The following is a 339372-nucleotide window of genomic DNA, read 5'->3' as shown; positions in this document are numbered from 1 at the left end:
CTTTCCTCCGGGCGCTTCCCTTCGTTCTTGCGTTTCCGACTCTATCAGATCTTTTCTCGACCCGATTTCCTCGGTGCTTTCCAGGTTCCCGCTTCCGCGTTTCCCTTTCCGGCGGTTCCGACTTTATCAGAAGTTTTCGGCCGGTCTGACCGGCGCTCATTTCTGAGTAATTCGGATGGGTGCTTCACTCGATCGCGTCCGCGACTCGTTGGAAGCAAGTTAGATTCTAACGATCCGCCCTGAGCTTGTCCAGCTCTGGGCAACTGTTTGAATCTACCTCCCCACGCCCGCCGTGTCAACGGCTCTTGCGGGGTGATGGAGAGACTAGCAGCTCACAGGCCGTGGATGCACATCAGGCGGCCGTGGGCACGGTGGAGCTGCGTTCGGCCGCCTCGATGTCACCCGTCTGGCCGGCCCGTACCGCGCGGCGGCCGAGGACGAAGACGTACGCGAGGAAGGCCAGCTCAGCCGCGATCCCGATGCCGATCCGCGCCCAGGTGGGCAGGCCGGACGAGGTGACGAAGCCTTCGATGGCTCCGGAGACGAAGAGGACCAGTGCCAGGCCGATGGCCATGCCGATCGCGGCCCTGCCCTCCTCGGCGAGTGCGGCCCGGCGACTGCGCGGCCCCGGGTCGACGAGGGTCCAGCCCAGGCGCAGACCGGTGCCGGCGGCCACGAAGACCGCGGTCAGTTCGAGCAGACCGTGCGGAAGGACCAGACCGAGGAACGTGTCGAGGCGGCCGGCGGACGACATCAGACCGATGCCGACGCCCAGGTTGAGCATGTTCTCGAAGAGGATGAAGAGCACCGGCAGCCCGAGGAAGACGCCCAGGACCAGGCACATCGCGGCCGCCTGGGCGTTGTTCGTCCACACCTGGGCGGCGAAGGACGCCGCGGGGTGGCTCGAGTAGTAGGTCTCGTACTCGCCGCCGGGCCGGGTCAGCTCGCGCAGGTGGCTGGGGGCGGCGATGGCCGACTGCACCTCGGGGTGGGCGCCTATCCACCAGCCCAGAAGGATCGCGACGGCGGTGGAGACGAGCGCGGTGGGCACCCACCAGTGGCGCGCGCGGTAGACCGCGGCGGGGAAGCCCTGGCCCAGGAACCTCGTGACGTCCCGCCATGACGCGCGGCGGGCGCCGGTCACGGCGCTGCGCGCGCGTGCCACCAGCTGGCTGAGCCGGCCCGTCAGCTGGGGGTCGGGTGCGCTGGACTGGATGAGGGAGAGGTGGGTGGCGGTGCGCTGGTACAGGGCGACGAGCTCGTCCGCCTCGGCCCCGTTGAGCCGGCGGCCGCGGCGGAGCAGGGCGTCGAGGCGGTCCCATTCTGCTCGGTGTGCGGAGACGAAGACGTCCAGGTCCATGGGGTCCGCCTGCTCCTCGGCTGGTCGTCCACTGCTCGTCGTGGATGCTCCTGATGCCGTCAGCTTGTCGTACTGCGGCGCGATGCGCCCTCAGCTTGGCAGACTTGCGGTTCACGGGGCAGGCCAGGGGAAGGACGACGGGCGTGAGTGAGTTGGTGACCGGCGAGGCGGTGGCGCTCGAACTGCGGCCCGCGAAGCTGCCGAGCAGGGCGCTCGCGGTGCTGCTCGACCTGGTCGTGGCCGTGGTCGTGTACATCGGCGCGTCGCTGGCGCTGGTGGCGGCGACGTCGTCTCTGGACGAGGCCGCTCAGGTCGCGCTGTCGATCGCCACCTTCCTGCTGGTACTGGTCGGTGGGCCGATCGCGGTGGAGACGCTCAGTCATGGCCGTTCGCTGGGGAAGCTCGCGTTCGGGCTGCGTGTGGTGCGGGACGACGGTGGCCCCGTCCGGTTCCGGCACGCTCTTGTCCGCGGCGCCATCGGCGTAGTCGAGATCCTGATGACGTTCGGGGTGGTGGCCTGCATCGCCTCGCTGGTGTCGGCGCGGGGGCGGCGGCTCGGCGACGTGTTCGCGGGCACCCTCGTCGTACGCGAGCGGATCCCCGCCGGGCGTACCGGTCAGGTGCCGCCCCCGCCGCCCTGGCTCGCGGGGCGGTTCGCCGAGCTAGATCTGTCGGCCGTGCCGGACGGACTGTGGCTCGCGGTCCGGCAGTACCTGACGCGGATGCAGCAGCTCGACCCCCAGGTGTCCTGGGAGATGGCTCAGCGGCTCGGGGCCGACGTCGCGGCTCGCACGGGGGCCTCCGTGCCGCACGGCGAGCACCCTGCGGCTTTTCTGGCCGCCGTGGTCCAGGAACGGCAGTCTCGCGAGGCCAGGCGGGCCTTCGGCGGGGCCGGGTCCGTCGCGCCGGCGGGCTCGCCCGCACCCTTCGTCTCCGGGGACCCCGCCGAGGGCGCGGGTCCCTCGGCGGTCGGCGGTGGTGTGCCCGGTGGTTACCCTCCGCCCTGGCCCCGGCCGTCCGCGCCGGACACGCGTCAGGCTCCAGCCGACCGGCCGGCCACCGGATTCGCGCCGCCCGCCTGAGCGGCCGTCGGCGGACCGGCGGGCCGGCGGCTCAGTCGAACGCCGACGGCGGTGACTGAAGGTCCTCCAGCTCGATCCCGGGCGCGGACAGGACCACGTCCCCGGCGATGTGCACGGTGTGCCGTTCGCCCGTGTCCAGGGCTGTGACCTGGTACTCGTCCACGGTCAGGGGGCCGTTGTCAGTGGCGTGTGCTTCGCTGTCCAGCAAGGTCCAGGACTGGTCCAGGGTGCGGGGGGCGAGGACCGGGTCGGTGAAGGCGACCAGGCGCACGCGGGTTTCCGCGGAGGAGGGGGTGAGGCGCAGGAGACGGGCGGTGGCGACGAGGAACGCGGGGGACGTGCCGGTGAAGGCGTGGGCGCGCACATTGCCTTCGGTGGCATGGGTTCCGGTGGCGTCGGTGCGGACCCAGGTGACGCCGTCGAGGGCGGCGCCTCGCACCTGCCAGCCTCCCGCGTGCATCTCGAGGCGGATGGGGCGGCCGAGGTCGTCCAGAGCGAGGTCGACCGAACCCCGGTGATCGCCGGTGGGGGTGGTCAGCTGGGAGACGTAGCGCCAGCCCGAGGGGCCGGGCGCGCACTGGAAGTGCTCTTCGGCGAGGGGGGTGTGATCGTGCGGATCGTGGAGCGAATATCGGCCGCGGGGCATGGGGGTCCTGGATCTTGACGGGCCGGCGGTCCGGCTACGGCTGCTGGTCCGGCCCGAGGCCAAAGGGGCAGGCCCCCGGCACGGGGGTGCGGGGGCCTGCCTCTGCGGTTCTTCGGACCTGCCGCCGGAGAGCGGGGCGGTGCACCGGTGTGCTCCCCGGCGTGCGGGACCGTGGACTCAGTAGCGGTAGTGGTCCGACTTGTACGGGCCGTCGACCTCCACACCGATGTAGGAGGCCTGCTCGGGGCGCAGCTTGGTGAGCTTCACGCCGAGCGCGTCCAGGTGGAGGCGGGCGACCTTCTCGTCGAGGTGCTTGGGCAGCACGTAGACGCCGGTCGGGTACTCGTCGGGCTTGGTGAACAGCTCGATCTGGGCCAGGGTCTGGTCCGCGAAGGAGTTGGACATCACGAACGACGGGTGACCGGTGGCGTTGCCCAGGTTCAGCAGGCGGCCCTCGGACAGCACGATGATGACCTTGCCGTCGGGGAACTTCCAGGTGTGGACCTGCGGCTTGACCTCGTCCTTGACGATGCCCGGGATCTGGGCGAGGCCGGCCATGTCGATCTCGTTGTCGAAGTGGCCGATATTGCCGACGATGGCCTGGTGCTTCATCTTCGCCATGTCCGACGCGAGGATGATGTCCTTGTTGCCAGTGGTGGTGACGAAGATGTCGGCGGTCTCGACGACCTCGTCCAGGGTGGTGACCTGGTAGCCGTCCATCGCGGCCTGCAGGGCGCAGATCGGGTCGATCTCGGTGATGATCACTCGGGCGCCCTGGCCGCGCAGGGACTCCGCGCAGCCCTTGCCCACGTCGCCGTAGCCGCAGACGACGGCGGTCTTGCCGCCGATGAGGACGTCGGTGGCGCGGTTGATGCCGTCGACCAGGGAGTGGCGGCAGCCGTACTTGTTGTCGAACTTCGACTTGGTGACGGCGTCGTTGACGTTGATCGCCGGGAAGAGGAGGACGCCGTCGCGCTGCATCTCGTACAGGCGGTGGACGCCGGTGGTGGTCTCCTCGGTCACGCCGCGGATCTCCGAGGCGAGCTGGGTCCACTTCTGGGGGTTCTCACCCAGGGTGCGGTGCAGCAGCTGGAGGATGACGCGGTGCTCGTCGGACTCGGCGGTCTCCAGGCCGGGGACCTTGCCGTCCTTCTCGTACTCGACGCCCTTGTGGACGAGGAGGGTGGCGTCGCCGCCGTCGTCCAGGATCATGTTGGGGCCGCCGGTGGCGCTGTCCGGCCAGGTCAGCGCCTGCTCGGTGCACCACCAGTACTCCTCCAGGGTCTCGCCCTTCCAGGCGAAGACCGGGACGCCCTGCGGGGCGTCGGGGGTGCCGTCGGGGCCCACCGCGATGGCGGCGGCCGCGTGGTCCTGGGTGGAGAAGATGTTGCAGGAGGCCCAGCGGACCCGGGCGCCGAGGGCGACCAGGGTCTCGATGAGGACGGCGGTCTGCACGGTCATGTGCAGCGAGCCGGTGATGCGGGCGCCGGCGAGGGGCTGGGCCTCGGCGTACTCCTTGCGGAGCGCCATCAGGCCCGGCATCTCGTGCTCGGCGAGGGTGATCTCCTTGCGGCCGAACTCGGCCAGGGAGAGGTCGGCGACCTTGAAGTCCTGTCGGCTGTCGACAGTCGTCATTGCGAGCTGCTCCTCGGGGTTGGGTCGAGGTGGGTACGGCTGGTCTGCGCGGCGGCGGACACAGGGGTGCCCGAGAAGAGGACACAGGCATGCCCACGTGCGCGCAGCGCAGTCCGTCGGAGGCCCTCTCTCCCTCGGCCGGTCCGCCTGGGGACCGCCCGACCGCCATCAGCAGCGACGTCTGGCTCCGTCCCAAGCTACACCGGGAAGCGCGGCGACCCCCAGTCCGCCTTGGAAGAGTTCACGTCATCCGGGGGTGGGCGGGGCCTTCCTCGGTGAGGGCGGCCCCGGTCGCCGGGGCGGGAGTCAGTGGCCTGCGGCGTGCGGGTTGGGGCCGCCCGGGGTCGCCTCCGGGTCCGGGCCCTTGGCTGCCTCGGCCTCGCTGTAGATGTCGGGTTCCAGGTAGATCACGCGGGCGATGGGGACGGCGGCGCGGATGCGGGCCTCGGCCGCGTCGATGGCGTTGGCGACCTCGGTGGCCGTGTCGTCGTGCTGGACGGCGATCTTGGCGGCGACCAGCAGCTCCTCGGGGCCGAGGTGGAGCGTGCGCATGTGGATGACGCCGGTGACGGTGTCGCCGTCGACCATCGCGGCCTCGATCTTCTTGACCTCCTCGATGCCCGCGGCCTCGCCGAGCAGCAGCGACTTGGTCTCGGCGGCGAGCACCAGGGCGATGCAGACCAGCAGGACACCGATGCAGACGGTGCCGATGCCGTCCCAGACGCCGTCGCCGGTGAGCAGGGCGAGGCCGACGCCGCCGAGGGCGAGGACCAGGCCGATGAGCGCGCCGAAGTCCTCCAGCAGGACGACGGGCAGCTCGGGCGCCTTGGCGCGGCGGATGAACTGCGACCAGGACAGCTTGCCGCGCAGTTCGTTGGACTCCTTCATGGCCGTGCGGAAGGAGAAGCCCTCGGCGATGATCGCGAAGACCAGCACGCCCACCGGCCAGTACCAGTGCTCGACCGCGTGGGGGTGGGTGATCTTCTCGTAGCCCTCGTAGATGGCGAACATGCCGCCGAGGGAGAACAGGACGATCGAGACGAGGAACGCGTAGATGTAGCGCTCGCGGCCGTAGCCGAAGGGGTGCTGGGGGGTCGCCTCGCGCTGTGCCTTCTTGCCGCCGATCAGCAGCAGGAACTGGTTGCCCGAGTCGGCGACCGAGTGGACGCCTTCGGCGAGCATCGACGACGAGCCGCTGAACGCGAAGGCCACGAACTTCGATGCCGCGATCGCGAGGTTGGCGCCGAGTGCCGCCACGATCGCCTTGTTACCGCCTGACGCGCTCATGTGTCCGCGATGTCCCTTCGCCCTCGTCCGTCTACGCCGTCCAGGCGTGTGCCCGTTTTTGCCCGTGCTTTGCCGGTGGGCCATTGTTGCAGCCCGCCCGGGCGGCGCCGCGTCAGGTATCCACAGTCCCGGTCATACGATCACAGTGGCGCGGAAGACGGTGCCCGCACCGGAGACTTCGGCCTTCTCCCCGGCCGGGACGAAGACCGACTGACCGGGGGCCAGCTCGTGCTCACCGGCCCGGACGGACCCGGCCGTGCAGAGCAGGATCTGCGGGGTGTCGAGGGTGAGGTCGCGGGCGGTGCCGCCCTCGGACAGGACGTACCGGGAGAGCCGGAACTCGTCGATCGGGGTGTCGTAGACCTCCTCGCCGTCCGGGGCGGCCTCGGGGCGCAGCACGCCGGGGTCGCCCGCCTCGAAGCGGACGACGCGCAGCAGTTCGGGGACGTCGACGTGCTTCGGGGTGAGACCGCAGCGCAGCACGTTGTCGGAGTTGGCCATGATCTCGACGCCGAGGCCGTCGAGGTAGGCGTGCGGGATGCCGGCCCCGAGGAACAGCGCCTCGCCGGGCTTCAGGCGGACGTGGTTGAGGAGCATGGCCGCTATGACGCCGGGGTCGCCCGGGTAGTGGCGGGCGATGCCGGCGTAGGGGGCGTAGTCGCCGCCGAGGCGGGTGCAGGCGGCGGTGGCCTCGGCGACCGTGTGCGCCATCTCGTCCGGGTCGGCGCTGAGGACGGCGGTGAGGACCTCCCGCAGGGCCGTTTCCTCGGGGTGCGCGCGCAGCAGGCCGGCGTACGGCTTCAGGGAGTCGACGCCGAGCCCTTCGAGCAGGCCGGCCGCCTCGGCCGGGGCGCGGAAGCCGCACAGCCCGTCGAACTCGGTGAGCGCGCAGATCAGTTCGGGCTTGTGGTTGGCGTCCTTGTAGTTGCGGTGCGGGGCGTCGACGGGCACGCCGCGCCGCTCCTCGTCGGCGTAGCCCTCCCGGGCCTGCTCCAGGTCGGGGTGCACCTGGAGGGAGAGGGGCGCGCCCGCGGCGAGGATCTTGAGCAGGAACGGCAGCCGGGGGCCGAACCTCGCGACCGCCGCGGGGCCCAGTTCGCGCTCCGGATCCGCGTCGATCACCTCGACGAGCGTCCCGCGCGCGGTGCGCGAGGGAGCGCCCGGGTGGGCGCCCATCCACATCTCCGCCTGTGGTTCGCCGCTCGGTTCGACGCCGAGGAGGTGCGGGATGGCGGTGGTGGAACCCCAGGCGTAGGGGCGGACGGTGTTGTCGAGGCGGTCCATGTGGTTTCTCTGTCTCCGTACGTACGCTGCCCGGCGCCGGCGCCGGGGGGTGTGCCGGTTCCCGACCGGTGTGCCGGTGGCGGGCGCGGGCCGGCCGGTCCGGGCGGACCCGGGGCCGGCGCCCTGAGCAAGGTCAGGCCCTGGAAGCGAGCGCCAGGTAAACGGCGGCGAAATCCGTGACGGCGATCAGTTCCGCGAGGGTCTCCAGTTCGTCGCCCTCCTCCGGTTCGAGCTCGCTGATCGGCGTGTCGTGGCTGAGTGCGAGGTCACGGGCGGCGGGGGCGGCGGTCAGGCCGCCGATCGGACGGTCCCGGAGCAGCACCACGCGCGCGTGCATCGCGGGCGGCTCCTCCACGCGGTCGCGGAAGAAGTCGTCCGGGTCGGCGCTGGCGGCGAGCGGGCCGGCCAGCAGGGCGCTGTGCGCGGCGAGCGCCTCGGGGAGTTCGGCCACGAGGGCGGGGCGGCCGGCGAGTTCGGCGAGGGCGGCTGCGAAGCGGCGGCCGGCGGGTCCGGTCCCGGGGCCCTCCGTCCACACCACGGGGAGCGCGTCGGCGAGTTCGGCGGCGAGGGTCTTGGCCGGGTTGCTGTAGGCCGCGATGGCCGGGCCGCAGCGCTCGGCGATGTGGTCCAGGCGGTCGGCGACCTTCTCCAGGTGGTCCGGCGCCGCGCTGAGCAGGCCGATGCGGTCCAGCAGCGCCAGCAGCGGGGTGAACAGGGCCCAGAAGACGCCCGGGGAGGACGCGGCGAGGGGTTCTTCCTGGTCGTAGGGCGCCGTCGCCATCGGCACGAACATCCCGTGCGCGGCGGCGATCGCCTCGGCGAGCGGGGTGTCGGCCGGGGCGACGGCGACGACCGAGCAGCCTCGCCGGTAGGCCTGCTCGGCGAGCAGGGAGAGGCTGGGCTCGCTGCCGTCCGGGGTGGCGATGAGCAGCAGGTCGACGGAGCCGACCCAGCCCGGGATCTCCCAGCGCAGGGCGCCGGCGGCGGGGGCGACGCCGGTGGGGGCCAGCCTGATGACGGGGCTGCCGGGGCCCGCCAGGGTGCCGAGCAGGTCGGCGGTGTGGGTGGCGGCGGCGCCGGGGCCCGCGATCAGCACGGCGCGGGGGCGGCCGTCGGGCTCGAGACCGGCCACGCCGGCCTCGGCGGCGTGCCGGACGGCGGTGCGGACGCGGGCACCGGCCTCGGCCGCGCCGCGCAGCAGGCCGCGGCGGTCGGCGTCGGCGAGGCCCTCCGGGCTGTCGAGCAGCGATTCGTCGAGCATGGGCGGCAGCCTCCGGTCGCCGGGATCCTGTGCGGGGGTTCGAACGCGGGGGTGGGCGCCTCGCCGTGGCGCGGCGGTGGCTCGGTTACTCGGGGCGGCGGGCCTCGTCGACGAGCAGGACCGGGATGCCGTCGCGGACCGGGTATGCCAGGCCGCAGTCCTGCCCGGTGCAGATCAGCTCGGTGTCCTGCTCCTTGAGGGGGGCGTGACAGGCGGGGCAGGCGAGGATCTCCAGGAGGCCGGCTTCGAGCGGCATGAGGGTGTCCCTTCGGGGCGGATGTTCTGTTGCCGATGTGCTGGTCAGCGTACCGCTGGTGGCGGGGGCGGGGCGGGCCCGCGGGGGCGGCCGGGGCCCGCCGCGCCCGCTGCGGCCGTCCGCCCGGGCCGGGCGGCCGGCTCAGGCCCTGATGATCGCGAGGGCCTCGTCGCGGATCCTGGTCATCGTCGCCTCGTCCTTCGCCTCCGCGTTCAGGCGCAGCAGCGGCTCCGTGTTGGACGGGCGGACGTTGAACCACCAGTCGGCGGCGGAGACCGTGAGGCCGTCGAGGTCGTCGAGGGTGACGTCCGGGCGGCCCGCGTAGGCGGCGCGGATCGCGGCGAGGCGGGCGGCCTGGTCCGCGACGGTGGAGTTGATCTCGCCGGAGCCCGCGTAGCGGTCGTACTGGGCGGTCAGGGCGGAGAGGGGGCCTTCCTGGCCGCCGAGGGCCGCGAGGACGTGGAGGGCGGCCAGCATGCCCGTGTCGGCGTTCCAGAAGTCCTTGAAGTAGTAGTGGGCGGAGTGCTCGCCGCCGAAGATCGCGCCGGAGCGGGCCATCTCGGCCTTGATGAAGGAGTGCCCGACACGGGTGCGGACCGGGGTGCCGCCGTTCTCCCGCACCACCTCCGGGACGGTGCGGGAGGTGATCAGGTTGTGGATGACGGTGCCCCGGCCGCCGGAGCGGGACAGCTCGCGCGCCGCGACCAGCGCGGTGATCGCGGACGGGGAGACGGGGTCGCCGTTCTCGTCCACGACGAAGCAGCGGTCGGCGTCGCCGTCGAAGGCGATGCCGAGGTCCGCGCCCTCCGCCGGGACCCGCTTCTGCAGGTCCACGATGTTGGCCGGGTCGAGGGGGTTGGCCTCGTGGTTCGGGAAGGTGCCGTCCAGTTCGAAGTACATCGGGACGAGGGTCAGGGGCAGGCCGGCGAAGACCGTGGGGACGGTGTGGCCGCCCATGCCGTTGCCCGCGTCGACGACGACCTTCAGGGGCCGGACGGCGGTCAGGTCGACGAGGGAGCGGAGGTGGGCCGCGTAGTCCTGCAGCGTCTCGCGCGTGGTGAGGGTTCCCGGCTCGGCGGCCGGTCGCGGGGCGCCCGACTCCAGCCACCGCTCGACGAGTTCGCGGATCTGCGCCAGGCCCGTGTCCTGGCCGACCGGGGCGGCGCCGGCGCGGCACATCTTGATGCCGTTGTACCGCGCGGGGTTGTGGGAGGCGGTGAACATCGCGCCCGGGAGGTTCAGCGCGCCGGAGGCGTAGTAGAGCTGGTCCGTCGAGCACAGACCGATCTCGGTGACGTCCACCCCGCGGTCGGCCGCCCCGCGCGCGAAGGCGCGGGAGAGGCCGGGGGACGAGGGGCGCATGTCGTGGCCGACGACGACGGCCGTCGCGTCCGTCACCTCGGCGAAGGCGGCGCCGAAGAGGGCGGCCAGTGGCTCGTCCCACTGGTCCGGGACCACTCCGCGTACGTCGTACGCCTTCACGATCTGCGACAGATCAGCAGTCACGGCCAACCCTCCTGAAGTCCTATGGGTGCCCACAAACTACCCGTCGCTGGTGAGAGGCAGGTGTGCGGACACCCGGCGGGCGGGCAAGTGGCCGACGGGCGGCGAGTGGTGGCCGTGGGTCGCCCCGGTGGGTGCGGGATCGGTTCTCCGCCGGATGCGGAGTCAGTTGTCCGGCGAGCGCAGGATGCGCAGGTGCCCGCGGCGGGCCACTTCCATCGGGTCCGGGGTGCGGGCTCCGCCGCCCGCCTCGGCCGCCCGCTGCTGGGGGCGGGCCGCCTCGCGCACGGCGTTGGCAAGCGCTTCCAGGTCGTCTCCGCTGGGCCGCGCGGGAGCGGAGCCGTCGAGGAGGCGGACGACCTCCCAGCCACGGGGCGCGGTGAGGCGCTCGGAGTGCTCGGCGCACAGGTCGTAGCAGTGGGGTTCGGCGTAGGTGGCGAGCGGGCCGAGGACCGCGGTCGAGTCGGCGTAGACGTACGTCAGCGTCGCGACGGCGGGTCGGCCGCAGGCGGTGCGCGAACAGCGACGTACAGGGCTCACGCTGATGGACGGTACCGCACTCTTGAGCGGGCCGCGACGACTCTGCTCCAGGTCACGCCACCGTGTCGTACTTTGAGACGCCACGCGGGCCTCCTCGAACAGGCCTTGCTGACCTGCGCGTACGGGGTCGGGCGGAGTTCGGGGCGGGGAACGTTCCGGTCATGAGTCGGCACAAACACCGTCAATTGCCTTGAGTTCACCGGTCTCGGAGAGTTACGGAAACGAGCCAGACCTTGGCCGGAATGGTCAACCTGTGTCACGTCCGGTGACATGTGCTCGTCCTGCCGCGGGACGGGGGACGCCGGTGGCCGGTTGCCGCGTGGGGCCGGGCGGGTGGAGCGTGCGGGGACTAGGCTTCTGCGGTGATGGACAACCGTGTACCGCCCCGTGCCACCGGCCCCGGGCCCCGTCGCCGTGATCGTCACGGGCGGGGCATGCGAGGGCCGATCGCGCCGCCTCAGGTGCCGCTGGCGGCCAGCCGCGCCGAGGTGTTCGCGGACCTGGTGCAGGACTCCGTTGAGCGTCTCGAGCGGCGGTGGCCGCAACTGGCCGACATGGACTTCATGGTGCTCGAGGTGCCCCGGCTGGAGGGGCGCGGCACGGACGTGTGGAGCGACGAGGCCGTTCCGCTCGGCGGGGTCGTTCCCGCGCGGGACGGACGGCGGGCCCGGGTCGTGGTGTACCGGCGGCCGGTGGAGATCCGGACCAAGGGGCGGGACGAGCGGGCCGCGTTGGTGCACGAGGTCGTGGTGGAGCAGGTGGCGGAGTTGCTGGGGCTGACGCCCGAGACGGTCGATCCCCGGTACGGCGAGGACTGAGCCGGGCTGCCTGCCGCGGGCCTGCCCTGTGGGCGCCCGGGTCCACGCCGGCGCCCGTGCCCGGCGCTGCGGCGGCCCGGTGCGCGCGTCGGGCCGCCGCAGCCGGGCCGGGGTCACTTCTGGAGCAGGGACAGGTCCTCGGTCGTCCGGGGCACTGAGACCAGGCCCCGGTCGGTGGGGAGGGTCTGGATGGTGAAGGCGGGGACGCCGGCCGCCGTGGAGGTGAGGGTGCGGGAGGCGTAGAGGGGGCCTCCGGAGACGGGTTCCACGGTCAGGGCGTAGGTGCCCTTCAGACCGGACGGCGTGAGGGCCGGGACGTCCAGCGTGGTGCCGGACTTGACGGTGTAGGTCTTCGTGACCGGGGCGCCGCCCTCGCTGCCCGCCGAGGCCGTGACCCTGACCGTGCTGGTCGCCGTGGGGGCCGTCAGGGAGAGGGTCGAGGTCTTGCCGCGGTTGTCCGCCGAGGTCGCCCGCTTGCCGACGGGGGCCGTGGCGGGGATGAAGGCCGTCTCCTGCTTGGCTCCCTTGCCCCGGACCACCCGCAGCGCCGCCACCACCGGCACGGACTGGTCGGTGGGCGTGAGCACCAGGGAGCCCGCCTCGCCGCGGGTGACGTCGCCGAGGTCGGCCGCGGTCGTCATGCCGGCCTTGACGTGCAACGTCTCGTTGCCCGCCGGGGTGATCAGACCGTCGGGCGAGGCCAGCCGGATCTTGAGGTCCGCGTCGGCGTCGCCGGGAGTGAAGGCGATCAGGCGGACGTCGGTGGCGTCCTTCGGGATGCCGGGCAGCACCAGGCCGGCGGACGGGTCGTCGGCGGCGGCCAGCCAGTCGCCGCCCACCTTGTCGTCCAGGGCCTGCACCGCCGCGCCGACCCGGCCGCTGCGCACGCTGACGTGGACGGTGAGGTCCGTCTGCCGTTCGTCGGTGAGCGTGGACAGCAGGATCGGCTCGCTCCCGTGCGGGGGGATCGTGAAGCCGTCCGGCACCGAGGACTTGATCGCGCCGTCCTTGCCGTACAGCTCGATGTCGACGACGGCGGCGGAGTCCTCGGGGTTGGTCAGGTGCACGTAGTCGGTGCGGTCGGCGGCCGTGCTGGCGCCCGGGAACCAGAACTCGGTGTCGGGGGCGGTGCAGTTGACGCCCTGCAGTCCCCGGCCCGTGCCCGCGACCACCTCGGTGGTCTCCTGCACGGTCCAGCCGGGGGCGTACTTGCCGTCGGCGGTGCCGACCTGTGCGGGAGTGTCGGCGCCGGAGGTGTCGCCGGTGGCCGGGGTGCCGGGGCTCTTCGGGGTGAGGACGGGTGCGGCGGGCTTCTTCCCGGCGCCCTTCTTGGACCCGCTCGTGCCGTCCGCCGACTGCTCGGTGGCCGCCTGGAGTTGGGCCTTGCCGCCGCTCGCCGTGCCCTTGGTGACGGGCGTGAACGACGTGTACGAGGTGTCGGCGATGTCGGAGGAGCTCGGCGCCGGGCACAGCAGGCTGGTCCGCTCCACGGGCAGCTCGGCGGCCGCCGTGGCCGGGTCCGCGCCGGGGGCGGCCGGTGTGTCGAGCGCGGCGAAGGCGGTGACGGCGGCCAGCGCGGTCGTGCAGGCGATCAGGGACAGGGTGGTGCGGTTCACTGCTGGCTCCCGTCGGGGCGCTCGCTGCCGGTGCCGTACTGCTGCTGGGCCGGGTCGTAACCGTGCTGGTACGCCTGCTCGTCGTACGCCTGCTGCTCGGGCGTGCCGCCGTAGGCGTAGGGGTCGTACTGGCCGTTCTGGTAGGGGTCGGGCTGGTACGCCTGCTGGTCGTAGCCCTCGCCCTGGTACTGGCCGGCGCCGTGGTACTGGCCGGTGCCGTAACCGGCGTACTCGCCGCCCGCGTAGTCCCAGTCGCCGTACGCCGGCTGCTGGGGGACGGCGGCCGCCGGGGTCTCCTCGGGAACGGCCGCGGGGGCCTCCTGCGGAGCGGGCGGCACGCTGTCGGGGCCGGGCTGCTCCGGGACGGCCGCCTCCTCGGCCTGGGCGCGCAGCCGGCGGGCACGGCGGCCCTCGCCGGAGGCGTCCTGGGCGGGCAGCGGCTGCTCCTCGGGCAGGTCGTCGTCGATGTCGCGGCGGCGGCCGGGCAGGGCGAGGACGACCAGGACGAGGGCGAGCGCGCCCTGGACCCACAGCCAGGCGGTGTGGGTGACCGGGTCGTCGTGCACGACGTCCAGCCGACCGCCGTCGGCCGGCAGCCGGAAGCCCTGCGCCCAGCCGTCGACCGTGGTGCGGGTGAGCGGCCTGCCGTCCAGGGTGGCCGTCCAGCCGTCGGAGACGGCGTCGGCCAGGCGCAGGACGCGGCCGCGGGATCCTGCCGGGATGGTGGTGTGGATCTCCACCGGTCCGGCGGCGACGGACTGGGCGGTGCCGGTGCCGCCCGCGGGCACGATGGTGGCGCGGGAGACCTGCCGGCCGACGCGCCACAGGGCGCTGCCGTCCTGCTGGCTGAGCCGGCTGAGCCCGGGGGTGGCGTCGAGGACGCGGGTGATCTCGCGGGGTGCGCCCTTGTGGACGAGGACGTACCGCACGGCGAAGCCGCCGAGCTGGCCCGCCTGGTCGGCGCCGGAGCCCGCCACCAGGTTGGCGACGACCTTGTCGAGCCTGGCGTTCTCCCCGTCGGTGGCGGCGAGTTCGGCGTCTCCCATGCGGGCGCCGGAGCCGCGGACCAGGCTGTAGCGCACGTGTGCGGTGGATTCGCTGTCCAGGACCAGGGTGCGGGCCTGGTCGCGGGTGGCGGCGTCCTCGGCGACGAACGCGGGAACCTGCACCGGGTCGCGGCGCTCCAGCGGGCCGTCGGCGCCGCCGATCATCCAGCCGGCGGCGACGAGCAGCGGGCCCGCGGCGGAGGCGAAGGCGATCAGGGCGGCGACGGGCTGGCGCCAGCCGAAGCTCTGCTCAGCCACGCGCGCGCGTGCCCCGTCGGCGCCCAGGGCCGCGGCGGCCAGCAGGGCGATGCCGTAGACGAGGGTGGCCGGGCCGGCCCAGGCGGAGCGGTTGGACAGGACGGCGAAGACCAGGCCGACCAGGGCGGCGGCCCAGGCGGTCCGGATGCCCAACTGGCGCTCGGAGCGCAGCAGCGCGGCCAGGGCGGCCAGGACGATGCCGATGAGCATCAGGCCGTCGACGGTGCCGGGACCGCCGGGACCGGCGCCGAGCAGGTCGAGCGCGGAGGCGCTGGAGCCGCCGTACTCCAGGCCCGCCTCGGTGAAGAAGCCGGTCGGGAGCAGGGTCAGCGACCAGGGGGCGAGGACCAGCAGCGGGGTGCCGAGCTGGGCCAGGAAGCGCAGGAGGTGGGCGACGAGGTCGCCGCGGCGCAGGACCAGCACGCCGATGCCGAGGATCAGCGCGATGGGCCAGACGATCGGGGTGAACGCGGTGGTGACGGTCAGCAGCAGCGCGTACGCCCAGGTGGCGCGCCAGCTTCCGCGCGCGCCGGAGGCGTGGGTGAGACCGCTCGCGGCGATGCCCGCGCGCGCGATGAGCGGCAGCAGCACGGCGAGGACGGCGGTGCCGATGCGGCCGCCGGCCAGCGCGCCGGTGGCGGCGGGCAGGAAGGCGTAGGCGATCGCGGCCCAGGCGCGCAGCAGGCGGGAGGTGACGAGGGGCCGGGAGGCGAAGTAGGCGGTGAGGCCGGCCAGGGGGACCGAGCAGACCAGCAGCACGGTGACGGCGAGCCCGGTGGAGCCGAACAGGATCGAGGCGAGCGTCGCGACGATGGCGAGGTAGGGCGGTGCGGCGGCGGTGCCGCCGGCGCCCACCGGGTGCCAGGCGTCCAGGTAGCGGGACCAGAGGTCGCCGGCGCTCGCCGGGGCGGGCAGCAGGGCGCCGCCCGCGAGGGCGCCGCCGCCGAGCAGGGCGCGGCAGGCGACGAGGGAGACCAGGAGCAGCCCCAGGAAGAGGACCGGGCCCGGCTTGCGGGCGATCCGCTTCAGCCGGGCGAACTGCTCGATCTCCAGGAAGTCGGCGTCGTCGCCGCCGGGCCCGGACTCCACGGCGCCGCCGTGCCGGCCGGCGGAGGAGGTGTCGGTGTCGGAGCCGTTGGAGAAGTTGCCCGCGATCTGCTCCACGGTGGCGCGGATGGTCGCGCCCGGGGGCGGGAAGAGCCGGCGCAGCTCCGTCCTGTCGATCTGGGAGGGGCCGCGGCGGCGCCGTCCGGCGAGGATCCGCTCGGGCCGCAGCAGGGTGCCCAGCAGACCGCGGATCTCGTCGACGGCCTGCCCGGGGACCTTGCCCACGAGGTAGGCGACGGTCCGAAGGAGGGTGCCGAGGACGAGCCGCAGCAGCACCCAGGGCAGCGCGGCCGTGCGGACGTTGACGAGCAGGGTGTAGATGGCGCCGGCCTTGTCGACCTTGTGCGGGGAGGCGGCGGTGCGGCCCACGCAGTCGACGGTGCGGCGCTCGCGGGAGGCCGCCTCGGCGTGCCGTACGACCGCCTCGGGGGCGACGAGGACCCGGTGGCCGGCCGCGTGCGCCCGCCAGCACAGGTCGACGTCGTCGCGCATCAGGGGCAGCCGGCGGTCGAATCCGCCGAGCTGCTCGAAGACGTCGCGGCGCACCAGCATGCCGGCGGTGGACACGGACAGTACGGTGCGGACGTGGTCGTGCTGGCCCTGGTCCTGTTCCCGGCGGTCGAGACCCGTCCAGCGGCGGCCGGAGTTGGCGATGGAGACGCCGACCTCCAGCAGTTGCCTGCGGTCGTACCAGCCGCGCAGCTTGGGTCCGACGATCGCCACGTCTTCGCGGCCGAGTTCGAGTTCGTTGTCGACGACCCTGAGCAGCTGGGCGAGGGCGTCGGGTTCGGGGGCGCAGTCGTCGTGCAGCAGCCAGAGCCACTGGATGGGTTCGCCGTGGGGCAGTTCGGGCAGGTCGTAGGCGTCGTCGCGCCACGAGCGCGTGACCGGGTCCCAGCCGCTGGGGCGCCTGAGGTACGGCAGTTCGTCCGGGGTGAGGAGGGGGGCGACGCGGGTCGCCTCCTCCACCGCCTGTCCGAAGCCGGTGCGGCGGGCCAGGTGCAGCACGCGGTCGTCACCGAGGGCCTCGGCGACCAGCCGGGCGGAGTCGTCCGCGCTGCCGGTGTCGGCCGCCACCGCGTTCTGGACGGGGCGTTCCTGGCCGAGCAGCCCGGCCAGCGCGTCGGGCAGCCAGCGGGCGCCGTCGTGGGAGACGAGGACCGCGGTCACCACATGACGCGGGAACTCAGGGTGGGCAGCCGGGTCTTGAGCTGCTGTTTGGCTGTGCACGGACATCGAGGTACGGGCCCCGGTTCGATGGACTGCGGTGGACGCCTGTGCCCCGAGGGGACAGCGGTGCGTCTCGGACGAGCGACCACACTATCGGCTGACCATGACGACGGCCCGCCGCCTGTGGACAACCCACGGGCGACGGGCCGTTCGTGACATCCGCGGGGCCGCGGTCCGGCCGCTCGGCGGTGCGGTGACCGGAGGGTGGCCGGCCGCCGGTCAGACGGCGGCCTTCTTCAGCCGGCGGCGCTCACGCTCGGACAGACCGCCCCAGATGCCGAAGCGCTCGTCGTTGGCGAGGGCGTACTCGAGGCATTCGGAGCGCACCTCGCAGGCGAGGCAGACCTTCTTCGCCTCTCTCGTCGAGCCGCCCTTCTCCGGGAAGAAGGACTCGGGGTCGGTCTGGGCGCACAGTGCGCGCTCCTGCCAGCCGAGTTCCTCGTCCGCGTCGTCGACCAGCAGTTGCTGCACCAGCTCGGTCATGTGCGCCCCTCGTCTGTCTTCACGTCTCCCCGTGCGTAGCCGCTACCGATTTCGGCTGAACGACACGAGTGAAATTACAAGTGTGCTGCTCCGGGCGAGTCAAGCCGAGATCTGCTATTGAGCCCGTTATTCACTCTGCGGAACCAAGGCCATGCGGAAAGTGTTCAAATCGGCATAAACCCTGACACGCAGAACGAGGGCCAGAGGGGCGGCGAACCCGCACAGGCCTCTGTACGAAGAAGGACGCCCCCGCGTTCGATCTCGTTCCGGCGAGGCTCGAGCGCTCGGTTGTGCGCCATGTGTCCCGGGATCCGGGTGAACAAACCTTTCACCTGACAGATGAACCGGATGAGGTGAACCATGTCGCACTTTCCGGGCGTCGAGTTGACAGCCCGAGTGTGAACCGGTGTCCTATTGGGCATGCTCGCGAACTTGGCACCCGCATCGACCCGCACCGCCGGGTCCCTCGGTGCCGCACGCGCGCGCTGTAGCTGTTGTTGCTGTCCCAGCTGTTGAGCCCATCGCGCTCCGGCTGCTCCCGAGCCCATCCCGGCCCGGCCGCGTTCCCCTGTCCCTGAACTCCACCCGGGACATCTCTCCTCGCCCGTGACCCGGGCGGACGCAGAGCGACACCCAGCCCCCACTCCCGCCGAGGAACCCCCTCACGCTATGAACAGCGACAACGACCTCCAGATCGCCGGCGACATCCTCGAAGTCCCGCACCTGCTCCAGCCGCCGCGCGAGCACCCCGCCACCGTCGCCGAGTTCGTGGGCCTCGCCCGCGCCATCGCCGCCGACCGCGCCCAGTGGGCGCACCTCGTCCGCTACGACGCCACCACCCGCTGGTACCACCGGCTGCGCACCGGCCCCGGCTACGAGGTGTGGCTGCTTTCCTGGGTGCCCGGCCAGGGCAGCGGGACGCACGGCCACGGCCGCTCCTCCGGTGTCCTCACCGTCCTCGAGGGGACGCTGACCGAGCGCACGGAGCGGGGCACGCGCGCGCTGGCGGCCGGCGCCCAGCGGGTGTTCGCGCCGGGTTACGCGCACGAGGTGCTGAACGACGCCCTGGAGCCGGCGGTGAGCCTGCACGTGTACTACCCGGGCCTGACCGAGATGCCGATGCACTCCTCGCCGCACTGCGAGGCCCGGACCGAGCCGCGTCCGGTGACTGCCTGACACGATGTCGCACCCGCCTGCGAGACTTGGGCCATGCGCATTGTGGTTCTGGCAGGCGGCATCGGTGGTGCCCGGTTCCTGCGCGGTCTGAAGCGGGCCGTGCCGGACGCGGACGTCACGGTGATCGGCAACACCGGCGACGACATCCACCTCTTCGGGCTGAAGGTCTGCCCGGACCTCGACACGGTGATGTACACGCTGGGCGGCGGCATCAACGAGGAGCAGGGCTGGGGGCGGACGGACGAGACCTTCCACCTCAAGGAGGAGCTGGCGGCCTACGGGGTCGGCCCGGAGTGGTTCGGGCTCGGCGACCGTGACTTCGCCACGCACATAGTGCGGACGCAGATGCTGGGCGCGGGCTATCCGCTGAGCGCGGTCACCGAGGCGCTCTGCGACCGCTGGAAGCCCGGGGTACGGCTGATCCCGATGACCGACGACCGCGTGGAGACCCATGTGGCCGCGGTGGTCGACGGCGAACGCAAGGCGATCCACTTCCAGGAGTACTGGGTGCGGCTGCGCGCCTCGGTCACGGCCGAGGCGGTCGTGCCGGTCGGCGCCGAGCAGGCCAAGCCGGCGCCGGGCGTGCTGGAGGCCATCGCCGAGGCGGACGTCATCCTCTTCCCGCCGTCCAACCCGGTGGTGTCCATCGGCACCATCCTGGCCGTGCCGGGCATCCGGGAGGCGATCGCGGAGGCCGGCGTGCCCGTGGTCGGCCTGTCCCCCATCGTCGGGGACGCGCCGGTGCGCGGCATGGCCGACAAGGTGCTCGCCGCGGTCGGCGTTGAGTCCACGGCCGCCGCGGTCGCCGAGCACTACGGCTCGGGGCTGCTGGACGGCTGGCTCGTCGACACGGTCGACGCGGGCGTGGTCGGACGCGTGGAGGCGGACGGGATCCGCTGCCGGGCCGTGCCGCTGATGATGACCGACGTCGACGCGGCCGCGCAGATGGCGCGCGAGGCGCTGGCGCTGGCCGAGGAGGTGCGGGGAGCGTGAGCGGTGAGCGCCCGGAGTACCGGGTCTGGGCCCCGTCCGGGATCGGCGAGGTGCAGCCCGGTGACGACCTCGCCAAGCTGATCGCCGCCGCCGAGCCCGGACTCGCCGACGGCGACGTGCTGCTGGTCACGTCCAAGATCGTGTCCAAGGCGGAGGGCCGCGTCGTCCGGGCGGACGACCGCGAGTCCGCGATCGACGCGGAGACCGTGCGGGTGGTGGCCCGGCGCGGCGCCCTGCGCATCGTCGAGAACCGGCAGGGCCTGGTGATGGCCGCCGCCGGGGTCGACGCCTCCAACACCCCTTCGGGCACCGTGCTGCTGCTCCCCGAGGACCCGGACGCGTCCGCGCGCGCGATCCGCGACGGGCTGCGCGACGCGCTCGGCGTGCGGGTCGGCGTCGTCGTCACCGACACCTTCGGCCGGCCCTGGCGCGCGGGCCTCACGGACGTCGCCATCGGCGCCGCCGGGGTGCGCGTCCTGGACGACCTGCGCGGGGGCGCCGACGCGCACGGCAACCCGCTGAGCGCCACCGTCGTCGCCACCGCCGACGAACTGGCCGCGGCGGGCGACCTGGTCAAGGGCAAGGCCGCCGGACTCCCGGTCGCCGTGGTGCGCGGGCTGCCACACGTGGTGGACGGCGCGGACGGCGAGGGAGCGCGGGCGTTGGTGCGTACCGCGCGGGACGACATGTTCCGGCTCGGCACGTCCGAGGCGGTGCGGGAGGCCGTGACCCGGCGCCGTACCGTGCGGGCCTTCACCGACGAGCCCGTGGACCCCGGCTCGGTCCGGCGCGCGGTGGCCGCGGCGGTCACCGCGCCCGCACCCCACCACACCACGCCCTGGCGGTTCGTGCTGCTGGAGTCCGCGGCGTCGCGGACGCGGTTGCTCGACGCGATGCGGGACGCCTGGATCGCCGATCTGCGCCGCGACGGCAAGAGCGAGGAGTCCATCGCCAAGCGGGTCCGGCGCGGGGACGTGCTCCGCAACGCCCCGTACCTGGTCGTGCCCTGCCTCGTCATGGACGGGTCGCACACCTACGGGGACGCCCGGCGGGACGGCGCCGAGCGGGAGATGTTCGTCGTCGCGACGGGCGCGGGCGTGCAGAACCTCCTGGTCGCGCTGGCCGGGGAGCGGCTGGGCTCGGCCTGGGTCTCGTCGACGATGTTCTGCCGGGACGTGGTGCGCGAGGTGCTCGAGCTGCCGGCGGACTGGGACCCCATGGGCGCGGTGGCGGTGGGCCATCCGGCCGAGGAGCCGAAGGCGCGGCCGGAGCGGGACGCGGGGGCGTTCATCGAGGTGCGGTGAGTTCCGTGGGCGGAGTGGCGCCCGGCGCCCCGGGTGACCGCCTAGTCTCGTAGGACACCCCCGGCATCCGAGGAACCCACCAGTGGCAGGACGATTCGCTCCGCGTCCCACGCGTACGACCGTGCGCGGCGGGCACGCCGGTGTGCCCGCCGGCGCCGCCGGGATACCCCGGCAGGCCACGGGGCCCGCACCCGCGCGCGTGCGGCGCTGGGTCCCGGAGGGGCCGCTCGATCTCGGGCTGGTGCTGGGTCCGCTGCGGCGCGGGCCCGGCGACCCGACGTTCCGGACCACACCGGACGGGTCCGTGTGGCGGGCCGCCCGGACACCGGCCGGCCCGGGCACACTGCGGGTGCGCGCGTACGGCGGTGAGGTGCTCGGCGAGGCGTGGGGGCCCGGTGCGCAGTGGCTGCTGGAGCGCCTGCCCCGGCTGCTGGGCGCCGACGACGACCCGGACGCGTTCGTGCCCCGGCACCGGGTGGTGGCGCTGGCACGGCACCGGCGGCCGGGGCTGCGGCTGACGCGGACCGGGCTGGTGCTCGAGTCGCTGATTCCGTCGGTGCTGGAGCAGAAGGTCACCACCGACGAGGCGTACCGGGCGTGGCGGTTGCTGGTGCGGAGGTTCGGGGAGCCGGCGCCCGGGCCCGCGGGAGTGTCCGAGCGACCGATGTGGGTGATGCCCGCGGCGCGGACGTGGGCGCTGATTCCCTCCTGGGAGTGGCACCGGGCCGGCGTCGACGACAAGCGGGCCTCGACGATCCTGCGCGCCGTGCGGGTCGCCGCGCGGCTCGAGCAGGCGGTGGGGATGCCGGCGGCCGAGGCGCGGGCGCGGCTGGAGGTCGTGCCGGGGATCGGGCCGTGGACGTCGGCGGAGGTGGTGCAGCGCAGTCACGGGGCGGCGGATGCGGTGACCGTCGGGGATCTGCATCTGCCGGGGATCGTGGGGTGGGCGCTGGCCCGGAACCGGGACGCCGATGACGCGGAGATGCTGCGGTTGCTGGAGCCGTATGCGGGGCAGCGGCATCGGGCGGCGCGGTTGATTCTGCTGAGTGGGCAGGTGCCGGGGCGGCGGGCGCCGAAGATGCCTCGGGTGGATATCGGGTTGCTGTAGGGCTTTGCTGGGGTGGGCTGGGCTTGGCTGGGCCGGACTGGCTCGCCGGCTGGCCGGCTGAGTGGGCCGGCTGGGGCTGGCGCTCTTCGGCAGGTGCTCGGCCTCTTTGCTGGACTTGGGGGCGTTTCGCTGGCCCGCGCTCGCGGGGTGCCGCTGCGCCCACCCGTGCCGCCCCTAGCGGCACGCATGCCCGCAGCTACGCGGGCCACGGTGCCCATAGCTGCGCGCGCCCCCGTGCCCGTGGCTGGCCGCACCCCGGTCTCTGCCGTCACGCGAGCCCGGTGCCCGTAGCTGCGCGCGCCCCGGCGCCCGTGGCTGGCCGCGCCCCCGTGTCTGCCGTCAGGCAAGCCCGGTCCCCGTAGCCGCGCGCGCCCCGGCGCCCGCCGCGGGCCGGGGCCGGGGGCGGGGCGGGGCGGGGCGGGGTGGGGTGGGGTGGGGTGGGGTGGGGTGGGGTGGGGTGGGAGGTGTCTACTGGTCGGAGGAGAAGCGGAGGGCGGCTGGGGGGATGTGGGCGTCGCACCAGACGCGGACGCCCTCGCGGAGTTCGTTGTCGGGGCCGACCACCGCGCCGTCGCCGACGACCGTGCCGGTGAGGACGGAGCGTTCGCCGATCCGGGCGCGGCTGCCGATGAGGGAGTCGGTGATGACGGCGCCGGGCTCGATGACCGCGCCGGGCAGGATCGTCGAGCCGGAGACCCGGGCGCCGTCCGCGACGAACGCGCCCTCGCCGACCACCGTGCCGCCGGTGAGCTTCGCGTCCGGGGCGACGACGGCCGTGGGCAGGACCAGCCGGTCCCCGCAGCGGCCGGGGACGGCCGGGGACGGGGCGCGGCCGAGCACCAGGTCCGCGGAGCCGCGCACGAAGGCCGCGGGGGTGCCGAGGTCGAGCCAGTACGTCGAGTCCACCATGCCCTGCAGATGGGCCCCGGCGGACAGCAGGTCCGGGAAGGTCTCGCGCTCGACGGAGACCGGCCGGCCCGCCGGGATGGTGTCGATCACGGAGCGGCGGAAGACGTACGCCCCCGCGTTGATCTGGTCGGTGACGATCTCCTCCGGCGTCTGCGGCTTCTCCAGGAAGGCGAGCACGCGGCCGGTCTCGTCGGTCGGGACCAGGCCGTAGGCGCGCGGGTCCGTCACCTTCGTCAGGTGCAGGGACACGTCCGCGCCGGTCGACTCGTGGGTGTCCACCAGGGCCCGGATGTCCAGGCCGGTCAGGATGTCGCCGTTGAAGATCAGGACCGGGTCGTCGGGCCCGGAGCGCAGGCGTGAGGCCACGTTGCGGATGGCGCCGCCCGTGCCGAGGGGCTCCTCCTCGGTGACGTACTCGATGTGCAGGCCCAGCGCGGCGCCGTCGCCGAAGTAGGGCTCGAAGACCTCGGCGAGGTAGCTCGTGGCGAGGACGATGTGCTCCACGCCCGCCGCCCTGGCTCTCGCGAGCTGGTGGGTGAGGAACGGCACTCCGGCCGCCGGGACCATGGGCTTGGGCGTGTGCACCGTGAGCGGACGCAGCCGCGTGCCTTTGCCGCCGACCAGGAGGATCGCTTCTGTCACCTGTCGTCTCTGCTTCCTGCCGGGACCGGCCGAACGTGTCGTTTCGGCCGGTCAGTGTATGCAGGCCGGCAGGTGACGGCTTCCACGGCCGCGCGGTGGGAGGCGGGATCGGGGCCCGGATTCCCCCGCCCGCGTGACCCTCCCGGCGACGGTGAACGCAGCCTGTGGCCTCAGCGGCCCTGGTACTTCGCCGCGCTGGAACGGGCCGAACCGAGCTTGGCGTACAGCCGCTTGCCCGGGCAGTCGGTGGCGAATCCGTCCCTGTGTCCGGAGATCACGTTCAGCCGGACGCTCTTCCCCTTCGGGTAGAGGTTGCCGCCACCCGATGTCAGATACGTCTTGCCGCGTGGATTGACACCGTAGAGGCCGAGTTTCCAGGCGGTGAGCTTGGCGACGGCCTTCACCGCGGCGCTGGACGGCTTGCGGGAGCTGTAGCTGCCGATGACGGCGACGCCCATGCTGTTGCTGTTGAACCCGAGGGTGTGGGCGCCGAGGACGGCCTTGGTCACGCCGCCGGCCCGGCCCTCGTAGATGGTCCCGCACTTGTCGACGAGGAAGTTGTAGCCGATGTCCCGCCAGCCCATGCTCTTGACGTGGTAGCGGTAGACGCCGCGGATCACGGACGGCGCCTGGGCGCAGGAATAGCCGTTGCCCGTGGACGTGTGGTGCACGAAGGCGGCCTTGATCTTCTTGGTGTAGACGAACCCGCGTGCGCGCAGGGACTCGTCCGCGCCCCAGCCCCGGCGCGTCACGATGCCCGGGCGTGGCCCGATGTAGGGCTTGGCCCGGGGCGCGCCGTCGTCGGCGGGGTCCAGGTCGCCGTCGGCCCGCAGGCGGTCCAGTTCCCGTTCGGTGTCGCGCCGGTTCAGCGCCGGGAGGGTGCGGGGGGCGTCCGCCTGCGGTCCCTGCGTTCCCGTCCCGCCGCCGGGGTCGACGAGTTCCAGGCGCAGACCGGACGGCAGGGACGAGCGCGGGTCGCCGCCCCGGCCGCGGCCGGCGGCCGCCCGGTCCGGCACGGAGTCGGCGCGCACCCGTACGTCCACGCCTTTCGAGTCCCCCACCCACAGCGGCGCGGTGGCCCCGCGCACCCGGCCGGAGGCGCGTTCGGCGGAGGCCGGGTCGGCGCCGTGGTCCTCGTTGTGCGTCTCGACGTCCTGCCAGCCGGACCACTTGCCGGACGCGGCCGACCGGGTGCGCACCTGCACCGTGCCGCGCAGCGCGGCGTCCGGGTCGTCCCAGATCACGCCGACGAGCGAGAAGTGCCGTACGTCCGCGCGGTACAGGCCCTGCGCGGGGGTGGTTCCGGGGGTGCGCTCCTGGTCGAGCGGCGCCAGGGGCAGTGACTGGGTGCTGCCCGGGACCGCGGCCCCGGCCGGCCCGACCGCCGCGGCGGGCCGCTCCGCGCGCGGGGCGGCGGCCGCGGTCGGGGCCGCCGGGAGGACGAGGACGGCCGCGCAGGTGACGCCGATCGAGGTGGCGCCTGCCGGGGAGCTGAGGAATCCACGCATGCCCTTGATCCTGAACACGCTCAGCACGGCCCGCCATCGGGGAACTGGGGGTTCCGCCGCGGCCGTTGCGCCGAACCGGTGGCCTCGGCGCTCGGTGCGCGGGGCCGCCCCGGCGTAGTCTTGCGCGGGTGAACGCCACCGATCGCACCCCTGCCGACCTGCTGCGTTCCGCGCTCGCCGCGGACGCCGGACGCCCCCTGGTGACCTTCTACGACGACGCCACGGGCGAGCGCGTGGAACTGTCCGTGGCCACCTTCGCCAATTGGGTGGCCAAGACCGCGAACCTGCTGCAGGGCGACCTGGCCGCCGGCCCCGGCGACCGGGTCGCGCTGCTGCTGCCCGCCCACTGGCAGACGGCGGTGTGGCTGGTCGCCTGCTCGTCGGTGGGAGCGGTCGCCGACATGGCGGGCGACCCGGCCGCCGCCGACGTCGTGGTGAGCGGGCCCGACACCCTGGAGGCGGCGCGGGCCTGCCGCGGCGAGCGGGTCGCGCTGGCGCTGCGGCCGCTCGGCGGGCGGTTCCCGCAGCCGCCGGAGGGTTTCGTCGACTACGCCGTGGAGGCGCCGAGCCAGGGTGACCGGTTCGCGCCGTTCGCCCCCGTGGACCCCGAGGAGCCCGCGCTGATCGTCGCCGGGGCGGAGTACAGCGGGGCCGAGGTGGTCGAGCGGGCGCTGTCCGAGGCGCCGTCGCTGGACCTCACGGGGCCCGGGTCACGGCTGCTGTCGGGGCTGTCGTACGACACGTGGGACGGGCTCAGCGCGGGGCTCTACGCGCCGCTGGCGGTCGGCGGGTCCGTGGTGCTGTGCCGTCACCTGGACCGGCTGGACGGGGAAGGCTTGGCCAAGCGGATCGAGAGCGAACGGGTGACCGCCTCCCGTCACTGAGCCGGCCGGACACCGGCACCGCGCACCGCCACCGAGCCGAGCGCGCACCGGCACCGCGCCCGGTCGCCGAACCGGCCGGACACCGGCACCGCACCCGGTCGCCGAACCAGCCGGACACCGGCACCGCACCCACCGGCCTCCGCGTCCGCGGAGGCCGTGCGGCCGTCACCCGAACGGAGCAGCAAAGGGCGGCTGCCCCGCCCGCTCCCCGCCATCGTCGTAGGAGCAGCACGTGACGCTCGTACGCCATCGGAGGGGTGTGACCGGACGTGCCCGACAGCGCAGGCAAGCCCCTCGGCCCGGGTCTCGGGTGCTCGGCTGGCGGGGAGGGACTGGCGCGGCGGCGCCGGCGGCGCTGGGTGCGGGGCGCGGCGCTCGGGGCGGCCGTGTTCCTGATGGCCTCGGCGGGGATCGGCTGGGTTGTCTACGCCAGGCTCAACGGCAACATCACCGCCGACGAGGCGGCCGCCGCCGAACTCGCCCGCTACGAGCGGGAACGGCCCACCGCGCTGGTGCGGGGCGCGCAGAACATCCTGCTGATCGGCTCCGACACCCGGGCCGGGCAGGGCAACCAGCAGTACGGGCGGGACGTGAGCGGCGAGCGGTCCGACACCACGATCCTGCTGCACCTGGCCGCCGACCGGCGCAGCGCCACCGCCGTCTCGCTGCCGCGGGACCTGATGGTGGACATCCCCGGCTGCCGCAGGGCGGACGGCAGCCGCAGCGAGCCGGTGTTCGCGATCTTCAACCGGGCTTTCGAGGTGGGCGGTTCGGCCTGCACCATCCGCACCGTCGAGAAGCTGACGGACATTCGCGTCGACCATCACATGGTGGTCGACTTCAGCGGGTTCAAGGAGATGGTGGACGCCGTCGACGGGGTACGGGTGTGCCTGCGGCAGCCCATCGACGACAAGGCCGCCAGGCTCAGGCTGCCGGCCGGGAAGGTGACGCTGGACGGGGAGCAGGCGCTCGGCTTCGTACGGGCCCGCGAGTCGCTCGGCAACGGCAGCGACACCGACCGCATCGACCGGCAGCAGCAGTTCCTCGGCGCGCTCGTGAACAAGGTGCAGAGCGACGACGTGCTGCTGAACCCGGTGAAGCTCTACCCGCTGCTGGACGCGGCGACCTCCTCGCTCACCACCGATCCCGCACTGGCGAGCCTGCGCGGCCTGTACCAGTTGGTGCGTGGACTGCGCGACATCCGGACGGAAGACGTCCAGTTCCTGACGGTGCCGCGGAAGTCGTACGTCTACGACGTCAACCGCGACCAACTGGTGGAGCCCGAGGCCGAGAAGCTGTTCGCGCGGCTGCGGGCGGACCAGCCGGTGGCGGTGACGGCCGGTACGGGGCAGGTTTCCGGCGGCAGCGGGCAAGAAACCGGTAAGAACGGCCCCTCGCCCACCCCGACCTTCCGCGGGAACACCGCCGACGAGCACACCTGCGAGTAGGGCGCACGGCCGGGCCGACAAACTTTTGTTCTGAAATATGAGCGGGATTGCCCGGTTGTAGGAACGTGGAATTTGTCACCGTCGTCGCTCGACGCTGAACTGGGCGGATAGTGTGAGCGATCCGGTGCACCAGGCCGCGAGGTCAGTCCTGGGGTCGTGCACTGTTTCACCGAGACCCGAGCGCCTTCGAGGGGAAAGGCGCCGCGTGGCCCCGACGGAGGATTCGGACAACCGTGGACGCGCAAGGCCGTGGGCGGGCGGACAACATCGACCCCGCAGACCAGTGGGTGCTCAATCCGGACACCGGCGAATACGAATTGCGACTGGGCCCTTCCGCTCCGCAGTCGGCGGTCCCCGGTCCCCGCAGACCGGGTCCCCGGAACTCCGGCGGAAGGGGACGGGGCCGGGACGACTCGGCGGCGGGCGGGACGCGCGAGATGCGCCAGGCGCGCGGCGCGGACGTACCGGCTCCGCGCCGGCGCCGTGCCGCCGAACCGGAGCCGGAGCCGCCGCAGGGGCGGCGCAACCGCCGGCCGGTGAAGAAGAAGTCGAGGGCGAAGAAGGTGCTGGCCTGGACCGCGGGCGGTACGGCGTTCGTGCTCGTAGCCGTCGGCACGGCCGGCTACCTGTACCTCAAGCACCTCGAGGGCAACGTCACCACGACGGACACCAGTGCGGCCAAGGACGGCTTCAGCAAGGACGACGCCTTCAACATCCTGATCATCGGCACCGACAAGCGGACCGGCAAGGGCAACGAGGGCTACGGCGACAAGGGCAGCGTCGGCCACGCGGACACCAACATCCTGCTGCACGTCGCCAAGGACCGGACGAACGCCACCGCGCTGAGCATCCCGCGCGACCTGATCGTGGACGTCCCGGACTGCGAGACCAACGAGCCCGACGGCAGCAAGAAGGTCATCGCCGGCACCAGCGACGTCCGGTTCAACACCAGCCTGGGCCAGGACGGCCGGGACCCGGGCTGCACCATGAACACGGTGAAGGCGGTCACCGGGATCACGCCGGACCACTTCATGATGGTCGACTTCAACGCGGTGAAGACGCTGACGACGGCGGTCGGCGGTGTCGACGTGTGCCTCAAGCACGCCGTGAAGGACGCGGACTCGCACCTCGACCTGCCCGCCGGCCCCTCGAAGGTCGAGGGCGAGCAGGCCCTCGCGTTCGTCCGCACCCGGCACAGCTGGGGCAACCAGGGCGACCTGGACCGCATCAAGGTGCAGCAGCAGTTCATGGCCTCGCTGATGCGCAAGATGTCCTCCAGCGACACGCTCACCAGTCCGACCAAGCTGGTGAAGCTCGCGGAGGCCGCCACCAAGGCGCTCACCGTGGACCAGGGCATCGGCTCGGTGAGCACGCTCAAGGACGTGGCACTGGAGCTGAAGAAGGTGCCGCCGAAGAACATCTCGTTCATGACGGTGCCCGTGGTCGACAACCCGGCGGACGGTGTCGTGCACAAGACGGTGATCGTCAACGAGAACAAGGCGCCCGCGGTCTTCGACGCCATCAACAACGACGTCTCCTTCACCGCCGTGAAGAAGAAGGAGAAGGCGGCCAAGGCGGCGGCCAAGGACAAGGCGGCCGCCCGGCTGAAGGGCGAGAAGTCCGACCCCTCCGAGGTGCGGGTGCGGATCCTCAACGGCGGCGCCACGCAGGGCAGCGCCCAGGCCGAGCTCAACTGGCTGCAGAACAACGCGGGCGTGCTCAAGTCGGAGAACGGGGGCAACGCTCCCGCCCAGCTGAGCAGGACCACGCTGGAGTACGCGCCCGACCAGGCGGCGCAGGCACGCCGGCTGGCCGCCGTCATGGGCCTGTCCGGCTCGGCCCTGAAGCCGGGCAAGAGCGTGACCAACGCGCAGGGGCTGCCCGCGATGACGCTGACCCTGGGCAAGGACTTCAAGGGCGCCGGTGTGTCGCTGACCGCTCCGACGAAGGCGCCCGAGGTGGAAGGGCAGCACACGGCGGACAAGGTGGAGTGCGCTTCGTAGTCCGGGCGGTCCGCGTTTCGAGCGGTTCACGGCCGAGCGCCGTTCAGAGGTAACCCAACGGGCCCGTCGTGCGTCTAACCCGACGCGGGACGGGCCCGTTGCATGGCGCAGGTGGGGGTGGCAGGGAGTTGGCGCAAAGCGGTGTGCGGGGTGAGCCGCCCGCGGTCGAGGACACGATGTCACTCGCACCGCGGACGGCGGGCGCCCCGGAGGGGCCCGGACGGCACGGTGGCGGACGTCGCGGCGGCGGCCCGGGGAGGGACCGGCGGCCCCGCCGACGGCGCGTGCTGCGCTGGTCGGCGATCGTGCTGTCCGTGGTGATACTCGGCACCGGGGGCGCCGGCTATCTCTACTACGAGCATCTGAACGGAAACATTCAGAAGGGCCGGCGCAGCGGCGCCGACGACTCCAAGGCGCAGCGGACCCGCCCGAACGCGGCCGGCCAGACCCCGCTGAACATCCTGCTGATCGGCTCCGACAGCCGGAACTCCGACGAGAACGTCAAGCTAGGCGGCAGCAAGGACAACCGGGGCAACCCGCCGCTCGGCGACGTGCAGATGCTCATCCACCTCTCCGCGGACCGCAAGAGCGCCGCGATGGTGAGCATCCCCCGCGACACCCGCGTCGACATCCCCAAGTGCGAGGACCCGAAGACCGGCAGGACGTACCCGGCGACCAACGGCATCATCAACACCTCGCTGGCCCGGGGCGGCGCCGGCTGCACGCTGGCCACCTGGGAGAACCTCACCGGGGTCTACATCGACCACTGGATGACGATCGACTTCGCGGGCGTGGTGCGGATGGCGGACGCCATCGGCGGTGTCGAGGTCTGCGTGAACCAGAACGTCTGGGACCGTCCGACGCCCGATCAGCCCGGCGGCTCGGGGCTGAAGATGAAGGCCGGCCGGAAGAAGATCAAGGGCGTGCAGGCCCTGCAGTGGCTGCGCACCCGGCACGCCTGGGGCAGCGACCTGATGCGGGCCCGCGCCCAGCACATGTACCTGAACTCGATGCTCCGGACGCTGAAGCAGCAGAACATCTTCACCGACACCGGCCGGCTGACGGACCTGGCCGAGGCGGCCACCAAGTCGCTGACCGTGTCGGAGGAGATCGGCACCGTCAAGAAGCTCTACGACCTCGGCATGGAGCTGAAGTCGGTGCCGACCGACCGCATCACGTCGGTGACGATGCCCAACGTCCAGGACCCGGAGAACGGGGAGCACGTGGTGCCGGAGAAGGGCGGCGCCGACAAGGTGTGGCGGATGCTCCGCGAGGACGTGCCCTTCGACAAGAACGGCAAGAGCGACGAGAAGGACAAGAGCGGCAAGAAGTCGGACGCGGCGAAGAAGGGCGGGGCCGAGCCGGCCAGGGATCCCTCGACGGAACCGTCGCGGCTCGGGGTACTGGTGCAGAACGCCACCCGGTCCTCGGCCGAGCCCGCGGTGCAGGGCCGGGCGCGCGCGGTCGCCCAGGTCCTCGTGCGGCACGGGTACGGCATGGCGGACACCGACACCTCGGCGCCGGTCTCGGCGGACGAGACGGTCGTGCGCTACCCGAGTGCCGAACTGGAGGGCGACGCGCAGGCGGTGGCCGAGGCGCTGGGCATCCCGGCGAGCCAGGTGAAGCGGTCGACCGACGTGTCCGGGGTCACCGTCGTGGTGGGCGCGGACTGGCGCACGGGCGCCGCCTACCCGAAGAAGTCGGCCCCCGAGGCCGGTGACCTGCCGAGCAACTCCGACGCCATCAACGGCTCGGACACCTCCAAGTGCATGGACGTGTACAAGCCCTACCAGTGGTAGCGCGGCTGACGACGGAACACGAAGAGGCCCCGCATGCTCACATGCGGGGCCTCTTCGTGTTCCGTCGTCAGCGGGGTTCCAGCACCGCCGGGCGCCGCGAGGCGATGACCCGCTTCGCCAGCGACCTGGGGCTGGTCAGGAAGCCCCAGCCCCACGACATGTGCATGGTCGTCAGGGCCACCGGGATCCGCAGCCGGGCCTTGAGGGGCAGTCCCCTGCCCGCCGGGACCGAGCCGGCGAGTATCGCCGCCAGGTAGCCGCCGGGTATCACCAGGCCCCACGGGGTCAGCGCGACGCCCACCACGAGGCCCGCGGCGATCGCGCACACCGCCGTGGGCGGGGCGAGGTAGCGCAGGTTGATGGAGCCCTCGTGGTACCGGGCCACGACGTGGCGCCAGCGGCCGTAGTCCTTGTACTGCTTGGCGAGCGCCCTCACGCTGGGCCGCGGCCGGTACGACACCCTCAGCTCCGGCGAGAACCAGATCAGGCCGCCCGCCTCGCGGATGCGGAAGTTCAGCTCCCAGTCCTGGGCGCGGATGAACTCCTCGTTGTAGCCGCCCTGCTGCTCCAGGGCCTCGCGGCGGAACACCCCGAGGTAGACCGTCTCGGCGGGGCCCGCCTGGCCGCCGGTGTGGAAGGCCGCGTTGCCGACGCCGATCTTCGAGGTCATCGCGGCGGCGACCGCGTGCTCCCAGTCGTTCTCGCCCTCGGCGTGCATGACACCGCCGACGTTCTGCGCGCCGGTCTCCTCCAGGAGGCGGACGGCGGTGGCGATGTAGTTCGGCGAGAGCATGCCGTGGCCGTCGACGCGGACCACGATCGGATGCCGGGAGGCCTTGATCGCCGCGTTCAGCGCGGCGGGGGTGCGGCCGGTCGGGTTCGGGACGGTGTGCACGCGGGGATGTTCCGCGACCAGCTCGGCGGCGATCTCGTCCGTGCGGTCCGTGGACGGACCGAGGGCGATCACGACCTCCAGCTCGCCGGCGTACTCCTGCGCGAGGATCGCTTGGACGGCCCCGCGCAGATGCCGCTCCTCGTTGAGGACGGGCATGATCACAGACACGGCGGGGTGCCGCACGTCGGGCTTGGTGTTCATAGGGGGCTCACGTTACCGCGAACGGGGGACACCGGTGCGCGCCGCGGGGGCCGATCGGCGGGCTGAGGATCGTATCGGCCTACCGTGCTCACGGATCCCACGTACGGCCGTCGTCCGGAGGTTCCCTTTGCCCAGCCCGCCACGGTCCCCCTCCCCCGCCGCCAAGGGCGTGGGAGAAACCTCAAGGCCGCAACGCCGGCCGCAGCCGTCCCCCCGCGTGCCCCGGCCGCCAGGGCCGGGCCGGCCTGTCCGGCGGACGGTGCGGCCCAGGCGGCCGCGCTGGGCGATGCGCGCGGTGACCACGCTGTCCGTGGTCGTCCTCGCCTCGGCCGGGATCGGCCACGCGGTCGTCACCAGCCTGGACGCCGGCATCACCCGGGTCGACGCCTTCAAGGACATGAAGAACCGGCCCCAGGCGGGGCACGGGATGAACGTCCTGCTGGTCGGCACCGACGGCCGCGACAAGATCAGCGAGCGGGAGCGGCGGGCCTACCACCTAGGCGGCCAGCCCTGCCACTGCACCGACACCATGATGATCGTCCACATCTCGGGGGACCGGGAGCGGGCGAGCGTGGTGAGCCTGCCCCGCGACTCCTACGCCGAGGTGCCCGCGCACACCGACCCGGCCACCGGCCGGCGGCACGCCGCGCATCCCGCTCGGCTGAACGCCGCCTACGCCGAGGGCGGCCCGCGGCTGACCATCAGCACGGTGGAGAACATGACCCACGTGAAGATCGACCACTATCTGGAGGTCGACTTCACCAGCTTCATGCGGACCGTCGACGTGCTCGGCGGCGTCCGGGTCTGCACGGCCACACCGCTGAAGGACTCGTACACCGGGCTCGACCTCGCGTCCGGCGCCCACACCCTGATGGGCGGGCAGGCGCTGCAGTACGTGCGCGCCCGGCACGTCGACGGGGCGAGCGACCTGGGCCGGATGAAGCGGCAGCAGCAGTTCCTGGCCGCGCTGATCGACCGGGCCACCTCCTCCGGGGTGCTGCTGAACCCCATGCGGTTCCGGGACGTGACCCGCGCGGTGCTCGGCTCGGTGCGCGCGGACGTGGGCTTCGGCACCGACGAACTGCTCGACCTCGGCCGGGCGATGCGGAACTTCTCCCCCTCCTCGTCCGAGTTCACCACCGTGCCCATCAACCAGATGAACTACCAGGTCAAGGGGCTCGGCTCGACCCTTAAGTGGGACGAGGCGGCGTCCGGCCGGCTCTTCGCCGCGCTGCGCGACGACAAGCCGCTCAGCGTGGAACGGCGGCGGCCCGCCCCGGGACCGGTCCCCGTGGAGGTTGACCCGCGGCAGATCCGGGTCCAGGTGGAGAACGGCACCCGCACGGAAGGGGTCGCCAAGCGGCTCGACGCGGCGCTCGGCACGGCCGGCTTCGCCGCCACCCACCGGCCGGTCACCGCCGCCGCCCACGACGTCTCGCGCACGGTGATCTCCTACGACCCCCGCTGGGACCGCTCGGCGCGCTCCCTGGCCGCCGCCCTGCCCGGCAGCGAGCTGCGCGCGGTGCGCGGCCAGGGACCGCTGATGAAGGTGACCACCGGCGCCGACTTCCTGGACGCCCGCAAGGTGCGCGCGGTGCGGGCCGAGAACCCCGCCCGGCCGGAGCACAGCGTGGTCCGCGGCAACGAGGTGGTGTGCTCGCGGGGCGCCTGACCGGCGGATCGGGATCGGCGTACGGCCGGCCGGCGCGGGGTGCGCGCCGGCCAGCCGGTACTGAGGGCGCGGGGGCCGGGCTGGTGCCGACGGCGCGGGGGCCGGCCGGCGCCTGGTCCGCCGCGCGGGTGCCGGGTCCGCCGCGCCGGTGCCGGGTCCGCCGCGCCGGTGCGGCCGGGTCAGTCCTCGAAGCCCTCCGCCGCCCGCCTCTCGCGCAGCTCGCGGATGGCGCGGCGCCGGGCCAGGCGGTGGGTGCGCCGGATCTGCGCCTCCTGGTTGCGGCGGCGGTCGCGTTCGGTCTCCGGACACACCTGCGGCACCCGGCGCGGCTTGCCGTCGGCGTCCACGGCCGCGAAGACCAGGTAGGCCGAGCCGACCTGGGTCGCCGGGGCGGACTCGTTCCAGCGCTCGGCGAGCACCCGCACGCCGATCTCCATCGAGGTCCGGCCGGTCCAGTTCACCTGGGCCTTCACATGCACCAGATCACCCACGCGCACCGGCTCCAGGAACACCATCTCGTCCATGGACGCGGTGACGGCGGGGCCGCCGGAGTGCCGGCCGGCCACCGCGCCCGCGGCGTCGTCGACCAGTTTCATGATCACCCCGCCGTGCACCGTCCCCAGCAGGTTGGTGTCGTTGTGGGTCATGATGTGGCTGAGCGTGGTGCGGGAAGCGGATGTGGGCTTGCCCGGGATGTCCGGATCCGCGTCCGGGGCCTGATCTGTCATGACCCCTACCTTATGACGAAGCGACATTCACGGAATTTGTGTCAGCTTCGCAACAGCGCCGACCTTATTTTCCGACAGCCCTTGTAAGAGGCACGCCGTCGGCCTGCACACTGGGGCGCATGAATGACTGGCCCCAGGGATGGTCCGACGACAACCGCGGCCCGCGCTACGGACGCGGCAGCGGTGGCGTGCAGCCGGAAGGCGCCCGCGTGATGCGTCAGGTGCAGCGCGGCCCGGCGGTACCGCCCGGCCGGCGTTCGTACGGCACGCCCGGCTCGTCGGCGCCGCCCCACGGCGCCGGGGTCCCGCAGCAGCCGTCGTACGTCGACGGCCAGGGATACGACGACTACGACAGCGGCTACAACACCGGCCAGGTCTACGGCGGAGGCGGCCCGGGCGGCCCCGACGAGCCCTACGGCAGAGGCCCGCGACCCGCCCCGAACTGGCGGCGGCGGATCAAGCTGACGGCCCTGACGCTCGTCACCGTGCTCATCGTCACCTCCGTGGCCACCTACTTCTGGGCCGACTCCAAGCTGAACCGGGACGTCGACCTCTCCAAGGTCATCGACCGTCCCGAGACCGGCGAGGGCACCAACTACCTCATCGTCGGCTCGGACAGCCGCAAGGGCATGACGGCCGAGGACAAGAAGAAGCTCCACACCGGCTCCGCCCAGGGGCAGCGCACCGACTCGATGATGATCCTGCACGTCGGCAGCAACGGCGACACCCTCGTCTCGCTGCCGCGCGACTCCGACGTGGCGATCCCCTCGTACAAGGGGTCGGCGTCCGGCAAGGTCTACCCGAACCAGGGACGCCGCACGAAGCTGAACGCGGCCTACGCCGAGGACGGGCCGACCCTGCTGGTCCGCACCGTCGAGTACAACACCGGCCTGCACATAGACCACTACGTGGAGATCGGCTTCGGCGGCTTCGCGAAGATCGTCGACGCGGTCGGCGGTGTGGAGATGACCCTCGACCAGGGCTTCAAGGACAAGTGGTCCGGCGCCGACTTCAAGGCCGGCAAGCAGACCCTCAACGGCGAGCAGGCCCTGGCCTTCGTCCGCACCCGGCACGCGTTCGCGGCGAGCGACCTGCAGCGCACCAAGAACCAGCAGAAGTTCCTGGCCGCGCTGGCCCACCAGGTCGCCACCCCGTCGACGGTCCTCAACCCGTTCAAGTTCTACCCGACCATGGGCGCCGGCCTGGACTCCCTTACCGTCGACAAGGACATGAGCCTGTGGGACCTGGCGTCGATGTTCTGGGCGATGAAGGGCGTCAGCAGCGGTGACGGCAAGTCCATGAACATGCCGATCTCCGGGTCCACCGGCGGCAACCTGGTCTGGGACAAGGCGAAGGTGAAGACCCTCGTGGACGAGCTGAAGAACGACCAGACGGTGACCGTCTCCGGCAACTAGGGCCTGTCCGACAAGCCCTGGGCGGTCCCGGAGGCCAGCAGCGCGACGTGGGGAAGGGCGAGCAGCCCTTCCCCGTCGTCGTACCGGGCGCACAGCCGCTCGTACTCCCGCCGGATGCGGCCGGTGGTCTCCGCGTCCTGCGCGGTCACCACCAGGCCGACGGTCGCGACCCCGCCCGCCGCGCCGCCCCACCACTCCTCGGCGCCCGCCCGGTGGTCCCACTCCAGCTCCCGTGCCGCGGCGCCGCCGAAGCCGGCCTCCGCGAGCAGCGCGGCAAGCCCCTCGGGGGTCCGTTGGAAGTCCTCGTCCGGGGCGAGGCGGGGCAGGTAGGAAGGGAGCACCGCGCCGCCCGCCGCGCACGCGGCGCCGAGCAGGTCCTGGCCGCCGCCGCGCCGGGCGCCCCACAGGGTCACCGCGATCCGCCCGCCCGGCCGCAGCACCCGCCGCAGCTCGGCGAGCGCGGCGCGCGGACGCCCCACGTGGTTGAGCACGAAGTTGCCGACCACCGCGTCGAACCCGGCGTCCGGGAAGGGCAGTTCCGGCAGCACCGCCACCTCGGCGGCCACTCCCCGCCGGCGTGCCTCGGCGGCCATCCCGGCATCGGCGTCCACGGCCCGCACCAGCGCGCCCCGTTCCCCCGCCGCCAGCGCGGCCGTGCCGGTCCCGGTGCCGACGTCCAGCACCCGGGCCCCCGCGCCGACGCCGGCGGCGTCCAGCAGGGCGGGCACGGTGTACGCGCACAGCCGCCCGAAGCTCCTGGCGTACGCCTCGGTCCGCCCGGCCCACATGGTCCGCTCGGCGGCGTCGAAGGCCGCCGTCGCATCCGTCGTCATGCGCCCAGCCTGCCGTACGGAGGATCAAGGGCACCGCGGGGGTGCCCTTGATCACACGCGGGGGCTCCGGGTCACATCCGGGCGCCCGCCATCGTGCGGCACATCTCCGCGCAGCGGCGACACGCCTCGGCGCAGCGCATGAGCTGCTCGTCGTCGGGCATGGACATACACGCCTCGGCGCACATGTCGCAGGCCTTGGCGCACATGGCGCACATCTCCTGCGCCATGGGCGAGCGGCGCATCATCATGTCGGAGCACATGCGGGTCATCTCGGAGCAGTCCATGAGCGCGCGCATGATCTGCATCTGAGGCTGGCCGCCCATGTGCATGCAGGAGCTCATGGCCTCCTCGCACATGGTGTGCGCCGTCATGCAGGCCTCGACGCAGTCCTGCATCTGCTTGCTCATCGGGGTCATCGTTCCGGACTCGGCCATGGCTGCTCCTCCTGGGGAAGGATTGGGACCCGGGTCGGGCCCCGTGTGCTTCCGTCCTACGCCGTCCCACCCCCGCCCGCATGTGACCGACCGGTCGTAAGGCGCCCCGGAACAGCCGGAAGGCGCCCCGCGGGGCGCCTTCCGGTGAGCCTCGATCCGTGTCCGGCTACGGCAGGTTGCGCGCCATGACGATGCGCTGGACCTGGTTGGTGCCTTCGTATATCTGAGTGATCTTCGCGTCGCGCATCATGCGCTCCACCGGGTAGTCCCGGGTGTAGCCGTAGCCGCCGAGGAGCTGGACGGCGTCGGTGGTGACCTCCATCGCCGTGTCGGAGGCGAAGCACTTGGCGGCGGCGCCGAGGTAGGTGAGGTCGGCGTCGCCGCGCTCGGAGGCCGCGGCGGCCTGGTAGGTGAGGGCGCGGGCCGCCGAGATCTTCATGGACATGTCGGCGAGCATGAACTGGACGCCCTGGAAGTCGGCGATCGGCTTGCCGAACTGCTTGCGCTCCTGGACGTAGCCCTTGGCGTAGTCGAGGGCGCCCTGGGCGACACCGAGCGCCTGGGCGGCGATGGTGATGCGGGTGTGGTCCAGGGTCTTCATGGCGGTGGCGAAGCCGGTGCCCTCCTCGCCGATCATGCGGTCGGCGGGGATGCGGACGTTGTCGAAGTAGACCTCGCGGGTCGGGGAGCCCTTGATGCCGAGCTTCTTCTCCGGGGCGCCGAAGGAGACGCCCTCGTCCGACTTCTCCACGACGAACGCCGAGATGCCCTTGGAGCGCTTGGCCGGGTCGGTGACCGCCATCACCGTGTAGTACTCGGAGACGCCCGCGTTGGTGATCCAGCGCTTCACGCCGTTGAGGATCCAGTGGTCGCCGTCACGGACGGCCTTGGTCTTCATGCCGGCCGCGTCCGAGCCCGCGTCCGGCTCCGAGAGGCAGTACGAGAACATCGCGTCGCCCTTGGCGAGCGGCGTCAGGTACTTCTTCTTCAGCTCCTCGCCGCCGGAGAGGATCACCGGCAGGGAGCCCAGCTTGTTCACGGCGGGGATCAGGGAGGAGGAGACGCAGGCGCGGGCCACTTCCTCGATCACGATGACCGTGGCGAGCGCGTCGGCGCCGGCGCCGCCGTACTGCTCGGGCACGTGCACGGCGGCCAGGTCGTTCGCGACCAGCGCGTCCAGGGCCTCCTGGGGGAAGCGCGCCTCCTCGTCGACCGCCGCGGCGAACGGCGCGATCTTCGCCTCGACCAGCGAACGGACGACGTCCCGGAGCATGTCGTGCTCCTCGGACGGGCGGTACAGGTCGAAGTCAGCCGTTCCGGCCACGGTCTCTCACGCTCCAAAGACGCAGTGATACTGACGCTAATTACCGTTAAGTAACTCAAATTTTAGTAGGCCACCCGGACGCCGCCTACGTGAGCTTGGCGACAGCGGGGAAATTGCCCGGTGGGCGGCCCGACTATGCTCAGGCACCGCATGACCGAGTCCCCGAGCTGGAGCGCACCCATGAGCCTGAAGATCACCGTGATCGGCACCGGCTACCTCGGCGCCACGCACGCCGCGGCCATGGCCGAGCTGGGCTTCGAGGTGCTGGGGCTGGACGTCGTGCCCGAGAAGATCGCCATGCTGGAGCGCGGCGAGACCCCCATGTACGAGCCGGGGCTCGAGGAGCTGCTGCGCAGGCACGTGGCGGGTTTCGAGGGCTCCTCGCAGCGGCTGCGGTTCACCACCGACTGGGCCGAGGTGGCCGAGTTCGGCGACGTGCACTTCGTCTGCGTGAACACCCCGCAGCGGCACGGGGAGTACGCGGCGGACATGTCGTACGTCGACGCGGCCGTCGCCTCGCTCGCCCCGCACCTGCGCGGTCCGGCGCTGGTGGTCGGCAAGTCGACCGTGCCGGTGGGCTCCGCCGACCGGCTGGCCCGCTACCTCGCCGAGCACGCGCCGGCCGGCGCGGACGCGGAGCTGGCCTGGAACCCGGAGTTCCTGCGTGAGGGCTTCGCGGTCGAGGACACGCTGCACCCGGACCGGATCGTGGTCGGGGTGCGCAGCGAGCGGGCGGAGAAGCTGCTGCGCGAGGTGTACGCGACGCCGGTCGGCGAGGGCACCCCGTTCGTGGTGACGGACTTCCCGACGGCCGAGCTGGTGAAGACGGCGGCGAACTCGTTCCTCGCGACGAAGATCTCCTTCATCAACGCGATGGCCGAGGTCTGCGAGGCGGGCGGCGGTGACGTGGCGAAGCTGGCGGAGGCCATCGGGTACGACGACCGGATCGGGCGGAAGTTCCTGCGCGCGGGGATCGGGTTCGGCGGCGGCTGTCTGCCGAAGGACATCCGGGCGTTCATGGCGCGGGCCGGCGAGCTCGGCGCGGACCAGGCGCTCACCTTCCTGCGGGAGATCGACTCCATCAACATGCGCCGGCGCGGCCAGATGGTGGAGATGGCCCGCGAGGCGCTCGGTGGCGGCTCGTTCCTGGGCAAGCGGGTCGCGGTGCTGGGCGCCGCCTTCAAGCCCGACTCGGACGACGTGCGCGACTCGCCGGCGCTGAACGTGGCCGGGCAGATCCATCTGCAGGGCGGTCAGGTGACGGTGTACGACCCCAAGGGCATGGTGAACGCCCGCAAGGTCTTCCCGACGCTGGGTTACGCCGACTCCGCCCTGGACGCGGTCCGGGGGGCCGACGTGGTGCTGCACCTGACGGAGTGGCGGGAGTTCCGCGAGCTGGACCCGGCGGCGCTCGGCGAGGCGGCGGCGGCCCGGCTGATCCTGGACGGCCGCAACGCGCTCGACCCGGAGCTGTGGCGGCGGGCCGGGTGGACGTACCGGGCGATGGGACGCCCGACCGCGTAGCGCGCGCCCGGAGTACTCCACGAAGAGGACGCCGGTTCGGCCGAGGCTCAGTCGGCCGAACCGGCGTCCTTGCGCATTCTGCCCCACAGGGGGCCTACGTCGCCGCCGAACGTCCTGTGGTGTCCGGCTCCTTCGCCCGGTAGCGGCGCATCTTGGCGCGCGCTCCGCAGACCTGCATGGAGCACCAGCGGCCGCGGCCGGCGGGGCTGCGGTCGTAGTACGCCCAGTGGCAGGTCTCGGCGGCGCAGGCCTTCAGGCGGGTCCAGGTGCCCGCGGTCAGGGCGCCGGCGACGGCCGCGGCGACCCGGGAGAGCAGCGGGCCGGTGTCGGCGGGGGCGAGGGCCGCCGAGCCGTCGGCGGGGTCGACGGTGACGAACAGGGGCGCGTGGGCCAGCAGTTCGCCGAGCGGGGTGACCTCGCGGTGCGGCGGGTGGCCGGCGTGGGCGAGCAGGGTGGCCCGCAGCGACTCGCGCAGGACGAGGGCGCCGGGCAGGTCGTCCTCGGTGAGCCCGAAGCGCTCCCGGCCTTCGGCCGTGTCGAGCGTGTCCCGGCCGCTGCCGAGGTCCACCGTGTTCACCAGGGACTCGATCAGCGCCAGCCCCTCCGGGGCGGGTGATCGCTCGCTCATGTCCGCCACTCACCTCCGCAATCCGGTTGCGACGTTACCCGCCATGCGGGAGCATGCGGTAACCGTTACCGGATGACCGGCTTCAACGGTAACTCGGACGCTCTAGGAGGAAGTCATGGCTCTCGCCAAGCTGGGTGTGGTCGTCCTGGACTGCCCCGACCCACAGGCGCTCGCCGGTTTCTACGCCGAGGTGCTCGGCGGCAGCGTCGAGGGAGAAGGGGAGTGGGTGGACCTGAAGGCGCCGGACGGGCAGGCGCTCGCCTTCCAGCGGGCCCCCGGCCACGTGCCGCCGAGCTGGCCGGCGGCCGACGCCTCGCAGCAGTTCCACCTGGACCTGGTGGTGGAGGACCTGGACGAGGCCGAGAAGGGGGTGCTGGCGCTTGGCGCGAAGCCGCTGGCCGCGGAGCCCGGCGGCACCTTCCGGGTTTACGCCGACCCGGCCGGGCACCCGTTCTGCCTCTGTGCCTGCTGACATCCCGGGAGGACCCATGGCCGTGGCCCGTCTGCGCAGCGTCGTGCTCGACTGCCCCGACCCGCACGCGCTCGCCGCGTTCTACGCGGCGGTCGCGGGCGGCACGCCGGAGGCCGAGGACGACCACTGGGTCGTCCTGCGGGTGCCGGACGGGCCGCGGCTGTCCTTCCAGCGCGCCGAGGGGTTCACCCCGCCCCAGTGGCCGCGCGCCGACCGGGACTCGCAGCAGTTCCACCTGGACTTCGACGCGGGAGCGACCTGGGCGGAGGTCGACGCCGCCCACGAGAAGGTGCTCGCGCTGGGGGCCCGGCCGCTGGACGTGGAGGACCGGGAGAAGAAGGACTTCGCGGTGTACGCCGATCCGGCCGGGCATCCCTTCTGCCTGTGCCGGATCGAAGGGCCCTGACAGGGGCTCGGACGAGGCCGGCGGACCGCGGCTGAGGGAAGGCTCCGGCCGTCCACGGCACGGCCCGCCGGCGTGCCGGTCGGGCGGACCGGGCGGGCGGACCGGGCGGGCGGACGAGCCGGAGGCGGGCGGGACGCCGCGAAGGGTCCCGCCCGCGTCCGGGCGTCAGGCCGCGGGGCCGTCCAGCGACTCGATCGTGGCGTTGGACGCGGCGCGGGTGGCCCGCAGGCCGCGGGCGACGTCCTCCGCGGCGCCCAGCACCCGTACCGCGTTCTGCCAGGTCAGCTTGGCCAGGTCGGTGCGGGACCAGCCGCGGTCGAGCAGCTCGGCGAGCAGGTTCGGGTAGCCGGAGACGTCCTCCAGGCCGTCCGGGGTGAACGCCGTGCCGTCGTAGTCGCCGCCGATGCCGAGGTGGTCGATGCCCGCGACCTCGCGCATGTGGTCGAGGTGGTCGGCGACCGTGGACACCGTGGCGACCGGGCGCGGGTTGCTCTCCTCGAAGGCGCGGTGCACCTTCATCGCCTCGGCGGTGGTGTCGAGGTGGTGGAAGCCGTGGGCGCGCAGGTTCGCGTCGGCCGCCACCGTCCAGTCGACCGCCGCCTGGAGCACGAACTTCGGCACGAACGTCACCATCGCCATGCCGCCGTTGGCGGGCAGCCGCTCCAGGACGTCGTCCGGGATGTTGCGCGGGTGGTCGCAGACGGCCCGGGAGGAGGAGTGCGAGAAGATCACCGGCGCGGTGGTGGTGTCCAGCGCGTCGCGCATGGTCGTCGCCGCCACGTGGGAGAGGTCGACGAGCATGCCGAGCCGGTTCATCTCGCGCACGACCTCGCGGCCGAAGGCCGACAGGCCGCCGACGTTCGGCTCGTCGGTCGCGGAGTCCGCCCAGTCGTTGTTGTCGTTGTGCGTGAGCGTCATGTAGCGCACGCCCAGCTCGTACAGGCCGCGCAGGGTGCCGAGCGAGTTGGCGATGGAGTGGCCGCCCTCGGCGCCCATCAGGGAGGCGATCCGGCCGTCCCGCCGCGCCGCCTCCATGTCCGCGGCGGTCAGCGCGGGGGCCAGATCGGCCGGGTAGCGCTCGATCAGCCGCCGTACGCAGTCGATCTGCTCCAGGGTCGCGGGTACCGCGCCGGGCCGATCCGAGGGCACGTAGACCGACCAGTACTGGGCGCCGACCCCGCCCGCGCGCAGCCGGCGGAGGTCGGTGTGCAGGTGCGCGTCCTGCGCCTCGGCGATGTCACGGGCGTCGAGGTCGTAGCGGACCTGCTCGCGCAGGGCCCAGGGCAGGTCGTTGTGGCCGTCGACGACCGGGAACTCGCGGAGCAGTTCGCGGGCCTCGTCCAGGGAGGGCATGGGCGTCACTTCCCGAAGCCGAAGCCGCTGCCCGCGCCCTCGACCTTGGTCCGCAGCCGCTTGCCCTTCTCGGTGGCCTGGTCGTTGAGGTCCTGCTGGAAGTCACGCATCCTCTGCAGCAGCTCCTCGTCGTGCGCGGCGAGCATGCGGGCCGCGAGCAGCCCGGCGTTGCGGGCACCGGCGACGGAGACGGTGGCGACCGGGACACCGGCCGGCATCTGCACGATCGACAGCAGGGAGTCCATGCCGTCGAGGTACTTCAGCGGGACCGGGACGCCGATGACCGGCAGCGGGGTGACGGAGGCGAGCATGCCGGGGAGGTGCGCGGCACCGCCGGCGCCGGCGATGATCGCCTTCAGGCCGCGCTCGGCGGCCTGCTCGCCGTACGTGATCATCTCGCGGGGCATGCGGTGCGCGGACACGACGTCGACCTCGTAGGCGATCTCGAACTCGTCCAGCGCCTTGGCGGCTGCCTCCATGACGGGCCAGTCGGAGTCCGACCCCATGACGATGCCAACAACAGGGCTCATTCGGTAATGGTGCCTCTCAGGTAGCCGGCAGCGTGACGGGCGCGCTCCAGCACGTCGTCCAGGTCGTCGCCGTAGGTGTTGACGTGTCCGACCTTGCGGCCCGGCTTCACGTCCTTGCCGTACATGTGGATCTTGAGCTTGGGGTCGCGGGCCATGCAGTGCAAGTACGCGGAGTACATATCCGGGTAGTCGCCGCCCAGGACGTTGACCATGACGGTCCACGGGGCGCGCGGGCGCGGGTCGCCGAGCGGGAGGTCGAGGACGGCCCGGACGTGGTTGGCGAACTGGGAGGTGACCGCGCCGTCCTGGGTCCAGTGGCCGGAGTTGTGCGGGCGCATCGCCAGTTCGTTGACGAGGATGCGGCCGTCGCGGGTCTGGAACAGCTCCACGGCGAGGTGGCCGACGACGCCGAGTTCCTTGGCGATGGTCAGGGCCATCTCCTCGGCGCGCAGCGCCAGGTCCTCGTCGAGGTCGGGGGCGGGCGCGATGACGGTGTCGCAGACGCCGTTGACCTGCTGCGACTCGACCACCGGGTAGGCGACGGCCTGGCCGTGCGGGGAGCGCACGACGTTGGCGGCGAGCTCGCGGACGTAGTCGACCTTCTCCTCGGCGAGGACGGGCACGCCCGCCCGGAACGGGTCGGCGGCCTCCTCGACGGAGTCGACGACCCACACGCCCTTGCCGTCGTAGCCGCCGCGGACGGTCTTCAGGACGACGGGGAAGCCGTCACCCGCCTCGCCGTCGGCGAGGCCTTCCCGTGCGAAGGCGGCCACGTCCTGCGGATCGCTCACGATCCGGTGCCGCGGGCACGGGATGCCGATCGAGTCGAGCCTCGCCCGCATCACGCCCTTGTCCTGGGCGTGCACGAGCGCGTCGGGCCCCGGGCGCACGGGGATGCCGTCCGCCTCCAGGGCCCGGAGATGCTCGGTGGGTACATGTTCGTGATCGAAAGTGATCACATCGCACCCGCGCGCGAACTCACGCAGCGTGTCGAGGTCGCGATAGTCGCCGACGACGACATCGTTCACGACCTGCGCCGCGGAATCCTGAGGGGTGTCACTGAGGAGCTTGAACCTGATGCCCAACGGGATGCCGGCTTCGTGCGTCATACGCGCGAGCTGCCCCCCGCCGACCATGCCGACTACCGGGAACGTCACCCCCCTAGCGTATCGGCCACGCCGACCCGCCCGGATTACCGGCCTCGCACCCCGTCTTACCCTGGACTTTCCCGCCTCTTTCCGACCCGTTCTCAAGCTGTGGCCTCGTCCGCAGGCGCCGGGGGTTCCGCCTGGATAGCATGGCTGGGTTGACGAAGCCTACGGACGGGAGCTGCACAGCCATGGAACATCGTTCCTCGGGGCTGCAACGGCTCGTACGCGAGATGGCCAAGTTCGGCGCCGTGGGCGGCGCCGGCGTCCTCGTCAATCTGGGTGTGTTCAACCTGGTCCGGCACGTCTCCGACCTGCCGGTGGTGCGCGCCAGCATCATCGCGACCGTCGTCGCGATCGCCTTCAACTACGTCGGCTTCCGCTACTGGACGTACCGGGACCGCGACAAGGGCGGCCGCACCCGTGAGCTCACGCTCTTCCTGCTGTTCAGCGCGATCGGCCTGGTGATCGAGAACGGCGTGCTCTACCTGGCGACCTACGGCTTCGGCTGGGACAGCCCGCTGCAGAGCAACGTCTTCAAGTTCGTCGGCATCGGCGTCGCCACCCTGTTCCGCTTCTGGTCGTACCGCAGCTGGGTGTTCCGCGCCATGCCCGCCCGGGAGGCGGTGGCGGCGGAGTCGATCGTGGCCCGGCAGTCGCGGCAGTCGAGGAAGCCCGCGTCCAAGCCCCGGCAGCGCGTTCCGTAGCGAGGCCCCTGGGCCTGGCTGACAATCAGGCCCTAGCGGACCGTGGGACGGCTGTCGTCCGGTTTGCGGGCCGGTGGCGTGCGGGACAGGAACAGGCCGAACACCGGCGGCTGGGTCTGGAGCAGCTCCAGGCGGCCCCCGTCGGCCTCCGCGAGGTCGCGGGCCACGGCCAGCCCGATGCCCGTGGAGTTGCGCCCGCTGATGGCGCGCTCGAAGATCCGCGCGCCGAGGTCGGCCGGGACGCCGGGGCCCTCGTCGGTGACCTCCACGACCGCCTGGTTGCCGGTGACCCGGGTGCGCAGGGCGACGGTCCCGCCGCCGTGCATCAGGGAGTTCTCGATCAGCGCCGCCAGCACCTGCGCGACCGCGCCCGGGGTGCCGACGGCGTGCAGGTGCCGCTTGCCGGAGGCGACGACGGCCCGGCCGGCGCTGCGGTAGGCGGGCCGCCACTCGGCGAGCTGCTGCTGGATGACCTCGTCGAGGTCGAAGGAGACGGCGGAGCCGGTGCGCGGGTCGCGCGCGTTGGTCAGCAGCCGCTCCACGACGTCCGTGAGCCGCTCGACCTGGGTCAGCGCGATCGTCGCCTCGTCCTTCACCGTGTCCGGGTCGTCGGTGAGGGTGATCTCCTCCAGCCGCATGGACAGCGCGGTCAGCGGTGTGCGGAGCTGGTGGGAGGCGTCGGCGGCCAGGCGCCGCTCGGCGGTCAGCATGCGGCCGATCCGCTCGGCGGAGGAGTCCAGCACGTCGGCGACCCGGTCCAGCTCGGGGACGCCGTACCGCTTGTGCCGGGGGCGCGGGTCGCCGGAGCCGAGGCGTTCGGCGGTCTCGGCGAGGTCGGTCAGCGGGGAGGCGAGGCGGTTGGCCTGGCGGACGGCGAGCAGCACCGCGGCGACCACCGCGAGCAGCGCGACCAGGCCGATGATCAGCAGGGTGCGGCCGACCTCGCGGGTGACCGCGGAGCGCGGCTCCTGCACGGTGACCGTCTCGCCCTCCTCGCCCTTCTGCGTGGCGTGGATGACGTCGCCCTCGGGCCGGCTGCCGATCTCGATCGGCGTCCGGCCGGGGACGCTGATGACCGCGTACTGGTCCTTGCTGACCGGGTTGCGCAGGACCTCGGAGTTGACGTTCTCCTCCGCGAGGATGCGGCTGTCCACGATGCTCGCCAGCCGCACCGCCTCGGACTCGACCCGCTCCTGGGCGCTGCTGGTGATGGTCCGCGTCTCCACGATCACCAGGGAGACCCCGAAGACGGCGATGACCACGAGGACGACGGCGAGGGTGGACTGGATGAGGCGTCGGCGCATGTCCCTGTTACCTGAAGCGGTGCCGGGCCCCCGGTGCGGGGCTCAGCTCTTCTCGAAGCGGAAGCCGACCCCGCGCACGGTGGCGATGTAGCGGGGGTTCGCCGCGTCGTCGCCGAGCTTCTTGCGCAGCCAGGAGATGTGCATGTCGAGGGTCTTGGTCGAGGACCACCAGGTGGTGTCCCAGACCTCGCGCATCAACTGGTCCCGGGTGACCACGCGTCCGGCGTCCCGCACCAGCACCCGCAGCAGGTCGAACTCCTTGGCGGTGAGCTGGAGTTCCTCCTCGCCCATCCAGGCCCGGTGCGACTCGACGTCGATGCGCACCCCGTGCGTGGCCGGCGGCTGCTGGGGCTCGGCGGCGCCGCGCCGCAGCAGGGCCCGGACACGGGCGAGCAGTTCGGCGAGCCGGAAGGGCTTGGTGACGTAGTCGTCGGCGCCCGCGTCCAGGCCGACGACGGTGTCCACCTCGTCGGCGCGCGCGGTCAGGATGAGGATCGGCACGGACTGCCCGTCCGCGCGGAGCCGGCGGGCGACCTCCAGGCCGTCCATGCCGGGCAGGCCCAGGTCCAGCACGACCAGATCGACACCGCCCTGGATTCCGGCGTCGAGCGCGGTGGGGCCGTCCTCGCGCACCTCGACCTCGTAGCCTTCCCGGCGCAGTGCGCGGGCCAGCGGCTCCGAGATGGACGCGTCGTCCTCGGCGAGCAGTACACGGGTCATGAGGTGATGGTAGACCGCCCGCGCTCGGTGCCGGGGTGTGATCGCTTCCCGGGATTCTTACCTTGGCGGCCCAGTGGTACGAACCATTGCCTGATGGATGGGATCGTAGAGGAGACCTTCGAAACAGGTCCCGCGGTTCCCCCGAAACCTGTGATCCGCGTCTCAAGTCCTTCCATATCAGGCAGTGTCCTGACGTACAGTGACGTGAACGCCTGTAGCACACCGGGGACCTTTGGCGGGCAACTGTCGCTGAAGGTCTCTTTTGTGTGCGGGCTGACGAAGATCAGCCCTGAAAGGAATGACCTCTGGCCGGGCTCCGCGCGCAGTGACGCGCACGGGGCGTGGATCCCGGTGGTCGCCGTCCGCCGCTCCGTGATCCGGGGCGGACTCCCCCTGGGCGTGGGGGTGGACGACCGACCCTGCCGGTGCCGGCTACCCCCCACCGGGCGCGCAACGCTCCAGCGCGCGTCCCGACCAGCAAGGAACGACCATGGCGTCCAGCCTGACGAAGGACTCGGTCCGCCCGGGCACCCCCGGGTCCGAGAAGACCTTCTTCGGCCACCCCCGCGGACTGGCCACTCTCTTCATGACCGAGATGTGGGAGCGCTTCTCCTACTACGGCATGAAGGCCCTGCTCACCGTCTACCTGCTCTCCGGCGGTCCCGATGCCGGCAAGGGCAGCATGGGCGGCGGCCTGGCCATGGACGTGGCCACCACCACGGTGATCGTGTCCGTCTACTCGGCGATGGTGTACCTGCTCGCCATGCCCGGCGGCTGGCTCGGCGACCGCGTCTGGGGCCCGCGCAAGACGGTGGCGATCGCCGCCGTGACGATCATGTCCGGTCACATCGTGCTGGCGCTGCCCGGCGGCCAGGCTCCGTTCTTCGCCGGTCTTGCGCTGGTCGCGGCCGGTTCGGGTCTGCTGAAGGCCAACATCTCCACGATGGTGGGCCACCTGTACAAGGGTCCGGACGACCCGCGCCGTGACGGTGGCTTCACGATCTTCTACATGGGCATCAACGCGGGCGCCTTCTTCGCCCCGCTGGCCATCGGCACCGTCGGCCAGGAGGTCAACTGGCACCTCGGCTTCGGCATGGCCGCGGTCGGCATGGCGATCGGTCTGGCCTCGTTCCTGCTCGGCACCCGCCACCTGAACCCGCAGAGCAACGTCGTCCCGAAGCCGCTGAGCACCGAGGAGCGGACCTCCTGGCTGCGCAAGGGCCTCACCTGGCTGATCATCGCGGCCGTGTTCTACGGCGTCGTGGGCGTCACCGGCCACTTCACCCTGAACTGGGCGATGATCCCGCTGACCGTCATCGGTCTGATCATCCCGGCCGGTGTGCTGATGCGCATCAAGCGGGACAAGGAGCTGTCGTCCACCGAGCAGTCGAAGATGACCGGCTACATCTGGTTCTTCGTCGCGGCCGCCGTGTTCTGGATGATCTACGACCAGGGCGCGTCCACGGTGCAGGCGTTCGGTGAGGGCAAGGCCTCCGGCTCGCTGCTCGGCTTCGACTTCCCGTCCTCCTGGTACCAGTCGCTGAACCCGCTGTTCATCATGGCGCTGGCCCCGGTCTTCGCCTGGGTCTGGATGTGGCTGAACCGCCAGGGCAGGGAGCCCAGCACCATCGTGAAGTTCTCGATGGGCCTGGTCCTGGTCGGCGTGTCGTTCTTCTTCTTCCTGATCCCGCTGGGCCTGGCCGCCAACGGGACCGCGGTCAGCCCGATGTGGCTGGTCGGCATCTACTTCATCCAGACCGTCGGCGAGCTGTGCCTGTCGCCGGTGGGCCTGTCGGTGACGACGAAGATGGCCCCGGCCAAGTACGCCAGCCAGATGATGGGCGTGTGGTTCCTCGCGGTCACCGCGGGCGACTCCATCACCAGCCTGCTGTCCAACCCGGCCATCGCCGGGGTCGACCTCGGCGGCACGGGCGCGGTCTTCGGGGAGGCGCTCCTCGCGGCGCTCGCCGGGTTCGCGGTGTGGATGTACCGCCGGAAGGTCAAGTCGCTGATGGGCGACGTGCGCTGACGCACCCCCACGCGCAGGGCGGAGGGCCGCCGCACATCCTGTGCGGCGGCCCTCCGTCGTCTTCCCGGTCCCTGGGCCGGCGGGCGGGGACTTCGTCCCGACCGACCAGGAGCGGGCGGGCAGGCGACGTCCGGCTGGGGCGGCGGGGCGCGGGTGCGTGAGCGAGTGGGTTCAGCCGGGCGGACGGTGCGCTCGGCCCCTTGCCGGGGCAGGCGCAACCGGCGGCCGTGTCAGCGGGGGCGGCGGGTCTGCGGACGCGGAGTGGGGGGCCGGGCGGGTGCCGTCCGGCGGGAGTCACGCGGCCTAAGGGTGCGTCGGCGCTTTGGAGGCACGGAGAGCCGGTGTGCTCGGTGGGCTGGTGCGCTCGGCGGGAGTCGTGCGGCCGGGGGATGCGTCGGCGCGGTGCGGCGAGGGCAGTCCACGCGGCTGGGTCGGTCCGTACGGCGAGCGGAGGCGCTCAGCCATCTGGTCCTGCGCGGCAAGCGGGCGGGCTCTGCCAGGCGGGCGGCGCGGTGAGCGGGCTCGGCCAGGCGCGGTGAGCGGGGCGGTTTGGCCCGGCACGGCGAGCGGGCCGGGTCGGCCGGGTGTGGTGCGGGTGGGCCGGTGGGGCTTTCAGGGGCGGGCCGGTGTGCTCTGCCGGGGGCGCGCCGGTGCGGGGGCCGGCGCGCTCGGGCGGGTGGCTCGGGCCCGGCGGGTCACGCCGGGGCGCCCAGTTCCGCCCACACGGTCTTGCCGTCGCGGCCGGGGACGCGCTGGACGCCCCAGTCCAGGCACAGCCGCTGCACGATGAACATGCCGTGGCCGCCTGGGCGGCCGGCGCGGTGCGGGGTGCGCGGGGCCGGCTGGCCGGTGCCCCGGTCGGAGACCTCCAGCCGGATCACCTTGTTGTCGCAGGACAGGAGCAGCTCGTCCGGGCCCTCGGCGTGCAGACAGGCGTTGGTGACCAGCTCGGACACCACGAGCAGCACGTCCTCGGCGGCAGCCCGCTGATCGGCGCCGGCCGCGGGCAGCCAGCCCCACGCGTACAGCGCCTGGCGGGTGAAGTCACGGGCGAGCGGGACGACACCGCTCTCGCCGTCCAGGCGCAGCGTGCGTACCTGCCGCCCCCGCCCCGGAGGAGCGCCCTCGGACGGCACGGACGGCGCGGCTGCCCCCGCGGACGCGCCCGGCTCCGGCGCACCCCCTTCGGACGCCCCGGAAGCGCCGCTGGGCTCCGGGCCGCGGTCGCCCGGCGAGTAAGGCCGGGTGGTGCTCATCAGCGCTTCACCTCACCGATCCACCAGTTCACAGTTCAACATTCCGGCACCGGACGGTGCCGGGCGGTCCGTACACAAGTCCGCCCACGACTCCTCCGTCGTCCGCCGTTCGCACGTACGTCGCACCCAGGCCGTCCATCGGTTCCCTGACGGTCCGGAGTGCTCGCGGTCGACGGCTTCAGGATGACTCCTGCCCGACGGATCCGGCGGAACACCCCCTGTTTGGACATGACCGGTGCCCAGTACAGGCATCGGCCGTCCAGGAGCGGCGCGCGCACCGGCTCAGTCGGATTCGCCGGCCAGTGCGGCCTCTACGGAGTCGTGGACGGTGAAGACCGCCTCCGCCCCGGTGATCTCGAAGACGCGGGCCACCACCGGCAGCATCCCCGCCAGGTGGACCCCGCCTCCGGCGGCCTCCGCCTTCAGTCGCGCCCCGAGCAGGACGTTCAGTCCCGTGGAGTCGCAGAACTCAAGCCGTGAGCAATCCACGACCAGCCGTGAGAACCCCTTGTCGAGGAGATCGTCGAGCGGCTCGCGCAGAAGATCGGCGGTGTGGTGGTCCAGTTCACCCGCAGGTGTCACTACGGCGCTGGGACCTTCTTCCCGCACCTCCACCAGAAGCCGGCCCGACTGTGCGCTGCCGACCGTCCCGTGGTCCATGCCGTCTCTCTCCCGAGGTCGTGGCTGCTGATGCCCTCGAACATTACGCCTTTCAATCGCACTCCGACACCCGAACAACCTCCCACAATCGGACATATCGCCACAGAACGCACTTGCGACGTCCTCTGTCGAGCGGGTAGGGCTAGTAAGGACACACAGCCCTACAGCCGGCTTCGGAGGCGCCGCACACCGCAGTGCACCCTTTTTGGCTTCGGCAGCCATATGCCGAGAACGATGGAGGACACCCATGTCACCCCGGCTCGACGAGTCGCATACCCCGATCGCGACGTCGACACCCCCACCGGAACTGGATCATCCCATCAATCCCCTCGAGGCACTCGAGGGACTCCCGGAGATCCCGCCCTTCGACGAGGTGGGCGCGGTGGACGCCCGGGCGCTGTCCCGGACGCTCTTCGAGCGCCTCGAGTCGCTCGAGGAGGGGACGTCCGACCACGCCTACGTACGCAACACGCTCGTCGAGCTGAACCTCGCGCTGGTCAAGTTCGCCGCCTCCCGCTTCCGCTCCCGCAGCGAGCCGATGGAGGACATCATCCAGGTCGGCACCATCGGCCTGATCAAGGCGATCGACCGCTTCGAGCTCTCACGCGGTGTGGAGTTCCCCACTTTCGCGATGCCGACCATCATCGGCGAGATCAAGCGCTTCTTCCGTGACACCTCGTGGTCCGTGCGCGTGCCGCGCCGGCTCCAGGAACTGCGGCTGGACCTGGCCAAGGCCGGGGACGAACTGGCCCAGAAGCTGGACCGCGCCCCGACGGTGGCGGAACTCGCCGAGCGGCTCGGCATCTCCAACGAGGAGGTCGTCGAGGGCATGGCCGCCTCCAACGCCTACACCGCCTCCTCGCTGGACGCCCAGCCCGAGGAGGACGACTCCGAGGGCGCGCTCGCGGACCGCATCGGCTACGAGGACCACGGGATCGAGGGCATCGAGTACGTCGAGTCGCTGAAGCCGCTGATCGCCGAACTCCCCTCCCGGGACCGGAAGATCCTCTCCCTGCGCTTCGTCGCGGGCATGACCCAGTCGGAGATCGGCGAGGAACTCGGCATCTCCCAGATGCACGTCTCCCGGCTGCTGTCGCGGACGCTGGTGCGGCTGCGCAAGGGGCTGACCGTCGAGGAGTGATCCTTATGGCGCCGCGTGCCAGGCGGCCCGGCCACAGGCGCCGGGCCGCTTCGCCGTTTTTGGGGACAGATCACCCCGAGTGGCGAGTACCCGGCGTCCCAGCCCTCACTCGCGCCGGTGTCATGCGCGCACACCGGCGCCCTGCGCGAACCGTTATCGGGGTTACCCGGGGAAACGTCTTTCCCGGACCGCGCCGCTCCACCACCATGAGCCCCCAAACCGACCGGTAGGCCGGAGAGTTCGGGGGAACGGAGGGGCGCGATGGCTCAGGACGGCGACGCGGCCGAGGCGGACACAGGACTCGCCGACGCGCCGGACGCACGGCTGACGGCGCTGCTGCGCGCCCCCTCCCCGACGGCCTACCCGGCGCTTCAGGAGCTGCGCCGCCGGCACCACCCGGCGGTCCTCGCCTACGCCCGGCTGTGCACCGCGAGCGAGTCCGCGGCCCGCAGGCTGGCCGCGGAGACCCTGACCGCCGCGGCCCGCGAGACGGCCCGCGGCCGGGAGCCGAGCGTGCCCCTGCGCCACCAGCTCCTGCTGCTCACCGCCCGGCTGGCGGCCTCCTGGGCGGCCGACGAACGCTCCGCGGGCGTCGACACGGGCCTGCTGCTGGTGCTGAACACGAGCGGTGCGCCGGACGGCCCCACACCACCGCTCCTCCCGGCGTTCCAGACGCTCCCGTCCCGCGCCCAGGGCCTGATCTGGTACGGCGTGCTGGATGTCGGGCCCGTCGAGCGCACCGCCGCCTACCTCGGCCTCAGCCGCGTCGATGTGCACCACGACACCCCGCAGGCCGTGCAGACACTGGCCCAGGCCCTCCTGCGGCACCGTCTGGCCGGTTCCGACGACCCGCGCTGCGCCGACTTCCGCCGGCTGATCGAGGAGGCTGTACGGCCCGGCACGCCCCGTCGCAGCGCCGACCTGGACGCCCACCGGGCACGCTGCCCGCACTGCTCGGCCGCCGTCGAGGAGCTGGCCGCGCTGCGCGACGCCCCGCGGCAGACCCTGGCGGAGGGCCTGCTCCCCTGGCACGGGACCTCGTACCTGCGCGCCTCCGGTCCGGCTCCGGCCCCCGCTCCCGGCCCGCGTGCCGCCGCCCGGACCCGGCCGCCCGGCCGCCACTACCTGCTGGCGTCCACGGCCCTGGGCGTGGCCCTGGCCCCGCTGCTGGTCTTCCTGCTCACGCCGTCCGGGTCCGCCGACCGGGAGGCGGCCGCGGCGACACCCGCTCCCCCGCCGGTGACGGTGACGGCCACGGTCTCGCTGTCCCCGCCGCCCGCCCCGACGCCCTCCCGCACCGCCGGGTCGCCGTCACCGTCACCGTCGAGGACTTCGCACCGCCCCGCCACCTCCGCGCCGCCCGGCCGCCGCACCCCCTCACCGTCCCCGCCGCCCGCGCCGCCGGGCAGCGCCCTCGCACAGGTGGTGAACCTGGCCACGGGCCGCTGCCTGGACATCCGGGACGGCGAGCTGTGGAAGGGCAACGACGTCGTCATGGCGCCCTGCGACTCCTCCGCCACCCAGCGCTGGCGGGTCGACGCCGGTCCGGGCGTCCTGCGGTCGGCCGCCGACTCCGGCTTCTGCCTGGACAGCCGCGGCTCGACCGACCGGGGCGTGGGCATCTGGGAGTGCGACTCGGTCTACGGCCGCAACGGCCGCAACCTCCGCTTCGCCGTCGACCCCGACGGCACGATCCGCCCGGCGATCGACACCGGGACGGCGGTGACACCGGACGACGGCGACGGGGTCGGACTGGCGCCGCTGGGCGGAGGACCGGCACAACGGTGGCGGGCCGGGTCAGCCTGACCGTCCGGACAGACGCCCGGGCCGTCTGGCCGCCCACACCGGTCTGACCCTCCTCGCGGGCGTCCGGAACCGTCTGACCGTCTTCGCGGACGTCCGGGCCGCCTGACCACCCACGCGGACGTCCGGGCCCGTCCGGCCGTCCGCGCGGCCGCCCGAGTCGCCTGACCGCCAGCGCAGGCGTCCGGTTCAGATCTCGCGTACGCCGCGCCGCCAGACGCCGGCGACCAGCGGCACGCCCGGCCGGTAGGCCAGGTGCACGTGGCTCGGGGCGTCGAGCAGCAGCAGGTCGGCGCGGGCGCCCGGGGTGAGACGGCCGATGTCCGTGCGGCGCAGGGCCGCCGCGCCGCCGGCCGTGGCCGACCAGACCGCCTCGTCCGGGGTCATGCCCATGTCCCGCACCGCGAGCGCGACGCAGAAGGGGACCGAGGAGGTGAACGACGAACCCGGGTTGCAGTCGGTCGACAGGGCCACGGTGACGCCCGCGTCCAGCAGCCGGCGTGCGTCGGGCCACTCGGCGCGGGTGGAGAACTCGGCGCCGGGCAGCAGGGTGGCGACCGTGTCGCTGTGGGCGAGGGCGTCGACGTCCGCGTCGGTGAGGTGGGTGCAGTGGTCGGCGCTGGCCGCGTCCAGCTCGACGGCGAGCTGGACGCCGGGGCCGTAGGAGAGCTGGTTGGCGTGGATCCGGGGGTGCAGCCCCCTGGCCCGGCCGGCGGTGAGGATCGCGCGGGCCTGGTCGCCGTCGAAGGCGCCCTTCTCGCAGAAGACGTCGATCCAGCGGGCGTGCGGGGCGCAGGCGTCCAGCATCTCGCCGGTGACCAGGGCGACGTAGGCCGCCGGGTCGTCGGCGTGCTCGGGGGCGACGATGTGGGCGCCGAGGAACGTCACCTCGTCGGTGTGCCGGGCCGCGACGCGCAGGGCCCGGGCCTCGTCCTCGACGGTGAGGCCGTAGCCCGACTTCGTCTCGAAGGTGGTGGTGCCCTGACGGAGGGCCTCCGCCAGGTAGCGGGTGAGGTTGGCCTCCAGCTCCGCGTCGGTGGCGGCACGGGTGGCCGCGACCGTGGTGCGGATGCCGCCCGCGGTGTAGGAGCGGCCGGACATCCGGGCGTTGAACTCCTGCGTGCGGTCACCGGCGAAGACCAGGTGGGAGTGGGAGTCCACGAAGCCCGGCAGCACCGCCCGGCCGCCCGCGTCGACCCGGTTGTCAGTGGCGGGTGCTTTCCTGGATTCACCGGTCCACGCGACGCGGTCGCCGTCGATGACGACGGCCGCGTCCTGGATCAGACCGAGGGGGGATCCGTCACCGGAGGAGGGGTCGTTGGTGACCAGCGTGGCGATGTTGGTGATGACGGTGCTGCTGCTCATGGTGTCCTCGTGGGTGGCCGGTCGGGGGTCGGCGGGCTTCTTCCGCGCGGGCCTCAGCCGCGCAGGGCTTCGATCGCGTCCGCGAGCGCTGACGGCACGTCGGGGACGAGGGCATGCGTCCCGTCCCGTACGACGTGACGGCCGCCCACGATCGTGTGCCGCACGTCCGCCGCGGTCGCCGCGAATACGGCCGTCTCGGCGCCCAGCCGGGGTACCGGTCCGGCCGTCCTGACCGAGTCGAGGGCGATCGTCGTCAGGTCGGCGAGCGCGCCTGTCTCGATGGCGCCGGCGTCCTGCCAGCCGAGGGCCGCGTGGCCGTCGGCGGTGGCGGCCCGCAGCAGTGCCGCGGCCGTCCAGTGGCCCCGGGTGCGGGTGCGCAGCCGCTCGTTCAGCTCCATCGCGCGCGCCTCTTCGAACAGGTCGATGACGGCGTGGCTGTCGGAGCCGAGGGAGAGCGGGGAGCCCGCCCGCTGCAGGGCGACGGCCGGACCGATGCCGTCCGCCAGGTCGCGCTCGGTGGTGGGGCACATGCAGGTGCCGGTGCGCGAGCCGCCGAGCAGCGCGATGTCCTCGTCGGTGAGGTGGGTGTTGTGCACACCGGTGGTGCGCGGCCCGAGCACGCCGTGGTCGGCGAGCAGCCGGGTCGGGGTGCAGCCGTGCGCGGCCAGGCAGGCGTCGTTCTCGGCGGTCTGCTCCGACAGGTGCACGTGCAGCGGGGCCCGCCGCTCCTCCGCCCAGCGCGCCACGGTCGCCAACTGGTCCGCGGGCACGGCCCGTACGGAGTGGATCGCCGCTCCGATCCGCGCGTGATCCCGTTCCTTGAGAACTGAACAGCGTTCGGCCCAGGCCTCCGCGCCGCCGTCGGAGAAGCGCCGCTGGTGGGTGTTGAGCGGCTCGCCGCTGTGCTTGTCGCGGATGGCGGAGGAGAAGTACGCGGTGTCCAGGAGGGTGATGCGGATCCCGGCCTCGGCGGCGGCCGCGATCAGCGCCTCGCCCATGGCGTTGGGCTCGCCGTAGGGGGTGCCGCCGGGGGCGTGGTGCACGTAGTGGAACTCGCCGACGCAGGTGATGCCGGCCAGCGCCATCTCTGCGTACACGGCGCGGGCGAGGGCGTGGTAGGTCTCCGGCGTCAGCCGGTCGGCGACGGAGTACATCACCTCGCGCCAGGTCCAGAAGGTGCCGCTGCCGACCTGGACCGTGCCGCGCAGCGCCCGGTGGAAGGCGTGCGAGTGGGCGTTCGCCAGACCCGGGAGGGTCAGGCCGCGCAGCACCTCGGCGCCGGGCGGCGGGGTCGCCGCGCCGGTGCGGACGGCGGTGATCCGGCCGTCCGCGGCCGTCACGGCCACGCCGGGCTCGACATGGGTGCCGAGCCAGGCGTGCTCCAGCCAGTAGGTCGTGTCGGTCACGTGCGGGCCAGCCCTTCCAGTACGTCGGCGAGCGCGCGCACCCCGGCGAGGCAGTCGTCCTCGGCCGCGGACTCGGCCGGGGAGTGCGAGACGCCGGTGGGGTTGCGCACGAACAGCATGGCGGTCGGGATGCGCCCGGACAGGATTCCGGCGTCGTGTCCGGCGCCGGTACCCAGGACGGGCACTTCGAGGCCGGTGTCCTTCCCCAAGATGCGGCCGAGTTCGTCGCGTAGCGCGTGGTCGAACTCGACCACCGGGGTGAAGGACTCCCGGACGACGTCCAGGTCGATGCCGTGGGCGTCGGCGTACTCGCGCGCCGCCTTCTCGACGCCGCCGACGACCGTGTCCAGGGTCGCCTGGTCGGCGGCGCGGGAGTCGAGCCAGCCGCGCACCAGGGAGGGGATGGCGTTGACGCCGTTCGGCTCGACGGAGATCTTGCCGAAGGTGGCGACGGCGCCGGCGAGTTCGGCCTCGCGGCGGGCGGCGAGCACCGTCTCGGCGTACGTCAGCATCGGGTCGCGCCGGTCGGCCAGGCGGGTGGTGCCGGCGTGGTTGGCCTCGCCGCGGAAGTCGAAGCGCCAGCGGCCGTGCGGCCAGATGGCGCTGGCGATGCCGACCGGGTCGCCGGACAGGTCCAGCGCGCGGCCCTGTTCGACGTGCAGTTCGACGAAGGCGCCGATCCTGGCCAGCCGTTCCGGGTCGGCCCCGATGGCCTCGGGGTCGTGGCCGGCGGCCTCCATGGCCCGGGGAAGGGTGACGCCGTCAGCGTCGGTGAGGCGGTGGGCCTGCTCGACGGTGAGCTGTCCGGCGGTGAGCCGGGAGCCGACACAGGCGAGCCCGAACCGGGCGCCCTCCTCGTCACCGAAGTTGACGACGGCCAGGGGCCTGGTGAACCGCGAGCCCCTGGCGCGCAGTTCGTCGAGGGCCGCGAAGGAGGACACGACGCCGAGGGGGCCGTCGAAGGCGCCCCCGTCCGGCACCGAGTCCAGGTGCGATCCGGTGACCACGGCGTCCCCGGCGGCCGGGTCGCCCAGCCAGGCCCACTGGTTGCCGTTGCGGTCCACCTCGTACGCCAGCCCGCGCGTCTCGGCCTGCTCGCGGAACCAGGCCCGGCACTCGCCGTCGGCCCCGGTCCAGGCGTACCGCCGGTACCCGCCGGAGCCGGGGTGCCGCCCGATGGGCAGCAGCTCGCGCCACATCTCCTCGAAGGAGCTGCCGCCCACAGGCCGCGGGCGGTCGTCCCGCGGGACGGACCGGTCGGCCGCGGCCGCGCCCGGCGGCGGGACCTCGGCTCGCGCCGGGGCGTCGCCACCGCCTGCTCGCGGACTCACGCCTCGTCACCCTCACGCATGGGCACCCGGACTCCCCGCTCGTCCGCCACGGACTCCGCGATGTCGTAGCCGGCGTCGACGTGCCGGATGACACCCATGCCGGGGTCGTTGGTGAGCACCCGCCGGATCTTCTCCCCGCCCAGCTTCGTGCCGTCGGCCACCGTCACCTGGCCGGCGTGGATGGAGCGCCCCATGCCCACGCCGCCGCCGTGGTGGATGGACACCCAGGAGGCGCCGGAGGCCACGTTGACCATGGCGTTCAGCAGCGGCCAGTCGGCGATCGCGTCGGAGCCGTCGAGCATGGCCTCGGTCTCGCGGTACGGGGAGGCGACGGAGCCGCAGTCGAGGTGGTCGCGGCCGATGGCCAGCGGGGCGGCCAGCTCGCCGGAGGCCACCATGTCGTTGAAGCGCTCGCCGGCCTTGTCGCGCTCGCCGTAGCCCAGCCAGCAGATGCGCGCGGGCAGGCCCTGGAAGTGGACGCGCTCGCCGGCCAGCTTGATCCAGCGGGCCAGGGACTCGTTCTCCGGGAAGAGGTCGAGGATCGCCTTGTCGGTCTTGGCGATGTCGGCCGGGTCGCCGGACAGCGCCGCCCAGCGGAACGGTCCCTTGCCCTCGCAGAACAGGGGCCGGATGTAGGCGGGGACGAAGCCGGGGAAGGCGAACGCGCGGTCGTACCCGGCGAGCTGTGCCTCACCGCGGATGGAGTTGCCGTAGTCGAAGACCTCGGCGCCGGCGTCCATGAAGCCGACCATGGCCTCCACGTGCTTCGCCATGGACTCGCGCGCCCGGGTGGTGAAGCCGGCCGGGTCCTTCGCGGCGGCGTCGGCCATGTCCTCGAAGGCCACCCCGACGGGCAGGTACGCCAGCGGGTCGTGGGCGGAGGTCTGGTCGGTGACGATGTCGATCGGGGCGTTCATCGCCAGCAGCTGCGGGACCAGTTCGGCCGCGTTGCCGAGGACGCCGATGGACAGCGGCCGGCGGGCGTCGCGGGCCTCGGTGGCGAGCCGCAGCGCGTGGTCGAGGGAGTCGGCCCTGACGTCCAGGTACCGGTGCTCGATGCGGCGCTCGATGGCGCGCGGGTCGCAGTCGACGCAGATGGCGACGCCGTCGTTCATGGTCACGGCGAGGGGCTGGGCGCCGCCCATGCCGCCGAGGCCGGCGGTGAGGGTGATGGTCCCGGCGAGGGTGCCGCCGAACTTCTTCGCGGCGACGGCGGCGAAGGTCTCGTAGGTGCCCTGGAGGATGCCCTGGGTGCCGATGTAGATCCAGGAGCCGGCGGTCATCTGCCCGTACATGGTCAGGCCGAGGGCCTCCAGCCGGCGGAACTCCTCCCAGTTGGCCCAGTCGCCGACGAGGTTGGAGCTGGCGATGAGGACGCGCGGGGCCCACTCGTGGGTCTGCATCACGCCGACCGGGCGGCCGGACTGGACCAGCATGGTCTCGTCCTGCTTGAGCGTGCGCAGCGTGCGGACCATGGCGTCGAAGGAGCGCCAGTCGCGGGCGGCCTTGCCGGTGCCGCCGTAGACGACGAGCTTGTCGGGATGCTCGGCCACCTCGGGGTCGAGGTTGTTCTGCAGCATCCGCAGGGCGGCTTCCTGCTGCCATCCAAGGGCGCTCAGTTCCGTGCCGCGCGGTGCTCGTACGGGGCGGGGTCCCGACATCGTCTGCCTCCTCCTGTTACTACCTCTATTCACATCCTGGCTTCCTGAATAGAACTAGTCAACACCTCCCCGCCCGCACACCCGCGCCACCTGGATGTTTGGCTGGAAGCACACGAAGGCCGACAGGAGGGGAGAGGTCGTGGACCACGACACCGACGTTGAGGCCCGGGAGCGGGCGGCCCGGCGCGACGAGGCGGTACGCGGCGCGGTGGAGCAGGGGCTGCTGGGGCCGGACGCGGCCGTGGTGGGACTGCTGGACGTCACCGGCATCCGGGAGTCGGCGGGCGCGCTGCGCGCGGCGTTCGACGCGGTCGTGGCGCCGGGCACGCCGGTGCTGCACGCCTTCGCGGTGAAGGCGAGCCCGCTGGTGCCGGTGCTGCGGCTGCTGCACGAGGAGGGCATCGGCGCCGAGGTGGCGAGCCCGGGCGAGCTGGCGCTGGTGCGGGCGGCGGGACTGCCGCCGGAGAACACGGTGCTCGACTCCCCCGCCAAGACGCCGGCCGAGCTGCGCGAGGCGCTGGCGCTGGGCGTCGCCGTCAACGCGGACAACCCGCAGGAGCTGGACCGGCTGGACGCGCTGGTCGCGTCGGCGGCCACCCGGTCGCCGCTCGGCATCCGGGTCAACCCGCAGATCGGCGGCGGCACCATCGGGGCCACCTCGACCGCGACCGAGACCTCGAAGTTCGGGGTGGCGCTGCGCGACGAGGGGGCCCGCGAGTGGGTCGTCCAGGCCTACGCGGACCGGCCGTGGCTGACCCGGCTGCACGCGCACACCGGCTCCCAGGGCATCCCGCTGGCGCTGCTGGCGCGGGGCGTGGCGGAGACGTACGCGCTGGCGGAGGAGATCAACGCGCGGATCGGGCGGCGGCAGATCGACACGCTCGACATCGGCGGCGGCCTGCCGGTCAACTTCGAGTCGGAGGCGACCGCGCCGACGTACGCCCAGTACGCGCGCACGCTGAAGGCGGAGGTACCGGGGCTGTTCGACGGACGGTACGGGCTGGTGACCGAGTTCGGCCGGTCGCTGCTGGCCAAGCACGGCACGGTGGTGGCGCGGGTGGAGTACGCCAAGAGCTCCGGCGGGCGGCGGATCGCGGTGACGCACGCGGGTGTGCAGGTGGCCACGCGGACGGTGTACGCGCCGGGGGCCTGGCCGCTGCGGATCGCCGCGTACGACGCCAAGGGCCGCCCGAAGCCGGGCCCGGAGGTGACGCAGGACGTGGCGGGCCCGGCCTGCTTCTCGGGCGACCTGCTCGCCGAGGGACGCTCCATGCCCCCGCTGGAGCAGGGCGACTACGCGGCGGCCCTGGACACGGGCGCGTACTACTTCGCGCACCACTATGCCTACAACTCCCTGACCAGGCCCGGGGTCTACGGCTTCGCGCCGGACGCCGCCGGGGGCGTCGCCTTCGCGACCGTGCGGGAGCCGCAGACGGTGGCGGAGGTGGTGGCCGAGTCCGGAGGGGCGCACGCGTCCGCACTCACCACCCTGGGCGCGCCCGGGAGCCGTTGACACGCCCCCGGGTCCGCTCGAACAAATGGATCAACTGGCGTGAGAAAGACGTCAGTTGACCCACCCTAGTACGCCGGAAGCACGTTCCAACGGAAAATGCCAAAGCCGTCACCCCCGACACACACGTTGCGTAGTGTCGCTGTCACTCAACCGGAGTACAGGCGGGGAGGGGAACCGGCGTGCCCGGAATCGACGAGTGCCTACTGGATGCGATGCGGCTGCCCGGCGCCCGGGGAGCCGCACTGGTGGACTGGACGAGCGGACTGGCCCTGGGATCCGTCGGGGAAGCCCCCGGCGGTGACCACGAGACCACCGCGGCCGAGGCAGCGGAACTGGCCAGGCTGGCCGCCGAGCACGGCGCCTTCACGGCCGGGGGCGCCGAGGACGGACGCCCGCCCGTCGAGGACGTGATCATCAGCAACCGCGACAGCTACCACCTGCTGAGGTTCGTGGTCACGTCCTTCGACAGCAGCGTCTTCCTGCACCTGTGGCTGGGCCGCGCGGAGGGCAACCTCGCCCTCGCCCGCATCCGGCTGGGCGAGATGGCCGACCGGCTGGTGCTGGGATGACCATGGTCGGCACACCTCCGCCGCTGCCGGTGCGGGACAGGCCGGCCGCGGCCGACCGGACCGCGGGCGCCCTGTCCCCGATGCTCCGGCGGCTCGCCGAGGAGCAGGCCACCGGCGTACTCGTCCGCGAACACGGCACCCTGTACCTCGCCCGGGGCCGCGTCGTGCACGCCGAGAGTCCCCTCGCGCCCGGCCTCGGGGTGCTGCTCACCGCCCACGGCACCCTCGCGGCGGCCGCCTGGCAGCGGGCGGCCGAGCGGGCCGGCGGCACGGCGGACGCCGCCCGGCTGCTGCTCGACGCCGGGGTGCTGCCCGCGGGCGCGCTGGAGCTGTGCCACCTGGACGCGCTGTACGACGCGGGGTACTTCGCCCTGACCCCGAGCAGCACCCCCGGCCGCTTCCGGTACGACGTCACCCCCCGCGTAGGCCCGCTGCCCTCGGTCCCGGTCGTCGCCCTCGAGCGCGAGACGCTGCGCCGCCGGCTGCTGCTGCACCGGCTGTGGCCGGACCCGGCGGCCGACAGCGCCCCGCTGATCCGCGCCGATCCCGCCTCGGGAGCGCAGGTCACCTCGCGCCGACGGGCCGTCCTCGACCGGGTGGACGGTGTCCGCACCGCCCTGGAGATCGCCCGCGATCTGGGCAGACAGGCGTTCCACACGCTGGTGGACGTGCGCCGGCTCGCGGCGGCCGGACTCGTCCGGGCGGCGCCCGGGGCACGCGGCCTGCCGCCGGTCCCGCCGATCCCGCCGGCCCCTGCGGCTCCCCCGCTCACGGTCACCGACCCCGACATCGCGCTGCTGAAGAGGCTCAGGGATGCGCTGGAGGCGCTTTGAACGGCACCACCCCGCCGCCGAGAGGAGAGAGCTGATGGTGCCCGAACAGGACCTGGAGAGCGTGCTGGACGAGCTGCGCCGGCTGCGCACCCGCGTCCCGCAGCTCACCGGCGCCCTCGCGGCCGGCGTCGACGGACTCGTCGTCGCCCACGACACACCCGGCGTCGACCCTGAGGGCCTCGCGGCGCTCACCGCGGCCTCGCTCGGCGTGGCCGTACGGGTCGCCGACGCCACCGGCAACGGCGGCTTCCGCGAGCTGCTGGTGCGCGGCGAGCACGGCTACGTCGCCACTTACGCGGCCGGCCGCACCGCCGTGCTGACCCTGCTCACCCGGGACCGGGTCAACGTCGGCCGGCTCCACCTGGAGGGCCGCCGGTCCGGCGCCCGCATCGGGGAGCTGCTCGACGCCGCCGAGGCCGCCGCCCGGGCCGCTGCGCCCGCCGCACGGCCCGCCCGAACCGCACCCGCACGTACGCGCACCGTGCGCGCGCCGCGCCCCACGGCCACCGAAGCGCGCACCGCAACCGACAACTGAGAGGACCACCATGGCCAACACCGAGACCGCCCTGAAAGAGGCCCTGACCTCCATCGAGGGCGCCACCGGCGTCGCGCTCGTCGACTACACCAGCGGCATGGCGCTGGGCACGATGGGCGGCAGCAAGACCTTCGACCTCAACGTGGCCGCGGCGGGCAACACGGACGTGATCCGCGCCAAGATGCGCACGATGGAGATGCTGGGCCTCAAGGCCGAGATCGACGACATCCTGATCACGCTGACGGACCAGTACCACCTGATCCGCCTGCTCAAGGGACGCGGCGGGAACGGCCTGTTCCTCTACCTCGTCCTGGAGCAGAACCGGGCCAACCTGGCGATGGCCCGGCACCAGCTCAAGCGGATCGAGGAAGAGCTGGAGGTCTAGCCCCCCGGGTCCGCACGAGGTCAGACCAGTGCCGCGGTGCGGCGGCGGGACCCGCCCGGGGTCGCGTCGCCTGCCGCGACGCCCGTGGCACGCAGGCCCTTGACGGCCCTGCCCGCCGGACCGCCGCCGCGCCGGTCGAGCCAGTCGACCCGCACCCACAGCAGCATCTGCCCGGCCCGCTCCCGGCGCCCCAGCCAGGCGGCCTTCAGCCTGAGCCCGGTGCCGGCCCCGGCCAGCAGCATGCCCCCGGCCGCGGGCAGCACGAACGAACCGCCGAGCGCCACGGCGAACGCCAGCAGCAGCCACCACCGGTGCCCCCGGCGCCAGTTGCGCACGGTCACCGCCCGGTCCTGCAGCACGTCGTACTTGCCCGCCCTGGCGGCCCCGCGGGCCAGCGTGGTGTACCGCTTGCGGCGCACCAGTGCCATCACGGCCAGGGCGACCAGGAACAGCGCGGCTCCCGCCGACACCCCGATCCGGCGCCCGGTCAGCCCGGGCGGCAGTACTCCGACACCGGCGGCCGCCACTCCGGCCCACCACAGGGGCGCGGCCCCCGCTCGTACGACGACGGCCACCCTGGCCAGTCCCTGTCCTCCGCGCGCCACGTCAGCCTCCCGTGTCACGTCCGCGTGTTCACCCAGTCCCTGGGTCCGGGCACGACGCTAACGGCGGAACGTGAGACGAGTCTGAGAAGGCGTCGGGTCACTCCACGAACAGCCCGCGCGCGGCGGCGTTCGCGTCGAACTGCTCCAACCGGGCCTGGGCGTCCGGCAGATCGTCGCACAGCGCCTCCAGCAGCACCCGTCCGAGCAGCATCGGCGCGCACGCGGTGTCGAAGGCGAGCCCGGTGCCGACCGCGGCGGGCAGCAGCAGGTCGGAGTGGCGGGCGACGGGCGCGAAGGCGGAGTCGGCGACCGTGACGACGGTCAGCCCCGCCTCCCTGGCGTAGGCGAGGGTGTCGACCACCTCGCGCGGGTGCCGGGGCAGCGCGAAGCACAGCAGGGCCGTGGCGCCGGCGCGGACGGCCGCGTCGATGCGGTCCTGGATCATCGTCCCGCCCTCGTCGAGCAGCCGGACGTCCGGGTGCACCTTGGCGGCGAAGTACGCGAAGCCGTACGCCTGCGAGGCGGCGGCGCGCAGTCCGAGCACCGGCAGCGGGCGCGAGGCGGCGAGGATCCGGCCGGCCTTCCGCACCGGCCGGGGGTCGGCGAGCAGCTCCGCGAGGTGCCTGAGGTTCTCGATCTCGGCCTCGACGGCCTGCTGGTACTCGTTGTACGGGCCCGGCCCGGCGGCGGCCTGCTCGGCGGGCACGACCTCGCGCAGGTGCCTGCGCAGCGCCGGGTAGCCGTCGAAGCCGAGGGCGACCGCGAACCGGGTCACCGAGGGCTGGCTGACCCCGGCCAGCTCGGCCAGCTCCACGCTGGACAGGAAGGGGACGTCGGCGGCCCGCCGCACCATGCTGTGCGCGATGCGGCGCTGGGTCGGCGTGAGCCGGTGCCCCTCGAAGAGCGCCTGCAGACGGGTCGCCGGAGTGTCCGTCGCGCCCGTGCTCCGGTCGACGCTCATGATGTGCTCCCCCTCCGCGTGCGGACTCTCGGATTATTCAGTCATCCAGAACTCTGCATGAGCCTATACAGCCGGGACAAGGCCCGTCCCGCGATCCGGCGGGCCCGGTCTTCCGGCGGGCCAGGGTTTCCGGCGAGCGGCTCGCCCCGTTCTCCCGAGATGCGAAAGAGGGGGGTTTCCCCCAGTGCGCCGGGCCCCCGCGCTCCCTACCGTGAAGCGCATGAGCGCACTGGACTCGCGGGACACCGACCTCAAGAAGGACCTGGACGCCACCGTACGGGCGCGCGGGGAGCTGGGCGAGGAGTACGACTCCGCGCTCGTGGACTCCTTCCTGGAGAGGGTCGAGCAGCGGATCGACGACACGGTGGAGCGCAGGGTGCGGCGGCACCTGGCCGAGCAGCGGATGGCCGACGCGCGCGGCACCAGGCGGCCCAGGTCGGCCGGGTCGTGGGTGGACCGCTTCGGCCTCGCCGTCCTGTCGCTGGTGCTGGCCGTCCCGCTCTCCGCCATCTCCGGCGCCCTCGCCGGGATGACCGGGATCGTGGCGACCTGGCTCGGCATCGTAGGTGTGAACGCGGCCCAGGCGGTGCGGCTCAACCCCGAGCTGATGACCGGCCGGCGCGATGCCCGGCGGTCCGCCGGGGAGGACTGAGGCGCCGGGGCGTGCGGCCCCGGGAAGAGTTGTGCGCGGGGACCGCCGCACCCCCGTTGCCGGGGGGCGGGACGACGGCGGTCCCCGCGCAGGGACGCGGGCCGGGTCAGGACCGGGCTTGCGCGTCCTGGGCGTCCATGGAAAGTCCGGGAGCCGCTCCGGAGGTCCTTGGCGCCGCACGGCGCCGGCCCGGGCGGGGAGCCGCTCCCGCCGTGGCCGACACCTCTAATGTGCCGGACCTGTGTTAAGCGGGTGCTGCGCGCACGTGACACGCTCGTACCAGTTGCGGAACGGCCAGGCCCGCCCAGGTCACCGCCGGTTCGCCGGCGTCACCGGCGGTTCACCCGGGGTACGGCTACTTGTTGCCGCCCTTGGCCAGGAAGGCCAGCAGGTCCTGGCGGCTGACCACTCCGGTCGGCTTGCCCTCGACCAGGACGATCGCGGCGTCCGCGGAGCCCAGCACCGACATCAGGTCGCCGACCGGCTCACCGGAGCCCACCTGGGGCAGCGGGGCGCTCATGTGCTTCTCCAGCGGGTCCTCCAGCGAGGCCCGCTTGGAGAACAGGGCGTCCAGCAGCTCGCGCTCCACCACCGAGCCGACGACCTCGGCGGCCATCACGTCCGGGTGGCCGGCGCCCGGCTTGACGACCGGCATCTGCGACACGCCGTACTCGCGCAGCACCTCGATGGCCTGGCCCACGGTCTCCTCGGGGTGCATGTGCACCAGGGACGGGATGGTGCCGGCCACCTTGTCCTGCAGGACGTCGGCGACGCGGGCGCTGGGGCCCTCGTCCTCGAGGAAGCCGTAGTCGGCCATCCACTCGTCGTTGAAGATCTTGGAGAGGTAACCGCGGCCGCTGTCCGGCAGCAGCACCACCACGACGTCGTCCGGGCCGAGCCGCTCGGCGACCTTCAGCGCGGCCACGACGGCCATGCCGCAGGAGCCGCCCACCAGCAGGCCCTCCTCCTTGGCCAGCCGGCGGGTCATCTGGAAGGCGTCCTTGTCGGAGACGGCCACGATCTCGTCCGCCACGGTGCGGTCGTAGGCGGTCGGCCAGAAGTCCTCGCCGACGCCCTCGATCAGGTACGGCCGCCCGGAACCGCCGGAGTACACCGAGCCCTCGGGGTCGGCGCCGATGACCTTGACCTTCCCCTGGCTGGCCTCCTTCAGGTAGTTGCCGGTGCCGGAGATGGTGCCGCCGGTGCCGACGCCCGCCACGAAGTGGGTGAGCTTCCCCTCGGTCTGCTCCCACAGCTCGGGGCCGGTCGAGTGATAGTGCGAGAGCGGGTTGTTGGGGTTGGAGTACTGGTCGGGCTTCCAGGCGCCCGGGGTCTCGCGGACGAGGCGGTCGGAGACGTTGTAGTACGAGTCCGGGTGCTCGGGGTCCACGGCGGTCGGGCAGACCACGACCTCGGCGCCGTAGGCGCGCAGCACGTTGATCTTGTCGGTCGAGACCTTGTCAGGGCAGACGAAGATGCACTTGTAGCCCTTCTGCTGGGCCACGATGGCCAGGCCCACGCCGGTGTTGCCGCTGGTCGGCTCGACGATCGTGCCGCCCGGCTTGAGCTCCCCGCTCTGCTCGGCGGCCTCGATCATGCGCAGGGCGATGCGGTCCTTCACGGAACCGCCCGGGTTGAAGTACTCCACCTTGGCCAGGACGGTCGCCTGGATGCCCTTGGTCACGTTGTTGAGCCGCACCAGCGGGGTGTCGCCGACGAGGCTGATCATCGAGTCGTGGAATCGCACCGTTGTCTCCGGTTGCTTGCAAAAAACATTGGTCGTAGTGGTTCCGCCAGCCTACGGCCCCGGAGTGAGGTGGGACGGGCGTTCACTCCCCGTTGAGATTGGCACACGGGCCGTACGGGGCAAGGAGTGGGTGTACGGCTACGAGGAGGTGGCGGCGACGCATGACGAGCATGTCGAGGGCGAGAGTGGCCCGGCGCATCGCGGCCGGAGCGGCGTACGGCGGCGGCGGGGTGGGGCTCGTCGGGGCGGCGGCCGTCGGCCTGCTGCTGGCGGAGGTGCGGCTGGCCCGGCGCCACGTGGGCAACGGAAGCGTGGGCCGGGTGCCGGTGGCCGACGGGGTGTACGGGCACGCGTACGACGTCCCCGGCGAACCGCCGCTGCGGCTGGCCCTGCTCGGCGACTCGACGGCCGCGGGGCAGGGTGTGCACCGGGCGGGTCAGACGCCGGGGGCGCTGCTGGCCTCGGGTCTGGCCGCGGTGGCGGAGCGGCCGGTGGAACTGCGCAACGTGGCACTGCCGGGCGCCCAGTCGAACGACCTGGACCGGCAGGTGGCGCTGGTCCTGTCGGCCGCTGATCCGGTCCCGGACGTGTGCGTGATCATGATCGGCGCCAACGACGTGACCCACCGGATGCCGCCGACGCGTTCGGTGCGGCATCTGTCGGCGGCGGTGCGGCGGCTGCGCACGGCCGGCGCGGAGGTGGTCGTCGGCACGTGCCCGGACCTCGGCACCATCGAGCCGGTGCAGCAGCCGCTGCGCTGGCTGGCCCGCCGGGCCTCGCGGCAGCTCGCGGCGGCGCAGACGATCGGGGCGGTGGAGCAGGGCGGGCGGACGGTGTCGCTGGGCGATCTGCTGGGCCCGGAGTTCGAGGCGAATCCCCGGGAGCTGTTCGGCCCCGACAACTACCACCCCTCGGCGGAGGGCTACGCGACCGCGGCGATGGCGGTCCTGCCCACGGTCTGCGCGGCGCTCGGCCTGTGGCCGGCCGACGAGGAACGGCCGGACGCGTCCCGGCGCGAGGGCTTCCTGCCGGTGGCCCGGGCGGCCGCGGAGGCCGCCTCGGAGGCGGGCACCGAGGTCACGGCGGCCATGCCCACGGGCCCCCGCGGCCCCTGGGCCCTGCTCAAGCGCCGCCGCCGGCGCCGCGTGAGCGAGGCGGAACCGGCCCGCCCCTCGGTATGAACACCCGAGGCGACCGCAGGCCGGACCGGGTGCACGGGTGGGTGCGGGCCCGGGGGGCCGGGGGCAGCGTCCCCGCCGCCACCCCCACCCGCCCGCCACGCCCCGCCGAACCGCCGGCGGCCCAAGCAAGCGCTTAGTAAATTGCGGTCAGTGTCACACCGCGACACCGGTGACCTGAACCATACGGCCGGGTAACTTCCCAACCGGCCCTGCCCAAACTCCGTCCTCTGGAGCCGTGATGCCCGAAGCCGTGATCGTCTCGACCGCCCGCTCCCCCATCGGCCGCGCCTTCAAGGGCTCCCTGAAGGACCTGCGCCCCGACGACCTGACCGCCACGATCATCCAGGCGGCGCTGGCCAAGGTCCCCGAGCTGGACCCGCGGGACATCGACGACCTGATGCTCGGCTGCGGTCTGCCGGGCGGCGAGCAGGGCAACAACCTCGGCCGCATCGTGGCCGTGCAGATGGGCATGGACCACCTGCCCGGCTGCACGATCACCCGCTACTGCTCCTCCTCGCTGCAGACCAGCCGCATGGCGCTGCACGCCATCAAGGCGGGCGAGGGCGACGTCTTCATCTCGGCCGGCGTCGAGATGGTCTCCCGCTTCACCAAGGGCAACTCCGACAGCCTCCCGGACACGCACAACCCGTTCTTCGCCGAGGCCGAGGCCCGTACCGCCACCGTGGCCGCGCAGGAGGGCACCACCTGGCACGACCCGCGTAAGGACGGCCTGGTCCCGGACGCCTACATCGCGATGGGCCAGACCGCGGAGAACCTCGCCCGCTGGAAGGGCGTGACCCGCCAGGACATGGACGAGTTCGGCGTCCGATCGCAGAACCTGGCCGAAGAGGCCATCAAGAACGGCTTCTGGGAGCGCGAGATCACCCCGGTGACCCTGCCGGACGGCACGGTCGTCGCCAAGGACGACGGCCCGCGAGCCGGCGTCACCCTGGAGGGCGTGCAGGGCCTGAAGCCGGTGTTCCGCCCGGACGGGCTCGTCACCGCCGGCAACTGCTGCCCGCTCAACGACGGCGCCGCCGCCGTCGTGATCATGTCCGACACCAAGGCGCGCGAGCTCGGCCTCACCCCGCTCGCCCGCATCGTCTCCACCGGCGTCTCCGGCCTCTCCCCGGAGATCATGGGCCTCGGCCCGGTCGAGGCGTCCCAGCAGGCCCTGCGCCGGGCCGGGCTGACCATCGACGACATCGACCTCGTCGAGATCAACGAGGCGTTCGCCGCCCAGGTCATCCCCTCCTACCGCGACCTCGGCATCCCGCTGGAGAAGCTGAACGTCAACGGCGGCGCCATCGCCGTCGGGCACCCCTTCGGCATGACCGGCGCGCGCATCACCGGCACGCTGATCAACTCGCTCCAGTTCCACGACAAGCAGTTCGGCCTGGAGACGATGTGCGTCGGCGGCGGCCAGGGCATGGCCATGGTCATCGAGCGCCTGAGCTGACGCACCCTCGGTAGCGGGCACGGCACCCTGCGTCGGACGGTGGCCCGGAACCCGGGAAAACCCCGGGTTCCGGGCCGTTTTGTGATCCAATCTCCCTCAGGATGTGACCTATGTCCCTCGTGGGGGTGTCCATGCAGGTCAGCGCCGTGAGTCGGGAAACGACGCCCGCAAAGTCCTGTCCGTTTCGTGACGTTACGCACTGACAGCTGGTTAGTCCGCCCTTCAAGCTGCTGTAGGAAGTCGGGGGTCGACTTTGAACCTGGGAGTACGTCAGTGAGCGCCATGCCGATCGCCCTGCTGCTCACCACGGCCGCCACGGGCGCCGTGGGCGTCGCCGTTCTGCGGACCGTTCTCAAGCTGCGCCGTCAGCTCACCGAGTTGCAGGCACAGCTCGCCGAGAACCAGGCCGCCGGGCGGGGCGCGCCGCTGCCCGCCGCCCGCGCCTCCGCCGGCGCGGACGAGATACGCGCGGCCGTGGCCGAGGCGCTGGCCGAGGAGCGGGAGCGGGAACTGGCCGAGGCCCGCGCGTTCTGGGCCGCGCAGGAGGCCCGGGACGCCTCCGACGCGCCGTCCTTGCTCAACTTCGCCGAGAACGACCTGTTCCTGCCGCGGCAGGCCGACTTCGCGGGCCTGGACTCGCTGGAGCCGGTCGCCGAGCCGGCCACGGAGACCGAGGAGTTCTCCGGGGGCGCCCCCGCCGGGGGCGAGTCCCCCGAGCTGGCCGCCGCCCGCCGCCGGCACCCCTCGCACCCGGACTTCGTGCCGGTGCAGTCGCCGGTGGTGAACGACCACGAGCGCACCGTGACCGCCCTGGAGCAGCTGGCCGCCGACCAGGTCGAGCTGTCCGACGTCCGGCCCGGACCGCTGGGCACCCTGGACGTCTACGTCTTCGCCGACGGCACCACCCTGTGCATGACGCCGGGTCACCGGGAGACGGCGGAGCGGCTGGCCGCGGCCGTGCGGGAGGGCGAGACGCCCTACCTGCTGGGCGGCTCGGGCGTCTCCGGCGCCTACACGCTGACGTTCGCGTGCGGCGACGACATGGTCTACATCCTGGCGGACCGGGTCATCGCGTCCCTGTGAGCGCCGGCGGAAGCCGGGGCGGTGCTCAGACGCCCGCCCGCTTCCGCGCCTGCTCCACCAGCCCGACCGCCTCGCCGACCTCGTCGTCGGTGCGCAGCACCAGCGCCAAGTCGTGCGCCGCGACCAGGATCTGGTCGGCCGCGGCGAACATCCCCGCGTCCGGCATCCGCCGGGGTTCAGCGGCCGGATCCTCCACGCGCTGCGCCCACTGGGCCAACTCGTTGGCCAGGGCCAGCGCCTCCGCCGCGGCCCCCCGCTGCAGCCGGCTCTGCGGGGCGGCCCGCAGACGGTCGGCGAAGTGATCCACTGCTCGGGTCAAGGGCGTCGTATCAACCACGGGCTGAGCGTAACGCGCCGCACTGTTGCCAATACGCGAACGCTCAGGCACGGTGACGTGAAGGACCGGCTTACATCCCCTTTGCGTCCGGAGGCGCCGATGTCCCAACTCTTCTCCGAGGAGACCCACCGCAACCTGCTCGCCCGCATTCCGCACTGCACCGGTCGTGAAGTCTCCGACTGGCTGCGCACCGTCGAAGAAGGCCCCGCCCTGTTCCGCTTCGAGGAGAAGGTCAGCTGGCTCCGGCACGAGTACGACCTCGCGTACGGCCACGCCAAGGCGATCGTTCACGAGTACGACCTGAGGAGGGCCGCGCGCAAGCTGCTGTAGCGGCGCGCCGCCCGGACACGGCAAAGGGCCCCTGCCATCCGTCTTCACCGGATGCGGGGCCCTTTCCCATGACGTCACGCGAACCGCGGCCCGGTCACGGGCCCGTGGCGCTAGTCGTTGCTGCTGAAGATCGCCACCAGCCGCAGCATCTCCACGTAGATCCACACCAGGGTGAGGGTCAGGCCGAACGCGGCGAGCCAGGACTCGCTGCGCGGGGCGCCGTAGGCGATGCCGTCCTCGATCTGCTTGAAGTCCAGGGTGAGGAAGAAGGCGCCGAGCACGATGGCGATGATGCCGACGATCGCGCCGAGCGGGCCGAAGCTGCGCAGGCCGCCGTCTTCGGCGACACCGAACGCGACCAGCAGCAGGTTGACCGCCATCACCACGATGAAGGCCATGGCGATGGCCATGCCGATGCGCGCGTAGCGGGCCGTCACACGGATCCAGCCCGCCTTGTAGACGAGCAGGGTGGCCGCCGAGACGGCCATCGTGCCGAGCACCGCCTGGAAGGGCGCCCCGCTCCAGCGGCTGTTGTACATCTCGCTGATGACGCCCAGGAAGACGCCCTCGAAGGCGGCGTAACCCAGGATCAGCGCGGGCGACGGCGTGCGCTTGAAGCTCTGCACCAGCGCCAGGACCATCGCGACGATCGCGGCGCCGAAGGCCAGGCCGTAGCTGGTCGTGGAGACCGGCAGCAGGATCCAGGCGAGGGCGGCGCCGACGGCGACCGTGCCGAGCGTGATGGCCGAGCGCGTGACGACGTCGTCCATCGTCATCCGGCCGGTGGCGGCCGGGGCCTGCGGCGGGGCTCCCTGCTGGAGGTCCTGCTGGGCGTACGGGTTCTGCGCGTACGGGTTGCCCTGTGCGTACCCGGCCTGCGCTGCGGTGTTGAAGCCGGCGTAGCCGTTGTCGCGGCTGAACCCCCGTCGCGAGAAGACCGGGTTGCTGCTCCTCATTTCACTCCTCCATGGCCACCGTGCGCGGCCTTGGCTCAAGAGTAATGGATTGGCAAAAGAACGTCCGTACTACTTGAGGGGGATCTTTCCCCCGCGGTGTTGCCCAACACGCCACGCGAACCACTGATTCCCCCCGTGGAACCGCTCACTCCAGCGGGAAGCCGGTGTAGGCCTCGGCCAGATCGGTCTCGGCCGCGCGCGAGGAGGCGACGCGTTCCAGCCGGGCCAGCTGCAGCCGGGCGTCGAAGGCGGTCGCGTCGGGGGCGCTGTGCAGCATGGTCGTCATGTCGTAGGAGAACCGCTCGGCCTGCCACACCCGGCGCAGGCAGGTGGCGGAGTAGGCGTCGAGAAGTTCCGGCGACCCGCTGCGCCGTTCGTGGACGAGCGCGCGGGCGAGGGTCACGACGTCGCCGACGGCGAGGTTCAGACCCTTGGCGCCGGTCGGCGGCACGATGTGGGCGGCATCGCCGGCGAGGAGGAGCCGGCCGTGGCGCATCGGCTCGTGCACGAAGGACCGCATGGGGGTGACCGACTTCTGGGTGATCGGACCGCGTTCCAGCTTCCAGCCGTCGCCGGTCTCCAGGCGCCGGTCCAGTTCGGCCCAGATCTCCTCGTCGCTCCACCGGTCGGCCTCGGTGTCGGCGGGCACCTGGAGGTAGAGGCGGGAGACGGAGGGCGAGCGCATGGACAGCAGGGCGAAGCCGCGGTCGTGCCGGGCGTAGACGAGTTCGTCGTGCGAGGGCGCGACGTCGGCGAGGATGCCGAGCCAGGCATAGGGGTAGGCCCGCTCGAACACCCGGGAGACGCCGGCCGGGAAGGCGTTGCGGGCCACGCCCCAGAAGCCGTCGCACCCGACGACCCAGTCGCACTCCAGGACGTCCTCGCGCCCCTGGTGCCGGAACGGCACCCGGGGCCGGTCGCCCTCCGCGCCCTCGACGGCCAGCGCCTCCGCCTCGAACAGCAGCGGGCCCCCTTCGGCCAGCTGGAGGGCGATGAGGTCCTTGCAGACCTCCGTCTGGGCGTAGACCGTCACGGCACGCCCGCCGGTGAGACCGGGGAAGTCGACGCGGTGGCGGCGCCGGCCGAAGCGCAGTTCGATCCCGTCGTGCCGCAGCCCCTCGCGGTCCATCCGCTCACCGGCGCCGGCCTCGCGCAGCACGTCCACGGTGCCCTGCTCCAGGATCCCGGCCCGCTGCCGCTGCTCGACGTAGGCGCGGTCGCGGCTCTCCAGGACGACCGAGTCGATGCCGGCGCGGTGCAGCAGCCGCGCCAGAAGCAGTCCGGCCGGGCCGGCTCCGATGATCCCGACGGTGGTGCGCATCGGTCGCTCCCTTGTCTCTGCCCCACTGGCGTTCGCGTGGTGAAGTTTCTTTCACTTTCTTGCGAGGAGTCTCCGGCCGCACGCGTGCCGCTGTCAACGGTCACACGGGAGAACGCACGGGAAAGGGAGGAGCGGGCCGAAACTGAGGGGGATTGGTGCCCGGAGCCGGACTTGAACCGGCACGCCCGCGAAGGGGCAGCGAGGTTTAAGCTCGCCGTGTCTGCATTCCACCATCCGGGCAGGCCATGGGCACCGCTACGAGGGCTCCGAGCCTATCGGGGTGCGCCCCTCGGTCGGACGGGGCGGGGACCCGATGTTGTCTTATTTTATTGATGTCTGAGGGTGCATCAGCCCACGGAACTCGCCATCCGCACTTGCCACCAGCGTGACGGCGCGTGGGTACGCACGCACGCGGAATGACGGAATTTCACCTGCCGAACGAGGGCGCCCGTCCTGTTCCGGCCGCCCCGCGTGTCAGGGCCGCCCGTCCTCCCCAGGTATGACACAAGCCCGCTCCGTCCGACCGCAGTCGCCCCCGGGAACCGGAACAGCGGCTGACTCCAGGCGCGCCGGCGGCCGGGACGATGGACCGAGTCCCCGCATTCGATCGTCGTCCCGACAGGAGCACCCTCCCTTGACCACCACACCCACCGCCGGCCGGACCACGGCCGTGGCAGCACGCGCCACCGAGCTGTCGAAGATCTACGGGCAGGGCGAGACCCGGGTGGTCGCCCTCGACCGGGTCTCGGTCGACTTCCGGGAGGCGGAGTTCACCGCGATCATGGGGCCGTCCGGTTCCGGCAAGTCCACGCTGATGCACTGCGTGGCGGGCCTGGACACCTTCTCCTCGGGATCGGTGCGGATCGGCGAGACCGAGCTCGGCTCCCTGAAGGACAAGCAGCTCACCAAGCTCCGCCGGGACAAGATCGGCTTCATCTTCCAGGCCTTCAACCTGCTCCCGACGCTGACCGCGCTGGAGAACATCACCCTTCCGATGGACATCGCCGGCCGGAAGGCCGACCGGGCCTGGCTCGACCGGGTCATCCAGATGGTCGGGCTCTCCGAGCGGCTCGGACACCGGCCCTCGCAGCTCTCCGGCGGCCAGCAGCAGCGCGTGGCGGTCGCCCGTGCGCTCGCTTCCAAGCCGGAGATCATCTTCGGTGACGAGCCGACCGGCAACCTGGACTCCCGCTCCGGCGCCGAGGTGCTGGGCTTCCTGCGCAACTCCGTGCGCGAACTGGGCCAGACGGTGGTCATGGTGACCCACGACCCGGTGGCGGCGGCGTACGCGGACCGCGTGGTCTTCCTCGCCGACGGCCGCATCGTAGACGAGATCCACGGCCCGACCGCCGGTTCCGTCCTCGACCTCATGCGCGGTCTTCCCGGTGGGAACGAGCGGGAGGCCGGCCTCGGCGCGAAGGGCAGTGCCGGCTGATGTTCCGCACCGCCCTGCGCAACGTATCCGCGCACAAGGCCCGGCTCCTGATGACCGTGCTCGCCGTCATGCTCGGCGTGGCCTTCGTCTCCGGGACCCTCGTCTTCACCAACACGGTCTCCGACGCCTTCCAGAAGAGCTCCGCCAAGGGGTTCGACCAGGTCGACGTCGCCGTACGGCCCAAGTACCAGGACTCCAAGGGCGACCAGGTCGGCAGGACGCCCGAGCTGACCCGGGCGCTGCTCGACCGGGCCGCCGCGACGCCCGGCGCCGCCTCCGCCACCGGGGTCGTCACCGGCTTCACCGCGATCGCCGGCAAGGACGGCAAGCTTCTCGGCGACGGCTGGCAGTCCGCGGGCGGCAACTACTGGGGCGCGAAGGACGCCCGCTATCCGCTGGTCGGCGGACACGCGCCGCGCGGCCGCGGCGAGGTGCTGATCGACGCCAGGACAGCCGAACGGGCCGGCTTCAAGGTCGGCGACACCGTCCGCCTCTCGGTGGACGGCCCGGTTCTCACCCCGCGCGTCAGCGGCATCTTCAGCACCGACGACGGCAACGTGGCCGCCGGCGGCAGCCTCGCCCTGTTCGACACGCCCACCGCGCAGGCCCTGTTCGGCAAGAAGGGCACGTACGACGAGATCGACGTGAAGGCGGCGGCCGGAACCAGCCAGAGCGCGCTCAAGGCGGCGCTGGACAAGGCGCTGCCCTCCCGCCTGGTGGAGACCACCACCGGGGAGCGGCTCGCCGAGGACCAGGCGGAGGCGATCTCCGCGTCGATGAGCAGCATGAAGCAGAGCCTGCTGGTGTTCGCCGGCATCGCCCTGTTCGTCGGCACGTTCATCATCGCCAACACCTTCACCATGCTGGTCGCCCAGCGGACCAGGGAACTGGCCCTGCTGCGGGCGGTCGGCGCCTCCCGCCGTCAGGTAACCCGCTCGGTGCTGATCGAGGCGCTGGTCGTCGGCACGGTCGCCGGGGTGACCGGTCTGGCCGCCGGTGTCGGCATCGGCGCGGGCCTGCGGTCGCTGCTCGGCTCCTTCGGCGCGAGCGTGCCCGACGGGCCCCTGGTGATCAGCCCGGGCACCGTGCTGGCCGCCCTCGCCGTCGGCATCGTCGTCACCGTGCTGGCCGCCTGGCTGCCCGGCCGGCGCGCCGCGAAGATCCCGCCGGTCGCGGCGATGAGCAGCGTGCACGCCAAGGCGACCACCAGGTCGCTGGTGCTGCGCAACACGCTCGGCGCGCTGTTCTCGGCGGCCGGCGTCGCGGTGGTCCTCGCGGCCACCACGATGGACGCCGACTCCGCCCAGGGCCCGATGGGGCTCGGCGCCGTCCTGCTCATCATCGGCGTGTTCATCCTGACCCCGCTGCTGTCCCGCCCGCTGATCGCGGCCGTCGCCCCGGTGCTGCGCCTGTTCGGCGTCTCGGGCAAGCTGGCCCGCCAGAACTCGGTGCGCAACCCGCGCCGTACGGCGGCCACGGCGTCCGCGCTGATGATCGGACTGACCCTGATCACCGGTATGACGGTGATGGCGGGCAGCCTGCAGACGTCGATCGACCGGATGGCCGGCTCGGCGATCCGCGCGGACTACGTCGTGTCGATGGCCGGCCGAGGACCGCTCTCCCCCGACGTGGCGCGCAGGCTCGCCGGCGCCGACGGCGTCACCGCCAGCAGCCCGCTGCGCAACGGCGCCTCCCGGATCGGCGGCGAGACGGAGTACCTGACCGGCGTCGACGGCGCGGCGATCGGCAGGCTGACGGACCTGAAGGTGGACGACGGTTCCTTCACCGTGGGCGGCTCGCGGATCGTCGTGGACAAGGACCGGGCCGCTGAGCACGGCTGGCGGGTCGGCTCCCGGCTCACCGCGCACTTCGAGGACGGCGCGGCGCGCGGTCTGACGGTCGCCGGGATCTACGAGGGCAACGACATGTTCAACGGGATCATGCTCGACAACAAGGTCCTCACCCCGCATCTGGCCGACCCCGCCGACATGCGGGTGATGGTGAAGACCGAGGGCGGCGCGTCCGACGGGACGAAGAACCGGCTGGAGAAGGCCCTCGGCTCCAACCCGGCGATCCTGGTCCAGGACAAGAAGGACATCTCCAACGACATCGCGAAGACGTTCACGCTGATACTGAACATGGTCTACGGCCTGCTCGGCATGGCGGTGATCGTCGCGGTGCTGGGCGTCATCAACACCCTGGCCATGTCGGTCTTCGAGCGCTCCCAGGAGATCGGCATGCTGCGCGCCATCGGCCTGGACCGCAGGTCGGTCAAGCGGATGGTGCGTCTGGAGTCGCTGGTGATCTCCCTGTTCGGCGGGGTGCTCGGCATCGGTCTCGGCGTGTTCTTCGGCTGGGCGGCCGGCGAGCTGCTGGGCACGAAGATGCCGACGTACGAACTGGTCCTGCCCTGGGGCCGGATGGCGCTCTTCCTGCTGCTGGCCGGGGTGGTCGGTGTGCTGGCCGCCCTGTGGCCGGCCCGGCGCGCGGCCCGGCTGAACATGCTGGCGGCGATCAAGGCCGAGTAGCCGCGGGCACGGCAGGGGCCCCGTTCCGTGTGACCGGAACGGGGCCCCTCGTCGTGTCCCGCCGTGTCAGGTGTTCCAGGTGCGGGTGCGCAGCGGCAGCCCGGAGTCGCCCGAGTCGGGGGTGCGGACGGCCAGGACCTGGTTGACGCCGATGCGGTTGCGTTCGAAGGCGAGCGCGGAGGCGGCCATGTAGAGCCGCCACACGCGGGCCCGGCCCGGGCTGGTGAGCCGGACCGCGCGGCCCCAGCCGGCCTCCAGCCGCTCCACCCACTGGCGCAGGGTGCGCGCGTAGTGCTCGCGGATCGACTCCACGTCCCGGACCTCGAATCCGGCCCGCTCCAGCTGGGTGACGGTGGTGCCGATCGGGGCGAGTTCGCCGTCGGGGAAGACGTAGGCGTCGATGAAGCCGTCGACCTCGTAGGTGGATTCGTCGCGCTGCGGGCGGCGGGCGATCTGGTGGTTGAGCAGCCGCCCGCCGGGCTTCAGCAGGCCGTACAGGACGCTCGCGTACTCCAGGTAGCGCTCGGCGCCGACGTGTTCGGCCATCCCGATGGAGGAGATGGCGTCGAAGGGGCCGTCCTTGACGTCCCGGTAGTCCTGGACCCGGATCTCCACGCGGTCGGTCAGCCCCTCGTCCGCGACGCGTTTGCGGGCGTACGCGGCCTGCTCCTGGGAGAGGGTGACGCCGACCACCCGCGCTCCGTGCTCGCGGGCCGCGTGGATGGCCATGGAGCCCCAGCCGCAGCCGACGTCCAGCAGCCGCTGCCCCTCCGTCAGGCCGAGCTTGGCGCTGACGAGTTCGAGCTTGTCGCGCTGGGCGGACTCCAGGGTGCCGCCGTCCTGCCAGTAGGCGCACGAGTAGACCATCGACGGACCGAGGACGAGCTCGTAGAAGTCGTTGCCCACGTCGTAGTGGTGGCTGATGGCCCGCCGGTCGCTGTGCCGCGTGTGCAGATGCCGGCGTCTGCGGACCTCTTCCCGGGGCGGGGCGGGCGGGATCGGCGGCCCGGCGAGTTTCAGCAGTTCGCGCCCGGCGGCCCGCACCTCCCGGTCGCGCAGCGCCTCGACGAGGCTCCGGCCGTCCTCCCCGTTCTCCCACACCGGGCCCGCCATGACCTCGAGAACGGCGTAAAGGTCGCCCTCGACGTCCAGGTCCCCGGCGACCCAGGCCCGGGCCAGCCCCAGTTCGCCGGGCTTGAAGAGCAGCCGGCGCAGGGCCCGGCGGTTGCGGACGACGAGGGCCGGGGCGTCCGGCGGACCGGACTGCGAACCGTCCCAGGCGCGGATCCGCAACGGTAGCGGCGATCCCAGCAACTGCTCGGCGAGACTCCTCAGCCGCGACGCGGCGTCGGCCATGGCGCACACCTCCAAGACGACGATCCCGGATGTCCGATACCACGTAAACACCGGGAAGCCTCCGGCGCAGTCCCGCAAAGGAGTTACAGGAGGGCAAACTCCCCCTCGACCGGCCGCCCGGAAACGCCGAGAGACCTCCCGCACCACGGATGGCGGGAGGTCTCTGGGGTGGTTCCGTCAGCGGCCCGGCGGCCGGTGGTGGAGCCGGTGGGTCAGGAGGCCTTGGCCTTCTCGCCGGTCTTGCTCGCGGCGACCGGGGCCGGCTTGGCGGCCTCGTAGAACTCCTCGCGCGGGTTCTCCATGGCGCCGAGGGAGACGACCTCGCGCTTGAGGAACATGCCGAGGGTCCAGTCGGCGAACACGCGGATCTTGCGGTTCCAGGTCGGCATGGCCATGCCGTGGTAGCCGCGGTGCATGTACCAGGCGAGGCGGCCCTTGAGCTTGATCTTCATCTTGCCCATGACGATCATCGCCACGCCCTTGTGCAGGCCGAGACCGGCCACCGCACCCTTGTTGGCGTGCTCGTACTCCTTCTGCGGGAAGCCCCGCATGCCGGAGATCACGTTGTCGCCGAGGGCGCGGGCCTGGCGCAGCGCGTGCTGGGCGTTCGGCGGGCACCAGGCGTTCTCGTTGCCGGCCTTGCGGCCGACGAGGTCCGGGACCTGGGCGTTGTCGCCGGCGGCCCAGATGTAGTCGGTGCCCTTGACCTGGAGGGTCGGCTCGCAGTCGACGTGACCGCGCGGGCCGAGGGGCAGGCCGAAGCGGGACAGGGCCGGGTTCGGCTTGACGCCGGCGGTCCAGACGATCGTGTTGGAGTCGACCTCGAGTCCGTTCTTCAGCACGACGTGGCCGTCTACGCAGGAGTCCATGGAGGTGGAGAGGTAGATCTCCACACCGCGGCTCTCCAGGTGCTCCTTGCCGTACTGGCCGAGCTTGGGGCCGACCTCGGGGAGGATCTTGTCGGCGGCGTCGACGAGGACGAACCGCATGTCCTCGCGGGAGACGTTCTTGTAGTACTTGGCCGCGTCCCGGGCCATGTCCTCGACCTCGCCGATGGTCTCCGCACCCGCGAAGCCGCCGCCGATGAAGACGAAGGTGAGCGCCTTGCGGCGGATCTCCTCGTCGGTCGTGGAGTCGGCCTTGTCGAGCTGCTCCAGGACGTGGTTGCGCAGGCCGATGGACTCCTCGATGCCCTTCATGCCGATGCCCTGCTCGGCGAGGCCGGGGATCGGGAAGGTGCGGGAGACCGCGCCCATCGCGATGACCAGGTAGTCGAAGGGCAGCTCGTACGCCTCGCCCACGAGGGGGGCGATCGTGGCGACCTTGCGGTCCTGGTCGATGGTGGTGACCCGGCCGGTGAGGACCTCCGCCTTCGGCAGCACGCGTCGCAGCGGGACGACGACGTGCCGAGGGGAGATGCTGCCGGCGGCGGCTTCGGGGAGGAAGGGCTGGTAGGTCATGTACGACCGGGGGTCGACGACCGTGACGGTCGCCTCGCCGTAGCGCATCTTCTTGAGGATGCGCCGAGCTGCGTACAGGCCTACGTACCCACCGCCTACTACGAGGATCCTGGGACGCTCCGTGGTGCTCATGGCATCGAGTATCCACCCGCCTCAGGGGGGTTGCTCGTGCGCCCCTTCACAAGCTCTGACACACCCTGTGCTAAACTCCGCGACCCGCGTGACGCAGTTCATGTCGCGAGAGTGGAACCGCTGGGCGGTCTGACCCGTTGTCAAGGCCGCGTGAGCTGCCTCTCTGTCGATTCAGGGCGTCCGCGAGGGGCCGGAAACACCCCTGGAACACCTCGCCCGGGCCTCTCGTGCGCCCGCCACCTGAACATGTTCAAACGGGAGATCACCCCCCGGAAGGGCCAACCGGCCCTGTTTCCCGGCCGTACGGGACGGAATCTCTTGTGAAGAACTTCACGAACTTTGCCGACAGGATGTCACCGGAGAAGCCGAACGGCTCGCTCACACGTTATCCGAGCTGCTCAACAGAGGCTACTCGCCAGTAGCAAAGAGCGGGAAGAGTCCCTGGAAGGGGGCCGGAACGAGGACGCCGGCGGCACGGGGCCGCCGGCGTCCGCTCGCGCACCGCCCCGGGCTACGACGCCGGGGTCCCGGCCACGCTGAAGGCGATTCCGTCGAGGATGTCGTGCTCGCTGACGACGACCTCCTCGGCCCCGGTCCGCTCCATGATCGCGAGCAGGACGAGGGCGCCGGCGCCGATCACGTCGACCCGTCCCGGGTGCATGGCCGGGATCGCCGCGCGCTCGGCGTGCGTGGAGTGCAGCAGCGCGTGCGTGATCTCGCGGACGCGCTCGCGGGTGACGCGGGAGTGGTGGATGCGCTCGGAGTCGTACTCGGGCAGCTCCTGGGCGATCGCCGACACCGTGGTGACCGAGCCGGCGAGGCCGACCAGGGTGCGCGCCTCGCGCAGCGGGACCGTCCGCTCGGCGAGGTCGAGGGCGGCCTCGATGTCCGCCCGCATGGCGGCGATCTGCTCCTCGGTGGGCGGATCGGTGACCTCGCCCCCGTGCACCAGGTGCCGTTCGGTCATCCGCACGCAGCCGATGTCCACCGACCGCGCGGCCCGCACGTGGTCGTCGCCGACGACGAACTCGGTGGAGCCGCCGCCGATGTCCACCACGAGGCGGGGGCGGGGCAGGTCGTCGCGGCCCTTCAGCTCGCTGGTCGCGCCGGTGAAGGAGAACTCGGCCTCCTGGTCGCCGGTGATGACCTCGGGCTCGACGCCGAGGATGTCGACCACGCCGCGGACGAACTCGTCCCGGTTCTCGGCGTCGCGGGAGGCGGAGGTGGCCACGAAGCGGATGCGCTCCGCGCCGTGCTCCTTGATGACCGAGGCGTACTCGCGGCAGGCGGCGAAGGTCCGCTCCAGCGCCTCGGGGGCGAGCCGGCCGGTGCGGTCGACACCCTGGCCGAGCCGCACGATCGTCATCCGCCGGTCCAGCTCGACGAGTTCGCCGGTCGCCGGATCGGCGTCGGCGACCAGCAGGCGGATGGAGTTCGTGCCGCAGTCGACGGCGGCCACGCGCGTCACTTGTCGTCCTCCCCGGCCGGCTCGCACGGTGTCACGCACGGTCCCTTGCTCCACCACTCGGGGAGCATCGCGATCGCCTCGTCGCCGAGCGGGTTCACGCCCGGTCCGGCGGCCAGCGAGTGGGCCACCAGCACGTGCAGGCACTTCACCCGGTCCGGCATGCCGCCGGCGCTCGGGAAGCCCGCCAGCACCTCGATCTCGTCCCGGCGCCGGATGTAGTCCTCGTGGGCGGCCCGGTAGGCGGCGGCCAGCTCCGGGTCGGCCGCCAGCCGCTCGGTCATCTCCTTCATGACGCCGTTGGCCTCCAGCGTGCCGATCGCGGAGTTGGCGCGCGGGCACGTGAGGTAGTACGTCGTCGGGAAGGGCGTGCCGTCGGGCAGCCGGGGCGCCGTCTCCACGACGTCCGGCTGGCCGCAGGGGCAGCGGTGCGCGATGGCCCGCAGACCGCGCGGCGGACGGCCCAGCTGCTGCTTGAAGGCCGCTACGTCCGCGTCGGTGGGCTCGGAGCGCGGAGTGGGCGGCGGAGGCGTTTCCATGACTGCTTTCAGAGTGGCTTTCTGTCGGTGGCCGGCCCGCGGGCCGGTTGTTGGTGGCGGCCGGTGGCCGGCCGGGGAGTACGGGTCACCGGCCGGCGGCGTCGGCCTTGTCGACCCCGTCCCAGACGTTGGCGTACCAGGGCCGGCGGGCGGCCCTGAGGTCGGCGCGGGACTGCTTGGCCGCGCCCGGGTCGACGACGACGTAGCCGGTCTCCCCGGGCATCACGTAGTGCAGCCGGTGCCGGATCTGCTGCTCGGCGTAGGCGTCGTCCTGCCAGCGCGCCTTGAGGTCACGCAGCTGTTCGACGCGCTGCCTGGCCTGTTCCCGCTCCCGCTGGAGGTCGGTGATCTCGGCGCGCTGGGAGACGTACTGCCGCATCGGGTAGGCGAGGGCGACGATCATCGAGCACAGCACCAGTGCCAGCAGGGCCGCGCGGCCGGTGAGCCGGGAGCGGCGGGCCTGCCGTTTGGTCTGGGAGCGGTAGACCCTGGCCGCGGTCTGCTCGCCGAGCGCGCGCAGCCTGGTCGCGGTGGAGAAACGGTCCCGGTCCTTGACGGCCATCTGGCTCTCCGCCTCCCCTTCCACGTGCGTACGTCCCCGCACACGGTACGGGACCGGGTACGGGGACGTACGTACGACTGGCTGACAACCCGGCCGTCCGGTTCGGATCGGCCCGGCGGGGATCAGCCCTTGGAGACCTCGGTGTGACCGCGGAAGCGCGGGAACGCGCTGCGGCCGGCGTACACCGCCGCGTCGTCCAGGATCTCCTCGATGCGCAGGAGCTGGTTGTACTTGGCGACGCGCTCGGAGCGGGCCGGGGCGCCGGTCTTGATCTGGCCGCAGTTGGTGGCGACGGCCAGGTCGGCGATGGTGACGTCCTCGGTCTCGCCGGAGCGGTGGGACATCATGCACTTGAAGCCGCTGCGCTGGGCCAGCTCGACGGCGTCCAGGGTCTCGGTCAGCGAGCCGATCTGGTTCACCTTGACCAGCAGGGCGTTGGCGGCGCCCTCGTCGATGCCGCGGGCGAGGCGCTCGGGGTTGGTGACGAACAGGTCGTCGCCGACGAGCTGGACCTTGTCGCCGAGCTTGTCGGTGATGACCTTCCAGCCGGCCCAGTCGTCCTCGAACAGCGGGTCCTCGATGGAGACGAGCGGATAGGCCGCGACGAGCTCCTCGTAGTACTCCGTCATCTCGGCGGCGGAGCGGTCCTTGCCCTCGAAGAGGTACTTGCCGTCCTTGTAGAACTCGGAGGCGGCGACGTCGAGCGCGAGGGCGATCTGCTCGCCGGGCGCGTAGCCGGCCTCCTTGATCGCCTCGAGGATGAGGTCGAGGGCCTCGCGGTTGGAGCCGAGGTTCGGGGCGAAGCCGCCCTCGTCGCCGAGGCCGGTGGACAGGCCCTTGCTCTTCAGGACCTTCTTCAGGGTGTGGTAGACCTCGGTGCCCCAGCGCAGGGCCTCGGAGAAGGACTCCGCGCCGATCGGGGCGATCATGAACTCCTGGATGTCCACGTTGGAGTCGGCGTGCGAGCCGCCGTTCAGGATGTTCATCATCGGCACCGGCAGCAGGTGCGCGTTCGGGCCGCCCAGGTAGCGGAACAGCGGCAGGTCGCTGGCCTCGGAGGCGGCGTGCGCGACGGCGAGGGAGACGCCGAGGATGGCGTTGGCGCCGAGCGAGCCCTTGTTGTCGGTGGCGTCCAGGTCGAACATGGCCTGGTCGATCAGGCGCTGCTCGGTGGCGTCGTAGCCGACCAGCTCCGGGCCGATCTGCTCGATGACGGCGAGGACGGCCTTCTCGACGCCCTTGCCCTGGTAGCGGTTGGGGTCGCCGTCACGGAGCTCGATGGCCTCGAAGGCACCGGTGGAGGCACCGGACGGAACGGCGGCACGACCCGTGCTGCCGTCGTCGAGGCCGACCTCGACCTCGACCGTGGGGTTGCCTCGGGAGTCCAGGATTTCCCGGGCTACGACGACGTCGATGGACGGCACGAGCATCTCCTTCTTGGATGTGACGCTGGAAGTGCGGGGCGGGCTGCCTCACGGCTGCGCCTTGCGACTAGAGCCTAACCGTCCAAGGGGCGTCGGCCACCGACCGACCGTCCCGTGGACAGGGAGACGGTACCCATTGTTCCTGCCCGGAACAAAGGGGTCCGGGCGGGGTACCGCGAACACGCCAGGCGGGAGCGGGGACGAAAACAGCCCCGCCCCGGTGCGTACGGGGGAGAACGCACCGGGGCGGGGAGCCCGTGGGGGACGGGGGGAACGGCCCTCACGAGGCGTTCGGCTTGGGGGACGGCCTTTGTGAGGGCACTGCGGTTCCGTCAGGGGCCAGGTGTCACTTCAGGTGGAGCTGCTGGCCCGGGTAGATGAGGTCGGCGTCGTCGACGATGTCCTTGTTCAGGTCGAAGAGCTTCTGCCAGCCGCCCTGCACGTGGTGCTTGTCCGCGATGGTGCCGAGGGTGTCGCCCTTGACCACCTTGTACTCGCCGTCGCCCTTCTTGACCTTCTTGCCGGTCGGGGTGGTGACGGTCTTCTTGGCGCTCGCGGCCGGCCGCTCGCTGGAGCGGGAGGCGGCCTGCTGGTCGGTGGAGCGGCTGGCGGTGCTGCCCGAGGAGGCGCCCTGCGAGGAGCCGCTCTGCGTCGAGCCGCTCTGCGAGGAGCCGCTCGGGGCGGAGCCGTTGTAGGGGGTGCCCGAGAGGCCCTTGCCGCACACCGGCCAGGCGCCCTTGCCCTGGGAGGCGAGGACCTTCTCGGCGACGGCTATCTGCTGGCCCTTGCTCGCCTGGTTGGCCTGCGCGGCGTACTGCGTGCCGCCGTAGGCGGCCCAGGTGGACGCGGAGAACTGCAGACCGCCGTAGTAGCCGTTGCCGGTGTTGATGGACCAGTTGCCACCGGACTCGCACTGGGCGACCGCGTCCCACTCGGAGGTGGTGGCGGCGGAGGCGTTGCCGGCCGCCATCAGCGGGGCGGCGACGGCGGCGCCGGTGACACCGGCGAGCGCGATGGCACGGGTGGCCTTGGACGGACGACGGTGCTTGCCCTTGCTGGAGAACAGCATGGATGGATCCCCTCACCGACGCCTGCGAGGTGAGCTGTCGGGTTCGGGCCGGTTGAGTTGCCCGGCCGCGCACCCGCTCTCGCGGGCCGCGGCTCCACCCCTAGCCGGTTCCGGCGCTGACGCCCGTTCCGGCACTTACCTTGGGTCCCCCGCTCCTGCCTACGGCGCTTGCGCGACGACTGTTCCCGGGCGGCCGCTGGCAGGATTCGGCGTTGCGACAGCCGGGGCTCGTGGTGACGAGCGGTCACGACCGTAGACACGTGATCGACGGAATTTCAAAGACGATCAGGGCTTCTGAGACTCATCCCACACTTTCACCGAATCGGACATCGGCGATCAATCCGGGCGTCAACTACCCCTGCTTTTCACCCGTTTCGTCACTGACTACCAGGGTCTGACCGGCGGCGATGTGGTTCGGGTCGCCGCCGACCGCCTTCTCGTTCAGGGTGTACAGACGGTGCCATCCGCCGTCCACGTCAAGGGAGTCGGCGATGGAGGCGAGGGTGTCGCCCTGGCGGACCGTGTAGGTGTCCGCGCCACGGGAAGCGTGCTTGCCCGACGAGGCGACCTCCTGACCGTTTGTCACACTTTCGTCCGCACTGCCGCCGCGGTGACGTCCGCCACTGCCGAGCGCCCCGGTGTCGACGAGACTCCAAGAACCGCCCGTCTGCAACGAATTGTCCGACTCCTCCTCGACGGGGTCGGTGGTCGCAGACCCACTCCCCTGCGACTCCTCGGCGCGCGGCGAGGTGGATTCGCCGGACTTCGGGGTTTTCGCACCCTTGTCCTGCTTCTTGGCGCCGGTGTGCTTGCCCGCGTCCGAGGACGTCTTGCCGGCCGCGTCCGAGGAGGGGTCGGACGAGGGGGTGCCGGACGAGGAGGAGTCCGGCAGACCGGACGATCCGGGGTCATCGGCGGAGCCGGACGGGTCCGTGGAGCCGGACGCGTCACCCGAGTCGGTCTTGCCCGTGCCGGACTTCCCGGAGCCTCCGACGCCCGTGTCGACGTCCAGGGACCCGGAGTCGGAGGTCAGGCCGGAGAGCAGGGCGCAGGTGGCCCAGGGCGTGGTGCCCTTGTCGGCGAGGATCTTCTCGGCGACGGCGATCTGCTGCGAGCGGCTGGCCAGGTCGGCGGTGGCGGCGAACTTGGTGCCGCCGTAGGCGGCCCAGTCCTCCTGGGATATCTGCAGCCCGCCGTAGTAGCCGTTGGCGGTGTCGGCGCTCCAGGAGCCGCCGCTCTCGCACTCGGCCACCTTGTCCCAGGTGGTGCCGTCGGCCGCGTTGGCGCTCGCGGCGCCGAGGAGCGGGATGGCGATGGCTGAGCCGGTCACGCCGGCCGCGACGAGAAGAGCCGGAGCCTGACGGGGGCGACGGTGACGACCGTTCCCGGAGAGCATGCGGAAGCCTTTCGTGCGACAGCGGGACCGGCGCGGCGCGTGGTGCTCGGGCCGCGCTGATGGGTGAACGTATAGGCACACGATCACTTGTCACAAGTTCATGCCGCGCAGATCACGTGAACATCACAGAGCTGAACGCCCGTCATGTTGACGGTCGCACGGCCTTTTCCGTGGCCGGGGTGAACTCCACGGGCAGGGTGCGCAGCCCGCGCATGATGAGTCCGCCGCGCCAGCGCAGATCGGCGGGATCGGCCGCGAGCCGCAGGTCGGGCAGACGGGTGAGCAGCGTGGCGAGCGCGGTCCGGCCCTCCAGGCGGGCGAGCGGGGCGCCCAGGCAGTAGTGGATGCCGTGGCCGTAGCCGAGGTGCTGGTTGTCCCCGCGGGCGAGGTCGAGGACGTCCGGGTCGGCGAACCGCTCCGGGTCCCGGTCGGCGGCGGCCAGGACGACGAGCACCGGGTCGCCGGCCGCGATGTCCTGCCCGCCGAGGGTGAGCGGCCGGGTGGCGAACCGCCACGTGGCCAGCTCGACCGGGCCGTCGTAGCGCAGCAGTTCCTCGACGCCGGTCTCCAGCAGGCCCTGTTCGCCGCGGGCCAGGGAGTCCTGCAGCCGCCGGCGCTGCCCGGGGTGGGTGAGCAGGGCGTAGGTGCCGTTGCCGATGAGGTTGACAGTCGTCTCGAAGCCGGCGAACAGAAGGATGAAGGCCATCGCGGCGGCCTCGTTCTCGGTGAGGTGCTCACCGTGGTCGGAGGCGCGGATCAGGCCGGAGATCAGATCCTCCCCCGGGGCGGGCTCGGCCGGCAGCGCCGCACGCTTGCGGTGGATCAGCTCGGCGAGGTAGCCGCGCATCTTCTTCACCGACCGGGCGACCCCGCCGCGCGGCCCTCCCCCGTGCCTGATCATCATGCCGGCCCAGTCGCGGAAGTCGTCCTGGTCCTCGCGCGGAACGCCGAGCAGGTCGCAGATGGCGTAGATGGGCAGCGGGAAGGCGAACTCGTGGATGAGGTCGGCGGAACCCGTCCTGGCGAACCGGTCGATCAGGTCGTCGGTCAGCTCCTGCACGCGCGGCGCGAACTCGGCCACCCTGCGGGGCGTGAACGCCTTGCTGACCAGCCTGCGCAGCCGGGTGTGGTCCGGCGGGTCGATGTTCAGCAGGTGCGTCATCAGGTCGGCCTTGCGCTCGCCCGGGATACCGGTCTTGCCCTTGGCGTGCTCGGGCTCGTCGTGGTGCGCGGGGTTCTTGCTCAGCCGCTGGTCGGCGAGGGCCTGCCGGGCGTCGGCGTACCGGGTGACCAGCCAGGCCTCGACCCCGCTGGGCAGCCGCGTCCGGCGCACGGGCTCGTGCTCGCGCAGCCAGGCGTAGGCGGGGTAGGGATCGGCGGCGAACTCCCAGGTGAACAGTTCCGGGGCGGCGCTGGGCAGGTGGGGCCGGTCGGGCTGGTGGGTCACTCCCCGACGGTACCGGTCGCGGACGGCGGCACCGCCCCGGCCACCGCCCGCGCCCCGCGCCCCGCGCCCCGCGCCCGCCGGCACCCTTGCTCAACCACGGTTTCGCACACGCCCCCTGGCCGCACGCGCGCGGGAGGGAGAGGGGCGCCGCGTCCCCGGCGCCGGGCGGTCCGCGGCGGGGGTCAGCTCTCGGCGGCCCGTATCGCGTCCCGGTACACCCGTGCCGCCGCCCGCAGTGCCGCCTCCGGGTCCACGCCGTCCGCCTCCGCCCGGACGGCCAGGGCCAGCAGCTCGTAGCCGATGCCCTCGCCCTCGGGCAGGAGCACCTCCAGGCCCGCCGTGCGGGTGCGGGAGGCGAGCTTGGCGGCGAGGGCGAGGCCGGGCTGGCCGAGGGGGACGCCCTCGGTGACCGAGGTGCGCCGCTTCTCCTCGGCCTTGGTGCGCAGCCAGTGCTCCTTGACGTCCTCCGGGGTCTCGGCCGTCTCGTCGCCGAAGACGTGCGGGTGGCGGTGGATCAGCTTGGCGACGATGCCGCCGGCCACGTCGTCGACGGAGAACGGCGCCTCGGGGTCCTCCTCGGCGATGCGGGAGTGGAAGACGACCTGGAGCAGGACGTCGCCCAGTTCCTCGCGGAGCTCCTCGCGGTCACCGGCCTCGATCGCCTCGACCAGCTCGTACGCCTCCTCGATGCCGTACTTCGCCAGGCCCAGGTGGGTCTGCCGGGACGACCAGGGGCACTCCAGGCGGATGCGGTCCATGACCTGGACGAGGTCGAGGAGGCGCGCGCCGGGCAGGTCGTAGGAGGCGGGCAGCAGCTCCAGCTCGGGCATCCGGAACCGGCCGGAACCGGCGAGGCGGGCGAGGCCGTCGGTGAGGGCGGGCTCCCCCTCGCCGGTGGCCACGACCACCACCGTCCGCCCGCCCGCGCAGGCGTCGACCAGCTCCTGCGCGGTGGGGGACGCCTGCGCCACGGTTATCCCGGCCTCCCGCAGATACGGAAGCTGCGGATGGGCGCCGTCCGCGCACAGCACGGCGTCGGCGGCGCGCAGCGCCTGCCAGGCGGGCCAGGACAGCAGGCCGGGCGCGACACGGTGGCTGGTGGTGAGCAGGACGATGCGGCCGGGGGCGGCTTCGGGGCTGGTTGTGTTCACGATCCGAACGTAACCCACGGGCGGGAACGGCGGGATCGGTTGTCCACAGGGCGGGGGCGGCGTGTGATCGTATGACCGACCAGCGCCCGCCGACCCGCTGTGCGAAGACCCGCCGGCCTGCTGCCCGCTGCCGTACCGTTCCGCCGGCCCGCTAGGCCTGCTGCCCCGACCCGGTCGTCGTGACCTCCCGCACCCAGGGCGTCTTGGCGTCCACCCGGGTGCTCTTGCGCACGTCCCAGGAGCCGTAGCGCGGGTTGAGGTCGACGTGCAGCTCCTGCGAGGCCTTGGACAGGGCCTTCCAGAAGGCGGGCTGGGTGGTGTCGGTGCCGAGCTTCGCGGCGAGCTTCTGCGCCTCCAGCTGCAGCCGGAGGTTGTCGTCCAGGCGGCCGGGCGCGATGCCGTACTTCTGCAGCCAGGCGGTCTCCAGGCCCTTGGCCCCGCCGGCCTGCTGCTCCAGGCCGGCCCGCATCCGGGAGACCTCCTTGCGGGTGACCGCGATCCCCTCGTCCTGAGCGGCACGGTGCAGCACCCGGTCCAGGACCATGTTGTGCAGGGTGTCCCGGGTGAGGCTGCCGGTGGAGGCGAGGACCTGCTGGTACTGGGTCTCGTCCTGCACCGCGGCCCGCTGCGCCCGGCGTACCTCGCCGACCCGGCCCTCGAGCTGGGCCACGGTGATCCGCTGCCCGCCGACGACCGCGGCGGCGCCCGGGTGCGCCTCGCTTCCGCAGGCGGTCAGGACGGGTGCCGCGGCGGCGATCGCGGCGGAGAGGAGGAGCGCGGTGCGACGACGGCGGTGCAAGGAGACCTCCCAGGGAGTTTGTGCGGCGGTGCACAAAGTCTTGCGGTGATCGATGTTAGGCAGTGGGCAGCCTGTGGCCAACCCATTCGACCAACGATTCGCAGCCGCTTCGGGCACCGCCGCGCCGCCCCGGACCGGGGTGCGGGTCAGCCGGTGATGGCCACCGGCGCGTCCCAGGCGTCACGGTCGACGGTGAGCGTGACGCCGCCGTGCGACTCCTTGCTGTTGACCATGTACTGGTGGGCGCGGCTGTGGCCGGTGAACTGGGTGGCGCCCCAGGGCCAGTCCGAGGTCGTAGTGTTCTTCTTGTCCCACAGCGCGTACCAGAGGTTGCCCGGCAGGTCGGTCTTGTCGCTCGCGGTGGCGACGGCCTTGGCGCTGGAGCTGGTGAAGCCGTAGTAGCCGGCGCGGTACGTCTTGACGCGCAGCTCCTTGTCGAAGGCGCGGACGTAGGTGAGCACGGCGTCGTTGCACGACTTGTTCGTGACGTCGTACGGCTCCATGTCCAGGTAGATCGCGCTGCCGGGCTTCATGCCGAGCGCGGCGGCCTTGGCCACGGCGTCCTTGGCGTCACTGGTGCCGAGGGACGCGGCGGTGGACGCGGTGAGCTTCTCCGGGTTGGAGCCGGTCTGGCACGGCGGCTGGGCGCCGACGTAGATCGGTATGAGCTTCCAGCCGAGGCCGCTGACGTACGTCACCCAGGACGAGGTCAGGTTGGGCTGGGCGCAGCCGCGGTTCTTGCCGCCCACGTAGACGGCCGCCGCGCCGTAGAAACCGGTGTGCCAGGCCTTCATCGTCGCCTTGGAGGGCGCGGTGCAGGTGTCGAAGGCGCGGCCGGTGAACGTCTTCTGCGCGGGCCAGGAGGTGGCGGCCATCGAGGTCTGCGCGGCGATGCCGGCGCCCGCGACGACGGCGGCGCCCGCCACGCCCCACGTGATGTACCTGCGCCTCTTCGACTGCCGGTGGCCGGCCATGGAACCCCACCCCTGCTCAAAAGTGCGTGGCAAAAACGAACGGCAACCTACCTGGTGCCGGTCCTGCGTTCGGGAAACATGATCCCTTGTAGCGCACAAGAATCCCTCAGGCGACGGCAAAGACTAGCCGCGCACCTGTCCCAGCCACTGCAGGGTCCGGCGGATCTCCGCGGCCAGCGGGTCGCCGGGGCCGCGGAAGCGCTCGACGTCCATCAGCAGCCGCGCCAGCGTGTCGTGGGCGGCCGGGCGGTCGCCGAGGGCGAGCAGCAGGTGGCCGATGCGGCGGCGCACGTCGTGGGCGAGCTGGGGGTCGCCGGACACGTACTGGTTCTCGTAGTACGGCAGCAGCGCGCGGTACTCGGCGAGCGCCGCCGCCGGTTCGCCGAGCTGCTCCAGGCACTGGGCCGCCTCGTAGCGGAAGCGCAGCGACTGCGGGTCGGCCTGGCCGGCCTCGGCGGCGCGTTCGTCGGCGAGGCGGCGCAGTTCGGGCAGCGCGCGCCGGTACTGGCCGTCGTCCAGGAGGGTGGCCGCGTACTGCTTGCGCAGGGTGCGCACCACCGGGGAGCGCTCGCCGTGCTGTTCGGCAGCGGCTGGCAGGATCGCGCCGAGTATGTCCACGGCCTGGGTGATGCGGCCCTCCCCGAGCAGGCGCTTGACCTCGTCGACGGCCGCGGCGACGTCGGGCTTCCCGGCCACCGCGGGCGCGGGCGCGACGGGGGCGGGCCGCGGCGCGGGCGTGCGGGCGCGGTCCGGCCAGGGGGCGTGCGGGCGCAGGAAGGGACGCGTCGGGTCCAGCGGCGCCCCGGTGGGCATGCCGCGCGCGGGCAGCAGCAGCGACAGGTGCTCGTAGACCTCCTGCGCGGAGTCCGGCCGGTGCTGCGGGTCCTTCGCCAGCAGGCGCAGCACGAGCGACTCCAGCGCCTCGGGGACCTCGGGGCGGATGCGGCGCACCGGCACCGGCGGCTCGTACAGGTGCCGGTGCAGCACGCCGAGCGCGGTGGAGCCGGCGAACGGCACGTCTCCGCTGAGCAGTTCGTGCATCAGCACGCCGAGCGCGTACAGGTCGGTGTACGGGCCGACCGCGCCGCCCATGGCCTGCTCGGGCGCCATGTAGGCGGGCGAGCCGATCGGGGAGCCGGTGTGGGTGAGGCGGGTGGTGTCGGTGTCCATGACGGAGGCCACGCCGAGGTCGAGGACGGTGACCGTGCCGTCCTGCTTCACCATGACGTTGCGCGGTTTCAGGTCCCGGTGCACGATCGGCACGGCGTGCACCGCGCTCAGCACGGCGCACAGCTGCGCGGCCACCGCCACCGCCCACTGCCACGGGTACGGGTCGTGTTCGGCGAGGTGGTCGGAGAGGTCGGCGCCGTCGACGTACTGCATGACGAGGAACAGCTCCTCGCCCTCGCTGCCCGCGTCGTGGACCGTGACCAGGCCGGGGTGGTCGACCTGCGCGGTCACCCGGCACTCGCGCACGAAGCGGCGGCGCAGTTCGTCGGCCTCCTGCCCGGCGACCTTGTCGGGGCGCAGCAGCTTCACCGCCACCCGCCGGTCCAGCCGCCGGTCGTACGCCGTCCACACCTGGCCCATGCCGCCCTGGCCGATGAGCGTGGACAGTTCGTAGCGTCCGGCGACGACACGTCCCGCCGCCACGCTCACCGTCCGCCCTCGTGGCCGTCCTGCTTGCGCAGGTAGTCGCTCAGCTCGTCCAGTTCGGCACGCACCTGGTCGATGCGGGCGGGCGCCGGGCGCTGCGGCGGCGAGGCGACCGGCGGGTGCTGCGGCACGGGCGTGTGGTGCGGCACGGGCGGCGCGGGCACGGGGGTCTGCGGCACGGTCGTCGCGTGGAAGGGCGACACCGGCCCCGGGTATCCGTAGCCGGACGCCGTTGCGCCCCCGTACGTCTGGCGCAGCCGCTGGTAGTGGCGGATCTCCGCGACCAGGTAGTACACGGTGATGACCACCAGGCCGCCGAGCAGCAGCGTCATGCCCACGTAGCCGCCGGGGGTGTGGACCTCGTCGCCGGGCTCGCTGCCCACCAGGACGACGGCGAGGATGTCGGCCGCCAGCCCGGCCACGAACAGGCCCCAGTCCAGGGACCTGCGCGTGACGGCGGCCAGCCGCAGCAGCATCGCCCAGGCCAGGAAGCCGGCGCTGAGGACACCGAACGCCACCAGCAGCACCCGCACGAGGACCAGCCACGCGTTGTGCGGCGGCTGCTTCACCGGCTGTGCGTAGCCGTGGCCTTGCATGGCTGCTCCTGATGCCTGAAATGGGCGTGCCTGTCCGCCCGGTGTGCTCCGCCGGGCTGACACCACTCGTGCGATGGTCACTTCGAGCATATGGCCAGGCACGGACAAGCGGTCCGGGTTGTACCGAACCGTTGTCCGGCCACACCGTCAATCCGGCGCGACGGTGCCGTCCGTGAGCCCGTCGTACATCCCGCGCACCAGCTGCTCCCCGAGCCGGCTCGCGTGCCGCACGGCCCGCTCGAACTCGTCGAGGGCGCGGAACCGCTCGCCGTAGCGCCGCTGTTCGCCGAACGGGAGCCGGGGAAGCTGCAGGCGGCGCACGTCCAGTCGGGTGGCCGTGGAGGCGTAGCTGCTGGCCTGGCGGTGGTTGGCAGTGCCACGCAGGAAGCCGGCGAGGAACCACGGGTCGAGCGCCGCCGGATCGGGCCGCAGCAGCACCAGGTTGCGGCCCAGCGCGGCGCCCCGCGTCGCCTCGTCGATCACCCGGGCCACCGAGCCGCCGCCGAGCACCGGCACGACGACGTCGCCCGGTTCCGTCAGCACGGCTTCCTCGTCGCTCTCCGGCAGCGTTCCGGAGGGCGCCGTTCCGGCGAGCACGTCGTGGTCGGTGAGGACGGGCACGCGCGCGCGGCCGCCGGTCCCGCCGGTGCGCAGCACCAGCGTGCCTCCGCGCGCGAGTTCGCCGACGGTGGTGAGCGGCCAGCGCGCCGGCGGCGCCGGGTCGACCGGGGGCGGGGTGAGGTCGGCGGTCAGCCGCAGGGTCTCGCCGAGGCGCTCGCGCACCGCCGTGAGCTGCTCGGCGCCGTCGGCGGCCGCCGCGGGCGGCAGATGGCGGGCGGGGGCCAGGTCCACGTCGTCGTCGAGGAGTTCGATGACCGGCACGGACCGGGCGAGCCCCGGCCGCTCCGCCAGCCGCCCGGCGCGTTCGAATGCGTGCCAGGCGTCGAGCACGGCCTCCCGCACCGCCTGCCAGTCCGGGCCGCCGCGCGCCCCGCCGGCGAACCGCCCGGTGTCGGCGAGCAGCACCTCGGGCGCGGCGGGCGTCCGGTCGGGCCTGCGCAGCACCCACACGTGCAGCGGAATGTTGTACGGCGGCGCCGCCCCGACCGGCAGCGCGACGACGGCGCGCAGCGCGCCCCGGCGCAGCAGGTCGGCGCGGATCCGGCGCCCGGAGCGCCGGGAGGCGGCGGCCGGGGGCATGAGCAGCACGGCGGTGCCGCCGTCGGCCAGCCGGGCCAGCGCGTGCTGCACCCAGGCCAGCTCGGACTCGGTGCGCGCCGGGAAGCCGTACTCCCAGCGGGCGTCGTAGGCGAGTTCGTCGTGGCCCCAGTTGCGCTCGTTGAACGGCGGGTGGCACAGCACGGCGTCGGCGCGCAGCTCGGGGTGGGCGTCGGCGCGCAGGGTGTCGCCGGCGGCGGCGTGCACGGTGGCGCGGGACCGCAGCCTCAGGCGCAGCGCGGTGAGGGCGGCGAGGCCGGGGGCGCCGTCCTGGGCGTACAGCTCCTGGCCGGCGCGGTCGCCCGCGGCGCACAGCAGGGCGCCGGTGCCGCAGGCCGGATCGAGGACGGTGCGGGCGGGGCCGGCGAGGTCGGCCATCAGCCGGGCCAGTCCGGCCGGGGTGAGCGTGTACTGGCGCGGGTTGGCGTCCAGGTGCCGGCCCAGCAGGAACTCGAAGGTCTGCCGCGTGCCCGTCCCGGCGGCCAGTTCGGCGGCACCGCGAAGGAAGGGGGCGGACGGCAGGAGCTGCGGGCCGGTCGGGGTGCGCAGCGCGGGGGTGTGGGCTGGGATGTCGGGAGTGTGGGCGGAGGGCGCACTGTGAGCGGGGCCGCCGGTGTTCACGGGGTCGCCGGTGTTCACGGGAAGCGGTGTGTTCACACCCAGCACCCGCTCCAGCGCGCCCGGCAGCATCGCGGCCAGCCGCTCGTCGGAACCGGCGCTCACGTCCAGCCAGGCGGTGGGCCTCTCGTGGATGAGCAGCAGCACGCAGCCCGCGTGCACCAGCGCGGTGACCGGCCCCTCGGGGTGCCCGGCGAGCTGCTGCCAGACGCGTTCGCGCAGCGGGACCTCGGCGAGCTTGCCCTGCTCGCGCAGCCAGGCCTCCACCTCGGCGAGCGCGAAGGACGGGCTGGTCTCGGTGCCGCCGACCGGTTTGGGGAAGTCGGCGTGGCGGCGGCGCCAGTTGCTGACGGCGGCGCGGCCCACTCCGGCGAGCCGCGCGATACCGGCGGCGGTCACCTCTGTCGCGTTGTCCTGCACCGGCCCCGCTCCCCTCGTTCCGTTGTGCGCCGAGCATACCGACGTACACGGGGCGACCGCATTCACGGACGTGTATCACTCTCCATCTGTGAACCGTGTTGACTCGGTTCACAGGCTCTGGTCTTATTGACCCAGCGAACGAGCGGCCAGCCGGAGGGGGCGGTCGCCGTACCGGGGAGGGGTTCCGCCATGGGCATGAAGGGCAAGATCGCGCTGGGCGCGGTCGTAGGGGTCGCCGTCATCGCCGCCGTGTCCGCCAACGCCGACGACAGCAAGAACGGCGGTTCCGGCAGCGGCAAGGACGCCTCGGCGTCCACCGCGCACCGGCCCGGCGCCGAGCGGGACTCGGGCGCCGGTAAGGACTCCGGCGGCAAGGCCGGTGCGAAGAGGAAGGCCGCCTTCGAGGGCGACGGCGAGTTCCGGGTCGGCTCCGACATCAAACCCGGCACCTACCGCACGACCGGCAACACCGACGGCACGTGCTACTGGGAGCGGGCCAAGGACGCCTCGGGCGAGATGGACTCCATCCTGGCCAACGACAACGTCTCGGGCACGAGTTACGTCACCGTCAAGGCCGGCGACAAGCTGTTCAAGTCGAACGGCTGCGCCGACTGGGAGGCCGTCGCCGGGAAGGCGAAGGGCTCGCCCGCCTCCTCCATGGACGGCGACGGCGGCATGTTCAAGGTCGGCGCCGACATCGCGCCCGGCACCTACCGGTCGGCCGGCAACAGCGACGGCTCCTGCTACTGGGAGCGCGCCAAGGACGCCGAGCACGGGCTCGACTCGATCATCGCCAACAACAACGTGAAGGGCACGGCCGTCGTCACCATCGCCGCCGGCGACGCCTATTTCAAGACCACCGGCTGCGGGAACTGGAAGAAGACGGCCTGACCGTCCCGTTCACCGCCGCCGCCGCACAGGGCCGGGACCGGGACGTGGACCGGCACCGGCCCGCACCACCGGGCGCGCCGTCGCTGCACCGCACCGTCGCCTCACCGCGCCGGTGCCACGCCGGCGCACCGCATCACGCACGCACCACATCACGCAAGCACCGCATCACGCACGCACCACACGCGCTCCGTGCCACTCGTCACCACCACCCGCTCCACTCCACTTCTCCCAGCAAGGAACTGTCATGCGCCGAACCGCACTTGCCGCCATCTGCCTCATCACCGCGGCCACCGCGGGAATCACCGGCTGTCTGCCGGGGCAGGACAAGGCGGACAGCAAGCCGAAGGGGCCGTTCGCCGGGCTGAGCGGCGGCCAGATCGCCGACCGCGCCCTGAAGGCGACCACCGGGGCCGCGTCGCTGCGGATGAAGGGCGAGGTCGCCGACGACGAGAGCAAGGGCACGATCGGGCTCGACATGGCCCTGGACAAGAAGGGCGAGTGCGCCGGGACGATGAGCATGGGCGGCCAGGGCAAGGCCGACCTGATCAAGACCGGCAGCACCGTCTACATGAAGTACGACGAGGCGTTCCTGCGCGCCCAGAGCGAGGGCGAGTCCAAGGCCGACACGGACGCGGCGGTGAACATGCTGGCCGGGAAGTGGACCAAGATGGCGGTGAAGGGGCAGGACGCCAAGGACATCGCCGGCTTCTGCGACCTGAACTCCGTGCTGGCGGGCGCGGGTGACGTCAGCTCGGACGCCACCCGCGGCGGGACCACCACCGTCGACGGCACCCCGGCGATCGTGCTGCACGAGAAGGACGGCAAGGACCGCTACACGCTCTACGTGGCGACCGAGGGCAAGCCGTACCTGCTGCGGGTCGACAGCGCGCCCGGCGCCAAGGAGCCGGTGCGCCTGTCCTTCGGCGACTACGACAAGCCGGTGCCGGCCCGCAAGCCCGCCGGGAAGATCATCGACCTGGACGCCCTGGGCGGCTGAGTCCGGGCCGGGCCCGGCGCCGGGTCACAGCGGGTGCCGCATCCAGACGTTGGGCTCGACGTAGACGGCGTAGCCGTGCTCCGGTTCGCAGTGGACCGGGACCAGCGCGCCGGGCACCTCCACGTCCCCCCGGGTGTCGAAGGGCAGTCCGGTCCAGCGGCGCCACTCCTCCAGGGAGGCGCCGACGGTCATGGAGGCCGTGGCGACGCGGTCCACGGCGGCGCCGGCGCGTGCGTGCACGCGCAGCCACGGGTCCTCCGGCAGGCCGTCCGGGCGGACCCGGTGGGCGTACTCGGCGATCGGCGTGCGCGGTTCGCGGTGCTTGGCGCTGGGCCGCACCGGAGCGACGACCTCGCGGAAGCCCCGGGCGCGGGCGTTGTCCCGCATCGCCGAGAGCATGACGGCGGACAGACCGTGGCCCTGGGCGTGCGGGGCGACGACGACGGAGATCGCGCCGACCGTGTCGGGGCGGGTGCCGCGGCGCAGGTCGGCGAAGGCCCACAGCAGGAGCTGGTCCCAGCCCCGGGCGGGCAGGGTCCCGCGGCCCTCGGCGTCGAGGCGGAAGGGGACGCTGTAGGCGTGGGCGACGACCTCGCCGCGCGCGTCCTGGGCGAACAGCGCGTACTCGGGCAGCTCGGTGGGGATGCGGCCGTAGTGGGCGTTGCCCACGGGGTCGTTGGTCACGAACTCGGGCCAGGTGTCGGCCATCGCGAGCACCGCCGCGAGCCGGTCGGGCCGCTCGGCGAGGCTGGTCACCTTCACGTCCATGCCGGTCACCGTAGGCGGTGCGGACCGCCCCGGGGAACCGGTTTTGCCGCTCAGCGGGCCTTGAAGCGCTCCGGGGCGTTCGTGGGGTTGCCGCCCGTGGGGAGCTTCTGGTCGGGGCAGGTGGCGAGCACCTTCTTCATCGCGCTCTTCTCTGCGGCGGTGACCCACAGGCCGTACTTCTTCTTCACCGCCACCTGGGCGGCGACGTACGTGCAGCGGTAGCCCTTGTCGGGCGGCAGCCAGGTGGCCGTGTCGCCGTCGCCCTTGCCGCGGTTGGTGCTCGCGTCGACCGCGAGGAGGTTGAGGGGGTCGTTGGCGAGGGCTATGCGCTTGCCGGGCTCCCAGTACTTGGCGCCCTTCTGCCAGGCGTCCGAGAGGGCGACGAGGTGGTCGATGTCGACCTGGCTGCGGCCGCGCTGGTAGGTGATGTCCTTGCCCGAGTAGGGGTCGGGCGCCAGCAGCCCGTAGGAGACCTTGCAGTCGCCGTCGGTGAACCGCACCTTCTCCAGGTCGCGCTTGAGGATGTCGTCGCGCGTGTCGCAGGAGTTGGAGTCGGTGTCGGCCCAGGCGGAGCCGAACCGCTCACGGGAGTAGCCGGTCTTGGGGGCGCGGCCCTTGACAGTCAGCGAGTCCGCGGCGGCCAGGGCCGCTCCCCCGCGCCCCTTCTCCTGCGGCCCGGAGGCCCCGCCGATCTCGTCGCTCTTGCAGCCGGCCACGGAGACCGCCACGACGACCGCCGCGGCGATGGCCGCCCCGCCCCTCAGACGCGTCACGGTGCGTCCCCCTTGCTCGCCCTGTCCGCCCTGATCTGCGGGCGGATCGTGTCCGCGTCCACCGTAACGGGCGTTCGGCGCAGAGCAGATGGGACCCAAAGGGGCGCGACCGCCGTAATAGGGACTATGTTCGCGCGATTCGGCGAGACGTCACCGGCCGCCGTCCACGAGCCCGGCCCCAACGGGAGACCGGTCGCGGGGCAGGAGACCGCCCGCGGGACGGGAGACCGGCCGCGGGACGGGAGACCGGCCGCGGGACGAAAGACCGGCCCCGGAACGGGAGACCGGCCGCGGGACGAAAGACCGGCCCCGGAACGGGAGACCCGCCGCAGGGCGGGAGACCGGCCGCGGGACAGGAGCCCCGCCCCGGAGCGAGAGACCCGCCGCAGGACAGGAGCCCGGCCGCGAGGCGGGAGGCCGACCGCTCACCGCCCCGCGGCCGCGCGGCTACGACCCCAGGACCGAGGCCAGGAACTCGCCGACCCAGCCCAGCAGTTCGCGGCCGACGAGCGGCTTGCCGCCGACCTTCGCGGTCTTCGGGCGGGGCACCAGGACCTGGTGGGCGGCCGGCTTGATGACCGTGCCCGGGTACAGCCGCTTCAGCCGCAGCTCCTGCGACTCGCGCAGCTCGACCGGCGCGAAGCGGATGTTGTTGCCCTGCAGCACGATCTCGCCGACGCCGCACGCCCGCGCGAGCATCCGCAGCCCGGCCACCAGCAGCAGGTTCTCCACCGGCTCGGGCAGCTTGCCGTAGCGGTCGGTGAGTTCCTCGCGGACCGCCTTGACGTCCTCCTCCGAGTTGGCGGAGGCGATGGCGCGGTACGCCTGCAGGCGAAGCCGCTCGCCGGGGGCGTAGTCGTGCGGGACGTGCGCGTCGACCGGCAGCTCGATCTTGACCTCGAGCGGCGGCTCCTCCTCGATCTCGCCGGTCTCCAGCTGCCGCCGGTAGTCGGCGACGGCCTCGCCGACCATGCGCACGTACAGGTCGAAGCCGACGCCCGCGATGTGCCCGGACTGCTCGCCGCCGAGCAGGTTTCCGGCGCCGCGGATCTCCAGGTCCTTCATGGCGACGTACATGCCCGCGCCCATCTCGGTGTGCTGGGCGATGGTGGCGAGACGCTCGTGCGCGGTCTCCGTCAGCGGCTTCTCCGGCGGGTACAGGAAGTAGGCGTAGCCCCGCTCCCGGCCCCGGCCGACGCGGCCGCGGAGCTGGTGGAGCTGGGACAGGCCGAAGTTGTCGCCGCGCTCCACGATGAGGGTGTTGGCGTTGGAGATGTCGATGCCGGACTCGACGATGGTGGTCGAGACCAGCACGTCGAACTTCTTCTCCCAGAAGTCGACGACGACCTGCTCCAGCGCGGACTCCGACATCTGGCCGTGAGCCGTGGCGATCCGCGCCTCGGGGACGATCTCGCGCAGGCGCGCCGCCGCCCGGTCGATCGACTCGACCCGGTTGTGGATGTAGAAGACCTGGCCCTCGCGCAGCAGTTCACGGCGGACGGCGGCGCCGATCTGCTTCTCCTCGTACGGTCCGACGAAGGTGAGGACGGGGTGCCGCTCCTCGGGCGGGGTGGTGATGGTGGACATCTCCCGGATGCCGGTGACCGCCATCTCCAGGGTGCGCGGGATCGGGGTGGCCGACATGGTCAGGACGTCGACGTTGGCGCGGAGCTTCTTGAGCTGCTCCTTGTGCTCGACGCCGAAGCGCTGCTCCTCGTCGACGATGACCAGTCCGAGGTCCTTGAACTTGGTCTCGGAGGAGAACAGGCGGTGGGTGCCGATGACGACGTCCACCGAACCCTCCTTCAGCCCCTCCAGCACGGCCTTGGCCTCGGTGTCGGTCTGGAAGCGGGAGAGGGCCTTCACGCTCACCGGGAACTGCGCGTACCGCTCGGAGAAGGTGCCGAAGTGCTGCTGCACCAGCAGGGTGGTGGGCACCAGCACGGCGACCTGCTTGCCGTCCTGCACGGCCTTGAAGGCGGCGCGCACCGCGATCTCGGTCTTGCCGTAGCCGACGTCGCCGCAGATCAGGCGGTCCATGGGGATGGACTTCTCCATGTCCTCCTTGACCTCGGCGATGGTGGTGAGCTGGTCGGGGGTCTCGGCGTAGGGGAAGGCGTCCTCCAGTTCGCGCTGCCAGGGCGAGTCGGCGCCGAAGGCGTGGCCGGGGGCGGCCATGCGGGCGCTGTAGAGCCTGATCAGGTCGGCGGCGATCTCCTTGACGGCCTTCTTCGCGCGCGCCTTGGTCTTCGTCCAGTCGGCGCCGCCGAGGCGGTGCAGGGTGGGCGCCTCGCCGCCGACGTACTTGGTGATCTGCTCCAGCTGGTCGGTGGGGATGTAGAGGCGGTCGCCCGGCTGGCCGCGCTTGGCGGGGGCGTACTCCACGACCAGGTACTCGCGGGTGGCGCCCTGCACGGTGCGCTGCACCATCTCGATGTAGCGGCCGACGCCGTGCTGCTCGTGGACGATGTAGTCGCCCGGCTCCAGGGTGAGCGGGTCGATGGTCTTGCGGCGGCGGGCCGGCATCCGGGCGCCGTCGCGGCCGGCGGCCTTCTGGCCGGTGAGGTCGGTCTCGGTGAGGACGGCCAGCTTCAGCGCCGGGTCGACGAAGCCGTAGTCGATGCAGCCGCAGGCGACGTGCACCACGGAGGGGCTCAGCTCGCCGAGGTCGACGTCCAGGCGGGCGGCGATGCCCTCGCCGCCGAGCACCTCGACGGTGCGGGCGGCCGGGCCGTGGCCCTCGGTGACGAAGACGGTGCGCCAGCCGTCGGCGAGCCAGCCCTTGGTGTCGGCGAGGGCCCGGGCGGTGTCGCCGCGGTAGGTCTCGGTGGCGTGCATGCCGAGCTTGAGGGTGTCCGCGTCGCCGGCCGTGTCGGCGGCGGAGGCGAGCGTCTCGTCGGCCGCGAACGGCGACACCGACCACCACATCATGTCCAGCTCGCGCGCGCGTTCCCGGACGTCGGCGATGGACCGCAGGGAGGCCGCGCCGACGTCGATGGGCGCCTGTCCGCCGCCCGCCGTGGCGGCCCAGGATGCCTGCAGGAACTCCTGGGAGGTGGCCACGAGGTCGGCGGCGCGGGTGCGGACCCGCTCCGGGTCGCAGACGACGGCCATGGCGCCGCCGGGGAGCACGTCGAGCAGCAGCTCCATGTCGTCGACCAGGACGGGGGCGAGGGACTCCATGCCCTCGACCGCGATGCCCTCGGCGATCTTGTTCAGCAGTTCGCCCAGTTCCGGGTGCTCCTCGGCGAGCGCACGCGCGCGCGTGCGGACGTCCTCGGTGAGCAGCAGCTCACGGCAGGGCGGGGCCCACAGACCGTGCTCGGCGACCTCCAGGGAGCGCTGGTCGGCGACCTTGAAGTAGCGGATCTCCTCGACGTCGTCGCCCCAGAACTCGACGCGCAGCGGGTGTTCCTCGGTGGGCGGGAAGACGTCCAGGATGCCGCCGCGCACGGCGAACTCGCCGCGCTTCTCCACCAGTTCGACGCGTGCGTAGGCGGCGGCCGCGAGGGCTTCGACGACCTCGTTCAGGTCGGCGTTCCGGCCGGTTCTCAGGGCCACCGGCTCCAGGTCGCCGAGGCCCTTGACCTGCGGCTGGAGCACGGAGCGCACGGGGGCGACGACGACGGAGACGGGGCCGGTCTCGGGGTCGTCGGCGCTGGGGTGGGCGAGGCGGCGCAGCACGGCGAGGCGGCGGCCGACGGTGTCGCTGCGCGGGCTGAGGCGCTCGTGGGGCAGCGTCTCCCAGGAGGGGTAGTCCACCACCGTCTGCGGGGGCAGCAGGGTGCGCAGGGCGGCGGCCAGGTCCTCGGCCTCCCGTCCGGTGGCGGTGACCGCCAGCACCGGCCGGCCGGTCTCGCGGGCCAGGGCGGCGACCGCGAAGGGGCGGGCCGCGGGGGGACCGACCAGGTCGACGTGCATGCGGTTGCCGTCCGCCGCCGCCTCGATCGCTTCGGCGAGGGCGGGGTCCTTGACTACGGCGTCGAGCAGACCGTGCAGGCTCATGGAGAGGCTTTCCGTCCGGGTATGGGCAACGCGAATGACCCGACACGCGGGGCGGGCCGGGGGTTCCCAGGGTACGTCGCCCGCGTCCTCGTCACCCGGCGGAGTGAACACGCCGGCCCGGTCCGGGGACGCGGCGCGGCAGGACGGCGCCCGGCGCCGAGAAGTCCCCCGTGACTTCTCGGCGCCGGGCTCCCCCGTGCCCCGTCTCCCCCGTCCGGGGCGGCTACTCGGTCGCGATCGCGTTCAGGACGTTCATCCGGCCCGCCCGGAACGCCGGGATCAGGGCGGCGAACAGGCCCACGAAGGCCGAGGCGACGAAGACCGTGACGATGGTCGGCCAGGGGATCTCCAGGACCTTCAGGCCCTCCAGGGCCAGCAGCTTCTGCGCGGTCGCGCCCCAGCCCATGCCCAGGCCGAGGCCGAGCAGGGCGCCGAAGACCGCGATCACCACGGACTCCAGGCGGATCATGCGGCGCAGCTGCCGGCGGGAGAGCCCGATGGCCCGCATCAGGCCGATCTCCCGGGTCCGCTCGACCACCGACAGGGCCAGGGTGTTCACCACACCGAGGACGGCGACGATGATCGCGAGCGCCAGCAGGCCGTAGATCATGTTGAGGAGCTGGCCGATCTGGTCCTTCAGCGCCTGCTTGTAGTCGGTCTGGTCGCGCACGGTGTACTGCGGGTACTCGTGCAGGGCCGAACGGAGCGCCTTGTAGGCGGCGTCCTGCCGGCCGTCCTCGGCGCTGGCGAAGACGAGCTGGTCCAGCGGCATCCGGTCGGCCGGCACGTACTTGGCGAGCGTGGCGACGGAGGTGTACTTGGCGCCCTGGTCGATCACGTCGTCGCTGCTGGTGATGGCGCGGACCGTCAGGCGGGCGGCGGAGCCGTCCTTGAAGGCGACCTTGATCTTCGAGCCGACGTGGATGCCGTGCGCCTTGGCGAACTTCTCGTGCACCGACATCGAGTCGGGCAGGTAGGCGTCCTTGAGGTCACCGGCGACGGTCTCCTTGCGCAGGTCCGTCGCGTAGGTCGGGTCGGCCGCGGTGATGTCGGTGTCCTTGAGCGTCTTGCCGTCGGGGGTGGTGAAGTCGGCCAGGGTCGGCCGGTACTCGGTGACCCGCGCCAGGCCCGGCGTCGACTTGATGGCCCGCACGGCCTGCGGGACGACGGGGGTCCCGTTGTCGTTCTGGATGATGAAGTCGGTGCCGACGGTCTTGTCGAGCTGGTCGGTGGCGGAGGCCACCATGGAGGAGCCGACCACCGACAGGCAGGCCACCAGGGCCAGGCCGATCATCAGCGCGGCGCCGGTGGCGCCGGTGCGGCGCGGGTTGCGCAGCGCGTTGCGCTCGGCCATCCGGCCGACCGGGCCGAAGATCCGCAGCAGGACCGCGCCGAGGACCCGGATCAGGCCGCCGGCCAGCAGCGGGCCGATGACGACGAAGCCGATCAGGGTGAGCACCACGCCGAGGCCGAGCCAGCCGGAGCCGCTCTTGGCCTTGTCGGCGCCGGCGGCCGCGTAGAGGCTGGCGGCGCCGGCGCCGGTCAGGACCAGGCCGATGACGGCGCGTACGATCCCGGCCCTGGCGTCGGCCGGAGCGCCCACGTCGCGCAGCGCGGCCATCGGGGAGACCTTGCCGGCCCGCCGGGCGGGCAGGTAGGCGGACAGGACGGTGACGACGACACCGAGCAGCAGGCCGAGGGCAGGGGTGGTCCAGGCGACGGTCAGGTCGTCGGTGGACAGGTGCATGCCGATCTGGCCCATCAGCTTCATCAGGCCGACCGCGATGCCGACGCCCGCGCCGACACCGAGCACGGACCCGAGCACGCCGAGCAGCAGCGCCTCGACGAGCACCGACCGGTTGACCTGGCCGCGCGAGGAGCCGATGGCGCGCATCAGGCCGATCTCGCGGGTGCGCTGGGCGACCAGCATGGAGAAGGTGTTGATGATCAGGAAGATGCCGACGAGGAAGGCGATCCCGGCGAAGCCGAGCATCGCGTACTTCATGACGTTCAGGAAGCTCTGGACGCTCTTCTGGTTGGCGTCGGCGACCTCCTTGGCGGTCTGCACCTTGTAGCCCCGGCCGAGCGCGGCGGTGACGTCGCGCTTGAGCTGCGCGTCGCTGACTCCCTTGGCCGCGGTGACGTTGACGTTGGTGTAGACGCCGGTCCGGCCGATCAGGGTCTGCTGGGCGGTCTTCGTGTCCAGGTAGAAGATGGCCGCGCCGGGGTTGGTGACGGTGAAGGCGGCGATGCCGGACACGCGCGCGTGGTGCGTGCCGACGGCGGTGATGACGCCGATCTCGTCGCCGAGGGCGAGGTGGTGCTTGTCGGCGGTGTCCGCGTCGACCATGACCTGGCCCGGGCCCTTGGGCGCCGCACCGGAGGTGATCTTCATGGTGCGGGCGTCGTTGCCGTTCCAGCTGCCGACGATGGTCGGGGCGCCGCTGGACGGGGAGAGCTTGTCCAGGCCGCGGTCGACGACGGTGACCGAGGTGGAGAAGACCGTCCCCTCGGCCTCGGCGACGCCCTTGGCGCCGCGCACCTCGTCGACCACGGAGGCGGGCATGACCGGCGGCTTGCCGGTGCGGGAGGTCGTCTCGCCGGTGTCGGAGGAGCCCTTGGCGCTGACCTGGACGTCCGAGGAGGTGGTCTGGAACAGCTTGTCGAAGGTGGTGTTCATCGTGTCGGTGAACACCAGCGTCCCGCAGACGAAGGCCACCGACAGCAGCACCGCGATCGCGGACAGCGCCATCCGGCCCTTGTGGGCGACGAAATTGCGCATCGAGGTCTTCAGCACGGTCATGACGTGCGCCCCCGGGCGTCGAAGTCCTTCATGCGGTCCAGGACCTGCTCGGCGGTCGGCTGGCGCATCTCGTCGACGATCCGGCCGTCGGCGAGGTAGAGCACGCGGTCGGCGTAGGAGGCGGCGACGGGGTCGTGGGTGACCATCACGATGGTCTGCCCGAGTTCGGTCACCGAGCGGCGCAGGAAGCCCAGCACCTCGGCGCCGGCGCGCGAGTCGAGGTTTCCGGTCGGCTCGTCGCCGAAGATGATCTCCGGCCGGGCGGCGAGCGCGCGGGCCACGGCGACGCGCTGCTGCTGGCCGCCGGAGAGCTGGGTGGGCCGGTGCTTGAGCCGGCCGGCCAGCCCGACGGTCTCCACCACCCGGTCCAGCCACGCCCGGTCGGGCTTGCGGCCGGCGATGTCCATGGGCAGCGTGATGTTCTCCAGCGCGTTCAGCGTCGGCAGGAGGTTGAACGCCTGGAAGATGAACCCGATGCGGTCCCGGCGCAGCTTGGTGAGCTTCTTGTCCTTCAGGCCGGTGATCTCGGTGTCGTCCAGGTGGATCTGACCGCTCGTCACCGTGTCGAGACCGGCGAGGCAGTGCATCAGGGTGGACTTGCCGGACCCGGAGGGGCCCATGATCGCGGTGAACTCGCCGCGGGCGATGTCCACGTCGACGTGGTCAAGGGCGACGACGCGGGTCTCCCCGGACCCGTACGCCTTGACGACCTGCCGGGCCCGCGCGGCAACGGCCGTAGGCCCTCCAGTGCTCCCGTGCCTGGGAATGGTCACAGCCGATGTCACGGTATGTCTCCTATTTCGGTTGACAGGTCGATGGGTGCGCCCCGTTGTTCCGGTGCGCCGCTTCCGGGTACGCCGTTGAGTCTGGCGTGCGGCACACGTGCCGCGCGCTGGTGCGAAGCCCCCTGTTGTACGGGGGTAAACCCCACCCCCGTCGGTTCGGTCAGCCGCCCCCCGGCGGCGTAAAGCCAGGTTAAGGACAGGGCGGGTCCCTCCTCGTCCTCCGGGGGGACGAACCCGACCCGGCCCGGAGTACGGAGATACCCCTAGGGGTCGTCCACCGCCGGGTGGAGTCCTTCTCGGGGTCCCTCCACCCTCCGGCCCGGCAAGGCTCCACCCTCCCGTGGCGTCAGGATCAAGTCACGGGCCGGCGAGGCGGTTCCACGCCCGCCGGGCACGGGTCGCGGCGCCGCGAACGCGCCGGCCGGCGGGGGTGACGGCACGGGCGGGACACGGTTCGGCGCGGTAAGCGCATACCGACCGGCCAGTTTGACGAAAAGCCCACGCGCCGCCGAACCCGCGAGTAACGTGCGTGACTCCGCTGACCCACCCCCCTACCTCCCTGCGGTCCGCCGCCACGGACCCGAGCCACGCAAGGAGCCCCGGGATGTCCTACGACCCGCCGCACCCCCCGCCCTACCCCTGGCAGCCGGCGCCCCCCGAGCCGGTACGTCCGCACCGCACCCCGCCCCGCGCACCCCTCGGCCACCACAGCGACCTGGGCGTGCTGCGCGGCGCCTACCGCTGGCAGCGGCGCACCGCCACCCTCACCGCGCTCGGCTACTTCACACTGTTCCTGGTGCTGTCCGCGTACGCCCCGCACGTCATGACGCGGGACCTCGCCGACGGCATCCCGGCCGGCCTGCTGCTCGCCCTGCTCCAACTCCCGGTCACCTGGCTGGCGATCGCCCTGTACGAGTACACCGCCCGCCGCCATGTCGACCCGCTCGCCGACCGCATCCGCAAGGAGGCCGAACTGGACGCGCGGCGGGGAGCGCTGCGGTGACCGCCCACGCCCTCCCGCCGGCCGTCTCCGGCTTCACCGGCTCCGCCCAGGCCATGTCGCTGGTCGCCTTCTCCGCCGTGGCCACCATCACCCTGCTGCTGTGCGTGATGACCGGCCCGGACCGCGACGACCTCGACGAGTTCTACACCGGCTACGGCACCCTGTCCCCGCTGCGCAACGGCCTGGCCATCGCCGGGGACTACATCTCCGCGGCCACCGTCCTCGGCACCGGCGGAGTGATCGCCCTGTGCGGCTACGACGGGGTCGTACTCGCCCTCAGCACCGCCCTGTCACTGCTGCTGCTGATGTTCCTGCTGGCCGAACCGCTGCGCAACGCGGGCCGGTTCACCATGGGCGACGCGCTGGCCCGCCGGATGCCGGGCCGGGCCGTGCGGATCACGGCCTGCGCCGTGACGATCGCCTCGCTGCTGCCGCTGATGCTGGTGCAGCTCGCCGGCACCGGACAGCTCATGGCGTTCATCCTGGGCTTCACCAACGAGTCCCTGAAGACCGGCTGCGTCGTGGGCCTCGGTACGCTGATGATCGCCTACGCGGCCATCGGCGGCATGAAGGGCACCGCGCTCATCCAGATCCTGAAGATCGTGATGCTCGTCGGCTCCGGCGCCGTCGTCGCCCTGCTGATCCTGCACCGCTTCGACTGGGACCCCGGCGCCCTGTTCCAGGCGGCGGCGCGGCAGAGCGGCGCGGGACCGGCCTTCCTGCACTCCGGGCTGCAGTTCGCCGGGCACCCCGGCGCCCGCCTCGACATGATCACCTCGGAGCTGACCATCGTCCTCGGCGGCGCCTGCCTGCCCCACGTCACCATGCGCATGTACACCGCCTCCAGCGCCCGCCAGGTGCGCCGCTCGTTGTCCTGGGCGGTGTCGCTGGTGGCGCTGTTCGTCCTGGTCATCACGGTGGTCGGAGTCGGCGCCACCGCCCTGGTCGGCGGACCGGCGATCGCGGCGGCCGACAAGCAGGGCAACACCGCCTACCTGCTGGGCTCACGGGCCGCGTTCGGCGCGGACGTCTCCACGGCGGAGAGCTTCCTGTTCACCCTGGTCACCACGGCCCTCTTCCTGACCCTGCTCGCCTCGGTCGCCGGGATGATCCTCGCCTGCGCCAACTCCCTCGCCCACGACGTGTTCGCCGCCCGGGCGCGGGAGATGCCGGCCCGCCGGGAGATGGCCCTGGCCCGCTTCTCCGCGCTCGCCGTCGGAGCGCCCACGATCCTGCTGGCCACCCTGGTGCAGCACCACAGCCTGCAGCCGCTGGTGACGCTCTCCTTCTGCCTGGGCGCCTCCGCCCTCGCGCCCGCGCTCGTCTACGGCCTCTTCTGGCGCCGCTACACCCGCGCCGGGCTGCTGGCCACCCTGCTCGGCGGCTCGCTGACGGTGCTGCTGCTCATGCCGGGCACCAACCTCGTCTCCGGCTCCCCCGTCTCGGCCTTCCCCGACGCCGACTTCAACTGGTTCCCGTTCACCACGACCGGCATCGTCTCCATCCCGGCCGGCTTCTTCTTCGGCTGGCTGGGCACGGTCGTCTCCGGCCGCCGCAAGGCGGAGGAACAGCGGCGCCAGTACGAGGCGGTGGAGGGCTGGATCCTGGCGGGCGCGGTCCGCAGGGGCGGCTGAGCCGGCCCGGCGCGGCGCCCCCGCCACCGCGTCAGGGGGTGTCCTCCGGCTCCAGCAGCCCCGGACCGGACGGCACCCCCTGCTCCAGTTCCACCCGGCCCGTCAGAACGAGGATGCTGTTGCGCACGGAGTCCATCTGCGTCTGGACCTCGTCCCACATCTCGCTGTGCTCGCGCAGCACCCGCTCCGTCTCCTGGGCGATGCGCTTCTCCTGGGTGTGCGCCTCGTCCACGATCTCGACGGCCCGCACCCGCGCCCGCTCCTCGCAGCGCCGCGCGGCCTCCCCGGCCTCCACGAGCGCCCGCTCCGCCTCCGCGACCCGGGCCTGCGCGCCCGCGATCCGCTCCGCCTCGCGGGCCTCCGCCGCGGCCAGCCGCTCGGCCAGCTCGCGCTCCACCGCGGCCAGCCGCTCCGCCTGCTCCCCGGCCTGCGAGGCGGACAGCCCCTCGATGCGCCCGCGCACCTCGCGCAGCGCGGCGAGCGCCTCCGCGCGCCGTTCCTTCACCCCGCGCCGCGCGCCGATCCGCAGCTCGTCGGCCGCCGCCCGCGCGGCGAGGACGATCCGGCGGGCGTGCTCCACGGCCTCCGCACGCGACGCGTCCGCCGCCTCCCGCGCCGCCTGGTGCACGTCCCGGGCGTACGCTTCGGCCTCGGCGATCTCCTCCTGCGCCGCCCGCCGCGCCCCCTCGCGCAGTTCGGCCGCCTCCTCCAGCGCGAGCCGGTACAGGTACGCCGCCCGCTCCCCGAGCGACTCGTACGTCTGCGGCACCAGCTCCGCGACCGCCTCGCGCAGCCGCGCCGCCTCCGCCTCCATGTCCTTGGCGAGCACGGTCAGCCGCGCGGCGCGCTCCCAGGCGGCGTCCCGGTCCAGCGACAGCGCCTCCAGATACGCGTCGACCTGGTCGGGGCGGTAACCGCGCCCCCGGACGGTCTCGAGGCCGTACGGCGTCGTCGATGCGCTGCTCACCCTGGGAGCCCCTCTCCGCCGGACATACACGACATAATGATTTCGCGCATATCCTGCTAGACCGGACGTAAGTATGCATAAACCGACACTCCGCAGACACGTCACGGCCGAGATCGCACGCGCCGCCGCGCGCGAGAAGACTCATGCCCCCCACGCGTGCGCGTGGAGGGCATGAGGGAAGCGGGACTCAGCGGGCCCGGACTACAGCAGCCCGTCCCACATCTGCTCCAGCAGCACCGACCACCAGCTCTCCGGCGAACCCAGCGCCGCCGGGTCCAGAGCGGCCAGCTGCGCCTGGAAGTCCACCGTCCAGCGGCCCGCCTGCTCCTGGTTCAGCCCGTGCCGAAGCCGCCACATCCGGCCCAGCAGCGCCAGGCACCGCGCGAACTCCGGCAGCCCGGTGTTCACGAACTGCGGCGGCACCGGCGCACCGCCCGGCCCGGCCTCCACCGGAACGGCCACGATGTTCGCCGTCCCGTACTGCACACAGAGCGCCTTGCCGAAGTCGGTGCCCATCACCAGGTACGAGCCCGCGTCCGCCGCCGGCTGCACCCCGCGCTCCGCCGCCAGCTCCGCCAGCGTCGGCACCGGACGGCCCGGCTGGGCCTGCGCCCAGAAGAACGGACCCAGATCCACCGGCAGCCCGGCCACCACCAGCGTGTGCGCCACGATCGGCGGCACGCCCTGCCGCGACACCGCCTGCTGCTCGAACCGGAACACCCCCGGCCCGAACACCGCCGCCAGCTCCTGCGCGATCCCCTCCGGCGGGATCGGCGGCGCCGGCTGCACCGGCGGCAGCGGCGCCCGCACCGGCGCCGGACGCGCCGGACCGTCGGCGACCTGGTGCAGCTCGCCCTGGTGCGCCAGCAACTGGTGCATGCCCTGCTGCCGGCTCGCGTGGTCCGTGCCGTACGGCGCGATGCTCGTGATCCTCGCCTGCGGCCACTGCTCCCGGATCATCCGCGCGCAGTACGCCCCCGGCAGCTCGCACGACTCCAGCTCCGTGTGCAGCTCCAGCACCTGGTCCGGCGGCACGTTCATCGCCCGCAGCTCGTGGAAGATCTGCCACTCCGGGTGCGGCGTGCCCGGCGCCGAACGCCGGATCAGCTGCTGCTCCGAACCGTCCTGCGCCCGGTAGCGCAGCACCGCCTGGTACCCCGGACCCACCGTCGGCATCCCCTGCTGCGGATAGCCGTACGCGGCAGGCCGACCCGGCATCGGACCACCGGGCGGGGGCGGCATCGGACCACCGGGCGGGGGCGGCATCGGACCGCCGGGCGGGGGCGGGGGCGGCATCGCGCCCGGCGGCATCGGCTGCGGCGCACCGGGCGCACCCGGGACGCCCGGCGGCATGCCGGGCGGACCGGCCGCCGGCGGCGGAGGCGGCGGAGGCGCTCCCGGACCGCCCACGGGCGGCGCCGCAAGCACGGTCTCCGCATGGTGCACCGCACCGCGCCCACCACCGGGAGCCCCTGGGGCACCCGGGGCGGCGGGCGCGCCGGGGACACCCGGGGTGCCCGGAGGCTGGGGAGCGCCGGGGGGCGGGGGCACCTGCATGCCGGGGGTCGCCAGCACCGTGGCCGCGTGCGGGGCGTCACCGGGCGGCGTACCCCCGGCGGCACCCGGCGCACCGGGCGGCTGGGGAGCGCCGGGGGCGGCGCCGGGGCCCTCAGGACCGAGCGCCGAGACGAGCTGGGTCGGCACGTACCCGCCGGCGGGCGCACCCGGAGCACCCGGAGCACCGGGCGGCACAGGCGTGCTCCCCGGCCGCGCGCCCGGCGTACCCGGAGCGCCCGGCGGCGGAGGCGGCGCGCCCAGTCCGGCACTCGGCTTGCGCGGCGGCGGCGCGGCCTTGCTCGTCGCCGCGTCCGCGATGTCCCCCGCGTTCGGCGCGAGCGGCCGCGGCGCGTCCGGCGCCGGCGGACGGCCGTACGGAGGCGGAGCCGGAGTGCCGCCCGCGGGCGGCGGGGGCGGGGTGCCGCCCGGCCCTGCCGCGGGCGGGGGTGGCGTACCCGGTGCCGCCGGCGCCTGCGGAGGGCCGTACGGCGGCCCGCCGTGCGGCGCGGGCGCGGCGCCCGCACCGGCGGCCGGCGCACCGGGGGCGCCGGGCGCGCTGCCCGGCGCATCCGGCGGAACGTTCCCCGCGCCCCGCTGCTCCTGGGCGCCCAGCGCCGGCCCGACCGCCGTGGGCGGAAGCTGACTGCCCCCCGACATCAACGCCGTCTTGGCGTCCGCCGCGACCGCAGGCGGCCGCGCATCGTCAACGCCCGGCCCGCTCAGCGGCGGCGCGAACACGGTCGCCGGCAACGGCACCGAACGATCCTCACCGGCATCCGCGTTGGTGTCCGTACCCGCCCACGGCGTGGCCCCTGCGGGCGCTTCCGGCGCGACGGGCCCACCCGCGGGCCCACCCGGCACCCCCGCACCCGGCGTGGCACCGGACCCCGGAGCCGGCCACGCGGCACCGCTCCCCGCGCCACCCGCCACATCGGCGCCGGCCGCACCGGCCGGCGCCCCGGGAACCGCGTCCGACGGCTGCGCCGCGGACGGCACCCCCGCCTGCGTCCGCGCGAGCGCCCCGCCGGCCGCAGCCGGACCGGCGGCGCCGGCACCCGAATCCGCGGCGACGGCTCCGGCACCGGACGACTCCCCCGACCGGCGATCCGGAATGCCCAGCTTGTCCGCCGCCTCCTGCAACCACTCAGGCGGACTCAGCAAGAACGACGTCTGGTTCAGATCCACCCGGGCCGCGACAGGCGCCGGCGCCGCGTCCCGCACCTCGTCGACCCGCCCGTACTCCTCCTCGTACCGGCGGATCACCTCACCCACCGGCAACGCGGGCCACAACGTCGCCTCACCGCTGTCCCGCGCGATGACCAGACGCTGCCCGCCCGCGTCCGAACGCGGCCCCTCCGCCCGGTCCTCGCCCCACACCACGAAGCCCAGCTCGAACTCCCGCACCCGCACCTCGCGATGCTGGTACGCGGGAACGTCACCGTTGATCCACTCCTCGGCGCGCTCCTGCGCCTGCGCAAAGGTCACCATCGCTCGCAGCTCACTCCCCCACCGGCACGGAAGACACCGGAACGGCACGCGCGAAACCGCCGTCCACCATCAGACTCGCCACCGTCTCCAACTCCGGCGGATCGCCCGCCAGCCGCGACAGGAACACGTCGAAGTCGTCCCCGCACGGCAGCAGCAACCGCTCCACCCGCTCCGCGGGCGACCACGACGGGTCCACGTCCCGCGCGTCGTCGTACGCGCAGAACCACACCGAACCGGCTCGCTCCCCGCGCACCTTCACCGCGAGCAGACCGCCCTGCACGAAACCGACGCCCAGATAGTCCTTCGTCAGGTGGTCGCGCAGACACTTGTTGACGTACACCAGGTCGTTGACCGCGGCCTCGTCCCGCACCGTGAAGAACGGCTGGTCCAGCAGCAGCCCCAACTCCGCGTCCAGCGCCGCGCCCACCGGCGCACAGCCGCCCGCGGCCTTCAGGAACGAGCGGTACGCGCCCGGAAGGCGGTACCCCAGGTCCTCCTCGACGCCCTGCACCTGCGACTCCGTCACCGCCACACCCGACTTCGGCAGCCCGAAGTGCGCCGGACGCGTCTCCTGCAACGGCCGCGTACCGCGCTTGCCGTGGTCCACCCGGGTGGTCGCCACCCCGCCGTGATGCCGCAGCAGCGCCTTCACCTCGACCGGCACCAGCTCAAGCCGCCGCGAACCCACCACGTGATGCCACGTCCAGCCGTGCGGCGTCGCCACGTCCGGCACCGTGTCCCACAACTCGTGCCCCGTCGCCGCCAGCGCCGCGTTCGCCGACACGTAGTCCGTCAGCCGCAGCTCGTCGACCCCGAAACCCTCCGGCGGCTCGGCGATCTCCGCCGCCGCGCGCGCGTACGCGGAGAAATCCGGGTAACCATGCTCATCGACCCGTACCCCTCTCGGGTGACGCGCCGCCCGAACCGGATCCGGGAAGTGCACGACCTGCCCGGCATAAGCCGCGTTCGGCGGCGCGGCCTGCCCGAGCCGACCTGTCGTCATGGCGGTTGCCCCCTGCGGCGTTCTCTCTGGCCTGAACGGCGGTGTCGATCGCGGATGCCGACAGCCTAAGCGGTACGCGCACACCGGTCACCGGCCCGCCGCCCCACCCCGCCACATCCCGGCCCCGCTTGCGTGACCGGCCGTCACCCCATCGTGACGACACCACTCGACCAGGGCGTGTCGCGCCGCCCCAGCTTCCGCAGCAGCCACGGCATTTGGCACTCTGTGTCCTTCGGGGGCACTCCCGGGGAGGGAAAACGCACATGAACGCGATGCAGACCGGAGGTACCGACGTGCGCGCCGGCGACCCCCGCATCGGCTGGAGCGGCACCCACCAGGCCCCCGTCCCCACTCTGCGGCACCGCCGCGACGGCATCCTGCCCACCATCGCCGCCGCCCTCTCCGTCCGCGGCACCACCCTCACCGGCACCCCCGCCCGCGGCGACCAGCCCCCCATCCTGCACCCCCTCGTGCAGGACTTCCTCGACACCCTCACCAGCGCCCAGCGCGACCGCTTCACCGGCCGCTGCGCCGAGACCATCCTCATCTCACGGCACATCACCGCCGCCGACGCCGCCCGCAGCAAACGCGCCGCCCGCAAGCCCATGACCAACGGCGAAGCCCGCAAGGCCCTCAAACAGGCCAAGCTCACCACCCGCCGTATACGCGAGGACGGCGACCCCCTCCACGGCAGCTTCGCCGCCCCCTGCCGCGCCTGCACCGCCCTGAGCGCCCACTTCGGCGTCCGCGTCGTCGACCCCACCGTCGACGACTGAGCCCTGGCACCCCCGCACGACGACAACTCCGAGAACAACCCGCACCACCCGCACAGCACGCACGACGATCGAAGGGCAGATGCACCCCGACCGCACCTCCTCCCCCAGTCTCGGCTCCGCTCGACCGGGGGGACCCCCGTCCCGCTTCCCCGTACCCGTCGACGCCGCCCTGCGCGCCGCCGGCTGGCAGCCCGGACGCTGGGACATAAAGCAGGCGGAGTACTGGGCCGACACCCTGCGCGAGCACAGCTCACCCGCCGGACACCAGCACACCGTCTTCCCCGCGGCCGTGGAAGCCTGGGCCGAATTCGGCGGACTGCGCATCGCCCCCACCGGCCCCGGCCGCCAGGTCGCCCCGGCCACCGTGCACCTCGACCCGCTGCACGGCCTCCACCTCGCCCGTACCCTCGGCGACCTCGGCCGCGCCCTCGGCACCGAGGTCAGCCCCCTCGGCGAGGAGACCGGCACCGCCGCCGTCCTCGCCATCGACACCGAAGGCCGCGTCTACGCCCTCGACCACGCCGGCGACTGGTACCTCGGACCCGACATCGACCACGCCCTGTCGACCCTCGTCACCGGCGCCGAACCGGCCCGCCTCACCACGGCCTGACCCGCACACACCCCGGCCTCCGTACGCCCGCCCCCGCCACGGACCCGCCACCGCCCCGCCGCGGGCACGCCTCAGACCGCCGGGATCACCGCCGACACCCGGAAACCCCCCACGTCCGTCGGCCCCGACACGAACACACCGCCCAGCGCCAGCACCCGCTCCCGCATCCCCACCAGACCGTTGCCCCCCGACGGCAACCCGGCCGCCGACGCGGAACCCGGCTCCGGCGGCGGCCCGTTCTCCACCTGCATCGCGATCTCCCCGCCCCGATGCGCGAGCCGCACATACGTCTTCGCACCCGCCGCGTGCTTGTGCACGTTCGTCAGCGCCTCCTGCACCACCCGGTACGCCGTCTGCTCCACCTCCGCCGCATACGAGCGCACCTCCCCCTCCACCGACAGATCGACCACCATCCCCGCGGCCGCCGACTGCCCCACCAGTTCCTCGAGCTCCTCAAGACACGGCCCCTCCTCCTCGGCCGCCCCCGAAGCCGCCCGCGCCGCGGCCAGCCCCACCGCCGCCAACGGCACCGCCGCGGCCCGCCGCCCGGCGCTCTCCCCGGCCCGCAGCACCCCGAGCATCTCCCGCAGCTCCGTCAGCGCCTGCCGCCCCATGTCCCCCACCAGCGCCGCGTTCTTCACCGCCTTCTCCGGATCCTTGCGCGCCACCGCCTGCAACGCCGCCGCGTGCACCACCATCAGACTCACCCGGTGCGCGACCACGTCGTGCATCTCCCGGGCGATCCGCGTCCGCTCCTCGTTGCGCGCCCACTCGGCCCGCTCCTCCGCCCGCTCCGCGAGCAACTGCAGCTCCCGCTCCAGCGAGTCCGCCCGCTCCCGCAGGCTCTCCATCAACCGGCGCCGCGCACCTACATACAGACCCAGCAGCAACGGCGGAGCCGTGAGACCCAGCGACGTCGTGATCGAGGCGAACGGCACGAACCAGTCGCCCAGGGTCAGATCGCCCCGCGCCATGTCCTGCCGCACCCGCACGAACGTCACGATCATCGTGCCCACCAGCGACATCCCCGCCAGCGCCACGATGATCCGCCGCGGCAGCTCGCACGCCGCCAGCGTGTACAGCCCGACGATGCCCATCAGGAAGCCCATCTGGGCCGGCGTGATCGCGATCGCGACCAGCACGACGGCGATCGGCCACTTCCGGCGCACCAGCAGCACCGAGCCGGCGAGCACCCCGAACACGACGCCCACCGACACCGGGACACCCGCGTCCCGGGCGAAGGGGATCCCCTCCGCGCCGCACTCCACGGCCGACACCAGCGCGAGACTCCCGTCGAGCACCGCACTGCGCCACCTGGCCCACCACCATGGGCCGGTCAGGGCCCTGGCGTGCTCTTCCCCCGTCGTGGTCATGCCCCCAGCCTACGGGCGGCGGCCGCGCCATTTCCGGTGACTTTCGCCTACCTCCACACACCACACTCCGTAATCGAATGACACCGGAACCCACCGGAATCCCTCGAACAGCTGAACCCCGCCCGTTCGACTCCGGAGCCGATCATTCCGCCCGGACGGTATGCGTATGACACATTCACCGGGCAAGAGCACCGGGTACGACGACTTCGAAACATTGCGGAAGCGAGCGGTCGCACTGCGCCGGGAGGACGTCGCCTTCGTCCCATGAAAACGCCGATGTGCCGGGCGCCGAACAGTACTGGGCCGCCCTTGTCGGCGCCGGCCGGTCCTCCTTCGACAAGACGACCATCAAGAAGCACAACCCGAAGACCGTCCGCAAGGACGTGGGCGAGGACTGCAGGGGCTGTCTTGTGATCAATGTTCTGCAGGGGGCGGAGCTGTACCGTCGCATCGACGGCTGGTGGTACGGCATAGTAGGGGCTGCCACCGCTACCGATCACCAAAATCGGACATAGCGGTAATCCCGGGTCGTCTAAGGGCAAGACGTCAGATTTTGGTTCTGATCATGGGGGTTCGAGTCCTCCCCCGGGAGCAGATGCACAGTTCGGGTCCTGACCGGTGACAGTACCGTCAGGGCCCGCACTCATATCCGCCACAACGCGCCCCGGTATCCTGCGGCTGTCACCCCCACCCATCCAGAGCCGAAGGGCAACCCCGTGAGCGCCATTCGCCCGGCAGCCGTCGTAGTTCTCGCAGCGGGTGAGGGCACCCGTATGAAGTCGGCCACACCGAAGGTCCTGCATCAGATCTGCGGCCGTTCCCTGGTGGGCCATGTGCTGGCCGCCGCCCGTGAGTTGGACCCGGCGAACCTGGTCGTCGTCGTGGGGCACGCCCGTGAGCAGGTCACCGCGCACCTGGCCGAGGTCGACCCCGGCGTCCGCACGGCCGTGCAGGAGCAGCAGAACGGCACCGGGCACGCGGTGCGGATGGGGCTGGAGGAGCTGGGCGGGCCGGTCGACGGGACCGTGGTCGTGGTGTGCGGGGACACTCCGCTGCTGACCACGGACACGCTGCGGCGGCTCGCGGAGACGCACGCCGCGGACGGCAACGCCGTGACGGTCCTCACCGCGGAGGTCCCGGACGCGACCGGTTACGGCCGGATCGTGCGCGACGAGGCGTCGGGCGCGGTGACGGCGATCGTGGAGCACAAGGACGCGTCGCCGGCCCAGCGGTCGATCCGTGAGATCAACAGCGGGGTGTTCGCGTTCGACGGCCGGCTGCTGGCGGACGCGCTGAAGAAGGTGCGCACGAACAACAGCCAGGGCGAGGAGTACCTGACGGACGTGCTCGGGATCCTGCGTGAGGCGGGGCACCGGGTCGGCGCGTCGGTCGCCGGTGACCACCGGGAGATCGCGGGGATCAACAACCGGGTGCAGCTCGCGGAGGCGCGTCGCATCCTGAACGACCGTCTGCTGACGCGGGCGATGCTGGACGGTGTGACGGTCGTGGATCCGGCGTCGACGTGGGTGGACGTGACGGTGACGTTCGAGCGGGACTCGGTGGTGCATCCGAACACGCTGCTGTCGGGCACGACGCTGATCGGCGAGGGCGCCGAGGTGGGTCCGAACAGCCGGCTGAACGACACCCGGGTGGGTGCCGGGGCGCGGGTGGACAACACGGTGTCGGACGGTGCGCGGATCGGCGCGGGCGCGTCGGTGGGTCCGTACGCGTATCTGCGGCCCGGTACGCGTCTGGGCGCGAAGGCCAAGATCGGCACGTACGTGGAGACGAAGAACGCGTCGATCGGTGAGGGGACGAAGGTTCCGCATCTGTCGTACGTGGGTGACGCGACGATCGGTGACTTCTCGAACATCGGTGCGGCGAGCGTGTTCGTGAACTACGACGGTCAGAGCAAGCACCACACGACCGTCGGGTCGCACTGCAAGACGGGGTCGGACAACATGTTTGTGGCTCCTGTCACGGTCGGGGACGGTGCCTACACCGCCGCCGGGTCCGTGATCACGAAGGATGTGCCGCCCGGTTCGCTGGCCGTGGCCCGTGGTCAGCAGCGGAATATCGAGGGTTGGGTGGCTCGTAAGCGTCCGGGGAGCGCGGCCGCGAAGGCGGCCGAGGCGGCGTCCCGGCAGGGCCGTGACGAGGACTGACGGGAAACGGGCGCCTCGAACACGGCGTACCGTGATAAGTGGACAACCGCACCCCTACCAGCTGATTCGGCCTCTCGCGCCCAGCCGAGTGGCGGCTTGAGCAGCCGGCTGGCTTTTAGAGACCTCTGAGGAGACTGTGCTGTGACCGGGATCAAGACGACCGGCGAGAAGAAGATGATGTTCTTCTCCGGCCGCGCCCACCCCGAGCTTGCCGAGGAGGTCGCCCAGCAGCTGGGTGTCGGGGTTGTCCCGACGAAGGCCTTCGACTTCGCCAACGGCGAGATCTATGTGCGTTACCAGGAGTCGGCGCGTGGTGCCGACTGCTTCCTGATCCAGAGCCACACGGCGCCGATCAACAAGTGGATCATGGAGCAGTTGATCATGATCGACGCGCTGAAGCGCGCGTCGGCCCGGTCCATCACGGTGATCGTGCCGTTCTACGGTTACGCGCGGCAGGACAAGAAGCACCGGGGCCGTGAACCGATCTCGGCGCGTCTGATCGCGGATCTGATGAAGACCGCGGGTGCGGACCGGATCCTGACCGTGGATCTGCACACGGACCAGATCCAGGGCTTCTTCGACGGTCCGGTGGACCACCTGTTCGCACTGCCGCTGCTGGCGGACTACGTGGGCGGCAAGGTGGACCGGGACAAGCTGACCGTGGTGTCGCCGGACGCGGGCCGGGTGCGGGTGGCGGACCGGTGGTGCGACCGGCTGGGCGCGCCGCTGGCGATCGTGCACAAGCGGCGGGACAAGGACGTGGCGAACCAGGTCACGGTGCACGAGGTCGTCGGTGATGTGAAGGGCCGTATCTGCGTCCTGGTGGACGACATGATCGACACCGGTGGCACGATCTGCGCGGCGGCGGACGCGCTGTTCGCGCACGGTGCGGAGGACGTCATCGTGACGGCGACGCACGGTGTGCTGTCGGGTCCGGCGGCGGACCGGCTGAAGAACTCGCGGGTGAGCGAGTTCGTGTTCACGAACACGCTGCCGACGCCGGGTGAGCTGGCCGGCGACCTGGACAAGATCAAGGTGCTGTCGATCGCTCCGACGATCGCGAGTGCGGTGCGTGAGGTGTTCGAGGACGGGTCGGTGACCAGCCTCTTCGACGAGCAGTGAGGTTTCCGCAGCCCGCCGCGGCGGGCTAGCTGAAGATCGTTTTGGGTGCGGCCTCCCCTGCCGAGTAGACTGCTGCAGTTGCTCGGCGAGGGAGGCCGTTTCCCGTTTGTTGACGGGGTACGGCTGTCCGTTATCGACGCGCTCTTCGTAGCAGGCCGTTCGTGGCCGGGTGACCACGTCCGTCTCTGTTTTCCGAGGAGTGATCAACATGTCCGAGGTGAAGCTCACCGCCGCGACGCGCAGCGAGTTCGGCAAGGGGGCCGCCCGTCGTATCCGTCGTGACAACAAGGTTCCGGCTGTCCTGTACGGCCACGGTTCCGAGCCGCTGCACCTGACCCTGCCGGGCCACGAGCTGCTGCTGGCGCTGCGTACGCCGAACGTCCTGATCTCGCTGGACATCGACGGCAAGTCCAACGAGCTGGCGATCCCGAAGTCCGTGCAGCGCGACCCGATCAAGGGCTTCCTGGAGCACGTCGACCTGCTGCTGGTCAAGCGCGGCGAGAAGGTCACGGTCGAGATCCCGGTGCAGACCGAGGGCGAGCTCGCCCCGGGCGGCAACCTGCTCGAGCACGTGCTGAACGCGCTGCCGGTCGAGGCCGAGGCCACGCACATCCCCGAGGCCGTCACCGTCTCCGTCGAGGGCCTGGAGGCCGGCGCCTCCATCCACGCCAAGGACATCGCCCTGCCGTCCGGCGTGACCCTGGCCGTCGAGGAGGACGCGGTCGTCCTGCAGGTCCTGGCCGCGCAGGCCGAGGAGGCCGCGGAGGGCGAGGAGACCGAGGGCGCCGAAGAGGTCGCCGAGGCCTGATCCTCGTAGTCGTCGTTTCGTCAGCCGCTGTTCCCCGTGGGGGACGGCGGCTGGCGCGTATCAAGGAGACATGGACGTGAGCACTCCCGCAGGTGCCCCCTGGCTGATCGTGGGGCTCGGTAATCCCGGGCCGGAGTACGCCATGAACCGGCACAACGTCGGTTTCATGGTGGTGGACCTGCTCGCCGGGCGGATCGGGGGGAAGTTCAAGCGGGCGGGCAAGGCGCAGGCGCAGGTGCTGGAGGGGCGGATCGGTCCGGTGGGGCCGGCGAACCGCCGGGTGATCCTGGCGAAGCCGATGTCGTACATGAACCTGTCGGGCGGTCCGGTGAACGCGCTGCGGGACTTCTACAAGGTGCCGGCGGCGAACGTCGTGGCGGTCCACGACGAGCTGGACATCGACTACGGGGTGCTGCGGCTGAAGCTGGGCGGCGGGGACAACGGGCACAACGGCCTGAAGTCGATGACGAAGGCGATGGGCGCGGACTACCACCGGGTGCGGTTCGGGATCGGCCGGCCGCCGGGGCGGATGCAGGTGGCGGATTTCGTGCTGAAGGACTTCTCGTCTTCGGAGCGCAAGGAGCTGGACTACTTCGTGGACCGGGCGGCGGATTCGGTGGAGTGTCTGGTGACGGAGGGTCTTGAGCGGGCGCAGAGCGCGTACAACTCCTGACTTGTCCGGTCTTGGCTCGCGCGCGAGTTGACCGGGAGTATGGGTATGGCCAATGATCCCGGCCATGCCTGCCTCAGCCACCACTGCCCGCCAGGCCTCCGTGACCGCGCTGCGGTTCGGGCGGGTCGCGACGACGGGTGCCGTCGCCGCGCTGATCCTGTTCGCCGGGGTGTGGGGTTCCTGGGGGACCGCGCAGCACGTGATGCTGACCAAGGGGCGCGAGCGGGGCACGATGCGGGTGGCGGACTGCGCGGGGGGCGTGTGCACCGGTCCGTTCACTCCGGTTCCGGCGGGTGCCGGAGCGCGTGCGCGCGTGGAGATCGAGCGGACTGTCGCGGTGCGCACGGGGCGGACGTACGACGTGGTGGTGAAGCCGGGGTCGGCCGAGGTGGTGCGGTCGGGTGCGGCGGGTGTGCTGTACGCGTGGGTGCCGTTCGGCGGGGCACTGCTGCTGGCGTCGGTGGTGGTGGCGGGCGGTATGCGGCTGACGCGGGCCGCGTGGATGCTGGCGGGGGCCGGGGCGGCGCTGCTGACGGCGGCGTTCGTGGCGCTGTGACGGGATCGGTCCGTTCTTCACACAGGTGGGGACCCTGTGTGTTGTCCGTTCGTGATTGACCGGGTGCCGGGCCGGGCCGGAAGCTGAACCGCCCCCTCCACGTCTTCCTGTTCCTGTCGCGTAGATGGACTGCCCCATGCCCACCCTCACTCGCGTCGGCGTACTGACCGCCGTCGCCTCGGCGGCGCTGTTCGCCGTCCCCGCCGCCGCTCACGCCACCGCTCCCGGCGACAACGGCACCGTCAAGATCCACGATGCCCGGACCGGCGAGGAGCTGCGCCGCAACGAGCCCCACGTGTGCACGTTCTACCTGGACGCCTTCGGCTTCGACGGCGTGCAGCGCGTCGACTGGCACATCGAGGCCTGGGCGCCGACGGCGTCCGTGAAGGGCGGGACGGTGAAGTCCGGTGCGCTCACGCTGGACGCCGGCGGTCACGGCCGTACGGAGGACCTGTCGCTGCCCGACGGTCACTACAAGCTGTTCTGGAACTTCGAGGGCGAGAAGGGCGCGGCCAAGCACAAGGTGTTCTGGACGGACTGCGCCGGCTCCGAGGGGGGCGCGGGCGCGCCGTCCGGTTCGGTGTCGCCGTCCGCTTCGGCGCCGGGCTCCTCGTCCGCCGCGTCGCCGTCGTCCTCGTCCGGCTCGGTGCCGGGTGCGCCGGCGTCGGGCTCGCCGTCCACGGCGGTGTCCGGCTCGCCGTCCCCGGCGGTGTCCTCGTCGCCGTCCGCCCAGGGCGCCGGCGGCGACCTGGCGGAGACGGGCAACGGCGCCCCGGTGGGCCTGCTGTCGGCCGCCGCCGCGGCGCTGGTCGGCGCGGGCGGCTACCTGGTGGCCCGGCGCCGGCGGGCGCTGCGCGGCTGAGGCCGGCGTAGACGTACGGGTGCCCCCCGTGGTCGTGCGACCACGGGGGCACCCGTGTGTGCGGCGGGGGGCGTCAGCCGGTGTTGCGCAGGCCCGCCGCCACGCCGTTGACGGTGAGGAGCAGGGCGCGGGCGAGCAGCGGGTCGGGGGTGGCGTCGGCGGCGGCCTCGTCGCGCTGGCGCTTGAGCAGGGCGACCTGGAGGTAGGAGATCGGGTCGAGGTAGGCGTCGCGGATGGCGAAGGTCTGCTTGAGGACGGGGGCGGCGTCGAGGAGTTCGTCCTCGCCGGTGATCTTGAGAACCTCGCTGACGGTCAGCTCGTGTTCGGCCTTGATGGTGTCGAAGACGTGCTTGAGCTCGTCGGGGACGAGGGTGTCGACGTAGTGCTGGGCGATGCGCAGGTCGGTCTTGGCGAGGGTCATCTCGACGTTGGAGATGAAGTTGCGGAAGAAGTGCCACTGTTCGTGCATCTCGCCGAGCACGGTGTCCAGACCGGTCTCCCGCAGCGCCTTGAGGCCGGAGCCGACGCCGAACCAGCCGGGCACGATCTGCCGGGACTGGGTCCAGCCGAACACCCACGGGATCGCGCGCAGACCGTCGAGCGAGACGCCCGAGCCGGGGCGGCGGGAGGGCCGCGAGCCCAGGTGCAGCTCGGCGAGCTGGTCGACGGGCGTGGAGGCGAGGAAGTACGTCGGCAGGTCGGGGTTCTCGACGAGGCCGCGGTAGGCGGCGTGGGCGGCGTCGGAGACGACGTCCATGGCGGCGTCCCAGCGGGCGAGGGCCTCGTCCGACTGGCGGGGCGCGGTGTGCAGGGCGGAGGCCTGCAGGGTGGCGGCGACGGTCAGTTCGAGGTTCTCCCGGGCGAGGGAGGGGATCAGGTACTTGTCGGAGATGACCTCGCCCTGCTCGGTGACCTTGATCTCGCCCTCCAGGGTGCCCCAGGGCTGGGCGAGGATGGCGTCGTGGGAGGGGCCGCCGCCGCGGCCGACGGTGCCGCCGCGGCCGTGGAAGAGGCGCAGCCGTACGCCGTAGCGGTGGGCGACGTCGCGCAGCCGGCGCTGGGCGCGGTGGATCTCCCACTGGCTGGTGGTGATGCCGCCGAACTTGGAGGAGTCGGAGTAGCCGAGCATGACCTCCTGGACGTCGCCGCGCAGCGCGACCAGGCGCCGGTAGGACGGGTCGGAGAGCATGTCCTCGAGGATGGTGTCGGCGGCGCGCAGCTCGTCGGTGGTCTCCAGCAGCGGCACGATGCCGATCTTCGCCCAGCCGGCGTGCAGGTCGACCAGGCCCGCCTCACGGGCGAGGACGGCGGCGGCGAAGACGTCGTCGGCGCCCTGGCACATGGAGATGATGTAGGACTCGATGACCTCGGGTCCGAAGACCTCGAGGGCCTTCTTGACGGTCTCGAAGACGCCGAGGGTCTTGGCGCCGGCGGCGTCGACGGGGGCCGGGCTGGGGGCCAGCGGCCTGCGGGAGCGCAGTTCCTTGGCGAGGAGCCTGGCGCGGTAGTCGCGGGGCATGTCGGCGTAGCGCCAGGACTCCTCGCCGAGGCGGTCGAAGAGCTGGCCGAGGGCGTGGTGGTGGGCGTCGGCGTGTTCGCGGACGTCCATGGTGGCGAGCTGGAGGCCGAAGGCGGCGAGGGTGCGGATGGTGCGGGCGAGGCGGCCGTCGGCGAAGAGGGTGCCGCGGTGCTCGCGCAGGGAGGTCTGGATGATGCGCAGGTCGGCGAGGAGTTCGCCGGTGCCGAGGTAGTCGCGGCCGTCCTGGTGAGGGGTCCCGTTGGCCAGGCGCCGCTTGGTGTTCTCCAGCTTCTGCCGGATGCAGGTGGCCTTGAGCCGGTAGGGCTCCTCGGCGTTGAGGCGCTTGTAGCGGGGGCTGATCTCGGGGAGCTGTTCGAGGTCGCTGTGCAGGGACTCGAGCAGTTCCTCGGTGGCCCCGGCGTAGCGGATGGAGTTGGAGAGCAGGCCGCGCAGCTCGTCGATCATCTCCAGGGCGTCGTTGATGCCGTGCTCGTGCTGGAGGATGAGGACGTCCCAGGTGACCTGGGGGGTGACGTTCGGGTTGCCGTCGCGGTCGCCGCCGATCCAGGTGCCGAAGGTGAGGGGGCGGGTGGCGTCGGGGAGCTTGACGCCGACGCGTTCGAGTTCGGCGGTGAGGTCCTCGAGGACGTCGCCGACGGCGTCGGCGTGGAGTTCGTCGAGGTAGTAGATGGCGTTGCGGGCCTCGTCGGCGGGTTCGGGGCGGACGACGCGCAGTTCGTCGGTCTGCCAGACGAGGTCGATGTTCTCGGCGAGGCGGATGTCGTGGCGGCGGCGGTCGGAGTCGAGGACGGGGGTGTCCAGGAGCGCGGCGATGCGCCGGAGCTTGTTGAGGACGGAGCGGCGGGCGGCCTCGGTGGGGTGCGCGGTGAACACGGGGCGGACGTTGAGGTGTTCGACGGTCTGCCGCAGGTGCTCGGGGTCGGCGTCCTTGAGGCGGTCCGCGGTGCGGGTGAGCAGGCCGCCCTCGGCGGCGCGGCGGGCGCGCAGCTCGCGGCCGCGGTGCACCTGTTCGGTGACGTTGGCGAGGTGGAAGTAGGTGGAGAAGGCGCGGACCAGCTTGGCGGCGGTCTGCAGTTCGGTGCCGCGCAGCAGCTCCGCGGCGGCTTCGCCGTCCTCCCGGGTGAGGCGGCGGACCTTTTCGACGAGGTCGAGGAGCTCGGGGCCTTCCTGGCGTACGAGGGTCTCGCCCAGGAGGTCGCCCAGCCGGCGGATGTCGGCGCGCAGCTCGCTGCCGGTCGTGGTGGTCTGGTCGTCGGCACTGCTCACAGGTGCGGCTCCTTGCAGTGTTGAAGCTCGTCTGGAGGGAACCCGGGCGTCCGTCCACCGCGCGGCGGGTGCCGCATACGGGCCTGGGCGTCCGGAAAGGAATCAGAGCGGACCGCGCTGTCCGACCGACTTCAAGGATAGGTGTCCACTCGGACGCGCAGGCTCTTGGGCTCTTGCCGCCGGACGGCACGCTGACATACTTACGACGCCGTAGGTTACGGGACCGTAGGGAAGGTCGTTCCATGTCCCGCCGGTCCCGGCGGCCCGGCATCTGCCTCGACCCTAGACCCCACAGGGGACGCGCATGACCTCAAGTTCCGATGTGATCGACGAAGCCCGTAAGGCCAACGACACCTCCATCCCCTCCGCCACGCTGGGCGGTGAGCAGAAGCGTTCGATCGAACAGATCACGCTGCTCCTGTTCATCACCGTGCCGTTCGTGGCACTGGTGGCGGCCGTGCCGCTGGCCTGGGGCTGGGGGGTGAGCTGGCTCGATCTGGGCCTGCTGGTGTTCTTCTACTTCCTGGGGTGCCACGGCATCACGATCGGTTTCCACCGGTACTTCACCCACGGCTCCTTCAAGGCGAAGCGGCCCCTGCGGATCGCGCTGGCGATCATGGGTTCGCTCGCGGTGGAGGGGCCGCTGGTGCGCTGGGTGGCCGACCACCGCAGGCACCACAAGTTCTCCGACGCGGAGGGTGATCCGCACTCGCCGTGGCGGTTCGGGGAGACGGTCCCGGCGCTGATCAAGGGCCTGTGGTGGGCGCACATCGCCTGGATGTTCGACGAGGAGCAGACCCCGCAGGAGAAGTACGCCCCGGACCTGATCAAGGACCCGGCGCTGCGGGCGATCTCCCGCCAGTTCGTGCTGTGGACGGCCGTGTCCCTGGCGCTTCCGCCGCTGATCGGCGGGCTGGTGACGATGTCCTGGTGGGGTGCGTTCACCGCGTTCTTCTGGGGTTCACTCGTCCGGGTGGCGCTGCTGCACCACGTGACGTGGTCGATCAACTCGATCTGCCACGCGGTGGGCAAGCGGCCGTTCAAGTCGCGGGACCGTTCGGGCAACGTGTGGTGGCTGGCGGTCCTGTCGTGCGGGGAGTCCTGGCACAACCTGCACCACGCCGACCCGACGTCGGCCCGGCACGGGGTGATGCGCGGCCAGATCGACTCCTCCGCGCGTTTCATCCGCTGGTTCGAGCTGCTCGGCTGGGCGTACGACGTGCGCTGGCCGTCACGCTCGCGTATCGATTCGCGGCGCAACACCGGCGACGACGGCTCCCGCCGCAGGAGGGAAGCAGCCGAGGCGGCATGATTGACGCCGTGGCGACCGACTCCAGCAGCACTCCCGGCAACGACAAGCAGCGGCGGACCCGCCGGACCCGTATGACCGGCGCCGAGCGCCGCCAGCAGCTGCTGGAGATCGGTCGCACCCTTTTCGCGGCGAAGGGCTTCGAGGGCACGTCGGTGGAGGAGATCGCGGCGAAGGCCGGGGTGTCCAAACCGGTGGTGTACGAGCACTTCGGCGGCAAGGAGGGGCTGTACGCGGTGGTGGTGGACCGCGAGATGCGGCGGCTGCTGGACATGGTGACCGGCTCGCTGACCGCGGGGCACCCGCGTGAGCTGTGCGAGCAGGCGGCGTTCGCGCTGCTGGACTACATCGAGGAGTACACGGACGGCTTCCGCATCCTGGTCCGGGACTCGCCCATCCCCCAGTCGACCGGGACCTTCGCCTCCCTCATCTCGGACATCGCCACCCAGGTGGAGGACATCCTGGGCCGCGAGTTCAAGTCCCGCGGCTTCGACCCGAAGCTGGCCCCGCTGTACGCCCAGGCGCTGGTCGGCATGGTCGCGCTGACCGGCCAGTGGTGGCTGGACGTGCGCCGCCCGAAGAAGGCGGAGGTCGCGGCGCACCTGGTGAACCTGGCCTGGCACGGCCTGGACGGCCTGGAGCAGAAGCCGCGGCTGATAGGGCACCGGAAGGCCTAGCGGGCTTTTCCGGGCTCCGGGCTCCCCCGGGCTCCGGGTGGCGGGCAGTGCGGGACCGGGGCGCCGAGCACAGTGCGGGCCCGGGGCGCCGGGCGGCCGCCCGCCTCCCGTCACGCCCCCTTCACGGCCACCGCGAACAGCCGGCGGAACGGCAGGACCGTGCCGTAGGGCGTGCTCGGGTAGGCGGCGCGGAGCAGGTCGCGGTACTCGGCGACGAAGGCGTCGCGGGCCTCGGGGTCGTCGGCGAGCGCGGTCAGGGCGGGGCGCAGCCCGGTGCCCTTGACCCAGTCGAGGACGGGGTCCTCGCCGGTCAGGAGGTGCTGGTACGTCGTCTGCCACACGTCGGCCGCGCAGCCGAGGCGGGCGAGGCGGTCCAGGTAGGCGCCAGGGGTGTGCACGGAGTCACGGTCGCGCAGGACGCCGCCGAGGAGGGGCTTCCAGCGGGGGCGGGCGGCCAGTTCGCGCATCAGGGCGTGCAGCGGGGCGTCGGTGTTGTCGGGGACCTGGAAGGCGAAGGCGCCGCCCGGCTTCAGGCCCGCGATCCAGTCGGCGAAGCGGCCGGCGTGCCCGGGCACCCACTGCAGGGTGGCGTTCGAGACGATCAGGTCGTACGGCTCCGAGGGCGTCCAGGTGCGGACGTCGGCGTGGGCGAAGTCGAGCCGGCCGCCGCCGGCCGTGGGGCCCTCGTGGTCGACGTGTGCCTTGTCGAGCATCTCGGTCGAGTTGTCGTGGCCGGTGATGTGGGCGGTGGGCCAGCGGCCGGCGATCAGCGCGGTGACGTTTCCGGGGCCGCAGCCGAGGTCGGCGATCCGGGGCCGGGGGGACGGGAGGTCCGGGATGCGGGCGAGCAGGTCGGTGAAGGGGCGGGCGCGGTGGCCGGCGTGACGGAGGTACTGGGCGGGGTCCCAGGCGGGTGTCGTCATGACGTTCACTCTCCCGAGGAACTTGTCTCGATGTCAAGAGACTCGACATCAAGAGACTTCATGTCGACACAACCACTACACTGATCTCCATGGAGGACGAGGTCGATCGACTGGTCGCAGCGTGGCGCCGGGAGCGCCCGGACCTCGACGTGGAGCCGCTCGAGGTGCTCAGCCGGGTGAGCAGGCTGGCCCGGCACCTGGACCGCGCGCGCCGGCTGGCGTTCGCCGAACATCAGCTCGAGCCCTGGGAGTTCGACGTGCTGACCGCGCTGCGGCGCGCGGGAACCCCTTACCAGCTCTCACCCGGGCAGTTGCTGACCCAGACCCTGGTCACCTCGGGCACCATGACCAACCGGATCGACCGGCTCGCCAAGAAGGGCCTGGTGGAGCGGCTGCCGGATCCGAGCGACCGGCGGGGCGTGCTGGTCCGGCTGACCGACACCGGCCAGGACCGCGCGGACCAGGCACTCGCGGGGCTGCTGGAGCAGGAGCGGGCGATCCTCGCCGAGCTGTCCCGCGCTCAGCGGGCCGAACTGGCCGGTCTGCTGCGTCAGTTGACTGCCCCGTTCGACAACATCCCCGGCTGAGGACCCGCCGGGCTCACCGCGGCCCGGACGCGACGCCCGGGACGCGTGGGCCGGTCAGGCGCTGCTGCTCTCCTCCACCCCGAGGGGCCCGGTGGGCCCCAGGTCGGCCGGACCGACCCCGGCCCTGCGGGCGAGCGCGACGGCGGCGAGGGTCGAGTGGACGCCCAGTTTGCCGAGGACGTTCTGCATGTGGGTGCGCACGGTGTGCGGGGACAGGAACAGCCGCTCCGCCACGGCCTTGCGGCCGAGCCCCGCGACCATGCACCGCAGCACCTCCCGCTCCCTCGGGGTCAGCGACTCCACCAGCCGTTCGCTCTCGGTGCGGTGCTTGCGGGCGGCCGTCAGCTCCTTGAGGACCCCGGTGAGCAGGGCGGGCGGCAGATGCGTCTCGTCGCGCAGCACCCCCCGGATCACCGTCAGCAGCCGGGACAGCGAGCAGTCCTTGGCGACCCAGCCGGAGGCGCCGGCCTGCAGGGCGAGGGCGGCCCGCCGGGAGTCGTCCCGCTCGGCGAGGACCACCGTGCGCACCGCGGGCTGCGCGGCGCGGACGCCCGCGACCAGCGAGATCCCGTCGACCAGGCCCTCCTCGTCGCCGTCGTGCACGGGCACGGCCGGGCGGCCGCCGGGCAGCGCGGTCCCCAGGTCGGCGTCCACGAGGAGGACGTCGTAACGGCGGCCCTCGGCGGCCGCGCGCTCCAGACAGCGCAGCGCGGCCGGGCCGCTGCCCGCGGCGAGGACGTCGACGTCGGGCTCGGCGGCCAGCGCGGCCGCCAGCGACTCGGCGAAGATACGGTGGTCGTCGACGACCAGGACTCGGATGCGAACCACGAAACCCCCTTCCCCGGGCTCCACGCGGAGCAGGGGATAGCCAAGGTCCGGAGAACGACGACCCGCGCGGACACGACACCCGCGTTGAGGAACGCCGACCGCACGGCCGCCGCCGTTGCGAACACTGCTACCCCCACCACGGGCGCCGTACCCGTCTGTCTCGCCCCCTGATCAGCACCGGCCCCCACCGGCGCTGCTCCACAGAGTACGGATACGGGCACGCGCCGGAAGTCGATTTACGGAACTGGCCGCCCGGCCCGTTTATGGTGTGCCGCATGTTTCGTATTGAGGCGGAAGTCGACAGAGCCCGACGCGATCTGCTCCGCTCCCGGCTGCGGGACACCAACACGGCGGCGTCCCCGGTGCTGGCGGCCCTGCGCGGCACGGCCGGCGAGCGCGAGGTCCCGCTGCACGTGTGGGCGCTGGACGAGGCCGGCGAACTGGCGGGCGGCCTGGTCGGCCACACCTGGACGACCTGGCTGCACATCACCTACCTGTGGGTCGACACCCCCCACCGCGGCGCGGGCCTCGGCTCCCGCCTCCTCGCCGACGCCGAGCACCTCGCCCGCACCGGCCGCGCCTGCGCCGGCGCCCGCGTGGAGACCTGGGACTTCCAGGCCCCGGACTTCTACAAGAGGCAGGGCTACGACGTGGTCTGCGTGATCCCCGACTACCCCCCGGGCCTCACGGAGTACACCCTGACCAAGCGGCTCGCCTGACGCCGGGTCACCCGCGGGGCGGCGGAGGCTCATCGTCCGCCGGCACCGGCCCGCCGGCCCGCTACGGCTCCTGCGGCAAACCCATGTCCTTGGCGCTGTACCGGGGGAGTCCGGTCGTGTCGATCGTCCAGGCGCCCAGGTCCGTGGAAACGGTGACCGGGTCGCCGTACGGGAGGTGCAGCCGGTTCTCGTAGGCGGGGCGGCCGTCGTTGCGGCCGATGCCCCACTGGTAGGTCCACGTCCCGTCGCGCGGGTCGATGATCAGGTAGTGGGGGATGCCCATGGCGGGGTAGTCACGTGTCTTGTTCTCGTAGTCGTTCCCCGGGTTCGACGGCGAGACGATCTCGATGGCCAGGACGATCTCACGGGGGTCGAGCGGGTCGTCCGTCTGCATGGCCTCACTGGGGCATACGAGGATGTCCGGGATGCGCAGCGTGCCGAGCGACTCGTCGTCCGTATCGGTCGCCTCGAACGCGAAGAAGCCCTCGGGAAGCTGCTCGTCGAGCTGCCGGGAAACCAGCTTCGCCGTGTACTGGTGGCGAGGCCGCGGGCTCATCATCATCACGAGCTGTCCGTCACTGATCTCGGGCCAGGCGAAACCCGGCGGCGGAGTCATGCGATCACGGCGGTCCCGCAACTGCCGGTACAGGGTCTGCTGAGTCATGGGTCCTCCCGGCTCCAGTATGGACGCCGGTGCCGGCCGGTGGCTGCCGCTCATCTCGCGGGAGCGACCGCCTCGCCCACCGCCCGGTGGACCGCTCGGGCCAGGCGGGCGCCCCAGAGGGAGCGGGGGCCGGCGAAGGGGTGGAGGGGGGTGCCGGGGGCCGGGGTCCGGGAGGCCACGCAGACGGCGTCCGTGGGGGTGCCGGAGCAGTCGTGGCCGGCGTCGAGCAGGGCCTGGACCTTGGCCTCGGTGGCGGTGGCGACCGCGTTGACCAGGGCGGCGTCGGTCAGCGCCACGGGGAGGACGGCGACGATGTTGATGGTGCCCGGCTGCGCGGGGAGTACGGTGCCCTCCGCCTCGGTCGCGGCCCAGCCGCGCACGCTGATGCCCGCCGTGACGACCGCTTGCGCCCCGCCGTCCGCCGCGCGGCCGTGGCGGGAGACGTCGGCCGCCGTCATCAGCCCGACGCCCGGTCCGGCCGCCCCCGCGGCGGTGGCCAGTTCGGCGAGGTGCCGCTCCGGGTCGGTACGCCGGTAGCCGTGCGCCACCTGGGCGTTGAGGACCCAGCCGCGCTCACCGATGCCGCCGCCGAGCACGGCGCTGCTGATCATCCGCCAGCCCGGGCCCGCCCGCCACAGCAGCGCGTGCAGCCGCTCGCCGTCCTCGGTGCGGGTCAGCAGCCGCACGTCGTGCGGTCCGGCGGTCGTGGTGGACGGGGGCAGGACGGCGGTCACCGGTTCTTCGCTCCTCGGGGTGAGAACCGGCCGATCGTATCCGCAGGCGTACCGCCGTCCCGCCCGGACGTCAGCGCAGCCGGCGCGCTCCCGGCGAGGGCACCGCCTCGAAGACCCGCGGGGCCGTGAAGCCGGCCGCGGCGAAGGCCTCCCGCACCGCCTTCGTCACCGTGTCGACGTCCGCCGCCTCCGCGAGGACGATCGCCGAGCCGCCGAAGCCGCCGCCGGTCATCCGGGCGCCGAGGGCGCCCGCGGTCAGGGCGGTGTCGACGACCAGGTCCAGCTCCGGGCAGGAGATGCGGAAGTCGTCGCGCAGGGAGGCGTGGCCCTCGGTGAGGACCGGGCCGATGGCACGGGTCTCGCCGGAGTGCAGCAGGGCGACCGTCCGCTCCACCCGCTCGTCCTCGGTCACCACGTGCCGGACCAGGCGGACGACCTCCTCGTCGTCGCCGAGGCGGGCGAGGGCCGCGTCAAGATCGGCGTAGGGGATGTCGCGCAGGGCGTCGACGCCGAGCAGCGCCGCGCCCTTCTCGCAGCCGGCCCGGCGCTTGCCGTACTCGCCGCCGCTGTGCGCGTGCTTGACCTGGGTGTCGACGACCAGCAGCCGCAGGCCCTCGGCGGCCAGGTCGAAGGGGATCTGCCGCTGCGACAGGTCGCGGGTGTCCAGGAACAGGGCGTGGCCCGGCGCGCAGCACGCCGAGGCGGTCTGGTCCATGATCCCGGTGGGAGCGCCGACGTAGACGTTCTCGGCGCGCTGGCACAGGCGGGCGAGCTGCCAGCGCTGCAGGCCGAGGTCGTACAGGTCGTTCAGGGCGAGGGCGACAACGACTTCGAGGGCGGCGGAGGAGGACAGTCCGGCGCCGGTGGGGACCGTGGAGGCGAGGTGGACGTCGGCGCCGGTGACGGGGTGGCCGGCTTCGCGCAGCGCCCAGACGACGCCCGCCGGGTACGCCGTCCACTCCTTGTCGCTCTGCGGTGCGAGCGCGTCCAGCGCGAGTTCGACGGCCTCGCCGCCGATGTCCGCCGAGTGCAGCCGCAGCACGCCGTCGGTGCGGCGGGAGACCGCGGCCGTGGTCTGATGCGGCAGGGCGAACGGCATCACGAAGCCGTCGTTGTAGTCGGTGTGCTCACCGATGAGGTTGACCCGGCCGGGCGCCGCCCACACCCCTTCCGGTGCGGCGCCGTACAGCTCGGTGAAACGCCCGGTGACCTGCTCAGCCCCCACTACCGCTCCTTCGAGATGTGCTGTGCGAACTCCCACGCGTCCGCGACGATGCCCGCGAGGTCCGCGCGGGACGGGTTCCAGCCCAGCTTCTCGCGGGCCGTGTCCGCCGAGGCCACCAGGACCGCCGGGTCGCCGCCGCGGCGCGGCGCGACGACCTCGGGGATCGGATGCCCGGTGACCTTGCGGACGGTCTCGACGACCTCGCGGACGGAGAAGCCGCTGCCGTTGCCGAGGTTGCAGATCAGGTGCTCGCCCGGCCGGGCGGCCTTCAGGGCCAGCAGATGGGCGTCGGCGAGGTCGGCGACGTGGATGTAGTCGCGGACGCAGGTGCCGTCCGGGGTCGGGTAGTCGTCGCCGTAGACGGAGATCGCGTCGCGGCGGCCCTGGGCGACCTGGAGCACCAGCGGGATCAGGTGCGACTCGGGGTCGTGGCGCTCGCCGAACGTGCCGTAGGCGCCGGCCACGTTGAAGTAGCGCAGCGACACCGCGGCGAGGCCGTGGGCGTTCGCCTCGCTGGTGATCATGTGGTCGACGGCCAGCTTGGTGGCCCCGTAGGGGTTGGTCGGCCTGGTCGGGGCGGTCTCCACGATCGGGACCTGCTCCGGTTCGCCGTAGGTGGCCGCCGTGGAGGAGAAGACCAGCTTGCGGACGCCGGCGCCGCGCATCGCGCCGAGCAGCGCGAGGCTGCCGGCGACGTTGTTCTCCCAGTACTTCTCCGGCTTCACCACCGACTCGCCGACCTGGGAGGAGGCGGCGAAGTGCAGCACACCGTCGTAGGAGGGGTCGAGCCACTTCGCGGCGTCCCGGATGTCGCCCTCGACGAACGCGGCGCCGGCGGGCACGCCCGCGCGGAAGCCGGTGGAGAGGTTGTCGAGGACGGTGACCTCGTGTCCGGCCTCCAGCAGGTGCTGGGCCACGACGCTGCCGACGTACCCCGCCCCACCCGTCACCAGGTACTTCATGAACTCGCTACCTCTCGCAGTCGCTCGGCCGCGGCTTCCGGCGGCACGTCGTTGATGAACACGTTCATGCCGGACTCGGAACCCGCGAGGAACTTCAGCTTGCCGGAAGTGCGGCGGATGGTGAAAAGCTCGAGGTGGAGCGCGAAGTCGTCCCGCGTCACACCGTCGAACTCCTCGAGCGCACCGAACGGGGCCTGGTGCCAGGCCGCGATGTACGGCGTCGGAGGTTCACCCTCGCCGAAGATACGGTCGAAGCGCCTCAAGAGTTCCAGATAGACCTGGGGGAACTCTGTGCGCGCCGCCTCGTCCAGGGCCAGCAGGTCGGGCACGCGCCGCTTGGGATACAGGTGGACCTCGTAGGGCCAGTGCGCCGCGTAGGGCACGAAGGCCGCCCAGTGTTCACCCTCCAGGACTACGCGCTCGCCGGCGAGTTCCCGCGCCAGGACGTCGTCGAACAGGTTCTGCCCGCCGGTGGCCTCCTTGTGGGCGGCGAGCGAGCGGAGCATCAGCGCGGTGCGGGGGGTGGTGAAGGGGTAGGCGTAGATCTGTCCGTGCGGGTGCTGGAGGGTCACGCCGATCTCGGCACCCCGGTTCTCGAAGCAGAACACCTGCTCGACGGAGGGCAGATGCGAAAGCTCGGAGGTGCGGTCCGTCCACGCGTCCAGGACCAGCCGCGCCTGTTCCTCGCCGAGGCCGGCGAAGGAGGCGTCGTGGTCGGAGGTGAAGCAGACCACCTCGCAGCGGCCGGAGTCGCCGGCGAGCGAGGGGAAGCGGTTCTCGAAGACGACCACGTCGTACGAGGAGTCCGGGATCTCGCTGAGCCGCTCGCCGTGCGTCGGGCACAGCGGGCACTGGTCGGCCGGCGGGTGGTAGGTGCGGCCCTGGCGGTGGGAGGCGACGGCGACCGAGTCGCCGAGCAGCGGGTCGCGGCGGATCTCGGAGGTGGTGACCGTGGCGTCCAGGGGGCGGCGGTCGACGGCGTCCCGCACGGTGTCGTCCCGCAGGTCGTAGTAGATCAGCTCACGACCGTCGGCCAGCCGGGTCGAGGTCTTCTTCACGCCGGACTCCTTGTTCCGCGCCTCGATGAGGCGTACCCGCACCCAATCACTGAACACAATCAAACATAACAGATCACAACCTCACAGCACCTCGTACGATCACAATCAAACAAAGAACACCACCAGAAGTGTTCAATTACTGAACATAGAGGCGTAGGTTCCGCTCTGGATCAGTTCGCGCGACGAAGCGAGTGCTCATGCAAACCCCCACACACGCCCCCACCTATCTGGCGGCGGAGCTACGGCTCCCCACCAACTGGCTGGACTACACGATCCTGGCTATCTACTTCCTCGTCGTCCTCGGGATCGGCTTCGCGGCCCGCCGGTCCGTCAAGACCAGCCTCGACTTCTTCCTCTCCGGACGCTCGTTGCCCGCCTGGATCACCGGCCTCGCCTTCATCTCGGCGAACCTGGCGGCCACCGAGATCCTGGGCATGGCCGCCAACAGCGCCCAGTACGGCGCGTACACCGTGCACTGGTACTGGATCGGCGCCATCCCCGCCATGGTCTTCCTCGGCCTGGTGATGATGCCCTTCTACTACGGCAGCAAGGTCCGCTCGGTCCCCGAGTTCCTGCTGCTGCGCTTCGACCGGGCCGCCCACCTGCTCAGTTCGATCCTGTTCGCCTTCGCCGCCATCCTGATCGCGGGCGTCAACCTCTACGCCCTCGCGATCGTGGTCGAGGCCCTGCTCGGCTGGCCGCAGTGGGTCGCCATCGTGGTCGCCGGCGCCTTCGTGCTCGCGTACATCACGCTCGGCGGTCTCTCCTCGGCGATCTACAACGAGGTGCTGCAGTTCTTCGTGATCCTCGCCGCCCTCATCCCGATCACCGTCCTCGGCCTGAAGAAGGTCGGCGGCTGGAACGGCCTGACCGACAAGCTGACCGCCGCCCACGGGCAGAACTTCACCACCGCCTGGGGCGGCACCGGCATCGGCAGCACCAACCCGCTGGGCGCCAACTGGCTCACCATCGTGCTCGGCCTCGGCTTCGTGCTCTCCTTCGGCTACTGGACCACCAACTTCGCCGAGGTGCAGCGCGCCCTGTCCGCCAAGAACCTCTCCGCGGGGCAGCGGACGCCGCTCATCGCCGCCTACCCGAAGATCTTCATCGTCTTCCTGGTGATGATCCCCGGCCTGGTCGCCGCCGCGATCGTGCCGAACTTCGGTACCGCGGGCTCCGGTTACCAGTACAACGACGCCATCCCCTACCTGATGCAGGAGCTGCTGCCCAACGGCGTGCTCGGCATCGCGGTCACCGGTCTGCTGGCGGCCTTCATGGCGGGCATGGCGGCGAACGTGTCGTCCTTCAACACGGTGTTCACCACCGACATCTGGGAGAAGTACGTGGTGCCGGGCCGTGAGGACCAGTACTACGTCCGCTTCGGCCGCTGGATCACCGTCATCGGCGTCCTCGCCTCCATCGGCACGGCGTTCCTGGCCTCCTCGTTCTCGAACATCATGTCGTACCTGCAGACGCTGTTCTCCTTCTTCAACGTGCCGATGTTCGTCGTCTTCATCGTCGGCATGTTCTGGAAGCGCGCGTCCGCCAAGTCCGGCTTCTGGGGTCTGCTCGCCGGCACCGTGACCGCGATGGTCAACTACTTCGTGTTCTACAAGAAGGGCATCATCTCGATCCCCTCCGACCAGGGCGCCAACTTCGTCTCCGCGATCGCCGGCTTCGTCGCCGGTGCGATCGTGATGTTCGCCGTGTCCCTGTTCACCAAGCCCAAGCCGGCTCAGGAGCTGCAGGGGCTGGTCTACGGCACCCGCTCCCCCGGCATGGCCGAGCCGCCCGCCCCGGGCGACGACGCCTGGTACCGCAAGCCGGCCCTGCTGGGCTGGGGCGCGGTCGTGCTCGCCGCCGCCTGCTACATCCCGTTCTCGTTCTGACGCGGGAGGACCGAGGAAATCATGACCGAACAGCCTGGACAACCCGACCACCCCGGCCGGCACCACCACTACACCGAGGGCGACCTCTCCCGGGACGTCGCCGACCTCGAGTCCAAGTCGGCGACCGCCGCCCGCATCTTCGACCTGCGCCGCATCATCGGCGGCCTGTTCGTCGTGTACGGCGTCATCGTCACGATCGTCGGCATCACCGACTCGCAGTCCGCCATCGACAAGGCCCAGGGCGTCAACATCAACCTCTGGACCGGGATCGGCATGCTGCTGCTGGGCATCTTCTTCCTGGCCTGGCTCAAGCTGCGGCCCACTCCGCCGCCGCTTCCCCCGGAGGGGCTGCCGGAGGAGAAGGAGCAGGCGTAGTCGCGTGTCTCTTCCGTCCGCGGCCGCGTGGGGGCCGACCGCTCCCGCGCGGCCGCGCCGCGTCCCGGCGGCATCCGGTGCCGCGCCCGGTGCTGCGTTCGGGAGGCCTCACCGGCTGGTGAAGCCGGCACGGTACTAGGCGGGACCGGCCTCCAGGTACGGGCCCGCCCGGTCCAGCAGGCCGGTGCGGGCCGCCAGGGCCGCCGCCTCGAGCCGGGAGCCCACGCCCAGCTTCATCAGGACCCGCTGGACGTGCGTGCGCGCGGTGCTCGGCGCGATGCCCATGCCGGCCGCGATCACCCGGGTGTCCTCCCCGTCGGCGACCCGGACCAGCACCTCAACCTCGCGGGGCGTCAGCATCTCCAGCAGGCGCTGTCCCTCGTCGTCCGGCTGGGCCGCCGGGTTGAGCAGCTCGGCGAAGGCTCCCTGGAGGAGCTGCGGCGCCACCGCCGCCTCACCCGCCCGCGCCTTCATGATGGCCCGCTCGACACCCTCGATGCGCTCGTCGTGCCGTACGTAGCCGGAGGCCCCCGCCGCGAACGCGGCCGCGATGCCCCGCGGCGACGGCACCGGGCCCAGCACCAGCACCGCCACCTGCGGTCGCTCCCGCTTGATCTTCACCACCGGGTCGAAGGCCCCCGGCTCGGCCGGCGCCGCCGTGCCCAGCAGGCACACCTCGGGCGCCCGCGAGATCACCAGGTCAGCCGCGCCCGCGGCCGGCGCCGCCGCGGCGAGCACCCGGTGCCCGCGCAGCTTCAGCGCCGACGCCAGCGCCTCCGCGAGCAGGCGGTGGTCGTCGACGACCATGAGCCGCACTCCCATAGAGCAACCCCCCAGCCCTCCCCCATGGATGCCCCACTATGGACGCCCACCGGTCCACCACGACAGAGAGCCCCCCGGCACCCCGCCCTTCATGCCCCCGGAAGCTACACGCTTGTTCGACGTCGCGCTGCCCCTATGCGGCAGAAGTGCCCCGGATGGTGAAATCCGGGGCACTGCCTGGTCATTCCTTGTATTCGCCCCGGCGCCCGTGAGCGCGCCGGGGCGGACAGTCAGCCCTTCGAGCCGAACGCGAGCAGCAGGTACTCCTTGCCGTACGTGGACTTGTGCGCGTACACGGCCGACATGTAGAGCCGGCCCTGCCCGTACAGGATCTCCGCGTACTCCGGCAGCATCGTGGTCTCGGCCCGCCGCACGCTCTCGGCGGACGGGTTCTCCAGCAGCGTGGTCGCCTTGAAGGAGGGGCCGCCGATGGTGACGACCTGCCCGCCCTGGTCGTACGGCGGGTGCTTGTAGGCGATCAGGTTGCCGCCGTCCATGCGCAGCGGGGAGAGCGTGTAGCCGTCGCCGGCCTCGGCGCGCTGGCCGGTCTGCTTGCCGGTGGCCAGGTCGAAGACGACGATCTCGTTGGTCTTGCTGTAGTCGCCGCTGCCGTCGTGCTCCTCGGTCGGCACGTACAGCCTGCCGTTGCCGGCGACGACCTCACGGCAGTCCTCGACGCGGGTGATGCTGTCGCAGCGGCCGGCGTAGGTGTCGGACGGCGCGGAGATCCGGGTGAGCAGCTTGCCGGTCTTGTTGTCGATGGAGAAGTAGTCCGAGATGCCGCTGCCGTCGTCGGCGCTGTCGCCGACGTCGGCGGCCACCACCAGCGGGTCGGTGGAGACGATGCCGGCGTACTCGATGCCCGCGGCCATCTTGTAGTCGGAGATCACCTTTCCGGAGACCGCGTCGATGGTCTGGATGTGGAGCTGGCGCTCGCCGTAGCTGCCGCACTTGCGCACCGCGACCAGCTTCGGGCCGCCGCCGTAGCCGGCGTCCGAGCAGGAGTCCTCCGGCTTGGGCTGCCACAGCGCCTTACCGGTGCCGATGTCGAACGCGGCGCCGCCGTTGCTGCTGCCGACCGCGACGGTGTGCTGGGAGACCGTGACGTTCTGCAGGTTGGCGGTGTAGTCACCGTTCTTGACCGTCTTGGTCCAGAGCCTGGTGCCCTTGTCGAGGTCGATGGCGGCGACCTGGCTGCAGCCCTCGCTGGAGCCCTTCTTGGGCATCTTCGGCTGGAAGACGACCGCCGTCTTGTTGTCCTCGGTGACGTGCTTGCTGGCCGTGCACACCGGGCCGGGCAGCTTGATGGTCCACATCTTGGTGCCCGCGGCGGGGTTGTAGCCGACGATCTCGGCGACGCCGCTCTTGGCGTACACCGAATTGGTCAGCCAGGAGCCCGAGGTGACGACGGTGTCCTTCGTCTGGGGCATCCCGACCTGGAAGAGCACCTTGGACGCGGGGTCCGAGGGCACCTTCTCCGTGCCGCCGGCCGGCGTGCCGCCGGTGGCGCCGTCCTTGCCGCCGGTGCCGTCCTCGCCGCCGCTGGAGCTGGCGGTCTCGTCCTTCTTGCCGTCACCGCCGGAGGACTTGGCGTACCAGACGCCGCCGCCGACGATCAGCGCGATGGCGACGACCGCCGCGACGATGATGAGAAGCGCGGCGTTGTTCCGGCCCCCGCCGGGCTGCGCCTGCATCACCGCCGTGGGTCCGCCGGGGTAGCTGTGACCCGGCTGCTGGGGGTACGGGCCCATGGGCTGGGTCGGCTGTCCGTACGGGTTCGGCTGCGCGCCGGGGTAGCCGTAGCCGGGCGGCTGGGGGGCCTGCGGCTGGGGCGGCTGCGGGAAGCCGTAACCCGGCTGCGGGGCCTGCGGGTAGCCGTAGCCCGGCTGCGGCTGGGGCGGCTGCGGGCCCTGGGGCGCCGGGGGCTGCTGCGGGTAGCCGTAGCCGGGCTGCGGACCCTTCTGCAGGCTGGGCGGCGCCTGGGGCGCGGGCGGGGTGGCGGGGCCCTGCGGGGCGGGGTTCTGCGGCGCGGCCGGGGGCTGCGGGGTGGCGGGCGGCTGGTCCTGGGGCGGACCGAAACCCCCCTGCTGCGGGGGCTGGTTGGGCGGCGGCGGGGGCGGCTGGCTCATGACGGGGGTACCTCGGGGAAGCTGTCGGGGCCTGGCGGCGTGGGGACGGTGGGAGAAGGGCCTGGACTCACTTGCCGAAGGCCATCATCAGCTTCTCCTTCGAGTCGTCGTTGCCGGACAGCCGGGTGGTGGAGATGTAGAAGCGCCCGTCGGTCCAGCTCACCGCGCCGTTGTAGAAGCCGTTCTCGATCCGGGCCGTGCCCGACGGGTTCTGCAGCAGCTTGGTCGTGGTGTGCGCACCGCCGCCCGTCGGCACGGACACGACCTGGCCGCCCGCGTCGTACGACGGGTCCACGTAGGCGATGAGCTTGCCGTTCTCCGCCGTCAGCGGGGACATCGACTCGTCCGCCGGCGACTTCACCCGCCACTTCTCCTTGCCGTCCGCCAGGCCGATGGCGACGATCTCGTTGGCGCCGCTGGTGGCGCTGGTGGGCAGGTAGAGCGTGTCGGCGTCGACGGCCACGCCCTGGCAGCCCTGGAGGTCGCGTTCGAGGATCGCCCAGCCGCACTGCGGGGCGAACTTCTCGTTCACCTTCACCTCGGAGCGGAACTTGCCGTCCTTGGTGAAGGTGGAGATGTTCCAGGTTTTCTTGTTCTCGTTGGTCAGGTAGACCACGAGCGGGTCGAGGGAGTAGGTCCGCGCGACCCGCCAGCCCTTCTTGACCGGCTGCGTCCACCTGACCTTGCCGGTGGCCGGGTCGAGTTCCTGGATCTCCTCGTGCGCGTTGCTGCCGCCGGCGTTGCAGGAGGCCACCTGGACCAGCCGGTCGGTGCCGCCCGCGAACGCGGCCGGGAAGCAGGCGTCGCCGTACTTCTTCTTGTCGTACAGCTTCTTACCGCTGTCGAGGTCGTACGCCGTGCCCGACTGCGAGCGGCCCACCATCAGCGTCTTGCCGCTGACGCTGAGTTCGACGCTGATGGCGCTGTCGAACAGCTCGCCGTCGGCGACCTGGGTGCTCCAGCCCTTCTTGCCGGTCGCCAGGTCCACCTGCTGGAGCTGGTTGCACTTGGCGCGGTCGCTGACGCCACTCATGTAGGCCACGACGATCTTGTCGTCGGCCGACTTGTGCGGGGTGACCGCGCAGATCTTCTGCGGGAAGGAGATCGGGTCCCAGGTGGGTCTGCCGTCACCGACGTCATAGGCGAAGAGCTGCTTGTACGCGGCCTTCACCGCCGTCCTGTCGGTGATCCACATGCCGGGCGCGTCCGCGCCGGAACCGGGGGCGTCGGGCGCCGTCTTGTACCAGAGCACCTTGGCCTCGCCGGGCTTGCGGCCCTCGTTGAGGTTCTCCGGGTCCGCGCCGCCGTCGCCGCTGCCGTCGCCGGGGTTGACCGGGGCGTCGGTGGCGGACTGCTTGCCGTCGTCGCTCTTCTGGGCGACCGGCTTGTCGTCGTCACCGCCGCCGTTGCCGGTGACGGCGTACACGGTGCCGCCGACGACGAGCAGCGCGGCCGCGGCGGCGCCGATGATCAGCGCGGTCTTCTTCTTGTTCGCCGGCGGCCCGCCGTAGGGGGCACCGCCGGGGGCGCCGGGGTACTGCGGCGGCTGCTGCGGGTAGCCGTAGCCGGGCTGCGGGGCGTACGGGCCGGACTGCGGGGGCTGTCCGTAGGGGCCGGGGGCGCCGGGCGCGGGCGGCCCGTAGGGGCCCGGCTGGGCGTAGGGGCCGGGCTGCTGGGGGTAGCCGTAGCCGGGCTGGGGCTGCGGGGGCTGGGCCGGTGCCTGCGGCGGCGGGGGCGGTGACTGCGGGGCGCCGAATCCGCCGCCCTGCGGCGGCTGGTCCTGCGGTGCTCCGAAGCCGCCCTGCGGCGGTTGGTTGGGCGGCTGGGTCATCAGCGCTCTTCCCCCTCGTTCACTGATTTTTAGCCACGCCCCGAGGTTCGCTCACGGACCCAGGTCGTATTCATACGGTTCTCAGACGGCTCTTTCTATCACCCGGCGCCGACAGCACCGAGGCCCGCGTCCACGCCTGTTCCCAAGGGAGAACCGGGCCGTGATGCCGCCGTTACGCGCCTTCACGCCCTCTTCACGGGGAGCACGCGGAGCACGCGAAGGCGGCGCGCACGGCGCTTTCACGCCGCGCGCGCCGCCGGGGTGCGCCCTGTCCGCGCTCTACGCGTCCTCCGCCAGTTCCAGCCAGCGCAGCTCCAGTTCCTCGCGCTCGCCGGCCAGGTCGCGCAACTGGGCGTCCAGCTCGGCGACCTTGGCGAAGTCGGTGGCGTGCTCGGCGATCTGCGCGTGCAGCCTGGTCTCCTTCTCGGAGACCTTGTCCAACTGGCGCTCGATCTTCTGCAGTTCCTTCTTGGCCGCGCGCTGGTCGGCGGCGCTCCGCTCCTGCGTGGCCGGCTTGGCCGCGGCGGCGGGCTGGGCGGCGACCGCCTCCTCCATGCGCCGGCGCCGTTCCAGGTACTCGTCGATGCCGCGCGGCAGCATCCGCAGGGCGCCGTCGCCGAGGAGCGCGAACACCCGGTCCGTGGTGCGCTCGACGAAGAACCGGTCGTGGGAGATGACGATCATCGAGCCGGGCCAGCCGTCGAGGACGTCCTCGAGCTGGGTGAGGGTCTCGATGTCGAGGTCGTTGGTGGGCTCGTCGAGGAAGAGGACGTTGGGCTCGTCCATGAGGAGCCGCAGGAGCTGGAGCCGGCGCCGCTCACCACCGGAGAGGTCGCCGACCGGCGTCCACTGCTTCTCCTTGCCGAAGCCGAAGGTCTCGCAGAGCTGGCCCGCGGTCATCTCGCGCCCCTTGCCGAGGTCGACGCGCTCGCGGACCCGCTGCACGGCCTCCAGGACCCGCCAGTCGGGGTCGAGTTCGGCGACCTCCTGGGAGAGGTAGGCGAGCTTGACGGTGCGGCCGACGGCGATGCGCCCGCCGACGGGCTGCGTCTCCCCGCCGGTGCGCGCCGCTTCGGCCATGGCCCGCAGCAGCGAGGTCTTGCCGGCGCCGTTGACGCCGACCAGGCCGATGCGGTCGCCGGGGCCGAGCTGCCAGGTGACGTGCTTGAGCAGCACCTTGGGGCCCGCCTGCACGGTGACGTCCTCGAGGTCGAAGACGGTCTTGCCCAGCCGCGAGGAGGCGAACTTCATCAGCTCGCTGCTGTCCCGGGGCGGCGGCACGTCCGCGATCAGCTCGTTGGCGGCCTCCACCCGGAAGCGCGGCTTGGAGGTGCGGGCGGGCGCTCCGCGCCGCAGCCAGGCCAGCTCCTTGCGGACCAGGTTCTGCCGCTTCACCTCCTCGGTGGCGGCGATCCGTTCCCGCTCCGCGCGGGCGAAGACGTAGTCGGAGTAGCCGCCCTCGTACTCGTAGACGTCGCCGCGCTGCACGTCCCACATGCGGGTGCAGACCTGGTCCAGGAACCACCGGTCGTGGGTGACGCAGACCAGCGCCGAGCGCCGGTTGCGCAGGTGCTCGGCGAGCCAGGCGATGCCCTCGACGTCGAGGTGGTTGGTGGGCTCGTCCAGGACGATGAGGTCCTGTTCCTCGATGAGCAGCTTGGCGAGCGCGATACGGCGCCGTTCACCACCGGAGAGCGGCCCGATGACGGTGTCCAGGCCCTTGGGGAAGCCCGGCAGGTCCAGCCCGCCGAACAGCCCGGTCAGCACGTCGCGCACCTTGGCGTTGCCGGCCCACTCGTGGTCGGCCATGTCGCCGATGACCTCGTGGCGGACGGTGGCGGCCGGATCGAGGGAGTCGTGCTGGGTGAGCACCCCGAGCCGCAGCCCGCCGGAGTGGGTCACGCGCCCGGAGTCGGCCTCCTCCACCTTGGCCAGCATCCGGATGAGGGTGGTCTTGCCGTCGCCGTTGCGGCCGACGACCCCGATCCGGTCCCCTTCGGACACACCGAGCGAGACGCCGTCGAGCAGGGCACGGGTGCCGTACACCTTGCTGACGTTCTCGACATTGACCAGGTTGACGGCCATTTCACTCCTGTGCGCGGGACTGTGTCGACACACGGCTGCGCCGCCTGTCAGCCTTCTAGCCTAGGGCCTGCGGGCGGGGCGCCGGTTTTCTCAGAGCACCGTGGCCCCGGGCACCGGCCCCGCCGCCGTCCGTACGGTCCGGCAGGTCCCCGAAGCGCGCAGCGCCTCGGCGATCTCCTCCGCCGCGGCGGCGTCGCGGGTGAGGAACGCGGTCGTCGGACCCGAGCCGGAGACCAGCGTGGCGAGCGCGCCGGCCCGGCGGCCCGCTTCCAGGGTGTCGGCCAGCTCGGGGAAGAGGGAGAGGGCGGCCGGCTGGAGGTCGTTGGAGAGCGAGGCGGCGAGCGCGTCGGTGTCGCCCTTGGCCAGGGCCGCCAGCAGCTCCGGGGAGGCCACCGGCTCCGGGATCCGCCGCCCCTGCGCCAGCCGGTCGAACTCGCGGAACACCGCGGGCGTCGAAAGCCCCCGCCCGGCCATCGCGAACACCCAGTGGAAGGTGCCGCCGGTCTCCAGGGCCGTGAGGCGTTCGCCGCGCCCGGTGCCGAGGGCGGCGCCGCCGACCAGGCTGAACGGCACGTCGCTGCCCAGCTCCGCGCAGATGGCGAGCAGCTCGGCGCGCGAGGCGCCCACGCCCCACAGCGCGTCGCAGGCGAGCAGCGCGCCCGCGCCGTCCGCGCTGCCGCCCGCCATGCCGCCGGCCACCGGGATGTCCTTGGCGATGTGGATGTGCACGGCCGGTTCGATGCCCCGGCGCGCGGCGAGCGCGATCGCCGCGCGCGCGGCGAGGTTGCCGCGGTCCAGCGGGACCTGGTCCGCGTCCGGTCCCTCGCAGGTGACGCGCAGCTCGTCGGCCGGGGCGACGGTGACCTCGTCGTACAGGCCCACGGCGAGGAAGACGTTGGCGAGGTCGTGGAACCCGTCGGGCCTGGCGGCGCCGACCGCGAGCTGGACGTTGACCTTCGCGGGGACGCGCACGGTGACGCTCACTCGCCGGACTCCTCGTTCGGGGCCGCAGGGGCCGCAGGGGCCGTGTTCCGTGCCGGCGCGGCCTCGGCGATCCGCGCGAACTCCTCCACCGTCAGGGACTCGCCCCGGGCCTGCGGCGAGACACCGGCCGCGACCAGGGCGGCCTCGGCGGCCGCCGCGGAGCCCGCCCAGCCGGCGAGTGCGGCGCGCAGGGTCTTGCGGCGCTGGGCGAACGCCGCGTCGACGACCGCGAAGACCTCCGCCTTGGACGCCGTGGTCCGGATCGGCTCGGTGCGCCGGACCAGCGACACCAGTCCGCTGTCGACGTTGGGCGCGGGCCAGAAGACGTTGCGTCCGATGGCTCCGGCCCGCTTGACCTCGGCGTACCAGTTGGCCTTCACGGACGGCACGCCGTACACCTTGGAGCCGGGTGCGGCGGCCAGCCGGTCGGCGACCTCGGCCTGCACCATCACCAGCGTCCGCTCGATGCCGGGGAAGGTGTCGAGCATGTGCAGCAGCACGGGGACGGCCACGTTGTACGGCAGGTTCGCGACCAGGGCCGTCGGGGCGGGGCCGGGCAGCTCGGCGACGTGCATGGCGTCGGAGTGGACCAGGGCGAACCGGTCGGCGCGCTCCGGCATGCGGGCGGCGATGGTCGCCGGGAGGGCCCCGGCCAGCACGTCGTCGATCTCGACGGCGGTGACCCGGTCGGCGGCCTCCAGCAGCGCGAGGGTGAGGGAGCCGAGCCCCGGGCCGACCTCGACGACCACGTCGTCGGGGCGGACCCCGGCGGTGCGGACGATACGGCGGACCGTGTTGGCGTCGATCACGAAGTTCTGGCCGCGCTGCTTGGTGGGACGGACGCCGAGCGCGGCGGCGAGCTCGCGGATGTCGGCCGGGCCGAGGAGGGAGTCGGAGGTGGGGCTGGTCACGGGACAAGGGTACGGGGCCGCCGGGCCGCCCTCGCCCGGCTCCCCGTGCTCAGTGGTGGTGCAGCCGCGGCCCGCAGTGCGGCCAGGGGCTGGCGCCGCGGCGCACGTACAGCTTCTTGGCGCGGATCGTCTGCTCCTCCGCCGAGGCGTCCTGCGGGCGCCCGCTGCCGCCGAGGCTGCGCCAGGTTCCGGTGTCGAACTGGTACAGCCCGCCGTACGTGCCCGAGGGGTCGACCGCGTGGGGCCGGCCGCCCGACTCGCAGGCGGCGAGGGCCCGCCAGTTCAGGCCCTCGGCGCCCTTGACGGAGGCCGGGCGGGCCTTGGTGCCCACCTTCACCACCTGGGTGCGCGGTTTGCGCAGCACCTCCGAGGCCTCCTGGCGAGGTTTCTCCCGGACGCCGTTGACGGTGCGCAGGTAGTAGGTGACCTGGCGCAGTCCGGACTTCCCGGGCCGTTCGACGACCTCGGTGCCGCGGAACAGGGAGTGGTCCTTCACCCGCTTCACGTGGAACGGGATGGGCTCCTCACGCACCTCGCGGAAGCCGTGCACCCGCAGCACGGTCACCGTCTGGCCGTCACGCGGGAAGCTCTCGGGCGGGACCGAGGTGGTGTCCTGGCCGCGCAGGGTGACGCCGGCCTCCTCCACGGCCTCGCGGACGGTGGCCGCGTTGGTGCGGATGGTGCGGGCGCGGCCGTCCGCCATGACGGTGACGGCGCGCTCGGTGCGCACGTCCAGCGCGAGTCCGGCGCGTCCGATGCTCCGGGAGCGCGAGGCCGACAGGTACGCGCCCTCGGCCCGCACCCCCATCTCGCGCAGCGCGCCGTCCACGGTCGGGGACGTGGTCCACACCTGGCGCTCCTGGCCGTCCAGCTTCAGCCGCACCGGGCGCCCGTAGCGCACCGCGACCGCGTCGCCGCTGGCGAGTGCCGTGCCGGGGGCGGGCGCGATCATGTCGTGCCGGCCCACCCGCAGGCCCTGGTCGTCGAGCAGTCCGGAGACGTCGTCGGCGTAGGTGTGCAGGGTGCGCTGCCGGCCGTCGACGCTCAGCTCGACCGCCTTGTCCTCGGCGACGAAGGCGGTGGTGCCGCCGGCGAGGAACGCGACGACCAGTGCCTGCGGCAGCAGCCGGCGCACGGCGGAGTCCGGGCGTTCGCCGAACCGCCCCTTGCGCCGGCGGGCGGCCCGCCGGCCGCCCGCGGCCGGCGCCTCGGGCTCCGGCGCCGCCTCCGGTTCGTCACTCACCGTCATCGCCAGGGTCGGCGTCCGGACCGGCGGCGCCGGCTCGGCGACGACGTGCGCCTCCGCCTCGCAGGCGGGCCGGCGGGCGTCCTCGCGGACGCCGGTCGGCAGCGTCTCCGCCGTGTGGACAAAGGCGTCAGGGCCGTAGGGGCCGTACGTCTCGTGCTGCGACTTGCTCACGCCGACACGCTCCAGGGGGGCCAGAGGGGTCCGGTTCGGGCCACCAGAACCTAGCGGAGCGTTCGTCACTCTCCAAAGCGACGCGACTACGTACCGTTGCGCATCCGAACGTACACGCGGTTGTCCGGGTGATCAATAACCGAACGCGCGGGCGGTGTTCGCACTGAGGGCCGTGGCGAGAGCGTCCTCGTCGACGCCGCGCACGGCGGCCATCGCGCGCACCGTGACGGGGACGAGATACGGGGCGTTGGGCCGGCCCCGGTACGGCGCCGGGGTCAGGAAGGGGGCGTCGGTCTCCACGAGGACCAGTTCCAGCGGGGCGACGGCGAGGGCGTCGCGCAGGTTCTGGGCGTTCTTGAAGGTGACGTTGCCGGCGAAGGACATGAAGTAGCCCTCGCGGGCGCAGATCCGGGCCATGTCGGCGTCACCGGAGTAGCAGTGGAAGACGGTGCGCTCCGGGGCGCCCTCCTCGCGCAGCACGCGCAGGACGTCGGCGTGGGCGTCGCGGTCGTGGATGACGAGGGCCTTGCCGTGCCGCTTGGCGATCTCGATGTGGGCGCGGAACGACCGCTCCTGCGCCTCCTTGCCCTCCGGCCCGGTGCGGAAGTGGTCGAGCCCCGTCTCGCCGACGCCCTTGACCTGGGGCAGCGCGGCGAGCCGGTCGATCTCGGCGAGCGCCTCGTCCAGCGCCGCGTCGCCGCCGGGCTCGCGGGCGCCCTGCCGCGACCAGCCGTCGGGGTCGCCGAGGACGATGCGCGGGGCCTCGTTGGGGTGCAGGGCGACGGTGGCGTGGACGCCGTCGTGGGCCGCGGCGGTCTCCGCGGCCCAGCGGGAGCCCTTGATGTCGCAGCCGACCTGGACGACCGTCGTCACACCCACCGACGCGGCCTTGGCGAGGCCCTCCTCGACCGTGCCCGACTGCATGTCGAGGTGGGTGTGGGAGTCGGCCACGGGCACCCGCAGCGGCGGCGGGAGCGGCGGTGCCGCGTTCTTGTCGGCGTTCGAAGGCATGCCCCGATCCTACGAAAGGGGCACGCCCGGGCGGCCGGCCCGTCCGCTCAGCCCGCCGCCCTGCGCTGGAAGGGGTGGAGGAGGTCGGACAGGTGCCAGTGGTGCGGCCGGGCGGGCTGCCCCGGCACCTGGGGCGCCTCGACGGGGCCCGCCGCCGGCACCCGGTGGTGGCGGCCCTCGGCCACGCCGCGCACCGAGGAGACCTGGCCGGCGCGCATGATCCGCACGACGCGGCCGTCGCAGTTGTGGCAGGCGGGGCGGCTCAGCGGGGACGGCACGATCCGGCCCTCGGCCACGTACATCACGTACTCCTGGCCGTCGCCGTCCCGGTGGTGCTCGATCTCGTACGACTGCTCCCAGCCGAACCCGCACCTCATGCAGGCGAAGGCGTACGACTCGTGAACGACGGCGGTGGCGGTGCCGCGAAGGCCTGTCCGTGCTGCGATCTCGCTCATGCCAGCTCCAGTTGTCCGCTGGACAGGCACCCCGGTGCGGGTTCCCCTGCGGTCCCGGGGTGCGGGACGGGTGCGTCCCTGCGACCAGTGGACGCCCTCCCCGGCGCGGGCGCATCAGGTCTGCCGAGTGTTGGAGGCGTTTTGGACTCTCCTTGCCGAAACGGGCCCGGGCGGGCACTTCGGGCTTTGCCTTGCGTGCCGCCCCTTTGCCCCGCGTTGGGGCGCACGCTCAGCGGAGAAGAGGCCTGCTCAGAGGGCGAGTGCACCTGGTGCCGGTGGTCGCCGGGGCCGCTCGGTCACGCCGTGCCCCGGTACACCTCGCCGGTGTTCGGGCGCGGTGCGGGCCGGTGGCGGGCGGCGGGGCCCAGGGCGAAGGCGCGCAGCACGTTCTCCGTCGTCCGGGTGACGAAGGCACGCGTGCGGGCGTCCATGCCGTGGTCGCGGCCTCCGGCCGGGGTGCCGGCCATCAGGGCCTCCACCCAGCGCATGGTGCCGGTCGCGAAGACCCCCGCGCCGCTGCCGGCCGTGTAGTACGCCGAGTCGCTGTGGCTGCGCCTGCCGTTGCACACCAGCGGCGAGTGGGCGGTGATCTCCAGGGGCTCCGGCGTCGGTGCGCCCGCGGTGACCCGGTCGTACTCCACACCGACCAGGTGGCCGAAGCCGTCGCCGGGGCGTACGCCGGTCCCCTCGTACACCCAGTGGTCCGCCGCGTGCACCACGTACGGCGCGTCCGTCGGATACCCCTCGTACAGCACACCCGTCATCGACGACTCCGGGTCGGCCCCCGGGGACTGGCGGAAGTCCGTCGTGACCAGGGCGGGCCGGTCGGCGTAGCAGGGGTCGGCGCGGAAGGAGGACTTGTAGCAGACCACCGTCCGGTCCGGGCCCGCCGCGCCCTGCTCCAGCCGGACCCGGCGGAAGCAGGTGTTGGCGCCGAGGAAGGCCACGTTGGCGCCCGCGTCGCGGGCCGCGGTGACGTGCCGGCGCTGCTCCGGGGTCCAGTACTCGTCGTGTCCGAGGCAGACGACGGCCCTCGCGCCGCGCAGCACGCCCGGGTCGCGGTGCACGTCCGTCCCGGTGGTGTAGGCGAGCGGGATGCCCAGCCGTTCGGCCAGCGCCACCGCGGCCCACTCGTACACCAGGAACTTCTCCGCGCCGCTGGAGTCGTAGGGCCGGTCGAAGCTGACGGCCAGGGACCGGTCGGCGTACGCCCCGCCGGCGCCCGCGTAGAGGCTGTAGCCGCCCCACCGGTTGTACGCCTGCCAGGTGGCGGGGGCGTGCATCAGCACGGTGCGGCCCGCGCCCCGCGTGGACCTCACGATGAGCGGGACGTAGCGCTGGTGGCCGTCCTCCGCGTCCAGCCGCAGCAGGTAGGCGCCCTCCGGCCAGCCCTCCGTGCCGAAGCTCAGGGTGCGGGGCCAGTCCGCGCGGACGGTGCGGGTGCCGGACAGCAGGCGCGGCTCCGGCTGGACGCGGCCGGGTATCCGCCCGGACGACCACACCAGCCGGGCTCCGGCCCCGCCGTACCAGCCGGCGCGGAAGGCCGAGACGCGGAAGGAGGGGGCGGTCGTCGAGACGTGCAGGGCGCACTCCTCGCCCGGTGTCACGCTCACCCGGTCGGTGTAACCGGCGACGGCCGTGGCCGGACCCCGCGAGCGGATACGCCAGTCGGGTGTCCCGGGGCGGTCCCGCTCGGCGTCCTGGGCGGGCGAGGCTGCATCGTGGGGACGGCCGCGGGCGGACGGGGACGGATCGCAGGCCGCCGCCGACACGAGCCCGGCGCCCGCGCACGCTCCGAGGAAGGTCCTGCGCCGCAGCTCCGCCCGGAGCGGCGCCGCTCGTTCTTCGGGGCCCACATCGCCTCCCAGTGCGTCCGGCCGACGCCCCTCCACTGCGCGAGCCAGCCTCGCACGCGCAACCGCACTCCGCGCGGCGCCTGGACGGTCGGACAGGCCTAGGCCGTGCCGTCCTTCTTCGCGGCGACCACCGCGTCGAAGACCACCCGCTTGGGCAGGCCGGCCTCCACCGCCACCGCCGCGATCGCCTCCTTGCGCCGTTCGCCGGCCTCCTCGCGGATGCGCACCCGGCGGACCAGTTCGCCGGCGTCCAGCTCCTCGGGGCCCGTCTCGGCGGCGCCCTCCACCACGACGGTGATCTCCCCGCGCACGCCCTCGGCGGCCCACTCGGCCAGCTCGGCCAGCGGGCCGCGCCGCACCTCCTCGTACGTCTTGGTCAGCTCGCGGCAGACGGCGGCGCGCCGGTCCGCGCCGAACACCTCGGCCATCGCGGCGAGGGTGTCGTCGAGCCGGTGCGGCGCCTCGAAGTAGACGAGCGTGCGCCGCTCGCCCGCCACCTCCCGCAGCCGGGACAGCCGCTCGCCCGCCTTGCGCGGCAGGAAGCCCTCGAAGCAGAACCGGTCGACGGGCAGCCCGGACAGGGCGAGCGCGGTGAGCACGGCGGACGGCCCCGGCACGGCGGTGACCTTGACGTCCTCCTCCACCGCCGCGGCGACCAGCCGGTAGCCGGGATCGGAGACCGACGGCATGCCCGCGTCCGTCACCAGCAGCACACGCGCGCCGCCGAGCAGCTCCTGCACCAGCTCGGGCGTGCGGGCGGACTCGTTGCCCTCGAAGTACGACACCACGCGGCCCTTGGGCGTGACGCCCAGCGCCTGGGTCAGCCGGCGCAGCCGCCGCGTGTCCTCGGCCGCGACGACGTCGGCGCCCGCCAGCTCCTCGGCCAGCCGGGGCGGCGCGTCCGCGATGTCGCCGATGGGGGTACCTGCGAGGACAAGGGTTCCAGTCACGCCCCCATCCTCGCAGGGACCGCGGGGCGGGCGGGAGGGCGACCGTGTCCCGACCGGTACCGCCATGCACGGGACTCACACAGAACGTTTCCCTACGATGGCGCGGTGACCAGTACCGCGTCCTCCATGGACCTCCGGCCGGGCCAGGCACCGCACGACCAGCGGCCGACGTGGCAGCAGCGGCTGCGCCGATTCGGGTACGCGCCCGCCGGGGACGCGCCCGCGGGCGACGTGCGCGACCGGCTGGTTCCGCCGTACAACGAGCCGAGCCCGCGCCTGTGGCAGGTGCTGGGCGTGCCGCCGGTCCTCGCCGAGCGGGTCACCCGCTGGTCGGGCTGGGGGGGTCCGCTGCTGGTGACGCTGCTGGCGGGCCTGCTGCGCTTCTGGCACCTGGGCAGCCCGCGTGCGGTGATATTCGACGAGACGTACTACGCGAAGGACGCCTGGGCGCTCGTCCACCGCGGGTTCGAGGTCAACTGGGACAAGCACGCCAACGACGCGGTGCTGCAGACCCACGGGCACCTCGCGATCCCGGCGGACGCGGCGTACGTCGTGCACCCGCCGGTCGGCAAGTACGTCATCGGCCTGGGCGAGCTGGTGTTCGGGTTCGACCCGTTCGGCTGGCGGTTCATGACGGCGCTGCTGGGGACGCTGTCGGTGCTGATGCTGTGCCGGATCGGGCGCCGGATGTTCCGCTCGACGTTCCTCGGCTGCCTGGCGGGCGCGCTGATGGCGGTGGACGGCCTGCACTTCGTGATGAGCCGCACCTCGCTGCTGGACGGCGTGCTGATGTTCTTCGTGGTGGCCGCCTTCGGCTGCCTGGTGATCGACCGCGACCGGGCACGCGCGCGGCTGGCCGCCGCGCTGCCGGCCGGCGCGGACGGGCGGGTGCGGCCGGACGCGGGCGTGGCCGACACCCTCCGCCTGGGGTGGCGGCCCTGGCGCTGGGGCGCCGGGCTGATGCTGGGCCTGGCCATCGGCACCAAGTGGAACGGCCTCTACATCCTGGCCGCGTTCTGCGTGCTGGCGGTGCTGTGGGACGTCGGCGCCCGCAGGGTGGCCGGCGCCCACCACCCGTACCTGGCGGCGCTGAAGCACGACACGGGCATCACGTTCCTCGCGACGGTCCCGGTGGCGATCGGCGTCTACCTGCTCTCCTGGCTCGGCTGGATCCTCTCCCCGGCCGACGGCACCGGCGGCTACTTCCGCAACTGGGCTGCGACCGACGGCAGGGGCGGCCACTTCACCTTCCTGCCGGACTGGCTGCGCAGCCTGTGGCACTACGAGCACGAGGTCTACAAGTTCCACGTCGGCCTGTCGACGCCGCACACCTACCAGTCCAACCCGTGGAGCTGGCTGGTCCTGGGCCGCCCGGTCTCGTACTTCTACGAGTCCCCCTCACCCGGCGCCGACGGCTGCCCGGCCGACGCGGGCGAGAAGTGCGCCCGCGAGGTCCTGGCCATCGGCACCCCCGTCCTGTGGTGGGCGGGCTGCGCCGCCATCGTGTACGTGCTCTGGCGCTGGGCGTTCCGCCGCGACTGGCGGGCCGGCGCGATCGCCTGCGGCATCGCGGCCGGGTACCTGCCCTGGTTCATGTACCAGGAGCGGACGATCTTCCTCTTCTACGCGGTCGTCTTCCTCCCCTTCATCTGCCTGGCCCTTGCCATGCTGGTCGGCGCCGTCATCGGCCCCCCGGGCTCGACGGACACCCGCCGCCTGATCGGCGCCTCCGCGGCGGGCGTACTGGTGCTGCTGGTGGCCTGGAACTTCATCTACTTCTGGCCGCTGTACACGGGCACGGCGATCCCGATCGACGACTGGAGATCGCGGATGTGGCTGGACACGTGGGTCTAGCCCGGAGGCGTACGACGAGGGCACGGCCTGCGCCGTGCCCTCGCGGCCGTTCCCGTACCGGTCGGGGCCTCCGGCGAGGGGCAGTGGCACCGCCGGACGTCGCCCCCACCGCCCCCCGATATTCCGTTTCCAACCGCCCCCGGCGCCCCTACCGTGACCCCGTGACGACTCAGGTGATCGTGCTCAACGGTGGGTCCAGCTCGGGGAAGTCCGGGATCGTGCGGTGTCTGCAGGCGGTGTTGCCCGGGGCGTGGCTGGCGTTCGGGACGGACACGTTCGTGGACGCGTTGCCGGCCTCCATGCGGGCCGGGGACGGGGGGATCGAGTTCGCGGCGGACGGCGAGGTGGTCGTCGGGGCGGAGTTCCGGGAGCTGGAGGCGGCCTGGATCGAAGGGATCGCCGCGATGGCGCGGGCGGGCGCCCGGGTCGTCGTGGACGAGGTGTTCCTCGGCGGGGCCGACTCGCAGGCGCGCTGGCGCAAGGCGCTGGACGGGCTCGGGGTGCTGTGGGTGGGGGTGCGGTGTGATGCCGCCGTCGCCACGGGGCGCGAGGTCGCCCGGGGTGACCGGGTCGCGGGGATGGCCGCCGCCCAGGCGGAGCTGGTGCACCAGGGGGTGACCTACGACCTCGAAGTGGACACCACGCACGCCGAGTCGATGGAGTGTGCACGCATTATTGCCGCACATGTCGGGTGATCTCCCGGACCGCGACGTCTCTGTTCGGACAACAATCGGCAACGCCGGTCACAACTGCCCCGCAACCGCTTACAGTTCCGCTGCGACCTGGTTTTGAACGCGTTCAGCAAGCTCCGGGCGCGACAGGTCCCACGGGGAGACGGGGAGAGGGAGCGCCTGATGCGCAGCGGAGTGAAGGCCGGGATCATAGGCGGCGTGTGCGCGGCCATGCTGGGCGGCGCCGGCTACGGCGCCTACAACATCCTGTCCGCGCTGAGCGGTGACGGGGGGACGGGGGGCTCGGCCGCCGTGCGGACCGGGCCACCGAGCCGGGACGAAGTGAAGGACACCACGGGGAGGTTCTTCGCCGCGTGGCAGAAGGGGGACGCCGCCACGGCCGCGTCGTACACCGACTTCCCGGAGTCCGCCCGGGAGTTGCTGACGGCGTACCGGAGCGACGCGCACCTCACCGACGTGCGCATCACACCCGGTGCGGCCACCGGCACCACCGTGCCGTTCACGGTCAGGACAACGGTGTCGTACAAGGGCAGGTCCCAGCCGCTCAGCTACCGGAGCACGTTGACCGTCGTGCGCGGGCAGACCTCGCACCGCGCCCTGGTCGACTGGCAGCCCTCGGTCGTGCACCCGCGGCTGCGCAAGGGCGACACCCTCGCGACCGGCGAGTCCGCGGCGCCCGAGATCGAGGCCGTGGACCGCGACGGGCGGGTGCTGACGAAGGAGAAGTACCCCTCGCTCGGCCCGGTCCTGGACGAGCTGCGCAAGCGCTACGGCGATACGACGGGCGGCCGGCCGGGGGTCGAGCTGGTGATACGCCACCAGGGCACCGCCGGGGAGGCCCCGGCCGACACCACTCTGCTCACCCTCGCCAAGGGCAGGCCGGGCAGGCTCCGCACCACGCTCAGCGCGAGCGCCCAGGCGGCGGCGGAGACGGCGGTGCGGAAGTACCCGGACGCGTCCGTCGCGGCCGTGCAGCCCAGCACGGGCGAGATCCTGGCCGTCGCCAACCACCGGGAGGACGGCTTCGACGCGGCCCTGCTCGGGGAGCGCCCGCCCGGCTCGACCATGAAGATCATCAGCGCGGCGGCCCTGATCGACACCGGCCTGACCAGCGCGAACGGAAAGGCTCCCTGCCCGCCGTCGGCCGTGTGGCAGAGCCAGACGTTCCACAACCTCAAGAACCTGCCGCCGAACGAGAACGCCACCCTCTCGGAGAGCTTCGCCCGCTCCTGCAACACGGCGTTCGTGAAGTTCGCGGACGACCTCGGAGTGGACGCCCTCACCGAGGAGGCCCAGGACCGGTTCGGGCTCGGGCGCGACGACTGGAAGATCGGGGTGCCGTCCTTCGACGGCCGGGTGCCCGCCTCGGGCGGACCGGACACGGCGGCCAACCTGATCGGCCAGGGCCAGGTGCAGATGAGCCCGCTGAACATGGCCTCCGTCACCGCCACCGCGACGACCGGCGCCTTCCGGCAGCCGGTGATCGTGCCGCTGTCCCTGGACCACCGCGAGCCGGCCCGCGCGCGCGGGCTGTCGCAGAGCACCGTCCAGCAACTGCGCGCCATGATGAACCGCACCGCGACCAGCGGCACCGCGGCCGGCGTCATGTCCGGGCTCGGCGGGAACATCGGCGCGAAGACGGGGTCGGCCGAGTCCGACGGGCAGGCGAAGTCGGACAGTTGGTTCGCCGGCTACCGCAACGACGTGGCCGCCGCCGCGATGGTCCAGGACGGCGGGCACGGCGTCGACGCGGCCGGTCCGATTGTCGCAAGCGTGCTACGGACCACGGGCTGACGTCACCCTCGCGGCCGGGGACTTTAGGCTGGTCGCCGTCGTTGGGGTGAGCGGGTCGCGGGAAACGCTGGGCAAGGCGCGGAGGAACTGAGGCTGTGGGCAAGAGAAGGCGCGTCGCCGAGCGGCGGAAGAACAGACCCGTCGTGCTCGGCGGGATGATCGCCGTGGTCGTCGGTGGCGCCGGGATCGGCGCCTACGCGCTGTACGGCGGCGGGGCCGCGGCCGACGACCGGCCCTCCCGCCCTGCCGTGAAGACCGGCCCGCTCAGCGCCGCCGAGGTCCGCTCGGCCTCCACCGCCTTCCTCACCGCCTGGCAGCACGGCCGGGTGACCGAGGCGGCCGCCGCGACCGACGACCCGTCCGCCGCCGCCGCGCTGCTCACCGGCGCCACCGAGGACGCCCACCTGAAGGACGTCACGCTCACCGCCGGCAAGGCCGCCGGGGCCAGGGTGCCGTTCTCGGTCAGGGCGACGGTGTCGTACAAGAGCACCGGCAAGCCGCTCGGCTACGACAGCTCGCTGACGGTCGTGCGGCGCAAGAGCGACGGCAGGGCGCTGGTCGGCTGGCACTCCTCGGTCCTCCACCCGGACCTGAAGGACGGCGACCGGCTGGTCACCGGCGCGTCCGGCACCCCGCCGGTGACGGCGCTCGACCGCGACGGCGGGAAGCTGACGGCCGCGAAGTACCCCTCCCTCGGCACCGTGCTGGACGGCCTGCGCGAGAAGTACGGCAAGACGGCGGGCGGCAAGGCGGGCGTGGAGCTGCGCGTGGTGCGCGGCAAGGAGTCCAGGGCGGCCAAGCTGTCGGACAAGACGCTGCTGGAGCTGAGCCAGGGCACTCCGGGCACGGTGCGCACCACGCTCAGCCCGGCGCTTCAGGCGTCGGCCGAGCAGCAGGTCGACAAGCGGGACCACGCCTCGGTGGTGGTCGTGCGGCCCTCGACCGGGGAGATCCTCGCGGTCGCCAACAGCGGGCACGGCTTCAACACCGCCTTCCAGGGCTCGCTGGCGCCCGGTTCCACGATGAAGGTCATCACCTCGTCGCTGCTGATCGACAAGGGCCTCGCCTCGGCGGACAAGAAGCACCCGTGCCCGAAGACGTTCACCTACGGCGGCTGGAAGTTCCACAACGACGACGACTTCGAGATCAAGGGCGGCACGTTCAAGGCGAGCTTCGCCCGCTCCTGCAACACCGCCTTCATCAGCCAGGCCAAGAAGCTGGAGAACGACGACCTGACCAAGCAGGCCCAGCAGGTCTTCGGCCTGTCCATGAACAACTGGGCGGTCGGCGTGCCGACCGTCGACGGATCGGTGCCGGTGCAGTCGGCCGCGCAGATGGCCGCCTCGCTGATCGGACAGGGCGGGGTGCGCATGAACCCGCTGAACATGGCATCGGTCGCCGCCACCGTGCAGTCGGGCGCCTTCCACCAGCCGTACCTGGTCTCCCCCGCCGTCGACCACCGGCAGCTGGCCACGGCGTCCCGCGTCCTGTCGATCAGGACGCTGTCGCAGCTGCGCGAGCTGATGCGGTACACGGCCGCGTCCGGCACCGCCGCGGAGGCGATGTCCGGGCTCGGCCCGGACTACGGCGCGAAGACCGGTTCCGCGGAGGTCGACGGCCAGAAGAAGCCCAACGGCTGGTTCACCGCCTACCGGGGCGACCTGGCGGCCGCGGGCGTGGTCCAGGCCGGCGGTCACGGCGGTGACACGGCCGGACCGATCGTCGCCGCCCTGCTGAGGCAGGGGAGCTGAGCGCCCGGGCCGCGCCGGCGCAGGGGAGCCGAGCGCCCGGGCCGCCGGCGGTCCGGCTCAGTTCACCACCGGCTCGGCCCGGTAGGTCCGGCGCAGAAAGCTGATCAGGGCCTTCGACTCGAACTGCACCACCGAGACACCGCGGTCGGAGTGGAACTCGACGACCGCCTGGACGCGTCCGCACGGCCACACCCGCACGTCTCCGCTGGCCGCGGGCGCGGTCAGACCCTGTTCGAGCAGGTCCCGGGAGCAGGTCCACTCGTGCGAGCCGGGCAGGTCGATGTGCACCGACCGCGGGTCGTCCTCGGGGTCGTAGCGCAGCAGGACGGGCACGGCCCCCGGATCCTCCTCGTCCGTGACGATATGGGCGCGTGCGTACTGTTCGACTACAGACATCGGACCGCCCTCTCACGCTCAGTCACCGAAGCGGAAGATTCGCCTCCACTTCCTATCCAATGTCCCATATTTCCCGATTTGCACCTCCCGGGGACGGAAACGACGTCTCTCTTGCAAACCCTTCGCAACAAGGCCCTAAAATCGTACGGTGCACGTACCTGACGGATTCATCAACGCCCCTGTCTCCGCCGTCACCGGAGTGGTCGCCGCCGGCGCCATCGCCGTGAGCCTGCGGGGCGCCCGCCGCGAACTCGACGAGCGCACGGCCCCGCTGGCCGGTCTGGTGGCCGCGTTCATCTTCGCCGTACAGATGCTCAACTTCCCCGTGGCGGCCGGAACAAGCGGTCATCTGCTGGGCGGCGCGCTCGCCGCGATACTCGTCGGCCCCTTCACCGGGGTGCTGTGCGTGTCGGTGGTACTGCTCATGCAGGGCGTGCTGTTCGCGGACGGCGGGCTCACCGCGCTCGGCGTGAACATCACCGACATGGCGATCGTCACCACCGTCGTCGCCTACGCCGTCTTCCGCGGGCTGCTCGCCGTGCTGCCCCGCAAGCGCCGCTCGGTCACCGTCGCCTCCTTCGTCGCCGCGCTGGTCTCGGTGCCGGCCGCCGCCGTCGCCTTCACGCTCATGTACGCGGTCGGCGGCACCACCGACGTCTCCATCGGCAAGGTGGCGACCGCGATGATCGGCGTCCACGTGCTGATCGGCCTCGGCGAGGCGGTGATCACCGCGCTCACCGTGGGCGCCGTGATCGCCGTGCGCCCGGACCTGGTGCACGGCGCGCGCGGCCTGCGGCAGCGCCTGCGCCTGCGGGTGAACGGCGAACTGGTGGACGCGCCCGCTCCCGCCGCCCCCGTGGCGGCGCGCGCCTCCCGGCGCACCCTGTGGCTGACCGGCCTGGTCACCTCGCTGGTCCTCGCCGGGTTCGTGAGCTTCTACGCCTCCGCGAACCCCGACGGCCTGGAGAAGGTCGCGCACGACCAGGGCATCGACAAGAAGACCGAGAAGCACGCCTCGTCCGACTCCCCGCTCGCCGACTACGGCGTCAAGGACGTCTCCGACGCGCGGCTGTCCGGCGGCCTCGCGGGCGTGATCGGCGTCGGCGTCACCGTCGTCGCGGGCAGCACCGTGTTCTGGGCGGTGCGCAGGCGCCGCGGCTCGGACGTCTCCCCCGCCTCGACCGCGCACACGGGCGCCTGACGTGGGAGCGGGACACGCGCACCGGCTCTACCGGCACGGGCACTCGCCGGTGCACGCCCTGCCGCCGCACGCCAAGCTGGCGGCCGCCTTCGCGTTCGTGGTCGTCGTGGTGTCGACCCCGCGGGAGGCGATGTGGGCGTTCGCGGCCTACGCAGTGCTGCTCGCCCTGGTGGCGCGCCTGGCCCGCGTGCCCGCCGGGTTCCTGCTGAAGCGGCTGCTGATCGAGGTGCCGTTCGTGGCCTTCGCGGTGCTCATGCCGTTCGTGGCCGAGGGCGAGCGGGTGCACGTCCTCGGCCTGTCGCTGAGCGTCAACGGGCTGTGGGGCGCCTGGAACGTGCTCGCCAAGGGCACCCTCGGCGTCGCCGCCTCGGTGCTCCTGGCCGCCACCACCGAGCTGCGCGAACTGCTGCTCGGGCTACAGAGGCTGAAGCTGCCGCCGCTGCTCGTGCAGATCGCCTCGTTCATGATCCGCTACGGCGACGTCATCACCGACGAGATGCGCCGGATGCGGATCGCCCGCGAGTCGCGCGGCTTCGAGGCGCGGGGCGTGCGGCACTGGGGGGTGCTCGCCAAGTCGGCGGGCGCGCTGTTCATCCGCTCCTACGAGCGCGGGGAGCGGGTGCACCTGGCCATGGTCAGCCGGGGCTACGCCGGCTCGATGCCGGTCATCGACGAGGTGACCGCCTCCCGGGCCGAGTGGCGTCACGCCCTCGCCCTCCCCTGCGCCGCCCTCGTCGTCTGTCTGCTGGGATGGGTCCTATGACTACACCTGCCTCGCTGGAGGTATCCGGCCTCGCCTTCGCCTACCCCGACGGCCACCAGGCCCTGTTCGGCGTGGACTTCTCCATCGCGCGCGGCGAACGCGTCGCGCTGCTCGGCCCCAACGGCGCCGGCAAGACCACCCTCGTGCTGCACCTGAACGGCATCCTGGGCGGCGGCACCGGCACGGTGACCGTGGCCGGGATGCCGGTCGGCAAGCGGCACATGGCCGAGATCCGGCAGAAGGTCGGCATCGTCTTCCAGGACCCGGACGACCAGTTGTTCATGCCGACGGTGCGGGAGGACGTGGCGTTCGGGCCGGCGGCCGCCGGGATCAGGGGCGCGGCGCTCGAGGAGCGGGTGCGCACCGCGCTGGACCGGGTCGGGATGGGGGACTTCGCCGACCGCCCGCCGCACCACCTGTCGTTCGGGCAGCGCCGCCGGGTCGCGGTCGCGACCGTGCTCGCGATGGAGCCGGAGATCCTGGTCCTGGACGAGCCGTCGTCCAACCTGGACCCGGCCTCCCGGCGCGAACTCGCCGACATCCTGCGCTCCCTGGACGTCACCGTCCTGATGGTCACGCACGACCTGCCCTACGCGCTGGAGCTGTGCCCGCGCTCGCTGATCCTCAGCGACGGCGTGATCGCGGCGGACGGACCCACCGGCGAGCTGCTGTCCGACGACACGCTGATGCGGGCGCACCGCCTCGAGCTGCCGTTCGGCTTCGACCCGAGGTCCGTGACGGCGGGCGCCTGACCCCCCCGGCCGCGGCAACGTCGGTGTAACGATTCCGCAGGGCCGGTACCGCCGAGGAATCGCAGGCCCGCGGACCCCGTTGCACCCTCTGTCGCAGGCGCATCGGAAGGGACGGCGGACGTGGACGTGCACGGCACAGTGGCCGAGGGCTTCGAGCCGGTGAGGCAGGCGTTCGCCGCCAACTTCGAGCTGCTCGGGGAGCGGGGCGCGGCCGTCGCCGTGTACCGGGACGGCCGTAAGGTCGTCGACCTCTGGGGCGGCACCCGGGACGTGGACGGCGCCGCACCCTGGACGCCCGGCACCGCGCAGGTCGTGCGCTCGGCGACCAAGGGCGTCGCGGCCGCCGCGCTCCTGCTGCTGCACCAGCGCGGCGAGCTGGACCTGGACGCCCCGGTCGGCGAGTACTGGCCGCAGTACAAGGCGGCCGGCAAGGAGCGCACCCTCGTCAGGCACCTGCTCGCGCACCGGGCCGGGGTGCCGGTGCTGGACCGTCCGCTGACCCCCGAGGAGGCGGCCGACCCCGATCTCGGCGCGGCGGCCGTCGCCGCCCAGGCGCCGGTGTGGGAGCCGGGCACGGACCACGGCTACCACGCGCAGACCTACAGCTGGCTCACCGGCGAGCTGATCCGGCGGATCACCGGGCGCCCGGTGGGCGCCTACATCGCCGAGGAGATCGCCCGGCCCGCCGGCGCCGAGCTGTGGCTCGGACTGCCCGAGGCGGAGCAGGCGCGCGTCGGCAGGGTCGGTCCCGTGGAGGCGCCCCAGGCGTCCGGCACGCTGCGCACCCGCCCCAAGCGGGCCGTGTCCGAGGCGTACGCCGACCCGGACTCCCTCACCCGCCGCGCCTTCGGGGCGATCACCCCGCTGCCGGACGAGAACGATCCCGCCTACCGCGCGGCCGCCCTGCCCGCCTCCAACGGCATCGCCACCGCCGACGGCCTGGCCCGCTTCTACGCCGCGCTCATCGGCGAGGTGGACGGCGGCACCCGGCTGTTCACGCCGGCGACGGTCGAACTGGCCCGCGCCGAGCAGTCGGCCGGACCGGACCGGGTGCTCGTGGTGGGCACCCGGTTCGGCCTCGGCCCCATGCTGCACGGCAGCGCCTCGCCGATGCTGTCGCTCGGCTCCTTCGGCCACCCGGGCCGCGGCGGCTCCCTCGCCTTCGCCGACCCGGAGTCCGGTGTCGCCTTCGGCTACGTGACCAACGGCTTCCGCAAGAGCGTGACGGCGGACCCGAGGGCGCAGGCGCTGGTCCGGGCGGTGCGCGCGGGGCTGTCGACGCTCGGCTGAGGAGCCGTCCGCCTCACACGTGGATCGGGTGCGAGGTCCGCCCGGACTCCGCGTCGATCTCGCCGTGCGCCTTGGTCAGCAACTGCATCGCCAGTTCGTTGAGAGCACGGGCCCCCGCGATCTCCTCGCCCACCCGGGGCTGGTTCGAGTCGACGTTGTGCCGGCTGGCGTGCCCGTGCGCCCGGACCTCGCTGCCGTCGGGCAAGCGCACCAGGGCGGCCGCCCGGGTGTGCGTGTCGTCCTCCTGGAACTCCAGCTCGATGTGCCATCCCACCGTGGTGTTCATCATGTCGGCCACCTCCGGAACCAGTGATTCCCGCTGGTTCCAGGGTGCTCCCGCACGGGCGGAACGTCACGTGGAGGCCTGGTCGCTGTCCTTGAACTCGCCCCAGCCGTGCCAGCGCTCGACCTCGACGTACGCGCTGACCCGGGGCCGGGACCGCTCCGGGTAGGGCTTGCCGGTGTAGTGCTCCGACAGCCGGTCGATGTCGGTCAGGCCCTCGTCGTCCCGCAGTTCCGCGACCCGCCCGATCAGCGTGACGTGGCTGTACCAGTCGTCGCCGGCGAGGACGGTGAGGCTGATGTGCGGATCGCGGCGCAGGTGGCGCAGCCGGACGCGGCCCTCGTCCAGGTTGACCAGCACCCGGCCGTCGTCCTGCCACAGGTACCAGGTGGCCGTGGTGACGGGCGCCCCGTCGGAGCGCACGGTGGCCATGACACAGGGGTTGGGGCGGCGCAGCAGTTCCTGGGCCTCGGGCGGCAGCGGGGGTTTCGACACGGTGCTCTCCTCGGTGTTCGTCGGTCTCGGCCGGTGTTCGTCCCGGCCTGTGTTCGTCCCGGCCCGGTGTTCGTCCCGGCCGGTCTTCGGCGGTCTCGGCCGGTCTTCGTGAGTCTCGGCCGGTGTCGGCGGGGTTCGCCCCGGCCGGTGCCCGCCGGTCTCGGCCGCGGGTGTGCGGTGCTCAGCCCGTGGGCTTGTCGTCGAAGCTGGCGAAGTAGGCGGCGGCCATGTCCTCGTCGGCGTGGCCCTGGGCGGCGGCCCGGGCGAACCGCTCGGCGGTGGCCGCGGCGACGTCGAGCCGCACGCCGCTCTGTTCGCCCGCCTGGACGATGAGCCGGGCGTCCTTCTCCGCGGTGCCCACGGCGAAGGAGGCGGGCGTCAGCCTGTCCTCCAGCACCAGGGCGGACTTGGCGCGCAGGTACCCCATGTCGAGCGGTCCGCCCTCGATGAGGCCGAAGAAGTCGTGCGGGTCCACGTCCAGCGCCTTGGCCAGGGCCAGCGCCTCGCCGGCCGCCGCGGTGACCGCCAGGACCCAGCTGTTGGCGACCAGCTTCAGCCGGCTGGCGCTGCCCGCGGCCCCGTCGTCGCCGGTCCACACGGTACGGACGCCGACCGCGTCGAAGACGGGCGCGAGCGTGTCGCGGCCCTCCCGCGGTCCGGCGGCCAGCACGGTGAGCTGACCGGCCTCGGCGGGCTGGCGGGTGCCGAGCACGGGGGCGTCGTAGAACACCAGCCCGTGCTCACCGGCGAACCGGGCCAGGTCGGCGACGAGTTCGGTGCCTGCGGTGGTGCACTGCGCCCAGCAGGCCCCGGAGCGCAGCGCCGGCGCCGCCTCGCGCATGACGTCCAGGGCGGTGCCGCCGTCGTAGAGCATGGTCAGCACGACGTCCGCGTCCTCGACCGCCTCGGCGGGCGTGCCGGTGACCCGGATCCCGTCCGAGGCCAGCGGCTCGGCCTTCTCCCTGGTGCGGTTCCAGGCCCGGACGCCGAGTCCGGCGCGGGCGATGTTGCGGGCCATCGCGGCACCCATGATGCCGGTGCCCAGCACGGCGACGGTCGGCTTGTCGGTCATGGACGGCTCCCTGTCGTACGGTTCGTGTCCCCGGGGTTCCCATCCTCGCGGTCCCGGGTCGTCTTCGTACGGATCTCCACTCCGGGCCGTTCCTTTCCACCCCGTCCGGCCTGCGGCATCGGTTCGATGCCACGGCACGCGGGCAGCGGGGACCCGGTGGAGGCCGGCGGCGTCACCCGGTCCGCTCGCGCACGTCCACCAGGTCGGCGCCGGCGTGGGCGACGAGCGCCCGCGGCTCGATCGGGAAGACCGTGTGCGGGGTCCCGGCCGCCGCCCACACCACCTCGTGCGCGAGCAGCGAGCGGTCGGCGAGGACCCGGGTGCGGGTGCGGTGCCCGAAGGGCGGCACACCGCCGATGGCGTACCCGGTGGTCTCGCGGACCAGGCCGGCGTCGGCCCGGGTGACCTTCCCGGCTCCCAGCTCCTCGCGCACCCGTTCCACGTCCACCCGCGAGGACCCGTCCATCAGGACCAGAACGGGCGCCCCGTCAACCGCGAAGACCAGTGACTTGCAGATCTGGCTCAGTGCGCAGCCGACCGCCGCGGCGGCCTCGGCGGCGGTCCGGGTGCCCTCGGGGAAGCGGCGGGCGCCGGCGAGCACCTCCTCGAGGCCGAGGGCGCGCAGGGCCTCGGCGAAACGGGGGTGGGCTCCGGATTCTTCGGCGTCAGTGGCTGCTGTCGTCATGACCCGCACGCTAGCGGCGCCCGCACGGCGCGCGCGAACGGGTTGTCACCCGGCCGGCGCGCCCGCCCCCGCGCTGAACGGAGGAGGCCGGTGAGGGCAGCCCCGTCCCCACGGAACCCTCACCGGCCGGTCTTCACGGGAAGCGGTACGTCAGGCGCGTACCAGTTCCCTGCCCGCGTCGCGGTCCGCGTCGGTGCGCAGTCCGTCGCCCTCGACGTCCACGTTGGGCAGCGCCCGGTCCAGCCACTTCGGCAGCCACCAGGCCCGCTTGCCGAGCAGCGCGAGCACCGCCGGGACGATGGCCATGCGGACGACGAACGCGTCGAAGAGGACGGCGACGGCGAGGCCGAAGCCGATCATCTTCACCATCGACTCGCTGGAGCCGATGAAGCCGGAGAAGACGGCGATCATGATGACGGCGGCGGCCGTGACCACGCGCGCCCCGTGCTTGAAGCCGGTGACGACGGCCTGCTGAGGCTTCTCCCCGTGGACGTACGCCTCGCGCATCCGGGTGACGAGGAACACCTCGTAGTCCATCGCGAGTCCGAAGACCACGCCGACCATGAAGATCGGCATCATCGACATGACCGGGCCGGTCTCCTCCACGTTCATCAGGCCCGACAGCCAGCCCCACTGGAAGACCGCGACCACGGAGCCGAGGGCTGCCGTCACGCTGAGCAGGAAGCCGAGGGCCGCCTTCAGCGGGACCAGGATCGAGCGGAACACCACGATCAGCAACAGGAACGCGAGGCCGACCACGAGGGCGAGGTACGGCAGCAGGGCGTCGTTCAGCTTCTGCGAGACGTCGATGTTCATCGCCGTGGAGCCGGTGACCAGCACCTTGGCGTCGGTGGCGGAGGTGATGTCCGCGCCCTTGCCGCGGATGGCGTGCACCAGGTCCTCGGTGGTGACCGACGACGGCTTGGAGTCGGGGACGACGGTGATCGTCGCGGTGTCTCCCGCCTTGTTGGGCGTGGCCGGGGTGACCGTGACGACGTCCTTCAGACCCTTGATCTCGTCGCCGACCTCGGTGAAGGCCGCCTTGGGGTGGTCGCTGCCCTTGGCGTCGACCACGACCATCAGTGGGCCGTTGAAGCCGGGGCCGAAGCCCTCGGAGAGGAGGTCGTAGGCGCGGCGCTGGGTGGTGGAGACCGGCTGGGAGCCGTCGTCGGGCAGGCCCAGCTCCAGGGAGGCGGCCGGAATGGCCGCCGCGCCGAGGCCGATCACGCCGAGCAGCAGCACGGCGACCGGGCGGCGCACGACGAAGCTCGCCCAGCGCGTGCCCATGTTCGGGCGGCCCGGCTTCTTCGGCGTCCGGCCTCCGCCGAGCAGCCTGCTCTTCTCGCCGGCCGGCTTGATCCTGCGGCCCGCGTAGCCGAGCAGCGCCGGGATCAGGGTGAGCGCGATCAGCACCGCGATGGCGACCGTGCCTGCGGCGGCGACGCCCATCTTGGTCAGCATCGGGATGTTGACCACGGAGAGGCCGACGAGCGCGATGACGACGGTCAGGCCGGCGAAGACCACCGCCGAGCCCGCCGTGCCGACGGCCCGGCCGGCCGCGTCCTCGCGCTCGCGGCCCTCGGTGAGTTCGGCGCGGTAGCGGGAGACGATGAACAGGGCGTAGTCGATGCCGACGGCGAGGCCGATCATCGAGGCCAGGATGGAGGTGGTCGAGCCCAGGTCGAGCGCGCCGGCCAGCGCGCTGATGGTGGACACGCCGATGCCGACGCCGATGATCGCGGTCAGCAGCGGGAACCCGGCCGCGAGCAGCGAGCCGAAGGTGATGACGAGGACGACCGCGGCGATCGCGATGCCGATGACCTCGCTGGAGCCGGTCTCGGGGGTCGCGGTCAGCGCGTCACCGCCGATCTCGACGGTCAGACCGGTCTCCCGCGCGTTCTGCGCGGCGGCCTTCAGGGCGTCCTTGGCGGAGTCCTCCAGCTCCATGCCGGAGACCTTGTACTTCACCGAGGCGTAGGCGATGGTGCCGTCCTTGCTGACGGCGTGCCCGGCGTAGGGGTCGGCGACGGAGGCGACCTCGGAGCCGCTGTTCAGCTCCTTCACCGCCTGGTTCACGGCCGCCTTGTTCGCCTTGTCCGTCATCTTCTCGCCGTCCGGCGCCTTGAAGACGACCCGGGCGGTGGCGCCGTCGGCGCTCATCCCGGGGTAGCGCTGTTCCAGCAGGTCGAAGGCCTTCTGGGCCTCCGTGCCGGGGATGGAGAACGAGGTGCTGCCGGCGGGCGGCGCGGAGGCCGCGCCCACCCCGGCGAGGGTGAGCAGCGCGACCCATACGAGGGCAACGAAGTGCCGTCGCCGGAAGGCGAGCCGGCCGAGTTTGTAGAGGAACGTGGCCACGAGGGCGTACTCCCGGTCAGGTCGTGGGGTTCATCAGGGCAGGGGCGATCAGCCCGACGACGTGAGCGGTGACGTCAGATGGTGGGCTTGCGGGGAGAGCGATCAGGGGATGATCAAGCTGATCGGGCTGGGGTGACGCCGAGGGCGGGGAGGACCACGGCGTCGATGTACGAGGTGAGGAAGGCCCGGGTGGGCGGCTGGTCGTCGAGCAGCGCGCGGGTGGCGAAGCCGCCGACCATCATGTGCAGCAGGAAGTCGAGCGCGGGACAGTCGGGGCGGACCTCGCCCCGGTCGATCGCGCGCCGGATCACCTGGTGGAAGCCGGAGATCTCCGGTTCCACGAGCTGGGCCCGGAAGGCCTCGCGCAGGTCGGGGTTGTTGTGCATCGCCATGGCGACGCCCCGCATGAGCGCCGAGTTCTGCTCGATGGTGCAGTCGTCCTCGAGCCGGACCAGTGCGTGCAGGTCGCCGCGGAGCGTGCCCGTGTCGATCTCACCGATCCGGTCGGGTTTGCCGTGCCGGATGGCCTTCACCACCAGCTCGGCCTTGCCGCCCCACTGGCGGTAGAGGGTGGCCTTGCTGGACCGGGTGCGGGCGGCGACGGCGTCCATGGTGAGGGCGTCGTAGCCGACCTCGCGCAGCAGGTCGAGCACGGCCGCGTACAACTCGGCCTCGCGTTCGGGCGTGATCCGACTGCGACGCGCGGCTGCGGCCTCAGTCATGTCTCTCACCTTCCCGGTGCGGCTGCCCGCTTGGAACGACACGGTTTCGTACACGACGAATGTACCCCAGCCCTAAGCGAAACGAAACGGTTTCGTTCGTGTGCTGGGTCACGCCTGTCGGATTCCCATAAGGATCCGGGGCTCTCGCAGTCCGCTCCGGTTGCTGGGCCCCCGCACCCGGAAAAGCATGGGGAGGGTGAGCTATCTGCGCCTGCCCCACCTCAACGGCGAACTGCTGTGCTTCGTGGCCGAGGACGACCTCTGGCTGGCCCCCCTCGACTCCCCCGGCCGGGCCTGGCGGCTCACCGTGGACCGCGCCAAGTGCGGCCACCCCCGCTTCTCGCCCGACGGCGGCCGCATCGCCTACGCCTCCTGGCGCGGCCTCGTGCCCGAGATCCACCTCGTCGGCGTCGACGGCGGACCGTCGCGGCAGCTCACGTACTGGGGCAGCGCCGACACCCAGGTGCGTGGCTGGACCCCGGACGGCGACATCCTCGCCGTCACCTCCCACGGCGAGCCCTTCTCCTACTTCACCTGGGCCTACAAGCTGACCACGGACGGCGCACCCGGCCGCGTGCTGCCCTGGGGCCCGGTCTCCGACATCCAGGCCGCCGACATCGACGGCGAGCGCCGGAGCCTGCTACTCACCGGCACCCCGCCGCACGAGCCGGCCTCCTGGAAGCGCTACCGGGGCGGCGCCATGGGCCGGCTCTGGCTGCACGGCCGGCGGCTGCTGCCGGACATCGGCGGGCACCTGCACTCACCCATGTTCGTCGGCGGCCGGATCGCCTTCCTCTCCGACCACGAGGGCGTCGGCAACCTCTACTCCTGCGCCTACGACGGCTCCGACCTGCGCCGCCACTCCGACCACGACGCCTTCTACGCCCGGCACGCCTCCAGCGACGGCGCACGGGTGGTCTACCAGTGCGCGGGCGGCCTGTGGCTCGTGGACGACTTCGCCCCGGACGCCGTGCCGCGCAGGCTCGACATCCGGCTGGACGGGCCGCGCGCCGGGCGCCGCCGGCACCAGGTGCCGGCCGCCCTGAACGTCGACGGCATCTCCGTGGACGAGACCGGACGGGCCAGCGCCGTCGTGGTGAGGGGCAGTCTGTACTGGCTCACGCACCGGGACGGCCCGTCCCGCACCATCACCGACACTCCCGGGGTCCGGGTCCGGCTGCCGGAGATGCTCGGCACGACCGGGCAGGTGGCGTACGTGACGGACGCCGAGGGCGAGGACGCCGTCGAGATCGCCCGGCTGCCCCGCGCCTCCGGCGACCGCGCCGCGCGCCGGCTCGCCCAGGGCGAGCTGGGCCGGGTCCTGGAGATGGTCTCCGACCCGCTGGGCGAACGGCTCGCCGTCGCCTCCCACGACGGACGGCTGCTGCTGATCGACGTCGGGGACGCACAGGAGGAGGCGGCCGGCGAGGCCGCCGCCGAGGGCCCGGCGGACTCCGGGGACCCCGGCGGCGGGACGGCCGCCGCCGTTCCGGACGGCCTGGTCACCGAGCTGGTCCGGTCCGGCAACGGGCCCGTCCGCGACCTCGCCTTCTCCCCGGACGGCTCCTGGATCACCTGGTCCCACCCGGGGATCGGCCGCTCCCTGCGGCAGATCAAGCTGGCCCGCATCAAGGACCGGCACATCGTGGACGTCACCAACGGCCGCTTCGAGGACGAGAACCCCGTCTTCACCCGCGACGGCCGCTACCTCGCCTTCCTGTCCTGGCGCGGCTTCGACCCGGTGTACGACGTCCACACCGGCGACCTGTCCTTCCCGCTGGGCTGCCGCCCCTATCTGGTCCCGCTCTCCTCGGCGACCCCCTCGCCGTTCGCCCTGAACCCCGAGGGCCGCCCGGCCGCCGGGGGACTGGACCCGCTCGAGGACGAGGGCGGCGGGGAGGGCGGCGCGGTCACGGTGGAGGTGGAGGGCCTGGAGAACCGGGTGACGCCGTTCCCGGTGGTCGCCTCCAAGTACTCCGCGCTGTACCCGGTGGCCGGCGGGGGCCTGGTCTGGCTGCGCTGGCCGATCTCCGGCGCGCTCGGCGAGACCTTCGCCAACCCGGCCGACATCAGCGGCCGCCCGACGCTCGAGTACTTCAACATCGCCAAGGCCAAGAAGGCCGAACTCGTCGACCACATGGACTGGTTCGCGGTGAGCGGGGACGGGACCCGGCTGGTGGTGGTCGACGAGGGCGACCTGCGGGCGGTGCCGTCGACCGAGACCGGCGACGGCGACACGACCGTCTGGATCGACCTGCGCCGCATCGTGCACCACGCCGACCCGCCCGCCGAGTGGCGCCAGGCCTACGACGAGGCCGGCCGGCTCATCCGCGCCTACTTCTGGGACCCCGGGATGTGCGGCATCGACTGGGACGCGGTGCTCGACCAGTACCGCCCGCTGGTCGAACAGGTCGCCTCCCCCGACGACTTCGCCGACCTGCTGCGCGAGGTCCTCGGCGAGCTGGGCACCTCGCACGCCTACGTCACCGCCGCCCGCCGCAACGAGGGCCCGGCCCAGTACCAGCGCTGGCAGGGCCTGCTCGGCGCCAACCTGGTCGAACGGCACGGCGGGTGGGCGGTCAAGCGCATCCTGCCCGGCGACTCCTCCGACTCCAAGGCACGCTCGCCGCTGGCCGGCACGGGCATCCGCGAGGGCGCCCTGCTGACCCACGTCGACGGCCGTCCCGTCGACCCGCTCACCGGGCCCTACCCGCTGCTCGCCGGGTCGGGCGGCACGACGACGGAACTGACCTTCGCCCCGCCGCCGGGCGAGCCGGGGCGGCCCCGGCGGGTCGCCATTGTGCCGCTCGTCGACGAGCGTCCGCTGCGCTACCAGGACTGGGTGGCCAAACGCCGCGAGGTCGTGCGGGAGTTGAGCGGCGGCCGGTGCGGGTACCTGCACATCCCCGACATGGGCGGCTCCGGCTGGGCCCAGTTCAACCGGGACCTGCGCATGGAGGTCTCCCGACCGGCGCTCATCGTGGACGTGCGCGGCAACGCGGGGGGGCACATCAGCGAACTCGTCATCGAGACCCTCAGCCGGACGATCCTCGGCTGGGACCTGACCCGCAACGCCCAGCCGGTGTCGTACACCTCGAACGCGCCCCGGGGCCCGATCGTGGCCCTGGCCGACGAGGCGACCTCCTCCGACGGCGACATGATCACCGCCGCCTTCAAACTGCTGAAGCTGGGGCCGGTGGTCGGGCAGCGCACCTGGGGCGGCGTGGTCGGCATGACGGGCCGGCACCGGCTCGGCGACGGCACGGTCATCACGGTGCCGATGAACGCGGCCTGGTTCGACGCCTACGGCTGGTCCGTGGAGAACCACGGCGTCACCCCGGACCTGGAGGTCCTGCGCACCCCCCTGGACTGGGCCGAAGGCCGCCACGCCCAACTCGACGACGCGGTCCAACTGGCCCTGGAACTCCTGCAGACCAACCCCGCCGCCAGCCCCCCGGACTACACCGACGTCCCCCACACCCCCCGCCCACCCCTCCCACCGAGACCCTGATCTTCCAAGGGGCGCGGGCAACTGCGCGATCTCCAGGGGCGCGGGGAACGGCGCAATCCTTAGGGGCGCGGGGAACTGCGCAATCCTTAGGGGCTGGGGAACTGCGCAATCCTTAGGGGCTGGGGAACTGCGCGATCTTTTAAGGGGCGCGGGGAACTGCGCGACCAGCCCCCACCCACCCGCACCCGACAACCCACCCCCGACACCCCCGCCCCCAACACGCCACCGCTGAAAAACCCGAGCGCACCAACGCCCCGCTCCAACACCCGAACGCCCCCCAGACCAACAAAGGGAGGGGCGCCCCCCAAAAACCTCGGAGGGCACCCCAAGCCGCCAACCCGGCCGAAGCCGAGCGCAGCGCTACGCGTCGTAGTCGGCGTCGAAGCGGTCGTCCATCTCCCGCTGCGAGTCGTCCTCGCGCATGTTGCGACCCCGCTCAGGCTGCTGGTGGCCTCGCTGACCCTGCTGCGGCCCGTGCTGACCCTGCTGCTGACCACGCTGGCCCTGCTGCTGGCCGCGCTGGCCGGCCTTCTCCCGGGTGGCCTGGCCGGCCTGGCCGGCCTTCTCCCGGGCCTGGCCGACCTTCTCGCGGGCCTGGTCCTGGAAGTCGCTGGTCTTCTCGGTGAACTGGTCCTTCATACCCATGTGGGTTCACTCCCGAAGTGGGTGGGGGGTTGGCCCCCGGTGGGGCCTCGACCAGATTCACACGGCCCAACACGCTCCGCATGTCGATCAGTTACGCAGCGTAGCCCGGGCCGCCTCGTCCGCCTCCCCACCTGCGCCGACGAGCCCGGAACGCATCCCCTGGAGCCGCGGCGCGAACCGCCGCATCTCCCGCTGGCCGACGGTTCCGATGAGCGCCGGCAGGTACCCGCGCACCCCCTGCATGCCCCGCAGCCACCACTGCCCGTACACGTGCGCCGAGCGCCGCTCGATGCCCTCGACGAGCCGGTCCACCGCCGGGCCCAGCGGGTACGTCTTGTTCGACGGCCACGGCAGCCGCTGCCTGAGCTCCCGCATGACGTCGTCCTGGTCGGCGCCGCGCACCATGTCGGTGTCGGTCCAGGACAGGTACCCGACGCCGACCCGGACGCCCTGGTAGCCGACCTCGGCCCGCAGGCTGTGCGCGTAGGCCTCCACGCCCGACTTGGAGGCGCAGTACGCCGACATCATCGGCGCCGGGGTGATGGCGGCGAGCGAGGCGATCTGCAGCAGGTAGCCCCGGCTCTCGACCAGCACCGGCAGGAACGCGCGGGCCGTGACCGCCGAACCGATCAGATTCACCTCGATCACCCGCCGCCACGCCTCCGGGTCGGAGTCGATGAAGGGCCCCCCGGTCGCCACGCCGGCGTTGGCGACGACGATGTCGACCTTGCCGAAGCGCTCCTTCACCTCCCGCGCCACCCGGCTCATCGCCTCGTGGTCGGTGACGTCGGCGTACCAGTGGGCGCTCTCGCTGTGCAGCCGCCCGGAGACCTCCTTGAGGGCGTCCTCCTCCAGGCCGACCAGCGCGACCCTGGCGCCGCGCGCGGAGAGTTTGCGGGCGAGCAACTCGCCGACGCCGCGCGCCGCTCCGGTGACCACGGCGACCTGTCCTTCGAGGCTGACCCTGCTCATGCGCCCTCCTTGATCTGCTGCACGACGTCGGTACGGGAGTCGGGGGTGTCCCCCGTGACGTAGGTGGTGACGAGCTCCCGGATCCGCCCGGTCACCTGCTCCGGGGCCTCGACGGGAGACATGTGGCCGACGCCGGGCAGCTCGGTGAGCCCGAGGCACCGCGGCAGGGCCGCGACCAGCGCGTGGGCGTGCACGACGGGTGTGAGCCGGTCGGCGGCGCCGTGCACGACCGCGGTGGGCACCCGCAACTGCCGTACCCCGTGGTCGAGGTCGAGCGTGGCGAGCATGCCCGCCCAGGCGTGGCGCACGGTGCGCGGGCAGGCGTGCACGATCCGCGCGCAGGCCTCCACCATGTGCGGGGCCGAACCGGCGCCCATGGTCCCGTACTTGAGGACGCGCATCGCCAGGGGTGTGACCGGGCCGAGCGGGGCGCGCGAGCTGAGCACGCGCCCGGTGAGCCAGGTGCGGGCCCGTCCGGCGCGCAGCGGCACCACCCGCGCCTCGGCGACCAGCCGGGAGCTGCCGGTGCTGCACAGCAGGGCGGCCGCGGCGTGCTCGCGGAAACGGGGGCGCGCGGAGGCGGCCATGACCGTCATCCCGCCCATGGAGTGGCCGACCACGAGGGCCTTCTCCCCCGGCGCCAGGGTCTGGGCGAGCACCGCCTCCAGGTCGTCCGCCAGCGCCTCGGTGGTGCAGGCGTGGCTCGCCGGGCTGCGCCCGTGCCCACGCTGGTCGTATGCGATCACCCGGTGGTCGGCCGCCAGGTCCCTGATCTGCGCCGCCCAGAAGGCGGTCGAGCAGGTCCAGCCGTGGGCGAGGACGACGGGCGGGGCGTCCTCGGGGCCGTGCACCTCGGCGTGCAGCCGGGCGCCGTCGGCGGAGACGACGGTGAGGGTGCGGGCCGGCACCGGCGGGGCGCAGGGGCCTGCGGCCGTCTCGGCGGTCCGGCTCATACGGCGGCCTCGCTCTGCCGCCCGGTCACCGGGCCGGCGTCGGCGACGGGGGCGCCGGCCGGCCGGACGACCTCGTACTCCGCCAGGTCGACCCGCCGGGTCGCGCGCCGGAACTCCGCCGTCGTACCGGGCCAGATGGTGGTGTTGCGGCCGCTGGGGTCGAGGTACCAGCTCGTGCAGCCGCCGGTGTTCCACACGGTCCGCTTCATGCGCTCCTGGACCTTGTGGTTCCAGGCGTCGACGGCGGCGGGCCGCGCGTCGAGGGCGGCGCGGCCTCCGAGCACGTCGAGCTGGCGCAGGTAGTCCGCCATGTAGTTGAGCTGGGACTCGATCATGAGGATCATCGAGGAGTTGCCGAGGCCGGTGTTGGGCCCGATGATCGTCATCCAGTTGGGGAACCCGGCGGCCGAGGCGCCGCGCAGCGCCCGCATGCCGCCCTTCCAGGTCTCGGCGAGCGTGGCGCCCTCCGCCCCGACGACACGCTCGGCGATGGGCATGTCCGTGACGTGGAAGCCCGTGCCGAAGACGATCGCGTCGACCTCCGCCTCGCTGCCGTCGGCCGCGACCACCGTGGAGCCGCGGACCTCGCTGAGCCCGCTGGCGACCACGTCCACGTTGGGCCGGGCCAGCGCCGGGTAGTACTCGCTGGAGAGCAGGATCCGCTTGCAGCCGATGCGGTAGTCGGGGGTGAGCTTGGCGCGCAGCGCCGGGTCCTTCACGGCGCGGCCCATGTTCCGCTTGGCGAGCTGCTCGACCAGGCCGAGTTCGTCGGGGTGCTTGGTGAACGCCTGCACCTGCAGTTCCCGGATGCCCCACAGCACCCCGCGCCTGAGCCGGGTGGTGAACGGCAGCGCCTGGTGCAGCCGGCGTTCGGCCGCGCTGATGGCGCGGTCCATGCGCGGCATCACCCAGGGCGGGGTGCGCTGGAAGAGCGTGAGCCGGCCGACCTGGCGCTGGATGGCGGGCACGATCTGGATGGCGGAGGCCCCGGTGCCGACCATGGCGACGCGCTTGCCCCGCAGGTCGTAGTCGTGGTCCCAGCGGGCCGAGTGGAACACCTTGCCGGGAAAGGACTCCAGCCCGGGGATCTCGGGGATCTTCGGGTCGGACAGCGGCCCGGTGGCGGAGACCACGACGTCGGCGGTGAGCGTGCCCCGCGCGGTCTCGATCTCCCAGCGCAGGAGCTCGCCGTCCCACCGCATCACCTTCACCTCGGCGCCGAAGCGGATGTGCGGGCGCAGCCCGAAGAGGTCGGTGACGTGCTCCAGGTAGGCGCGGATGTGCTGCTGCCCGGAGAAGGTGCGCGGCCAGTCGGGGTTGGGCGCGAAGGAGAAGGAGTAGAGGTGGGAGGGCACGTCGCAGGCGCACCCGGGGTAGCTGTTGTCCCGCCAGGTGCCGCCGACGCTGTCGGCCCGCTCCAAGACGACGAAGTCGGTGATCCCCTCGCGGCGCAGCCGCACCGCGGCCCCCAGTCCGCCGAAACCGGACCCGATCACCGCCACCCGTACATGCTCGTGCTCGGCCATCCCGAAGCCTCCACGCATCGCCTTGACTCTGCCAGTGAACACTGGCGCAATGGGACTGTAGAGCAGTGGCGTACCGAGCGGTAGGGGGCGGGAAAGGGAAAGTTACCGGCGGTACAACATAGGCTGCGACCGTGACGGACGACGGCGGACACGAGGACGAGCAGGGCGGCGCGGCGCGCGAGTACCGCATGGAGGAACTGGCCCGCCTGGCCGGCATCACCGTGCGCACCCTGCGCTTCTACCGCGAACGCAAGCTGCTCCCGCCACCGCGCCGCGAGGGCCGCATCGCCTGGTACGACGACCATCACCTGGCCCGCCTGCGCACCATCGCCGCCCTGCTGGAGCGCGGCCACACCCTCACCGGCATCGCGGAGCTCGCCGAGGCCCTCGACCAGGGCCGCGACGTCGCCGACCTCCTCGGCGTCGGCACTCCCACCGAGGAGGAGCCGGTCCGCCTCACCCCCGAGGAGCTCGCCGCCCGCTTCGAGGGCGAGGTCACCCCGGAGAACCTGGCCGCCGCCATGGACCTGGGCTACCTGGGCACCGACGGCGACGAGATCGTCCACATCAGCCGCCGCCTGCTGGACGTCTCCTCCGCCCTGGTCCGCGAGGGCATACCCCTGGCGGAGGTCCTGGCGGCCGGCAAGCGCGTCCGCGAACACGCCGACGCCCTCGCCGCCCTCTTCACCGACATGATCCTCCGCCACGCCCCCGAGGAGGACCTCCACCGCCTGCGCCCCCTGGCCCGCAGCGTCGTCGAGGCGGAACTCTCCCTGGCCCTGGACCGGCGGATCAGCAAGCGGGGCTGAGCGGGCCCCAGGCGGGGGCCTACAGGTCGTACACCACGGTCACCGGCGCGTGGTCGCTCCACCGCTCGGCGTGCGTGGCGGCGCGCTCGACGAACCCCTTGACCGCCCGGTCCGCGAGCCCCTGGGTGGCCGCGTGGAGGTCGATCCGCCACCCGGAGTCGTTGTCGAAGGCGCGCCCCCGGTACGACCACCAGGTGTACGGGCCCTCGACGTCCGGGTGCAGGGCGCGCACGACGTCCACGTAGCCGCCGTCCCCGGCGGTGAGGACCCGGGTGAGCCACTGGCGCTCCTCCGGCAGGAAGCCCGAGTTCTTGGTGTTGCCGCGCCAGTTCCTGAGGTCGGCCTGCTGGTGGGCGATGTTCCAGTCGCCGCAGACCAGCACGTGGCGTCCGTCGGCGGCGGCCCGTTCGCGCAGCTCCTTGAGGTACGCGAGGAACTCGCCCATGAAGCGCATCTTCTCGTCCTGGCGCTCGGTGCCCACCTCACCGGAGGGGAGGTAGAGGGAGGCGACGGTGACGCCTGGCAGATCGACCTCCACGTAGCGGCCGCTGCCGTCGAACTCGGCCGAGCCGAAGCCGGTCCGGACGCGGTCGGGTTCCCGGCGCGTGTACAGGGAGACGCCCGCGCGCCCCTTGGCGGCGGCCGGGGCGTGCACGACGTGCCAGCCGTCGGGCTGCCGCACCTCCTCCGGCAGCTGCTGCGGCTCGGCGCGCACCTCCTGCAGGCAGACCACGTCCGCGGAGGTCCGGGCCAGCCACTCCACGAAGCCCTTCTTGGCGGCGGCCCGCAGTCCGTTCACGTTCACCGAGGTCACAGTCAGCACCAGGGCACGATACCGGCACACTGGACGAGGTCAGTTTTCCCCTATGCATAGAAGTACGATGCCCAGTATGAATATTCGCCGTGTCCGTTTCGACCACCCCGACGCCGTCAAGCTCAACGACGAGGTCCAGGCCGAGTACCACCTGCGCTACGGCGACGGCGGCGACGCCACGGTGCTCGACGCCACCGACTTCGACTCGCCCCGGGGCGCGTACCTGATCGCGTACGACGAGCGCGACCGGCCGGTGGCCACCGGCGGCTGGCGCAGCCAGGACAGCAACGGCGAGGGCAACGAGGACGGCGACGCCGAGCTCAAGCGCATGTTCGTGGTGGCCGGGATGCGCGGCCGGGGCCTCGCCCGGCGCATCCTCGCGGCCCTGGAGGAGGACGCTCGCATAGCCGGCCGCGTCCGCATGGTCCTGGAGACCGGCACCCAGCAGCCCGAGGCCATCGCCCTGTACACGTCGAGCGGTTACGAGCCCTGCGCCAAGTTCGGCTACTACCGCCACCACGAGGAGAGCCTCTGCTACGCGAAGCGGCTGTGAACACGATGAAGCCCCAGTCGGCTTTCGCCGACTGGGGCTTCATGATGCGTGGACCTGAGGGGATTTGAACCCCTGGCCCCCTCGATGCGAACGAGGTGCGCTACCGGACTGCGCCACAGGCCCTTGCAACGAGTGAAACTCTAGCATCCCCGTCGGGGTGCTTGGAAATCCGTTCCCTGACTGGTCAGGGGCGGGCTTCCCGGGGGTGACGGCTGTCACTCGTTGGCCGCGCGCGGCCGGTCGCCGTCCTCGTACTGGTCGAAGAGCGGGGTGCGTCCGCGGTCCCGCGTCCGGCGCGCGGCGGCCGGCCCGGAGGCGGTCCCGCGCGAGCGGGTCCGGGCGTGCGGGACGGAGTCGCCGCGGCCGTCCTCCGGCCCGCCCCCGGCGGCGGCCGGCCGGTCCGTCCCGGCGTCCGGAACGGCGCCGTCCTGCTCCGGCACCAGGGGGCCGGAGCGCGCCGAACTCCAGGTGTCGGGTGCGCCGAGATCGACCCCGGAGGCGGCCCGGGGTGCGACCGGTGCGGTCACGTACGTCGGCAGCGGCACGGGGACCGGGTCCCAGCTGTCGCCCTGGCCGGGCCGGCGCTGCCGCTCGCGCTGCTGGTCGACCCACTCGGCGTGGTCGGTCTGCTCGACGAGGGCGCGGCGGTCGGCGGCGAGCGCGGACATGCCGGGGTCGGTCGCGACGGCCGGCTCCTCGTCCGGTTCGCCGGCGGCCGGGCCGGCGTCCAGGGGCGCGCGCCGGCGCGGCTGGCGCTCGCGCAGGCTGCGGGCGGCGTCCTCGGCGCGGCGGCGGTCCATCTGGTAGGCGAACCGGCGGCGTTCCTGGATGCGCAGGTACGCGATGTACCCGCTGAGCATGAGCGCGGGCACGCCGGGCGCCCACAGGAAGGCGAGGCCGCCGACCGCGGCGACGATGGCGCCTGCGGTGAAGGCGAGGAAGAGCATCACGGTGGTGCGCCGACGGCGCGCGAGCACCTTCGAGCGCCGGGCACGCGCTGCGGCCGCCTGTGCCGAGGCCGTGTTCCGGGGGGCGGGCACCCGCGCCTGCCCCTGGGCCTGCGCCTCCCCTTGCGCCTGCGCGGGCACGGACACGGAGCCCGTCGCGGAGCCGGACGCGGGGGCGGAGGACCTGGGTGGGGAGGCGGACGACTGGGCCGCCGGGCCGCCGGGCCGGTCGCGCGCCGGTTCCGCCGGGTCCGCCTGCTCGGCCGGGTCCGCCTGCTCGGGGCCGGTACCGGCGTGGACCTGACGGCGGGTGGGAGGCATGGCGAAGGCCCGGACGTCCACCGAGTCGGTGGCGGCGTCCGGTTCACCGGTGTCCGGCTCCCCCTCCTGGGTGGAGCGCGCCCGCAGGTCCTTGGCGTACCGGCGCTCCATGCCCGCCCGTCCGGACAGCAGCCGGATGGCGGTGCTGAAGCGTTCCGTCGGACGGGCCTCGTTCAGCTCGTCCTGCCTACGGAGCCACATCGGCACCAAGTAGGCGGCCCAGGCCCCGACGATGACTGCGTAGATGAGGCCGCTGCTGCTCACGTCTCACACGGTAGAGGGGTTTGCGTGAGGCCATCCGCCAATTGGGCCGGTGTGTCGCACGATCTGGCTGATATTTCGAGCTTTTTTTGCGACCGATGCGATCAGTGGACCACGCAAGTCGCGAATTGAATGACGCTTGAAGGGGCACCCGACGGTCAATTTCGAACACATATTCAATTTCCGGGTCACGCGGGATTCCGCGGGGTGTTCTCGTGCCGGGTGTTCTCGTGCCGGGTGTTCTCGTGCCGCCCCCGCCCGGAGCGGGCCCGCTGCCAGCGCCCGAGCAGACCCTCGGGCACCTCCTCCGCCGTGAGCGCGTAGACGAGGTGGTCGCGCCAGGCCCCGTCGATGTGCAGATAACGCGGCCGCAGCCCCTCCTCGCGGAATCCGAGTTTCTCCACGACCCGGCGGCTGGGCCGGTTCTCGGGGCGAATGCAGACCTCCAGGCGGTGCAGGCCGACGGTGCGGAAACAGTGGTCGACCGCGAGCGCGACGGCCGTCGGCATCACCCCGCGCCCGGCCACCGCCTCGTCCACCCAGTACCCGACGTGCCCCGAGCACATCGACCCCCAGGTGATCCCGGCGACCGTCAACTGCCCGACGAGCTGCCCCTGGTACTCGATGACGAACGGCAGCATCCGGCCCGCGTTGGCCTCGGACCTGAGGTGCCTGACCATCTGCCGGTACGTCGGCCGGTGGGTGATCGGCCCGCTCGGTGTGGGCGGCGGGATGGTGGCCTCCCAGGGGCGCAGCCAGTCCCGGTTGCGCCGGTTGACCTCGCGCCAGACCCGCTGGTCGCGCAGCTTTATCGGCCGGAGGACGACATCGCCGTCCGCCAGCACGACGGGCCAGGACGCGCCGTTCAGCTCGCACCCCCGCTGCCGGCCCCGGGTCTGGGGTGGTCACCGCCGCGGAGCTGGTCGACGGCGTGCACCAGCAGCGGCTCCAGGACGGCGAGCCCGTCCCTGACCCCCCCGCTGGAACCCGGCAGATTGACGATCAGCGTCCGCTCCGCCACCCCGGCCAGCCCGCGGGAGAGCGCGGCGGTGGGCACCTTCTCCCGGCCGAACGCCCGGACGGCCTCGGCGATGCCGGGCACCTCGCGGTCGATCACCAGGCGGGTCGCCTCGGGGGTGCGGTCGGTGGGCGAGATGCCGGTGCCGCCGGTGGTCACGACCACGTCGTACCCGGCCGCCACGGCCTCCCGCAGCGCAGCCGCCACCGGATCCCCGTCGGGCACGACCCGCGGCCCGTCGACGGCGAACCCGAGGCCCCTGAGGGCCTCGGCGATCAGTGGGCCGCCCTTGTCCTCGTAGACCCCGGCGGCAGCCCGGTTGGAGGCGGTGACGACCAGCGCGCGGTACGTTCCGCCGCTCATGCCCGGCCCCAGTCGCCCGACTTGCCGCCCGTCTTCTCCTCGACGCGTACGTCCGTGATGACCGCTCCCTTGTCGACCGCCTTGACCATGTCGATCACGGTGAGCGCGGCGACCGTCACCGCGGTGAGGGCCTCCATCTCGACGCCCGTGCGGTCCGTCGTCTTCACGGTGGCCTCGATCCGCACGGCGTCGTCCGCGACCGACAGGTCCAGTTTCACACCGGACACCGACAACGGGTGGCACAGCGGGATGAGGTCGGGGGTGCGCTTGGCGCCCATGATGCCCGCGATGCGCGCGGTGGCCAGGGCGTCGCCCTTGGGGACGCCCTCGCCGCGCAGCAGTTCCACCACCCTGGGCGAGACGAGGACCCGGCCGCTCGCGCGCGCGGTGCGGGCTGTCACGTCCTTGCCGGAGACGTCGACCATGCGGGCCGCGCCCGCCTCGTCGATGTGCGTCAGTCGGTCCTGTGCGGCGGCTCCGGGGGTGTCCCCCCGGGAAGGCTCAGTCATGCTGTGTGGCGCTCCCGGTCCGGGCCCGTGACGGTGCGGTCGCACGGGCCTGCTGTGCGCGACACGGTACCGCCAAGCCGGACCGGGCACCGGGCCAGGACCCCTGGGGGCCGCTCAGCCCAGCAGCACGACCTCGACCTCGGCGCCCGGCTCGACGCGGTCCGCCTCCTCGGGGACGACGATCAGCGCGTCGGCGTGCGCCAGCGCCGCGACGAGGTGGGAACCGGCGCCGCCCACGGGGGTCACCTTGCCGTCGGCGTAGCTGCCGCGCAGGAACTGCCGCCGCCCCTTGGGCGAGCGCAGCGGCGCGTCCGCCGTGAGGGTGGCCCTGGCCCGCGGCCGGTGGACGTCGTCCAGGCCCATCAGGGTGCGGATGGCCGGACGGACGAACAGCTCGAAGGAGACGTACGAGGAGACGGGGTTGCCGGGCAGGGCCAGTAGCGGGGTGTGGTCGGGGCCGATGGAGCCGAAGCCCTGGGGCTTGCCGGGCTGCATGGCGAGCTTGCGGAACTCCACCCCGCTGCCCGGCTCGTCCTCGTCCCCGGCGTACGACAGCGCCTCCTTGACCACGTCGTACGCCCCGACGCTCACCCCGCCGGTGGTGACCAGCAGGTCGGCGCGGATGAGCTGGTCCTCGATGGTGGACCGGAGGACGTCGGCGTCGTCGGCGACGGCGCCGACCCGGTAGGCGATCGCGCCGGCGTCCCGGGCGGCCGCGGTGAGGGCGAAGCTGTTGGAGTCGTAGATCTGGCCGTGGGCCAGTGTCTCGCCGGGCTGGACGAGTTCGCTGCCGGTGGACAGCACGACCACGCGCGGCCGCGGGCGGACCCGCACCGTGCCCCGGCCGATCGCGGCCAGCAGGGCGATCTGGGGCGGGCCGAGGACCGTCCCGGCCTCCAGGGCCAGGGCGCCGGCCTTCACGTCGCTGCCCGTGGCCCGCACGTGCGCGCGTGCCTCGGCGGGCCGGTGCACGCGCACCTGCCCCTCGGCGCCCTCGGGCGCCAGGCTGCGCGACCGCATCCCGGTGACGGGTCCCTCGCCGAGCCCGCCGTCGGTCCACTCGACGGGGACGACGGCCTCGGCGCCGGGCGGCAGCGGGGCGCCGGTCATGATGCGGGCGGCCTGGCCGGGCCCGATCCGCACCGGCGCGCCCGGGCCCGCCGCGACGTCGCCGACGACCTCGAGGACGGCCGGGAACTCCTCACTGGCGCCCTCGACGTCCGCGACCCGCACCGCGTACCCGTCCATGGAGCTGTTGTCGAACGGCGGCAGGGAGACCGGCACCGTGATGTCGTCGACCAGGACGCAGCCCTGGGCGTCGAGCAGTTGCAGCTCGATGGGTTCGAGGGGGCGGACGCCGGCGAGGATGTCCTGCAGGTGGTCGTCCACCGACCACAGGTCGTCCGGGCCGGCGGGGCGGGTCGCGGCGCTGCTCAACGTTGCTGCATCTCCTCGGCTACGTAACTGCGGAGCCAGGTCCGGAAGTCCGGGCCCAGGTCCTCACGTTCGCACGCCAGTCTGACAATGGCACGCAGATAGTCGCCACGGTCGCCGGTGTCGTAGCGGCGGCCCTGGAAGACGACGCCGTGCACCGGGCCGCCGACCTTCTCGTCCTCGGTGAGCTGCTGGAGGGCGTCGGTGAGCTGGATCTCGCCGCCGCGGCCGGGCTCGGTCTTGCGGAGTATGTCGAAGACGTGCGGGTCGAGGACGTAGCGGCCGATGATCGCGTAGTTGGACGGGGCGTCGGCCGGGTCGGGCTTCTCGACCAGGCCGGTCACCTTGACCACGTCGCTGTCGGGGGTGGTCTCCACGGCCGCGCTGCCGTAGAGGTGGATCTGCTCGGGCGCGACCTCCATGAGCGCGACCACACTGCCGCCGTGCCGCTCCTGGACCTCGATCATGCGCTGGAGCAGCGGGTCGCGGGGGTCGATCAGGTCGTCGCCGAGGAGCACGGCGAAGGGCTCCTGGCCGACGTGCGGGGCCGCGCACAGCACGGCGTGGCCGAGGCCCCTGGGGTCGCCCTGGCGCACGTAGTGCATCGTGGCCAGGTCGCTGGACTCCTGCACCTTGGCGAGCCGCTCGGCGTCGCCCTTCTTCTCGAGCGCCGATTCGAGCTCGTAGTTGCGGTCGAAGTGGTCCTCGAGGGGACGCTTGTTGCGTCCCGTGATCATGAGAACGTCGTCGAGCCCCGCCGCCACGGCCTCCTCGACCACGTACTGGATCGCCGGCTTGTCCACGACCGGCAGCATCTCCTTCGGAGTGGCCTTGGTGGCCGGCAGGAACCGGGTGCCGAGGCCCGCTGCGGGAATGACAGCCTTGCTGATCCTGGGGTGCGCCTGAGTCATGGCCGCAACCTTATCCGGTGCCTTTGCGGGGAATCCGCGGCTCCGGCCAATAGGCCCTCATATGAGCAGATTAAGAGAAGGGTGCAGAACGACCAGTGGAACACGACGGACGCGCGGCCGAGTCTGACAAGCGAACGTTGCGGCGGGGGTTCCTCGCGGTGAGGAACGGGTTGCCGGAGGATGTCGTCCGGGCGGCGGCCGACGCGCTGGCCTGGCACGCCCTCGACCTGCCGGAACTGGCGGACGCGCGCACGGTGGCGGCCTACGTCTCCGTCGGCGGGGAGCCCGGCACGCTCGCGCTGCTGGACGCGTTGCGCGCGCGGGGCGTGCGCGTGCTGCTTCCCGCGCTCCTGCCCGACAACGACCTGGACTGGGGCGAGTACACCGGTCCCGGCTCCCTCGCGCGGATTCGACATGGCGGGAAAATGGCCCTGTTCGAGCCCGCCGGCGAGCGTCTCGGCCCGGCCGCGGTGACCGGAGCGGACGTCGTCCTGCTGCCCGGGCTCGCGGTCGACGCGCGCGGGATGCGCCTGGGGCGCGGCGGGGGGTCGTACGACCGGGTGCTCGCGCGTCTGGAGCGCGCGGGCGCGGGGCCGGCGCTGGTGGTGCTGCTCTACGACGCCGAGGTGGTCGACCGGGTTCCGGCGCAGGCCCACGACCGGCCCGTGCACGCGGTGGTGACGCCGTCGGGCGTGCGCCGCTTCACGGGGGCATAGGCCCCTGGTACGGCGGACGGCCCTCCACGCGCGCGTGGAGGGCCGTCCGGGCCGTTCGTGCGTCAGTGCCTCACGGCCTGAGGACGAGGGTGTCGCTCGTGCTCCTGCCGACCGCCGCGTCCGAGAAGGCCCAGGGCAGCAGCTCACCCTTGGCCCACTTGCCGGTCTGGTCCGTGTAGTGCGCGCTGAAGGCGTGCCCGGAGGCGCCGGTCAGGTTGATCCACTTGGACTTGTCGAGGTCGGCGAGGTTGACCACCATCCGCATGGACGGCACCCACACGACGTTGTAGCCGCCGGCGGCGTTCCAGCCGGAGGCGTTGACGGTGGCCTCGCCGCCGCTGAGCTTCCAGGGACCGCGGTTGAGGACGTACTGCAGGGCCTTGGGGCCCGCGGTGCCGAGCGTCTGGTTCTTCAGGAACAGGCGGTGCAGCCGGCCCCAGCTCCAGGTGTCGATGTCCTTGCCGAGCTTGGAGGTCAGCTCCCAGCGGGCGTCGATCATGGCGCGGGCGAACAGGGTGTCGCGGTCGGTCCCCGCGGGGCGCGTGCCCCGCTCGGGCGTCTTCCACCAGTCGCTGTCCGGCTTGTCCATCAGCTTGTTCACGACCTCGAACCAGCGGTCGCCGCCGTCGGGCTGCGCCTGGTCGGCGTCGCGCTCACCGCACTCGCGCACCTTGCCGTCGTCGTCGACCGGCCCGGTGCTGTCGGTCTTGTCGACCCACAGGCACTGGCCCTTGACGCGCAGCTCCTTGGGGAGCTTGTTGCCGAAGGCGAGCTTGAGGATGTTGCGCCAGACGGCGTTGAAGTAGGCGGCGGCCGCGGAGTCGGCGTCCTGGGTGTAGTCCCAGCCCTCCAGCAGCTTCTGGGCGTCGCGGACCGACTTGTCGTCCAGGTTGATCTTCAGCAGCGTGGGCACCAGGCGGCTGGCGATCTGGCTGCTGTTGTCCATCTGCATCTGGCGCATGTCGTCGGTGGAGATCTTGCCGCCGTCCTTGATCTTGTTGTCGATCAGGGAGGTGATGCGCTGACTGCGGGTGCCGTAGCCCCAGTCGGTGGTCAGCGTGTAGGGGTACTTGTCCTTGTCGACCACGGCCTGGTTGGCGGTGACGATGTAGCCGCGCTCGGGGTTGTACTCGTAGGGCAGCTCTTCGTCCTTGATGAAGCCGGTCCAGCGGTACTTGGCGTCCCAGCCGGGCACCGGGACGGAGCCGTCGGCGGCCGAGGAGCGGGTGGGGATCTTGCCGGGCAGCGTGTAGCCGATGTTGTCCTTGGTGTCGGCGTAGATCAGGTTCTGCGAGGGCACGTCGAACAGGGCCGCCGCCGCGCGGAAGTCGCTCCAGTCGGCCGCCTTGTCGAGGGCGAACACGGCGTCCATCGAGGTGCCCCGGTCGAGCGCGGTCCACCTCAGGGCGATGCCGTAGCCGTCGCCGCGGTCGGGGGCCGCGGTGTTGACCGCGGCCCGCCGGCCGACCTGGACGAGTTCGTCGTCGCGGTCGGACAGCAGCGGCATCCCGTCGGCGGTCTGGCGCACGACGATCTTCTTGGACGCACCGCCGGCGACCTTGATGGTCTCCTCACGGGTCTTGAAGGACCGCACCTTGCCGTCGTACAGGTAGCCCTGGCCGGAGAGCTTCTCCAGGTACAGGTCGCTGACGTCGACCCCGGAGTTCGTCATGCCCCAGGCGATGTCCGCGTTGTGTCCGATGATCACACCGGGCATGCCGGCGAAGGTGTAGCCGCTGACGTCGTACTGGCACTTGGCCGAGACGGTGCGGCAGTGCAGGCCCATCTGGTACCAGACGGACGGCAGCGACGCCGACAGGTGCGGGTCGTTGGCGAGCAGCGGCTTCTTGGTGATGGTGTACTTCCCGGCGACCACCCAGGAGTTGGAGCCGATGCCCTGGCCGTTCACGCCGACGGCGGCGGGAACGTTGTCCAGGACCTTGTAGAGGCCCTCCAGCTGGCTGGTGAGGGCGGAGCCGGCGGCGCCCTGGGTCCCAGCGGTGCCCGTGCCCGTCGTGCCCGTGCCCGTCGTGCCCGAGCCCGTCGTGCCCTGGGTTCCGCCCGTGCCCGTGCCCGTCGGACCCGTGCCCGTGCCCGTGGTGCCCGTGCCCGTGGTGCCCTGGGAGCCGGCCGGGGCGCCGCCCTGCTGGAAGGCCCGGGACAGGTCGCTGTACTGCCCCTCCTGCACGATCGGCTTGTTGTGGTCGTAGGGGTAGGCCGGGTAGAGGTCGGCGATCTGCTGGGCGTCCAGGCGGCTGGTCATCAGGGCGCGGTCGATCTCGTCCTGCATGTTGCCGCGCAGGTCCCAGGCCATCGCCTTCAGCCAGGAGACCGAGTCGACCGGGGTCCACTGGGCGGGCCGGTAGTCGTTGGTGAAGCCCAGGGCGGCGTACTCGAGGGAGATGTCCGCGCCGTCCTTGCCCTTGAGATAGGCGTTGACGCCCTTGGCGTAGGCCTGGAGGTACTTCTTCGTGGAGGCCGACAGCTTGCTGTCGTACTCCTGCTTCGCGACCCGGTCCCAGCCGAGCGTGCGCAGGAACTCGTCGTTCTTGACCTGGCTCTTGCCGAACATCTCCGACAGGCGCCCGGAGGTCAGGTGGCGGCGCACGTCCATCTCGTAGAACCGGTCCTGCGCCTGGACGTAGCCCTGCGCCATGAACAGGTCCTCGTCGGAGGACGCGTAGATCTGCGGGATGCCGTTGCCGTCCCGTTTGACGTCGACGGGGCCGGACAGGCCGTCGAGCGTGATCGAGCCCTTGGTCTGCGGGAAGGAGGCGCGGACCGTGCTGATCGACCAGTACGACCCGTAGGCGATGCCGCCGACGAGGGCCAGGACGAGCACCAGCACGAGGAGCTTGGCCTTCCGCCCCTTCTTCCTCCCGGACGTGCTGGGCGCGACACCCGTCGTGGCGGCGTCACCCGTTGTGGCGGTGGTGTTGGGGGGCATCGCTGTCCTTGCTGTCCTAACGCGAGCGGCAGGCGGTCCTGGAGTGCTGGAGCAACCATAGGCGCAGGGCCCGATCGCACTTGACGCGGAGTCGGGAACCGGCATGCACGGACGTTCGATCTTGCCCAGGTAAGCGTCAAGAAAGCGTCAAGAGTTAGGTAAGGTAACGAAGTAACCGGAGAACCAAGGGGAGGAACCGCCGCTGAACGTTCACCACCTCAACCAGCTCCTGCTCGTCTGCTCCGTCGTCCTTCTCGTGGCCGTCGCGGCCGTCCGGATCTCCTCGCGCAGCGGGCTCCCCAGCCTGCTCGTCTACCTGGGGATCGGCGTGGTCATGGGCCAGGACGGCCTGGGTCACGTGGGCTTCAACAGCGCGGCCCTGACCCAGGTCATCGGGTACGCGGCCCTGGTCGTGATCCTCGCCGAGGGCGGTCTCGGCACAAAGTGGAAGGAGATCCGGCCGGTCCTGCCGTCGGCGTCCGTGCTGGCCCTGCTGGGGGTGGGCATCAGCGTCGGCGTCACGGCGGCGGGCGCGCATTACCTGGTGGGCCTGGACTGGCGGATGGCGCTGATCATCGGCGCCGTGGTGTCGTCGACGGACGCGGCGGCGGTCTTCTCGGTGCTGCGGCGCATCCCCCTGCCCGCGCGCGTGACGGCCACGCTGGAGGCCGAGTCCGGCTTCAACGACGCCCCGGTGGTCATCCTGGTCGTCGCCTTCGCCGCGGCCGGCCCGGTCGAGCACTGGTACGTGCTGGTAGGCGAGATAGCCCTGGAACTGGCCATCGGCGCCGCCGTGGGCCTCGCGGTGGGCTGGATCGGCGCCTGGGGCCTGCGGCACGTCGCGCTGCCAGCCTCGGGTCTCTACCCGATCGCCGTCATGGCCATCGCGGTCACGGCCTACGCGGCCGGCGCGCTGGCCCACGGCAGCGGCTTCCTCGCCGTCTACCTCGCCTCGATGATCCTGGGCAACGCGCGGCTCCCGCACTGGCCGGCCACCCGCGGTTTCGCCGAGGGGCTCGGCTGGATCGCCCAGATCGGCATGTTCGTCCTGCTCGGCCTGCTCGTCACCCCGCACGACCTGGGCGACGACATCTGGCCGGCACTGGTCATCGGGCTGGTGCTGACCATGGTGGCCCGCCCGCTGAGCGTGGTGCTGAGCCTCGCCCCGTTCCGGGTGCCGTGGCCGGAGCAGGCGCTGATGTCCTGGGCGGGGCTGCGCGGCGCCGTGCCCATCATCCTGGCGACCATCCCGATGGTGACCGGTGTCGCGGGCAGCCGCCGCATCTTCAACATCGTCTTCGTGCTGGTCGTCGTCTACACCCTGATCCAGGGCCCGACCCTGCCCTGGCTGGCGCGCAAGCTGCGCCTGGGCGAGCAGGGCGAGGCCTCCGACCTCGGCATCGAGTCGGCGCCCCTGGAGCGGCTGCGCGGCCATCTGCTGTCGCTCACGGTCGCCGAGGGCTCCCGGATGCATGGCGTGGAGGTGAGCGAGCTGCGGATGCCGCCGGGCGCCGCCGTCACGCTCGTCGTCCGCGAGGGCAAGTCGTTCGTCCCGCTGCCCACGACGGTGCTGCGGCACGAGGACGAGCTCCTCGTGGTCGCCACCGACCCGGTGCGCGACGCCGCGGAACGGCGGCTGCGCGCGGTCGCGCAGGGCGGCAAGCTGGCGGACTGGCTGGGCACGGACGGGGCCGGGACGGGCGGCTCCCGTTAAGTGCGGGTTTCGTACCGTTCACACCGCCGCCAATCCCAGGTGACAAGCTCGGGTGGTGCGCGTTTTCACAGGCCGGACGGGCGATGATCCCTGTACGATGAAGGCGCACCCTGATCGAACCAACTCTGCCTGACGCAGAGCTGGCGCGACCGTATGGCGGCCGGGTCGCCCCCCACCCATCGTGGGCGCCGGTATCTACCGCAGTTCCGCGCAAGAGGACAGCTCTCGGCGCCCGGACCCGCACGGGACCCGCGCTACCAGGCGGCAGAAAGGCACGGGCCGTGGGACCCACGGTCACCACCACCGACCCGGAGAAGACCTCGCCGGCGCCGCCCCGCCCCGGATACGGACAGCTGCTGCGCACCCGCGGCGCCTGGACGTTTCTGCTCCCCGGCTTCGCGGCGCGCCAGCCGTTCGCGATGCTCACGATCTCCATCGTGCTGCTGGTGCAGCACACCACCGGCTCGTACGGCGCCGCCGGCGCCGCCGCGGCCGCCACCGGCGTCTCCATGGCGCTGTTCGCCCCCTACAGCGGCCGCCTCGCCGACCGCTACGGACAGCGCGCCGTGCTCGTCCCCGGTGTCCTGGTGCACGCGCTGTCGGGCCTGACCCTGACGGCGCTCGCGCTGGCGCACGCGCCCCTGTGGGCGCTGTTCGCGGCGGCCGTGCCGACCGGCGCCTCGGTGCCGCAGGTCGGACCCATGGTGCGCGCCCGCTGGGGCGTGAAGCTCCAGGGCTCCCCGCTGATGTCCACCGCGGCAGCGTTCGAGTCCGTCACGGACGAGCTGACCTTCGTCTTCGGGCCGCTGCTCGCGACCGCGCTGTGCACCGCCGTGACCCCTGCCGCCGGCCTGGTCGCGGAGGCGGCGCTGACCCTGGTCGGCGGCCTGCTCTTCGCCGCGAGCCGGAGCACGCAGCCCTCGGTGGCCACCGCCAGCGGGCACGCGCGCGTGCGGCACGAATCCGCCCTGCGCGTGCCGGGCGTACGCGTGCTGATCGTGACCTTCCTGGGCATCGGCTCGGTCTTCGGCGGCATGCAGGTCTCGCTGGCCGCCTTCACCGAGTCGATCGGCGAGCCCGGCATGAACGGCGTCCTGTACGGCGTCTTCGCCGCGGGCAACATGCTCTCCGGCATCGTCTGCGGCGCGATCGCCTGGAAGGCCGCGCCGCAGCGCCGCCTGGTCCTCGGCTACGCCGCGCTCGCGCTGACCGCGTCCGCGCTGTGGACGGCGCACTCGGCGCTGCCGCTGGCCGGCCTCGGACTGCTGGTCGGCATGTGCATCGCACCGGCCCTGATCACCGGTTACACGCTGGTCGAGAGCCTGGTCCCGGCCGAGTCCCGGACCGAGGCGTTCACCTGGCTGACCGGCGCGGTCGCCCTCGGCCAGGCCGCGGCGGTCACGGTCGCCGGCCAGCTGGAGGACCGGCTGTGGGACGGCGCCGGATTCCTGGTGCCGATGGCCGGCACGGTGCTCGCGCTGATCACCCTGGTGGTCCTGCGTTCGCGGCTGGCCGCCCGCCCGCAGAGCCGCACGGTCGCACGTGGCGTCGGTCACCGAGTCCCCGTCACGGTGGACTGATCCCGGGGAATACGTCACTATGGACCGTCGTTAGCACTCATCGAGTGAGAGTGCCAGGAGGAAGACAGTGCCGACCTACCAGTACCAGTGCACCGAGTGCGGCGAGGGCCTCGAGGCGGTGCAGAAGTTCACGGACGACGCCCTGACCGAGTGCCCTGCCTGTGGTGGCCGCCTGAAGAAGGTGTTCTCCGCGGTCGGCATCGTCTTCAAGGGCTCCGGCTTCTACCGCAACGACTCCCGCGGCTCCTCGTCGAGCAGCAGCCCGGCGTCGAAGCCGTCCTCGTCGTCGGCCGGTTCCTCGTCCGACGCGAAGCCGGCCTCGTCGGCGTCCTCGTCGTCCTCGACGACGTCGTCGTCCGGCTCCACCAGCACCTCCGCGGCCTGAGCCCCCGCTCCCCGGGCCCTGCCGTCCAGTGACGGCGGGGCCTTCGGCATGCCCGGACACCGGCTCCCCCGCTCTGACGCGGGCGGCTAATCTGCTCGTCATGGCGAACGCAGAGATCGGCGTAATCGGCGGCTCGGGCTTCTACTCCTTCCTCGAGGACGTGACCGAGGTCCAGGTGGACACCCCCTACGGGCAGCCCAGCGACTCCCTCTTCCTCGGTGAGCTGGCCGGCCGGCGGGTCGCCTTCCTGCCCCGGCACGGCCGCGGCCACCACCTGCCGCCGCACCGCATCAACTACCGGGCCAACCTCTGGGCCCTGCGCTCGGTCGGCGTCCGCCAGGTGCTCGGACCCTGCGCGGTGGGCGGGCTGCGCCCCGAGTACGGACCGGGCACCCTGCTGGTGCCGGACCAGTTCGTCGACCGTACGAAGTCCAGGACGCAGACCTACTTCGACGGGCTGCCGCTGCCCGACGGCACGGTGCCCAACGTGGTGCACGTGTCCATGGCCGACCCGTACTGCCCCGCCGGGCGCGCCGCCGCGCTCAAGGCGGCACGCGGCCGGGACTGGGAACCGGTGGACGGCGGCACGCTGGTCGTGGTCGAGGGGCCGCGCTTCTCGACCCGGGCCGAGTCGCTGTGGCACCGGGCGCAGGGCTGGTCGGTGGTGGGCATGACCGGTCACCCCGAGGCGGCGCTCGCCCGTGAACTGGAGCTCTGCTACACCTCGCTGACCCTGGTCACCGACCTGGACGCGGGTGCGGAGAGCGGTGAGGGCGTCTCGCACGAGGAGGTGCTCGAGGTGTTCGCGGCCAACGTCGACCGGCTGCGGGAAGTGCTGTTCGACGCGGTGGCGGCACTGCCGGAGACCGGGGCGCGGGACTGTCTGTGCGTGAACGCGCTGGGGGGCATGAACCCGGGCTTCGATCTGCCGTGAGCTGAGGGCGGTGGCCGGCGGTGCCTGGCGCTGGGCGGCGCCCGGCGCTGAACGGGGCCGGCGGCGTTGGACGGTGCCCGGCGTGGAACGGCGCGGGCGCGCTGGCAGATGCCCGGCGCTGAACGGGGTTGGCGGCGCTGAACGGTGCGCCCCGGCCGCCCGGACGGTGCCGGGTGCCGAGCGGTGCCGGCGGCGATCACCCGTGCGGGTGGGCGAGTTGTCCACAGGCCGCCGTTCGTCCACCGGCGCCGGCAGGGTCCGGCGGGAGCCGTCATCGTGGCAGCGCAAGCCGATTCCCTCGTCGCCGGCGGTGATCCCCATGGCTCTGGCCTCGTCCTACCCCGCTCCTCACGCCCCCTCTCCCCGACCCCAACGCTCCCCGGCCCCGCCGCCCGCCGTCCCGATGCCCCGTCCGCTGGGCACCGACGCCCCGGCGACCCGCGAGGTGCCGCCCTTCGCCCCGGTACGGGTGCGCGGCGGGCGGTACGGGCTGGAGCGACTCGTGCGGCGCCGCGGGCGGGCCCTGGCGGCCGGGCTCGTCGTGACCGCGGCCGCGCTGGTGGCGGCGGGTCCGCGGACCGCGGGCGAGCCGCACCGGGCCGACCGGGCCCGTGGGCATCCGGTCACCCGCTCCGCACCGGCCCCTCGCGCGCCGGACCCGGTGACGGCACCGGTGCGGATCGCCGACGCCGCCACCGTGCGGCTGCTGCGGCCCGGTGACCGGGTGGACGTCATCGCCGCCGGGGACGCGTCGGCCGGGGGCGCCGCCCGGGTGCTCGTGCGCGGGGCCCGGGTGACCGAGGTGCCCGAGCCCCTGGCGGAAGCGGCCGAGAACGGGGCCCTGGTCGTGCTGTCGGTACCGCGGTCCACCGCCGCGCGGCTGGTCGGCGCGAGCGCCAATGCGCGGCTGGCGGTGACGCTGTGCTGATCCGTGCGGCCCGTCGCGCTTTCAGTCGGTTCTTCCGACAGTGGGACAAGCTGCGGAATTGGACATGGGGACCCCACCGTGCCGTAGGTTGCGGAGCGTTTTGTTCCGCGCCCTGTGCATGTGAGGAGTGCCCCCGAGGTGATCGAGAAGAAGGAACCCACCGTCTGGGAGGGCTTCAAGGCCTTTCTGATGCGCGGGAACGTCATCGACCTCGCTGTCGCGGTGGTGATCGGCGCCGCGTTCACGAACATCGTCAACTCGGTGGTGAAAGGGCTCATCAACCCGCTGGTCGGGAGGATCGGCACGAAGAACCTCGATCACTACTACTCCTGCCTGAAGGCACCGTGCGTGGTGAACGCGGACGGGTCGGTGAAGAGCGGTCTGCCGATCATGTGGGGCTCGGTCGCCGGGGCCACGCTCAGCTTCGTGATCACCGCGGCGGTGGTCTACTTCCTCATGGTCCTGCCGATGGCGAAGTACCTGGCACGGCAGGAGGCCCGCAAGAAGGCGCGCGAGGGCACGCAGGAGGTCATCGACGTGACCGAGCTGGAGGTGCTCAAGGAGATCCGCGACGCGCTGGTCGCGCAGCGCGCGGCGGGGCGCGACGAGCGCTAGCGGCGCCGTGCCGGGCGACCCGGGCGGCGGCGGGTCACTGCCCGCGGCCTCCGACGGCCGGGCCGCCGGGGGATCAGATGTGGTGCGGCGGCTTCTCGTCGAGGAAGCGCTTCAGGTCGGCGGCGCTGTCGCCGTCGGGGCGCTCCCCCCAACCGCGGTCGGTGTCGTCCGAGCTCTGCCGGCTCAGCGGGTCGTCGAAGATCAGCGCGGCCTTGGGGTCGCGCTCCTCGGGCTCGGGGGTGCTGCTCATGTCTCAAGGGTACGGCCCCGGTCCGCCGCCCTCCCCGGCTCGTGAACCCGTTCACAAGCTTCCGTCCCCATTTTCTGCTGTCCTGGGAGACATGATGTCGAGCTCCACTCCACCGCCCGCCCCGCCGGGCGCACGGCAGCCCGAGAGGCTCCTGCGCCGGCTCACCGCGCGCGGGCGCGAGGAGGCCCACCGGGTCTCCTCTCCCTTGGAGCTCCTCTTCGACCTGTGCTTCGTCGTGGCCATCGCCCAGGCGGGCGCCCAGCTCGTGCACACGGGGACCGCGGGGCACGTGGCCCAGGGGATCCTGAACTACGCGACGGTCTTCTTCGCCATCTGGTGGGCCTGGATGAACTTCTCCTGGTTCGCCTCGGCGTACGACAACGACGACGCGCTCTACCGGGTCGTCACCCTCGGGCAGATCGCCGGTGTGCTGGTGCTGGCCGCGGGCGTCGCCCCAGCGTTCGAGCGCCATGACTACCTGGTGGTCTGGCTGGGCTATGTGATCATGCGGCTCGCGATGACCGCGCAGTGGCTGAGAGCGGCCAGGGCGGCCGAGGGCGCGGAGCGGACCACGGCGCTCAGATACGCGGGCGGTGTGCTGCTGTGCCAGGTCGGCTGGCTCGGACTGGTGCTGCTGCCCGAACCCGCCCGGCTCTGGGTGTTCCTGGTGATGGCCGTCGCCGAGCTGTGCGTGCCGGTCTACGCGGAGAAGGACCACGGGACGTCCTGGCACGCGCACCACATCGCCGAGCGCTACGGTCTGTTCACGATCATCGTGCTGGGCGAGACGGTCGCGGCGGCCACGGTCGCCGTGAAGTCGGCGGTGGACGAGCACGATGCGCTGGGTGAACTGCTGCCCATCGCGGCGGGCGGCCTGCTGATCGTCTTCTCCGCGTGGTGGATCTACTTCGTGGTGCCCATCCACGGCCATCTGCGTTCCAGCACCCAGGCGTTCCTGTGGGGCTACGGCCACTACCTGATCTTCGCCTCGGCCGCCGCGATCGGCGCCGGTCTCGAAGTGGTGGTGGAGCAGACGGTCGGCAAGGCGCACATCTCGACGCTGTCCGCCTCGGCGGCCGTGACGCTGCCGACCGCGCTGTACCTGCTGACGGTGTGGGCGCTGCACGCACGGCACTTCAAGGCCGGCATCAGCCAGCAGCTCGTGCTCCCGGTCACGGCGCTGCTGGTGATCTGCTGCACCTTCCTGGGCGAGTGGGCGGTGCTCGCGGCGGGGCTGGTGTCGGCGGCCTCGGTGGCGGCCGGGGTGACCCTGACGGCGCGCCGCGTCTCCCGCGCGCGGCAGACGGGCGCCACCGCCCCGGCCGCCTGACCCCGCCGCGCCCGACCCCACCGCACCCGGGCCCGCCGCCCGGCCTGCGGCCGCGCCCTGGCCAAGGTGGGACACACTGGCCCGCATGACAGTCGACGCTCTGACGGATGTCACCGGACTGCGGGTGGGGCACGCCACCCGCGCCGGGGACGGCTGGCTCACCGGCACCACGGTCGTCCTCGCGCCCGAGGGCGGCGCCGTCGCCGGCGTGGACGTGCGCGGCGGCGGCCCCGGCACCAAGGAGACCGACGCCCTCGACCCGCGCAACATGGTGCAGCGGGTGGACGCCGTGGTGCTGACCGGCGGCAGCGCCTACGGACTCGACTCGGCGTCCGGGGTGATGGCCTGGCTGGAGGAGCGGGGACGCGGGGTGCCGGTGGGGGCGGATCCGGCGCACGTGGTGCCGGTGGTCCCCGCCGCTTGCGTCTTCGACCTGGGCCGGGGCGGGAACTTCCGGGCCCGTCCGGACGCGGCGACGGGGCGGGCGGCGGTGGAGGCCGCCGCGGCGAGCGCTCCGGGCGCCAAGGTGCCCGAGGGGTCGGTCGGGGCCGGTACCGGCGCCGTGGCGGGCGGGATGAGGGGCGGGGTGGGCACCGCGAGCACGGTCCTGGAGTCGGGCGTGACCGTGGCCGCGCTGGTGGTCGTGAACTCCGTGGGGTCCGTGGCGGATCCCGGAACGGGGGTGCTCTACGGGGAGCTGTTCCAGGGGCGGGTGGAGTACCCGGAGGCGCGGGTGCACGAGGCGGCGCGCGGTCGCCTCGCGGAGGCGGCGGCGCGGAACGCGCCCCCGCCGCTCAACACGACGCTCGCGGTGGTCGCGACCGACGCGGACCTCACCAAGGCGCAGGCGCAGAAGCTCGCGGGCACTTCCCACGACGGCATCGCGCGGGCCGTGCGGCCGGTGCACCTGCTGCACGACGGCGACACGGTGTTCGCGCTGGCGACGAGCGCCCGCCCGCTCGGCGGCGGGCGCCCGCTGGACCTGAACGGCGTCCTCGCGGCCGGCGCGGACGTGGTCACGCGCGCGATCGTCCGGGCCGTGCGCGCCGCCGAGCCGTTCTCGGGGCCGGGCGGAGCGTGGCCGTCGTACGGGGAGCTGTACGGCGGACGGCGGACGGCGGACGCTTAGGGCCGGCTGCGGCAGTGGCCTCGTCGCCCGAAGGGCGGCCGTGCCGGGCGTCGCGCAACACTCGTCGCCCGACGGGCGGCCGTGCCGGGCGTCGCGCAACACTCGTCGCCCGACGGGCGGCCGTGCCGGCGGCGAGGCCGCGCGAGCGTGACTTCCGGGTGCGGATTGTCGCGGTTCCGTCACCGGATGACCTCAACGGACGTCCGGCCGGAACCTCTCCGGCGCCGGTGGGCTCTTCTCCCATGCACTGGAACGGATCAAGCACATCACACGAACTGGGAGCAGCCCGTGACTAGGCCGGACATCGCAACGCGGCGCGTACTGGGGGCCTGTGCCGCCCTGATGGTCGGCGCCCTCACCCTGACGGCCTGCGGCGGCGACGCCAGCGCCACCGGGGAGGACGGGAAGGACGGCAAGGGCACGGCCACGACATCGGCCGCCAGGATCGTGATCTCGGCCAAGGACGGCTCGACCGGCGCGTCCATCAACGCCACCGGCGTCAAGGTCAGCGACGGGCGGCTGACCGACGTGAAGCTGACGGTGTCGGGGTCCGGCCAGGCGGTGCCGGGCGTGATCTCGGCGGACGGCCGCACCTGGAAGCCGAAGCAGCAGCTCGAGCGCGGCACGAAGTACCGGATAGCGGCGACCGCCAAGGACGGCGACGGTCGCACGGCCGCGGCCAACTCCATCTTCACCACCGTCTCCTCGGCGAACAGCTTCATCGGCACCTACACGCCGGACAACGGCACCACGGTCGGTGCGGGCATGCCGGTGTCCTTCACCTTCGACAAGTCGATCACCGACCGCAAGGCGGTGCAGTCGCACATCACGGTCGCCTCCAGCAGCGGTCAGCAGGTCGTGGGCCACTGGTTCGGGGACCGACGGCTGGACTTCCGGCCGCAGGAGTACTGGAAGGCCGGCTCCAAGGTCACGATGAGGATCGACCTGGACGGGGTGCAGGGCGCGAACGGCGTCTACGGCGTGCAGAAGAAGACGGTGACCTTCACCGTCGGGCGCTCGCAGGTCTCGACGGTGGACGTCGGCACCCAGACCATGACGGTGGTGCGCGACGGCCGGACGGTCAAGACCCTGCCGATCTCCGCGGGCAGCCCGCAGCACACCACGTACAACGGGCAGATGGTGATCTCCGAGAAGTTCGTGCAGACCCGGATGAACGGCTCGACGGTCGGCTTCGGCGGGGAGTACGACATCTCGGACGTGCCGCACGCGATGCGGCTCACCTCGTCCGGCACCTTCATCCACGGCAACTACTGGTACAACAAGGGCAACCCGCCGTTCGGCCGGGAGGGCACCAGCCACGGCTGCGTGGGCCTCGCGGACGTGCAGGGGGCGCAGGGCGACACCACGGCCAAGTGGTTCTACGACAACTCGCTCGTCGGGGACGTCGTGATAGTGAAGAACTCCCCCGACAAGACGGTGGCGCCGGACAACGGCCTCAACGGCTGGAACCTGTCGTGGAGCGACTGGACCGCGGGAAATGCCGCGTGACCGGCGGGTTTTGACGGTACGTGGGGCCGCGCGGGAACTTTTCGCGCGGCTTTCGCGTTTTCAAGACATACGTTTTCTCGGATCGGGGACAAGATGTCCGACCGAGGGGCTACGGTATGCACCCACCAGGTGACATGCAGCAACGCCGGGAGAAACCTTGAGCGTTCCGTACGAGACGGCAGCGTACGAACCAGCCGAGTCGCCCGAGTCTCCGGAGGAGCATCTCGCGCGGCTCCTCGGCCGTGCCCTGAACTCCTTCGAGCTGCCCGACGAGGTGCTCCGGCTGCTGGAGTGCGCCCTGGCGCACGACAGCTCCCTGCACTCCGCCCATCACAGCGCGGGGCTGCACCGGGAGACCTACCGGCACACCTGGCTGCTCGCGGACGGCTCGGCGGTGACCCTGTGGGAGTTGGTGCACAACACCGCGCCGGGCGGCGAGGCGCAGCACGAGGTCTACGTCGACGAGGAGGAGCTGCACACCGCCACCGGCCGGCTCGCACTCCCGCCGGACGCGCCGGACTTCGAACTGCCCGTGGTGACGCAGCTGTCCGCGATACCCGAGCCCCGGCACGTGTACGCCCCGGACGACACGGCGGACCACGCGCGCCGGCTGCTGCGCCGTGCGGAGAACCCCGACCGGCCGGGAGCGGACGTGGCGGCCCTGCTGGCGACGGCGTCCGCGCACCAGATCACGCAGGCCTTCGGGCGCCCCGGCCGGGCCGGACGGGCACAGCTGAGCTTCGCGCTGTACGAGCACGCGTTCCTGCTGCCCGACGGCCGCGAGGTCTCCCTGTGGGAGGTGGAGCACACGGCGACGCCCGACGGGCGGCACATGTGCGAGGTCTACCCGACCCAGGACGCGGCCCGGGACGCCATGGAGCGGCGGGCGGCCCGACAGGTCTGAGGCCCGCCGGCACCACGGGCCCGCGGTTTCCCGCACGGAATGGTCCGGGCCCTGCGGTCCGGCCGCGCCGGGGTCCCTCAGCGGCCGCCGAGTCGCCGTACCAGGCCGGCGAAGGCGTCCTGCTCCTCAGGGGTCAGCTCGACGGACTCCCGCGAGGGCCCGGCCTGCGGCTGGTCCGGGAGAGCGGGGAGAACCGGGACGACCGGAAGCACGGGGAGGGCGAAGGCCCGGCGCCTTTCGGCGGCGGCCTCGACACGGAAGCGGCGCAGCAGCCGCATCACGATGACGGCCCAGACGACGCCCGCGGCGGTGAGGACGGCCGCGCCGGTCAGCTGGAGTGTCGAGGCGTGCTCAGGCATGCCTCCCAGTAGACACCACGGCCCGGGACTTTGGCCCCGGACCGTGACGTATCTCGCAGGTGCCGTGAACAACTCACAGCGCATCAAAGGGACAAGAGGTGCCCGCTCCCCCTCAGGCGGCGACCACCTGCTCGGTCTCCCGGGCCGCCGTGGCGGGACCGGCGGCGGTGTCACCGGCGGTGGTCCCGGGGACCGGCCGGCGCATGCCCTTGAGGACGACGACCAGGGCCGCGGTGACACAGACGCCGGCCGCGACGGCGATCAGGTAGAAGAACGGGTTGCCGATCAGCGGGACCACGAAGATGCCGCCGTGCGGGGCGCGCAGGGTGGCGCCGAAGGTCATCGACAGTGCGCCGGTGAGCGCGCCGCCCACCATGGCGGACGGGATGACCCGCAGCGGGTCCGCGGCGGCGAACGGGATCGCTCCCTCGGAGATGAAGGAGGCGCCCAGCACCCAGGCGGCCTTGCCGTTCTCGCGCTCGGTCTGCGTGAAGAGCTTGCCGCGCACGGTCGTGGCCAGGGCCATCGCCAGCGGCGGGACCATGCCGGCGGCCATCACGGCGGCCATGATCTTCATCGCGGAGTCGCTCGGGTCGGCGACGGCGATGCCGGCCGTGGCGAAGGTGTAGGCCACCTTGTTCACCGGGCCGCCCAGGTCGAAGCACATCATCAGGCCGAGCAGCCCGCCGAGCAGGACGGCGTTGGCGCCGGTGAGGCCGTTCAGCCAGTCGGTCATGCCCTTCTGGGCGGAGGCGATGGGCTTGCCGATCACGACGAACATCAGGAATCCGACGATCGCCGAGGAGATCAGCGGGATCACCACCACCGGCATGATGCCGCGCAGTGCCGCGGGGATCCTGACCCGCTGGATCGCCATCACCACCCCGCCGGCGATCAGACCGGCCACGAGGCCGCCGAGGAAGCCCGCGTTGATCGTCAGCGCGATGGACCCGCCCACGAAGCCCGGCACGAGACCGGGGCGGTCGGCCATGCCGTAGGCGATGTAGCCGGCCAGGACCGGGACGAGGAAGGCGAAGGCCACGCCGCCGATCTGGAACAGCAGCGCGCCCCAGCTGTCGCCCTGGGTCCACACGAAGTGGTCCATCACCGAGGGCGCCTTGTTGATCTTGTAGCCGCCGATCGCGAAGCCGAGGGCGATCAGCAGACCGCCCGCGGCGACGAACGGGACCATGTAACTGACGCCGCTCATCAGCCACTTGCGGAGCTTGGTGGCGTAGCCCTCGCGCGAGTCACCGGTCCGCTCGACGGGCGTGCCCGCGGGGGCGGCCGAGGTGACCTCGCCGTGCGCGGCCTTCTGACGGACCTCGGTGATGAGTTCGCCGGGCCGGTTGATGCCCGCCTTCACCCCGACGTCGACGGTCGGCTTGCCCGCGAAGCGGTCCTTGTCGCGCACGGGGACGTCGTGCGCGAAGATCACGCCGTCCGCAGCCGCGATCACCGCCGGGTCCAGCCGGGTGAAGCCGGCCGAGCCCTGCGTCTCCACGACCACCTCGGCGCCCGCCTCACGGCCCGCGTTCTCCAGCGACTCGGCCGCCATGTAGGTGTGGGCGATGCCGGTCGGGCAGGAGGTGACGGCGACGATGCGGAAGGGCCGCTGCCCGGCGGGCTCGTCCGGGACGGAACCCGTGCCGGGGGCGGATGCGGGTGCCGCGGCGTCCGCAGCGCCGGCGTCCGCCGGTTCCGGCGTGCCGGCCGCCGTGGCGCCGGAGGAGGCCGCCTCCGGCGCCACGGCGGTGTCCTCGGGGGTCACGTCGGCCGGCGCCCGGTCACCGCGGATGAGCGCCGCAGCCGTGTCCGCGGCGCCCACCGACCGCAGCGCGTCGGTGAACTCGGCGTTCATGAGCTGCCGGGCCAGCGACGACAGGATCGTCAGATGCGCGTCGTCGGCGCCGGCCGGGGCGGCGATCAGGAAGATCAGGTCGGCGGGGCCGTCCGGCGCGCCGAAGTCGATGCCGGCGGCGCTGCGGCCGAAGGCGAGCGTCGGCTCGGTGACGTGGGCGCTGCGGCAGTGCGGGATGCCGATGCCGCCGTCGAGGCCGGTGGGCATCTGCGCCTCGCGGGCGGCCACGTCGGCGAGGAAGCCGTCCAGGTCGGTCACCCGGCCGAGGGCCACCATGCGCTCGGCGAGTGCGTGCGCCGCCGCTTCCTTGGTGTCGGCGGACAGGTCGAGGTCGACCAGGTCCGCGGTGATCATGTCGCTCATCGCGGGCTCCAATGCACGCGTATCGCCCGGGGAGTGGGGTGGGCGAGGGTGGGGACGGGGGTGCGGTCGGGGGAGGCTTCGGGACGGGTGGAGCGGGGGCCGGGCCGGCCGTGGCTCCGGGGGGCCGTCGCGGCGGACGCCGGAGCGGCCTGCCGTTCGGGCCTGGTCGGGGCGGGGAGGTCCGGGTGGCTGGGCCGGGGGCTGCCGCCCAGGTGCCTGCCGCCGGGGCGGGTGCAGCGGAAGGTCAGGTCGGTCATGTCACGGGCTCCGTGAGTTCGCGGTCGACGGGGACGTCGGCCGTGACCGTGACCGCCGCCGGGTCCAGGTCGGCGGGGGCCGGCATGACGCTGCCGGGGAGCTGCACGGCGGCGGCGCCGTGGGCGACGGCGGAGGCGAGGGCCCTCGGGCCGCTGCCGCCGGCGATCAGGAAGCCGGCGAGGGAGGAGTCGCCCGCGCCCACGTTGCTGCGGACGGCGCGCACCCGCGCGCTGCCGAACCAGGCGCCGGTGCCGTCCACCAGCAGCTGGCCGTCGGCGCCCAGGCTGGCGAGCACGGCGCCCGCGCCCATCCCGCGCAGTTCCTCGGCCGCCTTCAGGGCGTCGCCCACGGTCGCCAGGGGGCGCGCGACGGCTTCCGCGAGCTCCTCGGCGTTGGGCTTCACCACGTCGGGCCGGGCGCGCAGCGCCTCCTGCAGCGCACGCCCCGAGGTGTCCAGGGCGATGCGCGCGCCCCCGGCGTGCGCTCGGGTGACGACGTCGGCGTACCAGGAGGGCGCCAGACCGCGGGGGAGGCTTCCGCAGCACGCGATCCAGTCGGCGTCGCGCGACTGCTCGCGGACGGTGTCCAGGAGCAGTTCCTGCTCGGCGGGCGACAGGTCGGGGCCCGGCGCGTTGATCTTGGTCAGCACTCCGTCCGCCTCGGCCAGCGCGATGTTGGAACGAGTGGCCCCGGCGACCGGGACCGGCGCGACCTCGATGCCCTGGGCGTCGAGCAGTTCGGCGACCAGCGCGCCCGGCGCACCGCCCAGGGGCAGGACGGCGACCGTGCGCCGGCCGGCGGCCGCCACGGCGCGCGAGACGTTGACGCCCTTGCCGCCGGGGTCCATGCGCTCACCGGTGGCGCGGATGACGTCGCCGCGCTGCAAGGAGGGCACCTCGTAGGTGCGGTCGAGGGACGGGTTGGGGGTGACGGTGAGGATCATGCGCGTACTACTTCCGTGCCGCCGCGCTCGATGACGTCGGCGTCGTCTTGGCTCAGCCCGCTGTCGGTGATCAGCAGGTCCACGTCGCTCAGGCCGCCGAAGCGGGCGAAGTGCTCCTGGCCGTGCTTGGCGGAGTCGGCGAGGAGGACCACGCGGCGCGCGGCGGCGACGGCCGCCCGCTTGACCGCGGCCTCGGCGAGGTCGGGGGTGGTCAGTCCGTGCTCGGCGGAGAAGCCGTTGGCGGCGACGAACAGCACGTCGGCGCGGATCTCCCCGTACGCGCGCAGCGCCCAGGCGTCCACGGCGGCCCGCGTGCGGTGCCGCACCCGGCCGCCGACCAGGTGGAGCTGGATACCGGGGTGGTCGGCCAGGCGGGCGGCGATGGGCAGGCTGTGCGTGACGACGGTGAGGGCGGACTCCAGCGGGATCGCGGCGGCCACGCGGGCCACCGTCGTGCCGGCGTCGAGGATCACCGTGCCCTCGGCGGGCAGTTCGGCGAGGGCCGCCTTGGCGATGCGGTCCTTCTCGTCGGCGGCGGTCGACTCGCGCTCGGTGAGATCGGGCTCGAAGTCGAGGCGGCCCACGGGGATGGCTCCGCCGTGCACGCGGCGGACGAGGCCGGCCCGGTCGAGCGCCTTCAGATCGCGGCGGATCGTCTCCGCCGTCACCTGGAACTCCTCGGCCAGCGACAGCACGTCCACCCGGCCGCCGTCGCGCGCGAGGCGGAGGATCTCCTGCTGCCGCTCCGGTGCGTACATGCCCGTTTACCTCCACCTCATGCCCGAACGTGTGGTTTCGATTCGAGGCTACGCCCGGCTTTCGGGAAAGTAAACAAGTTCGGGCGGCATTCGGGCATGAACGGACTTCCGCGTGAGGTCCGGCCGCACACAGCGCAGGAGCCGCATGGCGAAGGGCCCGGCATCTGGTCGGTGCCGGGCCCCTCCTCGCCGCCGTGGCTCAGGCCACCAGCTCGCGCTCCTTCTCCCCCACCTCGGTGGCGGCCCCTTCGACGTGCTGCGCCGGACGCTTCGGCAGGGCGGACATCAGCACGAAGATCGCGCCCAGGATCCCGGCGACCCACCACAGGGCGTGCTGGAAACCGTGCACGAAGGCAGGGCCCACCTCAGCCGGGGTCAGCCGGTCGCCGATCACCCCGAAGAAGACGACCGACACCAGGCCGAGGCCGAGCGCGTTGCCCATCTGCTGGACGGTGTTGATCAGGCCGGAGGCGGACCCGGCGTGCTCCCGCGGCACCTCGGAGAGCACCGCGTCCGTCAGCGGGGCGACGATCAGGCCCATGCCCGCACCCATCACGACCAGCGGCAGCGCCATCTGCCAGGAGGCGATGGCGAGGCCGTAGCGGTGCGACTCCCAGATGTAGAGGAGCACACCCACGGCCATCACCAGCGCGCCGGCCCGCAGCACCTCCCGGCCGAACCGCGGGACCAGCTTCTGCACCGACATCCCCGCCGCCGTGGACACCGCGAGCGAGAACGGCACCCCCGTCAGGCCCGCCCGCAGCGGGCTCCAGCCCAGGCCCCTCTGCATGTAGAGCGTCCAGACCAGGAAGAAGATGCCGAGCGCGACACCGAAGACGGTCTGCACGGCGATGCCGGCGGCGAAGCTCTTCACCCGGAACAGCGACAGCTCGATCAGCGGCGAGCCGTCACGGGCCGCCTTGCGCCGCTCGTAGGCCGCCAGCACCGCGAAGACGCCGACCGCCCCGGCCATGCACACGTAACCCCACAGCGGCCAGCCCAGCTCACGGCCACGGGTCAGCGGGTAGAGCAGCATCAGCAGGCCGAGGGTCACCAGCGCGACGCCGACGAGGTCCAGCTTCAGTGCCTTCGGCGCCCGGGACTCGGTGATGAAGCGGCGGCCCAGGAGGAGGGCGGCGACGCCGACCGGCAGGTTGATCAGGAAGATCGGCCGCCACTGGAGGCCGAACAGGTTCCACTGCGTCAGCAGGGCGCCGAGCAGCGGGCCGGAGACCGCGCCCAGACCGACGATCGCGCCGAACAGGCCGAAGACCTTTCCGCGTTCACGGGCGGGGAAGGTGGCGTGCACGATCGACAGGACCTGCGGGACCATCAGGGCCGCCATGCCGCCCTGCAGGATGCGGGAGGCGACCAGCATCTCCGGACCGGCGGCGAAGCCGCACAGGGCGGAGGCGAGGGTGAAGCCGCCGACGCCGATGAGGAACAGCCGCCTGCGGCCGTGAATGTCGCCGAGCCGGCCGCCGGTGATCAGTCCGGCCGCGAAGGCCAGGGCGTAGCCTGCCGTGATCCACTGGATCTGGCCGAACGAGGCTCCCGCGTCCTGCTGGATCGAGGGGATGGCGATGTTGACGATCGTGACGTCGACCAGGTCCATGAAGGCCGCCGTCATCACGATCGCGAGCGCGTACCAGCGGCGGCGGTCGGCCGGGGCCGGGCGGACCGGGGCCCGCCCGGCACCGAGGGTCTGTTCCGTGGTGGTCATGCGGCCAAGCTAGGACCCCAGTAGGTCAGATCGTGTCCTAGTTGTGCGGCATCCTCACAGGCATGACGACGGACACGCCGGCCCGGCTCCTCCAGCTCCTGTCCCTGCTGCAGACGCCGCGCGAGTGGCCCGGCGGCGAGCTGGCGGACCGGCTGAACGTGTCCCGCCGAACCGTGCGGCGGGACATCGACCGTTTGCGTGAACTGGGCTATCCGGTGCGGGCCACGAAGGGCGCCGACGGCGGATACCGGCTGGTCGCGGGCAAGGCCATGCCGCCGCTGGTGCTGGACGACGAGGAGGCGGTGGCGATCGCGGTCGGGCTGCGGGCGGGGGCCGGACACGCGGTGGAGGGGGTGGACGAGGCCTCGGTGCGGGCGCTGGCGAAGCTGGAGCAGGTGCTGCCGGCCCGGCTGCGCCACCGGGTGTCCACACTGCAGGCCGCCACGACGCCGCTGACCAGCGGGGACGGGCCGAGCATCGCGCCGGGGACGCTCACCGTGATGGCGTCGACGGTCGCGGGGCGGGAACGGCTGCGGTTCGCCTACCGGGACAAGGAGGGCGGCGAGTCGCACCGGCTGACGGAGCCGCACCGGCTGGTGTCGACGGGGCGGCGGTGGTACCTGGTCGCGTACGACCTCGGGCGGGACGACTGGCGGACGTTCCGGGTGGACCGGGTACGGGAGCCGTTCGCCACCGGAGCGCGGTTCGCTCCGCGTGAGCTGCCGGAGGGGGACGCGGCGGAGTACCTGCGGCGGTCGATCCGGCGGACCCAGGACACCTACGCCTTCGAGGTGCGGTTCGCCGGGACGGCGCGGGAGGTGGCCGCGCGGCTGCCGGAGTGGGCCGGGGTGCCGGAGGCGGACGACGGCGGGGGATGCGTGCTGCGGGGGACGAGCGGGGAGCCGGTGGAGTGGCTGGCGCTACGGCTGGCGATGGCGGGGTGCGAGTTCACGGTCCGGGGGCCGGAGGAACTCGTGTCCTGTGTGCGGGAGTTGGGCGGGCGGTTGAGCCGGGCGGGGTCGGGGTGAGCGGGCCCTCGGCCGGGGGCCCGCGCCCAGTGTCACGCCGGGTTCCCGGGCCAGGCGTAGTTCTGCAGGGCCGTCAGGTTCCGGAGGGCCAGGGCCGCCGGGCCGTCGGGGCCGGTGGGCGCGGAGGTGGTGGCGGCCCAGGACTCCACGGCCACACGGATCGCCGCGCCGGCCACCGCCGCCGTGAGACGGAGTCGCGGGGGGATCGCCGCCGGCCGGGCAACGTTGTCCCCGGCGGACCGCACGGCCCCCGCTGACCCCAGGGACCCCGCGGACCCGGCGGCTCCGGCAGGCTCCGCGGCGTCGGCGGACCCCGCGGCTCCGACAGGATCCGCGGCTTCGGCAACCCCCGTGGCCCCCATGGCGCCCGTGGCCCACGTGGTCCCCGTGGCCCCCGCCCGGGACAGCCGTTCCGCCAGTGTCTCCGCCAGCGCGTACTCGGACGTCCGGCAGACCTCGGCCCAGACCTTTCCGAGGGCAGGGCTCGCGTCGGCCAGCCGGATGAGGGTGCGGACCCACTCCCAGGAGGCAGCCGAGACCCGCGTGTCCGGGCTGAGGGTGTGCTCGACCGCGTGGCGGATCGCCTCCGGCAGCGACAGGCCGGCCGGGGCGTCGCGCACCGCCTGGATGCACAGTTCGGCGCCCGCGGCGTACAGCGGCGCCACCGCCTCCTCCTTGGAGGCGAAGTAGCGGTAGAAGGTGCGCGGCGCGATGCCCGCGGCCTGGGCGATGTCCTCCGCGCGGGTGGCGCGCAGGCCTTGGCGCACGAAGAGCGCGGCCGCCGCGCGGGCGATCTCCATGCGCGTCTCCGCCTTGCGTCGCTCGGTCAGGGACATCGGGGCGGTGGCGGAAACAGGCTGGTGGGCGGTGTTGCCGGTGTTACTGGGGGTGCTCACCTCGGCAGGCTATGCCGGTGTGGCAGAATCTGCCATTCGAGCGGGCCACCCCGGGGTTCAGGTACGGGGTGGCCCGCCGATCCAGCATGAAGCCGGGCCCGGCGCCTGGGGGGGTAGGCGCCGGGGCCCGGCTCTGGAACGTTCCGACGCCGGGGGGGATGACGTCGGAACGTGGCTCACTCGGTTGACGCGGTGAGTACGGTGCTGCCTGTCACGCGCTCGTCGTGCGACATGTGGGGGTGGGTACTGCGCTGGGAGTGCGGCCCCTCGGTCCTCGCGTCCGACTCCTGGGCCCGCAAGGGTTTTTCCCTCCGGCCCCGGAGTTGAAGCGACGGTACCGCGCCATGTTCGCGCCGTCTTCCGCCACCGGGCGCGCGGTCGTGCGCCGGCCGGTCAGGCCGCCGCGTCGAACCCGGTGTCACGGGCGAGCCTCTTCAGTTCGAGCAGCGCGTGCTTCTCGATCTGCCGGATGCGTTCGCGGGTCAGGCCGTGCTCCTTGCCGACCTCGGTCAGCGTGCGCTCACGGCCGTCCTCGATGCCGTACCGCATCTTGATGATGGAGGCCGTGCGCTGGTCCAGGCGGCCGATCAGGTCGTCCAGTTCCTCGCTGCGCAGGAGCGTGAGGACCGACTGCTCCGGGGAGACCGCCGAGGTGTCCTCCAGCAGGTCGCCGAACTGGGTCTCGCCCTCGTCGTCCACCGGCATGTTCAGGGAGACCGGGTCACGGGACCAGTCGAGCACGTCCGTCACGCGTTCCGGCGTCGAGCCCAGCTCGGCGGCGATCTCCGCGGGCTCCGGCTCGCGCCCGTGCTCGCGGTTGAACTCGCGCTGGACGCGGCGGATGCGGCCCAGCTCCTCCACCAGGTGGACGGGGAGCCGGATCGTGCGGGACTGGTCGGCGATGGAACGGGTGATGGCCTGCCGGATCCACCAGGTGGCGTAGGTCGAGAACTTGAAGCCCTTGCGGTAGTCGAACTTCTCGACGGCGCGCACCAGGCCGGCGTTGCCCTCCTGGACCAGGTCGAGCAGCGGCAGGCCGCTGCGCGGGTAGCGCCGGGCCACCGCCACGACCAGGCGGAGGTTGGACCGGATGAAGACGTCCTTGGCCCGCTCGCCGGCGTCGACCAGGGCCTGCAGTTCCTCGCGGGTGGCGTCCGACTTCGACTCCTCCTCGCCGTCGAGGACCTGCCGCGCGAACACACCCGCCTCGATGGTCTGGGACAGCTCGACCTCCTTGGCGGCGTCGAGCAGCGGTGTACGTGCGATCTCGTCGAGGTACATGCCGACCAGGTCGCGGTCGGCGATCTCGCCGGCGTGGGCGCGAACACTGCCTGCCCTGTCGGCCGTCTCGCCGGTGGCGGACTTACGACGGGCGACGGCACGGGTTGCCATGCGTGCTCCCTTGCGATGGTGGGCTGGCGGGTGGTCCTTGAACGCTCGGCATCGAACGGATCTGTCTCGTGGATCTGACTCCTGGGACTCTCCTCGGGTGCCCTGCATCCGTGGGAAACAACGACTGCAATCCGGACAGAATTCCCAACCCGCCCCTCAATTTTTCTGATCATGCAGTACCCTGTCGGCCACACGGGGAGGCGTGATGCCGTCGGCACATGAAGAGGTGCAGGTCAGGCCGGGGGTCGAGGGGGATCTCGACGTCCTCACGGAGATCTACAACCACTATGTGCGTGAGACGGCCATCACATTCGACACGGCGGTCTTCACCGCGGAAGAGCGCCGCCCTTGGCTGCTCTCCCACCCGGTAGACGGCCCGTACCGCCTGATGGTTGCCACGGCGGCGGGCTCACAGCGAATTCTGGGGTACGCCACATCCAGCCCTTACCGCGCGAAGCCCGCGTACTCCACCTCGGTGGAGACCACCGTGTACGTCGCCCCGGACGCCGGCCGCCGCGGCATCGGCACCCTGCTCTACGGTGCCCTCTTCGAGGCGCTGGCCGGTGAGGACCTGCACCGCGCCTACGCCGGCATCGCGCAGCCGAACGAGGCCTCGCGGCGGCTGCACGCCCGCTTCGGCTTCCGGCACGTCGGCACCTACCGGGAGGTGGGCCGCAAGTTCGGCCGCTACTGGGACGTGGCCTGGTACGAGAAGGGCCTCGGCCAGGCCCTCCCCGACTCCGCGTAGCTCCCGCGCGCGCTCACCCGAACTGCAGCGACCTCTTGGCCAGTCCCATCCAGAATCCGTCGATCACCGACTTCTGGGCGTCGAGCTCGCCGCCCGCCTCGGCCGCGCCCATGGTGACGAAGAGCGGGGCGAAGTGCTCGGTGCGCGGGTGGGCGTAGCGGCCGGCCGGGGCCTTGTGGAGGAAGTCCAGCAGGGTGTCCCAGTCCCTGCTCTCCAGGGCGCGGCGGCCCCAGTCGTCGAACTCGGCGGACCAGGTCGGCACGCCGGCGCCGACGTGCCGCAGGGCGGCCAGATTGTGGGTGAAGAAGCCGGAGCCGACGATCAGCACGCCCTCGTCGCGCAGCGGGGCGAGCCTGCGGCCGATGTCCATCAGGCGGACCGGGTCGAGGGTCGGCATGGAGATCTGCAGGACCGGGATGTCGGCGGCCGGGAACATCTCGACGAGCGGCACGTAGGCGCCGTGGTCGAGGCCGCGGTCGGGGATGTCCTGGACCGGGATGCCGGGGGCGCGCAGCAGCTTGCGCACGGATTCGGCCAGTTCCGGCGCGCCGGGGGCGGCGTACTTCACCTGGTAGTAGTGCTCGGGGAAGCCCCAGAAGTCGTAGACGAGCGGGACGGTCTCGACGGCGCCGAGGGCGAGCGGGGCCTCCTCCCAGTGGGCGGAGACCATGAGGATCGCCTTGGGGCGCGGCAGACCGGCCGACCACGCGGCGAGCTGGCCCGGCCAGACGGGGTCGTCGGCGAGCGGCGGGGCGCCGTGGCTGAGGTACAGGGCGGGCATGCGCTCCCGCCCGGCAGCGGACGTCTCCTGCGGTGCGGCGGACATGGCGGCGGCTCCCGGTACTCGGTCCCTGTGAGACGCACCCCGCAGGGTGCTTTAAGTCTCAAGCTTTACGACTACAGCGTACGACCGACTTGTTCAAGTTTCAAGGAGATGCTTCGTACAGTGGGACACATGAACACGGCAACGGACTCCGCCGGCCGGCACCGCTGGCTCACCGACGAGGAGCAGCGCGTCTGGCGCGCCTACCTGCACGCCACCACCCTGCTCGAGGACCACCTCGACCGGCAGCTCCAGCGTGACGCGGGCATGCCGCACATCTACTACGGCCTCCTCGTCGGCCTCGCCGAGGCGCCGCGCCGCCGGCTGCGGATGACCGAGCTGGCGATGAAGTCCAAGATCACGCGGTCCCGGCTCTCCCACGCCATCGCCCGGCTGGAGAAGAACGGGTGGGTCCGCCGCGAGGACTGCCCCTCCGACAAGCGCGGCCAGTTCGCCGTCCTCACCGACGAGGGCGCCGAGGTGCTGGCCCGTACCGCGCCCGGCCATGTGGGAGCCGTCCGCCAGGCGCTGTTCGAGCGGCTGTCCCCGCAACAGCAGAAGGCCCTCGGCGAGATCATGGAGATCGTCGCCGAGGGCCTCCAGCCCGATGAAGCGGGTGCGGACCTGCCCTGGCTCCGCTAGACCACCCGGCGCAACCCCGGGCGGTCCGGTGTACGGCCGGTCAGTGGGCCACCACCGGCACCGGCACCTCGTCCTCGACGCCCTCGCCGGAGGCGACCGGGGCGGAGCCCGGGCGGCCGGCGTTGACGAAGGTGAAGGCGATCAGCGCGGCGAGCGCCAGGATGCCGACGGCGAACCCGATCGCCGTGCCGTAGCCGTGCACCATGCCCTGCAGTCCGACGAGCTGCTGCTGCGGCTTGGTGGCCGCGCCGGCGATGTGGTCCTTGATGTACGAGGTCTTCGCGGACGCGGCGATGGTGTTCAGCAGGGCGGTGCCGATCGCGCCGCCCACCTGCTGCGAGGTGTTGACCATCGCGGAGGCGACACCGGCGTCCCGGGGCTCGACCCCGGCGGTGGCCAGGGACATGGCCGGCATGAACGCCGTACCCATGCCCAGGCCCAGCAGCACCATCGCGGGCAGCAGCAGCGTCGCGTACGAGGAGCCGATCTCCATCCGGCTCAGCAGCAGCATGCCGAACCCGGCGACCAGGAAGCCGGGGCCCATCAGCAGCCGGGCCGGGACCCGGGTCATCAGCCTCGTGCCGATCTGGGTCGAGCCGGTGATCATGCCCGCCACCATCGGCAGGAACGCGAAGCCGGTCTTGACCGGCGAGTAGCCCTTCACGACCTGCAGGTAGTAGGTCAGGAAGAGGAACAGGCCGAACATGCCGATGATCGCGAGGCCGAGGGAGAGGTAGATGCCACCGCGGTTGCGGTCGGTGACCACGCGCAGCGGCAGCAGCGGCGCCTTGACCCGGGACTCGACCAGCACGAAGGCGACGAGCAGCACCGCGGACGCGACGAACATGGCGACGGTCACGGTGTCGCCCCAGCCGTCGGACTCGGCGCGGGTGAAGCCGTAGACGAGCGCGAACAGGCCCAGGCTGGACAGGACCACGCCGGGGACGTCGAGCGGGGAGCGGTTGCGGCCGCCCTCCGGCTCGCGGACGACGAACCAGGCGCCGAGCGCGGCGACCACGGCGAACGGGACGTTGACGAAGAAGGTCCAGCGCCAGTCCAGGTACTCGGTGAGGAAACCGCCGAGGATCAGACCGACGGCGCCGCCGCCGCCGGCGATCGCGCCGTAGATGCCGAACGCCTTGGCGCGCTCCTTGGCGTCGGTGAACATCACGGCGAGCAGGGACAGCGCGGCCGGAGCGAGCAGCGCGCCGAAGACACCCTGCAGCGCGCGGGCGCCGAACATCATCGCGCCGGTGGTGGCGGCGCCGCCGAGCGCGGAGGCGGCGGCGAAGCCGCCCAGACCCAGCACGAAGGCGCGCTTGCGGCCCCACAGGTCGGCGACGCGGCCGCCGAAGAGCAGCAGACCGCCGAAGGCGAGGGCGTAGGCGGTGACGACCCACTGCCGGTTGCCGTCGGAGATGCCCAGGTCGGTCTGGGCGGAGGGCAGGGCGATGTTCACGATGGTCGCGTCGAGGACGACCATCAGCTGGGCGAGCGCGATGAAGACGAGCGCTTTCCAGCGGTTGGCGTCACCGCGCGGCGCGGTGAGGCCGGGAGCCTTGAGGGCTGTTTCGGACATGGAGGTACCCACTTCGGGACTGCGTGACGGAAAAAGACGTAGGTATCGGACGGCGCGACGACGGCGACGGCGGCGGCGACGGCCGGAAGCTCGGAGTGCTTCGGGGTGCTGTGAACGCTGTGAGTGCGGTGCGTGCTGAGGGCCGGGGCCGGCGCGCGGCCCCGGGGCGATCGGCCGGGCTGGTCCGCCCTGCCTGTCGGCCGGGCTGATCGGTCGGGCTGATCTCGTCGGGCCGATCGGTCGGCTGATCCGGTCGGGCTGATCGATCGGGCTGTGCTGGTCGGTCAGGTCGGTCAGGCTTGGCGGAGGTCCTCCATGGTGACGGCCGTGCCCGGCAGGACGGAGCGGCCCGGAGCCCGCAGCCCGTCCAGGAAGAGCTGGAGATGACGGTGGGCGAAGCGGTCGACGCTGCAGCAGGCGGTGCCGGCCGGCGGCCGGCTGAGCTGGGCGACGGCGACCATCAGGTCACCGACACCCACGTCGGTGCGGAGCAGCCCGGCCGCCTTGGCCCGGTCCATGAGCCTCTCGACGATGCGCTCGACGCGCTCCCGGGCGGCTTCGAGGTCGGGGTGGTGCTGGTCGAACGTGCTGGTGACCATCGGGCACAGGGCGCTGAGCCGCTCGTCGGCGGAGGCGTGCACGAAGCGCTCCAGCGCCTCGTACGCGTCGCCGCTCTCGGACAGCGCCTCTTCGGCGACCCGTACGGTCCGGTCGAGGACCGAGCAGACGACCTCGCGGACGAGGGCGTCGCGGTCCGGGAAGTTGCGGTACACCGTGGCGTTGCCGACGCCGGCCCGGCGGGCGATCTCGTCGAACGGCACGTCCGGGCCGTGCTCGACGAACATCTCCCGGGCGGCGGTGACGATCCGCTCCCGGTTGCGCAGGGCGTCGGCGCGGGGCCGGGACACCTTGCGCGGCGCGGGGAGGGAGGTCTGCACGGCGTACTCCTGGTCTGGGTGACTCTCGCGATCCGGGGAATGGTTCCCCGTTTCGCGCGGACACAGGTCTAAACGGGGAGCGGGTCCCCGGTTATTTCCCCCGCGCCGGAAACTTCTTCGTGACCTGGCTCACACCTTCCGCCGCCGGGATTCCCACGATCGGCTCCTCCAGCGCGCGCCCCCCGGCCCCTCCGCCGAGGGTGATCACAAGGGTGCAGTCGTCCGAACCCGCGGCTGCCGTGGAGCGGGAGGTCCATGCATGCAGCCGCCGTCGCCCCGCCGCCGCATACGCCCGCGCCGGGCGGTCGCCCTGACCTCGGTGACCGTTCTGACCCTGGCGGTCAGCACCTCGGCGGGCACCGGGCAGCTGACGGCGTCCTCCACCGCGGGGCCGGCCGGACTGACCCGCTCCTCCGCCCTCTCCCCCTGCATGATCCGCGGCGGCATGGACGTGCAGATGACCGAGGGCGTCCCCACACAGGTCGGCTACTCCCGCTCCACCGGCACGGTCCGCGCCCTGACCCTGATGATCGACTTCTCCGACGCCCCCGGGAAGGGCAGCGCCCTCGACCGCTTCCACGAGTTCTTCCCGCAGACCCAGGAATGGTTCCGCACGGCGTCGTACGGCCGGCTCGACTACCGCCCCGAGACCCCGATATCCGGCTGGCTGCGCATGCCGAAACCGTTCAAGGCGTACGGCATAGAGCGCGGCGCGCCCTTCGACCCCGGCTACCGCCAGCTCGTGCAGGACATGGTGGCCGCCGCCGACCCCGACGTGGACTTCCGCTCGTACGACCTGCTGAACGTGCTGGTCACCCCCAACGCCGGCCCCTCCGCCCTGGACACGGTGCTGTCCGTGACCTTCGCCGGCAACTCCGACGCCCCGGTCGCCGACGGCGTCGTCGTGGCCAACGCGTCCTTCGTCTACTCCCGCCAGGACGACGGCTCCGGCTCCTACGGCCGCACGGGCTACCGGGTACTGCCGCACGAGAACGGCCACACCTTCGGGCTGCCGGACCTCTACACACAGGAGGGCGGCTCCGCGGTGGGCCACTGGGACATCATGAGCGAGGACTGGGGGGTCAACAACGACCTCCTCGGCTGGCACAAGTGGAAGCTGGGCTGGCTGGACGCCGCCCAGGTCGGCTGCGCGGCCCGCCCCGGCCGCACCGACTACACCCTGACACCGCTGTACCGGCCGGGCGGCGGGAAGCTGGTGCTGATACCGATAGACGGGCGGACCACGTACGCCCTGGAACTCCGCGCGCCGGGGGGCAACGACGAGGCCGTGTGCGAACCCGGCATCCTCATATACAAGGTCGACGCCACCGTGGACACGGGACGCGGCCCGATCACGGTCTACGACGCCCACCGCCACAGCGGCGGCTGCACCCGCAGCCCCAACGTCCAGGCAGAACTCTCCGACGCCCCGTTCACCAGCGGCCAGTCCTTCAAGGACCCGAAGCACGGCATCACGGTCGAGGTGCGGGCCACGGGGAGCGACGGGGATTTCAAGGTACGGGTCACCCGGCGGTAGCGGGGCCGACAGGAAACGGCCGCTCCCCGAGGCGGGTCAGGCACCGCACAGGCACCGTACGCGAGGCACAGGCACACCACGCGCCGCACTCTCTCTCCCCCCCCCGCCCCATCCCGCGCTGCACGACGCCCTCCCACGCGCAGGCACCTCACCCCGCGCGCAGCGCACCGCACTCCACCCCGCGCACAGGGCACCGCACCGCGCCGGGCGGTTTACCGTAGGCGTTCCCGTACCCCCGCACCACGCACGCCGTACGCCGTACCGGACCGGAGAACCGACCCGATGCCCCCGAACACCGCACTGGACCAGGATGCCGTGCCCGGCCCGCCGGCCGAGGCGGTCGCGCCGCTGATGCGCGGGATCGCCGTACTGCGGCAACTGACCGATGCGGGCGGGACGCTCAGCCCCAGCGCGCTGGAACGGGCCACCGGGCTCGCCCGGTCCACGGTCGACCGGATCACCGCCACCCTGGCCCGCATGGGATACGTCCGCCCCGACGGCCGGGACGTCGTCCTCGCCCCCCGCGTGATGGAGCTGGGCAACGCCTACCTGGCCGCGCTGCGCCTGCCCGCCCTGCTCGACGCCCGTGCCGACGCCCTCGCCGACGAGCTGGACGAGTCCGTGTCCCTGGCGGTCGCCGATCTCGACGGCATCCGCTTCATCCACCAGGCCACCCGCCGCCGCGCGATGTCCGTGAGCTTCCGTATCGGCGACCTGCTCCCGGCCGAACGCACCGCACCGGGCGCGCTGTTCGCGGCCGAGTGGGACCAGGCGGACTGGGCGCGCTGGAGCAGCCGCCGGTCCGGCGACCCGGCGAACACGTCCTTCCCCGCCGTCCCGCCCCAACCCGCCCCCGGTGCCGAAGACTTCGAGGCCCGGGTCGCACAGGCCCGCCGGCACGGCTGGGCGGTGGACGACCAGTTGATCGAGCCGGGGCTGGTCGCGGTGTCCGTTCCGGTGCGGGACCCGGCTACCGGCCGGTCGGCGTGCGTGGCGAGCGTGGTGAGCCACACCAGCCGGCACACGGCGGCCACCCTGCGCACCACCCTGCTGCCCCGCCTGCGCACGGCGGTGGCGGCCATGGAGGCCGACCTGCGCCAGGCGCCCCCGCCGCAGCCGGGCCCGGCGCCCTCGGGCCTCGCGGCCTGGACGACGGCGTCCAAGCACGAACTGGGCCGCGAGTTCATCGAGTCCCTGGCCAGGGGGCTGACCGTACTGACCGCGTTCGGCGAGGGCCGTACGGCGCTGCCGCTGACCGAGGTGGCCCGGGCCACCGGCCTGGCCCGGGCCACGGCCCGTCGGGCGCTGATCACGTACGAGCACCTGGGCCTGGTGGCCGCCGGCCCCGACCCCCGCACCTTCACCCTGACGCCCCGCGTCCTGGACCTGGGCTTCCCGCCCCTGTCCCGCACCACGCTCCCCCGCCTCGCCGAGCCGCACCTCAGAGCCCTCGCCGACCTGCTCCACGAGCCGACGGCGCTGGCGGTCCTGGCACCGGGCAGCGGAACGGAGATCCAGTACACGGCCGGGGCCGGCGCGAGCCGGGTCCTCACCGTGGACATCGCGGTCGGCGCACGCCTCCCGGCCGCCGGCACCTCCCTGGGACGCGTCCTGCTCGCCGACGCCGGAGGCCACCTGACCCCGGCCCTCACCGAGGTCCGCGCCCAGGGCTACGCCCTCGCCGACGAGGAACTGGAGTCGGGCCTGCGCTCCATCGCCGTACCGGTACGCGACCGGACCGGCCGGGTGGTCGCCGCGGTGAACGTGGCCACGCACGCGGCCCGCCGCTCCCTGGAGAACTGCGTCACGGACCTGCTCCCCGCCCTGCGCACCACCGCCGACCACATCCAGACCGACCTCCACACCGCATCCCGCTTCACCCACGTCCCCCCGTCCTGAACCACGGCCCCACCCTGATCCGGTACCCTGTGGACCGAGTACCGCGCCTTCGTAGCTCAGGGGATAGAGCACCGCTCTCCTAAAGCGGGTGTCGCAGGTTCGAATCCTGCCGGGGGCACACGATGAAGGGCCAGTTCCGAGGGGTGATCCTCTGGAACTGGCCCTTTGCTGTGATCACAGCCGTGCCACACCCGTGCCACAAAGTCCACTACGAGTCCACGTCACCCCGCTCTTTCCGGATCATCGAGCCGAGCCGATCGGCGATCTCACGGTCCCGGCCGTTGACCATGTGCTGGTAGATCAGCGCCGCGCGAGGCGTGCTGTGCCCCATCCTGGTCATGAGCTCGCGAAGACTCGCGCCAGATGCCGCGAGGGTGTTGCCGGTGTGGCGAAGATCGTGGAAGTGCACGTCTGCCGTGATGCCTGCCTTGGTACGAGCCGCGATCCAGTCGTCCCGGAAGTTACTCCGCCGCAACTGACCACCCCTGGGGCCGAGGAAGACGTGACCATCACGGCCGGGACCCGCGTAGGCGTCGAGATGCTGCGTTACGTCCGGCAGGAGTTCAGCAGGAAAGGCCACCGTCCGAACACCGGCGGCGGACTTCGGTGCCTTGTCGAAGAGGGCTCCTGTCTGCATCTCTGCCTGCGAGCGCAAGACAGTGACCACGGCACTGGCCAAGTCCACGTCCCGCCGGCGGAGCGACGCCAGCTCCCCGAAGCGCAGTCCGGCAAAGGAGGCCAGGAGGACGAGCAGCCGGTAACGCGGCGCGATGGCCTCAGCTACGGCGTACACCTCCGCCACAGTGAGGACTGGCCGTTCCGGCACGTCGTAGCGGTCAGCCCCCTTGATCCGGCACGGGTTGCGTCGGATCAGCTCGTCATCCACGGCCGTATTCAGGATGGCCCGCAGGACCTGATAGGCCCTGACGACCGTTGGCTCGCCCGTCCGCTTCAGGCACTCCGTGCGCCAGGCCCGAACCCGAGCCGTCGTGATTGACGCCAGCGGCAGCTCGGCAAGGTCGGGCAGGAGGTGCAGCCGGATCGCTGACTCATGACGCTCACGCGTGCGTTCCTCAAGCTTGCGGTCCTTCAGCCACGTCGTGGCGTACTCACCAAAGCGGACCTTGCCTGCATCGGGGTCGGACCACTGGCCACGGGTAATGTCCGACTCGATGAGGGACAGCGCCACCTCAGCGTCGGTCCTGGTGGCGTACGTCTCCTCGGCACTCCGGAGCTGGCCCGTATTCGGGTCACGGTAACGAGCCTGCCAGCGTCCGGACTTGAGTTGCCGAACCGAACCGAAGCGACGCCGCTTGCCCCGCTTGTTCGCCATCAGGCGGCCCTCCTAAGCACTCCGGGTCGGACGACCACCGGCTGAACTGTGTGCTCGGCGATGTAGGCGGATACGGCGCTCTCAGGAATGCGGACGTGCCGCCCCACCTTGACGAAGACGATCCGCCGCTCCTCGATGAGACGTCGGGGAAAGCGGACACTCGTACCCAGCAGTTCCGCGACCTGTTGAACGGTCAGGAGTCGATCCACAGTCACCACTCCCCCTCCGTCTCCAGATCGGACAACTCGGCCAGGGCTTCGCGTGCTGTCTCTCGGTTCAGGCGGATCTCCTTCGCGATCGTGGCGGCGAGCCAGGACTCACCGGGGGTGTGGCCTTGCCCGGCGTAGGTCCAGTGGGCGAGGACGAGTGTGGAGCCCTCCGTGTCGTCGAGGTCCTCGGGAAGCCCGCGTTCGCGGCGTTCCTGCCGGGCGCGGTAGTCGGCGCGGACCTGGCGCAGAGCGCCGAGGGTGGTGGAGTAGCGGCGGGATTTGGTGGAGAAGTGGCCGCGGAAGCCGAGCATGTGAGCCCACCGGGCCAGCAGCCGTTCCGGGTAGGTGTCGTCCAGGTCCCAGCAGGCTTCGATCAGGCGTCGGGTGTGGGCGGGCAGCGGCAGGCGGTCGAGTTCGGAGAGCTCCCCGATGCGGTGGTCGACAGTGCCGGTGGTCTCGGCCGCTTTGGTGGCGTACTTGGCCACGTAGGAGGCCACGGCCTGTTCGGTCAGTTCCTCGTGCCCGAGAGCGCCGATCGGCTGCACGTCTACCTGGGAGCCCCACCGCAAGGTGCGGGCCGGGTGGTCGCCGGAGGCGGGCACGGGAACGGAGACGCGAGCGGCGGCAGCGGTGATGGCGTCGTCCAGGAGAGCGACCGTGGCCCATGCCGGCGGGGCCGAGTCGGGGCCGTCCGGACCGTCGAGGCGCACCACGGCGTGGAAGTGGACCGAGCCGCGCTTTTGGAACTCGGCGACCTTCCCGAAGGAGACCCGGCACACCTCGGTTAACGCCGTTTGGGTCAGGCCTGCGCGGGCGGCGATCTCGCGGCGCAGGTAGATGGTGAAGCGGCGCCACAGGTCCCCGGCGTAGTTGTTCCACAGCACCGCGCCCGCGTAGTCGTAGCGGTCCGGGTCCAGGGCCGTGCCCAAGGCCGGGTCGTCCTCGGCGTGGGAGCTCCCGCAGCGGCAGCGGCCGGAGTCGGGCCGGTTGTGGACCGGGCCGAACGACGGGGCGGTGAGGGTGGCGAAGACGCGGGGGTGCTCCCGGACCGTCCCGGGCACGTCCTTGCGCTCATCCCCTGTGATCCCGGCCCGGATCAGGTGGTAGGTGTCTCCGGCGTAGGTCCAGGCGCAGGCCGGGCAGCGGGAGGCTCGCCGGTTGCCGCAGGCGACCCGGAGCATGCCGCCCGGCTCCTGCTCGGTGCTGTACGAGTACAGGACATCACCGGTCACGCGGTCGCGGGTGACCGTCTCGCCCCGCAGGCGGATCGGATGCGCGCAGCCGCCGGTACGGCGGATCTGTTCCTGCCAGCGGTCGAAGCCTGGCGAGTTCGCCACCCGCAGTAAGTCAGCCAGGGTGATCGGGTCCGTGCCCAGAGAGGCCGCAGCGTTAGCCACGGCCTCAGGGGCGACAGGGAATGCTGTCACGCGGCCACCGCCAGGGGGGCCGGGGACACGAGCGCGGTCAGGCGGGCGACGTACTCCGCGTGCCGTTCCTTGGCACGGTCGCTGATCTGCGCTGAGGTGATCCCGCCGGGCGAGTACTCGTTGAGGCCCGAGCCGTCGCACCAGCCACAGAAAATCTCCAGCGGGGCCTCTTCACCGGCCCAGCCCGTGCCGTCACAGGCGGTGCAGTCACCCCACGGGCGGGAGGTCAGGAAGTACAGGCACTCTGCCGGGTCAGCGCACCGCACCTCTAAGCAAGCCGGGCAAGCCCGCTGGAGCGAGAGGTGCACTCGGATGGGAGAGGAAGGCATCATGGAGCTCCCTTTGAGGGGCCCAGGGGCGGCGATTCTTCTTGGCGGATGAGCGCCGCCCTTGGGGTAGGCGTGTGGTGCCGGACGTACCTACAGGCCAGACGGACCGTCAGGTACATCCCTAAGGTTCCCTAGGGCACCCTAGGGTGTCAAGCGGTACGCTAGGCAACTGATGCACTTTTCAAAGGGAGCTGACGAGATGTCGGATCAGGCCGACAACCGAGCGCCGTACGCGCAGATTGCCGCCCATTACGCGGCGCAGATCACGTCCGGCGAGCTTGAGCCGGGCACGCTCTTGCCGAGCATCAAGACTCTTTCGCAGGAGTGGAAGGTCAGTACCGCGACAGCCGAGAAGGCCCTGAGGAAGCTGCGCAATGAGGGGCTCGTCAGGGGCATCCACGGGATCGGCACTGAAGTACTGGACCGGCCCGGCCCGATGTCTTCGGGGTCGCAGCGGCAAGACCGAGGACGCCGTACCGGATCGAGTTGGGGTTCCGGCGAACGGTCCGACTCCCACCAGGCCGCAGTGGTGCCGGCGCCCGCGGACGTAGCGCAGGCATTGGACATCAAGCCCGGCTCGGATGTGATCAGGCGCTGTCGCGTGTACCGCGACCGACACGGCATCGTGGCCCACTCCACGTCGTGGATTCCTGCTCGGTACCTCAAGCTGATCCCGCAGTTGGCCAAGAGCGACCGACTGACCGGGGGCACGTCACTACAGCTCATCACGGAAGCCACAGGCCGACCGATCGCTCAGCGAATCGACACCGCGTCGGCGCGCCTGCTGACACCTGAGGACGCCGAGCTCCTGGAGCTGGACCCCTCCAAGCCGCCGACTGCGCCAGTAGTCGTGATGACGGCGAAGTTCGTCGACAGAGACGGCAACGTCGTGGAGTACGGCGTAGACCTTGGAGGCCCCGGCCGTACATGGCGCACGGAATCGGAAGTCACCCAGTGACGGCCCCCAACGAGACCCGACGGCCGTTCTGTGTCCTGATGGTAGGTCTCCCCGGCTCGGGCAAGACGACGCTGGCGCGTGCCCTTGTTGCCCACGGCTTCGTCAGGCTGTGCCCGGACGAGGAGATGTTCCGCCGACACGGCGTGTACGGGGTCGACTTTCCTCGGGGAACGTTTCCGACCTTGGAGCGCCCTGTCCTCGAAGAGATCTCCGTGGAGCTCCGCGAGGAGCTTCGGGCCGGGCATGACGTGGTGGTCGATCACGGCTTCTGGACACCGGAGGACCGCGCACGGTGGCGATCGATCGCGACCGATGCCGGTGCGACTTCGGTGGTGGTCTACCTGGAGGCAAGCCACGAAGAGCTGTGGTCACGCGTGAGCAAACGGAACGCACTCCACGAAGCCGACCCGAACTCGATCTTCTTCGCTGAAAGCGACCTGCTGCGCTACCGAACCCGGTTCGTGCCGCCCGAGCCGGACGAGCCCCACGTCCTCTACAACGGTGATCCCACTTCGGTGCTCAAGGCTCTGGAAGAGGACTCGACGCCACGTCCGTGACCATGGGACTAAGCACGCAGGAGCGAATCGCACCGAGCGCCGAGCGATCCAGTTACAGGTTTCTCTACCTCATCAAGCCCCGGCTGCGCTCCGCTCCGCCGGGCGCGCTCCCGGCTCCGCTGCGGGCGCCGCTCCTGCCTCCGGCCCGCTCCGCCCGCGCTGCGCCGACGCGCGCCCACTGGTGGATAGGGCCGGTGGCCATGAGTCGATCACCGCATAGCGCGGCCACGGTCAACACAGTGCCTCCGGCGGGGGATCGGCCGGCACCGGGGTGGAGAGGGCGCCGTCGCCGACCGCGGGTCCATTGTGGCGGATGCTGGGGGCTCCCATCCCGCACACCATCGACCCAGGCAGAGCCGAGCAGACGCGGCCCCTGGCGTCCAGGTCGTTCGTACAGTGGCGCGCTCCACCTGGACGCCAGGAACCACGCCCGCTCCACGATGTGTGGGTCGACGGCGTACGGGATGGGAGCTGGGGAGAGTGGCGGGTTGAGGGTAGCGGGACGAACCGCACCCAATCCCCAACCTGCTACACAGGTAGTTTTCCGGCCAACCTTGGCGAGGACGCTGTAGCTACACAGTGACTACGGTTTGTAGCTACACCCTGACCTGGTATCCAGCACCGACACCAGAAATGCCGCCCCGGGAAAGCCAGCCTGACACCAAACGCTTCGTTGCCGGAAGTGAGCGCCTGTCCGATGGCCGGATTGGGACGCGGGTGCGGCGCTGCTACCGTCTCCAAGCAGTTCGGCCACACGCAAGCCACAAGTACTGAGGAACGCACGTAAGTTGCGGCGTCCACACTGCTACAGTATCCGGACTGCACGCACACCGACGACCCGCTTGGCGGCTAGCCTTCCACAACCATCGCCTTGCGGGTCACTCGATATAAGGAGGCACCACATGGACGGCCATAGCCGCCACTCTATAGGACCAACTGTCTCGAGTACCGTACCCCCTAACGCATTGCATTGCAATGCGTTGCACCGCGAACACCGCGACCATGGAACCGAGGAGCCGACTCCCCGCACCCGCGAGGCATGGAAGCACCCTGTGTGCTTGGCAGCAATGATCAGTGCTGTAGCCAGCCTAATCACCGCATTGGCCTTGCTGGGCAAGTAGCCGAAACCCAGGCGTGCCCATGCACGGCCGACGCTGGGCCGTCCATGGGCCGTCCGAGGGCGGCCGACGACGACCAACGTTGACAACGACCGACAGATAAGTCGCAGGTCGCAACAGTGGTCGATCACACGGCCGCAGGTCAGAGACCCGGCCCTTCACTTCTTCGGCTACTGATCGCCCGCTGCGGTACCAGGACTGCCTCGCTTTGGAGGAAGGCAACCTCTGACGGGTCGTCGGCAACTACGCTCACCTGGCACCCCGGCATCAGGTCGGGGCGCCGTTCACTGAATGACCAGGGGGGTCGTCATCATGGGACTGAACTCTCGCAAGGCCCAGATCATCATGGGCTTGCTGCCCATCGGAACTCTGAGCCTGTTCATCTTCTTCCCGTTCGTGTGGCGGGCTCTGAAGACCAAGAAGGCCAGCGACAGCACCCTGGCCGCCGTGTTCACCGTGGCTGAGGTGGCGCTTCTGGTGGCTCTGTCCTTGTCGCCGCAGACCCACAAAAACGGGCCGGACAACCTGGCCGCCATGCTGATGTGGGTCGTGATGCTGGCGGCGACCATCACGGCGGCCTGGCTGTACCGCCCGCTGAGCAAGGAAGAGCGCATGGACCAGGCCGCGCAGAACCAGCGGCCCGGCTCGTCGTACCTGTAAGACGCCGTCCCTTGAGGAGGCGCAGGCGTGTATCAGGTCCGTGCCAGATCGTGCGGCGAACCATGGGGCGGTTGCTGTACGGCAGCGAAGCACAGCAACCACCGTGACCACACCCGATTACCATTGGCCCCGGACGACCGGCTGACCTGCTGAGCAGACCTCAGCGGCCATCTCGCCCATAGTTCGCATCGAGGAGGCCGCGGGGTGTGCCACTTCCGTGCCAGAACGGGCGGGGACTTACGGGGAATCGAGGTTCCCCAGGGTGCGCACGGCCCTACGCCACCCAAGACAGGGATTCCAGGTCAAGCCCAGGGTCCTCCAACCTCGCTCCTAAAGCGGGTGTCGCAGGTTCGAATCCTGCCGGGGGCACCAGCGCAAAGGCCCCGGACCGATCATGGTCCGGGGCCTTTGACATCCACTTCTGACATCAACGGGGGCGGCCACTGTCGCCTGCAGCCTCATCGGCTACCGCAGACTCGCCGAGGCAGACGATCTTCAGGATGCGTCCGCGTAGGCGAGGTGGGCCCCACAGGCGGTGCAACGGAAGAGCATGGCAGTCGCACCCTCGCCCAGGTGGTTCAAGAAGTGCTCGAGCTGGTTTTCGTCGTGCCAGCTCTCCATGCGCATGTCGGCCCGCAATTGGTCGAGGGCTTCCGGATGCGCCGCCAGCCCGGCGTACCCGACTTCGCCCACGAAGGCCGCCGCATCCTGGCAGTGGACGAGCCAGTGCGGATCCTGCCAGGAGTGGAAGCCAGGTGTGCGGCGGGTGACCTCATGCAAGACGTCCTCGCTGACGCCGTCAAGGCGGTTCGCTCCGCTCACCGCGCGCGGCCCAGCCCCCGGCCGGGCCTGCGCTCCTGCCTTCGTCCCGCTCCAGCCCGGCCGGCGTCCGTGCCGCGCGCACAGCGTTCAGTCACCTGACGTCAGAGAAGGGGTACGTCGTGGCTAGGGCCGGTCGGCTCCACGGCTTTAGCCACCTCCCCGGTCCGGGTCCCGCGTCGAGCAAAACCAGGGGGCCACTCGTGCACATTGCGGTCAGGCCCAAAGCCTGCCCGAGTTGCCAACCAGCGTACGGCCCCCTGATCATGCTCGGCCCCAGACCGGGCAGGCCACCGACCAAACCCGTTCCACCGACCTCCATGCCTTGCTCATTGAACACGCTGGTTAGGCACGTTACCCCTGGGGATACACATCGGCGCTTCTAGCTTTTCGACCCACGCTCGATGCGCACTGAGGTTCGGCTCAATCTCTAGACCATCAGCCACTATTCGGACTCGGATTGACCCCGCACAGCAGCTACCCAACGCGCGTCCGGCCGCAGGCTGTCCCGCCAGATGCGCCAAGCTTCGCTGGGCCGGGATGTTCGGGTGACATCGACGCGCTAATTGAGTGCACGCCAGCCGAATAGCCGGAAAGTTGTCTCTAATGCATTCGACAACTTCACGCAACGGGTTTTCATAGCTGCCCCGCCCCATCGAAAAGACCACTACCTCAGGCTGCAACGTGTCGCAGAGGCTGGTCGCAAAGTCTGCCTCAAGGACAGACCCGCTATGGCCACCATGATGTGGGTAGACCAGTACGGGCGCAGCATCCAACTGCTTTCTGCTAAGGATTTGACGAAAACCTGCAGCATCAACGTCACCGGGCAGGAAGAGAGCTGGCCGCCCATCTATCTGCACCTGCAAGACAACAGACATGCCATTGGTCGTGATTTCCGGACGAACTTTGCCAGCAGCGCCAGGGCCGTGCCCGATATCACGAAGTGTCGGGTGAACCACCTCGATACCAATTCGATCGAGAGAAAGCTCATTTCCGTCAGCATTGCTTATTCCTATGCGAACCTTGCAAACGCCAGCGTCTGCGAGGGCCGCGAGGAGGGCAAGTAGTTCACTCCACTTCTTCGAATCCTTAGTGCTGTCAGAGTTAGCCCAGACCGTACCAATTTCGAAATCACTGTTCGGAAGCAGTCGCAACGCACCAGCGATGTGGTCGGTATCAGCATGCGACAGAACCAGATGCTCGATCCTGTGAATACCCGAGTCTATTAGTGCCTGGTAAAGCAACTTGTCGGACTTGGCGTCAACAATTACGCACCTAGCACCATCGCGCAAGATGGTCGAATTCCCATGCCCTACGTCCAGAATGACCGCCTCCACCGAGCTATCAGGGGCCGCAGTCGTCGGGGTATGCAATTGCGAAATGATCATTCTCCCCTCCACCCGGAAGGGGGTACAGGCGCCAGCCTAAGATCCTTGAAAAAGAGATCAGACTCATGTTCCGCGTAAAAGTTGACCTCACCTAGGTAGATCTTTCCGATAAGCGAGGTAGAGCCTACTCGGGACTGTGGCGGCAGGAGAGCAATCGGTATCGTGACGGGAACGTCGGGTCTCCAAGCCGTAACTGTCACGTCGAGCGTAGGACGACCGATGTGGTCATGGACATCAACTACAGTGATAGGGGTAAGGAACCCTCTGCGCTCCAAGGAGCGGTGCCCAGTAGCCTCTTCTTCGGCAACGCGGAGCGCCTGCGCAATTTCTCCCGTGGAGCCCGGGCCCTTTTTGACGATCCGCGGAATTCCGTACCGCCAAGTTCGGATACTGGTTGCTTCGTCATCCTCTACGTAAGCACTATAGAGAATCGCAGGCAGCCCTCGCTCATTAGCTCTGGCTACGAGCCGGGCACCATCGAAGTCAACGCCACCGCGAGGGTGCAGGCGGTGATCGGAGATCAGAGCGCCGCACCCTTTCGCCAAAAGATAGTCCAGTAACTCATCCATCTTTCTAGGTCCGCGGAGCAGCACCGAAAAGACCGAGAGGTCGAGATCTTCCACCTGATCACAGGCACGCTCGAGGTCGTCCTCTCGATCGTCTAATACCGCTACAGGGGAAGTTTTGTCGCCGAGCGCCACTTATACCTCGCTATGACTGGGGCGCAGATTCTGCATGCCTCGGAAGAAGAATCTTGAATGAGGCTCCACCGAGTTCGCCATTCTTTTCAACTGAGATTTCACCATCATCGAGAACGGATTTCTTGCCATGCAAGTCTGCAACGATGTCCTTCACGATGGTGAGACCAAGACCAGTCCCGTCCGCATTGCTACCCTCGCCTGGGAGCCAAATATCCTTTAGCGAGATGCCGGATATACCGGGACCGGAGTCGGCGACCTCGATCGAGATCCTTGCCGGTTCTGCGCGCGTTCGGATGAGGACGACTCTCTCCCGCGCTGTATCAGTGGCTCGACTGAAGGATCGTGCCGCGTTGATCACCAAGTTGGCGTAGATCGACTCAACGTCGGAGGCGGGTGTAAGCACCCTGGCCGGCTCAGTGCAAAGGTCCAGATCCAGCCTGATGTGCCAGTCTGCTAGATACCCCTCGAACATTTCGGCGAACTCACGACACGAGTCATTGATGTCAACGACCTTAGCTCGCCTTTTGTTTCTGCGGAGCATCCTGAGGGGCAGTTTTGCAAAGGAGTGAATAGACGCCGCTGTATTACGGGCCCTCGACAACACCTTGTGGATTCGGTCCTCGTAAAGCTCGGCGCCAACGGCTGCTCGTGCCCTACGCTCGATAGTCTCCAGGTCTTGACCCAGACCGCCTGCTGACCCAATGGACTCATGGGCAAAGACGGCGGTACTGATACCAACGGTCGCCAACGAGCGGTACAGGAGCCGATCTCGCTCGAGCTCCTTGATGAGTCGGTCTTGCGTGCTGACGATATCTGATACCTGTTGACGTTGGGTTGGCGGCAGTGCCTGTAGAACGTCCTCGACTTTACGCGTGGCCTCTTCGTTCTCTTTTCGTGCCATAGCTGTTCCGCCCGTGCGCTTTGTTTCGCGCAGACGAAGACGCTCTCGCGCAGCCCAATCGGTTGCCCGGGCGGCGAAGTCACGAAGCTCCAGAAACGGCGCATTCTCCTGGAACCCCATGCGGTCAGTCTTAGGAATCAGCAGGTTTTCAGGGTCATCTATGCACACACGTCCGACACTCGTGTTCGTCGACGGCCTCAACTCGGGACTGCGGGCCCTGAGAAGGTTTAGTTCCAGCCAGTCGAACCCTGGGTCGCCGTACGGATGCACACGAAGCCCACGATGGAACAGATGCACACCACCGACGATCCTAAGCCACGGACGAAGATCTGTGTGCTTCCGCATGGATTGGCGATGCTCGAATGATTCCTTATTTAGGGTGAACATCCAGAGCTCAAAGGTTGCCGACGGCGCCTGGTACATCATCGGAACCCGGAAGTGGCCTCGATCCTTTGTCAAGGCAACTTCCCCGTGATCACCGCTAGCTATGGACTCACCTTTCCAGTTGTAGAGATTAGCCGAAGCTTGACCATTCTCATCAAGACGCGCTACGAGCTTATACTCGCACTCATCGAAAAATCCTCGACTCACGCCTTCAGAGACGCGCTTGAACTGTGGCGCGTCGAGAATGGCCGTGAACTCGGAATTCTCGTCATCGAAAAAACCAGTGAGCAAGCGCATCGCTCGCCCTAGGCGCTCCATCTCCGTCTCGGAGAATCCATGCCGGAGCCGATGGATGGTGATGCTAGTTCCCGGCCCCTGCTTGGTTGGTACGGTTTCTATGGCCAGCTCGACCTCGTCGACGGAAGCCGCAGATTCGTACGCTGCCCAATCGATGCGCAGTACGTGAGCTACACCCGGCTGGCTGCGAGGCCGGGTGATGAGTTCAACGCGATGTCCGAGGCGTAACGCAGCGAGGCGCCCAAGCCCCTTCTCACCAACCTTGCGCCGACCGTCCCGTGTCAAGGGCTTTGACACCTTCGGCGACCTACCGATGATCAAGAATCCGTCGCGGATCTCCGCTTCGGTCATCCCGTCGCCGTTGTCCTCAACGACGAGTATGCCGCCGGGGTCTACCGCGTTGTGCAGGGTGACCGTGCATCGGGAGGCATCAGCGTCGTACGCGTTCCGGACAAGTTCGATCACACCTAGGTCTGGGTGTGGGATGAGCTCCTCACCGAGGCGAGTCAGGATCTCCGTAGCAAAGCGCAGGTGAGTGCTCACTCGTCCCCCCTCTGGGCTGGGCCGGCCCCCAAGTTCCCCTCGCCGTCCCGTCTGCTGCAGAATACTGTCAACTGATCGTCACTGCCAGTGTGCGCAAGGCTAGTTGACGCTGTCGAGAGGACGAGCCCTTGGGAACCACTGGCTACGCAACGTTCACCCACCACCTTCGGCTGCTCGCGTCGGACGTCGGCCGCGGTGCTTGGAGAGGGATTGAGCAGGACGTTCAGTTAGCTCTGAACGGGCAGGCCGCTCAGCAGCTACGTGCCCTCGTGCCCCTGCAAGTTCGGCGCGAAGAGGGAGCCTTCTTCACTGGTGGCAAGGTGCGGGATGCGTTCACATCCCTGGTCACAGACGCCGGCGCTGAGGCCGCAACTGGCTTCTGGGACCCGTCTTGTGGCGCTGGCGATCTACTTCTTGCTGTCACTCAGCACCTGCCGACAGCGCAATCGCTACCAGTCACCCTGGCCCGATGGGGACGCCTACTGCGTGGTTGTGACCTACAGGAGCAGTTCGTCGAGGCCGCACGCCTTCGACTGTTCCTTGCAGCCGCTGATCGGCACCACCGTGAGGGTCGGCCCGAGAAATTCATGCCTGGAGTAGGCGCAAACGCGTTCACAAGAGTCAAGGTTGCGGACGGCCTGGCAGCTCTGGACGCCGCTAGGGGTTTCAAGGGACATCTACTGCTTAATCCGCCATACGGCTCGGTGCAGGTAGACGCCTCTCATGATTGGTCCAGTGGCGCCGTCTCACAAGCGGCCTTGTTTGTGCTGGCTGGTGCCCGGGCCCTATCAGTAGGGCAGCAACTACACGCCGTCTTGCCAGACGTTCTACGAAGCGGAACACGCTATGAGGCGTGGCGTACCAGAGTCGAGCAATACCTGAATGTCGGCAAAATATCGGTCTATGGGCAGTTCGACCAATACACAGACGTTGACGTTTTCATGCTCTCGGGAGCGCGTACCCGCAAGTCTTCAACCGCTTCACCTAAGCGACTTTGGTGGGATGAGCCGGACACAGAATGTCGCCTAGATGACTACTTCGAAGTACGCGTGGGACCAGTGGTCGACAACAGGGACGCACATAAAGGGCCCGAGGTTCCCTTTTTGACCGCCCGGGATCTTATTTCCATTGACTCAGGGTATAAGCTTTCACGCACCCGTAGGTATCCAGGTCGCTTGGTCAATCCGCCTTTTGTAGCGGTTCGCAGAACGTCAAGGCCAGGGCCCGGCACCGGCGGCAGCGCGAGGGCTGCTGGAGTACTCATCACCGGGAGTGAGCCAATTGCCGTAGATAATCATCTGATTATCATCAAGCCACGCTCACAAGAAAGACAAGACTGCATTGAACTTCAGAAATTTCTGTCGTCTGATGTTGTTTCTCAATGGCTGGATCAAAGGATTCGCTGTCGCCATCTAACCGTCGGAGTCGTGCGAGCGCTCCCTTGGGGCGTTCACTCGACTACACATGAGAATGCCGCCGAACCCGTTAGTCTCCCTAGGCAGCGCAGCACCGAAAGCGAACCATCACTAGACTGAGACTCGCCACACGCGGGGGATCGCAAAGTGACCGGCGAGCTCTGCTCGAACGTTGGGTTCGTAGTCGTAGGCAGACCGGAGCCAAGCAGCGAGCAAAGGCGCTTGAAGTCATGCGCCCTATCGGTCGCTCGAGTCTCACCCGAACTGAGCGACTGCCCCTGCTGGCCTGGAGTGCTACTGGGTCACCGCGGGGGGAGAACTTCCGGGGCTTGGCTGGATGACCTCGGGCAGGCTGTGGACCACTTGTGGACGCACTCCCCGCAATCTGGCGATCGCGATACAGTGACCTGCAGATACGTGCATCACGACCACGCCCTCCGGAGCTGTGCGCATCGCCCTGGAGTGTCAACGAGAGTCGCTGATGCCGCCTAGGGCTGTAGCCATGATGGGGATCATGCTGCCTTGTCTGTGGCTCGACGTTGATCGGCTGCCGACCAACTTCAGCCCTCCGTCACCCATCCCCGGGGTCTGAGAGGGCGTCGAGCTTCGCCTGAGCATCGGGATCGACTTTCACACTCGGGTCCTTCTTGATGGCGTACAACTCGGGCGGCCTGAGGTAACGCAACTGCTCCGCGGTGAGGGGCCCCTCGCTGCCCTCGATGTACGCCCTCAGAAGCTCGGCAGAGAGCTGATCCCTCCACAGCCTGATCCCGCGCTTGTCAAACATGGCCATCGCCATCTGAAACATGACCGGTAGATCCGTCTCATCTACCTCCCTAAGTACGGAAAGGAGGGTTCGCAGGCGCTCGGGCACGGTGTCGTCGGGTCGGACGCCGCACCACTGCTCGGCCACCATTTCCGCCACCCGGCGCTGTGGCACCTCCAGGGCCTTGGCTAGGTACGGGAACAGGCCCGGCTCCGGAGGGTTCTCGATCTCGTTCCATCGCACCTTGTTCCACCAGGTCACTGACCGCTTGAAGTCGCAGTCGTGAGCCATCTCCTGGTACGTCTTGCCTGCCTGGGAGTTGAGCCGGGTCACCCGCTCACTGAATGCGTTCGCCATGGTCGAGAGCATCAGCTCAGGTTTATGAGTTGTCAACTCTCGTTGAAGACAACTGTCCTTTCTGGTAACGCACTTCAACCAGCACGGCTGGTGTGTTCCTGACAGGGACTGCGGCGCAGCTACCCTCGACCGCGGCCAGACGTAAGGACCCTAGGTGCAGAAACTGACAGCCAAGCCTCTGTTCTGGTTGACGGCATCAGCAGCGTGGCTGAGGACAGCGGGAGTGCAGCGAGGCACACGCGCGCCTGGTCGGTCGGCGCGCCCACCGTCGTGGCTGACTGTCGTCGGCTGAGGTTCGTGCCACAACCGTGCCAGTTGCAGGGGTCAGCCACGGTCAACACCGGTGCCCCGTGGTCGAGTAGCCGCTCGCTTCCTCGGCCGGCGAAGTCGCAGCTCAGCCCGCAGATCACCCAGCCTCTCTCCTGAAGCGGGTGTCGCAGGTTCGAATACTGCCGGCGCGCAGGCGTAAAGACCCCGGACCGATCATGGTTCGGGGCCGCCTCAACGCATGAAGACAAGGGCGGCAGCCTTTCTCGTACGACACTCCTACTAAAGAAGCTCAATCACCGCCCACGCAGCGAATCCAATACCTATGATTTCAGCCAATACTCCCCAGATCAGCATATTCGATCGAATGATATTGATGCTGTGAGCCGAGGTGCATGCGTCGAGTTGAGCACTGGCAATGATGCACTTCGCCTCACCTGCAGGGCCATTCCAATCGTCTACCGGGAAGATGCTCCTCAAATCATCGAGTTTGAGGTTGCGCGTCTTCCGGAAAGCGGTGTTCGAAATAAGCCCTACTACTGTAGCTATCACCAGGGAGACCATAGAGGCAGTCAGTGCAAATGAAATGCGATGCGGCACTTGGGTGGCGGGTCGCCCGCGCGTAGCCACAGCAGCGGCACCGAACAGCAGGGTGACGATAGCACCAGACGTGCTGATCACCGCCAGTGCTCGCGACTGCAGGGCGGCACCGATGGCACGCTCTTCATTTAAAAGCGTCTGGATCAGATCTGCCACAACTGGACCTGCCGCCTCGCTCCCTGAAGCCCTCCCCTTCGAATTCGCCTCCCCGCCCGCCTCACCCATCTCTTTCACCTACTTCCAGCCGCCACGCCCTTGTTTTGATTTCTTAATTAGCGTGAAGCTCTTACCTTTGATTTCGGACACCTTCTTGCGGGTACGCTCCTTGGCCGCCTTTCCCAGTCTTTCGGGCTTTGTTCCCAGATGAAAGCCTTTTGCTCCTCCTTGCCCACCACCCTTATTCCCTGCACCACTCGATCCGGCGCTAGAACTACCTGCAGTCATTGCGTTTCCTTTCACACCTTCAGTTATCAGTCAACTCTGATTCTGGCCGACATGGGTTCGAGGCGCAGGTTGAAGTAAGGCAAACGGAGTAACCGAAGAGATACAAACGGAGAAGCAGCCGGCAACCAGCCAGAAAGCTGCGATCTATGCCTTCTCCAGGTGCTCCCAGCTGTACCGGTGGTGTTGTCCAGCCGAAGTCAGCTCGACTTGCTTGTTGACGATCAACTCGCCGCGGTCAGGTAGGGCCTCGATGTACCAGAGGCCACCTTCCTCGTCCGCATGGCGGAAGCGGTGCAACAGGGTGGCGTCCTCATCGAGTGCTCGGTAGTACGCCACGGTCTCGGCTTTGATGCACTTGAGGTCAACCACGAGTTGATCGTGCCAGCCAGCGCACAAGGGTGCACCGTCTGACGTCCACGAGTGACATCAACGGCGCCGGACGTCAGCACTCCTAGGCGGTCTGGCATGGCCAACGTTGCCGGCTGGATCCCCGGCAGAGCCGAGGAGTGATCGAACTCCTAAAGCGGGTGTCGCAGGTTCGAATCCTGCCGGGGGCACCAGCGCAGAGGCCCCGGACCGATCACGGTCCGGGGCCTTTGACATCCTCTGACATCAACGAAAGCAGTCACCCACGCTGGGGCCGCCTCTCGAGGAAGACCAGCTTGGGCTTTCGGCCGGCACCCTCCGCCCGCCGACGCTCCCCGCCCCGGGCCCCGCAGAGCGCGGGCTGCCGTGCGGTCTCCCACGCACTGGCGAGCTCGGCCGACAACTCGCCGAAATGCGCGCGTGAGGCACCGGACAGGGCAGGACGGGAACAGGCCGCACGGGCCCAGGTCAGCCTCACAATCACCCAACCCGTGGGGCCCTTTTCGTGTCACGGGCCGACCGGGTCACCCGCCATGTCCGCCGAGACCGTACGCCGCTTGGCGGATCGCGTCTGCCGGGGCCTCGAAGACGATCGCGAGCCCGTCGCGCTCGTTCCCCTGCTCGCCGACGCGCGTGAAACCGAAGCCCGCGATGGTGGCCAGGGAGGCGGTGTTGTCGGAGCCGATCCTGGCCCGCACGGTCCTGACACCGGGTTCGGCAGCGGCCCTGACGAGCAGCGCCCTCAGCATGGCGCGGGCATAGCCCTGGCGGCGATATCCGGGCACGACGGTGTAGCCGACCTCGACCACGCCGGCCTCGTCCGGTGGCCCGTGGAACCCGGCGTCGCCGACAACGGCCCCGTCCGGCTCGGACACCGCAGCCCGCGTGATCCAGGGCGCGGCAGACGGATCCTTGGCGAGCTGGTCGGCGCGATAGCCGAAGATCCAGCGAGCCCGGTCGCAGACGAAGTACTCGTCAAGGGCGACCCCGGCCTCGGCGCTGCCGCCGGCGAGGTCACCGTCGGCAAGCGCCCGCAGAGCCTTCGCGCTGAGCTCGACGAAGCGGACGCGTTTGGAGATGGAGAGAGTTTCGTGATTCATCGCGGGGATGTTCGCCCCAGCACCGCAGGGGTGTCCATCGCTTTACGGCCTCGGCGGAGTCGTTCAAGCCCCGGCTGCGCTCCGCTCCGCCGGGCGCGCTCCCGGCTCCGCTCCGCCGCCGCTCCTGCCTTCGGCCCGCTCCGGCGGGCCGCGCCGACGCGCGCCCTGGTGAGAGTTCGGGGAAGGCCGGGCCATGCCACAGGGAAATGGGATCCTCGCGAAACGTCGAGGCAGACACTGTGGAACTGGACGCTGTCCCGGATCCGCATCGTGCATACGGACGACCAGGTGATAGCCATGGCCCGCGGCATGCTGAAGGCGGCCGGCCTGCATGGGCACCAGTACGCCGTTGACGCCGTGCTGGCAGCCGTGGCCGGGCGGGAAGCCGCGCAGGGAGCGCAGGCAACCGTTTTCACCTCCGACACCGACGACATGAATCGACTCCTCGCCGGCCACTCCGTGCGAGTCGAGAAGGTCTGACGAGAAGCCGCCCGCGCCTCACCCCGACCACTCGCCGACTCCCCGGGAAGCCCGCGCAAGCGGGATGCGGGATGCGGGCCGTCGAGAAGTGATCGACTCAGGGGGGTGCCTGGTCGAAGCGGGCCGTCCTGTGCGACGCTGGCTGGACGACCAGCCTGGTCTGGTGGGAGACCCCGCGCCGGCCTTGCGGGCCACCGCGGTGGCCGGGGAGTGGTGCGGGTGGTCTTGCTCGACTGTGCGCGGCTCCCATACCGCCGCGCGCTTGATGCCCCGTAGATGTGGGTGTGATGGGCTCGACCCCGAATGGAGGGGCGAACCGTGGACGACCTCACCGTGATCGCTCGAAGGCACCCCGAACACACTGTGATCACCGTAGCCGGTGAACTGGATCTCGAGACCTGCCCCGTACTCGCGCAGGCCGCGTTCGCCGAGCCGCTGGGCGGCATGACGCTGCACCTGGAGTTGTCGGGCGTGTCCTTCATGGACTCCAGCGGTCTCAACCTGCTGCTGCAACTGCACCAGCGCCTCGACGGCGAGGGCGGACGGCTGCTGGTCTCCGGCCTGCAGGACCAGCCCGCCCGGGTGCTGCACCTGACGGGCGCCTACGCCGTGCTCGTCGCGGACACCGCCGAGCTGTCCCCGGCCCAGCTCTGAGACGTCGCGAAGGGAGCCGCGGGAGGCCACCGCCGGTCCCCCTTACGGCGCCCCAGCCCCCGGCGCCGTGGCCACGGACTGAGGAATCACGGAATCACGGGCTGCCGCACGACCGGTGGGAGTCACGCGAGCAGGCTGGAAGACCGGCCTAGAGTGACCCGTATGCGGTGGTGGGGGAATCGCCCGGGGTGGGCTCGGTGGCTGGCGGCGGTGTACGTCGTCGGGTTCCTCGAAGGGACGGGGGCGCACGCCTACTTTCTGGCCGCGGGTGGGCTGGACGCGTACGACTACGCGCCGGCGCCGGTGCGACTGCTGTTCCACGGTCTCCTTCTGCTCGATCCGCTGGCCGCCGTGCTGATCGTCCGCGGCCGCCCGGCCGGGCCGCTCGTGTGCGGCGCCGTGATGTTCTCGGACGTCGTCGCGAACTGGTGGGTGCAGTGGAGCGACGTGCTGGCGCGTCCGGCCGCTCACCTTCGTCCGGTCGGGCTGTTGCCGATCACCCTCTTCGGCGTGCTGGTTCTGGCAACGGCCCTTCCACTGCGACGCGTGCTGACCTCCACGGCTGTCACCGGCGAGGACGAGCGGCGGCGGACCGCGCCTGCCCGAAGCCGAAGTGTGAGGTAGCCGCTCCGAAGCAACGGTCCGGGTGGCCGCTCCCCGGAGCGGGAGGGCCACCGCGGGCCTCGGGAGGGGCAGCGGTCAGAAGCGGTGGCCGCGGGGGACGATCCGCATCACGGCGGTTCCGAGGGCCACCAGGGCGAAGGCCGCCAGGCCCAGCCAGACGCTGGTCATCACGCCTATGCCGGTCGAGGCCAGCGCGCCGCCGCCTACGGTCGCCGCGGGGTTGTTGTACATGGGTCCTCCCAGAATGATCGATGTGGGTTGTTGGAGCGACCTGCTACCAGGCGCGTTCACGGCGGAACACGGAGTCCAGGTACGCCTTGGCGTGGCAGGCCTGGAGCAGGAAGTCGAAGAGCAGCTCGTACATGGACGCGGCGAGCAGCATCCGCTTCCACCCGCGCTCCCGTACGGTCACGACGCGCTCGACCACGAAGACGAGCGAGGCCCAGAGCCAGAGCGCGTGCACGTGGAACGAGTTCGAGGCCACGGAGTAGGCGATGGTCGACAGGTACACGACGGTCACCAGGACGCCGACCATGCTGAGGAGCTGGCGGCCCCAGTAGCGCCACGTTATGTGCGTCATGCCGTACTGGACGCAGTTCTCCACCGCGCCGCGTTTCCAGCGCAGCCGCTGGTCCCACAGGGCCTTCCAGGTCAGCATGACCTCGGTGGTGAGCGTGCACCCCTCCGGGGAGAGCACCTGGTGGCCGAGGTGGAGCACCGCGAAGGTCAGTTCGTTGTCCTCGGTGAGCACCGAGGTGTCGTAGATGCCCCCGGCCCCGTCGCCGGCCGGGAGCCGGCCGGCCAGGCGCGCCTCGGAGATCTGCCGCAGCACCCGGGCCCGGAACATGGCCGCCGTGCCGGTGAGCACCAGGCACTTGCCGCCCAGGCGCTTGACGTCCCGCGAGTAGCGGGCGTACTCGTTGCGCTGGAGGTGGCCCACGAAGCCGCCGCCGGGTCCGCCCCGGAAGGTGCCGCCCACTCCCCCGTAGCCCCTGGCGAGGTACTCCGTCCCGCAGGCCAGGAAACCGGGGTCCAGGGCGCTGTCCGCGTCCGTCACGAGGACCACGTCGTCGTCGTGCAGGTGGGGCAGCAGGCAGGCCAGGGCCTGGTTCAGGCCGCCGGCCTTCTTGTGCCGGTTGCCCCGGGTCTCGAAGACCTCGGCGCCCAGGGAGTGCGCGATGGCCACGGTGGCGTCGGTGCAGTTGTCCGCGACCACGATCACCCGCTGCGGGGGCAGGGTCTGCCCGTACAGCCCCTGGATGGAGTCCGCGATGGCGTCGGCCTCGTTGTGGGCCGGGATCAGGGCGATCACATTGCGAATCTCGGCGGGCTTCAGGCCCGTCCTTCGATGCTTCCCCATGGTGCTTCCTGCGGAGTCGGTCTGAGAGGGATGTCGGCGGGGGCTCGGTGGATGACGGCATGTGAGCGCGTCAGAGCGACGTACGGGGCGTCGTGCCCCGTACGTGTGTCACCGAGCCGGCCTCCGCCGGGCGGCCTTCCTCGTCGTAGGCCGGCACCAGGGCGGTGATCGTCGAAGTCACGGTCGTCTCGGGCGAGTTGCGACGATGGACAGCCCGTCGGCCGCGAGGCCGCGCATGATGTCCCCCCTCACCCCACCGCGGGGGGCGAAGACGGCCGTGCCGGTAGGCCGGCCGAATCACCCACCCAGACGCCCTTGAAAGCTTCACATGATCTGCACATGACGCCCGACGAATCGTACTGTCTCGCTCCGTTTCGGATAAGGGGCTGTCTGGCGCGTTGAGTTGGGAAAGAGGCCGGGCCACCCACCGCAAAGCGGGACACATCAACGCAGTTGTCCTGCCTTCAACTAACTTTTACGTGGCCTATATCACGGCGTGCGGACGCATGCTGTGCTGTCTGAGCCGTCCGGGCTTCGAGATGCGGCCATCCGCGCCCCTGGATACGCTCACTGAGCGGCCGGGTGACGGCGGCCCAGGAAGCCCTGGTGCGGCAGCCGTCCCAGCCCGCCCGCGGAACACAAAAAGACATCCGCAGTTCGAAGCCTCTGCTGTGCTCACGCCTCCACGGGAGGAAGGTTGCGATGAGGTTCACCCGCATGCGTAAGGCCAAGGCCACCGCGGCAGCTCTGGTGGCACTCCCGCTCGCGCTCGGAGTTCCGGCCGCGCAGACCCACGCGCAGGAAGCGTCCCCCAGCCCCTCGGGAACCTTCGGTTCCGGCTGTTCGGCGCTCTCCCAGAAGGTCGACACGACCAAGGACAAGGTCGTCAACGCCGCGGCCGCGTACCCCCAGCTCAGCCAGCTCGTCTCGGCCGCGGTCCGGGCGAAGCTGACCGACACCCTGAACGGGAAGCCCGCCATCACCGTCTTCGCCCCCAACGACGACGCCTTCAAGAAGGTCACCGTGTCGGACCTCACCTCGCTCCTCGGCAACGAGGGGCAGCTGAAGAAGACGCTGACCTACCACGTCGTGGACAAGCAGATCACCCCGAACGAGCTGTCCAACGGCTCCTTCACCACCGTGGAAGGCGGCAAGCTGACCACCTCGGGCTCGGGCAGCAACTACAAGGTCAACGGCAGCGCGAGCATCGTCTGCGGCAACATCAAGGCCGCGAACGCCACCATCTACGTCATCGACTCGGTCCTCAAGCCCCCGTCCTGAGCCGGTCCGTGCGGACACGGCCGTGAGGCCCTCCCGTCCGGCGGACGGGAGGGCCTCACTCACGGCGCGCCCCTGCACCCGCCCCGGACGCGGCGGCGCGGGCTAGCATCCGGGCATGACTGCTACTGACCACAACGGTTCCGTGCTGGACGTGGAGATCGGGGCCCTCCAGGGCGGCTCCGCCGAACTGCCGGGTTACGCCGGCAAGACCGTGCTCATCGTGAACGTGGCCTCCAAGTGCGGCCTGACTCCGCAGTACACGGGCCTGGAGCGGCTGCAGGAGCGGTACGCCGAGCGGGGCTTCACCGTGCTCGGCGTGCCCTGCAACCAGTTCCTCGGACAGGAGCCCGGCACCGCCGAGGAGATCGCGGAGTTCTGCTCGGCCACGTACGGGGTGACGTTCCCGCTGACCGAGAAGATCGAGGTGAACGGGGAGGGGCGGCACGCGCTGTACGAGCGCCTCGTCGGCTTCGCGGACGGTGAGGGGCACAGCGGCGACATCCGCTGGAACTTCGAGAAGTTCCTGATCGGCCGGGACGGACAGGTCGTCGCCCGGTTCTCGCCGCAGACCGAGCCGGAGGCGGCCGAGGTGGTCGCGGCGATCGAGGGGCAGTTGGGCTAGCGGGACCGACGCAACCGCCAAGGCGCGGCGCTCTGTTGCGTCGAGCCCTCTCGGCAAGGACGGCGACTGGTCGAGAGGGCTCCGTGAGCGACGCCTGGGCGGTTGTCGTCGGGCGTGCGGCCGTCGTCGGGCGAGGTCGGTGCCCCGACGGCCGGAAGGGGCTAGGTTCCTAGGCCTTGACCGAGGCCACGAAGACGTTCCACGCCTCGGCGGGGAAGGCCAGGACCGGGCCGTCGGTGACCTTGGAGTCGCGTACGGCGAGTTCCGCGGTGGTGGGCGACTTGACCTCGACGCAGGCGCCGTTGCCCGCGGAATAGGAAGACTTCATCCACGTCTCCGAAGCGCCCTGAATCAGTGCCATGTCCACTCCTGTTGCCAGTTGCTGTAGTGCGGGTTCGCGCCAACCCTGTCGTCTGATTGGCGTGATCGACGCTACCGGGCAACTGCCGTCTCCGGAGGAGTCGTTCACTCAAGCGGATGGCATATTCCAGGTGAGCCTTACGCTGGAGTGGACCACTGGTGTACGATCCCGCGCCCTCTGTGAGGTACGGCTCAGTCCGCGTACTCCTTGGCCACCTTTGCGATGAGTTGCCGGGACTGTTCCACATTGAGGGACTGTGCCCGGAGATGCTCGTACATCACGGCGTACTTCTGCACGTCCGGCGCCTTCTCCAGGTACAGGTCGCTGGTGACGCCCTCCAGGTAGACCACGCTGGAGTCGGCCGCGTCGGTGAACTCCAGGATCGCGTACTGGCCGTTGAGGCCCGGGTGGGCGCCCACCTCGAAGGGCAGCACCTGCACGGTGACGTGCGGGAGCTGGGACATCTCGATCAGGTGCTCCAGCTGTTCGCGCATCACCAGCTTGCTGCCGACGACCCGGCGCAGCGCCGCCTCGTCCAGCACCACCCACAGCCGCAGGGCGTTGACGTCGGCGGTGATACGTTCCTGTCGCCGCATGCGGACCCGCACGCGCTTCTCGATCTCGGCCGTCGACGTCTCCGGCAACGCGCCCCGCACCAGCGCCTCCGCGTAGGCGGGGGTCTGCAGCAGGCCGGTCACCAGCTGGGGTTCGTACACGCGCAGCGACTCGGCGTCGGTCTCCAGACCGATGTAGACGCTGTACGGGATGTCCCCGAAGGTGTGCCACCAGCCCTGCTGGCGGGAGTCGCGGGCCATCTCCATCAGCGAGTCGACGACCCGCTGGTCCTCGACCTCGTACACCCCGCACAGGTCGCGCACGTCGCGCTGGCTGATGCTCCGGCGGCCGTTCTCCAGCCGGCTGATCTTCGACTGCGACACGAGCAGCCGCTCCGCCACCTCTTCGGCCGTCATGCCCTTGAGCTCGCGGAGCCGGCGCAGCTCCTGGCCCAGCCGGCGCCGCCTGACGGTGGGATTGACACTGGACGCCACGGGACGTGCACCTCCGGCTGCCTGCCTGTACTGACCACTTTGTGTATCTGCTGTTGAGCAGACTGCCACCAAGGTGCTTTCCGCCGCTGGGAAACGGTGGATGTGCGGCACGCGCACACCGGTCAGGGGCCCGGCCCGCCCCGCCGCGCGCACGGCCGAGCGGGGCGGTGGGACCACACGGGTCCCACCGCCCCGCTCCGACCAGCGGCTCCCGTGAGGGTCTCGGGGACTGGTACCGGTGTCGTGGGGACGACGGTGCGGCTCAGTGGGCCACGGCGCGTGCCATGGACCCGCGGTGCGGCTGCATCGGAACCCCGCGCGCCGGTTCCGGCACGCTCCTGGCTCCGGGCCCCGCCGGGCGTCCGGCCGCGGCCGGACCGCGCCGCGGCTGGGCCACCGCGCCGTTCTGCACGTCCATGACGGCGTGCGCGACCAGCCCGCCCATGGGGTCGTGCCGGATCAGGTCCCGCAGCCGGGAGCGGGAGGATCGCCCCTCGTTGCCCGGATACAGGTGCTTGCCCAGGCCCACCGCGTGCGCCAGCGCGGCGAGCGCCGCGGTCCGCGGGTCCGGCGGTACGCCGGTGCGGATCGCGTTGTCCAGCCGGGATCGGATCTCCCGGCTGATGGCGGTGTCCGTCGCCTGGTAGCGCGTCGTCGGCAACACCCCGCACATCTGGCCCGGTACGGCGGCGACCATGCCGCACCGCTCCAGGTGCGAGAGGTAGATCTGGCGGAGCCCCAGGCGTGGCCCGCCGATCCAGTGAACGGCACGCACGGGAGCGCCACGCCTTCGCAGCAACTCCAACGCGCAGTCCAAAGTCGGATCTCCAGTCGGCCGTGGCACCACCACGGCGATACGATCCCCGTCTGGGGCTATCCGTCCGGCCAGCGCCAGCTCCACTAGCTGTGCTCCGGCCAGACCGAGGTCGAGCGACTGCGGCTGCGCAGTGGTACCCGTGGCCGGGTCCAGTGCCAGCAGCAGAAGCTCCTCCGGAAGTGTTCTGCGGCTCCTGCCCATCCATGCCTCCCCGCGTGGATGAATGACAGGGTGACCCCTCTCACATTGGTCTGTCGAGAGCGCGTGACCGGTTCGTAAGGGAACCGGTAGGTATGTCGTTCTCGTCTACCGCAGGGGCCAAGTCCTCACACAGGACACTGGTACATGGTTCGGACAGGGCGCGCGAGTGTGCGTGCGGCGCATGGAGGAGGCATCGGTGGCGGGCGAGTCCCCCGACAGGTCGAAGCAGCGCGAGTCGTCGGCGGAACCGACGTCGGGGAGCGGGGGTTCGGTTCCCGAGGCGCGCGATCCGCGTCTGACGGTGTCCCGGGAGAAGGATTCCTCGGCCGCCGTCGACACGGCGACGAAGATCCTCTCGGTACGGGACGCGAAGAGGGCCGCCGACTCGGAGAAGTCCGGCGCCGGCACTCCCGGGGAGGGCCAGGACTCCGACCTCCGCGAGGCGGTCTCGGCCTGGATCCGCTCGGCCGAGGACCCGCAGGCACAGGCCGGCGCGAAGGGCGAGGACGCCGCGCGCACGGACGAGGGCACCGGGCCCGGGGCGGCGGCTGACGCGGCCGAGGACGCCCCCGTCGACGCGGCACCGGCCGCGCCGGACGCTGACGCGGAGTCGGGCGCCGGGACCAGGTCCCGGGCCGGCAGCGACGCGAAGGCGGCAGCGGGGGCTGGTACGAAGGCGGGCGGGTCCGGCATGGGCTCGGGCGCCGCGTCGCCGGGCGTGGATGGCGACGCCGACACCGACGCCAAGTCCGACGCGGACGAAGCCACTTCGAGCGCGGACGCGAACTCGGGCACGAAGGGCTCCGGGGCCGCGGGCGCGGGCACCGGTGCGAAGGCGGGCGGGTCCGGCACGGGCTCGGGCGCATCGTCGCCGGGCGCGGATGGCGACGCCGACACGAAGGTGGACGCCGGCACGGGCGACGCCTCAGAGGCGAAGGCGGAGTCGGGCGCGAAGGCGGCTACGGCAGTTACGGCAGCCACGACCGCCAAGGGCACCGGCGCGGACTCGGTGAGCGCGGACGGCGACGCCGGCACCGACGCCTCCAAGGTGACCGGGGACTCGGCCCCGGAGACCGCCAAGGGCACCGGCGCGGCTTCGGCGAGCGCGGACTCGGTGAGCGCGGACGGCGACGCCGGCACCGACGCCTCCAAGGCGACCGCGGGCTCGGCCCCGGAGACCGCCACGGCCACCAAGGGCACCGGCGCAGCTTCGGCGGACTCCGACTCGGACTCGGACTCCGACACGGACGCGAAGAGCGCCAAGGGCGCGAGCACGGCTCCCGTGAACGCGGACGGCGACGCCGGCACCGGGTCAAAGGCCGCCGGCGCCAAGGCCGCCGAGGCGGCCGCCGGCGCGACCGCCGGCGCGGACGCCGAGAGCAGTGCCGACGCGCGCCGCGACGCCGGCCGTGAGGCTGACGACGGCGAGGACGCGAAGGCAGGCACGGGCGCGAAGACGGGCGCCGATGCGAAGACGGCCACGGACGCGAAGGCAGGCGACGCCAAGGCAGGCACCGACGCGGACGCCAAGGCGGGCGCCGACGCGGACGCGAAGACGGGCGCCGATGTGAAGGCGGCCAAGGTCGCGGGGGCGAAGGCCGCCGCGGCGGCCGCCAGGGCGGCGAAGGCCGCAGCCGCGCCGCAGGACGCCTCCCAGGACTCGCGCACGGCCGACGGCGCGAGCGGTGCGAAGGCCTCTCCCGCCGGGGCGGAGGGCGTCGACCAGCCCACCACCGCCTTCAAGAGCGTGCGCCCGAAGAAGCCCGAGGTGGACCAGCCCACCACCATGCTCAAGCTCGGCACGGCCAAGCCGAAGCCCGAGGGCGCGGCCAAGGCGCCCGCCGGGCCCGCCGCCCCCGACGCGGAGCGTGCCAGCAAGTTCGTCCCGCTGCGCAACCCCGACCTGACCGCGCCCACCAGCGCCGTCCCCCAGGTCGGCCCCGAGCGCACCACCCAGCAGCCGCTCCCGCCCAAGCCGCCGCTGGACCTGCTGGCTGAGCTGACGAACACGCCCCCGCCGCCGGAGACCCCGGTCCGCACGCTGGTCCGCCGGGTCAAGATCTGGACGCCGCTGGTCATCCTGCTGGCGATCGTCTTCGCGGTCGTACAGGCGATGCGCCCGCTCCCCCAGCCCACGCTCGACCTCACCGCGAAGGACACCTACACCTTCGGCGGCGGCAGGACCGCGATCCCGTGGCCGGCCCAGGGGCAGGCCGCGCTGGACGTGCAGGGCATCGGCACGTTCGGTTCCTCGGGCGCCCAGAAGCCGGTGCCGATCGCGAGCGTGGCCAAGGTCATGACGGCGTACATCATCCTGCGCGACCACCCGCTGAAGAGCGGCGCCGACGGCCCGAAGATCAAGATCGACCAGGCGGCCCAGGACCAGTCGAAGGCGGGCCAGGAGTCCACGGTCGACGTCACGGCCGGCGACAGCATCTCCCAGCGGGAGGCCCTGGAGAGCATCCTGATCGCGTCCGCGAACAACGTGGCGCGGCTGCTCGCGCGGTGGGACGTCGGTTCCGAGAAGGCGTTCGTGACCAAGATGAACGCCACCGCCAAGAGCCTCGGCATGACGAACACCACGTACACCGACCCCTCGGGTCTGACGAACTCGACGGTGAGCACGGCCGTGGACCAGGTGAAGCTGGCCAAGGCCGCGATGCAGGAGCCCGCCTTCCGCGAGGTCGCGGCGATGATGTCGTACGACGACTACAAGGGTGTCAACCACTCCAACTGGAACCACCTGGTCGGTCACAACAACGTCGTCGGCATCAAGACCGGCACCACCACCTCCGCCCTCGGCAACCTGGTCTTCGCGGCCAAGCAGGAGGTCGGCGGTGAGACGCGGACCATCGTCGGCGCCGTGGTCCGCCAGCCCGCCGGCGGCTCGGACAACACCATCCTCGCCGGAGCGCTGGACGCGGCCGACAAGCTGATCCGCTCCGCGCAGGGCGCGCTGAAGCCGGCGACGGTTCTGAAGAAGGGCGACGTCGTCGGGTACGTGGACGACGGGCTCGGCGGCCGTACGCCGGTGGTGGCCACGAAGGACGTCACCGCGGCCGGCTGGTCCGGTCTGAAGGTGAAGCTGTCCTTCACCTCCGACGTCGTGCCGCACACGGCGAAGGCCGGCACCAAGGTGGGCTCGCTCACCGTGGGTGACGGCGGGGCCGGTGCGGTGAAGGTGCCGGTGGCCCTGCAGAAGGACCTGGCGGAACCCGGTTTCACGGACAAGCTGACCCGCCTCGGCTGACCCGGCCCCCTGCCACCAGCGCACGCACCCCGTCGACGGAGCCCCTCGGCGGGGTGCGTGCTAGCGTCACGAAACGGGGCAGGTCGACGGTCGGGGAACGAGACCGCGAACTGAACGGGAAACGGCCGGGAACACGAGGGACACGGCCGAGAACGGAAGACGGGACACGGGGAGTGCCTTCAGGTGGCCACAACCGAGCGGACACGCTCCGACGACGCAGATCCGGACCCGGAATCCGGCCGGCGAATACGTCCGTCCGCGACTGACACGGACGGTCATCGCACCGGCCGTGCGGACAGCCGTCCCGACGACCGCGCGCACGGCGCCGCCCCGGCGCGGCGGAGCCTGCCGCTGATCCGTCTCCGCCTCGCCGCCGAGCCCCTCCGGCAGCGGATGCTGCGGCACCCCGTGCTGTCCGTCACCGCCCTCGCGGGCGCCCTGCACATCATCTGGTTCTTCACGTTCGCGAACAGCGGCGGCGACCTCGCGGCCCAGGACGCCTGGGCGGAGTTCGTCGGCCGGCACCCGGACTCGGCGTACAACCTCGCCTGGTACGGCGGCATGCACCCCGTGTCGTACAGCGTGGTGTCGCCGTACCTGATGTCGGTGCTGGGCGTGCGCACCACGATGATGCTCGCCGGGACGGTCTCGGCGGCCCTGCTGACGCTGGTCCTGCTGCGCAGCCGGGTGGTGCGCAACCCGCTGTGGGCCTCGCTCGCCGGGGTCCTCGCGCTCGTCTGCAACGCGGTGTCCGGGCGGGTCACCTTCGGGCTCGGCACCATGTTCGCGCTGGGCGCCGTGGCCGCCGTCTTCTGCTGGCCGCACCGGTGGCGTCACAAACGCTGGGCGAAGGCGCTGGTGGCCGCCCCGCTGGCGGCGCTCGCCACCATGGCCTCGCCGGTCGCGGGGCTGTTCGTGGGCCTGGTCGCGGTGGCGCTGTTCCTGCAGAAGCGGCGGCCCGGCGCGTGGGCGCTGGGGCTCGCGCCGTCGGCGGTGGTCGCCGTCTCGGCGTGGTTGTTCCCGTTCACCGGCACCCAGCCGATGACGTTCGGCTCGGTGGTGATGCCGCTGCTGTACGGGCTGCTGTGCCTGTTCCTGGTGCCCAAGGAGTGGCTCACCGTCCGGCTGACGGCGGGCGTGTACAGCCTGGGCGTGGTGCTGGTGTGGCTGATCAGCTCGCAGATCGGCTCGAACATCTCCCGGCTGCCGATGATGTTCGCGGGCGTGACGCTGGTCGCCGCGCTCCCTTACACCGTGCCGCGCTCGCGCAAGTGGTACGTGACCGTGCTGGCGTTCCTCGGCTTCGCCGGCTGGGTCGGCTTCAAGTCGGTCGACGACATCGTGCACACGACCCCGGCCGCGTCCTGGGCCCGTGAGCTGGCCCCGCTGGTCAACCAGTTGCAGAACGTCGGCGCGGAGAAGGGCCGCGTCGAGGTGGTCCCGGCGCGCTCGCACCGGGAGGCGTCCGCGCTGGCGCCGTACGTGAACCTGGCGCGCGGCTGGAACCGGCAGGCCGACATGGAGCGCAACCCGCTCTTCTACGACGACACCCTCAACTCGGCGAACTACCACGAGTGGCTCCAGCGGTGGGCCGTGCACTTCGTGGTGCTGCCGAAGGACGATCCGGACGGCAACGGCGGCGGCGAGCGCGAGCGGACTCTGCTGCGGCGCGGGATGCCGTACCTGCGGCAGGTCTGGGGCGACGCCAACTGGCAGTTGTTCAAGGTGACCGATCCGTCGCCGCTCGCCGAGCCGAACGCGGTGGTGGACCGGGCCGAGCAGGGTGAGATGACCCTGCAGGTACGCAAGCCGGGGCGGATCCTCATACGGATCCCGTACTCGCCGTGGCTGAGCGTCGTCGACGACGAGGGCAAGAGCCTGAAGCCGCCGCAGGAGACGGAGGCGTCCAAGCACCGGGACGAGGGCACGCCGAAGACGTACGAGAACGTCAACGGGTGTCTGACGGAGACGGCGGAGGACGCCAAGGGCGACCGGTGGACGGTGCTGCTCGCGCCGAAGGCCGGGACGTACCACCTGGCCGCGCCCTACCAGCTTCCGCGCGGCACGCCCTGCCCGGACGAGCTCAAGTAGGGCGCAGGGCCCCCTTCGGCACCCAGGTCCCCCGGTCTGCGGCCGGGGGATTTCTCGCACCCCGTGTCGTTCATATAGGTGAACCGCGATCACCCAGACGGACATTTTTGCTTTCTCTTGACGTTCCCCTTCCTTGCCGTGCGTACACCTCCGAAACCAGAGTTCACATGCCTGACCCTGACACGTGGACTCTGGAAGGGGACACATGAACGGTCTCGACTGGGTCGTGCTGATCGGCTACTTCGGAGTGATGGTCGCGATCGGCGTCTGGTCGCACAAGCGCGTGGACAACGTCTCCGACTTCTTCACGGCCGGCGGCAAGATGCCCTGGTGGCTCTCCGGCATCTCGCACCACATGTCGGGCTACAGCGCGGTGATGTTCACGGGGTACGCGGGCATCGCCTACACCTACGGCGTCACCTCCTTCGTCACCTGGTCCTTCCCGATCGCGCTCGGCATCGCCATCGGCGCCAGGCTGTTCGCGCCGCGCATCAACCGGCTGCGCTCCCGGCTGCACGTGGCCTCGCCGCTCGAGTACCTGAAGAACCGCTACAACCTCTCCACCCAGCAGGCCCTCGCCTGGTCGGGCATGCTGCTGAAGATCGTGGACGTGGGCGCCAAGTGGGCCGCGATCTCCACCCTGCTGTCGGTGTTCACCGGGGTGTCCCTGAACCAGGGCATCCTCATCACCGGCGCCATCACCGCCGTCTACTGCACGATCGGCGGCCTGTGGGCGGACGCGCTGACCGAACTCGGCCAGTTCGTCATCCAGCTGCTGGCCGGCGTCTCGATGTTCGTCGCGGTCGTGCTGAAGCTGAACGACAAGAACATCGGCCTGTTCGACGCCTTCGACCAGCCCGCGCTGCACGGCCACGGCAAGCCGCTGGTCGGCCCGTACGGCACGGTGTTCCTGCTCGCCTTCCTGTTCATCAAGCTCTTCGAGTACAACGGCGGCATGCTCAACCAGGCCCAGCGCTACATGGCGACGGGCAGCGCGCGGGAGGCCACGCGGTCGGCGCGGCTGTCCGCGGCACTCTGGCTGGTGTGGCCGGTGGTCCTGTTCTTCCCGATGTGGATGTCCCCGCTGCTGGTCCACGCCCAGAAGCCGGACGGCTCCGACTCCTACGCCCTGATGACCGAACAGCTCCTGCCGCACGGGCTGCTGGGCCTGGTCATCGTCGGCTTCTTCTCGCACACCATGGCCATGTGCTCCTCCGACGCCAACGCGATCGCGGCGGTGTTCACCCGGGACGTGGCGCCGGTGCTGTCCGCGCGGGCCCGGGGCTGGGGCGAGCGGTCCGGCCTGATCGCGGCCCGGGTGACGACCGTGGTCTTCCTGGGCCTGTCCATGGCGGTGGCGACCCAGGTCAACTCCCCCGCCTTCAAGGACATCATCACGGTGGTCATCAAGTGGGTCGCGGGCCTGATGGGGCCGATCGCGATCCCGATGATGCTGGGCCTGCTCCGCCCGTTCCGCCGCTCCGGCCCGACCGCGGCGCTCACCAGCTGGGCGGCGGGCCTGCTGGCCTTCTGGCTGGTGAACTACCCGGTCAACTGGCAGGTCGACGGCGGAGTCCCGCTGCAGTACCAGGTCTCCATCCCGCTCGCGGTCTCCCTGGTGCTGTACGTCCTGGTCGGCCACCTCAGGCCGGAGGACACCCCGGAGCGGCTGGCGGTCATCGAGAAGGTCAACACGGACGGGGACGCGGCGGCGGCCGTGCCGGTGCCCGCGAGCGCCGGGGACGACGTGGTGGGAGCGCCGTAGGGCCTGCGCCGGGGCGGCTCAGGCCCGCGGATAGCGGGCGAGCCAGCCCGGTGCGGACCCGGCGGGGCCGTGCAGGGCGGGGCCCTGGGTCATCTCCATCGCGAAGTCGTCGGCCAGTTCCAGGACGGTGGGACGGCCCTCCAGCTCGGCGAGCCAGGCGGGCGGCAGGGCCGTCTCGCCGTGCAGGGTGCCGAGCAGTCCGCCGGTCAGGGCGCCCGCCGCGGCCGAGGGCCCGCTCTGGTTGACGGCCAGGCACAGGCCGTGGCGTACGTCCTCCCCCACCAGGGCGCAGTAGACGGCGGCGGCAAGCAGTCCGTCGGCGGTGCCGTCGCCGGCCAGTTCCTCCACCCGTCCGGGGCCGGGCAGGCCCTGTCGTACCGCGCCCAGCGCGTGCTGGAGGGCGTCGGCGACGGGCTGGTGGCCGGGGCGGGCGGCGAGCAGGGCGAGGGCCCGCTGCACGGCGGCGTCCAGGCTCTCGCCGCGGGCGAGGCCGTGCACGATGACGGCGTACGCGCCCGCCGACAGGTAGGCGATGGGGTGCCCGTGGGTCTGGGCCGCGCACTCCACGGCGAGCTGGGCGACGAGTTCGGGCTCCCAGCCGACGAGGAGGCCGAAGGGCGCCGAGCGGGCGACGGCCTCCGGGCCCAGTTCGCCGGGGTTCTTCGGGGTGTCCAGGGTGCCCATGGTCTCGTCGCCGAGGCCCAGCAGCAGGGCCCGGGTCGGGTCCCGGCGGGCGTACAGCCATTCCTCGCGGGCCAGCCAGCCGTCGTCCTTGCGGCGCTCGTCCGGACCCCAGTCCCGCTGGGTGGCCGCCCAGCGCAGATACGCCCGGTGCAGATCGGTCGGCGGGTGCCAGGCGCCGGTGTCGCGGCGCACCTGGGCCCGTATCAGCCCGTCCACCGTGAACAGGGTGAGCTGGGTGTGGTGGGTGACCGTGCCGCGCCGGCCGTGCCCGAAGGCGAGGTCGAGCAGCCCCTCCGCGCCGTACGCGGTACGGATCTCGTCCAGGTCGAGGGCGTCGGCGGGCCCGCCGAGCGCGTCGCCGACGGCCACGCCGAGCAGGGCGCCGCGCACCCGGCTGCGGAAGTCCTGCTGCTCGGCGCGGCCCCAGACGGCGCCGGACGTCGCGCCCATGCAGGCCTCCTCGGCACGTCCGTACGTAGACGCCCAGCACTGTAATCGACCGGGGACGGCCTGTTCACCGGGGCGAATCGGTCCCGCCCGGTCATTCCCGTACAGTCCCGCCCGGTCATTCCCGTACAGCTGTGAGCGCTTCCACCCCGTCCGCGGCGGGGACCGGCGGCGGGCCGCGCGGGTCCGGGGCGCCCCGGCGGGCGCGAGGTCCTCAACTCGGCCTGAAGCAGGCGGGTTTCTGGCGCGATGCGCAGGGGAGAACTCGTGCCGCGACGGGGAGAATCCAGCCATGACCACCACTCCCACCACAGCAGCCACCGCCACCACGCGCACCTCCGGTACCGGCGCGCACCTGGCCGCCGGTGTCCTCACCGGCGTCGTCGCCCTCTACATCGCGCTCGTCGCACTCGGGAACATCACCGACTTCGGGACCAACCAGCAGTTCGTACGGCATGTGCTGGCGATGGACACGACGTTCAAGGACGAGGACCTGATGTGGCGGGCGATCACCGGCACCGCGCTCCAGGACACCGCCTACGTGCTGATCATCGCCTGGGAGACGGTGGCGGCGCTGGTGCTGACGGCGGGCACGTTCCTGTGGGCGCGGCGGGACCACGGGCGGGCCCGGCGGTTCTCCGTCTACGGGCTGCTGATGCTCGTGCTGCTCTTCGGCGCCGGGTTCATCGCCATCGGCGGCGAGTGGTTCGCCATGTGGCAGTCGAAGACCTGGAACGGACTGGACGCGGCGACCCGGGTGCTCGTGCTCAGCGGGGTCGCGCTGATCGTGAACCTGCTGCCGGACGGACGGCGGGGCGGAGCTAGCTGACGACCGTCACCTTTGCGCCCAGATCCCCGAAGGACCACAGGGCGGCGCCGTCCTGCTTGTGCATGCGTATGCCGCCCAGCTTCTGGCCGTTCGCCGGCGGGGGCGAGGAGCCGTCGAGGGCGTTGGAGAAGGCTATGTTCACGCCCTCGGCCTTGGTGAAGTACATCACGTGCTCGATCTCGACGCCGTCCGAGCCCTTGAGGGACTGGGTGCGCAGGGTGATCGAGTAGCGGCCGGGCTGCGGGTCCACCGTGCCCGGCCACACCGTGAACGTACGGGCGGCGTGGCCTGTCGCGTCGACCAGCCACACCCGCTTGTCACCGACGGAGTAGACGATCCGGCGGCCCGATCCCGACCCGTCCGGCAGGGCGGGCGGGGCCGACCGCTCCGGGCCGGCGGAGGCGTGCGGGCGCGCCGACGCCGACGCCGACGCGCTGGGCGCGGCCGCCGCGGCCGTGGGATGCGGACCGTGCTCGGCCTGCACGCCAAGGGCGACGACGGCGGCGGTCGCCGCCACCGTCAGACCGGAGACCCAGGCCCACGAGGGCAGTCGGGCAGCCACGGGTACGCATCTCCTCCGCTATGGATCCCCTTGTCGGAACCGGGGTCGGATCATCGTACTCAGTCCGCCCTCAGTCCAGGACCGGCAGCAGGTCGGGCAGGTGGCCGTCGGACGCCTCGGCCGCCCGCCGCCGCTCCTCGGGCACCTCGCCGTACAGGGTCGTGCGCGGCTTCGCCGGCCGGCCGGCCGCATCCGCCACGGCGACCAGGTCGCGGACCGACTTGTAGGAGCCGTAGGAGGAGCCCGCCATGCGGGAGATCGTCTCCTCCATGAGGGTGCCGCCCAGGTCGTTCGCGCCGGAGCGGAGCATCTCCGCCGCGCCCTCGGTGCCGAGCTTCACCCAGCTCGTCTGGATGTTGGGGATCCACGGGTGCAGCAGCAGCCGCGCCATCGCGGTCACCGCCCGGTTGTCCCGGGTGGAGGGGCCGGGCCGGGCGATGCCCGCCAGGTAGACGGGCGCGTTGGTGTGGATGAAGGGCAGGGTGACGAACTCCGTGAAGCCGCCCGTCTCGCGCTGGATCCCGGCCAGGGTGCGCAGGTGGCCGAGCCAGTGGCGGGGCTGGTCCACGTGGCCGTACATCATCGTGGAGGAGGACCGGATGCCCAGCTCGTGGGCGGTCCTGATCACCTCGGTCCAGGTGGCCGTGGGCAGCTTGCCCTTGGTGAGCACCCAGCGGACCTCGTCGTCCAGGATCTCCGCCGCGGTGCCGGGGATGGAGTCCAGGCCCGCCTCCTTGGCGGCGGCCAGCCACTCGCGGATCGGCATGCCCGTCCGGGTCGCGCCGTTGACCACCTCCATCGGCGAGAAGGCGTGGACGTGCATCCCGGGGACGCGCTCCTTCACCGCCTTCGCGATGTCGAAGTAGGCGGTGCCGGGCAGGTCCGGGTGGATGCCGCCCTGCATGCACACCTCGACCGCGCCGACCTCCCACGCCTGCTGGGCCCGGTCGGCGACCTGCTCCAGGGAGAGGGTGTAGGCGTCGGCGTCGGTGCGGCGCTGGGCGAACGCGCAGAAACGGCAGCCGGTGTAGCAGACGTTGGTGAAGTTGATGTTGCGGGTGACGATGTAGGTGACGTCGTCGCCCACCGCGGACCTGCGCACGTCGTCGGCCACCCGGCACAGCGCGTCCAGCGCCGGGCCGTCCGCGTGCAGCAGCGCCAGGGCCTCGGCGTCGGTCAGCCGGGTCGGGTCGTCGGCGGCCGTGCGCAGCGCCTGCCGTACGTCCGTGTCGATGCGCTCGGGCGCCATGCCGGGGGCGGCCGCCTCGCGCAGTGCCTGCCAGTCGCCGTACACCTCGTCGAAGTCGGCGCGCCGGTCGGCGGTGCGGCCCTCGGTGTCGATCGCGGTGTGCAGGTCCGTGCGGCCGGTGGCGGTGAACGCCTCCTCCGGCTCCTGCCAGGGGCGCCCCTCGACCACCGCGTCCGGCAGTGCGAGTCCGGTCTCCGGGTCGGCGAGCGCGCCGACGTGGGGGCGCAGCCGCGGATCCAGCCAGGGCTCGCCGCGGCGGACGAACTCCGGGTAGACGCAGAGGCGTTCGCGCAGCTCGAAGCCGGCGGCGCGGGACCTGGCGGCGAGTTCGTCGATCTGCGGCCAGGGGCGCTCGGGGTTGACGTGGTCGACGGTCAGCGGCGACACCCCGCCCCAGTCGTCGATACCGGCGCCGATCAGCCGCTCGTACTCCCCGTCGACGAGGTTGGGCGGCGCCTGCAGACAGGCCGAGGGGCCCATGATGAGCCGGGCGACGGCCACCGTGGCGACCAGGTCGTCGAGTTCGGCGTCCGGCATGCCGCGCATCGCGGTGTCCGGCTTGGCGCGGAAGTTCTGGATGATCAGTTCCTGGACGCCGTGGTAGGCGCGGGCGACCTTGCGCAGCGCGAAGAGGGACTCGGCGCGTTCCTCGTAGGTCTCGCCGATGCCGATCAGCAGGCCGGAGGTGAAGGGGACGGAGGAACGCCCCGCGTCCTCCAGCACCCTGAGCCGGACGGCCGGTTCCTTGTCCGGGGAGCCGAAGTGCGGGCCGCCGGGCTCGGACCAGAGCCGGGTGGCCGTCGTCTCCAGCATCATGCCCATCGAGGGGGCGACGGGCTTCAGCCGCTGGAAGTCGGTCCAGCTCATCACGCCCGGGTTGAGGTGGGGCAGCAGGCCCGTCTCCTCCAGGATGCGGATGGAGACGGCGCGGACGTAGGCGATGGTGTCGTCGTAGCCGTGCGCGTCCAGCCACTCCCGCGCCTCGGGCCAGCGGTCCTCGGGTTTGTCGCCGAGGGTGATGAGGGCTTCCTTGCAGCCGAGGGCGGCTCCCTTGCGGGCGATGTCCAGCACCTCGTCGGGGGACATGAACATCCCGTGGCCCGCGCGGCGCAGCTTGCCGGGGACGGTGACGAAGGTGCAGTAGTGGCACTTGTCGCGGCACAGCCGGGTGAGGGGGATGAAGACGCTCTTCGAGTAGGTGATGACGCCGGGGCGGCCGGCCGCCTCCAGGCCCGCGTCACGCACCCGGGCGGCGGACGCGGCGAGATCGGTGAGCGCCTCGCCGCGGGCCTGCAGCAGCACCGCCGCCTCGGCGGCGTCGAGGGCGACGCCGTCCCGGGTACGTTTGAGGGCGCGACGCATGGAGTTCTCGGTGGGGCCGGTTCCGGAGGTCGCGGAAGTGGTCATCCCCTGAGCATACGTTCGGGGTGATCAGCACGGGGGCGGGCCGGGACGGTCCCCTGGCCGGGGCGGCGGCGCCGCCTGCCGACCGGCGCGGGGCGACGATCGCGGCGACCGCGTGCGGTGGGCGGGGGCCCGGAACCCGGCGTCCGGGGAGCCGGCGGCCCGGACGGCGCCGCTCCGCCAGCCGCGCGGCACCTCCCCCGGCTCCGGGGCGGGCGACGGCTGGGGCGGTGCGGCGGTTTGGGCGGCGCGGCGGCTCAGGCGGCACGGCGGATTGGCCGGCACGAGCGGCGCGGCGACTCGGGCGGCACGGCGGATTGGCCGGCACGAGCGGCGCGGCGACTCGGGCGGCACGAGCAGCCCTGGCGGCGCGGGCGACACGACGGATCGGGCGGCGCGGGACAGGCCGCCAGCGCGACGTCGAGGCGGTGCGGGACAGGCCGCCAGCGCGACGTCGAGGCGGTGCGGGACAGGCCGCCAGCGCGGCGTCGAGGCGGTGCGGGACAGGGCGCCGGTGCGACGCGGGCGGTCTCGGCGTCGAGGCGGGGAAGGCCCACGCGTCCGTGGCCGGCCCGGGCCCGCTGCCGGGAGCCGGGGCCGCGCGGGTCCTTGCGGTGGCTCCCGACCGCGGGGGAGGCTGGCAGCGTCAGTCGTACGAGAGCCCGGGCGCCACGCCACAGGGCCCGCGCGGGGTCGGCGCGGTATCCGGGCGGGGCCTGGGAACGGCCGGGGAGAGCGGGAGATCCAGGGACATGTCAGGCCGTGCGGACCTCAAGCAGCGCGTCGTCACCCGGTTCCAGCGGTATGTCGCCAATCCGCTCAACCGGCGCCTGCCCTTCCAGACCCTGCTGGAGACCACCGGCCGGGTGAGCGGTGAGCCGCGGCGGACGCCGGTGGGCGGGCGCCGGGCCGGGGAGTCGTTCTGGATCGTCTCGGAGTTCGGCCGCAAGTCGCAGTACGTGCGCAACATCCAGGCCGACCCGCGGGTCCGCGTCCGGGTCGCCGGCCGCTGGCACCACGGCACCGCCCACCTGCTGCCGGACGACGACGCCGTGGCCCGGCTGCGCTCCCTGCCCCGCTTCAACAGCGCGGCGGTACGGGCGTTCGGCACGGACCTGCTGACGGTGCGGGTGGACCTGACGGACTGAAGCCGGCCGCGCCGGCCGGCCGGAGGGACGGGCCTCCGTGTGGGGAGACCGTGTGCAGACCCTGTGGACCCCGGCGTACCGGTCTGTGATCGGCGTCTCCCGCTGCTGACGCAACCGCCCCGAACAAGGCAAACTGACGGGGTTGTTCGGGATGACGGGTCCTAGGGGGTCGAACGCATGGACGGTGGGCCGCGAGTGCCTGGGCAGCGGCGTGCCGGCTCCGCGGTCGCCGCGGCACCGGAGGTGACGCGCTTCGGGGTGCTCGGTCCGGTGCGGGCCCGGCGCGGCGAGGAGGCGCTGAACACCGGCTCGCCGCAGCAGCGCGCCCTGCTGGCCGCCCTGCTGCTGCGCGAGGGCCGCACGGCGACCGCGGCGGAACTGATCGACGCGCTCTGGGGCGCCGAGCCGCCGTCCCAGGCACTGGCGGCGGTGCGCACGTACGCCTCCCGCCTGCGCAAGATCCTCGGCCCCGGCGTCCTGGTGAGCGAGTCGGGCGGCTACGCGGTACGGGGCCTCGGCGAGGGCGCGCTGGACCTCGCGGTGGCGCAGGAGCTGGCGACCGAGGCGGACAAGGCGCGCGGCGGCGGCGACCTGGGGCACGCGCGGGAGGCGCTGGGCCGCGCGCTGGCCCTGTGGGACGGCGAGGCGCTGGCCGGTGTGCCCGGACCCTACGCCGAGGCGCAGCGGGTGCGCCTGGAGGAGTGGCGCCTGCAACTCCTGGAGTCCCGGCTGGACATGGACCTGGAACAGGGCTGCCACGCCGAGGCGGTCTCGGAGCTGACCGCGCTGACGGCCGCGCACCCGCTGCGTGAGCGACTGCGCGAGCTGCTGATGCTGGCGCTGTACCGCAGCGGCCGGCAGGCGGAGGCGCTCGCGGTGTACGCGGACACCCGCCGGCTGCTCGCCGAGGAGCTGGGTGTCGACCCGCGCCCGGACCTGCGGGAGCTCCAGCAGCGCATCCTCCAGGCGGACCCGGCCCTCGCCGAGCCGTCGGCGCCGGTCGCCGGGCCCGCCGTGGTGGCGGTCCGTCCAGCCCAACTCCCGGCTTCGGTGCCCGACTTCACCGGCCGCGCGGCCTTCGTGGACGAGCTGAGCGAGGTACTGGCGTCCGCGTCCGAGGCGGAGGGCCGGGTGATGGCCGTCTCGGCGCTGGCCGGGATCGGCGGCGTCGGCAAGACGACGCTGGCGGTGCACGTGGCCCACCGGGCGCGTTCCGCCTTCCCCGACGGCCAGTTGTACGTGGACCTGCAGGGCGCCGGCCCGCGCTCCGCCGAGCCGGAGACGGTGCTGGGCTCCTTCCTGCGGGCACTCGGCACGGCGGACTCGGCGATCCCGGACAGCCTGGAGGAGCGGGCGGCGCTGTACCGCTCGGTGCTGGACGGCCGCCGGGTGCTGGTGCTGCTGGACAACGCCAAGGACGCGGCCCAGGTACGGCCGTTGCTGCCGGGCACGGAGGGCTGCGCGGCGCTGGTCACCTCCCGGGTGCGGATGGTGGGCCTGGCCGGCGCCCATCTGGTGGACCTGGACGTGATGTCCCCCGAGGAGGCCCTGGCCCTGTTCACGAAGATCGTGGGCGAGGAGCGGGTGGCGGCGGAGCGGGAGGCCGCGCTCGACGTGGTCGGGGCCTGCGGCTTCCTGCCCCTGGCCATCCGCATCGCCGCGTCCCGCCTGGCGGCGCGCCGCACCTGGACGGTCTCGGTCCTCGCCGCCAAGCTCGCGGACGAGCGGCGCCGGCTGGACGAGCTCCAGGCGGGCGACCTGGCGGTCAAGGCCACGTTCGAGCTGGGCTACGGCCAGCTGGAGCCGGCCCAGGCCCGGGCGTTCCGCCTGCTGGGCCTCGCCGACGGTCCCGACATGTCCCTGGCGGCGGCGGCCGCGGTGCTGGACCTTCCGGTGGAGGACACGGAGGACCTGCTGGAGTGCCTGGTCGACACCTCGCTCCTGGAATCCGCGGCCCCCGGCCGCTACCGCTTCCACGACCTGGTCCGCCTCTACGCCCGCTCCTGCGCGGAACGGGACGAGCAGCCGCCGAGTGAGCGGGAGGCGGCGATGTCGCGGTTGCTGGACTTCTATCTGGCTACGGCGGCCGGGGTCTACGCGCTGGAGAGGCCTGGGGACCGAACGGTCGCCCACCTTGAGCGGACCCGTTACGACGGACGGCGGTTCTGTGACGCCTCGGAGGCAACGGACTGGCTGCACGCGGAGGCGGAGCCCCTTCTCGCATGCGTGCAGCAGTCGTTGAGGCACTCGACACTGCGTCGCGCCGTCGATCTCCTCCTGACCACCATAGATCTGGCGGAGTCCGGGGCCGGATCCCGGCGGTACGAGACGACCGCCATCGCCGCGTGCGAAGCGGCCGCGACCGCCGGTGACCAGCACGCCGAGACACGGGCACGCATCACGCTGGCGCAGGTCCTCAGCCAGACGGGCCGGTTCGAAGAGGCGGAGCGGGAGGCCAAGAAGGCGGACCGACTCAACGAGGCCGCCAACGACCCCTGGGCCAGCAGCACAGCACCGAATCAGCTGGGCATCATCGCCATCTGCCGGTCCATGTACGCCGAGGCGGAGGGCTATCTCCTCAGGGCCGTACGAGCCTTCCAGAACGACGAGAACAAGCCCGGCGAGGCGAGCGCGGTCTGCAACCTCTCGCGCTCGCTGGCATCGATGGGCCGCGGCACACAGGCCATCGAGCTCGCCCAACGCGGTATCAGGATCTACGACGAGCTCGGCATGTCCGTACGCCTTGCCAACGCGCGCTACGCCTCGGGGATCGTCCTCACGCAGGCCGGCAGACTGCCGGACGCCCTGGAGCAGCTCGAAAAGGCGCTGCGGATCTTCCTGGAGAGCCGTCAGCGCCTCTGGGAGGGCACCACGCATTTCCGCATCGCGCAGGTGCATCTGGCGGCCCGCCGTCCGGCCCAGGCGGCCCAGCACGCCGAGCAGGCCCTGGCGATCGGCTGCATCGGCGGCGACTGGATGCGGGCCAACGCCCTGACCATACTGGGCAAGGCGCTGGAAGCTATCGGCCAGCCGGACCGGGCCCGTGCTTGCTGGCTGGACGCTCTCCGGATCTACGAAGAGACCGGCTCGTCCGAAGCGGACGACGTCCGAGGCCTGCTCACGCCGATCGTCGCGGCCTGAGGCGGCCGGGAGCGTTCATCGAACGTTTATGGGCTGCTGCCACTCTCATCTAAGCGATCCGCCGCGTCGGGGGGCAGACGGATCTCCTGGGCCTCACGGCTACTCTGAGGCCTCTGGAACACCCGTTCGGCAGCCCTCGGGGGAGTTGCCGAACGGGTGGGCCCGCCAAGTGAGTCATCTGTCTATCGGGGAGTTCCGTCATGAGGGAAGCCAAGAAGGCCGAGGAGATCACCACGTTGGACCAGCACGCTCCTGCCCCGCCCAAGGCGGTCGAGGAGATCACCACGCTGGACCAGCACGCTCCTGCCCCGCCCAAGGCGGTCGAGGAGATCACCACGCTGGACCAGCACGCCCCGGCCCCGCCGGCCCTGTAGACCCAACTCCCAGCGGGGGGAGCGGCCGCGGCGGCGCGGAGGGGGAGCCGCCGCGGCCGTGGTGTGTCCGGGTCAGCGCACCGGCCGCGCCACCGGGTTCGCCCTGCAGTGGTGGACCTCGAGGATGAGGCCGTCGTCGGGGCGGCCGAAGGAGTCGACGAGTTTCACCTGGGCGCGGGCGCTGCCGCCGGCCGGGACGGTAACGGTGGCGGTGTTGTCGGCGACCGCCGAGCCCCGCTTGTCGTCGAACTCGACCCGCACCGTGAAGTAGCCCTCGACCGCGTTGGGGTTGGTGACCTCGACGGTCGCGTACTGGGCCTTCTCCGTCGCGCAGCTCACCAGCCGGGCCTTCCCGGCCTTCAGGGACGGCGTCGGGCTGGGCGTGGCACGGGTCCCGCCGCCGCTGCCGGAGGTGCTTCCACCGGTGGTGCCGTAGTCGTCGTCGTAGTCGCGGTAGTGGCCGGAGCCCGACTTGCCGACGCCCGACGACGTGTCGTGGTCCTGGCTGGAGCTGCTGCAGCCGCCTGAGTGGCCGCGGCTGTGCCCGTGCCGGCCCGTGAAGCCGGTCAGGGCGAGCACCACCAGCGCCGACACCGCCGCGAGCCTGATCGTGTGACCGCTTCGTCGCATACCGTCACCCTATCGGCCCACTGTCACGGCCCTGTCACCGCGCAGCCGCCGTCCCGTACCCGGCGGCGGCCGTCCCGCGCTTCACGCCGTGCGAGCCGTGCCCGTCCCCTTCTCCGCGTCCAGCGCGTACACGCACCGGTCCTTGCTGCACGCGTACACCACGCCGTCCTTGACCACCGGGGAGCCGGTGATCTCGCCGCCGGTGGCGAGTTTCCAGCGCAGGCGGCCGTCGTCGGACTTCAGGGTGTAGAGGAGGTGGTCGGTGGAGCCGAAGTGGATGCGGCCCTCGGCGACCACCGGGGTGCCCACGACGTCCCCGCCGGCCTGGAAGCGCCACTTGGGGGTGCCGGTGACGGCGTCCAGGGTGTAGAGGCCCTTGCCGCTGCCCACGTGCACATGGCCGGCGGCCACCAGGACCGGCTCGACGGAGGAGCGGGCCTCGGTGGCGATGCGCCAGCGGTCGCGGCCGTCGGTGGCGTCCAGGGCGTAGACGGTGCCGAGGTAGTCGGCGAGGTAGACGCCGCCGCCGGTGACGGCGGGGCCGGGCGCGAAGGCGGGCGGGCAGAGGAAGACCGCGGGGGCCTCGAAGTGCCAGCGCACCATGCCGCTCGCCACCTCGATCGAGAGGACCCGGGTGCCGGCGGAGACGTACACGTAGCCGTCGGGCGCCGGGGTGATGCGGACGGGCACGCCGCCGCAGGAGGCCGCGTCGCCGATCGGGTACGACCAGCGCTCCTCGCCGGTGCGGGCCTCCAGGGCGCGCAGCCGGGCGTCCTGCCAGACGTAGACGGTGCCGTCGTGGACGGCGGGGCCGGCCTCGGGGGACTCGAAGTCGGTCTGGCAGCCGCTGATCTCCCACAGTTTCCGGCCGTTCGCCGCCTCCCAGGCCTGCGCGCCGCCGCCCCGGGTGCCGGTGACGACCGTGCCGTGGTCGGCCTGCAGCGAGTACACCCAGGCGTCCGTGTTCAGCCGCCACAGGTCGCCGCCCTCGCGGGCGTCCAGCGCGAACAGGGTGGGCCCGTCGGAGGCGTGGACGCGGCCGTCCGCGACCGCCATGGACCAGGCCACGTCCCGCGTCTTGAAGCGGCGGCGGCCGGTGGCCACGTCCAGCGCGTGCACCTCGAAGGAGGTGACGTAGACCAGCTCGCCGTCGACCGACGGGGTGCCCCAGACGTCGTTGGACATGCGGAAACGCCACGGGCGCCAGCCGTTGGCGGTCTCCGGGGGCATGGCCGGGACGGGCGGCACGGCGGGGTCCGCGCCGGCCGCGCCGTGGCGGGGGCGGGACCAGCCGGCGACCAGGCCGGCCTCCGGCGGGGGCGCCTTGACGGCGGCGGCGCGGGCGTCGGCGACGCGCGGCCCGGGGCCGATGGGCACCGCGGCGCCGGCCAGCCGGACCGGCCCGGTGTCGGGGGCCACGGCCGGCCCGGTGGCCGGGACGGCGGGGTCGTAGGACGGCGGCGGGGGCACGGCGGCGCGGCCGCCGCTGCGCGGGCCGGGGGCGGTGGGGGCCGGCTTGGCGGCGGGGCGGCCGCCGCGGCGGGACTCGATGAGGCCGACCGCCTTCTCCGGCAGCCAGGCGGAGGCGGTGCCGCTGTCGTCGGAGCCGGAGCCGAACAGGTGCGGTGCGAGCTGGGCCTGGAGGTCGGCGGGGTTGGGCCGGCCGGTGGCCTCCATCTGCATGCAGGACTCGATCAGCGGGCGCAGCTCGTCCGGCAGGCCGGTGAGGTCCGGGCCCTCGCGGAGCAGCATGAACACCGTCTCGACCGGATTGGCCCCGTGGAAGGGCGGGTGGCCGGTGGCGGCGAAGACCAGCATCGAACCGAGCGAGAAGACGTCGCTGGCGCCGGTGACGCTGCGGGAGTCCTTGGCCTGCTCGGGCGACATGTAGGCGGGGGTGCCGACGGCGACGTTGGTCATGGTCAGGCGGGTGTTGGAGACGCCGGAGGCGATGCCGAAGTCGATCACCCGGGGGCCGTCCTCGACGACGAGGACGTTGGACGGCTTCAGGTCGCGGTGGACCAGGCCCGCGCCGTGGATGGACTGCAGGGCCTCGGCCACGCCCGCCGCCAGCCAGCGCACCGCCTGCGCCGGGAGCGGGCCGCACTCGTTCACTATCTCCTCGAGGGAGGGGGCGGGAACGTAGGCGGTCGCGAGCCAGGGCACGGCGGCGCGGGGGTCGGCGTCGACCACGGCGGCCGTGTAGAAGCCGGAGACCGCGCGGGCCGCCTCCACCTCGCGGGTGAAGCGGACCCGGAAGAGCTGGTCCTCGGCCAGCTCGGTGCGGACCGTCTTGATCGCCACGCGCCGGCCGGACGCCGACCGTGCCAGATAGACCAGCCCCATGCCGCCGGCCCCCAGCCGGCCCAGCACCTCGAACGGCCCGATCCGCCGCGGATCGTGCTGCGTCAGCTGATCCACCACTTGCCTGCCACCTCCCCGTACGAGCCGCGCCACCCACATATGTACGCGACCGAAGTGCAGCGTCTCACCACCGCACCGCCATGGCGGCACGCACCCTGATTCTTCCTGGCCGGGCGGCCGGTTGCGAACCCGGTGACGAATCGGGGTGTCTCGTGCCCAATAAGGTCATTTCATCGCCGCGGTGCTCTGCCTCACCTCTCCAGCAGGGCGAACGACGCCCCCTGATTGTCGGTGACGACGGCCACCCGTCCGTACGACGCCGAGAAGGGCGGCTTCTGCACACGGCCGCCGAGCCGCCGCACGGCGTCGAGGGCGTCGTCGAGGGCGGCGGCGCGGAAGTGGACCAGGAAGTGCGGGGGCATCTCGGCCGGGAAGACCTCGGTGACGTCCGCGCGGCCGAAGTCGGGCTCGGTGCCGGCGCCGAACAGGGCCTCGTGGAAGAGGTCGCCGTAGAAGGTGTTGGCGGCGTCCGTGTCCCGGGTGTACAGCTCGGCCCAGACGAACGTGTTCGGCTCCCGGCGCCGCCCGAAGCCGGAGTGGGTGCCCGGCTGCCACAGGGCGAACACCGCGCCCTCGGGATCGGCGGCCAGGGCGGCGGTGCCGAGGTCGCCCACCGGGAAGGGGGCCATCACGAGCTGTCCGCCGGCCTCGGTGATCCGCCGGCCGAGCGCCCGGGCGTCCGCGGTCGCGAAGGACACCGTCCAGACCGTGGGCATGCGGCCGTCGGACTTGGGGGCCAGCGAGGCGACGCGGTCGCCGTCCAGCAGGGCCCAGACCGAGGAGCCGTGCGCCTCCGCGAACTCCCAGCCGAAGAGCTCGCCGTAGAACCGCTTGCCCGCCTCGACGTCGGGCAGCTCGGCGTCCACCCAGCAGGGGACGCCCTCGGGGTACGTCTCTTCTTTCGCGGATGCCCTGTTTTCGGCCATGCCGTCAAAGTAGCGGGGTCGCGCGCAGCCCGCAGACCAGCCACACCCTGCCCGTTTGCACCGTGCACCCCATTTGCAGTCGGCCGAATCGCGCTCCTATCACCCGTCGGTAAGCTGACGACATGACAGGACAAGTGCGTACCGTCGACGGCCGTGTGGCCGGCCGACGTGGGCAGGCGACCCGGCAGAAGCTGCTCGACTGCCTCAGCGAGATGCTCAGCTCCTCCCCCTACCGGGATGTCAAGGTCATCGATGTCGCCAGGAAGGCGGGGACGTCGCCGGCGACGTTCTACCAGTACTTCCCGGACGTCGAGGGGGCCGTCCTGGAGATCGCCGAACTCATGGCGACCGAGGGCGCCGGGCTGGCGGAACTGCTCGAGGGCCGCTCCTGGGCCGGGAAGTCCGGTTGGCAGACCGCGCAGGAACTGGTCGACGGATTCCTCGAGTTCTGGCGGCGCAACGACGCCATCCTGCGCGTGATCGACCTCGGTGCGGCCGAGGGGGACAAACGGTTCTACAAGATCCGCATGAAGATCCTGAACTCGGTGAACGGCTCCCTCACGGAGTCGATCACCGAACTGCAGACCAAGGGCCGGGTGGACAAGGACGTGAACCCGGCGGCGATCGCCGGGTCACTGGTCGCGATGCTCGCCGCGGTGGCCGCGCACCAGAAGGGCTTCTCCTCCTGGGGCGTCAAGCAGGCGGAGCTCAAGCCCAATCTCGCGCTGCTGGTGCACCTGGGTGTGACCGGCAAGAAGCCGAGCAGATAGCGGACCCGGCCCGTTCCCGAACGCAAGTCCTGTCTGGCAGGCGGTGGCCCACCCGAGTGGGCCACCGCCTGCTTCTTGTCTCACCCCCCGGCCCGGGCGCAGGCCTCCTCGAGGGCCTCGCTGAGGGCCGCCCACCGGTGGTCCGTGGGGCCGTTCACCGCCAGCCACTCCCGCGCCCCCCGGCCCACCTCGGCCGCGTGCCGCACGGCCGGGTCGGGGTCGCGCAGCAGCGCGAGCAGCACCGCGACCGTGACCGGCCGGGCGGTGTGGCCGGGCAGCCAGGCGAGCGCGCGGGCGACCACCGTGGGCCGCCAGGGGGCGGGTGCGGTGTGGCGGAGCAGTGCGGCCAGGACGAGCGGCCGGTCCGGACCGGACAGAAACGTCCCGGCGGCACGCGCCACTTGGCCCTCGGTGAGGTCGGGCTGGGCCAGCAGGTGCTGGAGCACCTTGCCGGCCTCGTCGTTGAGCGGTGCGCGCCGGTCGAGCCAGCCCAGCGTGTGCTCGATCAGGGTCGCGCGCTCGGCGGTGCCGGCGGGCAGCGTGTGCAGCAGGCTGATGAACAGGGTCGTCGCGTTGCCCACCCCGGCCGTCCGCTCCAGCAGGTGCGGCAGGAGCGCGGTGGCGCACTCCGGACCCGGTCCGGGCCGGGTGAGCAGGGTCGACAGCAGGCTCTTGCGGCCGCCGGCGTCCGGGTGCCGCCCCAGCCAGGCCACGGCGAGCAGCTCGGCCTCGGCGCGCAGGGCGGGCGGCACGTCCTCGCGGGCCAGCAGGGGCCGCAGCACGCGGTCGGTGTTCCCGTTCGCCGGATGGGCCCGCAGCCAGCGGCCGGCGGCGCCCAGCGCGGCCTCGGCCCGGCCGGGGGAAAGGGCGCGCAGGTGGAGCAGCGGCTCGACGACGAAGCCCGCCTCGTCCCGGCCGGCGTGCGCCTCCAGCCAGCTCAGCGCGCGGTCCACCACCGGGCCGGCCTGCTCCTCGGCGTGGTCGCCGAGGTGCCACAGCAGCGGCCGGAGGACATAGCTGGCGCCCGCCTCGGAGCCGGGCAGGGTCAGCCAGTCCAGGGCGCGCCGGACCACGTCCGCGTCGCCCGGCTCGGCGGTGAGCAGGTCGTCCAGCAGATAGCTGGCGTCGGGGGAGTCGCTGTGCACCTTCAGCCAGCGCACGGCCCGGCGGGACGCCTCCTGCCAGGCCTCGTCCGCCGGGGAGATCCGGCACAGCAGCAGGTGGAGCAGCGTGGAGTCCTCGCCCTGGCCGTGCATCCGCAGCCAGTCGAGGCAGGCGTCGACGACGTCCAGGAACAACGGCCGGGGCAGTGGCTCGCGCAGCAGGTCGCGCAGCAGGTACTGCCGGTCCTCGGTCACCGGCTTCTCGTCCAGCAGCTCCCGGATCCGCCCGGCGGCGGACTCGTCCCACCGCACCAGGGCGACGAGGACGAAGTGGCGCGCCTTGCCGGAGTTGGCCGCGAGCCACTTGCGGGCGTACCTGACGGCCTGGTGGGCCTCGCTCTCGGTGAGGTCGGTGCGCAGCAGCGGGCGCAGCACGAAGGAGGCGTGTTCCTGGGAGTGGTGACCGTGCAGCCAGGCCAGGGCCAGGCCCACCGCCCGGTCCCGGTGCTTGCCGAGGTCCGGGCGCTTGAGGAGGGCCGGCAGGACGAAGGAGACACCGGGGTTGCCGTGCTGCCGTACGACCCAGGACAGCGCGGCGTCCATCACCCTGACGCCGAGCGGTCCGAGGTCGTCGCGCTCCAGCAGCGGGCCGAGCACCACGGAGCCGGCCGAGTGCCAGGGGTTGTGCCGGGCCCACTTCCAGGCCTCGGCCACGACCGGCCGGACGGCCTCGGGCGCCAGGTCGCGGCGGCCCATGGTCGCGGCCAGCAACTGCAGGGCACGCCGTTCGCCCCGGTGGTGCCGCGCCCAGTCCAGTGCGTGGCCGGCGACCTGCTCCAGCCGTTCGTGGGGCAGTTCCGCGTGCAGCAGCGCCTGCAGGAGCATGCCCGTCTCCGGGGCGTGCGGAAGTGCTTCCGGACAGGCCAGCGCCCGGCCGAGCAGCCGTTCCTGCATTGGGCCGGTGGTCCCGTCCACCGCCTGGGCGAGCACGGCGGGCACGGCCTCGGGGCGCTGTTCCTCGACCTGGACCAGCCAGGGCTCGACGAGTTCGTCCCAGAGCCGCAGCAGGCCCGCCTGCCAGGGCGTGCGGGAGACCAGATCGAACGCGGTCCGGCCGAGGGCGTCGGCGACGAGCAGTTCGCGGACGTCGTGCGCGCGCCGGGCCAGCCAGCCCGCGCACGCGGCCTCGATCTCGCCGCGCCGCTCCGGCGTCTGGTCGGTGGTCCAGCGGGCGAGGTGCCGGACGGCCTGGGCGAGGAGCGGGCTGCGGGTGCGGGCCGGGTCCTCGCCGAGGAGCGCGTCGAGGAGTTCCTCGGCGGTGCGGCTGCGGACGGTGTCCCCCGGGACCAGCGCGGCGTCGAGGAGACCGTCCGCGACGATGTCGTGGACGAGTTCGAGGCGGTCGCCGCCGCCGACCAGCCAGCCCTGGCGGCGCAGCCGGGCGACCACGTCGCCGGCACGGTGGGCGAAGTCGTCGGCGCGGCGGTCGATCGCCCCGTCCACCGCCGCCTCCACGGGCGGGCGGTCGTACGGGCAGGCCAGCAGGGCCACCGTGGACGCCAGCAGCCAGGTGCGCGGGGCCCTCGACGGTCCGGCCGCCGGGTCCGCGCCGTCGGGACCGTCGACGAAGTCCCTCTCCAGGCGGCGCCGCAGCCAGTCGAACAGTTCGCCGCGCCGCAGATCGGACAGGTCGGGTACGTCCTGCCGGGCCGCCTGCTCCTCCAGCGCCCGCGCGATCAGCAGCGCGAGCACGGGCCGGTCGCTGCACGCGGCCACCAGCCGGTTCTCGCCCCAGCGGTCCCACGCCACCGGGGCGACCTTCTGGAAGATCGCCGCGGCCACCCGGGCGCGGTAGTCCTCCCCGTCCTCCAGCGGCCTGCGGTCCAGGACCGCCTGCACCGCCCGGCCCTCCATGGCTCCGGGCCGGGCGGAGGCCAGGCAGGCGATCCGGCCTTCCCGGTCGTGCTCCTGCAGCTCCAGCCCCAGCTCCGAGGGCTTCAGCCGCGCATGGCCGTCCAGGTAGTCCACGACGAGCAGCGCCCGGGTCGCGCCCGCGAGCCGGACGTGTTCCAGGACGGCCCGCACGACGTCCGCGGCGCTCACGTCGGACCCGGGCACCGTGTGCAGGACCAGCCAGTCCTGCTTCTTGTCCCGGTCGGCCCGCTCCGCCACCTCGAAGCAGGTGCGGGACTTGCCGGCCCCGGCCACGCCCTCCAGCAGGATCCCGCGTTGCGGCGCCGCGGTGCCGCCGGGCTCGTAACCCGCGTCGAGCCGGTCCAGCAGGCAGGCGGGGTCCGCCTTGCTGCCGGGACCGGGAGGGACGAAGTCCACCTCGGTCAGACTCCGCTCCTGCCCCGCCACGGCGCGCCGGAGCTGCCCGTGGGTGCGCAGATGGGGTGAGAACCAGGACAGCTCCCGGGGCGCGAGCGCGGCGAGGTCCTCCGTCCAGGCCGTCCACGCCGAGTCGCGCAGCCAGCCGTCGGGGCTGTTGTACCGGGACCTGACCACGCCCACGACGGCGTCGTCCGAGGCGCGCCGCACCGGGGCGCCGCTCATGCCGAGCAGCAGGTCCTTGGTGCTGAGCCGGCCCATCCGGACACCGTCGTCCAGCCGTTCGGCCGGGCCGCCCCACCGCCCGGCCGCCGTCAGGTAGCGGTACGCGTGCGCGCCCTCGTGCTCGGCGCGGGCGGCGTACCCGGCGACGACCACCTCCGTCCCGGGCGGTAGCCGGCCGGTGGACGCCACCGCGGTCACCGAGGCGGGCAGCGGGCTGGAGGTGCGCAGGACGGCCAGGTCGTTCGGCGGGTCCACGCGGTCGACCACCGCCACGGCGGCCGGGCCACCCGTGAGCGGCGCGAAGCGCACCTCGTCACCGGGGGCGCCGCGGCCCTGCCGGTCGAGCAGGTGCCAGGCGGTGGCGAGGACGCCGGGGGTGAGCTGGAAGCAGGTGCCGACCGGGGTGTCGCCCGAGAGGTGCAGGACGCTCGCCAGATAGCCGGGCACTCCGGGCGCGGCCGCCATCACGCCGCCCTGTCGCCGGCCTCGCCGTCATCGCCGTCGTCGCCGTGATCGTCGCCGTCGCCGTCGTCGCCGTCGTCTCCTTCGTCGCCCTCGTCGGCGCGGGCCGGCTCCGCTCCCCTCCCCTCGTAGGTGAGTTTCACCTTGAGGGTCATCTCCCCGCTCGCCCCGGCCACGATGATGTCGCCCTTGGCGGAGAACTTGACGCCGAACTCCACCTCCATGGTGTCCGGGCGTACCGCGCGGCCCGCCTGCCCGAGGGCGGTCGCCGTGGACGTCGCGATCTCCACGATGGCCGACTGCGCCTGCCCGAAGGCGTCCCGGACACGCTCCGAGAGGTTCCCCAGTCCCCCGCCCGTGGGCTCGTCCCCCGGCAGCCGCACCGGAGTGGCCTCCACCAGGATCTCGACGTCGCCCACCACCACCGGAATGTAGACCCCGGCCATCTCCGCCCCCCGTTCACCGGCTCCCGCGATCGTCCCCGGATTCCGGTGTACCACAGGAACCTCGTGCCCCAACAGCACGAACGACCCGTTTTCCAGGGCCTGTTGGGCCCCGTACCAGGGGTTGCCGCCGCGGGCCCTAGCCCCGCGCCGCGGGCAGCGGCCGGTCCCGCACCACGTGCTTCATCACCAGCGTCGAGGTGAGCCGCTGCACCCCCGGCAGGGTCGCCAGCCGCTCGTCGTACAGCCGCTGGAAGGCGGCGAGGTCGGCGGTGGCCACCCGGAGCAGGTAGTCGGGCTCGCCGAACAGCCGCTGGGCGTCCAGCACATGGTCCAGTTCGCCGACCGCCCGCTCGAACTCGGCGACGGTGTCGCGGTCCTCCTGCCGCATGGAGACGAAGACCAGCGCCTCGAAGTTCAGCCCGAGCGCGCCCGCGTCCACCACCGCCCGGTAGCCCTGGATGGCGCCGGAGCGCTCCAGCTCGCGCAGCCGCCGGTGGCAGGGCGAGACGCTGAGGCGCACCCGCGCGGCCAGCTCGGTCACGGTCAGCCGCCCGTCCTGCTGCAGCTCGGCAAGGATTTTCCTGTCCACTTCGTCCACGAGCAATATTCTCCCCCGATCTGCGGGACAACGCGCAAACAACGGGAACACTTTCGGGCCTTTCACGCCTAATGTCGCCGGTATGGAACCGGCACTGCTTCTCTCCTTCCTCGCCGTCGACCTGCTGCTGGTGTGCGTGCCGGGCGCCGACTGGGCCTACGTCATCGCGACCGCCCTGCGCGGCGGCCGGGTTTCGCGCGCGGTGGCGGGTCTGGTCTGCGGGTACGCGCTGCACACGGTCCTGGCGACGGCGGGTCTCGCGGTCCTGGTGGCCGGCTCGCCCCGGCTGCTGACCGCCCTGACGGTGGCGGGCGCGGGATATCTGCTGTGGCTGGGCTGGGGGGTGCTGCGCCGCCCGGCCGTACCGGACGCGGACGCCGGCCCGCCGGCCGCCGGGCGGCTCTTCCTGCGCGGCGCCACGATCAGCGGGCTCAACCCCAAGGGGCTGCTGCTGTACCTGTCCGTACTCCCCCAGTTCCTGACCCTCACCGGCCACCGGCTGCCGGTACCCGCGCAGACGGCGGCGCTCGGCCTGCTTCACATGGCCTGCTGCGCGGCCGTCTACCTCACGGTCGGCGCGCTCGCCGGCGTCCTGCTGGCCGCCCGCCCGGCGGCGGCCCGCGCGGTCACCCGCACCTCGGGCGCGGCGATGCTGGGCGTCGGCGCGCTGCTGCTGGTGGAACGGCTCGCGACGCTCTGACCGGCCGGCGGCGGCTCCCCGGTGAGCGCGCCAAGGCGGTCCCGTGACACCTGACCGGCGCCGGGAGCGTCCGGGGCGAGTACGGCCGCCGCCTGCGGCCATACTCGCCCCATGGCACAAAAGGATCTCCACGACATGCTGCGGTCCCTGCGGGTGTGGGCGCCCGGGGTGACCGAGCTGCGTCCCTTCGACCCGGACACGGCGCCCCCGACGCCGCTGCCCCTGTTCACCGGCTGGTTCGCGGAGGCGGTGGAGGCGGGGCAGTCCGAGCCGCACACGATGTCGCTGGCGACGACGGACGAGGAGGGCAGGCCGGACGTACGGATCGTCATGCTGCACGGCGCCGACGCGGACGGCTGGTCCTTCGCGAGCCACGCCACGAGCCGCAAGGGCCGCGCCCTGAGCGCCCGCCCCTACGCGGCCCTGGCCTTCTACTGGCCGGTCCTCGGCCGTCAGGTGCGGGTGCGCGGCACGGTGGCCTCGGCCCCCTCGCACGAGAGCCTGGCGGACCTGCACGCACGCTCGACGGGCGCGCTGGCGGCGGCCCTGACCGGACGGCAGAGCGCGGATCTGTCCTCGCTGGAGGAGCTGCGGCAGGCCTCGGAGGCGGCCTGGGACCGGGCCCGCGAGAACCCCACCGAGCCCTCCCCCACCTGGACCCTGTACCGGCTGCGCCCGGAGACGGTGGAGTTCTTCCAGGGCGACCCCGACCGCCGCCACGTACGCCTCGAGTACCGGCGCACGGAGTTCGGCTGGAGCAAGAACCTCCTGTGGCCGTGAGCCTCGCCGCCCCGGGCGGACCCGGCCTCCAGGGCGGACCTGGCCTCCAGGGCGGACCGAGTCTCCGCGGTGGGTTCGGCCCGCGAACCGCACAGCCACGTCACCGACAGGCGTGATCAATCCGCAACCAATTCCGGTCTTGACCGAGACCCATCAACCGGGTGTGTGATTACGCTCGCGCTCATGGCCGACTCCCGTCCCTCCTCCGCGCGGCTCACCGCGACCCCCGCCGACCGCCCCGTCTACGTCATAGGCGCGGGTCCCGGCGGACTGGCCGCCGCGTACGCGCTGCGGGCGCGGGGCGTCCGCGCGGTGGTGCTGGAGAAGTCGGACCGGGTGGGCGCCTCCTGGCGACGGCACTACGACCGCCTGCGCCTGCACACCACCCGGCGCCTGTCGGCCCTGCCGGGCCTGGCCATACCCCGCAGGTTCGGGCGCTGGGTGTCCCGGGACGACGTGGTCCGGTACCTGGAGAAGTACGCCGAGCACCACGAGCTGGAGATCGTCACCGGCGTCGAGGTGTTCCGCGTCGATCCCGCCGGGGACGGCGGCTGGGTGCTGCACGCCTCCGGCGGGCGGGAGCTGACCGGCAGCGCGGTGGTCGTCGCCACCGGCCACAACCACACCCCGCGGGTACCCGACTGGCCCGGCGTCGACGGCTTCGGCGGGGAGTTCCTGCACGCCGGTCAGTACCGGAACCCGGGCCCGTACGCGGGCCGGGACGTGCTGGTGGTGGGCATCGGCAACACCGGTGCCGAGATCGCCGTCGACCTGGTGGAGGGGGGCGCGGCGCGGGTGCGTCTGGCCGTGCGCACCGCCCCGCACATCGTGCGCCGCTCGACCGCCGGATGGGCCGCCCAGTACACGGGGGTCCTGGTGCGGCGGCTGCCGGTGCGGCTCGTGGACCGGCTCGCCCGCGCTCTGGGCGGGGCCGTCACCCCGGACCTGTCCGCGCACGGCCTGCCGCGCCCCGCCGGCGGGCTGTACAGCAGGGTGCGCGAGGGCGCCATCCCCGTGCAGGACGTCGGGATCGTCGACGCCGTGCGCGGCGGGAAGGTGGAGATCGTCGCCGCCGTCGAGGCGTTCGAGGACGGGAAGGTGGTCCTCGCCGACGGCGCCCGTCTCACGCCGGACGTGGTGATCGCGGCCACCGGGTACGAACGGGCGCTGGACGAACTGGTCGGGCACCTGGGCGTGCTGGACGGACGCGGCAGGCCCGTGGTGCACGGCTCCCGCACCCCGGACGGCGCCCCCGGCCTGTACTTCACCGGGTTCACCAATCCGATCAGCGGGATGTTCCGTGAGCTGGCCATCGACGCGGAGCGGATCGCCCGGGCCGTGGCGCGACGGCTCGCGGCGGGCGCCCGGGGCTGAGCCGGGCGCCCGCCGCCCGGCTCAGGCCGGCCGCACCAGGGCCGGCGCCGCCGCCGGGCGCCGGCGGATGACCAGGGCCATCAGGGCCGCCATCGCGCACAGGGTGCCGGAGGCGTACCAGACCATGTCGTAGGAGCCGAAGGCGTCACGGGCGACGCCGCCGAGGAAGGCGACCAGGGCCGCGCCGACCTGGTGGGAGGCGAGCACCCAGCCGAAGACGATGGCGCTGTCCTCGCCGTACTGCTCCCGGCACAGGGCCAGGGTGGGCGGGACGGTGGCCACCCAGTCGAGGCCGTAGAAGACGATGAAGAAGACCATCGGGGGGTGCACCGACGGGCCCAGCAGCATCGGCAGGAACAGCAGCGAGACTCCGCGCAGGGCGTAGTAGACGGCGAGCAGCCGGCGGGGCTCGAAGCGGTCGGTGAACCAGCCGGAGGCGATCGTGCCGACGACGTCGAACACGCCGACGACCGCCAGCAGCGAGGCCGCCGCCGTGACGGGCATGCCGTGGTCGTGCGCGGCGGGCACGAAGTGCGTCTGGATCAGGCCGTTGGTGGAGGCGCCGCAGATCGCGAAGGTGCCGGCCAGCAGCCAGAACGGGCCCGTGCGGGCGGCGGAGGCGAGGACGCCGAGCGTGCGGCGGGCGGCGCCGGTGACCGGCGGCGGCTTCGGCACGAACTCCCCGGCGCCGTAAGGCTTCAGGCCCACGTCGGCCGGGTGGTCGCGCAGTAGGATCCAGACGAACGGGACCACGGCGAGGGCGGCCAGGGCCACGGTGACGGCCGCCGGGTGCCAGCCGTGGTGCTCCACCGTCCAGGACAGCACCGGCAGGAAGATGAGCTGGCCGGAGGCGGAGGCGGCGGTGAGGATGCCGCTGACCAGCCCGCGCCGCTCGGTGAACCAGCGGTTGGTGACGGTGGCGGCGAAGGCCAGCGCCATCGAGCCGCTGCCGAGGCCCACCAGCAGGCCCCAGTACAGCATCAGCTGCCAGGGCGCGGTCATCCAGACGGTGAGGCCCGAGCCGACCGCGATCACGGTGAGCGCGACGGCCACCACCCGGCGGATGCCGAAGCGGTCCATGAGCGCGGCAGCGAAGGGCGCGGTGAGCCCGTAGAGCGCCAGGTTGACCGAGACGGCCGCGCCGATGGTCCCGCGCGACCAGCCGAACTCCTGGTGCAGCGGGTCGATGAGGAGGCCGGGCAGGGAACGGAAGGCGGCCGCGCCGATGATCGTGACGAAGGTGACGGCGGCGACGTACCAGGCGCGGTGCACCCGGCGGCGCCGGGCGGGCGGGGCCTGGAGGGGAGCGGCGGCTTCGGTTGTCTGAGTCACGTCATGAAGCGTCCTCGACCGGGTCCCGCGCGACGAGTGGCCCGGCGGACAGCGTTCGCTAGGATCGGGCCATGACCGCCGGCGAGGAATTCCGTCCGCACCGCATCGTCGTCCTGGCTCTGGACGGCCTGCTCCCCTTCGAGCTGGGCATCCCGCACCGGATCTTCGGCCGCCCCAGGGACGCGGCGGGCCGGCCCTTGTACGAGGTGGTGACCTGCTCGGTCCGGCCGCCCGGGCCGGTCGAGACGGACGCCGACTTCGCGGTGCACGTCGCGCACGGCCCCGAGGCGCTGGAGACGGCCGACACGGTGATCGTCCCCGCCTCCTACGAACTCGGCCCGCTCTACGACGAGGGCAGGCTGACCGACGAACTGGCCGCCGCGCTCGCCCGCGTCCGCCCCGGCACCCGGCTCGCCTCCATCTGCACCGGCGTGTACGTCCTCGCCGCCGCCGGACTCCTCGACGGGCGGCCGGCCACCACGCACTGGGCCGACGCCGAGCGGTTCCAGCGGCTGTTCCCGAAGATCGACGTCGACGCGGACGTGCTGTTCGTCGACGACGGCGACGTGCTGACCTCGGCCGGCGTGGCCGCCGGGATCGACCTGTGCCTGCACATCGTGCGCCGCGACCACGGCACGGCGGTCGCCAACGACGTGGCCCGCCGCACGGTCGTACCGCCGCACCGCGACGGCGGCCAGGCCCAGTACATCGAGCGGCCCGTGCCCGACCTGCAGCTCGCCACGACCACCGCGGCCCGCGCCTGGGCGCTGGGCCGGCTGCACGAGCCGATCCAGCTCCGCGACATGGCCGCGCAGGAGTCCATGTCGGTGCGCACCTTCACCCGCCGGTTCCGCGAGGAGGTCGGCGTCAGCCCCGGCCAGTGGCTCACCGCGCAGCGCGTGGAACGCGCCCGGCACCTGCTGGAGTCCACCGAACTGTCGGTCGACCAGGTGGCCCGGGTCGCCGGCTTCGGCACGGCCCAGTCGATGCGCCAGCACCTGCAGCAGGCGCTCGGAGTGACACCGACCGCGTACCGGCGGACCTTCCGCACCGGGTCGGTGCGATGAGCCGTCCACAGCCTGTGGAGAAGCCGGGCGGCGCGCGTTCTCCCGCCGTGCCGTGAGCCGGGGCCGGCGGCCCGGTCCCGGCTGGCGGCGCGCCCCCGCCTCCGCGCCGCGCCGCCGTCCGGTGCGACTCGCACTCGGCGAGGACCCAGCCGTCCGGCGGGCCCTCGCCGTCCCCTCACGGCGATTCGCTGCCCACCAGCGTGTGCACCCGGTGACGTGCCGTCAACACGGGCGGGCTGATTCGTCGTTCAGCACCGGTTCGCGGTGCCCGCGCACGGATGCACCCGGGGCGCACCGGTGCGCCGGACGCCTACACCGCCTCGAAGGCGAAGTCCTCGTACGCGGACAGGCCGCCCCCGTACGCCGGCGGGGCACCCTCCCGGGACTGCGAGCAGCGGTCCAGCTCGCACCAGATGCTCTTGCCGGAGCCCTCGGCGTGCCAGCCCCAGCGGTCGGCCAGGCAGTCGACGAGCGCCAGGCCCCGGCCGCCGGTGGCGTCACCGCCGACGCAGCGCGGCACGGGGGCGCGGGAGCTGGTGTCGGCCACCTCGAGCCGCACGGTGGCCGCGGCGGCCGGATCCGTGGCGGCCCGATCCGAGGCGGCCGGGTCCGTGGTGGCCGGGTCCGTGGCGCCTGCCGCGCCGGGAGCCCCGGACGCCGGGTCGGACGCCGGCTCCGGCGCGCTCCCCGGCAGGTAGAGCCGCAGCACGGCCGGCCGGCCGGTGTGCACCACGGCATTGGTCACCAGCTCGGAGACCAGCAGGACCAGCGTCTCGGCCAACGGCTCGTCGGCCCCTATTCCGAGCCCGGTGAGCCGCGAGCGGGCCCACCGTCTGGCCCGGCCCACCTCCGCGGGGTCGGGCCGGATCTCCAGCTGCACTTGAAGCACCTGCACCGCTCACACCATCCGAACCGGCGGACACATGGCCCCGCCACGCACGAACGCCGCGCCACAAACAGCGACGCGCACCGCGACGAGGGCCACGATCGTAGCCATTTTCTGCATGGCCAGGACAACGGCCAGAGCAAGGGTCACGGAACGTGATTCCCTTACGCGACAGCATGGTTGACGTACAGTCACCCCAACAAGGGCTTCGGGCATATTCCAGCGCGAAGGAGTACGCGTACGGCATACTGTGCGACGCGCTTGCCGGGGAGTCGAACAGGCGGGGAAACGGGCCGGAAAACGAGCCCGTACCGCCCCGCGAGCAGCGGCGAACGCCGCGCGGTCCGGGGCTGGCCCGGGTGCGCGACCGGCTGGGCTCGTGCTCGCGGCCACTCGCATCCCACACAAGGTACCCGAGTCGGCGCGCGACTCCGGGACGTGACGAGTCACGTCGAGGACACGAGCCGGTATCGACGCTCTGTGACACCGGCACGCCACGATCCGCGACATCTTGGGCCAGGGGTCGTCCGAACCGGGTGCGGAGCCGGGCGCGTTGCACGGCGACGGCTGCCGGGAACGGCTACTCGGGAACGGTGAAGTACCGCGCGAAGGCCGGGACGATCTCCGCCTCGCCGACCCCGCCGTCGCCGTCGGCGTCGAGGGCGGTGGCGGTCGCCCGGGCGACGTCCTCCGGGACGCCCAGCACGCGCAGGACGCGCACGGTGTCGGCGACGGAGGCGCGGCCGTCCGCGTCCGGGTCCGCGACGGCGAGGGCCGCGTGCAGGAAGGGGCGGGCGATCTCGGCGAAGCGGTCGGGGTTGTCGCGCAGCCGCTTGACCGCGCCGGTGACGAACTCCTCGCGGGTGATGCGCTGGTCGCCGTCCCGGTCGGCGATGCCCGCCATGCCCTGCCAGAACGCCTCCGCTCCGGCGTAGAGCGCCTGTCCGCGGTCGGACCGGGCGGGCACGGAGAACTCGGCGAGCAGGGCCTTGGCCGCCGCGCTGAAGTCCTCGCGGTCGATGTAGCCGTTGCCGTCCTGGTCGAAGCCGGCGAACCGGGCGGCGATCCTGCGCTCGTACTCGGTGCTGACCATGTCTGTGGGGCCGCCTTACGTCGACGTGGGTTGATCCGGCTGGGAGCGTACGTCGCGGGCGGCGGGCAGGTGGCGGGAAAACGGCGGTTGTGCCAAGACCGGGGGAATTTCGCGGCAACCCGGTGGCGGCGGCCGCGTGATGTGCTCGGGCTCAGGCGGACAGCGGGTCGGCCTCGTCGGTGACGGCGGACTCGACGTCGGGGCGTACGTCGAAGAGGCGGCGGACGCCGAGCGCGCTGAGGACCCGGTTGACGTGCGAGCCGTCCTCCGCGCCCCGGTCCGGCAGGATCAGCCGCAGCCGGCCCTGGCAGGAACGGATCAGCCGGCGGGCGGCGATGAGCACGCCGACGCCGCTGGAGTCGCAGAAGAAGACCTCCGAGAGGTCGAGGACCAGGTCGTGGTGGCCCTCGGCGACCACGTCGTGCACCCGCTGGCGCAGCACCGGCGAGGTGATGAGGTCCAGTTCGCCGCCGACCCGGAGCACGGTCCACCCTTCCTGCTCCACGCCGGTCACTTCGAATGTCACGGCCACGCCCCTCCGCTCGCCGGTCCGCGGAACCGCCCGGAAACGGAAGCAGTTCCTACGTTTCTTTCCGCGCGGCTGCCCAGCGGCCGTTCCCTGAAACTTCGGGTGGCAAACCGCGCACGATCGACAAGGAGCTTGTTTCAGTCACTATCGATCCTGTTCGATCAGATACGGGCGCGATCCGAGTGAAGGATGTGTGAAGAGGGCACTATCACCTGCGACGCCTCGGGGGGCGCACATTGACACAAAGGGGCGTGCGTTGTCGGACGTGCGGACTACATTCGAGATGACGGTGCAGACACGCTGGACCTGTCGGACGAGCGCGAGGGGAGGGGCGACATGGCGCAGAAGGACGTACCGCCCCGCTGGGACCGCAAGATGCAGCAGCGGCTCGCACGCGGCGAGGCCGCGGCCCTCGGCGAGCTGTACGACCGCTTCGCCTCCCTGGTGCACAGCCTCGCCCACCGGGTCCTCGGCGACGAGCGGGCCGCCGACGGCGTCACCCGCGAGGTGTTCGCGCACGTCTGGGAGCACCCCGACACCTACGACCCCAAGCAGGGCCCGCTGCGCACCTGGGTGGCCCAGGTGACCCAGCGGCTGGCCGTGCAGCGGCTGCGCGCCGACGAGTCCGCCGCGCTCCCCCGGGGCGGGAGCGGCTTCGCGGAGGAACTGGAGAGCCTGGAGAGCAGGGTGCGCCGGGCCTCGGTGGCCGCCCGCGCCGACTACATCGTCCACTCGATGCCCGCCCCGCTGCGCGCCGCGCTCGAACTGGCCTACTTCCAGCGGCGCGACTACCGGCAGGCCGCCGCCGACCTCGGCGTCACCGAGGACGAGGCCCGGCGCCGGCTCCGCCTCGGTCTCCAGTTGCTGTCCACCGCGCACGACGCCGGCGCCCCGCCGGGATACGGAGGTGCGGTGTGACCGGCCCCGAGGGCTTCGCCGAGCACGACGGGCCCGACGACGAACGCGAACTCCGTATCCCGCCGCCCCGCGCCTCCGTCGAGGACAGCGGGCTGCCCCTGCCCGACGCCGCCGATCCCGGGGAACCCGCGCCCGTGCCGCTCGAGTTGTCGCACGATGTCCTGAAGTCGCTCCTCGGCGCCTGGGCCCTCGCGGCCTGTTCGGCGGCGGAGACGGCGGCCGTGGAGGAACACCTCGGCGACTGCGGCGGCTGCGCGGACGAGGCACGCCGGCTGCGCGAGGCGGTCGGACTGCTGCACCAGCCGGAGAGCCTCGACCTGGACCCGGCCCTGCGCACCCGCGTTCTGGAGAGCTGCCTGACACGCCGGCCGCCGCGCATCCCGGTGCCCGAGTGGGCGGCGCCCTACGACGCCGAGACCGCGCGGCTGGACGCGCTGCTGCAGGACTTCGGGGACGCCGAGTGGCACGCGCCGGTGCGGCTGCGGTGGTTCGAGGCAGGCGCGGCGACGAGCCGCCGCACCACCGTGGCCGGGGTGATCGCCCATCTGCTGTCGGTGGACGGGCTGGTCGCCGTGGCGCTCGGTCTGGACGATCCGCTCGCCGAGGCCGTCGGTGACGCGGGGCGGGCCGCGGCGGGACCGGCCGCGCGCACCGAGGCGTTCTGGCGCGCGTCGCACTTCCCGCCGACCCGGTCCGTGCGGTCGCCCTGGCGGGAGCAGAGCCACCTGCTGGTGCGCACGGTGTCCTTCACGGGCGGCGGCGCCGGCGGGCTCGAGGTGCCGTACGGCGGCTTCGGGCTGCCGCTGCGCGACGCGATGCTGGACCGGGCCTTCGAGTGCTGGGTGCACGCGGAGGACATCGCGGAAGCGGTGGACTACCCCTACGAGCCGCCCGCGCCTCGGCACCTGCACCGGATGATCGACCTGGCGGCCCGGATGCTGCCGGCCGCGCTGGCCGAGCGGCGGCGGGCCGGACTGGCCGTGACGGGCCCGGGCGGGAGGCCCTGGGGGCCTCCTTCAACAGGCCTAGGCGAAGACGACCGTCCGGCGGCCGTTGAGCAGGATCCGGCGTTCCGCGTGCCACTTCACCGCGCGGGCCAGCGCCTGGCACTCCACGTCGCGGCCCACGGCGACCAGGCCCTCCGGCGTGACGTCGTGGCCCACCCGCTCGACCTCCTGCTCGATGATCGGGCCCTCGTCGAGGTCGGCGGTGACGTAGTGGGCCGTGGCGCCGATGACCTTGACGCCCCGCGCGTGCGCCTGGTGGTACGGCTTCGCGCCCTTGAAGCTCGGCAGGAACGAGTGGTGGATGTTGATGATCCGGCCGCTGAGCCGCTTGCACAGGTCGTCCGAGAGGACCTGCATGTAGCGGGCGAGGACGACCAGTTCCACGCGCTCCTCGCGCACGATCTCCAGCAGCCGCGCCTCGGCCTCGGCCTTGTTCTCCCTCGTCACCGGGATGTGGTGGAAGGGGATGTGGTACGAGCCCACCAGCTCTTCGAAGTCGGTGTGGTTGGAGACCACGGCCGCGATCTCCACCGGCAGCGCCCCGGTCCGCGCGCGGAACAGCAGGTCGTTCAGGCAGTGCCCGAACCTGCTGACCATCAGCACGACGCGCATCTTCTCGTCGGCCCGGTGGATCTGCCAGTCCATGTGGAAGGAGTCGCCGATCGCCGCGAAGCTCGCCCGCAGCTTCTCCACCGTCACCGGCGCATCGGCCGAGAAGTGGACGCGCATGAAGAACAGGTCCGTGTCGTGGTCGCCGAACTGCTGGCTGTCCTCGATGTTGCAGCCGGTCATGAACAGGTAGCTCGACACGGCGTGCACGATGCCCTTCTTGTCAGGGCAGGAGAGGGTGAGGACGTACTGGTCGGCCGGGGCGGCGGCGCGGGCGGGCTGCTCGTTCATGCACCACAGGTTCCCACACCGGCCACGAGCCGTGAGCGGTCGTCCCGCAGGGCGGACGGGTGGCGAAACGGGCTGTGGGGCGGCCCCCGGCGCCGGGCGGCGGTCCGCGGCGGACCCGCCGCCGCCCGCGCGGCGCCTCGCCTACGCGGTCCTCGTCATGATCCGCAGGACCTCGAGGGTGCGCGGGGCCGTGTCCGGGTCGTCGCCGTCGCTGGCCGCGAGACGCAGGTGCGCGTCCCGCGCCGCCCGCACCGCCTCTGGCCACGCGTGATGGTCGAGGTAGGCGGAGACCGGCGCGTCCGGGCCCACCTGGTGCATGATCCGCAGCACCCGCAGCACGGCCGTGTCGACCAGCGCCGCCTCCTGGGAGTCCCGGAATATCGTGCCGACGTACTTCTCCGCCGACCAGTTGTCCAGCCAGGTGTCCTCCACCAGCCGGTACACGGCGTCGGTGACGTCCCCGTACCCGTCCACACCGGCCAGCCAGACGTCGCGCTGGAACACCGGGTCGGAGAGCATGTGCAGCGCGGAACGCACGTTGCTGCGCCAGCGCCACCACGGCATGTCGTTCAGTGGCATGCCGCCCATGGTGGAGGAGCGACGGCCGCGACGGGAAGAGTTCTCCGAACCTTGCACGGTCATCGATCGTACGTTCCCCACCACGCCGGTCGCACCGGCCCCCGGAATTCACCTCGGTGTCACCTTTCATCGACCGAGGGTCACTCCTGGGTTAGCGGTGTGAGGGAATCGTGCGTGTCCATGACCGGCAGGCGACGCTTCCGCAGCACCTTCCTCCCCTCCTCCACCCGGCCCGCCAGAGCGGTCCTGCTCGCCGCGGGCGCACTGACCGCGGTCGCGTCGCTCACCGCCGGATGCGGGGTCATCCCCGGTGCCACGGGGGGCTCCGGGGACGACCCGATCAAGGTGATGACGTGGGCGCCGCAGAACACGGACGCCACCAACAAGCCGGGCATGCCCGCGATGGCCCGCGCGTACGGCAAGTGGATCAACAGTCACGGCGGCATCAACGGCCGCAGGCTCGAGGTCCTGACCTGCAACGACCACAACGACAGCGTGGGCGCGGCTAGGTGCGCCCGGCGCGCCGCCGCCGAGGACGTCATCGCCGTCGTGGGCTCCTACAGCCAGTACGTCGACTCCTACCTCGCCCCGCTGGAGAGCGCCGGCATCCCCTACATCGGCGGCTACGGCATCAGCAACGACGAGTTCACCGGCCAGATGTCGTACCCCGTCAACGGGGGCCAGCCCGCCCTGCTGGCCGGACTGGGCCGGGCGCTGGCCGCGGCCTGCGGCCAGGTCGCCCTGGTGCGCCCGGACAGCATCGCGGGCGACCAGTTCCCCACCCTGCTCGACTCGGGCCTGAAGGCGGGCGGGCACGCGGCGACCGGCGACCAGCTCGCCGCCGAGAACGCCACCGAGTACGACTCCCAGGCCGAGCAGGCGCTGCGCTCCGCGACCGCGAACGGGACGAAGAAGGGCTGCGTGGTGCCCGCGCTCGGGGACCGCACGAGCACCTTCATGGACTCCTTCCGGCGCTCCCGCGACGCCTTCCCCGCAGTGCGCACGGCGACCGTGACGGGCAGCGTCGACCAGAGCGTGATCAACGCGACGGGCGGTGCGTCGAGCCCCTACGAGGGGGCGTACATCACCGGCTGGTACCCGGTGACGTCCGACCCCCGGTGGGACCCGATGAAGAAGGTGATCAGCGAGGAGGCCTTCAGCGACAACCGCATCGACCCCGCGGACGCCGGAGTGCAGACCACCTGGATCGCCTACACCGTGCTCAGGGCCGTGCTCGCAAAGATCGGCGACGGCGAGGTGAGCGCCGACAGCGTGCGGCACACCCTCGACAAGGACCTGAAGGTGTACACCGGGGGCCTCACCCCGACCCTGCACTGGCCCTACGAGGGCAAGCTCGCCGGCCTCGGCCTGCCCCGGCTGGTCAACGCCGACGTGACCCTCCAGGTGGTCGAGGACGGCAAGCTGGTCGAGGCGAAGAAGTCCCCGGGCTCGGGATTCGACGGCATCACCGACATGACGAGCACGCTCCAGGGAGCGGACCTCGACTGACCCGGCCCGCGGCCCGGCGCCCCGCCCAGCTCAGAGCTGGGTCGGCTGGCGCTGGGTCAGGCCGTACTTCTTGGCGATGGTGTTCCACAGCGCCGCCGCCCTGGTCTTCTGGGCGCTCGCGGTGCCGCTCTCCCGGTCGCCCGCCTGGGTCTCGCCGGTGCCCCGGGCATGGCCCTTGTGGCAGCCCTTCTTGCCGCCGCCCACCTGGCCGGCCCAGGCCGCGTAGTGGTTGTCGGCGGCGGCCGAGGCCTGCCAGGCCTTGGTGAGGGCGGCGGTCAGCTCGGCGTTGGCCGGCAGTTTGTCGACCGACAGCTGGCCCAGCCGGGTGACCAGGCCGTTGCGCTGCTTGGCGGCGTTGCGCAGGTCGGTGGCGGCCTGGCCGAGGTTGTCGCACCGTCTGACGTTCGCCACCGCCTGGATCACCGAGGCCCGGCTGCTGCCGCTGTCGGCGAGCAGCTTGTCCAGGGCGATGGCCTGCTGCTCGGCCGGGTCGGCGGACGCGGCCGCGGAGGGCGAGTCCTGGGTGACCGGGGAGGAGGCGGCGACGGTCTCGCCGTCGGTGCCCTTGTCCCCTCCCCCGCCGCTGAGCAGCGCGCCGGCGCCCACGCCGAGGACCACGATGCCGACGCCGACGGCCGCGATCAGCGGCACCCGCGAGCGGCCGCCGCGCCCGCGCCCGCCGTCCAGGGGTGGCTCGTACGGCGGCTGCGCCGGGCCGGGGTGGGCGTTCGGGGGCTGGACGCGCGGCATCTGCTGCGTGGTCCCGGCCGGGGCCTGGTCGCCGGGGCCGCCGCGGAAGAGGTTGTCGAACTCGGCGGGCGGCTGCCGCTCGCCGCCGTGCGCCTGGGCGCCGTAGGGCGGGATGTACTGCGTGGCCTCCGCGTCGGAGTGCCCGACCGGCATCGCGCCCGGGGTCACCGGAGGCATGTACTGGGTGGCGCCCTCGTCGGCCGGAGCCACCGGGACCGGGGGCATGTACTGGGTCGCGCCCTCGTCCGCCGGAGGAGCCGGGACCGGCGGTATGTACTGGGTGGCGCCCTCGTCCGCCGGAGCGGCCGGGACCGGCGGTATGTACTGGGTCGCGCCCTCGTCGGCCGGGGGCAGCGGGGCGCCCTGCGCCGGGTACGCGGGCGGCAGGGGCGCCGAGGGCTGCCCCGGGTACTGCTGGTAGGCGTCGGGCGTGCCGTAGCCGGGCTGCGGGGCGTCGGGCGTGCCGTAGCCCGGCTGCGGGGCGTCGGGCGTGCCGTAGCCGGGCTGCTGGGCGGCTCCGTACGGGGCCTGCGGGTTCCCGCCGTAGGCGGACCCGCCCGCGCCGTCGTACTGGCCGTAGCCCGGGGCCTGGCCGTAGCCCGGTGCCTGGCCGTACGCCTGGTCGCCGTACGACGGGGCCGGTGCGCCCTCGGGGGGCAGCGGGCCGGGACCGGCGGCGGGCTGCCGCTGTTCCGGGGTGCCCCACTGCTGGGCGGCCGCCGGCGGCCACTCCTGGTCCTGCTGCGGCTGCTGCCGCTCGGGGCCCCAGGAGCCGCCCCAGGCCTGGCCGCCCGTGGGCGCGCCGGGGGCCGGGGCGGGCGCGCCGGTCATGCCCGGCAGCAGCGGCTCGCCTCCGTCGGAGGGCAGCACGATGCCTTCGTGCGCGGGTCGCGCCGAGGGCTCCTCGCCCTGTCCACTCTGCGTCACCAGGACTCCTACGATTGGGGGACCTTCGGAATCGTCGGCTCACGCTACCGGGTCCCCGGAGCCGGGTGCCACGCAGCTCAGGGCGCGATCTTCTGCCCTGTGACAGCGGTAACAAAACCGCCCCGCGGCACGCTGTATATGGCACCCGCCGTGCGTGCGGGCGCCGTTGGCCGTGTGTTCACGTATCCGCGGGGCCGCCGTTCAGGCAGCGGGCTGCAGGTCGAGGCGGGCTCCGAACTCCCTGACCACCGCCTCGTCCCGGAACGGTTCCAGGCGCTGCTGCAGGTCCTCCAGGTATTCGGCGCCCCGGTTGGAGCGGAGCGTCTCCAGCAGTTCCACCGCCTTCAGGCCGGTGCCGCAGGCCTGCTCGATCTCGCGCTGCTGCACCTGGGCCGTGGCGAGCAGCACATAGCCGATGGCGCGGCGCCGGGCCCGGGTCTCGGGGTGGCCGGCCAGCGACTGCTCGGCGTACCGGGCCGCCGCCTCGGCCTGGCCGAGGTCGCGGTGGCAGTGCGCCAGTTCGTCGGCCAGGTAGGCCTCGTCGAAGTGCGCGATCCACGCCGGGTCGTCCCCGGAGGCCGCGTCCGCCCGCTCCATCGAACCGACCGCCCGTCCGGCCGCCGCCTGTGCCGCGCGCACGTCACCGAGCAGGGCGTGCCCACGCGCCTCGGCCGCGTGGAACATCGCCTCCGCCCGCGGGGTGACCCGGCCGCGCGCTCCCTCCTGCGCCGCGCGCGCGAGCTGGGAGATCTCGCGCGGGTTGCCGAGCTCGGCGGCCAGGTGGCTCATGGAGGCGGCGAGGACGTATCCGCCGTAGCCGCGGTCCCCGGCCGCCTGGGCGAGCCGCAGCGACTGGATGTAGTAGCGCTGGGCCAGGCCCGGCTGCCCGGTGTCGACCGCCATGTAGCCGGCCAGCTCGGTGAGCCGGGCCACGGCCGCGAAGAGCTCCCGGCCGACCGCCTCCCGGTACGACCCGGCGAGCAGCCCGGAGACCACGCTGTTGAGGTAGTGCACGACCACCGGGCGCACGTGCCCGCTGCCGTACTGGTGGTCGAGGTCCGTCAGCGCCCGGGTCATGGACCGTACGGCCGCCACGTCGGACAGGCCCACGCGCGGGCCCGCGTGCCGGGACACCTGCGGGTCCGGCGCCGAGATCAGCCAGTCGCGGCTGGGCTCGACCAGCGCGGAGGCGGCGACGGAGGAGCCGGACAGGAAGTCCCGCCGGCCCACGTCGCTGCGCCACAGCTCGCAGACCTGCTCGATGGCCCCCAGTACCGTCGGCGAGAACTGGAGACCGACCCCCGAGGCGAGGTTCTTGCCGTTGGCCATGCCGATCTCGTCGATCGTGACCGTACGGCCGAGCTTGCGCCCGAGTGCCTCGGCGATGATCGCCGGGGCCCGGCCCCGCGGCTGCTGGCCGCGCAGCCAGCGGGCCACGGACGTCTTGTCGTAGCGCAGGTCGAGACCGTGCTCGGCGCCGCACATGTTGACCCGCCGGGCCAGCCCGGCGTTGGAACACCCCGCTTCCTGGATGAGTGCCTGCAGCCGTTCGTTCGGCTGCCTCGCCACGAGAGGCCTTGCGGCCATGCGCTACCCCCTGCGAACCCCTGGAGCGTGAAGATCCGGCCGGAGGGCTCCGGCCGAGAAGATCACTGCCCAGCTGACATACCGTCAATGCGTGACATGTGCGGTTTGCCGGGGTGTAGGCAGTTGCCACCCCCACCCCTGGCTACCCATCTCCCGCCCCGGTTCCTCCCACGCGCCCCCACCTGTGCACCCATGCGCCCCAAAGGCGAAAAGGATGCTCCTCCCCGGCGCGCGCTCCGGCCGTAACCCGAGGTGGGCGCGGGAGTTGAGTGGAGCGTGGAAGAGATGATCGCGGGCACGACGGCCGCCCAGGTTCCGCAGCAGCGCGGGCAGTCGCTGCTGGAGACCGCCGTACGCTACGCCGAGGAGCGGCACTGGGACGTGTTCCCGGGCACCTGGCTGGAATCCGCCGCCGGCGCGCAGCGCTGCTCGTGCGGCGACGCCTCCTGCCCCGCGCCGGGTGCGCACCCCGCGCGCCCCGACTGGGCGGCCCAGGCGACCGGCAGCGCGAGCGCGGCCCGGCGGATGTGGCAGCAGCAGCCGACGGCGTCGATCCTGCTGCCCACGGGGCTGACCTTCGACGCGGTGTCCGTCCCGGAGAGCGCGGGGTTCCTGGCGCTGGCCCGGATGGAGCGGATGGCGCTGACCCTCGGGCCGGTGACGCTGGCCCCGGACCGGCGGATGCAGTTCTTCGTGCTGCCGGGGGCCGCTGCGAAGATCCCCGGGGTGGTGCGGAAGCTGGGCTGGTCACCGGCCTCGCTGGACCTGGTGGCGCTGGGCGAGGGGAACTACGTCGCCGCTCCCCCCACCCGGTTCGGCTCCCGGGGCGCCGTGCAGTGGGCCTGCCGGCCGACCCCCGCGAACCGCTGGCTGCCGGACGCCGAGGAACTGGTCCCGCCACTGGCCTACGCGTGCGGCCGGGACCGCATGGACCGCTGACGTCACGCACGGCGGGCACGGTCCCGCATACCTGGGGGGACGGAAGTCGCCGTAGCCTTCGTGCATGACCGAAGCTGCGGTGTGTGTGCGGGGGCTCTGGAAGCGATTCGGGCAGCAGGTCGCCGTCGGGGGCGTCGATCTCGACCTGCCGGCCGGGAAGTTCGTCGGGCTGGTCGGCCCGAACGGCGCCGGGAAGACCACCACCCTGTCCATGGTGACCGGGCTGCTGCGGCCCGATCAGGGGTCCGTCGAGGTCGTCGGGCACGACGTGTGGCGCGACCCGGTCGCGGTCAAGGCCCGGATCGGCGTACTGCCCGAGGGACTGCGGCTGTTCGAGCGGCTGTCGGGGCGCGAGCTGCTCGGGTACTCCGGGCGGCTGCGGGGGCTGCCCGGCGCCGAGGTCGACAAGCGGGCCGCGCAGTTGCTGGACGTGCTCGATCTCGCCGGGTCGCAGCACAAGCTCGTCGTCGACTACTCCACCGGCATGCGCAAGAAGATCGGTCTCGCGGCCGCCCTCCTGCACAACCCCGAAGTCGTCTTCCTCGACGAGCCGTTCGAGGGTGTCGACCCGGTGTCCGCGCAGACGATCCGGGGCGTGCTGGAGCGGTACACCGCCTCCGGCGCCACCGTCGTCTTCTCCTCCCACGTCATGGAGCTGGTCGAGTCGCTGTGCGACTGGGTGGCCGTCATGGCGGCGGGCCGCATCCGGGCCACCGGGACGCTGGCCGAGGTGCGCGGCGAACACCCCACGCTGCAGGCGGCCTTCCTCGAGCTGGTGGGGGCGCGCGGCCGGGACTCGGCGTCCCGGCTGGACTGGCTGGGCGGCGGGGCCGCCCGATGACGGGCACCACCGCCGTCCTCGTACGGCTGAAGCTGTCGCTGCTGCGCAACGGGCTGCGGCAGTCGGCGGGCCGGCGGGCCGCGTTCGCCGCCTCGGCGGTCGTCGCGCTGCTGTTCGCCCTGCTGCAACTGGTCGGTCTGCTCGCGCTGCGCGGCCACGCGCACGCCGAGGCCGTCGCCGTGCCCGGCACCGCCGTACTGGCCCTGGGCTGGGCCGTCATGCCGCTGTTCTTCCCCGGCGGCGACGAGACCCTGGACCCCACCCGGCTGGTGATGCTGCCGCTGCGGCCCGGACCCCTGGTGCGGGCCCTGCTGGCCGCCTCGCTGGTCGGGATCGGGCCGCTGTTCACGCTGCTGCTGCTGACCGGATGCGCGCTCTCGGTGGCGCACGGGACCGCGGGGTACGTCACCGCGGTGCTCGCCGTCGTCCTCGCGCTGCTGGTCTGCGTGGCACTCGCCCGGGCCGTCGCCGCCGCCAACGTACGGCTGCTGACCAGCAGGAAGGGGCGCGATCTCGCGGTGCTCAGCGGTCTGGTGATCGCCGTTGGGGCGCAGCTCGTCAATTTCGGCGCGCAGCGCCTCGGTTCGGCCGGGCTGGGGCCGTTGCGGCCGGTCGCGGACGTGCTGTCCTGGGTGCCGCCCGCCTCCGCGGTGGGCGCGGTGCACGCGGCGAGCGAGGGCTCGTACGGCGGGGCCGGCGGCCGGCTGCTGCTGTCGCTGGCCGCGTTGGCGCTGCTGCTGGCCGTGTGGGCGCGGAGCCTGAACCGGCTGATGACCGCACCGGACGGATCCACCCTGCAGGCCCCGGACGCGGGCACCGGGGACCGCGCCGGATCGGGCCGGCTCGGCCGGCTGCTGCCCGGCGGGCGCACGGGCACCGTCATGGAGCGCGCCCTGCGCTACGTCTGGCGCGACCCGAAGACCAAGTCGGCGTGGGTGACCTCGCTGGCCATCGGGCTGATCGTGCCGGTCTTCAACGCCGTCCAGGGCACCGGTTCGATCTACTTCGCGTGCTTCGCCGCCGGAATGCTCGGCATCCAGATGTACAACCAGTTCGGCCAGGACACCTCCGCCTTCTGGATGGTGGCCATGACCATCTCCTCGCCCCGCGACGCCTACGCCGAGCTGCGCGGACGGGCCCTGGCCCTGCTGGTGATCACCCTGCCGTACGCCGCGCTCGTCACCGTGCTGACCACCGCGCTGCTGGGCGCCTGGGACCGGTTGCCGGAGGTGCTCGGCCTGTCCCTGGCCCTGCTCGGGGCCATGCTGGCGACCGGCGCCTGGACCTCGGCCGGCTTCCCGTACTCCATCCCGCAGGAGGGCCACAAGAACGTGGCGCCCGGGCAGGCCGGACTCGCCTGGATCTCCGTCTTCGGCGGCATGGTCGCGTCCGCCCTGCTCTGCTCCCCCGTCATCGCGGCGACGATCTGGCTGAACGTCAGCGCGGGCGGGGACGCGTGGACCTGGGTGCTGCTGCCGCTGGGAGCGGCGTACGGGGCGGGGATCGCCCTAGGGGGCCTGCGGCTGGCCGCACCGCGCACGGCGGCCCGTCTGCCGGAGATCCTGACGGCGGTGAGCAAGGGCTGAGACCGGGCGGTCAGACCGTCGCGAGGCGCTCGAGGAAGGGTTCGACGGCCGCCCGCCAGGCCGCCGGCTGGTCGTAGTGGACGAGGTGGCCGGCGTCGGCGACCTCCGCGTACTCCCCGAGCGGCAGCACCCGCACCATCTCCTGCGCCTCGGCCCGCCCCAGCTCCCCGTCCAGCCCTCGCACCACGAGCGTGGGGCAGCGCACCTGGGCCAGCTCCTCCCAGTGGGCGTCGTACACCCAGCTCTCCCGGGTGCGGAGCATCTGGTCCGGCTCGAAGACGGGGCGCCAGCCGTCGGCGGACTCGTGCATCACCTCGGCGTAGAACTCGCCGCGCGAGGGGTTGGGCCGCTCCACCCAGGGGTCGTCCTCGCCGAACCACTTGCGGACGTCGGCCAGGGTGGCGAAGGGGACGGGCCAGGAGCGGAACCACTCGGCCCACTCCCGCTGCGAGGCCGCGCCGAGCGCGGAGGCGCGCATGTCGCAGACGACCAGGCCGCGCACCAGGTCCGGGCGCCTGGCGGCGAGCTGCCAGGCGGTCAGGGCGCCCATGGCGTGGCCGATGAGGACGGCGGGGCCCAGACCGAGCTGTTCCAGGGCGGCCTCGGCGTCGTCGACGTACGCCTCCCGGCCGTAGGCGGCCTGCGGGTGCTTGTCGCTGCGCCCGTGACCGCGCTGGTCCAGTGCGACCGCGCGGTGGCGCTCGGCGAGCCAGCGGGCGGTGGGCGCCCAGTGCGAGGCGCGGCCCATCAGGCCGTGCAGTAACAGCACCCCCGGAGCGCCGGGCTCCGCCTCCGGTTTCGGAGGATCGGCATACTCCCAGGCGGTCAGGCGCACCCCGCCCGTTCCCATCACGTCGATACGCCGTGCCATCGGCCTGGTACCCCCCAGCTCCGCCTGCCTCGTACCCGTGTACTGCCGTTCTCGCCGTCCGTCGGTCCTGCCGCCGCAGGCTATCGAATGCCCTTTCGAAAATAGTGCCTCTGCGAGCAACACCCCTCCTTCGAGTGACGCCCTCCGAGGAATGATCGCCGCCGCCGAGGGGATCTTTCTGGCGGGAGGCGGACCACTCGGGGAAAAGCGGTCCGAGGGGATTGACCCTGAGAGCTCGGGGCTCCGGGTCAGCAACAGGGGAGGACGGGCCCCGGCGCCGACAGGCGCCGGGGCCCTCCCGCGTCAGCGCTTGGCGACGAACACGTGCGAGGCGACGTCCGCCTCCAGCTCGGCCGCCTCACCGCCGCTGCCGACGAGCACACCGCCCGCCGACTCCGTCACGCTCACCACCGAACCGGGCTGCACGCCCGCCCGGCGCAGCGTGTACATGAGCTGCGCGTCCGTCTGGATCGGCTCGCCGATACGCCGGACCACGACCGTCTTGCCGTCCGTGCCCGCGTCCAGATCGGCCAGCGACACCATGCCCTCGTCCAGGAACGGATTCGCCCCGTCCTTCTCGCCCAGCTCCTCAAGACCCGGGATCGGGTTGCCGTACGGCGACTCCGTGGGGTGCCGCAGCAGCTCCAGCACCCGGCGCTCCACGGCCTCGCTCATCACGTGCTCCCAGCGGCACGCCTCCGCGTGCACCTGCTCCCACTCCAGGCCGATCACGTCGACCAGGAGACACTCCGCGAGCCGGTGCTTGCGCATCACACGCGTGGCCAGCCGGCGCCCCTCGTCGGTGAGCTCCAGGTGACGGTCGCTCGCCACGGACACCAGACCGTCGCGCTCCATACGGGCCACGGTCTGGCTCACCGTCGGCCCGCTCTGGTCCAGCCGCTCCGCGATGCGGGCGCGCATGGGGACCACGCCTTCCTCTTCGAGCTCGAGGATGGTTCGGAGATACATCTCCGTGGTGTCGATCAGTCCGGACATACGTGCCCCTCGATTACCTCTGCCGGAAGCTCGCCCGGCGCGTGCGCTGGCCCTGACCCCAATTCTGCCGGATACCACCGACAACCGTCCCGCACCGACGGGACGAACAGGCCCGACGCGCCCGCGGGCGGGCCCACCGCCGGGCGGGAAACCGGCCCCCCGCCCACGCCGTATTGACACCGCACTGGTCCAGACCGCACCGTGATCCGCGACACAGACGCTGCGAAGGGGCACCGCATGAGCGACGGCACACCCGCCGACCTGTTCTTCGACGCCGCCATCGGCCTGCTGCAACGAGTCCGCGAGGAGGAGTCCGGGGCGATCACCGCCGCGGCCGCCCTGCTCGCCGACACCGTCGCGTCCGGCGGCCGCCTGTTCGCGTTCGGCGCCGGACACTCCTCGCTGGCCGCCCAGGACGTCGTCTACCGGGCCGGCGGGCTCGCGCTCATGAACCTGCTCACCGTCCCCGGCGTCGTCGGCGTCGACGTCACCCCGGCCACCCTCGGCTCCGCCCTCGAACGCGTCGACGGACTCGCGAGCGCCGTCCTGGACACCTCCCCCCTGCGCACCGGCGACGCCCTCGTGATCGTCTCCCTGTCCGGCCGCAACGCCCTGCCCGTCGAGATGGCCCAGGGCGCACGCGCCCGCGGCGTGAAGGTCATCGGCGTCACCTCGGTCGCGTACGCCTCGGAGACCACCTCCCGGCACTCCTCCGGCACCTTCCTCAAGGACCACTGCGACATCGTCCTGGACTCGAAGATCACGGTCGGCGACGCGGAACTCACCCTCGACACCATCCCCGCGCCCTTCGCCCCGGCCTCGACCGTGGTCACCACCGCCCTGATGCAGGCCGTCGTCGCCACCACCGCGGCCGACCTCGCCGACCGCGGCATCGAACCCCCGCTGCTGCGCTCCGGCAACGTCGACGGCGGCCACGACTGGAACGCCCGCGTCATGACCGAGTACGGCGACCGCATCTTCTACCGGCACTGACACCCGGGCGCCGGACTACTCCCCCGCACCCCGCGCCCGCAGCGCCTCCGCCAGGTCCAGCGCCGCCCCCACCCGCACCGCCACGTCCTCCGCGTAGGCCGCGTCCGCCCGCTCGAAGCGGCTCCGGCCGGCCCCGCGCAGGAACGTGACCACGCCCAGCGTCCGGCCCCGGCTGCGCAGCACCGCGCACAACGCGTGCGCCGCGTCGCCGGGCCACTGCCGGGCCAGCGCCCAGTCCCGCGCCCGCTCCGCCGGCACCGACCCCGCGTCCGCGCGCACCGTGCCCGCCCGCTCCACGCACTGCAGCGCCGGATGCCCCGGCTCGTAGCGCAACGGCAGCCCGGCCGCGCCCGTGACCAGACTCGGCCCCGGCGCCCCGGCGGGCGACGCGGCGAGCCGCACCAGCCGTACCGGAGCCGGCTCGTCGCCCTCCGCGCGCCGCGCACCGGCGAGACGGTCGAGCAGCGCGTGGTCCGCGAAACCCGCGAGCGCGAAGTCCAGGTGCACGGTGGCCGCCTCCGCCGGGTCCTCGCACTCCGCTGCGGCCCGCGCGGCCCGGTGCAACTGGTTGCCGCGGAAGCGCAGCAGCGACGCCTCCTGCTCCCCCTGCCTGGCCTCGGTGACGTCCTGGAAGAGCCAGCCCACACCGAGCGGCACCGGCTCCTCCGCCAGCGGCGAGGCCAGCCGCACGAACCCGCTGCGCCAGCAGCGCCGCCGCTCGCCCTCGGCCCCGCGCACCGCCACCCACATCTCGGCGGGCGCGGGCGGCGCGCCCTCGGCCAGCACATGGGTGAGGGCGCTCTCCAGCTCCTCCGCCCCCTGCGCGAGCAGCTCGCCCAGCGGCCGCCCCAGCGCCGACGTGCGCCCGACGCCCAGGGCCCGCGCGGCGTGCCCGTTGACCACCGCCGGCCGCAGATCGGCGTCCACCAGGACCACACCCCAGGCCGCGTCCTCGAACAGCGCCTCGCTCAGCGCGATCGACCGCTCCAGATCGATCTGCGTGTGCACCTCGCTGAAGGCGCAGTACACCCCCGCCGGCTTCCCGTCCGGACCGCGCACGGCGGCCGACTGCGTCCGCACCAGCACCCGGCCGCCGTCCTTCGTGACCAGCGCGAACTCGTGCACCTGCCGGCCGGGCGCGTGCATGGCCGACATCAGCCGCTCCTGCACCTCCTCGGCGTCCGCGCTGCGCACCGCCCAGCCGGCGAACCCGTGCCGCCCGACCGCCTCGGCCACCGTCCAGCCCAGGATGCGCTCCGCCTCGCGGTTCCAGTGCGTCACCACCCCGTCGGCGTCGAACGCGCACAGCGCCGCGTCCATACCGTCCAGCAGCGCGGCGAGCAGGTCGGAGCCGCCGGACTCCTCAGGGCAGTCCGTACCGTCCGGCCCGTGCGGGCCGCCCCGCTCAGGCTCGTCGGGACCCAGCTCGTCGGTGGTCCCACTCCGCCGGGAAGCACTCACCTCGACCCCCTGGACGCTGCGCCCGCGCACGCGCACGCGCGGCGCTCGGTTCGCTCATTGGCCTTCATTCAACTCGAACGTGACGCAGCCCACATCCTGTTCCCGCAAGATTGCCGCAATCATTGCCCGTCCGGCGCCGTGAGCCGCAGGTCGACCCACTCGTCGGCCTCCCCGTCGAGCACGTACCGGTCGACCTCCACGAACCCGCGCCGCCCGGCGAACCGCAGCCCGTCCTCGTTCACCGCCAGCACGCACGTCTCGACGGTCCGGGCCCCCAGCCCACGCGCGTGCGCGAGCCCGTCGTCGTAGATCACAGCACCGAACCCCCGCCGCCTGAACCCGGGCAGCACCCGCGCGATCACGGTCGCCACCGCCCCGTCCCCGGCCGGCGGCCGGACGGTGGAACACCCCACCAGCTCATCACCGAGATAGGCGTTGACCAGCCGGTACCGCCCGACCCGCCCCCGGGCGTCCGCCAGGGACATCGCCGCGGGCGGCACCACCACGTTGTGCACGTACCGCCACTGCTCGAGCATGCCGTCGCCGTCCACGGCCCGAATCCGAAGATCACCCATGCGCGGCAAGCTAGGGGCGCGTCTCGGCGCACGTCCACCGCATTCGGGCCGCCGGCCGGGGCCCGCGATAAATCCCTTGAGCATCCGCGGAACGCTTCTTAGGCTGACGGGTACGTGAGAAAGGAGGTGATCGGGTAAATGAGTGAAACCCGGACGCGCGAGGTGGCTGCGGGCTAGCGGCCTGCCACCACACGATGTGCGGTGCCGGACCAGCGTGTGCGAGACACACGCAGCCGGCCGAATCCAACGCAGTCACCCGACCCGCGAGCTCGCCGGTACGTCCGGCCGGCTTCGCCGCCGTCAGGCGGTGGAACCGAGCTCGCGGGTCGTCTGCGTTCCGCTGGCCGGAGTCACGGGCTGAGGCGTTCCAGGGTCCAGGTGCCGTCGGGGCGGCGGCTGTAGCGCAGGCGGTCGTGGAGGCGGTTCTCGCGGCCCTGCCAGAACTCGACCGTCTCGGGGGCGATCCGGAAGCCGCCCCAGTGCGGCGGGACCGGGATCTCCTCGTCCTCCGGGTGGCGCGCCTCAAGCTCGGCGTAGGCCGCTTCGAGTTCGGCGCGGGAGGCGATCACGGAGGACTGGGCGCTGGCCCAGGCGCCCAGCCTGGAGCCGCGCGGGCGGGTGCGGAAGTAGGCGGCGGTCTCCTCGCGGCCGGTGCGGCGGGCGACGCCGGTGACGATGACCTGGCGGGCGATCGGGTGCCAGGGGAAGAGCAGCGAGACGTAGGGGCCGGCGGCGAGTTCGCGGGCCTTGCGGGAGCCGTAGTTGGTGTAGAAGACGAAGCCGTCGGTGTCGAACTGCTTCATGAGGACCGTGCGGGAGCTGGGGCGGCCGGCCGCGTCCGCGGTGGAGACGACCATCGCGTTGGGTTCGTAGAGGCTGCCGTGCAGGGCCGCCCGTGCGGCGTCCTCGAACCAGCCGGTGAACTGGTCCATCGGGTGCGCGGGGCAGTCCGCCTCGTAGAGGCCCGCGGCCCGGTACTGCTTGCGCATGGCGGCGGGGTCCAGCAGCGGGTCGGGGGTGGGTTCGCGGTCGGTCACGCGGTCATCCTGCCGTATCGAACGCCCGTGGCACTGAGTGTCGCGTGGGCTCCCCAACTGTGGCACTCGGGGTTATGGTGCAGGTTCCGCCGCGGTTTGGGTGACCACCGGCCGATCGGGGCATCACCGGGGTGACCGCCGCCGACATTCACTAGGAGCCGCCTGATGTCCGATTTCGTACCCGGACTCGAAGGGGTCGTAGCGTTCGAGACGGAGATCGCCGAACCCGACAAGGAAGGCGGTGCCCTGCGGTACCGGGGCGTCGACATCGAGGACCTGGTGGGGCACGTCTCCTTCGGGAACGTGTGGGGTCTGCTGGTCGACGGCGCCTTCAATCCCGGCCTTCCGCCGGCCGAGCCGTTCCCGATCCCGGTGCACTCCGGTGACATCCGGGTGGACGTGCAGTCGGCGCTGGCCATGCTGGCCCCGGTCTGGGGTCTGAAGCCGCTGCTGGACATCGACGTGGAGCAGGCGCGGGCCGACCTGGCGCGGGCCGCGGTCATGGCGCTGTCGTACGTGGCGCAGTCGGCGCGCGGGCAGGGGCTGCCGATGGTGCCGCAGCGGGAGATCGACAAGGCGGGCTCGGTGGTCGAGCGGTTCATGATCCGCTGGCGCGGCGAGCCGGACCCGAAGCACGTGGCCGCCGTGGACGCCTACTGGACCTCGGCCGCCGAGCACGGCATGAACGCCTCCACCTTCACCGCCCGGGTCATCGCCTCCACCGGCGCGGACGTCGCGGCCGCGCTGTCCGGCGCGGTCGGTGCGATGTCTGGGCCGCTGCACGGCGGCGCGCCCTCGCGGGTGCTCGGGATGATCGAGGAGATCGAGCGCACCGGGGACGCGGCGGGGTACGTCAAGCAGGCGCTGGACCGCGGTGAGCGGCTGATGGGCTTCGGGCACCGGGTGTACCGGGCCGAGGACCCGCGCGCGCGGGTGCTGCGGCGTACGGCGCGGGAGCTGGGGGCGCCGAGGTTCGAGATCGCGGAGGCGCTGGAGAAGGCCGCGCTTGAGGAGCTGCACAACCGGCGGCCGGACCGGGTGCTGGCGACCAACGTGGAGTTCTGGGCGGCGATCATGCTGGACTTCGCCGAGGTGCCGGCGCACATGTTCACGTCGATGTTCACGTGTGCCCGGACGGCCGGGTGGTCGGCGCACATCCTGGAGCAGAAGCGGACGGGGCGGCTGGTGCGGCCGTCGGCGAAGTACGTGGGGCCGGGGCCGCGCGGCCCGCAGGACATCGAGGGGTACGCGGACATCGCCCACTGAGGACGACGCTGGGCGACGGACATCGCCCACTGAGGGCAGGCGCTGGGCGACGGCCGGGGCGTGCGTCGGTGCGCGGCGGCCCGGGCGCCGGTGCGCGGCAGCCGGTGGCCGATCCGGTCGGCGGGCCGTGGGGGCCGGTCGCGGGGCCACGGATCGTGCGGCCCGCCCCCGGCCCCCGTGGTGCGGCCCGCCCGTGACTCTCCCGGCGCGGCCCGTCCGTGGCTCACGCCGAGTCACGGGCGGGCCGCGCCGGGGTGAGCACCGTGGCTCACCCCGGGTCCCGCCGGCTCACGCCGGGGTGAGCAGGTCCCCGTGGTGGCGTGCCGCCGCCAGCGGGTGGGCCCTGAGCTTGCCCTTCAGCTCGTTGTAGCCGTACTCGGCGTACAGCGGGTTGGCCGGGTCGGTGGTGATGCCGGGGGCCGTGGCGGCGTGCGGGAAGGGCAGCGGCTCGATCCGGGCGTCCAGGCGGGGGTTGTAGAAGAACGGGACGGAGAAGCGTTCCGTCGCGCCGGCCGGGCTCACCACGCGGTGGTTGGTGGCGAGCAGGTAGCCGTTGGTCGCGACCTCGAGGAGTTCGCCGAGGTTGACGACGAAGGCGCCCTCGATCGGCGGTACGTCGTGGAAGCGGCCGTCCTCGCGCTGGACCTGGAGGCCGCCGACGGTGTCCTGCAGGAGCAGGGTGAGGAAGCCGTAGTCCTTGTGGGCGCCGACCCCCTGGCCGGTGCCGTCGCCGGCGCTGCCGGGGTAGCGGACGAGCTTGAGGTGCGGGTGGGCGTGCTCGCCGAAGACGGGGTCGTAGAAGCCGGCGGGGGCGCCGATGGCGGTCAGCAGTTCGCGCAGCAGGCGCTGGGCGACGGAGCTGAGGGTGTCGATCCAGGCGAGGGCGGCGGTGCGCAGTCCGGGGAGGGCGGCCGGCCACTGGTTGGGGCCCTGCAGCCACCAGTACGGGGGTTCGCCGGGGCCGGGGACGCGGGCGAGGCGCTCGGCGCCTATGTCGAGCTGGTCGCGCCAGTCGCGGGCGCCGGCGGTGTGTTCGTCGCCGGTGCGGGTGTAGCCGCGGAAGTGCGGGGAGCCGGTGTTGTCGAGGGCGAGCCGGTCGGCCTCGGGGAGGTCGAAGAAGGCGCGCATGGTGGTGAGCAGCGCGTCGGTCCGGGCCCGGGTCACGCCGTGTCCGACGAGCTGGAAGAAGCCGGTGTCGTGGGCGGCGCTGTGCAGTTGGGCGTGGAGCAGGGCGCGGGCCTGGGGTCCGCGGTCGGCGGCCGAGAGGTCGATGATCGGGAGCTGGGCGTACGACGGGTTCGTCGCGGTGTGCGTCGTCATGGGGTGCGTCCGCTGGGTGTACGGGGCACGGGCGGCCGCCGAGGGGTGTGGGCGGCCCCCGGGTGCCGGAACAGGGAGAAGAGCGCGAAGGGGGCTGGATCAGGCGGAGAAGCGCCGACAGCCCGTGCTCGTGACGCGCACGTAGTCCACGTGGCGGCGTCGGACGAGCATCGGAAGCATGGGGCAAGGGTACTGCGGGTCTCCGCCCGCGGGTGTGACCGGCCTCACCGGGGCGGAGTCCGCCCGGAGTTCGCCCGGGGGTGTGCCGGCCGCGGTTCAGTCCAGGGCCGTGTCCACGAGTGCCGCCCACTGGGCGACGACGCGCTCGCGGCGGGCGGTGTCGTCGGTGAGGAGGTTGGCGAGGCCGAGGCCGCGGGCCATGTCGAGCAGGCCCTGGACGGTCTCCCGGACGCCGGGGCGGGACTCGTCGGCGCCGAGGAGTTCGACGGCGATGCGGTGGGACTCGCGGCCGACGCGGGCTTCGAGTTCGGTCACGCGCGCGCGGAGCTGTTCCTCGTCGCTGGCGGCGACCCACAGGTGCAGGGCGGCGCGGAAGAGGGGGCCGGTGTAGAGGCCGACGACGGCGGAGACGACGGCGCGGCGGTCGGCGGGGCCGTCCGGGAAGAGTTCGCGCAGGGCGGTGGAGCGTTGCTCGGCGACGTACTCGACGGCGGCCGTGAACAGGTCCTCGCGGGTCGGGAAGTGGTGCTGGGCGGCGCCCCGGGAGACGCCGGCGCGTTCGGCGACCGCCGTGACCGTGGAGCCCGCCCAGCCGTGTTCGGCGAGGCAGGCCACGGCGGCTTCCAGGAGCCGCTGCCGGGTGGCCCGGCTGCGGTCCTGCTTGGGTACGCGGTCGCGTTCCGCCGTACTCACACCACCCATGCCGCATCCCGTCTTTCCAGGAAGGCCGTCATCCCCTCCCGGGCCTCGGGCGTGGAGAACAGCCGGGCCGAGAGCGCGGTCAGGCCGGCCGCGTCCCGGTCGAAGGTCTCCAGCACCCTAGCCGTGAGCAGCCGTTTCGTCTCGGCGAGGGCCTGGGGCGAGGAGCGGCGCAGGCCGTCGAGGACGGGGGCGAGTGCCTCGTCGACGTCGTCGGCGGCCACGGTGAGCAGGCCGAGGCGCACCGCTTCGGCGGGGTCGAAGCGTTCGCCGGTGAGGTAGTGGCGGGCCAGGGCGCGCGGGTCGGCGCGGGGGATGACCGGCAGGGAGATCACCGCCGGGGCGACGCCGATGCGGACCTCGGTGAAGGCGAAGGTGGCGGTGGTGGCGGCGGCGGTGATGTCGCAGGCGGCGAGCAGGCCGAGGCCGCCGGCCCGGACGTGGCCGGTGACCCGGGCGACGACGGGTCTGGGCAGTTCCACGATCTGCCGCAGCAGGCCCACCAGGGCGTCCGGGTGGGGAGGGTCGCGCAGGTCGGCCCCGGCGCAGAAGGTGGTGCCGGTGTGGGTGAGGACGACGGCGCGTACGCCGGGGTCCCCAGCGCAGTCGGCGAGGGCGTGGGCGAGGGCGTCCACGAGGGCGGCGGAGAGCGCGTTGCGGGTGTCGACGGCGTCGAGGCTGAGGGTTTCGACGCCGCGCGCGCGTGTGCGTGAGACGGCGGTGCTCATGGGTGCTCCCGGAGCTGTCGGCGGAGGATCTTCCCGGAGGCGGCGCGGGGCACGGTGTCGACGAAGGTGACGCGGCGGACGCGTTTGTAGGGGGCGACGCGTTCGGCGACGTGCAGCATGACCTCGTTCGCGCCGAGGCCGGCGGCGGGCTGGCGGACGACGAAGGCGTGCGGGATCTCGTTGCCGTCGTCGTCGCGGGCGCCGATGACGGCGGCGTCGGCGATGCCGGGGTGGGTGAGCAGCAGCGCCTCTAGTTCGGCCGGGGCCACCTGGAAGCCCTTGTACTTGATGAGTTCCTTCACCCGGTCGACGACGAAGAGCCAGCCGTCGCCGTCGACGTGCCCGACGTCCCCGGTGTGCAGCCAGCCGTCGGCGTCGATCATGGCGGCGGTGGCGTCGGGGCGGCCGAGGTAGCCCTTCATCACCTGGGGGCCGCGGATCAGGATCTCGCCGGGTTCGCCGGTGCCGAGGTCCTTGCCGGGGTCGTCGAGGGAGACGATGCGCATCTCGGTGCCTGCGATGAGCCGGCCGACGGTGCCGGCGGGCGCGTGGTGCAGGGCGTCGAGGGGGACGACGTGGGTGCCGGGCGAGAGTTCGGTCATGCCGTAGGCCTGGCCGATCGGGGGCAGGCCGAGGCGTTCGGCGCAGGCGGCGGCGAGGCGCGCGTCGAGGGGGGCGGCGGCGCTGATGACGTACTTCAGTGAGGAGAGGTCGTAGCGGGCGACCGCCGGGTGTTTGGCGAGGGCGAGGACGATCGGCGGGGCGACGTACAGGCCGGTGATGCGGTGGGTCTCGATGGCGGCGAGGAAGGTCTCCAGGTCGAAGCGGGGCAGGACGACGACGGTGGCGCCCTTGCGCAGGGGGGCGTTCATCAGGGCGGTGAGGCCGTAGATGTGGAAGAACGGCAGCACGGCGAGGATGCGGTCGCCGGGTCCGGCCGGGACGGCGGGGTCGAGCTGGGCGAGGTTGGTGGCGATCTGCCGGTGGGTGAGCATCACGCCCTTGGGGACGCCGGTGGTGCCGGAGGAGTACGGCAGGGCGGCGATGTCCTCCGCCGGGTCGAAGCCGGTCTCGGGTTCGGGGGCGGTCGCGGCGAGCATGTCGATGAGCGAGCGGTGTCCGGGTGCGCTGTCGCAGACGAATATCTCCTGGACGCCGCCCGCGAGTTCGGCGGCGCGGCGGGCGGTGCCCAGCAGCGGTGAGACGGTGACGATCCAGCGGGCCGCGCAGTCGGAGAGCTGCTTGGCGAACTCCTCGGGCGTGGCGAGCGGGTGCACCGTGGTGACGGAGGCGCCCGCGCGGGTGGCCGCGTAGAAGGCGGTCGGGAAGGCGATCGTGTTGGGGCTGTGCAGGGCGAGGACGTCGCCCTTGCGGAGGCCGGCTTCGGCGAGGGCGGCGGCGAGCCTGCGGTGGAACCGGTCCACTTGCTCGTACGTGAGGGTGGTGCCGTCCGTGCCGTCGATGAGGGCCGGGTGGTCGCCGTAGCCGGCTGCGGCACCCAGCACGGCGTCGTGGATGGGCAGTTCTACGGGCGGGACGTCTGCGTACTCGCTGCGGAACACGGTTCCTCCAAGCGGCCGTCGCTGCGGCCTAGTACGACTTGGGCAGGCCGAGCGTCTGGTGGGAGACGTAGTTGAGAATCATCTCCCGGCTCACCGGCGCGATACGGGACACGCGTGAGGCGGTTATCAGCGAGGCGAGGCCGAACTCGCGGGTGAGGCCGTTGCCGCCGAGGGTGTGCACGGACTGGTCGACGGCCTTCACGCAGGCCTCGGCGGCCGCGTACTTGGCCATGTTGGCGGCCTCGCCCGCGCCGATGTCGTCGCCGGCGTCGTAGAGGTGGGCCGCCTTCTGCATCATGAGCCGGGCCAGTTCCAGGTCGATGTGCGCCTGGGCGAGGGGGTGCGCGATGGCCTGGTGGGCGCCGATGGGCGCCTTCCAGACGGTGCGTTCGCGGGCGTACTCGACGGCCCGGGCGAGCGCGTAGCGGCCCATGCCGATGCCGAACGCGGCGGTCATGATCCGCTCGGGGTTGAGTCCGGCGAAGAGCTGGAGCAGACCGGCGTCCTCTCCCCCACTGCCGAAAGCGTGGGAGGGGCCCCCACCCACCAACGCGTCCGAGGGCAGCCGCACGTCGTCCAGGACGAGTTCGAACTGCTTCTCGGCGGCGTTGAGTTCCATGTCGATGGGGTGCCGCTGGAAGCCGTCGGCGTCCCGGGGGACGATGAACAGGCAGGGCTTGAGGCGGCCGGTGCGGGCGTCCTCGGTGCGGCCGACGATCAGCACGGCGTCGGCCATGTCGACGCCGGAGATGAAGACCTTGCGGCCGGTGAGGAGCCAGTCGGCGCCGTCCTTGCGGGCCGTGGTGGTGATGCGGTGGGAGTTGGAGCCGGCGTCGGGTTCGGTGATGCCGAAGGCCATGAGGCGGGTGCCGTCGGCGAGGCCGGGGAGCCAGGTCCGCTTCTGCTCTTCGGTGCCGAAGCGGGAGATCACCGTGCCGCAGATGGCCGGGGAGACGACGAGCATCAGGAGCGGGGAGCCGGCCGCGCCCAGTTCCTCCAGGACGATGGAGAGTTCGGTGATGCCGCCGCCTCCGCCGCCGTACTCCTCAGGGAGGTTGACGCCGAGGTAGCCGAGTTTCCCGGCCTCCGCCCATAGTTCGGTGGGGTGGCGGCCCTCGGCGAGGGTGCGGGCGATGTAGTCGCGGCCGTAGCGCCTGCCGAGGGCGGCCACCGCGGCGCGCAGTGCCTTGTGCTCGTCGGACTCGATGAGGGTGCTCATGGTGTCTCCCGGAGTTCGTGTACGACCGCCAGCAGCGTTCCCGGCTCGACCTGCCGGCCCGTCGTGGCGTGCAGGGCGGTGAGCGTGCCCGTGACGGGCGCCGAGATCTGGTGCTGCATCTTCATCGCCTCCAGCCAGATCAGCGGCTGGCCGGCCCGTACCGTCGCGCCCTCGGTCAGTCCTTCGGCGACGCGGACGACCGTGCCCGGCATCGGCGCGAGCAGGGAGCCGGGCGTGATCTGGGCGGCCGGGTCGGGGAAGCGGGGCAGTTCGGTGAGGGTGGCGGAGTTCACGTGGACCTGGTCCGTGCCGTACCGCGACACCTCGAACCGGCGCTGGACGCCGTCCGCTTCGAGGACGACGAGACGCGCGTCGGCGTGCACCACCCGGACCCCGTCGGCGGTGAGGCCCTGCCGGGTGTGCCGGTAGTGGATCTCGTACTCCTCGCCGCCCGTCTCGTACCGCCTGGTCTGCGGTTGGGAGGGCAGGTTGCGCCAGCCGCCGAAGCGGGAGCGGCCGTGGGCGGCGGCCAGGGCGGCGGCGAGGGGGGCGTGCGGGTCGGCGTCCGGGGCGGTCAGGGCGGCGAGGTGGCGGTCGTAGAAGCCGGTGTCCATGCGGCCGGCGGTGAACTCGGGGTGGCGCAGGGAGTTCAGCAGCAGGTCCCGGTTGGTGACCGGGCCGTGCAGCGCGGTGCGTTCCAGTGCGCCCGCGAGCTTCCGGACCGCCTCGGCGCGCGTGGGGGCGTGGGCGACGACCTTGGCGAGCATCGGGTCGTAGTGGACGCCGATGGTGTCGCCGTCGGTGTAGCCGGTGTCCAGGCGGACCCCGGCGGGCACGGCGAGGCGGTGCAGGGTGCCGGTCTGGGGGGCCCAGTCGCGGGCCGGGTCCTCGGCGTACAGGCGTGCTTCGACGGCGTGGCCGCGCGCGTGCGGCGGCTCGCTCGCCAGCGGGTGGCCCTCCGCGACGCGGATCTGTTCCGCCACCAGGTCGAGGCCGAACACCGCCTCGGTGACGGGGTGTTCCACCTGGAGCCGGGTGTTCATCTCCAGGAAGTGCGCGCGGCCGTCGGCGACCAGGAACTCCACGGTGCCCGCGCCGACGTAGGACACCGCGCGCGCGGCGCGGACCGCGAGGGTGCGCAGCTCGTCCTGGAGTCCCGCGGTCAGGCCGGGCGCCGGGGCCTCCTCGATCACCTTCTGGTGGCGGCGCTGGAGGGAGCAGTCGCGGGTGCCGAGCGTCCAGACCGTGCCGTGGGCGTCGGCGAGGATCTGCACCTCGACGTGGCGGCCGCGTTCGAGGTAGGGCTCGGTGAAGACCTCGCCGTCGCCGAAGGCGCTCGCGGCCTCGGCGCGCGCGGCCTCCAGCGCCTCCGGCAGGTCCGCCAGGCGGCGCACGATCCGCATCCCGCGCCCGCCGCCGCCGGCGGCGGCCTTCACCAGCACGGGCAGGTCGGCCTCGGTGACCTCGCCCAGGGGGGCGATGCCCATCAGCTCCTTGGCGCGCGTCTTGGACGCCATCGCCTCGATCGCCTCCGGGGGCGGGCCGATCCAGGCGAGTCCGGCGTCGAGGACCGCCCGGGCGAACTCCGCGTTCTCGGAGAGGAAGCCGTAGCCGGGGTGGACGGCGTCGGCGCCGGCGGCCAGGGCCGCCTTGACGACGAGATCGCCGCGCAGGTAGGTCTCGGCGGGCGTCGCGCCCGGCAGCCGTACGGCGGTGTCGGCCACGCGCGCGTGGAGCGCGCCGGCGTCCGCGTCCGAGTGCACCGCGACGGTGCGGATGCCCAGTTCACCGCAGGTGCGGAAGATCCGGCAGGCGATCTCGCCGCGGTTGGCGACCAGCAGGGTCGAAATCATGAGCCTCACATCCGGAAGACGCCGAAGCCGCCCCGCGCGCCCTCGAAGGGGGCGGTGTGGATGGCGGACAGGCACAGGCCGAGGACGGTGCGGGTGTCGCGCGGGTCGATGACGCCGTCGTCGTACAGCCGCCCGGACAGGAACATCGGCAGCGACTCGGACTCGATCTGCTGCTCCACCATGGCGCGCAGCGCGGCGTCCGCGTCGTCGTCGTACGGCTGTCCCTTGGCCGCCGCCGACTGCCGGGCGACGATGGACAGCACGCCCGCGAGCTGCTGCGGGCCCATGACGGCCGACTTGGCGCTGGGCCAGGCGAACAGGAAGCGCGGGTCGTAGGCGCGGCCGCACATGCCGTAGTGCCCGGCGCCGTACGACGCGCCCATGAGGACGGACAGGTGGGGCACGCGGCTGTTGCTGACCGCGTTGATCATCATGGCGCCGTGCTTGATGATGCCGCCCTGCTCGTACTCCCTGCCGACCATGTAGCCGGTGGTGTTGTGCAGGAACAGCAGCGGGATGTCGCGCTGGTTGGCGAGCTGGATGAACTGGGCGGCCTTCTGCGACTCCGCGCTGAACAGCACGCCCTGGGCGTTGGCCAGGATGCCGACCGGGTAGCCGTGCAGCGCCGCCCAGCCGGTGGTCAGGCTGGTCCCGTACAGCGGCTTGAACTCGTCGAAGTCGGAGCCGTCGACGAGCCGGGCGATGACCTCGCGGGGGTCGAAGGGGGTCTTCAGGTCGCCGGGCACGATGCCCAGCAGCTCCTCTTCGTCGTACTTGGGCGGCTGCGCGAGGGGGGGATCGGGGTGGGCCTTGCGGTGGTTGAGGCGGGCGACGACCCGGCGGGCCTGCCGCAGCGCGTCGCGCTCGTCGACGGCGAAGTGGTCGGCGAGGCCCGACACGCGCGCGTGCATCTCCGCGCCGCCGAGCGACTCGTCGTCGCTCTCCTCGCCGGTGGCCATCTTCACCAGCGGCGGGCCGCCGAGGAACACCTTGGCGCGCTCCTTGACCATGATCACGTGGTCGGACATGCCGGGGACGTAGGCGCCGCCTGCGGTGGAGTTGCCGAAGACGACGGCGACGGTGGGGATGCCGGCCGCCGAGAGCCTGGTGAGGTCCCGGAAGATCGCGCCGCCGGGGATGAAGATCTCCTTCTGGGACGGCAGGTCGGCCCCGCCGGACTCCACCAGGCTGATGCAGGGCAGCCGGTTGGCGAGCGCGATGTCGTTGGCGCGCAGCGCCTTCCTCAGGCTCCAGGGGTTGCTGGCGCCGCCGCGCACGGTCGGGTCGTTCGCGGTGATCAGGCACTCCACGCCCTCGACCACGCCGATGCCGGTGACCAGCGAGGCGCCCACCGCGTAGTCGCTGCCCCAGGCGGCGAGCGGGGACAGCTCCAGGAACGGGGTGTCGGGGTCGAGGAGCAGTTCGACGCGCTCGCGGGCGAGCAGCTTGCCGCGGTCGCGGTGGCGCCGGACGTACTTCTCGCCGCCGCCCGCGAGCGCCTTGGCGTGCTCGCTCTCCAGGCCGGCGAGCTTGGCGAGCATGGCCTCGCGGTTGGCCAGGTAGTCGGGGCCGCCGGTGTCGAGGGCGGAGGGCAGGACGGTCACAGCAGGGCCTCCGGGATGTCCAGGTGGCGGGAGCGCAGCCATTCGCCGAGGGCCTTGGCCTGCGGGTCGAAGCGGGCCTGCGCGGCGACGCCGGCGCCGAGGATGCCGGTCACGACGAAATTGAGGGCGCGCAGGTGGGGCAGCACGTGCCGGGTGACGGGCAGGTCCCGGCTCTCGGGGATCAGCTCCCGGAACCGGTCGGCGGTCAGCTCGTGGGCCAGCCACCGCCAGGCCTCGTCCGAGCGCGCCCACACGCCCACGTTGGCGTTGCCGCCCTTGTCGCCGCTGCGGGCTCCGGCGACCAGGCCGAGGGGCGCCCGGCGGACCGGCCCGAGCGGCAGGGGTGCGGGCAGCGGTGGCTCCGGTACGGCGGCCGGCTCGGCCGTGTCCTGGGCCGGGGCCACGGGGACACGGCGGCCGTCGTGGAGGACGGCCACATGGTCGACGGCGCCCTGGGGCACGTACACATCCTCGAAGACTCCATAGGGCGCGCCCTTTCCCGGTGGGGCGAGCACATGGAAGCCGGGGTAGCTGCCGAGCGCGAGTTCCACGGCGGCGCCGCTCAGCGCCCGGCCCACGACGCGCTGGTCGGGGTCCCGGACGACCAGCCGCAGCAGGGCGCTCGCCGTCTCCTCGGTGTCCGCGTCGGCGCGGTCGGTGCGCACCAGGTCCCAGCGGGCCTCCTGGGGCGGCGACTTGGCGAGCGCGTCCGTGAGCTGCGCGCGCACGAGGGCGGCCTTGGCCTCGACGTCGAGGCCGGTGAGGACGAAGGCGACCTCGTTGCGGAAGCCGCCGAGCCGGTTGAGCCCGACCTTCAGCGTCGGCGGCGGGGCCTCCCCGCGCACCCCCTCGATCCGCACCCGGTCCGGCCCGTCCTGCCTCAGCCGTACGGTGTCCAGCCGGGCCGTGACGTCCGGCCCGGCGTACCGGCCGCCGCCGGTCTCGTAGAGCAGCTGGGCGGTGACCGTGCCGACGTCGACGAACCCGCCGGTGCCGGGGTGCTTGGTGACGACGCTGCCGCCGTCGGCGTCGATCTCGGCGAGCGGGAAGCCGGGACGGCGTACGTCGCCCTCTTCGAAGAAGGCGTAGTTGCCGCCGGTGGCCTGCGTCCCGCACTCCAGCACGTGCCCGGCGACGACGGCGCCGGCGAGCCGGTCGTACTCCTGCGGCCGCCAGCCGAAGTGGGCGGCGGCGGGCCCGGTGACCAGCGCCGCGTCCGTCACCCGCCCGGTGACGACGATGTCCGCGCCCGCCCGCAGGCACTCGGCGATCCCGAAGCCGCCCAGGTAGGCGTGGGCGGCGAGGGCGGCGGGGTGGGCGGCGCCGAGATCGTCGCCCTCGACATGGGCGACCCGCGCCGGTGTGCCGAGCCGCTCGCTCAGCTCCCGCACCTGCCGGGCGAGTCCGGCCGGATTGAGGCCACCGGCGTTGGTGACGATCCGCACCCCGCGCTCCAGGGCGAGGCCCAGGCAGTCCTCCAGCTGGCGCAGGAAGGTGCGGGCGTATCCGGCGGAGGGGTCCTTCAGGCGGTCGCGGCCGAGGATGAGCATGGTGAGCTCGGCGAGGTAGTCGCCGGTGAGGACGTCGACCTCGCCGCCGGTGAGCATCTCGCGCAGCGCGTCGAAGCGGTCGCCGTAGAAGCCGGAGAAGTTGCCGATGCGCAGCGGGTCCACCGGGCTCACCGGGTGCCCTCCTTCGGCGGGCGGCCGGCGCCGGGCGGGCCGGCGAAGGCCTGGGCGATGCCGAGCCAGCGGTCGGCGTCCGGGCCCTCGGCGCGCAGGGCGAGGTCGGCGCGGTGGGCGCGCTGGGTGACGAGCAGGCAGAAGTCGACAGCGGGCCCGGTGACACGCTGGGCGGCGTCCGCCGGCCCGTACGTCCACAGGTCACCGGAGGGCGCCCGCAGCTCGACGCGGAACTCCTCAGCGGGCGGGGTGAGTCCGTGGACCGTGTGGGCGAAGTCGCGGGTGCGCACGCCGAGTCGGGCCACGTGCCTGAGCCGGTCGGTGGGCGGGCGGACCGCGCCGAGGGCGTCGGCGATGTCCAGACCGTGGGCCCAGGTCTCCATGAGGCGGGCGGTGGCCATGGACGCGGCCGACATGGGCGGCCCGTACCAGGGGAACCGGCTGCCGGCCGGTGCGGCGCGCAGGGCCCGCTGGAGGGCGTCCCGTCCGGCGCGCCACCCCGCCAGCAGCTCGTCGCACGGCAGCCGGGCGCCTTCCTCCGCGCCGTCGTCCACGAACGAGCCGGGAGCGGCCAGCGCCTTCTCCACCAGCGCCTGGAAGGCCCCGGCGTCGGTGACGGCCAGCAGGGCCGAGCGGTCGGTCCAGGCGAGGTGCGCGATCTGGTGGGCGACGGTCCAGCCGGGCGCGGGGGTGCCGGAGGCCCACTGCTCCGGGCTCAAGTCCGCGACCAGAAGGTCGAGTTCGTCGTTCTCGGCACACAGGTCGTCGATGACGTGCGTCGGGTCGGCCATGACGGGGAGCATGGCAGCGGGCCGGGAAACAATCAAGCATGCTTGCATGATTTTTCACCGGGGTCCGCGCCCGCGGAACCGGGGTCCGTGCCCGCGGAAAAGGCCGCGCGGCGGCCCGTGCCCGCCCAGTAGCGTCGGGGGATGGTCGATGAGGACGGGTACTTCGGGGAGTCCGTCGCGGCGTCGTACGACGAGTCGGTGGCGGAGATGTTCGAGGACGGGGTCGTCGGGCCCGCGGTCGGGCTGCTGGCGGAGCTGGCCGGTGACGGCCGGGCCCTGGAGTTCGGGGTCGGGACCGGGCGGATCGCGCTGCCGCTGGCGCGGCGCGGGGTCGGCGTGCACGGCATCGACCTGTCCCGGGCGATGCTGGACCGGCTGCGGGCCAAGCCGGGCGGCGACGCGGTCGGGACGACGGTCGGGGACTTCGCGACGGCGCGGGTGGACGGCGCCTTCCGGGTCGCCTGTCTGGTCTTCAACACGATCATGAACCTGACCTCGCAGGACGCCCAGGTGGACTGCTTCCGCAACGCGGCCGGCCACCTGGAGCCCGGCGGCTGCTTCGTCGTCGAGGTCATGGTGCCGGATCTACGCCGGCTGCCGCCCGGGCAGAACGCGGTGCCGTTCCGCGTCGACGAGGGACGGCTGGGCTTCGACCTGTACGACGTCGCCACGCAGTCGGTCAGCTCGCACCATGTGCGGGTGGCGGACGGCCGGGGCACGTACCTCTCGGTCCCGTTCCGGTACGTGTGGCCCGCGGAGCTGGACCTGATGGCCCGGCTCGCGGGGCTGCGGCTGCGCTCGCGGTGGGACGGCTGGACGCGGGAACCGTTCACGAGCGACAGCCGGCAGCACGTGTCGGTGTGGGAGAAGCCGGCCGGCTGAACCGCGGGCGCGGTGACCGCGCGCCGGTCAGGCCTCGGGGGCCGGGGCCGGCACCTTGCCGCGCCCGACCTGGGTCCGTACCGCGCCGATGGTCGCCGCGATCACCAGGGCGATGGCGGCGGCCTGCGTGACGGAGAGCGCCTGGCCGAGGACGAGGAAGCCCGCCGTGGCCGCGATGGCCGGTTCCAGGCTCATGAGGACGGCGAAGGTGTGGGCGGGCAGGCGGCGCAGCGCGAGGAGTTCGAGGGTGTAGGGCAGCACCGAGGAGAGCAGCGCCACCGCCGAGCCGAGGGCGACGGTGGTGGGGTTCAGCAGCCGGCTGCCGGCCTCGGCGATGCCGAGCGGGAGGAAGAGCAGGGCGGCCACCGCCATCGCCAGCGCCAAGCCGTCCGCCTGCGGGAAGCGGCGGCCGGTGCGGGCGCTGAAGACTATGTAGGCCGCCCACATGGCGCCTGCTCCCAGGGCGAAGGCGACGCCCGCGGTGTCGAGATCGCTGAAGCCTCCGCCGCCCAGCAGGAAGACCCCGGCCAGGGCGAGGGCCGCCCACAGCGCGTTGATCGCCTGTCGGGAGGCCAGCACGGACAGGGCCAGCGGGCCGAGGACCTCCAGGGTGACCGCGGGGCCCAGCGGGATGCGGGCGACCGCCTCGTAGAAGAGGCCGTTCATCCCGCCCATGGCGACACCGAAGACGACGACGGTCCCCCAGTCGGCGCGCGAGTGACCGCGCAGCCGGGGCCGGCAGACCACCAGCAGCACCACGGCCGCCGCGAGCAGCCGCAGGGTGACGACGCCGAGCGCACCGGCCCTCGGCATCAAGGTCACCGCGAGCGCTCCGCCGAACTGGACCGAGATCCCGCCGGCCAGCACCAGACCCACCGGCCCGAGCGAGCCGAGCGGCCTGGACGAGCCGGACGAGCCGGACCGACGCGGTGCGCCCCCGGGGGATGCCGGCGCGTGCTGCGTCGAGGGGGCGGTGTGGCTGGAGGTGCTCACGGGCGGTCCTGGGTCTGGCTGGAATCAGATCTTGTTCATCTTGGTGTACTTCCAAGTCCAGGGTAATGGACTTGGTCAGGAGTGTGAAGCCGCCATGAGCCTGTCCCGAATGCCGGGACGCCGCACACAGGACCCCACGGCGGGCCGGGCGGCGCGTCGCGCCCTTCTCCATCGTGCTCCGCGTGGCCGGAAAGCGCCCGTGAGGTACAGCCGGGAACAGCCACGACAACAGTCGATGCAAATGTACGATCAGCGGATTCTGTGAAGGGTGCGTCCGCCGGGGGCCGGGAGCTACTGGGCGGCGGGCATCCCTTCTGGTTCACCGGGGAGGGTCATCACCTTGGATCGTCATGCCGTCGGCCACGGACGCGCGAGACGCGCGACCGTCGTCATAGCCGCCTGCGCGGCGCTCGCCGCGGGACTGAGCCCGTCGCTTCCGGCCTCGGCGTCGGAGGCACCGCAGGAGACGGTGGTGCCGGCTACCTTGCGCGGCTACAACACCACGGGCTCGGTGCTGTCCCCCTCGACGCACGGTGGTCACGACGGTGCCGGGGCACAGGGCGTCTTCCACCGGGTCGAGGGCAGCAGCACTCTGTGGTGGGCCCCGTTCGACGGCGGGAAGCCGGTCCGTGTGCCGGTCCGGACCGGGGCAACGCCACAAGGGACGGGTACGGATGTCGTCGCGTACAGGTACCCGGACCGGGTGGAATTCTGGGACGCGGCGGAGGGGACCGAGCGCACCCTGCGGCTGCCGGACGGCCTCGCCTACCTGACGTCCTACGACAACCTCGCGCTGGCCTTCCGGACCGTCACGGCGGAGGACGGCACCACCAAGCACGAGATGCACCTGCTGACCCCGGAGCCGGACGGGAATGTCCGCGACGTGACGGTGGACGGCGGACCGGCAGGCCTCCGGCTCCTGACACCGCTCGGTGCGGACGCCCGCAGCGTCTTCTTCCGCGCCTCCCTCGACGGCGAGATGCGCATGGCGGCCGTCGACCGGGAGACCGGGCAGGTGCAGGGCTACACCCAGCCGCTGCCCGTCGGCTACAGCGGACTGGTGATCTCGCCGGACCACATCGTCGCCCTCTCCTACGACAAGGCCGCTGTCCTGACGGTGCCGCGCGCCGACCTCTCGGCGGCCCCGGCCGCGATCACCCTGGCGGGGACCGGCGACGGGCCGAACGCCACCCATGACGTGGCCGTCGTCGGCGACTGGCTGGTGAGCGGCAGCAGCCAGGTCCGGGCACAGCCGATCGGCGGAGGGGACCCGGTCGCCCTGATGCCGTCGTCGGCCTCCGGACTCGCGGTCGGCCCCGGCGGGACCGCGGTCAAGATCGGCCGCACGGGCACCGACGACTGGGGTGTCCAGCGCATCCGGGCCGGCGCCGACGGCAGGCCGGTCGTCAGCATGGTCAGAGCACTGCCGAAACCGCCCTACCGGATCCAGGGGTTGTCGCTCGACCAGGGGCGACTGATCGTCACGGACTACGGGACCTCCGACGGGGACAACGGGGGACGCGTCGGTCGCGTACGCACCGTCGCCCCGTCCGGCACCCCCGAGTTCGGGGCCGCGTCCCCGTTCCTCGACTCCAGCATGCTGATCCAGCACTGCGCGGCGGGGAACGTCACCTGTGCCTCGATCCACGGCACGGCCGACGGCCGGATCGCCTGGCTGGAACACGACGCCTCGGCCTATCCCGACCGGATCAGGGTCTTCGGGCCGCCGAAGCAGCCGTATTGGGAGCGGAGCGTGGCCGACACCGGGCGGATCACGGACGTCTCGGGCCGTTATCTCGTCTACACGGGTACGGCTCACCAGTACGTCTACCGCATCGGCAGCGCAGGCGCGGCCGCCGTCACCCGGGCCCCGGGCGCCGCCGCGCTCTCCGGTGACACCCTGTGGACCCCCGCCGCGTCCCCCGGCACCCTCACGGCGTACGACTTGTCGGCGAAGAAGACCACCGGGACCGTCACCACCGGCGCCGGCTGTACGCCCACCGACCTGCAGGCACTGGGCCGCTGGCTGTACTGGACGTGCGACGGGCGGGCCGGCGTCTACGACCGCACGACGGCCAGGTCCGTCCCCGTTCCCCCCGACGAGGCCGAGCTGGGCGACGGATACGTCGTCACGCACGACAAGCAGGCGGGGAAGCTCGTCCTCACGACGGTCGACGAGGCCACTCCCGTCAGCAGGGTCGTCGGTGACCTGCCCGACACCGGTGTCTCCCAGCGGGACGTCCGCTGGACGGTGGACGAGTCCGGAGCCAACGCCGCCTACGTGGACGACCACGAGCAGGTGCACCTCGTGCCCTCGGGAGTGGCGCAGCAGCCCCTGCGCCTGCTCGCGCCGGCCGAGCGCACGGGGACCGTCACGGCCCGCGAACCCGACACGACTCCGGACACCCTGACGACCCTGCTGCTGTCCAAGCCCGCCGCGGGCTGGCGGCTGACCGTACGCAGCACGGCGACCGGCAGGACCGTCGACACGGCGAGCGGCGGCACGACGCGGGGCGAGCTGACCGTCGGCTGGTCGGGCGTGACACGAGACGCGCGGGGGCTGGCCACCCGGTTGCCGAACGGCTCCTACGACTGGAGCCTGAGCGTCGACCCCGCCGACGGTGTGGGGCAGGCGCTGGAGTACACGGGCACGGTCCGGCTTCAGGACGGCAGCCCGGTCCGCCACGACCACGTGGGCCGGGGGGCGTCGCCTGACGGGATCGCCGACCTGCTCACCCTGAGCGCCTCGGGATCCCTCACCTTCCAGCAGGGCACGGGCAAGGGCACCTTCTCCGGCAGATCGTCGGGCAGCGGCTGGTCGGTCAAGGCGGTGGCGGTGCCGTTCGGCGACCTGAACCATGACCGCTGCAACGACGTCCTGGTACGCATGGCCGACGGGTCCCTGCGCGGCTACACGGTCCCGTGCGGTCAGCCGCTCACCACCTCGGCCAAGTACAAGAAGCTCGGCACCGGGTGGAGCGCCTACAACGTGCTCACCTCGCCCGGGGACCTGACCGGTGACGGCCGGTCCGATCTGCTGGCCCGCAAGGCGTCCACCGGGGACGTGTACCTCTTCGCCGCGAAGAGCGACGGTTCGCTCGCGGCCGCGAAGAAGATCCGCTCGGCCTGGACGGGGTACAAGAAGATCGTCGGCGCCGGGGACCTGGACGGCGACGGGATCGGCGATGTCCTCGCCCAGGACAAGGCAGGCACCCTGTACCGCTACAGCGGCCGGGGCAACGGCCTGCTGAAGGACCGTGTGAAGCTGTTCTCCGGCTGGGGCGGCTCGTACAACGCGGTGGTCGGCGTCGGCGACATCACCGGCGACGGCAGGAACGACCTGGTGGCCAGGGACACCTCGGGCAACCTCTACCGCAACGACGGCAACGGCAAGGGTTCCTTCGGATCCCGGACGAAGATCGGGTCCGGCTGGCAGGGCTACAAGGGACTCTTCTAGCGCGCCCGGGGAGCGCTCTTCCGCAGGGCCTCCCCGGCCGCTGTCCGCCGCCGTCACTCCGCTGCCTTCGTCCCGGCGTCCACCGCGTCCAGCGCGTCCGCCAGGACCTCCGCCAGGTGGCGTCCGCGCACCCCGGCGAGCTGCTCCAGCTGGGTGCGGCACGAGAAGCCGTCCGCCAGGATCACCGTCCCCTCGGCCGCCGCCCGCACCGAGGGCAGCAGCTGTTCCTCCGCGCAGGCCCGGGAGACCTCGAAGTGGCCCTTCGTGAAGCCGAAGTCGCCCGCGAGGCCGCAGCAGCCGCCGCTCAGTTCCCCGGTCAGGCCCGCGGCCTCGCGCAGGGCGCGGTCGGCGCCGTCGCCGAGGACCGCGTGCTGGTGGCAGTGGGTCTGCCCGGCGACGGGGCGGCCGACGTCGGGCGGGGTCCAGTCGGGGGCGTGCCGCCGCAGCGTCTCGGCGAAGGTGAGGACCGCCACCGAGAGCCGGGCGGCGCGCGGGTCCTCGGGCAGCAGCTCCGGGAGGTCGGCGCGCAGGGCCGCGGCGCAGCTCGGCTCCAGGACGACGACGGGGGTGCCCCTGCGCAGCACCGGTTCCATCAGGTCCAGGGTGCGGCGCAGCACCTTGCGGGCCCGGTCGAGCTGGCCGGTCGAGACGTAGGTCAGGCCGCAGCAGACCCCGCCGCCGGCCGGCCGGGACGGCGGCGGCACCGCCCGGAGCCCGGCGGCCGCCAGCACCCGCACGGCCGCCTGCCCGACCGAGGGCGAGAGGTGCTCGGTGAAGGTGTCGGGCCACAGCACGACCGGGTCCCCGGTGCCGGGCCGCTCGCGCCGCCGCCACCAGCGGCTGAAGGTCAGCGGCGCCAGCCGGGGGATGTCCCGCTCCGGGGCGATCCCGGCCAGCCGCTTGCCCAGCCGCGCCGGCAGCCGCGTCGAGGCGAGCCGGTTGAGCAGCCGTGCCGCGTTGGTCCGGGCCGCCCAGCGCAGCCACACCGGCAGCCGGCCCATGCTGTAGTGGGCGGCCGGGCGGAGCCGGCCCCGGTAGTGGTGGTGCAGGAACTCCGCCTTGTAGGTGGCCATGTCGACGCCGACCGGGCAGTCCGAGCGGCAGCCCTTGCAGGACAGGCACAGATCCAGCGCGTCCCGGACCTCCGTGGAGCGCCAGCCGTCCGTGACCAGTTCGCCGGCGAGCATCTCGTGCAGCAGCCGCGCCCGGCCCCGGGTGGAGTGCTCCTCCTCCCCCGTCACCCGGAACGAGGGGCACATCACGGCGGGTCCCGCCGCCGTGGCCGTACGGCACTTGGCGACTCCGACGCAGCGGCGGACCGCGGCCCGGAAGTCGCCGCCGTCGGCCGGGTAGCCGAAGGCGACGTCCACCGGGCGCCGGGGCAGCACGGAGAAGCGCAGGCCGGTGTCGAGCGGGGCCGGACGGACCAGCATCCCGGGGTTGAGCAGGCCGTCGGGGTCCCAGACCCCCTTGGCCCGCTCGAAGAGCCGGACCGTCTCCGCGCCGTACATCCGCGGCAGCAGTTCCGCACGCGCCTGGCCGTCGCCGTGCTCCCCGGACAGCGAGCCGCCGTGGGCCACCACCAGGTCGGCGAGTTCACCGGAGAAGCGCCGGAAGCGGGCCACGCCCGCCTCGGTGAGCAGGTCGAAGTCGACACGGACGTGGACGCAGCCGTCGCCGAAGTGGCCGTACGGGGTGCCGCGCAGGCCGTGGGAGGACAGCAGGGCGCGGAAGTCCCGCAGATAGGCGCCCAGCCGGGCGGGCGGCACCGCGCAGTCCTCCCAGCCGGGCCAGGCCTCGGAACCGTCCGGCATCCGGGTCGCCGTGCCGCTCGCGTCCTCTCGGACGCGCCACAGGGCCCGCTGCGCCGCCGGGTCGGTGACCACGAGGGAGCCGACGGCGTCGGCGGCGCGGACGACGGCCTCCGCGCGAGCGCGCGCCTCGGCCGCCGTCTCGCCGCCGGTCTCCACGAACAGCCAGGCGTCCCCCCTGGGCAGCCCGGCCGGCTCGGGCACCAGGTCGGCCGCCATGCCCTCCACCGTCAGCGGGCCGAAGGGGAGCAGCCCCGCCGCGGCCTCGGCTGCCGCGCTCTCGTCGACGTACCCCAGCACCGCGAGCGCCCGGGCGCGCGGCGCCTCCACGAGCCGTACGACCGCCTCCGTCAGGACGGCCAGGGTGCCCTCGGAGCCGCAGAAGGAGCGGGCGACGTCGGCGCCCTTCTCGGGCAGCAGGGCGTCGAGCGCGTACCCGGAGATGCGGCGGGGCAGCTCGGGGAAACCGGTGCGCAGCCGGGCCAGCTCGCCCGCCACCAGCTCGCGCAGCCCCTGCGGCGCCCCGGCCCAGTCTCTGCCGAGCCGCAGTCGCTGCCCGCGCGCGGTGACGACGGACAGCTCGCGGACACTGTCCGCCGTGGTGCCCCAGGCGACGGAGTGGGAGCCGCACGCGTTGTTGCCGATCATCCCGCCGAGCGTGCACCGGCTGTGCGTGGAGGGGTCGGGTCCGAACCGCAGTCCGTGGGGGGCGGCGGCCTCCTGGAGGCGGTCCAGGACGAGGCCCGGCTGGACCACCGCCGTGCGGGCGTCCGGGTCCAGCTCCAGCAGTCCGTTCATGTGCCGGGTGAAGTCGAGCACCACGCCCGCGCCCGTGGCCTGCCCGGCGATGGAGGTGCCGCCGCCGCGGGCCACGACCGGCACCCCGCGCGCCCGGCACACCTCCAGCACGGCCGTCACGTCGGCGGCGTCCCGCGGGGCCACCACCCCCGCGGGCACCCGCCGGTAGTTGGACGCGTCCATCGTCACGAGCGCCCGGGACGTGACGTCGAAGCCGACCTCGCCCCGGACGGCCCCGCGCAGCTCCACCGCAAGACCCGAGAGATCCGTCATGCGTCCAGGATGCATCCGCTCACGCAGAGTCACGGAGAGTTCTCCACAGCCGCACCGGTTTCGTCGTACGAGTCGTACGAGCCCACAAGTCCATGACCCGGCGGACTCGTCTCATCGGACGGACACGGTTCCGTCCCGTTTCGCGTAGCCGATACCCTCCGAAGCGTGGCCGACATCCAGATCCCCGCTGACATCAAGCCCGCCGACGGACGCTTCGGCGCTGGCCCCTCCAAGGTGCGGACCGAGGCGCTGGACGCCCTCGCCGCCACTGGCACGTCCCTCCTGGGTACCTCCCACCGCCAGGCGCCCGTGAAGAACCTGGTCGGCAAGGTCCGCGAGGGCATCTCCGAGCTGTTCTCCCTCCCCGAGGGCTACGAGGTGATCCTCGGCAACGGCGGCTCCACCGCCTTCTGGGACATCGCCACCCACGGACTGATCGAGAACAAGTCCCAGCACCTCAGCTTCGGCGAGTTCTCCTCGAAGTTCGCCAAGGCCGCCAAGCTCGCCCCCTGGCTGGCCGAGCCCACCGTCGTCGCCGCCGACCCCGGCACCCACCCCGAGGCGCACGCCGAGGCGGGTGTCGACGTCTACGCGTTCACCCACAACGAGACCTCCACCGGCGTCGCCATGCCGATCAAGCGCGTGGCCGGCGCCGACGAGGGCGCGCTCGTCCTGGTGGACGCCACCTCCGGCGCGGGCGGCCTGCCGGTCGACGTCGCTGAGACAGACGTCTACTACTTCGCCCCGCAGAAGTCCTTCGCCTCCGACGGCGGCCTGTGGATCGGCGTCTTCTCCCCGGCCGCGATCGAGCGCGCCGAGCGCGTCCACGCCTCCGGCCGGCACGTCCCGGAGTTCTTCAGCCTGCCGACGGCGATCGACAACTCCCGCAAGAACCAGACGTACAACACCCCGGCCCTCGCCACCCTCTTCCTGCTGAACGAGCAGCTCGAGTGGCTCAACGGCCAGGGCGGCCTCGACTGGTCCACGGCCCGCACCAAGGACTCCTCGACCCGGCTGTACGGCTGGGCGGAGGAGTCGAAGTACGCCACTCCGTTCGTCACGGACCCGGCCAAGCGCTCGCAGGTCATCGGCACCATCGACTTCTCCGACGAGATCGACGCGGCCGCCGTCGCCAAGGTGTTGCGCGCCAACGGCATCGTGGACACCGAGCCCTACCGCAAGCTCGGCCGCAACCAGCTCCGCATCGCGATGTTCCCGGCGATCGACCCGGCGGACGTCGAGGCGCTGACGAAGTGCGTCGACTACGTGATCGAGAAGCTCTGACCCTTTCGGGTACGAGCGGGAGGGCGCCCGGCGGCTTGCACGCCGGGCGCCCTCTTCTCGGGCGCTACGCGGACGCCCGCTCTCACACCGCTGTGCGGACCGGCCGGTTCACGTCGCCGTGCAGGTCAGCGCCGGCGCCGCACCGCCGCCGGGCGCGCCGCCGAAGCCGAAACCGGTCGAACCCGCCACCGGCACGCTGCCGTTGTGAGCGGCGTTCACAGCCGTGACCCCGGCCGCGCTCTGCGTGTACGTGGCGTTCCACATGGACGTGATCTGCTGTGAACCGCTCCAGGTCCACGTCACCTTCCAGGACTTCAGGGCGGTGGTCCCGGTGTTCGTCACCGTCACCTGGGCGTTGAAGCCGCTCCCCCAGTCGCTGCTGACGGCGTAGGAGGCGCTGCAGGCGGCCGAGGAGCCACCGCCTCCGCCTCCGCCCCCACCACCGCCGCCGGTGCCGCCCCCGGTGCCCGGGAACAACGGCGCCTTGACGCTCGCCAGGTACCCGTCCTTCACCGTGTCCACGGTCGACCAGTCGTCCTTCAGGATGCCGCCCGTGTCACCGGAGTTGGGGTTCCACGACCAGAAGGTCCACTGGAAGGCGTCCGCGCCGTACGTCGAGGTCGGCCGCAGGTAACTCACCAGCGCGGCCAGCCACTTCTGGTCCACGGCCGACTGCAGGGTGGTGCCGAACTCGCCCACCCACACCGGCGCGATGTTCTGCTTGAAGATGTAGCCCCAGTACTTGTCCCACACCCCGGGCATGTTGGCGGGGAAGGACGGGTCGCTGAACCAGCTCTGCTGGGCGACGCTGGTGGCGTAGTCGTGGGCGGAGTACACGACGCGGTTCGCCACGTCGAGTCGGACCGGGTACTGCGCGACGCCCATCAGGTTGCCGCCCCACCAGCCGGAGACGCCGTTGTACGTCTGCACCCCCTCGACGAAGACCAGCAGGTCCGGGTTGACGGAGAGCACCGCGTCGCCGCCGCGCTCGGCCGCGAGCCGCCAGTCGGTGGCCTGGTCGCCGCAGCCCCAGCAGGCCGGGTCGTGCGGCTCGTTGTGCAGGTCGATGCCGATGACCGTGTCCTGGCCCTTGTAGCGGGCCGCCAGTGACTTGAGGTCGGCGATCCAGGTCGACTCGGGCACGGACGCGGTGTACCAGAGGGCCGACTGGCCGCCGGAGTCCGGCCGGTGCCGGTCCAGGATGACTTTCAGGCCGTCCTGGCCGGCGTAGGACACGATCCGGTCCATGACCTGGAGCGAGGTCAGCCCCTGCAGATCGGTGTTCTTGCCGCCGGAGAAGTCGATGCTCTCGGGCATCGTGCCGGGCTTGAGGACGTCGTCGCTGTAGGGCAGCCGGATGGTGTTGTAACCCAGCGACCTCATCTGGTCGATCATGCTCTTGTAGTCGCGCGACCAGAGGCCGTGCACCACGTGGTTGCCGGTCTCGAAGCCGAACCAGTTGATCCCCGCGATACGCACCGGCTGCCCGGCCGCGTCCAGGATCTGCCGGCCGCCGGTGTGCCAGTAGCCGGCTCCGGGGGCGGCGGCCGCGTGCGCCTGGTGCGCGCCCGCCAGGGGCAGCAGGAGCGCGGCGGCGGCAGCACACAGCGCTCTTCGCAAGCTGCGGAACATGTGCCTCGGTTCCTCTCGGGAGACGCGGCCCCGGAACGGATGGGAGCGCTCCCATGTACCGCGCGACATCAAGGAAACTGGGACGCCATGACCACGTCAAGACGTCGGCGGGCCGGACTCCGCCGCGGGGGCGGTGTTCAGCCCCGCCGGCGCCGCAGCCGCAGCCCGAGGAGGACGACCGCGCCGACCGCCACGACGGCGGCCCCGACCTTGACGCTCCCGCCGCTGCCCCCGGCCCCGTCGGACGCCGAACCACCGTTTCCGGACGGCGACTTGTCGGAGTGGTCGCCCGGCGCGTCCTCGGCCTGCACCGAACTGCCGGCGCCCTCGCTGCCGTACATCAGCTTGGTGCCGTCCGTGGAGTACGTCAGGGACTCGCCCTGCCCCTGCAGGGGGACGTCTAGCCGGCCCTCGCGCTTGATCCGCCCGCCGTTCCAGTCGTAGTAGATCCCGCCGAAGTACCCGCGCACCGCGAGCTGGCGGCCGTCCGGGGAGAAGGCCGCGTCGGTGGCCCACAGGTCGACCGGGGCGACGGGCCGGAAGACGTTGGTGGCGGAGGTGGAGAGCGTCGCGGGACCCTCGAACAGGTGCCCGCCGTCCTCCTTCTTGTCGATGATGTAGACGCGGCCGGTCTTCGGGTGCACGAGCAGCGACTCGGCGTTGCGCGGCCCGTCGGAGTACTTCACCACGTACTGCCTGGCCGTGACCGTCTGGTCCTTGAGCACCTTCGGCTCGGGCAGCCGGTAGATCCACACGTACGGCCATCTGCCGTCGAAGTTGTCCCCGATGTCGCCGACGTAGATCTCGTCGTGCGGGCCGATGGAGATGGACTCCACGTCGCGCGGGGAGCCGATGCCGCGCAGGGTCACGGTCGCGACCGTGTTGCCGGTCCTGCTGTCCACGGCGTAGATGTACGGCCCGTCGTCGCTGTCGTTGTGCGTCCAGTAGATGCCGGGGTGCAGCCGGGAGGCGGCCAGTCCGCTGGACTCGGTGATCCTGGGGTCCTTGATGGTGAAACCCCGGTCACCGTCGGCGGCGGAGGCGGGCAGCGCACAGGCCCCCGCGAGCAGGGCCCCGGCGAGCAGGGCGAACGGTCGACGCATGCCCCAAGCCTGCCATTCGCCGCGGTGGCGCGTCGGACGTGTCGGGCCTCACATCCCACCGGCCGCGCCGATCGTCCATCATGAGCGGGTGCTCAGGTTGATGCCCGTCGGGGACTCCATGACGATCGGGAGCGCGGGCGAACACACCTGGCGTTACCGTCTGTGGCAGCACCTGCGCGATGCGCACGGCGGCCCGTTCACCCTGGTGGGACCGCGCGAGGAGCTGTACGACAAGACGGCCGAGGCACCGGTGTCGTACGCGTACGCCGACCCGGAGTTCCCCCGGGCGCACCTGGCCGGCTGGGGCGAGGGCTGGCTGCACATGGCGCCGCTGATAGGCGCGGCGGTCCGCGAGCACCGGGCCGACGTGCTGCTGGTCTCGCTGGGCCTGATCGACCTCGGCTTCTACACCGACGCCGAGCAGACGGCGGAGAACGTACGGGCGTTCGTCGCGGGCGCCCGTGAGGCCCGGCCGGGCATCCGCATGGTGCTGCTGCCGGTGATCCCGAACATCCGCGCCCACGCCGACGACGCCTTCGCGGCCCAGGTCGACCGGTTCAACGAACTGCTCGCCAAGACGGTGGCCGACCTGGACGAACCCCGCTCCCCGCTGCTGCTGGCCTCACCGCCCGGGGAGTACGACGTCCACACCGACACCTACGACGGCACGCACCCCAACGCGAGCGGCGAGCACCGGATCGCGCAGGCCTTCGCCGGGGCGATGTGGGAGGCCTGGGGGATCGGACGGGCGTACGCGGCCGGAACAGACTGACCTGATTCCGTCGTTTCCCCGTCACCGTGCGTATCGTTGAACCGCGCGGCTGCACCTGTCCACGGGGCAGCCGGGGAGGAGCGCCACGATGACCGTCCTCGAAGACAGGATCGCGATGGCCGACGCCGACGCCAACACCCAGCGTTTGGACGACTGGTTCGAGCGCCTGGAGCGGATGCCCGTCCCCGAAGGATTCAGGGTCGAGATCGTCGGGGGCAACGTCTTCATGACGCCGCAGCGGGGCACACACTGGCAGATCATCTTCCGTATCGCGGATGCGGTCGCGGGAAAGCACGGGATGGACAGGGTCTTCTCGGACGTACGCATCGACTTCCCCGGCCACGAGAACGGCTTCTGCCCGGACGTCGCCCTGCTCAAGGACTCGGCGAAGCCGGACGACACGGGCCACTGGCGGTACCAGGACGTCCAGTTCGTCGCCGAGGTCGTCTCAAGGGGAACGGCCGTGAACGACTACGGCCCCAAGAGGATCGCGTACGCGGACGCCGAGGTTCCCGTGTACGTCATCGCCGATCCGTACCAGGGGCGTTGCCACGTGCACACCGATCCCAAGGAGGGCGACTACGCCCGGGTGACGCGGGTCGACTTCGGCACCGACGTCGACCTGACCGGCACGGTGGCCGACCTCGTCCTGAAGACGGACGCCTTCCCCCGCGGCTAGCCGGCCGAATCCCCCTTGCTTCGAGCGCACTCCAAGCCGTTGGCTAGGACACCATGAAGTACACGCAGCTAGGACGCACGGGACTCAAGGTCAGCCGACTCGTCCTCGGCACCATGAACTTCGGCCCGCAGACCGACGAGGCGGACAGCCACGCGATCATGGACGCGGCGCTGGACGCGGGCATCAACTTCTTCGACACGGCCAACGTCTACGGCTGGGGCGAGAACAAGGGACGTACCGAGTCGATCATCGGCAGCTGGTTCGCCAAGGGCGGCGAGCGCCGGGACAAGGTCGTTCTCGCCACCAAGGTGTACGGCAACATGGGCGCGGACGGCGCCGCCTGGCCCAACCACGACAAGCTCTCCGCGGTCAACATCCGGCGCGCGGTGGACGCCAGCCTGAAGCGGCTGGGGACCGACCACATCGACCTCTACCAGTTCCACCACGTCGACCGGAACACTCCCTTCGAGGAGATCTGGCAGGCCATCGACGTACTGGTCCAGCAGGGCAAGATCCTCTACGCCGGTTCCTCCAACTTCCCCGGCTACAAGATCGCCCAGGCCAACGAGATCGCCGCCCGGCGCGGCGGCACCATCGGGCTGGTCAGCGAGCAGTGCCTGTACAACCTCGCCGAGCGCCGCGCCGAGATGGAGGTCATCCCGGCCGCGCAGGAGTACGGCCTCGGGGTCATCCCGTGGTCGCCGCTGCACGGCGGGCTGCTGGGCGGAGTGATCAAGAAGGAGGTGCAGGGCGGGCGCCGCGCCTCCGGACGGGCCGCCGACACCCTCGCCGACCCCGCCGCCCGCGCGCGGATCCAGTCCTACGAGGACCTGCTCGACAAGCACGGCCTGGAGCCGGGCGAGGCCGCCCTGGCCTGGCTGCTGACCCGGCCCGGCGTCACCGGCCCGATCGTCGGACCGCGCACCGCCGGGCAGCTCGAGTCGGCGATCAGGGCCGTGGAGCTGGAGCTGGGCGAGGAGCTGCTGACCGGGCTCGACGAGATCTTCCCCGGCCCGGGGCCGTCCCCGGAGGCCTTCGCCTGGTGAGCGGCGCCCGCCGCTGACCGCCGACGCGGTCGCGCCCGCGCCTCACCTGCCGAGCGCGGCCGCCAGGGCGACGACGGCGAACATCAGCACGAGCACAAAGGCCATGATCCGGTTACGGGTCTTCGGGTCCACGTATCGAGGTTAACCGGCCGCGCCGAGTGCCCAGCGGCCGACCGCCTCGTAGCGGGGCTGCTCGCCGGGCACGCCGGACTTCGGCAGGTTGCTGCGGACGAGGGTCAGCACGTCCGCCGTCCAGGTACGGCTGCCGAAGTCGCCCAGCGCCGCCAGGTACGGCCGGACGTCCACCGTCGACCGGCTGCGGGCCACTGTCAGGTGCGCCTGGTAGCGGCGGTGCTCCCCCATCTCGATGCCGCTCCTGCGCCCCGCCGCCTCCGCCCGGCCGGCCAGCAGCCGCAGGGCGCTCAGATCGCCGTCCGCGCCCGTCCACAGCGCCTTCCCGCGCCCGAACTGGCCCCCGCCGCGCAGCGCCAGCGGAAAGGCGGGCGTACGGCCCGCCGCGCGCTCCAGGCGGGCCCGCAGCTCCGGTACCAGCTCCTCGTCGACCTCGCCGTAGAAGGCGAGCGTGAAGTGCCAGCCGGGCCGCCCGGTCCAGCGCAGCCCGTCGGCGCCGGGCAGCTCCCGCAGCGCGGCCACCTCCCGGGCGAGCGCGCCGGCGACGTCGTCCGGGGGCAGCAGGGCGGCGAAGAGTCTCATGCCGCCAGTCTCCCGCGCACGCCCCGGCGTGTCCGGATGACCGTGCGTATCGTTGTACCGCGCGGCTGCGCTCGCTCGTGGGGCAGCCGGCGTGGAGCGCCACGATGACCGTCCTCGAAGACAGGATCGCGATGGCCGAGAGCGACAACACGACCACGCTCGACGAGATGTTCGAGCGGCTCGAGAAGATGCCCGTCCCCGAGGGATACAAGGTCGAGATCGTCGAGGGGACCGTCTTCATGTCGCCGCAGCGGGACGCCCACTGGGAGATCATCCTGGACTTCGTCGAACAACTGCGCGTCAAGTACCCGCGCCAGCGCGTGAAGTCCGATGTGCGCATCGACTACCCGGGGCATCTCAACGGGTTCGCTACCGACGTGACGGTCATGGCGGAGGGCGCCGCGAGGTCCGAGGACGGCCGCTGGGACTGCGGGGAGGTGGAGTTCGTCGCCGAGGTCGTCTCCCGGGGCATCGCCGCCAACGACTACGGGCCCAAGAAGGCCGCCTATGCCGAGGCCGGGGTTCCCGTCTACGTCATCGCCGACCCCTACCGGGGCGAGTGCCACGTCCTCACTCACCCCAGGGACGGGAAGTACGCCCTTGAGGTGAAGGCCGACTTCGGGGAGGAGCTGGACCTCACGGGCACCCCCGTCGGTCTCGTCCTCAAGACCGGCGAGTTCCCCCGCGACTGAGTCCCGCTCCTCCCGCGTGTCAGGCCGCCGGGGCCAGTTGCTCCCGGGGGACGAAGCGGACCTGGGGATGGCCGCGGTGCCAGCCGACCGCGAGGCGCAGGCCGCCGATGCGGGCCAGGACCAGGCCGACGGCGGCCGCGGCCACGGCCGAGATCACACCGCCGAGGGCGAAGCCGACCCGGGCGCCGTAGGTGTCGGTGATCCAGCCGACGACCGGCGCGCCCAGCGGCGTGCCGCCCATGAAGACCATCATGAACAGCGCCATCACCCGTCCGCGCATGGCCGGGTCGGTGGCCATCTGGACGGCGGTGTTCGCGGTGACGTTGACCGTCAGCCCGCAGATCCCGATCGGGACCATGAGCAGCGCGAACAGCCAGTAGGACGGGGCCAGCGCGGCCACCGTCTCCAGGGTGCCGAAGGCCAGCGCGGCGGCGATCAGCAGCCGCAGCCGGGCCGTGCCGCGGCGGGCGGCCAGCAGGGCGCCGACGAGGGAGCCGACGGCCATCAGGGTGTTGAAGAGGCTGTAGGCGCCGGCGCCGGAGTGGAAGACGTCGTCGGCGTAGGCCGAGAGCCACACCGGGAAGTTGAAGCCGAAGGTGCCGATGAAGCCGACGAGCACGATCGGCCAGATCAGCTCGGGGCGCCCGGCGACATAACGCAGGCCCTCCCGGAGCTGGCCCTTGCCGCGCGGGGCGCGCTCGACGACGTGCAGCTCGCGGGAGCGCATCAGCAGCAGGCCGGCGATGGGCGCCGCGAAGGACAGGCCGTTGGCGAGGAACGCCCAGCCGGTGCCCACGCCGGTGATCATGAGGCCGGCGACGGCGGGGCCGACCAGCCGGGCGGACTGGAAGTTCGCCGAGTTCAGGCTGACCGCGTTCTGGAGCTGGCCGGGGCCGACCATCTCGGAGACGAAGGACTGCCGGGCCGGGTTGTCGAGCACCGTGGCGAGTCCGACGGCGAAGGCGGCGACGTAGACGTGCCAGACCTGGACGTGACCGGTGAGGGTCAGGAAGGCGAGGGCGAGGCCGGTCATGGCCATGGCCGTCTGGGTGGCCAGGAGGGTGGGCCGCTTGGGCAGCCGGTCGACCAGGACGCCGCCGTACAGGCCGAACAGCAGCATCGGCAGGAACTGCAGGGCGGTGGTGATGCCGACGGCGGCGGAGGAGCCGGTGAGGCTGAGCACCAGCCAGTCCTGGGCGATGCGCTGCATCCAGGTACCGGTGTTGGAGACGACCTGGCCGGCGAAGAACAGGCGGTAGTTCCGGACCTTCAGCGAGCTGAACATCGAGGACTTACGGGCGGTGGGGGTAGTAGTGATCGGTGCGGGGGCGGAAGCTGCTCCGGATCCCGTACTCAAAAGTGTTCGCCTCCTCCTGGCGGGGGTGAATGGCTTACAGGTGCGCGAGCTTCTCCAGCACCGGGGCGGCGGCGCGGAGCTTGGCCCACTCGTCCTCGTCGAGGGCGTCGACCAGGCCGGCCAGGAACGCGTTGCGCTTGCGGCGGCTCTCCTCGAGCATCGCCTCGGCCTGTTCGGTCCTGGTGACGGTCTTCTGGCGACGGTCCTCGGGGTGCGGTTCGAGCCGGACCAGCCCCTTGGCCTCCAGCAGCGCGACGATGCGGGTCATCGACGGGGGCTGCACGTGCTCCTTGCGGGCGAGTTCGCCCGGGGTGGCGGTGCCGCAGCGGGAGAGGGTGCCCAGCACCGACATCTCGGTGGGGCTCAGCGACTCGTCGACGCGCTGGTGCTTGAGGCGACGGGACAGTCGCATCACGGCGGAGCGCAGGGAGTTCACGGCGGCGGCGTCGTCGCCATGGGTGAGGTCCGGCATGGTCATTAGCGTAACTCATTACTCTCGCTAAGGACCACCGGGGAGGGGGCAGGACGCCCGTGACACCCGCCACTCGCCGCAATGACCACTCGTAAGAGTGAGTCGTTGCCGGAAAGTGACGCATGGGATGGCCGGATGTGGCCACCCTCGTACACATGGGGACCACTGTGCTCAGCCTGCGGATAGACGGGGAGCTGCTCGAACGGCTCCGCCACCACGCGGCGAGAAGAGGAATGAGCGTGCAGGACTATGTGGTCCGCACGCTCATTCGGGACGACTTCGACGAGCGGTTCAAGGCCGCCGTCGAGGAGACGGAGAAGTTCTACGGCGTCACCTGACGCCCGCGCCTCAGGTGAGGCCCAGGGCCGGCATCAGGTAGTAGAAGGCGAACACCGCGGCGACGGCGTACATCGCGACCGGGACCTCGCGGGGCCGCCCGGCGGCCAGGCGCAGCACCACGAAGGTGATGAAGCCCATGCCGATGCCGTTGGTGATCGAGTAGGTGAACGGCATCATCATCATGGTCACGAAGGCCGGGATGGCGATGGTGTAGTCCGCCCAGTCGATCTCCTTGACGGAGTTCGAGAGGATCAGGAAGCCCACCGCGATCAGGGCCGGCGTGGCCGCCTGGGACGGGACCATGGTGGCGACCGGGGTGAGGAAGAGGGCCACCGCGAACAGGCCGCCCGTGACCACGTTCGCGAAACCGGTGCGCGCGCCCTCGCCGACGCCCGCCGTGGACTCCACGAACGCGGTGGTGGCCGAGGCGGAGCTGGCGCCGCCCGCCGCGACCGCGACGCCGTCGACGAAGAGCACCTTGTTGATGCCCGGCATGTAGCCCTGGGCGTCCGTCAGCTTGGCCTCGTCGCCGATGCCCATGATCGTGCCCATCGCGTCGAAGAAGCACGACAGCAGGACGGTGAAGACGAAGAGGATGCCGGTCAGCACGCCGACCTTGGAGAAGCCGCCGAAGAGGCTGAACTGGCCGACCAGGCCGAAGTCGGGCGTGGCCACCGGGTTGCCGGGCCACTTCGGGACCGTCAGGCCCCAGGTGGAGATGTGGGCGACCGAGTTGATGATCAGCGCGAGGACGGTCATCCCGACGATGGAGATCAGGATCGCGCCCGGCACCTTGCGGACGATCAGCGCGAAGGTGAGCAGCGCGCCGAGGATGAAGATCAGCACCGGCCAGCCGTTGAGGTGACCGCCGACGCCGAGCTGCAGCGGGACGGTGGTCTGCGCGGCGTCCGGCATACGGGTGACGAAGCCGGAGTCGACCAGGCCGATCAGCATGATGAACAGGCCGATGCCGATGGAGATCGCCTTGCGCAGGCCGAACGGCACGGCGTTCATCACGCGCTCGCGCAGCCCGGTGGCGACCAGCAGCATGACCACGAAGCCGGCCAGCACGACCATGCCCATGGCGTCCGGCCAGGACATCCGCGGGGCGAGCTGGAGCGCGACGACGGAGTTCACACCGAGACCGGCGGCGAGCGCGATCGGCACGTTGCCGATGACGCCCATCAGCAGCGTGGTGAACGCGGCCGTCAGCGCGGTCGCGGTCACCAGCTGCCCGTTGTCCAGGTGGTGCCCGTACATGTCCTTCGCGCTGCCCAGGATGATCGGGTTCAGCACGATGATGTACGCCATCGCGAAGAAGGTGGCGAAACCGCCCCGGATCTCGCGCCCGAGCGTGCTGCCGCGCTCGGAGATCTTGAAGTAGCGGTCGAGAGCACCGTAGGCGGGAGTGCCGCCCGGCTGCTCGGGGGCGGGGACCTTGGCAGGAGCCGAGGTGGACATGAGGACCTCATCACCAGCGGGGTTCCCCCGAGCCCCGTTGGAGTTTCATACGAACAGAAGCGGCCAAAGACAAACGGTTTCAGTATGAACGTATGAGTGGCAATTTGCCATCTCCGCGCGTAGACCTGATCACCTCGTAAGCTGTGCCCATGACGAAGTGGACCCCCAAGCACGAGGCGCCGGAGCCCCTGGAGGGGCCCGTGGTCGCCACCATCACCGGCGGCACGATCGTGTGGTTCGTCCTCTTCCTGGTCCAGCTCCCCTTCTACGGCTGGTTCGACGACCACGGCCACCTGTGGTGGCTGTGGACCTGCCTGGCCGGCGGCGGTCTCGGCCTGATCGGCGTCTGGTACGTCCGCAGGCGGGACGCGGCGATCAAACGGGACGCGGCGCTGAGGGCGGCCACCTCGGGGAGGTAGCGCCGGCCTCGGCGTTTTCGGGGCGAGGCGGCCGGCGGGCGGCCGGGGAGAGTCTCCAACCAGCGCACGACACCCCTCCTCCCCAGGTCGGATCTTGCCCGCACTCGGCAGGTGAAGCCGCAAATCCACACGTACCGTCGAATGCATGACGCACATCGACGCGGGCGCCGAACTCGACCCGGTGCATCCAATGGCCCTGCCAGGGGTCCGGTCGGCGGGCCTGTCCCGGGCCGAGGTCGCCGAGCGCGTCGCGCGGGGGCAGGTCAACGACGTCCCGGTGCGCAGCAGCCGCTCGATCGGCGAGATCGTCCGCGCGAACGTCTTCACGCGGTTCAACGCGATCATCGGCGTGCTGTGGCTGGTCATGCTGTTCGTCGCGCCGATCCAGGACAGCCTGTTCGGCTTCGTGATCCTCGCCAACACCGGAATCGGGATCGTGCAGGAGTGGCGGGCCAAGCAGACCCTGGACTCGCTGGCCGTGATCGGCGAGGCCCGGCCGACCGTGCGCCGCGACGGGGCCGCGGTCGAAGTGGCCACGCACGAGATCGTCCTCGACGACCTCGTGGAGACGGGCCCCGGCGACAAGATCGTCGTGGACGGGGTGTGCGCCGAGGCCGACGGCCTGGAGATCGACGAGTCGCTGCTCACCGGTGAGGCGGACCCCGTGGTCAAACGACCCGGCGACCCGGTCCTGTCGGGCAGCTTCGTGGTCGCCGGCGGCGGCGCGTTCCGGGCGACCAGGGTGGGGCGGGAGGCGTACGCGGCGCAGCTCGCCGACGAGGCGTCCCGGTTCACGCTGGTCCACTCCGAGCTGCGCTCCGGCATCTCCACGATTTTGAAGTACGTGACCTGGATGATGGTCCCGGCCGCCATCGGCCTGGTCATCACCCAGCTCGTGGTGAAGAGCGACAACCTCAAGGACGCGGTGGCCCGCACGGTCGGCGGCATCGTCCCGATGGTCCCGGAGGGGCTGGTGCTGCTCACCTCCGTGGCCTTCGCCATCGGGGTGATCCGGCTCGGGCGCAAGCAGTGCCTGGTGCAGGAGCTGCCCGCCATCGAGGGCCTGGCCCGGGTCGACACCGTCTGCCTGGACAAGACCGGCACGCTGACCGAGGGCGGCATGGACGTCACCGAGCTGCGGCCGCTGAACGGGGCGGACGAGCCGTACGTGCGCCGGGTGCTCGGCGCCCTCGGCGAGTCCGACCCGCACCCCAACGCCTCCCTGCAGGCGATCATCGACGCCTGTCCGGACAGCGAGGAGTGGCGCTGCGTCGAGTCGCTGCCCTTCTCCTCCGCCCGCAAGTACAGCGGCGCCGCCTTCAGCGAGGGCGACGGCGAGGCCAGCACGTGGCTGCTGGGCGCCCCCGACGTGCTGCTCGCCCAGGACGACCCCGCGCTGTCCGAGACGGAGCGCCTGAACGAACAGGGGCTGCGGGTCCTGCTGCTGGCCCGCGCCGCCCGCGAACTGGACGACCCCGAGCCGGCCCGCGGCGCCCGCCCCACCGCCCTGGTCGTGCTGGAGCAGCGGCTGCGCCCCGACGCGGGCGACACCCTGCGCTACTTCGCCCACCAGGAGGTCCACGCGAAGGTGATCTCCGGCGACAACGCGGTGTCCGTCGGCGCGGTCGCGGCCAAACTGGGCCTGTCCGGGACGGCGGTGGACGCGCGCAAGCTCCCGGCCGACCGGGACGACATGGCGAGGGCGCTGGACGAGGGGACCGTCTTCGGCCGGGTCACCCCGCAGCAGAAGCGGGAGATGGTCGGCGCGCTCCAGGCGGGCGGGCACACGGTCGCGATGACCGGGGACGGCGTGAACGACGTGCTGGCCCTGAAGGACGCCGACATCGGCGTCGCCATGGGCTCGGGCTCGGAGGCGACCCGGGCGGTGGCGCAGATCGTCCTGCTGGACAACAGCTTCGCCACGCTGCCGTCGGTGGTCGCCGAGGGCCGCCGGGTGATCGGCAACATCACGCGCGTGGCGACGCTCTTCCTGGTCAAGACGGTGTACTCGGTGCTGCTCGCGCTGCTGGTGGTGTGCTGGCGGGTGGAGTACCCGTTCCTGCCGCGGCACCTGACCCTGCTGTCCACGCTGACCATCGGCGTCCCGGCCTTCTTCCTGGCCTTGGCGCCCAACACGGAGCGGGCCCATCCGCACTTCGTCCGCAGGGTCATGCGGTACGCCGTGCCCGGCGGGGTGGTGGCGGGAGTGGCGACCTTCGCGACATTCCTGCTGGCCCGAGACCACTACACCGGGGCGGGCTCCCTGGAGGCGGAGACCAGCGCGGCCACCCTCACGCTGTTCCTGGTCTCCATGTGGATCCTGGCGATCATCGCCCGCCCGTACACCTGGTGGCGGATCGTCCTGGTGGCCGCGATGGGCGCGGCCTTCCTGCTGGTCCTCGTCGTGCCGGCGCTGCAGGACTTCTTCGCCCTCAGACTGGTGGGCGTCGCCGTGCCGTGGACGGCGGTGGCCGTCTCGGCGGTGGCGGCGGCCGCCCTGGAGTTCCTGTGGAAATGGGTCGGCCGCCGCTTCCCGGCGTGAGGTCTACTTCACGTCGACGTAGTCGCCGGTGGCGCTGACCGCCGGGGTGGTCGAGGTGCCCGCGAAGCTGTAGCGCCAGTAGCCGTCGTAGGAGGCCGTGGCGGTGGTCTTCAGGTTGCCCGTCGAGTCGGAGTAGACCGTCTTGACGGTGGTGTACGTGCTCGTGCCCGCCTTGCGGAACTGGAGCTTGACCGGCTGGCCGCTGTAGCCGTGGTACAGGTGGTCCTCCCAGTTGGCGCGGGAGAGCTTGCCCGTGACCGTGAGGGTCTTGCCCTTGTAGACCGGCTCCGGGGAGGCGTCGGCGGTGAGCTTGGAGTAGCGCTGGACCAGGGTGGCGCCGAGGCCGTCCTGGTCCTTGTAACCGACCTTGCTCATGTCCGGGCTGTTCGGGTCCTGGCCGTTGAAGGCGATGGCCTCGGCGGCCACCTTCCAGCTGCCGGCGCCCGCGTTCGTCAGGTCGCCGCCGGCCGGGCGGATGTCGATGGTGCCCGTGCAGGTGGCGGTGGTCGCCGAGGTGGCGGTGCAGGTCGCGGCGTCGTCGCCGTACAGCTCGGCGCTCGGGTCGTCGAAGGAGCCGCGGTAGAGGAAGGCGTCGGTGTAGAAGTCCTTCGCCGTGATGTCGACGCCGGCGCCGTGGGTCAGCGTGTAGGTGTACTTGGTGCTGACCTCGTTGGTGGTGCCGACCTTGATCGCCTTGGCGATCGTGACGCCGGTGAAGCCGGCGTCCAGGGTGTACGGCGTGCCGCTCGACGTGGCCGCGTGCGCGGCCGGGACGACGAGGGCGGAGAGGGCCAGGGCGCCGGAGACGGCGGCCACGGTGGCACGTATGCGCATGTGCGGTTCCCTTGGAGGGAGAGGTGATCGTGGAGTCGGCTGACTCACGCGATCAGATCCGCGACACCGGGCTCCGGTTGTAGGGCGAGAACGACTTCCGGCCAGATCTTTGAAACCCGATTGCCTGCCCGTTACCCAGGTGGGGCCGGGCCCCGGCACAAGTGGGAGAAAAGCTTCCGGCCCCGGGAACGGCGCGTTCCCGGGGCCGGTGCGGTGCGGTGCCGCTTACTTCACGTCGACGTAGTCACCCGCGGCGTTGACCGCCGGGGTGGTGGTGCCGCCCGCGTAGGCGAAGCGGTAGTAGCCGTCGGCCGTGGCCTTGGTCGTGGTCTTCAGGCTGCCGGTGGAGTTGGTGGTGATGGTCTTCAGCGTGGTGTAGGTGCTGGAGGACTTCTTGCGGTACTGCAGCTTCACCGACTGGCTGGTGTAGCCGTGGTACTTGTTGTCCTCCCAGTTGGCCCGGGTCAGCTTGCCGGTGACCGTGATGGTCGCGCCCTTGCGGACGGGCTCCGGCGAGGCGTTGACGGTCAGCTTGGAGTTGCGCTGGACCTTGGTGGTGCCCAGGCCCTCGGCCACGGAGGCGTCACCGGTGCTGTACTGGAGGGCCAGCGCACCGGCCTTCCAGGTGCCGGCGTCGATGTTGAGCAGGTCGCCCTCGGCCGGGTAGATGTCGACGAGGCCCTTGCAGCTCGCGGTCGTCGCCGAGGTGGCGGTGCAGGTGGACGGGTTCTCACCGGCCAGGAAGCCGCCCGTGGACGGCTTGTAGATGTACGGGCCGTTGTCGAAGTCGTCGCCGCCGACGACGTAGTTGTCCCCGTGGGTCATCGTGTAGGTGACCGTGGCGGTGACGTGGTTGGTCGTACCGACCTTGATCGCGGAGGCGATCTTGAGGTTCGAGAAGGTGACGCCCAGGTCCGCGGGCTCGTCGGTGGCCGCGCGGAGGCCGTTCTTGCCGGACGTGGCGTGCGAGTGGACCTTGGCGACCGCCGCCTTGTAGGACGGGGCGGAGTCGGCGGCCTGCGCGGCCGGCACGGCGAGGGCGGAGAGGGCCAGGGCGCCGGTCACGGCGGCCACGGTGGCACGTATGCGCATGCGTTCCCCTGTGTGGAGAGGGTGGGCACTCGCGTGCCCAAATGATCGTGGGAGTCAGTCGACTCGCTGATCAGACCCGCCACACAGGGAAACGGTTGTACGAAAGTTGAAGATTTTGCGAGCGACCCGCGCACGCACCGGCGGGTGTCAGTCGAACCAGCGGTCCCGGGCCAGTTCCTCCGTCCTGGACGGGTCCTCCAGCAGGGCCGCCACCTCGAACCGGCGGGGCCACTGGCCGGCCGCCCAGGCGAGGCCCGCCGCCACGCCCTCCAGGGTGGCCGCGTGCAGGGTGCCGTCGTCGGTGAGGCGCCAGTCGATCTCCACGCCGTCCACGACCAGTTCCTCGTGTTCCACATAGGTGCCCGGCACACGCGGCCCGAGCAGCATCCGTACCGCGTCCGGCACGCCGTGCTCGGCGCCCTCGGAGTCGACCGACCCGGTGACGGACTCGCTCAGCCGCCGCACCTGGAACAGTTCGGCCAGGTCGGCGGCGCGGGCCGGGCGGACCGGCAGCAGCGGGACGCCGGAGGTGAAGGGCAGCAGGTCCGGGGAGTCCACGACCACCGCGTCGGCCGCGTCCACCACCTCGACCCGGCCGTCCACGACCGCCCGCAGCTCGTCCGGCAGGGTCACCCGCTCCGGGTCCAGCTCGGCCAGCGCACCGTACAGGCCGTGCAGCTGGGCCGGGCTCACCCGCCGCTCGGGCTCGGACAGGCGGTCCAGCAGTTCGGCCGCGCCGCCGGGCTCGTCCAGCAGCGCGGACACGGAGGTCCGTACGCCCAGGGCGCGCAGCACCTGCTCGTCCTCGAAGCCGGTGGCGTCGGCCTCGTCGTACAGGCCGTGCAGGAGCGGATCGCCGCCGGCCGCCAGCAGGCCCGCCGGGCGGCGGCCGTCGAGCACCGGGTGCCCGCGCAGCCACCACGCGGTGTACGGCCGTACGACCTCGTGGGTGCCGTCGGGCAGCAGGACGCGCACCGGCTGGGTGAGGGCGTCGCGCAGCGGCGGCCGGGCGAGCATCGCCAGCGCCTGCGGCCACTTGTCGTCGTCCACCAGGTCGAGGTCGCGCACGGCGACCAGCTCGGTGGCGACCGGCGGCACGGGCGTGTCCGGGAACCGGTCGAGGACGTCCTCGCACCACACGTCGACGGCGTCCAGCAGACCGGCGTCGTCCGGCTCGGCGAAGTCCCCTTCGCGGGGCTCCAGTTCGTCCGGGTCGAGGACCACGTCGGTGGCGCGGACGAGCGCGAAGTCCGCGAGGACCCCGCAGGCGGTGAGCGGCTGCTCGCCCCACTTCTCGGCCAGGCCGTGGTCCACGGCGGCGAGCTCGTCCGCGCGGATCACCCGGGCGAACGGGCTTCCGGGCAGGACCAGTTCACCGGCCGGGGCGAGTTCGCCGTCCTCGTCGGGCAGGGCGAGCGCGCCCAGCCAGGGTTCGTCACCGGGCTCCAGGGCGGCGTCGCGGACGAGGGCGAGGACGGTGTCGGCCAGTTCCTCCGCGTCCGGCGCGTCCTCCTCCCACAGCGCCCCGCCCTCGTCGTCCAGCGAGGCCGCGACGGCGGCCCGGACCTGCGGGGTGGTCAGCACCGCGCGCGGGGTGGCGGCCAGCGCGCCCAGCTTCTCCAGCAGCGGGTGGACGGCCTCCTCGTGGGCGACCTTCAGCCCGAGCCGGCCGAGCACGTCCGCGTCCAGGGCGGCGGCGTCGGAGCCGGGCAGCAGCACCTGCCGGGGGCCGATGGTGGTGCGCCCGTCGACAAGCGGCACCGGCAGCCCCGAGAGCCGGTCGGGGTCGACCCCGGCGAGGCTGTCGTAGAGCCGCCACCACCAGCCGGGGTCCTTCTCCAGACCGGCGAGCCGGTCCACGGCGTCGGCGAGGGACAGCCGGGCCACCCCGAGGGTGCGCAGCTCGGCCCGGCGCTCCAGCCCGGCGGGCAGCAGGGTGGGCAGCACCTCGGCGAGGACCCGCACGGTGCCCGCCCCCGCGCCCTCCACGATCTCGGCGTCCCTCGGCCGCAGCGCCTCCGGGAGGTCGTCGTCCTCCGCGCGGACGGCGGCCGGCGGCAGGAAGGCGGTGCGCGGCAGCCGCTCCAGGATGGCCTGGCGCAGCGCGCCGTCCAGCTCGCCCTTGCCCAGCGGCCCGGGCACCAGGCCGACGACGCCGTCGGTCACCGGGCGCCACCCGGCGAGCAGTTCGGCGTACGCGTCGGCCGCCCGCTGCACCAGGAAGTCGGTCAGCGGTCCGGGCGCCGCGTGCCGGCGGGTGGTGTCCAGCGGGAAGGACGCGATGAGCAGCGCCGGGACGCCGAGGGCCTCGTCGCTCGGGGTGGGGGCGTGCAGGACGGCGGCGGTTCGCGGCCGGGCCGGGCGGCCCTCGTCGTCCGCCGGTACGGCCCAGGTCACCGACCAGTGGGGGCGCAGGCGCTCCTCCACCGGCCGGTCGGCGAGCAGCTCGGCGGTGAGCGCGCCGTGCGCGGCGACGGTGCGCCAGCGGGTGACGCCGTCCCGCGAGTCCTCCACGACGGTGAAGGCGTCCTCGGTACGCCGGCGCAGGGTGCGCGGGGACTCGCCGTCGACCTCCACGACGACCTCCTCGAGCCCGGGCAGGGCGAGGAGCAGGGCGTCGTCCACGGCGTCGAGGAGACGTTCGGCGAGGTCGGCGGCGGCCGCGTCGCGCAGCGGCAGGATGACGGCGGTGTCGTACGGGTCCGGCGCGGAGCCCTCGGCGGCGAACGGCAGCCGCAGCAGCGGCACGTGCCCGTCCCGGCGCCGGACCTCGTCCCCGAGCCCGGGGCTGTGCCGGGCGGTCTCACCGGCCAGCTCCCGCGCCTCGGCCAGCGACCAGCGCACCCCGCCGTGCCGGCCGACGATCGCCGGCTCGTCGGTCACGGACAGCACGGCGGCGAAGCCCACGCCGAACCGGCCGACGGCGCCGTGGGTGTCGTCGGCCTCCCGCTTGGCGGAGGCCCGCAGGGTGGACAGCGACTCGACCCCGGTCGCGTCCAGCGCGGCACCGGTGTTCGCTGCGACCAGGACGCCGTCGCGGAGGGTGAGACGCAGCCGCCCCGGCGCCTTCGCCCGGGCGGCGGCGTCGGCGGCGTTCTGGGCCAGCTCGACGACGAGCCGGTCCCGGTAGCCGCCGAGGACCAGGTCCTCCTCGGCGTTGGCGTCCTCGCGGAACCGGGCGGGGCTGGTGGCCCAGGCGTCGAGGACGCCGCGACGGAGCCGGGCGGTGCCGAAGGGGTCGGCGCCCTCGGCCGCCGGCCGCACGTACTTGCTCACGTTCACTCTCCTCGTCTGCGTGAGGACGAAGGTACAGCCCCGTGAGCGGGCGGCCGTCCGGCCCCGCGTCAGCGGTGGGAGGCGTAGGCGACGAAGGTCGCCCAGGTGGCGGGGGTGACGGTCAGGAGGGGACCGTCGTCCTGCTTCGAGTCGCGTATGTGGATGGTGGAGGGCGTGGGAGCCACCTCCAGGCAGGAGTCGGCCTCACTGCTGCTGCTGTAGCTGCTCTTGAACCAGTCGAGGGCCACTTCTACGCAGGAGTCGCCTTCGGGACCGTCACTGTGGCTGCTCTTGAACCAGACCAACTCGCGGATCATGTCTCTCCCAGCAGTCGCTCGATGAAGGCCACCGACTCCCGTGGGGAGAGAGCCTGAGCCCGAATGGTGCTGTACCGCAGCTCAAGGATGCGGAGCTGTTTCGGGTCGGAAACCGGGCGGCCGTTGTAGGCCCCGTCGGAGCGTCCCAGTGCCGTACCGTCTCCGAACTTCAGCACCTCGATCTTGCCACTCAGACCCGGGTGAGCCCCAGAGTCGGTCGGCATCACCTGCAGCGTGGCATTGCGAAGCTGAGCGACACCCAGCAGGTGTTCGAGCTGCTGGCGCCACACCATCGTGCCCCCCACCTTCCGGCGCAGCGTCACCTCCTCCTGTACGAAGCTGAGCGCTGGAGCCGGGGAGCGCTCGAAGATCGCTTTACGCGCCATGCGGGCCGCTACCAGGTTCTCCAACTCGTCCACGGCGTAAGCGGACTGGGACACCTCGAACAGCGCCCGCGCATGCTCCGGTGTCTGCAGCAAGCCGTGGATGCTCAGCCCGACGTACACCCCGTACTCGACGGCCTTGGCCTCCATGTCGGCCAAGTCCCGAACCCGCTTCGGGTACCGGACCTTCGCCACGTCCTCCTTCATCGCGGCCAGCAGCCCGCCCGCGCTCAGTACCTCGTCCGCCTTGTCCAGGAACTCCGGGCGCGGGATCCGCTTGCCGCTCTCCACCTTGTAGACCATGTCCTCGCCGTAGCCCACGACCCTGCCGAACTCGGCCGCGCGCATGCCCACCGCCTCGCGGCGCAGCCTGAGCTGGCGCCCGACGGTGGTGATGACGGCGACTCCCCAGTCGTCGTCCGGGTCGACCTCCCAGCCCGGCTCCTCTTCCTCCGCCACGCCGCGCCCCCTTCCCACCCGCACCGTCCCGACAGACCGGACACCCTCGGACAAGCCCCGGACAGTGACTCTACGTACCGACACGATCACTGTTCACGGTAGGCGCACGCCGACACCCTGAGTGACGTGAATCAGCAAATCTCCACCCGTGTCCCGAACTTCAGCGTGCGGCTCTCCCCCACACCGCGCGGCGCCCGACTCGCCCGGCTGCTGTCGACCGAACAACTCAGCTCGTGGGGAGTGCCGGTGGACCCGGCGGCGCTGATCGTGGCCGAGCTGGCGGCGAACGCGGCCACGCACGGGCGGGTGGCGGGGCGGGACTTCCGGCTCACGCTCTACGTCGTCGCTCAGGTCCTGCGGATCGAGGTGACCGACACCCGCGGCGACCGGCTCCCCCGCGTCGGCGACGCGGACCCGGACGGCGCCTCGGGGCGCGGGTTACTCCTGGTCGACGCGCTGGCCGACCGCTGGGGCGTCATGCCGGGCCTACCGCCCCGCAAGACGGTGTGGGCGGAGATCGCGCTGCCACCGCGACCCGGGTTTCCGTGCTGCGGTGACGACGGCTCTCTTTCCCAAAGGACCACCGAGGAGAAAGAACCCCGCCAAACCCCACCCCTCCCGCCCACGAGGGCACAGACTCACTCTCCAGGGTGAACATCGCCAACACGGCTGGCGTGGCGCCCCGTTGATCGCTCTACGCTCGGCGCAGCGAGCCCAGCTCGTCGCAAACCGGAAAAAAATAGCGGCCCCCGGCCGGGAGTAGCGATCCCGATCGAGGGCCTGACCACCTAGGAAGCAAACCCTTCCCGATGGCTACCCACCTAGGAAGCAAACCCTTCCCGATGGACACCCAGCACCGTAGCGCGCCCGTGCCCGCCCAGTCCCGAGTTGTCGCCAAGAACCACCCGAACCGGCGGTCGCCCGTCGGCGGGCTGATCCACGACAACACCCGCCACTCCGCCCGCTTCACCGTGGTCGGCAACCACCTGGCCCAGCACCCGGAGCTGTCCGGTCTCGCGATCGGGCTGGGAGTGCACATCCAGTCGCTGCCCGCGGGCTCCCGCGTCGACATCAGGACCCTGACCGCCCGCTTCCCCGAGGGCGCGGTCCGGATCGCCGCCGCGCTGCGGGAGCTGGAGGCCCACGGGTACCTGAGGCGCGAGCGCACGCGCGGGTCCGACGGCCGCATCGTCACGCGCACGGTCTCCTGCAACCAGCCGGGAGGCCGCGGGGACGAGCGTGCCCCCGAGCCCCGGAGCGCGGCCCCGCCGCCCCGGCGGAAGAAGGCGGCCGCACGCCGGGCGCTGCCGCCCGTACCGCGCCCGGCCCGGCCCTCCCCCACCCTCGTCCAGCAGGCCGCGGACCTGCTCGCGGAGCTGCGCCGCCACGACTCCCGTCTGCTGCTGTCGGCGCAGGACACCGCCCATCTGGCGCCGGGCGTCGCCGCCTGGCTGGAACGGGACGCGCCGCCCGCTGCCGTACGGCACGCCCTGACCTCGGGTCTGCCGGACGAGCCCCTGTGCCGTCCCGCGGCCCTGCTGGCCCACCGCCTCGCGGCCCGGCTGCCCCCACCGCCGCCGTTCCACGCCCCGGCAGCGCCGCCGCCGGTCCGGCACCCGCTCCAGAACTGCGAGGGCTGCGAGCGCGCCTTCCGGGCAGCGGCCCCGGGACTGTGCCGTGGCTGCCGATCCGGCCGCCCGGGGGCCGCCTAGCATGAAAGCGACGATCCTTGCCTCTGGGCAGACGACGAGGAGCGAGCGCCATGACCATCGCACCGGACAACGCGCGGCAGGGCACCTCTCACGTGTACCGAGCGATGCGGAAACTCGTCGCGTCCATGGACGACACCATTCCGGGCAAATTCGAGATCACCAAGAAGGGGATCGTTCACGACATGACGGCGCCCGTCGGTCCGCATGAGCTGACCACGCTGCATCTGCGGAAGCGGCTCGAGAAGGTCATGCCGGACGAGATCGTCGCCCACACCGGGGAGCCCGACGTCGAGGACGAGTCCGAGGGCATCCTGCGGCGTCCCGACGTCATGGTGATCGCCTGGAAGGACATGGAGGTGCCGGGTTCCTTCGACCCGCGCACCCTGATCGCCGCGATCGAGGTCGTCTCCCGCTCCAACCCGGACAACGACTGGGTCGGCAAGACGCGTGACTATCCGCTCCTCGGCATCCCCGTCTACGCGGTCTTCGACCCCCGCACGGGCACCGGCGCCGTCCTCACCGACATCCACTCCACCCCGGACGGGCCGCGCTACGCGACCCGCAAGGACTTCGTCTACGGCGAGGACGTCACCATCGGCGACTGGACCATCTCGTCGGAGAACCTGCCGCTCTACGGCGACTGATCCGCACCGGGGTGCTCGCTCAGGAGTGGCCCAGCTCCGCCGTCTCCTCGTCGCCCGCCTCCGGGACCGAGCCCGAGTCGCGGGCCGGGCGGAGCGGGAAGACGTCGATCCGGGTCTCGTCGACGACCGGCGGGGCCGGCTGCGGGGTCTTCGGCATGACGGCCGCCTCGGAGTGGCCGCCGCAGCCGTAGGACAGGGAGACCACCCGGCCGTCGGCCGGGGAGAACTCGTTCGCGCAGACGCCGAAGGCCTGGCCCAGCGAGCCGCCGATCGGGGCGAGGAAGCCGCAGCTCAGGCAGGTGGCGGGGGCCGCCTGGGCCATCGGGGTCTTGGGGCCGTACGCCTCCTCCCAGCGGTCGGCGGCGACGTGCAGGCCGTAGCGGGACAGGACCCGGGCGCGGCGCATGCCCAGTTCCTCCGCCACCGAGGCGATCGAGCCGCGGACGGGCGTCGTCGGCTGGACGGCCGGGGCGCCGGGAGTGACCTCCGCGTCCTCGGCCTCGGCCAGCTCCGCCATCTCACCGGACA

General features: G+C 72.3%; 290 protein-coding genes, 4 tRNA genes, 3 pseudogenes and 1 riboswitch (1 of these 298 running past the window's edge). Of the genes and pseudogenes, 121 read left to right on the top strand and 176 right to left on the bottom strand.

Going from position 1 to position 339372, the window contains the following annotated elements:
* Positions 1-352: 352 nt before the first annotated feature.
* Positions 353-1360, bottom strand: coding sequence for a stage II sporulation protein M (locus TNCT1_RS14175; RefSeq protein WP_143631468.1), 1008 nt, complete (start codon positions 1358-1360; stop codon positions 353-355).
* Between the two features lie 143 nt (positions 1361-1503).
* Here TNCT1_RS14175 and TNCT1_RS14170 point away from each other — a divergent pair, with 143 nt between their 5' ends.
* Positions 1504-2442 (top strand): RDD family protein, encoded by a 939-nt coding sequence (locus tag TNCT1_RS14170; protein WP_143631465.1) that lies wholly within the window; start codon positions 1504-1506, stop codon positions 2440-2442.
* Positions 2443-2473: 31 nt separating this feature from the next.
* Here the strand turns inward: TNCT1_RS14170 and TNCT1_RS14165 are convergent, their stop codons facing one another.
* The 8 genes from TNCT1_RS14165 to TNCT1_RS14130 form a co-directional block, all read right to left on the bottom strand.
* Positions 2474-3088, bottom strand: a complete 615-nt coding sequence (locus TNCT1_RS14165; RefSeq protein ID WP_143631462.1) for a hypothetical protein — start codon at positions 3086-3088, stop codon at positions 2474-2476.
* Between the two features lie 177 nt (positions 3089-3265).
* Positions 3266-4723 (bottom strand): adenosylhomocysteinase, encoded by a 1458-nt coding sequence (ahcY, locus tag TNCT1_RS14160; RefSeq protein ID WP_143631459.1) that lies wholly within the window; start codon positions 4721-4723, stop codon positions 3266-3268.
* 306 nt (positions 4724-5029) lie between these two features.
* Positions 5030-6010 (bottom strand): cation diffusion facilitator family transporter, encoded by a 981-nt coding sequence (locus TNCT1_RS14155; RefSeq protein WP_143631456.1) that lies wholly within the window; start codon positions 6008-6010, stop codon positions 5030-5032.
* 132 nt (positions 6011-6142) lie between these two features.
* Positions 6143-7294 (bottom strand): mannose-6-phosphate isomerase, class I, encoded by a 1152-nt coding sequence (gene manA / locus TNCT1_RS14150; protein WP_143631452.1) that lies wholly within the window; start codon positions 7292-7294, stop codon positions 6143-6145.
* Between the two features lie 133 nt (positions 7295-7427).
* A complete protein-coding gene (locus tag TNCT1_RS14145) occupies positions 7428-8555 on the bottom strand; it encodes an SIS domain-containing protein (protein ID WP_143631448.1) in 1128 nt (375 codons plus the stop codon).
* 85 nt (positions 8556-8640) lie between these two features.
* Positions 8641-8811 carry a Trm112 family protein gene (locus TNCT1_RS14140; RefSeq protein WP_014673093.1) on the bottom strand — a complete coding sequence of 57 codons (171 nt, stop codon included), beginning with the start codon at positions 8809-8811 and terminating at the stop codon, positions 8641-8643.
* A 141-nt stretch (positions 8812-8952) separates the two neighbouring features.
* Entirely contained in the window at positions 8953-10317 is a 1365-nt protein-coding gene (locus tag TNCT1_RS14135) for a phosphomannomutase/phosphoglucomutase (protein ID WP_143631446.1), read from the bottom strand.
* 162 nt (positions 10318-10479) lie between these two features.
* Positions 10480-10854, bottom strand: a complete 375-nt coding sequence (locus TNCT1_RS14130) for a DUF3499 domain-containing protein (protein ID WP_216856618.1) — start codon at positions 10852-10854, stop codon at positions 10480-10482.
* A 434-nt stretch (positions 10855-11288) separates the two neighbouring features.
* On the opposite strand from TNCT1_RS14130, the gene TNCT1_RS14125 reads away from it, so the two are divergent.
* On the top strand, positions 11289-11672 hold the full coding sequence (locus TNCT1_RS14125) for a metallopeptidase family protein (protein WP_143631443.1): 384 nt from the start codon (positions 11289-11291) through the stop codon (positions 11670-11672).
* Positions 11673-11785: 113 nt separating this feature from the next.
* Here TNCT1_RS14125 and TNCT1_RS14120 read toward each other — a convergent pair whose 3' ends face one another.
* The 3 genes from TNCT1_RS14120 to TNCT1_RS14110 form a co-directional block, all read right to left on the bottom strand.
* Positions 11786-13288 carry a DUF5719 family protein gene (locus TNCT1_RS14120; RefSeq protein WP_143631440.1) on the bottom strand — a complete coding sequence of 501 codons (1503 nt, stop codon included), beginning with the start codon at positions 13286-13288 and terminating at the stop codon, positions 11786-11788.
* On the bottom strand, positions 13285-16935 hold the full coding sequence (locus tag TNCT1_RS14115) for a glycosyltransferase (RefSeq protein ID WP_143631437.1): 3651 nt from the start codon (positions 16933-16935) through the stop codon (positions 13285-13287). Before TNCT1_RS14115 ends, TNCT1_RS14120 begins: the two co-directional genes overlap by 4 nt.
* Before the next feature lie 213 nt (positions 16936-17148).
* Positions 17149-17412 carry a WhiB family transcriptional regulator gene (locus tag TNCT1_RS14110; RefSeq protein ID WP_003975777.1) on the bottom strand — a complete coding sequence of 88 codons (264 nt, stop codon included), beginning with the start codon at positions 17410-17412 and terminating at the stop codon, positions 17149-17151.
* 669 nt (positions 17413-18081) lie between these two features.
* Between TNCT1_RS14110 and TNCT1_RS14100 the strand changes: the two genes are divergently transcribed.
* From TNCT1_RS14100 to TNCT1_RS14085, 4 genes are all read left to right on the top strand, one after another.
* On the top strand, positions 18082-18588 hold the full coding sequence (locus TNCT1_RS14100; RefSeq protein WP_143631432.1) for a cysteine dioxygenase family protein: 507 nt from the start codon (positions 18082-18084) through the stop codon (positions 18586-18588).
* Between the two features lie 33 nt (positions 18589-18621).
* The gene (gene cofD / locus TNCT1_RS14095) at positions 18622-19581 is read left to right on the top strand and encodes a 2-phospho-L-lactate transferase (RefSeq protein WP_143631429.1); all 960 of its coding nucleotides are present in this window, start codon (positions 18622-18624) and stop codon (positions 19579-19581) included.
* Positions 19578-20885 (top strand): coenzyme F420-0:L-glutamate ligase, encoded by a 1308-nt coding sequence (locus TNCT1_RS14090; RefSeq protein ID WP_143631426.1) that lies wholly within the window; start codon positions 19578-19580, stop codon positions 20883-20885. The genes cofD and TNCT1_RS14090 overlap by 4 nt, the downstream gene beginning before the upstream one ends.
* Positions 20886-20967: 82 nt before the next feature.
* Positions 20968-21993: a DNA-3-methyladenine glycosylase gene (locus tag TNCT1_RS14085; RefSeq protein ID WP_174266285.1), complete on the top strand. Its 1026-nt coding sequence runs from the start codon at positions 20968-20970 to the stop codon at positions 21991-21993.
* A 468-nt stretch (positions 21994-22461) separates the two neighbouring features.
* Here the strand turns inward: TNCT1_RS14085 and TNCT1_RS14080 are convergent, their stop codons facing one another.
* Together TNCT1_RS14080 and TNCT1_RS14075 are read right to left on the bottom strand one after the other, a co-directional pair.
* Positions 22462-23544 (bottom strand): NDP-sugar synthase, encoded by a 1083-nt coding sequence (locus tag TNCT1_RS14080; RefSeq protein WP_143631423.1) that lies wholly within the window; start codon positions 23542-23544, stop codon positions 22462-22464.
* Positions 23545-23714: 170 nt separating this feature from the next.
* Positions 23715-25052, bottom strand: coding sequence for a peptidoglycan recognition protein (locus TNCT1_RS14075; RefSeq protein ID WP_143631421.1), 1338 nt, complete (start codon positions 25050-25052; stop codon positions 23715-23717).
* A 128-nt stretch (positions 25053-25180) separates the two neighbouring features.
* On the opposite strand from TNCT1_RS14075, the gene TNCT1_RS14070 reads away from it, so the two are divergent.
* The 4 genes from TNCT1_RS14070 to TNCT1_RS14055 all read left to right on the top strand — a co-directional run bounded on the left by TNCT1_RS14070 (position 25181) and on the right by TNCT1_RS14055 (position 31186).
* Positions 25181-25936 (top strand): TIGR03089 family protein, encoded by a 756-nt coding sequence (locus TNCT1_RS14070; protein WP_143631419.1) that lies wholly within the window; start codon positions 25181-25183, stop codon positions 25934-25936.
* A 269-nt stretch (positions 25937-26205) separates the two neighbouring features.
* The gene (locus TNCT1_RS14065) at positions 26206-27384 is read left to right on the top strand and encodes an LCP family protein (protein ID WP_143631416.1); all 1179 of its coding nucleotides are present in this window, start codon (positions 26206-26208) and stop codon (positions 27382-27384) included.
* 233 nt (positions 27385-27617) lie between these two features.
* Positions 27618-29387, top strand: coding sequence for an LCP family protein (locus TNCT1_RS14060; protein WP_143631413.1), 1770 nt, complete (start codon positions 27618-27620; stop codon positions 29385-29387).
* A 176-nt stretch (positions 29388-29563) separates the two neighbouring features.
* On the top strand, positions 29564-31186 hold the full coding sequence (locus TNCT1_RS14055; protein ID WP_143631410.1) for an LCP family protein: 1623 nt from the start codon (positions 29564-29566) through the stop codon (positions 31184-31186).
* Positions 31187-31253: 67 nt separating this feature from the next.
* Here TNCT1_RS14055 and TNCT1_RS14050 read toward each other — a convergent pair whose 3' ends face one another.
* Entirely contained in the window at positions 31254-32282 is a 1029-nt protein-coding gene (locus TNCT1_RS14050; RefSeq protein WP_143631406.1) for a glycosyltransferase family 2 protein, read from the bottom strand.
* Positions 32283-32568: 286 nt separating this feature from the next.
* Here TNCT1_RS14050 and TNCT1_RS14045 point away from each other — a divergent pair, with 286 nt between their 5' ends.
* On the top strand, positions 32569-33954 hold the full coding sequence (locus TNCT1_RS14045) for an LCP family protein (RefSeq protein ID WP_143631403.1): 1386 nt from the start codon (positions 32569-32571) through the stop codon (positions 33952-33954).
* 179 nt (positions 33955-34133) lie between these two features.
* Here TNCT1_RS14045 and TNCT1_RS14040 read toward each other — a convergent pair whose 3' ends face one another.
* Positions 34134-34682 (bottom strand): acyl-CoA thioesterase, encoded by a 549-nt coding sequence (locus tag TNCT1_RS14040; RefSeq protein WP_235902571.1) that lies wholly within the window; start codon positions 34680-34682, stop codon positions 34134-34136.
* A 119-nt stretch (positions 34683-34801) separates the two neighbouring features.
* Here TNCT1_RS14040 and TNCT1_RS14035 point away from each other — a divergent pair, with 119 nt between their 5' ends.
* Complete coding sequence (locus tag TNCT1_RS14035; RefSeq protein WP_174266284.1) at positions 34802-36097, top strand: LCP family protein; 1296 nt, start codon at positions 34802-34804, stop codon at positions 36095-36097.
* Here the strand turns inward: TNCT1_RS14035 and TNCT1_RS14030 are convergent.
* From TNCT1_RS14030 to TNCT1_RS14020, 3 genes are all read right to left on the bottom strand, one after another.
* Complete coding sequence (locus TNCT1_RS14030; RefSeq protein ID WP_143631381.1) at positions 36094-36930, bottom strand: class I SAM-dependent methyltransferase; 837 nt, start codon at positions 36928-36930, stop codon at positions 36094-36096. The two genes, TNCT1_RS14035 and TNCT1_RS14030, sit on opposite strands and share 4 nt — an antisense overlap.
* A gap of 71 nt (positions 36931-37001) precedes the next feature.
* Positions 37002-37364 (bottom strand): four-helix bundle copper-binding protein, encoded by a 363-nt coding sequence (locus TNCT1_RS14025; RefSeq protein ID WP_143631377.1) that lies wholly within the window; start codon positions 37362-37364, stop codon positions 37002-37004.
* 166 nt (positions 37365-37530) lie between these two features.
* Positions 37531-38688, bottom strand: coding sequence for an acyl-CoA dehydrogenase family protein (locus tag TNCT1_RS14020; RefSeq protein ID WP_143631375.1), 1158 nt, complete (start codon positions 38686-38688; stop codon positions 37531-37533).
* Between the two features lie 180 nt (positions 38689-38868).
* On the opposite strand from TNCT1_RS14020, the gene TNCT1_RS14015 reads away from it, so the two are divergent.
* Positions 38869-40212: a UDP-glucose/GDP-mannose dehydrogenase family protein gene (locus TNCT1_RS14015; RefSeq protein WP_143631592.1), complete on the top strand. Its 1344-nt coding sequence runs from the start codon at positions 38869-38871 to the stop codon at positions 40210-40212.
* Between the two features lie 94 nt (positions 40213-40306).
* Here TNCT1_RS14015 and TNCT1_RS14010 read toward each other — a convergent pair whose 3' ends face one another.
* Positions 40307-40840: a CGNR zinc finger domain-containing protein gene (locus tag TNCT1_RS14010; RefSeq protein WP_143631372.1), complete on the bottom strand. Its 534-nt coding sequence runs from the start codon at positions 40838-40840 to the stop codon at positions 40307-40309.
* A gap of 115 nt (positions 40841-40955) precedes the next feature.
* Here TNCT1_RS14010 and TNCT1_RS14005 point away from each other — a divergent pair, with 115 nt between their 5' ends.
* Together TNCT1_RS14005 and TNCT1_RS14000 are read left to right on the top strand one after the other, a co-directional pair.
* The gene (locus TNCT1_RS14005; protein WP_143631369.1) at positions 40956-41312 is read left to right on the top strand and encodes a VOC family protein; all 357 of its coding nucleotides are present in this window, start codon (positions 40956-40958) and stop codon (positions 41310-41312) included.
* Between the two features lie 16 nt (positions 41313-41328).
* Entirely contained in the window at positions 41329-41718 is a 390-nt protein-coding gene (locus TNCT1_RS14000; protein ID WP_143631366.1) for a VOC family protein, read from the top strand.
* Between the two features lie 165 nt (positions 41719-41883).
* Here the strand turns inward: TNCT1_RS14000 and TNCT1_RS13995 are convergent, their stop codons facing one another.
* The 3 genes from TNCT1_RS13995 to TNCT1_RS13985 are packed head-to-tail and all read right to left on the bottom strand — an operon-like array spanning position 41884 to position 44758.
* A complete protein-coding gene (locus TNCT1_RS13995; RefSeq protein ID WP_143631363.1) occupies positions 41884-43071 on the bottom strand; it encodes a dipeptidase in 1188 nt (395 codons plus the stop codon).
* Between the two features lie 5 nt (positions 43072-43076).
* Positions 43077-43601: a 5-(carboxyamino)imidazole ribonucleotide mutase gene (gene purE / locus TNCT1_RS13990; RefSeq protein WP_143631360.1), complete on the bottom strand. Its 525-nt coding sequence runs from the start codon at positions 43599-43601 to the stop codon at positions 43077-43079.
* Positions 43598-44758 (bottom strand): 5-(carboxyamino)imidazole ribonucleotide synthase, encoded by a 1161-nt coding sequence (locus TNCT1_RS13985; protein ID WP_174266283.1) that lies wholly within the window; start codon positions 44756-44758, stop codon positions 43598-43600. Before TNCT1_RS13985 ends, purE begins: the two co-directional genes overlap by 4 nt.
* Before the next feature lie 182 nt (positions 44759-44940).
* On the opposite strand from TNCT1_RS13985, the gene TNCT1_RS13980 reads away from it, so the two are divergent.
* Entirely contained in the window at positions 44941-45456 is a 516-nt protein-coding gene (locus TNCT1_RS13980) for a GtrA family protein (protein WP_143631357.1), read from the top strand.
* Positions 45457-45488: 32 nt separating this feature from the next.
* Here the strand turns inward: TNCT1_RS13980 and TNCT1_RS13975 are convergent, their stop codons facing one another.
* Positions 45489-46760, bottom strand: a complete 1272-nt coding sequence (locus TNCT1_RS13975) for an ATP-binding protein (RefSeq protein WP_143631354.1) — start codon at positions 46758-46760, stop codon at positions 45489-45491.
* A 42-nt stretch (positions 46761-46802) separates the two neighbouring features.
* Positions 46803-47480 (bottom strand): response regulator transcription factor, encoded by a 678-nt coding sequence (locus TNCT1_RS13970; RefSeq protein WP_143631351.1) that lies wholly within the window; start codon positions 47478-47480, stop codon positions 46803-46805.
* 490 nt (positions 47481-47970) lie between these two features.
* Between TNCT1_RS13970 and TNCT1_RS13965 the strand changes: the two genes are divergently transcribed.
* On the top strand, positions 47971-49509 hold the full coding sequence (locus TNCT1_RS13965; RefSeq protein ID WP_143631348.1) for a peptide MFS transporter: 1539 nt from the start codon (positions 47971-47973) through the stop codon (positions 49507-49509).
* A 695-nt stretch (positions 49510-50204) separates the two neighbouring features.
* On the opposite strand, the gene TNCT1_RS13960 is transcribed toward TNCT1_RS13965, so the two are convergent.
* Positions 50205-50765, bottom strand: a complete 561-nt coding sequence (locus tag TNCT1_RS13960) for an ATP-binding protein (RefSeq protein ID WP_143631346.1) — start codon at positions 50763-50765, stop codon at positions 50205-50207.
* A 282-nt stretch (positions 50766-51047) separates the two neighbouring features.
* Positions 51048-51425, bottom strand: a complete 378-nt coding sequence (locus TNCT1_RS13955; protein WP_143631343.1) for an STAS domain-containing protein — start codon at positions 51423-51425, stop codon at positions 51048-51050.
* Positions 51426-51672: 247 nt separating this feature from the next.
* Between TNCT1_RS13955 and TNCT1_RS13950 the strand changes: the two genes are divergently transcribed.
* Both TNCT1_RS13950 and TNCT1_RS13945 read left to right on the top strand, forming a co-directional pair.
* Complete coding sequence (locus TNCT1_RS13950) at positions 51673-52566, top strand: RNA polymerase sigma factor SigF (protein WP_143631339.1); 894 nt, start codon at positions 51673-51675, stop codon at positions 52564-52566.
* 261 nt (positions 52567-52827) lie between these two features.
* Positions 52828-54372 (top strand): RICIN domain-containing protein, encoded by a 1545-nt coding sequence (locus TNCT1_RS13945; protein ID WP_143631336.1) that lies wholly within the window; start codon positions 52828-52830, stop codon positions 54370-54372.
* A gap of 186 nt (positions 54373-54558) precedes the next feature.
* Here TNCT1_RS13945 and hutI read toward each other — a convergent pair whose 3' ends face one another.
* From hutI to hutU, 4 genes are all read right to left on the bottom strand, one after another.
* A complete protein-coding gene (gene hutI, locus TNCT1_RS13940; protein WP_143631333.1) occupies positions 54559-55734 on the bottom strand; it encodes an imidazolonepropionase in 1176 nt (391 codons plus the stop codon).
* Between the two features lie 53 nt (positions 55735-55787).
* Entirely contained in the window at positions 55788-57140 is a 1353-nt protein-coding gene (locus TNCT1_RS13935) for a formimidoylglutamate deiminase (protein ID WP_143631328.1), read from the bottom strand.
* Positions 57137-58339, bottom strand: a complete 1203-nt coding sequence (locus TNCT1_RS13930; protein WP_143631586.1) for an allantoate amidohydrolase — start codon at positions 58337-58339, stop codon at positions 57137-57139. Before TNCT1_RS13930 ends, TNCT1_RS13935 begins: the two co-directional genes overlap by 4 nt.
* 128 nt (positions 58340-58467) lie before the next feature.
* A complete protein-coding gene (gene hutU / locus TNCT1_RS13925; RefSeq protein WP_143631325.1) occupies positions 58468-60132 on the bottom strand; it encodes a urocanate hydratase in 1665 nt (554 codons plus the stop codon).
* A gap of 94 nt (positions 60133-60226) precedes the next feature.
* Between hutU and TNCT1_RS13920 the strand changes: the two genes are divergently transcribed.
* The 5 genes from TNCT1_RS13920 (at position 60227) to TNCT1_RS13900 (ending at position 63967) form a co-directional block, all read left to right on the top strand.
* A complete protein-coding gene (locus tag TNCT1_RS13920) occupies positions 60227-61645 on the top strand; it encodes a diaminopimelate decarboxylase (protein WP_143631322.1) in 1419 nt (472 codons plus the stop codon).
* 179 nt (positions 61646-61824) lie between these two features.
* Complete coding sequence (locus TNCT1_RS13915; RefSeq protein ID WP_143631319.1) at positions 61825-62214, top strand: hypothetical protein; 390 nt, start codon at positions 61825-61827, stop codon at positions 62212-62214.
* Entirely contained in the window at positions 62211-63047 is an 837-nt protein-coding gene (locus tag TNCT1_RS13910) for a transcriptional regulator (protein ID WP_143631316.1), read from the top strand. The genes TNCT1_RS13915 and TNCT1_RS13910 overlap by 4 nt, the downstream gene beginning before the upstream one ends.
* A gap of 34 nt (positions 63048-63081) precedes the next feature.
* The gene (locus TNCT1_RS13905) at positions 63082-63582 is read left to right on the top strand and encodes a roadblock/LC7 domain-containing protein (protein WP_143631314.1); all 501 of its coding nucleotides are present in this window, start codon (positions 63082-63084) and stop codon (positions 63580-63582) included.
* A 10-nt stretch (positions 63583-63592) separates the two neighbouring features.
* Positions 63593-63967 (top strand): hypothetical protein, encoded by a 375-nt coding sequence (locus tag TNCT1_RS13900; protein ID WP_143631312.1) that lies wholly within the window; start codon positions 63593-63595, stop codon positions 63965-63967.
* 20 nt (positions 63968-63987) lie between these two features.
* Here the strand turns inward: TNCT1_RS13900 and TNCT1_RS13895 are convergent, their stop codons facing one another.
* Both TNCT1_RS13895 and TNCT1_RS13890 read right to left on the bottom strand, forming a co-directional pair.
* Positions 63988-64572 (bottom strand): hypothetical protein, encoded by a 585-nt coding sequence (locus TNCT1_RS13895; RefSeq protein ID WP_174266282.1) that lies wholly within the window; start codon positions 64570-64572, stop codon positions 63988-63990.
* A gap of 97 nt (positions 64573-64669) precedes the next feature.
* Complete coding sequence (locus TNCT1_RS13890) at positions 64670-65533, bottom strand: MurR/RpiR family transcriptional regulator (protein WP_143631310.1); 864 nt, start codon at positions 65531-65533, stop codon at positions 64670-64672.
* Positions 65534-65753: 220 nt separating this feature from the next.
* Between TNCT1_RS13890 and TNCT1_RS13885 the strand changes: the two genes are divergently transcribed.
* On the top strand, positions 65754-66185 hold the full coding sequence (locus TNCT1_RS13885) for a hypothetical protein (protein ID WP_143631308.1): 432 nt from the start codon (positions 65754-65756) through the stop codon (positions 66183-66185).
* A gap of 355 nt (positions 66186-66540) precedes the next feature.
* On the opposite strand, the gene TNCT1_RS13880 is transcribed toward TNCT1_RS13885, so the two are convergent.
* On the bottom strand, positions 66541-67932 hold the full coding sequence (locus TNCT1_RS13880) for a cystathionine beta-synthase (protein ID WP_143631305.1): 1392 nt from the start codon (positions 67930-67932) through the stop codon (positions 66541-66543).
* Positions 67933-68093: 161 nt separating this feature from the next.
* On the opposite strand from TNCT1_RS13880, the gene TNCT1_RS13875 reads away from it, so the two are divergent.
* From TNCT1_RS13875 to TNCT1_RS13865, 3 genes are all read left to right on the top strand, one after another.
* A complete protein-coding gene (locus TNCT1_RS13875) occupies positions 68094-69113 on the top strand; it encodes an SGNH/GDSL hydrolase family protein (protein WP_174266281.1) in 1020 nt (339 codons plus the stop codon).
* 238 nt (positions 69114-69351) lie between these two features.
* A complete protein-coding gene (locus tag TNCT1_RS13870; protein ID WP_143631303.1) occupies positions 69352-70572 on the top strand; it encodes an acetyl-CoA C-acetyltransferase in 1221 nt (406 codons plus the stop codon).
* 282 nt (positions 70573-70854) lie between these two features.
* Positions 70855-71655, top strand: coding sequence for a hypothetical protein (locus TNCT1_RS13865; protein ID WP_143631576.1), 801 nt, complete (start codon positions 70855-70857; stop codon positions 71653-71655).
* Positions 71656-71680: 25 nt separating this feature from the next.
* Here TNCT1_RS13865 and TNCT1_RS13860 read toward each other — a convergent pair whose 3' ends face one another.
* Positions 71681-71992 carry a hypothetical protein gene (locus TNCT1_RS13860; RefSeq protein ID WP_174266280.1) on the bottom strand — a complete coding sequence of 104 codons (312 nt, stop codon included), beginning with the start codon at positions 71990-71992 and terminating at the stop codon, positions 71681-71683.
* A gap of 99 nt (positions 71993-72091) precedes the next feature.
* Between TNCT1_RS13860 and TNCT1_RS13855 the strand changes: the two genes are divergently transcribed.
* Positions 72092-72322 (top strand): DUF4287 domain-containing protein, encoded by a 231-nt coding sequence (locus tag TNCT1_RS13855; RefSeq protein WP_020940491.1) that lies wholly within the window; start codon positions 72092-72094, stop codon positions 72320-72322.
* A 110-nt stretch (positions 72323-72432) separates the two neighbouring features.
* On the opposite strand, the gene TNCT1_RS13850 is transcribed toward TNCT1_RS13855, so the two are convergent.
* The 3 genes from TNCT1_RS13850 to TNCT1_RS13840 form a co-directional block, all read right to left on the bottom strand.
* Positions 72433-73278 carry a Bax inhibitor-1/YccA family protein gene (locus TNCT1_RS13850; protein WP_143631299.1) on the bottom strand — a complete coding sequence of 282 codons (846 nt, stop codon included), beginning with the start codon at positions 73276-73278 and terminating at the stop codon, positions 72433-72435.
* Between the two features lie 145 nt (positions 73279-73423).
* Positions 73424-74599, bottom strand: coding sequence for a 4-hydroxybenzoate 3-monooxygenase (locus TNCT1_RS13845; RefSeq protein WP_143631297.1), 1176 nt, complete (start codon positions 74597-74599; stop codon positions 73424-73426).
* A 153-nt stretch (positions 74600-74752) separates the two neighbouring features.
* Positions 74753-74839: transfer RNA gene (locus tag TNCT1_RS13840), tRNA-Leu, on the bottom strand.
* Between the two features lie 394 nt (positions 74840-75233).
* On the opposite strand from TNCT1_RS13840, the gene TNCT1_RS13830 reads away from it, so the two are divergent.
* A complete protein-coding gene (locus tag TNCT1_RS13830; RefSeq protein WP_143631295.1) occupies positions 75234-76034 on the top strand; it encodes an ABC transporter ATP-binding protein in 801 nt (266 codons plus the stop codon).
* A complete protein-coding gene (locus tag TNCT1_RS13825; RefSeq protein ID WP_143631293.1) occupies positions 76034-78562 on the top strand; it encodes an ABC transporter permease in 2529 nt (842 codons plus the stop codon). The genes TNCT1_RS13830 and TNCT1_RS13825 overlap by 1 nt, the downstream gene beginning before the upstream one ends.
* 66 nt (positions 78563-78628) lie before the next feature.
* Here TNCT1_RS13825 and TNCT1_RS13820 read toward each other — a convergent pair whose 3' ends face one another.
* The 15 genes from TNCT1_RS13820 to TNCT1_RS13750 all read right to left on the bottom strand — a co-directional run bounded on the left by TNCT1_RS13820 (position 78629) and on the right by TNCT1_RS13750 (position 96844).
* Positions 78629-79918 (bottom strand): cyclopropane-fatty-acyl-phospholipid synthase family protein, encoded by a 1290-nt coding sequence (locus TNCT1_RS13820; RefSeq protein WP_143631291.1) that lies wholly within the window; start codon positions 79916-79918, stop codon positions 78629-78631.
* A 212-nt stretch (positions 79919-80130) separates the two neighbouring features.
* Positions 80131-81510 (bottom strand): NAD(P)/FAD-dependent oxidoreductase, encoded by a 1380-nt coding sequence (locus TNCT1_RS13815; protein WP_143631289.1) that lies wholly within the window; start codon positions 81508-81510, stop codon positions 80131-80133.
* A 511-nt stretch (positions 81511-82021) separates the two neighbouring features.
* Positions 82022-82978, bottom strand: a complete 957-nt coding sequence (locus TNCT1_RS13810) for a Ppx/GppA phosphatase family protein (protein WP_143631287.1) — start codon at positions 82976-82978, stop codon at positions 82022-82024.
* Complete coding sequence (locus tag TNCT1_RS13805) at positions 82975-83514, bottom strand: DUF501 domain-containing protein (protein ID WP_143631285.1); 540 nt, start codon at positions 83512-83514, stop codon at positions 82975-82977. The genes TNCT1_RS13810 and TNCT1_RS13805 overlap by 4 nt, the downstream gene beginning before the upstream one ends.
* Before the next feature lie 85 nt (positions 83515-83599).
* Positions 83600-84076 (bottom strand): septum formation initiator family protein, encoded by a 477-nt coding sequence (locus TNCT1_RS13800; RefSeq protein ID WP_143631283.1) that lies wholly within the window; start codon positions 84074-84076, stop codon positions 83600-83602.
* A 122-nt stretch (positions 84077-84198) separates the two neighbouring features.
* The gene (gene eno / locus TNCT1_RS13795) at positions 84199-85506 is read right to left on the bottom strand and encodes a phosphopyruvate hydratase (protein ID WP_143631281.1); all 1308 of its coding nucleotides are present in this window, start codon (positions 85504-85506) and stop codon (positions 84199-84201) included.
* Between the two features lie 340 nt (positions 85507-85846).
* A complete protein-coding gene (locus TNCT1_RS13790; RefSeq protein WP_143631279.1) occupies positions 85847-86569 on the bottom strand; it encodes a transglycosylase family protein in 723 nt (240 codons plus the stop codon).
* A gap of 4 nt (positions 86570-86573) precedes the next feature.
* Positions 86574-86746, bottom strand: a riboswitch (cyclic di-AMP (ydaO/yuaA leader).
* A gap of 175 nt (positions 86747-86921) precedes the next feature.
* Positions 86922-87965, bottom strand: coding sequence for a transglycosylase family protein (locus TNCT1_RS13785; protein WP_143631277.1), 1044 nt, complete (start codon positions 87963-87965; stop codon positions 86922-86924).
* A gap of 142 nt (positions 87966-88107) precedes the next feature.
* On the bottom strand, positions 88108-89412 hold the full coding sequence (locus tag TNCT1_RS13780) for a cytochrome P450 (RefSeq protein WP_174266279.1): 1305 nt from the start codon (positions 89410-89412) through the stop codon (positions 88108-88110).
* 182 nt (positions 89413-89594) lie between these two features.
* Positions 89595-90563 carry a nucleoside triphosphate pyrophosphohydrolase gene (locus TNCT1_RS13775; protein WP_143631275.1) on the bottom strand — a complete coding sequence of 323 codons (969 nt, stop codon included), beginning with the start codon at positions 90561-90563 and terminating at the stop codon, positions 89595-89597.
* A gap of 151 nt (positions 90564-90714) precedes the next feature.
* Positions 90715-91362 carry a SurA N-terminal domain-containing protein gene (locus tag TNCT1_RS13770; protein WP_143631273.1) on the bottom strand — a complete coding sequence of 216 codons (648 nt, stop codon included), beginning with the start codon at positions 91360-91362 and terminating at the stop codon, positions 90715-90717.
* 146 nt (positions 91363-91508) lie between these two features.
* Positions 91509-92336: a glycoside hydrolase domain-containing protein gene (locus TNCT1_RS13765; RefSeq protein ID WP_143631271.1), complete on the bottom strand. Its 828-nt coding sequence runs from the start codon at positions 92334-92336 to the stop codon at positions 91509-91511.
* Positions 92337-92459: 123 nt separating this feature from the next.
* Entirely contained in the window at positions 92460-93953 is a 1494-nt protein-coding gene (locus TNCT1_RS13760; RefSeq protein ID WP_268894169.1) for a serine/threonine-protein kinase, read from the bottom strand.
* Positions 93954-93991: 38 nt separating this feature from the next.
* Entirely contained in the window at positions 93992-94588 is a 597-nt protein-coding gene (locus TNCT1_RS13755; RefSeq protein ID WP_143631267.1) for a hypothetical protein, read from the bottom strand.
* Between the two features lie 147 nt (positions 94589-94735).
* The gene (locus tag TNCT1_RS13750; protein WP_143631265.1) at positions 94736-96844 is read right to left on the bottom strand and encodes an N-6 DNA methylase; all 2109 of its coding nucleotides are present in this window, start codon (positions 96842-96844) and stop codon (positions 94736-94738) included.
* A 189-nt stretch (positions 96845-97033) separates the two neighbouring features.
* Here TNCT1_RS13750 and TNCT1_RS13745 point away from each other — a divergent pair, with 189 nt between their 5' ends.
* Together TNCT1_RS13745 and TNCT1_RS13740 are read left to right on the top strand one after the other, a co-directional pair.
* Positions 97034-97735: a hypothetical protein gene (locus TNCT1_RS13745; protein WP_143631263.1), complete on the top strand. Its 702-nt coding sequence runs from the start codon at positions 97034-97036 to the stop codon at positions 97733-97735.
* Positions 97736-97979: 244 nt separating this feature from the next.
* The gene (locus TNCT1_RS13740) at positions 97980-98732 is read left to right on the top strand and encodes a hypothetical protein (protein ID WP_143631261.1); all 753 of its coding nucleotides are present in this window, start codon (positions 97980-97982) and stop codon (positions 98730-98732) included.
* Positions 98733-98756: 24 nt separating this feature from the next.
* Here TNCT1_RS13740 and TNCT1_RS13735 read toward each other — a convergent pair whose 3' ends face one another.
* The 5 genes from TNCT1_RS13735 to TNCT1_RS13715 all read right to left on the bottom strand — a co-directional run bounded on the left by TNCT1_RS13735 (position 98757) and on the right by TNCT1_RS13715 (position 107866).
* Positions 98757-99500 carry a GNAT family N-acetyltransferase gene (locus TNCT1_RS13735; protein ID WP_174266278.1) on the bottom strand — a complete coding sequence of 248 codons (744 nt, stop codon included), beginning with the start codon at positions 99498-99500 and terminating at the stop codon, positions 98757-98759.
* Between the two features lie 50 nt (positions 99501-99550).
* Complete coding sequence (locus TNCT1_RS13730) at positions 99551-100273, bottom strand: HNH endonuclease family protein (RefSeq protein ID WP_143631257.1); 723 nt, start codon at positions 100271-100273, stop codon at positions 99551-99553.
* Between the two features lie 447 nt (positions 100274-100720).
* On the bottom strand, positions 100721-104278 hold the full coding sequence (gene mfd, locus TNCT1_RS13725) for a transcription-repair coupling factor (RefSeq protein WP_143631256.1): 3558 nt from the start codon (positions 104276-104278) through the stop codon (positions 100721-100723).
* Between the two features lie 223 nt (positions 104279-104501).
* Positions 104502-107081: an ABC transporter permease gene (locus TNCT1_RS13720; protein WP_143631253.1), complete on the bottom strand. Its 2580-nt coding sequence runs from the start codon at positions 107079-107081 to the stop codon at positions 104502-104504.
* Positions 107078-107866, bottom strand: coding sequence for an ABC transporter ATP-binding protein (locus TNCT1_RS13715; RefSeq protein ID WP_143631251.1), 789 nt, complete (start codon positions 107864-107866; stop codon positions 107078-107080). Before TNCT1_RS13715 ends, TNCT1_RS13720 begins: the two co-directional genes overlap by 4 nt.
* Before the next feature lie 604 nt (positions 107867-108470).
* Here TNCT1_RS13715 and TNCT1_RS13710 point away from each other — a divergent pair.
* Together TNCT1_RS13710 and TNCT1_RS13705 are read left to right on the top strand one after the other, a co-directional pair.
* The gene (locus TNCT1_RS13710; protein WP_143631249.1) at positions 108471-108869 is read left to right on the top strand and encodes a DUF485 domain-containing protein; all 399 of its coding nucleotides are present in this window, start codon (positions 108471-108473) and stop codon (positions 108867-108869) included.
* Positions 108870-108922: 53 nt separating this feature from the next.
* Positions 108923-110503, top strand: coding sequence for a cation acetate symporter (locus TNCT1_RS13705; RefSeq protein WP_143631569.1), 1581 nt, complete (start codon positions 108923-108925; stop codon positions 110501-110503).
* 31 nt (positions 110504-110534) lie between these two features.
* Here the strand turns inward: TNCT1_RS13705 and TNCT1_RS13700 are convergent, their stop codons facing one another.
* From TNCT1_RS13700 to TNCT1_RS13690, 3 genes are all read right to left on the bottom strand, one after another.
* Entirely contained in the window at positions 110535-111470 is a 936-nt protein-coding gene (locus TNCT1_RS13700; protein WP_143631246.1) for a cellulose-binding protein, read from the bottom strand.
* A 201-nt stretch (positions 111471-111671) separates the two neighbouring features.
* A complete protein-coding gene (locus tag TNCT1_RS13695; RefSeq protein WP_143631244.1) occupies positions 111672-114515 on the bottom strand; it encodes an SUKH-4 family immunity protein in 2844 nt (947 codons plus the stop codon).
* A 10-nt stretch (positions 114516-114525) separates the two neighbouring features.
* Complete coding sequence (locus TNCT1_RS13690) at positions 114526-115518, bottom strand: SMI1/KNR4 family protein (protein WP_143631242.1); 993 nt, start codon at positions 115516-115518, stop codon at positions 114526-114528.
* Between the two features lie 263 nt (positions 115519-115781).
* On the opposite strand from TNCT1_RS13690, the gene TNCT1_RS13685 reads away from it, so the two are divergent.
* Both TNCT1_RS13685 and TNCT1_RS13680 read left to right on the top strand, forming a co-directional pair.
* Positions 115782-116294 carry a YwqJ-related putative deaminase gene (locus tag TNCT1_RS13685; protein WP_143631241.1) on the top strand — a complete coding sequence of 171 codons (513 nt, stop codon included), beginning with the start codon at positions 115782-115784 and terminating at the stop codon, positions 116292-116294.
* Positions 116295-116373: 79 nt separating this feature from the next.
* Entirely contained in the window at positions 116374-116904 is a 531-nt protein-coding gene (locus TNCT1_RS13680) for an SUKH-3 domain-containing protein (protein ID WP_143631239.1), read from the top strand.
* A 71-nt stretch (positions 116905-116975) separates the two neighbouring features.
* Here the strand turns inward: TNCT1_RS13680 and TNCT1_RS13675 are convergent, their stop codons facing one another.
* Positions 116976-118277, bottom strand: coding sequence for a sensor histidine kinase (locus tag TNCT1_RS13675; RefSeq protein ID WP_143631237.1), 1302 nt, complete (start codon positions 118275-118277; stop codon positions 116976-116978).
* A gap of 263 nt (positions 118278-118540) precedes the next feature.
* Here TNCT1_RS13675 and TNCT1_RS36285 point away from each other — a divergent pair.
* The 8 genes and pseudogenes from TNCT1_RS36285 to TNCT1_RS13635 form a co-directional block, all read left to right on the top strand.
* Positions 118541-118792, top strand: a pseudogene (locus TNCT1_RS36285) (hypothetical protein); the annotation flags it as partial.
* A gap of 6 nt (positions 118793-118798) precedes the next feature.
* Positions 118799-118869 (top strand) — tRNA-Gln (locus tag TNCT1_RS13665).
* A 124-nt stretch (positions 118870-118993) separates the two neighbouring features.
* The gene (gene glmU / locus TNCT1_RS13660) at positions 118994-120442 is read left to right on the top strand and encodes a bifunctional UDP-N-acetylglucosamine diphosphorylase/glucosamine-1-phosphate N-acetyltransferase GlmU (protein ID WP_143631234.1); all 1449 of its coding nucleotides are present in this window, start codon (positions 118994-118996) and stop codon (positions 120440-120442) included.
* Positions 120443-120583: 141 nt separating this feature from the next.
* Positions 120584-121564 (top strand): ribose-phosphate diphosphokinase, encoded by a 981-nt coding sequence (locus TNCT1_RS13655; RefSeq protein ID WP_143631232.1) that lies wholly within the window; start codon positions 120584-120586, stop codon positions 121562-121564.
* A gap of 208 nt (positions 121565-121772) precedes the next feature.
* On the top strand, positions 121773-122372 hold the full coding sequence (locus tag TNCT1_RS13650) for a 50S ribosomal protein L25/general stress protein Ctc (RefSeq protein ID WP_143631231.1): 600 nt from the start codon (positions 121773-121775) through the stop codon (positions 122370-122372).
* Positions 122373-122442: 70 nt separating this feature from the next.
* Complete coding sequence (gene pth, locus TNCT1_RS13645) at positions 122443-123045, top strand: aminoacyl-tRNA hydrolase (protein ID WP_143631229.1); 603 nt, start codon at positions 122443-122445, stop codon at positions 123043-123045.
* Positions 123046-123097: 52 nt separating this feature from the next.
* Complete coding sequence (locus tag TNCT1_RS13640; protein WP_143631228.1) at positions 123098-123601, top strand: hypothetical protein; 504 nt, start codon at positions 123098-123100, stop codon at positions 123599-123601.
* Between the two features lie 136 nt (positions 123602-123737).
* Positions 123738-124463 carry an LPXTG cell wall anchor domain-containing protein gene (locus tag TNCT1_RS13635; RefSeq protein WP_143631226.1) on the top strand — a complete coding sequence of 242 codons (726 nt, stop codon included), beginning with the start codon at positions 123738-123740 and terminating at the stop codon, positions 124461-124463.
* A gap of 73 nt (positions 124464-124536) precedes the next feature.
* Here the strand turns inward: TNCT1_RS13635 and ppc are convergent, their stop codons facing one another.
* Positions 124537-127269 carry a phosphoenolpyruvate carboxylase gene (gene ppc, locus TNCT1_RS13630; RefSeq protein ID WP_143631224.1) on the bottom strand — a complete coding sequence of 911 codons (2733 nt, stop codon included), beginning with the start codon at positions 127267-127269 and terminating at the stop codon, positions 124537-124539.
* 304 nt (positions 127270-127573) lie between these two features.
* On the opposite strand from ppc, the gene TNCT1_RS13625 reads away from it, so the two are divergent.
* The gene (locus TNCT1_RS13625; protein WP_143631223.1) at positions 127574-128581 is read left to right on the top strand and encodes a fatty acid desaturase; all 1008 of its coding nucleotides are present in this window, start codon (positions 127574-127576) and stop codon (positions 128579-128581) included.
* Positions 128578-129255, top strand: a complete 678-nt coding sequence (locus TNCT1_RS13620; RefSeq protein ID WP_143631221.1) for a TetR/AcrR family transcriptional regulator — start codon at positions 128578-128580, stop codon at positions 129253-129255. The genes TNCT1_RS13625 and TNCT1_RS13620 overlap by 4 nt, the downstream gene beginning before the upstream one ends.
* A 110-nt stretch (positions 129256-129365) precedes the next feature.
* On the opposite strand, the gene TNCT1_RS13615 is transcribed toward TNCT1_RS13620, so the two are convergent.
* Positions 129366-130178 (bottom strand): trans-aconitate 2-methyltransferase, encoded by an 813-nt coding sequence (locus TNCT1_RS13615; protein ID WP_143631219.1) that lies wholly within the window; start codon positions 130176-130178, stop codon positions 129366-129368.
* Between the two features lie 89 nt (positions 130179-130267).
* Between TNCT1_RS13615 and tamR the strand changes: the two genes are divergently transcribed.
* Positions 130268-130765, top strand: a complete 498-nt coding sequence (tamR, locus tag TNCT1_RS13610; protein WP_143631217.1) for a MarR family transcriptional regulator TamR — start codon at positions 130268-130270, stop codon at positions 130763-130765.
* A gap of 54 nt (positions 130766-130819) precedes the next feature.
* On the opposite strand, the gene TNCT1_RS13605 is transcribed toward tamR, so the two are convergent.
* Complete coding sequence (locus tag TNCT1_RS13605) at positions 130820-131593, bottom strand: response regulator transcription factor (protein ID WP_216856616.1); 774 nt, start codon at positions 131591-131593, stop codon at positions 130820-130822.
* 275 nt (positions 131594-131868) lie between these two features.
* Between TNCT1_RS13605 and TNCT1_RS13600 the strand changes: the two genes are divergently transcribed.
* A complete protein-coding gene (locus TNCT1_RS13600; RefSeq protein ID WP_143631213.1) occupies positions 131869-132312 on the top strand; it encodes an N-acetyltransferase in 444 nt (147 codons plus the stop codon).
* A 61-nt stretch (positions 132313-132373) separates the two neighbouring features.
* Here the strand turns inward: TNCT1_RS13600 and TNCT1_RS13595 are convergent, their stop codons facing one another.
* From TNCT1_RS13595 to galT, 5 genes are all read right to left on the bottom strand, one after another.
* Positions 132374-132976, bottom strand: coding sequence for a Uma2 family endonuclease (locus TNCT1_RS13595; RefSeq protein ID WP_143631210.1), 603 nt, complete (start codon positions 132974-132976; stop codon positions 132374-132376).
* A 50-nt stretch (positions 132977-133026) separates the two neighbouring features.
* Positions 133027-133710: an adenosylcobinamide amidohydrolase gene (locus TNCT1_RS13590; RefSeq protein ID WP_174266276.1), complete on the bottom strand. Its 684-nt coding sequence runs from the start codon at positions 133708-133710 to the stop codon at positions 133027-133029.
* 70 nt (positions 133711-133780) lie between these two features.
* On the bottom strand, positions 133781-134935 hold the full coding sequence (gene galK / locus TNCT1_RS13585) for a galactokinase (RefSeq protein ID WP_143631208.1): 1155 nt from the start codon (positions 134933-134935) through the stop codon (positions 133781-133783).
* Complete coding sequence (gene galE, locus TNCT1_RS13580; protein ID WP_143631206.1) at positions 134935-135897, bottom strand: UDP-glucose 4-epimerase GalE; 963 nt, start codon at positions 135895-135897, stop codon at positions 134935-134937. Before galE ends, galK begins: the two co-directional genes overlap by 1 nt.
* Entirely contained in the window at positions 135894-136955 is a 1062-nt protein-coding gene (gene galT / locus TNCT1_RS13575) for a galactose-1-phosphate uridylyltransferase (protein ID WP_143631203.1), read from the bottom strand. The genes galE and galT overlap by 4 nt, the downstream gene beginning before the upstream one ends.
* Before the next feature lie 197 nt (positions 136956-137152).
* On the opposite strand from galT, the gene TNCT1_RS13570 reads away from it, so the two are divergent.
* Both TNCT1_RS13570 and TNCT1_RS13565 read left to right on the top strand, forming a co-directional pair.
* The gene (locus tag TNCT1_RS13570; protein ID WP_143631202.1) at positions 137153-138844 is read left to right on the top strand and encodes a sodium:solute symporter family protein; all 1692 of its coding nucleotides are present in this window, start codon (positions 137153-137155) and stop codon (positions 138842-138844) included.
* 21 nt (positions 138845-138865) lie between these two features.
* Positions 138866-139219, top strand: a complete 354-nt coding sequence (locus tag TNCT1_RS13565; protein ID WP_143631200.1) for a hypothetical protein — start codon at positions 138866-138868, stop codon at positions 139217-139219.
* Positions 139220-139354: 135 nt separating this feature from the next.
* Here the strand turns inward: TNCT1_RS13565 and TNCT1_RS13560 are convergent, their stop codons facing one another.
* From TNCT1_RS13560 to rsmI, 11 genes are all read right to left on the bottom strand, one after another.
* Positions 139355-140041, bottom strand: a complete 687-nt coding sequence (locus tag TNCT1_RS13560; RefSeq protein ID WP_143631199.1) for a response regulator transcription factor — start codon at positions 140039-140041, stop codon at positions 139355-139357.
* A 230-nt stretch (positions 140042-140271) separates the two neighbouring features.
* Positions 140272-142170, bottom strand: a complete 1899-nt coding sequence (locus TNCT1_RS13555) for a PQQ-binding-like beta-propeller repeat protein (RefSeq protein ID WP_143631197.1) — start codon at positions 142168-142170, stop codon at positions 140272-140274.
* 67 nt (positions 142171-142237) lie between these two features.
* Entirely contained in the window at positions 142238-144001 is a 1764-nt protein-coding gene (locus tag TNCT1_RS13550; RefSeq protein WP_143631195.1) for a PQQ-binding-like beta-propeller repeat protein, read from the bottom strand.
* 279 nt (positions 144002-144280) lie between these two features.
* Complete coding sequence (locus TNCT1_RS13545) at positions 144281-146086, bottom strand: ABC-F family ATP-binding cassette domain-containing protein (protein WP_143631194.1); 1806 nt, start codon at positions 146084-146086, stop codon at positions 144281-144283.
* Between the two features lie 90 nt (positions 146087-146176).
* Complete coding sequence (locus tag TNCT1_RS13540; protein WP_143631192.1) at positions 146177-147070, bottom strand: 4-(cytidine 5'-diphospho)-2-C-methyl-D-erythritol kinase; 894 nt, start codon at positions 147068-147070, stop codon at positions 146177-146179.
* Positions 147067-147981 carry a 16S rRNA (adenine(1518)-N(6)/adenine(1519)-N(6))-dimethyltransferase RsmA gene (gene rsmA, locus TNCT1_RS13535; protein WP_143631190.1) on the bottom strand — a complete coding sequence of 305 codons (915 nt, stop codon included), beginning with the start codon at positions 147979-147981 and terminating at the stop codon, positions 147067-147069. Before rsmA ends, TNCT1_RS13540 begins: the two co-directional genes overlap by 4 nt.
* 49 nt (positions 147982-148030) lie before the next feature.
* Positions 148031-149401, bottom strand: a complete 1371-nt coding sequence (locus TNCT1_RS13530) for a resuscitation-promoting factor (protein ID WP_143631188.1) — start codon at positions 149399-149401, stop codon at positions 148031-148033.
* A 132-nt stretch (positions 149402-149533) separates the two neighbouring features.
* Positions 149534-150412, bottom strand: coding sequence for a TatD family hydrolase (locus TNCT1_RS13525; protein WP_143631186.1), 879 nt, complete (start codon positions 150410-150412; stop codon positions 149534-149536).
* A gap of 47 nt (positions 150413-150459) precedes the next feature.
* Positions 150460-150867, bottom strand: a complete 408-nt coding sequence (locus TNCT1_RS13520) for a hypothetical protein (protein WP_143631184.1) — start codon at positions 150865-150867, stop codon at positions 150460-150462.
* A gap of 296 nt (positions 150868-151163) precedes the next feature.
* Positions 151164-152480: a N,N-dimethylformamidase beta subunit family domain-containing protein gene (locus TNCT1_RS13515; RefSeq protein ID WP_373920470.1), complete on the bottom strand. Its 1317-nt coding sequence runs from the start codon at positions 152478-152480 to the stop codon at positions 151164-151166.
* Between the two features lie 341 nt (positions 152481-152821).
* Entirely contained in the window at positions 152822-153673 is an 852-nt protein-coding gene (gene rsmI, locus TNCT1_RS13510) for a 16S rRNA (cytidine(1402)-2'-O)-methyltransferase (protein WP_143631182.1), read from the bottom strand.
* Between the two features lie 105 nt (positions 153674-153778).
* Here rsmI and TNCT1_RS13505 point away from each other — a divergent pair, with 105 nt between their 5' ends.
* From TNCT1_RS13505 to TNCT1_RS13490, 4 genes are all read left to right on the top strand, one after another.
* Complete coding sequence (locus tag TNCT1_RS13505) at positions 153779-155527, top strand: dolichyl-phosphate-mannose--protein mannosyltransferase (RefSeq protein WP_174266275.1); 1749 nt, start codon at positions 153779-153781, stop codon at positions 155525-155527.
* 161 nt (positions 155528-155688) lie between these two features.
* Complete coding sequence (gene cpt / locus TNCT1_RS13500) at positions 155689-156222, top strand: chloramphenicol phosphotransferase CPT (RefSeq protein ID WP_143631180.1); 534 nt, start codon at positions 155689-155691, stop codon at positions 156220-156222.
* A gap of 159 nt (positions 156223-156381) precedes the next feature.
* The gene (locus TNCT1_RS13495; protein WP_143631178.1) at positions 156382-158013 is read left to right on the top strand and encodes a penicillin-binding transpeptidase domain-containing protein; all 1632 of its coding nucleotides are present in this window, start codon (positions 156382-156384) and stop codon (positions 158011-158013) included.
* A gap of 95 nt (positions 158014-158108) precedes the next feature.
* A complete protein-coding gene (locus TNCT1_RS13490) occupies positions 158109-159764 on the top strand; it encodes a penicillin-binding transpeptidase domain-containing protein (RefSeq protein ID WP_143631176.1) in 1656 nt (551 codons plus the stop codon).
* Positions 159765-159821: 57 nt separating this feature from the next.
* On the opposite strand, the gene TNCT1_RS13485 is transcribed toward TNCT1_RS13490, so the two are convergent.
* Positions 159822-160160 carry an SsgA family sporulation/cell division regulator gene (locus TNCT1_RS13485; protein WP_143631174.1) on the bottom strand — a complete coding sequence of 113 codons (339 nt, stop codon included), beginning with the start codon at positions 160158-160160 and terminating at the stop codon, positions 159822-159824.
* 148 nt (positions 160161-160308) lie between these two features.
* Here TNCT1_RS13485 and TNCT1_RS13480 point away from each other — a divergent pair, with 148 nt between their 5' ends.
* The 4 genes from TNCT1_RS13480 to TNCT1_RS13465 all read left to right on the top strand — a co-directional run bounded on the left by TNCT1_RS13480 (position 160309) and on the right by TNCT1_RS13465 (position 164166).
* Positions 160309-161361 (top strand): energy-coupling factor ABC transporter permease, encoded by a 1053-nt coding sequence (locus tag TNCT1_RS13480; protein ID WP_143631172.1) that lies wholly within the window; start codon positions 160309-160311, stop codon positions 161359-161361.
* 1 nt (position 161362) lies between these two features.
* Complete coding sequence (cbiQ, locus tag TNCT1_RS13475; RefSeq protein ID WP_143631171.1) at positions 161363-162124, top strand: cobalt ECF transporter T component CbiQ; 762 nt, start codon at positions 161363-161365, stop codon at positions 162122-162124.
* Positions 162121-162876: an energy-coupling factor ABC transporter ATP-binding protein gene (locus tag TNCT1_RS13470; protein ID WP_373920469.1), complete on the top strand. Its 756-nt coding sequence runs from the start codon at positions 162121-162123 to the stop codon at positions 162874-162876. Before cbiQ ends, TNCT1_RS13470 begins: the two co-directional genes overlap by 4 nt.
* Positions 162877-162996: 120 nt before the next feature.
* Positions 162997-164166 carry a serine hydrolase domain-containing protein gene (locus TNCT1_RS13465; protein WP_143631164.1) on the top strand — a complete coding sequence of 390 codons (1170 nt, stop codon included), beginning with the start codon at positions 162997-162999 and terminating at the stop codon, positions 164164-164166.
* 13 nt (positions 164167-164179) lie between these two features.
* Here TNCT1_RS13465 and TNCT1_RS13460 read toward each other — a convergent pair whose 3' ends face one another.
* The 6 genes from TNCT1_RS13460 to TNCT1_RS13435 all read right to left on the bottom strand — a co-directional run bounded on the left by TNCT1_RS13460 (position 164180) and on the right by TNCT1_RS13435 (position 169778).
* Positions 164180-164455, bottom strand: a complete 276-nt coding sequence (locus TNCT1_RS13460) for a DUF1876 domain-containing protein (protein WP_143631161.1) — start codon at positions 164453-164455, stop codon at positions 164180-164182.
* Between the two features lie 63 nt (positions 164456-164518).
* Positions 164519-164944: a PPOX class F420-dependent oxidoreductase gene (locus tag TNCT1_RS13455; RefSeq protein ID WP_143631158.1), complete on the bottom strand. Its 426-nt coding sequence runs from the start codon at positions 164942-164944 to the stop codon at positions 164519-164521.
* Positions 164945-165125: 181 nt separating this feature from the next.
* Positions 165126-166016 (bottom strand): NAD(P)-dependent oxidoreductase, encoded by an 891-nt coding sequence (locus TNCT1_RS13450; protein ID WP_143631155.1) that lies wholly within the window; start codon positions 166014-166016, stop codon positions 165126-165128.
* A gap of 172 nt (positions 166017-166188) precedes the next feature.
* A complete protein-coding gene (locus tag TNCT1_RS13445) occupies positions 166189-166701 on the bottom strand; it encodes a YbaK/EbsC family protein (RefSeq protein ID WP_143631153.1) in 513 nt (170 codons plus the stop codon).
* Between the two features lie 150 nt (positions 166702-166851).
* Positions 166852-169056 carry an MMPL family transporter gene (locus TNCT1_RS13440; protein WP_143631151.1) on the bottom strand — a complete coding sequence of 735 codons (2205 nt, stop codon included), beginning with the start codon at positions 169054-169056 and terminating at the stop codon, positions 166852-166854.
* A 113-nt stretch (positions 169057-169169) separates the two neighbouring features.
* Positions 169170-169778: a TetR/AcrR family transcriptional regulator gene (locus TNCT1_RS13435; RefSeq protein ID WP_143631149.1), complete on the bottom strand. Its 609-nt coding sequence runs from the start codon at positions 169776-169778 to the stop codon at positions 169170-169172.
* Positions 169779-169974: 196 nt separating this feature from the next.
* Here TNCT1_RS13435 and TNCT1_RS13430 point away from each other — a divergent pair, with 196 nt between their 5' ends.
* The gene (locus TNCT1_RS13430) at positions 169975-173289 is read left to right on the top strand and encodes a S41 family peptidase (RefSeq protein ID WP_143631147.1); all 3315 of its coding nucleotides are present in this window, start codon (positions 169975-169977) and stop codon (positions 173287-173289) included.
* A 360-nt stretch (positions 173290-173649) separates the two neighbouring features.
* Here TNCT1_RS13430 and TNCT1_RS13425 read toward each other — a convergent pair whose 3' ends face one another.
* The 4 genes from TNCT1_RS13425 to TNCT1_RS13410 form a co-directional block, all read right to left on the bottom strand.
* Complete coding sequence (locus tag TNCT1_RS13425; protein ID WP_143631145.1) at positions 173650-173934, bottom strand: hypothetical protein; 285 nt, start codon at positions 173932-173934, stop codon at positions 173650-173652.
* 87 nt (positions 173935-174021) lie between these two features.
* Positions 174022-174906, bottom strand: a complete 885-nt coding sequence (locus TNCT1_RS13420; protein ID WP_143631143.1) for an SDR family oxidoreductase — start codon at positions 174904-174906, stop codon at positions 174022-174024.
* Positions 174903-175859: an alpha/beta fold hydrolase gene (locus TNCT1_RS13415; protein WP_143631141.1), complete on the bottom strand. Its 957-nt coding sequence runs from the start codon at positions 175857-175859 to the stop codon at positions 174903-174905. The genes TNCT1_RS13420 and TNCT1_RS13415 overlap by 4 nt, the downstream gene beginning before the upstream one ends.
* Positions 175856-177385, bottom strand: a complete 1530-nt coding sequence (locus TNCT1_RS13410) for an NAD(P)/FAD-dependent oxidoreductase (protein WP_143631139.1) — start codon at positions 177383-177385, stop codon at positions 175856-175858. The genes TNCT1_RS13415 and TNCT1_RS13410 overlap by 4 nt, the downstream gene beginning before the upstream one ends.
* Positions 177386-177573: 188 nt before the next feature.
* Here TNCT1_RS13410 and TNCT1_RS13405 point away from each other — a divergent pair, with 188 nt between their 5' ends.
* Positions 177574-178194, top strand: coding sequence for a MerR family transcriptional regulator (locus tag TNCT1_RS13405; RefSeq protein WP_143631556.1), 621 nt, complete (start codon positions 177574-177576; stop codon positions 178192-178194).
* A gap of 19 nt (positions 178195-178213) precedes the next feature.
* Here the strand turns inward: TNCT1_RS13405 and TNCT1_RS13400 are convergent, their stop codons facing one another.
* Positions 178214-179017, bottom strand: a complete 804-nt coding sequence (locus tag TNCT1_RS13400) for an exodeoxyribonuclease III (protein ID WP_143631137.1) — start codon at positions 179015-179017, stop codon at positions 178214-178216.
* 67 nt (positions 179018-179084) lie between these two features.
* Between TNCT1_RS13400 and TNCT1_RS13395 the strand changes: the two genes are divergently transcribed.
* Positions 179085-179561 (top strand): GNAT family N-acetyltransferase, encoded by a 477-nt coding sequence (locus TNCT1_RS13395; RefSeq protein WP_143631135.1) that lies wholly within the window; start codon positions 179085-179087, stop codon positions 179559-179561.
* A gap of 49 nt (positions 179562-179610) precedes the next feature.
* On the opposite strand, the gene TNCT1_RS13390 is transcribed toward TNCT1_RS13395, so the two are convergent.
* From TNCT1_RS13390 to galU, 7 genes are all read right to left on the bottom strand, one after another.
* A tRNA-Ala gene (locus tag TNCT1_RS13390) sits at positions 179611-179684 on the bottom strand.
* 92 nt (positions 179685-179776) lie between these two features.
* Positions 179777-181093, bottom strand: coding sequence for a gephyrin-like molybdotransferase receptor GlpR (gene glpR, locus TNCT1_RS13385; protein WP_174266274.1), 1317 nt, complete (start codon positions 181091-181093; stop codon positions 179777-179779).
* 185 nt (positions 181094-181278) lie between these two features.
* The gene (locus tag TNCT1_RS13380; protein ID WP_143631133.1) at positions 181279-181935 is read right to left on the bottom strand and encodes a GNAT family N-acetyltransferase; all 657 of its coding nucleotides are present in this window, start codon (positions 181933-181935) and stop codon (positions 181279-181281) included.
* Positions 181936-181955: 20 nt separating this feature from the next.
* Positions 181956-182471, bottom strand: coding sequence for a molybdenum cofactor biosynthesis protein B (locus TNCT1_RS13375; RefSeq protein WP_143631131.1), 516 nt, complete (start codon positions 182469-182471; stop codon positions 181956-181958).
* Positions 182468-182980, bottom strand: a complete 513-nt coding sequence (moaC, locus tag TNCT1_RS13370) for a cyclic pyranopterin monophosphate synthase MoaC (protein WP_143631129.1) — start codon at positions 182978-182980, stop codon at positions 182468-182470. The genes TNCT1_RS13375 and moaC overlap by 4 nt, the downstream gene beginning before the upstream one ends.
* Before the next feature lie 114 nt (positions 182981-183094).
* Entirely contained in the window at positions 183095-184417 is a 1323-nt protein-coding gene (glp, locus tag TNCT1_RS13365; RefSeq protein WP_143631127.1) for a gephyrin-like molybdotransferase Glp, read from the bottom strand.
* A complete protein-coding gene (galU, locus tag TNCT1_RS13360; protein ID WP_143631118.1) occupies positions 184414-185325 on the bottom strand; it encodes a UTP--glucose-1-phosphate uridylyltransferase GalU in 912 nt (303 codons plus the stop codon). The genes glp and galU overlap by 4 nt, the downstream gene beginning before the upstream one ends.
* Before the next feature lie 95 nt (positions 185326-185420).
* On the opposite strand from galU, the gene TNCT1_RS13355 reads away from it, so the two are divergent.
* Positions 185421-186041 (top strand): 5-formyltetrahydrofolate cyclo-ligase, encoded by a 621-nt coding sequence (locus TNCT1_RS13355; protein WP_143631117.1) that lies wholly within the window; start codon positions 185421-185423, stop codon positions 186039-186041.
* A gap of 70 nt (positions 186042-186111) precedes the next feature.
* Here TNCT1_RS13355 and TNCT1_RS13350 read toward each other — a convergent pair whose 3' ends face one another.
* The gene (locus TNCT1_RS13350) at positions 186112-188988 is read right to left on the bottom strand and encodes a penicillin acylase family protein (protein ID WP_143631116.1); all 2877 of its coding nucleotides are present in this window, start codon (positions 188986-188988) and stop codon (positions 186112-186114) included.
* 202 nt (positions 188989-189190) lie between these two features.
* Between TNCT1_RS13350 and TNCT1_RS13345 the strand changes: the two genes are divergently transcribed.
* From TNCT1_RS13345 to mscL, 6 genes are all read left to right on the top strand, one after another.
* Entirely contained in the window at positions 189191-190702 is a 1512-nt protein-coding gene (locus TNCT1_RS13345) for a potassium/proton antiporter (protein ID WP_143631115.1), read from the top strand.
* Between the two features lie 281 nt (positions 190703-190983).
* Positions 190984-192282: an MFS transporter gene (locus tag TNCT1_RS13335; protein WP_143631114.1), complete on the top strand. Its 1299-nt coding sequence runs from the start codon at positions 190984-190986 to the stop codon at positions 192280-192282.
* Between the two features lie 67 nt (positions 192283-192349).
* Complete coding sequence (locus TNCT1_RS13330) at positions 192350-192667, top strand: FmdB family zinc ribbon protein (protein WP_143631113.1); 318 nt, start codon at positions 192350-192352, stop codon at positions 192665-192667.
* A 100-nt stretch (positions 192668-192767) separates the two neighbouring features.
* Positions 192768-193601, top strand: a complete 834-nt coding sequence (locus tag TNCT1_RS13325; protein ID WP_143631112.1) for an S-methyl-5'-thioadenosine phosphorylase — start codon at positions 192768-192770, stop codon at positions 193599-193601.
* A gap of 403 nt (positions 193602-194004) precedes the next feature.
* Entirely contained in the window at positions 194005-194529 is a 525-nt protein-coding gene (locus TNCT1_RS13320) for a hypothetical protein (protein ID WP_143631111.1), read from the top strand.
* 138 nt (positions 194530-194667) lie between these two features.
* Positions 194668-195144, top strand: a complete 477-nt coding sequence (gene mscL / locus TNCT1_RS13315) for a large conductance mechanosensitive channel protein MscL (protein ID WP_143631110.1) — start codon at positions 194668-194670, stop codon at positions 195142-195144.
* Positions 195145-195217: 73 nt separating this feature from the next.
* On the opposite strand, the gene TNCT1_RS13310 is transcribed toward mscL, so the two are convergent.
* Entirely contained in the window at positions 195218-195394 is a 177-nt protein-coding gene (locus TNCT1_RS13310; RefSeq protein WP_143631109.1) for a hypothetical protein, read from the bottom strand.
* 91 nt (positions 195395-195485) lie between these two features.
* On the opposite strand from TNCT1_RS13310, the gene TNCT1_RS13305 reads away from it, so the two are divergent.
* From TNCT1_RS13305 to TNCT1_RS13290, 4 genes are all read left to right on the top strand, one after another.
* Positions 195486-196724 carry a low temperature requirement protein A gene (locus TNCT1_RS13305; RefSeq protein ID WP_143631108.1) on the top strand — a complete coding sequence of 413 codons (1239 nt, stop codon included), beginning with the start codon at positions 195486-195488 and terminating at the stop codon, positions 196722-196724.
* Positions 196725-196809: 85 nt separating this feature from the next.
* Positions 196810-197853 carry a P1 family peptidase gene (locus tag TNCT1_RS13300; RefSeq protein ID WP_143631107.1) on the top strand — a complete coding sequence of 348 codons (1044 nt, stop codon included), beginning with the start codon at positions 196810-196812 and terminating at the stop codon, positions 197851-197853.
* A 288-nt stretch (positions 197854-198141) separates the two neighbouring features.
* Entirely contained in the window at positions 198142-199362 is a 1221-nt protein-coding gene (locus TNCT1_RS13295; protein WP_174266273.1) for an Ig-like domain-containing protein, read from the top strand.
* Between the two features lie 157 nt (positions 199363-199519).
* Positions 199520-200266, top strand: a complete 747-nt coding sequence (locus TNCT1_RS13290) for a DUF6227 family protein (RefSeq protein WP_143631106.1) — start codon at positions 199520-199522, stop codon at positions 200264-200266.
* 77 nt (positions 200267-200343) lie between these two features.
* On the opposite strand, the gene TNCT1_RS13285 is transcribed toward TNCT1_RS13290, so the two are convergent.
* From TNCT1_RS13285 to TNCT1_RS13260, 6 genes are all read right to left on the bottom strand, one after another.
* A complete protein-coding gene (locus TNCT1_RS13285; protein WP_143631105.1) occupies positions 200344-200625 on the bottom strand; it encodes a hypothetical protein in 282 nt (93 codons plus the stop codon).
* Positions 200626-200737: 112 nt separating this feature from the next.
* Entirely contained in the window at positions 200738-202849 is a 2112-nt protein-coding gene (locus tag TNCT1_RS13280) for a fructose-specific PTS transporter subunit EIIC (protein ID WP_143631104.1), read from the bottom strand.
* Positions 202846-203106 (bottom strand): hypothetical protein, encoded by a 261-nt coding sequence (locus tag TNCT1_RS13275; protein ID WP_143631103.1) that lies wholly within the window; start codon positions 203104-203106, stop codon positions 202846-202848. The genes TNCT1_RS13280 and TNCT1_RS13275 overlap by 4 nt, the downstream gene beginning before the upstream one ends.
* Positions 203103-204050, bottom strand: coding sequence for a 1-phosphofructokinase (gene pfkB, locus TNCT1_RS13270; RefSeq protein ID WP_143631102.1), 948 nt, complete (start codon positions 204048-204050; stop codon positions 203103-203105). The genes TNCT1_RS13275 and pfkB overlap by 4 nt, the downstream gene beginning before the upstream one ends.
* A complete protein-coding gene (locus TNCT1_RS13265; protein ID WP_143631101.1) occupies positions 204047-204808 on the bottom strand; it encodes a DeoR/GlpR family DNA-binding transcription regulator in 762 nt (253 codons plus the stop codon). The genes pfkB and TNCT1_RS13265 overlap by 4 nt, the downstream gene beginning before the upstream one ends.
* Positions 204809-205007: 199 nt before the next feature.
* A complete protein-coding gene (locus TNCT1_RS13260) occupies positions 205008-206531 on the bottom strand; it encodes an MFS transporter (protein ID WP_143631100.1) in 1524 nt (507 codons plus the stop codon).
* A 62-nt stretch (positions 206532-206593) separates the two neighbouring features.
* On the opposite strand from TNCT1_RS13260, the gene TNCT1_RS13255 reads away from it, so the two are divergent.
* Entirely contained in the window at positions 206594-207559 is a 966-nt protein-coding gene (locus TNCT1_RS13255; protein WP_174266272.1) for a YafY family protein, read from the top strand.
* A 32-nt stretch (positions 207560-207591) separates the two neighbouring features.
* On the opposite strand, the gene TNCT1_RS13250 is transcribed toward TNCT1_RS13255, so the two are convergent.
* Together TNCT1_RS13250 and TNCT1_RS13245 are read right to left on the bottom strand one after the other, a co-directional pair.
* Positions 207592-208359 (bottom strand): TetR/AcrR family transcriptional regulator, encoded by a 768-nt coding sequence (locus tag TNCT1_RS13250; RefSeq protein WP_143631547.1) that lies wholly within the window; start codon positions 208357-208359, stop codon positions 207592-207594.
* Positions 208360-208848: 489 nt separating this feature from the next.
* On the bottom strand, positions 208849-209847 hold the full coding sequence (locus TNCT1_RS13245; RefSeq protein WP_143631099.1) for an RNA polymerase sigma factor RpoD/SigA: 999 nt from the start codon (positions 209845-209847) through the stop codon (positions 208849-208851).
* Positions 209848-210052: 205 nt separating this feature from the next.
* Here TNCT1_RS13245 and TNCT1_RS13240 point away from each other — a divergent pair, with 205 nt between their 5' ends.
* The gene (locus TNCT1_RS13240) at positions 210053-210595 is read left to right on the top strand and encodes a GNAT family N-acetyltransferase (protein ID WP_143631098.1); all 543 of its coding nucleotides are present in this window, start codon (positions 210053-210055) and stop codon (positions 210593-210595) included.
* A gap of 13 nt (positions 210596-210608) precedes the next feature.
* Here the strand turns inward: TNCT1_RS13240 and TNCT1_RS13235 are convergent, their stop codons facing one another.
* On the bottom strand, positions 210609-211421 hold the full coding sequence (locus TNCT1_RS13235) for a dioxygenase (RefSeq protein WP_235902566.1): 813 nt from the start codon (positions 211419-211421) through the stop codon (positions 210609-210611).
* 129 nt (positions 211422-211550) lie between these two features.
* Here TNCT1_RS13235 and TNCT1_RS13230 point away from each other — a divergent pair, with 129 nt between their 5' ends.
* On the top strand, positions 211551-212060 hold the full coding sequence (locus tag TNCT1_RS13230; protein ID WP_143631097.1) for a MarR family winged helix-turn-helix transcriptional regulator: 510 nt from the start codon (positions 211551-211553) through the stop codon (positions 212058-212060).
* Between the two features lie 40 nt (positions 212061-212100).
* On the opposite strand, the gene TNCT1_RS13225 is transcribed toward TNCT1_RS13230, so the two are convergent.
* Complete coding sequence (locus TNCT1_RS13225; protein ID WP_143631096.1) at positions 212101-213639, bottom strand: MFS transporter; 1539 nt, start codon at positions 213637-213639, stop codon at positions 212101-212103.
* A gap of 293 nt (positions 213640-213932) precedes the next feature.
* Positions 213933-214577, bottom strand: coding sequence for a TetR/AcrR family transcriptional regulator (locus TNCT1_RS13220; protein WP_143631095.1), 645 nt, complete (start codon positions 214575-214577; stop codon positions 213933-213935).
* 259 nt (positions 214578-214836) lie between these two features.
* Between TNCT1_RS13220 and TNCT1_RS13215 the strand changes: the two genes are divergently transcribed.
* The 3 genes from TNCT1_RS13215 (at position 214837) to TNCT1_RS13205 (ending at position 218131) form a co-directional block, all read left to right on the top strand.
* The gene (locus TNCT1_RS13215) at positions 214837-216114 is read left to right on the top strand and encodes a M6 family metalloprotease domain-containing protein (protein ID WP_143631094.1); all 1278 of its coding nucleotides are present in this window, start codon (positions 214837-214839) and stop codon (positions 216112-216114) included.
* Positions 216115-216396: 282 nt separating this feature from the next.
* Positions 216397-218013, top strand: a complete 1617-nt coding sequence (locus TNCT1_RS13210; protein WP_143631093.1) for an IclR family transcriptional regulator C-terminal domain-containing protein — start codon at positions 216397-216399, stop codon at positions 218011-218013.
* A 45-nt stretch (positions 218014-218058) separates the two neighbouring features.
* Positions 218059-218131 (top strand) — tRNA-Arg (locus TNCT1_RS13205).
* A gap of 90 nt (positions 218132-218221) precedes the next feature.
* On the opposite strand, the gene TNCT1_RS13200 is transcribed toward TNCT1_RS13205, so the two are convergent.
* From TNCT1_RS13200 to TNCT1_RS13185, 4 genes are read right to left on the bottom strand one after another with little or no spacing between them, the layout of a single operon-like run.
* Positions 218222-219346, bottom strand: a complete 1125-nt coding sequence (locus TNCT1_RS13200) for a site-specific integrase (protein WP_143631092.1) — start codon at positions 219344-219346, stop codon at positions 218222-218224.
* A complete protein-coding gene (locus TNCT1_RS13195) occupies positions 219346-219564 on the bottom strand; it encodes a helix-turn-helix domain-containing protein (protein WP_174266271.1) in 219 nt (72 codons plus the stop codon). The genes TNCT1_RS13200 and TNCT1_RS13195 overlap by 1 nt, the downstream gene beginning before the upstream one ends.
* Complete coding sequence (gene repSA, locus TNCT1_RS13190; RefSeq protein WP_143631090.1) at positions 219558-220952, bottom strand: replication initiator protein RepSA; 1395 nt, start codon at positions 220950-220952, stop codon at positions 219558-219560. Before repSA ends, TNCT1_RS13195 begins: the two co-directional genes overlap by 7 nt.
* Before the next feature lie 26 nt (positions 220953-220978).
* Positions 220979-221248: a hypothetical protein gene (locus TNCT1_RS13185; protein WP_143631089.1), complete on the bottom strand. Its 270-nt coding sequence runs from the start codon at positions 221246-221248 to the stop codon at positions 220979-220981.
* A 262-nt stretch (positions 221249-221510) separates the two neighbouring features.
* On the opposite strand from TNCT1_RS13185, the gene TNCT1_RS13180 reads away from it, so the two are divergent.
* The 3 genes from TNCT1_RS13180 (at position 221511) to TNCT1_RS13170 (ending at position 224604) form a co-directional block, all read left to right on the top strand.
* The gene (locus TNCT1_RS13180) at positions 221511-222269 is read left to right on the top strand and encodes a GntR family transcriptional regulator (RefSeq protein WP_143631088.1); all 759 of its coding nucleotides are present in this window, start codon (positions 221511-221513) and stop codon (positions 222267-222269) included.
* On the top strand, positions 222266-222826 hold the full coding sequence (locus tag TNCT1_RS13175; RefSeq protein ID WP_268894168.1) for an ATP-binding protein: 561 nt from the start codon (positions 222266-222268) through the stop codon (positions 222824-222826). Before TNCT1_RS13180 ends, TNCT1_RS13175 begins: the two co-directional genes overlap by 4 nt.
* A 1430-nt stretch (positions 222827-224256) precedes the next feature.
* Entirely contained in the window at positions 224257-224604 is a 348-nt protein-coding gene (locus TNCT1_RS13170) for a hypothetical protein (RefSeq protein ID WP_143631086.1), read from the top strand.
* 495 nt (positions 224605-225099) lie between these two features.
* On the opposite strand, the gene TNCT1_RS13165 is transcribed toward TNCT1_RS13170, so the two are convergent.
* A complete protein-coding gene (locus TNCT1_RS13165; protein WP_143631085.1) occupies positions 225100-225426 on the bottom strand; it encodes a CbrC family protein in 327 nt (108 codons plus the stop codon).
* A 728-nt stretch (positions 225427-226154) separates the two neighbouring features.
* On the opposite strand from TNCT1_RS13165, the gene TNCT1_RS36280 reads away from it, so the two are divergent.
* The gene (locus TNCT1_RS36280; RefSeq protein WP_235902563.1) at positions 226155-226490 is read left to right on the top strand and encodes a hypothetical protein; all 336 of its coding nucleotides are present in this window, start codon (positions 226155-226157) and stop codon (positions 226488-226490) included.
* 12 nt (positions 226491-226502) lie between these two features.
* Here the strand turns inward: TNCT1_RS36280 and TNCT1_RS36935 are convergent.
* From TNCT1_RS36935 to TNCT1_RS13125, 8 genes and pseudogenes are all read right to left on the bottom strand, one after another.
* Positions 226503-226811 (bottom strand): annotated as a pseudogene (locus TNCT1_RS36935) (MBL fold metallo-hydrolase); the annotation flags it as partial.
* Positions 226808-227512, bottom strand: coding sequence for a hypothetical protein (locus TNCT1_RS13155; protein ID WP_143631083.1), 705 nt, complete (start codon positions 227510-227512; stop codon positions 226808-226810). The gene TNCT1_RS13155 and the pseudogene TNCT1_RS36935, both read right to left, overlap by 4 nt.
* Before the next feature lie 10 nt (positions 227513-227522).
* A complete protein-coding gene (locus tag TNCT1_RS13150; RefSeq protein WP_143631082.1) occupies positions 227523-229637 on the bottom strand; it encodes a sensor histidine kinase in 2115 nt (704 codons plus the stop codon).
* A 1986-nt stretch (positions 229638-231623) separates the two neighbouring features.
* A complete protein-coding gene (locus TNCT1_RS13145) occupies positions 231624-232175 on the bottom strand; it encodes a helix-turn-helix transcriptional regulator (protein WP_143631081.1) in 552 nt (183 codons plus the stop codon).
* 549 nt (positions 232176-232724) lie between these two features.
* Positions 232725-233198, bottom strand: a complete 474-nt coding sequence (locus TNCT1_RS13140) for a hypothetical protein (protein ID WP_143631080.1) — start codon at positions 233196-233198, stop codon at positions 232725-232727.
* A gap of 78 nt (positions 233199-233276) precedes the next feature.
* Complete coding sequence (locus tag TNCT1_RS13135; protein WP_143631079.1) at positions 233277-233486, bottom strand: hypothetical protein; 210 nt, start codon at positions 233484-233486, stop codon at positions 233277-233279.
* 144 nt (positions 233487-233630) lie between these two features.
* A complete protein-coding gene (locus TNCT1_RS13130; RefSeq protein ID WP_143631078.1) occupies positions 233631-233855 on the bottom strand; it encodes a hypothetical protein in 225 nt (74 codons plus the stop codon).
* Between the two features lie 521 nt (positions 233856-234376).
* The gene (locus TNCT1_RS13125) at positions 234377-234952 is read right to left on the bottom strand and encodes a GNAT family N-acetyltransferase (RefSeq protein ID WP_143631077.1); all 576 of its coding nucleotides are present in this window, start codon (positions 234950-234952) and stop codon (positions 234377-234379) included.
* Between the two features lie 270 nt (positions 234953-235222).
* Between TNCT1_RS13125 and TNCT1_RS13120 the strand changes: the two genes are divergently transcribed.
* The 3 genes from TNCT1_RS13120 (at position 235223) to TNCT1_RS13110 (ending at position 236710) form a co-directional block, all read left to right on the top strand.
* Positions 235223-235432 carry a hypothetical protein gene (locus TNCT1_RS13120; RefSeq protein ID WP_235902561.1) on the top strand — a complete coding sequence of 70 codons (210 nt, stop codon included), beginning with the start codon at positions 235223-235225 and terminating at the stop codon, positions 235430-235432.
* A 318-nt stretch (positions 235433-235750) separates the two neighbouring features.
* Complete coding sequence (locus TNCT1_RS13115) at positions 235751-236086, top strand: STAS domain-containing protein (protein WP_160160397.1); 336 nt, start codon at positions 235751-235753, stop codon at positions 236084-236086.
* 210 nt (positions 236087-236296) lie between these two features.
* Entirely contained in the window at positions 236297-236710 is a 414-nt protein-coding gene (locus TNCT1_RS13110; RefSeq protein ID WP_216856614.1) for a hypothetical protein, read from the top strand.
* Between the two features lie 75 nt (positions 236711-236785).
* On the opposite strand, the gene TNCT1_RS35825 is transcribed toward TNCT1_RS13110, so the two are convergent.
* Together TNCT1_RS35825 and TNCT1_RS13105 are read right to left on the bottom strand one after the other, a co-directional pair.
* Positions 236786-236941 carry a hypothetical protein gene (locus TNCT1_RS35825; protein WP_174266270.1) on the bottom strand — a complete coding sequence of 52 codons (156 nt, stop codon included), beginning with the start codon at positions 236939-236941 and terminating at the stop codon, positions 236786-236788.
* A gap of 43 nt (positions 236942-236984) precedes the next feature.
* Complete coding sequence (locus TNCT1_RS13105) at positions 236985-238070, bottom strand: glycosyltransferase family 2 protein (protein ID WP_143631075.1); 1086 nt, start codon at positions 238068-238070, stop codon at positions 236985-236987.
* Between the two features lie 702 nt (positions 238071-238772).
* Here TNCT1_RS13105 and TNCT1_RS13100 point away from each other — a divergent pair.
* Both TNCT1_RS13100 and TNCT1_RS13095 read left to right on the top strand, forming a co-directional pair.
* Entirely contained in the window at positions 238773-239351 is a 579-nt protein-coding gene (locus TNCT1_RS13100; RefSeq protein WP_143631074.1) for a fasciclin domain-containing protein, read from the top strand.
* A 115-nt stretch (positions 239352-239466) separates the two neighbouring features.
* Positions 239467-239973 (top strand): glutathione peroxidase, encoded by a 507-nt coding sequence (locus TNCT1_RS13095; RefSeq protein WP_143631073.1) that lies wholly within the window; start codon positions 239467-239469, stop codon positions 239971-239973.
* Between the two features lie 169 nt (positions 239974-240142).
* On the opposite strand, the gene TNCT1_RS13090 is transcribed toward TNCT1_RS13095, so the two are convergent.
* The 3 genes from TNCT1_RS13090 to TNCT1_RS13080 form a co-directional block, all read right to left on the bottom strand.
* A complete protein-coding gene (locus tag TNCT1_RS13090; protein WP_143631072.1) occupies positions 240143-240334 on the bottom strand; it encodes a DUF397 domain-containing protein in 192 nt (63 codons plus the stop codon).
* Positions 240335-240525: 191 nt separating this feature from the next.
* The gene (locus TNCT1_RS13085; protein WP_143631071.1) at positions 240526-241383 is read right to left on the bottom strand and encodes a helix-turn-helix transcriptional regulator; all 858 of its coding nucleotides are present in this window, start codon (positions 241381-241383) and stop codon (positions 240526-240528) included.
* Positions 241384-241645: 262 nt separating this feature from the next.
* A complete protein-coding gene (locus TNCT1_RS13080) occupies positions 241646-242401 on the bottom strand; it encodes a GPP34 family phosphoprotein (protein WP_143631070.1) in 756 nt (251 codons plus the stop codon).
* Positions 242402-242582: 181 nt separating this feature from the next.
* Here TNCT1_RS13080 and TNCT1_RS13075 point away from each other — a divergent pair, with 181 nt between their 5' ends.
* The 3 genes from TNCT1_RS13075 to TNCT1_RS13065 all read left to right on the top strand — a co-directional run bounded on the left by TNCT1_RS13075 (position 242583) and on the right by TNCT1_RS13065 (position 249507).
* Positions 242583-245651 (top strand): D-alanyl-D-alanine carboxypeptidase, encoded by a 3069-nt coding sequence (locus TNCT1_RS13075; RefSeq protein ID WP_143631069.1) that lies wholly within the window; start codon positions 242583-242585, stop codon positions 245649-245651.
* A gap of 183 nt (positions 245652-245834) precedes the next feature.
* The gene (locus tag TNCT1_RS13070) at positions 245835-247742 is read left to right on the top strand and encodes an MFS transporter (RefSeq protein WP_174266269.1); all 1908 of its coding nucleotides are present in this window, start codon (positions 245835-245837) and stop codon (positions 247740-247742) included.
* A 205-nt stretch (positions 247743-247947) separates the two neighbouring features.
* A complete protein-coding gene (locus tag TNCT1_RS13065; protein ID WP_143631067.1) occupies positions 247948-249507 on the top strand; it encodes a sodium:solute symporter family protein in 1560 nt (519 codons plus the stop codon).
* A gap of 18 nt (positions 249508-249525) precedes the next feature.
* Here TNCT1_RS13065 and TNCT1_RS13060 read toward each other — a convergent pair whose 3' ends face one another.
* Entirely contained in the window at positions 249526-250641 is a 1116-nt protein-coding gene (locus TNCT1_RS13060; protein WP_143631066.1) for an ADP-ribosylglycohydrolase family protein, read from the bottom strand.
* Positions 250642-250930: 289 nt separating this feature from the next.
* Here TNCT1_RS13060 and TNCT1_RS13055 point away from each other — a divergent pair, with 289 nt between their 5' ends.
* Complete coding sequence (locus tag TNCT1_RS13055) at positions 250931-251467, top strand: DUF2165 domain-containing protein (RefSeq protein ID WP_143631065.1); 537 nt, start codon at positions 250931-250933, stop codon at positions 251465-251467.
* Here TNCT1_RS13055 and TNCT1_RS13050 read toward each other — a convergent pair.
* Both TNCT1_RS13050 and TNCT1_RS13045 read right to left on the bottom strand, forming a co-directional pair.
* On the bottom strand, positions 251460-252029 hold the full coding sequence (locus TNCT1_RS13050; protein WP_143631064.1) for a hypothetical protein: 570 nt from the start codon (positions 252027-252029) through the stop codon (positions 251460-251462). The two genes, TNCT1_RS13055 and TNCT1_RS13050, sit on opposite strands and share 8 nt — an antisense overlap.
* Before the next feature lie 70 nt (positions 252030-252099).
* Complete coding sequence (locus TNCT1_RS13045; RefSeq protein WP_143631063.1) at positions 252100-254685, bottom strand: bifunctional FO biosynthesis protein CofGH; 2586 nt, start codon at positions 254683-254685, stop codon at positions 252100-252102.
* Between the two features lie 749 nt (positions 254686-255434).
* On the opposite strand from TNCT1_RS13045, the gene TNCT1_RS13040 reads away from it, so the two are divergent.
* The 3 genes from TNCT1_RS13040 (at position 255435) to TNCT1_RS13025 (ending at position 259345) form a co-directional block, all read left to right on the top strand.
* Positions 255435-255830 (top strand): nitroreductase/quinone reductase family protein, encoded by a 396-nt coding sequence (locus TNCT1_RS13040; RefSeq protein ID WP_143631062.1) that lies wholly within the window; start codon positions 255435-255437, stop codon positions 255828-255830.
* A 177-nt stretch (positions 255831-256007) separates the two neighbouring features.
* Positions 256008-258971, top strand: a complete 2964-nt coding sequence (locus TNCT1_RS13030; protein WP_143631061.1) for a BTAD domain-containing putative transcriptional regulator — start codon at positions 256008-256010, stop codon at positions 258969-258971.
* Between the two features lie 200 nt (positions 258972-259171).
* Positions 259172-259345 (top strand): sigma-like protein, encoded by a 174-nt coding sequence (locus TNCT1_RS13025; protein WP_143631060.1) that lies wholly within the window; start codon positions 259172-259174, stop codon positions 259343-259345.
* A 72-nt stretch (positions 259346-259417) separates the two neighbouring features.
* Here TNCT1_RS13025 and TNCT1_RS13020 read toward each other — a convergent pair whose 3' ends face one another.
* The 3 genes from TNCT1_RS13020 to TNCT1_RS13010 all read right to left on the bottom strand — a co-directional run bounded on the left by TNCT1_RS13020 (position 259418) and on the right by TNCT1_RS13010 (position 263325).
* A complete protein-coding gene (locus TNCT1_RS13020) occupies positions 259418-259975 on the bottom strand; it encodes a hypothetical protein (protein ID WP_143631059.1) in 558 nt (185 codons plus the stop codon).
* An 81-nt stretch (positions 259976-260056) separates the two neighbouring features.
* Complete coding sequence (locus TNCT1_RS13015) at positions 260057-262399, bottom strand: PQQ-binding-like beta-propeller repeat protein (RefSeq protein WP_143631058.1); 2343 nt, start codon at positions 262397-262399, stop codon at positions 260057-260059.
* 191 nt (positions 262400-262590) lie between these two features.
* Positions 262591-263325, bottom strand: a complete 735-nt coding sequence (locus TNCT1_RS13010) for a VOC family protein (RefSeq protein WP_174266268.1) — start codon at positions 263323-263325, stop codon at positions 262591-262593.
* 134 nt (positions 263326-263459) lie between these two features.
* Here TNCT1_RS13010 and TNCT1_RS13005 point away from each other — a divergent pair, with 134 nt between their 5' ends.
* On the top strand, positions 263460-264095 hold the full coding sequence (locus TNCT1_RS13005; protein ID WP_143631534.1) for a TetR family transcriptional regulator: 636 nt from the start codon (positions 263460-263462) through the stop codon (positions 264093-264095).
* Positions 264096-264175: 80 nt separating this feature from the next.
* Here the strand turns inward: TNCT1_RS13005 and TNCT1_RS13000 are convergent, their stop codons facing one another.
* The 3 genes from TNCT1_RS13000 to TNCT1_RS12990 form a co-directional block, all read right to left on the bottom strand.
* Positions 264176-268219, bottom strand: a complete 4044-nt coding sequence (locus TNCT1_RS13000) for a serine protease (RefSeq protein WP_143631057.1) — start codon at positions 268217-268219, stop codon at positions 264176-264178.
* On the bottom strand, positions 268219-268662 hold the full coding sequence (locus TNCT1_RS12995; RefSeq protein WP_143631056.1) for a CU044_2847 family protein: 444 nt from the start codon (positions 268660-268662) through the stop codon (positions 268219-268221). The genes TNCT1_RS13000 and TNCT1_RS12995 overlap by 1 nt, the downstream gene beginning before the upstream one ends.
* A gap of 136 nt (positions 268663-268798) precedes the next feature.
* A complete protein-coding gene (locus tag TNCT1_RS12990) occupies positions 268799-269260 on the bottom strand; it encodes an Lrp/AsnC family transcriptional regulator (RefSeq protein WP_143631055.1) in 462 nt (153 codons plus the stop codon).
* Positions 269261-269342: 82 nt separating this feature from the next.
* Here TNCT1_RS12990 and TNCT1_RS12985 point away from each other — a divergent pair, with 82 nt between their 5' ends.
* The 3 genes from TNCT1_RS12985 to TNCT1_RS12975 all read left to right on the top strand — a co-directional run bounded on the left by TNCT1_RS12985 (position 269343) and on the right by TNCT1_RS12975 (position 272114).
* A complete protein-coding gene (locus TNCT1_RS12985) occupies positions 269343-269960 on the top strand; it encodes a LysE family translocator (RefSeq protein WP_143631054.1) in 618 nt (205 codons plus the stop codon).
* A gap of 111 nt (positions 269961-270071) precedes the next feature.
* Complete coding sequence (locus tag TNCT1_RS12980; protein WP_143631053.1) at positions 270072-270740, top strand: pyridoxal 5'-phosphate synthase; 669 nt, start codon at positions 270072-270074, stop codon at positions 270738-270740.
* Between the two features lie 183 nt (positions 270741-270923).
* Positions 270924-272114 (top strand): NAD(P)/FAD-dependent oxidoreductase, encoded by a 1191-nt coding sequence (locus TNCT1_RS12975; protein ID WP_143631052.1) that lies wholly within the window; start codon positions 270924-270926, stop codon positions 272112-272114.
* 21 nt (positions 272115-272135) lie between these two features.
* Here the strand turns inward: TNCT1_RS12975 and TNCT1_RS12970 are convergent, their stop codons facing one another.
* Positions 272136-273446: an MFS transporter gene (locus TNCT1_RS12970; protein WP_143631051.1), complete on the bottom strand. Its 1311-nt coding sequence runs from the start codon at positions 273444-273446 to the stop codon at positions 272136-272138.
* Positions 273447-273517: 71 nt separating this feature from the next.
* On the opposite strand from TNCT1_RS12970, the gene TNCT1_RS12965 reads away from it, so the two are divergent.
* Positions 273518-274513, top strand: coding sequence for a GlxA family transcriptional regulator (locus TNCT1_RS12965; protein ID WP_143631050.1), 996 nt, complete (start codon positions 273518-273520; stop codon positions 274511-274513).
* A 310-nt stretch (positions 274514-274823) separates the two neighbouring features.
* Here the strand turns inward: TNCT1_RS12965 and TNCT1_RS12960 are convergent, their stop codons facing one another.
* From TNCT1_RS12960 to TNCT1_RS12945, 3 genes are all read right to left on the bottom strand, one after another.
* On the bottom strand, positions 274824-275393 hold the full coding sequence (locus TNCT1_RS12960; protein ID WP_174266267.1) for an ATP-binding protein: 570 nt from the start codon (positions 275391-275393) through the stop codon (positions 274824-274826).
* 586 nt (positions 275394-275979) lie between these two features.
* The gene (locus TNCT1_RS12950; protein ID WP_143631048.1) at positions 275980-276492 is read right to left on the bottom strand and encodes an EF-hand domain-containing protein; all 513 of its coding nucleotides are present in this window, start codon (positions 276490-276492) and stop codon (positions 275980-275982) included.
* Between the two features lie 151 nt (positions 276493-276643).
* Positions 276644-277024 (bottom strand): STAS domain-containing protein, encoded by a 381-nt coding sequence (locus TNCT1_RS12945; RefSeq protein WP_143631047.1) that lies wholly within the window; start codon positions 277022-277024, stop codon positions 276644-276646.
* A 333-nt stretch (positions 277025-277357) separates the two neighbouring features.
* Between TNCT1_RS12945 and TNCT1_RS12940 the strand changes: the two genes are divergently transcribed.
* Both TNCT1_RS12940 and TNCT1_RS36275 read left to right on the top strand, forming a co-directional pair.
* Positions 277358-277939 carry an RNA polymerase sigma factor gene (locus tag TNCT1_RS12940; protein ID WP_143631046.1) on the top strand — a complete coding sequence of 194 codons (582 nt, stop codon included), beginning with the start codon at positions 277358-277360 and terminating at the stop codon, positions 277937-277939.
* Positions 277936-278944 (top strand): annotated as a pseudogene (locus tag TNCT1_RS36275) (maleylpyruvate isomerase N-terminal domain-containing protein); the annotation flags it as partial. The gene TNCT1_RS12940 and the pseudogene TNCT1_RS36275, both read left to right, overlap by 4 nt.
* 20 nt (positions 278945-278964) lie before the next feature.
* On the opposite strand, the gene purU reads toward TNCT1_RS36275, so the two are convergent.
* Both purU and TNCT1_RS12925 read right to left on the bottom strand, forming a co-directional pair.
* Positions 278965-279846, bottom strand: coding sequence for a formyltetrahydrofolate deformylase (purU, locus tag TNCT1_RS12930; RefSeq protein ID WP_143631045.1), 882 nt, complete (start codon positions 279844-279846; stop codon positions 278965-278967).
* A 141-nt stretch (positions 279847-279987) separates the two neighbouring features.
* Positions 279988-280488 (bottom strand): hypothetical protein, encoded by a 501-nt coding sequence (locus TNCT1_RS12925; protein WP_143631044.1) that lies wholly within the window; start codon positions 280486-280488, stop codon positions 279988-279990.
* Positions 280489-280605: 117 nt separating this feature from the next.
* On the opposite strand from TNCT1_RS12925, the gene TNCT1_RS12920 reads away from it, so the two are divergent.
* Positions 280606-281934, top strand: coding sequence for an ABC transporter substrate-binding protein (locus TNCT1_RS12920; protein WP_174266265.1), 1329 nt, complete (start codon positions 280606-280608; stop codon positions 281932-281934).
* 30 nt (positions 281935-281964) lie between these two features.
* Here TNCT1_RS12920 and TNCT1_RS12915 read toward each other — a convergent pair whose 3' ends face one another.
* Both TNCT1_RS12915 and TNCT1_RS12910 read right to left on the bottom strand, forming a co-directional pair.
* The gene (locus TNCT1_RS12915; protein ID WP_143631043.1) at positions 281965-283611 is read right to left on the bottom strand and encodes a hypothetical protein; all 1647 of its coding nucleotides are present in this window, start codon (positions 283609-283611) and stop codon (positions 281965-281967) included.
* Between the two features lie 201 nt (positions 283612-283812).
* Positions 283813-285198 (bottom strand): transcriptional regulator, encoded by a 1386-nt coding sequence (locus TNCT1_RS12910; protein ID WP_143631042.1) that lies wholly within the window; start codon positions 285196-285198, stop codon positions 283813-283815.
* Positions 285199-285474: 276 nt separating this feature from the next.
* On the opposite strand from TNCT1_RS12910, the gene TNCT1_RS12905 reads away from it, so the two are divergent.
* The 3 genes from TNCT1_RS12905 to TNCT1_RS12895 all read left to right on the top strand — a co-directional run bounded on the left by TNCT1_RS12905 (position 285475) and on the right by TNCT1_RS12895 (position 288564).
* Positions 285475-286137 carry a bifunctional DNA primase/polymerase gene (locus TNCT1_RS12905; protein WP_143631041.1) on the top strand — a complete coding sequence of 221 codons (663 nt, stop codon included), beginning with the start codon at positions 285475-285477 and terminating at the stop codon, positions 286135-286137.
* A 64-nt stretch (positions 286138-286201) separates the two neighbouring features.
* A complete protein-coding gene (locus tag TNCT1_RS12900) occupies positions 286202-286978 on the top strand; it encodes an ABC transporter ATP-binding protein (RefSeq protein WP_143631040.1) in 777 nt (258 codons plus the stop codon).
* On the top strand, positions 286975-288564 hold the full coding sequence (locus TNCT1_RS12895; protein WP_143631039.1) for a transporter: 1590 nt from the start codon (positions 286975-286977) through the stop codon (positions 288562-288564). Before TNCT1_RS12900 ends, TNCT1_RS12895 begins: the two co-directional genes overlap by 4 nt.
* A gap of 10 nt (positions 288565-288574) precedes the next feature.
* Here the strand turns inward: TNCT1_RS12895 and TNCT1_RS12890 are convergent, their stop codons facing one another.
* Positions 288575-289435 (bottom strand): alpha/beta fold hydrolase, encoded by an 861-nt coding sequence (locus tag TNCT1_RS12890; RefSeq protein ID WP_143631038.1) that lies wholly within the window; start codon positions 289433-289435, stop codon positions 288575-288577.
* Positions 289436-289738: 303 nt separating this feature from the next.
* Positions 289739-290431 (bottom strand): metal-dependent transcriptional regulator, encoded by a 693-nt coding sequence (locus TNCT1_RS12885; protein WP_143631037.1) that lies wholly within the window; start codon positions 290429-290431, stop codon positions 289739-289741.
* Positions 290432-290668: 237 nt separating this feature from the next.
* Here TNCT1_RS12885 and TNCT1_RS12880 point away from each other — a divergent pair, with 237 nt between their 5' ends.
* Positions 290669-291424, top strand: coding sequence for an SIS domain-containing protein (locus TNCT1_RS12880; protein WP_143631036.1), 756 nt, complete (start codon positions 290669-290671; stop codon positions 291422-291424).
* 15 nt (positions 291425-291439) lie between these two features.
* Here the strand turns inward: TNCT1_RS12880 and TNCT1_RS12875 are convergent, their stop codons facing one another.
* The 3 genes from TNCT1_RS12875 to pdxH all read right to left on the bottom strand — a co-directional run bounded on the left by TNCT1_RS12875 (position 291440) and on the right by pdxH (position 294497).
* Positions 291440-292885: a PAS domain-containing protein gene (locus TNCT1_RS12875; protein ID WP_143631035.1), complete on the bottom strand. Its 1446-nt coding sequence runs from the start codon at positions 292883-292885 to the stop codon at positions 291440-291442.
* A gap of 119 nt (positions 292886-293004) precedes the next feature.
* Positions 293005-293460, bottom strand: a complete 456-nt coding sequence (locus TNCT1_RS12870) for a GNAT family N-acetyltransferase (RefSeq protein ID WP_143631034.1) — start codon at positions 293458-293460, stop codon at positions 293005-293007.
* Positions 293461-293810: 350 nt separating this feature from the next.
* Positions 293811-294497, bottom strand: coding sequence for a pyridoxamine 5'-phosphate oxidase (gene pdxH / locus TNCT1_RS12865; RefSeq protein ID WP_143631033.1), 687 nt, complete (start codon positions 294495-294497; stop codon positions 293811-293813).
* Positions 294498-294662: 165 nt separating this feature from the next.
* On the opposite strand from pdxH, the gene TNCT1_RS12860 reads away from it, so the two are divergent.
* On the top strand, positions 294663-295763 hold the full coding sequence (locus TNCT1_RS12860) for a citrate synthase 2 (protein ID WP_143631032.1): 1101 nt from the start codon (positions 294663-294665) through the stop codon (positions 295761-295763).
* Between the two features lie 288 nt (positions 295764-296051).
* On the opposite strand, the gene TNCT1_RS12855 is transcribed toward TNCT1_RS12860, so the two are convergent.
* The 9 genes from TNCT1_RS12855 to TNCT1_RS12815 form a co-directional block, all read right to left on the bottom strand.
* Positions 296052-297083 (bottom strand): isopenicillin N synthase family oxygenase, encoded by a 1032-nt coding sequence (locus TNCT1_RS12855; protein WP_143631031.1) that lies wholly within the window; start codon positions 297081-297083, stop codon positions 296052-296054.
* Between the two features lie 276 nt (positions 297084-297359).
* Positions 297360-297965: a TetR/AcrR family transcriptional regulator gene (locus TNCT1_RS12850; RefSeq protein ID WP_143631030.1), complete on the bottom strand. Its 606-nt coding sequence runs from the start codon at positions 297963-297965 to the stop codon at positions 297360-297362.
* On the bottom strand, positions 297953-298690 hold the full coding sequence (locus tag TNCT1_RS12845) for an enoyl-CoA hydratase family protein (RefSeq protein ID WP_143631029.1): 738 nt from the start codon (positions 298688-298690) through the stop codon (positions 297953-297955). The genes TNCT1_RS12850 and TNCT1_RS12845 overlap by 13 nt, the downstream gene beginning before the upstream one ends.
* Entirely contained in the window at positions 298687-300252 is a 1566-nt protein-coding gene (locus tag TNCT1_RS12840) for a 4-coumarate--CoA ligase family protein (protein ID WP_143631028.1), read from the bottom strand. The genes TNCT1_RS12845 and TNCT1_RS12840 overlap by 4 nt, the downstream gene beginning before the upstream one ends.
* A 28-nt stretch (positions 300253-300280) precedes the next feature.
* On the bottom strand, positions 300281-301471 hold the full coding sequence (locus TNCT1_RS12835; RefSeq protein ID WP_143631027.1) for an acyl-CoA dehydrogenase family protein: 1191 nt from the start codon (positions 301469-301471) through the stop codon (positions 300281-300283).
* Positions 301468-303324 carry a biotin carboxylase N-terminal domain-containing protein gene (locus tag TNCT1_RS12830; RefSeq protein ID WP_143631026.1) on the bottom strand — a complete coding sequence of 619 codons (1857 nt, stop codon included), beginning with the start codon at positions 303322-303324 and terminating at the stop codon, positions 301468-301470. The genes TNCT1_RS12835 and TNCT1_RS12830 overlap by 4 nt, the downstream gene beginning before the upstream one ends.
* A 5-nt stretch (positions 303325-303329) precedes the next feature.
* Positions 303330-304928, bottom strand: a complete 1599-nt coding sequence (locus TNCT1_RS12825; RefSeq protein WP_143631025.1) for an acyl-CoA carboxylase subunit beta — start codon at positions 304926-304928, stop codon at positions 303330-303332.
* Positions 304925-306601 carry an acyclic terpene utilization AtuA family protein gene (locus TNCT1_RS12820; RefSeq protein ID WP_143631525.1) on the bottom strand — a complete coding sequence of 559 codons (1677 nt, stop codon included), beginning with the start codon at positions 306599-306601 and terminating at the stop codon, positions 304925-304927. Before TNCT1_RS12820 ends, TNCT1_RS12825 begins: the two co-directional genes overlap by 4 nt.
* Before the next feature lie 5 nt (positions 306602-306606).
* A complete protein-coding gene (locus TNCT1_RS12815) occupies positions 306607-307401 on the bottom strand; it encodes a TIGR03084 family metal-binding protein (RefSeq protein WP_143631024.1) in 795 nt (264 codons plus the stop codon).
* A gap of 141 nt (positions 307402-307542) precedes the next feature.
* On the opposite strand from TNCT1_RS12815, the gene TNCT1_RS12810 reads away from it, so the two are divergent.
* A complete protein-coding gene (locus TNCT1_RS12810; RefSeq protein WP_143631023.1) occupies positions 307543-308283 on the top strand; it encodes a class I SAM-dependent methyltransferase in 741 nt (246 codons plus the stop codon).
* Positions 308284-308310: 27 nt separating this feature from the next.
* Here TNCT1_RS12810 and TNCT1_RS12805 read toward each other — a convergent pair whose 3' ends face one another.
* Positions 308311-309276, bottom strand: a complete 966-nt coding sequence (locus TNCT1_RS12805; RefSeq protein WP_143631022.1) for a DMT family transporter — start codon at positions 309274-309276, stop codon at positions 308311-308313.
* 472 nt (positions 309277-309748) lie between these two features.
* On the opposite strand from TNCT1_RS12805, the gene TNCT1_RS12800 reads away from it, so the two are divergent.
* Positions 309749-312733 carry a VCBS repeat-containing protein gene (locus tag TNCT1_RS12800; protein ID WP_235902559.1) on the top strand — a complete coding sequence of 995 codons (2985 nt, stop codon included), beginning with the start codon at positions 309749-309751 and terminating at the stop codon, positions 312731-312733.
* A 53-nt stretch (positions 312734-312786) separates the two neighbouring features.
* On the opposite strand, the gene TNCT1_RS12795 is transcribed toward TNCT1_RS12800, so the two are convergent.
* Positions 312787-315615: an FAD-binding and (Fe-S)-binding domain-containing protein gene (locus tag TNCT1_RS12795; RefSeq protein ID WP_143631020.1), complete on the bottom strand. Its 2829-nt coding sequence runs from the start codon at positions 315613-315615 to the stop codon at positions 312787-312789.
* A 165-nt stretch (positions 315616-315780) separates the two neighbouring features.
* Between TNCT1_RS12795 and serC the strand changes: the two genes are divergently transcribed.
* Positions 315781-316899 (top strand): phosphoserine transaminase, encoded by a 1119-nt coding sequence (gene serC, locus TNCT1_RS12790; RefSeq protein WP_143631019.1) that lies wholly within the window; start codon positions 315781-315783, stop codon positions 316897-316899.
* A 108-nt stretch (positions 316900-317007) separates the two neighbouring features.
* Here serC and TNCT1_RS12785 read toward each other — a convergent pair whose 3' ends face one another.
* Positions 317008-318531: a cellulase family glycosylhydrolase gene (locus tag TNCT1_RS12785; RefSeq protein WP_143631018.1), complete on the bottom strand. Its 1524-nt coding sequence runs from the start codon at positions 318529-318531 to the stop codon at positions 317008-317010.
* A gap of 137 nt (positions 318532-318668) precedes the next feature.
* Positions 318669-319634, bottom strand: a complete 966-nt coding sequence (locus TNCT1_RS12780; RefSeq protein WP_143631017.1) for a WD40 repeat domain-containing protein — start codon at positions 319632-319634, stop codon at positions 318669-318671.
* An 88-nt stretch (positions 319635-319722) separates the two neighbouring features.
* Between TNCT1_RS12780 and TNCT1_RS12775 the strand changes: the two genes are divergently transcribed.
* From TNCT1_RS12775 to TNCT1_RS12765, 3 genes are all read left to right on the top strand, one after another.
* Positions 319723-320406 (top strand): GDSL-type esterase/lipase family protein, encoded by a 684-nt coding sequence (locus TNCT1_RS12775; RefSeq protein WP_143631016.1) that lies wholly within the window; start codon positions 319723-319725, stop codon positions 320404-320406.
* Positions 320407-320494: 88 nt separating this feature from the next.
* The gene (locus tag TNCT1_RS12770; RefSeq protein WP_143631015.1) at positions 320495-321085 is read left to right on the top strand and encodes a Uma2 family endonuclease; all 591 of its coding nucleotides are present in this window, start codon (positions 320495-320497) and stop codon (positions 321083-321085) included.
* Between the two features lie 53 nt (positions 321086-321138).
* Positions 321139-322131 (top strand): aldo/keto reductase, encoded by a 993-nt coding sequence (locus TNCT1_RS12765; RefSeq protein ID WP_143631014.1) that lies wholly within the window; start codon positions 321139-321141, stop codon positions 322129-322131.
* Between the two features lie 141 nt (positions 322132-322272).
* On the opposite strand, the gene thpR is transcribed toward TNCT1_RS12765, so the two are convergent.
* Positions 322273-322845, bottom strand: a complete 573-nt coding sequence (gene thpR / locus TNCT1_RS12760) for an RNA 2',3'-cyclic phosphodiesterase (RefSeq protein WP_143631013.1) — start codon at positions 322843-322845, stop codon at positions 322273-322275.
* 104 nt (positions 322846-322949) lie between these two features.
* Here thpR and TNCT1_RS12755 point away from each other — a divergent pair, with 104 nt between their 5' ends.
* Entirely contained in the window at positions 322950-323537 is a 588-nt protein-coding gene (locus TNCT1_RS12755) for a Uma2 family endonuclease (RefSeq protein ID WP_143631012.1), read from the top strand.
* Between the two features lie 19 nt (positions 323538-323556).
* Here TNCT1_RS12755 and TNCT1_RS12750 read toward each other — a convergent pair whose 3' ends face one another.
* Positions 323557-324894, bottom strand: a complete 1338-nt coding sequence (locus tag TNCT1_RS12750; protein WP_143631011.1) for an MFS transporter — start codon at positions 324892-324894, stop codon at positions 323557-323559.
* A 34-nt stretch (positions 324895-324928) separates the two neighbouring features.
* Positions 324929-325366, bottom strand: coding sequence for a MarR family winged helix-turn-helix transcriptional regulator (locus tag TNCT1_RS12745; RefSeq protein ID WP_143631010.1), 438 nt, complete (start codon positions 325364-325366; stop codon positions 324929-324931).
* A 155-nt stretch (positions 325367-325521) separates the two neighbouring features.
* On the opposite strand from TNCT1_RS12745, the gene TNCT1_RS12740 reads away from it, so the two are divergent.
* Positions 325522-325704, top strand: a complete 183-nt coding sequence (locus tag TNCT1_RS12740; RefSeq protein ID WP_143631009.1) for a ribbon-helix-helix protein, CopG family — start codon at positions 325522-325524, stop codon at positions 325702-325704.
* 10 nt (positions 325705-325714) lie between these two features.
* Here TNCT1_RS12740 and TNCT1_RS12735 read toward each other — a convergent pair whose 3' ends face one another.
* Positions 325715-327166, bottom strand: coding sequence for an NCS2 family permease (locus TNCT1_RS12735; RefSeq protein WP_143631008.1), 1452 nt, complete (start codon positions 327164-327166; stop codon positions 325715-325717).
* A 149-nt stretch (positions 327167-327315) separates the two neighbouring features.
* Here TNCT1_RS12735 and TNCT1_RS12730 point away from each other — a divergent pair, with 149 nt between their 5' ends.
* Positions 327316-327585, top strand: a complete 270-nt coding sequence (locus tag TNCT1_RS12730) for a DUF2530 domain-containing protein (protein WP_143631007.1) — start codon at positions 327316-327318, stop codon at positions 327583-327585.
* Between the two features lie 145 nt (positions 327586-327730).
* The gene (locus TNCT1_RS12725; protein ID WP_143631006.1) at positions 327731-330127 is read left to right on the top strand and encodes an HAD-IC family P-type ATPase; all 2397 of its coding nucleotides are present in this window, start codon (positions 327731-327733) and stop codon (positions 330125-330127) included.
* A 3-nt stretch (positions 330128-330130) separates the two neighbouring features.
* Here the strand turns inward: TNCT1_RS12725 and TNCT1_RS12720 are convergent, their stop codons facing one another.
* From TNCT1_RS12720 to TNCT1_RS12700, 5 genes are all read right to left on the bottom strand, one after another.
* Positions 330131-330961 carry a hypothetical protein gene (locus tag TNCT1_RS12720; protein ID WP_143631005.1) on the bottom strand — a complete coding sequence of 277 codons (831 nt, stop codon included), beginning with the start codon at positions 330959-330961 and terminating at the stop codon, positions 330131-330133.
* A 225-nt stretch (positions 330962-331186) separates the two neighbouring features.
* Positions 331187-332053, bottom strand: a complete 867-nt coding sequence (locus TNCT1_RS12715) for a hypothetical protein (RefSeq protein ID WP_143631004.1) — start codon at positions 332051-332053, stop codon at positions 331187-331189.
* A gap of 147 nt (positions 332054-332200) precedes the next feature.
* Entirely contained in the window at positions 332201-335329 is a 3129-nt protein-coding gene (locus tag TNCT1_RS12710) for a sacsin N-terminal ATP-binding-like domain-containing protein (protein WP_143631003.1), read from the bottom strand.
* Positions 335330-335397: 68 nt separating this feature from the next.
* Positions 335398-335646 (bottom strand): DUF397 domain-containing protein, encoded by a 249-nt coding sequence (locus TNCT1_RS12705; RefSeq protein WP_143631002.1) that lies wholly within the window; start codon positions 335644-335646, stop codon positions 335398-335400.
* Complete coding sequence (locus tag TNCT1_RS12700) at positions 335643-336488, bottom strand: helix-turn-helix transcriptional regulator (protein ID WP_308789278.1); 846 nt, start codon at positions 336486-336488, stop codon at positions 335643-335645. The genes TNCT1_RS12705 and TNCT1_RS12700 overlap by 4 nt, the downstream gene beginning before the upstream one ends.
* A 126-nt stretch (positions 336489-336614) precedes the next feature.
* On the opposite strand from TNCT1_RS12700, the gene TNCT1_RS12695 reads away from it, so the two are divergent.
* The 3 genes from TNCT1_RS12695 (at position 336615) to TNCT1_RS12685 (ending at position 338844) form a co-directional block, all read left to right on the top strand.
* A complete protein-coding gene (locus tag TNCT1_RS12695; RefSeq protein ID WP_143631001.1) occupies positions 336615-337142 on the top strand; it encodes an ATP-binding protein in 528 nt (175 codons plus the stop codon).
* 188 nt (positions 337143-337330) lie between these two features.
* The gene (locus tag TNCT1_RS12690) at positions 337331-338200 is read left to right on the top strand and encodes a helix-turn-helix domain-containing protein (RefSeq protein WP_143631000.1); all 870 of its coding nucleotides are present in this window, start codon (positions 337331-337333) and stop codon (positions 338198-338200) included.
* 50 nt (positions 338201-338250) lie between these two features.
* Entirely contained in the window at positions 338251-338844 is a 594-nt protein-coding gene (locus TNCT1_RS12685; RefSeq protein WP_143630999.1) for a Uma2 family endonuclease, read from the top strand.
* 19 nt (positions 338845-338863) lie between these two features.
* Here TNCT1_RS12685 and TNCT1_RS12680 read toward each other — a convergent pair whose 3' ends face one another.
* Positions 338864-339372, bottom strand: partial view of a DUF3027 domain-containing protein gene (locus TNCT1_RS12680; RefSeq protein WP_143630998.1) — the 3' portion only. The gene runs 418 nt beyond the window's last position; 509 of the gene's 927 nt are visible here — the last part of the coding sequence; its start codon lies beyond the right edge, outside the window — the gene reads right to left on this strand; its stop codon occupies positions 338864-338866.

The sequence above is a fragment of the Streptomyces sp. 1-11 genome (assembly GCF_007176755.1).
Classification (GTDB): domain Bacteria; phylum Actinomycetota; class Actinomycetes; order Streptomycetales; family Streptomycetaceae; genus Streptomyces.
The sequence above is the reverse complement of the archived record's forward strand: the minus strand, read 5'-3'. Positions and strand labels throughout refer to the sequence as shown.

Excerpts from the sequence above, each read along its gene's own strand:
- TNCT1_RS14175 (WP_143631468.1), bottom strand. The coding sequence starts at position 1,360 with ATGGACCTGGACGTCTTCGTCTCCGCACACCGAGCAGAATGGGACCGC.
- TNCT1_RS14165 (WP_143631462.1), bottom strand. The coding sequence starts at position 3,088 with ATGCCCCGCGGCCGATATTCGCTCCACGATCCGCACGATCACACCCCC.
- ahcY (WP_143631459.1), bottom strand. The coding sequence starts at position 4,723 with ATGACGACTGTCGACAGCCGACAGGACTTCAAGGTCGCCGACCTCTCC.
- TNCT1_RS14155 (WP_143631456.1), bottom strand. The coding sequence starts at position 6,010 with ATGAGCGCGTCAGGCGGTAACAAGGCGATCGTGGCGGCACTCGGCGCC.
- manA (WP_143631452.1), bottom strand. The coding sequence starts at position 7,294 with ATGGACCGCCTCGACAACACCGTCCGCCCCTACGCCTGGGGTTCCACC.
- TNCT1_RS14145 (WP_143631448.1), bottom strand. The coding sequence starts at position 8,555 with ATGCTCGACGAATCGCTGCTCGACAGCCCGGAGGGCCTCGCCGACGCC.
- TNCT1_RS14140 (WP_014673093.1), bottom strand. The coding sequence starts at position 8,811 with ATGCCGCTCGAAGCCGGCCTCCTGGAGATCCTCGCCTGCCCCGCCTGT.
- TNCT1_RS14125 (WP_143631443.1), top strand. The coding sequence starts at position 11,289 with ATGCGAGGGCCGATCGCGCCGCCTCAGGTGCCGCTGGCGGCCAGCCGC.
- TNCT1_RS14115 (WP_143631437.1), bottom strand. The coding sequence starts at position 16,935 with ATGTCCGTGCACAGCCAAACAGCAGCTCAAGACCCGGCTGCCCACCCT.
- TNCT1_RS14110 (WP_003975777.1), bottom strand. The coding sequence starts at position 17,412 with ATGACCGAGCTGGTGCAGCAACTGCTGGTCGACGACGCGGACGAGGAA.
- TNCT1_RS14100 (WP_143631432.1), top strand. The coding sequence starts at position 18,082 with ATGAACAGCGACAACGACCTCCAGATCGCCGGCGACATCCTCGAAGTC.
- cofD (WP_143631429.1), top strand. The coding sequence starts at position 18,622 with ATGCGCATTGTGGTTCTGGCAGGCGGCATCGGTGGTGCCCGGTTCCTG.
- TNCT1_RS14075 (WP_143631421.1), bottom strand. The coding sequence starts at position 25,052 with ATGCGTGGATTCCTCAGCTCCCCGGCAGGCGCCACCTCGATCGGCGTC.
- TNCT1_RS14055 (WP_143631410.1), top strand. The coding sequence starts at position 29,564 with ATGTCACTCGCACCGCGGACGGCGGGCGCCCCGGAGGGGCCCGGACGG.
- TNCT1_RS14050 (WP_143631406.1), bottom strand. The coding sequence starts at position 32,282 with ATGAACACCAAGCCCGACGTGCGGCACCCCGCCGTGTCTGTGATCATG.
- TNCT1_RS14045 (WP_143631403.1), top strand. The coding sequence starts at position 32,569 with ATGCGCGCGGTGACCACGCTGTCCGTGGTCGTCCTCGCCTCGGCCGGG.
- TNCT1_RS14040 (WP_235902571.1), bottom strand. The coding sequence starts at position 34,682 with ATGACAGATCAGGCCCCGGACGCGGATCCGGACATCCCGGGCAAGCCC.
- TNCT1_RS14035 (WP_174266284.1), top strand. The coding sequence starts at position 34,802 with ATGAATGACTGGCCCCAGGGATGGTCCGACGACAACCGCGGCCCGCGC.
- TNCT1_RS14030 (WP_143631381.1), bottom strand. The coding sequence starts at position 36,930 with ATGACGACGGATGCGACGGCGGCCTTCGACGCCGCCGAGCGGACCATG.
- TNCT1_RS14025 (WP_143631377.1), bottom strand. The coding sequence starts at position 37,364 with ATGGCCGAGTCCGGAACGATGACCCCGATGAGCAAGCAGATGCAGGAC.
- TNCT1_RS14015 (WP_143631592.1), top strand. The coding sequence starts at position 38,869 with ATGAGCCTGAAGATCACCGTGATCGGCACCGGCTACCTCGGCGCCACG.
- TNCT1_RS14010 (WP_143631372.1), bottom strand. The coding sequence starts at position 40,840 with ATGAGCGAGCGATCACCCGCCCCGGAGGGGCTGGCGCTGATCGAGTCC.
- TNCT1_RS14005 (WP_143631369.1), top strand. The coding sequence starts at position 40,956 with ATGGCTCTCGCCAAGCTGGGTGTGGTCGTCCTGGACTGCCCCGACCCA.
- TNCT1_RS14000 (WP_143631366.1), top strand. The coding sequence starts at position 41,329 with ATGGCCGTGGCCCGTCTGCGCAGCGTCGTGCTCGACTGCCCCGACCCG.
- TNCT1_RS13995 (WP_143631363.1), bottom strand. The coding sequence starts at position 43,071 with ATGCCCTCCCTGGACGAGGCCCGCGAACTGCTCCGCGAGTTCCCGGTC.
- purE (WP_143631360.1), bottom strand. The coding sequence starts at position 43,601 with ATGAGCCCTGTTGTTGGCATCGTCATGGGGTCGGACTCCGACTGGCCC.
- TNCT1_RS13980 (WP_143631357.1), top strand. The coding sequence starts at position 44,941 with ATGGAACATCGTTCCTCGGGGCTGCAACGGCTCGTACGCGAGATGGCC.
- TNCT1_RS13975 (WP_143631354.1), bottom strand. The coding sequence starts at position 46,760 with ATGCGCCGACGCCTCATCCAGTCCACCCTCGCCGTCGTCCTCGTGGTC.
- TNCT1_RS13970 (WP_143631351.1), bottom strand. The coding sequence starts at position 47,480 with ATGACCCGTGTACTGCTCGCCGAGGACGACGCGTCCATCTCGGAGCCG.
- TNCT1_RS13965 (WP_143631348.1), top strand. The coding sequence starts at position 47,971 with ATGGCGTCCAGCCTGACGAAGGACTCGGTCCGCCCGGGCACCCCCGGG.
- TNCT1_RS13960 (WP_143631346.1), bottom strand. The coding sequence starts at position 50,765 with ATGAGCACCACCCGGCCTTACTCGCCGGGCGACCGCGGCCCGGAGCCC.
- TNCT1_RS13955 (WP_143631343.1), bottom strand. The coding sequence starts at position 51,425 with ATGGACCACGGGACGGTCGGCAGCGCACAGTCGGGCCGGCTTCTGGTG.
- TNCT1_RS13950 (WP_143631339.1), top strand. The coding sequence starts at position 51,673 with ATGTCACCCCGGCTCGACGAGTCGCATACCCCGATCGCGACGTCGACA.
- TNCT1_RS13945 (WP_143631336.1), top strand. The coding sequence starts at position 52,828 with ATGGCTCAGGACGGCGACGCGGCCGAGGCGGACACAGGACTCGCCGAC.
- hutI (WP_143631333.1), bottom strand. The coding sequence starts at position 55,734 with ATGAGCAGCAGCACCGTCATCACCAACATCGCCACGCTGGTCACCAAC.
- TNCT1_RS13930 (WP_143631586.1), bottom strand. The coding sequence starts at position 58,339 with ATGTGGCGCGAGCTGCTGCCCATCGGGCGGCACCCCGGCTCCGGCGGG.
- hutU (WP_143631325.1), bottom strand. The coding sequence starts at position 60,132 with ATGTCGGGACCCCGCCCCGTACGAGCACCGCGCGGCACGGAACTGAGC.
- TNCT1_RS13920 (WP_143631322.1), top strand. The coding sequence starts at position 60,227 with ATGTTTGGCTGGAAGCACACGAAGGCCGACAGGAGGGGAGAGGTCGTG.
- TNCT1_RS13910 (WP_143631316.1), top strand. The coding sequence starts at position 62,211 with ATGACCATGGTCGGCACACCTCCGCCGCTGCCGGTGCGGGACAGGCCG.
- TNCT1_RS13905 (WP_143631314.1), top strand. The coding sequence starts at position 63,082 with ATGGTGCCCGAACAGGACCTGGAGAGCGTGCTGGACGAGCTGCGCCGG.
- TNCT1_RS13900 (WP_143631312.1), top strand. The coding sequence starts at position 63,593 with ATGGCCAACACCGAGACCGCCCTGAAAGAGGCCCTGACCTCCATCGAG.
- TNCT1_RS13890 (WP_143631310.1), bottom strand. The coding sequence starts at position 65,533 with ATGAGCGTCGACCGGAGCACGGGCGCGACGGACACTCCGGCGACCCGT.
- TNCT1_RS13885 (WP_143631308.1), top strand. The coding sequence starts at position 65,754 with ATGAGCGCACTGGACTCGCGGGACACCGACCTCAAGAAGGACCTGGAC.
- TNCT1_RS13875 (WP_174266281.1), top strand. The coding sequence starts at position 68,094 with ATGACGAGCATGTCGAGGGCGAGAGTGGCCCGGCGCATCGCGGCCGGA.
- TNCT1_RS13870 (WP_143631303.1), top strand. The coding sequence starts at position 69,352 with ATGCCCGAAGCCGTGATCGTCTCGACCGCCCGCTCCCCCATCGGCCGC.
- TNCT1_RS13865 (WP_143631576.1), top strand. The coding sequence starts at position 70,855 with ATGCCGATCGCCCTGCTGCTCACCACGGCCGCCACGGGCGCCGTGGGC.
- TNCT1_RS13855 (WP_020940491.1), top strand. The coding sequence starts at position 72,092 with ATGTCCCAACTCTTCTCCGAGGAGACCCACCGCAACCTGCTCGCCCGC.
- TNCT1_RS13850 (WP_143631299.1), bottom strand. The coding sequence starts at position 73,278 with ATGAGGAGCAGCAACCCGGTCTTCTCGCGACGGGGGTTCAGCCGCGAC.
- TNCT1_RS13845 (WP_143631297.1), bottom strand. The coding sequence starts at position 74,599 with ATGCGCACCACCGTCGGGATCATCGGAGCCGGCCCGGCCGGACTGCTT.
- TNCT1_RS13825 (WP_143631293.1), top strand. The coding sequence starts at position 76,034 with ATGTTCCGCACCGCCCTGCGCAACGTATCCGCGCACAAGGCCCGGCTC.
- TNCT1_RS13820 (WP_143631291.1), bottom strand. The coding sequence starts at position 79,918 with ATGGCCGACGCCGCGTCGCGGCTGAGGAGTCTCGCCGAGCAGTTGCTG.
- TNCT1_RS13815 (WP_143631289.1), bottom strand. The coding sequence starts at position 81,510 with ATGAGCACCACGGAGCGTCCCAGGATCCTCGTAGTAGGCGGTGGGTAC.
- TNCT1_RS13805 (WP_143631285.1), bottom strand. The coding sequence starts at position 83,514 with ATGGAAACGCCTCCGCCGCCCACTCCGCGCTCCGAGCCCACCGACGCG.
- TNCT1_RS13800 (WP_143631283.1), bottom strand. The coding sequence starts at position 84,076 with ATGGCCGTCAAGGACCGGGACCGTTTCTCCACCGCGACCAGGCTGCGC.
- eno (WP_143631281.1), bottom strand. The coding sequence starts at position 85,506 with ATGCTCGTGCCGTCCATCGACGTCGTCGTAGCCCGGGAAATCCTGGAC.
- TNCT1_RS13790 (WP_143631279.1), bottom strand. The coding sequence starts at position 86,569 with ATGCTGTTCTCCAGCAAGGGCAAGCACCGTCGTCCGTCCAAGGCCACC.
- TNCT1_RS13785 (WP_143631277.1), bottom strand. The coding sequence starts at position 87,965 with ATGCTCTCCGGGAACGGTCGTCACCGTCGCCCCCGTCAGGCTCCGGCT.
- TNCT1_RS13765 (WP_143631271.1), bottom strand. The coding sequence starts at position 92,336 with ATGGCCGGCCACCGGCAGTCGAAGAGGCGCAGGTACATCACGTGGGGC.
- TNCT1_RS13755 (WP_143631267.1), bottom strand. The coding sequence starts at position 94,588 with ATGCAAGGCCACGGCTACGCACAGCCGGTGAAGCAGCCGCCGCACAAC.
- TNCT1_RS13745 (WP_143631263.1), top strand. The coding sequence starts at position 97,034 with ATGGGCATGAAGGGCAAGATCGCGCTGGGCGCGGTCGTAGGGGTCGCC.
- TNCT1_RS13740 (WP_143631261.1), top strand. The coding sequence starts at position 97,980 with ATGCGCCGAACCGCACTTGCCGCCATCTGCCTCATCACCGCGGCCACC.
- TNCT1_RS13735 (WP_174266278.1), bottom strand. The coding sequence starts at position 99,500 with ATGGACGTGAAGGTGACCAGCCTCGCCGAGCGGCCCGACCGGCTCGCG.
- mfd (WP_143631256.1), bottom strand. The coding sequence starts at position 104,278 with ATGAGCCTGCACGGTCTGCTCGACGCCGTAGTCAAGGACCCCGCCCTC.
- TNCT1_RS13720 (WP_143631253.1), bottom strand. The coding sequence starts at position 107,081 with ATGACCGTGCTGAAGACCTCGATGCGCAATTTCGTCGCCCACAAGGGC.
- TNCT1_RS13710 (WP_143631249.1), top strand. The coding sequence starts at position 108,471 with ATGTCCTACGACCCGCCGCACCCCCCGCCCTACCCCTGGCAGCCGGCG.
- TNCT1_RS13705 (WP_143631569.1), top strand. The coding sequence starts at position 108,923 with ATGTCGCTGGTCGCCTTCTCCGCCGTGGCCACCATCACCCTGCTGCTG.
- TNCT1_RS13695 (WP_143631244.1), bottom strand. The coding sequence starts at position 114,515 with ATGGTGACCTTTGCGCAGGCGCAGGAGCGCGCCGAGGAGTGGATCAAC.
- TNCT1_RS13690 (WP_143631242.1), bottom strand. The coding sequence starts at position 115,518 with ATGACGACAGGTCGGCTCGGGCAGGCCGCGCCGCCGAACGCGGCTTAT.
- TNCT1_RS13685 (WP_143631241.1), top strand. The coding sequence starts at position 115,782 with ATGAACGCGATGCAGACCGGAGGTACCGACGTGCGCGCCGGCGACCCC.
- TNCT1_RS13680 (WP_143631239.1), top strand. The coding sequence starts at position 116,374 with ATGCACCCCGACCGCACCTCCTCCCCCAGTCTCGGCTCCGCTCGACCG.
- TNCT1_RS13675 (WP_143631237.1), bottom strand. The coding sequence starts at position 118,277 with ATGACCACGACGGGGGAAGAGCACGCCAGGGCCCTGACCGGCCCATGG.
- TNCT1_RS13650 (WP_143631231.1), top strand. The coding sequence starts at position 121,773 with ATGTCCGAGGTGAAGCTCACCGCCGCGACGCGCAGCGAGTTCGGCAAG.
- pth (WP_143631229.1), top strand. The coding sequence starts at position 122,443 with ATGGACGTGAGCACTCCCGCAGGTGCCCCCTGGCTGATCGTGGGGCTC.
- TNCT1_RS13640 (WP_143631228.1), top strand. The coding sequence starts at position 123,098 with ATGATCCCGGCCATGCCTGCCTCAGCCACCACTGCCCGCCAGGCCTCC.
- TNCT1_RS13635 (WP_143631226.1), top strand. The coding sequence starts at position 123,738 with ATGCCCACCCTCACTCGCGTCGGCGTACTGACCGCCGTCGCCTCGGCG.
- TNCT1_RS13625 (WP_143631223.1), top strand. The coding sequence starts at position 127,574 with ATGACCTCAAGTTCCGATGTGATCGACGAAGCCCGTAAGGCCAACGAC.
- TNCT1_RS13620 (WP_143631221.1), top strand. The coding sequence starts at position 128,578 with ATGATTGACGCCGTGGCGACCGACTCCAGCAGCACTCCCGGCAACGAC.
- TNCT1_RS13615 (WP_143631219.1), bottom strand. The coding sequence starts at position 130,178 with ATGACGACACCCGCCTGGGACCCCGCCCAGTACCTCCGTCACGCCGGC.
- tamR (WP_143631217.1), top strand. The coding sequence starts at position 130,268 with ATGGAGGACGAGGTCGATCGACTGGTCGCAGCGTGGCGCCGGGAGCGC.
- TNCT1_RS13600 (WP_143631213.1), top strand. The coding sequence starts at position 131,869 with ATGTTTCGTATTGAGGCGGAAGTCGACAGAGCCCGACGCGATCTGCTC.
- TNCT1_RS13595 (WP_143631210.1), bottom strand. The coding sequence starts at position 132,976 with ATGACTCAGCAGACCCTGTACCGGCAGTTGCGGGACCGCCGTGATCGC.
- galE (WP_143631206.1), bottom strand. The coding sequence starts at position 135,897 with ATGAAGTACCTGGTGACGGGTGGGGCGGGGTACGTCGGCAGCGTCGTG.
- TNCT1_RS13570 (WP_143631202.1), top strand. The coding sequence starts at position 137,153 with ATGCAAACCCCCACACACGCCCCCACCTATCTGGCGGCGGAGCTACGG.
- TNCT1_RS13565 (WP_143631200.1), top strand. The coding sequence starts at position 138,866 with ATGACCGAACAGCCTGGACAACCCGACCACCCCGGCCGGCACCACCAC.
- TNCT1_RS13560 (WP_143631199.1), bottom strand. The coding sequence starts at position 140,041 with ATGGGAGTGCGGCTCATGGTCGTCGACGACCACCGCCTGCTCGCGGAG.
- TNCT1_RS13555 (WP_143631197.1), bottom strand. The coding sequence starts at position 142,170 with ATGAGCCAGCCGCCCCCGCCGCCGCCCAACCAGCCCCCGCAGCAGGGG.
- TNCT1_RS13550 (WP_143631195.1), bottom strand. The coding sequence starts at position 144,001 with ATGACCCAGCCGCCCAACCAACCGCCGCAGGGCGGCTTCGGAGCACCG.
- TNCT1_RS13545 (WP_143631194.1), bottom strand. The coding sequence starts at position 146,086 with ATGGCCGTCAACCTGGTCAATGTCGAGAACGTCAGCAAGGTGTACGGC.
- TNCT1_RS13525 (WP_143631186.1), bottom strand. The coding sequence starts at position 150,412 with ATGCCTTCGAACGCCGACAAGAACGCGGCACCGCCGCTCCCGCCGCCG.
- TNCT1_RS13520 (WP_143631184.1), bottom strand. The coding sequence starts at position 150,867 with ATGAGCGAGATCGCAGCACGGACAGGCCTTCGCGGCACCGCCACCGCC.
- TNCT1_RS13495 (WP_143631178.1), top strand. The coding sequence starts at position 156,382 with ATGCGCAGCGGAGTGAAGGCCGGGATCATAGGCGGCGTGTGCGCGGCC.
- TNCT1_RS13485 (WP_143631174.1), bottom strand. The coding sequence starts at position 160,160 with ATGTCTGTAGTCGAACAGTACGCACGCGCCCATATCGTCACGGACGAG.
- TNCT1_RS13470 (WP_373920469.1), top strand. The coding sequence starts at position 162,121 with ATGACTACACCTGCCTCGCTGGAGGTATCCGGCCTCGCCTTCGCCTAC.
- TNCT1_RS13460 (WP_143631161.1), bottom strand. The coding sequence starts at position 164,455 with ATGATGAACACCACGGTGGGATGGCACATCGAGCTGGAGTTCCAGGAG.
- TNCT1_RS13450 (WP_143631155.1), bottom strand. The coding sequence starts at position 166,016 with ATGACCGACAAGCCGACCGTCGCCGTGCTGGGCACCGGCATCATGGGT.
- TNCT1_RS13445 (WP_143631153.1), bottom strand. The coding sequence starts at position 166,701 with ATGACGACAGCAGCCACTGACGCCGAAGAATCCGGAGCCCACCCCCGT.
- TNCT1_RS13435 (WP_143631149.1), bottom strand. The coding sequence starts at position 169,778 with ATGACTGAGGCCGCAGCCGCGCGTCGCAGTCGGATCACGCCCGAACGC.
- TNCT1_RS13425 (WP_143631145.1), bottom strand. The coding sequence starts at position 173,934 with ATGGGTATGAAGGACCAGTTCACCGAGAAGACCAGCGACTTCCAGGAC.
- TNCT1_RS13420 (WP_143631143.1), bottom strand. The coding sequence starts at position 174,906 with ATGAGCAGGGTCAGCCTCGAAGGACAGGTCGCCGTGGTCACCGGAGCG.
- TNCT1_RS13415 (WP_143631141.1), bottom strand. The coding sequence starts at position 175,859 with ATGAGCCGGACCGCCGAGACGGCCGCAGGCCCCTGCGCCCCGCCGGTG.
- TNCT1_RS13410 (WP_143631139.1), bottom strand. The coding sequence starts at position 177,385 with ATGGCCGAGCACGAGCATGTACGGGTGGCGGTGATCGGGTCCGGTTTC.
- TNCT1_RS13405 (WP_143631556.1), top strand. The coding sequence starts at position 177,574 with ATGGAGGAACTGGCCCGCCTGGCCGGCATCACCGTGCGCACCCTGCGC.
- TNCT1_RS13395 (WP_143631135.1), top strand. The coding sequence starts at position 179,085 with ATGAATATTCGCCGTGTCCGTTTCGACCACCCCGACGCCGTCAAGCTC.
- TNCT1_RS13375 (WP_143631131.1), bottom strand. The coding sequence starts at position 182,471 with ATGAGCGGCGGAACGTACCGCGCGCTGGTCGTCACCGCCTCCAACCGG.
- moaC (WP_143631129.1), bottom strand. The coding sequence starts at position 182,980 with ATGACTGAGCCTTCCCGGGGGGACACCCCCGGAGCCGCCGCACAGGAC.
- galU (WP_143631118.1), bottom strand. The coding sequence starts at position 185,325 with ATGACTCAGGCGCACCCCAGGATCAGCAAGGCTGTCATTCCCGCAGCG.
- TNCT1_RS13350 (WP_143631116.1), bottom strand. The coding sequence starts at position 188,988 with ATGCCCCCCAACACCACCGCCACAACGGGTGACGCCGCCACGACGGGT.
- TNCT1_RS13325 (WP_143631112.1), top strand. The coding sequence starts at position 192,768 with ATGGCGAACGCAGAGATCGGCGTAATCGGCGGCTCGGGCTTCTACTCC.
- TNCT1_RS13320 (WP_143631111.1), top strand. The coding sequence starts at position 194,005 with ATGCCCCGTCCGCTGGGCACCGACGCCCCGGCGACCCGCGAGGTGCCG.
- TNCT1_RS13310 (WP_143631109.1), bottom strand. The coding sequence starts at position 195,394 with ATGAGCAGCACCCCCGAGCCCGAGGAGCGCGACCCCAAGGCCGCGCTG.
- TNCT1_RS13305 (WP_143631108.1), top strand. The coding sequence starts at position 195,486 with ATGATGTCGAGCTCCACTCCACCGCCCGCCCCGCCGGGCGCACGGCAG.
- TNCT1_RS13300 (WP_143631107.1), top strand. The coding sequence starts at position 196,810 with ATGACAGTCGACGCTCTGACGGATGTCACCGGACTGCGGGTGGGGCAC.
- TNCT1_RS13285 (WP_143631105.1), bottom strand. The coding sequence starts at position 200,625 with ATGCCTGAGCACGCCTCGACACTCCAGCTGACCGGCGCGGCCGTCCTC.
- TNCT1_RS13280 (WP_143631104.1), bottom strand. The coding sequence starts at position 202,849 with ATGAGCGACATGATCACCGCGGACCTGGTCGACCTCGACCTGTCCGCC.
- TNCT1_RS13275 (WP_143631103.1), bottom strand. The coding sequence starts at position 203,106 with ATGACCGACCTGACCTTCCGCTGCACCCGCCCCGGCGGCAGGCACCTG.
- pfkB (WP_143631102.1), bottom strand. The coding sequence starts at position 204,050 with ATGATCCTCACCGTCACCCCCAACCCGTCCCTCGACCGCACCTACGAG.
- TNCT1_RS13265 (WP_143631101.1), bottom strand. The coding sequence starts at position 204,808 with ATGTACGCACCGGAGCGGCAGCAGGAGATCCTCCGCCTCGCGCGCGAC.
- TNCT1_RS13260 (WP_143631100.1), bottom strand. The coding sequence starts at position 206,531 with ATGACCACCACGGAACAGACCCTCGGTGCCGGGCGGGCCCCGGTCCGC.
- TNCT1_RS13255 (WP_174266272.1), top strand. The coding sequence starts at position 206,594 with ATGACGACGGACACGCCGGCCCGGCTCCTCCAGCTCCTGTCCCTGCTG.
- TNCT1_RS13250 (WP_143631547.1), bottom strand. The coding sequence starts at position 208,359 with ATGGAGATCGCCCGCGCGGCGGCCGCGCTCTTCGTGCGCCAAGGCCTG.
- TNCT1_RS13245 (WP_143631099.1), bottom strand. The coding sequence starts at position 209,847 with ATGGCAACCCGTGCCGTCGCCCGTCGTAAGTCCGCCACCGGCGAGACG.
- TNCT1_RS13240 (WP_143631098.1), top strand. The coding sequence starts at position 210,053 with ATGCCGTCGGCACATGAAGAGGTGCAGGTCAGGCCGGGGGTCGAGGGG.
- TNCT1_RS13235 (WP_235902566.1), bottom strand. The coding sequence starts at position 211,421 with ATGTCCGCCGCACCGCAGGAGACGTCCGCTGCCGGGCGGGAGCGCATG.
- TNCT1_RS13230 (WP_143631097.1), top strand. The coding sequence starts at position 211,551 with ATGAACACGGCAACGGACTCCGCCGGCCGGCACCGCTGGCTCACCGAC.
- TNCT1_RS13225 (WP_143631096.1), bottom strand. The coding sequence starts at position 213,639 with ATGTCCGAAACAGCCCTCAAGGCTCCCGGCCTCACCGCGCCGCGCGGT.
- TNCT1_RS13215 (WP_143631094.1), top strand. The coding sequence starts at position 214,837 with ATGCAGCCGCCGTCGCCCCGCCGCCGCATACGCCCGCGCCGGGCGGTC.
- TNCT1_RS13210 (WP_143631093.1), top strand. The coding sequence starts at position 216,397 with ATGCCCCCGAACACCGCACTGGACCAGGATGCCGTGCCCGGCCCGCCG.
- TNCT1_RS13200 (WP_143631092.1), bottom strand. The coding sequence starts at position 219,346 with ATGGCGAACAAGCGGGGCAAGCGGCGTCGCTTCGGTTCGGTTCGGCAA.
- TNCT1_RS13180 (WP_143631088.1), top strand. The coding sequence starts at position 221,511 with ATGTCGGATCAGGCCGACAACCGAGCGCCGTACGCGCAGATTGCCGCC.
- TNCT1_RS13170 (WP_143631086.1), top strand. The coding sequence starts at position 224,257 with ATGGGACTGAACTCTCGCAAGGCCCAGATCATCATGGGCTTGCTGCCC.
- TNCT1_RS36280 (WP_235902563.1), top strand. The coding sequence starts at position 226,155 with ATGGCCACCATGATGTGGGTAGACCAGTACGGGCGCAGCATCCAACTG.
- TNCT1_RS13145 (WP_143631081.1), bottom strand. The coding sequence starts at position 232,175 with ATGGCGAACGCATTCAGTGAGCGGGTGACCCGGCTCAACTCCCAGGCA.
- TNCT1_RS13135 (WP_143631079.1), bottom strand. The coding sequence starts at position 233,486 with ATGACTGCAGGTAGTTCTAGCGCCGGATCGAGTGGTGCAGGGAATAAG.
- TNCT1_RS13125 (WP_143631077.1), bottom strand. The coding sequence starts at position 234,952 with ATGAATCACGAAACTCTCTCCATCTCCAAACGCGTCCGCTTCGTCGAG.
- TNCT1_RS35825 (WP_174266270.1), bottom strand. The coding sequence starts at position 236,941 with ATGTACAACAACCCCGCGGCGACCGTAGGCGGCGGCGCGCTGGCCTCG.
- TNCT1_RS13105 (WP_143631075.1), bottom strand. The coding sequence starts at position 238,070 with ATGGGGAAGCATCGAAGGACGGGCCTGAAGCCCGCCGAGATTCGCAAT.
- TNCT1_RS13100 (WP_143631074.1), top strand. The coding sequence starts at position 238,773 with ATGAGGTTCACCCGCATGCGTAAGGCCAAGGCCACCGCGGCAGCTCTG.
- TNCT1_RS13095 (WP_143631073.1), top strand. The coding sequence starts at position 239,467 with ATGACTGCTACTGACCACAACGGTTCCGTGCTGGACGTGGAGATCGGG.
- TNCT1_RS13090 (WP_143631072.1), bottom strand. The coding sequence starts at position 240,334 with ATGGCACTGATTCAGGGCGCTTCGGAGACGTGGATGAAGTCTTCCTAT.
- TNCT1_RS13080 (WP_143631070.1), bottom strand. The coding sequence starts at position 242,401 with ATGGGCAGGAGCCGCAGAACACTTCCGGAGGAGCTTCTGCTGCTGGCA.
- TNCT1_RS13075 (WP_143631069.1), top strand. The coding sequence starts at position 242,583 with ATGGAGGAGGCATCGGTGGCGGGCGAGTCCCCCGACAGGTCGAAGCAG.
- TNCT1_RS13065 (WP_143631067.1), top strand. The coding sequence starts at position 247,948 with ATGAACGGTCTCGACTGGGTCGTGCTGATCGGCTACTTCGGAGTGATG.
- TNCT1_RS13060 (WP_143631066.1), bottom strand. The coding sequence starts at position 250,641 with ATGGGCGCGACGTCCGGCGCCGTCTGGGGCCGCGCCGAGCAGCAGGAC.
- TNCT1_RS13055 (WP_143631065.1), top strand. The coding sequence starts at position 250,931 with ATGACCACCACTCCCACCACAGCAGCCACCGCCACCACGCGCACCTCC.
- TNCT1_RS13045 (WP_143631063.1), bottom strand. The coding sequence starts at position 254,685 with ATGACCACTTCCGCGACCTCCGGAACCGGCCCCACCGAGAACTCCATG.
- TNCT1_RS13040 (WP_143631062.1), top strand. The coding sequence starts at position 255,435 with ATGTCAGGCCGTGCGGACCTCAAGCAGCGCGTCGTCACCCGGTTCCAG.
- TNCT1_RS13030 (WP_143631061.1), top strand. The coding sequence starts at position 256,008 with ATGGACGGTGGGCCGCGAGTGCCTGGGCAGCGGCGTGCCGGCTCCGCG.
- TNCT1_RS13025 (WP_143631060.1), top strand. The coding sequence starts at position 259,172 with ATGAGGGAAGCCAAGAAGGCCGAGGAGATCACCACGTTGGACCAGCAC.
- TNCT1_RS13020 (WP_143631059.1), bottom strand. The coding sequence starts at position 259,975 with ATGCGACGAAGCGGTCACACGATCAGGCTCGCGGCGGTGTCGGCGCTG.
- TNCT1_RS13010 (WP_174266268.1), bottom strand. The coding sequence starts at position 263,325 with ATGGCCGAAAACAGGGCATCCGCGAAAGAAGAGACGTACCCCGAGGGC.
- TNCT1_RS13000 (WP_143631057.1), bottom strand. The coding sequence starts at position 268,219 with ATGGCGGCCGCGCCCGGAGTGCCCGGCTATCTGGCGAGCGTCCTGCAC.
- TNCT1_RS12995 (WP_143631056.1), bottom strand. The coding sequence starts at position 268,662 with ATGGCCGGGGTCTACATTCCGGTGGTGGTGGGCGACGTCGAGATCCTG.
- TNCT1_RS12985 (WP_143631054.1), top strand. The coding sequence starts at position 269,343 with ATGGAACCGGCACTGCTTCTCTCCTTCCTCGCCGTCGACCTGCTGCTG.
- TNCT1_RS12980 (WP_143631053.1), top strand. The coding sequence starts at position 270,072 with ATGGCACAAAAGGATCTCCACGACATGCTGCGGTCCCTGCGGGTGTGG.
- TNCT1_RS12975 (WP_143631052.1), top strand. The coding sequence starts at position 270,924 with ATGGCCGACTCCCGTCCCTCCTCCGCGCGGCTCACCGCGACCCCCGCC.
- TNCT1_RS12965 (WP_143631050.1), top strand. The coding sequence starts at position 273,518 with ATGACCGCCGGCGAGGAATTCCGTCCGCACCGCATCGTCGTCCTGGCT.
- TNCT1_RS12950 (WP_143631048.1), bottom strand. The coding sequence starts at position 276,492 with ATGGTCAGCACCGAGTACGAGCGCAGGATCGCCGCCCGGTTCGCCGGC.
- TNCT1_RS12940 (WP_143631046.1), top strand. The coding sequence starts at position 277,358 with ATGGCGCAGAAGGACGTACCGCCCCGCTGGGACCGCAAGATGCAGCAG.
- purU (WP_143631045.1), bottom strand. The coding sequence starts at position 279,846 with ATGAACGAGCAGCCCGCCCGCGCCGCCGCCCCGGCCGACCAGTACGTC.
- TNCT1_RS12925 (WP_143631044.1), bottom strand. The coding sequence starts at position 280,488 with ATGACCGTGCAAGGTTCGGAGAACTCTTCCCGTCGCGGCCGTCGCTCC.
- TNCT1_RS12920 (WP_174266265.1), top strand. The coding sequence starts at position 280,606 with ATGACCGGCAGGCGACGCTTCCGCAGCACCTTCCTCCCCTCCTCCACC.
- TNCT1_RS12910 (WP_143631042.1), bottom strand. The coding sequence starts at position 285,198 with ATGGCCGCAAGGCCTCTCGTGGCGAGGCAGCCGAACGAACGGCTGCAG.
- TNCT1_RS12900 (WP_143631040.1), top strand. The coding sequence starts at position 286,202 with ATGACCGAAGCTGCGGTGTGTGTGCGGGGGCTCTGGAAGCGATTCGGG.
- TNCT1_RS12895 (WP_143631039.1), top strand. The coding sequence starts at position 286,975 with ATGACGGGCACCACCGCCGTCCTCGTACGGCTGAAGCTGTCGCTGCTG.
- TNCT1_RS12890 (WP_143631038.1), bottom strand. The coding sequence starts at position 289,435 with ATGGCACGGCGTATCGACGTGATGGGAACGGGCGGGGTGCGCCTGACC.
- TNCT1_RS12885 (WP_143631037.1), bottom strand. The coding sequence starts at position 290,431 with ATGTCCGGACTGATCGACACCACGGAGATGTATCTCCGAACCATCCTC.
- TNCT1_RS12880 (WP_143631036.1), top strand. The coding sequence starts at position 290,669 with ATGAGCGACGGCACACCCGCCGACCTGTTCTTCGACGCCGCCATCGGC.
- TNCT1_RS12870 (WP_143631034.1), bottom strand. The coding sequence starts at position 293,460 with ATGGGTGATCTTCGGATTCGGGCCGTGGACGGCGACGGCATGCTCGAG.
- TNCT1_RS12860 (WP_143631032.1), top strand. The coding sequence starts at position 294,663 with ATGTCCGATTTCGTACCCGGACTCGAAGGGGTCGTAGCGTTCGAGACG.
- TNCT1_RS12855 (WP_143631031.1), bottom strand. The coding sequence starts at position 297,083 with ATGACGACGCACACCGCGACGAACCCGTCGTACGCCCAGCTCCCGATC.
- TNCT1_RS12850 (WP_143631030.1), bottom strand. The coding sequence starts at position 297,965 with ATGGGTGGTGTGAGTACGGCGGAACGCGACCGCGTACCCAAGCAGGAC.
- TNCT1_RS12845 (WP_143631029.1), bottom strand. The coding sequence starts at position 298,690 with ATGAGCACCGCCGTCTCACGCACACGCGCGCGCGGCGTCGAAACCCTC.
- TNCT1_RS12835 (WP_143631027.1), bottom strand. The coding sequence starts at position 301,471 with ATGAGCACCCTCATCGAGTCCGACGAGCACAAGGCACTGCGCGCCGCG.
- TNCT1_RS12830 (WP_143631026.1), bottom strand. The coding sequence starts at position 303,324 with ATGATTTCGACCCTGCTGGTCGCCAACCGCGGCGAGATCGCCTGCCGG.
- TNCT1_RS12815 (WP_143631024.1), bottom strand. The coding sequence starts at position 307,401 with ATGGCCGACCCGACGCACGTCATCGACGACCTGTGTGCCGAGAACGAC.
- TNCT1_RS12810 (WP_143631023.1), top strand. The coding sequence starts at position 307,543 with ATGGTCGATGAGGACGGGTACTTCGGGGAGTCCGTCGCGGCGTCGTAC.
- TNCT1_RS12795 (WP_143631020.1), bottom strand. The coding sequence starts at position 315,615 with ATGACGGATCTCTCGGGTCTTGCGGTGGAGCTGCGCGGGGCCGTCCGG.
- TNCT1_RS12785 (WP_143631018.1), bottom strand. The coding sequence starts at position 318,531 with ATGTTCCGCAGCTTGCGAAGAGCGCTGTGTGCTGCCGCCGCCGCGCTC.
- TNCT1_RS12780 (WP_143631017.1), bottom strand. The coding sequence starts at position 319,634 with ATGCGTCGACCGTTCGCCCTGCTCGCCGGGGCCCTGCTCGCGGGGGCC.
- TNCT1_RS12770 (WP_143631015.1), top strand. The coding sequence starts at position 320,495 with ATGACCGTCCTCGAAGACAGGATCGCGATGGCCGACGCCGACGCCAAC.
- TNCT1_RS12765 (WP_143631014.1), top strand. The coding sequence starts at position 321,139 with ATGAAGTACACGCAGCTAGGACGCACGGGACTCAAGGTCAGCCGACTC.
- thpR (WP_143631013.1), bottom strand. The coding sequence starts at position 322,845 with ATGAGACTCTTCGCCGCCCTGCTGCCCCCGGACGACGTCGCCGGCGCG.
- TNCT1_RS12755 (WP_143631012.1), top strand. The coding sequence starts at position 322,950 with ATGACCGTCCTCGAAGACAGGATCGCGATGGCCGAGAGCGACAACACG.
- TNCT1_RS12745 (WP_143631010.1), bottom strand. The coding sequence starts at position 325,366 with ATGCCGGACCTCACCCATGGCGACGACGCCGCCGCCGTGAACTCCCTG.
- TNCT1_RS12740 (WP_143631009.1), top strand. The coding sequence starts at position 325,522 with ATGGGGACCACTGTGCTCAGCCTGCGGATAGACGGGGAGCTGCTCGAA.
- TNCT1_RS12735 (WP_143631008.1), bottom strand. The coding sequence starts at position 327,166 with ATGTCCACCTCGGCTCCTGCCAAGGTCCCCGCCCCCGAGCAGCCGGGC.
- TNCT1_RS12730 (WP_143631007.1), top strand. The coding sequence starts at position 327,316 with ATGACGAAGTGGACCCCCAAGCACGAGGCGCCGGAGCCCCTGGAGGGG.
- TNCT1_RS12725 (WP_143631006.1), top strand. The coding sequence starts at position 327,731 with ATGACGCACATCGACGCGGGCGCCGAACTCGACCCGGTGCATCCAATG.
- TNCT1_RS12720 (WP_143631005.1), bottom strand. The coding sequence starts at position 330,961 with ATGCGCATACGTGCCACCGTGGCCGCCGTCTCCGGCGCCCTGGCCCTC.
- TNCT1_RS12715 (WP_143631004.1), bottom strand. The coding sequence starts at position 332,053 with ATGCGCATACGTGCCACCGTGGCCGCCGTGACCGGCGCCCTGGCCCTC.
- TNCT1_RS12705 (WP_143631002.1), bottom strand. The coding sequence starts at position 335,646 with ATGATCCGCGAGTTGGTCTGGTTCAAGAGCAGCCACAGTGACGGTCCC.
- TNCT1_RS12690 (WP_143631000.1), top strand. The coding sequence starts at position 337,331 with ATGGACACCCAGCACCGTAGCGCGCCCGTGCCCGCCCAGTCCCGAGTT.
- TNCT1_RS12685 (WP_143630999.1), top strand. The coding sequence starts at position 338,251 with ATGACCATCGCACCGGACAACGCGCGGCAGGGCACCTCTCACGTGTAC.